General features: G+C 70.2%; 386 protein-coding genes, 1 tRNA gene and 8 pseudogenes (1 of these 395 cut by a window edge). 180 read left to right on the top strand and 215 right to left on the bottom strand.

Annotated features, from left to right (window positions below; all coding sequences use genetic code 11):
* On the bottom strand, positions 1-797 hold the 5' portion of the coding sequence (locus ACIP6N_RS03205) for an amino acid ABC transporter permease (RefSeq protein ID WP_401812398.1). It extends 262 nt beyond the left edge of the window; the window shows 797 of its 1,059 coding nt (coding positions 1-797); its start codon is at positions 795-797; its stop codon lies off the left edge, out of view.
* 644 nt (positions 798-1,441) lie between these two features.
* Between ACIP6N_RS03205 and ACIP6N_RS03200 the strand changes: the two genes are divergently transcribed.
* The 3 genes from ACIP6N_RS03200 to ACIP6N_RS03190 all read left to right on the top strand — a co-directional run bounded on the left by ACIP6N_RS03200 (position 1,442) and on the right by ACIP6N_RS03190 (position 4,318).
* A complete protein-coding gene (locus ACIP6N_RS03200; protein WP_401812396.1) occupies positions 1,442-1,552 on the top strand; it encodes a putative leader peptide in 111 nt (36 codons plus the stop codon).
* A gap of 135 nt (positions 1,553-1,687) precedes the next feature.
* Positions 1,688-2,896, top strand: coding sequence for an LLM class flavin-dependent oxidoreductase (locus ACIP6N_RS03195; protein ID WP_401812395.1), 1,209 nt, complete (start codon positions 1,688-1,690; stop codon positions 2,894-2,896).
* A gap of 63 nt (positions 2,897-2,959) precedes the next feature.
* Positions 2,960-4,318: an NtaA/DmoA family FMN-dependent monooxygenase gene (locus tag ACIP6N_RS03190; RefSeq protein WP_401812393.1), complete on the top strand. Its 1,359-nt coding sequence runs from the start codon at positions 2,960-2,962 to the stop codon at positions 4,316-4,318.
* 75 nt (positions 4,319-4,393) lie between these two features.
* Here the strand turns inward: ACIP6N_RS03190 and hypB are convergent, their stop codons facing one another.
* On the bottom strand, positions 4,394-5,188 hold the full coding sequence (hypB, locus tag ACIP6N_RS03185) for a hydrogenase nickel incorporation protein HypB (protein WP_401812392.1): 795 nt from the start codon (positions 5,186-5,188) through the stop codon (positions 4,394-4,396).
* A 3-nt stretch (positions 5,189-5,191) separates the two neighbouring features.
* Complete coding sequence (locus ACIP6N_RS03180) at positions 5,192-5,521, bottom strand: hydrogenase maturation nickel metallochaperone HypA (RefSeq protein ID WP_401812391.1); 330 nt, start codon at positions 5,519-5,521, stop codon at positions 5,192-5,194.
* A 235-nt stretch (positions 5,522-5,756) separates the two neighbouring features.
* On the opposite strand from ACIP6N_RS03180, the gene ACIP6N_RS03175 reads away from it, so the two are divergent.
* The 16 genes from ACIP6N_RS03175 to ACIP6N_RS03100 all read left to right on the top strand — a co-directional run bounded on the left by ACIP6N_RS03175 (position 5,757) and on the right by ACIP6N_RS03100 (position 19,975).
* Positions 5,757-6,812, top strand: coding sequence for a hydrogenase expression protein HypE (locus tag ACIP6N_RS03175; RefSeq protein WP_401812389.1), 1,056 nt, complete (start codon positions 5,757-5,759; stop codon positions 6,810-6,812).
* A gap of 37 nt (positions 6,813-6,849) precedes the next feature.
* A complete protein-coding gene (locus tag ACIP6N_RS03170) occupies positions 6,850-8,643 on the top strand; it encodes a nickel-dependent hydrogenase large subunit (RefSeq protein ID WP_401812388.1) in 1,794 nt (597 codons plus the stop codon).
* Positions 8,643-9,593, top strand: coding sequence for a NifU family protein (locus ACIP6N_RS03165; RefSeq protein WP_401812386.1), 951 nt, complete (start codon positions 8,643-8,645; stop codon positions 9,591-9,593). Before ACIP6N_RS03170 ends, ACIP6N_RS03165 begins: the two co-directional genes overlap by 1 nt.
* Entirely contained in the window at positions 9,590-10,246 is a 657-nt protein-coding gene (locus ACIP6N_RS03160; protein ID WP_401812385.1) for a DUF5947 family protein, read from the top strand. The genes ACIP6N_RS03165 and ACIP6N_RS03160 overlap by 4 nt, the downstream gene beginning before the upstream one ends.
* Positions 10,243-10,884, top strand: a complete 642-nt coding sequence (locus tag ACIP6N_RS03155) for a DUF6084 family protein (RefSeq protein ID WP_401812384.1) — start codon at positions 10,243-10,245, stop codon at positions 10,882-10,884. The genes ACIP6N_RS03160 and ACIP6N_RS03155 overlap by 4 nt, the downstream gene beginning before the upstream one ends.
* On the top strand, positions 10,881-12,425 hold the full coding sequence (locus ACIP6N_RS03150; RefSeq protein WP_401812383.1) for a hypothetical protein: 1,545 nt from the start codon (positions 10,881-10,883) through the stop codon (positions 12,423-12,425). The genes ACIP6N_RS03155 and ACIP6N_RS03150 overlap by 4 nt, the downstream gene beginning before the upstream one ends.
* Positions 12,422-12,541: a DUF6893 family small protein gene (locus ACIP6N_RS03145; protein WP_401812381.1), complete on the top strand. Its 120-nt coding sequence runs from the start codon at positions 12,422-12,424 to the stop codon at positions 12,539-12,541. Before ACIP6N_RS03150 ends, ACIP6N_RS03145 begins: the two co-directional genes overlap by 4 nt.
* 17 nt (positions 12,542-12,558) lie before the next feature.
* The gene (locus ACIP6N_RS03140; RefSeq protein WP_401812379.1) at positions 12,559-12,777 is read left to right on the top strand and encodes a hypothetical protein; all 219 of its coding nucleotides are present in this window, start codon (positions 12,559-12,561) and stop codon (positions 12,775-12,777) included.
* A gap of 42 nt (positions 12,778-12,819) precedes the next feature.
* Positions 12,820-13,134 (top strand): hypothetical protein, encoded by a 315-nt coding sequence (locus ACIP6N_RS03135; RefSeq protein WP_401812378.1) that lies wholly within the window; start codon positions 12,820-12,822, stop codon positions 13,132-13,134.
* Position 13,135: 1 nt separating this feature from the next.
* Entirely contained in the window at positions 13,136-13,630 is a 495-nt protein-coding gene (locus tag ACIP6N_RS03130) for a hydrogenase maturation protease (RefSeq protein ID WP_401812376.1), read from the top strand.
* A 2-nt stretch (positions 13,631-13,632) separates the two neighbouring features.
* On the top strand, positions 13,633-16,245 hold the full coding sequence (hypF, locus tag ACIP6N_RS03125) for a carbamoyltransferase HypF (RefSeq protein WP_401812375.1): 2,613 nt from the start codon (positions 13,633-13,635) through the stop codon (positions 16,243-16,245).
* Between the two features lie 142 nt (positions 16,246-16,387).
* Positions 16,388-16,684, top strand: coding sequence for a HypC/HybG/HupF family hydrogenase formation chaperone (locus tag ACIP6N_RS03120; RefSeq protein WP_401812374.1), 297 nt, complete (start codon positions 16,388-16,390; stop codon positions 16,682-16,684).
* Positions 16,681-17,784 (top strand): hydrogenase formation protein HypD, encoded by a 1,104-nt coding sequence (hypD, locus tag ACIP6N_RS03115; RefSeq protein WP_401812372.1) that lies wholly within the window; start codon positions 16,681-16,683, stop codon positions 17,782-17,784. The genes ACIP6N_RS03120 and hypD overlap by 4 nt, the downstream gene beginning before the upstream one ends.
* Before the next feature lie 116 nt (positions 17,785-17,900).
* The gene (gene hypE, locus ACIP6N_RS03110) at positions 17,901-18,893 is read left to right on the top strand and encodes a hydrogenase expression/formation protein HypE (RefSeq protein WP_401812635.1); all 993 of its coding nucleotides are present in this window, start codon (positions 17,901-17,903) and stop codon (positions 18,891-18,893) included.
* Positions 18,894-19,631, top strand: coding sequence for a DUF6390 family protein (locus ACIP6N_RS03105; protein ID WP_401812370.1), 738 nt, complete (start codon positions 18,894-18,896; stop codon positions 19,629-19,631).
* A gap of 131 nt (positions 19,632-19,762) precedes the next feature.
* Positions 19,763-19,975, top strand: a complete 213-nt coding sequence (locus ACIP6N_RS03100; protein WP_401812369.1) for an EF-hand domain-containing protein — start codon at positions 19,763-19,765, stop codon at positions 19,973-19,975.
* A gap of 160 nt (positions 19,976-20,135) precedes the next feature.
* Here the strand turns inward: ACIP6N_RS03100 and ACIP6N_RS03095 are convergent, their stop codons facing one another.
* The 4 genes from ACIP6N_RS03095 to ACIP6N_RS03080 form a co-directional block, all read right to left on the bottom strand.
* Positions 20,136-20,618 (bottom strand): cyclic nucleotide-binding domain-containing protein, encoded by a 483-nt coding sequence (locus ACIP6N_RS03095; RefSeq protein ID WP_401812367.1) that lies wholly within the window; start codon positions 20,616-20,618, stop codon positions 20,136-20,138.
* The gene (locus ACIP6N_RS03090) at positions 20,615-21,412 is read right to left on the bottom strand and encodes an MFS transporter (RefSeq protein ID WP_401812366.1); all 798 of its coding nucleotides are present in this window, start codon (positions 21,410-21,412) and stop codon (positions 20,615-20,617) included. Before ACIP6N_RS03090 ends, ACIP6N_RS03095 begins: the two co-directional genes overlap by 4 nt.
* A 569-nt stretch (positions 21,413-21,981) precedes the next feature.
* Positions 21,982-22,869: a helix-turn-helix domain-containing protein gene (locus ACIP6N_RS03085; protein WP_401812365.1), complete on the bottom strand. Its 888-nt coding sequence runs from the start codon at positions 22,867-22,869 to the stop codon at positions 21,982-21,984.
* 25 nt (positions 22,870-22,894) lie between these two features.
* Positions 22,895-23,617: a peptidoglycan-binding protein gene (locus ACIP6N_RS03080; RefSeq protein ID WP_401812364.1), complete on the bottom strand. Its 723-nt coding sequence runs from the start codon at positions 23,615-23,617 to the stop codon at positions 22,895-22,897.
* Positions 23,618-23,954: 337 nt separating this feature from the next.
* Between ACIP6N_RS03080 and ACIP6N_RS03075 the strand changes: the two genes are divergently transcribed.
* A complete protein-coding gene (locus ACIP6N_RS03075) occupies positions 23,955-24,320 on the top strand; it encodes a peptidoglycan-binding protein (protein ID WP_401812362.1) in 366 nt (121 codons plus the stop codon).
* A gap of 341 nt (positions 24,321-24,661) precedes the next feature.
* On the opposite strand, the gene ACIP6N_RS03070 is transcribed toward ACIP6N_RS03075, so the two are convergent.
* On the bottom strand, positions 24,662-24,787 hold the full coding sequence (locus ACIP6N_RS03070) for a hypothetical protein (protein ID WP_401812361.1): 126 nt from the start codon (positions 24,785-24,787) through the stop codon (positions 24,662-24,664).
* A 1,109-nt stretch (positions 24,788-25,896) separates the two neighbouring features.
* On the opposite strand from ACIP6N_RS03070, the gene ACIP6N_RS03065 reads away from it, so the two are divergent.
* The 5 genes from ACIP6N_RS03065 (at position 25,897) to ACIP6N_RS03045 (ending at position 30,168) form a co-directional block, all read left to right on the top strand.
* Complete coding sequence (locus ACIP6N_RS03065; RefSeq protein ID WP_401812360.1) at positions 25,897-26,514, top strand: NAD(P)-dependent oxidoreductase; 618 nt, start codon at positions 25,897-25,899, stop codon at positions 26,512-26,514.
* Between the two features lie 23 nt (positions 26,515-26,537).
* The gene (locus ACIP6N_RS03060) at positions 26,538-27,020 is read left to right on the top strand and encodes a nuclear transport factor 2 family protein (protein ID WP_401812358.1); all 483 of its coding nucleotides are present in this window, start codon (positions 26,538-26,540) and stop codon (positions 27,018-27,020) included.
* A gap of 205 nt (positions 27,021-27,225) precedes the next feature.
* The gene (locus ACIP6N_RS03055; RefSeq protein WP_401812357.1) at positions 27,226-28,062 is read left to right on the top strand and encodes an inositol monophosphatase family protein; all 837 of its coding nucleotides are present in this window, start codon (positions 27,226-27,228) and stop codon (positions 28,060-28,062) included.
* Positions 28,063-28,261: 199 nt separating this feature from the next.
* Complete coding sequence (locus tag ACIP6N_RS03050) at positions 28,262-28,858, top strand: ArsR/SmtB family transcription factor (protein WP_401812356.1); 597 nt, start codon at positions 28,262-28,264, stop codon at positions 28,856-28,858.
* Complete coding sequence (locus ACIP6N_RS03045; RefSeq protein ID WP_401812355.1) at positions 28,855-30,168, top strand: MFS transporter; 1,314 nt, start codon at positions 28,855-28,857, stop codon at positions 30,166-30,168. The genes ACIP6N_RS03050 and ACIP6N_RS03045 overlap by 4 nt, the downstream gene beginning before the upstream one ends.
* Positions 30,169-30,458: 290 nt before the next feature.
* Here ACIP6N_RS03045 and ACIP6N_RS03040 read toward each other — a convergent pair.
* The 18 genes from ACIP6N_RS03040 to ACIP6N_RS02955 form a co-directional block, all read right to left on the bottom strand.
* Positions 30,459-30,546 (bottom strand) — tRNA-Leu (locus ACIP6N_RS03040).
* Between the two features lie 130 nt (positions 30,547-30,676).
* The gene (locus tag ACIP6N_RS03035; RefSeq protein WP_401812354.1) at positions 30,677-32,218 is read right to left on the bottom strand and encodes an aldehyde dehydrogenase family protein; all 1,542 of its coding nucleotides are present in this window, start codon (positions 32,216-32,218) and stop codon (positions 30,677-30,679) included.
* A gap of 186 nt (positions 32,219-32,404) precedes the next feature.
* Positions 32,405-33,481, bottom strand: a complete 1,077-nt coding sequence (locus ACIP6N_RS03030; RefSeq protein WP_401812353.1) for a sugar phosphate isomerase/epimerase family protein — start codon at positions 33,479-33,481, stop codon at positions 32,405-32,407.
* A gap of 52 nt (positions 33,482-33,533) precedes the next feature.
* Entirely contained in the window at positions 33,534-34,916 is a 1,383-nt protein-coding gene (locus ACIP6N_RS03025; RefSeq protein ID WP_401812352.1) for a nucleotide pyrophosphatase/phosphodiesterase family protein, read from the bottom strand.
* Positions 34,913-36,082 (bottom strand): metabolite traffic protein EboE, encoded by a 1,170-nt coding sequence (gene eboE, locus ACIP6N_RS03020; RefSeq protein ID WP_401812351.1) that lies wholly within the window; start codon positions 36,080-36,082, stop codon positions 34,913-34,915. Before eboE ends, ACIP6N_RS03025 begins: the two co-directional genes overlap by 4 nt.
* Positions 36,083-36,086: 4 nt before the next feature.
* Entirely contained in the window at positions 36,087-36,935 is an 849-nt protein-coding gene (locus ACIP6N_RS03015; RefSeq protein ID WP_401812349.1) for a TatD family hydrolase, read from the bottom strand.
* Positions 36,935-37,537: an EboA domain-containing protein gene (locus ACIP6N_RS03010; protein WP_401812347.1), complete on the bottom strand. Its 603-nt coding sequence runs from the start codon at positions 37,535-37,537 to the stop codon at positions 36,935-36,937. Before ACIP6N_RS03010 ends, ACIP6N_RS03015 begins: the two co-directional genes overlap by 1 nt.
* Entirely contained in the window at positions 37,534-38,379 is an 846-nt protein-coding gene (locus tag ACIP6N_RS03005) for a sugar phosphate isomerase/epimerase family protein (RefSeq protein ID WP_401812345.1), read from the bottom strand. The genes ACIP6N_RS03010 and ACIP6N_RS03005 overlap by 4 nt, the downstream gene beginning before the upstream one ends.
* The gene (locus tag ACIP6N_RS03000) at positions 38,376-39,584 is read right to left on the bottom strand and encodes an SCO3242 family prenyltransferase (protein ID WP_401812634.1); all 1,209 of its coding nucleotides are present in this window, start codon (positions 39,582-39,584) and stop codon (positions 38,376-38,378) included. The genes ACIP6N_RS03005 and ACIP6N_RS03000 overlap by 4 nt, the downstream gene beginning before the upstream one ends.
* A gap of 2 nt (positions 39,585-39,586) precedes the next feature.
* A complete protein-coding gene (locus tag ACIP6N_RS02995) occupies positions 39,587-40,720 on the bottom strand; it encodes an inositol-3-phosphate synthase (protein ID WP_401812343.1) in 1,134 nt (377 codons plus the stop codon).
* Positions 40,721-41,243: 523 nt separating this feature from the next.
* Positions 41,244-42,251, bottom strand: coding sequence for a sugar phosphate isomerase/epimerase family protein (locus ACIP6N_RS02990; RefSeq protein ID WP_401812341.1), 1,008 nt, complete (start codon positions 42,249-42,251; stop codon positions 41,244-41,246).
* 8 nt (positions 42,252-42,259) lie between these two features.
* A complete protein-coding gene (locus ACIP6N_RS02985) occupies positions 42,260-43,504 on the bottom strand; it encodes a Gfo/Idh/MocA family protein (protein WP_401812340.1) in 1,245 nt (414 codons plus the stop codon).
* 51 nt (positions 43,505-43,555) lie between these two features.
* Positions 43,556-44,593, bottom strand: a complete 1,038-nt coding sequence (locus ACIP6N_RS02980; protein WP_401812339.1) for a substrate-binding domain-containing protein — start codon at positions 44,591-44,593, stop codon at positions 43,556-43,558.
* Positions 44,594-44,671: 78 nt separating this feature from the next.
* A complete protein-coding gene (locus ACIP6N_RS02975) occupies positions 44,672-45,739 on the bottom strand; it encodes an ABC transporter permease (protein WP_401812337.1) in 1,068 nt (355 codons plus the stop codon).
* Positions 45,736-47,268, bottom strand: coding sequence for a sugar ABC transporter ATP-binding protein (locus ACIP6N_RS02970; RefSeq protein WP_401812335.1), 1,533 nt, complete (start codon positions 47,266-47,268; stop codon positions 45,736-45,738). Before ACIP6N_RS02970 ends, ACIP6N_RS02975 begins: the two co-directional genes overlap by 4 nt.
* 206 nt (positions 47,269-47,474) lie before the next feature.
* Positions 47,475-48,656, bottom strand: coding sequence for an ROK family protein (locus tag ACIP6N_RS02965; RefSeq protein ID WP_401812333.1), 1,182 nt, complete (start codon positions 48,654-48,656; stop codon positions 47,475-47,477).
* Positions 48,657-48,802: 146 nt separating this feature from the next.
* Positions 48,803-49,492, bottom strand: a complete 690-nt coding sequence (locus ACIP6N_RS02960) for a GntR family transcriptional regulator (RefSeq protein ID WP_401812331.1) — start codon at positions 49,490-49,492, stop codon at positions 48,803-48,805.
* A gap of 161 nt (positions 49,493-49,653) precedes the next feature.
* Positions 49,654-50,601, bottom strand: a complete 948-nt coding sequence (locus tag ACIP6N_RS02955; RefSeq protein ID WP_401812329.1) for a beta-ketoacyl-ACP synthase III — start codon at positions 50,599-50,601, stop codon at positions 49,654-49,656.
* 211 nt (positions 50,602-50,812) lie between these two features.
* On the opposite strand from ACIP6N_RS02955, the gene fdhD reads away from it, so the two are divergent.
* Positions 50,813-51,646: a formate dehydrogenase accessory sulfurtransferase FdhD gene (gene fdhD, locus ACIP6N_RS02950; protein ID WP_401812327.1), complete on the top strand. Its 834-nt coding sequence runs from the start codon at positions 50,813-50,815 to the stop codon at positions 51,644-51,646.
* A gap of 61 nt (positions 51,647-51,707) precedes the next feature.
* Here fdhD and ACIP6N_RS02945 read toward each other — a convergent pair whose 3' ends face one another.
* Positions 51,708-52,691, bottom strand: a complete 984-nt coding sequence (locus ACIP6N_RS02945) for an Lrp/AsnC family transcriptional regulator (protein ID WP_401812325.1) — start codon at positions 52,689-52,691, stop codon at positions 51,708-51,710.
* 111 nt (positions 52,692-52,802) lie between these two features.
* Here ACIP6N_RS02945 and ACIP6N_RS02940 point away from each other — a divergent pair, with 111 nt between their 5' ends.
* The 3 genes from ACIP6N_RS02940 to ACIP6N_RS02930 all read left to right on the top strand — a co-directional run bounded on the left by ACIP6N_RS02940 (position 52,803) and on the right by ACIP6N_RS02930 (position 57,267).
* The gene (locus tag ACIP6N_RS02940) at positions 52,803-54,308 is read left to right on the top strand and encodes an MFS transporter (RefSeq protein WP_401812324.1); all 1,506 of its coding nucleotides are present in this window, start codon (positions 52,803-52,805) and stop codon (positions 54,306-54,308) included.
* 223 nt (positions 54,309-54,531) lie between these two features.
* Positions 54,532-56,355, top strand: coding sequence for an AMP-dependent synthetase/ligase (locus ACIP6N_RS02935; RefSeq protein ID WP_401812323.1), 1,824 nt, complete (start codon positions 54,532-54,534; stop codon positions 56,353-56,355).
* Between the two features lie 84 nt (positions 56,356-56,439).
* Positions 56,440-57,267, top strand: coding sequence for an aldo/keto reductase (locus ACIP6N_RS02930; protein WP_401812322.1), 828 nt, complete (start codon positions 56,440-56,442; stop codon positions 57,265-57,267).
* Positions 57,268-57,374: 107 nt separating this feature from the next.
* Here ACIP6N_RS02930 and ACIP6N_RS02925 read toward each other — a convergent pair whose 3' ends face one another.
* The 5 genes from ACIP6N_RS02925 to ACIP6N_RS02905 form a co-directional block, all read right to left on the bottom strand.
* Positions 57,375-60,491: an alpha-mannosidase gene (locus ACIP6N_RS02925; protein WP_401812321.1), complete on the bottom strand. Its 3,117-nt coding sequence runs from the start codon at positions 60,489-60,491 to the stop codon at positions 57,375-57,377.
* On the bottom strand, positions 60,484-62,508 hold the full coding sequence (locus ACIP6N_RS02920; protein WP_401812320.1) for a DUF2264 domain-containing protein: 2,025 nt from the start codon (positions 62,506-62,508) through the stop codon (positions 60,484-60,486). Before ACIP6N_RS02920 ends, ACIP6N_RS02925 begins: the two co-directional genes overlap by 8 nt.
* Positions 62,505-64,130, bottom strand: a complete 1,626-nt coding sequence (locus ACIP6N_RS02915) for a substrate-binding domain-containing protein (protein WP_401812318.1) — start codon at positions 64,128-64,130, stop codon at positions 62,505-62,507. The genes ACIP6N_RS02920 and ACIP6N_RS02915 overlap by 4 nt, the downstream gene beginning before the upstream one ends.
* A 67-nt stretch (positions 64,131-64,197) precedes the next feature.
* Positions 64,198-65,136: a carbohydrate ABC transporter permease gene (locus ACIP6N_RS02910; protein ID WP_401812317.1), complete on the bottom strand. Its 939-nt coding sequence runs from the start codon at positions 65,134-65,136 to the stop codon at positions 64,198-64,200.
* On the bottom strand, positions 65,133-66,107 hold the full coding sequence (locus tag ACIP6N_RS02905) for an ABC transporter permease subunit (RefSeq protein WP_401812633.1): 975 nt from the start codon (positions 66,105-66,107) through the stop codon (positions 65,133-65,135). The genes ACIP6N_RS02910 and ACIP6N_RS02905 overlap by 4 nt, the downstream gene beginning before the upstream one ends.
* 301 nt (positions 66,108-66,408) lie before the next feature.
* Here ACIP6N_RS02905 and ACIP6N_RS02900 point away from each other — a divergent pair, with 301 nt between their 5' ends.
* Positions 66,409-68,682, top strand: a complete 2,274-nt coding sequence (locus ACIP6N_RS02900) for an ROK family protein (RefSeq protein WP_401812315.1) — start codon at positions 66,409-66,411, stop codon at positions 68,680-68,682.
* Between the two features lie 43 nt (positions 68,683-68,725).
* On the opposite strand, the gene ACIP6N_RS02895 is transcribed toward ACIP6N_RS02900, so the two are convergent.
* Complete coding sequence (locus tag ACIP6N_RS02895) at positions 68,726-69,724, bottom strand: hydroxyacid dehydrogenase (protein WP_401812313.1); 999 nt, start codon at positions 69,722-69,724, stop codon at positions 68,726-68,728.
* 362 nt (positions 69,725-70,086) lie between these two features.
* Here ACIP6N_RS02895 and ACIP6N_RS02890 point away from each other — a divergent pair, with 362 nt between their 5' ends.
* Positions 70,087-70,980, top strand: coding sequence for a SigB/SigF/SigG family RNA polymerase sigma factor (locus ACIP6N_RS02890; RefSeq protein ID WP_401812312.1), 894 nt, complete (start codon positions 70,087-70,089; stop codon positions 70,978-70,980).
* Positions 70,981-71,156: 176 nt separating this feature from the next.
* Here the strand turns inward: ACIP6N_RS02890 and ACIP6N_RS02885 are convergent, their stop codons facing one another.
* From ACIP6N_RS02885 to ACIP6N_RS02875, 3 genes are all read right to left on the bottom strand, one after another.
* Positions 71,157-74,174, bottom strand: a complete 3,018-nt coding sequence (locus ACIP6N_RS02885) for an alpha-mannosidase (RefSeq protein ID WP_401812310.1) — start codon at positions 74,172-74,174, stop codon at positions 71,157-71,159.
* A gap of 183 nt (positions 74,175-74,357) precedes the next feature.
* Positions 74,358-76,427 (bottom strand): alkaline phosphatase family protein, encoded by a 2,070-nt coding sequence (locus ACIP6N_RS02880; RefSeq protein ID WP_401812632.1) that lies wholly within the window; start codon positions 76,425-76,427, stop codon positions 74,358-74,360.
* A gap of 199 nt (positions 76,428-76,626) precedes the next feature.
* On the bottom strand, positions 76,627-77,031 hold the full coding sequence (locus ACIP6N_RS02875; RefSeq protein ID WP_401812309.1) for a hypothetical protein: 405 nt from the start codon (positions 77,029-77,031) through the stop codon (positions 76,627-76,629).
* Positions 77,032-77,154: 123 nt separating this feature from the next.
* On the opposite strand from ACIP6N_RS02875, the gene ACIP6N_RS02870 reads away from it, so the two are divergent.
* Entirely contained in the window at positions 77,155-77,946 is a 792-nt protein-coding gene (locus ACIP6N_RS02870; RefSeq protein ID WP_401812307.1) for an MBL fold metallo-hydrolase, read from the top strand.
* Positions 77,946-78,587, top strand: coding sequence for a DedA family protein (locus tag ACIP6N_RS02865; protein WP_401812305.1), 642 nt, complete (start codon positions 77,946-77,948; stop codon positions 78,585-78,587). Before ACIP6N_RS02870 ends, ACIP6N_RS02865 begins: the two co-directional genes overlap by 1 nt.
* 41 nt (positions 78,588-78,628) lie before the next feature.
* On the opposite strand, the gene ACIP6N_RS02860 is transcribed toward ACIP6N_RS02865, so the two are convergent.
* The gene (locus tag ACIP6N_RS02860; protein WP_401812303.1) at positions 78,629-79,852 is read right to left on the bottom strand and encodes an aminotransferase class I/II-fold pyridoxal phosphate-dependent enzyme; all 1,224 of its coding nucleotides are present in this window, start codon (positions 79,850-79,852) and stop codon (positions 78,629-78,631) included.
* A 160-nt stretch (positions 79,853-80,012) separates the two neighbouring features.
* Here ACIP6N_RS02860 and ACIP6N_RS02855 point away from each other — a divergent pair, with 160 nt between their 5' ends.
* Complete coding sequence (locus tag ACIP6N_RS02855) at positions 80,013-81,524, top strand: bifunctional phosphatase PAP2/diacylglycerol kinase family protein (protein ID WP_401812301.1); 1,512 nt, start codon at positions 80,013-80,015, stop codon at positions 81,522-81,524.
* A gap of 326 nt (positions 81,525-81,850) precedes the next feature.
* Here ACIP6N_RS02855 and ACIP6N_RS02850 read toward each other — a convergent pair whose 3' ends face one another.
* Positions 81,851-82,285: a hypothetical protein gene (locus ACIP6N_RS02850; protein ID WP_401812299.1), complete on the bottom strand. Its 435-nt coding sequence runs from the start codon at positions 82,283-82,285 to the stop codon at positions 81,851-81,853.
* Between the two features lie 421 nt (positions 82,286-82,706).
* Between ACIP6N_RS02850 and ACIP6N_RS02845 the strand changes: the two genes are divergently transcribed.
* Positions 82,707-83,516, top strand: a complete 810-nt coding sequence (locus tag ACIP6N_RS02845) for a methyltransferase domain-containing protein (RefSeq protein WP_401812297.1) — start codon at positions 82,707-82,709, stop codon at positions 83,514-83,516.
* Positions 83,517-83,562: 46 nt separating this feature from the next.
* The gene (locus ACIP6N_RS02840; RefSeq protein ID WP_401812295.1) at positions 83,563-83,922 is read left to right on the top strand and encodes a VOC family protein; all 360 of its coding nucleotides are present in this window, start codon (positions 83,563-83,565) and stop codon (positions 83,920-83,922) included.
* A gap of 76 nt (positions 83,923-83,998) precedes the next feature.
* On the opposite strand, the gene ACIP6N_RS02835 is transcribed toward ACIP6N_RS02840, so the two are convergent.
* From ACIP6N_RS02835 to ACIP6N_RS02805, 7 genes are all read right to left on the bottom strand, one after another.
* On the bottom strand, positions 83,999-85,894 hold the full coding sequence (locus ACIP6N_RS02835; protein ID WP_401812293.1) for a DUF5107 domain-containing protein: 1,896 nt from the start codon (positions 85,892-85,894) through the stop codon (positions 83,999-84,001).
* Positions 85,895-86,080: 186 nt separating this feature from the next.
* A complete protein-coding gene (locus ACIP6N_RS02830) occupies positions 86,081-86,626 on the bottom strand; it encodes a GNAT family N-acetyltransferase (RefSeq protein ID WP_401812291.1) in 546 nt (181 codons plus the stop codon).
* A 162-nt stretch (positions 86,627-86,788) separates the two neighbouring features.
* Positions 86,789-87,721: an LD-carboxypeptidase gene (locus ACIP6N_RS02825; RefSeq protein WP_401812289.1), complete on the bottom strand. Its 933-nt coding sequence runs from the start codon at positions 87,719-87,721 to the stop codon at positions 86,789-86,791.
* On the bottom strand, positions 87,718-89,718 hold the full coding sequence (locus ACIP6N_RS02820) for an LpqB family beta-propeller domain-containing protein (RefSeq protein ID WP_401812287.1): 2,001 nt from the start codon (positions 89,716-89,718) through the stop codon (positions 87,718-87,720). The genes ACIP6N_RS02825 and ACIP6N_RS02820 overlap by 4 nt, the downstream gene beginning before the upstream one ends.
* A 24-nt stretch (positions 89,719-89,742) precedes the next feature.
* The gene (locus tag ACIP6N_RS02815) at positions 89,743-91,125 is read right to left on the bottom strand and encodes a M20/M25/M40 family metallo-hydrolase (RefSeq protein ID WP_401812285.1); all 1,383 of its coding nucleotides are present in this window, start codon (positions 91,123-91,125) and stop codon (positions 89,743-89,745) included.
* Complete coding sequence (locus ACIP6N_RS02810; protein WP_401812283.1) at positions 91,118-91,951, bottom strand: M55 family metallopeptidase; 834 nt, start codon at positions 91,949-91,951, stop codon at positions 91,118-91,120. Before ACIP6N_RS02810 ends, ACIP6N_RS02815 begins: the two co-directional genes overlap by 8 nt.
* Positions 91,952-91,962: 11 nt before the next feature.
* A complete protein-coding gene (locus ACIP6N_RS02805) occupies positions 91,963-92,622 on the bottom strand; it encodes a ScbR family autoregulator-binding transcription factor (protein ID WP_401812630.1) in 660 nt (219 codons plus the stop codon).
* 57 nt (positions 92,623-92,679) lie between these two features.
* Between ACIP6N_RS02805 and ACIP6N_RS02800 the strand changes: the two genes are divergently transcribed.
* Together ACIP6N_RS02800 and ACIP6N_RS02795 are read left to right on the top strand one after the other, a co-directional pair.
* Positions 92,680-93,690, top strand: a complete 1,011-nt coding sequence (locus ACIP6N_RS02800; RefSeq protein WP_401812281.1) for a ScbA/BarX family gamma-butyrolactone biosynthesis protein — start codon at positions 92,680-92,682, stop codon at positions 93,688-93,690.
* 120 nt (positions 93,691-93,810) lie between these two features.
* Entirely contained in the window at positions 93,811-94,497 is a 687-nt protein-coding gene (locus ACIP6N_RS02795) for an HAD family hydrolase (protein WP_401812279.1), read from the top strand.
* Between the two features lie 258 nt (positions 94,498-94,755).
* Here the strand turns inward: ACIP6N_RS02795 and ACIP6N_RS02790 are convergent, their stop codons facing one another.
* The 4 genes from ACIP6N_RS02790 to ACIP6N_RS02775 all read right to left on the bottom strand — a co-directional run bounded on the left by ACIP6N_RS02790 (position 94,756) and on the right by ACIP6N_RS02775 (position 101,386).
* The gene (locus ACIP6N_RS02790) at positions 94,756-95,475 is read right to left on the bottom strand and encodes a class I SAM-dependent methyltransferase (RefSeq protein WP_401812277.1); all 720 of its coding nucleotides are present in this window, start codon (positions 95,473-95,475) and stop codon (positions 94,756-94,758) included.
* A gap of 95 nt (positions 95,476-95,570) precedes the next feature.
* Positions 95,571-98,018, bottom strand: coding sequence for a SpoIIE family protein phosphatase (locus ACIP6N_RS02785; RefSeq protein WP_401812275.1), 2,448 nt, complete (start codon positions 98,016-98,018; stop codon positions 95,571-95,573).
* Between the two features lie 135 nt (positions 98,019-98,153).
* The gene (locus ACIP6N_RS02780; RefSeq protein ID WP_401812273.1) at positions 98,154-100,604 is read right to left on the bottom strand and encodes an MFS transporter; all 2,451 of its coding nucleotides are present in this window, start codon (positions 100,602-100,604) and stop codon (positions 98,154-98,156) included.
* Positions 100,605-100,885: 281 nt separating this feature from the next.
* Positions 100,886-101,386 (bottom strand): SRPBCC family protein, encoded by a 501-nt coding sequence (locus ACIP6N_RS02775; protein ID WP_401812271.1) that lies wholly within the window; start codon positions 101,384-101,386, stop codon positions 100,886-100,888.
* 135 nt (positions 101,387-101,521) lie between these two features.
* On the opposite strand from ACIP6N_RS02775, the gene ACIP6N_RS02770 reads away from it, so the two are divergent.
* Complete coding sequence (locus ACIP6N_RS02770) at positions 101,522-102,571, top strand: Rv2578c family radical SAM protein (protein ID WP_401812269.1); 1,050 nt, start codon at positions 101,522-101,524, stop codon at positions 102,569-102,571.
* Positions 102,572-102,600: 29 nt separating this feature from the next.
* On the top strand, positions 102,601-103,101 hold the full coding sequence (locus ACIP6N_RS02765) for a GNAT family N-acetyltransferase (protein WP_401812267.1): 501 nt from the start codon (positions 102,601-102,603) through the stop codon (positions 103,099-103,101).
* Between the two features lie 24 nt (positions 103,102-103,125).
* On the opposite strand, the gene ACIP6N_RS02760 is transcribed toward ACIP6N_RS02765, so the two are convergent.
* Positions 103,126-103,710, bottom strand: a complete 585-nt coding sequence (locus ACIP6N_RS02760) for a HEAT repeat domain-containing protein (protein WP_401812265.1) — start codon at positions 103,708-103,710, stop codon at positions 103,126-103,128.
* A 193-nt stretch (positions 103,711-103,903) separates the two neighbouring features.
* Between ACIP6N_RS02760 and ACIP6N_RS02755 the strand changes: the two genes are divergently transcribed.
* The 6 genes from ACIP6N_RS02755 (at position 103,904) to ACIP6N_RS02730 (ending at position 111,121) form a co-directional block, all read left to right on the top strand.
* Positions 103,904-104,716 carry a TetR family transcriptional regulator gene (locus ACIP6N_RS02755; RefSeq protein ID WP_401812263.1) on the top strand — a complete coding sequence of 271 codons (813 nt, stop codon included), beginning with the start codon at positions 103,904-103,906 and terminating at the stop codon, positions 104,714-104,716.
* A gap of 346 nt (positions 104,717-105,062) precedes the next feature.
* On the top strand, positions 105,063-106,403 hold the full coding sequence (gene ccrA / locus ACIP6N_RS02750) for a crotonyl-CoA carboxylase/reductase (protein WP_401812262.1): 1,341 nt from the start codon (positions 105,063-105,065) through the stop codon (positions 106,401-106,403).
* Complete coding sequence (locus ACIP6N_RS02745; RefSeq protein WP_401812261.1) at positions 106,400-108,412, top strand: protein meaA; 2,013 nt, start codon at positions 106,400-106,402, stop codon at positions 108,410-108,412. The genes ccrA and ACIP6N_RS02745 overlap by 4 nt, the downstream gene beginning before the upstream one ends.
* Positions 108,409-109,389, top strand: a complete 981-nt coding sequence (locus ACIP6N_RS02740) for an HpcH/HpaI aldolase/citrate lyase family protein (RefSeq protein ID WP_401812260.1) — start codon at positions 108,409-108,411, stop codon at positions 109,387-109,389. The genes ACIP6N_RS02745 and ACIP6N_RS02740 overlap by 4 nt, the downstream gene beginning before the upstream one ends.
* Positions 109,390-109,392: 3 nt before the next feature.
* Entirely contained in the window at positions 109,393-109,914 is a 522-nt protein-coding gene (locus tag ACIP6N_RS02735; protein ID WP_401812258.1) for a MaoC family dehydratase, read from the top strand.
* Between the two features lies 1 nt (position 109,915).
* Positions 109,916-111,121 carry an acyl-CoA dehydrogenase family protein gene (locus tag ACIP6N_RS02730; RefSeq protein ID WP_401812256.1) on the top strand — a complete coding sequence of 402 codons (1,206 nt, stop codon included), beginning with the start codon at positions 109,916-109,918 and terminating at the stop codon, positions 111,119-111,121.
* A gap of 35 nt (positions 111,122-111,156) precedes the next feature.
* Here ACIP6N_RS02730 and ACIP6N_RS02725 read toward each other — a convergent pair whose 3' ends face one another.
* Positions 111,157-111,300 carry a hypothetical protein gene (locus ACIP6N_RS02725; protein ID WP_401812254.1) on the bottom strand — a complete coding sequence of 48 codons (144 nt, stop codon included), beginning with the start codon at positions 111,298-111,300 and terminating at the stop codon, positions 111,157-111,159.
* A 2-nt stretch (positions 111,301-111,302) separates the two neighbouring features.
* Between ACIP6N_RS02725 and ACIP6N_RS02720 the strand changes: the two genes are divergently transcribed.
* On the top strand, positions 111,303-111,950 hold the full coding sequence (locus ACIP6N_RS02720) for a phosphatidylserine decarboxylase (protein WP_401812253.1): 648 nt from the start codon (positions 111,303-111,305) through the stop codon (positions 111,948-111,950).
* Positions 111,937-112,794, top strand: coding sequence for a CDP-diacylglycerol--serine O-phosphatidyltransferase (pssA, locus tag ACIP6N_RS02715; RefSeq protein ID WP_401812252.1), 858 nt, complete (start codon positions 111,937-111,939; stop codon positions 112,792-112,794). The genes ACIP6N_RS02720 and pssA overlap by 14 nt, the downstream gene beginning before the upstream one ends.
* 100 nt (positions 112,795-112,894) lie before the next feature.
* Here pssA and ACIP6N_RS02710 read toward each other — a convergent pair whose 3' ends face one another.
* On the bottom strand, positions 112,895-114,016 hold the full coding sequence (locus ACIP6N_RS02710) for a lipid II:glycine glycyltransferase FemX (RefSeq protein WP_401812250.1): 1,122 nt from the start codon (positions 114,014-114,016) through the stop codon (positions 112,895-112,897).
* Positions 114,017-114,181: 165 nt separating this feature from the next.
* On the bottom strand, positions 114,182-115,339 hold the full coding sequence (locus tag ACIP6N_RS02705; RefSeq protein WP_401812249.1) for a glycerate kinase: 1,158 nt from the start codon (positions 115,337-115,339) through the stop codon (positions 114,182-114,184).
* Positions 115,340-115,467: 128 nt separating this feature from the next.
* On the opposite strand from ACIP6N_RS02705, the gene ACIP6N_RS02700 reads away from it, so the two are divergent.
* Positions 115,468-115,977: an NUDIX domain-containing protein gene (locus ACIP6N_RS02700; RefSeq protein WP_401812248.1), complete on the top strand. Its 510-nt coding sequence runs from the start codon at positions 115,468-115,470 to the stop codon at positions 115,975-115,977.
* Positions 115,978-116,610: 633 nt separating this feature from the next.
* Positions 116,611-117,810, top strand: a complete 1,200-nt coding sequence (locus tag ACIP6N_RS02695) for a hypothetical protein (protein ID WP_401812247.1) — start codon at positions 116,611-116,613, stop codon at positions 117,808-117,810.
* A gap of 163 nt (positions 117,811-117,973) precedes the next feature.
* Here the strand turns inward: ACIP6N_RS02695 and ACIP6N_RS02690 are convergent, their stop codons facing one another.
* Both ACIP6N_RS02690 and ACIP6N_RS02685 read right to left on the bottom strand, forming a co-directional pair.
* The gene (locus ACIP6N_RS02690) at positions 117,974-118,498 is read right to left on the bottom strand and encodes a methylated-DNA--[protein]-cysteine S-methyltransferase (protein WP_401812245.1); all 525 of its coding nucleotides are present in this window, start codon (positions 118,496-118,498) and stop codon (positions 117,974-117,976) included.
* Positions 118,499-118,509: 11 nt separating this feature from the next.
* The gene (locus ACIP6N_RS02685) at positions 118,510-119,997 is read right to left on the bottom strand and encodes an AlkA N-terminal domain-containing protein (RefSeq protein ID WP_401812244.1); all 1,488 of its coding nucleotides are present in this window, start codon (positions 119,995-119,997) and stop codon (positions 118,510-118,512) included.
* A gap of 209 nt (positions 119,998-120,206) precedes the next feature.
* Between ACIP6N_RS02685 and ACIP6N_RS02680 the strand changes: the two genes are divergently transcribed.
* On the top strand, positions 120,207-120,953 hold the full coding sequence (locus ACIP6N_RS02680) for an SDR family NAD(P)-dependent oxidoreductase (RefSeq protein WP_401812243.1): 747 nt from the start codon (positions 120,207-120,209) through the stop codon (positions 120,951-120,953).
* An 85-nt stretch (positions 120,954-121,038) separates the two neighbouring features.
* Here the strand turns inward: ACIP6N_RS02680 and ACIP6N_RS02675 are convergent, their stop codons facing one another.
* On the bottom strand, positions 121,039-122,466 hold the full coding sequence (locus ACIP6N_RS02675; RefSeq protein ID WP_401812242.1) for a phytoene desaturase family protein: 1,428 nt from the start codon (positions 122,464-122,466) through the stop codon (positions 121,039-121,041).
* A 107-nt stretch (positions 122,467-122,573) separates the two neighbouring features.
* On the opposite strand from ACIP6N_RS02675, the gene ACIP6N_RS02670 reads away from it, so the two are divergent.
* A complete protein-coding gene (locus tag ACIP6N_RS02670) occupies positions 122,574-123,368 on the top strand; it encodes a nucleotidyltransferase domain-containing protein (protein WP_401812628.1) in 795 nt (264 codons plus the stop codon).
* A gap of 99 nt (positions 123,369-123,467) precedes the next feature.
* On the opposite strand, the gene ACIP6N_RS02665 is transcribed toward ACIP6N_RS02670, so the two are convergent.
* From ACIP6N_RS02665 to ACIP6N_RS02635, 7 genes are all read right to left on the bottom strand, one after another.
* Entirely contained in the window at positions 123,468-124,328 is an 861-nt protein-coding gene (locus ACIP6N_RS02665) for an inositol monophosphatase family protein (protein WP_401812241.1), read from the bottom strand.
* A 52-nt stretch (positions 124,329-124,380) separates the two neighbouring features.
* The gene (locus ACIP6N_RS02660) at positions 124,381-126,195 is read right to left on the bottom strand and encodes a gamma-glutamyltransferase family protein (protein ID WP_401812239.1); all 1,815 of its coding nucleotides are present in this window, start codon (positions 126,193-126,195) and stop codon (positions 124,381-124,383) included.
* Between the two features lie 119 nt (positions 126,196-126,314).
* Complete coding sequence (locus tag ACIP6N_RS02655) at positions 126,315-127,682, bottom strand: MFS transporter (protein WP_401812237.1); 1,368 nt, start codon at positions 127,680-127,682, stop codon at positions 126,315-126,317.
* Positions 127,683-128,011: 329 nt separating this feature from the next.
* On the bottom strand, positions 128,012-129,031 hold the full coding sequence (locus ACIP6N_RS02650) for an ROK family protein (RefSeq protein WP_401812236.1): 1,020 nt from the start codon (positions 129,029-129,031) through the stop codon (positions 128,012-128,014).
* A gap of 72 nt (positions 129,032-129,103) precedes the next feature.
* A complete protein-coding gene (locus tag ACIP6N_RS02645) occupies positions 129,104-130,036 on the bottom strand; it encodes a glycosyltransferase (RefSeq protein ID WP_401812235.1) in 933 nt (310 codons plus the stop codon).
* Positions 130,033-130,758, bottom strand: coding sequence for an HAD family hydrolase (locus ACIP6N_RS02640; protein ID WP_401812233.1), 726 nt, complete (start codon positions 130,756-130,758; stop codon positions 130,033-130,035). The genes ACIP6N_RS02645 and ACIP6N_RS02640 overlap by 4 nt, the downstream gene beginning before the upstream one ends.
* Before the next feature lie 59 nt (positions 130,759-130,817).
* Entirely contained in the window at positions 130,818-131,618 is an 801-nt protein-coding gene (locus tag ACIP6N_RS02635) for a PfkB family carbohydrate kinase (protein ID WP_401812627.1), read from the bottom strand.
* A gap of 381 nt (positions 131,619-131,999) precedes the next feature.
* Between ACIP6N_RS02635 and ACIP6N_RS02630 the strand changes: the two genes are divergently transcribed.
* The 4 genes from ACIP6N_RS02630 to ACIP6N_RS02615 all read left to right on the top strand — a co-directional run bounded on the left by ACIP6N_RS02630 (position 132,000) and on the right by ACIP6N_RS02615 (position 136,425).
* Positions 132,000-132,704: an HAD family hydrolase gene (locus ACIP6N_RS02630; RefSeq protein ID WP_401812232.1), complete on the top strand. Its 705-nt coding sequence runs from the start codon at positions 132,000-132,002 to the stop codon at positions 132,702-132,704.
* Positions 132,705-132,836: 132 nt separating this feature from the next.
* Positions 132,837-134,141, top strand: a complete 1,305-nt coding sequence (locus ACIP6N_RS02625; RefSeq protein ID WP_401812230.1) for an aspartate aminotransferase family protein — start codon at positions 132,837-132,839, stop codon at positions 134,139-134,141.
* Positions 134,138-135,046, top strand: a complete 909-nt coding sequence (locus ACIP6N_RS02620) for an inositol monophosphatase family protein (protein WP_401812229.1) — start codon at positions 134,138-134,140, stop codon at positions 135,044-135,046. Before ACIP6N_RS02625 ends, ACIP6N_RS02620 begins: the two co-directional genes overlap by 4 nt.
* Before the next feature lie 143 nt (positions 135,047-135,189).
* Positions 135,190-136,425 carry a hypothetical protein gene (locus tag ACIP6N_RS02615; protein WP_401812228.1) on the top strand — a complete coding sequence of 412 codons (1,236 nt, stop codon included), beginning with the start codon at positions 135,190-135,192 and terminating at the stop codon, positions 136,423-136,425.
* 24 nt (positions 136,426-136,449) lie between these two features.
* On the opposite strand, the gene ACIP6N_RS02610 is transcribed toward ACIP6N_RS02615, so the two are convergent.
* Entirely contained in the window at positions 136,450-137,304 is an 855-nt protein-coding gene (locus ACIP6N_RS02610) for an SDR family oxidoreductase (protein WP_401812227.1), read from the bottom strand.
* A gap of 82 nt (positions 137,305-137,386) precedes the next feature.
* Here ACIP6N_RS02610 and ACIP6N_RS02605 point away from each other — a divergent pair, with 82 nt between their 5' ends.
* Both ACIP6N_RS02605 and ACIP6N_RS02600 read left to right on the top strand, forming a co-directional pair.
* Positions 137,387-138,451 carry a zinc-binding dehydrogenase gene (locus ACIP6N_RS02605; RefSeq protein WP_401812225.1) on the top strand — a complete coding sequence of 355 codons (1,065 nt, stop codon included), beginning with the start codon at positions 137,387-137,389 and terminating at the stop codon, positions 138,449-138,451.
* Entirely contained in the window at positions 138,448-139,173 is a 726-nt protein-coding gene (locus ACIP6N_RS02600; RefSeq protein WP_401812224.1) for an HAD-IA family hydrolase, read from the top strand. The genes ACIP6N_RS02605 and ACIP6N_RS02600 overlap by 4 nt, the downstream gene beginning before the upstream one ends.
* Before the next feature lie 87 nt (positions 139,174-139,260).
* Here the strand turns inward: ACIP6N_RS02600 and ACIP6N_RS02595 are convergent, their stop codons facing one another.
* The gene (locus ACIP6N_RS02595; RefSeq protein ID WP_401812223.1) at positions 139,261-139,836 is read right to left on the bottom strand and encodes a MarR family winged helix-turn-helix transcriptional regulator; all 576 of its coding nucleotides are present in this window, start codon (positions 139,834-139,836) and stop codon (positions 139,261-139,263) included.
* A 192-nt stretch (positions 139,837-140,028) separates the two neighbouring features.
* Between ACIP6N_RS02595 and ACIP6N_RS02590 the strand changes: the two genes are divergently transcribed.
* On the top strand, positions 140,029-140,769 hold the full coding sequence (locus ACIP6N_RS02590; protein ID WP_401812221.1) for a type 1 glutamine amidotransferase domain-containing protein: 741 nt from the start codon (positions 140,029-140,031) through the stop codon (positions 140,767-140,769).
* Between the two features lie 27 nt (positions 140,770-140,796).
* Entirely contained in the window at positions 140,797-141,180 is a 384-nt protein-coding gene (locus ACIP6N_RS02585) for a hypothetical protein (RefSeq protein WP_401812219.1), read from the top strand.
* Positions 141,181-141,232: 52 nt separating this feature from the next.
* Here ACIP6N_RS02585 and ACIP6N_RS02580 read toward each other — a convergent pair whose 3' ends face one another.
* Positions 141,233-141,604: a hypothetical protein gene (locus ACIP6N_RS02580; protein ID WP_401812217.1), complete on the bottom strand. Its 372-nt coding sequence runs from the start codon at positions 141,602-141,604 to the stop codon at positions 141,233-141,235.
* 14 nt (positions 141,605-141,618) lie between these two features.
* A pseudogene (locus tag ACIP6N_RS02575) lies at positions 141,619-141,876 on the bottom strand (hypothetical protein); the annotation flags it as partial.
* A gap of 1 nt (position 141,877) precedes the next feature.
* On the opposite strand from ACIP6N_RS02575, the pseudogene ACIP6N_RS02570 reads away from it, so the two are divergent.
* Positions 141,878-142,790 (top strand): annotated as a pseudogene (locus ACIP6N_RS02570) (GlxA family transcriptional regulator); the annotation flags it as partial.
* Here ACIP6N_RS02570 and ACIP6N_RS02565 read toward each other — a convergent pair.
* From ACIP6N_RS02565 to ACIP6N_RS02555, 3 genes are all read right to left on the bottom strand, one after another.
* On the bottom strand, positions 142,681-143,766 hold the full coding sequence (locus ACIP6N_RS02565; RefSeq protein WP_401812215.1) for an aromatic acid exporter family protein: 1,086 nt from the start codon (positions 143,764-143,766) through the stop codon (positions 142,681-142,683). The pseudogene ACIP6N_RS02570 and the gene ACIP6N_RS02565 overlap by 110 nt on opposite strands.
* Positions 143,767-145,126: 1,360 nt before the next feature.
* A complete protein-coding gene (locus ACIP6N_RS02560; protein ID WP_401812213.1) occupies positions 145,127-145,339 on the bottom strand; it encodes a hypothetical protein in 213 nt (70 codons plus the stop codon).
* A complete protein-coding gene (locus tag ACIP6N_RS02555) occupies positions 145,336-145,554 on the bottom strand; it encodes a hypothetical protein (protein WP_401812211.1) in 219 nt (72 codons plus the stop codon). The genes ACIP6N_RS02560 and ACIP6N_RS02555 overlap by 4 nt, the downstream gene beginning before the upstream one ends.
* A gap of 100 nt (positions 145,555-145,654) precedes the next feature.
* On the opposite strand from ACIP6N_RS02555, the gene ACIP6N_RS02550 reads away from it, so the two are divergent.
* Complete coding sequence (locus ACIP6N_RS02550; RefSeq protein ID WP_401812210.1) at positions 145,655-146,869, top strand: helix-turn-helix domain-containing protein; 1,215 nt, start codon at positions 145,655-145,657, stop codon at positions 146,867-146,869.
* Positions 146,866-147,408 carry a flavoprotein gene (locus ACIP6N_RS02545; protein ID WP_401812208.1) on the top strand — a complete coding sequence of 181 codons (543 nt, stop codon included), beginning with the start codon at positions 146,866-146,868 and terminating at the stop codon, positions 147,406-147,408. Before ACIP6N_RS02550 ends, ACIP6N_RS02545 begins: the two co-directional genes overlap by 4 nt.
* 161 nt (positions 147,409-147,569) lie before the next feature.
* Here the strand turns inward: ACIP6N_RS02545 and ACIP6N_RS02540 are convergent, their stop codons facing one another.
* Positions 147,570-160,130, bottom strand: a complete 12,561-nt coding sequence (locus ACIP6N_RS02540) for a type I polyketide synthase (RefSeq protein ID WP_401812207.1) — start codon at positions 160,128-160,130, stop codon at positions 147,570-147,572.
* A 490-nt stretch (positions 160,131-160,620) separates the two neighbouring features.
* Here ACIP6N_RS02540 and ACIP6N_RS02535 point away from each other — a divergent pair, with 490 nt between their 5' ends.
* Entirely contained in the window at positions 160,621-162,147 is a 1,527-nt protein-coding gene (locus tag ACIP6N_RS02535) for an MBL fold metallo-hydrolase (RefSeq protein WP_401812205.1), read from the top strand.
* 249 nt (positions 162,148-162,396) lie between these two features.
* Here the strand turns inward: ACIP6N_RS02535 and ACIP6N_RS02530 are convergent, their stop codons facing one another.
* The 6 genes from ACIP6N_RS02530 to ACIP6N_RS02505 all read right to left on the bottom strand — a co-directional run bounded on the left by ACIP6N_RS02530 (position 162,397) and on the right by ACIP6N_RS02505 (position 167,574).
* Entirely contained in the window at positions 162,397-163,059 is a 663-nt protein-coding gene (locus ACIP6N_RS02530) for an O-methyltransferase (RefSeq protein ID WP_401812204.1), read from the bottom strand.
* 41 nt (positions 163,060-163,100) lie between these two features.
* Positions 163,101-164,177 (bottom strand): HAD-IIIC family phosphatase, encoded by a 1,077-nt coding sequence (locus tag ACIP6N_RS02525; RefSeq protein WP_401812203.1) that lies wholly within the window; start codon positions 164,175-164,177, stop codon positions 163,101-163,103.
* Positions 164,178-164,247: 70 nt separating this feature from the next.
* Complete coding sequence (locus ACIP6N_RS02520) at positions 164,248-165,357, bottom strand: acyl-CoA dehydrogenase family protein (protein WP_401812201.1); 1,110 nt, start codon at positions 165,355-165,357, stop codon at positions 164,248-164,250.
* Positions 165,350-165,628, bottom strand: coding sequence for an acyl carrier protein (locus ACIP6N_RS02515; protein WP_401812199.1), 279 nt, complete (start codon positions 165,626-165,628; stop codon positions 165,350-165,352). The genes ACIP6N_RS02520 and ACIP6N_RS02515 overlap by 8 nt, the downstream gene beginning before the upstream one ends.
* Positions 165,625-166,479 carry a 3-hydroxyacyl-CoA dehydrogenase family protein gene (locus tag ACIP6N_RS02510; protein WP_401812197.1) on the bottom strand — a complete coding sequence of 285 codons (855 nt, stop codon included), beginning with the start codon at positions 166,477-166,479 and terminating at the stop codon, positions 165,625-165,627. Before ACIP6N_RS02510 ends, ACIP6N_RS02515 begins: the two co-directional genes overlap by 4 nt.
* A gap of 522 nt (positions 166,480-167,001) precedes the next feature.
* Entirely contained in the window at positions 167,002-167,574 is a 573-nt protein-coding gene (locus ACIP6N_RS02505; protein ID WP_401812196.1) for a dihydrofolate reductase family protein, read from the bottom strand.
* A 234-nt stretch (positions 167,575-167,808) separates the two neighbouring features.
* Here ACIP6N_RS02505 and ACIP6N_RS02500 point away from each other — a divergent pair, with 234 nt between their 5' ends.
* Complete coding sequence (locus ACIP6N_RS02500; RefSeq protein WP_401812625.1) at positions 167,809-168,873, top strand: biotin/lipoate A/B protein ligase family protein; 1,065 nt, start codon at positions 167,809-167,811, stop codon at positions 168,871-168,873.
* 21 nt (positions 168,874-168,894) lie between these two features.
* On the opposite strand, the gene ACIP6N_RS02495 is transcribed toward ACIP6N_RS02500, so the two are convergent.
* From ACIP6N_RS02495 to ACIP6N_RS02450, 10 genes are all read right to left on the bottom strand, one after another.
* Entirely contained in the window at positions 168,895-170,427 is a 1,533-nt protein-coding gene (locus ACIP6N_RS02495; protein ID WP_401812195.1) for an NCS1 family nucleobase:cation symporter-1, read from the bottom strand.
* Positions 170,428-170,540: 113 nt separating this feature from the next.
* Positions 170,541-171,542, bottom strand: a complete 1,002-nt coding sequence (locus tag ACIP6N_RS02490; RefSeq protein WP_401812194.1) for a TIGR03842 family LLM class F420-dependent oxidoreductase — start codon at positions 171,540-171,542, stop codon at positions 170,541-170,543.
* Between the two features lie 363 nt (positions 171,543-171,905).
* A complete protein-coding gene (locus ACIP6N_RS02485) occupies positions 171,906-172,835 on the bottom strand; it encodes a PmoA family protein (RefSeq protein WP_401812193.1) in 930 nt (309 codons plus the stop codon).
* A 301-nt stretch (positions 172,836-173,136) separates the two neighbouring features.
* On the bottom strand, positions 173,137-174,558 hold the full coding sequence (gene hydA, locus ACIP6N_RS02480) for a dihydropyrimidinase (protein ID WP_401812192.1): 1,422 nt from the start codon (positions 174,556-174,558) through the stop codon (positions 173,137-173,139).
* A 64-nt stretch (positions 174,559-174,622) separates the two neighbouring features.
* Positions 174,623-175,894: an aspartate aminotransferase family protein gene (locus tag ACIP6N_RS02475; protein WP_401812624.1), complete on the bottom strand. Its 1,272-nt coding sequence runs from the start codon at positions 175,892-175,894 to the stop codon at positions 174,623-174,625.
* Positions 175,895-176,013: 119 nt separating this feature from the next.
* Positions 176,014-176,856: a nitrilase-related carbon-nitrogen hydrolase gene (locus tag ACIP6N_RS02470; RefSeq protein WP_401812191.1), complete on the bottom strand. Its 843-nt coding sequence runs from the start codon at positions 176,854-176,856 to the stop codon at positions 176,014-176,016.
* Between the two features lie 213 nt (positions 176,857-177,069).
* Positions 177,070-178,626, bottom strand: coding sequence for a hypothetical protein (locus tag ACIP6N_RS02465; protein ID WP_401812190.1), 1,557 nt, complete (start codon positions 178,624-178,626; stop codon positions 177,070-177,072).
* A 147-nt stretch (positions 178,627-178,773) separates the two neighbouring features.
* Positions 178,774-179,157, bottom strand: coding sequence for a PPOX class F420-dependent oxidoreductase (locus ACIP6N_RS02460; protein WP_401812188.1), 384 nt, complete (start codon positions 179,155-179,157; stop codon positions 178,774-178,776).
* A 9-nt stretch (positions 179,158-179,166) separates the two neighbouring features.
* The gene (locus ACIP6N_RS02455) at positions 179,167-180,378 is read right to left on the bottom strand and encodes an alginate lyase family protein (RefSeq protein ID WP_401812187.1); all 1,212 of its coding nucleotides are present in this window, start codon (positions 180,376-180,378) and stop codon (positions 179,167-179,169) included.
* Between the two features lie 159 nt (positions 180,379-180,537).
* Complete coding sequence (locus ACIP6N_RS02450; RefSeq protein WP_401812186.1) at positions 180,538-180,789, bottom strand: helix-turn-helix domain-containing protein; 252 nt, start codon at positions 180,787-180,789, stop codon at positions 180,538-180,540.
* Between the two features lie 63 nt (positions 180,790-180,852).
* On the opposite strand from ACIP6N_RS02450, the gene map reads away from it, so the two are divergent.
* A complete protein-coding gene (gene map, locus ACIP6N_RS02445; RefSeq protein WP_401812185.1) occupies positions 180,853-181,620 on the top strand; it encodes a type I methionyl aminopeptidase in 768 nt (255 codons plus the stop codon).
* Positions 181,621-181,650: 30 nt separating this feature from the next.
* Here the strand turns inward: map and ggt are convergent, their stop codons facing one another.
* Positions 181,651-183,471, bottom strand: a complete 1,821-nt coding sequence (gene ggt, locus ACIP6N_RS02440) for a gamma-glutamyltransferase (RefSeq protein WP_401812183.1) — start codon at positions 183,469-183,471, stop codon at positions 181,651-181,653.
* A 104-nt stretch (positions 183,472-183,575) separates the two neighbouring features.
* Between ggt and ACIP6N_RS02435 the strand changes: the two genes are divergently transcribed.
* The gene (locus tag ACIP6N_RS02435; RefSeq protein WP_401812181.1) at positions 183,576-184,319 is read left to right on the top strand and encodes a hypothetical protein; all 744 of its coding nucleotides are present in this window, start codon (positions 183,576-183,578) and stop codon (positions 184,317-184,319) included.
* Between the two features lie 495 nt (positions 184,320-184,814).
* Here ACIP6N_RS02435 and ACIP6N_RS02430 read toward each other — a convergent pair whose 3' ends face one another.
* From ACIP6N_RS02430 to ACIP6N_RS02410, 5 genes are all read right to left on the bottom strand, one after another.
* A complete protein-coding gene (locus ACIP6N_RS02430) occupies positions 184,815-185,255 on the bottom strand; it encodes a DUF6278 family protein (RefSeq protein ID WP_401812179.1) in 441 nt (146 codons plus the stop codon).
* Between the two features lie 169 nt (positions 185,256-185,424).
* Positions 185,425-186,204, bottom strand: a complete 780-nt coding sequence (locus tag ACIP6N_RS02425; RefSeq protein ID WP_401812177.1) for an exodeoxyribonuclease III — start codon at positions 186,202-186,204, stop codon at positions 185,425-185,427.
* A 121-nt stretch (positions 186,205-186,325) separates the two neighbouring features.
* The gene (locus ACIP6N_RS02420) at positions 186,326-186,958 is read right to left on the bottom strand and encodes an MBL fold metallo-hydrolase (RefSeq protein ID WP_401812175.1); all 633 of its coding nucleotides are present in this window, start codon (positions 186,956-186,958) and stop codon (positions 186,326-186,328) included.
* 50 nt (positions 186,959-187,008) lie between these two features.
* Positions 187,009-188,295 carry a 4-carboxymuconolactone decarboxylase gene (pcaC, locus tag ACIP6N_RS02415; RefSeq protein WP_401812173.1) on the bottom strand — a complete coding sequence of 429 codons (1,287 nt, stop codon included), beginning with the start codon at positions 188,293-188,295 and terminating at the stop codon, positions 187,009-187,011.
* A gap of 249 nt (positions 188,296-188,544) precedes the next feature.
* The gene (locus ACIP6N_RS02410) at positions 188,545-189,168 is read right to left on the bottom strand and encodes a histone-like nucleoid-structuring protein Lsr2 (protein WP_401812171.1); all 624 of its coding nucleotides are present in this window, start codon (positions 189,166-189,168) and stop codon (positions 188,545-188,547) included.
* Positions 189,169-189,329: 161 nt separating this feature from the next.
* Here ACIP6N_RS02410 and ACIP6N_RS02405 point away from each other — a divergent pair.
* A pseudogene (locus tag ACIP6N_RS02405) lies at positions 189,330-189,590 on the top strand (acetylglutamate kinase); the annotation flags it as partial.
* Between the two features lie 224 nt (positions 189,591-189,814).
* Here ACIP6N_RS02405 and ACIP6N_RS02400 read toward each other — a convergent pair.
* The 3 genes from ACIP6N_RS02400 to ACIP6N_RS02390 form a co-directional block, all read right to left on the bottom strand.
* Positions 189,815-190,336 (bottom strand): GNAT family N-acetyltransferase, encoded by a 522-nt coding sequence (locus ACIP6N_RS02400; RefSeq protein WP_401812169.1) that lies wholly within the window; start codon positions 190,334-190,336, stop codon positions 189,815-189,817.
* A 156-nt stretch (positions 190,337-190,492) separates the two neighbouring features.
* The gene (locus ACIP6N_RS02395) at positions 190,493-192,064 is read right to left on the bottom strand and encodes an amidohydrolase (protein WP_401812168.1); all 1,572 of its coding nucleotides are present in this window, start codon (positions 192,062-192,064) and stop codon (positions 190,493-190,495) included.
* A 79-nt stretch (positions 192,065-192,143) separates the two neighbouring features.
* Positions 192,144-192,353, bottom strand: a complete 210-nt coding sequence (locus ACIP6N_RS02390; RefSeq protein WP_401812166.1) for an MbtH family protein — start codon at positions 192,351-192,353, stop codon at positions 192,144-192,146.
* Positions 192,354-192,603: 250 nt separating this feature from the next.
* On the opposite strand from ACIP6N_RS02390, the gene ACIP6N_RS02385 reads away from it, so the two are divergent.
* A complete protein-coding gene (locus ACIP6N_RS02385; RefSeq protein WP_401812165.1) occupies positions 192,604-193,698 on the top strand; it encodes an alpha/beta hydrolase-fold protein in 1,095 nt (364 codons plus the stop codon).
* Between the two features lie 97 nt (positions 193,699-193,795).
* Here ACIP6N_RS02385 and ACIP6N_RS02380 read toward each other — a convergent pair whose 3' ends face one another.
* From ACIP6N_RS02380 to ACIP6N_RS02345, 8 genes are all read right to left on the bottom strand, one after another.
* Positions 193,796-195,496 carry an ABC transporter ATP-binding protein gene (locus tag ACIP6N_RS02380; RefSeq protein ID WP_401812164.1) on the bottom strand — a complete coding sequence of 567 codons (1,701 nt, stop codon included), beginning with the start codon at positions 195,494-195,496 and terminating at the stop codon, positions 193,796-193,798.
* The gene (locus tag ACIP6N_RS02375) at positions 195,483-206,396 is read right to left on the bottom strand and encodes an amino acid adenylation domain-containing protein (RefSeq protein WP_401812163.1); all 10,914 of its coding nucleotides are present in this window, start codon (positions 206,394-206,396) and stop codon (positions 195,483-195,485) included. The genes ACIP6N_RS02380 and ACIP6N_RS02375 overlap by 14 nt, the downstream gene beginning before the upstream one ends.
* A 72-nt stretch (positions 206,397-206,468) precedes the next feature.
* Positions 206,469-208,256, bottom strand: a complete 1,788-nt coding sequence (locus ACIP6N_RS02370) for an ABC transporter ATP-binding protein (RefSeq protein ID WP_401812161.1) — start codon at positions 208,254-208,256, stop codon at positions 206,469-206,471.
* 52 nt (positions 208,257-208,308) lie between these two features.
* Positions 208,309-209,358: an iron-siderophore ABC transporter substrate-binding protein gene (locus tag ACIP6N_RS02365; protein ID WP_401812160.1), complete on the bottom strand. Its 1,050-nt coding sequence runs from the start codon at positions 209,356-209,358 to the stop codon at positions 208,309-208,311.
* Positions 209,359-209,587: 229 nt separating this feature from the next.
* On the bottom strand, positions 209,588-210,433 hold the full coding sequence (locus ACIP6N_RS02360; protein WP_401812158.1) for an ABC transporter ATP-binding protein: 846 nt from the start codon (positions 210,431-210,433) through the stop codon (positions 209,588-209,590).
* Positions 210,434-210,466: 33 nt separating this feature from the next.
* Positions 210,467-211,534 (bottom strand): FecCD family ABC transporter permease, encoded by a 1,068-nt coding sequence (locus ACIP6N_RS02355; RefSeq protein ID WP_401812157.1) that lies wholly within the window; start codon positions 211,532-211,534, stop codon positions 210,467-210,469.
* Positions 211,531-212,589, bottom strand: coding sequence for a FecCD family ABC transporter permease (locus tag ACIP6N_RS02350; protein ID WP_401812156.1), 1,059 nt, complete (start codon positions 212,587-212,589; stop codon positions 211,531-211,533). Before ACIP6N_RS02350 ends, ACIP6N_RS02355 begins: the two co-directional genes overlap by 4 nt.
* Before the next feature lie 11 nt (positions 212,590-212,600).
* A complete protein-coding gene (locus tag ACIP6N_RS02345; RefSeq protein ID WP_401812154.1) occupies positions 212,601-213,959 on the bottom strand; it encodes a lysine N(6)-hydroxylase/L-ornithine N(5)-oxygenase family protein in 1,359 nt (452 codons plus the stop codon).
* A 249-nt stretch (positions 213,960-214,208) separates the two neighbouring features.
* On the opposite strand from ACIP6N_RS02345, the gene ACIP6N_RS02340 reads away from it, so the two are divergent.
* On the top strand, positions 214,209-215,156 hold the full coding sequence (locus ACIP6N_RS02340; RefSeq protein ID WP_401812152.1) for a methionyl-tRNA formyltransferase: 948 nt from the start codon (positions 214,209-214,211) through the stop codon (positions 215,154-215,156).
* A gap of 93 nt (positions 215,157-215,249) precedes the next feature.
* Here ACIP6N_RS02340 and ACIP6N_RS02335 read toward each other — a convergent pair whose 3' ends face one another.
* The 6 genes from ACIP6N_RS02335 to ACIP6N_RS02310 form a co-directional block, all read right to left on the bottom strand.
* Entirely contained in the window at positions 215,250-215,861 is a 612-nt protein-coding gene (locus tag ACIP6N_RS02335) for a hypothetical protein (RefSeq protein WP_401812150.1), read from the bottom strand.
* Positions 215,858-217,021 carry an ROK family glucokinase gene (locus ACIP6N_RS02330; protein ID WP_401812149.1) on the bottom strand — a complete coding sequence of 388 codons (1,164 nt, stop codon included), beginning with the start codon at positions 217,019-217,021 and terminating at the stop codon, positions 215,858-215,860. The genes ACIP6N_RS02335 and ACIP6N_RS02330 overlap by 4 nt, the downstream gene beginning before the upstream one ends.
* Before the next feature lie 223 nt (positions 217,022-217,244).
* Positions 217,245-218,099, bottom strand: a complete 855-nt coding sequence (locus ACIP6N_RS02325) for an ATP-binding cassette domain-containing protein (RefSeq protein ID WP_401812147.1) — start codon at positions 218,097-218,099, stop codon at positions 217,245-217,247.
* Positions 218,096-219,178, bottom strand: coding sequence for an ABC transporter permease (locus ACIP6N_RS02320; protein WP_401812146.1), 1,083 nt, complete (start codon positions 219,176-219,178; stop codon positions 218,096-218,098). Before ACIP6N_RS02320 ends, ACIP6N_RS02325 begins: the two co-directional genes overlap by 4 nt.
* Positions 219,175-220,191: a sugar ABC transporter substrate-binding protein gene (locus ACIP6N_RS02315; protein WP_401812144.1), complete on the bottom strand. Its 1,017-nt coding sequence runs from the start codon at positions 220,189-220,191 to the stop codon at positions 219,175-219,177. Before ACIP6N_RS02315 ends, ACIP6N_RS02320 begins: the two co-directional genes overlap by 4 nt.
* 161 nt (positions 220,192-220,352) lie before the next feature.
* Positions 220,353-221,090, bottom strand: a complete 738-nt coding sequence (locus tag ACIP6N_RS02310) for a GntR family transcriptional regulator (protein WP_401812623.1) — start codon at positions 221,088-221,090, stop codon at positions 220,353-220,355.
* A gap of 152 nt (positions 221,091-221,242) precedes the next feature.
* On the opposite strand from ACIP6N_RS02310, the gene ACIP6N_RS02305 reads away from it, so the two are divergent.
* Positions 221,243-222,247: a Gfo/Idh/MocA family oxidoreductase gene (locus ACIP6N_RS02305; RefSeq protein ID WP_401812142.1), complete on the top strand. Its 1,005-nt coding sequence runs from the start codon at positions 221,243-221,245 to the stop codon at positions 222,245-222,247.
* A 156-nt stretch (positions 222,248-222,403) separates the two neighbouring features.
* Here ACIP6N_RS02305 and ACIP6N_RS02300 read toward each other — a convergent pair whose 3' ends face one another.
* From ACIP6N_RS02300 to allB, 3 genes are all read right to left on the bottom strand, one after another.
* Positions 222,404-223,588 carry a cytochrome P450 gene (locus ACIP6N_RS02300; RefSeq protein WP_401812141.1) on the bottom strand — a complete coding sequence of 395 codons (1,185 nt, stop codon included), beginning with the start codon at positions 223,586-223,588 and terminating at the stop codon, positions 222,404-222,406.
* Positions 223,589-223,679: 91 nt separating this feature from the next.
* Positions 223,680-224,807, bottom strand: a complete 1,128-nt coding sequence (alc, locus tag ACIP6N_RS02295) for an allantoicase (protein ID WP_401812139.1) — start codon at positions 224,805-224,807, stop codon at positions 223,680-223,682.
* 2 nt (positions 224,808-224,809) lie between these two features.
* The gene (gene allB, locus ACIP6N_RS02290) at positions 224,810-226,147 is read right to left on the bottom strand and encodes an allantoinase AllB (protein WP_401812137.1); all 1,338 of its coding nucleotides are present in this window, start codon (positions 226,145-226,147) and stop codon (positions 224,810-224,812) included.
* 297 nt (positions 226,148-226,444) lie between these two features.
* Between allB and ACIP6N_RS02285 the strand changes: the two genes are divergently transcribed.
* Complete coding sequence (locus ACIP6N_RS02285) at positions 226,445-227,242, top strand: IclR family transcriptional regulator (RefSeq protein ID WP_401812136.1); 798 nt, start codon at positions 226,445-226,447, stop codon at positions 227,240-227,242.
* Positions 227,243-227,425: 183 nt separating this feature from the next.
* Here the strand turns inward: ACIP6N_RS02285 and ACIP6N_RS02280 are convergent, their stop codons facing one another.
* Positions 227,426-227,761, bottom strand: coding sequence for a DUF5955 family protein (locus tag ACIP6N_RS02280; protein WP_401812135.1), 336 nt, complete (start codon positions 227,759-227,761; stop codon positions 227,426-227,428).
* A 232-nt stretch (positions 227,762-227,993) separates the two neighbouring features.
* Here ACIP6N_RS02280 and ACIP6N_RS02275 point away from each other — a divergent pair, with 232 nt between their 5' ends.
* The 7 genes and pseudogenes from ACIP6N_RS02275 to ACIP6N_RS02245 all read left to right on the top strand — a co-directional run bounded on the left by ACIP6N_RS02275 (position 227,994) and on the right by ACIP6N_RS02245 (position 237,401).
* Positions 227,994-228,662, top strand: coding sequence for an NTP transferase domain-containing protein (locus tag ACIP6N_RS02275; protein WP_401812134.1), 669 nt, complete (start codon positions 227,994-227,996; stop codon positions 228,660-228,662).
* Between the two features lie 210 nt (positions 228,663-228,872).
* Positions 228,873-230,504 carry a malate synthase A gene (gene aceB, locus ACIP6N_RS02270; protein WP_401812133.1) on the top strand — a complete coding sequence of 544 codons (1,632 nt, stop codon included), beginning with the start codon at positions 228,873-228,875 and terminating at the stop codon, positions 230,502-230,504.
* Between the two features lie 391 nt (positions 230,505-230,895).
* Positions 230,896-231,075: pseudogene (locus tag ACIP6N_RS02265) on the top strand (hypothetical protein); the annotation flags it as partial.
* A 133-nt stretch (positions 231,076-231,208) separates the two neighbouring features.
* Complete coding sequence (locus ACIP6N_RS02260) at positions 231,209-231,796, top strand: TIGR03086 family metal-binding protein (RefSeq protein ID WP_401812132.1); 588 nt, start codon at positions 231,209-231,211, stop codon at positions 231,794-231,796.
* A 139-nt stretch (positions 231,797-231,935) separates the two neighbouring features.
* Positions 231,936-232,751 carry a chitosanase gene (locus ACIP6N_RS02255; RefSeq protein ID WP_401812131.1) on the top strand — a complete coding sequence of 272 codons (816 nt, stop codon included), beginning with the start codon at positions 231,936-231,938 and terminating at the stop codon, positions 232,749-232,751.
* 188 nt (positions 232,752-232,939) lie between these two features.
* On the top strand, positions 232,940-233,800 hold the full coding sequence (locus tag ACIP6N_RS02250) for a chitosanase (RefSeq protein ID WP_401812129.1): 861 nt from the start codon (positions 232,940-232,942) through the stop codon (positions 233,798-233,800).
* Positions 233,801-234,128: 328 nt separating this feature from the next.
* Complete coding sequence (locus tag ACIP6N_RS02245; protein ID WP_401812622.1) at positions 234,129-237,401, top strand: GH92 family glycosyl hydrolase; 3,273 nt, start codon at positions 234,129-234,131, stop codon at positions 237,399-237,401.
* A 94-nt stretch (positions 237,402-237,495) separates the two neighbouring features.
* Here the strand turns inward: ACIP6N_RS02245 and ACIP6N_RS02240 are convergent, their stop codons facing one another.
* Genes ACIP6N_RS02240 through uraD form a run of 4 tightly spaced genes read right to left on the bottom strand, consistent with a single transcriptional unit; the run spans position 237,496 to position 240,801 of the window.
* A complete protein-coding gene (locus ACIP6N_RS02240) occupies positions 237,496-238,872 on the bottom strand; it encodes an 8-oxoguanine deaminase (protein ID WP_401812128.1) in 1,377 nt (458 codons plus the stop codon).
* A 50-nt stretch (positions 238,873-238,922) separates the two neighbouring features.
* On the bottom strand, positions 238,923-239,828 hold the full coding sequence (gene pucL, locus ACIP6N_RS02235) for a factor-independent urate hydroxylase (protein WP_401812127.1): 906 nt from the start codon (positions 239,826-239,828) through the stop codon (positions 238,923-238,925).
* Between the two features lie 3 nt (positions 239,829-239,831).
* Positions 239,832-240,227: a hydroxyisourate hydrolase gene (gene uraH / locus ACIP6N_RS02230; RefSeq protein ID WP_401812126.1), complete on the bottom strand. Its 396-nt coding sequence runs from the start codon at positions 240,225-240,227 to the stop codon at positions 239,832-239,834.
* Positions 240,228-240,231: 4 nt separating this feature from the next.
* The gene (uraD, locus tag ACIP6N_RS02225; protein WP_401812125.1) at positions 240,232-240,801 is read right to left on the bottom strand and encodes a 2-oxo-4-hydroxy-4-carboxy-5-ureidoimidazoline decarboxylase; all 570 of its coding nucleotides are present in this window, start codon (positions 240,799-240,801) and stop codon (positions 240,232-240,234) included.
* Positions 240,802-241,220: 419 nt separating this feature from the next.
* Between uraD and ACIP6N_RS02220 the strand changes: the two genes are divergently transcribed.
* Positions 241,221-241,976, top strand: coding sequence for a hypothetical protein (locus tag ACIP6N_RS02220; RefSeq protein WP_401812620.1), 756 nt, complete (start codon positions 241,221-241,223; stop codon positions 241,974-241,976).
* A gap of 190 nt (positions 241,977-242,166) precedes the next feature.
* On the opposite strand, the gene ACIP6N_RS02215 is transcribed toward ACIP6N_RS02220, so the two are convergent.
* The 3 genes from ACIP6N_RS02215 to ACIP6N_RS02205 are packed head-to-tail and all read right to left on the bottom strand — an operon-like array spanning position 242,167 to position 242,833.
* Positions 242,167-242,412 (bottom strand): hypothetical protein, encoded by a 246-nt coding sequence (locus ACIP6N_RS02215; RefSeq protein WP_401812124.1) that lies wholly within the window; start codon positions 242,410-242,412, stop codon positions 242,167-242,169.
* A complete protein-coding gene (locus ACIP6N_RS02210; RefSeq protein ID WP_401812122.1) occupies positions 242,409-242,621 on the bottom strand; it encodes a hypothetical protein in 213 nt (70 codons plus the stop codon). Before ACIP6N_RS02210 ends, ACIP6N_RS02215 begins: the two co-directional genes overlap by 4 nt.
* Entirely contained in the window at positions 242,621-242,833 is a 213-nt protein-coding gene (locus ACIP6N_RS02205; protein ID WP_401812121.1) for a hypothetical protein, read from the bottom strand. The genes ACIP6N_RS02210 and ACIP6N_RS02205 overlap by 1 nt, the downstream gene beginning before the upstream one ends.
* Before the next feature lie 218 nt (positions 242,834-243,051).
* Here ACIP6N_RS02205 and ACIP6N_RS02200 point away from each other — a divergent pair, with 218 nt between their 5' ends.
* The 4 genes from ACIP6N_RS02200 (at position 243,052) to ACIP6N_RS02185 (ending at position 245,178) form a co-directional block, all read left to right on the top strand.
* Complete coding sequence (locus tag ACIP6N_RS02200) at positions 243,052-243,903, top strand: helix-turn-helix domain-containing protein (protein WP_401812119.1); 852 nt, start codon at positions 243,052-243,054, stop codon at positions 243,901-243,903.
* Complete coding sequence (locus ACIP6N_RS02195) at positions 243,900-244,103, top strand: DUF397 domain-containing protein (RefSeq protein ID WP_401812117.1); 204 nt, start codon at positions 243,900-243,902, stop codon at positions 244,101-244,103. The genes ACIP6N_RS02200 and ACIP6N_RS02195 overlap by 4 nt, the downstream gene beginning before the upstream one ends.
* Before the next feature lie 156 nt (positions 244,104-244,259).
* On the top strand, positions 244,260-244,466 hold the full coding sequence (locus ACIP6N_RS02190) for a DUF397 domain-containing protein (protein WP_401812116.1): 207 nt from the start codon (positions 244,260-244,262) through the stop codon (positions 244,464-244,466).
* A gap of 175 nt (positions 244,467-244,641) precedes the next feature.
* Complete coding sequence (locus ACIP6N_RS02185) at positions 244,642-245,178, top strand: GNAT family N-acetyltransferase (protein WP_401812114.1); 537 nt, start codon at positions 244,642-244,644, stop codon at positions 245,176-245,178.
* Here ACIP6N_RS02185 and ACIP6N_RS02180 read toward each other — a convergent pair.
* Together ACIP6N_RS02180 and ACIP6N_RS02175 are read right to left on the bottom strand one after the other, a co-directional pair.
* The gene (locus tag ACIP6N_RS02180) at positions 245,141-246,784 is read right to left on the bottom strand and encodes an AMP-binding protein (protein ID WP_401812113.1); all 1,644 of its coding nucleotides are present in this window, start codon (positions 246,782-246,784) and stop codon (positions 245,141-245,143) included. The two genes, ACIP6N_RS02185 and ACIP6N_RS02180, sit on opposite strands and share 38 nt — an antisense overlap.
* Positions 246,781-248,481, bottom strand: coding sequence for an AMP-binding protein (locus ACIP6N_RS02175; protein WP_401812112.1), 1,701 nt, complete (start codon positions 248,479-248,481; stop codon positions 246,781-246,783). Before ACIP6N_RS02175 ends, ACIP6N_RS02180 begins: the two co-directional genes overlap by 4 nt.
* 123 nt (positions 248,482-248,604) lie before the next feature.
* Between ACIP6N_RS02175 and ACIP6N_RS02170 the strand changes: the two genes are divergently transcribed.
* Positions 248,605-249,564: a response regulator transcription factor gene (locus ACIP6N_RS02170; protein WP_401812110.1), complete on the top strand. Its 960-nt coding sequence runs from the start codon at positions 248,605-248,607 to the stop codon at positions 249,562-249,564.
* A gap of 111 nt (positions 249,565-249,675) precedes the next feature.
* The gene (locus ACIP6N_RS02165; protein ID WP_401812109.1) at positions 249,676-250,902 is read left to right on the top strand and encodes a GDSL-type esterase/lipase family protein; all 1,227 of its coding nucleotides are present in this window, start codon (positions 249,676-249,678) and stop codon (positions 250,900-250,902) included.
* 89 nt (positions 250,903-250,991) lie between these two features.
* On the opposite strand, the gene ACIP6N_RS02160 is transcribed toward ACIP6N_RS02165, so the two are convergent.
* The 4 genes from ACIP6N_RS02160 to ACIP6N_RS02145 form a co-directional block, all read right to left on the bottom strand.
* Complete coding sequence (locus ACIP6N_RS02160; RefSeq protein ID WP_401812108.1) at positions 250,992-251,660, bottom strand: 4'-phosphopantetheinyl transferase; 669 nt, start codon at positions 251,658-251,660, stop codon at positions 250,992-250,994.
* A complete protein-coding gene (locus ACIP6N_RS02155; protein WP_401812107.1) occupies positions 251,657-252,559 on the bottom strand; it encodes a metallophosphoesterase family protein in 903 nt (300 codons plus the stop codon). Before ACIP6N_RS02155 ends, ACIP6N_RS02160 begins: the two co-directional genes overlap by 4 nt.
* A gap of 149 nt (positions 252,560-252,708) precedes the next feature.
* Positions 252,709-253,521 carry a hypothetical protein gene (locus tag ACIP6N_RS02150; protein ID WP_401812106.1) on the bottom strand — a complete coding sequence of 271 codons (813 nt, stop codon included), beginning with the start codon at positions 253,519-253,521 and terminating at the stop codon, positions 252,709-252,711.
* 19 nt (positions 253,522-253,540) lie between these two features.
* Positions 253,541-254,806: a VWA domain-containing protein gene (locus tag ACIP6N_RS02145; RefSeq protein WP_401812105.1), complete on the bottom strand. Its 1,266-nt coding sequence runs from the start codon at positions 254,804-254,806 to the stop codon at positions 253,541-253,543.
* A gap of 194 nt (positions 254,807-255,000) precedes the next feature.
* Here ACIP6N_RS02145 and ACIP6N_RS02140 point away from each other — a divergent pair, with 194 nt between their 5' ends.
* Positions 255,001-256,206, top strand: a complete 1,206-nt coding sequence (locus ACIP6N_RS02140; protein WP_401812103.1) for a lactonase family protein — start codon at positions 255,001-255,003, stop codon at positions 256,204-256,206.
* Positions 256,207-256,291: 85 nt separating this feature from the next.
* Here ACIP6N_RS02140 and ACIP6N_RS02135 read toward each other — a convergent pair whose 3' ends face one another.
* The 5 genes from ACIP6N_RS02135 to ACIP6N_RS02115 form a co-directional block, all read right to left on the bottom strand.
* Positions 256,292-256,846, bottom strand: coding sequence for a lamin tail domain-containing protein (locus ACIP6N_RS02135; RefSeq protein WP_401812101.1), 555 nt, complete (start codon positions 256,844-256,846; stop codon positions 256,292-256,294).
* A 540-nt stretch (positions 256,847-257,386) separates the two neighbouring features.
* Positions 257,387-258,541, bottom strand: coding sequence for an XdhC family protein (locus tag ACIP6N_RS02130; RefSeq protein WP_401812100.1), 1,155 nt, complete (start codon positions 258,539-258,541; stop codon positions 257,387-257,389).
* Positions 258,542-258,670: 129 nt separating this feature from the next.
* Positions 258,671-261,055 carry a xanthine dehydrogenase subunit D gene (pucD, locus tag ACIP6N_RS02125; RefSeq protein ID WP_401812099.1) on the bottom strand — a complete coding sequence of 795 codons (2,385 nt, stop codon included), beginning with the start codon at positions 261,053-261,055 and terminating at the stop codon, positions 258,671-258,673.
* 2 nt (positions 261,056-261,057) lie between these two features.
* Positions 261,058-261,615, bottom strand: a complete 558-nt coding sequence (locus ACIP6N_RS02120) for a (2Fe-2S)-binding protein (RefSeq protein WP_401812098.1) — start codon at positions 261,613-261,615, stop codon at positions 261,058-261,060.
* Positions 261,616-261,617: 2 nt separating this feature from the next.
* Positions 261,618-262,505 carry an FAD binding domain-containing protein gene (locus tag ACIP6N_RS02115; protein ID WP_401812096.1) on the bottom strand — a complete coding sequence of 296 codons (888 nt, stop codon included), beginning with the start codon at positions 262,503-262,505 and terminating at the stop codon, positions 261,618-261,620.
* Positions 262,506-262,848: 343 nt separating this feature from the next.
* Here ACIP6N_RS02115 and ACIP6N_RS02110 point away from each other — a divergent pair, with 343 nt between their 5' ends.
* Positions 262,849-264,714, top strand: a complete 1,866-nt coding sequence (locus ACIP6N_RS02110; RefSeq protein WP_401812618.1) for a PucR family transcriptional regulator ligand-binding domain-containing protein — start codon at positions 262,849-262,851, stop codon at positions 264,712-264,714.
* A 432-nt stretch (positions 264,715-265,146) separates the two neighbouring features.
* Positions 265,147-265,923 (top strand): hypothetical protein, encoded by a 777-nt coding sequence (locus ACIP6N_RS02105; RefSeq protein WP_401812094.1) that lies wholly within the window; start codon positions 265,147-265,149, stop codon positions 265,921-265,923.
* Positions 265,924-265,946: 23 nt separating this feature from the next.
* Here the strand turns inward: ACIP6N_RS02105 and ACIP6N_RS02100 are convergent.
* Positions 265,947-266,333: pseudogene (locus ACIP6N_RS02100) on the bottom strand (ABC transporter ATP-binding protein); the annotation flags it as partial.
* 50 nt (positions 266,334-266,383) lie between these two features.
* On the bottom strand, positions 266,384-266,617 hold the full coding sequence (locus tag ACIP6N_RS02095; RefSeq protein WP_401812092.1) for a hypothetical protein: 234 nt from the start codon (positions 266,615-266,617) through the stop codon (positions 266,384-266,386).
* Positions 266,618-266,930: 313 nt separating this feature from the next.
* On the opposite strand from ACIP6N_RS02095, the gene ACIP6N_RS02090 reads away from it, so the two are divergent.
* The 7 genes from ACIP6N_RS02090 to ACIP6N_RS02060 all read left to right on the top strand — a co-directional run bounded on the left by ACIP6N_RS02090 (position 266,931) and on the right by ACIP6N_RS02060 (position 273,094).
* Positions 266,931-268,106, top strand: coding sequence for an ATP-binding protein (locus tag ACIP6N_RS02090; RefSeq protein WP_401812091.1), 1,176 nt, complete (start codon positions 266,931-266,933; stop codon positions 268,104-268,106).
* A complete protein-coding gene (locus ACIP6N_RS02085) occupies positions 268,106-268,510 on the top strand; it encodes a roadblock/LC7 domain-containing protein (RefSeq protein WP_401812089.1) in 405 nt (134 codons plus the stop codon). The genes ACIP6N_RS02090 and ACIP6N_RS02085 overlap by 1 nt, the downstream gene beginning before the upstream one ends.
* A complete protein-coding gene (locus ACIP6N_RS02080) occupies positions 268,510-268,890 on the top strand; it encodes a DUF742 domain-containing protein (protein WP_401812617.1) in 381 nt (126 codons plus the stop codon). Before ACIP6N_RS02085 ends, ACIP6N_RS02080 begins: the two co-directional genes overlap by 1 nt.
* Positions 268,865-269,455: a GTP-binding protein gene (locus tag ACIP6N_RS02075; RefSeq protein ID WP_401812087.1), complete on the top strand. Its 591-nt coding sequence runs from the start codon at positions 268,865-268,867 to the stop codon at positions 269,453-269,455. The genes ACIP6N_RS02080 and ACIP6N_RS02075 overlap by 26 nt, the downstream gene beginning before the upstream one ends.
* Positions 269,456-269,464: 9 nt before the next feature.
* Entirely contained in the window at positions 269,465-270,850 is a 1,386-nt protein-coding gene (locus ACIP6N_RS02070; RefSeq protein ID WP_401812086.1) for a cytochrome P450, read from the top strand.
* A gap of 103 nt (positions 270,851-270,953) precedes the next feature.
* Entirely contained in the window at positions 270,954-272,207 is a 1,254-nt protein-coding gene (locus tag ACIP6N_RS02065; RefSeq protein ID WP_401812085.1) for a cytochrome P450, read from the top strand.
* 59 nt (positions 272,208-272,266) lie between these two features.
* Entirely contained in the window at positions 272,267-273,094 is an 828-nt protein-coding gene (locus tag ACIP6N_RS02060; protein WP_401812083.1) for an enoyl-CoA hydratase/isomerase family protein, read from the top strand.
* Here ACIP6N_RS02060 and ACIP6N_RS02055 read toward each other — a convergent pair.
* Positions 273,075-273,860, bottom strand: coding sequence for a GntR family transcriptional regulator (locus ACIP6N_RS02055; RefSeq protein ID WP_401812082.1), 786 nt, complete (start codon positions 273,858-273,860; stop codon positions 273,075-273,077). The genes ACIP6N_RS02060 and ACIP6N_RS02055 overlap by 20 nt on opposite strands.
* Positions 273,861-274,018: 158 nt before the next feature.
* Here ACIP6N_RS02055 and ACIP6N_RS02050 point away from each other — a divergent pair, with 158 nt between their 5' ends.
* Both ACIP6N_RS02050 and ACIP6N_RS02045 read left to right on the top strand, forming a co-directional pair.
* The gene (locus ACIP6N_RS02050; RefSeq protein WP_401812081.1) at positions 274,019-274,876 is read left to right on the top strand and encodes a (2Fe-2S)-binding protein; all 858 of its coding nucleotides are present in this window, start codon (positions 274,019-274,021) and stop codon (positions 274,874-274,876) included.
* A 211-nt stretch (positions 274,877-275,087) separates the two neighbouring features.
* Complete coding sequence (locus tag ACIP6N_RS02045) at positions 275,088-276,131, top strand: DUF2637 domain-containing protein (protein ID WP_401812080.1); 1,044 nt, start codon at positions 275,088-275,090, stop codon at positions 276,129-276,131.
* 103 nt (positions 276,132-276,234) lie between these two features.
* On the opposite strand, the gene ACIP6N_RS02040 is transcribed toward ACIP6N_RS02045, so the two are convergent.
* Positions 276,235-277,977, bottom strand: a complete 1,743-nt coding sequence (locus ACIP6N_RS02040) for a pyruvate dehydrogenase (RefSeq protein WP_401812078.1) — start codon at positions 277,975-277,977, stop codon at positions 276,235-276,237.
* A gap of 165 nt (positions 277,978-278,142) precedes the next feature.
* On the bottom strand, positions 278,143-280,035 hold the full coding sequence (locus ACIP6N_RS02035; protein WP_401812076.1) for a protein phosphatase 2C domain-containing protein: 1,893 nt from the start codon (positions 280,033-280,035) through the stop codon (positions 278,143-278,145).
* A 415-nt stretch (positions 280,036-280,450) separates the two neighbouring features.
* Here ACIP6N_RS02035 and ACIP6N_RS02030 point away from each other — a divergent pair, with 415 nt between their 5' ends.
* From ACIP6N_RS02030 to ACIP6N_RS02020, 3 genes are all read left to right on the top strand, one after another.
* Positions 280,451-281,443, top strand: coding sequence for a helix-turn-helix domain-containing protein (locus ACIP6N_RS02030; RefSeq protein ID WP_401812075.1), 993 nt, complete (start codon positions 280,451-280,453; stop codon positions 281,441-281,443).
* Positions 281,444-281,538: 95 nt separating this feature from the next.
* Positions 281,539-282,021 (top strand): DUF456 domain-containing protein, encoded by a 483-nt coding sequence (locus ACIP6N_RS02025; RefSeq protein WP_401812073.1) that lies wholly within the window; start codon positions 281,539-281,541, stop codon positions 282,019-282,021.
* 130 nt (positions 282,022-282,151) lie between these two features.
* Positions 282,152-282,517: a PPOX class F420-dependent oxidoreductase gene (locus ACIP6N_RS02020; RefSeq protein WP_401812071.1), complete on the top strand. Its 366-nt coding sequence runs from the start codon at positions 282,152-282,154 to the stop codon at positions 282,515-282,517.
* 250 nt (positions 282,518-282,767) lie between these two features.
* Here ACIP6N_RS02020 and rsgA read toward each other — a convergent pair whose 3' ends face one another.
* The gene (rsgA, locus tag ACIP6N_RS02015) at positions 282,768-283,874 is read right to left on the bottom strand and encodes a ribosome small subunit-dependent GTPase A (protein WP_401812067.1); all 1,107 of its coding nucleotides are present in this window, start codon (positions 283,872-283,874) and stop codon (positions 282,768-282,770) included.
* Positions 283,875-284,607: 733 nt separating this feature from the next.
* On the opposite strand from rsgA, the gene ACIP6N_RS02010 reads away from it, so the two are divergent.
* From ACIP6N_RS02010 to ACIP6N_RS01990, 5 genes are all read left to right on the top strand, one after another.
* Positions 284,608-284,808 (top strand): hypothetical protein, encoded by a 201-nt coding sequence (locus tag ACIP6N_RS02010; RefSeq protein WP_401812065.1) that lies wholly within the window; start codon positions 284,608-284,610, stop codon positions 284,806-284,808.
* Complete coding sequence (locus ACIP6N_RS02005) at positions 284,798-286,480, top strand: phytoene desaturase family protein (RefSeq protein ID WP_401812064.1); 1,683 nt, start codon at positions 284,798-284,800, stop codon at positions 286,478-286,480. The genes ACIP6N_RS02010 and ACIP6N_RS02005 overlap by 11 nt, the downstream gene beginning before the upstream one ends.
* Positions 286,477-288,330, top strand: a complete 1,854-nt coding sequence (locus tag ACIP6N_RS02000) for a phytoene desaturase family protein (protein ID WP_401812063.1) — start codon at positions 286,477-286,479, stop codon at positions 288,328-288,330. The genes ACIP6N_RS02005 and ACIP6N_RS02000 overlap by 4 nt, the downstream gene beginning before the upstream one ends.
* Positions 288,327-289,382, top strand: a complete 1,056-nt coding sequence (locus tag ACIP6N_RS01995; RefSeq protein WP_401812061.1) for an MDR family NADP-dependent oxidoreductase — start codon at positions 288,327-288,329, stop codon at positions 289,380-289,382. Before ACIP6N_RS02000 ends, ACIP6N_RS01995 begins: the two co-directional genes overlap by 4 nt.
* A gap of 130 nt (positions 289,383-289,512) precedes the next feature.
* Positions 289,513-290,715, top strand: coding sequence for a cytochrome P450 (locus tag ACIP6N_RS01990; RefSeq protein ID WP_401812059.1), 1,203 nt, complete (start codon positions 289,513-289,515; stop codon positions 290,713-290,715).
* A 25-nt stretch (positions 290,716-290,740) separates the two neighbouring features.
* Here the strand turns inward: ACIP6N_RS01990 and ACIP6N_RS01985 are convergent, their stop codons facing one another.
* From ACIP6N_RS01985 to ACIP6N_RS01960, 6 genes are all read right to left on the bottom strand, one after another.
* Positions 290,741-291,997, bottom strand: a complete 1,257-nt coding sequence (locus tag ACIP6N_RS01985; RefSeq protein WP_401812057.1) for a TIGR02679 family protein — start codon at positions 291,995-291,997, stop codon at positions 290,741-290,743.
* Positions 291,994-296,250 carry a TIGR02680 family protein gene (locus tag ACIP6N_RS01980; protein ID WP_401812056.1) on the bottom strand — a complete coding sequence of 1,419 codons (4,257 nt, stop codon included), beginning with the start codon at positions 296,248-296,250 and terminating at the stop codon, positions 291,994-291,996. The genes ACIP6N_RS01985 and ACIP6N_RS01980 overlap by 4 nt, the downstream gene beginning before the upstream one ends.
* Positions 296,247-297,626 (bottom strand): TIGR02678 family protein, encoded by a 1,380-nt coding sequence (locus ACIP6N_RS01975; RefSeq protein WP_401812055.1) that lies wholly within the window; start codon positions 297,624-297,626, stop codon positions 296,247-296,249. The genes ACIP6N_RS01980 and ACIP6N_RS01975 overlap by 4 nt, the downstream gene beginning before the upstream one ends.
* Positions 297,623-299,146, bottom strand: a complete 1,524-nt coding sequence (locus tag ACIP6N_RS01970; protein ID WP_401812054.1) for a TIGR02677 family protein — start codon at positions 299,144-299,146, stop codon at positions 297,623-297,625. Before ACIP6N_RS01970 ends, ACIP6N_RS01975 begins: the two co-directional genes overlap by 4 nt.
* Positions 299,147-299,312: 166 nt before the next feature.
* Positions 299,313-299,495, bottom strand: a complete 183-nt coding sequence (locus tag ACIP6N_RS01965; RefSeq protein WP_401812052.1) for a hypothetical protein — start codon at positions 299,493-299,495, stop codon at positions 299,313-299,315.
* A gap of 30 nt (positions 299,496-299,525) precedes the next feature.
* Entirely contained in the window at positions 299,526-299,780 is a 255-nt protein-coding gene (locus tag ACIP6N_RS01960) for a DUF5133 domain-containing protein (RefSeq protein ID WP_401812615.1), read from the bottom strand.
* Between the two features lie 305 nt (positions 299,781-300,085).
* Between ACIP6N_RS01960 and ACIP6N_RS01955 the strand changes: the two genes are divergently transcribed.
* Together ACIP6N_RS01955 and ACIP6N_RS01950 are read left to right on the top strand one after the other, a co-directional pair.
* Positions 300,086-302,077 (top strand): hypothetical protein, encoded by a 1,992-nt coding sequence (locus tag ACIP6N_RS01955; RefSeq protein WP_401812051.1) that lies wholly within the window; start codon positions 300,086-300,088, stop codon positions 302,075-302,077.
* A 7-nt stretch (positions 302,078-302,084) separates the two neighbouring features.
* Positions 302,085-303,566 carry a branched-chain amino acid ABC transporter substrate-binding protein gene (locus tag ACIP6N_RS01950; RefSeq protein WP_401812613.1) on the top strand — a complete coding sequence of 494 codons (1,482 nt, stop codon included), beginning with the start codon at positions 302,085-302,087 and terminating at the stop codon, positions 303,564-303,566.
* Between the two features lie 32 nt (positions 303,567-303,598).
* Here ACIP6N_RS01950 and nhaA read toward each other — a convergent pair whose 3' ends face one another.
* On the bottom strand, positions 303,599-305,512 hold the full coding sequence (gene nhaA / locus ACIP6N_RS01945) for a Na+/H+ antiporter NhaA (protein ID WP_401812050.1): 1,914 nt from the start codon (positions 305,510-305,512) through the stop codon (positions 303,599-303,601).
* A 215-nt stretch (positions 305,513-305,727) separates the two neighbouring features.
* Here nhaA and ACIP6N_RS01940 point away from each other — a divergent pair, with 215 nt between their 5' ends.
* The 5 genes from ACIP6N_RS01940 (at position 305,728) to ACIP6N_RS01920 (ending at position 311,643) form a co-directional block, all read left to right on the top strand.
* The gene (locus ACIP6N_RS01940) at positions 305,728-305,895 is read left to right on the top strand and encodes a hypothetical protein (RefSeq protein ID WP_401812048.1); all 168 of its coding nucleotides are present in this window, start codon (positions 305,728-305,730) and stop codon (positions 305,893-305,895) included.
* A complete protein-coding gene (locus ACIP6N_RS01935) occupies positions 305,892-306,611 on the top strand; it encodes a hypothetical protein (RefSeq protein ID WP_401812047.1) in 720 nt (239 codons plus the stop codon). Before ACIP6N_RS01940 ends, ACIP6N_RS01935 begins: the two co-directional genes overlap by 4 nt.
* A gap of 85 nt (positions 306,612-306,696) precedes the next feature.
* Positions 306,697-307,620, top strand: coding sequence for a DUF6895 family protein (locus ACIP6N_RS01930; RefSeq protein WP_401812046.1), 924 nt, complete (start codon positions 306,697-306,699; stop codon positions 307,618-307,620).
* The gene (locus ACIP6N_RS01925) at positions 307,617-308,753 is read left to right on the top strand and encodes a serine hydrolase domain-containing protein (protein WP_401812045.1); all 1,137 of its coding nucleotides are present in this window, start codon (positions 307,617-307,619) and stop codon (positions 308,751-308,753) included. The genes ACIP6N_RS01930 and ACIP6N_RS01925 overlap by 4 nt, the downstream gene beginning before the upstream one ends.
* Before the next feature lie 166 nt (positions 308,754-308,919).
* The gene (locus tag ACIP6N_RS01920; RefSeq protein WP_401812043.1) at positions 308,920-311,643 is read left to right on the top strand and encodes a glycosyl hydrolase family 95 catalytic domain-containing protein; all 2,724 of its coding nucleotides are present in this window, start codon (positions 308,920-308,922) and stop codon (positions 311,641-311,643) included.
* A 69-nt stretch (positions 311,644-311,712) separates the two neighbouring features.
* Here the strand turns inward: ACIP6N_RS01920 and ACIP6N_RS01915 are convergent, their stop codons facing one another.
* The 5 genes from ACIP6N_RS01915 to wrbA all read right to left on the bottom strand — a co-directional run bounded on the left by ACIP6N_RS01915 (position 311,713) and on the right by wrbA (position 314,570).
* On the bottom strand, positions 311,713-311,889 hold the full coding sequence (locus ACIP6N_RS01915; protein ID WP_401812042.1) for a CsbD family protein: 177 nt from the start codon (positions 311,887-311,889) through the stop codon (positions 311,713-311,715).
* A 91-nt stretch (positions 311,890-311,980) separates the two neighbouring features.
* Entirely contained in the window at positions 311,981-312,955 is a 975-nt protein-coding gene (gene ligD, locus ACIP6N_RS01910) for a non-homologous end-joining DNA ligase (RefSeq protein WP_401812041.1), read from the bottom strand.
* Positions 312,956-312,988: 33 nt separating this feature from the next.
* The gene (locus ACIP6N_RS01905) at positions 312,989-313,333 is read right to left on the bottom strand and encodes a DUF1232 domain-containing protein (RefSeq protein WP_401812040.1); all 345 of its coding nucleotides are present in this window, start codon (positions 313,331-313,333) and stop codon (positions 312,989-312,991) included.
* A 146-nt stretch (positions 313,334-313,479) separates the two neighbouring features.
* Complete coding sequence (locus tag ACIP6N_RS01900; RefSeq protein ID WP_401812612.1) at positions 313,480-313,803, bottom strand: plasmid stabilization protein; 324 nt, start codon at positions 313,801-313,803, stop codon at positions 313,480-313,482.
* A gap of 149 nt (positions 313,804-313,952) precedes the next feature.
* Complete coding sequence (gene wrbA, locus ACIP6N_RS01895) at positions 313,953-314,570, bottom strand: NAD(P)H:quinone oxidoreductase (RefSeq protein ID WP_401812039.1); 618 nt, start codon at positions 314,568-314,570, stop codon at positions 313,953-313,955.
* A gap of 758 nt (positions 314,571-315,328) precedes the next feature.
* Here wrbA and ACIP6N_RS01890 point away from each other — a divergent pair.
* Complete coding sequence (locus ACIP6N_RS01890; protein ID WP_401812038.1) at positions 315,329-316,240, top strand: S1 family peptidase; 912 nt, start codon at positions 315,329-315,331, stop codon at positions 316,238-316,240.
* Positions 316,241-316,461: 221 nt separating this feature from the next.
* On the top strand, positions 316,462-316,860 hold the full coding sequence (locus tag ACIP6N_RS01885; RefSeq protein WP_401812036.1) for a VOC family protein: 399 nt from the start codon (positions 316,462-316,464) through the stop codon (positions 316,858-316,860).
* On the opposite strand, the gene ACIP6N_RS01880 is transcribed toward ACIP6N_RS01885, so the two are convergent.
* Positions 316,800-317,537 carry a helix-turn-helix domain-containing protein gene (locus tag ACIP6N_RS01880; RefSeq protein ID WP_401812034.1) on the bottom strand — a complete coding sequence of 246 codons (738 nt, stop codon included), beginning with the start codon at positions 317,535-317,537 and terminating at the stop codon, positions 316,800-316,802. The two genes, ACIP6N_RS01885 and ACIP6N_RS01880, sit on opposite strands and share 61 nt — an antisense overlap.
* A gap of 101 nt (positions 317,538-317,638) precedes the next feature.
* Positions 317,639-318,793: a YihY/virulence factor BrkB family protein gene (locus ACIP6N_RS01875; RefSeq protein WP_401812033.1), complete on the bottom strand. Its 1,155-nt coding sequence runs from the start codon at positions 318,791-318,793 to the stop codon at positions 317,639-317,641.
* Between the two features lie 17 nt (positions 318,794-318,810).
* Here ACIP6N_RS01875 and ACIP6N_RS01870 point away from each other — a divergent pair, with 17 nt between their 5' ends.
* The 13 genes from ACIP6N_RS01870 to ACIP6N_RS01810 all read left to right on the top strand — a co-directional run bounded on the left by ACIP6N_RS01870 (position 318,811) and on the right by ACIP6N_RS01810 (position 331,028).
* Complete coding sequence (locus tag ACIP6N_RS01870; RefSeq protein WP_401812031.1) at positions 318,811-320,475, top strand: acyl-CoA dehydrogenase family protein; 1,665 nt, start codon at positions 318,811-318,813, stop codon at positions 320,473-320,475.
* Positions 320,476-320,542: 67 nt separating this feature from the next.
* Positions 320,543-321,130: a GNAT family N-acetyltransferase gene (locus ACIP6N_RS01865; RefSeq protein ID WP_401812030.1), complete on the top strand. Its 588-nt coding sequence runs from the start codon at positions 320,543-320,545 to the stop codon at positions 321,128-321,130.
* 46 nt (positions 321,131-321,176) lie between these two features.
* Positions 321,177-321,269 (top strand): putative leader peptide, encoded by a 93-nt coding sequence (locus ACIP6N_RS01860; RefSeq protein WP_401812029.1) that lies wholly within the window; start codon positions 321,177-321,179, stop codon positions 321,267-321,269.
* A gap of 105 nt (positions 321,270-321,374) precedes the next feature.
* Positions 321,375-323,072 carry a nitrite/sulfite reductase gene (locus ACIP6N_RS01855; protein ID WP_401812027.1) on the top strand — a complete coding sequence of 566 codons (1,698 nt, stop codon included), beginning with the start codon at positions 321,375-321,377 and terminating at the stop codon, positions 323,070-323,072.
* Complete coding sequence (locus tag ACIP6N_RS01850) at positions 323,069-323,245, top strand: hypothetical protein (protein ID WP_401812026.1); 177 nt, start codon at positions 323,069-323,071, stop codon at positions 323,243-323,245. Before ACIP6N_RS01855 ends, ACIP6N_RS01850 begins: the two co-directional genes overlap by 4 nt.
* Positions 323,242-323,943 carry a phosphoadenylyl-sulfate reductase gene (locus tag ACIP6N_RS01845; protein WP_401812025.1) on the top strand — a complete coding sequence of 234 codons (702 nt, stop codon included), beginning with the start codon at positions 323,242-323,244 and terminating at the stop codon, positions 323,941-323,943. The genes ACIP6N_RS01850 and ACIP6N_RS01845 overlap by 4 nt, the downstream gene beginning before the upstream one ends.
* A 62-nt stretch (positions 323,944-324,005) precedes the next feature.
* Positions 324,006-324,551: an adenylyl-sulfate kinase gene (gene cysC, locus ACIP6N_RS01840; protein ID WP_401812610.1), complete on the top strand. Its 546-nt coding sequence runs from the start codon at positions 324,006-324,008 to the stop codon at positions 324,549-324,551.
* The gene (gene cysD, locus ACIP6N_RS01835) at positions 324,548-325,486 is read left to right on the top strand and encodes a sulfate adenylyltransferase subunit CysD (RefSeq protein ID WP_401812024.1); all 939 of its coding nucleotides are present in this window, start codon (positions 324,548-324,550) and stop codon (positions 325,484-325,486) included. Before cysC ends, cysD begins: the two co-directional genes overlap by 4 nt.
* A 2-nt stretch (positions 325,487-325,488) precedes the next feature.
* A complete protein-coding gene (locus ACIP6N_RS01830) occupies positions 325,489-326,874 on the top strand; it encodes a sulfate adenylyltransferase subunit 1 (RefSeq protein WP_401812022.1) in 1,386 nt (461 codons plus the stop codon).
* Between the two features lie 279 nt (positions 326,875-327,153).
* On the top strand, positions 327,154-328,275 hold the full coding sequence (locus ACIP6N_RS01825) for an ABC transporter substrate-binding protein (RefSeq protein ID WP_401812021.1): 1,122 nt from the start codon (positions 327,154-327,156) through the stop codon (positions 328,273-328,275).
* Positions 328,276-328,499: 224 nt separating this feature from the next.
* Complete coding sequence (locus ACIP6N_RS01820) at positions 328,500-329,300, top strand: ABC transporter ATP-binding protein (protein ID WP_401812020.1); 801 nt, start codon at positions 328,500-328,502, stop codon at positions 329,298-329,300.
* Entirely contained in the window at positions 329,287-330,246 is a 960-nt protein-coding gene (locus ACIP6N_RS01815; RefSeq protein ID WP_401812018.1) for an ABC transporter permease, read from the top strand. Before ACIP6N_RS01820 ends, ACIP6N_RS01815 begins: the two co-directional genes overlap by 14 nt.
* Positions 330,247-330,251: 5 nt before the next feature.
* Entirely contained in the window at positions 330,252-331,028 is a 777-nt protein-coding gene (locus ACIP6N_RS01810) for a sirohydrochlorin chelatase (RefSeq protein WP_401812017.1), read from the top strand.
* A 15-nt stretch (positions 331,029-331,043) separates the two neighbouring features.
* Here ACIP6N_RS01810 and ACIP6N_RS01805 read toward each other — a convergent pair whose 3' ends face one another.
* The 3 genes from ACIP6N_RS01805 to ACIP6N_RS01795 all read right to left on the bottom strand — a co-directional run bounded on the left by ACIP6N_RS01805 (position 331,044) and on the right by ACIP6N_RS01795 (position 333,580).
* Positions 331,044-332,057 carry a ketopantoate reductase family protein gene (locus ACIP6N_RS01805; protein ID WP_401812015.1) on the bottom strand — a complete coding sequence of 338 codons (1,014 nt, stop codon included), beginning with the start codon at positions 332,055-332,057 and terminating at the stop codon, positions 331,044-331,046.
* 247 nt (positions 332,058-332,304) lie between these two features.
* Positions 332,305-332,916, bottom strand: coding sequence for a class F sortase (locus ACIP6N_RS01800; RefSeq protein WP_401812014.1), 612 nt, complete (start codon positions 332,914-332,916; stop codon positions 332,305-332,307).
* 55 nt (positions 332,917-332,971) lie between these two features.
* Positions 332,972-333,580 carry a hypothetical protein gene (locus tag ACIP6N_RS01795; RefSeq protein ID WP_401812012.1) on the bottom strand — a complete coding sequence of 203 codons (609 nt, stop codon included), beginning with the start codon at positions 333,578-333,580 and terminating at the stop codon, positions 332,972-332,974.
* Positions 333,581-334,081: 501 nt separating this feature from the next.
* Between ACIP6N_RS01795 and ACIP6N_RS01790 the strand changes: the two genes are divergently transcribed.
* Positions 334,082-334,888 (top strand): ABC transporter ATP-binding protein, encoded by an 807-nt coding sequence (locus tag ACIP6N_RS01790; RefSeq protein WP_401812011.1) that lies wholly within the window; start codon positions 334,082-334,084, stop codon positions 334,886-334,888.
* Here the strand turns inward: ACIP6N_RS01790 and ACIP6N_RS01785 are convergent.
* The 7 genes and pseudogenes from ACIP6N_RS01785 to ACIP6N_RS01755 all read right to left on the bottom strand — a co-directional run bounded on the left by ACIP6N_RS01785 (position 334,863) and on the right by ACIP6N_RS01755 (position 342,861).
* Positions 334,863-335,243, bottom strand: coding sequence for a DUF4440 domain-containing protein (locus ACIP6N_RS01785; protein ID WP_401812009.1), 381 nt, complete (start codon positions 335,241-335,243; stop codon positions 334,863-334,865). The two genes, ACIP6N_RS01790 and ACIP6N_RS01785, sit on opposite strands and share 26 nt — an antisense overlap.
* A complete protein-coding gene (locus ACIP6N_RS01780) occupies positions 335,236-335,784 on the bottom strand; it encodes a DUF1697 domain-containing protein (protein WP_401812008.1) in 549 nt (182 codons plus the stop codon). Before ACIP6N_RS01780 ends, ACIP6N_RS01785 begins: the two co-directional genes overlap by 8 nt.
* A 140-nt stretch (positions 335,785-335,924) precedes the next feature.
* Positions 335,925-337,136: a S8 family serine peptidase gene (locus tag ACIP6N_RS01775; RefSeq protein WP_401812006.1), complete on the bottom strand. Its 1,212-nt coding sequence runs from the start codon at positions 337,134-337,136 to the stop codon at positions 335,925-335,927.
* 223 nt (positions 337,137-337,359) lie between these two features.
* A pseudogene (gene mgt / locus ACIP6N_RS01770) lies at positions 337,360-338,630 on the bottom strand (macrolide-inactivating glycosyltransferase).
* A gap of 134 nt (positions 338,631-338,764) precedes the next feature.
* The gene (locus ACIP6N_RS01765) at positions 338,765-339,673 is read right to left on the bottom strand and encodes a geranyl diphosphate 2-C-methyltransferase (RefSeq protein WP_401812005.1); all 909 of its coding nucleotides are present in this window, start codon (positions 339,671-339,673) and stop codon (positions 338,765-338,767) included.
* A 5-nt stretch (positions 339,674-339,678) separates the two neighbouring features.
* A complete protein-coding gene (locus tag ACIP6N_RS01760; RefSeq protein WP_401812003.1) occupies positions 339,679-340,956 on the bottom strand; it encodes a family 2 encapsulin nanocompartment cargo protein terpene cyclase in 1,278 nt (425 codons plus the stop codon).
* Positions 340,957-341,448: 492 nt separating this feature from the next.
* Entirely contained in the window at positions 341,449-342,861 is a 1,413-nt protein-coding gene (locus ACIP6N_RS01755) for a family 2B encapsulin nanocompartment shell protein (RefSeq protein ID WP_401812002.1), read from the bottom strand.
* A gap of 543 nt (positions 342,862-343,404) precedes the next feature.
* Between ACIP6N_RS01755 and ACIP6N_RS01750 the strand changes: the two genes are divergently transcribed.
* Positions 343,405-344,268 carry a phosphotransferase enzyme family protein gene (locus ACIP6N_RS01750; protein WP_401812000.1) on the top strand — a complete coding sequence of 288 codons (864 nt, stop codon included), beginning with the start codon at positions 343,405-343,407 and terminating at the stop codon, positions 344,266-344,268.
* 267 nt (positions 344,269-344,535) lie between these two features.
* On the opposite strand, the gene ACIP6N_RS01745 is transcribed toward ACIP6N_RS01750, so the two are convergent.
* Both ACIP6N_RS01745 and ACIP6N_RS01740 read right to left on the bottom strand, forming a co-directional pair.
* Positions 344,536-345,240, bottom strand: a complete 705-nt coding sequence (locus ACIP6N_RS01745; RefSeq protein WP_401811998.1) for a 3'-5' exonuclease — start codon at positions 345,238-345,240, stop codon at positions 344,536-344,538.
* 162 nt (positions 345,241-345,402) lie between these two features.
* Positions 345,403-346,635 carry an SAV2148 family HEPN domain-containing protein gene (locus ACIP6N_RS01740; RefSeq protein ID WP_401811997.1) on the bottom strand — a complete coding sequence of 411 codons (1,233 nt, stop codon included), beginning with the start codon at positions 346,633-346,635 and terminating at the stop codon, positions 345,403-345,405.
* A gap of 352 nt (positions 346,636-346,987) precedes the next feature.
* Between ACIP6N_RS01740 and glgX the strand changes: the two genes are divergently transcribed.
* The 3 genes from glgX (at position 346,988) to treY (ending at position 352,499) form a co-directional block, all read left to right on the top strand.
* Positions 346,988-349,108, top strand: coding sequence for a glycogen debranching protein GlgX (glgX, locus tag ACIP6N_RS01735; protein ID WP_401811996.1), 2,121 nt, complete (start codon positions 346,988-346,990; stop codon positions 349,106-349,108).
* 108 nt (positions 349,109-349,216) lie between these two features.
* Complete coding sequence (locus ACIP6N_RS01730) at positions 349,217-350,023, top strand: GNAT family N-acetyltransferase (RefSeq protein WP_401812609.1); 807 nt, start codon at positions 349,217-349,219, stop codon at positions 350,021-350,023.
* A gap of 82 nt (positions 350,024-350,105) precedes the next feature.
* Positions 350,106-352,499 carry a malto-oligosyltrehalose synthase gene (gene treY / locus ACIP6N_RS01725; RefSeq protein ID WP_401811994.1) on the top strand — a complete coding sequence of 798 codons (2,394 nt, stop codon included), beginning with the start codon at positions 350,106-350,108 and terminating at the stop codon, positions 352,497-352,499.
* Here treY and ACIP6N_RS01720 read toward each other — a convergent pair.
* Complete coding sequence (locus ACIP6N_RS01720; RefSeq protein WP_401811993.1) at positions 352,483-353,559, bottom strand: cytochrome P450; 1,077 nt, start codon at positions 353,557-353,559, stop codon at positions 352,483-352,485. The two genes, treY and ACIP6N_RS01720, sit on opposite strands and share 17 nt — an antisense overlap.
* Before the next feature lie 310 nt (positions 353,560-353,869).
* Positions 353,870-354,424, bottom strand: coding sequence for an FHA domain-containing protein (locus ACIP6N_RS01715; RefSeq protein WP_401811991.1), 555 nt, complete (start codon positions 354,422-354,424; stop codon positions 353,870-353,872).
* Between the two features lie 249 nt (positions 354,425-354,673).
* Here ACIP6N_RS01715 and ACIP6N_RS01710 point away from each other — a divergent pair, with 249 nt between their 5' ends.
* Together ACIP6N_RS01710 and treZ are read left to right on the top strand one after the other, a co-directional pair.
* A complete protein-coding gene (locus ACIP6N_RS01710) occupies positions 354,674-355,630 on the top strand; it encodes a GNAT family N-acetyltransferase (protein ID WP_401811990.1) in 957 nt (318 codons plus the stop codon).
* Positions 355,631-355,765: 135 nt separating this feature from the next.
* Positions 355,766-357,526 (top strand): malto-oligosyltrehalose trehalohydrolase, encoded by a 1,761-nt coding sequence (gene treZ / locus ACIP6N_RS01705; protein WP_401812607.1) that lies wholly within the window; start codon positions 355,766-355,768, stop codon positions 357,524-357,526.
* Positions 357,527-357,559: 33 nt separating this feature from the next.
* Here treZ and ACIP6N_RS01700 read toward each other — a convergent pair whose 3' ends face one another.
* On the bottom strand, positions 357,560-358,516 hold the full coding sequence (locus tag ACIP6N_RS01700; protein WP_401811988.1) for a hypothetical protein: 957 nt from the start codon (positions 358,514-358,516) through the stop codon (positions 357,560-357,562).
* Between the two features lie 143 nt (positions 358,517-358,659).
* The gene (locus tag ACIP6N_RS01695) at positions 358,660-359,451 is read right to left on the bottom strand and encodes a nucleoside/nucleotide kinase family protein (RefSeq protein ID WP_401811986.1); all 792 of its coding nucleotides are present in this window, start codon (positions 359,449-359,451) and stop codon (positions 358,660-358,662) included.
* A gap of 66 nt (positions 359,452-359,517) precedes the next feature.
* Between ACIP6N_RS01695 and ACIP6N_RS01690 the strand changes: the two genes are divergently transcribed.
* The 5 genes from ACIP6N_RS01690 to ACIP6N_RS01670 all read left to right on the top strand — a co-directional run bounded on the left by ACIP6N_RS01690 (position 359,518) and on the right by ACIP6N_RS01670 (position 365,091).
* Positions 359,518-359,907 (top strand): VOC family protein, encoded by a 390-nt coding sequence (locus tag ACIP6N_RS01690; protein WP_401811985.1) that lies wholly within the window; start codon positions 359,518-359,520, stop codon positions 359,905-359,907.
* A 36-nt stretch (positions 359,908-359,943) separates the two neighbouring features.
* The gene (locus ACIP6N_RS01685) at positions 359,944-361,437 is read left to right on the top strand and encodes a hypothetical protein (RefSeq protein WP_401811983.1); all 1,494 of its coding nucleotides are present in this window, start codon (positions 359,944-359,946) and stop codon (positions 361,435-361,437) included.
* Between the two features lie 39 nt (positions 361,438-361,476).
* Positions 361,477-364,098 carry a GTPase-associated protein 1-related protein gene (locus ACIP6N_RS01680; RefSeq protein WP_401811982.1) on the top strand — a complete coding sequence of 874 codons (2,622 nt, stop codon included), beginning with the start codon at positions 361,477-361,479 and terminating at the stop codon, positions 364,096-364,098.
* Positions 364,099-364,197: 99 nt separating this feature from the next.
* A complete protein-coding gene (locus ACIP6N_RS01675; protein ID WP_401811980.1) occupies positions 364,198-364,449 on the top strand; it encodes a hypothetical protein in 252 nt (83 codons plus the stop codon).
* Positions 364,450-364,884: 435 nt separating this feature from the next.
* Positions 364,885-365,091 (top strand): hypothetical protein, encoded by a 207-nt coding sequence (locus ACIP6N_RS01670; protein WP_401811979.1) that lies wholly within the window; start codon positions 364,885-364,887, stop codon positions 365,089-365,091.
* 85 nt (positions 365,092-365,176) lie between these two features.
* Here the strand turns inward: ACIP6N_RS01670 and msrB are convergent, their stop codons facing one another.
* The 4 genes from msrB to ACIP6N_RS01650 all read right to left on the bottom strand — a co-directional run bounded on the left by msrB (position 365,177) and on the right by ACIP6N_RS01650 (position 368,510).
* A complete protein-coding gene (msrB, locus tag ACIP6N_RS01665; protein ID WP_401811978.1) occupies positions 365,177-365,584 on the bottom strand; it encodes a peptide-methionine (R)-S-oxide reductase MsrB in 408 nt (135 codons plus the stop codon).
* Positions 365,585-365,634: 50 nt separating this feature from the next.
* Complete coding sequence (gene murC / locus ACIP6N_RS01660; RefSeq protein ID WP_401811976.1) at positions 365,635-367,038, bottom strand: UDP-N-acetylmuramate--L-alanine ligase; 1,404 nt, start codon at positions 367,036-367,038, stop codon at positions 365,635-365,637.
* 51 nt (positions 367,039-367,089) lie between these two features.
* Positions 367,090-367,560 carry an indole-3-glycerol phosphate synthase gene (locus tag ACIP6N_RS01655; RefSeq protein ID WP_401811974.1) on the bottom strand — a complete coding sequence of 157 codons (471 nt, stop codon included), beginning with the start codon at positions 367,558-367,560 and terminating at the stop codon, positions 367,090-367,092.
* A gap of 155 nt (positions 367,561-367,715) precedes the next feature.
* The gene (locus ACIP6N_RS01650; RefSeq protein WP_401811973.1) at positions 367,716-368,510 is read right to left on the bottom strand and encodes a pyrimidine reductase family protein; all 795 of its coding nucleotides are present in this window, start codon (positions 368,508-368,510) and stop codon (positions 367,716-367,718) included.
* A 37-nt stretch (positions 368,511-368,547) separates the two neighbouring features.
* Here ACIP6N_RS01650 and zapE point away from each other — a divergent pair, with 37 nt between their 5' ends.
* The 7 genes from zapE (at position 368,548) to ACIP6N_RS01615 (ending at position 376,313) form a co-directional block, all read left to right on the top strand.
* Entirely contained in the window at positions 368,548-369,669 is a 1,122-nt protein-coding gene (zapE, locus tag ACIP6N_RS01645; RefSeq protein WP_401811972.1) for a cell division protein ZapE, read from the top strand.
* A gap of 79 nt (positions 369,670-369,748) precedes the next feature.
* On the top strand, positions 369,749-370,174 hold the full coding sequence (locus ACIP6N_RS01640) for an OsmC family protein (protein ID WP_401811971.1): 426 nt from the start codon (positions 369,749-369,751) through the stop codon (positions 370,172-370,174).
* A gap of 288 nt (positions 370,175-370,462) precedes the next feature.
* The gene (gene metG / locus ACIP6N_RS01635; RefSeq protein WP_401811970.1) at positions 370,463-372,184 is read left to right on the top strand and encodes a methionine--tRNA ligase; all 1,722 of its coding nucleotides are present in this window, start codon (positions 370,463-370,465) and stop codon (positions 372,182-372,184) included.
* Positions 372,185-372,215: 31 nt separating this feature from the next.
* Positions 372,216-372,362 (top strand): NUDIX domain-containing protein, encoded by a 147-nt coding sequence (locus ACIP6N_RS01630; RefSeq protein WP_401811968.1) that lies wholly within the window; start codon positions 372,216-372,218, stop codon positions 372,360-372,362.
* A 37-nt stretch (positions 372,363-372,399) separates the two neighbouring features.
* On the top strand, positions 372,400-372,723 hold the full coding sequence (locus tag ACIP6N_RS01625) for a hypothetical protein (RefSeq protein ID WP_401811967.1): 324 nt from the start codon (positions 372,400-372,402) through the stop codon (positions 372,721-372,723).
* Between the two features lie 170 nt (positions 372,724-372,893).
* Positions 372,894-375,329, top strand: a complete 2,436-nt coding sequence (locus ACIP6N_RS01620) for a GH92 family glycosyl hydrolase (RefSeq protein WP_401811965.1) — start codon at positions 372,894-372,896, stop codon at positions 375,327-375,329.
* Between the two features lie 132 nt (positions 375,330-375,461).
* Positions 375,462-376,313, top strand: coding sequence for a polysaccharide deacetylase family protein (locus ACIP6N_RS01615; RefSeq protein ID WP_401811963.1), 852 nt, complete (start codon positions 375,462-375,464; stop codon positions 376,311-376,313).
* Between the two features lie 117 nt (positions 376,314-376,430).
* On the opposite strand, the gene ACIP6N_RS01610 is transcribed toward ACIP6N_RS01615, so the two are convergent.
* Both ACIP6N_RS01610 and ACIP6N_RS01605 read right to left on the bottom strand, forming a co-directional pair.
* Positions 376,431-376,583 carry a hypothetical protein gene (locus tag ACIP6N_RS01610; RefSeq protein ID WP_401811961.1) on the bottom strand — a complete coding sequence of 51 codons (153 nt, stop codon included), beginning with the start codon at positions 376,581-376,583 and terminating at the stop codon, positions 376,431-376,433.
* Positions 376,584-376,873: 290 nt separating this feature from the next.
* Positions 376,874-377,551 (bottom strand): AIM24 family protein, encoded by a 678-nt coding sequence (locus ACIP6N_RS01605; protein ID WP_401811959.1) that lies wholly within the window; start codon positions 377,549-377,551, stop codon positions 376,874-376,876.
* A 72-nt stretch (positions 377,552-377,623) separates the two neighbouring features.
* Between ACIP6N_RS01605 and ACIP6N_RS01600 the strand changes: the two genes are divergently transcribed.
* The 3 genes from ACIP6N_RS01600 (at position 377,624) to ACIP6N_RS01590 (ending at position 381,957) form a co-directional block, all read left to right on the top strand.
* A complete protein-coding gene (locus tag ACIP6N_RS01600) occupies positions 377,624-378,349 on the top strand; it encodes a peptidyl-tRNA hydrolase (RefSeq protein WP_401811958.1) in 726 nt (241 codons plus the stop codon).
* Between the two features lie 347 nt (positions 378,350-378,696).
* Positions 378,697-380,064, top strand: a complete 1,368-nt coding sequence (locus ACIP6N_RS01595) for a DUF692 domain-containing protein (RefSeq protein ID WP_401811957.1) — start codon at positions 378,697-378,699, stop codon at positions 380,062-380,064.
* 222 nt (positions 380,065-380,286) lie between these two features.
* Positions 380,287-381,957 (top strand): alpha/beta hydrolase, encoded by a 1,671-nt coding sequence (locus ACIP6N_RS01590; RefSeq protein WP_401811956.1) that lies wholly within the window; start codon positions 380,287-380,289, stop codon positions 381,955-381,957.
* 59 nt (positions 381,958-382,016) lie between these two features.
* Here ACIP6N_RS01590 and ACIP6N_RS01585 read toward each other — a convergent pair whose 3' ends face one another.
* On the bottom strand, positions 382,017-382,922 hold the full coding sequence (locus ACIP6N_RS01585) for a DMT family transporter (protein WP_401811954.1): 906 nt from the start codon (positions 382,920-382,922) through the stop codon (positions 382,017-382,019).
* Here ACIP6N_RS01585 and ACIP6N_RS01580 point away from each other — a divergent pair.
* Complete coding sequence (locus ACIP6N_RS01580; RefSeq protein WP_401811953.1) at positions 382,921-384,408, top strand: PLP-dependent aminotransferase family protein; 1,488 nt, start codon at positions 382,921-382,923, stop codon at positions 384,406-384,408. The two genes, ACIP6N_RS01585 and ACIP6N_RS01580, sit on opposite strands and share 2 nt — an antisense overlap.
* A gap of 288 nt (positions 384,409-384,696) precedes the next feature.
* On the opposite strand, the gene hemQ is transcribed toward ACIP6N_RS01580, so the two are convergent.
* The gene (gene hemQ / locus ACIP6N_RS01575) at positions 384,697-385,413 is read right to left on the bottom strand and encodes a hydrogen peroxide-dependent heme synthase (protein ID WP_401811952.1); all 717 of its coding nucleotides are present in this window, start codon (positions 385,411-385,413) and stop codon (positions 384,697-384,699) included.
* A 5-nt stretch (positions 385,414-385,418) separates the two neighbouring features.
* Positions 385,419-386,906: a protoporphyrinogen oxidase gene (hemG, locus tag ACIP6N_RS01570; RefSeq protein ID WP_401811951.1), complete on the bottom strand. Its 1,488-nt coding sequence runs from the start codon at positions 386,904-386,906 to the stop codon at positions 385,419-385,421.
* A gap of 194 nt (positions 386,907-387,100) precedes the next feature.
* Between hemG and ACIP6N_RS01565 the strand changes: the two genes are divergently transcribed.
* Together ACIP6N_RS01565 and ACIP6N_RS01560 are read left to right on the top strand one after the other, a co-directional pair.
* Positions 387,101-388,078, top strand: a complete 978-nt coding sequence (locus tag ACIP6N_RS01565; protein WP_401811950.1) for a DUF4349 domain-containing protein — start codon at positions 387,101-387,103, stop codon at positions 388,076-388,078.
* 53 nt (positions 388,079-388,131) lie between these two features.
* Positions 388,132-389,511 carry an FAD-dependent oxidoreductase gene (locus ACIP6N_RS01560; protein ID WP_401811949.1) on the top strand — a complete coding sequence of 460 codons (1,380 nt, stop codon included), beginning with the start codon at positions 388,132-388,134 and terminating at the stop codon, positions 389,509-389,511.
* Between the two features lie 90 nt (positions 389,512-389,601).
* Here the strand turns inward: ACIP6N_RS01560 and hemE are convergent, their stop codons facing one another.
* Positions 389,602-390,675 (bottom strand): uroporphyrinogen decarboxylase, encoded by a 1,074-nt coding sequence (hemE, locus tag ACIP6N_RS01555; RefSeq protein ID WP_401811948.1) that lies wholly within the window; start codon positions 390,673-390,675, stop codon positions 389,602-389,604.
* Between the two features lie 91 nt (positions 390,676-390,766).
* Between hemE and ACIP6N_RS01550 the strand changes: the two genes are divergently transcribed.
* The 5 genes from ACIP6N_RS01550 (at position 390,767) to ACIP6N_RS01530 (ending at position 397,412) form a co-directional block, all read left to right on the top strand.
* Positions 390,767-391,456, top strand: coding sequence for a DUF3000 domain-containing protein (locus ACIP6N_RS01550; RefSeq protein ID WP_401811946.1), 690 nt, complete (start codon positions 390,767-390,769; stop codon positions 391,454-391,456).
* 349 nt (positions 391,457-391,805) lie between these two features.
* Positions 391,806-392,465, top strand: a complete 660-nt coding sequence (locus ACIP6N_RS01545; RefSeq protein WP_041992049.1) for a response regulator transcription factor — start codon at positions 391,806-391,808, stop codon at positions 392,463-392,465.
* Between the two features lie 85 nt (positions 392,466-392,550).
* Positions 392,551-393,876, top strand: a complete 1,326-nt coding sequence (locus ACIP6N_RS01540) for an HRDC domain-containing protein (protein WP_401811944.1) — start codon at positions 392,551-392,553, stop codon at positions 393,874-393,876.
* Between the two features lie 186 nt (positions 393,877-394,062).
* A complete protein-coding gene (locus tag ACIP6N_RS01535; protein WP_401811943.1) occupies positions 394,063-395,283 on the top strand; it encodes a thiolase family protein in 1,221 nt (406 codons plus the stop codon).
* A complete protein-coding gene (locus ACIP6N_RS01530) occupies positions 395,280-397,412 on the top strand; it encodes a 3-hydroxyacyl-CoA dehydrogenase NAD-binding domain-containing protein (RefSeq protein WP_401811942.1) in 2,133 nt (710 codons plus the stop codon). Before ACIP6N_RS01535 ends, ACIP6N_RS01530 begins: the two co-directional genes overlap by 4 nt.
* A gap of 95 nt (positions 397,413-397,507) precedes the next feature.
* On the opposite strand, the gene ACIP6N_RS01525 is transcribed toward ACIP6N_RS01530, so the two are convergent.
* A complete protein-coding gene (locus tag ACIP6N_RS01525) occupies positions 397,508-398,584 on the bottom strand; it encodes a hypothetical protein (protein WP_401811941.1) in 1,077 nt (358 codons plus the stop codon).
* Positions 398,585-398,688: 104 nt separating this feature from the next.
* Between ACIP6N_RS01525 and ACIP6N_RS01520 the strand changes: the two genes are divergently transcribed.
* Complete coding sequence (locus ACIP6N_RS01520; protein WP_401811940.1) at positions 398,689-399,087, top strand: NTP pyrophosphohydrolase; 399 nt, start codon at positions 398,689-398,691, stop codon at positions 399,085-399,087.
* Positions 399,088-399,135: 48 nt separating this feature from the next.
* On the opposite strand, the gene ACIP6N_RS01515 is transcribed toward ACIP6N_RS01520, so the two are convergent.
* The 9 genes from ACIP6N_RS01515 to ngcE form a co-directional block, all read right to left on the bottom strand.
* Positions 399,136-400,596: an amino acid permease gene (locus ACIP6N_RS01515; RefSeq protein WP_401811938.1), complete on the bottom strand. Its 1,461-nt coding sequence runs from the start codon at positions 400,594-400,596 to the stop codon at positions 399,136-399,138.
* A 256-nt stretch (positions 400,597-400,852) separates the two neighbouring features.
* Positions 400,853-402,766 (bottom strand): 1-deoxy-D-xylulose-5-phosphate synthase, encoded by a 1,914-nt coding sequence (gene dxs, locus ACIP6N_RS01510; RefSeq protein WP_401811937.1) that lies wholly within the window; start codon positions 402,764-402,766, stop codon positions 400,853-400,855.
* Between the two features lie 201 nt (positions 402,767-402,967).
* Positions 402,968-404,266 carry a sugar ABC transporter permease gene (locus tag ACIP6N_RS01505; protein WP_401811936.1) on the bottom strand — a complete coding sequence of 433 codons (1,299 nt, stop codon included), beginning with the start codon at positions 404,264-404,266 and terminating at the stop codon, positions 402,968-402,970.
* Complete coding sequence (locus ACIP6N_RS01500; protein ID WP_401812606.1) at positions 404,263-405,051, bottom strand: ATP-binding cassette domain-containing protein; 789 nt, start codon at positions 405,049-405,051, stop codon at positions 404,263-404,265. The genes ACIP6N_RS01505 and ACIP6N_RS01500 overlap by 4 nt, the downstream gene beginning before the upstream one ends.
* Before the next feature lie 213 nt (positions 405,052-405,264).
* On the bottom strand, positions 405,265-406,368 hold the full coding sequence (locus ACIP6N_RS01495) for a sugar ABC transporter substrate-binding protein (RefSeq protein ID WP_401812605.1): 1,104 nt from the start codon (positions 406,366-406,368) through the stop codon (positions 405,265-405,267).
* A gap of 133 nt (positions 406,369-406,501) precedes the next feature.
* Positions 406,502-407,701 (bottom strand): ROK family transcriptional regulator, encoded by a 1,200-nt coding sequence (locus ACIP6N_RS01490; RefSeq protein WP_401811935.1) that lies wholly within the window; start codon positions 407,699-407,701, stop codon positions 406,502-406,504.
* Positions 407,702-408,025: 324 nt separating this feature from the next.
* Positions 408,026-408,949 carry a carbohydrate ABC transporter permease gene (locus tag ACIP6N_RS01485; protein WP_401811933.1) on the bottom strand — a complete coding sequence of 308 codons (924 nt, stop codon included), beginning with the start codon at positions 408,947-408,949 and terminating at the stop codon, positions 408,026-408,028.
* Positions 408,950-408,961: 12 nt separating this feature from the next.
* Positions 408,962-409,885, bottom strand: a complete 924-nt coding sequence (locus ACIP6N_RS01480) for a carbohydrate ABC transporter permease (RefSeq protein ID WP_401811932.1) — start codon at positions 409,883-409,885, stop codon at positions 408,962-408,964.
* Positions 409,886-409,953: 68 nt separating this feature from the next.
* Entirely contained in the window at positions 409,954-411,402 is a 1,449-nt protein-coding gene (gene ngcE, locus ACIP6N_RS01475) for an N-acetylglucosamine/diacetylchitobiose ABC transporter substrate-binding protein (protein ID WP_401811930.1), read from the bottom strand.
* 487 nt (positions 411,403-411,889) lie between these two features.
* On the opposite strand from ngcE, the gene ACIP6N_RS01470 reads away from it, so the two are divergent.
* The gene (locus ACIP6N_RS01470) at positions 411,890-415,735 is read left to right on the top strand and encodes a GH92 family glycosyl hydrolase (protein WP_401811928.1); all 3,846 of its coding nucleotides are present in this window, start codon (positions 411,890-411,892) and stop codon (positions 415,733-415,735) included.
* 150 nt (positions 415,736-415,885) lie between these two features.
* Here ACIP6N_RS01470 and ACIP6N_RS01465 read toward each other — a convergent pair whose 3' ends face one another.
* The 3 genes from ACIP6N_RS01465 to ACIP6N_RS01455 all read right to left on the bottom strand — a co-directional run bounded on the left by ACIP6N_RS01465 (position 415,886) and on the right by ACIP6N_RS01455 (position 421,305).
* A complete protein-coding gene (locus tag ACIP6N_RS01465) occupies positions 415,886-416,614 on the bottom strand; it encodes an alpha/beta fold hydrolase (protein WP_401811926.1) in 729 nt (242 codons plus the stop codon).
* Positions 416,615-416,790: 176 nt separating this feature from the next.
* Entirely contained in the window at positions 416,791-419,505 is a 2,715-nt protein-coding gene (gene acnA / locus ACIP6N_RS01460; protein ID WP_401811925.1) for an aconitate hydratase AcnA, read from the bottom strand.
* 696 nt (positions 419,506-420,201) lie between these two features.
* Positions 420,202-421,305 (bottom strand): glycerophosphodiester phosphodiesterase family protein, encoded by a 1,104-nt coding sequence (locus ACIP6N_RS01455; protein ID WP_401811923.1) that lies wholly within the window; start codon positions 421,303-421,305, stop codon positions 420,202-420,204.
* Positions 421,306-421,717: 412 nt separating this feature from the next.
* Here ACIP6N_RS01455 and ACIP6N_RS01450 point away from each other — a divergent pair, with 412 nt between their 5' ends.
* Complete coding sequence (locus ACIP6N_RS01450; RefSeq protein ID WP_401811921.1) at positions 421,718-422,065, top strand: hypothetical protein; 348 nt, start codon at positions 421,718-421,720, stop codon at positions 422,063-422,065.
* Positions 422,066-422,217: 152 nt separating this feature from the next.
* Here ACIP6N_RS01450 and gap read toward each other — a convergent pair whose 3' ends face one another.
* Complete coding sequence (gene gap / locus ACIP6N_RS01445; protein WP_401811920.1) at positions 422,218-423,213, bottom strand: type I glyceraldehyde-3-phosphate dehydrogenase; 996 nt, start codon at positions 423,211-423,213, stop codon at positions 422,218-422,220.
* A 133-nt stretch (positions 423,214-423,346) separates the two neighbouring features.
* A complete protein-coding gene (locus tag ACIP6N_RS01440) occupies positions 423,347-424,303 on the bottom strand; it encodes a GlxA family transcriptional regulator (protein ID WP_401811918.1) in 957 nt (318 codons plus the stop codon).
* Positions 424,304-424,516: 213 nt separating this feature from the next.
* On the opposite strand from ACIP6N_RS01440, the gene ACIP6N_RS01435 reads away from it, so the two are divergent.
* Complete coding sequence (locus tag ACIP6N_RS01435; RefSeq protein WP_401811917.1) at positions 424,517-424,903, top strand: RidA family protein; 387 nt, start codon at positions 424,517-424,519, stop codon at positions 424,901-424,903.
* A gap of 145 nt (positions 424,904-425,048) precedes the next feature.
* On the opposite strand, the gene ACIP6N_RS01430 is transcribed toward ACIP6N_RS01435, so the two are convergent.
* The 3 genes from ACIP6N_RS01430 to ACIP6N_RS01420 form a co-directional block, all read right to left on the bottom strand.
* Entirely contained in the window at positions 425,049-425,723 is a 675-nt protein-coding gene (locus ACIP6N_RS01430) for a formylglycine-generating enzyme family protein (protein ID WP_401811915.1), read from the bottom strand.
* A gap of 72 nt (positions 425,724-425,795) precedes the next feature.
* Positions 425,796-426,323 (bottom strand): SMI1/KNR4 family protein, encoded by a 528-nt coding sequence (locus ACIP6N_RS01425; protein WP_401811914.1) that lies wholly within the window; start codon positions 426,321-426,323, stop codon positions 425,796-425,798.
* Between the two features lie 748 nt (positions 426,324-427,071).
* Entirely contained in the window at positions 427,072-427,956 is an 885-nt protein-coding gene (locus ACIP6N_RS01420) for an LLM class flavin-dependent oxidoreductase (RefSeq protein ID WP_401811912.1), read from the bottom strand.
* Between the two features lie 170 nt (positions 427,957-428,126).
* Between ACIP6N_RS01420 and ACIP6N_RS01415 the strand changes: the two genes are divergently transcribed.
* Positions 428,127-428,336 carry a DUF4236 domain-containing protein gene (locus ACIP6N_RS01415; RefSeq protein ID WP_401811910.1) on the top strand — a complete coding sequence of 70 codons (210 nt, stop codon included), beginning with the start codon at positions 428,127-428,129 and terminating at the stop codon, positions 428,334-428,336.
* Positions 428,337-428,491: 155 nt separating this feature from the next.
* Positions 428,492-430,021: a helix-turn-helix domain-containing protein gene (locus tag ACIP6N_RS01410; RefSeq protein WP_401811909.1), complete on the top strand. Its 1,530-nt coding sequence runs from the start codon at positions 428,492-428,494 to the stop codon at positions 430,019-430,021.
* Positions 430,022-430,164: 143 nt separating this feature from the next.
* Here the strand turns inward: ACIP6N_RS01410 and ACIP6N_RS01405 are convergent, their stop codons facing one another.
* The 3 genes from ACIP6N_RS01405 to ACIP6N_RS01395 form a co-directional block, all read right to left on the bottom strand.
* A complete protein-coding gene (locus ACIP6N_RS01405) occupies positions 430,165-431,385 on the bottom strand; it encodes a tyrosine-type recombinase/integrase (RefSeq protein ID WP_401812604.1) in 1,221 nt (406 codons plus the stop codon).
* Positions 431,386-431,456: 71 nt separating this feature from the next.
* A complete protein-coding gene (locus tag ACIP6N_RS01400) occupies positions 431,457-431,759 on the bottom strand; it encodes a helix-turn-helix transcriptional regulator (RefSeq protein WP_401811908.1) in 303 nt (100 codons plus the stop codon).
* 1,019 nt (positions 431,760-432,778) lie between these two features.
* Complete coding sequence (locus tag ACIP6N_RS01395; protein ID WP_401811906.1) at positions 432,779-433,042, bottom strand: MarR family transcriptional regulator; 264 nt, start codon at positions 433,040-433,042, stop codon at positions 432,779-432,781.
* A 494-nt stretch (positions 433,043-433,536) separates the two neighbouring features.
* Between ACIP6N_RS01395 and ACIP6N_RS01390 the strand changes: the two genes are divergently transcribed.
* Together ACIP6N_RS01390 and ACIP6N_RS01385 are read left to right on the top strand one after the other, a co-directional pair.
* Positions 433,537-434,133: a Gfo/Idh/MocA family protein gene (locus tag ACIP6N_RS01390; protein WP_401811904.1), complete on the top strand. Its 597-nt coding sequence runs from the start codon at positions 433,537-433,539 to the stop codon at positions 434,131-434,133.
* A pseudogene (locus ACIP6N_RS01385) lies at positions 434,031-434,384 on the top strand (Gfo/Idh/MocA family oxidoreductase); the annotation flags it as partial. The gene ACIP6N_RS01390 and the pseudogene ACIP6N_RS01385, both read left to right, overlap by 103 nt.
* Positions 434,385-434,965: 581 nt before the next feature.
* On the opposite strand, the gene ACIP6N_RS01380 reads toward ACIP6N_RS01385, so the two are convergent.
* From ACIP6N_RS01380 to ACIP6N_RS01335, 10 genes are all read right to left on the bottom strand, one after another.
* Complete coding sequence (locus tag ACIP6N_RS01380) at positions 434,966-435,817, bottom strand: aldo/keto reductase (protein ID WP_401811902.1); 852 nt, start codon at positions 435,815-435,817, stop codon at positions 434,966-434,968.
* The gene (locus ACIP6N_RS01375) at positions 435,814-436,407 is read right to left on the bottom strand and encodes an AAA family ATPase (RefSeq protein WP_401811901.1); all 594 of its coding nucleotides are present in this window, start codon (positions 436,405-436,407) and stop codon (positions 435,814-435,816) included. Before ACIP6N_RS01375 ends, ACIP6N_RS01380 begins: the two co-directional genes overlap by 4 nt.
* On the bottom strand, positions 436,401-437,009 hold the full coding sequence (locus ACIP6N_RS01370) for an exonuclease domain-containing protein (RefSeq protein ID WP_401811899.1): 609 nt from the start codon (positions 437,007-437,009) through the stop codon (positions 436,401-436,403). The genes ACIP6N_RS01375 and ACIP6N_RS01370 overlap by 7 nt, the downstream gene beginning before the upstream one ends.
* Positions 437,006-438,196 carry a radical SAM protein gene (locus tag ACIP6N_RS01365; protein WP_401811898.1) on the bottom strand — a complete coding sequence of 397 codons (1,191 nt, stop codon included), beginning with the start codon at positions 438,194-438,196 and terminating at the stop codon, positions 437,006-437,008. Before ACIP6N_RS01365 ends, ACIP6N_RS01370 begins: the two co-directional genes overlap by 4 nt.
* 23 nt (positions 438,197-438,219) lie before the next feature.
* On the bottom strand, positions 438,220-438,798 hold the full coding sequence (locus ACIP6N_RS01360) for a nucleoside-diphosphate kinase (protein WP_401811896.1): 579 nt from the start codon (positions 438,796-438,798) through the stop codon (positions 438,220-438,222).
* Positions 438,795-439,817 (bottom strand): thymidylate synthase, encoded by a 1,023-nt coding sequence (locus ACIP6N_RS01355; RefSeq protein WP_401811894.1) that lies wholly within the window; start codon positions 439,815-439,817, stop codon positions 438,795-438,797. Before ACIP6N_RS01355 ends, ACIP6N_RS01360 begins: the two co-directional genes overlap by 4 nt.
* A 103-nt stretch (positions 439,818-439,920) precedes the next feature.
* On the bottom strand, positions 439,921-440,595 hold the full coding sequence (locus tag ACIP6N_RS01350; protein WP_401811892.1) for a class I SAM-dependent methyltransferase: 675 nt from the start codon (positions 440,593-440,595) through the stop codon (positions 439,921-439,923).
* A gap of 71 nt (positions 440,596-440,666) precedes the next feature.
* A complete protein-coding gene (locus ACIP6N_RS01345) occupies positions 440,667-441,614 on the bottom strand; it encodes a Scr1 family TA system antitoxin-like transcriptional regulator (protein ID WP_401811890.1) in 948 nt (315 codons plus the stop codon).
* 6 nt (positions 441,615-441,620) lie between these two features.
* On the bottom strand, positions 441,621-442,106 hold the full coding sequence (locus ACIP6N_RS01340) for a hypothetical protein (protein WP_401811889.1): 486 nt from the start codon (positions 442,104-442,106) through the stop codon (positions 441,621-441,623).
* On the bottom strand, positions 442,103-442,468 hold the full coding sequence (locus ACIP6N_RS01335) for an ATP-binding protein (RefSeq protein WP_401811888.1): 366 nt from the start codon (positions 442,466-442,468) through the stop codon (positions 442,103-442,105). Before ACIP6N_RS01335 ends, ACIP6N_RS01340 begins: the two co-directional genes overlap by 4 nt.
* A 439-nt stretch (positions 442,469-442,907) precedes the next feature.
* Here ACIP6N_RS01335 and ACIP6N_RS01330 point away from each other — a divergent pair, with 439 nt between their 5' ends.
* Positions 442,908-444,227 carry a DNA-binding protein gene (locus tag ACIP6N_RS01330; RefSeq protein ID WP_401811887.1) on the top strand — a complete coding sequence of 440 codons (1,320 nt, stop codon included), beginning with the start codon at positions 442,908-442,910 and terminating at the stop codon, positions 444,225-444,227.
* An 8-nt stretch (positions 444,228-444,235) separates the two neighbouring features.
* Here ACIP6N_RS01330 and ACIP6N_RS01325 read toward each other — a convergent pair whose 3' ends face one another.
* Entirely contained in the window at positions 444,236-445,258 is a 1,023-nt protein-coding gene (locus ACIP6N_RS01325; RefSeq protein ID WP_401811886.1) for an NAD-dependent epimerase/dehydratase family protein, read from the bottom strand.
* Between the two features lie 260 nt (positions 445,259-445,518).
* On the opposite strand from ACIP6N_RS01325, the gene ACIP6N_RS01320 reads away from it, so the two are divergent.
* Both ACIP6N_RS01320 and ACIP6N_RS01315 read left to right on the top strand, forming a co-directional pair.
* Positions 445,519-445,755, top strand: coding sequence for a hypothetical protein (locus ACIP6N_RS01320; protein ID WP_401811884.1), 237 nt, complete (start codon positions 445,519-445,521; stop codon positions 445,753-445,755).
* A 226-nt stretch (positions 445,756-445,981) separates the two neighbouring features.
* Entirely contained in the window at positions 445,982-446,455 is a 474-nt protein-coding gene (locus tag ACIP6N_RS01315) for a hypothetical protein (protein ID WP_401811883.1), read from the top strand.
* 75 nt (positions 446,456-446,530) lie between these two features.
* On the opposite strand, the gene ACIP6N_RS01310 is transcribed toward ACIP6N_RS01315, so the two are convergent.
* Positions 446,531-447,250, bottom strand: a complete 720-nt coding sequence (locus ACIP6N_RS01310) for a hypothetical protein (protein ID WP_401811882.1) — start codon at positions 447,248-447,250, stop codon at positions 446,531-446,533.
* A gap of 1,351 nt (positions 447,251-448,601) precedes the next feature.
* Here ACIP6N_RS01310 and ACIP6N_RS01305 point away from each other — a divergent pair.
* The gene (locus ACIP6N_RS01305) at positions 448,602-449,498 is read left to right on the top strand and encodes a helix-turn-helix domain-containing protein (RefSeq protein ID WP_401811880.1); all 897 of its coding nucleotides are present in this window, start codon (positions 448,602-448,604) and stop codon (positions 449,496-449,498) included.
* Between the two features lie 33 nt (positions 449,499-449,531).
* Here the strand turns inward: ACIP6N_RS01305 and ACIP6N_RS01300 are convergent, their stop codons facing one another.
* Positions 449,532-450,371: an SAM-dependent methyltransferase gene (locus ACIP6N_RS01300; RefSeq protein WP_401811878.1), complete on the bottom strand. Its 840-nt coding sequence runs from the start codon at positions 450,369-450,371 to the stop codon at positions 449,532-449,534.
* Positions 450,372-450,557: 186 nt separating this feature from the next.
* Entirely contained in the window at positions 450,558-450,791 is a 234-nt protein-coding gene (locus ACIP6N_RS01295) for a DUF397 domain-containing protein (protein ID WP_401811877.1), read from the bottom strand.
* Between the two features lie 544 nt (positions 450,792-451,335).
* Here ACIP6N_RS01295 and ACIP6N_RS01290 point away from each other — a divergent pair.
* From ACIP6N_RS01290 to ACIP6N_RS01270, 5 genes and pseudogenes are all read left to right on the top strand, one after another.
* Positions 451,336-451,584, top strand: a complete 249-nt coding sequence (locus tag ACIP6N_RS01290) for a hypothetical protein (RefSeq protein ID WP_401811875.1) — start codon at positions 451,336-451,338, stop codon at positions 451,582-451,584.
* Between the two features lie 151 nt (positions 451,585-451,735).
* The gene (locus ACIP6N_RS01285) at positions 451,736-451,993 is read left to right on the top strand and encodes a helix-turn-helix domain-containing protein (protein ID WP_401811873.1); all 258 of its coding nucleotides are present in this window, start codon (positions 451,736-451,738) and stop codon (positions 451,991-451,993) included.
* A gap of 947 nt (positions 451,994-452,940) precedes the next feature.
* Positions 452,941-453,279, top strand: a pseudogene (locus tag ACIP6N_RS01280) (NAD(P)/FAD-dependent oxidoreductase); the annotation flags it as partial.
* A gap of 70 nt (positions 453,280-453,349) precedes the next feature.
* On the top strand, positions 453,350-453,628 hold the full coding sequence (trxA, locus tag ACIP6N_RS01275) for a thioredoxin (RefSeq protein ID WP_401812603.1): 279 nt from the start codon (positions 453,350-453,352) through the stop codon (positions 453,626-453,628).
* Positions 453,629-453,724: 96 nt separating this feature from the next.
* Complete coding sequence (locus ACIP6N_RS01270) at positions 453,725-454,114, top strand: hypothetical protein (RefSeq protein ID WP_401811872.1); 390 nt, start codon at positions 453,725-453,727, stop codon at positions 454,112-454,114.
* Positions 454,115-454,116: 2 nt separating this feature from the next.
* Here ACIP6N_RS01270 and ACIP6N_RS01265 read toward each other — a convergent pair whose 3' ends face one another.
* Complete coding sequence (locus tag ACIP6N_RS01265; protein ID WP_401811870.1) at positions 454,117-454,524, bottom strand: acyl-CoA thioesterase; 408 nt, start codon at positions 454,522-454,524, stop codon at positions 454,117-454,119.
* 93 nt (positions 454,525-454,617) lie between these two features.
* Positions 454,618-456,048, bottom strand: a complete 1,431-nt coding sequence (locus tag ACIP6N_RS01260) for a helix-turn-helix transcriptional regulator (RefSeq protein ID WP_401811868.1) — start codon at positions 456,046-456,048, stop codon at positions 454,618-454,620.
* Between the two features lie 1,143 nt (positions 456,049-457,191).
* On the opposite strand from ACIP6N_RS01260, the gene ACIP6N_RS01255 reads away from it, so the two are divergent.
* The 5 genes from ACIP6N_RS01255 (at position 457,192) to ACIP6N_RS01235 (ending at position 461,325) form a co-directional block, all read left to right on the top strand.
* Positions 457,192-458,085, top strand: coding sequence for a helix-turn-helix domain-containing protein (locus ACIP6N_RS01255; RefSeq protein WP_401811866.1), 894 nt, complete (start codon positions 457,192-457,194; stop codon positions 458,083-458,085).
* Positions 458,086-458,092: 7 nt separating this feature from the next.
* A complete protein-coding gene (locus ACIP6N_RS01250; protein WP_401811864.1) occupies positions 458,093-458,785 on the top strand; it encodes a hypothetical protein in 693 nt (230 codons plus the stop codon).
* Between the two features lie 160 nt (positions 458,786-458,945).
* Positions 458,946-459,599, top strand: a complete 654-nt coding sequence (locus ACIP6N_RS01245) for a WhiB family transcriptional regulator (protein ID WP_401811863.1) — start codon at positions 458,946-458,948, stop codon at positions 459,597-459,599.
* A complete protein-coding gene (locus tag ACIP6N_RS01240; RefSeq protein WP_401811861.1) occupies positions 459,596-461,137 on the top strand; it encodes a hypothetical protein in 1,542 nt (513 codons plus the stop codon). Before ACIP6N_RS01245 ends, ACIP6N_RS01240 begins: the two co-directional genes overlap by 4 nt.
* Positions 461,134-461,325, top strand: coding sequence for a hypothetical protein (locus ACIP6N_RS01235; protein WP_401811859.1), 192 nt, complete (start codon positions 461,134-461,136; stop codon positions 461,323-461,325). Before ACIP6N_RS01240 ends, ACIP6N_RS01235 begins: the two co-directional genes overlap by 4 nt.
* Positions 461,326-461,373 lie beyond the last annotated feature (48 nt).

The raw sequence follows: 461,373 nt of genomic DNA, 5'->3' as shown, positions 1-461,373 counted from the left end.
AGCGAGGTGCTTTTGACCAGCCCGATCAGCTGGTTGACGTACGAGGGGACGATGGCGCGGAGCGCCTGCGGGAAGACGATCCTGGTGAACTGGTAGCTCCTGGGCAGTCCGAGGGCGGACGCCGCCTCGTGCTGCCCCTGGTCCACCGAGAGCAGTCCGGCGCGTACGACTTCAGCGGCGTAGGCGGCTTCGTTGAGACTGAGGCCGACGACCGCCACGACCACGTCCGTCGCCACGCTCGACTCACTGAAGCTGATGAAGCCGGGTCCGAACGGCACGCCGAGGCTGAACGTCTTGTACAGGGCTGAGAAGTTGTAGAGGAAGAGCAGCACCACGATCAGCGGGACCGAGCGGAAGAGCCAGATGTACACCCAGCTGACCGCTCGCAGCACCGGACTCCTCGAGAGCCTGCCGAGCGCGAGCAGCACCCCGCCGAGCAGCCCCAACACGGCGCTCCAGGCGGCCACTTCGAGGGTGATGAGGAGGCCGTCGAGGATCACTGGGCGCAGAAACCAGTACTGGAACCGGTCCCATTGGTAGAACGGGTTGGTCACCAGGCCGTGCACGATCTGCGCGACGACGACCAGCACGATCGCGGTGGCGATCCACCGCCAGGGGCGGCGCAGCCCGATCACCCGTTGAGCGGACAGCTCGTCAGCAACTCCCTTTGTTTCCGGGCCTGTTACGTCATGACGGGCGTCGTATCCGGATTCGGGGCCGGCGGCCGGCGCTCTGGCGACGGCCACTCCGGTGGAGTCGGACGAGGGAGGCGACGAGGATGAGGGCGGTTCACTCATGAGGGACTCCAGCGCCATCGGCGCGATCAACGGAATCGGAGGACCGGCCGCCCGCCGGGAAGGCGGAACGAGCCGGAGGGAGAGCCCTGCGAGGAACGGGGTGGCAGGACCGGAAGGCGGTGCGCTGAGGAGGGCGGTCCGCGTCGACGCGGTCCGCTTCAGAGGGCGTTCAGCCCGGCAGTCAGCCTCGACAGAGCGCGCTGCACACGCGCTGGAGGTCTATGTGCCGGTCCAGGAAAGCCGAGGCACGGCCGTGGCGTCGCCACGCGGCCATCCCCGGTCCTGCGTACATCCCGGCCACCCATCGCCACTACTGCCCTCGCGGGCCTCACGTCTGGCGCTCCCCCGCGGCGGTGCGAGGTCGCGTACCGGTGGTCCGAGGCGCGAGGGCGAGGTACGAAGCCGCCGCTCGGGACCGGTGTGGCCGTAAGTTAGGCACGAACAGCCAAGCCATGTCAATGCGTTCACGCCGACGTTCACGCAGCGGGAGCCGGCCTGTTCCATCCGGAGACCGACAGGTTCCGTCCCCCGGCGGAGCAGGCAGGAGACCACATTGATGGTCGGCCAAGGGTCGGCTATTCTCCGAAACAGGTCATACATGTCAGCGTCCGGGCCCCGGCCCGCTGACCCCGGCGAGTGAGGCGGTGAAGGCAGTGGCATCACGCACGTCCCGCTCGTCACACGCGTCGCACAACGCCTTCCTGCGCCTGCACATCGACCTTCAGCGGGTCGCCGGCGCGATCTGTCGCGCCTGACGCCAGGCCGGTCCTCTCGGCTCTCCGGTTCCCCGGCCGCCTCACCGCCGTCCGAACCCATCGAGCAGTCCGCGCCGTCCGATGTTCCCCGGATTGTCCGCGCCACTGATGTTTCTCTGGAAACGGTGTATCCCCATGCCTGAGACGTCTCCCCTCCACCTCGCGATAGCCCTTGACGGAGCCGGCTGGCACCCCGCCGCCTGGCGCACGCCCGAGGCCCGCGCCGACGCGCTGTTCAGCCCGGGTTACTGGGTCGATCTGGTCCAGGAGGCCGAACGCGGCCTGGTGGACTTCGTGACCATCGAGGACTCGCTCGGACTCCAGTCGTCCCGCTACGACCGGATCGCCGGCGAAGAGGACCGGGGCCGGGTGCGCGGCCGGCTGGACGCCGTGCTCACCGCGTCCCGCGTCGCGCCCCTGACCAGTCACATCGGACTGGTCCCGGCTGTGACGGTGACCCACACCGAGCCGTTTCACACCTCCAAGGCGATCGCCACACTCGACTACGTCAGCACCGGCCGGGCCGGTGTACGTGTCCAGGTCTCCGGCCGGGGCTACGAGGCCGACCTGTTCGGCCGCCGGGAGATCCCGCCCCTGCGGATCGAGGAGCGCGCCGACCCGGCGGTCGCCCCGCTGATCACGGACCTCTTCGACGAGGCCGCCGCGTACGTGGAAGCCGTGCGCCGGCTCTGGGACAGCTGGGAGGACGACGCGGCCATCCGCGACGCCGCGACCGGCCGCTTCATCGACCGCGACCGGCTGCACTACATCGACTTCGAGTCCAAGTGGTTCCGTGTCAAAGGCCCGTCGATCACTCCGCGGCCTCCGCAGGGACAGCCGCTGGTCACCGCGCTCGCGCACGACACAGTGCCGTACCGGCTCGCCGCGCGATCCGCCGACCTGGTGTACGTCACACCGTCCGACGGCGCACGGGCGCGGGCCATCGAGCGGGAGATCCGCGAGGAGCAGGACGCTGCGGGTCGGGCCGGTGAGCCACTGCATGTCTTCGGTGACCTGGTGGTGTTCCTCGACGAGACCGGGGCGGCGGCGCGGGACCGCAAGGCGCGTCTGGACGACCTCGCGGGCGAGGCTTTCACCTCGGACGCGTACGTCTTCACCGGCACCCCGGCCGAACTGGCCGACCTGCTGCTGGAATGGCGCTCCGCCGGACTGTCCGGCGTGCGGCTGCGCCCGGCCGCCGTCCCGCACGACCTGCTCGCGATCACCCGGGGCCTGGTACCGGAACTGAGGGGGCGCGGCGCGTTCCGCAACGCGTACGAGGCGGACACCCTGCGCGGGCTGCTCGGGCTCGACAGGCCGGCCAACCGCTACGCGCCCGCGTAACGGTTGGCGTTCAGCGCGTACACACTCCCGCTCCGCCGCCACTTCGAGCATCGAGGTCCCGAGATGAGCAAGCCCGTCAAGCAGATTCACCTCGCCGTGCACTTTCCCGGCGTCAACAACACCACCGTATGGACCGATCCGGAAGCCGGCAGCCAGATCGACTTCGCGTCCTTCGCGCATCTGGCCAGGACGGCGGAGCGCGCCAAGTTCGACTTCCTGTTCCTCGCCGAGGGTCTTCGGCTGCGCGAACAGAACGGTCTCATCTACGACTTGGACGTGGTCGGACGTCCCGACACCTTTACCGTCCTGAGCGCCCTGGCCGCCGTCACGGACCGGCTCGGTCTGGCCGGCACGATCAACTCGACCTTCAACGAGCCGTACGAGGTCGCCCGGCAGTTCGCGAGCCTGGACCATCTGTCCGCGGGGCGTGCGGCGTGGAACGTCGTCACCTCGTGGGACGCGTTCACCGGCGAGAACTTCCGCCGCGGCGGATTCCTGCCGCAGGACGCCCGGTACCAGCGGGCCAGGGAGTTCCTGGCCGCCGCCCGGGTGCTCTTCGACTCCTGGCGCGGTGACGAGATCGTCGCGGACAAGGAGTCCGGTGTGTATCTGGGCGACCCGGAGCCGGGCCAATTCGGCATTCACACCTCCCAGTTCGACATCACCGGACAGTTCAACGTGCCGCGCGGACCGCAGGGCAGGCCGGTGATCTTCCAGGCCGGGGACTCGGAGGAGGGGCGCGAATTCGCGGCGGCCGACGCGGACGCCATCTTCACCCGGCACGGCACACTGGAGGCGGGCAAGGCCTTCTACGCCGACGTGAAAGCGCGCCTGCCGCGCTACGGCCGGTCTCCCGACGAGCTGAAGATCCTGCCCGGAGTCACCTTCGTACTCGGTGACACCGAGGCCGAGGCCCAGGAGAAGGCGCGGGAGATCCGCCGTCAGCAGGTCAGCGGCCAGACCGCGATCAGGCACCTGGAGCAGGTGTGGAACCGCGACCTGAGCGCCTACGATCCGGACGGGCCACTGCCCGAGATCGATCCCGACCCGGGAGAGCACACGATCGCCAGAGGCCGGGCCAGTGTGCGGATGAACCGCGACCCGCTCGCCGTCGCGCGGCAGTACCGCGAGCTGGCCGAGGCGAAGAAGCTGTCGATCCGCGATCTGATCATCGAGGTGGGCACACGGCAGTCCTTCATCGGCACCCCGGAGAGCGTCGCGACCGCGCTCGACGAGTTCGTCCAGGCCGATGCCAGTGACGGATTCATCCTCGTCCCGCACCTGACGCCCGGCGGCCTGGACGCCTTCGCGGACACCGTCGTACCGATCCTCCAGGAGCGCGGCGTCTTCCGTACCGAGTACGAAGGCACCACGCTCCGCGACCACTTGGGGCTCGCCCCCGACATCCGTCGCACCAACTGAGCCCGGCGGGCCGGTACGCAGCCGCCGCGCGTCCGGATTCCCGCGCGGCGGCACCGCACCGGGAGTGAGCCCGGCTCAGCCCTGTTCCGCCACCCACGCGTACCAGTCGTCCAGCCCCTCGCCGGTGGTCGCCGACAGCGTCAGTACGCGCAGATCCGGATTCACCGAGCGCGCGTACTTCTCGCAGAGAACGGGGTCGAAGTCGACATGGGGCAGCAGGTCGATCTTGTTGATGAGGACGAGGTCGGCCGCCGCGAACATGTACGGATACTTCAGCGGCTTGTCCGTGCCCTCGGTGACCGAGATGATCACGACCTTGCTGCGTTCGCCCAGGTCGAAGAGGGCGGGACAGACCAGGTTACCGACGTTCTCGACCAGGATCAGCGAGCCGGACGCCGGGGACAGCGTCGTCAGCGCGTCCCGCATCATCTCGGCGTCGAGGTGGCAGCCGGCCCCGGTGTTCACCTGCACCACCGCGCATCCGGCGCGCTTGATCCGGTCTGCGTCCAGCATGGTCTCCTGGTCGCCCTCGATGACGGCGACCGGGCGCAGGCCCGTGAAGTCCCTGATGGTGCGTTCGAGCAGCGTGGTCTTGCCCGCACCGGGTGAACTCATCATGTTCACCGCGGTGATGCCCTGTCCGGCCAGCCAGGCGCGATTGCGGTCCGCCAGGATCTCGTTCTTGGCGAGCACTTTCTGTTCGAGGGTGATGGTCGCACCGGGCTCCTGCTCATCCGCGTGCGGATGCGGATGAGCATGGCCGTGAGCATGGGCGGGCGAGTGGGAGTGGTCCTGGGGCGCCGCGCCGGTTCCGTGCGGCGCGGCGATTCTGGTTCCGCGCGCGTCACCGCAGCCGCAAGTAGCACACATACGTCAGCCCAATCTCATCGAAATGATCTGTAGTTCCCGTCCCGAGGTGATCTCCACATCGGCGCTGCCGCACGGACACAGCAATACGAGATCGGTCAGGGCGAAATCGGAGTCGCACGCACGGCACTGCCCGCTTCCCGGGGTCTGGTCGATTTCGAGTCGCGCGCCCTCTGCCACCGTCCCCTCGGTGATCAGGTCGAAACAGAACCTCATCGATTCGGCCACCACTGCGGTGAGTGTTCCCACCCGCACGCTGACTTCACGTACCGGCCGGCCGGCGGCCCGTTCGCATACCGCGTCGACGACGCTCTGCGTAATCGACAATTCATGCATCGTTCGCCTCGCTCCCGCCTCGGTAGTGCGACCGTAGACCGATATCAGGCCCTTGCACCGTGCCGATCGGCCACCCGGTCCTGACGAATCACCTGACCGGCTCATCGCGTGTTGACACACCGCTCCGGCGGATCCTAGATGGTATCAAAGTGATCAACACCATACAGGCGGGGGATTCGAAGGCCGATTCCTGCGGAACAAGGAATCGGCCATCTTCCCGGAAGGCGGCGCCGCTATGCCGACAGAAGAAGCGAAAAAGGCGGAAGACACGCTGATCCACGTCCTGTGGATCAATGCGGGACTCAGCTGCGACGGCGATTCCGTGGCGCTGACCGCCGCCACTCAGCCCAGCATCGAGGAGATCGCTCTCGGTGCGCTTCCCGGCCTTCCGCAGATCGCCGTGCACTGGCCCCTCATCGATTTCGAATGCGGTCCCAATGGCGGGGCCGACGATTTCCTCGAGTGGTTCTTCAAGGCGGACAGGGGTGAGCTGGAGCCCTTCGTGCTGGTCGTCGAGGGGTCGATCCCCAACGAGAAGCTGCACAACGAGGGCTACTGGTCCGGCTTCGGGAACAACCCCGCCACCGGTCAGCCGATGACCACCAGCGAGTGGCTCGACCGGCTGGCGCCGAAGGCAACCGCGATCGTCGCGGTCGGTACGTGCGCGACGTACGGCGGAATCCACGCCATGGCGGGCAACCCGACCGGTGCCATGGGCGTACCGGACTACCTCGGCTGGGACTGGAAGTCGAAGGCCGGGATCCCCATCGTCTGCGTCCCCGGGTGCCCGATCCAGCCGGACAACATGTCCGAGACGCTGACCTACCTGCTCTACATGGCGACCGGCCAGGCCCCGATGATCCCGCTCGACGACGCGCTGCGTCCGACGTGGCTCTTCGGCCAGACGGTGCACGAGGGCTGCGACCGGGCCGGCTACTACGAGCAGGGCGACTTCGCGACGGAATACGGCTCTCCCAAATGCATCGTCAAATTGGGCTGCTGGGGTCCGACCGTCAAATGCAATGTGCCCAAGCGCGGCTGGATGAACGGCATCGGCGGTTGCCCGAACGTCGGCGGAATCTGTATCGGCTGCACGATGCCGGGGTTCCCCGACAAATTCATGCCGTTCATGGACGAGCCTCCGGGCGGAAAGCTCTCCACGAACTCGGTCGGTCTCTACGGATCGACCATGCGGCGCCTGCGCCACGTCACGACCCACACACTCGACCAAGAGCCCAAGTGGCGTAAGCCGGGAAGGGAACTCACGACCGGCGCCACTCGCACGTGGTAGTTCTTTTCCCAACTCACGGCAGAAAGAGGCGGCGCACATGACGGCGACGAGCCGCAAGGGTGGCAGCGCTAACCGGGGCAGCGACGAGCTGGTGGAGATGGCGTGGGACCCCATCACACGCATCGTGGGCAGCCTGGGGATCTACACGAAGATCGACTTCAAACAGAAGGTGGTAGCCGAGTGCCACAGCACCAGCTCCATCTTCCGCGGCTATTCGGTCTTCATGAAGGGCAAGGACCCTCGCGACGCGCACTTCATCACCAGCCGCATCTGCGGAATCTGTGGTGACAACCACGCCACCTGTTCCTGTTACGCGCAGAACATGGCGTACGGAGTGAAGCCGCCGCACATCGCCGAGTGGATCGTCAATCTCGGTGAAGCCGCGGAGTACATGTTCGACCACAACATCTTCCAGGAGAACCTGGTCGGGGTCGACTACTGCGAGAAGATGGTCGCCGAGACCAATCCGGGCGTCCTCGAACAGGCCAATCGGACCCCGTCTCCGCACGCCGACGCCCACGGGTACAAGACCATCGGCGACATCATGCGCTCGCTGAACCCGTTCACCGGCGAGTTCTACCGTGAAGCGCTCCAGGTCAGCCGTCTCACCCGGGAGATGTTCTGCCTGATGGAGGGCCGCCATGTGCACCCCTCCACGCTCTATCCGGGCGGCGTGGGCACCGTGGCGACCATCCAGCTGATGACGGACTACATCACCCGTCTGCAGCGCTATGTGGAGTTCATGAAGAAGGTCGTGCCGATGCACGACGATCTCTTCGACTTCTTCTACGAAGCGCTGCCCGGCTACGAGCAGGTCGGCAACCGCCGTATTCTGCTGGCCTGCTGGGGCTCCTTCCAGGACCCGGAGCACTGCAACTTCGAGTACAAGGACATGACCGACTGGGGTCGGAAGATGTACGTGACCCCCGGTGTGGTCGTGGACGGGAAACTGGTCACCACCGACCTGGTGAAGATCAACCTCGGCATCCGCATCCTGCTCGGCTCGTCGTACTACAACGACTGGGACGAGCAGGAGACGTTCGTGACCCACGATCCGCTCGGCAACCCGGTCGACCGGCGGCACCCGTGGAACCAGCACACCAACCCGCAGCCGCAGAAGCGGGACCTGGACGACAAGTACAGCTGGGTCATGTCACCTCGGTGGTTCGACGGCAAGGACTACCTCGCGCTGGACACCGGCGGCGGACCGCTGGCCCGGCTGTGGACCACGGCGCTGGCCGGTCTCGTCGACATCGGCTACGTCAAGGCCACCGGCAGCAGTGTGAAGATCAACCTCCCCAAGACCGCGCTCAAGGGTCCGGTGGAGTTCGAGTGGCGCATCCCGCAGTGGAGCAACACCATCGAGCGCAACCGGGCGCGCACCTACTTCCAGGCGTACGCGGCCGCGTGCGCCCTGCACTTCGCGGAGAAGGCGCTGGTGGAGATCCGCGCCGGGCGCACGAAGACGTGGGAGAAGTTCGAGGTGCCGGAAGAGGGCGTCGGCTGCGGCTTCACCGAAGCGGTACGCGGTGTGCTCTCGCACCACCTGGTCATCAAGGACGGCAAGATCGCCAACTACCACCCGTACCCGCCGACTCCGTGGAACGCGAGCCCGCGCGACTCGTACGGGACACCTGGACCCTACGAGGACGCGGTGCAGGGCCAGCCGATCTTCGAGGAGAACGACCGCGAGAACTTCAAGGGCATCGACATCATGCGTACGGTGCGCAGCTTCGACCCGTGTCTGCCCTGCGGTGTGCACATGTACCTGGGCGAGGGCAAGAAGCTGGAACTGCTGCACTCCCCCACCCAGTCCGCGGGCAGTGAGTGATGGCGGAACAGACAGGCACGGCGGAAGAGACCGGCACACCGTCGGCCGACTGGCATACGGTCGGCGACCGGATCGACACCCTGATCGCCGCCGCGAGCGCGTCGGGCGGCGCCGTCGCCCGTGAGCGGAGCGAGGAACTGGTCCGCCTGGTCGTCGACTTCTACGGCGCGGGGCTGGAACGGCTGCTCGACCTCGTGTACGAGGAAGGGCGGCTGGACGACGGTGTGCTGGCCGCGCTCGCCGCCGACGACCTGGTGGCGAGCCTCCTGCTGGTGCACGGGCTGCACCCGTACAGCGTCGAGACCAGGGTGGAGAAGGCGCTGGAGAGCGTCCGTCCCTACCTCGGGTCGCACGGTGGTGATGTCGAGTTGCTCGGCGTGGGCGACGACGGTGTCGTCCGACTGCGGCTGCTGGGCAGCTGCGACGGCTGCCCGTCCTCCTCGGTCACCCTCCAACTCGCGGTGCAGGGCGCGGTGGAAGCCGCGGCTCCGGAGATCACCACGATCGAGGTCGAGGCCCCTTCGGAGGAGCCCGCCGGGCCGCTGGTCCCGGTGGACTCGCTGTTCTCCCGCCTCCATGAGGGCGCGGCAGCCGAGGGCGGCTCGTCGTGGGAGACCGTTCCCGAGCTGCCGGGCCTGGAGCCGGGCGGCGTCACCCGCTTCACCGCCGGCCGGGTCCCGGTGGTGGCCTGCCGGATCGGGACGGACCTGTTCGCCTTCGAGGACAGGTGCGCGCGCTGCGAACTGACCATGGAGGGAGCGGTGCTGGCACGACGGCTGGGTGGCTCCTCCAGCGACGGCGTGCTGCGGTGCGCCGGCTGCCGTGCCCACTACGACGTGCGGCGGGCCGGTGCCTGTCTCGACGAGGACGGCCTGCACCTGGCTCCGCTGCCCCTGCTCGCGGACGGCGCCACGGTCTCCGTCTCCGTTCCTGTCGTGGTCGCTCCGTGACGCCCGGTGGGCGCGGCGCGTCGGCGGCGGCCACGCTGCTGCGGGTCTCCCGCAGCCGTCCCGCGCCGACGGCCGGGGAGCGGTGCGAGATGTGTACGGCGCCGATCGGCGAGAGCCACTCGCACGTGGTCGACCTGGACAGCCGTGGTCTGATGTGCGGTTGCCGGGCCTGCTATCTGCTGTTCACCGACCCGGACGCCCAGCTGCGCTACCGGGCCGTGCCCGAGCGCTACGTGCGCTTCGCCGACCTCACCCTGGACGGCCGCGCCTGGGACGAGTTGCAGATCCCCGTCGGTCTCGCCTTCCTGTTCCGCAACTCCGTCCAGGACCGTACCGTCGCCTTCTATCCCGGTCCCGCCGGCGCCACCGAGTCCGAACTGCCGCTGGACGCCTGGGAGAAGATCGTCGAGTCCCATCCGGAACTCGCCGTGCTGCGGGCCGATGTCGAGGCCCTGCTCATCCGCCGCTCCGAAGGGTCCGCCGGCACCTGCCATCTGGTGCCCATCGACGCCTGCTACGAGCTGGTCGGCCAACTGCGGACACTGTGGCGCGGGTTCGACGGCGGCCGGGAGGCGCACGCGGCGATGGATGCCTTCTTCGCGCAGGTGGAGGGCCGCAGCCGGCCCGCGCCCGCCGGGAACGAGGCCTCATGAGCGGCCTCACGTTCTCCGTGCTCGACATCTTCTCGGAGCCGTACACCGTCGTTCCGCAGCTGACCGCACGGCTGCGGATCGAGGAGGGGACCGGGCAGCGGATCCACGCGATCGCCCTGCACTGCCAGGTCCGTATCGAGCCTCAGCGCAGGCATTACGACGACACAGAACAACGCGGTCTGCGCGCCTTGTTCGGGGAACGGGACCGCTGGTCGGACACCCTGAAGCCGTTCCAGTGGATGCAGTGCGACACCACCGTGCAGGGGTTCACCGGTGCCACCGAGGCCGACCTCGCGCTGCCGTGCACCTACGACTTCGACGTGACCGGCTCCCGCTACCTGCACGCTCTCGGAGACGGCGCGGTCCCCCTGTCCCTGCTGTTCTCGGGCACCGTGTTCACCCGGGGCAGCGCGGGCTTCGGGGTCCAGCAGGTGCCGTGGGACTGCGAGGCGCGGCATCTGATGCCGGTCCCGGTGTGGCGGCGGATGATCGCGTCCCATTTCCCGAACTCCGGCTGGATCAGGCTCGATCAGGATGTGCTCGACGAGTTCGCCGACTACCGCGCACGGCGCGGACTGATCAGTTGGGAAGAGACGGTGCGGGCCCTGCTGGCCACGAGCGGCGAGGTGGTCACATGACACTCGACCAGGTACGCACGATCGCCGACGCGGTGCTCTACGAGGGGTACCTGCTGTACCCGTACCGCGCCAGCTCGCACAAGAACCAGTCGCGGTGGCAGTTCGGAGTGCTCGGTCCGCCCCGCGCGTCCGCGGCGAGCTTCGGCGAGGACCCGGACATGGAGGCGCAGTGTCTGCTGGCCCCGGCCGGTCCTGCGGACGAGATCACGGTCCACCTGCGTTTCCTCCATCTTCAAGTCCGTGAGGTGCAGCGGCTGGAGGAGGACGGACGTCACGTCCCGGTCGGCAGGCTCACCGTGGACGGTATGTCGGTGATGAGCTGGGACGAGGCGGTGGAGCGGGAAATCATCCTGCCCGCCCGCGTGTTGACCGAGCCCGTCGACGAACTCCACACCGTCCAGGGCGGCGAGGAGACGGAGCCGCTGACGGACGCGCACGGCACCGGCGTGGGCCGCATCGTACGGCGCCGGGGCCCGCTGACCGTCCGGATCCGTACGCACACCACCGCCGACGACGGCTTCCTCCGGCTGTCGGTGTCGGTGCGCAACGAACACACCGAGGCGGCCGACGACAAGGACGCCGCGATCCGCGCGTCGCTGATCGGCGCGCACCTGTTGCTCCAGGCGCGCGGCGCCCGTTTCGTGTCACTGCTCGAACCTCCCGACGAGGCGATCGCCCCGGCCGGGCGGTGCCGGCAGCGCCGGTGCTGGCCCGTACTGGCGGGACCGCAGGGGTCGACGGATACGGTGCTCGGCGCGCCGATCATCCTGTACGACTACCCGGAGGTGGCCGAACAGAGCGCCGGAGCCCTCTTCGACTCCACCGAGATCGACGAGATCCTGACCTTGCGGATCATGACCATGACGGAGGAGGAGAAGGCGGAGGCGCGGGCGACCGACCCGCGAGCCCGGGAGATCATCGACCGGTGCGACGCCATGTCGCCTTCCGACATGCAGCAGCTCCACGGACTCCTGCGCGATCCGCACGCGCCGAAGGCGGTGTGCGACGGCGCCGGACCGGGCGCGATCCCGCCGGTCTTCGCCGAACCGGGCGCACCGGCCTTCACCGAGCCGGACACGCCGGACACACCGCGCTTCACCGCCCCGGACCCGGCGGCCTTCGCCGAGCCCGGCGTACCGGCCTTCACCGAGCCCGGCCTCGTGGATCTCCGTGACGCCGAGCCGGCCGACTTCGGCACCGGCGGCGCCCCCTGGTGGGATCCGGCGGCCGACGCCCGGGTGCGGCCCGGCACCGACGCGGTGGTGATCGACGGGGTCAGCGTCGCCAAGGGCAGCCTGGTACGGGTCCATCCGTCGCGCCGCGCCGACGCGCAGGATCTCTTCTTCGCCGGCCAGGTGGCGCGGGTGACCGCAGTGCTGTCCGATGTGGACGGGGGCGTGCACGTCGCCCTCGTACTCGTCGACGATCCGGCGGCCGACATGCACGACTGGTACGGCCGCTACTTCTACTTCGCCCCCGACGAGCTGGAGCCATTGCCCGTCGGGAGCCCCCCGGAAACCCGAGAGGAGAGCCGATCGTGAAGACCCTGGGCATGATCACCGCAGGCGTCGCGGCAGCGGCGGCAGCCGTCGCCGTGGCCGTAGGACTGCAGTCGATCCCCGACATCCGCAGGTACCTGAGAATGCGCTCGATGTGAGCCGGAAAGAGGATCCGATGGCCGGCAGACGACACGACAAGTCGGGCAAGCACCTGAACGAGGAGCCACAGGAGGAGCGGGGTCCCAAGGGCTCGCGCGACACCGGTTCCGACCGGCCCTCCGGCGGACCCGCCGACCGGCCGGAAGGCGGCGCCGGCAAGGAGGCCGACACCTCCGTCCAGCCGAAGAAGCCCACCGACCCGGACGCGCCGAACCTGCAGTCCGGCGGCGGCTGAGCCCTCCCCCGTACGCGGGTCACCCCACGGCAGGAGCAGAACATGACGAAAGATCCGAACAGGCCGGACGACATGGACTCCGAAGGCAAGGCGGTGCCGCCGTACGAAGGCCGCCGTAAGTCGGCGGACACGTCGGGCAAGGAGAAATCGTCCAGGGGCGGCGCCAGGACCGGCGGCGCGACCGGGCCGGTCGAGGACGACGAGATGAAGGCGGCCGACCCGGAGAAGACCGCGCGCGGCGCGACCGCCTCACCCTCGGACGAGCGGCCGGCCCGCCGGTCGCGGAACTCCGGCGGCGACGAGGGAACAGGCCCCGCCCACAAGCGCGGCACCCGGCGCGCCGAGGACCAGTCCTGACGTGTCGGGAAAGGTGCTCGTAGCGGGCGTGGGCAATTTCTTCCTCGGCGACGACGGCTTCGGTCCCGAGGTGACGCGCGAACTGGCCGCGCGGGGCGGTCTGCCGCCGGAGGTCCGGGTGGTCGATTACGGCATCCGGGGGATGCACCTCGCCTACGACCTGCTCGACGGGTACGACACGCTCGTGCTGGTCGACGCCCTCCCCGGGAACGGCGTTCCCGGGGAGGTGACGGTGCTCGAAGTCGGTCCCGGCGACATCGGAACGGGTGAATTCGACGCACACGGGATGAATCCGGTGTCGGTGCTCTCGAATTTGGATAAGTTGGGCGGCGCTCTCCCCGTCACCTATGTCGTCGGCTGTACTCCGGCGGATGTCGAGGAGGGCATCGGGCTCAGTGAGGCCGTCACCGCAGCGGTGCCCGAGGCGATCGATGCGGTGCACACGCTGGTCCGGCAGCTCCTGCCGGTCGAGTCCGCCGAGTCCCGGAGGTCCTGATCATGTGCCTTGGCATCCCAGGCCGTGTCGTGGAGATCGTGGACGGGTACGCCGGCCAGCTCGCGCTCGTCGACGTGGTGGGGGCGCGGCGGCGCGTCAACATCGGCATGCTCGATGAGCCTCCGGTGCCCGGCGACTGGGTCCTGATCCATATGGGCTTCGTGATGGAGGTCATCGACGAGGCCAAGGCCTCCGAGGCGCTGGGCGGCCTGGAGATGATGGGCCGCGGCCGCGCACACCGGATCCGGCGGAGGTTCGAGGTGTCCGGCGTTGTGCAGGGAGTGGGTTTCCGCCCCTTCGTGTACGTGACGGCCGCCGAGCTCGGCCTGGCCGGAACGGTGACGAACACCGACGCGGGTGTGGTGGCCGAAGTCGAGGGCGGAGCCGAGGCGGTGGAGGAGTTCGGCCGCCGGCTGCGCTCCGGGGCGCCGCCGCTCGCCGTCGTGGACGCCGTACGGCAGTCGGACCAACCGACGCGGGGCGACACAGAGTTCACCATCGAGGACTCCAGCGGCGGAGGCAGGGCCCGTACGCTGGTCTCCCCCGACATCGCGACCTGCCAGGACTGTCTGGACGAGCTGCGCGACCCGGCGAACCGGCGCTACCGCCACCCCTTCGTCACCTGTACACACTGCGGGCCGCGGTTCACGATCGTCACCGGTATGCCGTACGACCGGGCCACCACGACGATGGCCCGGTTCGAGATGTGCGACGCCTGCCGGACGGAGTACGAGGATCCTCGCGACCGCCGCTTCCACGCGCAGCCGATCGCCTGCCACGCGTGCGGTCCGCGGCTCGAACTGGTCGGCAAGGAAGCCGCGTTGACGGTGAGCGGCGAGGACGCGCTGTCGGGCGCGCGTGAACTGCTCGCGACGGGACGGATCCTGGCGGTCAAGGGCCTCGGTGGGTACCACCTCGTGTGCGACGCCCGCAACGGCGAGGCGGTCGAGCGGCTGCGCCGTCGTAAGCGGCGGGGCGGCAAGCCGTTCGCCGTGATGGTCCCGGGACTAGAGGTCGCCCGCACACTCGTGACGATGAGCGCGGACGAGGAGGAACTCCTCTCCGGAATCCGCAAACCCATCGTGCTGCTGCCCCGCCGTGAGGGCGCATCGACGGTGGCCGACGCGGTGGCGCCCGGCAATCCGGACCTCGGGCTGCTGCTGCCGTACACGCCCCTGCACGTACTTCTCTTCGGGGTCGGAGACGACAAGCCGGGGCCCGACGCGCTGGTGATGACATCCGGGAATCTGGCCGGTGAGCCGATCGTGACGGACGACGAGCGGGCCCTGTCCGAGCTGGCGCCCCTGGTGGACGCGTGGCTGCGCCACGACCGCCCGATCCATGTGCCGTGCGACGACTCCGTCAGCCGCTACGTGGCCGGCGCGGAGCTTCCGGTCCGGCGCTCGCGCGGTTACGCGCCGCTTCCCCTCGCGCTGCCGTTCGACGTGCCGCCGACGCTCGCGGTGGGAGCGGATCTGAAGAACACCTGCGCGCTGGGGGAAGGGGGTTACGCGTGGGTCAGTCAGCACATCGGCGACATGGACGACCTCTCCACACTCGAAGCGCTGACGGCGACCGAGGCGCATCTCGAACTCCTCACGGGGGTCGAGCCCGGGCAACTGGTGGCCGACCGGCATCCGGGCTACCGGTCCGGCGACTGGGCGCGCGAACACGCTCACGGCAGGGCGGTGCAGACGGTGCAGCACCATCACGCGCACATCGCGTCCGTGATGGGAGAGCACGGCCTCGGCAGCGGCGACGAGGTGATCGGGGTCGCGTTCGACGGCACCGGTTGCGGGCCCGGCGCGGAGGCGTGGGGCGGCGAGGTCCTGATCGCCGGGTACAAGTCCTTCCGCAGAGCCGCGCACCTGGGCTACGTCCCCCTCGCGGGCGGTGACGCGAGTGTGGAACGTCCCTACCGGATGGCGCTCGCACACCTGCACGCGGCGTCGGTCCCGTGGGACGAGGCGCTGCCCGCGGTCCTGGCCTGCCCGCCGGAGGAACGGGATGTCCTGGCCCACCAGTTCACGACCGGGTTCGGCTGCGTTCCCACGTCGAGCATGGGCCGTCTCTTCGACGCGGTCGCCTCGCTGACCGGGGTCAGACAGCAAGTGGAGTACGAAGCCGAGGCGGCGATCGCGCTGGAGGGCCTGGCCCGGTCGGCCGGCGCGGGATCCGCGTCCCTCCTCACGGACGCGGGATCAGCAACTCCAGCACCGGACGCGGCATCCGCAACACCCGCACCGGACGGACGGGACGCCTACTCCTTCTCCGTCGGGCGCGCGCGGAACGGCGAGCCGGTGGTCGCGGATCCCGGGCCGCTGATCCGCGCCGTGGTCGCCGACGTACTGGCGGGCGTGAGCGCGCGGGAGATCTCCCGGCGCTTCCACACCGCCGTGGCCGTGCTCGTCGCCGACCTCGCGGAGATCTGCCGGGACCAGACCGGGCTCGGCGTGGTGGCGCTCGGCGGCGGTGTGTTCCAGAACGCCGTGCTGCTGGAGGCGGCCCAACGCATGCTCTCCGAAAGAGGTTTCACGGTCCTGCGCCCCCGGCTGCTGCCACCCAACGACGGTGGTATCGCGTTCGGGCAGCTCTTGATCGGCGCGGCCGGCTGACCGCACCACACGGCACCACACCGCACCTGACCTCGACGGCGGCCCTCATCGGCCGGCCTCACCGGCCGGTCTCACGCGCACGACCGGACGGGCTCGAACCCAGCGGGATCCACAGAAGCGGGATTCACAGAAGAGAGGGACCATGTGTCTGGCAGTTCCGGGGCGTGTCCTCAGTACCGCCGAGGTCGACGGCACCTTGATGGCGGAGGTGGACTTCGGTGGGGTGCGCAAAGAGGTGTGTCTCCAGTACATCCCCGATGTGACGGTCGGTGAGTACGTGGTCGTCCATGTCGGATTCGCCATTCAACGCCTCGACGAACAGTCGGCCGTGGAGACACTGGCCAACTTCGAGAAGCTCGGACTCCTGGCGGAGGAGTTCGGCGACGGATCGGAATTCGTCCCCGCACAGGTGGAGTTGACAGAAGGAGTCGAGCGTTGAAATACCTGGACGAGTTCAGCGACCCCGACCTGGCGAAGAAACTGCTCGACCAGATCCACGCCGCCGCCACCCGGCGGTGGACCATGATGGAGGTCTGCGGCGGCCAGACCCACTCGATCATCCGGCACGGCATCGACCAGCTGCTGCCCGACAGCGTCGAGATGATCCACGGCCCCGGCTGTCCCGTCTGTGTGACCCCCCTGGAGATCATCGACCGGGCGCTGGCGATCGCCGCCCGTCCCGACGTCATCTTCTGCTCCTTCGGAGACATGCTGCGGGTGCCGGGCAGCGGCCAGGACCTGTTCTCCGTCAAGAGCGCGGGCGGCGATGTCCGGGTGGTGTACTCACCGCTCGACGCGCTGAAACTGGCGCGCGAGAACCCGGACCGCGAAGTCGTCTTCTTCGGGATCGGCTTCGAGACCACCGCGCCCGCCAACGCGATGACCGTCTACCAGGCCAAGCGGCTGAGCGTACGGAACTTCTCGATGCTGGTGTCGCACGTCCTGGTGCCGCCCGCGATGGCGGCCATCATGGAGTCCCCCACCTGCCGGGTGCAGGCGTTCCTCGCGGCGGGCCATGTGTGCAGTGTGATGGGCACCGCGCAGTACCCGCCCCTGGCGGAGAAATACGGTGTCCCCATCGTGGTCACGGGCTTCGAGCCGCTGGACATCCTCGAAGGCATCCGCCAGACGGTGGTGCAGCTCGAAGAGGGCCGTCACGAAGTGGAGAACGCCTACACCCGCGCGGTACGTCCCGAGGGAAACATCCCAGCGATGGACATGCTCCGGGACGTCTTCGAAGTGACCGACCGCACCTGGCGCGGCATCGGGCTCATCCCCGGGAGCGGCTGGCAACTCTCGCGGAAGTACTCGGCCTTCGACGCCGAGAACCGGTTCGACGTGACCGGCATCCGCACCGACGAGTCACCGCTGTGCAGGTCGGGCGACGTACTCCAGGGGTTCATCAAGCCGCACGAGTGCGCCGCGTTCGGCAAGGAATGCACACCGCGCAAACCACTGGGCGCCACCATGGTCTCGTCCGAAGGCGCCTGCGCCGCCTATTACACCTACCGCCGACTGGAACTGGTCGATTCGAAGTGACCGACGCACTGCACCACATCTCGCCACAGCGCGACGTACCGGCAAAGCCCGCCGACGGCCTCGACTTCGAGGGCTGGGTCTGCCCCGTACCCCTGCGGGAAACGCCATCGATCGTGATGGGCCACGGCGGCGGCGGAGCCATGTCGGGCGAGCTGATCGAGCATCTGTTCCTGCCCTCGTACGGAGCGGCGGCCGCGTCCGAGCTGGGCGACTCCGCCGTCGTCACGGTGGGCAAGGGCACCCGACTCGCCTTCTCCACCGACTCGTTCGTGGTGAAGCCGATGTTCTTCCCCGGCGGCTGCATCGGTGATCTGGCGGTGAACGGTACGGTCAACGACCTGGCGATGTCCGGCGCGGTACCCCTCTTCCTCTCCGCCGCGTTCATCCTCCAGGAGGGCACCGGCATCGCCGGCCTCGGCCGGATCGCCCGCGCCATGGGCGCGGCCGCGCAGGCCGCCGGCGTGCGGCTGGTCACCGGTGACACCAAAGTCGTGGACAGCGGCAGCGGGGACGGTGTCTACATCAACACCTCGGGCATCGGTGTGGTTCCGGACGGTGTGGACATCGGTCCGCGCCGCGCGCTCCCCGGTGACGCCGTCATCGTCAGCGGCGACATCGGCGTGCACGGGGTGGCGGTCATGAGCTGCCGGGAGGGGCTGGAGTTCGGCACCACCGTGGAGAGCGACACCGCGCCTCTGCACGGGCTGGTGGCCGCCATGCTCGACACCGGAGCCGACGTGCGCGTCCTGCGTGATCCGACGCGCGGTGGCGTCTCCGCGTCGCTCAACGAGATCGCCCGCGCCTCGGGGATCGGCATCGAACTGGTCGAGCGGGCACTGCCCGTTCCGGATTCCGTGCGCGACGCGTGCAGCCTGCTCGGGCTCGATCCGCTCCAGGTCGCGAACGAGGGGAAGCTGCTGGCGATCGTGCCGTCCGACTCCGCCGACCAGGTGCTCGACGCCCTGCGGGCGCATCCTCTCGGCCGGTCGGCGTGCCGGATCGGCACCTGCGTACCGGACCACTCGGGGATGGTGGTCGCCAGGACCGCGCTCGGTGGGAGCCGCGTGGTCGCTCTTCCGATCGGCGAACAGCTCCCGAGGATCTGCTGAATGAGCGCGCGAGGAGCGCTTCTGTTCGCGCGGTACGCCTATCCGCCCAACGAACTCGGCTACTGCGGGCCCGCCGACGCGGCGGCCCTGCTTCGGCCCGACGCCACCGACGGCATCGAGCAACGGGCGCGCGAGTTCGAAGGCGCCTGGTCCTACCTGGAGTTCATCGCGGAAACGGCCGGGATCCCCGACCCGCTGGACGAGCGGGTGGTCGAGGCGTACTGGATCGGCAACGACCTGCTGGACCGTGTCGATCCGGTGGCGCTGCTGGCGCGTATGCGTGAACGGTTCCGCGGCCAACTCGGCGGCACCTGGCGCGAGTCGGGCGACCGCGCCCTCGCCCATCACAGTTTCCAGGTGTTCGAGGTCTATCCGTGGGCCCGCCTGCTGGGCGCGGGCGGCAACCCGACCGCGCTGTCGGTGCTCGACCGGTGCCGTATCCGTACGGGTCTGGTCCTCCACGTCGACGGTGAGGCGGCGACCGTGCGTTCCCGCCCGCTGACGTGGGACGGGACGATGATGTCGGCCGGCCCGTGGCAGGAGGAGGCGGTGCGCTGGTCGACCGGTGGCATGTCTCTCCTCGACGACCTGTCTCCCGGTGACCGGGTGGCGCTGCACTGGGACTGGGTCTGCGACCTGCTCACCGAGGAGCAGGCCACCCGGATCGAGACACTGGAAGCACGGCAGAGAGCAGGGCTCGGCGACGGTGTTCTCCAGGTCCACGGGACGACGTGGTGACGATGCCGTACCCGCGCCGGGTTGCCGCGTTTCGCTGACGGTCACAGGCGTGAACGCGGGGGCCCGACCAGGGCTTCGGTGTGCGGCCGGTACGGTGACCGCGTCACCAACCGCACAACGAGGAGACGTACATGGCTGACATCGAAGCACTCAGGGCGGCGTTCGACGAGTTCGATCTCGACAAGGACGGCGCCGTCACGGCGTCCGAGTTCCGGAGTGTGATGGCGAGTCTTGGCAACAGGGACATGACGGAGGAGGAGGCCCAGAAGATTCTCGACGTCGCCGACACCGACGGTGACGGCCGGATGACCTGGGACGAGTTCGTCGCCCTGCGGACGAGCTGAGAGCGGCGCAGCAGCGTATCGCGGGGGCGCCGTCACGCGGCGCGGTGACGCGGGCGAGGAGGCCCGGGGCACGGTCCGCCGCCGACGGGCCGACGGCGGCGGCGCCCGCCCGGCCCCGCATGACGGTACGTGGCCGAGCACGTACGTTCCGCAGCGGATCTCACAGTCCGGGGCCGCCGTGGACCATGTGCAGTCCGGGGCCGCCGTGGACCATGTACTGGTCGAGCAGTTTCGCCCGCGTTGCCTCAAGCCGGTGTGCCAGGATTTCGGCCACGGAACAGGCCAGCGCGAAGCCCATACCGGGGTCGCTCTCGCACAGGGCCTGGACCGCCGCGGCCTCGAATTCGTAGGCGCGTACCAGGCTGAACGCTTCGGCTCCGAAGTGCCACTCGTGCGGGGAGAACAGCCAGGACCAGCCGAGCAGGTCGCCGGCACCGAGCATCTCGACCGTCGCGTGCCCCCGGTCAGGAACGTACAGATCGATCGCCACGGTGCCGGTGTGAATGATCCAGAACCGGTCCGCGGAGCTGCCCTCTTCGAAGATCCTGGTGTCCGCCGGGAAAGAGACGTCGCGGGCCAGGTCCATCAGAAGCGCACCGTGGCTCCGCGGCAGCGCGGTCGTCAGGCGTGTCGTGGAAGTCATGATGGACAACCTCCTCGCTGAGTGTCCCGCAGGACGTCGTCACAGCGGCCTCCCCGGAGGCGCCGGGGTTTCACCTGCGGCTCTTCGTGTGCGCCATCGGCACGGGCTTGTACGTCGGCCAGGTCGCGAGCAAGACGGGTCAGACGGCCACACTTACGATCGTATCCCCGCGACGCGGTGTACTCCGAACGTCGTTCCAGGAGCGGCGCGGAGATGTCACGCCGTGCGCCGGTCTTCCGCGGCGGCGAACCGGCCGGACGGCCGGAGGCGAAGGCTCCCGCTCCGAGGACGGAGAGCAGTATCCAGCCGGCCGCGCAGACGAATCCCGCGGCCGGTGATACGGCGGTGCACAGGACGCCGACGACCACGGTGGCCACAACGTCGCCGGCCGCCTGGGCGGCGCCGAGGACGCCGAATCCACTGCCTCGCAGCCGGTCCGGCAGGAGTGGGGCGACCAGCGCGGACTCCGCGGTTTCCGCGCAGCCGATTCCGGCCCCGGCGAGGCAGAAGAAGATCAGCAGGACCCACCAGGAACGGGACCCGGCGGCGAAACCGGCGTAGGCCAGAACGTAGAGCGCCGCTCCGGTGGCGAAGACGACGCGCGGGCCCGCGCGGTCGATCCAGTGGCCTCCCGCATAGCCGACGAATGCGCCGACGGCGTTGTGGGCCGCGTAGACCAGGATGGCCAGGGAGGACGCGGCGGTTGGACCAGCGGCGCGAGCAGGCTGTCCTTCGCCGACGAGGGCAGCCCGCGGGACGTCCAGGCGACGGCGCGCAGGACGCCCACCTGCCACACCGCGGAGGCGAAACCGATGGCGCCCGTGGCTGTCACCGTGCCCAGATACCCGCCACTGGCCATACGGCGCCGCCGCCGCGGGCCATTGGCCAGCGGGCCGCCGACGAGCTTGGTGACACCGATGAGCGAGTCGCTGATGCCTTCGATCAGCCCGAGCGAGGCGGCGGAACCGTGCAGGACGCGCGTCACAAAACCGGGAAGGCCGCGGTCACTATCTCGTGTTCGGAGTCGGAGAAGAAACTCGTCACTCCGACGCCGCCCACCCCGGTGGTCGGGTTCCTCTTCCTGTCCGGCATCGTCCGCACAACGGCAACCGCACGCTCGGCTCCGGGCCCATGCAGCTCTCTGTGCCTGAGGTGCGTCTTCCTGTGACCGGCCGCCGGGCGGGAATCGCACCTGGGGCCTGTCCGGTGGACCTTCGCGGACCCGGAACGCCCGGCACGGCACCTCGCCGCGTCGTCGGAGGCATCCACATACGTCCGGGCCATCAACAAAGATGACCCTCCGCCTTGCGGTGCACTACACCAGACGCCCCGCGCCGATCCACGAAGATCCGCCGGACAGGCCCTAGTTGGCACCGCCGAAGCATTCTCGGCCGGGCTGACCTGCTGAAGGGTAGTAACAGGCGCGTAAGTTGGACGGCCGCGGAGCGGCGATCATGGTGGTGGCGATCAGTTCCGGCTCCGTTGACCCGATCGTTCTGACGGCGCTCTGGGGGTGCGCGTCGGGCCCGGTGATCCTGAGCTGGAAGCCTGAGTGGGTTGGCCAGGCACGGATCCATCCGGCTTCGCAACTGGAGCTGAGCCGGATTTCGAGCCGGGTGCCGTCGGCTGCCGTGTGAAGGGCCAGGGTGGTCGGATCCTCGCAGGCCGTGGTGCGGGGGTCCCGACCTTCGCAGGCCTGAAGTCGGCATACGGGCGGGCGGCCGGCCGGCGACCGGGCGGCGGTTCGGGATGCGTGGATGACGGCGGCGGGCGTGATCATCGTTGCGCACAGAAGGAAGACCGCGGCCGCCGCGGTTTTGGGGCGTGCGGAGACGAACACGGATGCGACCCGCAGTGCGGCGCGTGGATGCCTGACGAGCCGTGAGGAGCGTGTGCGGTGCAGTAGGGCGGCGGCGTCCGTCACCGCAGCCTTCTGGTTCGCGCTGTCAGAACTGACATGCCCGCGTCTGCTCCAGACCGCGTCCGCGACCTCCCACTGCGCCAGGATTCGCGCCCCGCTCTCCTGCGTTGCCCGGCACAGGGCTTCGACGGCGTGACGCGGTGGGAACTGCTTACCATTCAGATACCGCTCCCAGGACGACCTGCTGACCGCTGTCACCTTTGCCAGCTCGGCCAGGCTCAGGCAACTGCGGTCCTTGAGATCACGCAGGCCGGTGACCAGTTGCGCCCATGCGGCGGGCAGCGTCCGGGGCAACTCCCGCCAATGGTCCGCTCCCTGTGGAGATTCCATTGTCTGTGCTCCTCCGACGTTCTTTTCATTCCACGTGGCGCAGCAGCGCCCAGGTCTGCTCTCCGACGATCCCGTCAGCAGTCATGTGACCTCGCTGCTGCAGCAGCTTGACCTGGGCTTCCGTGCGTTTGCCGTAGTACCCGTCCGTGTCGCCGGGGGAGAGTTCGTGGCGCAGGAGAAGGCACTGCACCTCGGCAGCGTCGGGGCCCGTGCTGTTGAGCAGGACCAGGCGGGAAACGGTGCTGCTGTTTCCGGCGAACAGCACGTCATCCCGCCGGGTGTAGACGCACGTGTACCGGCCGACCCCCCCTGCCCCTCGCCCGTCCGCCGGCGTGTGGGGGCGGCCGGGGGTGGAGACCAGCCAGATCGAGGTCACCGCGGAAACCAGCAGCGCGGCCGCGGCGGCGGACAGGAACCCGACCCGGATCTTCGGTTCTCCGGGTTGCCGCTCGCAACCTGCCGCGACGCCCTCGGCCTTGGCGGCGGCGGTCCACGTCTGTTCCGCGGCGTCCCGCAACGCCAGTATGGGTGCGGGATCAGCGTCGGCCAGCTGCGTCAAGGCCTCGACCGCTGCCGCCGGTGGTAGCGCTTTTCCGTTGAGATACCGCTCCCACGACGAAACGCTGAAAGGTGTCTTGGCTTGGAGTGACGTCAAGCTCAGCCCACTGTGATCCTTGAGCCGCCGCAACCGCACCACAAGCTGCCGCCCCGTCGGATCCAGCGACCCGCGCAACTCCTTCCACCTCATGATGCCTCCGCACGCACCCGTCCTTGAGGCCAACTCGCCCTGCCATGAGTCTCCTCTACCCGGGCCACCCGGGTGCGGGGATTTGCCCGCCCGCCCCCTTCCAGGTGCTCGGTTCGCGCCATCAACGCGCACCGGCACGGTCCCAGCAGCCCCAGAGCATGTCTATGTCCGTCACATCCCTGCAGGTCACAGGCTGGGACGTCCCGAGACGTCCCGAGACGTCCAGCCGGCCTGGCCGCATGTCCCGCCGTCCAGCAAGCTCGTCACCAAGCCCGAAAGAAAGGTGTTTGGGATGATCAATAAGCGCACATGCGCCACATACGCTGCCGTCGGAGCCATGGCTCTCGGAGTTCTCGGCGCAACACCCGCCTCGGCCACGCCGAGCGAGACGGCCGCCGTCTCCGCGCAGCCGCACGCGGCACAGAGCCGCTGTCTGGTATGGCACAAGACGACCACCAACTACTCCGGCTTGACGGCGGGTTACTCCTGGGCCTGGACGGTCGTTGTCTCCCCGGGAGCGACTGGAGACCGGGTGAAGGAAATCCAGTGCCTGACGGACTACCACGGCGACGGCCCCAGCGCGCTCGACGGAAGCTACGGGCCTGACACCAAGGCGGCCGTGAAGCGATCCCAGAAGCGGTGCGGCTTGAAGCAGGACGGCATCGTCGGCCCGGACACCTGGCGCTGCCTGCGGGACGCCTGAGGTCCTCGGGGCAGTGGCCGGGCCATAGCCGGTCACTGCCCCGATCCGCATCTTCCAGGGCGAACGCGCCCCGCGGCCCGATTACTTGACACGGCTGCATGCGGGCTGCGTCATTTCTCGACCGGCACCAGGAACAGCCGCACCTGGTGCCGGATCACCGCTACGGAACGTTCACCACGGATGCTCGCACCGGACAGGGGGCGGTGGAGCATCCGTCACCCGTGTGTTCGCCGCTTTGCGGGTTCTCCTGTTACCGGCACGACACGGCGGCCGTCAGCGCGCCGAGGACACCTCGAACGGCTGGAATCCGTGGCGTCGCAGGACGAGCGGGACCAGCAGGGTCAGGGCCTCGGTCGCGCGCGGGCGGTGGTGACGTCGCCGAGTGTGACGCCGTTTCGGGCAAGGGCGAGCTTGCGGGCCGGGCCGCCGACGACGCGGCCGGTGCCGAGGATGCCGATTGGGGGCATGGCGGTGTGCTCCTTGGATGTTCGTCGGCTGATCAGGCGAGATCAGGCGATGGGCGACAGGATCTCGACGGCGGCGGCGTGAATACCCGGGGCCGCGGCCGAGGAAGTCGTGGCTGGTCAGGCTCCAGGCTTCGCCGCCGGTGTCGGTGGCGGTACCGCCGGACCCGGCGACCAGCAGGGCCCCGGACACCAGACCGGAACGGACATCGGAGAACTGCCAGAAGGCATCCGCCCGATCGGCGGCGACGTGGATGAGCGGCAAGCGCATGCTCATAAGGCAGGGATGCGCCAGAGGCAAACGTTTGTACAGATGCGATGCCCTGCGCCGGGGCGCGGAGCGGTCTGGCCGGAAGGTACTGGACAACGCGCCGAGCTATTCAGATCCACATGCGTCCAGGTAACTTTTGATCTTACAAGAGTGCACTGGCAATTATCTGTTGGGGGATCTAGCGTCGAAGACGTCGGACCGGAAAGGCTGGTCCGCCTCGCGCGAACGAGGTCCTGTCATGCCCCTCACCTCTGCTCCGGGCCTTGCCGGTGCCATCACAGAGGCGCGGCCACCTGGGTGGTCGACGAGGCCCCAACGTCGTGAGTCCCACCCCGAACCGCGTTACCAACGAGGGCGGATGACGGCCCGTCGAGGCGCGGAGTGCGACGTCGGCCGCACGCACGGCCTGCCCGGGCGGACGGACGAGTCCGACGCCGATACGCGACGGGCGACGCGGTTCCGCCCGTCGCACGCCGGCCGTGGCCGACACGACTTCCACCTGCCCGCGACGCGGGCACGCGCCTGAACGGCGCGGCCACGAACGAGTCGGCGAAGACGTATCGGGACGCCGCATTCCTGGTCACCGACCCGGACGGACAGGACTTGACCAGTGCGTCGGCCACGCGGCCCCACACAGTGCCGCTGTGTGCGAGCGCGCCTCCATTCTCTTGACGCGGCAGGCGGCATGTCAGCGGGATCGGCATCTCGCCCGGACGCCCCACCCTGATGCGTCGTCGCTCCCCGGCCCTGCCTCGCACGCCCGGACCACACAGGTTCGCCAACTCCCCTGCCTGGCCTGCCTCGACCGAATACCCATCCACCGCACGCGAAGGAATTTGCCATGCACCTGACCATTCTTGCCGCCTCCGGTGCCACCGGCCTCGCGCTCACCCGCCAGGCGCTTGAACGCGGACACACCGTCACCGCCATCGCCCGCACTCCCGCGCGCGTCACCGTCCCCGACAACCCGCGCCTGACCCGCGTAGCCGCCGACGTGCGCGACTCCGAGTCGATTGCCAACGCGCTGCGCGGGAGCAAGGTCGTTCTCTCGGCTCTCGGCGTGGCCGACGGCGACAAGGCCGGTGCCCTGACGGCCGGCGCCCACGCCGTGACCAGCGCCGGGCCGGAGCGGATCGTGTGGCTCGGCTCCTACGGCACTGGACCCTCCGCCCAGGCCGCCGGGCTCGCCACCCGCACGCTCCTCAAGGCGCTCGGCGCGAAGTTGGCGGACAAGGTCACCGCCGACACCCTCGTACTCGATGCCGGAGGCACGGTCTTCCACGCCGGACCGCTCTCGGACGGGCCGCTCAGCCCGCAGTGGTGCACGGTCGGCCTCGACAACGCGCCGAAGCGTTTCTTCCCCGCCCGCGTGAGCAGGGACACCGTGGCCGCGGCCATGCTGGACGAAGCGGAGAATCCCCGCCACGCGGGACGGGTCGCCATCCCCCTGGACCTCTGACCGGACGCCGGGAGAACGAGATCATGACCACCCTGGAATCCCTCTCCGACCAGCTCGCGATCGCCGAAGCCGTCGCCCGGCTCGCGACCACCCAGGACGCGCACGACTGGGCGGGCCTGCGCGCCCTGCTGACCGAGCGGGTCCACCTCGACCTCAGCAGGCACCTCGACGTCCCGGCGGTCGAAGTGAGCGCCGACGACTTCACCAGCCGGGCGCGCGCCGTCGCCGAAGGCTTCACCGTCACCCACCACCTCACCTCGAATCTCGTCATCGACCTCGCCGGCACCCAAGCAACGTGCAGCGCGCACGTCCTGGCGTACCACTACCTCGCCGACCGGCCCGCTGCCGGCACGCAGATCTGCGTCATGCGCGGCACCTGGGACCTGCGGATGCGCAAGACCGGCACACGCTGGCTGATCGAGCGGATCGCCGTGACCAGGACCGCCCCGCTCGAAGGCAACGCACACCTCTACACCCATGCCGCGACGGCCAAGCGCTCCAGCTGAGCACCGCTCCGCGCACGCCCCGGCAGACGGCACGCACCGGCCCGGCCCGGCCACCGCCGCCCCGCGCCCCGAGGCGCCCGGTTGCCCACCTGGCCCGCGAACACGGCACGGCCCCCTCGCGAGGGCCCTCGCCCTCCGACCCGCACCTCAGCGGCGCGCCGATTCCGCCCCGCGCCGCCCCCTCACCCCGACAAGGAGACATCCCTTGACGTGCATCAGCCCCGAGGCAGCCGATCCGTACGCCGCGCTGCTCCCCGAGGTCATCGCCCTGGCCCAGAGCTCCGGAGCGCGCATCCGCGAGCTGTTCACCCCCGGTGCCCGCATCCTCGACCGCACCACGCTCCTGGCCGCCTACGAGCGGGTCGAAGCGGTATCCGCCGAGGGGCTGCGCGAGGCCCTCGCGCTCCTGCGTCCCGGGGCCCGGTGGCTTGACGACGATCCGGAGTCCCACCGCTCCACCGAGACGAGAGCGGGTGAATGGTGGGTCGTGGACGGAGTCGAAGGAGCGGTCAACTTCATCCACGGCGTACCCGAGTTCTCCGTGAACATCACCCTGCTGCTCGACAACCTGCCCGTGCTCGCCGTGGTCCACCAGCCCGTCGAGGACCACACCTACAGCGCGGTCCACGGCCATGGCGCCACGCTCAACGGCAAGCCGGTCGCCGGGTCCGACAAGACCGACCTCGCCATGTCGATCGTCACGACCAGCCAGGCGGGCGGCACCGCGGACCTCAACCGGCGTACCGCCGCCGCGATCAACACCATGTTCGATCACGCCCTCGCCGTACGCCAGACGGTGCCGAGCACCTTCCCGCTGCTGGCCGTCGCCGCCGGCCACCACGACCTCTTCTGGCGTTTCGGCCCCGACCTCCCCGCTGTCGCTCCCGGAGCCCTGATAGCGGCCCAGGCCGGCGCCACCGTCACCGACCTGCACGGGAACCCGTGGACCGCCGGCAGCACCGACATCGTCGTCGCCCCGCCCGCCCTGCACCCGACCGCGCTCGCGCTCCTGCGCGACCCCCAGGCGGCGCTCGACGCCTGAGCGACTGCCGGCCGCCCGGCGCGTACGGCGGCTGCCCCACACCGGGCGGCCGCCGATCTCCGGAGCAGCCCGGCGCGTGGGCACTGTGCCGGTCCAGGTTCGCCCCCTCGGACGGCCCACCGAGCCGCGGTGAGGGTTTGCAGAGGCTTCTCTGCAGATACTCCTATGCAGAGAAACCTCTGCAACATACGCTGTTGGCATGCCGGAACGCACTCCCCAGCCCGCCAAGCCCTCCCGGCGCCTCGACGCACGCAGCCTGCGGGGGCTGGCCCATCCGCTGCGGATGAACATCTTTGAATTGCTCAGTCTGGACGGCCCCGCCACTGCCACCGGGCTCGCCGAACGCCTCGGAGAGAACACCGGCACCATCAGTTGGCATGTGCGCCACCTCGCCGAGCACGGCTTCATCGAGGAGGAAACCGGACGGGGCACGAAACGCGAGCGCTGGTGGAGAAGAGCCGACGTCACGAATGAACTGAACACCGCCGATTTCCGCGACGATCCCGACACTCGGGGCGTGCTCTCGGTCTACCTGCACGAACTGGTGCAGCAACACTTCAGCCGGGTCGTGAACTACATCAGCGAGGACTGGGACGACACGTGGCGGAGCGCCGGCACCGTCGCGGACTGGAGCGAGCTGCGGATGACTCCGGCTCAGCTGGGTTCGCTCAACGCGGAGTTGATGGCTGTCATCGCCCGCCACACTCCCGCCCCGGATACCGAGCCCTCCCCGGACGCGCTCCCCGTCGTCGTGCAGCTCCAGTCCTTCCCCCGCAAGGACCGTGGCACCGCGTGAGCCAGGGCATACGCGGCGGTCTCCTGCGCCGCCATCGCGATTTCCGCCTGCTGTGGTGCGGCGAGACCGCCGGAAAGTTCGGTGCATCCGTCACCGGGGTGGCGATGCCACTGGTTGCCATCTCCACCTTGCACGCCGGCACGTTCGAAGTCGGCCTGCTGAGCGCAGCCGCCTGGGCCCCTTGGATGATCATCGGTCTCCCGGTCGGCGTCTGGGTGGACCGGCTGCGACGCAGACCGGTCATGCTGACCGCGGCCGCGGTCTCCTTCCTGCTCTTCGCCGGTGTCCCGTTCGCCGCGTGGTCCGGCTGGTTGAGTATCGGACTACTGCTGGCCGTCGCCCTGCTGACGGGCACGTCAGCAGTCTTCTTCCAGACCGCCTACAGTGCCTATCTCCCCAGCATTCTGGAACCCGATGACCAGCCCGAGGGCAACGCCAAACTGCACGGCAGCGCGTCCGCCGCGCAGATCGCCGGGCTCGGCTCCGGCGGCCTGATCGCACAGTTGGCAGGTGCGGTGAACGGGATGTTCGCCAACGCCGCGACCTTCCTCGTCTCGCTCCTCTGCCTCTCGGGCGTCCGGCATCGCGAGCCACGCGTCACCAGAACCGAACACCGCCCCGCTTCACTGGTCGGTGAAGTCCGGGAAGGCCTGCGGCTGATCGCCGTCGACCCCTGGTTTCGCACGCTCACACTCTTCGGAGCCGCCTCCAACCTGGCCCTTATGGGGTACCAGTCGATCCAGGTGGTCTTCCTGGTCCGGAGCGTCGGCCTGACCCCGGGGACGGTCGGCGCGCTCATCGCGGCCACCAGCGCCGGAGGCGTGGCCGGGGCATTCGCCGCGCGCCGGGTCGCGCACCGGATCGGCACGGCCCGCGCGACGCTGGTGTTCGAACTGGGACTTCCGATGCTCGGTCTGCTCATCCCGCTGACCGTCGGCGGGGCCGGGACCCTGCTCTTTGTGACAGGCGGCTTCAGCGTCTCCGCGGGCGTCGTGGCCGGCAACATCATCAAGGTGAGCTTCCAGCAACGCTACTGCCCGCCGGATCTCCTCGGTCGTCTCACCGCGAGCACCGCATTCCTCAGCTACGGAACGATCCCCCTCGGAGCACTGCTCGGCGGCACGCTCGGAACCACACTCGGCCTCCGCACCGCCATGGCCATCACGACAGCGGGGATCCCGCTCGCCGCACTGATCCTGGTCTTCTCCCCGATCCGGCGTTCGCGAGACCTGCCGACGTCCCGCCGGCCGACGAGTAATGCCGAACTCCCGCTGGATTCCGATGGCGAGTCGGCCCTGCCTCGTCTTTGACCACGACCGCACCGGGCGATCGCCCCTCGGAACCGAACCGCCGGATCCGGCCGCCCACGAGAATCCCGCAGGGGGCTCGGCCAACGCCCGGCACCGCTCGCCGGTCTGCACCATGGCGCGGTACCGCAGGTGTCGCGCCGAGGAAGCGAAGAAGCCGGCCGCTTCGAGTGCCGGCCGTATCGGCCTGTCGTTCCTGGTCCGGCCAGGAGACCCGATCGGCTGTTGGTCACGTGGTTGGTCACGCCAGAGCCCGGAAAGCAGAAAAACCCCAGATCAACTGGGGTTTCCACTGGTGTCCGAGGGGGGACTTGAACCCCCACGCCCGATAAAGGGCACTAGCACCTCAAGCTAGCGCGTCTGCCATTCCGCCACCCGGACGAGTGGTCGAACCGCGGGTTTCCCCGCGGCGACACCTCAACAATACCAGGGGATCGGTGTGCTCCTCGCCCGCATATCCGGTGGTCAGGTGTGGTGCCGGGGCGCCGGGGGTGGAGCGTGCGCGGCGGGTTCAGGGCATCAGGTGGTAGTCGGGGAAGTTGCCCGGTGCGCGCTCGCCCCGGGGGCCCTGGGTTACGGCCTTGACCAGCAGTTCGCCGCCCACGAAGGCGCCTCGCCAGGAGTTGCCGAAGCCGCCGAAGAGCTCGTCCTTGTCCCCGCGTGAGCGGGGTTTGCCCTGGCCGGTCTTGAACGCGCGGATCTGGGGCGCCAGCCGTTCGTAGGTGGCCGGATCGTCGGTGGAGAGGCTGGCGACCAGCGCGCCGTTGGACGCGTTCATCGCGGCCAGCAGCTCGGCCTCCGTGTCGACCAGGACGATGGTGTCGACCGGCCCGAACGGTTCGGAGTGGTGCAGCGGGGAGGACGCGGGCGGGCGGAGCAGGGTGACGGGCGGCACGTAGGCGCTCGTGTCCTGTCCGGGCAGGAAGCGCCCCCGCGCGAGATCTCCCCGGTGCAGGGGCACGGCGCCCCGGTCGATCGCCTCCGCCACCTGATCGCCCAGTTCCTTGGCCTTGGCCGCGTTGATGAGCGGGCCGAAGTCCAGTTCCGGCAGCTGATCGTCCGGGTGCTCGACCGCCAGGGGGTGGCCGAGGCGTACGGAGCGTACGGCGGGCAGGTACGCCGCGAGGAAGTCCGCGAACAGCGAGCGCTGGACGACGAAGCGCGGGTACGCCGTACAGCGTTGCTTTCCGTAGTCGAACAACTTCGGAATGACGGAGGTAAGGGCCGGCCAGTCGCTGAAGTTCCAGATCCCCCAGGTATTGAGGCCTTCCTGCTCCAGGATGTGGCGCTTGCCGAGGTCGGCGACGGCAGTGGCGATGCGCGCTCCGGTGTCCCTGCCGCCGACGAAGGAGACACAGCCGATCTCGGGCGCGCCGACGAGGGCTTCGGAGAGGTCCCGGCCGCCACCGCTGAGCAGCGTGATCGGAAGGCCCTCGCGGGCGGCGAGCGCCGCTGCCAGGGTCAGGCAGGCGACGCCGCCGTCGGTGGGGGTTTTGGCGATCACCGCGTTGCCGGCCAGCGCCTGTACGAGCATGGCGTGGACCAGGACGGACATCGGGTAGTTCCAGCTGGCGATGTTGGAGACGGGACCCGGCAGCGGGGTACGGCCCGCCAGCATCGGTTCCACTCCGTCGGCGTACCACCGCACCCCGTCGATGGCACGGTCGACGTCCGCCCGGGCGAGCTTCCACGGTTTGCCGATCTCCCAGACGAGGAGGAGCGCGAGCAGGTCGCGGTGTTCGGCGAGGGCGTCGAGTGTGGCGGTGACGCGCGCCCTGCGCTCGGCCAGTGGCGCGTGCCGCCAGGCGCGGTGCTGGTCGAGGCTCGCGTGCACCGCCTGCTGGGCAGTGGCGGCGTCGAGGCGCGGCGGGCCCACGATGAAGCCGCCGTCGACGGGGCTGGTGGCGGGCAGCGTGCGCCCGCCCGGCTGCCAGGACGACGCCCAGAGATTGCGTACGTGGTCCTCCGCGAAGGACTCCGGCGCCACCGCGAGGCATCGCTGCCACGCGTCGGACCAGGACGTGCCCGCTTTGAGTGTGAGAGAGGGTGCCATGAAAGGTCTCCGCTCGGAGGGGCGGCGGCACGGCCCGTCTCCGTCTCGCGGGGCCCGCGCGTCCCACTGCGCCCTTTTTCTCAGCGTACGCCTGGAATGTTCGTGCGTCGTGGGCGGACAACGCGCACGGCGGCGGCCCTCCGAGCGGCTTCGGGTGAAGTCGCGCGGAGGGCCGCCGCCACGGGATCAGCGCTTGGCGCGCAGCGAGTGCAGGTGGTCCGCCGACTTGCGGGCGAACGCCACGGAGTCGACGGGCTGGTCGTGCTCGACCTGCCAGTGGTGGTTGGGGCGGCCGCCGCGGGTCTTGTTCACGGCGGAGATGAACGTCTTGTAGTCGATCTCGCCGTCGCCGACGTCCGTCATGTCGTAGCCGTCGCGGGCGGCCGCGTCGTGTGTGCCGTCCTTGACGTGGAAAAGGGGGTAACGGTCGGGGTTCTTGAGTACGTAGTCCAGCGGCTCGAACGGGCGGGGCTTGCCCTCGACGGTCTTGCTGAAGCGGAACTGGCCGGTGTAGGCCCAGTAGATGTCCATCTCCAGGTAGACCAGGTGCGGGTCGGTCTCGGCGAGCAGGACGTCGTAGAGACGGACGTCCGGCTGGTCGGAGGCGAAGGCGAACTCCTCGCCGTGGTTGTGCTGGTAGAACTTCATGCCGCGCTTCTTGGCCGCCGCGCCATAGGTGTTGAAGTCCTGGGCCGCCCGCTTCCAGGCGTCCACGGTGTCGCCGTAACGGAACGGACCCGAGGCGGTTCCGATGTGTTCGAGGCCGAGCGTCTGGGCGTCGTCGAGGACCTTTTCCAGGTTCTGCGCGAAGCTGTACGCGTCGGGGTTGTTGTCGTCGTAGTAATTGACGTGGCTGCCGATGCCGTTCAGCCCGTGGTCCTCGGCGAGCCTGCGCAGCTCGGGCACGGTGATGTCGCCGGTGCCCTGCGTGTAGCCGGCGTACTCGACCTCGTCGTAGCCGAAGCGCTCCAGCTCGTCGAAGACGGGGGCGAAGCCGAGTTCGGCGACCTTGTCGCGCAGCGAGTAGAGCTGGATGCCGAGGCGTCCCGGGGTCAGGACGGGCTGGGTTCCGCCGTGGCCGTGACCGTGGTCAGGTCCGTGGCCGTTGCCGTGCCCGTGGCCGTGCCCGTGGCCGTTGGCCGCGGCGGGAACGGCCGAGAGACCGAGCAGGGCGGCGGCGCCGGTACCGGCGGCTACGCCGAGCATGCCTCGTCTGCTGAGCTTCTGCGCGAGTTCGGGGTCGGCGGACTTCTTGCGGCTCATAAGAGAACTCCCTTTGTCAGTACCAACGCCTGGACGTCCCGGACGTCCCGGATCAGTGCAGTCCTGCAAGCCGGAGGAGCAGGGATTTCACATCAGTGGCCTCGACGCGCCCACTGACGGCTTCGGGGGTGGAGCACAGGATGAGCGGGCCTTCGTCGTCGCTCGCGGGGAGGCGGCCGTGGCTGCCGCGGATCGGAGAGGGGTCGAGCGGGACCACCGCGAGCCGGTAGCGCATACCGAGCTTCTTACGGGCGATCGCCGCGGCCGCCTTGACGCGTACGTACGGGTCGAGGGGGTCCATGAACAGCTCGACGGGGTCGTAGCCGGGCTTGCGGTGGATCTCCACCAGCTGCGCGAAGTCCGGCGCGCGGTCGTCGTCCAGCCAGTAGTAGTACGTGAACCACGCGTCGGGTTCCGCGATGGCGACCAGCTCGCCGGAGCGCGGGTGGTCGAGGCCGTGGCTCTTCTTGCCCTCGTCGTCCAGGATCACGTCGATGCCCGCGAGGTCCTTCAGGGCTTCACGGGTGGCGTCGAGGTCTTCCGGGCGGCGCACGTAGATGTGCGCGAGCTGGTGGTCCGAGACGGCGAAGGCGCGCGACGCCATCGGGTCCAGGTACTCCATGCCGTCCTGGGTGTGGACCTCCAGCAGGCCGGCCCTGCGCAGCGCGCGGTTGATGTCGACCGGACGGGAGACGCGGGTGATGCCGTATTCGGACAGCGCCACGACGGTACGGCCTTCGGCGCGCGCGTCGTCCAGCAACGGGGCTACGGCGGCGTCGAGTTCGGCGGCGGCTCGGTGTGAGCGCGGGTCGTCGGGACCGTAGCGCTGGAGGTCGTAGTCCAGGTGCGGGAGGTAGCAGAGCGCCAGGTCGGGTGTGCGGGTGCGGATGATGTGGCGGGTGGCGTCGATGATCCACTGCGAGGAGACAAGGTCGGCGCCGGGGCCCCAGAAGTGGAAGAGCGGGAACGTGCCGAGTTTGTCGGTGAGTTCGTCGTGCAGGGCCGGCGGCCGGGTGTAGCAGTCGGGCTCCTTGCGGCCGTCGGCGTAGTAGACCGGGCGGGGCGTGACGGTGAAGTCGGTGTCCGCGCCCATCGCGTACCACCAGCAGATGTTGGCGACGGTGTAGCCGGGGTGGGAACGCCTGGCGGCGTCCCAGAGCTTGTCGCCGGCGACCAGGCCGTTGTTCTGGCGCCAGAGCAGTACGTCGCCCAGCTCGCGGAAGTACCAGCCGTTGCCCACGATGCCGTGCTCGGCGGGGAGCGTGCCGGTCAGGAAGGTGGACTGCGCGCTGCAGGTGACGGCGGGCAGCACGGTGGAGAGCGGGGCGTGCGAGCCTTCGCCTGCCAGTCTCTTCAAGTGGGGCATGTGGTCGAGGAGTTGGGGGGTGAGGCCCACGACGTCCAGGACGAGCAGGGGGGTGGGGCTCTCTGTCATGGCAGTTCCTTCAGGCCGAGGTCGACCAACAGGTCGCGTGCCAGGGTCAGTTCTGCGGCTATCCCGTCGGCGAGCTGGCCGCGCGAGCGGGGGCGCAGCTGGGCCGGGAGCGCCTGCCAGGTGTAGGTCTCGACCTCCAGATGGCGGGTGAGCGGCTCCGCCCGGCCCACCAGCCTGGCGAGTGCGTCCTGGAGTACCGGCAGTGTGGAGGCGAGCGGTGGTGCGGGCGGGGCGTGCAGGGGGACATGGAAGTGCGAGCGCCAGGGGGCGCTGTCGGGGAGCGCGCCGCCCGTGAGCGCTTCGTCCAGGTCGTCCGTGCCGAGCAGCCCGGTGGCGGTACGGGTGCGGGTCTGGTGCAGGAAGCGGGGCTCCGCGAAAGCGCCGAGGGCTTCGCGTACTTCGGGGAGGTGCGGGTGTTCGGCGTGCAGCGCCGCGGAGAGCTGCGCCTTGGGGATGGGGACGCCGGCGGTCTCCAGCGCGCCGAGTGCGGTGGCCGGGTCCTCGAAGGAGGTGGCGAGGTGGCAGGTGTCGACGCAGATGCCGATCCGGTCGCTCGCGATGCGGGTGAGCGGGGCGATCGCGTCGGCGGTGGTTTCGACGGTGCAGCCCGGTTCCGGCTCCAGGGCGATCCTGATGCGTTTGCCGGTCAGCTCCTCCAGCCCGTCGAGGCGCTCGGCGAGTGTGGTGAGCGCCGCGTGGGCGGCATCGGCGGCGGCGCTGTCGTACGGGGTGCGCCAGGCGAGCGGCAGCGTGGAGATGGAGCCTTCGGTGACGTCGTCGGGCAGCAGTACGGCGAGCAGTCTGGCGAGGTCCGTGGTGTGGGTCAGCCGCTCCGGGTCGGCCCAGTCGGGCTTGTACACGCGGTACTTGACCTCTTCGGCGCCGAAGCCCTCGTACGGGAAGCCGTTGAGGGTGACGACTTCGAGGCCGCGCCTGTCGAGTTCGCCGCGCAGTCCCCGCAGTTGCGCGGGGTCGTTGATCAGGACCTGGGCCGCGCCCTTGGCGAGCCAGAGGCCGATGCCGAGCCGGTCCCGGCCGAGTCGTTTGCGTACCGGCTCGCAGTGGTCGCGCAGTTGGGCGAGGACGCCTTCGAGGTTTTCCGCGGGATGCACATTGGTGCAGTACGAGAGGTGGACGGTGGAGCCGTCGGGGTGGCGGAAGCGCATCGGATCACTCCCCGCCGCGGAGAATGGAGTTGCCCTCGTGCAGGGCTTCCGGCGCGGGGACGTCCAGTTGGAGTCTGCCGCTGATTCCGTAGAAGGCGACGGGGTTGCGCCACAGGACCTGGTCGACGTCGTCCTCGGTGAAGCCGCCGGCCAGCATGGCGTCGGCGACCTTGCGGGTCTTGAGCGGGTCGCTCTTGCCCCAGTCGGCGGCCGAGTTGACGAGTACCTTCTCCGTGCCGTGGGACTTGAGGACGGCGACCATGCGGTCCTCGTCCATCTTGGTGTCCGGGTAGATGGAGAAGCCCAGCCAGCATCCGCTCTCGGCAGCGTCCTTGACAGTGGTCTCGTTGAGATGGTCGAGCAGGACGTGTTCGGGGGCGAGCGCCGACTCGCGTACGACGTCTATGGTGCGGCGCAGTCCTGCGAGCTTGTCCCGGTGGGGGGTGTGGACGAGCGCGGGCAGGCCGTGTTCTGCGGCCAGCTGGAGCTGGGCGGCGAGGGCGGCGTCCTCGGCCGGTGTCATGGAGTCGTAGCCCAGCTCGCCGACGGCGACGACACCGTCCTTGACGAGGTAGCGGGCCAGTTCGCCGATGACGGGCGTACAGCGCGGGTCGTTCGCCTCTTTGGGGTTGAGGCCGAGCGTGCAGTGGTGGGCGATGCCGTACTGGGCCGCTCTGAAGGGCTCCCAGCCGAGGAGCGCGTCGAAGTAGTCGAAGAAGCTCTCGGGCGAGGTCCGGGGCTGGCCGAGCCAGAAGGAGGGTTCGACCAGGGCGCGGACGCCGGAGGCGTACATCGCCTGGTAGTCGTCCGTGGTGCGGGAGGTCATGTGGATGTGGGGGTCGAAGATGCGCATCAGGACTCCTCGCCGGTCAGATTCAGTACGCGGTACAGGTCGGCGGGTACGTCGCGGCCCGCGGCGGTCCGTTCGGCGGCGAAGTCGCCGAGCATCCGGGCCAGTTCGGCGTCGCCGCGGGCCCGCTCCGGCAGGCTGTCGACGGCGTCGGCCGGCACACCGGTGAAGAGGCACTTGAGGATGGCGTGGCGCCAGGCGTGCGGGTCGAGGTGTGCGGCGGCGTACGGGCCCACGGCCGCGGCGACGAGCCGGGTGTCGTTGGCCCGCAGGGCGTCCTCGGTCAGCGGCAGCGCCTCGGGCCCCGGGACCAGCGCGGGCAGGGCGAGCAGGACCGCGCGGCGTTCGGCCGCCGCACCCCGCTGGTAGATCCGGGTGAGGGTGGCGAGTCCCGCGTCCGCCTGCCGGAGCAGCAGGACGCGCGCGGCGTCGGCGTATTCCTGACCGACGTGCCGGCCAGCGGCGGCGAACCTCAACTCCCAGGCCGGTACGGCAACGTTGTCGTCCTGTCGCGCGGCCCGGTCCGCCTCCGCGAGTGCTCCGTCGAGCCAGGTTCTGGCATCCGGGTCGAGCCGGGGGGACAGCTCCTCGCGGGTGGCGGTCATGCCGGTGCTCCCTTCGTACGGAGGAAGTCGATGGAGGTACGGGCCAGTTCGGAACCGGCGTGGGAGTGGCGGGGCAGCTCGACCACGGTCAGGCCCTGGTAGCCGGTGGCCTCCAGGGCCGCGAGTACGGGCGGGAAGTCGATCTCGCCTTCTCCGAAGGGCAGATGCTCATGGACGCCCCGCCGCATGTCCTCGATCTGGACGTGCCTCAGCCAGGGTCCCGCCTCCCGCACGCAGTCGGCGGGCGGCGCGGGTTCCAGACACTGGCAGTGCCCGATGTCGAGGGTGAGGCCGAGCGGGGCGGGGTCGCCGAGGCGCTGCCTGAGCTGGTGGAAGCCGGCGAGGTCCGAGACGAGGTGGCCGGGTTCCGGCTCGACCGCGAGCGGTACTCCGGCCCCCTGCGCCGCGTCGAGGACCGGGGCCATCGCCTCTTCGAGGCGCTTCCAGGCGGTGTCCGTGTCGGTGCCGGCCGGGGTGATGCCGCTGAAGCAGTGCACGGCGTGGGCTCCCAGGTCCGCCGCGACCTGAACGGCCGTGAGCAGCAGGCCCACCCGCGCGGCGCGGCCGTCGGGGTCCGGATCGAGGAGGGAGGGCCCGTGCTTGCGGCGCGGGTCGAGTACGTAGCGTGCGCCGGTCTCGATGGTGACGCCGAGGCCCAGTTCGCCGAGCCTGCGGCCGACCTTCCGCGTGCGGGCGGCCAGTTCGGGGGCCAGGGGGTCGAGGTGCATGTGGTCGAGGGTCAGTCCGACACCGTCGTATCCGAGGTCGGCGAGCAGCCCGAGGGCGTCGTCGAGGCGGTGGTCGGTGAGCCCGTTGGTGCCGTATCCGAGGCGCAGGCTCATGTGACGCTCACTTTCCGTGCGAAGACGCGGGCCAGCGGGACGAGTCCCACGACACCGAGCGCGCTCCCGGGGGCCCCGCCACGGGCGGCGAGCGCGGCCTGAAGCGGGATCATGGCCCGGATTCCGCCGCCGACGGCGCGTTGGGTGAGGGCGGGCGAGGGGTTGAGCACGGCGTGCAGCAGGGGCCGGCCGGCGGTGGCGGCGTAGACGGTGGCCAGCGTGGCGGTGAGGGCGGCGGCCACCGGGAAGGCGCCACCGGGGAAGCCGCTGACGGGGAGCGCGCCGGGTCGGCCCGGCGCGCTCCGTGCCGTGTGCCGGGGGACGGCGGCGCCGGCCCGTGCGCCCGCGAGCTTCGCCCACTCCCCTGGTCCGCTGCCCGCGCCCGGTGGTGAGTGACCCGTACCGGGTGCGCGCGGCACCGCGGTTTCGGAGCTGGTGCCGTGCGACGGTCCGGTCGCGCGACGGCGGCCCACCAGCGCGCCGAACAGCGCGGTGGCCGCGAGCGCGGCGAGTGGCGCCGCCGTCGAACCGCCCTGCGTCTCGTGGCGCGAGACGGTGGTGACGGCGACGGTGTGCGCGCCGAGCAGTGCGGCGGAGGGCAGAGCGGCACGGGCTCCGGCCCACGGGCTCGCGGCCCGCGGGCTCGCGCCGGTTGCCAGGGGCATGACAGCAATGGACCGCCCCTTGTCCAGGGAGAGCCGTCGGCCCGCCGCGGCGCCGAGACCGGCGTCCGGCGTACGGGCCGCGCCCACCGAGGACGTGGTCGTGGACGTGGCCGTCGCGCCGAGCAGCAGGTCGAGTGAGCGCGCCGCGCCCATCGCCACCGGCCCCGCCGCGGTGTGTTTCAGCCGCAGGTCGTACGCCCAGACCGTGGCCGCCAGGGCCGTGGAGACCAGCAGGGAAGGGCGGCCTGCCCTGGCCGCCAGGGCCAGACCCGCCGCCGTCAGGGCGCCCGCAGCCGTCAGGGCCGCCGCCGGTGAGACACGGCCCGAGGGAATCGGGCGGTGCGGGCGGTCGATCGCGTCCTCTTCGCGGTCCGCCCAGTCGTTGAGCGCCATGCCCGCCTCGTACAGGCAGAGCGAGGCGCCGACGGCCAGCGCGGTCCCGCGGTTGGGCCGTATGCCCCGGGCCGCGGCGCCGGCCAGCGCGTCGCCCGGGATCGTGAACAGCGCGGACACGCGCAGCAGTTCGGCCCAGGCACGCAGCCTCACCGGGTCTCCTTCAAGCGGTCGGCGAAGGCGAGGAGCACCTCGAACTGTTCGGCCAGCGCCGCCGGTCCGCCGTCCGGATCCTTGAAGTAGAAGCCCAGTTCGGGCAGCGGCCCGCTCAGCCCGGCCTCGTGAGCGCGGGACACCAGCCTGGCCAGGTCGAGCACCAGCGGCGCGGCGAGCGCCGAGTCGCAGCCCTGCCAGATCGTCTGGAGGATCATGCGGGAACCGAGGAAGCCGTCGAAGGCGATGTGGTCCCAGGCCGTCTTCCAGTCGCCGAGCGCGGGCACGTCGTCGATGTGCACCTCGCCCTCGGGGGCCGCGCCGAGGGTGTCGGCGAGTACGCGTTCCTTGCCCGCGTTCTTGGCCGCCGCGGCCGCCGGGTCGGCCAGCGCCGCCCCGTCCCCGCCGCCCAGCAGGTTGGTACCCGACCAGGCCCGGACGTTCAGGGCTCGCTGGACGAACATCGGGGCGAGTACGGAACGGAGCAGCGTCTGACCCGTCTTGCCGTCGCGGCCCGCGTGGGGAAGTCCGCTGCCGGAGACGGCGTCCGCGAGGGCGGCGGTGCGCAGCCCGGTCGACGGGGTGAAGTTGACGTAGGGGCAGCCGGCCCGGACCGCGGCCGCCGCGTACAGCGAACTGGCGGGCAGGCGTGGGTCGTCGGGCGCGGGCTCGGCTTCCGTGGAGGAGACGTTGACGACGACCGCGCGGGCGACGCCGGTGTGTCGCACGAAGTCCGTGATGTCGGCGGCGAAGGAGGCGATCAGTTCCTCGTCGCTGCGGGCGTCACCGGACTGCGGTCCGCCGGGCCTGATCTCCCCGTCGGCAGCGCTGAGTTCGGCATGGATCGCCGAGGGGAGGCCGTGCGGGAGCACTCCGGCGGCGGTCAGCTCCTCGGCACGCTTCGGCAGGGGGCAGCTCGCCGTGTCGTGGCCGCCGAAGACGAGCGAGGAGAGGGCGGGGAGGCCCGCGTCGGCGAAGGGCGCGGTCTCCGTGACCATGCCGGTCGGCGGGTGGAGCCCGGCGGTGACCGCCGCGCATCCCGCGACGGCCGTGGTGGCGACGGAGCCGCGTGCTCCGACGAACCAGACTCCGGTACGCGCTGCGTTCGATTCAGGGGTGTTCGTCGTCACGGGGTGCCTCCCTGCCGGTCATCTGTCCCGGTCGTGTGGTGCCGGTGCTGTGGTGCCGGTGCTGTGTTGGTGGGCGGCGGGCGGGGGGTACGGCGCCTCCCCGTCCGCCGCCCGGCTGGCGGCCGCCCGTCCCGGAGTGCGGGCGGGCGGTTTCTTCAACTGGATGGCGAGTGACCTCGGGCCGCCTTCCCGGCGGCGCCCGTCAGGAGTGCGGCGAAAGAGCTGAATCCCGGTTGTTCTCCGTGCACGGCGGTCCTCCAGAGGATGGGCGTCCCGCAACCGGCCCCCGGAGAGCGACCGTTTCGCCGACGCTCACCTTCACACCGGAACAGGTCCATGTCCTGTACACATCAGTGGACGGTAGCCGGGTTCGTCCGGCACGGAAAGACCTTGCGCACTAGATAAGTTGGACTTCTTCCCGACTCAGGACAAAGCGGTGTCCGGGCAGGACTGACCGCCCGGCGGCGCTTCTCCACCGCCGCCGGGCTGAGTCCGCTTTTCCCTGCTGGTGCTTGCCCGTCGCCTACTTGTCGCCGCCGCCGAAGGCGGCGTCGAAGGATGCCGTCGGCGCGTCGAAGTCGAAGCGCTTCAGGTCGCGCAGGGCCTCGGGAGCCCCCGCCAGCCGGTCCATCCCCGCGTCCTCCCACTCGACCGAGACGGGTCCCTCGTAGCCGATGGACCGCAGCATCCGGAAGACGTCCTCCCACGGCACGTCACCGTGGCCGGCGGAGACGAAGTCCCAGCCACGCCGCGGGTCGCCCCAGGGCAGGTGCGAACCGAGCCGCCCGTTGCGGCCGTCGAGGCGCTTGCGGGCCTCCTTGCAGTCGACGTGGTAGATCCGGTCCCGGAAGTCGTACAGGAAGTTGACCGGGTCCAGGTCCTGCCAGACGAAGTGGCTCGGGTCGAAGTTCAGCCCGAACGCGGGCCGGTGGTCGACCGCTTCCAGCGCCTGCTTGGTGGTCCAGTAGTCGTACGCGATCTCGCTCGGGTGCACCTCGTGCGCGAAACGGACCCCCTCGGCGTCGAAGACGTCCAGGATCGGGTTCCAGCGCTCCGCGAAGTCCTCGTAGCCCCGATCGATCATGCCGGGCGGCACCGGCGGGAACATCGCGACCAGGTGCCAGATCGAGGATCCGGTGAAGCCGATCACCGTGTCGACGCCGAACGCGGCGGCGGCCCTAGCGGTGTCCTTGATCTCGGCGGCGGCGCGCTGCCTGATCCCCTCGGCCTCCCCGTCGCCCCAGATGCGGGCGGGCAGGATGGCCTGGTGGCGCTCGTCGATGATGCTGTCACAAACGGCTTGGCCGACCAGGTGGTTGGAGATCGCCCAGCACTTCAGCCCGTATTTGTCGAGCAGTTGGTGACGGCTGTCCAGGTAGCCCGGGTCCGCGAGAGCCTTGTCGACCTCGAAGTGGTCTCCCCAGGTGGCCAGTTCGAGGCCGTCGTAACCGAAGTCACGGGCGTGCTTGCAGACTTCTTCGAGCGGCAGATCGGCCCACTGGCCGGTGAACAGGGTGAACGGACGTGACATGGCGACTCCTAGCCTTCGGTTCCTGACAGTCCGGACGTTCCGGACGGCGGCGGTACGGACGTGTAGACGGCACTCTTGGCCGCACTGTCCTCCACCGCGGCGAGCACCCGCTGCACCTGGAGCCCGTCGGCGAACGACGGCGCCGGGTCGGTCCCCGCGGCGAGCGCCTCGACCAGGTCGCGGGCCTGGTGGACGAAGGTGTGCTCGTAGCCGAGCGCGTGGCCCGGCGGCCACCACGCCTCCAGGTAGGGATGCTCCGCCTCTGTGACCAGGATCCGGCGGAAACCGGACAGCGGCGCGGGCTCCGTGTGGTCGTGGAACTGGAGCTCGTTGAGCCGTTCCAGGTCGAAGGAGAGCGACCCGCGCTCGCCGTTGATCTCCAGGGTCAGCGCGTTCTTGCGCCCCGCGGCCATCCGGGTGGCCTCGAAGGACGCCAGCGCGCCGGAGGAGAGCCGCCCGGTGAACAGCGCCGCGTCGTCCACGGTCACCGGCCCCAGCCGGGTGCCGCCCGTGGCCGAGAGGCCCGCCGAAGCGCCGTCCAGCACCGGCCGTTCCTTCACGAACGTCTCCGACAGCGCGGAGACCCCGACGACGGACTCGCCGGTCACGAACTGCGCGAGGTCCACGATGTGCGCGCCGAGGTCGCCGAGTGCCCCCGATCCCGCGTGCTCACGCTTGAGCCGCCAGGTGAGCGGGAACTCCGGGTCCACCAGCCAGTCCTGGAGGTAGGTGACCCGTACGTGCCGCAGACGGCCGATCCGGCCTTCCTCGATCAGCTGCCTGGCGAACGCGACGGCAGGCACGCGGCGGTAGTTGAAGCCGACCATGGCCAGCTGTCCGCGCGACCTGGCCTCGGCCGCCGCCCTGACCATGGCCTCGGCCTCGGCGACCGAGTTGGCCAGCGGCTTCTCGCACAGGACGTGCTTGCCCGCCTCGAGCGCCGCGATGGCGATCTCCGCGTGGCTGTCCCCCGGCGTGCAGATGTCGACCACCTGCACGTCGTCGCGGGCGATCAGAGCCCGCCAGTCGGTCTCGGCGGCGGCCCAGCCGTGTTTGTCCGCCGCGGCGCGCACGGCGTCCTCGTCACGTCCGCAGATCGCGGCGAGCACGGGCCGCATCGGCAGGTCGAAGACGCGTCCCGCGGTACGCCAGCCCTGCGAGTGGGCCGCGCCCATGAACGCGTATCCGACCATGCCGATACCGAGTGACGGCGGCGCACCGGCCTCTTTCTCCGACGCTTCCCTGGGGGTCATACGGAGTTACTCCTCGTCTTTCGCGCGGTGGGGGGCTGACGCGGGGATCTGTCAGCTGAAGCCCTGCGGCAGGTACTTGTCGATGTTCGTCTTGTCGACCACGGCCGAGAAGACCGTGATCTGGGTGGGGATCTCCGTCTCGGAGATCCCGCCGATGCCCTTGGACTGAGCCAGGGCGCGGGCCAGGTCGATGGCGGAGGCGGCCATGGTCGGCGGGTAGAGCACGGTCGCCTGGAGGACGCTGTTGCCCGCCTTGATCGCGTCCATCGCCGCCTTGGAGCCGGCGCCGCCGACCATCAGGAAGCCGTCTCGTCCGGCCTGGTCGATGGCACGCAGCGCGCCCACGCCCTGGTCGTCGTCGTGGTTCCAGATGGCGTCGAACTTGGGCTGGGCCTGGAGCAGTTGGGCCATCTTGGCCTGGCCGGACTCCACGGTGAAGTCGGCGGACTGACGGGCCACCTTCTTGATGTTGGGGAAGTTCTTCAGTGCGTCGTCGAAGCCCTTGCTGCGCTGCTGGGTCAGTTCGAGGGCATCGATGCCGGCCAGCTCGATGACCTTGGCATTCGGCTTGTCCTTCAGTTTCTCGCCGATGTAGTTGCCCGCGTTGAGACCCATCCCGTAATTGTCTCCGCCGATCCAGCAGCGGTAGGCCTGGGGGGTATCGAAGATCCGGTCCAGGTTGATCACGGGGATCCCGGCCCGCATCGCCTTGAGGCCGGCCTGCGTGAGCGCCTTGCCGTCGCCGGGCAGCACGACGAGCACGTCGACCTTCTTGTTGATCAGCGTGTCGACCTGGCCGATCTGCGCCGCGGTGTCGTTGGAGCCCTCGGTGGCCTCCAGCGTCACGTCGGAGTACGACGCGGCGCGCGACTTGGCCTGCTCGTTGATCGCGTTGAGCCAGCCGTGGTCGGCCTGCGGGCCCGCGAAGCCGATGGTGACGTGCTTGCCGGGCTTGTCGGCGGCGGCCGGACGGCTCGCGGCCGCGGTCTCCTTCTTGGCCGGCTCGTTGCTGGTGCAGGCGGTGAGGAAGGCGCCCGCCGAGACGGCGGCGGTGCCGAAGAGCAGTCCTCTGCGACTGGTTTCTGGCATGACGGATCAAACCCTTCACGGTAGGGCGGTACGGGTGACGTGCGGGTGCGGGTGGTGCGAGACGCGGGTGGCGCGGGGTCAGGCCTCGCCGCCTCGCCCGGTTCTGCGCTGGACCAGTACGGCGGCGACGATGATGGCGCCCTTGGCGATCTGCTGGACGTCGCTCTGGAGGTTGTTGAGCGCGAAGATGTTGGTGATCGTGGTGAAGATCAGGACGCCCAGTACGGAGCCGACGATGGTGCCGCGGCCGCCGCTGAGGAGCGTGCCGCCGATGATCGCCGCGGCGATCGCGTCCAGCTCGTACAGGTTCCCGTTGGTGTTCTGGCCCGACCCCGCGAGGACGATCAGCAGGAAGGCCGCGATACCGCAGCAGAGCCCGGAGAGCAGGTACAGGTAGAGCCGCTGCCTGCGGACGTCGATGCCGGCGAGCCGGGTGGCCTCCGGGTTGCCGCCGACCGCGACCGTACGGCGGCCGAACGTCGTCCGGTTGAGGACCAGCCAGCCGACGATCGTGACCGCCGCGAAGACCAGGACGAGCGGCGGTATCCCGAGGATGTACGAGTCCCGCACACCGAGGTCGAGTACCGACTGCACGGTGACGATCTGCGTCTTGCCGCCGGTGAGTTGGAGGGCGAGACCGCGGGCGGAGGCGAGCATCGCGAGCGTCGCGATGAACGGCACCATCCCGCCGTACGCGATCAGGAGGCCGTTCACGAGTCCGCATCCGAGGCCCACGAGCACGGCCGTGAAGAGGATGCCGAAGAAGCCGAACTCCTGCGTGGCCACTGTCGTCGCCCACACCGAGGCCAGCGCCACGATCGCACCGACCGACAGGTCGATGCCACCGCTGGTGATGACGAAGGTGACGCCGACGGTGACCACACCGATCACCGAGGCCTGCGTCAGGACGAGTTGCAGGTTGTTGACATCCAGGAACTGATCGGGCTTGGTGATGCCACCGACGATGATCAGCGCGACGAGCACACCGAGCAGCGAGAGGTTACGGACGTCGAGCCGCAGTCCGAGGGCCGGCCGGCCCCCCTTTCCCGCGGGGGGTTTGGCTCTGTCGGCCGCGGGCGTGAGCGGTTCAGGTGCGGCCGCCGCGTCGGGCCCGCCCTGCTGCGCCTGGGAGGCAGGCTGGTTCATGGCGTCGGACTCCCTTCCATCACAAGGTCGAGTACACGGTGCTCGTCCAGCTCCTCGGCCGGCGCCCGGTGGACGACACGGCCCTCACGGAGCACCAGCACCCGGTCGGCGAGGCCCAGGACTTCGGGGACCTCGCTGGAGACGAGAAGTACGGCAAGGCCGTCGTCGGCCAGCCGGCGGATCACGGCGTACAGCTCGGCCCGGGCGCCGACGTCGACGCCGCGGGTGGGTTCGTCGAGCAGCAGCACCCGGCAGCCGCGCAGCAGCCAGCGGGCGAGGACCGCTTTCTGCTGATTGCCGCCGGAGAGTGTGCGGATGCGGGCATCCGGATTGTCGGGGCGCAGGGAGAGTTCTCTGGTGGCGGCTTGGGCCGCCGTGCGCTCCGCCGAGTGGTTGAGCCAGCCGCCGCGCGAGAAGCGCGACAGGGTCGACACCGACACATTGCGGGTGACGGACTCGAGCATCAGCAGGCCCTGGGCCTTGCGCTCCTCGGGCGCGAGCCCGAGTCCCGCGCGGACCGCCGCACGTACGCTGCCGGGCCTGAGCGGAGCGCCGTCGACGAGGACGCGTCCCGCGCTCGCCTTGCGCGCGCCGTAGATCGTCTCCAGGATCTCGGAGCGTCCCGAGCCGACGAGCCCCGCGAGGCCGACGATCTCGCCGGGCCGCAGTTCGAGGTCGACGGGGGCGAACTCGCCTTCCCTGGCGAGCCCTTCGACCCGCAGCACGGGTTCGCCGGACGGCGTGCCGGTGGCCCTGGAACGCTCGGGGAAGACGTACTCGACATGGCGTCCGGTCATCAGCGCGACGACCTCGCTGGTCGGGGTCTCCTTCGCGGGGAGACCGACGGCCACGGTGCGTCCGTCCTTGATGACGGTGACGCGGTCGCCGATGCGCCGGATCTCCTCAAGACGGTGGGAGATGTAGACGACGGCCACACCGTCGGCGGTGAGCGTGGCGACGACGCGGAAGAGGTTGTCGACCTCGTCGGGGTCGAGCGCCGCTGACGGCTCGTCCATCACGATCAGGCGTACGTCGTGGGAGAGCGCCCTGGCCATCGACACGATCTGCTGCTGGGCGGCGGAGAGCGAGCCCACGGGCCGGTGTGCCTGGATCTCCGGGTGACCGAGCCGGGCGAGCAGCGCGGTCGCTCGCGCCCTCGCCTCGCGGCCCTTGACGACGAAGCCCGCAGCCGTCAGCTCATGGCCGAGGAAGATGTTCTCGGCCACCGACAGGCCTTCCACCAGGTCGAGTTCCTGGTAGATGGTCGCGATGCCGAGCCGCATCGCGGCGATGGGCGACTTGAGCGTGACTTCTTCGCCCCGCCAGGTGATCACACCGCCGTCGGGCTGGTGCGCGCCGGCGAGCACCTTGATGAGGGTGGACTTGCCGGCGCCGTTCTGGCCGAGCAGGCAGTGGACTTCCCCCGCCTGGACCGACAGATCCACGCCGTCGAGGGCACGGACGCCGGGGAACAGCTTGGTGATGCCCGACATGGTGAGCAGAGCGTTTTCCGGTGGTGCGGATGCCATGGCGTATCCCCTCGGCGGATGCGGCCGTAGAGCGGGCAGGGCGACAACAGGTGCGGTGCGGCTGTCGTGCGTGTGCGGTGGTGCGGCTCGTGCGGTCGTGCGGCTCGTGCGGCTCGTGCGGTGGGTCGGGGTACGGCTCGGTGTGACGGGTTACGGCTCGGTGTGACGGTGCTGCTCGGTGGAACAGTGGTCGTGCGCCACCGGTGTCAGGCCGGTGAGAACAGATGGTCGCTGATGAGCCTGGCCGCACCGGTGACCCCGGCGTTCGGCCCCAACTCGCCCAGGACGATGGGGAGATTGCCGGTGGCCAGCGGCAGGGACTGCCGGTAGACCTGGGTCCGGACGCTGGAGAGCAGTGTGTGGCCGAGTCCGGTCACACCACCGCCGATCACCACCAGCCCCGGGTTGAAGAAGCTCACCAGGCCGGCGATGACCTGGCCGACGCGGTTCCCGCCCTCGCGGATGAGATCGAGCGCCGTGGCATCGCCCGCGGCCGCGGCCGCGGCGACGTCTACCGCGGTGAGCGTTCTCCCCGTCCCGATCAGGGCCGCCAGCTCGGGTGAACGCCCGGTGCGCGCCGCCTCCTCGGCATCGCGCGCGAGCGCGGCGCCGCTGAAGTGGGCTTCCAGACATCCCTTGTTGCCACAGGCGCAGGCGCGTCCGTCCGGCTCGACCTGGATGTGGCCGATGTCGCCCGCGCTGCCCGTCGTCCCCCGGTAGACCTCACCGCCGACGACGATGCCGCAGCCGATGCCGGTGCCGATCTTGACGCAGAGGAAGTCGCCGACGAAGCGGGCGACGCCGGCGTGCTGCTCCCCCATCGCCATCAGGTTCACGTCGTTGTCGACCATGACGGGACAGCCGAGTTCCTGGCTGAGCACTTCCCGGACGGGATAGCCGTCCCAGCCCGGCATGATCGGCGGCGCGACCGGCACACCTTCGGGGAAGCGGACGGGCCCCGGCACGCCGATCCCGGCTCCGTCGAACTCGTCGACGAGACCGGAGACTTTGAGCTTGCTCGCCATCGCGAGGACCTGCTCGAAGACGGCGACCGGGCCCTCACGTACGTCCATGGGGTGGTTGAGATGCCCCAGGACCTCCAACTCCGCGTTGGTCACGGCGACATCGATGGAGGTGGCCCCGATGTCCACGCCGAGGAAACGCAGCGCGGGAGCGAGCCGGATGTTGTGCGACCGCCGCCCGCCGCGCGAGGCGGCGAGCCCGTCGGCGACCACCAGCCCGGTCTCCAGCAGCCGGTCGACCTCGACGGCGAGCTTGGAACGCGAGAGGTCGACCTGATCACCCAGCTGAGCACGGGAGTTGGGGCCTCCGTCGCGCAACAGCCTGAGCAGTCGCGCCTGGTGCGCGTTCGCCGGTCGTGCGGTCATACGTCTCACGCGCCCCTCCCCGCCTGTCGGCCGTAATTCCGTCGGGCTTTGGAGGGGAACGTAGCAGCGCTTGCCCGTAGTGGGAAGAAGTTGAGCAGGAATCCGCGGTAACTTTCTCCACACCGAGGACAAAGGTGAACGCTGCGTCAGTTGGGCGCGCCGTGAAGGTAGGTGGTCCTGGTGTGCTCGGTGTGGCCGCGCATCAGCTCGGACGCGCGCGCCTCGTCCCGTTGCACGATCGCGGCGAGCACCGCGCGGTGCTCGGCCCAGGACTCCCGGCCGCGTCGCACGGCGACCGTCGCGTAGTACCAGCGGGCCCGGCGGTCCACCTGGGCGGCCAGCCCGGCCAGCACGGGGTTGCCGGCCAGCTCCACGATCTTGGCGTGGAAGGCCGCGTTCGCGGCGACCGCCGCGTCCGCGTCGCCGTCCGCCACCGACCGCTCGCCTCCGGCGCACAGCGCCTCCAGCTCGGCGATCCCGGTCCCGGAATCGGTCCCGGCGGAGCCGGCCGCCGCAAGCCTTGCCGCCTCGGCCTCCAACAGGATACGAACGGAAAGTAGTTGGTCGGCCTCGCCCTGGGTCGGCCGATGGACGAACGCACCCTGGGCCGGGCGCAGATCGACCCATCCCTCGGTGTTCAGACGCTGAAGCGCCTCACGTACCGGCTGGCGTGACACTCCCAGATGACCGGCCAGTTCGCTTTCGACCAGGTGCTGTCCGGGGAGCAGCGCGCGGGTCGCGATCAGGTCGAGCAGCGCCTCGTAGACCCGCTCGCGCAGGGGCCCCGGTCGTTCCAGCCTGGGCACGGTTCCCTGCGGCAGCCCGGCTGACAACATCCTGTTTCCTTCTTCTCCCGGCGAGGCGGCGCCCCTGATGCCTTGACGGAATCAAGGCCTCGGCGACCGCCCGCAGTCTACGGGCGCAACGATCACGGACAGATCACGGCGCTTCCCGGCCGTCGCGGCAGCTCCCGGCCGCCGCCGCGCTTTCCGGCCGATCACGGGCAGCGGATCACCTGGCCGGCGTACGAGAGGTTCCCGCCGAAGCCGAAGAGCAGCGCCGACGCCCCCGAGACGACCTCTCCGCGCGCCACCAGCTTGGACAGCGCCATCGGGATCGACGCGGCCGACGTATTGCCTGAATCCACGACGTCGCGCGCGATCACGGCGTTGACCGCGCCGATCTTCTGCGCGAGGGGTTCGATGATCCGCAGGTTCGCCTGGTGCAGGACGACCGCGTCCAGTTCCCCGGGCGTGATCCCCGCCCGCGCGCAGACCTGGCGCGCGATCGGAGGCAGTTGGGTGGTCGCCCACCGGTAGACGGCCTGCCCCTCCTGCGCGAACCGGGGCGGGGTGCCCTCGATCCGTACGGCGTGCCCCATCTCCGGCACCGAGCCCCAGACCACCGGTCCGATCCCCGGCTCCTCGCCGGGCCGCGACGCCTCGACGACAGCGGCGCCCGCGCCGTCCCCGACGAGGACGCAGGTCGACCGGTCGGTCCAGTCCGCGACCGCGGCCATTTTGTCGGCGCCGACGACCAGGACCCGGGACGCCCCGCCCGCCCGTACCGCGTGGTCGGCCGTCGCCAGGGCGTGGGTGAACCCCGCGCAGACGACATTGAGGTCCATGACGGCGGGCGAGTCCATCCCGAGCCGGGCCGCGACCCGGGCGGCTGTGTTGGGCGAGCGGTCGATGGCGGTGGACGTGGCGACCAGCACCAGATCGATGTCCGCGGGCGCCAGGCCGGCGGAGGCGAGCGCCTTGGCGCCGGCGTGCGCGGCCAGCTCGTCCACCGGTTCGTCGGGACCCGCGACATGCCGGGTCCTGATCCCGACCCGGCTGCGGATCCACTCGTCGCTGGTGTCGACCATGCTCGCCAGATCGTCGTTGGTGAGCACCCTGGCAGGCTGATAGTGCCCGAGCGCGGCGATACGAGTACCGGCCATGCCAGGACCCCCTTCTGCTGTCGACGTGAGGAGCCCCTCAGTCTCGTCAGCGACTCACCAGTACGAAGACAGGCGAATCAACAGGATTCACCCGCGTCCTTTGGAGACTCCGCCACATTGAGCGGCCGCGTGCTCATCGAGTGACTGCGTGGCGTGGGCTCCGGCCGCCGTGAGACCGTGAACGCCGAGTCGAACGAGTAGGGCTGGTCACATGGGACGGGTCACAGAACGCCGCCGCACCATTCGTATACGGGACGGAGTCGTCTCGGCCCGCTCCGACACGCTGGTCGCCGAGGAACCGCTGGAAATCCGGCTGAACGGCAAGCCGCTCGCCATCACCATGCGCACACCGGGCGACGACTTCGCGCTCGCGGCGGGCTTCCTGGTCAGCGAGGGGGTGCTCGCGGCGGCCTCCGACGTACGGTCGATCGTGTACTGCGCCGGAGCGAAGGACGACGGCTCCAACACGTACAACATCGTCGACGTACGGCTCGCGCCGGACGTCCCGGTTCCGGACATCACGCTGGAGCGCAACGTCTACACGACCTCGTCCTGCGGCCTGTGCGGCAAGGCGAGCCTCGACGCGGTACGCACCACCGCCCGCTTCGCGATCGACGACACGCCCCCGGTCCTGGTCGAGCCCTCCCTCCTCGCCGTCCTTCCCGACCGGCTGCGGGCGGCGCAGCAGGTCTTCGACAGGACCGGCGGCCTCCACGCGGCGGCGCTGTTCACCGAGCACGGCGACATGCTGGACGTCCGCGAGGACGTGGGCCGCCACAACGCGGTCGACAAACTGATCGGCAGGGCGCTGCGCCGGGACCTGCTGCCGCTGTCCCGGTCGGTCCTCCTGGTCTCGGGACGTGCCTCGTTCGAACTGGCCCAGAAGGCGGTGATGGCGGGCGTCCCGGTGCTGGCGGCGGTCTCGGCGCCGTCGTCGCTCGCGGTGGACCTGGCGGCGGAGGCGGGTCTCACGCTGGTGGGCTTTCTGCGGGGGACGTCGATGAACGTGTACGCGGGGGCCTCGCGGGTCGCGGGCACGGTGTAGCGGCCTGCCGTGTGGTCGTGCGTGCGGCTGACCGCGCGGTGTGCCGTGGCTGCCGCCGTCGCTACGCTCTGGCGCCGGCCCTTCGGCGTTCCGCGTACGTCAGTTGCTTGACCGTGCGCAGTACCGGCGCGCATTCCACGTGCTGGACGCCTTCCAGTCCGCCCACCCCCTCGCTGAGGTAGCGGTAGACGGACGCCGTGTCGCGGCAGACGACGACCGCCACCAGGTTGCTGCCTCCTGAGGTCGCCGAGGCGAACGCCACCTCGGGGTGGGCGGCCAGCGCCTGGCCCACCGTGGCGAGTGCCGAGGGTGCGGCCGTGATCCACAGGACGGCGCGGCTGCTGTACTCGAAGCCGTCCCGCTCGAACTGCATGTCGATGTAGAGCGCCCCGGACCGGAGCAGCTGGTCGAGCCTGCGGCGTACGGCGGACTCCTGGCGGCCGGTGGCGCGCTGGAGTTCCGCGACGGTCGCCCTGCCGTCCTGCTCCAGGGCCGTGACCAGAGGTTCGTCGTCCGGTGTCAGGGCCGCGGGGCCGGCCGGCGGGACCGGTCTGGTGGGGGCGCTCTCGCGCAGTTTCCTTACCTGTTCGCCCGTCAGCACTCCGCTCTTGCGCAGCAGGCCTTCCGGGCCGCCGTAGAAGCGGTGCAGCAGTTGGTGCGCGCGGGTCTCCAGGACGGTGCGCGGCAGTCTGTTGAGGAGGCGGTCCAGATGGGGTGAGCGGGTCGTGCAGCCGACTTCCGTGCCGCCCGAGGTGATGCCCACCCAGGCGGTGTCCGGGCGGCGGGCGAGCGCGTGGGCGAGTTGGTCCGCGGTGTCCGGGGTGCAGCGGAGGCGGAGCATCCAGCTGTCCTGGCCCAGCCGTTCGCCGTCGCGCACGCCGACGACCCGTACGTTCATCTCCGCTCTCATCCGGCGGAAGCGGCGGGCGATCGTCTGGTCGGAGACGCCGAGGACCTCGGCTATCCGGCTGAAGGGGGCACGGCCGTCGGTCTCCAGGGCGTGCAGCAACTGGAGGTCGAGCCGGTCGAACGTGTGGTTTTCCATCGGGTGAGTCCCGTTCGGTGTCGGATTCCGGCGCGCAGGCGACTCCGGCTGCTGGATGTCGGGGCGGATCTCCGATCGTAGGGGGGAAAGCACCGTTGAAGGGGAAACATCATGCGCAAGTGGGGACCGCTGGTCGCGGTCTGTCTGGGCACGTTCATGCTGCTGCTGGACGTGACCATCGTGATCGTCGCGCTGCCGGGGATGGCCACGGGGCTCAGCGCCTCGCTCGCGGACCTCCAGTGGGTGATCGACATCTACGCGCTGGTGCTCGCCGCGCTGCTGCTGGGGGCCGGGGCCGCGGCCGATGTGGTGGGACGGCGCCGGATGTACGCGGTGGGCACGGGCCTGTTCGCCCTGGCGTCGCTCGGCTGCGGTCTGGCCACCTCCACCGGCGCGCTGATAGCGCTGCGGGGGCTCCAGGGGGTGGGCGCGGCGGCGATGTTCGCCACGACGCTGTCGCTGCTCGGCTCGTCGTACCAGGGGCGGGACCGCTCGTTCGCGCTCGGTATCTGGGGCGCGGTGAGCGGGGCCGCCGCCGCGCTGGGTCCGGTGCTCGGCGGGGTGCTGACGGAAGGGCTCGGCTGGCGGTGGATCTTCTTCATCAACCTGCCGGTGAGCGTGGTGGCGATCTGGATGACGGTGCGTGTCGTCCCGGAGTCGCGCAACGAGCACGCCAGGCGGATCGACTGGGCGGGTACGGCGTGCTTCGCGCTGTTCGCCGGTGCGCTGACCTTCGCGGTGGTGCGGGCCGGTTCCGAGGGCTGGACCTCCGCGCAGTCGGGCACCGCCTTCGTGGTGGCGGCGCTGGCTCTGGTCGCGTTCATCGCCGTGGAACTGCGGATCGCTGAGCCGCTGATCGACCTCAGGCTGTTCCGCGGGGCGTCGTTCGTGGCGGTCATGGTGGCGGCGCTGTGCTTCAACGCGGCCGCGTTCGGGGTGCTGCCGTACACGTCGATCTGGTTGCAGACGATGCTCGGCATGAGCCCGATCCGCGGTGGTCTCGCGCTGCTGCCGCTCGCGGTCATGTCGTTCGTCGTGGCCGCGCTGTCCGGACGGCTGCTGCACGGCGCGCAGTCGCGGCTGGTGATCGGCGTCGGGCTGCTGTGCATCGGCGGCGGCACCTTCGCCCAGGCCACCCTGGACGCGCAGTCGGGATGGGCTTCGCTCGCCGTCGGCCTCGGGCTGGCCGGGGTCGGGGTCGGGCTGGTGTCGCCCTCCCTCGCGGGCGCCGCGCTCGCCTCCGTACCGCCGCGTGACGCGGGGATGGCGGGCGGCGCGGTCAACACGTTCCGGCAGCTGGGATTCGCGCTGGGTGTCGCCGTGTTCGGTACGGTGGCGACCAGCAGGATGACGTCGGCGCTGCAGGGTGCCACGGCCGATCCCGACGCGGCCGCGCACACGCTGGCCGGCGGCGGGGCGCGGGCGCTGCACGGCGCCGTGCCGGAGGAGGCGCTGCGCGCGGCCTTCGCGGCGGGGCTGAACGGGGCGGCGCTCGTGGCCGGGGCCGCCGGGCTGCTCGCGGGTATCGCGGTCCTGGTGTGGGTACGTACGCCGGCACCGGCTCCTTCGGCTCCGCGGACGGAGCGGAAGACCGCGGTTCCCGCCGGGCAGGGGTGAAGCTCCGAGGGCGGTGACAGCCGCGTACGGATTCGGTGGAGATTCGGCCGCGCCCCGCTTACCCTTCGGTCAGAAGAAGCCCGGGGCCTGCTGGTTGGCCCTTTTTCTACCGCTGACCTGTGGCGTTTTGACCCGACTCGGGCACCCTGCGGCGGGCTCCGTCAGGGGCCCGCCGTGGGGTAGCGTCACGGCGCTGTGCGGAGCGCCACAAGGAGCGAAGTCATTGCGCGAGTTCACCTCTCCCTCTCTCGACGCCGCGCCCCACGTCGGTGGGCTCGCGGATGCCGTGTTCGACAATGCCCGGGAAGACCCGGGTTGCGTCGCGCTCGGCCGTAAGGACGACGACGGCCAGTGGCAGGACATGACCTGCGCCGAGTTCCGTGACGACGTGCTCGCACTGGCGAAGGGGCTGCTGGCCCAGGGCGTCCGGTTCGGTGACCGGGTCGCGCTCATGTCCCGTACCCGTTACGAGTGGACGCTGTTCGACTTCGCGCTCTGGTCCATCGGCGCCCAGTCCGTGCCGCTCTACCCCACGTCGTCGGCCGAGCAGGTCCTGTGGATGCTGCACGACGCGGAGGTCTCGGCCTGCATGGTCGAGAACGAGGACCACGCGATGACGGTCGGTTCCGTGATCAACCGGCTGCCGCTGCTCAAGCGGCTGTGGCAGCTGGACGCGGGAGCGGTCGGCGAACTGCTCGCGGACGGCGCCGGCATCGAGGACGAGATGGTCCACCGGCACCGCAGGGCGGTGACGCCGGACTCGGTGGCCACCATCATCTACACCTCGGGCACCACGGGACGTCCCAAGGGCTGCGTGCTCACGCACGCCAACTTCATGTACGAGGCCGACACGGTCATCCACCGCTGGAATCCGGTCTTCCAGTCCAAGCGCCGCGACCAGGCCTCGACGCTGCTCTTCCTGCCCCTCGCACACGTCTTCGGGCGGATGGTGGAGATCGCGGCGATCCGCGGCAAGGTGAAGCTGGGCCACCAGCCGGAGCTGCGGGCGAGCGCGCTGCTGCCCGACCTGGTCGCGTTCCGGCCCTCGTTCCTGCTCGCCGTGCCGTACATCTTCGAGAAGGTGTCCGGCTCCGCGCGCCGCAAGGCGGAACGCGAGGGAAAGAGCGGGATCTTCGAGAAGGCCGTGGAAGTCGCGATCACGTACGCGGAGGCCATGGAGCGGCGGGCCTTCGGCGTCGGTTCCGGTCCCTCCGCGGCGCTGCGGATGCAGCACCAGTTCTTCGAGAAGACCGTCTACGCCAAGGTGCGCGCCGCGATGGGGGGCAGGGTGCGGTACGCGTTCTCCGGCGGTTCCGGGATGGACCGGCGGCTCGGTCTCTTCTTCGAGGGGGCGGGCGTGACGATCTTCGAGGGGTACGGCCTGACGGAGTCCTGCGCGGCGAGCACCGTCAACCCGCCGGAGCGGGCCCGGTACGGCACGGTCGGCCAGCCGATTCCGGGCAGTTCGGTGTACATCGCGGACGACGGAGAGGTGTGGCTGCACGGCGGCCATGTGTTCTCCGGGTACCTCAACGACCCGAAGTCCACGAACGGCAGCCTGCACGACGGCTGGCTCGCCACCGGTGACCTGGGGGCGCTCGACGAGGACGGCTATCTCACCATCACCGGGCGCAAGAAGGAGATCCTGGTCACCTCCGGCGGCAAGAGTGTGCAGCCCGGCGCCCTGGAGGAACGGGTACGCGCGCATCCGCTGGTGGCGCAGTGCATCGTCGTCGGCAACGACAGGCCCTACATAGCCGCGCTCGTCACCGTGGACCACGAGGCCGTGGAGCACTGGCTGTCGGTGCAGGGCAAGCCGGGGCTCAAGTCCAAGGACCTGGTGCGGGATCCGGACCTGGAGATGGAGGTGCGGCGCGCGGTGGTGGCGGCCAATACCTCGGTGTCGCAGGCCGAGTCGATCCGTACGTTCCGGATCCTGGCGCATCCCTTCAGCGAGGAGCAGGGTCTGCTGACACCGTCGCTGAAGCTCAAGCGGAGGGCGATAGAGACCGCCTACACCGTTGAGGTCGAGGCGCTCTACCGCTGAACAGCGCGCACGAAGCGGGAATTCGTCCGCGTGTGTGATCGTTGGGCCAGGTGAGACAACCGACAACGTAAGGATCGACCGCCCGTGAGCCAGGTCCCCTCCCTCACACTCAACAACGGTATCGAGATGCCCCAGCTCGGTTACGGCGTCTGGCAAGTGCCGGACGACGAGGCGGCCCAGGCCGTCGGAACCGCTCTCGAGGCCGGGTACCGCAGCATCGACACCGCAGCGATCTACGGCAACGAAGAGGGCACGGGCAAGGCGCTGGCCGGCTCCGGGATCGCGCGCGACGAGCTGTTCGTCACCACCAAGCTGTGGAACGCCGACCAGGGGTACGACTCGACGCTGCGCGCGTTCGACGTGTCGCTGGGCAAGCTCGGGCTCGACTACGTCGACCTCTATCTCATCCACTGGCCGACCCCGGCCAAGGACAACTACCTCTCCACGTACAAGGCGTTCGAGAAGATCTACGCGGACGGCCGTGCCAAGGCCATCGGCGTCTCCAACTTCCTGCCCGAGCACCTGGAGCGGCTGGCCGGCGAGACCTCCGTGGTCCCGGCCGTCAACCAGATCGAGCTGCACCCGCAGTTCCAGCAGGCCGAGTCGCGTGCCTTCCACGCGGCGCGCAGCATCGTCACGGAGGCCTGGTCCCCGCTGGGTCAGGGCAAGGGTCTCCTCGACGTCCCGACGGTCCTGGCGATCGCCCAGAAGCACGGCAGGACCGCCTCGCAGGTGGTGCTGCGCTGGCACCTCCAGCTCGGCAATGTCGTGATCCCCAAGTCCGTGACGCCGTCGCGGATCGCGGAGAACATCGACGTGTTCGGCTTCGAGCTGGACGACGACGACCTGGCGGCCTTCGCCGCGCTCGACGAGGGCAAGCGTCTCGGCGGGAATCCGACCGAGGTGAACTGAGCCCGGTTTCCCGGGCCCGCGCGTGAGGCCGGTCCTGCCCGGGGGCCGGTGACGCGGCGCCGGACGCCGTCCCTCCCGGTGAGGGGCGGCGTCCGGCGCGCTCCGGGTCAGGCCGGCGCCGCCTCCGGGTGGCTGGGACGCAGCCGCAGTGTCCGGATCTGGAAGGGGCGCAGACGAAGCTCCGCCGAGGAGTCGTCCGCCGCGAGGGTCAGTTCGCGCTCGGGCAGTTCCAGCAGGTCGCAGTCGTACGCGCTCGCCAGCGGGAACGTGGCCGAGAGGGTGGCCGTCGTCCCGCCGCCGCATGCCTCGTAGAGCCGTACGATCACATCGCCACTGCGGTCGTCGGCCAGCTTCACCGACTCGACCACGACGTCCGGGTTGTCGACCGCGACGACCGGTGCCCCGCCCGAAACAGCGGGCCGCAGCGGCAGGTTGAGGGCGTAGCCGCCCGCGATGGCCTCCTCGGTCCCGGCGCCGGCGAGCAGCGCGTAGGTGAACGAGTGGGCGCCCCGGTCGGCCTGCGGGTCGGGGCTGTGCGGGGCGCGCAGCAGGGAGAGGCGCACCGTCGTGGTGGTGCCCCCGTCCGGGCGGGTGTCGCGGCCGATGTCGTGTCCGTACGTGGAGTCGTTGAGTACGGCCGCGCCCCAGCGGCGCTCGCCGACGTGGACCCAGCGGTGGGCCCACAGTTCGAAACGGGCCGCGTCCCAGCTGGTGTTCTCGTGCGTGGGCCGCTGCACATGGCCGAACTGGATCTCCGCGCTCTCCCGTTCGGCGTGGATGTCGAGCGGCCAGGCCGCCTTGAGCACGGCGTCGCGCTCCTGCCAGTCGATGTCCGTACGGACCGTCACCTGCTTGCTCTCCGCGGCCAGTTCGAGGTGCTGCACGATCTTCGACGCTCCGAAGGTGCGCTCGACGCGTACGGAGGCGAGCAGCGGGCCATCCTCGCTGAGCGTCACCGCGTCCGCGTCGGTGAGATCGCGCACCACGTCACGGTAGAAGTGGTCGATGTTCCAGGCGCTCCACAGATTCGGGTCGTCCGGGTGCAGTTGGAGCAGATTGCCGGCGCTGCCGGGAGCGATCGCCTCGCGCTTCGCGGTGTGGTCGTACACGGACCTGACCAGGCCCTCGCGATCGACCGTCACGGAGACGAGGCCATTGTCCAGGACGAATCCGCCCGGCTCCGCCCGGGTCGTGACGGGTGCGGCGGGTTCGCCCGTCGCGGCGCCCGCGCCCAGGGCGGGCGCGTCGGTGAACACCGCGCTCCGCCCGTCGGACAGCTGCTGCGCCCCCGGCACGCCGGGTCCGCCCGCCGGCAGGACGGCCACCTCGCGGCGGGCGTAGGGTCCGGCGTTCAGCAGCGTCGGTCCTCCGGCGGAGGCGAGTCGGTCCGCGGCCTCGCCGATGATCTCTTCCAGCTCCGCGCGTACGTCGCCGTAGACCTGCTCGGCCTGCTGGTGCACCCAGGCGATGGAGGATCCCGGCAGGATGTCGTGGAACTGGTTGAGCAGCACCCGGCGCCAGATCGCCTCCAGCCGCTCGTACGGGTACTCCGCGCCGGCCTGCACGGCGGCGGTCGCCGCCCACAACTCCGCTTCGCGCAGCAGGGATTCACTGCGCCGGTTGCCACGCTTGGTGCGCGCCTGGCTGGTGTACGTACCGCGGTGGTTCTCCAGGTACAGCTCACCGCGCCAGACCGGAAGGTCCTCGTACTCGGCGCGTGCGGCGGCGAAGAACTCGGTGGGACGGGTGATCTCCACCTTGGGCGATCCTTCGAGGTCGCGCAGCCGGCGCGCCTTCTCCAGCATGGAGCGGGTGGGACCGCCGCCGCCGTCCCCGTGGCCGAAGGGCGCGAGGGAGCGGGTGGCCGCTCCCTTGTCGGCGAAGTTCGCCTCGGCGTGGGCGAGTTCGCTGCCCTTGAGTTCCGCGTTGTAGTTGTCGACGGGCGGGAAGTGGGTGAAGATCCGGGTACCGTCGATGCCCTCCCAGTCGAAGGTGTGGTGCGGCAGCCGGTTGGTGTCGTTCCAGGAGAGCTTCTGGGTGAGGAACCACTTGGCTCCCGCGAGCTTGGCGAGCTGCGGATACGCGGCGGTGTAGCCGAACGAGTCGGGCAGCCAGACGCCGTCCTGCTCGATGCCGAACTCCTCGGCGAAGAACCGCCGTCCGTAGACCAGTTGGCGGGCCATGGCCTCGCCGCCCGGCAGGTTGCCGTCCGCCTCCACCCACATGCCGCCGACCGGGACCCAGTTGCCCGCGGCCGCCGCCTTCTGCATGCGGCTGAAGATCTCCGGGCGCTGCTCCTTGATCCAGGCGTACTGCTGCGCCGAGGAGCAGGCGAAGACCAGCTCCGGGTACTCCTGCGCCATGGTGGTCATGTTGGTGAAGGTGCGTGCGCACTTGCGCATGGTTTCCCGTACGGGCCACAGCCACGCGGAGTCGATGTGCGCGTGGCCGACGGCGGCGATCGTGTGCGCCGAGGCGTGTGCGGGGCGCGAGAGGACGTCGGCGAGTACGTCACGGCCCGCCTGCGCGGTGCCCGCCACGTCACGCGGGTCGACGGCCTCGACCGCGCGGTGCAGGGCGCGCAGGATCTCGTGGCGCCGCGAGGAGGCCTCGGAGAGCTGACGCATCAGCTCGTCCAGCACCTCCATGTCGTGGATCAGGTGCCAGACGGCCTCCTCGCGCACCGCGATCTCGGCGGTCCTGAGCACGTAGAGGTGTTCGTCGCCGGCCGTCTCCCTGGATCCGTAGTGGGTGCCTTTGGCCTGGCTTCCCGAGATGTTGGGGTTGGCGGCCAGTTCCACGAGCAGGTTCACCGACTCACCGCCGGTGGCGCTGCCCGCGAGCAGCACACTGCGGCTGTACGGGTGCAGGCCCTGGAGCGGGGAGCCGTGGGCGTCGTGGACCAGCCCCTCGGCCTGCCCGCCGGGGCCGCGGGTCAGGTCGAAGCCGAGGTCGAAGACGGCCTCGACGCGCTTGCCGGTCCACTCCGCCGGGATCTCGGCGGTGACCCGCAGCCAGGTGGTCGACCACGGGCCGCCCCAGCTCTCACCGAGCCGCATCGGGCTGTACGGGGCGGTCAGCGCCTCGGAGACCGGCACCGGCTCGCCGGGCACGTGCCAGGCGTCGAGCGTGAACGCGCGGGCGTCGCTGTAGAGCGCCGGACGCAGGTTCCGCTCGAGGAACTTGGTGATCCGGCCCTCGATGATCCGGCGGTCGTCATGCACGGTGCGGGTCCTTCCCCAGGTGGCCCGCGCTGTCGGGAGCGGGCAGCCGTACGGTGTCGTGGGTGCCGTCCGGCCAGGTCACGCCGGCCACGGCGGTGGTGCCTTCGAAGCGGGTGGCGAGGCGCGGCAGGTCCCGGGGCCGCAGCGCGTCGCCGCCGAGGTGTACGGCGGCGGCGTACGGCGTGGCGTACGCGACGGGTCCGTCCGTCCACAGCAGCGGGGTGGCGGACTCGGGGCCCAGCGGGTTGGCGTCGGTGGCCCGGTGGGTCAGGGCCAGGTCGAAGCCGTGCAGTCCGACGACGGTGGAGCGCAGGCCGCCGGATCCGGTGACGGCGGTGCCAGGACCCTCGGCCCAGGCGGACTCCTCGGCGCTGTCGCCGCCGTCCACGGCGAGCGCCCAGCCGCCGAGCCGCAGCCGCCACGGGGCTGTCCCGCCCATCTCGTCGGCCCGCTCGGCGTCCTGGGTGTCGTCCGCCGCCGGGTCCACCCGTACGATCCGGATCTCGACCGCGCCGCGCAGCACCGAGGCGACCGTGATCCACGGTCCGCTCACGTACGCGGTGTCTGGACCGCCGAACGGGTCCCAGCGCTCCTCGGCCGGCCAGTGCGCTCGGCTGCGCGAGACGCCCGTGGCCCCCTCGACCGAGATCCGCTCCAGCGGCCTGCGGTGGGCGGCCCGGCCCTCGGCGTCCACCAGGGTCACGGTCCCGTCGACCGGCCCGCCCGCCGGGTCGTCCGGCATGTCGGGCGCGGCGTGGGTGGAGTACGTCAGCCGGGCGTAGCACGGGTCGTCGGAGTGGAGCCGTGCGGGATCCGCGTGGTCGCTGCCGTGGTTGACGACGCGTACGACACCGTCGGACGCGGTGCCCGAGAGCAGCCAGCCGGGCGCCCGGAGGGTACGGGCGACGTCTCCCTCGTCGATCGCGAGGGGGCGCTCGTCGTCGGTCCACACCGGGTGGTGCGGCGGAAGCAGCAGGCCGATGAAGCCCTTGCCGGCCCAGTACGGTGACGCCGGGCCCGAGTAGACCTGGAGCAGCCCGCGGAAGGGACGGTGCCAGCCGAGGGTGAGCAGTCCGTCGTCGCCGGCCGCGCCGTGCCCGGTGAAGTGGTCGAGTGTGCGGGTCGCGAGGGCGCGGGTCTCGCCGGGGGCGAGGGGCGTCGCGTCGAAGAGGGCGCCGGTCCACACCGGGGCGAGCGCGGCGTACCGGTAGGTCATCGAGCGGCCCTGGATCAGCGGGGAGCCGTTGGCTCCCACCAGCAGGCGCTGGTCCTCCAGGAAGCGGTTGAGCCGCGCGCGGTAGCGGTCGAGCAGCCCCGGCGGTGCCGCGTCGCCCGTCATCCGGCAGAACCACAGCGGGTACAGGTGCATGGCCCAGCCGTTGTAGTGGTCGAAGTTGCGGTGCGCGCCTCCGCTGAGTCCGTCGGAGTACCACCCCTCGTCCGCGTACCACTCGTCGGTGACCGCGATGGTGCGGTCCAGGTCGTCCTGGCGCCAACTGCCGCCCGCACTGCGGGCGAAGGCTTCGGTGACGGCCTGGAACCAGACCCAGTTGTTGCCCGGCATCGTGTTGCCGACCATCCGGCCCAGCCACGCGAGCAGTTGTTCCTGGACGCGCGCGGGGAGCCGGTCCCAGATCCAGGGCCTGGTCTCGTGCAGCGCGAGCGCGATGGAAGCGGCCTCGACCTTCGCCTGGTTGCTCTCCTCGAACGTGGGCCAGCGGTCGGGGCTGGCCGGGTCCACGCCGGCGGCGAGCCCGTCCGCGTACCACTGGGCGAGGCCGTGGGTGTCCGCGCCGCCGGCTCCACCGAGCCGGAACGCGGCCAGCAGGAAGGTACGGGCGAAGCCTTCGAGGCCGTCGCTCCAGGTGCCGTTGTGGCTGGCGGTGCCCGGCAGGTGGACGAGTGCGTGGCTGTCGGTGGCGTACGGGCGTACGGCCAGCAGCAGTTGGTCGGCGGTCCGCTCCCAGTGGGCGCGGGCCTCGGGGCCGGTGCGGGGCGTGCGGGCTGTGGGGGTCATCGGTGAAGGCTCTCCCAGTACGTCTCGAACTCGCCGCGGGTCTTGTCGCCGACGCTCCTGCGCCAGTCGCGTATGGCAGCGTCCCACTCCTTCAGGGTCGTACGGCCCTGCATGACGCCCTTCAGGGTCCCTTCGAGGATGAGGTTCTTCGCCGTGCCGCCGAGAGTGCTGTCGGTCTCCGAGTACAGGCCCTCGGCGGGGTTGCTCACCAGGATGTCCACGGCGCGCTCCTGGAAGGCGTGCTGGCGCGGGACGACCGACGGGTCCTCGGGGAAGTAGAGGACCTGGGGCGCGTCGGTGGCGAACATCGTGGGCAGTGTGTTCTCGGTGGTGCCGACCGTGTTGAGGATCGGGTCGGTGCCCTTGAAGCCGAAGTCGTGCCCGGCGACGCCGTACTTGCGCAGCAGATAGCCGTCCGTGCCGAACGGCGCGGCGAGCGCGTTGAGCGCGCGCAGCAGTTGCTCGATGCGCTCGCGCGGCGCCTTCTTCAGCGCAAGCATGCCGTAGGCGGAGTCACCGGCCCAGTGGACGCCCTGTCCGCCGTCGAAGCCGGGGGCGATCATGCCGTCGATGTCGAACTTCGGGTTGCCGGCCCCGTAGGCCCGGAGATTGTCGTTCCAGGCGGTGGCGCCGTCGTAGTTGATGGCGATCTGGCCGTTGCCGAACCAGTCCTTGTACTTGCCCTTGACGGTGAATCCGTCGGGATGGATGACCCGTGCCCTGACCAACTGGCGCATGGCGTCGAGCCCTTGTTTGACGCGTTCGCTCTCCTCCAGCCACCAGGTGAATCTTCCGCCCGTCTCGCGCCAGTCCTTCGGGGCGTGCAGCATCTCCATCACGAAGTAGAAGGTGGTCAGCGGGTCTCCGCAGGCGTACTTGCTCCTGCGCGGGTCGGAGAGTTCCACGCAGAGTTTCTTGAACTCCTGGAAGCTGGCCGGGTTGGGGTCGAGCGACTTCTCCTTGAAGATGTCGGCCCGGTAGAACATGACGGAGCCGGTGTTCAGCCGGGGCATCGGCAGACCGTAGATGCCGCCGGCGCAGATCGTGTCGCGCCACGACTTCGTGGGGATGTTGGCGAGGTACGGGTAGTCGCGGACCGCGCTGCCGGACAGATGCGGTGACAGGTCCTCGAACAGCGCGTTGAGCGTCGCGGGCCGCTGCGGCGCGGTGGGCAGGAAGAGCATGCCGTCCGGCAGGTCGCCGCCCGCGATGGTGAGGGAGAACTTCGTCGGGTAGTCGGCGACCGGCACGATCTCGAAGTCCAGATCGGTGCCGAGGCTCGAATTCAGCTCGCGCCACAGGGTGTTGCGCGAGACGGGCGGCGGCACCGGATTGAAGATCAGCGTCATGAAGTTGATCCCGGGGCCCTTGGCGGGCGGTCCGTCGGGAAACGCGCGGACCGGTGGGTCCGGGTAGTGCAGATAGCCGTTGAGGACGCCTGCCTCGGTGCCAGGGAAGTCGGCCTTCACGCTCTTGTAGGGAACGTAGTCGGGCAGCCGCACCTGCGCGTCGTCGGCGAGCGGGACCGCGGGGCCGCCGTCGCCGCATGCCGCGAGTGACGCGCCCGCCGCGACTCCGAGCCCCGCGCGGAGCAGGTTTCTACGGGTGAGGTGTGCACCCATCTCGGGTTCCTCGCTCTCTCAGGGGATGCTCAGGGGATGGCTCGGACTCTCAAGGGCGGCTCACCGCTCAGCCCTTGACGGCACCGACCATCACGCCCTTGTTCATGTGGCGCTGGAGGAAGGGGTAGACGATCACGATCGGCAGGATGGACAGCACGAGGATCGCGGCCTGCAGCGCCTGCGAGGGCGGCAGCGCCGCGCCGGCGGCGGACGCCTCTCCGGCGCCGATGGCGGCGTTGTTCACCACGTATGTACGGAGAACCATCTGCATCGGCCACTTGGCGGACTCGTTCAGGTAGACCATCGCGTTGAAGAAGGCGTTCCAGTACGTGACCGCGTAGAACAGCCCGATCACCGCGACCGAGGCCTTGGACAGCGGCAGCACGACCCGCCACAGGATGTGGAGTTCACCGGCGCCGTCGATGCGCGCGGCGTCGATGATCTCGCCGGGCAGTCCCATGAAGAAGGACCTGAGCACGATCACGTTGAACGCGTTGATCATGGTCGGCAGGATCAGCGACCAGTAACTGTTGATCAGGCCCAGCTCTTTGACGAGCAGGTAGCTGGGGATGACGCCGGGCACGAAGAACATCGAGAGGAGGAGCAGCATCAGGACGGGCTTGTGGCCGTAACTGTCCGGCCTGCTCAGTCCGTACGCCAGCAGGACGGACGACAGCAGGCTCAGCGCCGTACCGACGACGGTGACCCCGATGCTGACCAGCAGCGCGCGGGAGACCAGACCGCCCTGGAGGATCGCCCGGTAGGAGCCGAGGGTGGGGTGGTCGGGCCAGAGGACGAAGCCGCCGGTCTCGTTGACCTGCGCGGCGTCGGCGAGCGAGGTCGAGACGATGGCCAGGAACGGGAGGAGCACCAGCAGGACACAGACCAGCACGATCAGTGACTTGACGGCGCGCCACGGCGGGGACCCCGGTGACCGGCCGGGTATCGCGCTGTACGTGCGCGACCGGGTGTCGCGGCGGGGCCTGGTGGGTGACAGGGTGGTCATTTCCGGTAGACCCCTTCCTCGCCGAAGAGATGGGCGACCTTGTTCGCGCCCAGTACGAGTGCCACGCCGACCACTCCCTTGACCAGGCCGACGGCGGCGCTGACGCCCCACTGCCCGGCGACCAGACCGTTGTTGTAGACGTAGGTGTCGAGTACCTCGGTCACGCCCTTGTCCATGCCGTTCTGCTGGAGGACGATCTGCTCGAAGCCGACGCTCAGCGCGTCGCCGAGCCGCAGGATCAACAGCAGCACCACCAGGCCGCGCAGGGCCGGCAGGGTGACGTGCCAGGTCTGCTTCCAGCGGCTGGCCCCGTCCATGGCGGCCGCCTCGTACAGGTCGTTGTCGACGCGGGAGAGCGCGGCGAGGAAGAGGATCGTGCCCCAGCCGGTGTCCTTCCAGATGACCTGCGAGGTGAGCAGTGACTTGAACAGCTCGGTGCTGCCGATGATGTTCCAGGTCCCCATGTCGTGTGCCTGGAGGAACACGTTGAGCAGACCACCGTTGCCCAGCATCTGCTGGAAGACGGCCACCACGACCACCCAGGACAGGAAGTGCGGCAGGTAGAGGATGTTCTGGACGCTCTTCTTGATCCGCTCGCTCACCAGACTGTTCAGCAGCAGCGCGAGGATCAGGGGCGCCGGGAACACGAAAACGACTTGGATCAGCGTCAGTTCGAGTGTGTTGACCAGCGCGTGGACGAAGGCGGGGTCACCGTTGAAGATGACGGCGAAGTTGTCGAAGCCGGACCAGCGGCTGTGCATGATGCCGATGAACGGCTGGTAGTCCTGAAACGCGATGACGTTGCCGAGCAGCGGCACGTAGTGGAAGACCAGCAGCACCAGGGTGCCGGGCAGGGCGAACCAGAGAAGGGCTTTGTCGCGCTTGTTCCGGGGACCGCGCCAGAGGCGCCGTGCGCTCCCGGGGGGCGGCGGATCCGCCGCATCCGGCCGTGCGGCCGGTCGGTCAAGCATCGTCATGGCATGAAAGCCCTTTCGAGGAGATACGGCGCCTCCGGCCCAGCACCAGGCCCAGCGGTGTCATGTAAATCCAATGGATTGCCTTACGTCAATGCTTCGAACAGGTAAATCCTGGCGGATCCCGTGACGTCTCATCAGCTCTGCATCCCTGCCCAGGCGTACAGAAAGCGCGTTCTCAACACGAGGTGTACCGTGTCGCCGTCAGAGGCGCAGGCCGGCGCCCGGACAGGCCCGTACGCACCCATTGGCCAGTAAGTACTTTTGCAAGCGGGGTGCGTCCGCATTGGATGGGCCCATGCACCGAGCAACAGACTTCGCCCTGACAGAACCGGAGTTGAGCGCGCTCCTCACCTGGGCCGAGGGCCGTGAGGACAGAGCCGTACGGGCCCGGATAGTGCGGGACGCGGCCGATGGCCTGAGCGTCTCGGACAGCGCCCGTCAACTGGGCGTGTCACGCCCCACCGTGACGGCCTGGCGGCGGCGTTACGCGGCGAACGGTCTCGCCGGTCTCGCCCACCGGCCGCGCAGCGGCCGTCCGCCGCGTATCGACGAGGCCGATGCGGTCGCCACCACGCTCGCGGGTCCGCCCGCGCCCCAACAGAGCTGGTCGGCACGGTCGTTGGCCGATCACCTGGGGCTGTCCCACACCGCGCTCAGCCGGGTGTGGCACCGCTGGCGTACCACTCCAGGGGACCTCGGAGGCCCGATCCTGCTTCCGACCGCGCCGGAGTTCGAGTGCCACAGGCCCGAACTGCTAGCCGTCTGGGCCGAGGAGAGCGGGAGGGCGGCCGTCGTCCTCACCGAGAGCGCCCTCGCGGGCCGGCGGCACACCACACCGGCCAGGCCCGAGGAGCGCCGGGCGCGGCACGCCGCACTGACCGCCGGACTGCGCCATGCACAGCGGCACACCACCGGCCGGGGCGCGGACGACGGAGGTGCGGACCGCGGCGGTGCGGAGGGACGGGGCGCGGACGACGGGGGCGTGGATCACGGGGACTCGGACAGACGGGGCACGGACGACGGGGGCGGGCAGCAGGCCGCCGCGCGCCAACGCTTCTCCGAGCGGGTACGGGCGCTCGCCGAGGCGCACCCGGGACACACCCTGCACGTCATCTCCTGGGGCCCCGGAGATCCCGGGACCGGTCGGGGGCAGCTCGTCCGGCACCGGCCGCACCCGGCCATGGGCTGGGCCGCCACCGTCTGTGTGATCGCCCAGCTGGAGCTGCTGCACCACCCGCACAAGGCGCGCCGGGCGCTCGACTCGCTGGCCGACTCCACCCGCAGACACGCGGCCTCCGGCACGGCGGAGCCGTATCTGTGGCAGCGTCCCACCGACGGCAGTCCGCCGGCCCCCGCGTCCCGCGTGGCACACCGCGCCTTCGATCAGCCGGCCCTCGGCTCCTTCAACGAGAAGCTGGTGATCGAGAGCATCCGGCTGGCCGGCGCGCTCAGCCGCGTCGAGATCGCGGCGCAGACCGGGCTCACCCCCCAGGCGGTCTCCCGCATCACCCGCAATCTGCTGACGGCGGGCTTCCTGACCGAGGACGCGCGCCGCACGGCGGGCAGGGGCAAGCCGCGCGTACCGCTGCGGCTGCGTCCTGAGGCGGCCTGTGCGATCGGGATCCATGTCGACCCGGAGATGATCACGCAGGTCGTGGTCGATCTCTGCGGGGGCGTACGCGACCGGCGTCAGCTGCCGCTGACCGGGCGCCGTGACCCGGCCTGGTGCATCGAGCGGATGGCGGGGATGGCGTCGGAGGCGGCCGAGGCCGTACGGCTCGTCTCCGGCACCCTGCTGGGGGTCGGGGTGGCGGCGCCGGGGCCCCTCGACGTCAACGCCGGGGTGATCCTCGACCCGCCGCTCTTCGAGGGGTGGCAAGAGGTGCCGCTGCGCGCCGAGTTGAGCAAGAAGCTGGGTATTCCCGTCCTGCTGGAGAAGGACGCCACGGCCGCCGCCGTCGGCGAGCGGTGGCTCGGCGCGGCGGAGCGCTCCGGCGACTTCGTCTATCTCTATCTGGGCGCGGGGGCGGGCAGCGGCGCCTTCCTGAACGGCGACATCTTCCGCGGATCGACCGGCAACGCGGGCGAGTTCGGCGAACTGTGCGCCTATGCCCTCGGCCGGCTCACCCCCGAGGGCGGCCCGCAGATGATCCCGGAGTGCGCCCCGATGTCGGCCGTGGTGGACAAGGCCGCGCGGACGGGGCTGGCCGTCGGGGACGAATCGCCCCACGAGGCGGTGTGCGCCGCCGTGGCGGACGGTGACGCGCGGGCGGTCTCCGCCGTACGGGAGGTGGCCGGGGTGGTGGCGCGCGGCGCGGTCGGGATGACCGACCTGTACGACACCGACCTGCTGATCGTCGGCGGACCCGCCGTTCCGCCCGCAGTGGCGGACATCTACCTCGCGGAGATCTCGGCCGCCGTCAACCGCTTCCCGATGGCCCGGCGGGTCCGGGAGGTCCGGGTCGCCTACTCGGCGCTGAACGACGCGGCGGCGGTGGGCGCCGCGTCCACCGTCTTCCACACGGCGTTCGCCCCGCGCCTGCGGACGCACGCGCGGTTCGGCGGCTGACGGACGAGAGGGTCCCCGGCCGCCCCGGCCGGGGACGTTCCCTTCAGGCCATCCGTTCCATGTCCTGGCGCCGCAGGGCCCCTTGGAGTGGTTCACCGGCGAGATACCGTTCGACTTCGGCCGTGGCGTACGCGCCGAGCCTGCGCACCTCACTGCCCAGCGCGCCCGCGAGGTGCGGGGTGACGAGCACATTGGGAAGCGAGTACAGCGGGTGCCCGGCGGGCAGCGGTTCCGGTTCCGTCACGTCGAGGTAGGCGTCCAGACGCCCGTCGGCGCACTCCCGGGTCAGCGCCTCGTGGTCGATGAGCGCGCCGCGCGCGGTGTTGATGACCACTCCGCCGTCCGGGATCAGCTTCAGCATCTCCGCGCTGACCAGGCCCCTCGTCTCGGGCAGCGAAGGCGCGTGGATGCTGACGATGCTGCTGCGGCGGCACAGGTCCGGCAGTTCCACCCGCTCCACGCCCCACTCCGCCGCGTCCGCGTCGGTGACATACGGATCGGTCAGCAGCAGCCGGTATCCGGCGTCCGACGCGCGCAGCGCGGCGATCACCCGGCGTCCGATGCGGGAGGCACCGATGATGCCGATCGTGCGGCCGTCCGCGCCCGGACGTTCGCCGGACCCGAGCCCGGCGGCGAGACGGGCGGCCGCGGGCAGTGCCTTCTTCCCGGCGAAGGTGACCGCGGCGAGGGTGAAGGCGACGACGGGCCCCGCGTTGGCGTCCGCCGCCGAGGAGACCACGATGCCGCGCTCCCACAGGGCGTCGGAGACGACGGGCCTGACGGACCCCGCCGCGTGCATGACCGCCCGCAGCCGGGGCGCCAGTTCCAGCACGTCCCCGCTGAGCCGGGGGCAGCCCCAGCCGGTGAGCAGGATCTCGGCCTCGGCCAGCGTGGCGCGGGCTCGCGCGTCCGTGGGCGGGCCGCTGAGCAGCGTCGGCGCGAGCCGCACGCTGCGGCTCAGGCGCTCGCGCAGATCCGCCGGGAAGACCTGGTCGGGCACATCGGGTGCCATGGCCAAGGCCGCGATCGGTCGGTCGGTCACTGGCTGATCCCTCTCTCGGGGGCTCTCGGGAATCGGGGAAGTCGGCGCGCTCCAGCGGGGCCCGGGCTGTGGTCGGGCGCTGTTGCCGCTCCAATAAATCCAACGGTGTGCCCGGCGTCAACGGACCCGGGCGCTGGAACCATCCGGTCTGCGGCCGGATCCCGCCCGGTGACGGGCCACATGGCCGGCCGAGTTCATCTGTCACGCCACGGAAACGGCAGATAAGTATTTTGACCGACCGGGTGAGCGAACCAGGGAAGCACGTTCGAGCGGCAGAGAAATCGGAACCCGTCACGTATGGGACGCATCGCAGCGGGCAGGAGGAGATCCTGTACGGACCGGACGTTCTGGAGGGTGATGTCATGTCAACCAGCACCGCGCAAGCTGGCCGGTCGGAGCAGGCCGAGGCTGTCCTGACGTCCGGTGCCGACGCATCCGCAGCCACGCTGCCGCAGATCGCCGACCCGTCAAAGGTCGCCCCGCGGGACGCGAGGGCGCTGTCCAAGCTGTTCTTCGACCAGCTCCAGGTCCTCGAAGAGGGCACGCCTGAATACCAGTACGCGCGCAACACCCTGATCGAGATGAACCAGTCGCTGGTGCGGTTCGCCGCGAGCCGGTTCCGCAACCGCGGCAGCGGCGAGATGGAGGACATCCTCCAGGTCGGCACGATCGGCCTCATCAAGGCGATCGACCGGTTCGACCTCTCCCGCGAGGTCGAGTTCACCTCCTTCGCGGTCCCGTACATCGTCGGCGAGATCAAGCGGTTCTTCCGTGACACCAGCTGGGCCGTACATGTGCCGCGCAGGCTGCAGGAGTTGCGCGTCGAGCTGGCCAAGGCCAAGGAACACCTCGCGACCGTCATGGACCGCGACCCGACCGTCAAGGAACTCTCCGAGCTTCTGGGCATCGAGGAGGAAGAGGTCATCGAGGGCCTGGTCGCGACCAACGGCTACACGGCGGGCTCCCTGGACATGCCCGCGAGCGAGGAGGGCCAGGCCACCAGCAGCGGACGCACCCTCTCCGATGTGCTGGGCGAGTCCGACCCGGCGATGGAGAAGGTCGAGGACCTGCACGCGCTGGCTCCGCTGCTCGAACAGCTCGACGAGCGCGAGAAGCACATCGTCCAGTTGCGGTTCGGTCAGGAGATGACCCAGTCGCAGATCGGCGCGGAGCTGGGTGTCTCGCAGATGCATGTCTCACGACTGCTCAACCGCATCATCTCGCGGCTGCGCGCGGGAATGCTCGTCGACATCTGAGGGCTCGCGCTACCGAACGTGAGGCGGACGTCCCGTGATCGGGGCGTCCGCCTCGTGCTGTCCCGTGGGCGTGCTGTCCCGCGTGGGCGTGCTGTCCCGTGGGCCGGGCCGTACCGGGCTGTCCTGCGGGCCGGGCCGCCCCGCAGGACAGCGCCCGGCCGCCGGTCAGGCTCCGGTCACACCCGGGTCAGCCGCAGGGTGACCAGCTCGAACGGGCGGAGCGCCAACGAGACGGCCCCGTCCGTCAGCTGCGGCCGCGCCACATCGGCGAGCGGGCGCTCCAGCAGGTCGGTGACGGCCAGGCCACCGACCTCCACGCCCACGGCGACCCGGACCTTGGCCCGGCCACCCGCCGACTCGTAGAGCCGTACGACCAGGTCGCCGCTCTCGTCGTCGGCCAGCTTCACCGCGCTGACGACGACGTCGTCGTTGTCGACGGTCACCAGCGGGGCGACCTCGCCGTCACCGGCGACCCTGCGCTCCGGCAGGTTGATGCGGTAACCCTCCCTGACCGCGTCCCCGATCGACGCACCCGGCGCCAGCGCGTGCCGGAAACGGTGCACGCCCTGGTCGGTCTGCGGGTCGGGGTAGCGGGGCGCGCGCAGCAGCGAGGCACGGACCGTGGTGGTCGTACCGGCGTCCGCGTCGCGCACCGCGCGGGTCACGTCGTGCCCGTACGTCGAGTCGTTGACGAGGGCGACGCCCCAGCCCGGCTCCGCCAGGTGGACGAAGCGGTGGTTGCAGGCCTCGAACTTGGCAGCCTCCCAGCTGGTGTTGGTGTGGGTGGCCCGGTAGACGTGGCCGAACTGGGTCTCCGAGGCGTACCGGTCTGCGTGCAGGTCCAGCGGGAACGCCGCCTTGAGGAACTTCTCCGTCTCGTGCCAGTCGACCTCGGTGGCGATGTCGAGCCGCTTCGCGTCCTGTGCGAGGGACAGCAGCTGGGTGACCTTGGACTTCCCGAAGCCGCGTACGACCGTGACGCCCTCGTCCGTCGCGGTGAGTTCGTCCACGCCGGTGAGGTCGGTGACGGTGTTGCGGTAGAACTCGTCGACGTCCCAGGCGTCCCACTGGTTCGGGAAGTCCGGGTGGATCTGGAGCAGGTTCGCCGCCTGGCCGGGCGCGACGGCCTCCCGCCCGGCCTCGATGTCGTATGCCGAGACCACCAGGCCCCGGCCGTCGATCTCGACCTTCAGCAGACCGTTGTCGAGGACGAAACCGCCGCCCTCGCGCGGCACGGGCCGGACCGCGTCCCCGGCGGAGGCCGGTCCCGCCCCGCCCGCCGCGACCCCGCCGCGTGCGTGCGGTGCGGAGTTGAAGAGCACCGTCGACGTGCTCGCGGCGTCACCGGCGAGCGCGCGCTGCGCCGTGTCGATGAGCCCGGTCAGCTCCTCGGCGACGGCCGCGTACGTCTTCTCGGCCTCGCGGTGCACCCAGGCGATGGAGGAGCCGGGCAGGATGTCGTGGAACTGGTGCAGCAGCACCGTCTTCCAGATCCGGTCCAACTGCTCGTACGGGTACGGCGCGCCGGTCCGGACGGCGGCGGTGGCGGCCCACAACTCCGCCTCGCGCAGCAGGTGTTCGCTGCGGCGGTTGCCCTGCTTGGTCCTGGCCTGGCTGGTGAGCGTGGCCCGGTGCAGTTCCAGGTACAACTCGCCCACCCAGACCGGTGGGTTGGGGTACTCCGCCTCGGCCTTGGTGAAGAACTCCGCGGGGCTCTCCCACCGCACGGTCGCGGAGCCTTCCAGGCTGCGCATCCGGGCCGCCTTGGCGACCATCTCGCGGGTGGTGCCGCCGCCTCCGTCGCCGAAGCCGGTCGGCGCGAGGGAGTTCCTCGCGACGCCCTTCTCCTTGAAGTTGCGCGCCGCGTGGGCGATCTGCTTGCCCTCCATCGCGCAGTTGTAGGAGTCGACGGGCGGGAAGTGGGTGAAGATCCGGGTCCCGTCGATGCCCTCCCAGCGGAAGGTGTGGTGCGGGAATTTGTTGATCTTGCTCCAGGAGATCTTCTGTGTGAGCAGCCACTTGGAGCCGGCGGCCTTGATGATCTGCGGCAGCCCGGCGGCGAAGCCGAAGGTGTCGGGCAGCCACGCCTCGTCGTTCTCGATGCCGAACTCGTCGAGGAAGAAGCGCTTGCCGTGCACGAACTGCCGGGCCATCGCCTCGGATCCGGGCATGTTGGTGTCGGACTCCACCCACATCCCGCCGGCCGGTACGAACCGGCCCTCCGCCACGGCCTTCTTGACCCTGGCGTAGACCTCCGGGCGGTGCTCCTTGATCCAGGCGAACTGCTGCGCCTGGGACATCGCGAAGACGAACTCGGGCTCGTCCTCGATCAGCGCGGTCATGTTGGCGGTCGTACGGGCGACCTTGCGGACCGTCTCACGCAGCGGCCACAGCCACGCGGAGTCGATGTGGGCGTGGCCGACCGCGCTGATCCGGTGGGCAGTGGCCGGCGCGGGCGTGGCCAGGACCTCGGCGATCTGCTCACGGGCGGCGGCCGCGGTGCCGTTCACGTCCTGGAGGTCGATCACGTCGAGGGCGCGGCTGACCGCGCGGAGGATCTCCCAGCGGCGGGCGCCTTCGAGGGGCAGCTCCACCATCAGCTCGCCCAGGACCTCCAGGTCCTGGATGAGATTCCAGACCGTCTCGTCGAAGACGGCGAGATCCATCCGGGCCAGGACGTAGTGCGGGTCGCTGCCCGCGGTCTCCTTGTCGCCGAGGTGCGTCGGCTCGAAGGGGTTGGCTCCCTGGAGGACCGGGTTGGAGGCGGCCTCGATGTGCAGGAGCACCTGCTCGCCGCCGGCCGCGGGAGCGCCGACGCGCACCCACTGGTTACGGGGGTTGAGGCCCTTCACCGGGCTGCCGTCGGGCCGGTAGACCAGGCCCTCGCACTGGAATCCCGGGGTGGCCTCGTTGAAGCCGATGTCGAGGATCGCCTCGACGGTACGTCCTGCCCACTCCTGAGGAACCGTTCCCGCGACGGTGAACCAGCTGGTGCCCCACGGAGCACCCCAGGGAGTGCCGATCGCGATCGGCTCGGTCGGGGCCGCCAGGCCCTCGTCCACCGGGACGGGCTCGCCCGGTGCGGTCCAGATGGCGACGTCCAGCGGTATCGATTCCGGATAGACGGCAGGCCGTACGCGCTCTTCGAGGACGCGCTTGAGGCGTGCTTCGACCAGGCTGTGGTCGTCGTGCATGAGGGCAAGCTCCTGGATAGCGATGGACACGGGTGCCGGGACGGCCGGTGCTGGTGGCCGGAGAACCGCTTGTAACCATCTCCGGACCTGAGCACTCCGAAACGGCTCGTGCCCTCCCCTCTGTCTCTTCCTGTGTCTTTCTACGTCTTTCTATGCCCACGCCCACCGTCTGTTCGCACAGCGTCACACCGGTCGGAGCTTGTCCTCGGTGGCGGCCGGACGCGGCACCGTCGCCGAGGGGCCCAGCGGCACCTGTGGCCCCGCGCCCTCGCGCAGCCAGCCGGCGAGGACCTCGTGCACCCGCTCGGCGCCGACGAGTTCGCCGTCGCCGGGGACCGGGTCCGGGAACGCGAGCGGCGACAGCAGGAAGGGCCTGGACTGCTCGCCGCCGAGTCCGCCGTGTGAGCCGATCTGCCCCTCGAACGCGTGCACCCGGCCGGTCGCCGGGTCGTACATCGAGTTGACCATGATGTCGGCCACGTGCGGGAAAGTGTCGGTGCGGCGTACCGCGTCGGCCGCGCCGGACCCCATGTCCGCCAGCGGGCCGCTGTCGTCCAGTTCGGCGAGCGGGATCTCCGCGCCGCCGGGACCGAGTACCACCGAACCGTGCTCCTCGCTGCGTACCAGCAGGAAGCCGATGCCGGGATGGCCCGCCAGCGTCCGCAGCAGCGCGGGGTGGCGCCGGTCGATCTCCTCGCGGCTCATCCGTCCCGGAACGTCGGGGAAGGAGACCAGGCCGAGGTTCCCGGACGCCAGCACGACGGGTTCCCTGCCGGGCGCCGGGCTCTCCTCCTCGCCCTCGGCCACCGGCCGGTTGAGGACGGCGCGTACGGCGTGCCGCGCGGCGAGCCGCGCCTCGGCGCCGCTCCTGGAGCGCTCGGCCCCGCGCGGCACAGTCAGCCCGCATCCGGCCCTGACCAGGTCCTTGAGCGTGAGCCCGTAGGCGCTTTCGAAGGTCTCGCCCGGGCTCTGGCCGTGGTCGGAGAGCAGCACGATCCGGTACGTGCGCGGCGCGTGCTCCGCGACCCTGGCGATCAGCCCGACGGAGCGGTCGAGCCGGTGCAGGACCCGCGCGGCGTCACGGCTGTGCGGTCCCGAGTGGTGGGCGACCTCGTCGTAGCCCAGCAGGTTCGCGTAGACGGCGGTACGTCCGGCCAGCATGTCGCCCATGACGGCGGCGACCACCACGTCCCGTTCCACGACGGTCGCGAAGGCTCTTATGAACGGGTAGAGCCCGCCGCGGCCCACCCTGGGCCGCTCCTTGCGCAGCCGCGCCCGGGTCGACTGGCTGATCTCGCGGCAGACTTCGGCGGCGAAGGAGACCGCCGTACGCACGGCGTTCGCCGGGTCGGAGAAGTACGCGAAGTATCCGGCCCGCGACCGGTTGGCCTTGCCGCGCCTGGCCGCGATCGAGAGCACCAGCGCGAGTTGGTCGGCGCCGCCGCTGAAGAGGTTGCCGCGGCTCGCGCCGTCGACGGTCAGCAGGCCGCCCCTGCCGGTGCGTTCGATGGCGCGGCGCTGGAGTTCGGCGGCGCTCGCGGGCCGGTTGCTGACCATGATCCGGCCGGTTTCCTTCTCGTACCAGCGGAAGGCGGGGAGGTCGAAGTTGGTGCCGTGCAGGATGCCGAGCTGGCTCGCGCCGGTCTGGCTGGACCAGTCGGTGCGCCAGGGTGTCAGCCGGTGGGTCGGCCGCTCACCCAGCCACCCGGCGATGTTGGGCATCACGCCGTCGGCCAGCGCCTCGCTCAGCACCCGGTGCCCCAGGCCGTCGAGCTGGATGAAGACCGTGCCTGCCGACTCGCTGTGCTGTCCGCCGTATGCACCGGCTTTCCGGCGCCGCCGGTCGGCGAGACGCCACAGCCGGCGACGGTAGGCGTTGTCGTCACCGACCGCGAGGGCGGTGGAGGTGGCGGAGGCGACGGCGGACATCACGGCCGCGACCACCACCGCGGTCTCCGGGTTCGCCACGCCGCGGCCGTCCGGGATGAGCCACAGAGCGATCAGCAGCAGCGAGCCGTTGAGGAAGAAGACGAGCACGCTGATGACGAGCGTGGGTACGAGCAGCAGCGCCCGGACGAGCAACGGCCAGACCAGCGCGCTCAGCAGACCGAACGCGCCCGCGCCCCAGCCCGCGGTGTACGCGGTCCTGCTGAAACTGTCCCCGTCGTCCGACTGGAGCCGGAAGTCGGGCAGGATGCCGGCGAGCGCCAGCATGGTCAGCGTGGACACCGCCCACACCACCATCACCCGCATCAGGGCTCTGCCCGTCGTAGCCCATCGCCCTCGCAGCACTCCGCACTCACCTCACGTCCCGGCCCGTACGCGTCTCACGGGCTCGGCCCCCAGCCTGACACAACGGGCGCACTGTCCCGTCCTTGACGGACACGGCAGACAAGCCGGACATGCGAACGATGCGCGGTATGCCCGGACATCGGGCAACGGCGGACACCGGTCAGCAGCCGTCGTAGCCGGCCGTCGGCATCGAGAGCCTGCGGTGCACGCCCGCCTTCGCGCTCGCGTCGTACAGCGGCTCGTCGAGATCGGCGGTCTCCAGCCGTACGCCCCTGCGCTCGCATTCCGCCGAGAAGGCGGCCGGCGAGGTGAACGCCCGGCCGAGGACCCGGTCGTTGGCGGCGACGAAGACCTCCACGAGCCCCGCTTCGACGCCCGCCCACAGCGCGCGGTGGTCGGGGCGCAGGCCGTAGAAGAGCAGTTGGCTGGTGACGACGTACCCCTTCCCCTCGGCCCACCGCGCGCACATCCGGTGCTGACCGCGGGTGTCCACGAGGAAGGGATCCGCGTCCAGTTCCTCCAGCGGAGTCAGGCTGGCGATCGCCGCCACTCGCGTCTCGCGCATGTACGTATCGTCTCCCCGCCCCGGCCTTTCGTGCGCCGACCCTACTCCGCCCGCCGTACGCTGAGGGCCGGGATCGCGTGACGACGGCACAGTCGTGACGCAGGCACAGAGCTGAGGGCGAAGTTGGGAACGGTCATCACCTGGTGGGGGCACGCCACCTGTACGGTCGAGGACTCCGGCGTCAGGGTACTGACGGACCCGCTCTTCGTGGGGCGCCTGGCCCATCTGCGGCGGCGCAGCGGCGAACTCCCGCCGCCCGGGGCCGCGGTCGCCGACGCCGTACTCATCTCCCACCTGCACTCCGACCATTTCCACCCACGCTCGCTGACCCGGCTCGCGCCCGGCACACGGCTGATCGTGCCCCGGGGAGCGGAGCGCTCGGTCCCCGGGCTGAGGAGGCTGGACGCCCGCAGGAACCCTTCGGGGCTGCGGATCACCGAGGTGGAGGCCGGGGACGAGGTGAAGATCGGGGCGCTGCGGGTACGTGCCGTACCGGCACGGCACGACGGGCGGCGGCTGCCGTTCGGACCGCACCGCTCCCCCGCTCTCGGCTATGTGGTCAGCGGCGAGTCGCGGACGTACTTCGCCGGTGACACCGGCCTCTTCGACGGCATGGCGGACGCCGTGGGCCCGGTGGATGTGGCGCTGCTCCCGGTGGGCGGCTGGGGTCCCCGGCTGGGACCGGAGCACCTGGACGCGAACCGGGCGGCGCGGGCACTGGCCCAGCTGTCACCGGCCGCGGCGGTGCCGGTGCATTTCGGCACATACTGGCCGATCGGGATGGACAGGGTCCGCCCGCACGAGTTCTACACGCCCGGCGAGGAGTTCGTCAGGCGGGCCGCGCACCACGCTCCGAAGGTGACCGTGCATCTGCTCGGCCACGGCGAGAGCACGCGACCGGAGGTCCGCCGGTGATGAACCATTTCATATCTCACATACCGGTCGAGTCCACCCAGCAGGCGGTGGGCTATCCGTCGGTGTTCCTGCTGGTGATGCTCGGGGCGCTGGTGCCGGTGGTGCCGACGGGGACCGTGGTGAGTTCGGCCGCGGTGGTGGCCCTGCATCAGACCGCGCCGCTCGCGCTGCTCTACGTCTTCGGCGTCTCGGCGGGCGCGGCCTTCCTCGGCGACCTGTCCCTGTACTGGCTCGGGCGGCGCGGTGTCGGCTCGAAGAACGGTTCGCGCTGGCTGGCCAAGCTGCGCGAGCACGCGCCGCCCGACCGGCTGGAGCAGGCGCAGGCCAAGCTCAAGGACCACGGGGTGATGGTGCTCGTGCTGTCCCGGCTGGTGCCGGCGGGCCGGATCCCGGTGATGCTGGCCTGCCTGCTGGCGACGTGGCCGATACGGCGGTTCGCACGCGGCGACATACCGGCCTGTCTGGCCTGGGCTGCGACGTATCAGCTGATCGGGATACTGGGCGGCTCGCTGTTCGCCGAGCCGTGGCAGGGGGTGGCCGCGGCGGTGGCCCTGACCGTGGTGGTGAGCGTCGCCCCGATGCTCTGGCGCAGGGTGCGCCGAGCGGGCGCGGAGGGCGTGGGGAACGGTCAGGAATCGTAGGAAGGACCCGCTCGACGGCGCTCGGCTGACGCGGCGGTGGCTCAGCCCAGTTCGGCGAAGGCCGCCTCGAGATGGGCGAGTGCGCGGGCGACATGAGGCAGTTCCAGAGGGGTTTGTGCGGTGAGCGTCTCCAGTCGTTCCCGGGGAGTCGCCCCGAGCAGTGCCCCCGTCGACAGCCTGACCCGGAGCGCGCCCAGTTCGTCGCCGAAGCGGTGTCCGCCGGGCACGGGCACGCCCAGCCGTTCGCTCAGGTGGTTCTCCAGTTCCATGGAGTCGGTGACCCCGAGCACCGCGAGCCGGTCCCGCAGCGGCGCCAAGTCCGCGTAGAGATGCCGGCCCGCCTCCGGGGGCCGGCAGAGCGCCCCGCAACCGAGCACCGCCCGGTGGGCCGCGGCCCCCGTCCGCGCGTAGAGCGCGGCGGCCTCGCGCGCCCTCGCCGTCACGTACGCGGGCTCGTCGAGGGCGTGGGCGGCGGCGGAGGCGACGGGACCGGCGACCACCGCGCCGAGCGCGGTGAGGATGTCGACGGTCCTGGCCCGCCGCGCGGCTCCCGACGCGGTCGCGGGGAAACGGGCGACCGCCATCGGCCACGAATCCGGCGTCAGCGCGCCCACCGTGTCGCAGACGACCGTGACCTCGTCGGGCCATACCCCGGCCGGGCTGAACAGCACGGCCCCCGACCGGTGCAGGGTGTCACGCCAGGTCTCGTCGCTGATGATCTCCAGCCCCTCGCCGACCGCGGCCTCGCACGCCTCACGGACGAGTTCCGGCGGCGCGACGGTGCCGGTGGGGTCGTCGGGCACCGAGAGCAGCAGCACCCGCGGCCTGCCTCCCTCCGCCCGCACCCGGCGGACCGTCTCCAGCAGCGCGTACGGATCGGGCACGCCGCCGCATTCGGCCGGCGTCGGCACGTGATAGGCGGGCCGCCCGAGGAGCCGCGCCTGCGGGGTCCACCAGGCGGGGCAGGGCCGGGGCATCAGGACGTCACCGTCGTACGCGGCGAGCAGCGCGAACAGCAGTGGCTGCGCGCCGGGGGCCGCCGCGATGTCGCCCGGCACGCTCCGCAGCCCGCGCCGCGACCAGTACCCACTGGCCGCCTCCCGCAGGACCGGGCCGCCGCCGGGCGGCTGTGGCTCGGTGTCCCCTGCGGCGGCCGCGCAGACGGCGGCCAGTTCGGGCAGAGCGGGCAGTCCCGACTCGGGGGCGCACGGGCCGAACCTGACGGGGCCGCGGCCTCCGTGCGCCGTCACCCGTCCACCCGTCATCCGCCACCGCCTCCCGCCGCGCCTCGCGGTCACCCGTACGAGCCCGACGAGCGGACCGTCTCGGCTCTTTATGCAGAGATTTGACACACTATGCCCTCCAAGCGGAGACAACCGGAAGCTTCCCTGCGTGGTGCCGCCACCTGCGGGGTACGCGCGTTGCATGTCAGACTCCTCCGCTGCGTACAACCAGGTCAGCACCGGCACCAGAAGCCGGATCGCGACCCTGCTCGACTCCTGGGACGAGGGGGTCTTCCACTCCGTCGCCAGCCGGCACTGGCCGGGAGCGGGACCGGTGCTGCCCCGGCTGAGCCGTACCGCCAACCACGGCCTGCTGTGGTTCGGCGCCGCGGCGGGCATCGCCACGCTGGGCAAGGGCGCGCGTTCACGCCGGGCCGCCGTCAGGGGCATGGCGTCGCTGGCAGTCGCCTCCGCCGCCGTCAACATCGTGGGCAAGCGCGCGGTGCGCAGGAACCGGCCGGTGCTGGACGCGGTACCGCTGATCCGGCAGCTGAAGCGGCAGCCGTTCACCACCTCCTTCCCGTCCGGGCATGCCGCGTCCGCCGCCGCCTTCGCGACGGGCGTTGCCCTGGAGTCGAAGGGCTGGGGCGTGGCGGTGGCACCGGTGGCCGCCGCCGTGGCGCTGTCCCGTGTCTATACGGGGGTGCACTATCCGAGCGATGTCATCGCGGGCGCCGCTCTGGGCGTCGGCGCGGCCTACGCGGTACGCGGGCTCGTACCGACCCGCTCGCAGATGCCGTCGCCCGGCCGCCCGTACGCCGAGGCTCCCGCGCTGCCCGGCGGCCGGGGCCTGTCCGTCGTGGTCAACCGGGCATCCGGCTCGGCGGGCGACGCCACACTGGTGCGCGACGCGCTGCCGCACGCGGAGATCGTGGAATGCGCGCCGGAAGAGGTGAATGCCGAGCTGGAGAAGGCGGCGCAGCACTGCGTCGCTCTCGGCGTGATGGGCGGCGACGGCACGATCAACCGAGCCGCTGGCATCGCCGTGCGGCACGCGCTGCCACTGGCTGTGTTCCCCGGCGGCACGCTGAACCACTTCGCCTACGACCTCGGCATAGAGCATGTCCAGGACACCTGCCGGGCACTGGAGGCGGGCGACGCCGTACGAGTGGACCTGGGCCGCTTCACGCCGGGCCCCGGCGGCTCCACGGCGCCGGGCCACTTCCTCAACACCTTCAGCCTGGGCGTCTATCCGGAGCTGGTGCGGGTGCGTGAGCACTGGGCGCCCCGGATCGGCGGCTGGCCCGCCGGGGTGCTGGCCGCGCTGAAGGTGCTGCGCGGCGGACACCAGCTGGAGGCCGAGTTCGACGGCCGGCAGCGGTCGCTGTGGATGCTGTTCGCCGGGAACTGCATCTACCAGCGGATGGGCCCCACACCGGGGCGGAGGCATGATCTGGCCGACGGCCTGCTGGACGTACGCGTCGTACACGGCGGCCGCGCCCCGGGCCCCCGGCTGCTCGCGGCGGCCCTCGCGGGCCCGCTGAGCCGCTCGCCCGTCCACGCGGCGGAGCGGATGCGCCGGGTCAGGATCGCGGGCATCGCACCGGGCACCCCGCTGGCATTCGACGGCGAGGTGGCGGAGGCACCCCGCGAGTTGACCCTCGACAAGGCGATCGAGGCGCTGACGGTCTACCGGCCGCAGGCTTTCGTGTAGGGCCATCCAGCGTCTCGTGGTTCCGTCGACCTTCGGTGCCTTCTTCCAGCACATGGGCCGGCGGACTTATCCCTTGTCAGTGGGGGCAGGGGAAACGATCGCCATGCGGACGCACTTCAGTTGCCGCCTGCCCGCCGGCGAAGTGGCTGCAGGTTTTGGTAACAGCTTCCCAAGCGGGTCGCGGGTTCGAGTTCTGCGCCCGGTAAGGAAATTGCTCATTCAGGGGCCCTTCCACGCACTTGCCGGAAGGGCCCCTGAGCTTGCGTCACTCATCCGGACGGGGGCCGGCCGTGACGGCCGCTCGCCATCTGCCCGAGTGCGGGGAGTCAGCCTGCCAGGGGCAGGACGGACGCTATCGCGTTCCGGTTCTTGCGATTGAGCAGCGAGAAGATAATCCTCAGGCCCTGCTCATTGTCAGGCGAGGAAACCACGAAGGACGAATTGATCAGGCGCTCTCTTATCTGCGAGCGAACGAGACCTGCGCGGGGAATCGTCATCAGATGCTCCTCCGGCCGGGCGAACATAGGGTTCGCCCGGAAAATGAAGATGCGACGGCCAGTCATCGCCAGATACATGGGCGTCGGGGTCGGCATCATGGCCAGAGCACCGCCCGTCACAATCGTCGAGGCCACCGCGAACGCCGCGGTTCGGCGCACGGAGACCGAGCTCAGGTTCACGATGGTCGCCACCTCGACCTGCTCTCCGGGTTCGAGCATGGGGTGGACGGCGGCCAGAAACAGTCGGCGGCGTTTTCCGTTCACGGGGTTACTCCTGAAAGGTTGGATGCGAACCGGGGGACATGTGCACCCGGCAACTTCTTCCTGCCTCCGGACGCCGCCGCAGGGTGCCAAAACCCTGAAAACAATGGCGAGTCGGACCCTCCCGCGAGGCCCGGTCGGCGTGAGTTGTCGGCATACCTTGCCACATGTGGCCCCGGACCTGCCCTTGGCACCCGAAACCAGGGCAACCGAGCCGCCTGGAGACTCGGGCGCATATGTCGGAGATCGGAGCATGCCAGGGCTCGGCGGCCAACGGCCCTGCACATCACGTACTTGACGCTCCGAAAACCCCGGGAGGGTCTGCCCGATTCCTGGACGGTGGACCGCATCGTGAGATTCAGATCTCACCATGCGGCATGGCGGCGTACCGTGGGCGGACCACCGCGTACCGAGGAGTCCGGTCATGCCGAAGGAAACCGCCGTTTATACCCATGGGCACCACGAGTCGGTGCTGCGGTCCCATCAGTGGCGTACCGCCGCCAACTCGGCCGCCTACCTTCTCGGTGAGCTGCGTCCGGGGCTGGACGTGCTGGACGTCGGCTGTGGTCCCGGGACCATCACCGCCGGTCTGGCCGGGCTCGTCGCCCCGGGGACGGTGACGGCGGTGGACGCGTCGGAGGGGGTGCTCGGCAAGGCGCGGGAGGCCGTTCGGGCCGCGGGCGTGGACAACGTCCGCTTCGCGGTCGCCGATGTCCACGCTCTGGAATTTCCCGACGACTCCTTCGATGTCGTCCACGCCCATCAGGTACTCCAGCATGTCGGCGACCCCGTACAGGCGTTGCGCGAGATGCGCCGGGTGTGCAGGCCCGGTGGGATCGTCGCGGCGCGCGACGCCGACTACGGCGCCTTCACCTGGTTCCCCGGGATTCCGGCGCTGGACGGCTGGCTCGATCTGTACCGCCGGGTGGCGCGTGCCAACGGCGGCGAACCGGACGCCGGGCGAAGGCTGTTGTCGTGGGCCCGGGAGGCGGGGTTCACCGACATCACCCCGACCGCCACCGCCTGGTGCTTCGCCACCACCGAGGACCGCGCCTGGTGGAGCGGTCTGTGGGCGGACCGTACGGTCGCCTCCGTCTACGCCGAGTTGGCGGTCGGGGGCGGTCATGCGTCGTCCGGGCGGTTGACGGAGATCGCGGAGGCCTGGCGGGACTGGGGCAGCCGTGCGGACGGCTGGTTCATGGTCCCGCACGGCGAGATCCTGTGCCGTGCGTGAGCCGAAATGATCTCCTGCGGCGGCGCGGCCAACTAACCTTGTCCGTATGGAAATCCTGGGAACCACGCTGCGTGTCTACCCCGACGACCTGGAGACTTCGGTGGCGTTCTACGAACGCCTCACCGGTGCCCCCGCGCTCCGCTTCGAGCGCGGGGGCGTGTCCGTCGCCGCCGTCAGCTGCTTTCTGCTCATGAGCGGTCCCGCGTCGGAGATTGACGTCCTGCGCAAGGTGACGGCCACGATCGCCGTCAAGGACGTGGACGACGCTCTGGCGGCCCTCACGGACGTCGGCGCCAAGGTCCTTGTGGGGCCTGTCCCGACGCCGGCGGGACGCAATCTGATCGCCATACACCCCGACGGTTCCGTCTTCGAGTACGTCGACCGCAAGCCGGTCCAGGGGGCGTGACACGACGGCCGGTGGGCGGGTGACGGGGGTGCTTGAGCGCCAACCCCGTCACCCCCGTCTCCCCGGCCCCGCGCGCTCAGGACCCCTGGCGCAGCCGGTAGTCGTAGGCGTCCGGCAATGGGTCGTCCGTGAGGGCTGCCCACACCTCACTCAGTGTCTCGTCGCCCGGGCGAAGGTCGGCGATCTCGAATCCGGCGTCGAAGAGGGCGCGGGCTGCTTCCTTCTGTCCCTCGGCGAGCAGCAGTTGGGCCTCGGCGAACCGGAAGGCCCCGCGCTCGCGCACGCCGTGCGGCAGCCGGTCCAGGACGGAGCGCGCCTCGGCGATACGGTCTGCCTCAAGCAGCGCGGCGATCGCCTCGCGTCCGAGAGCCGCGGCGGTGGCCGTCCAGGCCGGTCCGCGGTCACCGCTCCCCCGGCAGAGGTCGTCGAACGCCTCCGCGAAGTGGTCGGCCGCGCGGCCCGGGTTGCCGCCCTGCTGGTCGGCGACGGCGAGGCAGCGCAGCAACGGCCAGCGTGAGGTGGCGCTTCGCAGGCCGCGTTCCCAACTGCGCACCGCTTGGGCCAAGTCGCCGGCATGCCACTGCGCGATGCCCAGGTGGTATTCGGTGAGCGGTTCTGCGGGGGCCGTCTCCAGCATGTCGCGCCAGTGCGGTGCGACGAGCGTGGGCCCGGGCGGAGCATCCGGGGACAGCTCCGGCAGTACGCCGCCGGTCAACAGCTCTACCCAGGGCGTCTGTTCGTCACCGAGTGTGGCCTCCTCGAAGGGCGTTCCGGGCAACTTGAAGCCCGCGCACAGCACTTCGAGTGCGCCCCAGCCGGAGCCCTCGGCCAGCCGCTCGCCCGGATCCGCGTCGGCGTACGGCAGCCACGCCTCGTACGCGGCGTCCAACTCCGCGCGCGGAAGGGCCGCTTCGAGGCGGTCCGCGACCTCGGTGCGGGCCGCGCCCCCGTCGTCGCCGTGCACGGCCGCCGGGTCGGCGGCGAGCGGACCGTACGCCTCCAGCCAGCTCAACTCCCCGCCGCCGTCGAGCCGTACGCGCCCCGGCCGGGTATGGGCAAGGCCGGCCCGGATCTCCATGCAGCCGGGCGCACCGGGCTCGGTGATCCACCGCTGCCAGTTGCGGCCGCCGGTGCCGGTGCCCCAGCGGTGGAGCGCGCGCCCGCGCAGGGGGCCGGTGGACGTCTGGACGAGTCCTTCGCCGGTCGCGTCGAGCGAGGCGACCCATTTCCGGGCGCCGTCCGGTACGTCGTAGGAGTACTCGGCGGAGAACTCTTCGCCCGGCGGGACCCGGCGGGCGCCACGTGGGTCACCGAGACGCCGGGCTTCTTCGGCCGGGGCGAGGACGCGCGTGTGCGCGTCCTCCTCGACCGTGGTGCGGGACGACCAGTCGACGTGCACGGCCCGCTCGTGCGGATTGCGGATCCGTACGCCGACCTGGAGGAAGTCGGAGTCGTCCGGCAGCCAGAGATCCACTTGGAACGGCAGGTCGCGCAGCCGTTCCCACTCCCACAGGCGCAGCATCGTCCCGCCGTCCGGGGCGGGTACGAGCGCGGTGTGCAGCGGTGCGCAGGACAGGGTGGAGTGTCCGCCCGGGCCGGGGTTCCACTCGATGCCACCGGAGAACCAGGCACCGTTGAGCGCGAGGTTCGCGGGCTGGAACACCGGGTTGCGGTAGACCAGTTCGCGTCCGGTCGGCTTGTGGTGCAGCGAGTGGATCCGGCCGCCGAGTCCCGGCAGGACGGTGACCCGCAGCCGCTCGTTCTCGATGACGACGGCGTCGAGGTCGGTCGAGCGGCGTTCGCGCCCGTAACCGTCGAGGATCCGTACCGGCAGCAAGGTGTGCGGCAACGCGTTCTTGGCACGCCCGTCGGCTTGCGGCTCGTCGAGGGTGCGCAGGGCAGGAAGAGGGTTCTCCGGCCCGAGGGGGGCGGCGGGCAGAGTCAGTACAGCACGTCGCACGGTCGTGGCCACGGCAACCTCGCTTCGTTCGCGCGGGCCCCCCGCAGCTCCTTTGGCGGGCGGCCCCACTGCCCATCGAACACGGTGAACGCGACGCTGACCAGGGGGCATATGGGGGGTGACGGCCTCGAGCACGAGAAGGCGGGGCGCGGTTTCAGTGCCGTGAACCCAGCTCACGGACGTGTGGGACCGGGGCGATCAACCGGAAAGCATCTCCGCGGTGATCGCCCAGCGCTCGTGATCGCGCCAGCTGCCGTTGATGAAGAGGAAGTCCGGCGAGAGCCCTTCGAGCCGGAAGCCCGCGCGCCGTACGAGGGCGATGGACGCGGTGTTCGCGGGCTGGATGTTGGCTTCGAGGCGGTGCAGTCCCAGCGGGCCGAAGGCGTGGCGCAGCACCAGGCCGAGGCCTTCCGTCATCAGGCCCTTTCCCGCCGCGTGCGCGAAGGCGCCGTAACCGATCGCACCGCACAGGAAGCCGCCCTGCACGATGTTGTTGATGTTGATGAAGCCGGCGATCCGGCCGTCCTCGCGCGCGCAGACGAGGAAGCCGGCCTTCGTCGGGTCGTCGATGAGGCGGCCCACGTAACGCGCGTACGCCTCCGCGCTCTCCGGCGGGAAGAGCCAGGGGTGGTGCAGCGCCCTGCTCGCGCGGGCGAGCGTGGTGAACTCCCCGGCGTCCGCCTGCCGGTAGGGACGGATCAGCGCGCGCGGGGTACCGGTGGGCGGGGTGGTGGTCTCGGGCATCGCGCCAGCTTATGAGGCGATTCCCGTGACCGCACGCACATTCCCCGTCGCACGGATCACCGCGCACGTCGGATCACCGCGCACCACTCGCCCGGCCTGTACAACATCGCGCCCGCCACCTCGTCGCGCGAGCCACCCCACGGCGTAATGCACCTCCGCGCCTCATATCAGCGCCGGCACGTCCAGCGTCAGTGTGCCGCTCTCCGCGTCGAGGACCGCCGGTACGCCCAGCGGCATCGTCAGTCCCGTCTCGCCGTGTCCGAAGCCCAGTTCCTCCACGACCGGTACGCCGAGGCCGCCGAGCCGGTCGAGCAGCACCGCCCGTACCTCGTCGTACGGGCCGCACTGCGCCCAGGAGCCGAGGCCGATCCCCGCGACGCCGTCCAGCCAGCCGGAGCGCAGCAGTTGGGTGAGGACGCGGTCGAGGCGGTACGGCTCCTCGCCGACGTCCTCGATCAGCAGCAGCCCTCCCGCCGCGCCCGAACGGGCGTACGGGGTACCGAGATCGGCGGCGAGCAGGCTGACGCAGCCACCGAGCGTGACGCCCCGGGCCCTGCCCGGGACCAGTGCGCGGGCGGTGTCCAGGCCGAGGGTGCGCACCGACTCGGGCTCGAACAGCGTGGCCCGCAGTGACTCCTGCGTCCTGGCGTCCTTGAGGAAGGAGACCGTGCCGGTCATCGGGCCGTGCAGGGTGGCCAGGCCCATCCGTACGGCGAAGGCCTCGTGCAGCGCGGTGATGTCGCTGTAGCCGACGAAGACCTTGGGGCCCGCGGCCCGCATCGCGGTCCAGTCCAGCAGCTCGGTCATGCGCTGGACGCCGTAGCCGCCACGGGCGCAGAGCACCGCTTCGACGGACGGATCGCACCACGCCTCCTGGAGGTCACGCGCCCGGTCCTCGTCCGTACCCGCGAGGTAGCGGAACCGCGGGTGGACGTCGAGGACATGAGGTGCGACGACGGGGTCGAGGTCCCAGCCGCGCAGGAGGTCGAGGCCCGCGTCGAGCCGTTCGGCGGGGACCGGGCCGCTGGGCGCCACGACGGCGACCCTGGCCCCCGGCCGCAGTCGCGGGGGCCGGGTCAGGGGCAGGACGCTCACTTCGTGAACTCCAGACGCGGGATGTCCGTGCGGTCGATGCCGAAGGTCTGCGTGTAGAGCGACAGTTCGGCCTCCAGCGCGCGGATCAGGGTGTCCGCCTTGCGGAAGCCGTGGCCCTCGCCCTCGAAGGCGATGTACGCGTGCGGGATGCCGCGACCCGCCATCTCGGCCAGGAAACGGTCGCACTGCGCGGGCGGACAGATCACGTCGTCGAGCCCCTGGAGCAGCAGGAACGGCACGGTGACGCGGTCCGCCAGGTGCAGCGGTGAACGTTCCCGGTAGCGGTCGGGGACCTCGGCGAACGGTCCGACCAGCGACTCCAGATACTGCGACTCGAAGTCGTGGGTCTCGTCGGTGGCCCAGCCTGCGAGGTCGAGGATCGGGTAGCTGATCGTGCCGCAGGCGTACACGTCGCTGGTGGTCAGCGAGGCGGCCGTCGTCCAGCCGCCCGCGCTGCCGCCGCGTACGGCGAGGCGCGCGGGGTCGGCGGTGCCTTCGTCGGCGAGCGCGCGGGCGACGGCCGCGCAGTCCTCGACGTCCACCACGCCCCACTGCTCGCGCAGCCGGTTGCGGTACTCCCTGCCGTGGCCGGTGGAGCCGCCGTAGTTGACCTTGGCGACACCGATCCCCCGTGAGGTGAAGTAGGCGATCTCCAGGTCGAGTACGAGCGGGGTGCGGCTGGTGGGGCCGCCGTGGGCCCACATCACATACGGCGGCAGTTCGCCGTCCGGCGCGGTGTGTCCCGGGTTGTGCGGCGGGTAGAGCTGGGCGTGGATGTCCCGGCCGCCGGGTCCGGTGAAGGTACGGAGCTCGGGTTCGGGGTAGTACGCGGGGTCCACCGGGTCGTGGTGCGACGAGCCGGTGACGCGGGTGTGCCCGGTGCCGGTGTCCAGTTCGACGATCTCGTATCCGGTGCGCGGGCTCGCCGCCACTCCGGTCACGCGCGTGCCCTGGACGGCGAGATCGGCGGCCCACTCGGTCCAGGGGCCCACGGCGTCCACGAGTTCCCCGGTCTCGGGGTCGAGTATGCCGAGGGCGTTGGTGTCCTTGCCGTGGATGACGGCGATCAGCCCGTTCTCCAGCGGGTGGAACCACTGGAGGCCGATCTTCCACAGCGGTCCGCCGAACTCCTCGGCGCGGCCGGGGCAGAGGTCGGTGGGAGTCCACGTCCCCGCGTCCACGGCGTCGGCGCCGACGCGCCGCAGCTGCCACCAGCCGCCGGCGTCCGACACGTAGAGGAGCGAGCCGTCGGGGGCCCAGTCGACCTGGCAGACCGATTCCTCGGTGCCGCCGGCCACGGGTCTGACGCCGGTGAAGGTACCGGTCTCCGTGACCTCGCCGAGCATCACCTCCGTACCGTCCCAGGGCATCCGCGGGTGGTCCCAGGCGATCCAGGCGGCGCGGCGCCCGTCCGGTGAGAGCCGGGGGCCGGTGACGAAGCGGTGCTGGTCGCCGGAGAGTTCGCGTACGGCTGTACGGTCCCCGGCCGCCGAGCCGTCCAGCGGTACGGCGGCGATCACGCGCCGTACGTCGGTGGGACCTTCGCCGGTGAACTCCTCCAGCACGCACCACACTTCACCCCGGTCGAGGTGCAACTGGGGGTCCACCCAGCGCAGTCCGCCGCCGGTCGGCGAGAGCGGGGTGAGCGGGCGCGGGTCCGCGCCGCCGTCCGGCTCGTGGAGGTACAGCCGCTGGTCGGGAAAGTGCGTGAAGACGACGAGCGGTCCGCCCTCGGCGCGCGGGGCGCCGGCCCAGGGCACACCGCCGTACTCGATGACCCGGCTGCGTACGTTCCACGGGGCCGGCAGCACCGACTCCTCCCTGCCGTCCGCCCTCCGGCGCACCAGCGCGCGGCGGCCCGCCTCGGCGGGACGCGGCTCGGTCCACCACACCTCGTCGCCGACCGCCCCCGCGTACTCGGGGCGGCCGTCGTGCGAGGCTGCGGTGACGGCGTCGATCGGAGACGCCCACGTTCCGTGGGCCCCGGTGGTCGGCATGGACAACTCCCCTGCGCGGAACAGCTATGCGGTCCGCAGATAGTGATCGAGAACGCGGACTCCGAAGTGCAGCGCCGAGACGGGAACCCGCTCGTCCACGCCGTGGAAGAGCGCCTGGTAGTCGAAGCCCGGCGGCAGTTTGAGCGGCGAGAAACCGTAGCCCGTGATGCCGAGGCGGGAGAACTGCTTGGCGTCCGTGCCGCCCGACATGCAGAACGGCAGGACGTGTCCGGCCGGATCGAAGCGCTCGACGGCGGCGCGCATCTTGGCGAACGACGGTGAGTCGACCGGGGCCTGGAGCGCGATCTCCTTGTGGTGGAACTCCCACTCGACGTCCGGCCCTGTCAGCAGGTCCATGGTTTCGCGGAATTCCTCCTCGCCGCCCGGCACCATCCGGCCGTCGACCATGGCGGTGGCCTGTCCCGGGATGACGTTGACCTTGTAACCGGCTTCCAGCACGGTCGGGTTGGCGCTGTTGCGTACGGTCGCCTCGACCAGCTTGGCGGCAGGACCGAGCTTGCCCAGCAGGTCGTCCGGGTCGAAGCCGTCGGCGTGGACATCGGTCTCGATGCCGTACAGCGCGGCGAGTTCGGCGAGGGCGGCCCGTACGGTCGGGGTGAGCCTGACCGGCCACTGGTGGTCGCCGATCCTGGCGACGGCGGCGGCGAGCCTGCTGACGGCGTTGGCGTGGTTCACCTTTGAGCCGTGGCCGGCCCTGCCGTACGCGGTGAGTTTGAGCCAGCCCGTGCCGCGTTCACCGGCGCCGATCGGGTAGAGCGCCATGCCGGGACCGGCGTGGAAGGTGTAGGCGCCGGATTCGCTGATGCCTTCCGTGCAGCCTTCGAACAGCTCCGGGTGCTGGTCCGCGAGGAAGCCGGCGCCGTCGGCGGCGCTGGCCTCCTCGTCGGCCGTGTAGGCGATGACGATGTCCCGGCGCGGCCGGATCCCGGCCCTGGACCAGCCGCGGACGGCCGCGAGGACCATCGCGTCCATGTTCTTCATGTCGATTGCGCCGCGGCCCCAGACGACGCCGTCCGCGACCTCCCCGGAGAAGGGGTGCACGGTCCAGTCGGCGGCCTCCGCGGGCACCACGTCGAGGTGACCGTGGACGAGCAGGGCGTCGGCCGAGGGGTCCGTGCCCTCGATCCTGGCCACCACGTTGGTGCGCCCGGCGGTCCGCTCCAGCAGGGCCGGTTCGAGCCCCGCGGCGGCCAGCCGCTCGGCGACGTACTCGGCGGCGGGCCGTTCCCGGCAGTCCCCGTTCCCCCGGTTCGTGGTGTCGATACGGATCAGCTCGGAGGTGAAGGTGACCACCTCCTCCAGCGCCGTCGCGTCGACGGACCCCTCCGTTCCGGGCGTGTCCCACTGGCCGGCGGGTGTCCTGCCGGTGGGCGTCATGTCAGCCATACTGCTCCTCCACTGCGGACGAGACGATCGTGGTGACCGCCTTGAAGGTGCGAATGCCTTCATACATCGTCCCGCTGGTGTACGCGACGCGCCGTTCGCCCGTGGGAGCAACCCCCGGGACCACGGTGGCGGCGGCGGAGAGGTGTTCGGCGTCGAACTCCATCTCCACGGTGAAAGGACCCCCGCCCACCGGTTCGTACCGCCCGGCCAGGGCCGTGGCCTCCTTCGCGGCGGAGCGGATGTCGGCGGCGGTACGTGCGGGGGTGCGGCACACCGCCGCGTACCGCGAGACATGGTCCTTGACCGCGACCATGCGCGCGTCCGGCGCGTACCCTTCCGCGTCTTTGCAGGTCAGGTCGTCGCCGGTGACGAGCACCACGGGAACACCGTACTCGGCGACGACATGGGCGTTGAGCAGGCCCTCACTCGCACGGACGCCGTTGAGCCAGACTCCGGTGAGTGAGTTGGCCAGATAGGTGTGCGCGAGCACGCCTTCCGTGCCCGCGCCCGTGTGGTACCCGACGAAGGCGATGGCGTCGACGTCGCCGTGCTGTACGCCTTCCACCATCGACAGCGTCTTGTGGCGGCCGGTGATCATCTGCGCCCGGTCGTCCAGCCGCTCCAGGAGCAGGTTGCGCATGGTCCAGTGAGCCTCGTTGATGAGCACCTCATCGGCGCCGCCGTCGTAGAAACCGAGCACGGCGGCGTTCACGTCCGAGGTGAACAGGGAACGGCAGCGCTCCCACTGTGACGCGCCGGGAATGACGTCGTCCGGCCAGGTCACACCGGTCGCGCCTTCCATGTCGGCGCTGATGAGGATCTTCATGCCGCGTCAGGTTACGCGTCGACGCACACCCGGGCCAGAGCGGCCTCGGCGGTGCGCCGGCTCACTCGCTCCAGCAGAGCGGCGGCGGCCGGTTTCGTCTGGAGTCCGCGCAGGAGCAGCAGCCACAGGTCGTGCAGGCGGTCCTCGATGCGCTGACGCCCCTCCAGCGCGTCCGAGACGGTGTGCAGGCCGAAGAACGCGCAGACGACGCTGTGCGCGGCCACCTCGGGGTCCAGGTCCGGGTGGAGTTCACCGCCGTCGTGGGCCTCCTGGAGCAGTTCGGTGACGGTGTCCAGCCAGCCGACGAACGAGGTGGGCAGCGGGACGTCGATGGCGGCGCGCTCCGCCCAGAGGCGGGCTCCGGCCCGCACGACGGGATCGTCGCGGAACGCCCGCGCCACGTCGAAGCTCAGCGCGACCAGCCTCTCCAGCGCGGGATGGCCGGCCTTTCTGTGCTTGTCCACGAGGCCCGGCCACGTCGCGTGGTGTCCTTCGACGATGGCGAGGGCGAGCTTTTCCTTGCTGACGAAATGGAAGTAGATGGCGCCACTGGTACGGCCGGACTCCGCGCTGATATCGCTGATGCTGGTGCCGACGTATCCCCGTTCGTAGAACAGGCGCGCCGCCGCCTCCAGGAGGAACCTTCGCGTCGTCCTCGCCCTAGCCTGCACGTGCACACTCCGAGATCCGTTTTCCACTGCTGTCGTCACGCAATGTAGTGCTTTTCGGTGACGGCGCGACAGGTCTGGCGTGCACATCCGGGGAAACTGGGATTGTTTTATTTCATGATTGATCTGGTCGGTGAAATCGGCGGAGGAATCCGACCGCTGCGCTGGTCGCGTACCGTCGCCCGCGAGATGGTCCACCGGGCTTCGGTGGCGGAGGTACTTCTCACTGACGTACGACGTCTGCAGAGCGGCCAATTCGAGGCGGCGGCGTGCTGGCCCCGGTCCCATCCGACGTTCCCGCGGGACGGAATGGACCTGCACAGCCCGCTGATCGTGGTCGAAACGCTGCGTCAACTCGGCATCTATGTACCCCTTCGGTATTTCGCTGTTCCCGAGACATCCCGTCTGCTCATCACCGACCTGTTCTTCGACATCGACTCAGCGGCCGAACCGCGGGCCGCCTCCGGCGCCACCGAGGTCACCTGCCTGGCTGCCGTGAGTGAGGTGCGCCGCGGAACCGACGGCGCGGTGACGGGCCTGCGGCTCGACGTCTCGTTCCACGCGCACGGGAAGCCCTTCGCGCGGGCCGGCGGCGGCGCGCGCTTCCTGGACGCCCCCCGGTACGCGGTGTTGCGGGCGGACCGGGCGCAGGTCACGCCGCCCGCACAGGCGCCGGGCGGCCGCCTCTGGCCGGACGCCGGGACGCTGGGAGTGACCGCCGCACACGACATCGTGATCCGCCCCGGCGAGGGTGAGGGCGCCCTGCTGGTGGAACCGGCCGATCCGCGTCACCCCTTCTTCTTCGACCACTCCACGGACCACGTACCCGGAATGGTCCTGCTCGAGGCCGCGCGTCAGGCGGCTGCCCTGACAAGTGGTGGAACGTTGCTGCGCCCTACCGCCGGACGGCTGAAAGCGATTCGATTCACTGAATTCGAACCGCCCGCGCGCGTCCTGTGCGTGCCACACCACTCCACCTGCGTCTTCCGCATTCTTCAGAGCGGCGAACAAAAAGCATTCGGCGTCCTTCGCTACAGCCATCGGCGACCGTCGCTTTCCGTGGCTTCTTGACTACGCCAAGTCGCCGTCCCTACCGTAGTGATCGTTATGTTTCCGGCTGAGCGGCCCTGATCGCTTTGCGCTCGGCACGCCCCGGGAACCGCGCCCACTCCTGAACGGACTGGTAATCGGATGACCGCATCTCGCATCTTCTCCTGGACTCCCGCGGCGATTGTCTTCGACTGCGACGGCACACTGATGGACACCGAACGCCATTGGCAGGACGCCCGCGACCGCGTGCTGGACGTCCACGGATTCGCGCCGGCTCCCGGCTTCGCCGAACGCGCCAAGGGGCTGCATTACACCGAATGCGGACGCCTCATGGCGACCGAATCGGAACACCCTGAACTCACCGAGGAAATGACGGCTCAACTCCTCGCGGAATTCATGGCCCTGGTCACGGACAACCCCATGACCATGCCGGGCGCCCGTGAACTGGTGCATGACGTGAGCCGGTTCGCGCCGCTCGCCGTCGCCAGCAACTGCCCGGCCGAAGTCGTCGAGTCCTGCCTCGACACCGCGGGACTCCGCGGGTTCTTCGACCACATCGTCGTCCCGGACGACACCATCAGGCCCAAGCCGCACCCGGACGTCTACCTCAGAGCGACCGAACTCTGCGGTGTGGAGCCCTCGGAAGCGCTGGCGGTGGAGGACTCGTACTGCGGTGTCCAGGCCGCGGTACGGGCCGGGCTGCGGGTGCTGGGAGCGGGTCCGTGGCCCGAGGAGAAAACCATCACCCTGGTCGACCTCTGGGTCCGTTCGCTGGACAACCCCGAGGTCCGGCTGTGGGCCTGCGACCGCGTACCCAGCCAGGTGTGACGAGCGGAGATCACGCAGAACAAGCGGTGCCGAATCTCCCGAGCCCTGTCACGCAACGGACTTCTGGCGCTCACCCCGGCGGTTGCCGGGGTGAGCGCCAGAAGTCCGTTGCGCACGAGGACGGCCGGAGCACTGCGAGGCACGAGAACGTACGAGGAAGCGCAACGGGGACGGCCGGACGAGCACGACAGCGGCGGCCCGACGGAGCACGAGGCAGCACGGAGCGCGCACCGCGAAAGCGCGCCCGGCGCCCCGCGGTTACTCCCGGGCCAGGACGAACCACCTGGCCGGCAGGTCGATACGGGTGCCGTCGGGCAGATATTCGGTCATGGGCAGCGTGGTCCTCCCCTCCGCGAGGATGCGCAGCCCCGCCGCGCGGAGCAGGTCGGGCACCTCCTCGTCCTGCGCGCCGGCCGGCTTGAGCCCGTACTCGAAGACCCGCAGCAGTTTGGCCGGCGGACCGCCCGGCCCCTCCGCGGCTTCCTGGAGGACCGCCTTCGAGGCGGGAGTCAGCTCGACCACGAAGGCCCTGCCCCGCTCACCGAGCAGCGCCGCGACGGCGGCCGCGACGGCGGGTCGGTCCCGGGGCTCGCTCTGGTGAATCACGGCCCGCATATAGACGTTGGTGTCGCCGGTCCGCTCTCCGAACGCGCGCACGGCGTCCGCGTCGACCAGATCGAGCTGTTCGAACTCCGCCGTTTTCTCCGGGTCGGCCCGGCGTGCGTGTTCGACGGCGGCGTGCGACAGATCCACGCCGATCGCGCGGGCGAAGCGGGTCGCCAGATAACGGGTCTGGGTCCCGCTGCCGCAGCCCAGGTCCACCACGGGCAGCGCGGAATCCGCGTACGGCAGCAGCAGTTCGCTGTGCGGACCGGAGCCGAGCGAGGGGTCCGAGTCCCACATCGCCTCGCCGGGGGTGTCGGCGGTGTCCCGCCAGAAGTCCTCCCACGCAGCACGGTAACGCCGCGACACGTCCATCTGACCGCTCCCCACGCCGGGCCCGCCGAAGGCGAGTTGTGGAGCAATGAACTACAGGCCCGGAGGGACCCGGGGCAAGAGGGCGCGCGCTTCCTTCACCTGCCGTTCGGACCGCGCCGTGCGTTTCGCGCCAGTGCCTGTTCGAACCACACCGTCTTGCCGCGCGTCGTCGTGCTGGAGCCCCAGCGCGTCGCGAGGCTGCTCACCACGCGAAGGCCGCGGCCGAACTCGTCTTCCCCGTCCGTGTCCAGCAGGGTCGCCGGGGCCGGCTCGTCGTCTGCCACCTCGCACAGCAGGGCGTCCGTGCGCACCAGACGGAGGTCGACAGGGCGGGAGCGGCTGTGCCGCACGGCGTTGGTGACCAGTTCGCTGACCATCAGTTCGGCCGTCTCCACGGCGCCGGGCAGCGCCCAGTCGGTGAGCCTGCCGCGTACGAGCTGTCTGGCGCGCCCCACTTCGCTGGCGTCCAGGGCCAGTTGCCATTCGGCCACGTCGCCGGCCGGGATTCCGTTCAGCCGCGCCATCAGCAGGGCCACGTCGTCCTTGCGACCGCCGCCGGTGGCCAGTGTGCGGATGATGGTGTCGCAGGCCGCGTCCATGGAGGCGGCGGGGTGGGCGGCCGAGGCGCAGAGCGCGGCCAGTCCCTCCCCGATGTCCTGGCCCCGCACCTCGACCAGACCGTCGGTGCACAGGATCAGTCGGTCGCCGGGTCCCACCCGTACCGTGGCCGTCTCGAAGGCGACCTTGCCGACGCCGATCGGCGCTCCGGTCGGCAGGTCGAGCAGTTCGGCGGACCCGTCCTCGGCGCGGACGAGTACGGGCGGGATGTGCCCGGCGTTGGCGATCTGGAGTTCGGAGTGGATCGGGTCGTACACCGCGTACAGGCACGTCGCCAGGTACTGCTCGCCGAGCCGCTGCGCCAAGTCGTCAAGATTGCGCAGCAGTTGGGCGGGCGGCAGCTCCATGGTGGCCATCGTCTGGACCGCTGTGCGCAACTGGCCCATCATTGCTGCCGAGTTGAGACCGTGTCCCATGACGTCGCCCACGACGAGCGCGGTGCGCGAGCCCGGCAGCTTGACGGAGTCGAACCAGTCGCCGCCGATGCGGCCGAGCAGGGTGCCCGGCAGGTAGCGGGTAGCGATGTCGCACCCCGCCATGCGGGGCGTGACCTGCGGCAGCATGCTGTCCTGCAGGGTCTCGGCCACGTTCTCCTGATACGTGTACATCCGGGCGTTGTCGAGCACGAGCCCAGCCCTGGCGGCGAGTTCGGCTCCGGTTGTTCGGTCCATGTCGTCGAACGGCTCGCGCTCGGGCCGGCGCATCAGCACCATGAACCCGAGCACCACATTGCGCGCCTTCAGCGGTACGAGCAGCAGGGAGCGGTTGTTGATCAGCGGGCGCAGGTCCCGCTTCTCGAACTCCCCGGAGATACGGTCGCCGTCCTCCTGACTGAGCCGCGGGATGAGCACGGGCTCGCCCGTCACCATGCACTGGAAGAACGGGGTGTGTTCGGGGAAGGAGATCGCCTCGCCGACCGGAACGGTGTCGTCCCAGCGGCCCGGCTCGTCGTTGTGTTCGACCCACACCCGGTGCCAGACGGTGGTGACATCGGGCGGCCCGTCCGGGAACCCCTCGCCGGCCAGCACGGCGGCGCGCAGGTGGGTGCCCGCGAAGTCGGTGAAGCGGGGCACGGCCGCACTGGTGACCTCGCGGATGGTGCGCGCCAGATCGAGGGAGGAGCCGATGCGGCCGCTGACCTCGTTCAGGAACTCCAGCCGCTCACGGACCGCCGCGTATTCGAGGCCGGCCTCGGGCCGGAGAGCGGGGCGCGGCCCGGCTCCGTCGGCGGCCCGCTCGGACGCCGACGCCTCCCGCTGTCCGGGAACCCGGCGCGGCACGCCCCAGTCCGGCGTGACGGGAACCTGTTCGTGCCGGCTGAACTCCAGTACCGGGTAGCCCAGTTCGAGTACCTGCGCGGCGATGCGATTGGCCTCGGAGGGCCCCATGTTCGGCAGGATCTCGGGCAGCCGTCCCGCGAGTGCCTCGGAGTCGCGGAACTCGGTGTGCGAGGCGAAGCGCGGGGCGATCCGCTCGGTGTCGGTTCCGGCCGTCGCCGCTCCGCCGGACCGGGTGAACTGCCCGGCGTCGGCGGCGAGTACGAGATAACGGCCACGACCGGGACCGACCAGCGGATAGGCCCACCAGAGCACGTCCAGCGGACCGCGGCCGTCCGCGCGTACGTCCTTCGCCCGGCCCGAGGTGGGATAGGAGCTGTGGGCGCCCAGCTCGGGGCCCAGCTCGTCGCCCGCCTCGTACACCCCGTGGACAAGCCCGTATTCCCCGGTGGCGAGGCCTCCCGCGACCGGCATCAGGTCACCGGCCGGCCGCCCGACGGCTTGCTCCTTGGAATGGCCGAAAAGCCTCCGTGCACCGGCCGACCAGTGTGACACCAGGCCGTCGCCGTCCACGACGACCACGGCGAGCGGAATCCGTCCCGCCGTGGCGAAGTGCCGCGGCGGATCCGGCGGAAAACCACTGTCCATGGGTGGAAGGCTCCTTCCCTGCCGCAGGAATGCGCGGCTCGGCCCTCCACGGTACGGCCCCTCACACTGACAGCGCCGGGCATTGCGGGAATCAGTCGCGCGCCCGCGCACCCCCTCCCACTGACTGAAAATTAGTCAGTCTTCATAGCCCAGTTGGAGGTCACGTTCGGTGCGTCCGCCACCCGCCACCTGGAGCACGGTGGCGACGGGCGGATAGCCAGCGGCGATCACCGTGTACTCGCCGGACGACAGGTCCACGAAGCGGAAGGTGCCGTCGGGACCGGTGGTGAGGGTGTCCACCACATTGCCCGCGGTGTCGAGCAGTGTGACGCGGGCCTCCTCGACGAGCCTGCCGCCACCGGCCCGCACGACGCCGCGCAGCACCGCACCGCCGGCCAGTTCGATGTCCTGCCGGGTCTCGCGCGCCGGCTGGACGCTGACGGGCAGGGCGGCGGGCCGGAAGGCCGGGGCACTCGCGGCGAGGGTGTACTCCCCCGCGACCAGTTCCGTGATGACGTAACCGCCCTCGTACCCGCTGCGGGTGCTCGCGACGACCTCGCCGCGTACGTCGGTGAGGGTGACGGCCGCGTCGCGCACGGGCGTGCCGTCGGCGGTGCGTACGGCCCCGGCGAGGCGTCCCGCGCCGCCGAGGATCACCTCGAGGTCGACGGGCCGCGCGCCGACGGTGACGGTCACGGCCTGCGGCTGGTGGCCGCCGGCCGCGGCGATCATCACGTACGAGCCGGCGCCGGGCACGCCGAGCGCGTAGCGCCCGTCCTCACCGCTCGCGCCCCGCCCGATCTGTGAGCCGTGGACGTCGATGAGGGTGAGGGCGGCGCGGGGCACGGTGCTGCCGTCGTGGTGCCGCACCGTGCCGCGGACGACGACGCCGGCGGGGTACGGGGCCGCGCCCCGGGCGTCCGCCGGACGCGGGACGGGGACGGCGGCCGTGGTCTCGCCGGCGGGAAGGTCCGCGGTGGGGGTGTCGGCGGCAGGGGTGTCGGCGGCGGAGGTGTGGTGGGACACCAGTGGTTTCTCCTTGAGGAAGACGGCGATCAACAGGCCGAGCACGAGCACCGGCACGAGGTAGAGGAAGATCCGCGGCATGGCGTCCGCGTACGCCTGGATGTAGGCGTCGCGCACCGCGGGAGGCAGCGCGTGAACCGTCTGCGGGGTGATGGACTCCGGACCGGGGAGCCCGGTCCCGGGCGGGACGCGGTCGGCGAGCGCGCCGGCCAGGCGGTTGGCGAAGAGAGTGCCGAAGACGGCGGCCCCGACGCTGCCGCCGATCTGCCGGAAGTAGTTGTTGGCGCTGGTGGCCGTGCCGAGATCGGCTCGTGCGACGGAGTTCTGCACGGCGAGCACGAGCACCGACATGACGAGTCCGACGCCGATGCCCAGCACCGCCTGTGCGATCCCGGTCACGAGCCCGGACGTGTCAGCGTCGAGCCGGGACAGCAGCCACATGCCGACCACCGAGAGCGCCGAGCCGAGCACCGGGTAGATCTTGTAGCGCCCGGTGCGGCTGATGAGTTGGCCGGCGGTGACCGAGGCGGCGACGACACCGCCCATCATGGGCAGCATCAGCAGACCGGACTCGGTGGCACTCGCTCCGTCGACCATCTGCAGGAAGGTCGGCAGGTAGCTGGCCGCGCCGAACAGTGCCACGCCGACGGTCGCGCCCACCAGGCTGGTGACGTTGAAAACGGAGTCCCTGAACAGCCGCAGGGGGATGATCGGCGCGGCCGCGAAGCGCTCAACGACCAGGAAGAGCAACGCTGTTCCCAGCGCGCCCGCACCGAGCCCCAGGATGACGCCCGAGCCCCACGCGTACCGCGTACCGCCCCAACTGGTCAGCAGGACCACACAGGTGGAGGCGGCGGCGAGCATCAGCGCGCCCAGCAGGTCTAGTTTGCCGCGCACGTGGGGTCGGGGGAGCTTCAGCACGGTGGTCACCACCGCGAAGGTGACCAGCCCGAAGGGCACGTTGAAGTAGAAGCACCAGCGCCAGGAGGCGTGGTCGGTGAAGAATCCGCCGAGCAGCGGCCCCGCGACCGAGGCGAGACCGAAGGCCGCGCCGATGAGCCCCATGAAACGGCCGCGCTCCCGGGGCGGCACGATGTCGGCGATGATCGCCTGGACGCCGATCATCAGGCCGCCCGCGCCGACGCCCTGAAGTGCGCGGAACGCGATCAGCTGGTCCATCGAGCGGGACCAGCCGGCCAGCGCGGAGCCGATGGTGAAGACGATGATCGCGAACTGGAAGACGCCCTTGCGGCCGAAGAGATCGCCGAGCTTGCCGTAGATCGGCAGGCCGATCGTGGAGGTCAGCAGGTAGGCGGTGATCGCCCAGGACATCCGGTCCAGGCCGTGCAGCTCACCGACGATCTTCGGCAGCGCCGTGGCCACGATCATCTGGTCGAGCGCGGACAGCAGCAGGGCGAGCATCAGCCCGAGGAAGACCAGCCGCACCCGGCGCGGGCTGAGAGCGCCGTCCACGGGCGGCGCGACAGGTGACGGCTTCACCGGGGTGGGAGCGGTCCCCTGACCCTGCCCGACATCCTTCACCAGAGCGGTCCCGCCCACGTATTGCTCCCCTCGTCACCTGCGCGGCGTCATTCTTCGCATTACACGCCAAGCAGAAGAAGTGCGTCGCGTTTGCGTGAAGAGGGTGACGACGAGTGGGACTTGGGCAGCAGGGGGTCCCGGGGCGCTCATCAGGGCTTTCCCGCGACGTGCCGTACGGGGGACGTACGGCACGTCGCGGGGGAAACCACTCGAACCGGTGACCTTGTCAGCGGAGCCACCACGCTCGCGGCGAGCCGCCGCGTGCCCGTGTGCGCGCGGCGATGCCGCGCGCCCGTGCGTTACGCCTGGGACTCGGGCGCGTCCTGCGCGCCGGGCCCGGCGTCCGCCGCGCCCGGCCGGCCTTCGGTCTCGGCGGCGAGGCGTGCGAGCACCTGGTCGTAGATGCGTCCGAGGCCCTTGGGCGCGAAGGTGCGCTCGAAGAAGCCGCCGACGCCGCCGGCGCCGTCCCAGACCGTGGTGACGACGGCCTTCGAGCTGCCGTCGCCCGACGGGGTTACGGTCCAGGTGGTGACCATCGAGGAGTTGCGGTCCTTCTCCACGAGCCGTCCGTCGGTCGGCTCGGTCACCTCGAGCAGGCAGTCACGGACCCGCTTGCTGGTGGCCTGGAGCCGCCAGTGGACGAGCGTGCCCTCGCCGTCGCCGCCCTCGCGCACCTCGTACTCGCTGAACTGCTCGGGGAGGAGCTTCGCGCGGGTGTCCTTGTAGTCGGCCAGCGCGTCGAACACCGTCTCCGCGTTCGCCGCGATGATCCGCTCCGTTGTGGCCTCGACCTGCGCCATGGCACTTCCTCCAGCTCAGTACGTCAGTGGGGTGCGGCCAGCCAACCACCCCGGGGATCGACGCCCAAATCCGGGTTGCGGCACACAAGGGAACAGGTGTTCTATTCTGAGGTCAGTGCGATCGAGGAGGCACCCATGCGCTGGGACAATCTGGCCGATGAACCCACCACCGGGGCCACCGCTCCTGCCGGGGACATCGCGCTCTTCGGCACGGACGCGGTGACCACCCGCACCTTCGACACCCCCGAATTCCGGGGCATCACGTTCCACGAGATCCGCGCCCGTTCGATTGTGAACCGGGTGCCTGGAGCGTCCCGGATGCCGTTCGAATGGACGGTGAATCCCTACCGGGGCTGCACCCACGCCTGCGTCTACTGCTTCGCCAGGAAGACCCACGGCTATCTCGATCTCGACACCGGTCTGGACTTCGACTCCCAGATCGTCGTCAAGATCAACGCACCGGAGCTGCTGCGGCACCACCTCGCCTCGCCGCGCTGGGAGGGGGCCCACATCGCGATGGGGACGAATGTCGATTGTTACCAAAGGGCGGAAGGCCGCTATCGGTTGATGCCCGGCATCATCACGGCGCTGACCGAACGCGCGAACCCGTTCTCCATCCTCACCAAGGGCACGCTGATCCTGCGTGACCTGGAACTGCTGCGCAAGGCGGCCTCGGTTACCGATGTCGGCGTCTCCGTCTCGGTCGGATTCACCGACCAGGAGCTGTGGCGCACGGTCGAACCGGGCACGCCCTCGCCGGAGCGCCGCCTCGACGTCGTACGGGCCATGGCCGGCAGCGGGATCGGCTGCGGGGTGCTGATGGCGCCGGTCATCCCGTTCCTCGGCGACGGCCCCGACCAGCTGCGCGCGACCGTACGCGCGATCGCGCAGGCCGGCGCGACGTCCGTGACACCGCTGGTCCTGCACCTGCGGCCCGGCGCGCGGGAGTGGTTCATGACCTGGCTCGGACAGCACCATCCCCATCTGGTGCGGCGCTACCAGCGGCTGTACGCGGACGGCGCGTACGCGCCCAAGTGGTACCAGCGCCGGATCACCAGGCAGGTGCACGAGCTGGCCGACGAGTTCGGCATCGGTCCGGCGAGCCGCGGCGGCGCCCGCCGCATCCCCGCCGTCGCGCCGGAGCCGTCGCCGGAGCCCGCCGCCACCCAGCTGACGCTCCTGTGAGCCCGGCGGTGGACATCCGGATCCGTGAGATGACGGAGGCGGACTGCGAGGCGGTCGCCGCCGTCCGGGTCCGGGGCTGGCAGTACGCGTACGCGGGTCTGATGCCCCAGGCCCATCTGGACGCGATGAGCGTCACGGAGGAGACGGACCGCCGGCGCGCGCATCTCGCAGGTGCCGGCCCCCGGGTGGTGAATCTCGTCGCCGAGCGCGCGGGCAGCGTGGTCGGCTGGGGCTGTCTCGGGCCGTGCCGCGACCAGGACGTACCCGACGGGACGGCGGAGCTGTACGCGCTCTACGTACGGCCCGAGCACCTGTCCACCGGCGTGGGCCGGTCACTGCTGGGTGAGTTGGCGTCCCGGGCGACGGACGACGGCTGCCGGCGGATGGTGCTCTGGGTGGTCGAGCGGAACGAACGGGCCCGCCGCTTCTACGGCCGCGCGGGCTTCACCGCCGACGGCGCGGCCGAACCGTACGAGGTGGGCGGCGCGTCCGTGCCTGAGGTGCGGTACGCGCGGCGGCTGAGCCCGTGACCTCCCGCGTCGCGCGCCCCTCCGTCAGCTCATGCGGGCCAGCGCGGCGGACGCCCGCACGGACAGGCGCGGATGGCCGAGAGCCGCCCGCAGAACGGGGCAGGCGCGCGCGTCGGCCAGTTCGCCGAGCCCCTCGACACAGGCCAGCGCCACCCGCCAGTGCTCCTCGCCCGGCGCCAGCAGCCGTTCCAGGGTGGCGATCAGCGCCGGTACGGACTCGGCGGCGCGCAGCCGCGTGAGCAGCCGTACGGCGTGGACCGCGTAGGCCGTGCGCAGCTTGTTGGTGGCGAGGGCCGCTGCCGCCCGGGGCGTACGCGGATCGCCGAGCCGGGCCAGGGCGTACGAGGCCGAGACGCCGCGCTCCGGGTCCCGGTGGTTCAGCAGCAGCACCAGCGCCTCGAAGGCCCGCGCGTCTCCCGCGCAGCCGAGCCGGAAGGCGGCGATCTCCCGCGCCCACAGGGGCTGTTCGGGAGCGACGAGGGTCCGTGCCAGCTCTTCGCGGTCGCCGGTTCCGATCAGTCGGATGTACGCGGCCGAACCACCGGACTCGTCCCGAGCCCGGTCCGCGAGCGAGCGGAAATCCTCGTCCATGACGGTCGTCAGAGTCATGCGGGCAGGCTATCCGTGGCGCAGCGCACACCTACCGCCCTCGGGCCGGCTCCTCACCCGTCGAACACCTGGTGCCGGCGGGCCGCCTCGGCCGGAAGCCGGGGATCCGCTTCCACGGGCGCGCCCGGCGCCGAACTGTCCGGCATCCGCCCCACGGGCGCGCGCACCTGGGCCGATGCAGTACGTTCAGGTCATGTCCCAGCCCGCCAAATCGTCTCGTACGCCCGCCAGGTCCGGCGTCCCCGAGAGCGCCGCCGGCACCCGCGCGGCCGCCCAGCGGCTGAAGATGCGCCGCGAGCTGGCGGCCGCGGCCATGGAGCTGTTCGCCACCAAGGGGTACGAGGCGACGACGGTCGACGAGATCGCCGCCACGGCCGGGGTCGCGCGCAGGACGTTCTTCCGGCACTTCCGTTCCAAGGAAGAGGCGATCTTCCCGGACCACGACGACACCCTCGTGCGCGCGGAGGCCGTGCTCAACGCGGCGCCGGCCCACGAGCACCCGCTGGACACGGTCTGCCGGGGCATCAAGGAGGTCATGCGGATGTACGCGGCCTCCCCCGCGGTCTCCGTGGAGCGCTACCGCCTCACCCGCGAGGTACCGACGCTCCGCGAGCGCGAGATCGCCTCGGTGGCCCGCTACGAGCGGCTGTTCACCCGTTACCTGCTGGGCCACTTCGACGAGCGCGACCACACGGACGGCAACGACGACCCGCTGCTCGCCGAGGTGGCCGCGTCCGCGGTCGTCACCGCGCACAACCATGTGCTGCGGCGCTGGCTGCGGGCCGGCGGCCAGGGCGATGTGGAGGCGCAGCTCGACCACGCCTTCGAGATCGTGCGCCGCACCTTCGGTACGGGCATCGGCGCGGGCGGGACCCTCGGCGGGAAGCCGGAGCGTGCGGCGGCCACCGCGCGCACCAGCGGGGACGTGCTGGTGACCGTGGCGCACACGGACGCACCTCTGGACGAGATCATGCGGACCATCCAGCAGGCCATCAAGGACGCGTGAGGGCCGCGCCCCCGCGTCAGAATCGTTTCCCCGCACTGCGCGCCCGTGATCCGTACCCCGTGATCCGCCCTTCCCGTACGCCGCGACCGGTCGTCCCGCGACGGCGCTCCTCTGCGCGCCCAAAATTACATCTGAGCGCAACCCATGGCACTCAGTGCCTTGTGCAATGACACGGCGTGCCATACCTTGAAGTTGTCCGGCCGCTCCGCAGGCCACCTCGCCCGCGCCCCGGACGTCTGTGTCACAGGCACCGCCCGCCGAACCGACGGCACCCCGTTCCCTCTCCTCAGCGTTCCCGTACACGCCCCTCAGCGTTCCCGTACACGCTTCGCCGGAGGCAACACACGTGAAGGAAATCCTGGACGCGATCCAATCGCGGAACGCCACGTCCGCCGACTTCGCCGCCCTGCCCGTGCCCGCTTCGTACCGCGCGGTGACCGTGCACAAGGACGAGACGGAGATGTTCGCCGGCCTGACCACCGCGGAGAAGGATCCCCGCAAGTCCCTGCACCTCGACGACGTGCCCGTGCCCGAACTCGGGCCCGGCGAAGCCCTCGTCGCCGTCATGGCCAGTTCGGTGAACTACAACTCCGTCTGGACCTCGCTCTTCGAACCGCTGCCGACCTTCGGGTTCCTGGAGCGCTACGGCAGGCTCAGCGACCTCGCCGGGCGCCACGACCTGCCGTACCACGTCATCGGCTCCGACCTGTCAGGGGTCGTGCTGCGTACCGGAGTCGGTGTCAACGCCTGGCGGCCCGGCGACGAGGTCGTCGCACACTGCCTCTCCGTCGAACTCGAAAGCTCCGACGGACACAACGACACGATGCTCGACCCCGAGCAGCGGATCTGGGGCTTCGAGACCAACTTCGGCGGCCTGGCGGAGCTGGCGCTCGTCAAGTCCAACCAGCTGATGCCCAAGGCGGCCCACCTCAGCTGGGAGGAGGCGGCGGCGCCCGGCCTGGTCAACTCCACCGCATACCGCCAGCTCGTCTCCCGCAACGGCGCCGGAATGAAGCAGGGGGACAACGTGCTGATCTGGGGCGCGAGCGGCGGACTCGGCTCCTACGCGACGCAGTTCGCGCTCGCGGGCGGGGCGAATCCGGTGTGTGTGGTCTCCAGCGAGCAGAAGGCGGCCATCTGCCGGCGGATGGGCGCGCAGGCGATCATCGACCGCTCCGCGGAGGGTTACGCGTTCTGGGCGGACGAACGGCACCAGGACCCGCGCGAGTGGAAACGGTTCGGCAGGCGCATCCGCGAACTGACCGGCGGCGAGGACGTGGACATCGTCTTCGAGCACCCGGGCCGCGAGACGTTCGGCGCGAGTGTGTACGTCACCCGCAAGGGCGGCACGGTCGTCACCTGCGCCTCGACCTCCGGATACACCCACGAGTACGACAACCGCTATCTGTGGATGTCCCTGAAGCGGATCGTCGGGTCGCACTTCGCCAACTACCGCGAGGCGTGGGAGGCCAACCGCCTGGTGACGAAGGGCAGGATCCATCCCACACTCTCCAGGGTCTACCCGCTCGAAGACACCGGCCAGGCCGCGTACGACGTCCACCGCAACCTCCACCAGGGCAAGGTCGGCGTCCTCGCACTCGCTCCGCGCGAGGGTCTGGGTGTACGCGACGAGGAGATGCGCGCCAAGCACCTCGACGCCATCCAGCTTTTCAGGAACGGCTCATGACGAGCCGTCAGAAAGACCGCCCCTGGCTCATGCGGACGTACGCGGGCCACTCCACCGCAGAGGCGTCGAACGAGCTGTACCGCCGCAACCTCACCAAGGGGCAGACCGGCCTCTCCGTCGCGTTCGACCTGCCGACCCAGACCGGCTACGACCCGGACCACCTCCTCGCCCGCGGCGAGGTCGGCCGGGTCGGGGTGCCCGTCTCCCATCTGGGCGACATGCGGAAGCTGTTCAAGGACATCCCGCTGGAACGCATGAACACCTCGATGACCATCAACGCCACCGCGATGTGGCTGCTCGCGCTCTACCAGGTGGTCGCGGAGGAGCAGGGCGCCGACCTCGCGCGGCTCCGGGGGACGACGCAGAACGACATCGTCAAGGAATACCTCTCGCGCGGCACCCATGTCTTCCCGCCGGTGCCGAGCCTGCGCCTCACCACCGACATGATCACCTACACGGTGAACCATCTCCCGCAGTGGAATCCCGTCAACATCTGCAGCTACCACCTCCAGGAGGCCGGGGCCACCCCGGTCCAGGAGATCGCGTACGCGATGTCCACCGCGATCGCCGTCCTCGACGCGGTGTTCGCGTCAGGACAGGTGTCGGAGGACCGCAGGGGCGAGGTCGTGGGCCGGATCTCCTTCTTCGTCAACGCGGGCGTCCGCTTCGTCGAGGAGATGTGCAAGATGCGCGCCTTCGGACGCCTCTGGGACCGGATCACCCGCGAGCGGTACGGCGTCGAGGACGCCCGGCAGCGCCGCTTCCGCTACGGCGTCCAGGTCAACTCCCTGGGCCTCACCGAGGCGCAGCCGGAGAACAACGTCCAGCGCGTCGTCCTGGAGATGCTGGCCGTCACCCTCTCCAAGGACGCCCGCGCCCGCGCCGTCCAGCTCCCGGCCTGGAACGAGGCGCTGGGGCTGCCGAGGCCGTGGGACCAGCAGTGGTCGCTGCGTATCCAGCAGGTGCTCGCGCACGAGTCGGACCTGCTGGAGTACGAGGACATCTTCGCGGGCTCCCACGTCGTCGAGGCAAAGGTGGCGGAACTGGTCGCCGGGAGCCTGGCGGAGATGGACCGCATCGAGGCGATGGGCGGCGCGATGGCGGCCGTCGAGTCCGGCTACCTGAAATCCGGGCTGGTCGCCTCGCACGCGGAGCGGCGCGCCAGGATCGAGTCCGGCGAGGAGAGGATCGTCGGCGTCAACTGCTACGAGTCCACCGAGCCCAGCCCGCTCACCGCCGATCCCGGCACCGCCGTCATGACCGTCGACCCGGCGAACGAGGCCGCGGTCGTGGCGGCGCTGCACGCGTGGCACGCGGCGCGCGACGAGTCCCGCGCCGCCGGGGCCCTGGCCGCGCTGAAGAAGGACGCGGCGGGCACGGCGAATCTGATGGCCGCGACCATGGAGTGCGCGCGGGCCGGTGTGACGACCGGCGAGTGGTCCTGGGCGCTGCGTGAGGTCTTCGGCGAGTTCCGCGCTCCCACGGGGGTGGGCGGCGCGCCCGTCGCGGTGAGCGCCGGGGAGAGCACGCCGCTGGCCGCCGTACGCCGGAAGGTGTCGCGCACCGCCGCCGAGCTGGGTTCGGGACGGCTGCGGCTGCTGGTCGGCAAGCCCGGTCTCGACGGGCACTCCAACGGCGCGGAGCAGATCGCCGTACGCGCCAGGGACGCCGGCTTCGAGGTGGTCTACCAGGGCATCAGGCTCACGCCCGGGCAGATCGTCGGGGCCGCGCTCGCCGAGGACGTGCACTGCGTGGGTCTGTCGATCCTGTCGGGCTCGCACGCGCGGCTGGTGCCCGACGTGCTGGAGCGGCTGCGCGCGGCGGGCGCCGGCGACATCCCGGTGATCGTCGGCGGGATCATCCCGGACGCCGACGCCGGAGCGCTGCGCGCGGCCGGGGTGGCCGCGGTCTTCACCCCGAAGGACTTCGGGATCACCGGGATCATCGGCCGTATCGTCGACGAGATCCGCACCGCGAACAAGCTCGACCCTCTGGAGGTCTCCGCATGACCCGCACCACGCCCGAGAGCGCCGCGAACCGGCTGCGGCCACGCCGTTCCTGCCTCGCGGTACCCGGCTCGAACCCGCGCTTCCTGGAGAAGGCCCAGGGCCTCCCCGCCGATCAGGTCTTCCTCGACCTGGAGGACGCGTGCGCGCCCCTCGCCAAGGAGAGCGCGAGGCACAGCATTGTCGACGCGCTCAACAAGGGCGACTGGACGGGCAGGACACGCGTCGTACGGGTCAACGACTGGACCACCCACTGGACGTACCGCGATGTCATCACCGTGGTCGAGGGCGCGGGGCAGAACCTCGACTGCCTCATGCTGCCGAAGGTCCAGGACGCCCAGCAGATCGTCACCCTCGATCTGCTGCTGACGCAGATCGAGAAGACGATGGGCTTCGAGGTCGGCAGGATCGGCATCGAGGCGCAGATCGAGAACGCCAGGGGCCTGGTGAACGTGGACGAGATCGCGGCCGCCTCGCCGCGTCTGGAGACCATCGTCTTCGGTCCGGCCGACTTCATGGCGTCGATCAGCATGAAGACGCTCGTGGTCGGTCAGCAGCCGCCCGGCTACGGCGCCGACGCGTACCACTACATCCTGATGCGCATCCTGATGGCGGCCCGCACCCACGGTCTGCAGGCGATCGACGGACCGTACCTCCAGATCCGCGACGTGGAGGGCTTCCGCGAGGTGGCGGGGCGGGCCGCCGCGCTCGGGTACGACGGCAAGTGGGTGCTGCACCCGGGCCAGATCGACGCGGCGAACGAGGTGTTCTCGCCCTCGCAGGAGGATTACGACCACGCCGAGATGATCCTGGACGCGTACGACTACTACACGTCGGAGGCGGGCGGCAAGAAGGGTTCCGCGATGCTCGGCGACGAGATGATCGACGAGGCGAGCCGCAAGATGGCGCTGGTCGTTTCGGGCAAGGGCCGCGCCGCGGGGCTGCGGCGCACCACCGCCTTCGAGGCTCCGGAGGGGTGAGCGGTGAGGTTCGGGCGCACCTTTGAGGAGTTCGAGGTCGGGGCGGTCTACAAGCACTGGCCGGGCAAGACGGTCACAGAATACGACGACCATCTCTTCTGTCTGCTGACCATGAATCACCATCCGCTGCACCTGGACAGCAACTACGCGGAGCGGACGACGGACTTCGGCAAGAACGTCGTGGTGGGCAATTACGTCTATTCGCTGCTGCTCGGTATGTCGGTGCCCGACGTTTCCGGAAAGGCCCTCGCCAATCTGGAGGTGGAATCGCTCAGGCATCTCGCGCCGACCTTTCACGGCGACACGCTCTACGGCGAGACGACCGTGCTCGGCAAGACACCGTCGCGATCGAAGAGCGACCGCGGCGTCGTGCACGTGGAGACGACGGGTTACACGCAGGACGGCACGGTGGTGTGCGTGTTCCGCCGCACGGTGATGGTGCCCACCGAGGCCTATGTCCAGGAGCGCGGCGGCGAGCAGCCGGGCCGCCCGGAGCCGGCCCACCGCCGGGATCAGGAGAAGTGAGATGAGCCGACTCGCCCGGACCGCCGGTCTGACCGATGTCCAGCGGGAGATCGTGGCCACCGTCAGGGATTTCACCGAGAAGGAGATCCTGCCGGTCGCCACGGAGCTGGAGCACCGCGACGAGTACCCGGCGCGGATCGTCGAGGGCCTGAGAGAGCTGGGTCTGTTCGGCCTGGTGATCCCGGAGGAGTACGGCGGTCTGGGCGAGTCGCTGCTCACCTACGCGCTGTGCGTGGAGGAGATCGCCCGCGGCTGGATGTCCGTCTCCGGCATCGTCAACACGCACTTCATCGTGGCGTACCTGCTGATGCGCCACGGCACCCAGGAGCAGAAGGACGCCTTCCTGCCCGGGATGGCGGCGGGCGAGGTGCGCGGCGCGTTCTCGATGTCGGAGCCGGGGCTCGGCTCCGACGTGGCGGCGATCACGTCCAGGGGCGTCAGGGACGGTGACACGTACATCCTGGACGGGCAGAAGATGTGGCTGACCAACGGTGGTACGTCCACACTCGTGGCGGTGTTGTGCCGCAGTGACGAGGGCCACCCCGGGTCCGCCGCGCCGCACAGGTCGATGACCACGTTCCTGGTGGAGAAGGAGCCCGGTTTCGGTGAGGTGCGGCCCGGTCTCACCATCCCGGGAAAAATCGACAAGATGGGTTACAAGGGGGTCGACACCACCGAAATGATTATGGACGGACTACGCATTCCGGCCAATCGAGTCCTGGGCGGAACCACCGGCCGAGGGTTTTACCAAATGATGGACGGTGTCGAAGTGGGCCGCGTCAATGTCGCCGCGCGCGGCTGCGGTGTGGCACTGCGCGCGTTCGAGTTGGGTGTGTCCTACGCACAACAGCGGCACACCTTCGGAAAAGCCATCGCGGAGCACCAGGCCATCCAGTTCAAGCTGGCCGAAATGGCCACTAAGGTCGAGGCGGCGCATGCGATGATGGTCAACGCGGCGCGCAAAAAGGACTCCGGGGAACGAAACGACCTGGAAGCGGGGATGGCGAAGTACCTCGCCTCCGAGTACTGCAAGGAAGTCGTCGAGGACGCCTTCCGGATCCACGGCGGTTACGGATTCTCCAAGGAGTACGAGATCGAGCGCCTTTACCGCGAGGCACCCATGCTGCTGATCGGTGAGGGTACCGCCGAGATCCAGAAAATGATCATTGGCCGCCGACTGCTGGAGGAGTACCGATTCCAGGGCTGATTGTCGCTTTAAAGCCATTTTATCCGCGAAGAAGATCACACACTGTCGTCGTCCCGCACCGAGTTCAGGCCGCCCGACTCGGTTGCTGGCTTGCTCAGTTGCTGCCCGCAACCGATACCATCGGTGAAAAGCCGCCGTCCCCCTGTTGCCAGCGCGGCATCATCCGCTACGAAGGTCATCCATGCCCCACAGCCAAACCTCTGCACCACGCGGCCGGGTCCGCCTCGCGCGCGGAGCCTCGCCGTGGCTTCTGCCGACCGTCGCCACCGCAGCCATCAGTCTGGTCCGCGCGCGCCACTCCAGGCGCGCCACCGCTCTCGCCGTGCCCGCCACCGCTCTCGCGGCGGGCATGCTGTGGTTCTTCCGGGACCCCGAGCGCGAGATCACGGAAGGCCGCGTCATCTCTCCGGCCGACGGTGTGGTGCAGAGCATCATGCCGTGGAAGGACGGACGGACCCGGGTCGCCATCTTCATGAGCCCGCTGAACGTCCACGTCAACCGCGCTCCGCTCGCGGGCACGGTGACCTCCGTCGAGCACATCCCCGGGGGATTCGTTCCGGCTTTCAATAAAGAGAGCGAGAACAACGAGCGCGTCGTCTGGCACTTCGACACCGAGCTCGGTGACATCGAGATGGTGCAGATCGCCGGCGCCGTCGCCCGACGTATCGTTCCGTACCTGCCTCAGGGCACCAAGGTGGAGCAGGGCGAGCGCATCGGCCTGATCCGGTTCGGCTCGCGCGTCGACATCTACCTTCCGGAAGGTGTTGACGTCGCCGTCGAGGTCGGTCAGACCACGACCGCAGGGGTGACTCGAATTGACCGTGATTGATCCCGATACTCAGGCCGGCTGGGCCACGGAGGCCGAGACGGAAGAGGACGACACCGAAGACATGCCGCTGTCGATGCGACTGTCGATAGCGGACACCCTCACACTCGGTAACGCGACATGTGGATTCATGGCGGTGTACTTCACCACCACCGGCATCCTCATCCCGCATCTCACCGGCAGTGACGAAAGCGGCATGGCGCGGCACTCCGCGGCCACGGCCGTGATCCTGATGCTCTGCGCGGCGATCTTCGACCTGTTCGACGGGCTCGTGGCGCGCAAGCTGCGCAGCTCGCCGATGGGCGCGGAGCTGGACAACCTCTCCGACCTGATCAGCTTCGGTCTCGCCCCGGCGTACTTCGTCCTGGTCTACGGCATGGTGGCGGACGACGCGCATCAGCGGGTCTCGGCGCTGGCCGCGATCGTGGTGCTGCTCGCCGTGGTGCTGCGGCTGGCCAGGTTCTCCTGTGTGACGCTGAAGGACGGCATGTTCCAGGGCATGCCGAGCCCCTTCGGCGCGCTGACCGTCGTCTCGATCGTGCTGCTCGAACTGCCCTTCATCCCGACGCTGCTCGCCATCGTCGGAGTGGCGTGGCTGATGGTGAGCCGGGTCGAGTACCCGAAGCCGCGCGGCGTCCTGGCGGTGGCGATGCTCAGCTGGATCGTCTCCGCGATGGCGCTGCTCGCCGCGTGGGCGTTCGACGCCCCCGGTGGTCAGCTGCTCCTGCAGACCGGCTGTGCGCTCCAGGTCGTGACGGGTGCGGTGATTCCGCTCTTCGCCACGGCGCGGCGCGTGAACACCTTCCGTGACAACCGCCGTGAGGCGCGCGCGGCGCAACTGCCTTAACGCGCCGCCGCTTCGCGGCGAAGAACCGAAGAGGGGCCCGGGTGCGATCCGCACCCGGGCCCCTCTCGTGCATGGTGTCCGGGGCGGCGCGCCCGCGCCTTCAGCGGCGCGCCAGGTAGAGGTCGAAGGCCTTGTGCAGAAGCTTGTTGAGCGGGTAGTCCCACTCGCCGAGGTATTCGGCCGCCTGTCCGCCGGTGCCCGCCTTGAAGCGGAGCAGTCCAAGGAGGTGGCTGCCCTCGTCGAGGGTGTCGGTGATACCGCGCAAGTCGTAGACGCCCGCGCCCATTTCGTGTGCGTCGCTCATCATCCGCCACTGGATGGCGTTGTTGGGCCGTACTTCGCGCCTGCGGCTGGTGGAGGCGCCGTACGAGTACCAGATGTGCTCGCCGACGGTCAGCATCGTGGCCGCGGACAGTACGTCGCCCCGGTGGTGGGCGAGGTAGAGCCGCATCCGGTCGGGGTCCTCGGCGCTGAGCGCGGTCCACATACGCTGGAAGTACGGCAGGGGGCGCGGCAGGAAGCGGTCGCGCTCCGCCGTCTCGCGGTACAGCTCGTGGAAGACGGGCAGGTCGTCGTAGTCGGCCCGCACCACCGTGACACCCGACTGGTGAGCCTTCTTGATGTTCCGTCGCCACTGCTGGTTGAAGCCCTGCTGAATCGCTTCCAACGACCTTCCGGCGAAGGGCACTTGGAAGACGTAACGAGGCTGTCCCGCGCTGAAGCCCGCCTCGCCGCCGTCCGCCTTCTGCCGCCAGCCCATGCGGCGCAGCCGGGCGGCGATCTCGAAGGCCGCCGGGTCCGAGGTGGTGGCGTCGACGTCCCGCAGCCGGCGGGCGGCCGGATCGGCGATGGCCGCCTTGACCGTCTCCGCGTCCCAGCGGCGGGTGACGACGGGCGGACCCATCTTCACCGAGAACGCGCCCCGGGATCTGAGATGCGCGAGCATTGGCGCGAGCCAGCGCTCCAGATCCGCGGCGTACCAGTCGATGACCGGTCCTTCCGGGAGATAGGCGAGGCAGCGCCGGAGCCTGGGCACGGGCCGGTAGAGGACGAGTCCGGCGCCGACGACGGACCCGTCCTGGTCGAACCAGCCCAGGCTCTCCGCCTGCCAGTCCGGTTTGACGTCTCCCCACGAAGGGACCTGCATATGGCTCGCGGCGGGCCGTGCCTTCACGAAGGCCAGATGTTCGTCACGGGTGATCGTCTTCAGCCGGTAGCTCATGGGGGTGATCCTTTGTTCGGCTCACAGCACCTGTACGGCTCACAGCACCCTAGGCCGGGGGCACCGCCCGCGCCCCGCGGGTCGGCCATCCGGCGTACGTCCCGCCCCGGGCGCCGGTGGGTCCGGAGCCGGCCTGTGGCCGGCCCCGGACCGGGAGCGGGCCGGTCAGACCAGGAGGTCCCGCGCGACGGCCGCCGCCAGCCGCTCCAGCAGAGGGCCGGCGTCCGCCATGCAGCGTGCCGGGTCCGGCTCCAGGTCGGTCAGCGCGTAGGCGCGGCCGATGCCCGCCCCGCTCAGGGACTCCGGGGACAGGGCGAGGCGCCCGCAGACCGCGACGACCTCGACGCCCCGTGCGCGGGCCGCCGACGCGACGCCCGCGGGCGCCTTGCCGTGCAGGGTCTGCTCGTCCAGTGAGCCCTCGCCGGTGATGACCAGCGTCGCGCGGGCCAGGGCCGGGGCGAAGCCGAGCACGTCGAGCATGACCTCGATGCCCGGGCGGAAGCCCGCGCCGAGCCCGATCAGCGCGCCGTAGCCGATACCGCCCGCCGCTCCGGCGCCCGGTGCGAGGGCGAGCGCGGCGGCCCCGGCGCCGGCGGCCGTCTCCAGGACGTTGGCGTAGTGGCTGAGCGCCGCGTCGAGCGCGGTGACGTCCGCCGGACTCGCGCCCTTCTGCGGTCCGTAGACCGCCGCGGCGCCCTTCGGCCCGGTCAGCGGGTTGTCCACATCACTGGCGAGGACGATCCCGGTCCTGGCCAGCCGCGGGTCGAGCCCGGACAGATCGGCGGTGGCGAGATCGCGCAGCCCGCCGCCCCCCGCGCTCACGGGCCGACCTTCCGCGTCCAGGAAGCGCGCGCCGAGCGCCGCCAGCATTCCGGCGCCGCCGTCGGTGGTGGCGCTTCCGCCGACGCCGAAGACGATGTTCCGCGCCCCCGCGTCGAGCGCGGCGCGCAGCAGCTCGCCCGAGCCGTACGTCGTCGCCGTGAGCGGCGCGAACACCCCCGGAGGAAGGTGCTGGAGCCCCGACGCCTCGGCCATCTCCACGACGGCCGTACCGTCCCGCAGGGCGTACGCGGCGGTCACTTCCGCGCCGAGCGGTCCGGTGACCCGTACGTCCCTGCGTGCGAACCCGGCGGCCACCGCCGCGGCGACGGTGCCGTCGCCGCCGTCCGCGACGGGCAGGGCCTCGACCGCCGTCTCCGGGGCGATCCGGTGCAGACCGGCCGTCACCCGCTCGGCGACCTGTACGGCCGTGAGGGATCCCTTGAACTTGTCCGCCGCGATCAGTACGTGTGCCGCCTTCTTGCCCACTGCGCCGTCCGTCACGTTGTCGTTCCTCTGCTTTCGAACAGGCGGTCGCGCCGCCCCGACCCTATCCGTACGGGCCCTCTCCGTACGGGTGGGTCTCGCCCGGAGGAACCGAACCGGTGCGAACGCCGGACTACGCTCGACACGTGACCAACACCGATACCGAACCCGATACCGACTACGCCGCTTACATCGCCGGGCTCCCCCGTGTCCTGGCCGGGGCCGCGATGCTCTTCAGGGACAGCGCGGGACGCGTCCTGGTCCTCGAGCCCAACTACCGGGAGGGCTGGGTCCTGCCCGGCGGGACCATCGAGTCCGACGAGAACGAGACCCCGCGCGGGGGCGCGCACCGGGAGACGCTGGAGGAGATCGGCCTGGACATCGCACCCGGCCGGCTGCTCGTGACCGACTGGGTGTCAGGCCCGGCGCGGCCGCCGATCGTCACGTATCTCTTCGACGGCGGTGTGCTGAGCGAGGAGCAGCTCGGGGCGATCCGGCTCCAGGAGGAGGAGTTGCTGTCCTGGCGCCTGGTGAACCGCCAGGAGATCCCCGCCTATCTGACCGATTCCACCGGATCGCGTGTGCTGTCCGCACTGCACGCACTGGACTCCGGGGCGGGCACCGTTGAGCTGGAGAACGGCCGCCGTCCTTCCTGACAGGTGGGGGCGCACCTGCTGGGTCGGCCTTCACGTGTACGGAGCCGCCGCCGTGTCCGAGTGGCGTGAGCCGCCGCTCGGCGGCGGCCTGTTCCCCGCGTACCGCGAGATGCCGGCCGGCCTGGCGTCTCCGCGCCATCGGCTCGTCGGCGACCGGCGGGCACCGCTCGATGCCGTGGCCGAGCGCGGCGACGCGCCGGCCGTCGCGCTGCGGCCCGGCCGGGACGAGATCGCCGTGTCGCTGCACCCGACCACTCCCGCGCCACCGCGCCGACCGCCGTCCGCCTGGGCGATCGGCCCCGCGCATCGGCTTCGACCCCGCCGTCCCGGTACCGGCGCCGGCGGCGGGTGTGGCTTCCGACACGCTGCAGGAGATCTCGGACGCCACACGGCCCGTCGTGGTGCGTTCGGCGGACCGGGGCAGCTTCACCACGCTGGTCATGCCCGTCGCTCTCCGACCGTGACCGCGTCAATGATCCCGCTTCTTTCGGCGATTCACTAACTTGTATGTCAACAGGCTTATATCTCCGCTAAGTAGAAAATCAGTAAAAGCTCCGTCAGCGTTCTCCTTAGATGAGCCGACTTGGGCTGGTTCACCCGGCATTATCCGAGTTCCACGACCTCGGAGGGATCATGAGAAGGCAGACGCACGCCCGGCTGGCAGCGGTGCTCACTTCCGCCGTAGTCCTGTTGACCACGACTGCCGGCGGAACCCCGCCCTCGGTCAAGGAGCCGGCCGGACGCGCGGCGCCGGCCTTTCCGACGCCACCCACCAGTGTCGCCAGCGGTGCCTGGAAGTCAGGGCACTTGCAGGGCATGGCCCTCGACCGCCGCAACGGCTTCATGTACTGGTCGTTCACCGATCTGCTGGTGAAGACGGACCTGCGCGGCAAGGCCATCGGCTCGGTCACCGGTTTCCCCGGCCATCTCGGTGATCTCGCCTTCAACGAGCAGGACGGCAGGGTCTACGGCTCCCTCGAAGTCCCGACCGCCAAGGCCTACTACGCCGCCATCTTCGACGGCGGCCAGATCAACCGCATGAACATCCGGGCCGCCTCCAGCGGAGCGGTCTCGACGGTGTACCTCAAGGAGGTCGTGAAGGACTACACGGCCGACATGAACGGCGACGGCGTCTTCGACGGCGACACCGCCGACACTCCCGACCACCGTTACGGATGCAGCGGCATCGACGGCGTCGCCTTCGGCCCCGACTTCGTCCACCACGACGGCATGCGGCTCACCGTCGCGTACGGGACCTACGTCGACAACGCCCGCAAGGACAACGACCATCAGGTGCTGCTCCAGTACGACGTACAGAACTGGCGCCACTACGAACGGCCGATGGGCGAGGCCGCGCACCCGCACCGCAGCGGGCCGAACACACCGGACGGCAAGTACTTCGCGTACACCGGGAACACCACGTACGGGGTGCAGAACCTGGAGTACGACCCGGCGAGCCACAACTGGCTGATGGCCGTCTACAAGGGCACGAAGAAGCAGTTCCCCAACTACTCGCTCTTCGTCGTCGACGGATCGAGGCCCCCGGTCACGAGCCTGCTGCGCGGCCAGCCCCGGCCGGAACGCGGCCTGCTGCTGCCGCTCCTGCGACGCGGACTGTACGACAAGGCGACGGGGATCTACGGCTGGGAGTCGACCGGGCAGTACGGACTGATCGCGCTGGGCGGCGGACGTTTCTACCTCGCCGAGAACGGCACGGCCAAGGCGGTGGTGAAACACACGGGCCGCGCGGTGCAGTACGTCTGGACCGGCAGGACGCCGACGCCGTTCTCGCGGGTGACGGCGTCGAAGGCGGTCGAGCCCTCACTCGGCTGACCGTCGCGCCCGGCCGGCCGTTCCCGCCGGCCGACCGGCTGACCGTCCTGAGGGCCGTGACCGGCCGGCCCGCCCGGGGCGCGCGGCGCCGGGCCGGCCGGTCACATCCGTTCAGGCCCCCTGAAACCCGGCGCGGACCGGAATCCGGCGGCGGAGGCGCGGCTCAGAAGAGGGTGGCCCCGGTCGCGATACCTGCCGGGGCACCGGCCGCCGCGCCCTCGAAGACCAGCAGCCGCTGCTTGCGGTCGAGCCCGCCGCCGTATCCGACGAGGCTGCCGGCCGAGCCGATGACGCGGTGGCACGGCACGATGACGCTGATCGGGTTCTTGCCGTTGGCCAGCCCCACGGCCCGTGAGGCGCCCGGCTTGCCGAGCGCGCCGGCCAGTTCGCCGTACGTGCGGGTCTCGCCGTACGGGATCTGCCGCAGCTGGGCCCAGACGCTCTGCTGGAACGCGGTGCCGTGCAGGCGCACCGGCAGGTCGAACTCCGTCAGCTCCCCGTCGAAGTACGCGTCGAGCTGGCGCACCGCCTCCGTGAAGGGCCGGGGATCCCGGTCACCGAAGACCGTGTCCAGTGGGCGGTGACGCTGGTCGGCCATGTAGAGGCCGCTCAGGACGCCGTCCGTCGCGACGAGGGTCAGTGGCTCGTAGGGGCTGTCGATCACGGTGTGCACGATGTGGTGGGACATGACGGACATCCTTACGCGGGAAGGTGGTTGATGGCGTGGTCGTCGGTCGCCCAGAGGTACTGGACGGCGTAGGCGCGCCAGGGCCGCCAGGCGGCGGCGCGTGACGTGAGCGCGGCGGGCGTGGACGGCAGGCCGAGGCCCCGGGCGGCGCGGCGGACACCGAGGTCGGTCGGGAGGAACGCGTCGGGGTCGCCGAGCCCGCGCATCGCGATGACGTCGACCGTCCAGGGCCCGAACCCCGGCAGGGCGGCGAGCCGCGCCCTGGCCCGGTCCCAGTCGCTGTCCGGGCCGAGCGTGAGCGATCCATCGGCGAGGGCGGCGACGAGCGTGGTGAGAGTGGTGCGCCGGCTGCGCGGCAGGGCCAGCGCCCCGGGGTCGAGGGCCGCCAGTGCTCCGGGCGTCGGGAAGAGATGGGTGAGGCCGCCCTCGGGGTCGTCCACCGGCACGCCGTGCGCGGTGACCAGCCGGGCCGCGTGCGTACGGGCCGCGGCGGTGGAGACCTGCTGGCCGAGTACGGCCCGTACGGCGAACTCCGCGGCGTCGACGCTGCGCGGCACCCGCCGGCCCGGCGCCTTGTCGACCAGCGGAGCGAGCAGCGGGTCCGCGCGCAGCTGTTCGTCCACGGCGACCGGGTCCGCGTCCAGGTCGAGCAGCCTGCGGCAGCTGCTGATGGCGAGGGTGAGATCGCGCGGGTCCGTCAGGGAGAGCCGGCAGGCGATGTGGTCGGGGCGGGGTGCGAGGGCGGCGATGCCGTGGCCGTACGGGAGGGTCAGCGTCCGCCGGTAGGCGCCGTCCCGCCACTCCTCCACGCCCGGCACGGCGGTGGCGGCGAGGTGGCCGAAGAGGTTGTCCGGGTTGAGGGGCGCGCGGTAGGGCAGCCGGAGCGCTGTCACTCCGGGGGTGCGGGGGTCCGGGCCGCGCGAACCGTGAGTGGCGCGGGCGGCGCGGGTACGCAGCTCGCTCGGTGAGAGCGCGAAGACCTCGCGGACGGTGTCGTTGAACGCACGGATCGAGGCGAACCCCGCCGCGAACGCCACCTCGGCCATCGGGAGCGCCGTCGTCTCGATGAGGAGTCGCGCGGTCTGGGCGCGCTGCGCGCGGGCCAGGGCGAGCGGTCCCGCGCCCAGCTCGGCGAGCAGCTGCCGCTCGATCTGACGTGCCGAGTAGCCCAGGCGTACGGCGAGTCCCGGTACGCCTTCACGGTCCACGACCCCGTCCTGGATGAGCCGCATGGCGCGGGCCACGCTGTCGGCGCGGGCGTTCCACTCCGGGGATCCGGGACTGGTGTCGGGGCGACACCGCTTGCAGGCGCGGAATCCGGCCTGCTGACAGGCGGCCGCGCTCGGGTAGAACGTCATGTTCTCGGCCTTGGGCGGCACCGCGGGGCAGCTGGGCCTGCAGTAGATCCCGGTGGTCAGGACCGCTGTGAAGAACCAGCCGTCGAATCGCGCGTCCTTGGACCTGACGGCCCGTACGCAACGCTCGGTATCGGTGTGCATGGCTCAAGCATCGCGCACGGGAGAGGCCCGGGCTGGCAAGAATCCGACATCAGGCTTGGGCGGCCGCAGCGCTCGCGGGACGCGCCCGGACCGCTCGTACGACACGACCGTGATCCTTGACTCTGTCAGACAGAGCTGTCTACTGTCCGCTCCGTCAGACAGACCGGTCCGGACGTTCACCCAGCTCACGCAAGTCTCTGGAGCGCATCATGTCGGAAGCACAGGTCACCGCGGACGCCGGGTCGTCCGCCACCGCTCTTGTCACCGGCGCCACCTCCGGCATCGGCCGCGCCGTCGCGCTGCGGCTCGGCCGTGACGGCTTCGACGTGATCGTGCACGGCCGTGACGCCGCACGCGGGGCCGAGACGGTCGCGGCGATCGTCACCGCCGGTGGCCGGGCCCGGTTCGCCGCGGCCGACATCGGCGATCCGGAGGCTCCCCGGCGGCTCGCCGAGGACATCGGCGAGGTGGACGTACTGATCAACAACGCCGGTATCTCGGCGTGGGCCCCGACGGCGGAGATGGACACCGGGTCCGTCGACGGTCTGCTCGCCGCCAACGTACGCGCGCCGTTCCTCCTGGTCGCGGCGTTCGCCCCGGGCATGGCCGCGCGGGGCAACGGCAGCATCGTCAACATCGGCAGCATGGCCGGGGCGATCGGTATGCCCAGCGGCGCGGTCTACAGTGCGACGAAGGCTTCCATGGCGGCCATGACACGGTCCTGGGCCGCCGAGTTCGGCCCCAGCGGGGTGCGGGTGAACACCGTCGCCCCCGGCCCCGTCTACACCGGCGCCGGTGAACGGAAGTTCTTCACCCAGCTGGGAGCCACCACCATGCTCGGGCGCGCCGCGGAGCCCGAGGAGATCGCCGAGGTCGTCGCGTTCCTCGCCTCGTCCCGGGCCAGTTACGTCACGGGGGCCACCATCCCGGTGGACGGCGGCCGCACCGCGCTCTGACCCCGCCGGTACGCTCACGGCGCTGCCCTGCCCGGCTCTGCCCTGCCGCTCTGCCTTGCCGGCCCTCGATGCCGTGACGGCCCGCTCAGCCGGCGCTCCGCGTCTCGCGCAGCGTGCGCCATACGGCCTTCGCCGCGTTGTGCCCCGACATGCCGTGCACCCCGGGGCCCGGCGGGGTGGCCGAGGAGCAGAGGAAGACCGCGGGATGCGGGGTGGCGTAGGGGGAGAGGGAGAGTTTGGGGCGTACGAGCAGCTGAAGCCCCGAGACGGAGCCGCAGGCGATGTCCCCGCCGACGTAATTGGCGTTGCGCGTGGCGAATTCGGGCGGGCCCGCGGTGGCGCGGGCCAGGACGCGGTCGCGGAATCCGGGCGCGAAGCGCTCGATCTGCCGCTCGATCGCCTCGGTCAGATCGCCGCGCCAGCCGTTCGGAACATGGCCGTACGCCCAGAACACGTGCTTGCCCTCGGGCGCTCTGGACCGGTCGACCAGGCTGGGCTGAGCGGTGATCAGGAAGGGCGTCTCGGGCGCCTGCCCGCCGGCGGCCTGGCGCAGCGCCCTGCCGATCTCGCCGCTGGTGGGGCCGATCTGTACGGTGCCGGCCCTGCGCGGCTCCTCGGCGGTCCAGGGCACAGGACCGTCCAGCGCGTAATCGATCTTGAAGACGCCCGCGCCGTAACGGTAACCGTCGTACACCCTGCCGAGTCCGGCGATTCTGGCGAGCGCCGTCGGTGAGGTGTCGAAGACGTACGCGCGCGCGGGCGGCAGGTCGTCCAGGCGCTTGACCTCGTATCCGGTGTGGATCGTGCCGCCGAGATCGCGGAGGTACCCGGCCAGGGCGTCGGAGATCGACTGGGAGCCGCCGCGCGGCAGCGGCCAGCCGCCCGCGTGTGCGGCGAGCGCGAACATGAGGCCCACTCCGGTGGTCGCGGGCCCGCTGAGCGGTGCGATGACATGGGCGACGGCCCCGGCGAGCAGAGCGCGTGCCCGCTCGTCGCGGAAGCGGTGCATCAGCCAGCTGTAGGGCGGGAGCCCGGCGAGGCCGAAGCGGGCGAGGGTCACGGGGTCGCGCGGCAGGGCGACGGGCGGCAGGGTCATGAAGTCCCGGGCCAGTGTGTCCCATTTGCCGAGGAACGGAGTGACCAGACGGCGGTACGTGCCGGCGTCACGCGGCCCGAAGGACGCGGCGGTCTCGGCGACGGAACGGGACAGCACCGCGGCCGTACCGTCGTCGAAGGGGTGGGCCATGGGCAGTTCGGGGTGCAGCCACTCCAGGCCGTACCGGTCGAGCGGCATGGTCTTGAAGACCGGGGAGCCGGCGCCCAGGGGGTGGACGGCGGAACAGGGATCGTGGCGGAAGCCGGGAAGCGTCAGCTCCTCCGTCCTGGCACCACCGCCCACGGTGTCCCGGGCCTCGAAAACGGCCACGGAGAATCCCCGCCTGGCCAGTTCGACCGCGGCGGTCAGCCCGTTGGGCCCCGCTCCCACGACGACGGCATCGAGCATCGACGGCACCTTCGGACTCCTTCGTCAGCCGATCGCCAGAGCCCCCAGGATATTCCCGGGCACTGACAGCCCGAGCGCCGGTACTGTCCGCAACTGTGGACGAGACCATCAAGCACATGGCCGCCCAGCTCACGGGCGTGCCTGGGGTGCGCGCCGTGGCCCTCGGCGGCAGTCGGGCCCGGGGGGCGGGGCGGCCGGATTCCGACTGGGACCTCGGCGTCTACTACCGGGGCGCGGTGGACACCGAGGAGCTGGCGGCGCTGGCGGCGGAGGTGACGGGGACGACGGTCGAGGTCGCGGGGCCCGGCGGCTGGGGGCCGTGGGTCGACGGTGGCGCCTGGCTGTCGGTCGGTGGGGTGGCGGTGGACTGGATCCTGCGTGATCTGGACCGGGTGGAGCGTGTCTGGGCGCAGTGCGTGGAGGGCCGGTACGAGGTGGGGACGCAGCCGGGACATCCGCTGGGCTTCTGGTCACCCGCGTACGCCGGTGAGGTCGCTCTCTGCCGCGTACTCGCGGATCCGGCGGGTGAGTTGACGGCGCTGCGCGCCAAGGCGCTCACGTACCCGGAGCGGCTGCGTACAGCACTCGTCGCGGCGGCCTGGGAGGCGGAGTTCACGGTGGCATGCGCGCGAAAGGTGGTGGGCGCGGGTGACTCGCTGTATGTGTCGCTGTGCCTGTCACGGGCCTTCGGCGTGCTCGCCCAGGCCCTGCTGGCGCACCACCGGGTGTGGTGTCTCAACGAGAAGGGCGCGCTGGCCGCGGCCGCGGCGCTCCCGGACATTCCGCCGGACTTCGCGGAGCGGGTGTCGGGAGTGCTGCGGACTCTGGACGCGGAGGCGGTCGAGACGGCCGCCGCGCTGGTGCGCGAGGTCCGGCCGGTGCTGGATCCGGTCGCGGGCGGGCGCGCCTGAGCGTGCTCGCGCTTCTGACGGCGTGCCCGGCCCGTTCCGAGTCTGGCGCGTCGAACCGATTCGAACCGAGAGATCCGCGTCGAACCGATTCGATACGGCTCACGCCCCGGTCATGAGCCGTTCCCGTATCAGCCTGGCCGTCGCCGCGTCGCGGGCCGCCGTGAAGGGGAGCGCGTTGCCTCCCTCTATGCGGAACGGCTCACCCGCGAGGGTGATGTGGTCGCCGCCCGCTTCCATGACCAGAAGCAGCCCCGCCGCGTGGTCCCAGGCGTACTCCCAGGTGAACGCCACCGCGTCAAGATCGCCGCGCGCCACCGCCAGGTATTCGAGGCCGGCAGCGCCACAAGGGCGAGCGTCAATGCCCTCCGTGCGCAGGCCGACGAGCGCGCGCTTCTGTTCGTCCGTGGTGTAGTCCGGATGGGACGTGGCGACCTTCAGCACGGTTCCGGGTTCCGGCGCGCCCGGGCGCAGCCGGGTGCCGTTCAGCCAGGCGCCCCCGCCGCGCACGGCTGTCGCCATCTCGTCGAGCACCGGCGCGTACGTCCATGAGGCGAGCAGCTCACCGCCCTGGGCGAGCGCGACGAGTGTGCAGAAGCCGGGTTCGCCCCGGACGAACTGCCGGGTGCCGTCGACGGGGTCGACGATCCAGACGGGTGCGTCGCCGCGCAGCGCGTCGTATACCGCCGGGTCCGCGTGGACGGCTTCCTCGCCGACCACCACCGAGCCGGGCAGCACCGCGGTGAGCGCGGCGGTGAGGTGCTCCTCGGCGCGCTGGTCGGCGACCGTCACGAGATCGTGCGGGCCGGCCTTCTCGACGATCTCATGTGCGGCGAGCCGGCGGTGGCGCGGCATGATCTCGGCCGCGGCCGCCTCACGAACCGCTTCCTCGACGGCGGACATCAGCGGACCGCGGGCCGTTCCCCGCAGGGGCACCGTTACGTGGACAGAGTCATCGATCATGCCGTCCAGGAAAGCACGCTCCACTGACAACGCGGATCGATCAGGTGACGTCTCAGCGGCCTACGGCGTAACCCTGCATGCCGCGCGGGTTCGCGGCGGCCATCAGGATGCCCGTCTCCGGATCTCTGGCGACCGCGCAGAGCCTCCCCTCCGACCAGGGCGCGCCGACGGTGACGTCGTGGCCGAGGGCGCGCAGTTCCGCGATGACGGCGGGGTCCATACCCTCCTCCACGGTGACGCTGCCCGGCAGCATGCCGCGCGGGTAGAAGGAGCCGGGGAAGCTGTCGTTGTGCCAGTTGGGTGCGTCGATGGCGCCCTGGAGATCGAGTCCGCCGCGCACGGGCCCGCGCAGCGCGAGCGCCAGGAAGAAGTGCAGTTGCCACTGGTCCTGCTGGTCGCCGCCCGGTGTGCCGAACGCGAGCACCGGGACGCCGTCGCGCAGGGCGAGCGACGGGGTGAGGGTGGTGCGCGGACGGCGGCCCGGCGTGAGCGAGTTGGGCAGGCCCTCGTCCAGCCAGGCCATCTGGAGGCGGGTGCCGAGCGGGAAGCCCAGCTCGGGCACGACGGGGTTGGACTGGAGCCAGCCGCCGCTCGGGGTGGCGGCGATCATGTTGCCCCAGCGGTCCACGATGTCGAGATGGCAGGTGTCGCCCCGGGTGCCGCCGTCCTTGGCGACGGTCGGCTCGCCCGTACCGGCGGCCGGGAGGCCCAGCGCGTTGAAGCCGGGCGCCCCGGAAGCGACATCGGTGGCGTGCCCGCTGAGGACCGGCGCGCGGCCTTCGGGGCTGCCGGGGCGCAGCTCGTACGAGGCGCGCTCGCCGATGAGCGCGCGGCGGGCGGTGTTGTACGGCTCGGACAGGAGCGTGTCGAGCGGGACGCCGGCGGCGTCGCCGTACCACGCCTCCCGGTCGGCCATGGCGAGCTTGCAGCCCTCGATCAGCAGGTGGACGCAGCGCGCGGAACCGTACGCGGGCAGCTCACTCAGCGGGGACGGCAGCAGGGCCAACTGCTGGAGGAACGCGGGTCCCTGGCTCCAGGCGCCGGCCTTGCACAGGGTCCAGCCGTTCCAGTCGTACGTCGCGGGTGCCTCGTAGGTGGCGCTCCAGCCGGCCAGGTCGGCGGCGGTCAGTGTGCCGGTGTGGTGCGAGCCGCTGGTGTCGAGCGTGGGCCTGCCGGACTGGCGGATGAGCGCCTCGGCCACGAAACCCTCGCGCCACACCGCGCGCGCGGCCTCGATCTGGGCCTCCCGGTCCACACCGCCGGCCGCCTCGGCCTCGGCGATCAGGCGGCGCCAGGTGGCGGCGAGCGCGGGGTTGCGGAACAGCTCGCCGCAGCGCGGCGCCTGCCCTCCTGGGAGATAGACGTCGGCAGAGGAGGTCCATTGCGTCTCGAACAACTCGCGGACCGTCTCCACGGTCTGGCCTATCCGTTCGACGGGCGCGTGCCCGTCCTCCGCGTAGCCGATGGCGAACCGCAGTACCTGGGACAGGCGTTGGGTGCCGTGGTCGCGCAGCAGCACCATCCACGCGTCGAAGGCGCCGGGCACGGCTGCGGCCAGCGGGCCGGTGCCGGGGACCAGTTCGAGGCCGAGGCCGCGGTAGTGGCCGATCGTCGCCCCGGCGGGCGCGGGCCCCTGCCCGCAGAGCACCCGCACGTCGCCCCCGGCGGGCGCGAGGATGATGGGCACCTCTCCGCCGGGCCCGTTGAGGTGCGGCTCGACCACATGCAGCACGAACCCGGCGGCAACGGCGGCGTCGTAGGCGTTGCCGCCGTCCTCCAGTACGGCCATCGCGGACTGCGAGGCGAGCCAGTGGGTGGACGACACCATGCCGAAGGTGCCCTGGAGTGTCGGCCTGGTTGTGAACATGCCGTGCCTCACCTGCGCTTGTGTCGAAGTCCATCGGGCAGATCGACGCTCACGACGCCCCCCGGGGAGTTTCTGGGGAGTTTTGGCCGGGGGGCTCGTTCGCCCGATCGGCGAGCAGGCTATCGATCGCCCGTCGTCGCGTCCGACCCGCCTCGGGTATGAAACAGGCTCCCTGGTGCGCGGCCCTCGTCCGTCGCGGCGGGCCGGGGCTGTCGCAGGGCCGGGGCGCCGAGCGCGACGAAAAGGACGAGCAGTGCCGGGATTCCCAGTGCCTTGGGGAGACCGGTGACGGTGCTGACACTTCCGATGACGATCGGGCCGATGAGGAAGCCTATGTAGCCGAGGCCGACCACCTTCGACAGCGCGGCTCCCGCCCTGGCCGGATCGCGGTTGCCCGCCGCGGAGTAGACCTGCGGGGCGATGCAGGACATGCCGGCTCCCAGGCAGGCGAAGCCGATCACTCCGGCGACCGGGCGGTCGATCAGCAGCGCCGCGGTCATACCGACCGAGGCCAGCGCGCCGCACACCCGTACCAGGAGCACCGGTCCGTAGGTGGCCGTGAGGCGATCGCCCAGCAGCCGCCCGACCGTCATCATGATGGAGAACGCCGCGAAGGCCGCCGCGGCGAACGCCGGTGTGCTGTGCAGGCTGTCGCGCAGATACACCGCACTCCAGTCGGCAGCGGTGCCCTCGCCCACCAACGCGCACATGGCCAGGATGCCGAGGAACAGCAGACCGTGTGCACGGGCGGCGGCGCGCGGCGCGCCGGATGTCTCCGGGGGCTGAGAGGCCGCGGAGTCGGTGGGCGGCGGCACCAGTGTGCGGGGCAGGGCCCATGCCGTCGCCCATCCGGCCAGTACGACGACCCCGCAGCCGGCGGTCAGGAGCGTCGCCCCCGCGCCGAGGCCGGCGCGCGCGAACACACCGCCGAGTGCTGCACCAATGAAGCCGCCGATGCTGTAAGTGGCGTGGAACGACGACATGATGGGCCGGCGCCAGGCCCGCTGGACTTCGATCGCGTTGGCGTTCATCGCGATGTTGAGGGTGCCGTGAACCAGTCCGAACAGGAACAGGGCCACCAGCAGGCCCGCCAGATTCGGCATGTACGCCGGTGGGATCAGCAGCAGCCCTTCGAGAAACGCCGCCGGCACCATGACCCGGGTACTGCCGTACCGGTCGGCCAGCTGACCCAGCACCACCATGCCGATGATCGCGCCGACGGCAAAGGCGAGCAAGCACAGACTCAAACGGCCGTCGGTAAGGTGAAGATGAGCCTTTACGGCGGGAATCCGACTCGTCCAGGCGCCCAGAGCGGCGCCGAACAACAGGAATAACAGAGAGGTCGCGATGCGCCCGCGTACGAGTGCGGTACGCGCGGCCCTGTCGACGTCCACACTCGGCTCCCGTGCCTGCGAGGTGAGGTAACTGATCACGTACGGCGTGTTCTTGGGACGCAGGAGCCGCAATTTACCAGCGTTGCCGGCCATGAACCGATGAGCCGAAGAGCTTGGCCTGATCTCGCGTGTGGCGGGTTCGGTCACGGTCACGGAGAGCGGACGGAGCGCGGCCGGACAGGGCCTGCGACACGCGTGGCACGGAGCAGCGGTCGCCGGATCACGATGTCGCCCTCGAAGGAGTGACAGGCGCGTTGACGACGATCAGCGGGAAGACCGCAGGACGCGCCCTGCGAACACGGGACCGGGGTGGTGGCCTCCGTCGGCCGTATCGCCGGGAGCGGGCTGCACGCCCTGCGCCGGGAGGTTCAGGGGCATGGCGCGGGGTCTGTCACGGCGCGACTCGTGGATCGGGAGGCGCGTCAGCTCAAGGCGGTACGGCCGTCCGTCGGGGCGGCGTAGCGCTCCGGTTCGTGGAGGGACGCCGCGGCGCCCACCAGCCCTGTGTCCGGGCCGAGTTCGGCGGGCCGGACGGATACTCGCCGCAGGAACGGGAGTCCGCCGAATTCGCGCATACCGGCGTCGATGGCGTCGAAGAGCGGCGCGCCGGCGCCCGCCACACCGCCGCCCACCACGATGACGTCCAGGTCGCAGATGGCGGACACGGAGGTGAATCCGGCAGCGAGCGCACGTCCCGCTTCGGCGAAGAGCCGGCTCGCCAGGGGATCCCCGGCCCGGGCCGCGTCGGCCAGCTCGCGTGTGGTGGCGTCGGCTGTCGGTCCCGTCCACCCGGCCGCGCGGGCCCTGGCGAGCAACGCCGTTCCGCTGGCAGTCAGTTCCAGGCAGCCGCGACTGCCGCAGAGGCATGCGGGGCCGTCCGGGTCGGTGATGATGTGCCCGAGGTGTCCGGCGTTGGCGGAGGGGCCCGGCCAGGGCCTTCCGCCCAGGATCAGTCCGCCGCCGACACCGGTGGACACCGTGCAGCCCAGCATGTTCGAGGCGCCCCGTCCCGCGCCCGCCCAGTGTTCGCCGATGGCGGTGCAGATCCCGTCGCCTACGAGTGTGACCGGGACGCCCGGCACCCAGGCCGCGGCCCAGTCCACAACCGGGGCGTCGCGCCAGACCGGGATCATCACCGGGCTGATGGTCCCGGCGGAAGGGTTGACGGGCCCGGCCGAGCCGATGCCGATGCCGCGCACCCCGCCGAGGGCGGCGGCGCGGGCGAGCGGGCCTTCCGCCGCTCTGGAAACGGCGGCCCAGGCCTGTTCGGGGTCGCCGGTCAGGGGGGTCGGGATACGCACCCGGTCCGAGACCGTGGCGTCCGCGCCCACCAGGGCCAGCGCGGTCTTCGTTCCGCCGATGTCGACGGCGAGCACCGGGCGCGGATCCGCCGGCTCGCCCCGCTTCGCCGTCGATTCCGGCCCGGATGAGCGCTGTGACATGTCAACTCCTGCGGTCTGAGAGGGGTTCGGGTGACGCGAGCAGCGCTGTCAGAAGCAGCGGACCCGGTGGCATCAGAGGTAACGGACCCGCTGGCGGAGGCTTCCCGAGAGCCGTCCCGCGCGCATTCCCGCCCGTACCAGCCAGACCGCGCGCCGCTCGTCGGACATGCGCAGCTCACCGGCACGCAGCAGCAGGCGTCCCCACTCGCGGCAGGCCCCGGCGGCCGGCGCTCTGGGCATGCCGTCGGCGGCGAACCGGCGGTAGAGCATCGGATGGGACCGTCCGTAGCGGTAGTACTGGCGGGCCATCTGCCAGGGACTGTCCCGGAGTTGGTAATGCACGAGAGCGTCGGGGGCGAAGGCGAGTTCGGCGCCGGAGAGCTGAACCCGCCAGAAGAACTCGACGTCGTCCGAGCCGTAGGTGTAGGCGGGGTCGAAGCCGCCCAGTTTCTCCCAGAGATCCCTGTGTACCCCGCAGTTGGCGCCCCAGGGGTACGGCAGGAAGCCGAACGAGTCGGCGAGGGCGGGGACGGCCGCCGGGGGTCTCGCGGCAAGTGCGGCGGGCCCGTTGAGCGTACGGCGCTCCAGGGCGCCGCCGACTGCCCCGGCCCGGCCGAGCGCACGCACCAGAGCCGTCATCCAGCCGGTGGCCACGAGGTCGTCGGCGTCACAGAACAGCAGCAGCCGGCCTCTGCTGTGCTCACAGCCGATGTTGCGGGCCCGGTTGACCCCGCCGCTGCCGCCGGCCCGGACGATACGCAGTTCCGGAAGGACCGGACGCCTGCTCTCGGCGGTCCCGGCCGTGCCGTCGGTGGAACCGTCGTCCACCACGACCACTTCCCAGCGGCCTGGGTAGTCCTGGGCCGCGAGCGCGTCGAGCTGCCTGCCGAGTGTGGCGGCAGCGTCGCGGGCCGGTACGACGACCGAGACCAGGTCCTGTCCGGCGGCGCCGGAGTCCGCAGGCCCGGACGCGGCGTCGCGCGGGTCCATCCCGTCCGGTGTCACGGCGCGAACTCTCCCGACTCCCGCGGGGATTTGCCGTCTCCCAGCAGCGTTCGCACCACCAGCTCGGTGTCCCGCAGGTCGGGCAGCACGACATCGGCCCCGGCGGCGAGCAGCTCTTCCGCCCCGTCCTGGCCGGTGGCGACCGCGACGACCCGGGCGCCGCCCTCCCGGCCCGCCGCCACGTCCCGCAGTGTGTCGCCGACCAGGACGGTGTTGTCCCGGTCGAACACCGTGCCGTACCGGTCGCCTGCCCGGCGCTGCGCCAGGGCGACCAGCCGCGGCCGGTGGCTGTCGTCGGATCCGTAGGCGCCCGCCTCGAAGTCGACCAGGCCGTCCAGGCCGAAGGTGCTCAGCTTCAGCTCGGCGTTGGTCCTGAGGTTGCCGGTGAGCAGGGACTGCACACCCCGCGGGTCACCGTGCAGCGCGGTCAGGCACTCCAGCGCTCCGGGCAACCGCCTCCCTTGGGAGAGCAGTTGGGGGGCGGCGTCGCGCAGGGCCGTGATCATGGCGTCGGCCGCGTCCTTGTCCCGGATGTCCGTGACGCCGTGCACCGCGAGCAGTTCGGCCATGATCGCCGGCTCCGTGCGGCCTTCGGTGGGCACGGTGGACGGGGCCTCCGTCCCGGTCAGCGCGGCGAAGGCCCGCGGGTAGACGGAGCGGCCGGCGGGCCCGCTGACCAGCAGGGTGTAGTCGATGTCCCAGAGGACCAGGGTGGTGCGCATGGGCTCCTTCACAGAACCGGCCGGCCGCGCTTACGGGGACGGCCGACCGGGCGGCGGATTCAGGGCAGTTGGTACGGACCCCGGGTGGCGGCGCAGAGCGCGGCGCACCCGGCGGCGGCGGCCAGGGCGTCCTCGGCGCCGGCCCCGGAGCCGAGGGCATGGGCCAGGGCGGCGGCGAAATTGTCACCCATGCCGTAGCTGTCCGCCTCGGGGCCCGGCGCTGGCACCGCCGGGTAACGGCCCGCGAGATCGCCCCGCAGGTGGTAACGGCCGCCCTGCCGGCCCTCGGTGAAGACCAGCAGTTCCGGTGGGGCGTCGAGCATGCCCGGTTCGTAGCGCTCGGCGGGGTCGGCGGCGCTGCCCGCGAGGGCGTCCGGCAGGACACCCGACGCGGCGACGGTGGCCAGTTCACGGCTGGTGGCGACCAACACCCTGGCCGCACGGGCCTGTTTCAGGACCTCCGGTGCTCCGGCGACGAAGTGGACGACATCGTAGGAGGCCAGTGTGGACCAGGGCAGCGGGTCGTCGAGGGCCGGCTGCAGGCGCGGGCCGAGCGTGGTGGTGGTGCGCTCGCCGGAGTCGTCGACCAGGCTGAGGGCGCCTCGGGTCGGACCCGCGCGGTGTGCGGGCAGCACCCGCACCCCCAGCCTGCCGAGGGTCTCCGTGGTCTTCCGGGCCGCGTCGTCATCACCGAGCGCGGTGAAGAAGGTGGTTTCCCCCGCGAGAGCGGCCAGTTGGACCGCGGCGACTGCTCCCCCGCCGGCCGGGCCTTCCCAGACCACGTCGGCATGGGCGACTTCGCCGCGTTCCGGCACGCGGTCGATTCGAGCGATGCTGGTCCATTCGACATGTCCGATCACCGCGGTGCGGAGGTGTTTCCGATGCGCCGACACTCCGTCCACACGATTTCCTGTCCTTCTGATCTGCGGTCAAGTGCCGCTGAGAACAACGTAATCGGTAGTGAGTCTTACACGTACTGCCGCCACGAAGGAAGAAGGACCTGCGGAGAAGCTGACAAGGAGTCGGAAAGGATCAGCAGGGCAGGGAAAGATCAGGAGGCCGTGGCATATTCCGGAAGCCGGGTGTGGCGGGGGCTGTTCCTGGGAAACGGTGTGGCGAGTGCTGATCTTGAGAAACGAGGGGGGGTTGTCAGGGGCGGCGGAAGTGGCGCAGGATCGTCCGCGATCAGGCAGGACGCAAGAAGAACCGGTGCCAGTGCGCGCACCTCAGGAGGTGCTGCTGTGAGCATTCTGTCAACGCCGTCGCCTTCCCTTCCACGGACCGCGAAGCCGGTACGAGCGGTCCTCTTCGACCTTGACGGCACACTGTGGGACCCGGAACCGCACGTATTCCGGGTGTACTCCGAGGTGTACCGCGAACACGGCCACGAACTGACACGCCGTTCCTGGGACGGAGTGCTCGGCACGATCGGCTTCGACCTCTGGAGCGCCCTGGAAGACCTCACTGGAAGGCCGTTGGACCGCGCCGCCCTGGAGGCGCGAGTGGCGCGCCGCAAGGAGGAGGAACTGAGCGGCCTGGGGGCACGTTCCGGTGTGCTCGCCATGCTCGGGCAGGCGGACGCGGCCGGGCTCGCCCGGTCCATCGTCAGCAACAGTCCCAGCTGCTGGATCCGCCGCTACGCGCGGCAGTGCGGCGTCGACACGGGGTGGCACGCCATTCACAGCCCCGAGGGCGAGACCGCCCGCGCGAAACCCGCACCCGATCTCTACCTGGAGGCGCTGGCCCGGCTCGGCATGCGGCCCGAGGAGGTCGTCGCCTTCGAGGACTCCCCCGGTGGTGTCCGCGCGGCGCGCGCCGCCGGAGTGCGTTGCGTGGCCGTGCCCAACACCATGACCGCACCGCTCGACCTGAGCCACGCCGACCTGCGCATCGAGTCGTTCCTAGGGGCCGAACTGCGCGAAATCCTGGACGACTTGGCGCCCTGACCCGCAAGACGCCCGTAGCGGCGGAACCGTTCCGGAAGGACCCTCGGCGGTTCTCTCCCGGACCGCCACCGGCCCGGCCTGCCCGGACCCGCCGCTGTTGCCTCCTGTGCACGACACACCAGAAGGAGAAGCATGTCCGTACCCACAGCCGCATCCGGCCCGATACCGTCGGACAAGACGGCTGACGATGTGGTGGACCACTTCTATTACCCCCCGGACGAGTTCAAGGCGGCCCGCGGAGAAGGCGTCTACCTGTACGGAGAGGACGGCAGCCGGTATCTCGACGCCTCCTCGGGCACGTTCAACCTGACGCTGGGCTACTCGCATCCCGAGGTCGTGGAGACCATCCGCGAGCAGGCGTCCGAACTCATCCATGTCACCTCGAAGTTCCAGTCCAAGCCGGTCAACGCGCTGATCGCGGGACTCGCCGAGGTCGCTCCCGCCGGGCTGACCCGGATCCACCTCAAGTCGTCCAGCGGTTCGGACGCCAACGAGGCCGCGATCAAGATCGCGCAGCACAACACCGGCAACACCGACGTCATCTCGCTCTTCCGGGGCCACCTCGGCCAGACGATGGGCATGATCAACGCGTCCGGCGCCGCCTTCCGCCGGGCCCCGTTCCCGGCCCAGATCCCCGGGGTGGTGCACGTACCCGATCCGTACTGTGTGCGCTGCTTCTACAAGCAGCAGCGGGAGACCTGCGGGCTCCTCTGTGTGGAACGCGTCAACGACTTTATCGACTACGCCAGTTCGGGGCGTGTGGCGGCCGTCATTCTGGAACCCATCTCCGGCAACGGCGGCAATGTGGTTCCGCCGGACGGTTATCTCCAGGCGCTGCGGGCGTTGTGCGACGAGCGCGGAATTCTCCTGATCTTTGATGAGATCCAGACTGGTTTCGGCCGTACCGGGCACATGTTCGCGTCGGACACTTTCGGTGTCTCGCCGCACATGCTCACCTTCGGCAAGGGACTCGGCGGCTCCGGTATGCCGATCGCGGGATTGATGACGGAGGAGCGGCTGACCGGTCTGGAAGGCCACCACATCAACTCCACCTTCGGCGCCAACGTGCTCGCGTCGTCCGTCGCGGTCAAGACTCTGGAAATCATCCGGCGTCCCGGTTTCCTGGAGAATGTCCGCACCGTCGGCGCTCATGTTCTGGACCGGCTCCGGGAAATGGCCGAGCGATTCCCCTTCATGGGTGACATACGCGGCAAGGGCCTGATGATCGGTATGGAGATAAACGACGCGGACGGCGAGCCCGACCCCACGTTCACCAACCACCTGGCGGCGCTCGGCATGAAGCACGGACTGCTGCTGCGTACCTCGCTGTACGGCTTCGGGAACGTACTCAAGGTACGGCCCCCACTGATCATGACGATGGAAGAGGCCGACGAGATGTGTGACCGGCTGACGCGACTCTTCGAGGACGCCTCATGAGGGATCTGGTGCAGGGAGTCGCGGAACGGATCTGGCAGGCAGTCCGCGACGACAGGACGACACGCTCCGGGCGCTACCTCGAGGGGGTCACCGCAGGTGGTGACGCCGAGTTTCCCGTCGATGTCCTGGCCGAACAGGTCGCGTGGGACTACCTCGTGGCCTCCGGGCAGTCCGTCGCCGTCTACACGGAGAGCGAAGGGCTCCGCCTGATCGGCGAGAACCCGGAGTACGTGCTCGTCATCGACCCCATCGACGGCACCCGCGGCGCCGCCGCGGACCTGGAGATGGCGTGTGTCTCGATTGCCGCGGCCCGCTACAGCGACGCCCCCACCATCGGGGACATCGAGTACGCGATCCTCAAGGAGGTCAAGACCGGGCACTGGATGTACGCCGACAGTCACTCGGAGGGGATCGAGAGCAGCGGCTATCCGGACCCGGTGCCCAGCATCGGCAAGGCCGAGCAACTGGAGCGGATGTTCTGGTCGCTGGAGTTCAACGGCCATCCGGCCGGTCTGATGCTCGACGCCTACGGGCACTTGGTCGACGCGTCCTCCAACCGCGGTGGCGTCTACGTCTTCAACAGCGCCTCCTTCTCCATCTCCCGCATCATCACTGGGCAGATGGACGCGTACGTCGACATCGGCAACCGGCTGTTGCGTGATCACCCGGAGACGGAAGCGGCCTTCCGCAAGGTGGGCCACGGCAGCATCCTGCACCTCTTCCCGTACGACATCGCCGCGTCCGTCTTCCTCGCGGAACGGGCCGGTGTGGTGATCACCGACGCGTATGGGGAGTCCCTGGCCGGCACACTGCTGCTGGAGATCGATCCGGGGAACCAGCGGTCCTGCATCGCGGCCTGCACACCTCAGCTCCACGCGTCCCTGCTGTCGGAGATCCGCTGGTGAGAAGGCCCGGCCGCGACGGGCGTGGCGGGCACGACGAGCATGGCGAGAGCCGCGAGCACCACGAGCACGGAGAACGAGAACACACCATGGGCATTTCCGATCCGGTACCCGAACCCGCTGCGGATACGGCAGACACAACGCACATGACGGAACACGACACCGAACGGGCGGCCGTCGCGGCGGCGGCAACACACCTGGGGCTGACGGTCGGTGACGAGTTCCTGGACGGCGGTTCGCCCGCGCGCGTGCACCGCGCACGGACCGCGGACGGCGACGAGGTCGTCCTCAAGGTTCTCGCCGCCCGGCCCGACGCGGTGGACGGCCACGACCTGGACTCCTTCCTGGGAAAGCAGAACCAGATCGATCGGATCGCGCTCGGTGCCCCCCGGCTCGCCGAGCGCTACCTGCCCGTCCTCGACACCGTCAAGGGGGACGGCTGGGCAGCCACCACCACGCCGTACCTGCCGTCCGAGGACCTGGGCGCGTGCCTGCGGCGGGAGAACGGCGGCGAGGACGGCCACGGCGAGGAACTGTTCTTCGCCCGCACCGCGGCCGTCACCAGGGCTCTGCTCACCGACGGGTACGCGACGGAGACCGCAGACACCCCGGCCGGGCATCTCGCCGATGTGCACATCGGCCGCTTCCTGCGCCGTCTGCCGGTCCTCGAAAAGCACCTGCCCGACCTGGCCGATCAGCGCGAACTGGTCATCAACGGCCGTCGTTACGAGGCTCCGGCGCCGCTGCTGAGGCGCATCCTGGACACGGAGAAGGTCCGGCTCGCCGAACTCGCTCCCGCCCGGCTGATGTTTCCCGCGCACGGCGACAGCAACATCCGCAATCTGCTGTTCGGTACCGCCGAAGGGGCCTCCGCGGACGTCCGGATCATCGACCCGCGCGGCTCGACGGAACCGTGGGACCCGGTCTACGACCTGGCGAAGATCCTCTTCAGCCTCACGGTCTGGGACCCGATGCTCCGGCTCGGCATCCGGGCCGGGTGTTCCGGGGCGGACGGTACGTACACCACCGCCTTCCGCCGCCCCGTCTACCCCGGCTACCGGTCCGCCGCCCACCACTTCCTCGACCGGCTGGACGAGACCGGGGCCGGCGCACTCTTCCCGGACGATCCGCACTGGAAGCAACGGCTGTTGCTCACCCACGATCTGCATGTCCTCGCCGAAGCGCCGTGCCGGCTGTCCGACCGGAAACCGAAGCCGGACTCCGAGGGGCGGCACTCCCCACCGGAAGAACTCGCCCTCGGGCACTACCTGTTGGGGACGATTCTCCTCAACGACCTGGCCGGGCAGTGGTCCGAGCGGCCCGGCGACCTCGACGCGGACCGGCATCTGGCCCTGGTGACGGGCGGTCCGCCGTCACCCTGAGCGCGCATCGGCCGGCGGACCCGCTCACGGGCGGTCCGCCGGCCCGCTCCCGGCCAGGTCGGCCAGAGCGGTGTCGAGATCCGGCCCGAGCAGATCGTGACGCGCACTGCGCAGTACCAGCCGGGCAGGGCGGCGCGGCACCGGGAACGCCTCGTCGTTGCGGACCGCGACCACCTCGGTCGGCAGCCCGAGGTGGTCGACGATCCGTGACATCAACGCGTACCTTGTCATCACCTCGGCGCCGCCCAGATGCAGCAACCCGGTCCGGTCCCAGAGCTGTTCGAGGGCCGGTGCCAGCGACGGCAGGTACAGCGGAGCGCACACCACGTCCACCTGGGCACGGGTGACGGGGGAGGCGAACCGCGCCATGAACCGGTCGGCGAACGGACTGCGCCCGTACACCAGGGGAATCCGCACGATCAGATGGCCGTCCTCGCCGAGGAGGGCGTCCTCACCCAGGAGGGCGTCCTCCGCCTCCCGCTTGGTGTGGCCGTACACGTTGACCGGATTGCGCGTGTCGGTCTCCGTGTACTGGTCGGCGGTGCCGTCGAAGACGTTGTCCGTCGAGAGCAGCAGGATACGGGTACCGCTCCCGCGCACCGCCTCGCGCAGAGCGACCACCGAGCCGGCATTCAACTCGCTTGCCAGTTCCGGTTGTTGTTCTGCCGCAGACAGGTCGACCAGCCCGGCTGCGTGCACGACCAGGTCGAATCCGGTGGCCAGCAGGCCGCGCAGCGCGGCCCGGTCACGCAGATCCAGTGTGACCAGTCCGGGAACCGGCCGCGCGGAGCAGGTGCCGACCACGGTGTGACGCTGTGACAGTTCGCGCCACAGTACTCCGCCCACATAGCCGGACGCCCCCAGAAGCAAGATCCTCATTCACCCTCCCAGAGCCACCGCCCGCCCGCCGGGCGACTGAACGGCCCACGGTAGTACCCGAGTAGCAGGAGGCAGTAAGCGCATGTCAGACATACAAGCCCTGGTGTGGGAGGCCGGCGCGCCGGTGCTGCGCACGCGCCCGGCACCCCGGCCGCAGCAGCCGGACGATGTCGTGGTGCGCGTGGCGGCCACCGGTATCTGCGGCACGGACCGCGGCATCGTCCTCGGCGAGTTTCCCGCGCTGGAGGGTGTGGTGCTCGGTCATGAGGCATCCGGTGTGGTGGAGGCGGTCGGGCCGGGCGTGAGCATGGTACGGGTGGGCGAGCGCGTGGTCATCAACCCCACCTACTACTGCGGGCGTTGCCGGCCATGTCGCAGGGGCATGGCCGCACACTGTGTGGCCAAGGACGGCCGGGAGATCGGTGTGGACCGGGACGGCACCATGGCCGGCGCGGTCGTCATTCCCGAACGGTTCGCATGTCCTCTGCCGGACAGCATGTCGCTGCGGCACGCCACCATGGTCGAGCCGCTGGCGTGCGTCCTGACGAATGTGCAGGCGGCGGCGCCGCGTGTGGACGACCGGGTGCTGGTGGTGGGCGGCGGCCCGATCGGCACACTGTGCGCCCTCGTCTTCGCCCACCGGGGCGCCCGGATCACACTCCTGGAGCGTGACACCGCGCGTACCGCACTGGCCCGGGACATCCTGCCCGGAGCGGTGGACGTCGTGACGAGCGAGGGAACCGGTCTCGGCCTTCCCGCCGGAGTCCTGCCCGAGGGGCCCGATGTCCTCGTGGACACGACCGGGGTGCTGCTGGAAGAGGCGCTGGAAACGGTGGCCGTGGGCGGAACGATCGTGGTGATGGGCGAACGGGAGCACGCGCGTGCCGACATCGCGCTGCGTTCCCTCGTCACCCGCGGTGTCCGGGTGGTGGGCGCCGGCCCCTATCCGCCGCATCTGTTCGAGGCCGCTCTCGACCTGGCCGGGGAACTGCCCGTCGACCGTCTGGTGACGGACGAGTTCCCCCTGGACGGCTACCGCGACGCGTTCGCCGCCCTCGGTGCCCGGCCCTCGCCGGCGGAACGGACAGCCGGGTACACGGCGATGAAGGTCTTGTTGGTCTCCGACCCCGAACTGGCCCTGCGATGAGGGCTTCTCCCTCGGTCGAGGACAACAGCCCGATACCGTACGACCGTTCATCACCGTGGTGGGTGGTGTTCGACTACGGCGAGGTCCTCAGCCTCCAGACGGACGTCCGGCCCGCGATGGCGGAACTCCTCCACGTCCCGGTGCCGGACTTCTGCGACGCCTGGGCGTCCGAGCGTTACGCGTACGACCGCGGCGCCTCGGACACGGAGTACTGGTGGGCCGTCGGTGCCCGGCTCGGAGTACCGGTGGACGAGGAACTGGCCGCGCGGCTCACCGCGATCGACATCTCCGGCTGGATCGAGACCCGGCCGGAGGCACTCGCGCTGCTCGCCGAACTGGCCGAAGCGCGAATCCCGTTGGCGCTGCTCTCCAATGCCCCGTACTCGCACGCGCGCGTCTTCCGGCGGCAGCCTTGGGCGGCCTCCTTCCGACACCTGCTGTTTTCAGGCGAGTTGGGGATGGCGAAACCGCAACCGGAGGTCTGGGACTGCCTCACGGAGCAGTTGGGCGCGCGGGCATCCGATCTGCTCTTCCTGGACGACCGGCAGGAGAACGTCGACAGTGCCAGGGCCGCGGGGCTCAGGGCTGAGCACTGGACCACCACCGACCGGGCCCGGGACCGGCTGGTGGACTTCGGGCTGTGCCCGTATCGGCCGGAAGCCTCGCCCCCGGAAGACGCGTCCCCGGCGGACGTACAGGCGACGCGGCAACACTCCGGGTGACACGGGCCGGGGCCCGGAAAGAGGGGTGCGGGCGGGCACTGGACGTGCTGGCCCGCACCCGTGGTCACCTACGGGACGGGCTTTCCCTCACAGGCTCTCGGTGCCGTCGGCCTGTCCGGTGGCACACGCTTTGAGCGAGTCCGCGACGATCGTGGGGGCGATCTCGGCGACCCGGTCGAGCAGCCTGACCAACCGCGTGTAGTCGTCGGGGGAGAGTTCCGCGCGCAGGCTCTCCTCGATCGCGGCCGAGAAACGGTTGGTGCGCCGGGATCGCTCGATCCCGGCGTCCGTGAGGGACACCAGAACCACTCGTCCGTGATCGGGAGAGATACGGCGCTCGACCAGGCCCTTGGCGTCGAGATTCTTGACGATGCCGGTCATCGTCTGTGAGGTCACCAGCGCCTCGCGCGAGAGCTGCGTGCACGACATCGACGCGCCATTCGCGAGAAAGCCGAGCACCTGGCACTGAGCCACCGTGAGGTCGATCTCGCGCAGGGCATCGGCCTTGCGCGACATGATCGCCTGCTCGGCGCGCTTGAGGTGGAAGCTGAGATTGGCGGCGAGACCGGCGTCCTGGAGATCGTCCAGCCCCAGCTCCTCGACCTGCCCGATCTCATCGATCGCGCGGTCGGCCCCGACCTCGCGGCTCGTCTGGTTCGTCATGCGGCAACCATCCCACATCGTCTTTCAGCACATCACCGGCGCCTTGCTCCTGCCATGATACGAAACTCCACATTCAGTCTACTACTTCCATAAAGTGTCCTTCATTGAAGTAGCAGGCTGAAATAGTGATGGGTGGATCCACACGTCCCGAGGCGGCACGGCCCCGCCTCGTCCCTCGTGCTAAGAAACGGCATGCGCATTCTTCTGCCCTTGCCCGAACGGGACTTCGACGTCACCGAGGTGGCCGTGCCCTGGCGGATGCTCCGCGACGCCGGCCATGACGTGGTGTTCGCGACCGAACAAGGCGGCAGGCCGCCCGAGGCGGATCCCCTGCTGCTGACGGGGGTGCTGTTCGGCAAGCTCGGCGCCGAGGCGGAGGCGAAGGACTTCTACCGGGAGATCACCGCCGACCCCGCGTACCGCACTCCCCCGGCCTGGTCCGGTCTCGTCCCGGAGGACTTCGACGGCCTGCTGCTGCCGGGTGGACACGCCCAGGGGATGCGCCAGTACCTGGGCTCCGCCTCCCTGCGCGAGAAAGTGGGCGCGTTCTGGTCGCTCGGCCGTCCGGTCGGCGCGATCTGTCACGGCGTGCTGGTTCTCGCCCGCACCCTCGACCCGGCGACGGGCCGCAGCATCCTGGCCGGCCGGCGCACCACGTGCCTGCCCGCGTATATGGAACGCAGCGCGTATTACCTGACCGCGTGGCGGCGCGGACGCTACTACAGGACCTACCCCGCGTACGTGCAGGACGAAGTCCTCGCGTCCCTCAATGACCCCGCCCAGTTCGAGCGCGGACCCGTCGAGCTGAGCCGGCGCGGCACCGCGACGGACGACTCACCGGCCTTCGTCGTGGAGGACGGCCACTACATATCGGCCCGCTGGCCGGGCGACGCCTACCTGTTCGCACGCCGCTTCGCCGCCCTCCTCGGCTGAGCCCCGGACGCCGCCTATGCTCACGCCATGGAGCAGAGCGAGGTACTGAAACGAGTCATCGGCATCCTCACCGAGGCCGGTGAGTGGCAGCGCCTTCTGGAGGAGGACGTGGAACGCGACGATCTGGACGCCGAGTCCGGCATCGTCACGGCGCTCCTGAACGAGACGATGCCGAACATAGAGATCCCGAGCGACGCCACCATCGAGGAGATCGCCGCCCTCGTCGGACGGGAGGTCGGCGGGACGATCCAGCAACTCGTCGGCGCTTTCAGCCTGGCCTTCATGATGCTCGCGCAGGTGCACGACTCCGGGCACAGCGAAATCTCGTCCTCCCAGGTCCTGAGAGACCTGGCACTGCGCGCCGAGGAAATCAGCGCGGACGACGACCCGGGCTCCGACCCCTCGGCCTGAGCCGTGGCCGGCGAGTGTACGGGCGCTCGGGAGGGCCGGAGCGGACCAGCGGTCACCGAACGCTGCCCGGGCTCCCGAAGACACGAGTCACCCACTGATCCATCCTGTTGCCGAAGTCCGATGCCGAGGTGATGTCCGAAGCCGGGAGGCACCCGGCGTCCTCAAGGTCGGCGACGAAGTCCACATCGGCCCAGCCACCACGGAACAGCACAACCGACAGCACGGCCTCGGCCGGTCCGGAGATGACCACACCGATCGAGTCCGGATCAGGAACCCGGTCCCTGTCGGTCTCCAGTGGCTGGGGCCACGACGCCGTCGCGTCCCTCCAGGTCGCCGTGCCCACTTCAAGGCCGGCCGATGTCCAGCGCGCGATCCGTTCAGCCAGAACGACAGCCACGTCGTCAAGATCAACAGCTCTGTCCATGAGGGGAGCATCTCTCATAGAGCCCTGCGCAACCACTCGTCGGGAGCGACGTAGTCGGCGTCGGCCGGCCCACGACGGGGATCGGCACGATGGAGCAGGGCCTGTCCTCGATGGTGTGCGGACACCCAGGCCCGATCGGTGCCGGTGATCTCGTCGTCGCCCCATACGAAGGAGCGCCCGGCTGCCCGGTCGACGAGGGCGCGGGTCTTCCAATGCGGTCCCTCCCGGTGATCCTGCTCTTCGGTGTCGGACGGATCCGGCCAGGTCACCACCGCCGTCTCCTTCACCCTGCGCGCGCCGTGGGGTCTGGAAGGGCTCAGGGGAGCGGACACGATCATCGTCCGCGGTACGGCCGGTCCCGCCGCCCCGCTCGCTCCCGCCGTCCGCGACGCGTTGCGGGCGGCCGCCCAGGACGGCACGCGCATCGCCTCCATCTGCGTGGGCACCTTCCCGCTGGCCGCCACCGGACTGCTCGACGGGCTGCGCGCCACCACCCACTGGATCGCGGCCGACCTCCTGGCCGCCGCCCATCCGGACGTCGAGGTCGACCCCGACGTGCTGTATGTCGACAACGGTCAGCTCCTCACCTCCGCCGGCGCCGCCGCCGGCCTGGACCTGTGCCTGCACATGATCCGTCGCGACTACGGCTCGGCCGTCGCCGCGCACGCGGCCCGGCTGTCCGTCATGCCTCTGGAACGCGAGGGCGGACAGGCCCAGTTCATCGTCCACGACTACGCGCCGACCCCGCAGGGCTCCGCGCTCGAACCCCTGCCCACCTGGCTGCAGGACAACCTGGGCTCCGATCTCACCCTCGCCGACATCGCGGCCGAGGCCGGAACCAGCACCAGGACCCTGATGCGCCGCTTCCGCGAACCGACCGGCACGACCCCGCTGCAGTGGCTCCACCGCGCGCGTCCGGCAGGCTCAGCACTTGCTGGAGACGACGCGCCACTCCGTCGAACGCGTCGGCGCCCAGGTCGGTTTCGGCTCACCCACCGCCTTCCGCGACCGCTTCAAGAGGACCACCGGCGTCAGCCCGCACGCCTACCGCCGCTCCTTCAGCTGGCGCCGGCCCGTCACGCGCCCCGGCCTCCCGCGACCGCGAACAGCAGTTGTCTCGTCTCGACGAGCAGCGCGCCGCCGACCGCCGCGGCCGTACCGCACTGCCCGTGGAAGCAGTCGGTGACATAGTCGTACGCGTCCCAGGCCGATTGCGTCGCTTTCCGCCAGACCTCCTGGTACGGGCCGGCGGCCTCGCCCGTCTCCAGTGTCTCGGCCGCGGTCTCGCAGAGGCCGGCCAGGTGGTCGGCGAGTTCGGCGTAACCGGTCAGGAACCGCGGTTCGGGCAGTTGCGGAAAGCCGTTCTCGTGCGCCGCGGTGGACAGCGTCCGTGTGATCGCGCGGAGGTGGTCGGCCACCAGACCCCACCGCACGTCCGCCTCCGGCGGTGGCTGATGAGCGTCACCGCGGCGCAGCCGCCGGACCGGATTGAGGCGTGAACTCTCCGCGTTCCGGCCACGCTCTTGTTCCAGAGCCCCGCGGATGACCGCCAACTGCCCGGCCTGCTCGTGCCAGTCCACGGCGTCGGAGGCCGACCAGTCGCCACGCAGCCCTTCCGCCACCTCGCGAAGGAGGGCGGCGCTTTCCACGGGCAGTAGCCGCAACTGCTCACGCACGGTGCGCAGGCGGACCGGCGGGAGGACAAGAGCGTTGACGGTGATGCCGATGATCGCGCCGATCGCTGTCTCGAGCAGGCGGTGCCCGATCTGGGAGGGGCTGTTGGAGCTGTAGACGATGAGGAACAGAGCGGAGGTCGCCCCGTACACGCCCTGGCTGCCCAGGCCGCGGTAGTTGCCCAGCAGCGCCAGCGGCGGCAGGGCCACGATCATGGCCCCCAGCGTGTTTCCTCCCGCCAGCCCCAGCGCGGCGGCCGCCCACAGGGTCCCCACGACGATGACGGCGAGCTGTTGCAGGGCTGAGCGCAGGGAGCGGTAGACGGTGACGTCCACGAGCGCCAGGGCGGTCCAGGGAGCCATCAGCGCCATGGGCGCGTCCAGCCACCAGCCGGCCAGCGCCCACGCGGCGATCGCGGCGACGGCCGCCTTCAACGCCTGCACCATCGCGGCGCGTTCCGTGCCGGAGTAGCTCAGCGCCTTCCGCACGGCCCGTCTTACGTGTGCGGCTTCCCACCGCAACCAGACGGCGGCCGCCGATCGTGCCGGTACCCTCGTCGCCATCGCGTCTGCCGCTTTCCCTGTCGCTGGTGGCGGACCGAAACCGGTCGCCGGGCCCGTGCCGAGCGCGGTTCACGCCCTGGACAGGAATGCCAGTGCCCCGGTGATGCGGCCGTAATCTTCAACCATCCGCTCGCCGGGGGCGGGCGAGGCGCATGCGCTGGCGGCGATCGATTCCAGGGCCTGCAAAGCCCCTCGAAACCCGCAGCGCGGAGTTCTCCCGGCGCAGGCGGCGATGTTCCGCGGTATCCGCTCCTCGGGTCCAGTTCCGGGCTTCGGCCCGGCGCTGCCAGGATGTTCCAGCCAGGGCCCGGAGCGACGTCCCACGCAAAGGGGCGGCTCTGCGCCCGCAGGAATGCCCCAACAGCGCGTCACATGACTGATTGCCCGAGGTCGCCAACCCTGCGGCAGAGCTGCTGGAGAACCGCCCCGGACGGTCACGAAACGCCGCGGAAGCGCTGGGGTCACGTCTGACCGCGTTCCGGCTCATACGCCTTCCGTCGCTGCGGCCGTGTCGGTCCGCTGCGTGACCCAACACCGCTTCCGAATAAGCCACTTCCTCGCTTCGGTTCAGTAAGGTACGGGTCAGCACAAGACCTGCCATCGGCAACGAGCCAGGACCGAACACCATTGCTCTCTCCCGCAGCCTGCCGACCGCCTCTCGCCGAACACCTCGGGCCGTTCCCACTGAATAAAACAGAGGCGTCTCGCCGATAAAAGCCCCGGTCAACAAGCGTCAGCCCCGCGCCTGCGGGGATGTTCCTTCGCCTGGGTGACGGCGTCCTCGGCGAGCTTGGTCAGCCCCGCGCCTACGGGGGCGGTCCGTTCCGGTGAGGCTGCGTGAGCGATCTCAATGCGTTCTTTCCGCCCGGGCAGGGATGGTCCGTCCGGGTCGTCGGAGCGGGCGCACAGGCGCCCCTTGTGAACGCCCTCGTCCGGACCGTTTACGCGATAGGAGTTCCCCTGTCCAGCCTAGTGCGCGAGGAAGGAGCGAGTCCCGCCCCGCTTCAACGGGCAGTAGATGCCTGCCGGGACGATCAGCGACACCTCGGAGGGTCGTAAGCGCCGGCCCGTTGTGGCACGGCAGCTTCACCGGTGACGATGCGCACCTCTGCGGGCTCGGTCACCAAGGCTCGTCCCCGCAGCCTGACCAGGCCGTCTTTGCCGGCCGTGGTAACGCTGACCTTTGTCATCCTGGCCTTGGCGCACCGCAGCACGTAGTCCGGCGCGGGTATCCAACAGATTCCCGGTATGCGGACGCGGCCCCGCTCGTTCGGCGTCGCACTCGTCACTGCCGCGCCTCCCTCAGGGCCCGCCGGAGGTTCTTGCCCGCCTTGCACGGCAACTGCGCGTCGCACGACGGACATTCCTCGGCGTGCTCCATCACCGCCGCGTACGCGGCACTGTGCTCGGGCGTCATCTCCGCATACACGGTCTCGACGTGACCGGACGCCGAGATGCCCGAGTCCGACCAGTGCTCTTCCGCCGGGCGGCCCTTCACGACGCGCCGCCGGTGACACAGGCCGGGTCCGCGCGCGGGAACCAGGACACACGGCTGCCGTACACCACGTAGTGCTGCTGGCCGAGGTCCCGGACGTCACCAAGCGCCAAGTCGCGGCCGCAAAACACGCATTCGACGCCTCGTAACTGACGCGACGACAAGCCCTGTGCATCCGGCAGCTCCCGCGCCACGGACACTTCGTCAATCTCTTTCATGATGTCCCGTCACTTCAAGTGATCTCCTGTAAGTGCACCGTAGGGCGGAGTAGAACAGAGAGAGGCACGCAGAGTGCGTGCCCTGCTACGGGAGCGCTCCATGAACACTGGCCGAATCGGCCGCCGCATCGCCTACTGGCGCGACCGTCGCGGCTTCACACAGGCAGACTTCGGACGGCTGATGGGCCAAACACGCCGGTGGGTCCAGGACATCGAGGGCGGCCAACGCCAGCAGGACCCAAGGCTGTCCGTGCTGACGCGTGCGGCTGAAGTCCTGCGCGTTCCCCTGGAGCAACTTTTGACGGACGGCCCTCCCGAGACGCCCTCGGGCAACGCGCCACCCGCCGAAGTACTTGCCGTCATCGATGTCCTCTACAGCGATGACGACAGCGATGAGGCGCCCCCGCCCCTCGTAGACCTCCGCCGCCGCCTCACCTTCTGCTGCGAAGCTTTCCAGGCGTGCCATTACGGGGCGCTCGGCAGAGACCTGCCCGCCCTGATCGTCAACGCCAGACGGTCAGCGGCAGAGGCCGACAGCGGTGCCACCGAGGCACACGTCGTACTGTCCCGTGTCCTCCAGCTGACCGCTTCGTTCCTCCATAAATACGGGCCGGCAACAGCCGTCCAAACTGCCGTGGTTGCCGACCGGGCGCTCGCCGCAGCTGAACGATCCGGCGACCCGGTTGCCATGGGAGCGGCCTGCCGTCGCGTGGCGAAATCGCTCACATATCAACAGCAGCCCCGTGCGGCCGTGGACTTTGCCCTGGGAGCTGCGCGTCGGTTGTCCACCGATCTGGAAACGAGCGGCCCACTGGGCCTGTCGACGCTCGGCATGTTGTATCTGAACGCGGCGATCGCTGAGTCATTCCTGGAGCGCTCGGCAACGGTGGTGGGCCGAGCCGTCGACCACGTCGATCAGGCGGCCGAGGTTGCTGACCGGCAGGGTGCTGATCTCGATGAGGACTACACGATGTTCGGGCCGACGAATGTCGGTCTTCACCGGGTCGATGTCCTGGCCCGTTTCGAGGATGGCTGGTCGGCACTGGAGGCGGGCGACTCCCTCGCTCAGGAGGCGGTCCGTGATCTGTCGAGAGAACGACAGGCGCAGCACCTCATCACCATGGCACGCGCTCAGCTCTTGACACGGCGAAAAGACGAGGCAGCCGCCTCCCTCGTCAAGGCTGCGAAGCTGGCCCCCGAAGAGTTCCGCGGGCGGCAGAGCGCCGTGAACCTGGTGCAGGATGTCGTGGGCGCAACGCCTGTCGCCGGTGGGGAGTTGCGTGCTCTGGCGGCCCGTTGTGGACTTCCCTCATGACACGAGTTCTCTACCTGATCGCCTGCGCGGCCGGGCCCACCCAGTACATTGACGAAGGCGTGCGGCGGGCACAGGCCCGTGGTTGGGACACCTGCCTCGTCCTGACGCCGTCAGCCATCTCGTGGTGGGAGCCACGATTGAGCGAACTGGTGGCCCTCACCGGGTACTCGGTGCGCTCCCGGTACAAACTTCCCGGGGAGAGCGATGTCCTTCCGAAGGCCGATGCCATGCTCGTGGCGCCGCTGAGCTGTACGAGCCTGAACAAGTGGGGCAACGGGATCGCCGACAATCTCGCGCTCGGTCTCGTTTCGGAGGCCGTGAACATGGGGGTGCCGGTGTTCGCCATGCCGTATTTCAACCGGGCCCAGGCCGCTCAGCCGGCCGTGGCCAGGAGCGTCGTGGATCTGCGTGCGCAGGGGGTGCGGTATCTCGACGGGCCGGACGGGTACCAGTCGCACCGGCCGAAGCACGGCGATCCGAGCGCATTCCCGTGGGACCGGGCTCTGGATGCCGTGAAACCCCATGTCCACCGTCCATGAGCCTGATGACGAAAGCACCCCCGGCCCAACCCGTGAGGGCCAGACCGAGGGCGCTTTCCCCAACGCACGTTAAGTGGGGCGAGTTGAGCGCTCACACCCCTCGGCGTCTCCGTCAAGCCTCGCCATTCACCTGGCGTCCGCCACCCGCAGCGCCCCGCCGCTCATCCGGCCTGCTCCCCGAGCCAGTCGGTGATGTTCGCGGCCGTGGCCGCAGCGTGTTCGGTGGTGAGGGTGAAGTGGTTGCCCGGGGTGGTGAGCGTGGTGCTCATGTGGGGGAGCTTCGACTGCCAGTCCGGGTCGGTGTCCGTTCCCTCCGGGGCCGGCAGCGCCTCCGACGCCCGCAGGAGCAGGGTCGGGAAAGGCGTGGGGCCGGGGTTCCAGGTGTGCAGGAGGTGTTCCATCCAGCCGTAGGCGGACAGGTCGGACGCGGTGTAACCGCCGGCCAGGTGCTCGCGCTCGTACAGGCCGTGCCACATGTGCGGCATCAGCCCGCGGGCGGCGGAAGTCTCCAGTACGTACGTGTCCAGGAGCACGACGGCCCGCACGTCCGTGCCGTGGTCGGCGAGGTACCGGGCGGTCTCGTGGGCGAGGATGCCGCCGGACGACGTGCCGAGGAGGATCACGCCTTCCTCGCTGTCGCCGCCGCCCGCGACCACGGCCTGGGCCAGCCCCGCGACCAGTGATTCCCGGCTCTCCGGCAGCGTCCCGTCCGTGCCGAAGCCCGGAGGCGTCAGGCAGGAGATGTCCCAGTCCTCGGGAAGCGCCTGGGTGAGCGCGAAGTACGTGTGGGCTCCGGTCAGCGGAACGACGGGGGCCACACAGACCAGACGGGGCCCCGAGGTGCCCGCCGTGAGCCGGTCCACGGTCGGCGGCAGAAGGTCGCCGCTCCTGGGCCGGAGCGCCGCGAGGTTGCGGAGCAGCATGTCGCCCTCTTCGAGACGGCCGGTCCGCATCGCCTCGCGGTGGAGGCTGACGACCAGATCGGTCGGCGAGGCGGCGATTGTTTCCTTCTTCTCCTCCTGCGGTGCGGCGAGACGGTCGAGAAGGTGGTCGGCCAGGGCGGCCGGGGTCGGGTGGGTGAGGACGACGGTGCTGGGCAGCGTCGTGCCCATCGCCGCGACGAGCCGGTTCCGCAGGTCGACCGCCGCGAGCGAGTCCATGCCGTTGTCACGGAACGCCGCGTCCTCCTCGACCGCCTGGCCGGAGTTGTGACCGAGCGCCGCCGCGGCCTCGCCGCGTACCAGGTCGACGAGGAGTCGCCGCTGTTCCTCGGCCGGAAGGCTCCGCAGCCGTTCAGCGAAACCGTCCTCGCCACCGGTGGGCACGGGCTCCTCGGCCCGGTACTCCTCCGCCAGTTCGCTGAGGAACGGGACAGGTCCGGCCGAGGTGACGACGGGGAGGTAACGCTCCCAGTCGATGTCGGCGACCGTCAGCGCGGTCTCCTCCTCGTGGAGCGCCTGGGCGAGTCCGGCCAGGGCCAGGCCGCCGTCGAGGAAGGACACCCCGCCGCGGACCATCTGTTCGGCGGCCTTCTCGCCCAACTGTTGGCGTGCCTCGTCCCACGGGCCCCAGGAGATCGCCGTGGCGCGGGCGCCTCGGGTGTGGCGCCGCACCGCCAGCGCCTCCAGGTACGCGTTGGCCACCGCCTGCGCCACGTGGTCGCCGACGCCCCAGGTGCCGGCCACCGACAGGGGCAGGACGAAGGCGTCCAGGGCGGTGTCGTCCAGCAGTTCGTCGAGGTGCGCGGCGCCGGTCACCTTGGCGCGCGCCGCGTCGGCGACGTGGTCGGCGCTCGCCGTGCCGAGGGGGCCGAGGGTGCGTGTCCCCGCCATGTGCACCACCGAGCGCACCGGCGCGCCGTCGGAGGCGAGCCGGTCGAGCACCGCCGCGACGGCGTCTCGGTCGGTCAGATCGCAGCGCACCGCTTCGGTTTTCGCGCCCAAGTCGTTCAGCTCCGACAGCAGTTCGGGCGCGCCCGGAGCCGTGTCACCGCGCCGGCTCAGCAGGACCAGGCGCTCGGCTCCCTGCCGGGCCAGCCATCGGGCGACGTGAGCGCCCATCGCTCCGGTGCCGCCGGTCACCAGCGTCGTGCCGCGGGGCGACCAGGTGCCGGGCGAACCGGTAGGCGCCGGCGCCCGCTTCAGCCGCCGGACGAGGACACCCGAGGACCGCACCGCCGCCTGGTCCTCCCCCGTGCTTCCCGACAGCAGCGCGGCGAACCGTCCCGCCGCCTCGGAGTCGAGCCGCTCGGGGAGGTCGACCAGACCGCCACGCAGCGATGGTGCCTCCACCGCCGCCGTCCGTCCGAGTCCGAGGACCATGGCCTGCCGTGGATCGCGCACCGGGTCGGCCGGGCCGGTCGAGACCGCGCCGCGGGTGACCGCCCACAGCGGTACCTCGGCGCCGGACGCCATCAGCGCCCGGACCAGCGACAGTGTCAGCGCCGGACCAGCGGGCAGCGCGGGCTCGCCGCCGTACGGCTCGTCTCCGTCCGGTTCTTCGGCGGTCGCGAGCAGGGAGAGCACACCGGCCACGGTGTTGACGTCGCCGAGCCGTGCCGCCAGCACCTCGGGGTCGGCGCAGGTCCCGTCGAGGACGACACGGCGCGTCCGGGCGCCGTGCGCGGTGAGCGCGGCCAGTACGTCCGTGTCGTCGACGCCGTCGGCGCTCACGGCGAGCCATGTTCCGGTCAGGACCGGGCCGGTGGGGACGCGCAGGGGTGTCCACACCGACCGGTAGCGGTACGAGCTGACCAGGGTGTGCTCGTCCTGCCGCTTGCGCCAGGACGAGAGCGCCGGGATCACCGCGTCAAGCGCGTCCTTGCTTTCGGCTTCCAGGCCGATCAGCGTGGCGACGGCCGCGGCGTCCCCCTGGTCGACGGCGTTCCACAGCGGCTCGTCGGTGGAGTCGGCCGAACGGGGCGCCGAGGCCGGGGCGGGCGGAGCGGTCCAGTAGAACTCGTGCTGGAAGGCGTAGGTGGGCAGGTCCACGGTGCGGCCGCCGGGCAGCACCGTGCTCCAGTCGACGGCCACGCCGTGCGCGTACGCCTCCCCCACCGAGCGCAGGACACGGTCCCAACTGCCCTGGTCCCGGCGCAGGGTGCCCAGGGTGACCGCCCGGCTGCCCTCGCTCTCGATGATCTCGGTGGTGCCGACCGAGAGCACCGGGTGCGGGCTGACCTCGATCATGCAGCCGTACCCCTCGCGCACCAATGTCGTCATCGTCTCGGCGAAGGACACGGTCTCGCGCAGATTCCGGCACCAGTAGCGGGCGTCCAGTTCCTCACCGTCCAGCCGGGTTCCGGTGACCGTGGAGTAGAACGGCACTTCGGAGGCGCGCGGCCGTACGGTGGTCAGCTGCTCAAGCAGCTCGGTCTCGATCCGTTCGACATGGGCGGAGTGGGCGGCGAAGTCCGCTCCGGCCAGCCGCCAGCGCATGACGCCGGCGGCGGACAGGCCGCGCTCGGCCTTGTCGATGGCTGCCGGATCGCCGGAGATCGTGACCGTCCTCGGTCCGTTGACCGCCGCGATCGACACCGTGCCCGGGACCTCGTCCAACACCGCCCGCACCTGCTCGGGCGACGCCATCACCGACATCATCGCGCCGGTGCCGGAGAGTTGTTCGTGGATGAGCCTGCTGCGCAGGGCCACCACGCGCGCGCCGTCCTCCAGCGACAGACCGCCGCTGACACAGGCGGCGGCGACTTCGCCCTGGGAGTGGCCGATCACAGCGGCCGGTTCGACGCCGAGCGAGCGCCACAGGGCGGCGAGGGACACCATGACGGCCCACAGCAGGGGCTGTTGTACGTCCGGTCGCCCTTCGATCGGCGGAGTGCCGGCGTCGCCGCGCATCACGCCGGTGAGCGACCAGTCGAGGTACGGGGTCAGGGCCGCCTCGCACTCGGCGACGCGGGCGGTGAAGACGGGAGAGACGTCGAGCAGCCCGGCGGCCATGCCCGGCCACGCCGCGTCCTGGCCGGGGAAGACGAAGACGACCGGGCCGCGCTCGGGCGCGGTTCCCCGCAGCACACCGGCGTGCGCGGTGCCCTGGGCCAGGGCCGCCAGGCTTTCGCGCAATGCCTCGCTGTCGTCACCGACCAGCACCGCCCGGTGCTCGAACGCGGCACGGGTCGTCGCCAGCGAGTGCCCGACGTCCAGGGGCCGCAGCCCGGGGTGGTCGGCCAGGTGGGCGAGCAGTTTCTCGGCCTGGGCGCGGAGCGCGCCGGCCGTCTTGCCCGCCAGCGGCCACGCGACAGGCCCTTGCGGTGCCGGGTTGTCCGGAAGCGAGGGGCCGGCGGACGGGGACTGACCATCCGGCAAGGACCGGTCGGCGGGCAGGGACCGGCCCGCCGTCCCGGGAGCCTGTTCCAGGACGACGTGCGCGTTGCTCCCGCTCATGCCGAACGCCGACACCGCGCCCCGCCGCGGCCGGCCGGACTCGGGCCACGGCGTCGGCTCGGCCAGCAGGCTGACGGCGCCCGCGTCCCAGTCGATGCGCGAGGACGGCTCGGTGGCGTGCAGGGTCTTGGGCAGGCTGCCGTGCCGCAGCGCCATCACCATCTTGATGACGCTCGCGACCCCGGCGGCGACCTGGGTGTGCCCGATGTTGGACTTGACCGAGCCGACCAGCAGCGGCGAGTCCGCGTCGCGGTCCTGGCCGTAGGTGGCCATCAGCGCGTGCGCCTCGATCGGGTCGCCCAGGGCCGTACCGGTTCCGTGCGCCTCGACAGCGTCGACGTCGGACGGGAGAAGGCCGCTGTTGGCCAGGGCCTGCCGGATGACGCGCTGCTGCGCGGGGCCGCTCGGTGCCGTCAGCCCGTTGGAGGCGCCGTCGGAGTTGACCGCCGATCCGCGGACGGTGGCCAGGACCGGGTGACCGTGCCGGACGGCGTCCGACAGCTTCTCCAGCACCAGGACCCCGCCGCCCTCGGCCATGCCCATGCCGTCCGCCGATTCGGCGAACGCCTTGCTGCGCCCGTCGGGTGCCAGGACGCGGTGCCTGCTCAGCGAGACGAGGACGTCCGGGGCCGACAGCACCGTCGCGGCGCCGGCCAGCGCCAGCGACGTCTCTCCCGAGCGCAGCGACTGGCATGCCATGTGGATGGCGACCAGGCCGGACGAGCAGGCGGTGTCCACCGTCACGGACGGACCGCTGAAGTCGAACAGGTAGGCGAGACGCCCCGAGAGCACGCTGGGCATCGTTCCCGTGAGCTGGTATCCGTCGGAGTCCTCCGAGACCCCGGTGCCGTACTCCTGGGGGAAGGCGGAGACGAACGTGCCGGTCGTGCTGCCCCGCAGGGACGCCGGGTCGAGCCCGGCACGTTCGAACGCCTCCCAGGTCAGCTCGAGCAGCATCCGCTGCTGCGGGTCCATCGAGACCGCCTCGCGCGGGGAGATGCCGAAGAATCCCGGGTCGAACTCGGCCACCCCGTCGAGGAAACCGCCCGCTCCCGCGTAGGTCTTGCCCGCGCGCTCCGGGTCGGGGTGGTACACGCCCGGGTCCCAGCCGCGGTCGGCCGGCAGCGGGGACAGGGTGTCCGTGCCCTCGGCCAGCAGCTCCCACAACTGCTCGGGCGAGCGCACCTGGCCGGGGAACCGGCAGCTCATTCCGATGATCGCGATCGGCTCCGCGGCGTCAGTGCCGTCGGCGCGGCCGCCCGCCGTGGCCGGGGCCTGCTCGGTGGGCCGCCCCAACCCGCTTGGTTCGCCGCCGAGTTCGGTCCACAGGTGGGCGGCCAGAGCCTCCGGCGTCGGGTAGTCGTAGATCAGCGTCGAGGGCAGACGCAGGCCCGTTCGCTTCCGCAGGCCGTCACGGAACTGACCGGCGGTCAGGGAGTCGAAACCCAGGTCCCTGAACGTCCGTCCGGCCGCGACCGCCGCCGTCCCCCCGTGCCCGAGTACCGCGACGACCTGCTCACGCAGCAGTTGCAGGAGTGCGGCGCGGGCCTGGTCGGCTGTGAGCCCGGCCAGCAGGCCGGTGGCGTCCGTGCCGGCAGCGGCGGCAGTGCGACGGGTGGGTCCGGCGGGTACCGGGCCGTGGAAGACGGCAGGCGCGCTGTCGGCCTGCGGGACGACGGGGTCGTGCCCGCCGGTGCCGGACACCGGGACGGGCAGCCGTTCCGGACCCGGCAGCGGCTCCCCGGCCGGGGTCCGTATGACCTCGGCGGTCTCCGAGCGCAGCGTCAGCGCGCGTACGGAGATGACGGGATCGCCGGCGGCGTCGGACGCGCTCAGCGTGAGCGTGTCCTCGCCCGTCCTGCTCATCCGGACGCGCAGCACCGTAGCGCCCTCGGCGTGCAGGGACACCCCGGACCAGGCGGCGGGCAGCCGCCGGCCGACGGCGTCGTCGGGCCCGGTCAGCGCGGCGACGGGGAGCGCCGCGTCCAGGAGCGCGGGGTGCAGGCGGAAGGCGCCGGCCTCCTCGGTGAGCGGTGCGGGCAGGGCGATCTCGGCCAGCACATCGTCGCCGGCCCGGTAGACGGCGCGTACGCCCGGGAGCGCCGGTCCGTCGGTCGCGTGCCGCTCGCGGAGCGCGTCCAGGTCGACCGGCACGGCGCCCCCGGGCGGCCACACCCGCTCGTCGGCGCCGGTCACGGGCGCGCCCGGCGCGAGTACGCCGGTGGCGTGCGGGGTCCAGGGCGCGTCCCGATCGTCGGCCGGCCGCGCGTGGACGGCCAGGGTGCGGCGGCCACGGTCGTCCGGACGGCCGAGCATCACCTGAATCCTGGCCGCGCCGCCGGCCGGTCCGGACAGCACCAGCGGTGCGAGCAGGGTCAGTTCCTCGACCAGACCGCAGCCGACCTCGTCGCCCGCCCGGATCGCCAGCTCCACGAATCCGGTCCCGGGGAAGAGCGCGGGTCCGTCCACGGCAGGGCCGGAAAGCCACCGCTGCTCCGTCGCCGACAGCAGGCCGGTACAGAGCAGGCCGCCGGTCTCGGGCAGCTCCACGACCGCGCCGAGCAGCGGGTGTTCGGCGCGTCCGAGACCCGCGGAGACGACACCGGCGCCCGCGTTCGGGGTTGTGGGCGCGAGCCAGTAGCGCTCGCGCTGGAAGGCGTAGGTGGGCAGCGCGACGCGGCGCGCTCCGGTCCCGGCGAACAACTCGGCCCAACGGACCCGCAGGCCCTGCGTGTACAGGCGGGCGGCCGCCGTCACCGCCGCGGTCTCCTCACCGCGGTCCTTGCTCAGCAGCGGTACGGCCTCGACGCCCGCCGCGTCGGTCAGGGCGTCCTGCGCCAGTACGGACAGCGAGGAGTCCGGGCCGAGTTCGAGGAAGGTGCGGCTGCCTGTGGCGGCCGCGGCGGTCACGGCGTCGGCGAACCGCACGGTCACACCGACGTGTTCCACCCAGTAGCCGGGCGTGCTGATCCGCTCCGCGCCGATCGGCTCGCCGGTGACGGTCGAGACGATCGGGATGCGCGGCTCGTTCAACGTCAGGGTCTCGACGACGGCGCGGAAGCCGTCCAGCATCGGCGTCATCAGCGGGGAGTGGAAGGCGTGGCTGACGCGCAGCCGTGTGGTCTTGCGGCCCTCGGCGGCGAACCGGTCCGCGACGGCCTCGACGGCGTCGGTCTCGCCGGAGATCACCACGGCCTGCGGGCCGTTGACCGCGGCGAGTCCCACCCGGTCCGCGACAGCGGCGAGCAGGGGCGCGACCTCGGCCTCGGTGGCCCGCAGCGCGACCATGGCACCGCCTTCGGGCAGCGCCCGCATCAGCCGTCCGCGTGCGGCGACGAGCGTGCAGGCGTCGGGCAGGGACAGTACGCCCGCGACGTGCGCCGCCGCGATCTCGCCCACCGAATGCCCGATCAGCAGGTCGGGCGCCGTCCCCCAGGACTCCACCAGCCGGAAGAGGGCCACTTCCAGCGCGAACAGCGCGGGCTGGGCGTAATCGGTACGGTTCAGCAGCCCCGCGTCGTCGCCGAGGACCACCTCGCTCAGCGGCCGCTCCAGCTCAGCGTCGAGCAGCGCGCAGATCTCGTCCCATGCCGCCGCGAACACCGGGAAACGGGCGTGCAGTTCGCGGCCCATGCCCAGCCGCTGCGCGCCCTGCCCGGCGAAGAGGAGCGCCAGGGGCCCGGGGTCGCCCATCGCGGTGCCCTCGGCCGCCGTCACCGGCTGCCCGCCGTCGTCGTCCGCGCTGTCGGTGGCGGCCAGGAGGACCGTACGGCACTCCAGTTCGGAGCGGGTTGTCGCGAGCGAGTAGCCGATGTCCAGCGTGGTCGCGCCGGCGCCGTCCATGTACGCGGCCAGCCGGTCGAGTTGGTCCCGCAGCGCCTCCTCGGTGCGGGCCGACACCGGCCACGGCACCACCTCGGGCCGGACCGGCGCCGGGAGGGCTGCAGCCGTCTGCCCAACGGGTACGTCCTCAGGCGGCTGTTCAACGATGACATGGGCGTTCGTGCCGCTGATCCCGAACGACGACACGCCCGCGCGCCGGGGCCGCTCGGCCTCCGGCCACGGGAGGGGCGACGTGAGCAGTTCCACCGCGCCGGCCGACCAGTCCACCTGCGACGACGGCGCGTCCACGTGCAGTGTCCTGGGCAGAACGCCGTGCCGCATCGCCAGGATCATCTTGATGACGCCCGCGACCCCGGAAGCGGCCTGCGTGTGACCGATGTTGGACTTGATCGACCCCAGCAGCAGCGGGCGCTCCCGGTCCTGCCCGTAGGTGGCGAGCAGCGCCTGGGCCTCGATCGGGTCACCCAGCCGGGTGCCGGTACCGTGCCCCTCCACCGCGTCCACGTCCGACGGCACCAGACCCGCGACGCCCAGGGCCTGACTGATCACCTCGCGCTGCGAGATGCCACTGGGGGCGGTCAGGCCGTTCGACGCGCCGTCCGAGTTGACGGCGGTGCCGCGCAGGACGGCGAGCACCCGGCGGCCGTCCCGGACCGCGTCCGAGAGCCGTTGCAGGACCAGGACGCCCACACCCTCGGACCATCCGGTACCGTCCGCGGCCTCCGCGTACGCCTTGCAGCGGCCGTCGGACGACAGGCCGCCCTGCCGGGCGAACTCCACGAAGATCCCGGGTTCGGACATGACGGTGACGCCGCCGGCCAGCGCCAGGGAGCATTCTCCGGAGCGCAGGGCCTGCGCCGCCAGGTGAAGTGCCACCAGTGACGAGGAGCAGGCCGTGTCCACGGTCAGCGCGGGACCCCGCAGCCCCAGGGCGTAGGCGATACGGCCGGACAGGACGCTCGGGGAGGTGCCGGTCAGCAGATGTCCCTCCGCCTCGCCGTGGCTGTCCTGGAGCCGGGGACCGTAGTCCTGGGCCATCGCGCCCACGAACACACCGGTCCTGCTGCCGTGCAGGGACGACGGAGCGATCTCGGCGCGCTCCACCGCCTCCCAGCTCACCTCCAGGGCCAGCCGCTGCTGCGGGTCCATGGCCGCCGCCTCGCGCGGCGAGATGCCGAACAGCGCCGCGTCGAAGCGGTCCGCGTCGTACAGGAAACCGCCCGGCCTGCCGGCTGCCAGCAGTTCCCGTGCCCATCCCCGGTCGGCGGGCATGCCGGACATGGCGTCGGTCTCGCCCGACACCAGATCCCACAGCTCCTCCGGCGAGGTCACGCCGCCCGGGAAGCGGCACGCCATGCTCACGACGGCGATCTGTTCGTGCGCCGGGTCCGCGCCGGGTTCCGTCGGTCCTTCGCCGGTGGCCGGTTCTTCGCCGGTCGCCGTCCCCGCGAACTCACCGGCCAGATGATCGGCGAACCGGTCCGGGGTGGGATGGTCGAAGAGCGCGGTGTTGGGCAACCGTACTCCGGTCGCCTCCTTGAGCCGGGTCACGAGCTCCACCGTCATGGCCGAGTCGAAACCCAGCTCCTTGAAGGACTGCGCCGGATTCGTCCGTTCCGCGGAACTGAAGCCGAGCACCACGGCGGTCTCCGCGCGAACCAGCTTCCCCAGGGCGGCGCGTGTCCACGGAGCGTCGGACTCCGTGCGGCTCGGCTCCGTACCCGTGGTGTCCCTTATCGCGGTGTGATCGTCCCCGGGGGCCGGAGCAGCCGCGGCCTGGAACACGGCTTCGCCCATTGGCTCCTGGAGCCAGTACCGCTCCCGCTGGAACGCGTACGTCGGCAGGGCGACCCGCCGCGCGCCGGTCCCGGCGAACGAACCCGTCCAGTCGACCGGCGCACCGCGGACGTACAGCTCCGCGAGGCAGGTCAGGAACCGGTCCGCCCCGCTCAGGTCCCGGCGCAGCGTGCCGACGGCGACCGCCCGGACGTCGACCTCGTCGATGATCTCCCGCAACCCGCCGGTCAGCACGGGGTGGGAGCTGACCTCGACGAAGACCTCGTGGCCCTGCCCGAGCAGTGCGCGTACGGCCGGTTCGAAGGCGACGGTCCCGCGCAGGTTGCGGTACCAGTACCCGGCGTCCACACCGGTGGTGTCGAGCCAGTCGCCGGTGACGGTGGAGAAGAACGGCACCTCGGCGCGGCGCGGGGCGATGCCCTCCAGCGAGGCCGACAGCTCCTCGCGTACGCGCTCCACCTGGGACGAGTGCGAGGCGTAGTCGATGGCGATCCGCCGCACCCGGACGTCCGCGTCCGTCAGTTCCGCGAACAGCGCCTCCAGAGCCTCCAGTTCGCCGGAGACCGCCACCGAGTTCGGTCCGTTCAACGCAGCGACCGAGATCCGGCCGTCCCAGCGGTGCAGCCGGGCCTCGACCTCGTCCCGAGGCAGCGCCACCGACAGCATGCCGCCGGAGCCAGCGAGGCCGCGTCCGATGACCTGGCCGCGCAGGGCGGCGACCCGGGCCGCGTCCTCCAGGGACAGCGCGCCGGAGACGCACGCCGCCGCGATCTCCCCCTGGGAGTGGCCGAGCACCGCGTCCGGGACCACTCCGTGCGCCTGCCACACCGCCGCGAGGGAGACCATCACCGCCCAGGAGGCGGACTGGACCACGTCGACCCGGTCCAGGGTCGGTGCCCCCGGGACCTGCCGGAGTACGTCGAGCAGTGACCAGTCCACGTGGGGCGCCAGGGCGGCGGCGCACTCGGCAAGCCGCTCGGCGAACACCGGGGACTCCGCCATCAGCCGGGCGCCCATGCCCGCCCACTGGGAGCCCTGGCCCGGGAACACGAATACGGTTTTGCCCTCGATGTCGGCGACTCCCCGCACCACGCCGGGCGCCGGCTCACCGCCGGCCAGTGCCGCCAGCGCGCCCGGGGCGTTCGGCGCCTCGGGCGCGCTGGCGGCACTGGCCGGGACGTCCGGCCGGTCCGGCGCGAGGACGACGGCGCGGTGGTCGAACGCGGTCCTGGTGGACGCCAGGGAGAAGCCCACGTCCACCGGGGTGAGTTGGTCGTTCTCCTCCAGATGCGACGCGAGTGCGGCGGCCTGGGCGCGGAGCGCGTCCCGGGTGCGGCCGGACAGCGGCCACGGCACGGCACAGCCTGTTGCGCTGTCCGGCGTTTCCGTGCCCGCGTCCGTGTCCGCGCTCTCGGGGGCGGGTTCGGCTGCGGACACGATGAGGTGGCAGTTGGTGCCGCCCAGGCCGAACGAGGACACGCCTGCGAGGGCGCGGCCGTCGCGGTAGAGCCAGGGACGGGTCCGGGTCACCACGTCCAACTGCCAGTCGGCGAAGCTGATCCGGGGGTTGGGCCGTTCGAAGTTCAGGCTCGCAGGCAGCTCGCCGTTCCGCAGGGACAGCGCGACCTTCAGGAGGCCTGTGATGCCCGCGGCGCCCTCCAGGTGCCCCACGTTCGTCTTGGCGGAACCGACCAACAGCGGTCCCCCGGTGCGCCCTTCGCCGTATACGGCGCCGAGCGCCGCCGCCTCGACCGGATCGCCCACGCGGGTACCGGTCCCGTGCAGCTCCACGTACTGGACCTCGCCCGGGTCTACCTCGGCCCGTCGGCAGGCGGCCTGCAGCACGGCACGCTGTCCGCCGGGATCGGGGGTGGTGAGGCCCTCCGCGGGGCCGTCGTTGTTGACCGCGCTCCCCTCGATGACGCAGTAGATCTCGTCGCCGTCGGCCAGCGCACTCGCCAGGGGCTTGAGCAGCACCATGCCCGCGCCCTCGCCGCGGACGTACCCGTTGGCGCGCTCGTCGAAGGTGAAGGAGCGGCCGTCCGGGGAGAGGGCGCCGAGCTGGTCGGCCGCCGTCGCGCTGTCCTGTGCCAGGTTGAGATGCACACCGCCGGCCAGCGCCGTGTCCGACTCACCGCGCCGCAGGCTCTCGCACGCGAGGTGCACCGCCACCAGCGACGACGACTGCCCGGTGTCCACGACCAGGCTCGGCCCCCGGAGCCCGAGGAAGTAGGAGAGGCGGTTCGCGATCACACTGCGGTTCAGACCGGTGAGGGTGTGATGCCCGATCGCCGCCGGTCCCCTGCGCCGGTCCAGCGCGCTGTAGTCGTCCGCGGTCACACCGACGAACACACCGGTGTCGCTGCCCCGTACGGCGGCCGGCAGTACGCCCGCGTCCTCCAGGACCTCCCACCCGAGCTCCAGCGTGAGACGCTGCTGTGGGTCCATCGCACGCGCTTCGCGGGGAGAGATTCCGAAGAACTCGGCGTCGAAGCCGTCTACTTCGTCCAGGAAGGCGCCCCGGCCGGTCGCGCCTGAGGGAGCCGCTCCGTCGCTCCACCGCCCCGGCGGCACCTGACCGACCGCGCTCGCGCCGTCGGTCAGCAGCCGCCAGAACCCTGCGGGGTCTTCCGCGGACGGCAGTCGGCAGGAGACCCCCACCACCGCGACGGCGTTGTCCCTCACACGGACGCGTTCAGCAGAAATGAAATCGGATCGGCTCACAGGGCCGCTCCCCATTCTCTTCGGTCTTCGCAAGCTCATCGGGAAGGGAACGCGTGCTGCCAACACACCTGGTCCCCAACGAATCCGGCGGCACCGGACTGCCATTCAAGTCGTGACAATGCGTCGACGCTACAGCGGAAATCATGAAGATCCAATCTTTCCGAACCCCCGTTTTTAAATGGTCGTTTCAGAATGAGATCGGTGTGGTGGCTTGGTAGTCGGGGTGTTGTGTTGGCATGTTTTGCCGGGTGTCCGATGATCTTGTCCCAGATGATCTGCGGGAGTGGACGGTCCCCACCGGGCGCACGCTCAAACCGTGCCCCGAGAACCCCCTCTCCCGGCGTCCGGACCCCCCTGAGGAAGGCTGCCCAGGCAGGTCGCGGGCCGGTCCGTCAGTAAACTGCGCGCCTGACCAAGGTGCTTGCAGTGACAGACGAAGAGGATGCCGAACATGGCGAAGCCACAGCCGCGACAGGTGAGCGCCCACGCCTGGGCCTGGGTGGACGAAAGCGGACTCTGGGGTCACGCCAACTCCGGACTGATCACGCAGGGATCCGACGCGCTCCTGGTGAACACACTCCATGACCGCAGGGAGACGGAGAGCATGCTCGCGTCCATCGGCGCGTCACTGCCGGACGTCCGTATCGACCGCGTACTCCTCACCGACTCGTCGCCGCACAACTACTGGGGCCTGGGCGCGCTGGAGGGCATCGAGCCCATCGTCTCGTACCGGGCGGCGGCCAAGATGGCGGGACGGATATCCCCGGCCGAGACCGCCGCGATCATCGATTCGGCCGCCCCGGGTACACCGCTGAACCGGTACCTGCACAAGCTGTTCGGCGATTTCGACTTCGCGGACGGTGAACGTTTCACACCCGCCGGCTCCTTCAGCGGGCGCTCCGGTCTCCAGGTCGGCACCGAGAAGATCGAGCTGATCGAGTTCGGCTCCGCGCAGGCAGAGTCGAACACCGTGGTGTGGCTCCCCGAGGACAGCGTCCTGTTCACCGGCGACCTGCTCAGCCCCGGCATTCACCCGGCGGTCTGGTCGGGGTCCCTGACCGGCTGGCACGCCGCCTGTGCCCAACTCATCGACCTGCGCCCGCAGATCGTGGTTCCGGGTCACGGACCCGTCACCGACACCGCCGGTCTCGCCGATTTCCGGGACTACCTGTACCACCTGATCGACCAGATACGACTGAGGTTCGAGAAGGGCATGCCGGCCGAAGAGGCCGCCGTCGACGTCCCGTTGGACCAGTGGGAGCACTGGGGCCACCGGGAGAACCTCGCCGTGACCGTCGGCGCAGTCTACCGGGAGCTCGCCGCGGAGAACTCCACGTCCTACTCCGCGGTCATGACACTGGCCGCGGAGATCGATTCCGGACGTCGCCGCCGCCCCCGGATCCATCCGCAGGACTCGGACCGCTTCGACGCGACACCCGCCGGCGAGGCCTACGCCAAGACCGCGAGCCAGTCGCTGAACGGGCTGCTCGCGGACCGCCCCGCGCCGAACGTCATCCGCACCATCGCCAACCACCCGGGGCTGCTGACCGCGATACAGCCCCTGATCGCGCACGTGGCCGGCGATGACCTCGGGGCCCGCGAGCGGGAACTCGTCATCCTGCGTACGGCCTGGCGGTCGCAGGCCCAGTACATCTGGGCCCACCACCACTCCGCGGGACTCTTCGTCGGGCTGAGCGAGACGGAGATCGCCCGGGTCGCCTCGGAGGACACCTCGGAGTGGACGCCCTTCGAGAGGGCCCTTGTCGTCGCGGTCGACGAGCTCCACACCGACTCGGTTCTCTCGGAAGGCACATGGAAGCAGCTCGCCGAACGCTACGGAAAGGAGCAGCTCCTCGAACTGCTGGCGCTCACCGGCACGTACAAGACCCTGGCGTTGATCCTGAACTCCTCCTTCACCCCGTTCGACTCCTGGATGGAAGACCCGGCGATCCTGCCTGACGCCCCCCGGCGCGGCTGAGTTCCGGCATCCGGTGCGCGCCCGCTCGGGTGGGCGCGCATCAGGGCATGGAAAGAGGGCGTCGTGCGCGCACAACGCCCCTGGAGAAACACACTCTTTTCCACGCTCGTTCTCGAAGCGGATCGAGGGTTGTCGCGACCGCTCAATGCCGGTCCGCATCCAAACCCGGCATCGAATTCTCGGGTCTGCTGCCCGGCAGGGGGAAGGCGAGCGGCCCGCCATCCGGCGGGCCGCTCGCCTTCCCGTCCGCTACTTCTTCCGGATCAGTGTGATGCCGTCCGCCATGGGGACCAGCGACATGTGCACCCGCGGGTCGTCGCGCACCAGCAGGTTGAACGCGCGGATCGCTGTGGTGTCGGGGTCCTGGGCCTCGGGGTCCACGACCCTGCCGAAGAACAGGGTGTTGTCGACCACGATCAGACCGCCGTCGGCGAGAAGGGTCAGCGCCAGCTCGTAGTAGTCCGGGTAGCGCTGCTTGTCGGCGTCGATGAAGACGAAGTCGAACGTGCCGGGGCCCTCGTCGGCGAGGATGGCCTCAAGGGTCCCGGTCGCGTCACCGACCCGGAGATCGATCTGCTCGTCGACGCCCGCCTTGGCCCAGTAGTCGGCGCCGATCTGCGGCCAGCGGTTGGTGATGTCACAGGTGACCAGCTGTCCGCCGGGCACGAGCGCGCGGGCCAGGCACAGGGTGCTGTACCCGGTGAACGTACCGATCTCCAGGATCCTGCGTGCCGGCGTGAGACCGGCCAGCAGCGTCAGCAACTGCCCTTCCTCGGGCATGACTTGCAACGCACTGCCCGCGGGAAGCTCCGACGTCGTCTCGCGCAGCCCCCGCAGGATGTCGTCCTCGCGCAGCGAGGTCTCCCGGATGTAGTCCGAGAGCCCGGCCGAGAGACCTACCTGATTCGCCATACGTCATCCATCTTCTCTGATCGGAACCGGCCGGTGAGCGCTCAGACGCCCTGAAGGGCGACGGCGTGGAGCTTCATCGTGGCCGGCGGGGCAAAGGCCGCCGGAAGCAGATGCAGCCGCTGGATGTCGTCCTGCGCGGGCGCGGGCAGCCCGGCGCGGCAGTCGCACGGCTCGTCGGTGAATCCGCCCATGCGGTAGGCGATCTCCATCATCCGGTTGCGCTCGGTCGGCCGGAAGTCGGCGACCACGTGGGCGCCCGCGTCCGCGGCCTGGCCGACAAGCCAGCCGAGGATCACGGAGCCGGCGCCGAATGACACCACACGACACGACGTGGCGAGCAGCTTCAGGTGCCAGACGTCGGCCCGCTTCTCCACGAGTTGGAGGCCGACAGCGCCGTGCGGTCCGAACCGGTCGGTGAGCGTGGTCACCAGAACCTCGTGGCTCGGATCGTCCAGCAGCTTGCGAAGGTCGGAGATGGAGTAGTGCACCCCGGTGGCGTTCATCTGGCTGGTGCGCAGCGTCAGTTCCTCCACCCGGGACAGCTCGTCCTCGGTGGCGCGCTGGATGCGCATCTCCAGTTCCAGGGAGCGCAGGAAGTCGTCGCTCGGGCCCTGGAACTCCGCCTCGGCCGACTTCCGCCGGAATCCGGCCTGGTACATCTGCCGCCGGCGGCGCGAGTCCACCGTGACCGTCTCCGGGCTGAACTCCGGCAGGCCCGCCAGGCCGGCCACCTGCTCGGCGGTGTAGCAGCGGACCTCCGGCAGATGGAACTGGACTTCCGCCCGCTCCGTCGGCTGGTCGTCCACGAAGGCGATGGTGCCGAGCGCGAAGTTCAGCTCGTCGGCTATCTCCCGCACCGAGTCCGACTTCGGGCCCCAGCCGATGTGCGGCAGTACGAAGTAGTCGGCGACGCCCAGCGCCTCCAGCTGCTTCCATGCCCGGTCGTGGTCGTTCTTGCTGGCCACCGACTGCAGGATGCCGCGGCTGTCCAGTTCGGCAATGAGTTCCACGACGCCGGCGGGGAGCTTTACCTCGCCGTCCTCCAGGAGTGTGCCCTGCCACAGGGTGTTGTCGAGGTCCCAGACAAGGCACTTCACGATCGACGGCTGGTCAGCCACGGCTCTCCCTTGTTTCTTGTCGCCTGCTTGGTGTCGCCCGCTTCATGTCGCCGGTGTCAGGACGCCGGTGTCACGTCGCCGGCATCGACATCGTGTAGTCGGAAAGGATCAGCTGGCAGATCTCCGTGCTGCCCTCGATGAGTTCCATGAGCTTCGCGTCGCGGTAGGCGCGCTCGACCACATGGCCCTCGTGCGCGGCCGCCGAGCCCAGGACCTGTACGGCGGTGGCCGCGCCCTGCGCGGCCTGAACGGAGCTGACCTGCTTGGCCATGACGGAGGTGATGACCATGTCGGGAGAACCGCTGTCCCAGCACCGGCTGGCGTGTTCGCACATGCGGGTCGCGATCTGCTCGCCGGTCAGCAGGTTCGCCAGGTGACGCCCGACGAGCTGATGCTGAGCGAGCGGTTTCCCGAACTGCTGCCGCGTACGGGCGTGCGCGCGGGCGGCGTCGAGGCAGGCCCTGAGGATGCCCACGCACCCCCAGGCGACCGAGATCCGTCCGTACGCCAGCGCGGTCGTCACCAGGAGCATCAGCGGCTGACCGCCGCCGAGTACCGCCCCGGTCGGCAGCCGTACGTCGTCGAGCCGTACGTCCGCGTGGCCTGCCGCCCGGCAGCCGGACGGCTGCGGGACTCTGGTCACGGTCACGCCCGGAGTGGACACGGGCACCACGACGGCAGCCGCCCCGGAGCCGTAGCGCCCCACGACGACGATCATGTCGGCGTAGTAGGCCGCCGTGGTCCAGACCTTTTCGCCGCGGACGACGACGGAGTCACCGTCCTGTTCGATGACGGTGGTCATCGCCGACAGGTCGCTGCCGGCCTCCGTCTCGCTGAACGCGACGGCGGCGAGGCTGCCACCAGCCAGCTTCGGCAGATACTCCGCGTGCTGCTGCGGGTTGCCCAGGCGCTGGATGGTCCACGCGGCCATGCCCTGCGAGGTCATCACACTCCGCAGCGAACTGCATCTGCTGCCGACGTACGCGGTGAACTCACCGTTCTCCGTGCTGCTCGCCCCGAGTCCGCCCGATGCCTCAGGCACCTCCGCGCACAGCAGGCCGTCCGCGGCCAGGGTGCGCAGGGTGTCGTCGGGGATCAGACCGGACAGGTCCCACTCGGTGGCCCGGTCACCGACCAGCTTCTCCACGGCCTCGCGGGCGCCTGCGAGCGGCTCAGACATCGGCGGGCTGACCGACCGTGCTCAACCGCGTCACCAGGGCGGTCATGGCCGCGACGGAACGGAAGTTGTCCCGCTTGAGGTCGTCGCCCAGAATCTGCACGGAGAACGCCTGCTCCAGGTGGACGACGAGCTCCATCGCGAACATCGAGGAGACGAGTCCGGACGCGAAGAGGTCCTGATCGGCAGGGACCTCGGCTCCGACCCGGTCCGAGACGAACGCGGAAACCTTCTGCTCGATTTCCTCAGCGGTGGTCGCCTGGTCGTTGCTCACGAAAGCACCTCTCCGTAATCGTAAAAACCGCGCCCTGTCTTACGCCCGTGATGACCTTGGCGCACCTTCTCCAGAAGGAGTTCACAGGGCTCGAATGTGGAATTCCCGGTCCGCTCGGCCAGCAGCCGGAGAGCGTCCACGAGATTGTCGATCCCGATCAGATCGGCGGTACGCAGCGGACCCGTCGGGTGGCCGAGGCATCCCTGCATCAGCTGGTCCACGGACTCGACGCTCGCGGTTCCCTCGCCGACGACGCGCGCCGCTTCATTGATCATGGGATGCAGAAGCCTGCTGGTGACAAACCCCGGCGCGTCGCGCACGACGACCGTTTTCTTCCCCAGCCGCTCCAAAAACGAAAGGATCGCGGTCATGGCTTCATCGCCGGTCTGCGGACCGCGGATCACTTCCACCATCTTGATGAGATAGGCGGGATTCATGAAGTGCACCCCGGCCAGTGCCGCGGGTCGCTGCACCGACTTCGCCAGTTCGGCGACGGGAATGCCCGACGTGTTGGTGATCAGCGGGATCCCGGCGGGCACGATGGCGGAGATCTCCGCCATGACCCGCGCTTTGAGCTGGGCGTCCTCGGTGATCGCCTCGATCACGACGGAGGCGTCCACCGCGTCCGCCGCGGAGAGCGTCGTCGTCAGGGTCCCGGCGGCCCGGGATTCCGGGAAAGCTCCCATGAATTGCCCGTGCCGCATCTGCTGGGCGATGTCGGCCCGGGCATTCTGCAGTATTTCTTCCGACACGTCGATCAGTACGACGTCCACCCCGTGCCCCAGCGCCAGGGCGGTAATACTGCGGCCCATCACGCCCGCACCGAAAATAGCAATCGCATCCGACTGCATATTCGTCAATACCTCCCACCAGTGGTCATTCCATGGCGCACGCCGTCCATCGGTCACAAGGACAGCGCCCACGGCTGCGGCGTCCGCGCTCGCAGATCCCGACAGAAAAACGCTTCACAGGCCCTCGGCGGGAGAGCCGGAAACCCGCAAACCAATCAGTCGATTTCTCCTTGCGAGGCTATGCATGATCCAACTCCGAACCAACCCCTAACCGCCCCTGAACGCCCCGTCCCCTGAGACGCCGTCAGATGCGTCCAGGGGACAAACCCGCAGGTGGGGGCCGACCTGTTGGGAGGTACGCCCGCATCGTCCGTAGGGGGACGCGGCAATCACGGGCAGGGGCGCCACCGCGGTGAAAAGTGCGGATTGCGACGCGTGGCGGCAGCCGCTCCCAGCGGCTGCCGCGCACCGTGCGCACGCCCGGCCGGCGCCTCAGCTCAGGTCCGGTCAGGCCTGGGATGACGTCGGAGATTCCGCGTCGTCCCGAACGTCAGTGAGTGACAACGTCAGTGCATGGCAACGTCAGTGAACGACGTCGAAGACGTTCTTCTGCAGGCCGTTGCCGTACGTCTCGTGCTCGACCAGCTTCAGCTTCTGCGTGTCCTTGTCCGTGGTGCTGAACAGCCGCTTGCCCGCGCCGAGCAGCAGCGGGAAGACGATCAGGTGGTAGCGGTCGATCAGTCCGGCGTCGGAGAGGGCCTGGTTCAGGGAGGCGCTGCCGTGGACGATGATCGGGCCACCCCGCGTCTCCTTCAGTGCGGCGACCTCGTCGAGTGAGCGCAGGATCGTCGTCTCGCCCCAGTTCGTCACCAGGTCGTCCGCACCGAGGGTGGTGGAGACGACGTATTTCGGCATCACCTTGTACCCGGCGAAGTCCTCCATGCCGGGCCACACCGCGCTGAACGCCTCGTAGCTGGTCCGGCCCAGCAGCATGGCGGTGGCTTCCCGCTGCTCCCGGCCCTTGATGTCGAAGGCCTCGGGAAGGAACTCGACACCCTTGAACGTCCATCCCGCGTTCCGGTAGCCGGGCTCGCCGCCCGGGGAGTCCACGACGCCGTCGAGGGAAATGAAGGCGCTGCTGATGAGGGTACGCATCTCGGGTTCCTCGGTATTCGTGTCAGGTTCTCGGGGGCTCGGCGGGTGGGCGCCCCGGTCACGCTCGCGGCGTGGCGCCGCACCCGCTCAGGGTCTACGACCGCGGATGACGGACAAACTCATCGGCCTCCGGCGTCCCGGGTCACATATGCGGATTAAACCGCACGTCGGCACGGTTGTGGCAGGACGGATCCGACTCGCGGACATGAGTCGGGCGGATGCGGAGGCATGACCGTGCACGGTGAATACAAGATCCCCGGCGGCAAGCTCGTCGTGGTCGACCTGGACACAGAGGGCGGCGCGCTGCGGAACGTGCGCGTGGCCGGCGACTTCTTCCTGGAGCCGGACGAGGCGCTGCCCGCCATCGACGCGGCGCTGGAGGGCGCCCCCGCCCACACCGGCACCGCGGGCCTCACCGCCAGGATCGACGCGGCGCTCCCCTCCTCGACCGTGATGCTCGGGCTCACCTCCGAAGGCGTCGCCGTAGCCGTACGGCGGGCTCTGGCGCAGGCCACGGAGTGGAGCGACTACGACTGGCAGCTCATTCGCGAGGCTCCGCGGTCCCCCGCCCTCCACATGGCACTCGACGAGGTCATTACCGCCGAGGTCGCCGCCGGCCTACGGCCCCCGACGCTGCGGGTCTGGGAGTGGGACTCCCCCGCCGTGATCATCGGGAGCTTCCAGTCCCTGCGCAACGAGGTCGACCCGGCGGGCACCGACCGTCACGGGGTCACCGTGGTACGCCGTATTTCCGGCGGCGGGGCGATGTTCGCGGAGCCGAGCAGCACCATCACCTATTCGCTCTCCGTACCCCAGTCCCTCGTTTCCGGGCTCTCCTTCGCGGACAGTTACGCCTACCTGGACGACTGGGTGCTGGAAGCGCTCGGCGACATGGGCATCAAGGCGTGGTACCAGCCCCTGAATGACATCGCGACCGAGATCGGGAAGATCGCAGGCGCCGCGCAGAAGCGCGTCGTGGGTCCCGACGGCGGGCCCGGCGCCGTACTGCACCACGTGACCATGTCCTACGACATCGACGCCGACAAGATGCTGGACGTCCTGCGCATCGGCAAGGAGAAGATGTCGGACAAGGGCACCAAGAGCGCCAAGAAGCGCGTCGACCCGCTCCGCAGGCAGACGGGCCTGCCGCGCCAGACCGTCATCGACAACATGATCGACTCTTTCCGCCGGCGCCATGGCCTCACTCGGGGTGCCGTGACCGCTGACGAACTGGCGCGGGCGGAGGAACTCGTACGCACCAAGTTCGGCACGGACGAGTGGACGGCACGGGTGCCGTAGCCGGCTGGTCGGGCGCGTTCCTCAGGGCGTGGGTGAGGAGTCGCGCCCGGGCAGGGTCAGTGCGAGGTACAGCAGCAGCGAGGCGGCGAGACCCACCGCCCAGCCGTAGTCCGCGAGTGGTTTCAGGACGGGGACGAGGCCGTCTCTCGGGAACGGGCCCTGGCCCGGGGCCGAGTGCGAGCCGCCCACCGCGAGTAGGCCACCGACGGCGAGGGCGAGCACCGCGCGCGGGTTCCAGCCGTGCGTGTACCAGTAGCGGCCGCCGGGCCGGTAGAGGTCGGTGAGATCGAGAACGGTCCGGCGGACGATCCAGTAGTCGGCGATCAAAATGCCCGCGACGGTGCCGAGCAGCCCGCCCACCACACCGAGCCAGGTGTAGATGTACAGCTCCGGGGTCGCGGTGAGCTTCCACGGCATGACGAGAACGCCGACCACGCCCGTGATGAGCGCGCCCGTACGGAAGTTGATGAGTTTGGGCAGCAGGTTGGCGAGGTCGTACGCGGGCGAGACGACGTTGGCCGCGATGTTCACCGAGACGGTGGCGATCAGCACCGTGAGCAGCGCGAAGAGGAGTCCGAAGACGTTGTCTGTCTTGGCGACCAGCTCGACCGGGTCCCAGACCGCGACGCCGTACACCGCCTGCGAGCCGGACGTGACGAAGACCGACAGCAGCGCGAAGAAGATCATCGTGGTGGGCAGCCCCAGCGACTGACCCCGGATCTGGGCGCGTTGGCCGGCGCCGAAGCGGGTGAAGTCAGGGATGTTCAGGGACAGAGTGGACCAGTAGCCGATCATCCCCATCAGTGAGGGGAAGAAGACGGGCCAGAACTCCGTGCCCCAGCCGAGCTTCGACGGCTGGTCGAGCAGCGGCCCGAGGCCGCCCGCCTTGACCGTGATCCAGAGCAGCAGGACCAGTGCGCCGACGATGACGAACGGCGCGGCCCAGTTCTCGAAGCGCCGCAGGGTGTCCATCCCCCGGTAGATGATGGCGAGTTCGAGCGCCCAGAAGACGACGAAGCAGACCCAGAGCGTCCAGGGCTGCCCGCCGGTCTTCGACGCCTCTGCCCAGCCGCCGAAGATCTTGCCGAGCAGGACGAAGATCCCCTGACCGCCGATCCAGGTCTGGATCCCGAACCACGCGCAGGCGACGGCGGCCCGGATCAGCGCGGGCAGGTTGGCGCCGCGCAGACCGAAGGAGGCGCGGGCGAGCACGGGGAACGGGATGCCGTACTTCGGGCCCGCGTGGCCGGTGAGCAGCATCGGGAACAGCACGATCAGGTTGGCCAGGGCGATCGTGAAGACGGCCTGCTTCCAGTCCATGCCCAGGGTGACCAGGCCGGAGGCGAGCAGCCAGGACGGGATGTTGTGCGCCATGCCGACCCACAGCGCGGCGAAGTTGTACGTGGTCCAGCGGCGGCGCGCGACCGGGACGGGCAGGAGGTCTTCGTTGACGAAGCGGCTGTCGCCGGGCTCGGCGCCCGGGGCGAACTCCACGCGGCCCTGAACATCGGCTATCGGGACGTCTGTTGAGGTGGGTGGGACGGTGGCGGTCATGGCGGTGGGACCCTTCGTCCGAGAGCGGTTTCCTGCGGGGACATCGAACGGGGCCGTGCGGTGAGGGTGTTGGAGGTGGGGATTGGGAGGTGGAAAATATCTGGCTCGGGCGCTCAGTTCTGGAGGGCGGGGATGATCTCGCTTCCGTAGGCGTCGATCGTCGCTTCCTTCGCGTCGTGCATGTTGTAGACCGCGAACTGGTCGACGCCCAGGGCCCGTAGCGCTCTCAGCTTCTCGATGTGCGCCTCGGCGGGACCGAGCAGGCAGAAGCGGTCCACGATCTCGTCGGGGACGAAGTCCGCCGACGGATTGCCCGCGCGCCCGTGGTGGCTGTAGTCGTAGCCCTCGCGCTGCTTGATGTAGTCGGTCAGGGCGTCGGGGACGAGCCCGGAGTGTTCGCCGTACCGGGTCACCAGGTCGGCGACATGATTGCCGACCATCCCGCCGAACCACCGGCACTGCTCGCGCGCGTGCGCGAGGTCGTCGCCGACGTACGCGGGCGCCGCGACGCAGATCGTGACGGAGGCCGGATCGCGGCCCGCGTCCGACGCCGCCGTACGGACCGCCTCGACCATGGATTCCGTCAGATACGGGTCGGCGAGCTGAAGGATGAACCCGTCGGCCTTCTCCCCTGCCATCGCCAGTGCCTTCGGCCCGTACGCGGCCATCCACACGGGCAGCTTTCCGTCCCGCACCCACGGCAACCGCAGCGTCTGCCCGTCGACTTCGGCCTCGCGGCCCTCGGCCAGATCGCGGATGACACCGATGGCCTCGCCGACTCTGGCCAGGGTGTTGGGTTTGCGGCCGACGACACGCATCGCGGAGTCACCGCGTCCGATGCCGCACACGGTGCGGTTGCCGTACATCTCGTTCAGTGTGGCGAAGGCGGACGCGGTCACCTCCCACGTCCTGGTGCCCGGGTTGGTCACCATGGGGCCCACGATCAGCTTGGTGGTGTGTTCCAGGATGCGGCTGTAGACGACGAACGGCTCCTGCCACAGCACGGCGGAGTCGAAGGTCCAGCCGTACCGGAAACCGTTGCGCTCCGCGCGCCGCATGAGTCCGACGACCCGGGAGGCCGGGGGGTCGGTCTGCAGGACAAGTCCGAAGTCCATGAGCTGGATGCTCCTAGCGCTTAGGGATGTCTAGAGCGTGTCCGTCCGGCCGGGGAAGGGGCCAGGGCGGTGTGCTGTCGTGGTCGCTCCGTACGCATACCGCCCCTTCCCAGGCTCCGGTCTTCAGGTACTCGAGGGCCCGCCCCCGAAGGCTCCGGGTGTGGGCCCCCTTGAGCGACGTGTTCCGGGGATCCTTCCACATTCAGGCGTGCCGAACCTTTATCACGACATTTTGAGCGCGCGCCGCGTGTGTCCCGGCCCTGTGCGTCAGGCCTACGCGTCAGGCCTATGCGTCAGGCCTACGCGTCAGGCAGGCGGACGAGCGGGCCGGCGGACAGTCGCCGGCGCCTCTCGCTGCCGCGTTCACCAGGCCTGCCCGGCCAGGTACGTGGCGACGTCGTCGCGCTCCCAGCTGCCGTCGGCCACGACGACACGCCAGCGCCGGGTCAGGGTCGCTCCGGGGTCCAGCACCAACTCCTCGTGGAAGGCCCAGGAAGGAGCGACGGCGGCGAACGGGTCGCTGCGCACGAACCAGTGGGCGGGGTGCTCGCCCGCGGCGCCGGTGTGATCGTTCTCCGGGGCGTGGGCGAAGACCAGTGTGGCGTGCCCGTCGTTGCCGTCGAACTCACCGGAGAACGCCACCCACGGAGCCTGCGTCCCCATCAGCGCCTCGCCTTCCGCGTCGGGGCTGATGATCCGGCCCTCCCGGAAGCCGCGCGGACCGCGCCAGAACAGCCCGGTGTAGCCCGCCATTTCACGCCCCGCCGTCGTCGGACTGCCGAAACGCAACGGCTCCGCACGGCGGTTGGTGATCGCGCTGGCCCAGGTCAGCGTCCACGCACCGGCTTCGCGGTCCAGACCGCCGGCCTCGATCCGGCGCGACTCGTCGGCCCACGCGTCACCGGCGTGGCTGCGCCACACCAGACGCTCCGAGATCACGGCGCGACCCTCCGCGGCCGCCACCTCGCCGAAACCCTCATGACTCATCGAACCGACCCGTTCGGGCAGATACTGATAACCCTCGCCCGTGATCCAGGAGTTGCCTCCCCACAGGTTCTGGCCCGACAGATGGGACGCGGTGAGCTGGAGGCCCTTGTGCCACCGGTGGTCGTTGGGCCGGTAGTCCGTGACCACGCCGCCGGACAGCGTCCGCAGCGGATGCAGATACGGCTTCGGCGCCTCGAACGGAGCCTCCGGCCGGTACACATAGCTCAGCAGGTCGACACCGCCGGCCCTCAACTCGATCCGGTCACCGTGCACATGGGTCAACTGCAGTTCTTCGGGCGTGCTCATGCGGAAGTCTCCGTGAGAGAGGCGGATGCGGATGCGAGCGTCGGCGCGGGAGTCCGTCGCGGTGTGCGACCGGGCGCGTTTTCGTGCGGGGCCAGGTGGCAGCGGTCGCCGGGACCGACCTCTCGGCAAGCGCTTTCTACCGAACGTAGATCCACCGCATATGGATGTCAACGGACCGAAGGCGCGGCGCACTTCCGCGTACGGCCCGGTGCTGTCGCACCCGCCTCACCAACGGCTCCGGCTGACCGGACACCACCGGGTGGCGTCCGGTCGGTGGCGGAGCCGTCCGGTCAGCCGCGCGTCAGCCGGCGGAGCCCCCGTCCAGGAACTGGCAGATTCCGCGCGGCAGATACGCCCCGTGTCCCGCGTGCCCCACATAGGCGCGCTTGTCGACCACCGGGACCCCGCGGGAGAGCACCGTCTCCACGCGCCCCGTCACCCGCCTGCCCTCGTAGGCCGAATAGTCGACGTTCATGTGATGTGTCCCGGCGGACATGACCTGCTCGGCATCCGGGTCGTAGATGACGATGTCGGCGTCGGCCCCGGGACTGATCGTGCCCTTCTTCGGATACAGGCCGAACATCCGGGCCGGCGTCGCGCAGGCGATCTCGATCCAGCGACGGCGGCTGATCCGCCCCTCGACCACGGCCTGATGCAGCAGGTCCATACGATTCTCGACACCCGGCATCCCGTTCGGAATCCTGGAGAAGTCCCCCCGGCCCATTTCCTTCTGCCCCTTGAAGCAGAACGGACAGTGATCCGTCGAGACCACCTGGAGGTCGTTCGTCCGCAGTCCGCGCCACAGCGCCGCCTGGTGCTCCCTCGGCCGCAACGGAGTGGAGCAGACGTACTTCGCGCCTTCGAAGTCGGGTTCCGCCAGATTGTCGGTCGACAGGAAGAGGTACTGCGGGCAGGTCTCGCCGAACACCGGAAGGCCTTCGTCCCGGGCCCGCGCCAGTTCGGCGACCGCCTCCCGCGCCGAGACGTGCACCACGTAGAGCGGGGCACCCGCCACCTGGCTCAGCCGGATGACCCGGTGCGTGGCCTCCGCCTCAAGAAGCGCGTTGCGGACCTCGCCGTGATACCTCGGGTCCCGCTCCCCGCGCGCCAGCGCCTGTTCCACCAGGACGTCGATCGCCGGACCGTTCTCCGCGTGGGTCATCACCAGCCCGCCGTTGGACGCGGCGCGCTGCATGGCGCGGAGGATCTGACCGTCGTCGGAGAGGAAGACGCCCGGGTACGCGGTGAAGAGTTTGAACGAACTCACCCCGGCCGCGACGAGCTTGTCCATCTCCTTGAGCGACGACTCGTTCACATCGGACATGATCATGTGGAACGCGTAGTCGATCGCGCAGTGGCCGTTGGCCTTCTCGTGCCACGCGTCGAGCCCTTCGGCGAGCGATCCGCCCCTGGACTGGATCGCGAAATCGATGATGGTCGTCGTACCGCCCCAGGCGGCGGCGCGGGTTCCGGTCTCGAAGGTGTCGGAGGCGAACGTGCCGCCGAACGGCATCTCCATGTGGGTGTGGGCGTCGACACCGCCCGGGATGACGTACTTGCCGGTGGCGTCGATCGTACGGGCGGCGCTCCAGCCGGCCGCGGTGTCGGAGCCGTGCGCGGCGAGGGCGACGACGCGGCTGCCCTCGACGAGGACATCGGCGTGGGTCTCCTCGGCCGCGGTGATGACGAGGCCGCCGCGGATCAGGGTGCGGTTACTGCTCATGGTCGTGGCGCTCCCTTTCGTACGGTCGTACGGGCGAACGTTCCCTGACGGTCGGGCCGGGGGCTCACACGGCGCGCAGGGCGCGTTCGAGGACGGCCGCGCCCTCCTCCGCCTCCTCGGCGGTCAGCGAGAGCGGTGGCGCGATGCGGAGCACGCTGGTGTTGTGGCCGCCGCCCTTGCCGATCAACAGCCCTCCCTCGCGGGCCGCTTCGAGCACGGCGGAGGCGGTCTCGGGAGAGGCCTCGTCCGTACCGGGCTTCACCAGTTCGATCCCGATCATCAGGCCGCGGCCGCGCACTTCGCGTACGCAGTCGACGGACGCGCCGATGGTCCGCAGCCGCTCGATCAGCGTTCCGCCGACCCGCAGGGCGTTTCCCTGGAGGTCGTGCTCCAGCAGATACGAGAGGTTCGCGAGGCCGGCCGCCATGGTGACCGGGCTGCCGCCGAAGGTCGAAATGGAGTTGGAGTCAAGGCAGTTCATGATGTCGGCGCGGGCGATGACACCGCCGATGGACATGCCGTTCCCGATGCCCTTGGCGAAGGTGACGATGTCCGGCGGACCGCTCGCCGCATGCGCCTGCCAGCCCCAGAAGTGCTCCCCGGTGCGGCCCCAGCCGGTCTGCACCTCGTCGCTGATCCACAGGATGCCGTGCCGGTCGAGGACTTCGCGGAACGCGGCATACAGCCCGTCGGGCGGCAGGGTGAACCCGCCCACGCCCTGCACCGGTTCGGCGATCAGTGCCGCGGGTTCGCGGGTGTGTCCGAGCAGATCCTCCAGATCGGCGACACACGCCTCGATGAACTGGCCGTCGCCGAGGTGGGCGTACGGGCCCCGGGTGCGGACGCCGCCGTGCACGTACAGCGTCTGGAGCGGGGAGAGGCCGGTCGGCGACCAGCCGCGGTTGCCGGTGATGGAGACGGTGGAGAACGAGCGGCCGTGGTAGCTGTTGCGCATCGCCAGGACCTGGCCCGACCCGCGGTACGTGGTCGCGAGCAGCAGCGCGGTGTCGTTGGCCTCCGTACCCGAGGTGGTGAAGAAGACGCGGGCGTCCGGGATACCGGACAACGCGGCCACCTGCTCGGCCAGTTCGACCATCGGGCGGTTGAGGTAGAGCGTGGAGGAGTGGACGATCCGCGCGGCCTGCTCGCTCACCGCCTTGGTGACCTCGGGAAGGGCGTGAGCGGTCATGGTGGTGAGGATGCCGCCGAAGAAGTCGAGGTAGCGGTTGCCCTCGGCGTCCCAGACGTGACGGCCCTCGCCGTGCGTGATCTCGATGGGCCGCCGGTAGTAGAGCGCGAGCCAGTCGGGGAGGACGGCACTGTGGCGCTCCCGCAGATCCGCGGCCGGCGGCGTCCTGTTCGGACCTGTCGGCTCCCGGTGCTGCGCGTCGCGGTGTGCCGTCTTCTGCGGGGTGTCGTGTTGTGCCGCCTCACGCCGCGGTGCGTCGTGTTGTGTCACGGCTGGACCAGCCCCTCGTAGGCGTCGGGTCGGCGGTCGCGGTAGAACGCCCACTGCTGTCGCACTTGGTCGATGACCCCGAAGTCCAGGTCTCGTACGAGCAGTTCCTCTGCCTTGTCGCTCGCGGCCTCACCGACGAGCCGGCCGAGCGGGTCGACGAAGTAGCTCGTCCCGTAGAAGTCGTTGTCGCCGTATTCTTCTTGGCCGACACGGTTGATCGCGGCGATGAAGTACTCATTGGCGACGGCGGCGGCCGGTTGCTCGAGCTGCCACAGGTAGCCGGAGAGACCACGCGAGGTGGCCGACGGGTTGTAGACCAACTCGGCTCCATTCAGACCAAGTTGGCGCCATCCTTCCGGGAAGTGCCGGTCGTAGCAGATATAGACGCCGACCTTGCCGACCGCGGTGTCGAAGACGGGCCAGCCCGCGTTGCCCGGCTTGAAGTAGTACTTCTCCCAGAAGCCCCTGACCTGCGGGATGTGGTGCTTGCGGTACTTGCCGAGGTACGTGCCGTCGGCATCGATCACGGCGGCGGTGTTGTAGTAGAAACCGGACTGCTCGACCTCGAAGACCGGCACGACGATCACCATCCCGGTCTCCCGGGCCAGCTCGCGCATTCTGCTGACGGTCGGACCGTCCGGCACGGGCTCCGCCCACCGGTAGTGCTCGGGCTCCTGCACCTGGCAGAAGTACGGGGCGTTGAAGACCTCCTGGAACCCGATCACCTGCGCGCCCTGCCGGGCCGCCTCACGGGCGTGCTCCTCATGCTTGGCGATCATGGACTCGGTGTCGCCGGTCCAGGTCGCCTGGACGAGTGCGGCGCGTACGACTCTGGCCACAAGCTGCTCCTTCGGCGGATGCGTCCGGGTGCTTCGATCAGCTTCCGCGCAGGTGGACACGATGCATGGCACGTGGACACGATGCGTAAGAGGAGAACGTAAGCCCCGGTACAAGCGGGGGCAAGACCATCGCCTTGAACCGGCTGAGTCGATCAAGTTTCACACCCGAGCGGTCCACATCGGTTGATTCACACCGAAAAAGGGCCGGCGGATTCAGACGCCGGGGATCCTCGCGACCCGCAGCGCATGTACCAGGCCACGCTCGCGCGCGCCCGGGAGAGCACGAGCCGCGTCGAGGAGCCGCGGGACGAGCCGGCGCGGGTCGGGCACGGCGATCAGGGCCGCGTCCTCGGGCGTACGGCACTGCACGAAGGCGCCGAGCAGCGCCTGTGCCTCGTGGGTCCGGCCGGCCTCATCGAGCGCGAGCACGGCATCGGCGATCTCCGAGGCCGGGCGCGACGCGCCTTGGCGCAGCAGCTGCGCGCAGTCGTCGTCCCGGCCCGCCACAGCCAGCGCCCCGGCGGCCGCGGCGAGCTGGGCAGGCGGCAGTGAGGCCGCTTCCCACAGCAGCTCCGCCCAGTCGGCAGCCAACCCCGCACGGTGCAACTCGTCTGCCAGTAATGGGAGTTGCGCGGGCGGGCGGGATGCGGCCTCACACAGCACCACATGTGCTTCTCCGCTGCGGCCCGCCGTGCGCAGCCGGATCAGCGAGGCGGCCATCTCGGCGGCGGCGCGGCGGTCCTCGGGCGAGTGCACGGGCTCGGCCGTTCGGACAGGGCCGGTGGGCGCGCCACCGAACCGGGCGCCGCGCGGGGCGGCGGAGGCGGCAGGAGGCGACGCGGGCAGCACGGGCGCCCGCGACGGCTCGTCGGACTCGTCGATCTCGATCCCGGCGAACCGGGCGCCTCGCGGCCGGCTCCTGGCGGCGGCGCGGGTCTTCTTCCGCGGTTCCGGGGCGGGTTTCGCCTCAGGTTCCGGGTCCGGGGCCCGTCTTTCCGTTCTCGCCGCAGGCGTCGGCCCCGGCCCCCGACCGGACTCGCCCGTGCCGCCGTCTCCGCCCTGCCCGCCGGGCCCGCCCGGCCCGGCGCTCGCGCCCTCCGCCCCGTCCGTCCCGTCCGCGCCGGGCCTCTGTCCACGCGGCCCGGCCGGGTCGACGGGCCGGACGTGCGCCGTGTCCGCGGGCCCGGCGCCGTACGGCGCCGGCCGGCCGGTGTCCGGCGGGGCCTCCGCGCGGAACCAGCCCCCCGGCGCCACGGGCCGTAACGCCGGCAGTGCCGACAGCCGCGCGCCCAGTTCGGCGCAGCGTGCCGAGGCGCGCGCGTAGTCGTCGCGCACCCAGGCGAGTTCGCGCGTGAGGCGCCCGGCGTCCGGTGAACCGTCCTGGACCGTTCGGAGCAGCCGCACCAGCTCGTCCGCCCGGCCTGCCGCGTACTCCTGCTCCCTGAGCATCAGCCGCAGCCGCTCCGCCAGCGCCTCGCCGCCGCCGGGGCGCCGGTCGTGCGCCGTCGCGGCCGCCGTGTGCAGGTGCTTCGCCCGTACGCTCTCCCGCGCGCCCGCGTCACCGCCCCGGGCGGCCGTCAAGTCCTGGAGCAGCGATTCCACGACATCCCAGGGCGGGATCTCGACCCCGTCGAGGCAGGCGCGCATGCCGTCGGGATCGCGGTGACGGAAGACGCCGTACCAACCGCCGCGCGGGTCGATCCGCAGCGTCAGATCCCTAAAGTACTGCGCGAACTCCCCTTTTTCTTGGGGTAGTTGATGCACCGCCATCGCTGCCGCCCCATCCCTGCGCCGCCGTTGGTCCCAGGCATTCGACCTCAGCCGTGTTACAGGGCGGCTACGCGCGCTTTTCGGAGACGGTGCCGTATGCGCGTCCTCGGTCCGGCGCCCCGGCCGGAAACCGGCCGGGGTCCGCGCTCAGAAGCTGACGGCGATGACGGAGAGCGGCCGCTTGCCGCGCCGCAGAACCTTGGCCGGCCAGTCGACCAGCCAGAACTGCCAGGTGTACTTGCGGGCCAGCAGTCTGCGAGCGGCGTTCGCCTCGCTCTCGCCGACCAGCCGCGCCGTACCCTTCGCGGACGGCGCGCCTTCCTTGATCCGTCCGCGCATGTCGCAGGCCGTGACGACGACACTGCTGTTGTTGCGGATGCGTTTGACCTTCCAGGAGCCCGAGTTGGTGTTGATGAACAGCTCATTGCCGTCCACCGCGTGCCAGACGGGCGTCGCGACACCCGTACCGTCCTTGCGGTACGTGGTGAGACTGACGTAGCGGCAGCGGCCGAGTTCGTCCAAAGTGGTCACGAACCGACCCTACGCCGCCGACGGGTTCTCGGCATGCGTAAGGGTTTCCCACGCCACGAACAGATCGTCGGTGCCCGCGGGCCGCTGCCGTTCGGCAAGCCGCTCGGTCAGCGGGAGCCTCCTGCGCATTCTGCCCTGAAGGTGGTTGAGCACGACCTCGACATCGGGCCCCATGGTCCGTACCACCTTGCCCCCGCACAGCCACTGGGGCGGCGCCGCGCCCAGCTGGTAGCGCGCGTGGAACTCCAGCGCGGCGCCCAGCCGGCCGGCCTCCTCGGTGTAGAGGTCGACGCCCTGGTGCCAGGCGGTCTCGGCGATGTGCGCGGTCGAGGCGAGTGAGTACCCGATGTGCATGAAGTTGCGGCAGGTCTCCTGGCCGAGCCCACTGGCGTAGGTGTGCTGGCCGAACCAGTACGTGGACAGCTGGGCCTTGGTGGTGATCGTGCCGCCGGGCGGCGGCTTGGGCAGCTTGCCGTCCTCGGCGAGATAGAAGTACGCGGGCACCCGCGCCCGGTAGCGCCGTACCGCGTCCTCGAAGATCGTGTGGTCCTCCAGGAAGACCGCCATCCCGATGGCGGCGTCGGTCATCGCCAGCTCCCAATTCCCATTGTAGTCGGCCACCTTGGCGGTCACAGCGGGTAGATAAGCCTTGCGCAGCATCCACTTGAACCGCATGACGTCCGGGGCGGACCACTGCGGATATCCGGCGTGCATGATGTCGGCGGCCCGCGCCCAGGACGAACCCGCCCAGGCCGTCTGGAGGTCCGCGTCGTCCCGCGTGTGCCGCTTGACCACCTGCGCCCAGGCGTCCATGATCTCGACGGACTTGCGGGCGGCCTCGGGCTTGCCGGTGATCGACCAGAGCAGCGCCTGGGTGTAGGCGGCGATCGCGTCCTCACGCTCGGCGACACAGGCGGGCGCCCCGTTGTTGGAGGCGCAGGCCACCACCGCGGCCGGATGGGGGGTGTAGTCGGGAGCCGCGTACCGGCTGCGTTTCATCGCCTCGAAGGCGGACTTCCAGGGTTCCTGACCGGCGGCCACCTTCTGCCGTACGGTCTTCAGCTGCGCACCGCTGACCACGACGCCAGGGTGGTGGAACCGCCCGGGTCCGCTCGGCTTGGCGGCGTCGGAGGCGTGGGAGGGGGACGCGGGGGCGCAGGCCGCGAGCAGGACGAGTGGGCTGAGCAGCGCGGCGAGGATGATCTTCTTGGTGGCGGACACGTCTCCACCGTCGCCCCGGGGAATGCGGCCCGCAATCCGGCGGACGCCCGACGGGTGGCTCAGCATCCACCGGACCGCCCGCTCGTTCGCCCGTCCGGGTCGCGTACGGGCGGGCCGTGGCGCCTCGTCAGCCGGACACCACGTCAGGCGGATGCCACGTCAGACGGGCACCAGTACGCAGCTCGCCGCGATCTCGTCCATCGAGAGGCCGAGCGCCGACGCCAGTGCCGCCACGGTGAAGAACGCCGGAGTCGGTGCCCGGCCCGTCTCGATCTTGCGCAGCGTCTCGGCCGAGAGCCCCGCGGCCGCCGCGACCTCCACCATGCTGCGCGTACCGCGGGCCTGACGGAGCAGTCGGCCCAGCCGTTCGCCGCGTTCGTGCTCTTCCGGGGTGAGCGGGCTGCGTACCATCCGGTCATTGTAAGACCGGGCCGGAACGTTCCGTCTCCACCGTGGACCGGTATATTTATTGGCATGGTGGACATCAAGACCGACGCGTCCCTGGAATCCATGCGCGCCGCGGGACGGGTGGTCGCGCAGACGCTGACGGCGGTTCGGGAGGCGGCCGCGGTGGGTGTCCCGCTGACCGAGCTGGACGAGACGGCCCGCGCCGTTCTCCGCGAGGCGGGAGCCGGGTCCCCCTTCCTCGGCTACCACCCTTCCTGGGCCCCCACGCCGTTCCCGGCAGTCATCTGCGCGTCCGTCAACGACGCGATCGTGCACGGCATCCCCGGTTCCTACCGGTTGCGCGACGGCGATCTGGTGTCCATCGACTCGGGCGCGACGCTCGACGGCTGGGTCGGCGACGCGGCGATCAGCTTCACCGTCGGCCGCGCGCGCCCCGAGGACCTGCGGCTGATCGACACGGCGAACGAGGCGCTGGCCGCGGGCATCGCGGCGGCCGTGGTCGGCAACCGCATCGGGGACATCGCTCACGCGGTCGGGCGCGTCTGCCGTGCGGCGGGCTTCGGCATCCCGGGCGGCTTCGGCGGGCACGGCGTGGGCCGCACGATGCACGAAGACCCGGGCGTCCCCAACGAGGGACGCCCGGGCCGTGGCGTGGCGCTGCGTCACGGCATGGTGCTCGCGATCGAGCCGATGCTGATCGGCAGTGGCACCGACCGGCATTTCACCACCCGCGACGGCTGGACGATCCGCACCCTGGACAGCAGCCGCGCGTCGCACGCGGAACACACCGTGGCGATCACGGACGACGGCCCGCGGATCCTGACCCAGCTGTAGGTCTGCCGACGGACAGGGCCCGGGGACCGGCTACTGCTTGCCGGCCTTCCGTACCACCATCGCCGAGCCTCCGCCCCTGCGGGACGGTTCGGCCGCGGCCTGCCAGCGGCCGTCGGAAAGCCGCTCGACGCCGGTCGCCGCGCCGATCTCCGGATTCTGCACGAAGGCGTGGCCCAGTGCCTCCAGCTCTCCGCGCAACGGGCTGTTCCACAGGGCGGGTTCCAGCTCCGTGGTGGCCGCGTTGCGCTGGCTCGCGCGCGGCGCGGCGATCGCGTCGACCAGTGACAGGTCACGGTCGAGCCGGCCCAGGAGAGTCTGCAGCACGGTGGTGATGATGGTCGCACCACCGGGCGAACCGACCGCCAGGACAGGCTTGTTGTGCGAGTCGAGGACAATCGTCGGTGAGATGGAGGAGCGCGGACGCTTGCCGGGTCCCGGCAGGTTCGGGTCGTGGACGTCGGGGCTCGCCGGGGCGAAGGAGAAGTCCGTCAGCTCGTTGTTGAGCAGGAAGCCCCGCCCGGGCACGGTGATCGCGCTGCCACCGGTCTGCTCGATGGTCAGCGTGTACGAGACGACGTTGCCCCACTTGTCGGCCACCGTGAGGTGCGTGGTGTTCTCGCCCTCGTACGTGGTCGGCGCGGCGGTGCCGCCTTCGTCGCACGCGCTCGGACTGCTCGGATTCCCGGGCGCCAGCGGGCTCTTGAGGACGGCGTCGTCCTTGATCAGGCAGGAGCGCGAGTCCGCGAAGCGCTGTGAGAGCAGCCCCTTCTCCGGTACGTCCTCGAAGGCCGGGTCGCCGACCCAGCGGCCCCGGTCGGCGAAGGCGATCCGGCTGGCCTCTATGTAGTGGTGCAGGTACTGCGCCTGCGAGGCCTTCGAAAGGTCGGTGCGCTCAAGGATGTTGAGCGCCTCGCCGACGCTCGTACCGCCCGACGACGACGGAGCCATGCCGTACACGTCGAGGCCGTGGTAGGAGACCTTCGTCGGGTCCCTGCGGACCGTCCGGTAGTCCGAGAGGTCGCGCGTGGTGAGGTCGCCCGTCCGCACCTTCCTGGTCGCGTCCGGGTCGACGGGAGGGTTGCGTACCGTGCGGACGATGTCCCGGCCCAGCTCGCCGCGGTAGAGCGCGTTGACGCCCTTACGGGCCAACTCCTGGTACGTGCGCGCCAGATCGGGGTTCTTGAAGGAGGATCCGACGACCGGCAGCTGTCCGCCGGGCAGGAACAGCTCCGCGGAGGCGGGGAAGTCCGCGAACCGCGCCTGATTGGCCTCCGTCTGGGAGCGGAAGGTGTCGTCCACGGTGAAGCCGTTCTTCGCCAGCTTCTCAGCGGGCTTCAGCACCTCGCCGAGCGACCGGCTGCCCCACGCGTCCAGCGCGGTGTCCCAGGTGGCGGCGGTCCCCGGCGTACCGACGCTGCGGCCGCTGGTGACCACGTCGTCGAACGGGATGGGCTCGCCGTTCTCCAGGAACAGCGAGGAGTCCGCCGACCTGGGCGCGGTCTCCCGGCCGTCGATGGTGCGGACCTGGCGGCTCTTGGCGTCGTAGTAGACGAAGTAGCCGCCCCCGCCGATGCCCGCCGAGTACGGCTCGGTCACACCGAGCGCGGCGGCGGTGGCCACCGCCGCGTCCACGGCGTTCCCACCGTGCTTCAGCACCTCGATGCCCGCCGCGGTGGCGTCGGGGTCCACGCTCGCGACCGCGCCCCCGTAGCCCGCCGCCACCGGAGTCTTCTCCGGGGTTCGGGGCTCGGCGGATGTGTGGCGGGCCAGGGGCGGCGCCGCGCCTCCCACCGCCAGCATGGCCGCGGCAACCGCCACGGCAGATGTTTTCCGCACAACGGAACGACGCATCCGTACCTCCAGTCAAGAGCAGTCCGCGCAGACTAGCTTCACGGCGCCTGCCCCGTCATGGTCGTCTCGAACAATGGTGCGTGCTACGGCTAGCATGCGCGCCCATGACTGACGACGTACGCATCCTCGTGCTCGGCGTGGCCGTCCTCGCCGCCGGAGGGGCACTGGGCTGGATCGCCCGTACCTACCTCTGGCGGCGCGGACTCCGCAGAAAACAGACGTTCTTCGGGCTGCCGGGAAACTCGGAATCCCTTCTCGTGCTCAGCCGCGACGCGGGCGGCGACGGCGCGGTCCACCGCCACGACGTCCTCGCGCTGCTGGAACTGGCCGCCCTCATCAAGGACTGCGGCGCGCACACCCGGATAGTCCAGCACGACGCGGCGCGGCAGGGTTTCGGCGAGCGTACGGAGTTCTGCCTCGGCGGGCCGTCCGTGAACCGCCGGATGGCCGCGCATCTGAACTCGCTGCTGCCCGGCGTGCGGATCAACACACAGACGGAACCGGGGCCCGACCGCGGCTCCTTCGCCATCGGCACCGAGCGCTACCGCGTGGATCCCGGGGTGGCGGAGTACGTCCTGCTGGCGCGCCTGACGGCGGGCCAGGAGGCCCGGCCGGTCTTCCTCTTCTGCGGACAGCGGGCCATCACCAACCAGGCGGCCTCACGCTATCTGGCCCGCCATCACGAGAAGCTGGCCCGCAAGTACGGCGGCGGCCCGCTCTGCCTGCTGCTGAAGGTCGTCAACTCGCAGGCGTACGGCCCCGATGTGGTGGAGCTGGTGGCGGATGTGACCCGGGCGGCCCGCGAGCCCGCGCCAGTCGAACGTACGTCTCATCGAGCGAAGGACTGAGCCCCCTCACGCGCCGGAGGCAACGGGACGGAAAGCCGAGCACCGAGGCGGGCGGGCCCCGTCGAATGACTCTGCGACGGGGGCCCGCCCCGCCCTGGACCAGGCTCTGTCCGCCGGACAGGACCTGGCGCTGTCGCTCCATCCGGGGCACAACCCGACCGGTCGCAGCTGACCTTCCACCCGCCCGCGTCCGCCTCGTTGTGACTGGCGGAATCACCGTGCGAGAAGTGATCTCCGGCTGCTGCCGGACGGGCCAATGCCCCTGAACTGCTGCACGGCCGGCAGCAGCGTCCCTGGTGCGGCCGGGGTGATGCCCGCGGCCCCTGTCGTCGGTAGGGATGAACGGCAAATCGTAGTCGAGTTTCGGCGCGATGAGTTTGTCTTGACGCCAGCGCAAACTATCCAGCCCGGCAACGGACTTCACACTCGACACGCATAAATGCCGCGTAAGCCGTATTTACTGCGAGGTGTCCGGAGCACGGCCGTTCGGGGTGCTCACGCCTCCGCGGCCTCGGCATACACCTGGGAAAGTTGGGGCGCGCCGGTCATCGCCCATGCGACACCGGCCTCCACCACCCGGATCTCCCGGCCCGAAACGAGCCGCACCACCGGATGACCGCCCGGCCAGATGTGCCAGACCGCGCCGGGCACCGTGAACACGATCACGGTACCCAGATAGAGACCCGCGTCATTGCCCAGCCAGGGCAGCTCCTCCGGGTCGTCGCGCCAGCGCGGCGGCAACTGGTCGAGGGCCTCCAGCGACTCCGGGGTGTCGTCCAGTCTGAGACCGCTCTGCCCCGCCTGGGCACGCAGCAGCTCACACTCGGAAAGCAGCTCGGCCACACCCTCCGGGTCACTGCCGGCGGCCGGGGCGAGCGTCGTACCGCCGGCGCCGCCGACCCTCTTGCGCCAGTTGTCCAAAAAAGGGATGTTCATACCGCAAGCCTGCCACCACCCCTTCCGGTCCACCATAGGACGCGCTGCTCGGAGACAGGACGCGCTGCTCGGAGACAGGACGCGCGGCTCGGAGACAGGACGCGCGGGCCAGACGAAGGCCCCCGCGGCTCGGACACAGGACCTGCCGCTCAGGCGCAGGGCGCGCGGCTCAGACGTCCAGGTCGACCACCACCGGTGCGTGGTCGGAGGCGCCTTTCCCCTTGCGCTCCTCGCGGTCGACGTAGCTGTCCTTCACGGCGGCGGCGAACGGGTCGTTGCCGTACACCAGGTCGATGCGCATGCCCCTGTTCTTGGGGAAGCCCAGCTCGCGGTAGTCCCAGTACGTATAGGGACGGTCGTACTTCAGCGGGCGGGGCACCACATCGGTCAGCCCCTCCCCGCGCAGCGCGGCGAGCGCGGCGCGCTCCTCGGGCGTGACGTGCGTGGCTCCCTCGAAGCGCGAGAGGTCCCAGACGTCCTCGTCGGCCGGCGCCACATTGAAGTCGCCGAGGACGGCGAAGGGGCGCGCGCCCGCCGCGTCGGCGGCGGCCGCCTTCCGCAGGGCCTCCAGCCAGCGCAGCTTGTACGCGTAGTGGTCGTGCCCGACCTCGCGGCCGTTGGGCACGTAGACCGACCAGAGACGGACGGGACCGCAGGTCGCCGAGATGGCGCGGGGCTCCGCCACGCCCTCGTACTCCGGGCCGCCGGGGAGCCCCTTGACGACGTCGTCGAGACCGGCGCGGGAGATCAGCGCCACCCCGTTCCACCGGCCGGTGGCGTGGACGGCGGACGCGTAGCCCGCCTCCCGCAGCTGCTCGGCGGGGAACTGCTCCTCCGTGCACTTGGTCTCCTGGACGCACAGCACGTCGGTGCCGCTGCTCTCCAGCCAGGCCAGCAGCCGGGGCAGGCGGGCGGTGATCGAATTGACGTTCCAGGTGGCGATGCGCATGGGTCACAGCCTATCGGCGGGGTACGACAGCCACCGTTCCGTCCGGCGCGAACCGGGCTCCGGGCTCCGGTCCCGACGGGGACCCGCGGCCCCGCCCGCGGCCCGCGGCGCCCCCGGGGGCTCACACCTGCCTGGAGTCCCCCGGTGCGAGCCTGCCGTGGTCAGCGCCGCCCAGAGCTCCGATCTGCGCGTCGTATATGGGCCTCGCCAGATCCGTGAGCAGGGCGTCGTGAATGTCGATGGCGCGCCTCGGCGCGACCTCACGGACATAGTCGATCACCTCGGAGATCTTGCTCCACGGTGCGTGCACGGGCAGCATCAGCGTCTCGACCGGCTGGTCGGGGACGGTCAGCGCGTCACCGGGGTGGAAGAGGGAGCCGTCCACGAGATAGCCCACGTTGGTGATGCGCGGGATGTCCGGATGGATCACGGCGTGCAGCTCACCGTGCACCTGGACGTCGAATCCCGCCGCACTGAACGTGTCGCCGTGGCCGACCGTGTGCACGCGCCCGGGAAAGGCGGCGGAGAGCTGGCCGGCGACGCTGCGCAGCGTCCACAGCTCGGCCGCCGGGTTGGCTTCGAGCCCCGCCCGCAGCCGGTCCTCGCTGAAGTGGTCGGGGTGCTCGTGTGTGACGAGGACGGCGTCGGCGCCCGCCGCCGCGTCCTCCTCACTGAAGCCGCCGGGGTCGATGACCAGCGTGCGCCCGTCCTTCTCCAGCCGGATACAGGCATGCGTCTTCTTGGTGAGCTTCACCGGTGGTCACCTCTCACTGTTCGTTCTTATGCGGTCGCCTTCCCATCCTGCTACTCCTGCGGCTTCGTCTCCTCATGGATCACCGCGGTAGCCACCCGGAACGCCGCGTTCGCCGCGGGAACGCCGCAGTACACGGCCGTCTGCATCAGCACTTCCCTGATCTCGGCGGGGCTCAGCCCGTTGCGCAGCGCGGCTCTGGTGTGGAAGGCCAGTTCCTCCAGGTGCCCGCCCGCGACCAGCGCGGTCAGCGTCACGACGCTGCGGGTACGGCGGTCCAGGGCGTCCCTGGTCCACACCTCGCCCCAGGCGTAGCGGGTGATCAGCTCCTGGAAGTCCGCGGTGAAGTCGTCGGGTGCCAGCGCCCGGTCCACATGGGCGTCGCCGAGGACCTGCCTGCGCACCCGCAGGCCTTCCTCGTACGGGTCGGGGCGCAGGGCGGAGACCTCGGGCAGCTGCTCCGCGGGGGCGATCTCGGCGACCGGGCCGGTCATCGGTGAGAGCGGCGGGGTGAGCCCTTCGGGCAGCATGGTGATGCCCGTGGGCGTGTCGGCCGGGTTGTACCAGGCGGTGGAGAAGTGCCGTACGAGCAGATCCGTCACGGCCGCGGGCTGCTCGACGGGCGCCAGGTGGGACGCGCCGGGCACCAGCGCGAGCCGGGCGTCCGGTATGCCGGCGACCAGGGTGCGCGCCTCGGCCGGTCCGGTCACGTGATCCTCGGAACCGACGAGCACCAGGGTCGGTACGGCGATACGGGCCAGCTCCGCCCGGATGTCGAAGGCCGCCAGCGCCTCGCAGGCCGCGATGTAACAGCCCGGGTCGGTGGTGCGGACCATCTGGACGGCCCACTCGACGATCGCCGGCTGGGCGGCCGCGAAGCCCGGGGTGAACCAGCGCTCGGGCGCGGCGCGCGCCATCGGCTCAAGACCGTTGGCCCGTACGATCACCCCGCGCTGGCGGAATTCGTCGGCGGTGCCGAACCGGGGCGAGGCCGCGACCACGGCGAGTGAGGCGATGCGGTCGGGTCTGCGCAGCGCCAGCTCCGCGCCGATGGCGGCGCTGATGGAGCAGCCCGCGTAACCGAACCGCTGCACCCCGAGCAGGTCGAGCGTGGCGAGCAGCCGCTCGGTGAGGTCGGGAATGCTCGCCGCCGGGTACGCGGGGGCGCCTCCGTGTCCGGGCAGGTCGAAGCGGAGCACGCGCCACTGACGGGCCAGTTCGGGTACCTGACGGTCCCACATGTGCCATGTGGTACCGAGAGAGGGACCCAGGATGAGGACGGGTGCGTCTTCCGGCCCGTCAACACGGTATTGCAGGGGTTTCGGTGGTGTCTCGCTCACCCGTCGACCCTCTCATCTCTCACGAGATCTCATACGGCCGGTCCCAACCTAACGGCTCCTGCCCCGCTCGCTACGACAGAACCGGCACGCTGACCATGGGGTTCCGGCTGGGCAACGACACCATCGGTCGGCAGGTGACCTGGTCGCTGTCCGATCGCCATCGACGGCGAAGTATCGGTTCCGCCTCGGCGGGATGGGCGGAGGCCACCTGGTCAACGCGGGCCTGGCTGCGGCGGAGCCACCCTGAGATCAGTTCTGTTCCTGTGCCTGTTCCCAAGCCTGCCGGACAACCGCAGGAATGCGTCCACGCATCGGAACGTCGTATCCGTTCGCTCGCGCCCATTCTCGGATGGCCTCAGGGTCGGAGGGCGCGGTTTCCACCGGTGGTAGAGGTGGGGACCATTCATCCAGGCGTGACGGTTCGAAGCCGACGCTGGCGCGCATCAGGCCTTTCGGGAACTGAGGGACATCTGTGCTGCCGCTCAGGACGGAGACGAGGAACTGGGTCAGAGTTCCGTCGAAGGTGAACCAGCGTGGTCCGCGCGCTTCGTTGACGGCGATTGTCCAGGCTTCCGGGTCTTCGCGGGGAGCAGTGATCCAGAACAGGTACTCGCCGTTATCCGTGGCGCCGCACGGAAGGAGCAGCTCTGGATCGACAGGTGACGGGTAGATGCCGCGAGCGTGATCCGAGCGCAGTTGCTCCCGAGTCCGCTGAGATGCGCTGCCGGTGAGGTTGACGTGCACCGATGTGTGTCGCGGGTCGTAGACCCAGAGGTAACTTACGAAGGATCCCGGGTCGTAGGCTGCCGTGAGCTGTTTGTAGTCCTCGGGAAGGCGCAGGCCGAGTGCGGATTCGACAGCCGGCCAGTCCACGGGGGGCTGCTGGGTGCGGGGTGGGGGGCAGAGCTCCGTGAGGCGCTCGAGGGGGGTCATTCGATTCCGTCCCTGCGTCGGATCTGTTGTGAGGCATGGTCTGGGTTCTGGAAGTCCGATGCGAGCCGGAAGCCTCGGTGGCCGTCGGCTTCCATTGTGCCGACGTGGAGGGGCTGTACGCGGACTGGCCGCACAGCACCAAGGTGGTCGAGCGTCTGACGGCCGACGCGCTGGACTGGCTGCTGCCGGGGCTGGCGAGTGGGATGCTGCCGAAGATGGAAGGCTGCCTGCGGGCCGTCCGCGGCGGTGTGCGCAGGGCTCATGTGCTCGACGGCCGCGTGCCGCACGCGGTGCTGCGAGGCACCCTCGGCGACAGCGCCCCGGGCACCACCGCGGTTCCGGGCCCCGCGCGGCGGGGCTGATCCGGGCGGGGCCGATCCGGGCGGCGCGGGTCGTCGGTACAGGCCGCGGAGCAGCGGACCGTCCGACACCGACCGCCGCACGCGGGCCGTTCGTCACCGACCGCCGCACGCGGGCCGTTCGGGCGGCCCCCGCACGCGGGCCGGTCGTCACCAACTCCGGTACGCGGGCCGCCCGAACGGCCTTTGCGACCGCCCGGCGCACCGATCCCGCGGCGAGCGGGCCGTCACAAGACCCTCGCCAGGATCCGCGCGCCGCGCCTCGGGTCCAGGGACTCCGTCCAGGACGAAGGCGCCAGACGCGCGGCCGCGGGCGCGAACCCGTGCCGGAGGAAGAGGGCGCCGTCGCCGGTCGTCGCCGTGAACAAGGCATCGAGCGACTGGTTGCGTGCCGCGCACAGCGCGGCGCGCAGGAGCCCGGCCCCCACTCCGCGCCCCTGCCTGTGCCCGGCCACGCAGAAGTTGTACAGAACACCCACGGGCCCGCGCTCCTCCCCCGGGCCGGCCGGATGCACACGCAGCCCGACGCAGCCTTCGACGGGACCCCCGGGGGCCTGCGCCACGAGGAAGTCGGCGGCGTGAGCGGCGTAGAGCCGGGCGGGCCGCTCCCGCAGCGCTCCCGAGCGCACGAAGGGCCGGGACAGGCAGGCGAACGCGACGGCGTCCTCCTCGCGGGCGGAGCGCACGGAGAAGGCCGGCGCGGGGAGCGCGTGCGGCAGTCGGGCAGGGCGCGGCGTAGCCGTGATCAAGGCTTTCCTTCCTCGGTTCCACGATCGGAGGACGGCTCATGGCCGTGTCGCTCCGACGAACAAACGCGAGATTAGGTTAGCCTTCCCTAACTTGTGAGTCCAATGGCCGTCAGCTCACCTCCGGAGACCCCGGCCACCGGTCAAGAACCTTGGTCACTAACGGCTTTGGACCTCGACGCCGTCGACGTACGTGGCCACCACCTCGATGTCCCCGATGCGTGACGGATCGACCCGCCGGGGGTCGTCGCCGAGCACGACCAGATCGGCGCGCTTGCCCGGTGTGAGGCTGCCCAGGATGTCCTCCCAGTGGCAGGCACGGGCACCGGCGACGGTGTAGGCGTGCAGGGCCTCGTCGACGGTGATGCGCTCGTCCGGGCCGATCGCCCGGCCGGACTCGGAGGCGCGCTCGACCATGAACTGCACGGCCCGCAGCGGGGATCCGTCCGTGACCGGGCGGTCGGAGCTGCCGACGAGAGGGATGCCGTGGTCCAGGAACGCCCTGCCCCGGTAGAGCCAGGGGGCCCGCTCCTCGCCCATGATCGCCGCATAGTCGTCGCCGAAGAAGCGCAGGAAATTGGGCTGGACGACGGCGCTGACGCCGAGCCGCGCGAAGCGCGGGAGCTGGTCGGGGCGGATCAGTCCGGCGTGCTCGATACGGTGCCGGGCGCCGGGGCGCGGCCAGCGGCGCTGGGCGTGTTCCAGGGCGTCCAGGGCGACGTCCGCCGCACGGTCGCCGATCGCGTGGACGGCGAGCTGCCATCCGGCGCGGTGACCGTCCACGATCGTCTCCGCGAGCACGTCCGGATCGTCCTGCAACTGGCCCGCGTGGTCCAGCCCTTCGTACGGGCTGCTGAGCGCGGCGGTCCTGGCCATCATGCCGCCGTCCGTGAAGATCTTCAGCGCGCCCACGGAGAGGCGGTCGTCGCCGAACCCGGTGCGCAGCCCCAGGTCGAGGGCGCGCGTGAGGCCGTCGTCGTCGTGCGCGTCGACCTGGCGCAGCCGGTCCGCGGAGACCATGAGCTGCACCCGAAGCGGCAACAGGTCCTTGTCGCGGGCGAGTTGATACGCACCCAACTCGACGGGGCTGTGGCCGACGAGACCGCCGCCGATACCGGCCTCGGCGCAGGCGGTGACTCCCTCGGCCAGACAGGTCCGCGCGGCGCGGCCGATCGCCTCGGCCAACTCCCTCTGGGAGTACGGCAGACGCAGTGCGCGGGCGGCCGCCATGGCACCCTCGGCGAGGAAGCCGTTCTCGTGCGGGATGTCGGCGGGGAGCAGGTCGAGAACGGCGGTGTTGACGACGCAGCCGTGCCCGGAGTCGTGCAGGATGAACACCTTGCGCCCGTGGCTGACGCCGTCCAGTTCGGCGGCGGTCAGGTGGCGGCCCAGGGCTCGCTGGTCGTAGCCCGCGATGCTCACCCAGCCGCCCGGCGTGGCCGTTCGAGTGGCGGCCCGGCCGACGACTGCGAGCACGTCCTCGACCCGTGTCAGGCCCGCGATGCTGACGGTGTTCTCCTTGAACCCCGTCCAGGCCAGGTGCACATGGGCGTCGACGAACCCGGGCAGCACGGTGGCGCCCCGCAGGTCGATCACCTCGCGCGCGGGCAGAGAGGTCACCGCCTCGTCGAGACCCACGATCCGGCCCCGCCAGATGCCCAGGTCGTGGGCGACGGGGTGATCCGGATCCATGGTCAGGAAGCGCGCGTTGGTCAGTCGCGTGCAGAGCATCGGCGGTACCTCCTCAGGGCTTGCCCGGCCGCGGGCAGGTGGCTCCGCCCCGGGACGGGGAACGTCGGCGCGTGAGGCGTCAGTCGGTGGACGCCGCGAGAGAACGGGGGCGCAGGTCGGTCCAGTTGGTCTCGATGAAGTCCAGGCAGTTCTCCCGGGTGTTCTCCTCGAAGACGGTCGTCCATCCGCCGGGGACCTCGGCGAAGGACGGCCAGAGCGAGTGCTGTCCCTCGTCGTTCACCAGGACCAGGAAGCGGCCTTCGGCGTCGTCGAAAGGGTTGGTGCTCATGTGTCGTTGTCTCCTCGGTTCTTCGGTGCCGACGGGCCGGTGCCGGCCGCGCCGTGGGGGTACATGAGGTCGTCGGCGCGAGGCCGGCCGGTCCGGCGCCGACGGGATCCTAACCGGGCTCCCGGCCAAGGGCGTTCGGGGCCTGTCGGGAGGCGGACCAAAGGGAGCGGGACAATCTCATTAGGTTAGGCTCACCTAATACAGGATGAGCCTAACCGCTCCCTTTCCCTCTCACAAGGAGACGACGTTCATGCGCCTGGCCGACAGCGAAAGCGACTTCGCCGCGTTCGGACTGCCCGGCGAACCGGGCACCGAAGAGTTCTGGGCGGCGGCGCGGACGCCCGTGTCGGTGCCCGCCGACGACGGCGGCTGGCTGACCCTGTTCCTGTGGCGCGGGTCTGAGGCCCGCGTAGGCTTCGAGAGCTGGTCGGAGCCGATTCCCCTGCGCCGGTGGGGCGTTACGGACTGCTGGTACGCCCGGGTGCGCATGCCGGAGCGGCTGCGGGTGACCTATCGGTTCCTCGTGGGCGACGCGGCACACGCCGACCCGTTCAACCCGGTCGGCGCCGGCGGTGACCGGTCCGTCGCCGCCACTCCGGACGCCCCGGCGCAGCCGCACTGGCCCGCTCTCGGCGCCGACGACGTCCTGCCCCTCCCCCGCACGCGGCTCCGCTGGAACAGCGAACGGCTCGGCGGACGGCGCACCGTGCGCGTTCATCCGGTGGGCGGCGGCGGACCCGTCGTCCTGCTGCTCGACGGGGACGACTGGCTGTACCTGCACCCGGCCATGACCGCGTTCGACGCGGCCTTCGCGGCCGGCGAGATGCCCGCTGTCACCCTCGTCTTCCTGCCCGCCAAGGACAGGCAGGCGGAGTTCGGGTGCACGCCCGAACTGTGGGAGGCGGTCCGGGACGAACTGCTGCCGCTGATCAGGGAATCCGGCGCACCGGCCGACGTGGACCGGCTGGTGGTCGCCGGGCAGAGCCTGGGCGGCCTGAGCGCGGTGTACGCGGCCCTGGAGTTCCCGGACCTGGTCTCGCGCGTCGCCTGTCAGTCCGGGTCCTTCTGGTGGACACCCGGCGCCGCGGAGCTGCCGGACCCGCTGGGCGGCCCGGCCGGCGGCGCCGTCGCCGCGCGGCTGCGCGAGAGCCCCGACCTGTCCCGTCTGCGCTGTGCGTTCGACGTGGGGGAGCACGAGACGCGGATGCTGCCCCACTGCGAGCTGACCGAGGCCCTGACCGAACAGGCCGGTGCGACCGTGCGGGTGTCGCGTTCGGCTGCGGAGCACGACCGGGCGGGCTGGCGGCAGGCGCTGCTCAGGGATGTCGCCTGGGCTCTCGGCTGAGCGGTTCCGGGGACGTGTTCGCGCACGTCCCCGGAACCGGCGCCGCAGGTTCCTCAGGGGCCTGTCCGCCGGCTCCTGCCCGTGGCCGCCGGACGGTTCACCGGGCCACGGCCAGGCAGTAGTCCTCGTCGGTGGCGAGGAGGTTGCGGTGGGTGTCCTGGGCGGTGATGACGCCGTCGTCCAGGACGAGAACACGGTCGGCGGCGTCCAGCAGGGCCGGACTGCTGGTGATCACGACCGTGGTGCGGCCTCGGCGCACCTTCGCGACGTTGCGCGCGATGAGCTGTTCGGTGACCGCGTCGACGGCCGTCGTCGGATCGTGCAGGACCAGTACGTCGGTGTCGGCGGCCAGCGCGCGGGCCAGGGACAGCCGCTGCCGCTGCCCTCCGGACAGGTTCGCTCCCCGGTCGCGGACCGCGTAGTCGAGCCCGTCGCGGTGCAGTGCGACGACATCGGTCAGCATGGACGCCTCGACGGCCTCGGCGATCATCCGGCTGCTGCCCGACGGGTCGATGTTCGTGCGGAGGGTGCCCGCGAAGATCTCGCCGTCGTACGGATTCACCAGCATGTGTTCGCGGACCGCCTCGACCGACAGGTCCGCGAGCGGCTGCCCGCCGAGCCGCACCTCTCCCTCGTACGCCCGGGGCGCGACGTTCACCGCGAGGACCGACGCGAGGTCGGCCGCCGCGCGCGGCTGGTAGGCGGCGATCGCCGTGAACTCGCCCGCCGGCACCTCGAACTTCAGCGTACGCAGGGACCCGTACCGTACGCAGTCGACCTCCAGGCCCCCGCCCGCCTCCGGGCGCCGCGCCCCCGGAACCGTCACCGGCGGCGCGGAGAGCACCAGCGCCATCCGCTCGGCCGAAGCCCGCGCGATCATCACGTACTTGGGCATCTCCGAGAACAACTTGAGCGGTTCCATGATGAACTGCGCGAGGCCCACGGCCATGACCAGTTCCCCGATGGTGATGTCACCGCCGAACGCCAGCCAGCCCGCGGTCAGGGACACGGCGGCGGCGAGGGCCGCGTTGAGGGCCAGCGCGGTGCCCGCGTACGTGCCGTTCACCCGGGCCACGGTGATCGCCTGCCGCTTCGCGTCCGTGCTGACCTTCCGGTAGGAGCCGAACGCCGCGTGGTTGCCGCCGAAGCCGTGCAGCGGGCGCAGACCGGTGATCAGGTCCGCGACCTTCGCGCCGGCCCGCGCCACCCTGGCCTGCTGCTCGCGGGTGCTGTCGCCGATCCGCCGGGACATCACGGCCAGGACCGACAGCGTCGCGACGGTCCCCACGATCACCAGCAGGCCGAGCCTGAGGTCGGCGAGACCCAGCGCGAGCGCCGCGACCGCCACCGCGACCAGGGAACTGACCAGCAGCGGCACCACCTCGATGATGTCGGCGGTCTGGTCGGCGTCCTCGGTGGCGATGGTCAGCACTTCGCCGGACTTCAGGTCGGTGTCCCTGGCCACCGGCTGGAGCCCGCAGGCCGCCACCAGGACCCGCCAGCGGTGCGCCTCGGTCGTGTTGGCCTTCTGCAGGATCCGCATGCCGAACCGCCACGACAGCGACACCGTCGTGATGATCACGGCCAGCGCGCCGATCGACAGGCCGAGCGCGCCCGGGCTCCGGTGTTGCATCGTGTGCTCGACGATCAGGCCGAGCGCGATGGGAAAGGCTGTCTCCCCCGCCTGGTACAGGCCCATGAGGACGGTGCCCCGGACCATGGCGCCGACGTTGCGGCGCAGCGCGGTCCGCAGGATGTCCGCCCCCGGGCGGGGCCGCTGGGTGTCAGGAGTTTTCATCAAGGTGGCGGGCAATCGCTTCCGGGGTTCGCAGGGTGAAAAGATCACGGATCGTGATCACAGGGCCGTACTCCCGGCGGAGCAGCCCGATCAGCCGCACCGCCAGCATCGAGTGCCCTCCGAGGGACACGAAGTCGCTCACCGCGCTCACCTCGTCGTCGTCCAGGTCCAGGGCCTCGGCGAAGAACTCGCACACCACGGTCTCGGTCTCCGTCTCCGGGCCGCGCTCTCCCGCCGTGGTCAGCGCACCGAGCGGCTTCGGCTCCGGGAGCGCCTTGGTGTCGGCCTTCCCGTTCACCGTCAGCGGGATGCTGTCGACCTCGGCGTAGTGGGTGGGGCGCAGGAAGTCCGGCAGCCCGGCGCCCACTTCACCGGCGACCTGCGCCACGTCCGAGCCGTCCAGCACGAGATACGCGGCCAGCCGGTGCGCTCCGTCGACCTGCGGGTCGGGCTGGGCGACGGCGGCGGCGAATCGCACCGCCGGGTGCGCCGCGAACACGGCCTCGACCTCACCGAGTTCGACGCGGTGCCCGCGAATCTTGACCTGCTGGTCGGTGCGGCCCAGGTACGTCAGGTTCCCGTCGGTCCTGCGGACCACCAGGTCGCCGGTGCGGTACATGCGCTCGCCCGGTGCGCCGAACGGGCACGCGACGAAGCGGTGCGCGGTCTGGGCGCTCCGGCCGAGATAGCCGCGCGCGATGCCGATGCCCGACACGTACAGCTCACCGGGGACTCCGTCGGGCAGCGGCCGCAGCCACGGGTCCAGTACGTAGACCTCAGTGTTGTCGATCGCCACGCCCACCACCGGGTCCTGGCATTCGAAGGTGCCGACGCCGAGGGTGTTGATGGTGTATTCGGTGGGCCCGTACAGGTTGTAGCCGGCTGTTCCCTCGGTCTCGGCGAGCCGCCGCCACAGCGCCGGGGTGACGGCCTCGCCGCCCAGCAGCACCAGCGCCGGTCGCCGCGCCGGGTTGTCGAGCAGGCCCTCGGCCACCAACTGCTGTGCGTAGGTGGGAGTTACGTTGATGACGTCGATGCCGTGCTCACCGCAGTACTCGACCAGGCGCGGGGCGTCGCGGCGCAGTTCCTCGTCGCAGATGTGGACCTCGTGGCCGTCGGCGAGCCACAGCAGTTCCTCCCACGACATGTCGAACGCGAACGACACGGTGTGCGCGATCTTGAAGATCCGGTGGCCGTGCTCGGCGAGGACCGGTTCGAAGATCCGCCGCTGGTGGTTGATCAGCATGTTGGTGAGCCCGGCGTACTCGGTCACCACGCCCTTGGGCTTCCCGGTCGACCCTGAGGTGTAGATCGTGTACGCGGGGTGGCGCAGGCGGTCCGGATCGTCCGGCGCGAACGTCACGAACGGCTCGGCCCCGGGCAGGGGCTGGTCCAGCTCGATCAGGTCGCCGGTCAGCCGGGGTGACACGGCGCGCACGGTGAGGATCACCTCGGGACAGGCGTCCGCGATGATCGCGGCGATGCGCTCGTCCGGGTGGTCCAGTTCCAGCGGTACGTACGCGGCGCCGACGCGCAGCACGGCGAAGAGCGCCACGATCGAGTCGAGGGAGCGCGGGACCGCGAGCCCCACGGTCGTCTCGGGGCCGATGCCCCGGCGGGCGAGCACACCCGCCACCGCGCGGCTGCGGTCGCGGAGTTGGGCGAAGGTCATGGCCTCGCCCCGGGCGACGAGCGCGACCCGTTCCGGATCGCGGTCCGCGGCCCGGTCGAAGCGGTCGACCACGGTGTCCGTGCCGATGCCGGTGCGCTCGGGCGGCTCGGGATAGGCTCCCAGCCCGCGCAACGCGCCCAGCCGTCCCGTCGAGCCGGCCAGGTTCCCGAGCACGCGCAGGTAGTCGTCAAGCAGACGAACGGCGCTGGCGGGGTCGCCGTCGCGGTGCTCCAGCTTGACCGTGAGCCGGTCGCCGGGCGTGACGACCCAGGTGAACGGGTAGTGCGTGGAGTCGTCCGCCCGCACCGAGGTAATGCCGTGCCGGGCGTTCATCTCGGCGAACGCGTCCAGGTCCAGGAAGTTCTGGAGGACGAACAGGTTGTCGAACAGGGTGTCGTGCCCGCTGGCCCGCTGGATCTCGCCGAGCCCCAGGTGCTCGTGCTCCATGGCCTCGACCCGGTCAGCCTGTACGGCCGACAGGTACGCGCCGACGGTGTCGCCGGGCCGCGCCCGCGTCCACATGGGCACGGTGTTGAGCAGCACACCGACGATGCCGTCATGGCCCTCGCCCTCACGGCCCGAGACGGTCACACCGAACACGGCGTCGGCGCGGCCCGTGTGGGCGCCGAGGAGGAGGCCGAACGCTCCGGTCAGCACCGAGTTCAGCGTGACGCCGTGCGTCCTGGCCGCTTCCCGCAGCCGCTGCGTCAGTTCGGCGGAGAGCGTGCGCACGAGAGCGCGCGGCAGGTCGTCGGAGAGCGAGGAAGCCGGTCCGGCGAGCAGCGTCGGACCCGGCAGGTCCGCCAGGTGCTCCGCCCAGAAGCGATTCGACTCCGCGGGGTCCTTGGCGTCGAGGGCCCTGGCGTAGTCCTCGAAGCTCGGGGTTGCCGGGGCCGCGTCCCACGGCTCGCCCGCGACGACGGCCCGATAGGCGTCGAACAGGTCCCGCAGCACGATCTCGCGGGACCAGCCGTCCCAGAGCAGCAGGTGGTAGCTGAGCAGCAGACCGTCCCTGCCGCCGGGCAGGCGCACCACGGTCAGCCGGATCAGCGGCGGCTCGGCGGGGTCGAATCCCGACTCCCGGTCCCGGGTGCGCAGGGTCTCGACGTCCGCGTCCGTGGTCAGTTCGACCGTACGGACACCGACCCGCCGGCCCGGCTTGAGCACCTGGACCGGGTTGCCGTCGTCGTCGGTGGCGAAGCCGGCGCCGACGACCGGGTGCCGGGCGATCACGCGCGCCATCGCCTCGGCCAGCGCGTCGGTGTCCAGGCGCCGGTCGAAGGTGAAGTAGCTCTGCGCGACGTAGTGTCCGGCCGCGCCCGCCATCTGGGCCTGGAAGAACAGGCCGCGCTGGAGCGGGGTGACCGGCGCTGTGCGTTCGGCAGTCGAGGAGGCGTCCGCGATGCGCTCCAGCGCGCCGCGCCAGTGCTCGGTGATCTCGTCGGGCACACCCTCGGCGAGGGTGAAGGCAGCGTGCAGGCTGCCGGTGGCCGCGTCGGTCCACGCGTTGACCTCGACGGCGTACGGGGTGCCCTGGTCGCCGCCCGTGATGCGCGGCGCCTGGGACTCGCCGCCCCGGCCGAGGTAGTTGAACAGGACCTGCGGGCGAGCGTTCAGCAAGGGGGCCGTCTGCGGGTTGAGGTAGCGGAGTTGGCCGTAGGCGAGGTGCCCGTGCTCGTCCGGCTGGCGTTCCGCGGTCTCGCGCGCCGCCGCGACGGGGTCGCTGTGCGCGGTGAGCCGCACGGGTGCGATGGAGGTGAACCAGCCGACGGTACGGGTGTAGTCGTGGTGGTCCAGCGCCGGTACGCGGCCGTGCCGCTCCAGTTCGATCGCGAGATCGGTGGGCGTGGGCTGTACGTGCGTCAGCGCGGCGCGCAACGCGCCGCACAGCAACTCGGTGAGCCCCAGGCCGAGTACGGCGGGCGCGGTGCGCGTCACGCGGTCGCTCACGCCGGGGGCGAGCACGACCTCGGTCTCGCGCGGATTCCGGACCTCGGGAAGCAGCGCGGGCACCTGGAGTGTGGTGATCCAGTGTCCGAGGCCGTCGATCACCTGAGTGGAGCGTACGGCCAGGGCTTCGGCGTATTCGGCGTAGGACGTGGTGGGCGGGGCCGGTTCGGCCCCGCTGAGGGCGGTGGCCAGGTCGTCCAGGAGGACCAGCCAGGACACCGCGTCGACGGCGAGGTGGTGCGCGGTGACCACCAGGGTGCGGCTCGCCTCCAGCCAGGAGAACGCGACGACATCTCCGGATTCCGGATCGAGCCGTCCTGCTGCTTCGTTCGCCGCGGCCGCCGGATCGGTGGCGTCCGTCCGGGCGACGGTGATCTCGCGGGCGGGTTCGGTACGCAGGGTCCAGACGCCGTGCTCGACGCGCAGCCGCAGCCGGAGGGCCGGGTGCGCGGCCACGACCGCGTTCGCGGCCCGGCGCACGTCGGCGAGTTCGGTGCCTTCGGCCGCCACCAGCGTCCTGGCCTGGGCGAACCGGTCGAGTGAGCAGCCCAGTTCGCGCTGGCGCAGGATGATCGGCGTCACGGGCAGCGGGCCGTCCACGCGGCCGTCCACGCGAGGGGACGGCGCGGCCGTCACGGCCTGCGGGGCACGCGTGCCGAGGTGTTCGGCGAGCGCGCGCGGTGTCCTGAACAGGAAGACGTCCCGGGGCGCGATCGAAAGGCCGAGCGCCCTGGCCCGGTTGATCAGGGTGATGGCGACGATGCTGTCGCCTCCGGCGCCGAAGAAATCGGTGTCGGCGTCCACGGCGGCCCCGGGCAGTGTCCGGGCGAAGACGTCGACCAGTGAGGTGAGCGCGGAATCGCTCGCGGCCACAGGGGTGTCGTCCTGGGCCGCGCGTTCGGCCAGGGCCTTGCGGTCCAGCTTGCCGTTGACGGTCAGCGGCAGGGCCTCGGCCGGCAGCACCCGGGCGGGCACCATGTGGACGGGCAGCACGGTGGACAGCAGGCCGGTGATGCCGTCGGGCACCCGGCCCACGACGTGCGCGACGAGGTGGTCGCCGCTGTCCGCGACGGTGACGGCCGCGTCGACAACGCCGTCCAATCCCCTGACCGCGGACTCCACCTCACCCAGCTCGATGCGGAAGCCCTTGAGCTGCACCTGATCGTCGGCGCGGCCGGCGAACTCCAGTTCGCCGTCGAGCGTACGGCGGGCGAGGTCGCCCGTGTGGTACATGCGGGAGCCGTCGCCCGCGAAGGGGTCGGCCACGAACCGGCCCGCGGTGAGCCCGGGACGGCCCAGGTAGCCGAGCGACACCTGGTCGCCGGCGACGTAGATGGCGCCCACGCGGCCCGGCGGCACCGGCCGGAGCCGGTCGTCGAGCAGGTGGGTGACCAGGCCGGGAAGGGGGCCGCCGATCGGGCTGACGCCTTCGTCGGGGCCGATGCCGTCACCGCCGAAGTCCTCGTCGGTCAGCACCCGGTGAGTGACGTGGACGGTGGTCTCGGTGATGCCGTACATGTTGACCAGCTCGGGCGAGCCGGCGCCGTGCCGCTCGACCCAGCCGCGCAGCCGCCCGAGATCCAGCGCCTCGCCTCCGAAGACGATCCGGCGCAGCGCCGTGACCGGCTCGTCGGCGTGCCGGTCGGCCTCGATGAACTGGTAGAACGCCGACGGGGTCTGGTTGAGCACGGTCACGGCGCGCTCGCGGACCAGCCGGTGGAAGTCGACCGGCGAGCGGGTCAGCGCGTACTCCGGCACCAGCAGCTCACCCCCGTGCACCAGCGCGCCCCACAGCTCCCAGACCGCGAAGTCGAAGGAGAAGGAGTGGAATTGGACCCATACGTCGCTCGGGCCGAAGCCCATGGCGGGCCGGGTGTTCGCGAACAGCGTCACCACACCGGAGTGCGGAACGGCGACCCCCTTGGGCCGGCCGGTCGAGCCGGACGTGTAGATCACGTACGCGGTATCGTGCCAACCGGCCCGAGGCCCGGCGGAATCCGAAACCGGCGGCGGCTCGTCTCCCTGAACGAGCACCCGGGCCTTCACCCCTGCCCGGTCCAGCAGTCGGGTGAAGCGGCCTCGCTGTTCGCGGTCCACGAGGACGACCTGCGGGGCGGCGTCGGCGAGGATGTACTCCAGCCGCTCGTCCGGGTACGCCAGGTCCAGCGGTACGTACGCGCCGCCCGCGGTGACGACCGCGACCAGGGCGACGACCTGCTCGACGGAGCGCGGGACGGCGACGGCGACCCGGTGGCCGGGGCCGACACCGGCCGCGCGCAGAGCTGCGGCCAATTCCTGCTTGGCGTCGCTCAGTTCGCCGTAGGTCAGCGACCGGGTGGCGCCGTCCAGCGCGCACTGGGTGACGGCGGTGGCAGCCGGGTCGCGCGTAACAGCGGCGTCGAACAGTTCGCCCAGGGGCACCGGGGAGACCGGCACGGGGTGCGGGGTGGTCTCGGGGGCCAGGTCACCGACCAGGGCGTCCGGTCGGCCGAGCAGGCCGGTGAGGGTCCGGGTGAACGTGTGCAGGATCGCTTCGGCGCTGTCCCGGCGCAGCAGTTCACCGTCGTAGATCAGGTTGAAGCGCGGACGACCGTCGAGCGCGCGCTCCACCACCAGCGTCAACGGGTAGTGCGGGGCGCCCTCGTTGACGATGTCGGTGATGACCAGCGTGTCATCGGGCCCGCGCAGCGCGTCCACATCGGTCGCGACGTCGAACACCACCAGGGTGTCGAAGAGGGAACCGGCGCCGGCCTGGCGGCCGATCCTCGCCAGCGAGACATGCTGGTGTGCCAGCACCGTGCTCTGGTGGTCCCTTACCGAGGCGAGCAGGTCGCGCGCCGTGGTGTCTTCGGTCCAACGGGCTCGCACAGGAATGGTGTTGATGAACAGGCCCACCATGTCTCCGATGCCGGGCACCTCCGCGTCGCGACCGGACACGGTGGACCCGAACACGACGTCCCTGCCGTGCAGGATGCCGCCCAGTGTCACCGCCCACGCACTGTGCACGGCCGCGCTCAGGGGCACACCGGCCGACCGGGCGGCCGCGTCGATGTCGTCGGCGGGCTCCACCGCGGTGTCGGCGAACCGTTCGGAGGGCGTGTGGCCCTCGGCGACCAGCGAGGGGCCCGGCAGACCGGCGAGTTCGTCGCGCCAGACCCGGTCGCTCTCCTCCTGATCGCGTTCGGCGAGCCAGCTCACGTAGTCGCGGTAGCTGCCCAGGGCGTACACGGTGCCCGGCGCGTGGTACTCGGCCAGCAGCGCGCGCAGCATCGGCGGCACCGACCAGCCGTCGGCGATGATGTGGTGCACGGTCTGCACCAGGACGCCGCGGCCGGAGCCCGTGCGGATGAGCGTGTAGCGCATCAGCGGTCCCCCGGCCAGGTCGAACCCGGCGCGGCGGTCCCGCTCGGCGTGCTCGCGGATCTCGTCGTCGGTGAGGGAGTCGCGGTCCAGCGTGGTGAAGGGCGCCCGCACACCGCTCTCGACGACGGAGACGACACGCCCGTCGGCGAGGGGCGTGAACCGGGCGGCCAGGTTGGGGTAGAGCGCGAGCAGCCGGGTGGCCGCCGCCGCGAGCCGGTCGGCGTCCACCTCGCCGTCCAGGGTGAGCAGTTGCTGCTCGACGTAGCTGCCCGTGGCGTCGTCGTCGAAGACCGAGTGGAAGTACAGGCCCTCCTGCAACGGGGTCAGCGGCAGGATGTCGCGCAGCGCGGGACCGTCCAGGGCGTCGACGTCGGCCTGGGTGAGCGGCACCAGCGGGAAGTCACTGGGAGAGTGGCCGCCCTCTTCGAGCGCGGCCAGGGCTGCCAGAGCGGCGCGGAAGTACTCGCCGAGGGTGGTGATGTCCTCGTCGGTGAACATCCCCTCGGGCCAGGAGATCGTGGTGACCAGCTCGTACGCGCCGTTCGCACCGGGTTCGGCGATCGCGTTGAACTCCAGGGCGCGCGGCAGACGCATCCTCGGGTCGCGCTTCTCGCCCAACTGGCCTGTGGCGCAAGCGAGCTGCCAGTCCGCCGGGGTGCCCGCGTCGAAGCGGCCCAGGTAGTTGAACAGCACCTGCGGTGCGGGCGCGGTGAATTCGGTGTCGGTCAGGTAGCGCAGTGCGCCGTAGGAGATGCCGTTGTCCGGCACCCGGGCGAGGTCTTCCTTGACCGCCTTGAGCGCGGCGGCCAGGTAATGGGACGCGGTGAAGTCGGCCGTCGCGCCGGGGTCAACGGTGACCGGGAAGAGGGTGGTGAACCAGCCCACGGTCCGCGACAGTTCCGGCTCGAAGCCGGCGGTGTCCGCGACGAACCGCCCCTCGCGGCCGTGTCCTTCGAGTTCGATGTGGGCGAACGTCTGGTCCTGCCCGCGGTCGCGGCGCCAGCGGGCGAGGCCGACGGCGAGCGCGGTCAGCAGCACGTCGTTGACGCCCGCGTGGAACTTCGCGGGAATCTCGCCCAGCAGCGCGGCCGTGTCCTGCGGGCCGGTGGTGACGGTCCGCGTCAGCTCGCGGGCCACGGTGTCGGCCTCGGTCAGGGCGCGCCTGCCCAGTGGCGCGTCCGCTCCCGGCAGGGGACGCCGGTGGTGGGTCCGGTCCGTGTCGGATGCCGCGCGTTCCAGCAGCTGGGTCCAGCGCCTGAACGACGTCCCGGCGGGGGGAAGTCCGATCGGCGTGCCGGAGGAGAACTGCCGCCACGCGGTGGCCAGATCCTCCATCAGGATCCGCCAGGACACGCCGTCGATCACCACGTGGTGGGCGACCAGGACGAGTTGCCGTGCCTCGCGGCGCCAGACGGCGCGCAGCATCACACCGTGGTCCGGGTCGAGTCCGCCGGTGGCCAGCTCGACGCACTCCTCCACCGGACGGTCGCTCTCCTGCCACCGCGCGCGGGACTGCCCGGCCTGAGGGATGTCGAAGCCCCACGCGTCGCCGCGCACCAGCCTGGCGCGCAGCATGTCGTGGCGGCCGAGTACGGCGGTGAGGATCTCGTCGAGGGCGTCGGCCGTGAGGTCCGCAGGTGTGTTCAGTACGACCGACTGGACGAAGCCGTCGATCGCGCCGGTGGTCTCACCGAGCCACTGCACGATGGGTGACCCCACGACGGAACCGGTCGCCACGTCGCCGTGGTCCTCGGTGGAGACGTCCTCACGGCTCGCCACCGCCGCCAGTGCACCGATCACACTGTGGGTGAAGATCTGCCGGGCGGTGACGTAGAGGCCCGCGTCGCGCAGCGCGCTCAGCAGGGAGATAGCCAGGATGCTGTCTCCGCCGAGCTGGAAGAAGTCCTGGTCGACGCCGACCTTCTCCAGCCGCAGCAGCGCCGCCACGGTCGCGCACACCAGGCGTTCCTCGTCGGTGGCGGGCTCCACGAGGGAGCGTGTGCCGATCTCGGGCTCGGGCAGGGCACCCCGGTCGAGCTTGCCGTTCGCGGTGAGCGGGAACTCCTTCATCACGACGAGGTGGGCGGGCACCATGTACTCGACCATGTGCGCGGTGGCCCACGCCTTGACCTCCTCGGCCCGCAGGTCCTCGCTGCCGGAGGCCGGGATCACGTACCCCACCAGGTAGGTGCCGCCCGTCGCGTTCTTCTTCGCGACGACGCAGGTGTGGCGTACGCCGGGGTGTTCCGCGAGGCCGGCCTCGACGTCCTCGATCTCCAGCCGCATGCCGCGGATCTTGATCTGGTTGTCGGCGCGGCCGAGGAAGTCCAGCGTCCCGTCCGGTGCGAACCGCGCCAGGTCACCGGTCCGGTAGAGCCGGGATCCGTCCGAGGCGAAGGGGTTCGCCACGAACCGGGACGCCGTGAGGCCCGGCGCGTTGACGTACCCGCGGCCCAGGAGGAGCCCTCCCGCGTAGAGTTCGCCGCCGACCCCGACCGGGACCGGGCGCAGTTCGTCGTCCAGGACGTACAGCTGGGTGTTGGGGTTGGCCCTGCCGATCGAGGTCGACAGGCGTTCGGCCGCGCCCCGGTAGATGACGTGGGAGACGCCGATGGTCGTCTCCGCCGGGCCGTAGCCGTGGTAGAGGGGGATGTCGAGCTGGGTGCGGAACCGCTCGTACAGCTCCGGGGTCAGCACCTCGCCGCCGCACCACACGTGCCGCAGGCTGTCCAGACGGCCGGAGTCGCCGACCAGCTCCAGCAGCACGTCCAGCATGGACGAGACCAAATAGGTGAAGGTGACGCGGTGTTCGGCGATCACACTCAGCAGGTGGTGCGGGTCGCGTTCGCCGCCGGGCCGCAGGACCACCAGTCTGCCGCCGGAGACCAGCGGCAGGAAGATCTCGTTGATGGAGATGTCGAAGGACAGCGGCGCCTTGAACAGCGACGCGTCGTCGTGGCCGAAGTGCAGGATCTCGCCCACTTGCCACAGCAGGCGCTCACTGATCGCCTCGTGGCGGATCATGGCGCCCTTGGGCCGTCCGGTGGAGCCGGACGTGAAGATCACGTAGGCGAGGGCCGTGCCGGGGACGGTCGCCTCGGGTGCCTCTGCGGGGTGGTCGCCGAACCGCCAGTCGCCGAGATCGACGGCCACGGCGTCCGGTTCGCCCGCGTCGTGATCGCCCGAGGCGTTGAGCTGGAGCACGACCCGGGCGTCCTCGATGACGACGGCCCGTCGTGTGGCGGGCCACTGCGGATCGAGCGGCACGAACGCGCACTTCGCCTGGAGCACGGCGAGCAGCCCGATGACCATGTCGGCGGAACGGCCCAGCGAGATGCCGACGACCTGTTCGGAGGTGAGGCCGCGTTCGATCAAATGATGGGCCAACTGGGCCGAGAATGAGGCTACCTGACGATACGTCAGTGATCGGTGTTCGTCGACGACGGCGACGGCGTCCGGCCTGGCGCGCGCCTGTTCGCGGAACATCTCCATGAGGGTCGGGCGGTCCCGGTCGGCCCGGGTGTCGTTCCATCCGGCCAGCGCTTCCATCCTCGCGGCCGCGTCGAAGGGGCCGATGGTGCCGAGGGGCCGATCAGGGAAGTCGGCCAGATCGTCCAGCGCGAGCTGCGCCTCGGCCGGTACGACACCGTCCGGGACGGTGATGCTCCGGCCGTCTTCGCCGACCTCCCAGCCTCCGCTTCCGGGGCCCGCGCTGTCGACCCACCCGAGGACGTCGGTGAAGAGCGTCGCGGGTGTGAGGTCCAGGCTTTCGGGACCGGCGCCCGTCGCCCAGTACGACAGCCCGACGGCGCAGGCTTCGGCGATGGTCCGGTTGCCGTAGTCGCCGGTGCGCCGGCGCACATCGGCCAGGCGGGTGGGGGAAAGCAGTACGCGAGGCGCGCGCGGTTCCATCATCGAAGACTCAGCATCCTTCCGAGGCATGCAAGTTAGCCTAACCTAACTTAGGCTTACCTAACTACTGCTTGCCTAACTACCCTCGCGCCAGGCCCGCCACAGACGCGCGTACTGGCCGCCGAGGGCCACCAGCTCCTGGTGCGTTCCTTCCTCCACCACGCGCCCCGCGTCCAGCACGGCGATCCGGTCCGCCGCCATGGCCTGGGTCAGCCGGTGCGCCACGAACAGCGTGGTCCTGCCCGAGCACGCGGCCAGCACGGCGCGCTCCAGCTCGGCGGCGCCCTCGCTGCCCGCCTCCGCCGTCGACTCGTCCAGCACCACCACCTGCGACCGGCTCAACACCATCCGGGCCAAGGCGATCTGGGCGACCCTGGTGACGTCGAGGCGCTCGCCGCCCTCGCCGACCATGGTGTTCAGCCCGTCGGGCAGCGACTCCACCCACCCGTCGGCGCCGACCGTGCGCAGCGCGTCCACCAGCCGGTCGTCGTCCGCCTCAGGCGCGGCGAGCCGCAGGTCGTCGGCGAGCGGACCGGAGAACACATGCGTCTCCTGCGTCAGGATGCTCACCAGGGCCCGCGCCCCGGCCTCGTCCAGCTCGCCGAGGTCGTGCGGTCCGATGCGCACGGACCCGGCCTGCGGGGTCCCGGTGCCGGCGACCAGCGCGGCCAGCGTCGACTTGCCCGCGCCCGTCGCGCCCACCAGAGCGAGCGAACCGCCCGCCGGGATGGACACGTTCACGTCCCGCAGGACCGGCTCCTCGGTGCCCGGATAACTGAACGTCAGCCCCTCCACCGTCACGGCATACGGCCCGGCGTCCGCCGGCGCGACGGACACATCGCCCACCAGACGCTCCTCCGCGGGCTCCGCCAGCACCCCGACCAGACGGGTCAGGCTCGCGCCCGACTTCTGCGCCTCGTCGAAAGTGAACATGATCGCGCCCAGCGGGGTGAACAGCCGGTGGAACATCAGCGGCGCCGCCGACACCTCGCCCAGGGTGGCCGCGTCGGCCTCCAGCAGGGCGTACCCCACCACCAGGATCAGGACCAGTCCGATGAATTCGGCGCGGTTCTCCCTGCCGACGAACCGTCCGAAGAACCGGAACACCTCGACGCCGAGTTCGCGCACCCGCCACGACTCGCCGGTGACCTTCTCGCGGACGGCGTCCTCGAGGCGGTACGCCCGGACCGTGTCGATCCCGTTCAGACCGCTGATCAGCGCCTGCGCGCGGTCGGCCTGGGCGGCCCGCTGCTTCCGGTAGAGCGGCGCCGACCTGGGCAGGTACCAGCGCAGGGCCAGCGCGTACGCGGGCAGTGCGCCGGCGCCCGCGAGACCGAGGCGCCAGTCCAGGCCGAACATGCCGGCCGTGGCGATGACGACCAGCACTCCGGCGGAGAACACCGTGGGGATGGCCGTCCGAATGCCCTTGGACAGCACGGCCACATCGTCACCGACCCGGGACAGCACATCTCCCCGGCCGACCCGCTCGACGCGCTCGCTCGGCATACCCAGCACGGCGCGGACGGCACCTTCCCGCAACCGCGCGAGCAGATCCGCGCCCAACCGTCCGATGAGGTACGTCGACACGGCGGTGGTGGCCGCGCCGAGCAGCGCGGCCACCACCATCACCACTCCGACCGTGACCAGCACCGAGCGCGTTTCGCCCTCGACCACTCCGTCGACCACCCGGCCGAGCAGCAGGACCGGGAGGATCTGGAGCGCCGCCCCGGCCACCGTGGTGAGCACGGTGGCCGACGTCAGCCATGGCCTCTCGCGGCAGTGCGTCCGCACCCAACGGGTGCCTTCGCGTCCGGTCGCCGTGCGCATGGCCGCCGGTGCGGTGCGCGTGTCGGTGGCGCTCACGCGGAGACCACGCCGGAACGGGGGCGGGGGCGGGACGGGTTGGCGGCCATCGCTAGCCGACCGACTTGACGAGCTCGTCGATCGCGTACGGCAGGGACAGCAGAGTGCCCTGCGACATGGCAGCGCCGACCGCCGGGCCCTCGCTGTCCAGCACGTACGAGACCTTGCCGCTCTTCACGGCGTCCAGGTTGGTGAACAGCTTGAACTTCTTCAGCGCGTCCTGGTCCGCCTTGTCGGCGATGACGAAGATGCGGTCGACATCGACGAGGTCGACGCGCTCGGGGGAGAGCTCGGTGGAGAAGTTGCCGTCCGCGATCTTGTCGATCTTGGTCTGGTACGAGAAGCCCGTACCCGTCACCAGCCGTCCGCGCACATCGGTGGAGGTGAACGGCGCCACCGAGTCCTTGTACCAGGACAGCGCGACGGCGGTCTGGCCGGCGAACTCGGGGTGCGCCTTCTTGGCCGCGTCGAGCTTGCCCTGGATGCCCGCCACCAGCTTGGTGCCCTCGTCCCCCTTGCCGAGCGCCTTGGCGATCTGGACCGCGTTGTCCTGCCACGGAGCGCTGAAGGGCACCTTCTCGCCCTTCGTGCGGCCGACCGTCGGGGCGATCTTGGAGAGCTTGTCGTAGCCGGCCCGGTCGATCTCGGAGTAGACCGCGACGATCAGGTCGGGCCGCAGGGCTGCGATCTTCTCGTAGTTGGGGCCGGAGTCACCGTTGTTCATGATGACCTCGGGACGGGTGTCGCCCCACTCGGCCTTCACCCAGGGCCACTGGGTGTTGATGTCGGGGGACTTGCCGGCCGGGTTCGGGTACTGGTCGACCATGCCGACGGGCTTGGTGCCGAGCGCCAGGACGGCCTGGTCGTCCGTGTAGCCCACGGTGACAACGCGCTGCGGAGCCTCGGTGATCTCCGTGGACCCGAACGCGTGTTCCACGGAGACGGGGAACGCGCCGGAGGCGGCAGCGGGAGCGTCGTCGCTCTTCTTGTCCGCCGCGCCGGAACCGCATCCCGCGAGAAGGCCGACGCCGAGGGCCGCGGCGGACAGTGTCGCCGTCACCCGCCGCCATGACGTCACACGCGTCGTTCGATGGAAAAGCATCCGAAATCCCTTGCTTTCGCGCCGTCCACTGCGCCCCCGGGGCAGGGTCGCGCAACCATGATCCTCAGAACTGAGGCTAGCCTATCCTAACTTGTATTTTCACCTTTTCCTGGGCCGAGTTGGGCACTCTTCCCGGCGCTTCTCCCGGCGCTTCTCCCGCCGCTTCTCCCGGCGCTTCTCCCGGCGCTGCTCCCGCCGCTGCTCCCGGCGTTTCCCGGCCCGGGGAGCCCTACTGGCCGAGCCCGGGGACGTGCGTACGGCCGATCGGCACGATGAGCGGCCGGTCGCCCACCGGGTCGTCAATCACCCTGGCCCGCAGCCCGAACGCCTCGTCCAGCAGCTCGGCGGTGATCACGTCGCGCGGATGCCCCTGCGCCAGGATCGAGCCCTCCCGCATCACGATGAGGTTGTCGCTGTAGCGCGTGGCGAGATTGAGGTCGTGCAGCACCATGACCACGGTCCGTCCCGACTCGTGCAGGTCGTCCACCAGGTCGAGCACGTCGAGCGCGTGGGCCAGGTCCAGATAGGTGGTCGGCTCGTCCAGCAGCAGCAGGTCGGTGCCCTGGGCCAGGGTCATCGAGATCCAGACGCGCTGGCGCTGTCCACCCGACAGCGAGTCGACCGGACGGTCGGCCAGGTCGGACACACCGGTCATGGCCAGCGCGCGCTCCACGACACCGGCGTCGTCCGACGACCACTGCCGCAGCCAGCTCTGGTGCGGATGGCGGCCCCTGGCGACCAGGTCGGCCACCGTCAGCCCCTCGGGAGCGACCGGCGCCTGCGGCAGCAGACCGAGCTTCTTCGCCACGTCCCTGGTCCTGAGCGCGGCGATGTCCTCGCCGTCCAGCACGACCGCCCCGGCGGCCGGTTTGAGCAGCCGGGTCAGAGTCCGCAACAGGGTTGATTTACCACAGCCGTTGGGGCCGATGATCGTGGTGATCACCCCCGGCGGTATCGCCACGTCGAGGCCGTCGATGACCGTCCGGCCGCCGTAGCCGACCGTGACGCCCCTGGCCGCGAGCCGTGCCGCGTCCTTGACCCCGGACTCCGTCTCGGTGATGAACTGAGTGGCCACAAGTCCCCCTTGTTGAGGTTCGCCTGACTTCTTCTACGTCTGCCTGAGGTTCGCGCGCACCAGCAGCCAGACAAGGAACGGACCGCCGATCGCGGCGGTGACCACACCGACCGGAAGGCTGACCGGCAGCGCCGCGCGCGCGACCAGGTCGGCGCCGTTCAGCAGCACCGCCCCCACCAGGCCGGAGGCCAGTATCGGTGGCGTCGGGACCTTCGCCAGCCGCATCGCCACTTGCGGCGCCACCAGCGCGACGAACGGGACCGGGCCCGCCGCGCTCACCGCGGCGGCGGCCAGCAGGACCGCGCACAACAGCAGGACCGCACGCACTCTCGTGTACCGGACGCCCAGCCCGGCGGCGACCTCGTCGCCGAGATGCATCGGCTTGAACTGGAACGCGACACCGGCCACGACGACCATGAGGACGAGCGTGCACCAGAGCGTCACCCGCACCTCGTCCCACGACCGGTCGTCCAGCGAACCGACCAGCCACGCCTGGGCCCTGGCCACGTCCCTGATGTCGGCCGAGACCAGCAGCCAGGTCGTGATCGCCTCCGTCACGGCGCTCACCGAGATGCCGATGAGGATGAGGCGGAAGCCGTCGATCCCGCGCCGCCACGCCAGGAAGTACACCAGCAGCCCCGTGCCGAGACCGCCCGCGAGCGCCGCGGCGGACAGGCCCACCGAGCTGACGACCGCCGCGGCGGTCCCGCCCGACACCGTCACCAGGAACACCGCGACCGCGCCGGCTCCTCCGGTGATGCCCAGAATGTCCGGACTGGCAAGGGGGTTGCGCGCGACCGACTGGGTGATCGCTCCGGACATCCCCAGCGCGATCCCCACGACGAGGCCGGCCAGGGAACGCGGCATCCGCAGGTCCATGACGACGAACTCGTCGACCTGCTCGCCCCGGCCGAGGAGCGTGGCGATCACCCGGGACAGGCCGATGGGGAAGTCCCCGACACTGATGGAGAGGCAGAACACCAGGAAGGCCGCCGCCGCCAGCAGCAGCGTGACCACGACGAGCCGGGGCCGCCATACGAACGAGACGCTGCCGAGCCGCAGGCCCGGCGCCACCGATGGGTTCATGTCCGCCCCGTTCATGCGTTCTTGAGCTTTCCGCGCCATACCAGCACCGCGAAGAACGGGGCGCCGAGGAGGGCGACCGTGACACCCGCGTCCAACTCACCGGGCCGCACGACCAGGCGCCCCACGATGTCGCAGAGCAGCAGGACGACGGAGCCGAGCAGACCCGCGTACGGCACCAGCCAGCGGTAGTCGGGCCCGGTCAGATACCGCGCGACGTGGGCCACCATGAGCCCGAGGAACGCGATGGGGCCGCACGCCGCCGTGGCCGCGCCCGCGAGCAGCGTGATGGCGACAATGCCGATCGTCCTGCTCCGCGCGATGTTCACGCCAAGACCGCGCGCCACGTCGTCGCCCAGGTTGAGCAGGTTGAGCGCGGGCAGCGTGATCAGCGTCAGCAGCAGTCCGGCGGCCACGAACGCGGCCACCGGCCGGATGACGTCGAATCCGGCACCGGCCACGGAGCCCGCGTTCCAGAACCGCAGCGCGTTCAGCGACTTCTGGTCGGACAGCGCGATCGCCGTGGTCATCGCCGCGAGGAACACGGTGATGCCCTGCCCGGCCAGCGCGAGCGTCAGCGGGTTGCCCGCGCCCCGGCCGATGCTCGCGAGGCCGAAGACGACCACGCCGGCGACGGCCGCCCCCACGAAAGCGAACCACACGTACTGGAACGGGTTGGTGAACCCGAATACAGTGATCGCCGACACCACGGCGAACGAGGCGCCCGCGTTCACCCCCAACAGGCCTGTGTCGGCTATGGGGTTGCGGGTGTACCCCTGGATCAGCGCACCGCCGACCCCCAGAGCGGTGCCCGCCACGATCGCGAGCACGGTCCTGGGCACCCGCACGGTCCGCACGATCAGCCTGATCTCGGTGAGCCGTTGGTCGGAGTCGGGCCCCGCGAACAGCCCGTGCCAGACCTCGGCGGGACTCAACGCCCGCGCGCCGACGGCCAGGGAGGCCGCCGCCGCGATCACCAGGAGCACCACAAGGGCGCCCAGACCCACAACCCGCCGCCGGCGGGCATCTGTTGTGCCGGCCGGCGCGGGACGTTCCACCGCAGTCGTGCTCATGTCGGCGTACGTTATCCGCGGACGGTGTTGCCGGTGCCTCCGGCAACCGGCCTGGCGTCGCCGGAGGCGGACGTGACGCCCCGGCCGAGCAGCGAGTCCAGGATCTCGCCGACCCGTATCGCGGTGTTGGACAGCAGGGACGTCGTGATGCCGTGCGTGTGTTCCGTGCCGCCCTGGAGATAGATACCGCAGCGCAGGGCGGAGTCCGTCACGACGCGGTAGTCGCGCTCGACGCGGACGCGGCCCTCGTCGTCGCGCAGGCAGCTGTCGGCGACCTCGCCGAGGAGGCCGAGCGGGTCGGCGGGGCTGTAGCCGGTGGCGAACACCACGACATCGGCCTCCAGGGGTGTTTCCTCACCCGTGACGAGCGAGGACACGGTGGCGCGGACGCCGTCGGACGTCTCCTCGACGCCGGTGACCCGGGAGACGTTGAGGAAGCGCAGCCGTTCGGTGCCGAGGACCTTCTCGCGGTACATCTCCCGGTACAGGTCGTCGATCAAGTCGATGTCCACCACGGAGTAGTTGGTGTTGCCGTGGTAGGCCATCAGCCGGCCCTTGACGTCGTCGGGCGCGGCGAAGTAGTCGTCGACCGCCTGCGGGTCGAAGATCCGGTTGGCGAAGCTGCTGTCGTCGGCAGGGCTGTAGCCGTAGCGGGAGAAGACCGCGCAGACCTCGGCCTCGGGGAAGCGGCGGTGCAGGTAGGCGACGTTCTCGGCGGCGCTCTGTCCGGCGCCCACGACGACGAACCGCGCGGGCGAGGTGCCCTCCAGGCTGTCGACCTTCCGCAGCAGATCGGAGTTGTGCCAGACACGTTCGCCGCGCTCCACGCCTTCCGGCACGACGGGGCGCAGTCCGGTGCCGATGACGAGGTTGCGGGCCCGGTGGACCTCGAGGCCCTCCCCCGACCTGACGGTCACGTCCAGGTACTCCACGGTGCCGTCGTGGACGAACGGCGTGACAGAGACGACCTCGTGGCCGTAGGAGACCATGTCGTCGACCTTGGCCGCGGCCCACTCCAGGTAGTCGTGGAACTCGACCCGCAGCGGAAAGAGGTTCTTGTGGTTGATGAAGTCGATCAGCCGGCCCTTGCTCTGCAGGTAGCAGAGGAAGCTGTGCTCGCTGGCCGGGTTCCGGAGCGTCACCAGGTCCTTGAGGAAGGACACCTGCATGGTGGCGTCGTCGATCAGCATGCCGCGGTGCCAGCCGAAGCCCGGCTGCTGCTCGAAGAAGTGCGCGGTGACCGACTCCTCCCTGCCGACACGTGTGTTGTGCTCACTGAGCGCGATCGCCATGGCCACATTGGAGGGTCCGAAGCCGATGCCAATGAGGTCGTGGACCAGTGGTGCGTCGCCAGGAAGAACCTGTGACATGTCACTCCCATCGTGCGGGGAATCGCCTGTCAGGCGTGGGGGAAGGTGCGAAAAGGTGGGCACGCCGACAGAGCGACCCGGTGGAACTTAGGTGAGCCTAAGCTAATCAAGCGCCGCTGTCGACAGGACAAACCGGACGAGCGGGTACTGATGTGCCGTCAATGGGGCTTCAGAATGCCTCTGTTGCAAACTTAGGCAAGCCTTGCTTTACTTGCCGCCAGTCCGTCCCTGCCCAGAGGAGGAACCCCCATGCGGGTCGTCATGTTCGGTTACCAGACCTGGGGCCACCGCACCCTGCAAGCCCTTCTGGAGTCCGAGCACGACGTGGTGCTGGTCGTGACGCATCCCAAGAGCGAGCACGCCTACGAGAAGATCTGGAGCGACTCCGTCGCGGACCTCGCCGAGGAGCACGGTGTCCCGGTGCTGATCCGCAACCGCCCGGACGACGAGGAGCTGTTCACGCGCCTCAAGGAGGCCGACCCGGACATCATCGTGGCCAACAACTGGCGTACGTGGATCCCGCCGCACATCTTCGGCCTCCCGCGCCACGGCACGCTGAACGTCCACGACTCGCTGCTGCCGAAGTACGCCGGCTTCTCCCCGCTGATCTGGGCCCTGATCAACGGCGAGCCCGAAGTGGGCGTCACCGCGCACATGATGGACGACGAACTCGACGCCGGCGACATCGTCCGGCAGGAGGCGGTACCGGTAGGCCCCGAGGACACCGCGACCGACCTCTTCCACAAGACGGTCGGCCTCATCGCCCCGGTCACCATCGGCGCGCTGGACCTCATCGCCGCCGGGCAGACGGAGTTCACCAAGCAGGACCGCTCCGAGGCGAGCTTCTTCCACAAGCGGTCCACCGAGGACATCCGCATCGACTGGACCTGGCCGGCGGAGGACCTCGCCCGCCTGGTCCGCGCGCAGTCCGCGCCATATCCCAGCGCCTTCACCTTCCACAAGGGCAAGCGGCTCGAAGTCCTCGGCGCGGTGGTCTCCGAGAACCGCTACGGCGGTACGCCCGGCCGTATCTTCTACCGCGAGGGCGAAGGCGTGGTCATCGTCGCCGGAGCCGACGCCCGCACCGGCCGCAACCACGGCCTGGCCATCACGCGCGTACGCACGGAGGACGGCCGGGAGCTACCCGCGACGGAGTACTTCACATCGATGGGCGGCTACCTGACCAGCCGTCCCTGACGCGGTCAGCCGCGCGCGAGCCCCGCCGGAATCCGGCGGGGCTCTGTCGTTTCAGCCGTTCCGGCGTCGTGCCGGGGAGGGCGGCACCCCGGGTCACGGAGTCGTCGTGGAGACGACGAACACCCGGGGAAAGCCCGGGTCGGTGAGGTCGACGACGACGTCCTGGCTGGGCAGCGGGTCTTTCTGCCGGTGCCGGAGGCCCGCCCAGTTGTGACCGGGGAGGCCGAAGTCCCAGCCGACGACGCGCCGGTCGCGGGCCGGGATGGTGATGGCGCCGTCCTTCAGGGCCGCGCGGCTGGTGCCCAGGTCCGACAGGAAGGTGTCCAGCCGGCCCGAGGTGACGTCGAACTGCGTGTACAGCCGGCTGGACTTCCAGTTACTGGTCTCGTAGTAGCGCACCCGGGTGGCCCCCGCCGGGATGGGCACCTCGTAGATGCGGCGCTTCATCCGGGCCGGAGTCAGCGCCTGGAGGCCGGTCGCCGAGGACTCCGCCTCCTTGTCGCGGCCGCTGTCGCGGCTCTGTTCCGCGGAGACCACCAGATAGCCGGCCGGGATGCCGACGAGGAGCACGATGACGATCGCCGTCAGCCAGCGGCGGCGGATCCGGTGCCCGCGGCCCTCGGGCGGTTTTCCGCCGGGACCGCCCGTGCCGGGGAGCGCGGGCGGGGGCGCGGGCGGCGTGGGGGGCACTCCGGTCACGGTCATGCAGGCGGTTCCTGGTTCTGCGTCGTACGGGGAGTTCTGATGGCCTGCGCGTACCGCTCGTACCGCTCGTGCCGTTCGACGCGGCGGCGCGTGGCGCGGCGGAAGCGGCGCGCCACCAGTCTGGCGAGGTCGGCGGCGCCGACCATGCCCGCCTCCGGGCCCAGCTGCGCCTTGACGATCCTGGCTTCGGGGCGGTAGCCGCGGCCGGTGAGGTGACGGCGGAACGCGTCACGGGCCGGGCCGATCAGCAGGTCGTCGGCGGCGCTGACTCCGCCGCCGATGACGAAGCAGGACGGGTCGAGCGCGGCGGCCAGATTGGCGATGCCGACGCCGAGCCACTGTCCGATGTCCTGGAACAGCTCGACGCACATGGCGTCGCCCTCACGGGCGAGTTCGGTGATCAGCGGTCCGGTGATCTCCTGGACGTTGCCCTTGACGCGCTCGATGAGGCTGTAGGCGACCGGCGAGTCGGCGGCGGCCAGTTCCTTGGCCTCCCGTACGAGCGCGTTGCCCGAGCTGTACTGCTCCCAGCAGCCGCGGTTGCCGCACGGGCAGCGGTGACCGCCGGGGACGACCTGCATATGGCCGAACTCACCCGCGACCCCGAACTTGCCGCGCTTGACCTGGCCGTCCTCCAGGATGGCGCCGCCGATGCCGGTACCGAGCGTGATCATGACGAGGTGGTCCTCGCCGCGTCCCGCGCCGAAGCGCCATTCCGCCCAGGCCGCGGTGTTGGCGTCGTTGTCGACCATGACCGGCACGGCGAGGCGCCCGGCGAGCGCGTCCCTGAGGGGTTCGTCGCGCCAGGCGAGGTGCGGCGCGAACAGCACCTTGGAGCGGTCGGCGTCGACCCAGCCCGCCGCGCCGATGCCGACGGCGTGCACGTCGTGGCGGTCGGAGAGGTCGAGGACCAGTTCGACGATGGTGTCCTCGACGACCCGGGGGCTCTTGGACTTGTCGGGCGTCTCGGTGCGCACCTTCTCCAGGATGTTGCCGTCCGGATCGACGACCCCGGCCATCACCTTCGTACCGCCGATGTCGATGCCGACGGTCGGTACGCGCGGCGCGGTCAGCAGTGAGCGGCGCTCGCGGGTGCCGACGGTCCGCAGCACGGTCGCGCGCGCGGAGCCCCGGTGGGGGAAGTCCCGGTACGTGCTCATCGGCGCGGCCCCCTCGTGTCCGTCGGCTCGGGTTCAGGTGTCGGCCTGGGTGCTCGCACGAGTCGTGTCGTCCCTGCGGGGTCGGGGCCTGGCGCCCGGATGGGGTGGGCGACGGCGGCGGACGGCGCCCGCCGCCCCAGATTCTGCCATCCGGGACCGGCGGGGTCGCGGCGTGGCCCGCTCCGGCGTACGCCGACCCGGTCACACCTCGGTCACGTGCGGGTCAGACCGGGTCCGCCGGGCGGCCTCCGAGCGGGGCCGGAGCGGGCGTGTGCTCCAGTTCGAGGCTGAGTTCTTCCAGCTCGGACCCGCCCGCCATCTGCCGGGTCAGCTCGTCCAGGGTGATCGAGTCCCTGGTGTGGCTTCCGGCCATGGCACCGCGCTTGAGCAGGACGAACCGGTTGCCGACGAGATACGCGTGGTGCGGGTTGTGCGTGATGAGGACGACGCCGAGGCCCGCGTCGCGCGCGGCGGCCACGTACTTGAGCACGAGGCCGGACTGCTTCACGCCGAGCGCCGCGGTCGGCTCGTCCAGGACGAGCACCTTCGCGCCGAAGTAGACGGCGCGCGCGATGGCCACGCACTGGCGCTCACCGCCCGACAGGGTGCCGATGGGCTGGTCGACGTCGCGCAGGTCGATGCCCATGCGCAGCAGCTCGGCGCGGGTGGTCTCGCGCATCAGCTTCACGTCGAGCCGCTTGAAGGGCCCGCTGCCCCTGGTCGGCTCCGAGCCGAGGAAGAAGTTCCGCCAGACCGGCATGAGCGGTACGACGGCGAGGTCCTGGTAGACGGTGGCGATGCCCAGGTCGAGGGCTTCGCGCGGAGAGGCCAGGGTGGCCGGCTCGCCCTCGATCAGGAAGTCGCCGCCGTCGTGCTGGTGCAGTCCGGAGATGATCTTGATCAGGGTGGACTTGCCCGCGCCGTTGTCGCCCAGGACGCAGCTGATCTCGCCCGCGCGCACTTCCAGACGGACGCCCTCCAGGGCGCGGACATTGCCGTAGTACTTACTGACGCCGTCCAGCTCGATGAGCGCGGGCGCCGCCCGCTCCGAGTCGGTCGTACCGGTCGTTTCCGTCATCGTGAGGCCTCCGCACGCTTGCGCACCCACGCGTTCAGCAGGGTGGCCAGAAGGAGCATCGCTCCGAGGAAGAACTTGAACCAGTCCGGGTTCCACTCCGCGTACACGATGCCCTTGCTGGTCATGCCGAAGATGACCGCGCCGACCGCCGAGCCGATCGCGGAGCCGTAGCCGCCGGTGATCAGACAGCCGCCGATGACGGCGGCGATGATGTAGATCAGCTCCTGGCCGACGCCCTCGCCCGACTGGACGACGTCGAACGAGAAGAGCAGGTGCTGCCCGGAGATCCAGGCGGAGAAGGCCACGCCCATGTACAGGACGATCTTGGTCTTCATCACCGGCACCCCGACCGCGCGGGCCGCGTCGGCGTTGCCGCCGGCTGCGAAGATCCAGTTGCCGAAGCGGGTGCGCAGCAGGATCCAGGTGGCCAGCGCGACCAGCACGGCCCACCACAGGATGGTCACCTTCAGGCCGACGCCACCGACGGTCCACGTCGAGGCGAAGAGCTTCTTGGCGGAGGAGAAGCCCTCCATGTCGCCGATGTTCTTGGTCGAGACCGAGCCGCTGATCAGCTTCGTGAGACCGAGGTTGAGGCCGGTGAGCATCAGGAAGGTGCCCAGGGTGATGATGAAGCTGGGCAGCTTCGTACGGGTCAGCATGAAGCCGTTGAACGCCCCGAGCCCCAGGGTGACCAGCAGCGACACCAGGACGCCGACCCAGACGTTCGCGGTCATCTGGTAGCTGAACATCGAGGAGATCAGCGCGGAGCTGGTCACCATCACACCGGCGGAGAGGTCGAACTCCCCGCCGATCATCAGCAGCGCCACCGGCACCGCCATGATGCCGATCGTGGAGGCCGCGTACAGCACGGTGCCGAAGCTGGACAGCTGGAGGAACGAGTCGGCCACGACGGCGAAGAAGACGAAGACCGCCAGGGCGCCGACGACGGATCCCAGCTCGGGCCTGCCGAGCAGCTTGCGCAGCGGTGAGACGCGCATCAGCCGCTCGTCGTCCCCGGCGGGCCCGGCCCCGGACCCGGGCCCCGGCGCGGGGCTCAGGGGAGGCGCGCTCGCGGTCATCGGGTGCCCCGCTTCGTGTAGGACTCCAGCGCGCCGGCGTCCTGCGCGGTGACGACCTGCGGCCCGGTGAGGACGGAACGGCCGCCGCCGAGCACGTCGGCGTTGTAGCGGTAGAGCCAGAGCAGGTCCACGGCCTCGTACCCCTGGAGGTAGGGCTGCTGGTCGACGGCGAAGCCGAGGATGCCGGCCTTCAGCGAGGCGGCGACCTTCGGGTTGAGGTCGAACGTGTCGACCTCGGCCTTGCTGCCCGAGGCCTCCTTCGACTTGACCGCGGCGTCCGCGAAGGGGGCGCCGAGGGTGACCACGGCGTCGATCTTCTTGTCGGCCTGGAGCTTGGCCTCGATGGACGCCTGGACGTCCGGCATGTTCGTGCCGTTGACGTACAGGTTCTGCATGTCCCCGTCGAAGGTCTTCTTCGCACCCGCGCAGCGCTGCTCGTGCCCGACGTTGCCCTGCTCGTGGATGACGCAGAGGGCCTTCTTCTTGCCGCGCTTGGTCAGCTCGTCGCCGACGGCCTCGCCCGCGACGGTCTCGTCCTGGCCGATGTGGCTGAGCGCGCCGAACGCCTTGGACTGCTCGGCGCCCGAGTTCACGGTGATCACCGGGATTCCGGCCTTGCGCGCCTTGGCGAGGACGTCCTTCATGGCGTCGGGCTTGGCGAGCGTGACGATCAGGCCGTCGACCTTCTTGTCGATGAAGGAGTCGACAAGCTGGGCCTGCTGCTGGCCCTGGTCGTTGTGCGCGTAGAGGAACTTGATGTTGTCCTTCCGGGCCGCCTGCTTGGCACCGCTCTGCACGATGTCCCAGAAGGTGTCACCGTCGCCCGAGTGAGTGACCATGGCGACGGTCCAGCGGGGTGTGTCCACCGCGGCGCGTCCCTGGGCCTCCGCCCTCGCCGCCCGTTCCTCGGCGCGCTTGCCGCCCGTACTGCTGCATCCGGCCAGGGCCGATGCCCCGAGCACCGCCACCAGCACTGCGCTGAACGCGCGTACCCCTGTCCGAACCCTTGTCACGACGCTGCGCCCTTCTCCCTGTACTTCTCGGTGCGGCCGGGAGGTACGGGAGGTACACGGACCGGGCCCGGCCGGACAAGTATGGCCAAGGTTGTTCGGAGGGTGTTCATCGGGGAGTTCTAACGGGGGGTGTACGGCTCCGTCAATAGCGGGTTACACGGTCATGGCCGGACGAGGAGCTGGAACTCGAACGCGTACCGCGAGGCGCGGTAGACGTGCGAGCCGAATTCCACGGCGCGTCCGGTGTCGTCGAAGGTGACGCGCTCCATCGTGAGCAGCGGCGCCCCCACCGGCTCGGTCAGCCGCCCGGCCTCCTCGGCGGTGGCGGCGCGCGCCCCGATCGCCTGGCGGGCGCTGTGCAGCGTGATACCGCCCGCGCGCAACATCCGGTAGAGCCCGGTGGCCTCAAGACGCTCCGTGCCGTAGTCGATGAGATCGGCCGGCAGGTGGTTGCACAGGTACGCCATCGGCTCGTCGTGCGCGTACCGCAGCCGCTCGATCAGCCGCACCTCGCTGCCCTCCGGCACCCCGAGGGCGGCCGCGACCTCCGCGGTGGCGGGCTCCGGAGTGTTGCGCAGGACACGCGTGGCCGGGCGCTGGCCGGCCGCCTCCAGGTCGTCGTAGAGGCTGCTCAGCTCCAGCGGGCGCTTGATCCGGCTGTGGACGACCTGCGTGCCCACGCCCCTGCGGCGCACGAGCAGGCCCTTGTCGACCAGGGTCTGGATGGCCTGCCTGACGGTGGGGCGGGAGAGACCGAGGCGGCCCGCGAGCTGGATTTCGTTGCCGAGGAGGCTGCCGGGCGCGAGAAGGCCCTGCTCGATGGCGGCCTCCAGCTGTCGCGCGAGCTGGAAGTAGAGCGGGACGGGGCTGGTGCGGTCGACGCTGAGCTGGAGCGGCAGGGCGGGGTCCGTCTCCTGTCCGGGCTGCACGGGTCTCGGCTGATGAGGCACGCCGTCGAGCGTAGACCCATGACATGTTGACGGGAAGTCGTGAAGTTCGATTGTCCTGACAAAGGCTTGACATGGATCACAGGGCCCGCCACCTTGGGGCCATGCGCATCGGACTCATCGGCACGGGCCGCATCGGCAGCTTTCACGCGGACGTACTCAGCCGTCACCGCGAGGTCGGTTCCCTGGTGGTCGCGGACACCGACGCGGGACGGGCGGCGCAGGTAGCCGCCCAGACGGGATCCACCGCCGCCCCTTCCGCCGACGAGATCTTCAGCTGGGGTGTGGACGCCGTCGTGATCGCCTCCGCCACCTCCGCGCATGCCGAGCTGATCAGCCGCGCCGCACGCGCGGGGCTGCCGGCCTTCTGCGAGAAGCCGATCGCGCTGGACCTGGCCGGCACGCTGCGGGCCCTGGAGGAAGTGGAGGCCGCGGGCACGGTGCTCCAGCTGGGCTTCATGCGCCGCTTCGACGCGGGGTACCGCGCCGCCCGCGAGCTGGTCGGGTCGGGCAGGCTGGGCCGGCTGCACACCGTACGGGCGCTCACCTCAGACCCCGCGCCGCCGCCCGCCGCGTACCTGCCGCTGTCCGGGGGCCTGTACCGGGACTGTCTGGTGCACGACTTCGACATGGTGCGCTGGGTGACGGGGCGCGAGGTGGTGGAGGTCTACGCCACCGGCTCCGACGCGGGTCCCGCGATGTTCCGCGAGGCGGGCGACGTCGACACCGCGGCCGCCGTGCTCACGCTGGACGACGGTACGCTCGCGACCGCCACGGCCACCCGCTGCAACGGCGCGGGCTACGACGTACGGATGGAACTGGCGGGCGAGCTGGACCAGTTCGCGGTGGGCCTGGACGACCGTACGCCGATCACCTCGACGGAGCCGAAGGGCCCGCCGCCCTGCGACAACCCGTGGCCCGGCTTCCTGGAGCGCTTCGCCCCCGCGTACGAGGCCGAGTTGGACGCGTTCATCGGCGTGGTGGCGGACGGACACGCCAATCCGTGCGACGGCAGGGAGGCACTGCACGCGCTGCGGATCGCGGAGGCGTGCGAGCTGTCGCGGCGCGAGCACCGTCCGGTCGCGCTGACGGAGATCGCGGGCGGCTGAGTCCGGCGAGCGGCCGCGCCCGGCGGGCGAGGCAGCGGCGGCGGTCGGCTGAGCCCGGCAGGCGGGGCAGAAGACGGCGGGCAGCTGAGTCCGGCACACGCGGCAGGAGAGTCGCGGGCGGCCGCGCCCGCCAGGCGGGACACCGGCCTTGACGGGCTACCAGCGCACCGGCAGGTTGCGCACGCCCCGGATCAGCAGCCCCGGCAGCCAGTTGTACGGCTCGGCTCCGGGGTCGTGCGCCAGGTCCGGGCAGCGTTCCAGCAGGGTCCTGATGGCGATGCGGCCCTCGATGCGGGCGAGCGGGGCGCCGATGCAGAAGTGGATGCCGTGGCCGAAGGCGAGGTGGCCGGGACCGCCGCCCGCGGCCCTGCGGATGTCGAACGTGTCCGGGTCGGGGAAGCGCGCCGGGTCGCGGTCGCCCGAGGCCAGGCTGACCAGCACCGTCTCACCCGGCGGAATCACCGTGTTCCCGTAGCGGACGGGCTCCTTCGTGAAGCGGAGCGTCGCGGTCTCCACCGGTCCGTCGTAGCGGAGCATTTCCTCGACCGCGCCGTCGATGAGCGAGAAGTCCGCTCGCAGCGCGGCGAGTTGGTCGGGATGAGCGAGCAGCGCGCGTACCCCGTTGGAGATCAGGTTGACGGTCGTCTCGTGGCCGGCGATGAGCAGGATGAAGGCCATCGCGCGCAGTTCGGACGCGGAAAGGCGGTCGCCCTCCTCGGCGCTGGTGCGCAGCAGAGCGGAGAGAAGGTCGTCGGTCGGGCCGGAACAGCGCTTGTCCTCGATGAGTTCATCGAGGTAGCCCCGGAGCGACATACCCGCTTCGCGGGAGAGTTCGGGCGTCGACGGTGCCACGATCTCGTTGGTCCAGCCGCGGAAGGTCTCGCGGTCGGCGTCGGGCACGCCGAGCAGTTCGCAGATGACGGTGATGGGCAGCGGGAAGGCCAGCGCGTCGACCAGGTCGGCGTGTTGCCTCCCGTCGGCGAGCATCGCGTCCAGCAGTCCGTCGGTGATCTCCTGGACGCGCGGGCGCAGGCTCTCCACCCGGCGGGCGGTGAACTCCCGGGAGATCAGCTTCCGCAGCCGGGTGTGGTCGGGCGGATCCACGATCAGTACGTGCTTGCCCATGAACAGGGATTCCGAGTCGGCCGGGGAAGCCGACTTGGACAGCCGCGGGTCGGCGAGCGCCGACCGGCCCTCCTCGTACCCGACGACCAGCCAGAACCGTGAGTCCGGTCCGGACCGCACCTCATGGACGGGTCCCGCTTCCCGCAGCTTCGCGTAGTACGGATACGGGTTCGCGTTGAAGTCCGGACCGTACTCGGCGAGTTCGATGATCGGCATTCATTCAGCGTACGTCGGTGTCCGTCAGCTGTCCTTCCCCCACAGGGTGATTGAGCCGCCGCGCCCGCCGTCCGGGAAGTGGCGGTCGGGATCAGCCGCCCAACTCATGGTGCCGGGCCGCCAGCAGGTGCGCGCCCTGGTCCGTGAGTGAGCCGAAGAGGCGCAGCCGTGAGATCCCGCCGTCCGGAAAGATGTCGATCCTTACGTGGGTGGCGCGCGCCGGAGTGCCCAGTACGAAGCGGTGGTTGGTGTCCGGCTGGAGGCGGGTGCGGGGCAGGATCTCGGTCCAGTCGCCGCTCTCGCCGTCCCTGACGGACAGGGCGGCCCACCCGGCCGCGTTGCCCTTGAGATACGCGGTGTCGATCTCGACCGCGCGGATCTCGGACTGCGCGGCCAGCCGGTAGCGGATCCAGTCATTGCCCCGGTCGCGGCGGCGCCTGGTCTCCCAGCCGTCGTCCATCTGACGGGAGCGGCCCGGCCGGATCGTGTTCGCGGGAGGTGAGTAGAACCGGTCGGAGGCGTCCTCGACCCGGCCGCCGTTCTCCAGCGCGACGAGATCGAATGTGCCGAGCACGGCGAGCCAGGCCGGGTCGGGCGCGGCCTCGCCGTACACCCGCAGCCGGGCGATGCCGCCGTCGGGATGCTGGTTGACCCGCAGGTGGGTGAAGCGCTGTTCGGTCCCGACCGCGAAGCCGTTGGCCGCGTGACCGCCGACTGCGGTACGCGGTACGAGCGTTGTCCACTTCACGCCGTCGCTCAGCAGGTCCTCGGGGGACGGGGTGCCGGACAGCGAAGTGCCCTCGACCGAGACGGCCTGCGGGTAATTGCCGCGGAAGTGCGCGGTGTCGACGACGATGCCGCGGATCACCCCGGGTACGCCGAGCCTGACGAGCGCCCAGTCGTGGTCCTCGTCGGTGGGATGCGGCTGCCCGGCACTGACCCCGCGCCTGCGGCGGCTCTCCCAGCCGTCCATGATCTTGCCCTTGTGACCGAAGCGTTCGGGGGCGAACTCCGCTGCCCCCGGCTTCAGCATGTTCTCGCGTTCGGCGAAGAACTCGTCGTTGGCGGCGAGGACTCCGGCGCCGAGCCGCCGGTCGGCGAGGTCGGTGAGGTGCCGGAAAGGGAAGTCCGCGGTGCGGTAGTCGGCGTAGGGATCGCCGCCTCCGTACGGTGCGGCGTCGCCGGTGAAGGAGGGCACGGCGGACGGGGTTTGTGACACGGTCACGTGTTCCTTTCGAGCAGTCGGCCTGCCGGTTCGGAGAGGACACCGTCCCGCGCGATCCGGGCGCCGCGCAGCCAGGTCGACCTGACGACGCCGTACAGGGTCTTGCCCGCGTACGCCGTGACCTGGTTGCGGTGGTGCAGCTCCGCCGGGTTCACCGTGAAGGTCTCCTCGGGCGCGAGGACGGCGAAGTCGGCGTCCCGGCCCGCCTCGATCGCGCCCTTGCGGGTGAGTCCGGCCAGCGCGGCGGGGGCCGCCGACATCCAGCGGACGACGTCCTCCAGCGGGCGGCCGCGCCTGCGCGCCTCGGTCCAGATCGCCGGCAGGCCCAGCTGGAGTGAGGAGATGCCGCCCCAGGCGGAGGCGAAGTCGGCGGTCTTCAGGTCGGTGGTGCAGGGCGAGTGGTCGGAGACGACGCAGTCGACCGTCCCGTCGATCAGCCCCTGCCAGAGCGCGTCCTGGTTGGCCGTCTCGCGGATCGGCGGGCAGCATTTGAACTCCGTTGCCCCGTCCGGGATTTCCTCGGCGGTGAGGGTGAGGAAGTGCGGACACGACTCGACCGTTATCCGGACGCCTTCCCGCTTCGCCCCGGCGATCAGCGGCAGCGCGTCGGCCGAGGACAGGTGCAGGACGTGCACCCGGGCGTCGAGCCGCTTCGCCCGCGCGATCAGGTTCCCGATCGCGGTGTTCTCCGCGGCGCGCGGCCGGGAGGCCAGGAAGTCGGCGTAGGCGGGACCGCCGCGCAGCGGCGCCGTGTCCAGCTCGTGCGGGTCCTCCGCGTGCACGATCATCAGTCCGCCGAAGCCGCTGATCTCCGCCAGGGAGCCTGCCAGTTGCTCCTGATCGAGTGCGGGGAACTCCTCGACGCCGGACGGGGAGAGGAAGCATTTGAAGCCGAAGACCCCGGCGTCGTGCAGCGGCCGGAGGTCCTTCTCGTTGCCGGGGATCGCGCCGCCCCAGAAACCCACGTCCACATGGGCCTTGGCACGGGCGACCGCCCGCTTGATGCGCAGATGCTCCGTCGTCGTGGTGGGCGGCAGGGAGTTGAGCGGCATGTCGAGCAGCGTGGTGATGCCACCGGCCGCCGCGGCGCGGGTGGCGGTCCAGAAGCCCTCCCACGCGGTGCGTCCCGGATCGTTCACATGGACATGGGTGTCGACGAGGCCGGGCAGGACGGCGTCGTTCCCGGCGTCTTCGAGCCGCGCGCCGGGCGGTGGTGGTGTGTCGTACGGGAGGACGGCCTCGATCAGGCCGCCGGCGACGGCCACGCAGGCGGGCCGCGTTCCCTCCGGAGTGATGACGCGCGTCGAGCGCAGTACCAGGCTCACCTCGGACACCCGTGCCCCTTACTTCGGACGTCGGTCACTTCAGACGTCAGACATTTCCGACGTCGGATTTCCCGTCAGGATTCCACTCCGGGCTTCGAACAGGATTCGACTTCGGATGTCAACGAACCGTTGAAGGAGTCTTCACTCCGGGCCACAGACCGTCAAGGCCGCACCGCCTCCGACACGGGCCGGAATGTTTCCACCAAGCGGAATTTGCATTTTGGCAGGAAGAACGTATCCTTCTCGCCCCGCCAAGACGGCCCGGTAGGCTGCTGCCTGTCCGCCCGTCCCGAAAGGACCGTTGACGTGCCGCCGTCCAGCGCCAGCACCGCCGCCAAGACCGCCTCCGCGAGCGGCGGCGTCCAGTCGCTCGAGCGCGCCTTCGACCTGCTCGAACGGATGGCGGACGCGGGCGGCGAGGTCGGCCTCAGCGAACTCTCCGCCAGCAGCGGGCTGCCCCTGCCGACCATCCACCGCCTGATGCGCACCCTGGTCGACTGCGGCTACGTACGCCAGCAGTCCAACCGGCGGTACGCGCTCGGCCCGCGCCTGATCCGGCTCGGCGAGTCGGCGTCCCGGCTGCTCGGCACCTGGGCGCGGCCGTATCTGGCGCGGCTGGTGGAGGAGACCGGCGAGACCGCGAACATGGCGCTGCTCGACGGTGACGAGATCGTGTACGTGGCGCAGGTGCCTTCCAAGCACTCGATGCGGATGTTCACCGAGGTCGGGCGGCGGGTGCTGCCGCACTCCACGGGCGTGGGCAAGGCGCTGCTGGCACACGTTCCCGCCGACGAGGTCCGGGCGCTGCTCGGCCGTACGGGCATGCCGGCGGCCACGGAGAAGACCATCACCACACCCGACGCCTTCCTGAACGCCCTGGAGGACGTGCGCAGGACGGGTTACGCGATCGACGACAACGAACAGGAGATAGGGGTCCGCTGCCTGGCGGTCCCGATCCCCGACTCCCCCACCGCCGCGGCGATCTCGATCTCGGGTCCGGCGGGCCGGGTGACCGACGCGGCCACGGAGCGGATCGTGCCGGTGCTCCGGGAGGTGGCGCGGGATCTCTCGGAGGTACTGGCCAGCACGGCGGCGCAGTCCTGACCGCGGCGGTCGGCGACGCGAAGGCGTCCGGCGGCACGGAGGCGGTCAGCTACGCGACGGCCGCCGGCGACGCGAAGGCCGTGAGCTACGCGAAGGCGGTCAGCCGAGCCGCGCAGGTCCTCGGACAGGCCGCAGGGGCCTGCGGCCGGGCCTCACGCGTCTTGGGCCGAGCCGCCGGCGCCGTCAGCCGAGCCTGCGCGGCAGCGCGTCGCTGAACAGCTCGACCGCGTCCCGTACCCCCATGAGCGCCGGCCTGAGCACGCTGACCGAGCCGATCGACCCCACGATCAGCAGCAGCGAGCGGCGCATCCTGGCCACCTCGGGGTCACCGTCCGCCGCCATCCCGGCGAGCGCGCTCAGCTCATCCTCGGCGATGGCCCGGTCCTTGAACTCCGCCGCGTGCCCCGCCAGTTCACGCCGGAGCCGGGTCACAGCGGCTCGCAGCTCCAGCACGCTCAGCTCCTGGCTGAGTTCTCTGCTCTTCTCCGTCACCCGCGTCTGCCACACACTGTGCAACAAAGTTCCCCCCTCACACGTGCTCGTGCCGACATCGCCCCTCGGGCGGTCCCTTGAACTGAATATTGGTCAACGCCCAAGGTGCGCGGGCAAGTTAACGCCATCACGCCCGTTACGCGCCACTCCACCGACCAAAAGCAGCCGGATCAGGAGCGGATGGTCCGGGGGCAGGGCTCCGAACGCGCGGGTCCTGGCCTGCCACCGGTGAACGAGGTGAATGAGATATGCAGATTCTATGGCAGCCACGCGATGGACACACCACCAAAAAACCACGGATCGGCAAAGCACTGGCCAGGGGGCGGTGAAGGGCGGTCAGGCCCCGCCGGTGGCCGGTCTGCTGCTCGCCGCAGGCGGCGGTCGCAGACTCGGCGGACGGCCGAAAGCCCTGCTGACACATCGTGGCCGCCCCCTGGTCGAGCACGCCGTGCGCACCCTGCGCGAAGGAGGCTGCGCGTCGGTGCATGTGGTGCTGGGAGCAGCCGCCGGGGAGGTACGGAGCCGGGCCGAACTGCCGGGCTGCGTACTGGTCGACAACCCGGAGTGGGCGAGCGGCATGGGGACCTCCCTGCGCACGGGCCTCACCTCGCTCGGCGCCACGGACGCGCGGGCCGCGCTGGTGATGCTGGTGGACCAGCCGGGGATCGGCGCGGCGGCGGTGGCCCGCGTCATGGCCGCCTACCGTTCGCCCGGCACTCTCGCGTCGGCCTCGTATGCGGGGAAGCGCGGCCATCCCGTGCTGTTCGGCGCGGACCGCTGGGCGGCCATCGCGGCGGACGCCGTGGGCGATCGGGGGGCACGCGCCTATCTGAAGGCGCACGAACGCGCCATCACGCTGGTCGAATGCGGGGATGTCGCACAGCCCTGTGACATCGACACGGAGGAGGATCTGTCACATCTGGAGTGAGGGGCGACGGCGGGTCTCCTCGGGCTCGCGGGACGCGCCTTCACCCGCGCGTGGCATTGAACTTCCATTATGAGGAAACTACTATCCGCTAGCCAGAAGTGTCCGACACCTCGGTCGGCGCCCGCGCCCGCGATCCAGCGCCACGGCATCCGTGCCGTACGGGGCGATCCGGCGGCCGTCAGGCACCGTCCGCCGAAGGAGTGACCGCTCATGCCCGCACCAGCGCCGTCCCCGCTGGCCATCGTCGACGCCGCGCCCCTGCCCCGGCAGGACGAGGTTCTCTCCGAGGCCGCCCTCGCCTTCGTCGCCGAGCTGCACCGCAGGTTCACCCCGCGCCGTGACGAACTGCTCGCGCGCCGGGGCGAGCGCCGCGCCGGGATCGCCCGTACCTCCAGCCTGGATTTTCTGCCGGAGACCGCGGACATCCGCGCGGACGACAGCTGGCGGGTCGCCCCTTCGCCGGCCGCGCTGAACGACCGCCGTGTGGAGATCACCGGTCCCACGGACCGCAAGATGACCATCAACGCGCTCAACTCGGGTGCGAAGATCTGGCTCGCCGACTTCGAGGATGCCTCGGCCCCCACCTGGGAGAACGTGATCCTCGGTCAGCTCAACCTGATCGATGCCTACGAACGCCGCATCGACTTCACCGACCCGGGTTCCGGCAAGTCGTACGCCCTGAAGGCCGCCGGCGAACTCGCGACCGTCGTGATGCGCCCGCGCGGCTGGCATCTGGCCGAGCGGCACCTCCAGTTGGACGGTGTCCCGGTGCCCGGCGCGCTGGTCGACTTCGGTCTGTACTTCTTCCACAACGCCGAGCGCCTCATCGAGCTGGGCAAGGGCCCGTACTTCTACCTGCCGAAGACGGAGTCGCATCTGGAGGCCCGCCTCTGGAACGACGTCTTCGTCTTCGCCCAGGACTACCTGGGCGTGGACCAGGGAACGGTCCGCGCGACCGTGCTGATCGAGACGATCACCGCGGCGTACGAGATGGAGGAAATCCTCTACGAGCTGCGTGACCACGCCTCCGGGCTCAACGCGGGTCGCTGGGACTACCTCTTCTCCATCGTCAAGAACTTCCGCGACGGCGGTGCCAAGTTCGTCCTTCCGGACCGCAACGCCGTGACGATGACAGCTCCGTTCATGCGCGCCTACACCGAACTGCTCGTCCGTACCTGCCACAAGCGCGGCGCGCATGCCATCGGCGGCATGGCGGCCTTCATCCCGTCGAGGCGCGACGCGGAGGTCAACAAGGTCGCCTTCGAGAAGGTGAAGGCCGACAAGGACCGCGAGGCGGGCGACGGCTTCGACGGTTCGTGGGTCGCCCATCCGGACCTGGTGCCGATCGCCCTGGCCTCCTTCGACGCGGTCCTCGGTGACAAGCCCAACCAGAAGGACCGGCTGCGCGAAGACGTCTCGGTCGCGGCGGCCGATCTGATCGCCATCGACTCGCTGGACGCGAAGCCGACGTACGCAGGACTGCTCAACGCCGTCCAGGTCGGCATCCGTTACATCGAGGCGTGGCTGCGCGGCTCGGGCGCCGTCGCGATCTTCAACCTGATGGAGGACGCCGCCACGGCGGAGATCTCGCGCTCGCAGATCTGGCAGTGGATCAACGCCGGTGTGGAGTTCGAACACAACGGTCACACCGTTCGGGCCACACCGGAGCTGGCCCGCGAACTCGCCGCCGCCGAACTCACCGCGATCCGCGGGGAGATCGGCGAGGACGCCTTCACGGCGGGCGCCTGGCAGCAGGCACACGACCTGCTGCTGGAGGTCTCGCTGGACGCGCGGTACGCGGACTTCCTCACACTGCCCGCGTACGAACAGCTCCGCGGCTGACACCAGGCCCGCCCGGCCCCACCGGGCGTCCACCCTCACCTTCATCCCCTTCGCGTATGCCGGCCGGGCCGCCTGAGCTCCGAACGCGGCTCGGCCCGACGGCCTGGGGAGCGATGACCAGTGACCGCAAGTTGGCCGGGGTCAGCAGTCGTTGAGGGCAGGTCTGGTGGGGAACAGCCATCGCCGGGCAGGGGGCCGTCGCGGTCGTCGACGATCCTCATGACGAAGCCGGGACCGCGCTGGATTCGGGCTGAGGATCGCGCTCGGCACCACAGACGTCAATATCCGAATCCACCGGGCGGGCCGAGCGGCCGCGCACCCGGTCTGGATCAGCGACCGGGCCGTCGAGTAGGTTTCGGATCGTGACGTCTGCGCAGGTGCGGCTCGACCAGCGCTGTCCGAGCGAGTCTGGGACGTCGTCGTCATCGGGGGTGGGATACGCAAGCCCGAGCCCCTTCTGGTGTGCTTCGAGCAGGTCGTGAACCTGGTCAGGCAGCACGCACCAGGGGCCGCGATCGCGTTCGACACCAGCGGCGGCGACAGCGTCGGGGCAGCCAGGCGGTGGCTATGAAGCCCAGCCCCTGGGCCGCACCGCCTTCGGCGCCTGACCGACCTGTCGCCGTGACCGGGCAAACGGCGGCGCTGTCCCGAGCGGTCGACGCCGTCCACCGATGAATTACGGGTCCCGCGCCGGTCTGCCCTTCATGAACACGAACAGGAACCTTCCCGACCTGGGACCCGCCTGCGCCGGAGTGGCCTCGCTGCTCGGCGGTATCTCCGACGATCAGCTCGGGGGACCGACGCCGTGTCCCGACTACGCGGTGAGCGATCTCCTCTCGCACTTCCTCGCGCTGACGGCCGCGTTCCGGGACGCCGCGCGGAAGGAACCGGGCCCGACGACCGAGATCCCGCCGACCCCATTCCCGGAGCCGCTGGATCCCGACTGGCGTGAGCTCCTGCCGCGACAGCTCGATACTCTCGCCGCGGCCTGGCGCTCCCCCACCGCCTGGGAGGGTGACACCCGGGTCGGCGGCGTCGACCTGCCCGGGGAGGCGGCGGGGCGCTTCGGCCTCAATGAGGTGCTGATCCACGGCTGGGACCTGGCGCGGAGCACCGGCCAGGCGTACGCACCCGACGAGGCGAGCCTGCGGTCCTCGTACACACTGCTGATCCAGCCCGGCGAGGGACGCCCCTTCGGCCCGCCGGTGGAGGTCCACGAGAGCGCTCCGCTGCTCGACCGGGTCGTCGGGCTGAGCGGCCGCCGTCCGGAGTGGGCGGCGGCCGGCACGTAGTTCGTCAATGACGTGGGTCCCCCGCTCGCCACCGGCGCCCATCGCCCATACCCATTGCCCACGCGCATAACGGGCGGTCCGGGCATTTTCCCGTACTGTCGGAGCCTGACCGGCGCAAGCCACGGGAAAGGTCCGACACGTGCTCCGTCTTCGCGCGCTCCGTCGCCAACTGCTCGTCCTGGCCCTGCTCGCGGTCACCCTGACCGCCGCGTGCAGCTCCGCCTCCGGCGCGTCCGCCGGCCTGGACGACCCCGCGAAGAAGAACATCGCGATGAAGCTCGTCTCCAGCGCGGAGAACTCCACACTGGACTGGAAGGCGCAGTACGGCTACATCGAGGACATCGGCGACGGCCGCGGCTACACCGCCGGCATCATCGGATTCTGCACCGGCTGCGGCGACCTCCTCCAGGTCGTCGACCGGTACACGAAAGCCAAGCCCCGCAACGTCCTCACGCCCTTTCTGCCCGCCCTGCGCAAGGTGAAGGGAAGCGATTCGCACGCCGGCCTCGGCACCCCCTTCGCCGCCGCCTGGAAGAAGGCCGCCGGCGATCCCGCGATGCGCGAGGCGCAGGACGCGGAGCGGGACCAGGAGTACTTCAACCCGGCCGTCGCACGGGCGAAGGCCGACGGACTCGGCACACTCGGGCAGTTCATCTACTACGACGCCTACGTGATGCACGGATACGCCGACTCGGCGGGCTCGGTCGGCTTCCGTACGATGCGCGAGCAGGCCATGCGCAAGATCGGCACACCCCGGCAAGGCGGCGGCGAGAGCGCGTACTTGAACGCGTTTCTCGACGCACGGGTCGACGCGATCCGCCGCGAGCCGTCACACACCGACAGCAGCCGTATCGAAACCGCTCAGCGGGTCTTCCTCCGCGCGGGCAATCTGAACCTGGACCCACCGCTCAAGTGGAAGATCTACGGCGACAGTTACCACATCGACGCGACGTGACAGGCGGAGCGGCTGGCGGGACAGGCAAGGCGACGAGCAGGACCGCGAACAGGGAGACAAGCGGGGCGTAAGCACTCCAACCGACCGGCCCGTAACCCTTCTTTACGTAGAACGGGTGTACGGAATCCCCAACCGTTGGTAGGAAAGCTTCCTAACAGAAGAGCGCGAACTCTCCACTTGGAGGTCAGGTGCCCGCCCCCCACATACGCACCCCACGTCGGCTCAGATTCCTTCCCCACGCCGTGCTCGGTCTGGCGCTGGTCGCCATTCCCGCCACCGCGATGGCGAACGCGGCTCCGGAACCCGCTCGTGCGACCGCGACGATTCACACGGTCGCCGCGACGGGCCTGGACGACCCGGCGAAGAAGGACATCGCCATGCAGCTCGTGTCCAGTGCGGAGAATTCCACACTGGACTGGAAGGCGCAGTACGGCTACATCGAGGACATCGGCGATGGCCGCGGCTACACCGCCGGCATCATCGGATTCTGTTCCGGCACCAGCGACATGCTGGAACTCGTCGAGGCGTACACCGACAGCGAGCCCGGCAATCCGCTGGCCTCGTACCTCCCGGCGCTGCGCAGAGTCGACGGTACGGACTCGCACGACGGGCTCGACCCCGGCTTCACGGCCGCCTGGAAGCAGGCGGCCAAGGACCCCGTGTTCCAGGCCGCGCAGAACGACGAGCGTGACCGGGTCTACTTCAACCCGGCCGTGAACCAGGGCAAGCAGGACGGCCTCGGCACACTCGGCCAGTTCATGTACTACGACGCCATCGTGATGCACGGCGGCGGCAACGACAGCACCAGCTTCGGTTCCATCCGCAAGCGCGCGCTCAACCAGGCGCAGACCCCGGCCCAGGGCGGTGACGAGGTCGCGTATCTCAACGCCTTCCTCGATGCCCGCGTGTGGGCGATGAACCAGGAGGAAGCACACTCCGACACCACCCGGGTCGACACCGAACAGCGCGTCTTCCTCAACGCGGGCAATCTGAACCTGGATCCGCCGCTGAACTGGAAGGTCTACGGAGACAGCTTCCACATCGGCTGACCGCGACCGGTCCCGCCGGGCGTCCCGAACAGCCCATACGTGTCCCGCGCGGCGAACACCGCGCGGGACACGCGCCGTTCGGCCGGACAGCGCATCGCTGAACGCCGGATTCCGGAAAGCCTTGACACCCCGGTAGCGGCGGGAGGAGCATCCTTCCACACTTGACAACGTTGTCGGGATCCGCCACGCGCTCTCCCGTCGCGTTGCCTTCCGTCAGCAACGAAGGGCAGGAACGGTGCCAGACACACCACCACGCCGGACGGCACGCCCCAGGCGCCGGGCTCTCGGCTCCGTCGCCGTGGCCGCGGTGGCGGCCCTGGGACTCACCATGACCGGCTCGCCGGCCTCGGCCGCCACACCGGCCGCGGTTCAGGGCGGCGGTCAGGTCAAGGACACGGTGTCCTACGTCGATCCGCTGATCGGTTCGTCCAACGCGGGCAACACCTACCCCGGCGCCGTGCAGCCGTTCGGCATGCTGGCATGGAGTCCGCAGAACTCCCGCGGCAACCAGGTGTCCACCCCCGCGCCCGGCGGCTACCAGTACGACGCCACGAAGATCCGGGGCTTCAGTCTCACGCATCTCAACGGCGTCGGCTGCTCCGGGGCCAACGGTGACATCCCGATCATGCCGTACGTGGGTGACGTCGAGTCGTCCCCCACCGCCGACACCACCGACGCCACGTACGCGAGCACGTTCTCGCACGCCAACGAGACCGCTCGGGCCGGCTACTACAAGGTCGGCCTGGACAGCGGGGCTTCGGCCGAGCTGACCACCACCGCCCGGACCGGATCGGGGCAGTTCGGTTTTCCGGCCGACAAGCCCGCGAGCATGCTGTTCCGTACCTCCAACTCGGAGAGCGGCAGCACCGACGCCACCGTCCGGGTGAACGCGGCGGAGAGGACCGTGACCGGTTCGGTCAGCGCGGGCAACTTCTGCGGTCCGCAGAGCGCGAACAACCGCACGGACCTGTACACCCTTTACTTCACCGCCCACTTCGACAAGCCGTTCGCCAAGGTCGGCACCTGGACGGACAAGACCGTGCAGCCCGGTTCCACCACCGCCACCGGCGGTACGGGGTACAGCTCGTCCGGCAACCCGGTCGCGGGCAAGGGCTCGGGCGCGTACGTGACGTTCGCGAAGGGGACCGGCAAGGTCGGCGCCAAGGTCGCGATCTCCTACGTCAGCCCGCAGAACGCGGAGGCCAACCTGCGTGCGGAGAACCCGCCCCGCGAGAGCTTCGCCTCCGTCAAGTCCCGGGCCACGCAGACGTGGAAGCGGGAACTGGACAAGATCAAGGTCAGCGGCGGGAGTGACGACCAGCGCTCCACCTTCTACACCGCGCTGTACCACTCGATGCTCGAACCGACCCTCACCAGCGACGTCGACGGCCGCTACCTGGGCGCCGACCGCAAGCCGCACAAGCTGGCCAGAGGACAGAAGGCGCAGTACGGCACGTTCTCGGGCTGGGACCAGTACCGCGCGCAGGTGCAGCTGATGACCCTGCTGAACCCCAAGGCGGGCAGCGACTACGCGCAGTCCCTCTTCAACTACGCGGGCCAGCGCGACGGTGAGTGGGACCGCTGGCTGCTGGAGAACGGCAAGACGAGTGTGATGTCCGGCGACCCGTCGGACGCCGCGCTCGCCGGCATCTACGCCTTCGGCGGCCATGACTTCGACGTCAAGGGCGCCCTCACGTCGCTCGTGAAGGCCGCGACCGTCCCGACGGCGAACGACTCCGACAGCGCGGGCTGCAACGTCGAGTGCGTCGGCCAGCGCCCGGCGCTGGACAAGTACTTGAAGCTCGGTTACGTCCCCGCCGACAACTGCCACTGCTGGGGCGGCGCCGCCGAGACCCTGGAGGACTCCGCGGCCGACTTCGGCATCGCCGAACTGGCCGGCCAGACCGGCGACCGCGCGAACCAGAAGGCCTTCCTCGCCCGCTCGGGCAACTGGACGAACGTCTTCGACCCGAACGCCACCCCGGAGGGCGGTTACATCCGCGACCGCAAGGCGGACGGCAGTTGGTCGGGCACCTTCACACCGGGCACCGAAAGCGGATTCGTGGAGGGGTCGAGCGCCCGGTACACCTGGATGGTCTACTCCGACGTGGCCGGTCTGGCCCGCGCCATGGGCGGCGAGGACACGGCCGTGAAACGGCTCGACGCCTTCTTCCGCACTCCGGACGGCGCCTTCGACTTCTCGGCGAAGGACGACACCCGCTACGACCCCACCAACGAGCCCGACATCAACGCGCCTTATCTGTATGACTACTTGGGCGCTCCGTACAAGACCCAGGAGACGGTGCGCGCCGAGCTGGACCAGCTGTGGACCCACTCCCCCGGCGGTATCCCGGGCAATGACGACGCCGGGACGATGTCCTCGTGGTACGTCTTCTCCGCGCTCGGCATGTACCCGCAGATCCCCAGCCGGGCCGATCTGGTGCTGACGGCGCCGCTGTTCCCGCGTGCCGTGGTCCACACCGGCCTCGGCAAGACCATCACGGTCAACGCGCCGCAGGCGTCGGCGGACAACACGTACATCCAGTCGCTGAAGACCAACGGCAAGAAGTCCGGCAAGCCGTGGGTCCCCGCCTCGTTCGTCACCCGCGGCGGCACTCTGGACTACACGCTCGGTTCAGAGCCGAACACCTCATGGGGCAGCGCGAAGGCCGACGCGCCGCCGTCCTTCCCGGGCGGTGGAGCGAAGTTCTTCACCGGGGTCACCCCGGAGAAGCTGAAGGCCGAGCCCGGTGGCGCGGGCGCGGAGACGTCCGTCAAGGTGCAGACGCTCCAGGACAAGGCCACCGCTGTGCACTGGAAGGCCGCACCGCCGGCCGGTGTCACGGTGACGCCGGCGGAGGGCGACCTCACCGTGCCGAGCGGCGGCTCGGTCGCCGCGAAGATCTCCGTCTCGGCGTCGGCCGACACCCAGGAGGGCTTCTACACCGTCCCGGTGACCCTGTCGTCCGCGACGGGCGAGGCCCTGCCGAAGACGTCCTTCGCGGTGACCGTCGGCGCGAAGAACAGCATGCTGTGGAACGTCAACAGCACCGGGATCTCGGCGGATGACACGAACCCGCAGGCCAACTTCGACGGCGAGGGCTGGAGTTACTCCGCGAAGGCGCTGGCCGACGCGGGCGCGCAGCCAGGTGGCACCGTCTCCGCCGGCGGGTTCGACTTCACCTGGCCCAAGGCCGCCGCCGGAGAACCGGACAACATCGAGGTCGTCGGAGGCGGCCAGGTGCTCGCCGTACCGGCCGCCGAGGATGCCACGAAGCTGAGTGTGCTGGGCAGCGCGGCCGAGGGTTCAGCGAGCGGGACCGCGACGCTGACGTACGCCGACGGCACGACCCAGCAGGCCGAGATCGGCTTCAGCGACTGGACCCTGGGCGGGGGCTCCGAGGAGCCGTCGTTCGACAACACCGTGGCCCTGCACACCACGTACCGCGATGTACAGGGCGGTGGCACGGACCAGGTGGGCACGGACGTCTTCGCCACCGCGCCCATCGCGCTCCAGGCCGGCAAGCAGCTGGTGAGTGTGACACTGCCGGACACCACAAAGGGCGGTGTGATCCACATCTTCGCCGTGGCGACCGCCTGACGGCGGGCGGAAGCCGCTCCGTACAGCACTGACGCAGACGGCCTGTTCAGCTCCGCGAGGGGCTGAACAGGCCGTCTGCGTACATACCGCCGGCTCAGTCCCGCGCGGCGATCCGCGCCAGGCGCCGGGCCTCGTCCCGGGTCTCGCGGGCGATGGCGTCCTCGTCCACCGTGATCAGGTGGTTGTCCTCCACCACCGCCTTGCCGTCGACGAGGGAGAGAGTGACCGGGGCCGCCGCGCCGAAAACCAGCGCGACGACCGGGTCGGCGATGGAGGCGTGGGCCAGTGTGTCGAGCTTCCAGAGCACCAGGTCGGCGAGCTTGCCCGCCTCGATGGAACCGATCTGGTCGGCCCTGCCCAGGACTTGGGCTCCGCCGTACGTGCCGAGGCGCAGCGCCTGGCGGGCGTTCAGGGCGGCTTCGCGGTGAGCGCCGAGTCGGTTGATCAGCAGGGCGTTGCGCAGTTCGGTGTGGAGTTCGCCCGACTCGTTGGAGGCGGTTCCGTCGACGCCGAGGCCGACCGGAACACCGGCCGCCAGCATGTCGGGTACGCGGGCGATGCCCGCGGCCAGACGGGCGTTGGAGGAGGGACAGTGCGCGACGCCCGTGCCGGTACGGGCGAAGGCGGCGATGTCGGAGTCCTTCATATGGACGCAATGGGCCATCCACACGTCGGACCCGAGCCAGCCGGTCGACTCGAAGTAGTCGGTGGGCCCCATGCCGAACAGCTCTTCGCAGAACTTCTCCTCCTCGACCGTCTCACTGCCGTGCGTATGCAGCCTCACCTCCTTGCGCCGCGCCAACTCCGCTGCTTGCTTGAGCAGTTCGGTGCTGACGGAGAACGGTGAGCACGGCGCGACCGCGATCTGCGTCATCGCGCCGAAGGAGGCGTCGTGATAGGTGTCGATGGTCTCCTCGGTCGCCGCGAGCGCACCTTCGAGGGACTCGACAGCGAAGTCGGGCGGCAGCCCGCCGTCGCTCTCACCGCGGTCCATGGACCCCCGGGCGAGTGTGAACCGTACGCCCGTCCCGGCCGCGGCCCCGATGATGGCGCCGGACAGATCGCCCGCACCGCGCGGGTAGACGTAGTGGTGGTCCATTGCGGTGGTCACACCGCCGCGGGCCATCATCGCCAGGGAGCCCCGCGCGGCGGCCCGTACCATCGGCTCGTCGATGCGCGCCCACGTCGGATAGAGCGCGACCAGCCAGTCGAAGAGGTGGTGGTCGGTGGCGAGGCCGCGGGTGATCCACTGGTAGAAGTGGTGGTGTGTGTTGACGAGCCCGGGGGTCACGAGGTGGCCGCTGCCGTCGATGCGGCGTACCACGCCGTCCAGTTGGGCGGGGGCCGGGCCCGCGCCGACCGATTCGATCCGGTTGTCCGCGACGACGACATGCCCCGAGGCGTACTCGGTGTCGTGTGCGTCCACGGTCGCGACGGCACAGTTCTCGATGACGATTCGCGCAGCCGCCATGGCGGGTTCCTTTTCCTCGGGTCGGGCCTGGGCCGGTCGTGCGGGACGGCTCAGATGTTCGTCAGGTGCAGCGGGATCAGCGGCTCGGCGCCGTCGCGCAGGACGGTGGCTTCGATGAGGCCGTAGGGCCGGTCGGCCGCGACGTACACCTCGTTGTCGTTCATGAGGCCGAAGGGCTCCAAGTCGACCAGGAAATGGTGTTTGTTGGGCAGCGCGAACCGCACCTCGTCGATCTCGGCGCGGCTGTCGACGATCCGCGAACCCATATGGAAGAGGGTCTGCTGGAGGGAGAGGGAGTACGTCTCGGCGAACGCCTCGATCAGGTGCTTTCTGGCCTGCTCGTAGGACGTGTCCCAGTCCGGCGGGGCCGCCTGGTCACTCGTCCAGTTGTAGCGCCAGCGGGCGGACACGTCCGTGGCGAGGATCCGGTCGTACGCCTCGGGCAGCGTGGTGTACTTGTCCTTGGCGTATCCCCAGAACTCGGAGCCGGTCGAGTTCAGCACGGTCAGATTCTTCAGGCCCGAGATGACCTGCCACCGCTCGCCGTCGAAGGTGATCTGCGAGACGCGGATCTCCTGGCCCGCGCGCATGAAGGAGTGCTCGGCCCCCTCCGCACCGCCCGAAGTCCCGATCCGCTGCCAGCCGTATTCCTCTATCCGGATGCGCGCCTTGTGGATCGCCTCCTGGCTGGTCACGAAGTGCCTGGCAAGGTGGATACCGAACTGCTCGGCCGACTCGATGCCGTGTTCCTTGGCGAAGGCGTACACCGTGTTCTTGGTGGTGTCGGTCGGCAGGACGTTGGCGTTGGATCCCGAGTAATGGACGTCGTCCATGTCGCCGGAGAGCGCGACCGAGACGTTCAGGTCCTTGATGTGGTGGGTGGCGCCGTCCCGCACGATCTTGACGACGCGGGTCTCCGCCTTGCCGTACTGGTTCTGGCCGAGCATGGTGGGCATGAGCTAGCTCCCTCGGTATACGGAGTAGCCGAACGGGGTGAGCAGCAGCGGTACGTGGTAGTGCTCGCCCGGGGTGACGGTGAAGGTGATCGCCACTTCGGGGAAGAACGCACCGGGTTCCCGTGGCGCGGAGACGTCCTGCTCTGTCCCTGCTCGCTTCTTCGGGTGGACGAAATACGCCTCGGTCTCGAAGTCGAGGCGTACGTGGGTGGTGGATTCCGGCAGCGCCGGCAGATCCGCGCAGCGTCCGTCCGCGTCGGTCCTCGACCCGCCGAGCGGCACCCAGCGCGCGCCCGGCCCGCTGCGGGCCGCGAGCGAGACGGCCACGCCGGCGGCGGGGCGTCCGACGCTGGTGTCCAGGATGTGCGTGGACACCGAGGCGGTGGTATCGGTGCTCAAGGCGTCACTCTCCTTCTGCCACGGGCTCGGTCGCGGGCCTGGCTGCGGGCTCGGCCGCGTACTCCTCCACGAACTCCGCCGCGAGACGGGTCAGCCTGATGCGGTTGATCTTGCCCAGTTCGGCGCGGACGGTCACGCGTTCCCGCTCGGGCGTGTGACGGAGCCGGGCCTTCAGAGCGTCGCGCAGCTGCTCACCACTCGCGCCGGTGGCGCAGATCAGAAAGACATGCCCGAACAACTCCTGGTACGCCAGGTTCAGTTCAAGCATCTCGGCCCTCAGCTCCTCGGAGGCACCGGCCATGCCGCGCTGTTCCCGCGCCGAGGCGGGGTCCCCGGGCTTCGGTCGGCCGATCGGCGGATGCCCTGCCACCGCGTCGGCGAGTTCACCGTCGGTCAGTCCGGCCGTGGCGGTGTCACCGGCGGCGAGGAACGCGTCCAGTGAGGGGTACGGGCGCCGGGCGAGCAGTTCGGTCCCCCACGCACGGCTGGCGCACACATCACGTAGCGCGGCGAGGGCCGTGGCGGCCGGGGAGGCGTTGAACCGGGCGAGGCCCGGTGGCGGGTCGATCGGCACGGGGCCTCCGTGACTGTGCGACTGCGTGGCGATGCGGTTGCGGGCTGTGCCGGACAGGCTTCGCCCAGCTAACGCCTTCCGGCGACACCGCGTCAACACTGAAATACCGGCGCACGCGCCGGGCGCGAACCCGGCGGACCTGGCTCGTAAGGGGTAGGTACCGGGACATCGGGCCCCGGCCAGAGCATGAACCGCACACGTGATGGCCCGGACAGGGCATCCCCCGGAAAACGAGGATGTCCACGATGCGGAGGACCCCCGGCAAACCCTCCCTGCCGTCACTCCGGGCGCTTCCGCTCAGCTCAGGGCCGCCGCACTGCAACAGACCGGGAACGGATACCGGAAGTGCCTCCCAACGCGGCGTTCTTGATGGACGATGGCCAACGAAGCGCCACCGAAGGGGGCCCGTCATGAGTGTCATGCGAGAGAGCGTCCCGGTGCGCTGCCCGGCCTGCGGGCGTGATCACGCCTTCACCCCGTCGGTCCATCCGTGTCCCTGCGGGGCCCCGGTATCACCGCCGCTGCTCAGAGGTGCGCCGGCGGAGCCGATCACGCACCGGACGTGGGAGGCCGAATGGGTGGCCGTACGTTGCGCGGCCTGCGGCCGGCAGGACCACTGGCCGCAGCCTGAGCTGGGCTGCGCGTGCGGTTCGGTGCTGCGCGTACCGGTACAGCCGGTGGAGGAGCCGGGCCGACCGGACGCGGCGGACACACCGCGACCGGCGGAAGCAAACCCCGTGCCGGCCCCGGGCCAGCCCGCGCACATCCCGTTCCCGCGCACCGCGGCCGCGCCCCGGGCCACCTTCCGCCCGCGCACGATCCGCACGGCACGCGACGCGGTCACCGCAGCCGCGCTCTATCTGCGCTGGCTGGGCTTCGACGGTGTGGAACAGGCGGCGGAACAGCCCGCGTCCGGCATCGATCTGCGCAGCCCCGACGTGATCGCCCAGGTGGACCCGACCACGTCACCCGCGTCGCTGCGCTCCGTCGAGTGCCTGTGGCTCAACGGTCTGAACACCTCGACGGTGTCCGTCTTCTTCGCGCTCGCGGGATACGCGGACGACGCACGGGCCCGCGCGGACGCGCTCGGCGTCCCGCTGTTCGTCCTGGACCTGTCGGGCACTCCGCAACCGGTCAACGGCCCGGCGGACGAACTGATTTCCGGAGGCGGGTGAGCGGGGCCGCCCGTACGCTCGCCCCGCGTCCATTCGACCGAGGGTTGCGTCCCACCTCGAACATGTTTCAGTGTGCACTGCGGAGTTCGGAGGATTCACGAGCGGGTGACGCCAGGTGCCGACCTCGACGCCACCCGCCCCGTCCCGCAGCGGCCCCTACCGGCAGGAGGGTCGCACGGGAGTCCCTGGGTTACGGGCGCAGGCCCTTGTGCCGCAGCTGATGCAGCGCGCCGATCGCCCGCAGTTGCCGCCGCTCGTAATCCGTTCCGGGGCGCACGGACATGCAACGGCTCTGCCACGTAAGCCCGGTGGGGCGCGAGATGCTGACGAGGGGACCGGCCAGGCCGTCAACGACGCCGACCATGTCGTACGTCCGGTCGTAGACGACCATGCCGATACGGAGTCCACCGGGCGTCCCGCCCGCCGGCCCGTTCACTCTCCGCCCTTCACATCGGGCTCGGTGGTGACGTAGTCCGGGCACAGCACCGCGTGCCCGCATTCGCACGGCGGCCAGCGGAGGGCCGAGCCGGGCACGAGGTCGGCGCCGTCCGCGCCGGGGTCCGGTTTCTGAACGATCAACGCACCGTCCGAACCAGACTGCCCGGTCGGCTGGGAGAGGCGCAGCCGCCCCTTGCCGCCGGTCATCACGACCACCTCTCCAGCCCGTGAAGTACCCGCGCCAGCAGGTCTCTTGTGACGGACGCGTACAGCCCGGAGGGCCTGTCGGGCGGCAGACGCCAGAAGCCCGAATGGTGAACGGTCGCTCCGAGTGCGGCCACGGCGACCGCGCCGCCCACCGACTCGGGCCGTCCGGGACCCGCGCCGCCGGAAGTCCGCTCGTAGGACTCGTAGGACATGACTCAGCACCTCCAATGCCTGCATGCGATCACTCGCCGTGCTCGGTATGGCACTCTCAGTGTGACCATCTCGCGGGATAAATTGCAAGCCCATCGAGGAAGTCTGCAAAATTACATATCAATGTCGATGGGGAGGTCAGCGCTGTGGAAAGCTGTGGCGAGAGCGCTTTACAGAGCGCCAGACTGAGGAACCATCAGGAAGGGGGAGGGGAAAGCGTATGAGCGATCCGACCGTGCGAAAGCGTCGGCTGGGCTCCGAGCTGCGCCGGATGCGCGAGGTAGCGGGGCTGAAACTGGACGACGTGGCGGAACGCACCACTCTCAACGCGGCGAAGACGAGCCGTATCGAGACCGCGCGCATCGGCGTGAAGCCCGCCGACCTGACCGCGCTCCTGGATCTCTACGGAGTCACCGACGACGCGAAGCGCGCGGCGCTGCACAGCCTGGCCAAGGACGGCAGCAAGCGCGGATGGTGGCAGACGTATCGCGACGCGATCTCCCCCGCCTACGCCGACTTGATCTCGCTGGAGGCGGACGCGCGCAACATGCGGTCGTACCAGACGACGCTGATCCCCGGGCTCCTCCAGACGGCCGCCTACGCCCGCGCCACCATCGACGCCATCAACATGACGTCGCCGCAGGACCGTGTCGACGCGCTCGTGGAGGTACGGCTGGCACGTCAGTCGGTGCTCACACGTCCGAAGCCGCTGGAGTTCTGGGCGATCATCCATGAGGCCGCGCTGCGTCCGCGTATTGCCGCGTCTCATGTGATGCGCGACCAGCTTCAGCGGCTGGTCGATCTTTCTGAGCTTCCGCATGTCTCGATACAAGTGCTCCCGTTGGAGGCCACTCCTCATCCGGGTCTGGCCGGCAGCTTCGCCCTGGTGGGTTTCCCCGAGACGGCGGATCTTGACGTCGTCCTCGTGGAGTCCCTGACGAGCGCGCTCTACGTCGAGGACCCTGCGGAAGTGTCGATCTACAGCGCCGCGTTCGAGAGGCTTCGGGCCGCGGCGCTTCCGTTCGACGATTCAGCCGACCTCATCGCCAGAACGAAGGACACCATCACGTGACCACCATCAGCTCTGACCTGATCTGGACCAAGTCCTCCTACAGCGGCGGCAACAACGACTGCGTCGAAGTGGCCCTCGGCCTCACCGACAGCACACCCGTCCGCGACTCAAAGCGCCCCACCGGACCGGCACTTGTCGTTCCCACGCACGTGTGGACCACGTTCCTCGACAGCGTGAAGACCGGCCACATCACCTCGTAAGCACACCACGCGCAGGGCACGCAACGGGATCCGGCCGCTGCCGGTGAATCCCGGCCCCGCGTGACGACGGTCTGTACGACCCCATCGGGACGTACGGGCCGTCGTCGTCTTCGCCACTGATCCTCGGGGATCCAGCCCAACGAAGGACAGCATCACATGACCCTCATCAGCTCGGACCTGACCTGGACCAAGTCCTCCTACAGCGGCGGCAACAGCGACTGCGTCGAGGTGGCTCTCGGCCTCACCGACAGCACACCCGTCCGCGACTCAAAGCGCCCCACCGGACCGGCACTTGTCGTTCCCACGCACGCGTGGACCACGTTCCTCGACAGCGTGAAGACCGGCTACATCACCACCTCATAGGCACACCACGCGCGGGACACTCACCGGAATCCGGCCGCTCCTGCTGAGTCCCGGGGCCCGCGTGACGACGGCCTGTGCGGCCTCGCCGGGGTCGTACAGGCCGTCGTCGCGCCGATGGCAGGGGCAGCCCGATTAATCGCCGCGGACGCGGCACGCGTGGCGCCATAATCGCGCCATGCGCATCCGTCCCGCCACCGCCGCCGACCTGCCGCTGCTCCAGGACATCGAAGTGGCGGCCGGTGCGGGGTTCCGTGCGGTCGGGATGGACGAGATCGCCGACGACGCGCCACCGGCGCTCGATGTGCTGGAGACCTACCGGCGCGCGGGCCGGGCCTGGGTGGCGGTCGATCACGCCGACCACCCGGTCGCGTATCTGATCCATGACGAGGTCGACGGCGCCGCCCACATCGAGCAGGTCTCCGTGCACCCCGCCGCCGCCCGCCGCCGACTCGGCAGCGGCCTGATCGGCCATCTCGCCGAGCGGGCCGCGAGCGCCGGACTGACCGCGCTCACGCTCACCACGTTCGCCGAAGTCCCCTGGAACGCCCCGTACTACGCGCGGCTCGGCTTCCGTACGCTTGCCGAGGACGAACTCACCGACGGATTGCGAGAGATTCGCCGCGCGGAGGCCGAACTCGGCCTGGATGCCTGGCCGCGCGTCTGTATGCGGCGGGCTACCCGGAGAACCGCTCCCGCAGTTCGATCTTCCTGACCTTGCCGCTCACGGTCATCGGGAACGCGTCCACGCTCTCCACCCGGCGCGGGATCTTGTAGTGCGCGAGTTGTTCGCGGCAGTACGCGGTGATCTCGTCCAGGGTCGGCGGGTCCGCCGGGTCGCGCGGGATCACACAGGCCAGGATCTGCTCGCCGTACGTCTCGTCCGGCACGCCGACCACCTGCACATCGGCGATTTTCGGGTGGGTGTACAGGAACTCCTCGATCTCGCGCGGGTAGACGTTCTCGCCGCCCCTGATGATCATGTCCTTGATGCGGCCGACGATCTGGGCGTAGCCGTCGTCGCGGATCACCGCGAGGTCGCCGGTGTGCATCCAGCGGGCCGCGTCGATGACCTCGGCCGTGCGCTCCGGCTCGTCCCAGTAACCGAGCATCACGCTGTAGCCGCGGGTGCACAGCTCGCCCGGCTCGCCGCGCGGCAGTGTCACACCGGTCGCCGGGTCGATCACCTTGACCTCGATGTGCGGCAACGCGCGCCCCACCGTGCCGGTGCGGCGCTCCAGGTCGTCGTCGCGGCGAGTCTGCGTGGAGACCGGCGAGGTCTCCGTCATCCCATAGCAGATCGACACTTCGGCCATGTTCATCTCGGCGACGACCCGCTTCATCACCTCGACCGGGCACGGCGAGCCCGCCATGATGCCGGTGCGCAGCGAGGAGAGGTCGTACGCGGCGAAGCCGGGGAGGTTCAACTCCGCGATGAACATCGTCGGTACGCCGTACAGCGAAGTGCAGCGCTCCTGTTCCACCGCGCGCAGAGTCGTGTCCGCGTCGAAGGAGCCTGCGGGGATCACCACGCACGCGCCGTGCGAAGTGACGGCGAGATTGCCCATCACCATGCCGAAGCAGTGGTAGAACGGCACGGGAACGCAGACCCGGTCCTGCTCCGTGTAACCCACCGTCTCGCCTACGAAATAGCCGTTGTTGAGGATGTTGTGGTGCGAGAGCGTAGCGCCCTTGGGAAAGCCCGTGGTGCCCGAGGTGTACTGGATGTTGATCGGGTCGTCGCAGGACAACGATGCTTCGCGATCAGCCAGTTGAGCCGCTGTGGCCCGGCCGGCCGCCGACAGCAGTTCGTCCCAGGTCCGGTCGCCGATGTAGTGCACGGCCCGCAGGAGCGGGCAGCGGCCGCGTACCCGCTCGACCAGTGCGCGGTAGTCGCTGGTCCTGTGCGCGAGGGACGCGATCAGCAGCGAGATCCCGGACTGATTGAGTACGAACTCCAACTCGTGCGCGCGGTAGGCCGGGTTGACGTTCACCATGATCGCGCCGATACGGGCGGTGGCGTACTGCGTGAGCATCCACTCCGGACAGTTGACCGCCCAGATCCCGACCCGGTCGCCCTTCGCCACCCCGCTCGCGAGCAGCGCCCGCGCCAGCTCCTCGACGGCGGCGCCGAACTCCCGGTACGTCCAGCGCCGCCCGGACGGTACGTCGACCAGCGCCTCGCGGTCCGGGAAGGCGGCGATCGCGCGGTCGAGACTGGCTCCGATGGTGTCCCCGAGCAGTGGTGTGTTCCCGGTGCCGTGGATGTACGACAGCCTGGCCCGGCTCTCCGCCGCCGCCTCGCCGTTCGCCGCCGTCATCGCAGGTCCCCCTCGTCGTACTCGGCCGTTGAGCCCGCCGCCGTGGCCTCGCGCAGCTCGATCCGCCGGATCTTCCCGGACACGGTCTTCGGCAGCTCGGCGAATTCGATTCGCCGGACGCGCTTGTACGGCGCGAGGACCGCGCGCGAGTGGGCGAAGAGCACCTTGGCCGTGTCCGGGCCCGGTTCCCAGCCCTCGGCGAGGACCACGTACGCCTTCGGTACGGAGAGCCGCAGCGGATCCGGCGCGGGGACGACCGCGGCCTCCACCACCGCCTCGTGCTCCAGCAGCGCGCTCTCCAGCTCGAACGGCGAAATCTTGTAGTCGGAGGCTTTAAATACATCATCTGATCGGCCGATATAACTGATATACCCGTCAGCGTCGCGCGCGCCGATATCACCCGTCCGGTAGTAGCCACCGGCCATCGACTCGGCCGTACGCTCCGGATCGCCGTGGTAGCCGGTCATCAGGCCGACCGGACGGGCGGAGAGGTCGAGCGCGATCTCGCCCTCCGCCGCGCCCGGCTCGCCGGTGACGGGGTCGAGGAGTTCGACCCGGTAGCCGGGCGTGGGCCTGCCCATCGAACCGGCTTTGAGGAGCTGGCCGGGCGAGTTGGCGACCTGCACGGCGGTCTCGGTCTGGCCGAAGCCGTCCCTGATCGTCACGCCCCATGCTCGGCTCACCGTCTCGATCACCTCGGGGTTGAGCGGTTCGCCGGCCGCGACGACCGAGCGCGGCGGGGTCCGCAGCTGCGACAGGTCGGCCTGGATCAGCATCCGCCACACGGTGGGCGGGGCGCAGAAGCTGGTGATGCCGCCCCGGTCCATCTCGGCCATGAGCCGGGCCGCGTCGAACCGGGTGTAGTTGTGGATGAAGACCGTCGCTTCGGCGTTCCAGGGAGCGAAGAGGTTCGACCAGGCGTGTTTGGCCCAGCCGGGTGACGCGATGTTGAGATGCACATCGCCGGGCCGCAGCCCGATCCAGTACATCGTGGCGAGGTGGCCGATCGGGTAGGAGACATGGGTGTGCTCGACCAGCTTGGGACGCGCGGTCGTGCCGGAGGTGAAGTAGAGCATCAGCGGATCATCCGCACGGGTGACGCCGTCGGGCTCGAAGGTCTCCGGTTCGTCGTACGCGGCTTCGTACGCCAGCCAGCCGGGAGCCGCGCCGCCCACCACGATCCGGGTGAAGTCGCCGGGGACCCCGTCGAACTTGCCCGTGTCCTCGTGACGGACGATCACCTGCGCCGCCCGGCCGCGCTCGACGCGGTCGCGCAGGTCGGCGGGGCCGAGCAGCGGGGTGGCGGGAATGACGACGGCCCGCAGTTTCATCGCGGCGAGCGCGGTCTCCCACAGCTCGACCTGGTTGCCGAGCATGACGACGATCCGGTCCCCGGCCCGCACACCCTGCCCGCGCAGCCAGTTCGCGGCCCGGTTGGAGCGCCGGGCCATCTCGGCGAAGGAGACGACCGTCTCGCGGCCGTCCTCCTCGACGATGTGCAGGGCGGTCCTGTCGTTGTCCCTGGCCAGCTGATCGAACCAGTCGAGCGCCCAGTTGAACCGCTCGGGCCTGGGCCAGACGAACCCCTCGTACGCTGTCGCGTAGTCCTCCGCGTGGGCCAGGAGGAAGTCCCTGGCCACCCGGAACTGCTCGGCCGGACCGGCGGCCGGACCGGCGGTCGGGCTGGCTGACGTCATGTGTCCTCCTCGTTGCGGGACCGTTCACCAGCATCGTGTAATCAGTGACACAGGTCTCACCACCCCCGGACGGGGGTGGTCGTGCGGGCGGGCGGCCTGTTGACGCGTGAGGAAGAGGCGGGCATGGCGGAAGCGGTCGAGGCGTCGGAGATGCGGGCGGCGCTGCGGCGGCTGCGCGGGACGACCGGGCTGCCCGTCGCCTTCGGCGGGCTGCTGTACGCGTACGACACGGACGGCAGGCGCGGCAGAGACGGTACGGGCGGCCGTGACGGTTCGGACGGCATCGGCACGGGCGGCGACGGTACGGCCCCCATGCGCATCGCCGAGTTGAACGGCGCGGTGACGAGCGCGCTGCGCGGCCTCGCGATCTCACCGGGCAACGGTCTCGGCGGCAAATCCATGGCGCTGTCCCGGCCGTGCGCGGTGACCGACTACCGCGTGGCGCGCCACATCAGCCACGAGTACGACGCGGCGGTGGCGGCCGAGGGGCTGCGTTCGGTGCTCGCGGTGCCGGTGGTCGTACGGCGCACGGTGCGCGGGGTGTTGTACGGCGCGCTGCGGACCGCGCTCCCGATCGGCGACCGCACGTTCGACGCGGCGGTGGCCGCCGCGAAGGACGTGGAGCAGGAGTTGGTCGTGCGGGACGAGGTGCGGCGGCTGCTGTCGGTGACGCGCGAGCCGGTGGCGGGGCCCGCCGCCTGGGAGGAGGTCCGCGCAGCCCACAGCGATCTGCGCGTGCTGGCGCCACGGGTCACCGACCCGGTGCTGCGTGACGAACTGCTCTCGGTCTGCGCCCGGTTGGCCAACGCGGTATCGGCCGCACCGGGCCCGGCCCCCGGCTCAGTGAGGGGCTCGGCCCGGTGCTCCGCTCCGGAGAGCCGGATGCCGATCGGGCTGGCCCCGCGCGAGCTGGACGTCCTGTCCTGCGTCGCGTCCGGTTCGACGAACCGCGCGGCGGCCGAACTGCTGGGCCTGCGCCCGGAGACGGTGAAGGGCTACCTGCGCGCGGCCATGCGGAAGCTGGGCGCGCACACCCGCCTCGAAGCGGTGGTCGCGGCCCGCCGCGCGGGGCTGCTGCCCTGAACGGTGATGTGCCGTCGCGGAGGCCGTCCTGTCCGGCCCCACTGGTCACGACCGTGGACAGTGGCCGGAAAATGATGTGCGCCACCGGTATTCGATTGACAGGCTGAGGCCATGAACTCTCCGCACGACCCCGTCCCCGGCTCCTCCGGCGCGCCCCGGGCAACGGACTGGACCACCACACCGATCACCGCGGAGCTCCTGCGTGGCGCGCTCGATCTGGAACACACCGAGCACGGCGTGCTGCCGCACCGCCTGCCCGCCCGGGCCCGCGCGCAGTATTCCGACGGGCAGCTCGCCATGGCGGAGGCCCAGCCATCGGGCGTACGGCTGGTGTTCCGTACCCGGGCCACCACCGTCGAACTGGACGCACTGCGCACGAAGATGGCCTACGCGGGCGCGCCGCCCCGTCCGGACGGTGTGTACGACCTGCTGGTCGACGGCGACCTGGCCGGGCGGGGCAGTGTGTCCGGCGGCAATGTCCTGACGACGGACATGGCGACCGGGGCCACGGAAACCCGGCCGGGACCGGTCGGCACGGTGCGCTTCGCCGGTCTGCCCGACCGGGTGAAGGACGTCGAGATCTGGCTGCCGTACAACGAGATCACCCAGCTGGTCGGCCTGCGCACCGACGCTGCCGTCGAGGCACTGCCGGATCGTCGGGGCCGCAACGTGTGGCTGCATCACGGCAGTTCGATCAGCCACGGCTCCAACGCCGCGAGCCCCACCACGATCTGGCCGGCGCTGGCCGCCTCCCTCGGCGGCGCGGAGCTGATCAACCTCGGTCTGGGCGGCAGCGCCCTGCTCGACCCGTTCACCGCGCGCGCCCTGCGGGACACGCCCGCCGATCTGATCAGCGTCAAGATCGGCATCAACCTGGTCAACAGCGACCTGATGCGGCTGCGTGCGTTCACTCCGGCGGTGCACGGCTTCCTCGACACCGTCCGCGAGGGGCACCCGACCGCTCCGCTGCTGGTCGTCTCGCCCATTTTCTGCGCCATCCACGAGGACACCCCCGGCCCCAGCGCCCCGGACTTCAGCAACCTCAGTGGAGGAACGCTCCAGTTCCGGGCGGCGGGAGACCCCGCGGAACGGGCCACCGGGAAGCTGACGCTCAACGTCATCCGGGACGAACTGAACCGCATCGTCAAGCAGCGCGCGGCCGACGACCCGAACCTGCACTACCTCGACGGCCGCGACCTCTACGGCGAGGCGGATTTCGCCGAGCTGCCACTGCCCGACCAGCTCCACCCGGACGCCGCGGCACACCGGCGCATCGGCGAGCGCTTCGCCGAGCTGGCCTTCGGCGCCGGCGGAGCCTTCACCGCCGAGCGCGGCTGAGACGCCCGTGCGTCACCCGGCTCCGTTGATGACGAGAGCCGGGTGAGGGCGGGAGGCCACTGCTGTCAAACCGGGGACAGGCCCGGATATCAGGCCGGGCGCACCGGAACCGCAATCGCCGTCATCACGATGCCGTCGCGTATCGCCCAGCGTCCGGCGAACTCCGATACGGCTCCGTAGCCCGGTAGTTCGGGGCCCGGGACGAGCAGGCGCGCCGTGAAGGTGCCCCGGTCCGCGTCGATGTCGAGTTCCGCCTCGGTGAAGTCCAGCCAGCGCCCCGTCACCGGGTACCACGTCTTGTAGACCGATTCCTTCGCGCTGAACAGCAGCCTGCCCCAGTGCACTTCGGGACGTGCCGTCGACAGCTTCGCCAGCAGGGCCAGTTCGTCACCGGCCGTGATGACTTCCCTTACCCCGTCGGGCAGTTCCTCGTGCGGTTCCGCGTCGATGCCGAGCGTCAGGATGTCGGTCTTCCGGGCGACGGCCGCCGCCCGGAAGCCGTCGCAGTGGGTCATGCTGCCGGCGATTCCGTCCGGCCACCCGGGTGCGCCCTTCGGGTCGCGCAGGATGGGCGCGGGCGCCACGCCCAGCTCCGCGAGCGCGCGCCGGGCGCAGTGCCTGGCGGTGGTGAATTCCCGGCGCCGTTTGAGGACGGCACGTTCCAACAGCGCCTCCTCCTCCGGGAAGAGGTCCGGAACCGTCACGTCGTCGGTCCGCCCCACGCACGCGACCGCGTCCGGCAGGATCTCCCCGATCATGAACCGGCCCGCAGGGGTTTGGCCGCCGCCGGGGCCTTCTTGGCCTCGGGTACGGGAAGGATCTGCCGCAGCGCCGGGTTCGGGTGCCGGTCGCGGCTCCACTCACGCGGGTAGCCGACCGACACCTCCTCGAACCGCACACCGTCCTGCCAGGTCGTCCGCGGGATGTGCAGGTGCCCGTAGACGACCGCCGCCGCGTCGTAGGTCACGTGCCAGTCGGCGGTCAGCTCCGTACCGCACCAGAGGGCGAACTCCGGGTAGGTGAGGACGCGCGTGGGGTGACGCACCACCGGCCAGTGGTTGATCAGCACGGTGGGCAGGCCGGGCTTCCTGGCGGCGAGACGCTCCGCGGACACCCGCACGCGCTCCCGGCACCAGTCGTCGCGCGTCGGATACGGATCGGGGTGCAGCATCATCTCGTCGGTGCACACCACACCCGCGTCGTACGCGACCTTCAGCGCCTGTTCCTTCGTGTGCGTGCCCTCGGGCCGGAACGTGTAGTCGTAGAGCAGGAAGAGCGGCGCGATCGTGACGGGGCCACCGGGCCCCTCCCAGACGGGGAACGGGTCCTCCGGCGTGACGACGCCCAACTCCCGGCAGATCGCCACCAGATGCTGGTAGCGGGCCTCGCCGCGAAGCCGGACGGGATCGTCCTTGTGCGTCCACAGTTCGTGGTTGCCCGGCACCCAGATCACCTTGGCGAACCGCTGCGCGAGCGTACGCAGCGCCCATTCGATGTCGGCCACCATCTCCGCGGTGTCACCCGCGACGATCAGCCAGTCACCTTCGGACTCGGGACGGAGCGACTCGAGGACCTTCCTGTTTTCGGCGTAGGCCACATGAAGATCGCTGATCGCGAGCAGTTTCGGCGCCGCGTCGGACGCGTTGAGCGAGGTCACGGTGTCGAGGCTATCCCGGACGGTCCCGGCCCGGGCCAAGGGGTTCCGTGCCGGTGCCGGTACGGGCCGTTTTCCTCGCGCCACCACAGCGGAGCGGCGGCCCCGGATGTTCCGGAACCGCCGCCCGTCGCTTCAACTTCCGTGCCGTATCAGGCCCGTGGCGGCGCTCCCGCCGAACGGCGCGAGGGCCGTGCGAGGGAGTAGCCGACGAGGGCGGCGATGGCGGCGAGCACTCCGCCGCCGACCGTCCAGAGCCAGCGGTCCGTCCACTTGCCGGACGACCAGCCGTCCTCCGGCGAGCCGGCCGTCCGGGCCGCGACGGCGTCGGAGGTCAGCGGCTTCGCGAGGTGACCGCCGACGGCTGTGGAGCCGCCCATGTCCTTCACCTCTGCCCCGGCCTCGGCGTGCATCGGCAGACCGAGGTCGGCGTCCTGCGCGTCCAGGACCGTGAGCCGTACGTAATAGCTCCCGGGCAGTGGGTCGTTGGACGACTTTTCGGCCTGCGCCCGGACCGTACGCAGTGTGCAGCGCACCTCGACGGTGAGTGCGTCACCGGCGACCGTCCTGCTCTGTGTGCCGTAGGCGCACGGCTGGTGACGGCGCAGGCCGTCGTACACGTCGACCTGCCAGGTGGAGGCCCCCTTCCTGGGGCCGGGGAACGTGACCTTGGCGGTCACGGTGGCCCGCTGTCCGGCGTCGACGGGGACGACCCAGTAGAGGTAGTCGCCCGTGGAGCCCTCGGCCGTGGCCCGCTGTCCCGGGCGGAAGGCCGTGGCCGTAAGGAAGTTGGTGCCGGCCTTGGTCGGCCCCGCATCGCTGTCCGAAGCCTCGGGCGAAGGGCTCGGCGACTCCGCCGCGGCACTTCCCGCTCCGGCGAGGAGCAGTGAGGCGGCCAGCAGGGACCCGGTTGCGGCGAGAGCGCCGCGCGTGAGGTCACGTGTCAACGTGCCTGTGGAACGCATCAATTAGTCCTCCATATGACTAAATGTCTAGACGCCAGCGCGACATCCAGCCCCAGATCAATCCGGCGAGCAGACCCGTGAAGGTGAGTATCCCGAGCGTCCACCAGCCGCGGCCGAGTCCGAACGCGGCGACGTCCGAGGCCTCGACGGGCGAGTCCACCAGATCTATGGTCAGCTCGACGGGCAGGCCGGGCGTGGTCTTCACCGAGTCGGGCGCCGAGAAGGCGTTGCTGACCTGGAGACAGACCGTCTCGGGCGTGGGCTTCACCTCATCGTCGGCGTCGGGGTCCGCCGCCTTCGGATAGCGCACACCCGTCGAGATCACATCGGTACGGCCGTCGCCCGATTCGGAGCCGCGGACGATCTCCCTGCCGTGAACGGTCAGGGCGCGCAGCAGTACAGCGTAGTCCTTGTCCACCACACGGTCGGCGGAGACACTGACCGAGGCGCGCAGTTCCTGCCCCGGCAGGACATCCACACGGTACCAGCGGTGTTCCGAGAACTTTTCGCGGTCACTGTAGACCCCCGGCTTGAGCTGGGGCGCGTCGGCACAGCGGTTCGCACCCTCGGCGGCGGACGGTGTCACGACGGGCTCGGCCGCCCTGTCCACCAACTGGGTCACCCGGCCTGAGAGTTCATTGGTGTGCTGTACCGACGTGTAGGTGCCGCCGGTGGCCTCGGCGATGCACGTCAGCTGCTTGCGGGTCTTGTCGTCGGGAACCAGCCCCAGGGTGTCGATGACGAGGTGGATGCCCCGGGCCGCGATGTCGCGGGCCACCTCGCACGGGTCCAGCGGCGCGCAGGTGTCCTCGCCGTCGGTCATGAGCACGATACGGCGAGTGCCGTCACCACCTTCGAGGTCGTCCGCCGCGGCGAGGAGCGCGGGGCCGATCGGGGTCCACCCCGTGGGGGCGAGCGTGGCGACCGCGGTCTTCGCCTCGGTACGGTCCAACGGGCCCACCTCGTACAGCTGCTTGGTGTCCTTGCAGCCGACCTTGGTGTCCTCCCCCGGGTAGTTGGCCCCGAGGGTGCGGATGCCCAGTTCCACACCCTCAGGTGTGGCGTCGAGGACCTCGTTGAAGGCTTGTTTCGCCGCCGCCATCCGGGACTGGCCGTCGATGTCGCGGGTGCGCATCGAGCCGCTGACGTCGAGGACCAGATCGACCTTCGGGGCGGGTCGCGCGGGGGGTTCGTCTGCGGCTGCGGCGGATGTGGGCAACAACCCTACGGCCAGGGTGGCCAGCGCGCCGCACACAGCGACTGCGGACCGTTTACTTATGATCATCGCCGGATGATATTGAGGATCGAGCGCGAATCCAAAACAAGCGGTGACGGATCGTCATGCTTTTGGACAGCGCCGCGCTGACGTCAATCCTCTTGTCGCCATAGGTGGTTGGGGGTCACTGTGAGTGCGGCCACCACAACGCCACGCACTCCAGCCACGCACCCCACCCCCACCGCAGATACGAGGTGCCCGACATGACCAGCAGCGCGGAACGAACGAACGGACCTCTCGGCGGCCTGAGCCGCCGCCACTTCGTGGGAGCGCTCGCGGCGAGCGCGGCGATCGCCGCCGTCCCCGCCTCCGCTCGGGCGGAATCCGCCCCCGGCCCGGCCCCCTCACCCGCCGCCCCCGCAGCCCCCTCCGAGGCCCGGCCCCTGTTCCTCGGGACGTACACCTCCGAGGCGGGCGGTGGCACCGGCATCGGCCTCGCGACGTACGACCCGGCGACGGGCGCGATCACGGGCGGCTCCACACTCACCGGTGTCGCCAACCCCTCCTATCTGGCCGTGCGTCCGGACGGTTCGACGCTCTACGCCGTGAACGAGCAGGACGACGGCGGCGTCACCGCGATCGCGCTGGCCGGCGAGGCTCCCTCGGTGCTCGGCACGCGCTCCACCGGCGGTTCGGGCCCGACCCACCTGTCGGTGCATCCGAGCGGCCGGTGGCTGCTGAGCGCCAACTACACCTCGGGGAGTGTGTCCGTTCACCCCATCGACGCCTCGGGATCACTGGGCGAACTCACGGACACGGTCAGGCACTCCGCTCCGGCGCCGGGGCCCGGCCAGGACGGCCCGCACGCCCACCAGATCATCACCAGTCCGGACGGCGGCCATGTCCTCGCCGTGGATCTGGGCAATGACACGGTGTACACGTACCGCCTCGACGAATCCGCGGGCACACTCACGCAGGTCTCGTTCGCGACACTGCGGCCGGGCGCGGGCCCGCGCCATCTCACCTTCCATCCGTCCGGCGCGTTCGCGTACCTGGCCAACGAGCTGGACAACACCGTCGTCGTCTGCGCGTACGACGCCGGTACCGGTGAACTCACGCCCGGCGAGCCACAGTCCAGCGGTGCGGGTGAGGCCGGGAGCAACTTCCCCGCCGAGTTGCTGGTCACGGATGACGGTGCCTTCGCGTATCTGGCGAACCGCGGCGACAACAGTCTGACGCGGTACGCCGTGGAGACGGACGGCGCCGAACTGCGCTTGCTGGACACCGTTCCGATCGGCGGCGACTATCCCCGGCAGATCGCCTTCTCGCCGGACGGGGGCCTGTTGTTCGCCGCGAACCAGAGGTCGAGTTCGGTGACGGTCTTCCAGGTGGACCGGGCGAGCGGCGAACTGCGTTCCGCGGGTGAGCCGTTCGCGGCGCCGGTCGCCGTCTGCGCCCTGCCGCTGTAGTCGGAGGGCCCTCCGCACGGCGACGCGCCACAGACCTCACGGGTCCGTGGCGCGTCGCCGTACCGGTCACTCGGCGGCCGTGGCCTCAGTGGTGCCGGGGGCCTCCGCGCTGAGGACCCTCGTGCTGCTGACCGCCGTGCTGCTGACCGCCGTGCTGCTGGCCGCCGTGCTGCTGGCCGCCGTGCTGGGGTCCCCAGTGCTTGGTGTCGACCGTGCGCTTGTGCGCGTCACGCAGGGTCGCGGTGTCCTTGTTGTCCCAGATGTAGCTGCGGCTGCCCTGGTAGACGTCACGGGCGGTGTCATGGCCGGCTCCGGTGTGCACCCGCACCGACTGCCGGCCCGCCAGGCGCAGGTTCTTGAAGTGGTAGGTGTGACGGCTGTCCTTGGCCAGCGTCCAGCCCTTCAGATTCACGGCCTGCCTACCGTTGTTCCTGACCGTGACCCACTCGCCGTTCAGGCTCCGGTTGGAGCGGTCGTCGCGGCCGGGACTGTCGTACTGGACCTCACCGAGCACGACCGCCGAACGCTGTGGACGCGGAGCCTGCGCCTGCGAGGCCGCGGCGGCCGGGAGGGCGGCCGTGGCCACGAGGGCCGCGGAGCCGAGAACCGCCGCGGTGATACGGGATGCGGAGCTGAGCATGGGAATCCTCCTGCGTACGGCGTCCGTGCGGGGGCGCCGATGGTGCCTGAACCCGGCTGGTCGCCGGGCACATCCACACTGTGACGCCGCATCCCGTTCCGCACCGAATATCCCCCTTCCGGTTACGAAACACTGACATTTACGCACCTGGTTCACTCCAGGCGCGCACGCCCCGGCGCCCACATCACGCCGAGCGCCCGGGAGTTCAGCGCTGCGGCGATGCGGGTACACCGACGGCGGGCGCCGGAAGCGGAAGGAGCGCGCGGAGCGACCGGGCGGCGATACAGTGCGAGGCGGTCAGGCATGGCGGGGCAGTCGGGCAGACGAACCGTCATGAATCGCCCGCACCACCGCAGACCACCCGATCCTCGCGTTTCCGCCACACCCCCGGCCTTGACAAGAGCACCGCCCCTGAATGACGCTCTTGGGAGCGCTCCCATGCCGTGAGGCAGGCAGCGGCGCTGTTCCGTACCGCGCCCGTGGGGGGTCGCGGTACGGAACGGGGCGCTTCAAGGCCCGCGAAGAACCGCCGGGCACGCCCTAGGCGAAAGACCCCACAGGTCCCTCCGGGAAGACCCGCACGCCGTCGTGGTGGATCGGTGTGTGCGCGCCCGTCAGGGAGGCTCCCGTGCCGCCGCGCCGCGACGCGACGATCTCCGCGGCGATCGAGAGCGCGGTCTCCTCGGGTGTACGGGCTCCCAGATCCAGCCCGATCGGCGAGTGCAGCCTCGCCAGTTCGCCTTCGGTGACACCGATCTCGCGCAGCCGTCTCTCACGGTCCTCATGGGTGCGGCGTGAGCCCATCGCGCCGACGAACGCGACGGGAAGCCGGAGGGCCACCTCCAGCAGCGGCACATCGAACCTGGCGTCGTGTGTGAGCACGCACAGCACCGTACGGCCGTCTGTCTCGGTCGACGCGAGGTAGCGGTGCGGCCAGTCGATCACGATCTCGTCCGCGTCGGGGAAGCGTGCCTCGGTCGCGAAGACCGGGCGCGCGTCGCACACCGTGACGCGGTAGCCGAGGAATGTGCCTGCCCTGACCAGCGCGGCGGCGAAGTCCATGGCGCCGAAGACGATCATGCGCGGCGGCGGCGCGCTCGACTCCACGAACAGAGTCAGCGGCTGCCCGCAGCGCGAGCCGTCCGCGCCGATCACCACCGTGCCGGTACGGCCTCCCTCCAGCAGGGCCCGCGCCTCGGCCGCAGCCGTACGGTCCAGCTCCGGGTGTACGCCGAAGCCACCTTCGTACGCGCCCTCGCGGTCCACCAGCAGGGCGCGGCCGAGCAGTTCGCGGGGACCTCGCGTGATCCGCGCGAGCGCCACTCCCCCGCCCCGCGCCGCGGCGGACAGCGCGGCGGCGAGCACGCCTCGCGCCGGTGAGTCCGCGCGCACCGGGGTCACGAGGACATCGAGCACACCGCCGCAGGTCAGCCCCACGGCGAAGGCGTCCTCGTCGCTGTAGCCGAACCGTTCGAGAACGCTCCGCCCGTCCGCCAGGGCCTGTTGGCACAGCGCGTACACGGCCCCCTCCACACAACCACCCGAGACGGACCCGATCACCGTCCCCTCGCTGTCGACGGCGAGGGCGGCGCCCGGATCGCGGGGCGCGCTGCCGCCGACCGCGACCACCGTGGCGACGGCGAAGTCACGTCCCTGCCCGACCCACCGGTTCAGCCCTTCGGCGATGTCCAGCATCTTCGGTCTCCTCAAGGGGTCAAGAGGTCAGGGGAGTCTGCGGTTGCCCAGCCGGGTGATCATCTTCTGTCCCGTCCCGGCGATGCCGGGGGAAGCGCGACCGGACGGCCCGGCAGCGGACCGGCACGCTCAGGTCCCGGTGAGGTGTTCGGGCCGTACCGGTGTCCTGTTCAGCTCCAGGCCCGTCGCGTCCCTGATGGCCGCGAGGACCGCCGGGGTGGACGACAGCGTCGGCGCCTCACCGGCGCCGCGCAGGCCGTAAGGCGCGTTGTCGTCGGCCAGTTCGAGCACGTCGACGGGGATGGCCGGGGTGTCGAGGATGGTGGGGATCAGATAGTCCGTGAAGGACGGATTGCGCACCTTCGCGGTCACGGGGTCCACGATGATCTCCTCCATGACCGCCATGCCCAGGCCCTGGGTCGTGCCGCCCTGGATCTGGCCGACGACGGACAGCGGGTTGAGCGCCTTGCCGACGTCCTGGGCGACGGCCAGTTCGACGACCTTCACCAGCCCCAGCTCCGTGTCGACCTCGACCACCGCGCGGTGCGCGGCGAACGAGTACTGCACATGACCGTTGCCCTGTCCCGTCCGCAGGTCGAAGGGCTGGGTCGGGCGGTGCCGCCATTCCAGCTCCCGTTCCACCGGCTCGTCCCCCAGCACGTCCACCAGATCCGCCAGGACCTCGCCGCCGTCGGTCACCACCCTGCCCCTTTCGAGCAGCAGCTCGGCGGTGGCCCAGGCGGGGTGGTACGTACCGAACGTGCGCCGGCCCCGCTCCAGCACCTCTTCCCGTACGTGCTCGCAGGCGTTTTTCACCGCGCCGCCCGTGACGTACGTCTGGCGGGACGCGGAGGTGGAGCCCGCGGAGCCGACCCGGGTGTCCGCCGGATGGATGGTGACCTGCGCGACGCCCAGTTCGGTGCGGGCGATCTGCGCGTGGACGGTGATCCCGCCCTGGCCGACCTCCGCCATCGCGGTGTGGACGACCGCGACCGGCTCTCCGTTGATCACTTCGAGCCGTACGCGGGCCGTGGAGTAGTCGTCGAAGCCTTCGGAGAATCCGACGTTCTTGATGCCGACCGCGTAACCGACGCCCCGGACGACCCCCTCGCCGTGCGTGGTGTTGGAGAGGCCGCCCGGCAGCGCCCGTACGTCGGCCGCCTCGCCCGCGGTGAGCCACTGCCGCTCGGGCGGCAGTGGTCTGGCTCTGACGCGTCGCAGCAGTTCGGCGACGGGCGCCGGGGAGTCGACCCGCTGCCCGGTCGGCAGGAGTGATCCCTGCTCCATGGCGTTGAGGCGGCGGAACTCGACCGGGTGCAGGCCGAGCCTCGCCGCCAGCTTGTCCATCTGCGCCTCGTACGCGAAACACGCCTGGACGGCGCCGAAGCCGCGCATCGCGCCGCAGGGCGGGTTGTTGGTGTAGAGCGCCAGCGCCTCGATGTCGACGTCCTCGACCACGTAAGGGCCGACGGAGAGGGAAGAGGCGTTGCCGACGACCGCCGGGGAGGCGGAGGCGTACGCGCCGCCGTCCAGCACGATCCGGCACCGCATGTGCGTGAGCTTGCCGTCGTACGTCGCGCCGTGCTCGTACCAGAGCTTCGCGGGGTGGCGGTGGACGTGGCCGAAGAAGGACTCGAACCGGTTGTAGACGATCTTGACCGGTTTACCGGTGCGCAGCGCGAGCAGGCAGGCGTGGATCTGCATCGACAGGTCCTCGCGGCCGCCGAACGCGCCGCCGACCCCGGAGAGCGTCATCCGGACCTTGTCCTCGGGCAGGCCGAGGACGGGAGCGATCTGGCGGAGGTCGGAGTGCAGCCACTGGGTGGCGACGTACAGATCGACGCCGCCGTCCTCGCCGGGGACCGCGAGTCCGGACTCCGGGCCGAGGAAGGCCTGGTCCTGCATGCCGAAGACGTACTCGCCCGACACGATCACGTCGGCGCGCTTCGCGGCCGCGTCGGCGTCGCCGCGGACGATGGGCTGGCGGTGGACGATGTTCGGGTGGGCTACATGGCCGATGTGGTGGTCGTCGCGGCCTTCGTGGATCAGCGGCGCGCCGGGGGCGGTCGCCGACGCCTCGTCGGTGACCACGGGCAGTTGCGCGTAGTCGATCCGGATCTTGGCGGCGGCGCGGCGGGCGGTCTCCGGGTGGTCGGCGGCGACGAGGGCGACCGGTTCGCCGTGGTGGCGGACCTTGCCGTGGGCGAGGACCGGCGTGTCCTGGATCTCCAGGCCGTAGTGCTTCACCGCGGCGGGCAGGTCGTCGTAGGTGAGTACGGCGTGGACGCCGGGCGTGGCGAGTGCTTCGGCCGTGTCGACGGACCGGATCTCGGCGTGGGCGACGGTCGAGCGCAGGGTGTGACCCCACAGCATGTCCTCGTGCCACAGGTCGGAGGAGTACGCGAATTCGCCGGTGACCTTGAGGGTGCCGTCGGGGCGCAGGGTCGACTCGCCGATGCCGCCTCTGGTCCCGGAACCCTGGGTCAGGTCGGTGGGGGTCCTCTCGATGGGCATGGTCAGACCGCCTCTTCCGTACGGTCCTGCCGCGCGGCGGCGAGGCGGACCGCGTCGAGGATCTTCTCGTATCCCGTGCAGCGGCAGAGGTTGCCCGACAGGGCCTCGCGGATGTCCGCGTCGGTGGGCGAGGGGTTGCGCTCCAGCATCTCGTCGGCGGTGACGAGCAGCCCGGGGGTGCAGAAACCGCACTGCACGGCGCCGGCGTCGATGAACGCCTGCTGGACCGGGGACAGTTGCGGGTCCCTGCCGTGCTCCGATCCTGCGTTGTCCGAGCGCGGATCGCCCCCGGAGCGGGCGTGGTCGCGCTGCTCTGCGTACTCCGCGAGGCCTTCGACCGTCAGGACCTCACGCCCCTCGACCTGACCGGCCGCCACGAGGCAGGAGCAGACCGGGACGCCGTCGAGCCGCACCGTACAGCTGCCGCACTCGCCCTGCTCACAGGCGTTCTTCGAGCCCGGAAACCCCATGCGCTCGCGCAGGACGTAGAGCAGGCTCTCGCCTTCCCACACATCGTCGGCTTCCTGTTCGCGCCCGTTGACGGTGAAGGTCACACGCATGGTCAGGCAGCTCCTTCGAGAGAGTGGCCGGCGCGGTATTGCTCCCAGGCCCAGCCGAGCTGGCGGCGGGCCAGGACGCCGACCGCGTGGCGGCGGTACTTCGCGGTCCCGCGCACATCGTCGATGGGATTGCAGGCGGCGGAGGCGAGCTGCGCGAACTGTGCGGCGATCGACGGTGTGATGGTCTCGCCGCTGTCCCAGAAGCCGCCTTCTTCGAGCGCCGCGTTCAGAAAAAGTTCCGCGTCATGGGCCCGTACGGGGGTCGGGGCGGCTGATCCGATGCCGGTCCTCACCGTGCGCGTCCCGGGGTGCAGGGCGAGGCCGAAGGCGCATACGGCGATGACCATCGCGTTGCGGGTGCCGACTTTCCCGTACTGCTGCGGTCCGCCCGCCTTCTTGACGTGCACCCACTTGATGAGTTCGTCGGGGGCGAGTGCGTTGCGTTTGACGCCGGTGTAGAAGGCGTCGATCGGGATGCGGCGCGAGCCCCGTACGGACTCCACCTCGACCTCCGCGCCGGCCGCGAGCAGCGCCGGATGCGCGTCCCCGGCCGGCGACGCGGTGCCGAGGTTGCCGCCGACGCCACCACGGTTGCGGATCTGCGGCGAGGCGACGGTGTGGGAGGCGAGCGCGAGCCCCGGCAGTTCGGCGCGCAGGTGCTCCATGATGTGGGCGTACGGGACCGACGCGCCCAGCTGGACGTACTCCTCGCCGACCGCCCATGCGCGCAGCTCAGGGATGCGGTTCAGGTCCAGGAGGCCGGCGGGGCGCCGGTGGTCGAAGTTGATCTCGACCATGATGTCCGTACCCCCCGCGATGGGCACGGCGGTCGGATGCTCGGCCTTGGCGGCGAGCGCGTCCTCCCAGCTTGCGGGGCGAAGGAAGTCCATCAGCGGCCTCTCCCGGGGATTCGGCGTGCGCGGCGGGTGGTTCCTCTTGTTCCTCGGCTTGCTGCCCGGCTTGTTCTCCGGTTTTTCTCCGGCCGGGGACGCGGTGTGTTCCCGGTACAGCGGTGTGCTCCCAGTACACAAGACAAACGCCGTCCCGGTGCAGTCACCGAAACCATGAAGGAGTTGACCGGCCGCCATTCGGGTCTTGTAGATTCGAACGAAAAGGTGGGGACCGGTAACCCCACCGGCTTCCTCCGGAAACCTGAACACCGCCGGCCGGCACCCCGGGGTCCGAAGAACAACGGTGTACCCCGGAACGACGAGAGAGATCGGCGGCGACGAGATGCGGCTGCGCGCACTGCTGGAGACCGACGCGCTGGGCCTGCGGCTGCTCGGCGGCGGCGACGGGCTGGACCGGAGCGTCCGGGGCGTGATGACCACCGATCTGCGGGACCCCAGCCGCTATCTGTCGGGCGGCGAGCTGGTCCTCACCGGCCTCGCGTGGCGGCGCACCGCTGATGACAGCGAGCCGTTCGTACGCATCCTGGTGGCCGCCGGGGTGGCGGGGCTGGCCGCGGGCGAGGCCGAGCTGGGCGCCATCCCCGACGACCTGGTCGAGGCGGCCGCACGCCACCGGCTGCCGCTGTTCGCGGTGGACGAGAACGTCGCGTTCGCGACGGTCACCGAGTACGTGGTCCGCCAGGTGTCCGGCGAGCGGGCCGGCGACCTGGCGGCGGTCGTCGACCGGCACCGCAGGCTGATGACGTCCGGCCCAGCGGGAGGCGGGCCCGAGGTGGTCCTCGACCTGCTCGCCTCCGACCTCGATCTGCGGGCCTGGGTGCTCTCGCCCACGGGCCGTCGGATCGCGGGCGCGGGACACCCGCTGTCCGCCGCACGGGCGGCGGCCCTGGCCGGAGAGCATCTGGCGGCCACGCGCACCGGGCGCCGGGGCCCCTACCGGGTCGCTGTCGCGGGGACCTCGTACTCGCTCTTCCCCGTACGTGCCCCCGGGCGCGGGCCGGGCGGTGAGCCGGGGCCCGGCGAGAGTCCGGCCGGGCGGAACGTGCGCGAGACGGTGCTCTCCGACTGGCTGCTCGCCGTCGAGGCGGATGCGGGCGACTGGCCGGCGGCCAGGCTCGATCTGCTCCAGGGGGTCACCCAGCTGATCGCGGTCGAACGCGACCGGCGCGACGCGGCCCGTACCGTACGGCGCCGGCTCGCGCAGGAGGTCCTCGAACTGGTCCTGACGGGCGCACCCCCGGCCGAGGTCGCCGCGCGGCTGCGGGTCGCCGCGCCGATTCTGCTGCCGGGTCTCGGAGCCGGTCCGCGCTGGCAGATCGTGGTGGCGAGGGTGGAGTGGGCGGGGGACGGCCCGGCCGTCGCGAGCGGTGGGATCGCCCAGTCGGCGCTGGAGGAGATCCTGGCGGGGCCGGTAGCCGTGCGGGAGAGTGCGGAGTGCCCGGACGGGTCCGGCGGGTCCGGCGGAGTCGACGGTTCACGCGGCTCCGACGGGGCGGGCGGGGTCGGCTGGGTCGGCGTTTCTGACGCGCACGACGCGTCCGACCGGATCGCCGTGGCACACCTGGGCGAGGAGGCAATCGCGCTGGTGCCGCTTCCCGCGACCGCGGACGGCCCGGACACGGCCCGTGCGGAGCCCGGCGGGCAGCACCCGGGCGACTCCGGGCAGGGCCGGGGCGCGCGGCCGGAGCACGCCGGGCTGCACGCGGACGCGCTCATCGCCGCCGTCCGCGCGCCCCTGGCGGCGGGTCTCGGGAACGACGGCCGGCTGACGCTGGGTGTGAGCGCGCCGGTGGACTCCGCGGAGGGGCTGCGCGGCGCGCTGGAGGAGGCCAGGCACGCCCGCCGCGTGGCGGCGGCCCGGCCGGGGCCGGTCTGCGCGGCGGGCCACCACGAGCTGGCCTCGCACGTCCTGCTGCTGCCCTTCGTGCCCGACGACGTACGGCGCGCCTTCACCGCGCGGCTGCTCGACCCGCTGCGTGACTACGACCGGCGCCACCGCGCGGAGCTGATCCCCACGCTGGAAGCCTTTCTGGGCAGCGACGGTTCATGGACGCGGTGCGCGGCCCAGTTGCACCTGCATGTGAACACGTTGCGGTACCGGGTGGGCAGGATCGAGCAGTTGACGGGCAGGGACCTGTCACGCCTGGAGGACAAGGTGGACTTCTTCCTCGCGCTGCGGATGAGCTGAGAGCGGGCGGGACAGGCCGCGGCTGGGCGGACCGCGGCGGAGCCGAGGCGTCGTCAGGCACTCGTTGACCAAGCCGTCCCGGCCAAGTCGTGCTGACCAAGCCGTCCCGGCCGGGCCAAGCCGGTTCGGCCGACGCCGTGTTGACCGGCGTCATCCCCTCGGGCCAGGCCATGATCCACCGGCCGTTCGCACCCCCGCCACCGGTGGACGCGCCGACCGACCGCCTCTCACGTCGTCCCAGGTGACGGCCGTGATCGCGGTTCGGCGCCGCGCCGATCGGACCTCACGGGGCCACACTCCGCCGCTACTTGGGGCCGCCGTTCCCGGCCGAGGGATTGTGAAAAAATTCACCCGCCCTATGGTCCGGGGTCCGGATCCGTGCTGAGATGCGTCCACACTCAACAGCACAATGGCGCGCTTGGGGAGGACAATGTGGTGCGTACCGCCATGTCTGGTTCCGGAACCACTGCCGGTGACGACCCACTCCAGACCGCGGTCTGGCGGCTGCGTTCGCGCGGCTGCTGGACCGACGCGGCGGCCCTCCTCATCCCCCATGCCACCGCCGCCGCACCGGCGCTCCAGCGTGCCGCGCTGCTCGTCGAGCGCTGCCTGTTCACCGCCCAGGGCTGGGCGGAGGCCGAGGACGCGCTGCGTACCGCCGAGGCCACGGCTCACGAGGACGCCGAACGCGGCGAGGCCGCCTGCGAGCGCGGCCACCTCGCCTACGCCTCGACCGTGCTCGGCGTACGGGACCGCGCGGACGAGGCGCGCGCCGCGCTCGGCAGGGCGGCCGCGCTGCTCGACCCGAGTACGCCGGGCCGCGCGCTGCTCGACTTCCGCCGCGGTCTGGTCGCCGAGCACCTGTCGGACTCCCCGCAGTCGGCGGGCCCCGCGTACCGCCGTGCCCACGCGGGCGCCAAGGCGCACGGCCACACGCTGCTGCTCTCGTTCACCTGGCGTCATCTGGCCGGACTCGCCCTGAGGGAAGGCGAGTTGGATCAGGCGCGGCACGGCTTCGGCGAATCCCTCAGGATTCGCGAGGAGTTGGGATACCTCGTGGGTACGGCGCCGGCGCTCGCGGCCCTCGCGGACGCGCAGCCGGAACCGGAGGCGGCCCGTCTGCGCGCGGAGGCGGGCCGGCTCTTCCGGCTGCTGGGCGGGGTACCGACCTGGCTCGCCGAACAGCTGACCCCGCCCGCGACCGTCTGAATCCGCAGTCGCTCAGGCACGTTTCAGCCGTGCCAGGAGCGCCACAGCTCCGCGTACGAGCCGCCGTCCGCCACCAGAGCGTCGTGTGTGCCGAGTTCGGTGATCCGGCCGTCGTCGAGCACCGCCACCCGGTCCGCGTCGCGCGCGGTCCGGAGGCGGTGTGCGATGGCGATGACCGTCCGTCCTTCGAGGACCGCCGCGAGCGCCCGCTCCGCGTGGCGCGCGGTCACGGGGTCGAGCAGTGCGGTCGCCTCGTCAAGAATGAGTGTGTGGGGGTCGGTCAACACAACCCGTGCCAGGGCCAGTTGTTGCGACTGCGCGCCGTCGACCCGCTGCTCACCCGCGCCCAGCGCGATGTCCAGTCCGGCCGGCAGCTCCCACACCCAGTCGGCGCCGACCGCGTCGACCGCCGAGGTGGATTCGACGGCCGGCAGCACCTCGGGGTCGGCGAGGAGCGCCCTTACGAGCCGGACGCGCCGGCGCTGCCCGCCAACTGGGCGCCGCGGCCCGCGCCGAGACCGTCGTCGAGGGCGTGGGAGAGCAGACAGGGCGGCACGGTCAGACCGACCGTCCCCAGAGTGCCGAACAGCGAGCCTGCCGCGATCCGGGACTTCTGACTCCTGATCAGCCGCCACAAGTAGCGCACGGCGCAGCGTCGTTGAGCCGTTTCCGGATCCCGGTACAGGTCAGCCATCCGCGCATGCTACTGAACTCAGCGGATTCCCCGGCACCCCCGGGGGGTTTACCGCATCCATCAAGAGGTAGACGACAGTGGCCAACCAGCCCCAAAAGGGATCGTTTTTGAATTTACTTCAGCTGCACAAATGCAACACATCACATGGACGGCGTCCCTCCGCTTGCTGCTAAGATGATCACGCTGCCATGCGGTGCACAATCCCGCCCAGGTGTGAGACTATCCCGCATCCGCACGCCTGACTACGCGGACACGCTCGACGCATCACTCAGACTTTCAATACCTGGTGGCCCAGTAGCTTGAAGAGAGCCTTATGACTCAATACATTCAGGATCCAGCGCTCTGGGGTCTGATAGTTGGAACCCCCGTCGCTGCTACCGCGATTATTCGCGGTAGAAAATCCATAGCGAAGATGCAGAAGGAGAAGGAGGAACTCAAGAACCGTTACGCGGATCTTGAGAACCACTACTCCGAGGCAGTCGAGGAAGCCAAGGAAAGAGCAGAGGAAGGCACGAAGAACGCTCTGAAGGCTTCCATGAGGACCCTTCAGGGCCTCGCGGGTGAACAGCAGTTGGCGATTTCCAAGTTGCAGGGGAAGTACGGAGAGCTTCAGGTTCTCCAGGACTTGCTCGAAATCGACCACATGAACTCGCAGTTCGCGCGGCGCGCCCAGTCGATCGCCGTCCTCTGTGACGGCTGGCTCGGCAGGCAGCGAGCAGCGGCTTCTCTGTACGACGTCGTGCGCAGCGCCAAGGGCCGCATTCGTCACTACACGCGCGTGGAGATTCGCTCCCAGAGCAATTTCGCCATCGTCAGCCGCGCCGTGGAGCCGGTCGCTCTCACGCTCGCCGAATTGCTGGACAACGCCACCAGTTATTCGGCACCGGAAACGATGATCGAGATCAACATTCGTCCTGTTCCCAAGGGCGTCTGCATCATCGTGGACGACGCCGGTGTCGGTATGAACGAGGAGGAGAAGGCCCGGGCCGCGCAGCTGTTGTCGAGCCGGCGCTCCCCCGGCGTCTCCGGTCTCGGCAACCCGCCCCAGTTCGGCTTCACCGTGATCGGCGTACTCGCGGCCCGCTACGGGTTCAGCGTCTCGGTGGACTCCACTTCTCCGTACGGTGGCGTGCGAGCGGTCGTCCTGCTTCCCGAGGAACTGCTGACGTCCGTGCCCGAGCAGCCTGTCGCGCCCGCGCCCGCAACCGCAGCCGCGCCCGCAGCAGCGCCCGCAGCCCAGGAGATGCCCGCCGTGCCGACACCCGCCCCGAGAATGCCCGAAGAGGATCAGCCGGCCCCCGCGACCACATTCGGCGGATTGCCCAAGCGCCGCAGGCGCGGCGCCATTTCGATCGTCCCGGAGGCCGAGACGACCGAGGCTCCCGCCCGCTCCAGCGAGAGCGCGGCATCAGTAATGGGCGCGTTCCAGCGGGGCACCCAGTCGGGCCGTCGCTCCACCAATGCAAGCAGCGAAGGACATGAGGTCTAGTGAACTACGATCTGTCATGGATGCTTGACAGCGCTCTCGAAGTGCCCGAAGCGCGACACGCGATTCTCGTTTCGGCCGACGGTCTCCTCATGGCCCGCTCGAATGAGGTCGGCAAGGACCACGCCGACACCATCGCCGCCGCGATGAGCGGAATGCAGTCGCTGAGCCGTACGGTGGCCGATTTCTGTGACGGTCCCAGCACCCGCATGCTGTGGCGCCAGACCCTGGTCGAGTTCGACGGCGGCTGGGTGTTTCTGATCTCCGCCGGCGAAGGCGCCTACCTCGCCGTCTCCGCGTCGCCCGAGGTCGACATGGCAGAGATCACCTTCCGCATGCAGCAGTTGGTGGGCCAGCTCGGCAAGGCTCTGACCAGTCCTCCTCGCGAGAACGCTGACGCCAAGTGATGACGCCGCAGGACGACCCGGAGCAGGAGATAATCACCGGTGCATTAGTGCGACCGTATGTCATCACCAATGGCCGTGAGTTGGTGGATGACAACAAGTTCTCACTGATCACCCTGGTCACCGCTGCCGCGGATGCTCCGCGGACAGCGAATCTGGATCCGGAGAAGCGCCGCCTGCTCGACCTGTGTGCCGGCGGTTACCTCTCGGTCGCGGAGATTTCGGGGCACTCACACCTTCCTGTAGGTGTCGTGAAGATTCTGCTGGCCGACCTCACAGAGGAGGGCTATCTCTTCACGCGTTCCCCCATCCCCGCAGCCAAGCTGGTCGACAGACAAATCCTCGAGGAGGTGCTGAATGGGCTCCAAGCTCGCTTCGGATGACAACGTGTACCTTCAGGAATCGGTACAGACCGCGGCGAAGATCCTCGTGGTCGGCCACTTCGCCGTAGGCAAGACGACCTTCATCGGGACCATGTCCGAAATCCCGCCGCTGCGCACCGAGGAAGTGATGACGCAGGCGGGAGCCGACGTCGACGACCTCAAAGGTGTCCACGGCAAGACCACGACCACGGTCGCCATGGACTTCGGCCGGCTCACTCTGAGCGAGCAACTGGTGCTCTATCTGTTCGGAACACCCGGACAGCAGCGCTTCGTTCAGGTGTGGGAAGACATGTCCCGGGGAGCGCTCGGGGCGCTGGTCCTGGTCGACCCGGGGCGTCTCGACGAATCGTTCGCGGTGATGGACCTGGTGGAGCAGTACGGAATTCCGTACACCATCGCGGTGAACCGGTTCGACGGTACGCCGTCCCACTCGGACGAAGAGATACGGGAAGCCCTCGACCTCCTGCCCGAGACGCCCCTTGTAACCTGCGACCCGCGTGACGAGAAATCTTCGGCGAACTCCCTCATCGTTCTCGTCCGTTATCTCCAGTCGCGTCTTCGCTAGGAGTCAGACATGAACTTTCATCAGGAACATCAGGCTTCGCCGCCAGGCACGGTCTACGACAACGCCACGCAGGTCCAGCAGGCCCCGCAGACCGTGCCGCTGCACGGAGCCGAGTTCGCGACTGACCCGAACGCGTTCTACGACTACCTCCGGCAGTTCGGCCCGAGCGGTCCGGTCGAGCTGTCCCCCGGCCTGGAGGCCACGCTCGTCACGGATTACGCGGCGGCGCTCCACGTGCTGCAGAACCCCGACGTCTTCGCGCGGGACTCACGCCGCTGGCGTGCGCTCAGCGAGGGGCGGGTGCCCGAGGACAGCCCGGTCCTGCCGATGATGATGTACCGGCCGAACTCCATGTTCTCCGACGGCCCCGAGCACCTGCGGCTGCGGCAGGCGGTGACGGACAGTCTGGCCAAGATCGACATGCACCGGGTGAGCCGGAACGTCGAGCGCCTCGCCGCGTACCTCATCGACCAGTTCAGCGGCCGGGGCAAGGCCGACCTGATCACCGACTACGCGCAGTTGCTGCCGCTGCTGATATTCAACGACCTCTTCGGCTGCCCGGCCGAGATCGGTGACCGGCTGATCTTCGGCTTCTCCGGCCTGTTCGACGGAGTCGACGCCGAGCGCGCCAACGAGGTGCTGACGGAGTCCCTGTTCGAGCTGGTCGCCCTCAAGCGCGCCCAGCCGGGCGAGGACGTCACCACCTGGCTGATGCAGCACCAGGTCGGCCTGACCGACGAAGAGATGATCCACCAGCTGGTCCTGCTCATCGGGGCGGGTGCGGAGCCGATGCAGAACATCATCGCCAGCTCCCTGCGCCTGCTGCTGTCCGACGACAAGTACGCGGGCGGTCACCACTCGGCGGGCCTGCTGGTCGAGGACGCCATCAACGACGTCCTGTGGAACAGCCCGCCGATCGCCAACTACGCCGTGCACTACCCCGTGTACGACGTGGATCTCGCGGGAAGCAAGCTGAGCGCCGGCAGTCCGGTGGTCATCAGCTTCGCCGCGGCCAACAGCGACCCGAGCCTGTCCGCGAGCCGGCAGACGCTCAGCAAGCGGGCTCACCTCGCCTGGGGAGCGGGCCCGCACGCCTGCCCGGCCAAGGATCCCGCGCTGCTGATCTCGGTCCTCGCCATCGAGAAACTGCTCAACTCCCTGCCGGACATCGAGCTGGGCGTGCACGCCGACTCGCTGACCTGGCGACCGGGTCCGTTCCACCGGGCGCTCAACGCCCTGCCCGCCCGGTTCACCCCGGTACGGCTCGAAAGGCGGGCACCCAGCCCCTTCCCGGGCGACGGCCGGTCCGCCGGAAACGCGCCGTCCCAGGACCCCCGCGGCAAGGGGCAAAAGGGTAGTTGGTGGAGTGGATTCCTGACCTGGTGGAAGGTGTGACGTTCGCAACATCCGGAAGACGTTTCCGGTCGAATACATGTTCAACCGTACGGGTATACAGGGGCTGGTGAAACTTAGGTAATCTTCCCAAAAAGGAGTCGCAGTGAAGCCCCCCCTGGCTGCCCCGTCCATCGACCGAAGGTCCGTGGTATCGCTTTTCTCTCGCCTCCGCACGGCGAATGGACAAGCGAGTCCACTGCCTTTCTACAAGAAACTCAGGTCGATGGGAGATGTTGTTCCGGCTCCCTGGGGCGGGCACCTGGTGACCTCCTACCACCTGTGCGACCAGGTCTTAAGAGATCGGGGCTGGCAGGTACCGGACAGTGACTGGCGCGCCAGGCAGGGCAGCTCCACACGCTGGAACGCAGTCTCTTCACGCGAAATGGGAAAGACCCTTCCCGCACTCAATCCGCCGCATCACACTCGGGTGCGGCGGTCTTTGGGTAATATCTACGACCGGAAATCCCTCGGGGTCATCGGCAAGGCGATCGACAAAACGACCGACAGGCTTCTGGATCAGCTCGCGAAAAATTTGCGGAAGGGCGAGGCTGATTTCAGTTCCATAGTCAGCGATCAATTGCCGATAGCCACGATCGGCGAATGGCTCGCGCTGCCGCCCGCCGATTACGGACTGCTGCAGTCGTTGACCCGTGACCAGGTCTTCGCCCAGGAACTGCTTCCCTCGGCGAGCCAGCTCGCGCGGTCCGACGCGGCGACCCACCAGCTCCGTGAGTACTTCACCGCGGTCGTGCGGGAGCGCCGCAAGACCCCGGGGGACGACCCCATCTCCGTGTGGATACGGACCTGGGACGCGCTCGAGCCCGACCAGGAGGCGGCCGACGAAGCCGTCTACTACCTCGCGCTCCTCGTCCTGCTGGCCGCGCCCGAGACCACCTCGACCCTGCTGTCCACCATGACGCGGCTGGTCCTGGCGCACCCGCGTCAGATGAGGTGGCTGAGCAAGCACCCCGAGCATGTCCCGGGCGCGGTCGAAGAGGTGCTGCGTTACGACTCCCCCAACCACGTGATCAGCCGGATCGCTCCCGAGGACACCCTCCTCGGCGGAGTGCCCGTCCAGCGCGACCAGATGGTGCACCTCATGGTCGGCGCCGCCAACCACGATCCGCGTCAGCACGCGAATCCCGAGATCTTCGACATCCGCCGCAGGACCACCCACCTGAGCTTCAGTGGAGGAATCCACTACTGCCTCGGCGCGCCGCTGGCCCGGCTGGAGGCGACGACTCTGCTGACGTCGCTCCTCAAGCGCTTTCCCACACTGCGTCTCGCCGCCGAGCCCGTCTGGGCGCCCCGTGTGGGCTTCCGGCGCATCATGACGCTCCCGGTCGTCAAATCCTGACGCACCAGCCGGCACCGGACACAGGCAACGGCCCCCGAAATCAAGGATCAAGGATCAGCGTGGTGGAAGACTTCAAGGCCCTTCGTGTCGACCGCGAAGGCCCTGTACTGAAGGTGTGCCTGAACAGTCCCGAGACAGGCAACGCCATCTCCGGACTGCTCCTGGACGAACTGCTTTCCGTACTCAACGACGTGCAGGACGACCCCTCGGTCCGTGTGCTGGTCCTCTCCGGCGCCGGCGACGACTTCAGCCTCGGCGGAGACCGCAAGGAGTTCGGCGAACTGCTCGCCGAGGATCCCAGCGGAACCAGCCTGCGTGCTGTCAGCAACAAGGCCCGCAAGCTCTGTGAGGCCCTCGCGACCACCGACGCGGTCACCATCGCGCGGCTGCACGGCGGAGTGATCGGTGCCGGGCTCGCGCTCGCGGTCTTCTGCGACCTGCGCGCCGGGGCGGAGAACTGCCGCTTCCGGATGCCGGAACTCGCTCTCGGCCTGCCGCCGGCCTGGGGCGGCGCGCTGCACCGACTGGTGAGCGAGGTCGGCACGGCCAGGGTCCGTGAGCTGTTGCTGACCGGCGAGAACTTCGACGCGGACCGGGCAGCCGAGCTGACCGTCCTGCACAAGGTCGTCACCGAGAAGGAACTCGACGATGCCATCAACCGGTGGATCAAGCCGCTGATACGCAGGTCCCCCGGGGCCCTGCGGACGGCCAAGAGCATGATGAACGCGTACTCGGGCGCCGGCCGGCTCGCGGACGCCACGATGCTGGACACCGAGCTGCTGACCTCGGCGCTCGTGGCCGCCGCCGTTCCCCGGCCGCCCGCGCCCAAGCCGGTTCCCGAGCAACCGCGCTCTCTGCGGAAGAAGTTCAGCCGCTCGCGCCTGTGAAGTGCTCCCGCACCAGTGACCGCACGACCGTCAGATCCCGCGCGGTCAGGGCGTCCAGGAGTGCGGAGTGCTCCGCCGCGTCGGCCACCAGGTCGGCGCGGCGCGGGGCCGGGGCGCCCAGCGCCCACTGCGAGCGGCGGTGCAGGTCGTCCGCGACCATGACGAGCTGCTGATTGCCGCAGAGCGAGAGCATCGCGCGGTGGAACGTCCGGTCGCGGTCCGCGTACGCGGCGCGGTCGCCGAGAGCGGCGGCCGCGCCGGTCGCGTCCGCCAGCGGGCGCAGCGCGGCCCACCGCTCCGCGGGGACGGTACGGGCCAGCCGCAGCATCACCGGCACCTCGATCAGGGCGCGTATCTCGGCCAGTTCGGCCAGCTCGTCCGCGCTGCGTCGCGTCACCCGGAAACCGCGGTTCGGCACGACCTCGACCGCGCCCTCCAGCGCGAGCTGCTGCATCGCCTCGCGCACCGGAGTGGCCGAGACCCCGAAGCGCTCGCCGAGCGCGGGGGCCGAGTACACCTCACCGGGCACCAGCCGACCGCTGACGAGCGCGTCGCGCAGGGCGTTCAGGACCTGGGCGCGTACGGAGTGCCGCCGCACCGGACCCGCCACGGGCACCTCCCCGTGGGTGTGTTCTCCGCGGGCCTGCTCGGGAACGCGGCAGAGCCCGTCCGGCTCCGGCGCCGTACCGGAAGTCCCGGAGCCCCCTGAGGGACCCGGGCCGTGCTGCTGCGGCGACGCGCTCCCGTGTGCTCTGCCCTGCTCCACCCGGGTTCACCTCCGGCATCCGGTCCGGTCGTCCGCCCAGGTCGCACGGGCGGCACGCTCATATGCACGATAGGCGGACACGGCCGCAGTTCAAACACTGATGACATCGGGTAAGGTAAGGCTTACCTGCAAACGATCGCGATTCGGTGGTCCCCTGCATGACTGTTCCCGCCCTGCTCGCCGGCTCTCTCGCCCCGCGGACCTCCTCCGTATCGGCCGCGTACGCGCGTCTGACGGACGTGTTTCCCGCGCTGCGCGTCGAGGAGCTGACCGGCGGTGCACGGCCGCCGTCCGGCGGCGGCTGGGTCGGCGCGCGGGAACTTGCGGAGGGCGGCGCCGCCTTCGACGCGTTCCTCGCCTGGGACGAGTCGCAGGTGCTGCGGGACTACGGAGAGCGGGCGCGCCCGGACGTGGTCGCCAGTTTCGCCCTGCACCGGTACGCCTGGCCCGCCTGTCTGCTGATCACCGTGCCCTGGTTCCTGCACCGCCGGGTGCCTCGCGTCCCCGTGGACCAGGTCTCCTTCCATCGCGCGCTCGGCCGGATGACCGTACGGGTCACCGACTTCGCCTGCCTGCCGGGCGACCCGGCCGCCGCACTGCCCGGCGCCCGGGTCGTACCGGACGAGGAGGCCCTGCGCGCCGAGGTGCGCACGTCCGTCGCCGAACACCTGACTCCGGTCCTCGAAGGTTTCGCGCCCCGGATGCGGCGCGGCAGGCGCGCCCTGTGGGGCATGGTGACGGACGAGATCGTCGAGGGGCTCTGGTACCTCGGGCACCTGCTCGGCGAGGAGCGGCGCGCGATGGCCGAGCTGGAGCTGCTGCTCCCCGGCGAGACGAAACCGTACGTCGGCGGGGCGGGTTTCCGCGAGTTGAGCGGATCCGACGGCGAATCGTTGCCGACCCGAGACCGGGCGAGCTGCTGCCTCTTCTACACTCTCCGTCCCGAGGACATGTGTGTCACCTGCCCGCGTACCTGCGACGCGGACCGGATTCGTAAGCTCAACGCGCACAACTGACAACACATCACCCGGGGATTGGTGTCCCCTCTGAGGGTGATATTAATTCGGACATGACAGCCGCATTCCGCACGGCAGTTCTAGCCGATCGCGCCTATGTGTGTGCCTCACCACATCGTTGGCGTTCTCTTGTACCAAAAGCCCCAGAAGGGCACCGCACTTACGTCATGATGGCGCCCGAAACGCCCTACTGCGATGCAAGGAACACCGCATGCGACTGACCGACATATCGCTGAACTGGCTGCTCCCCGCCGCCGTGCTGCTCGTCGGCATCCTGGCGGCGGTGGCAGTCCTCGCGCGCGGCAAGCGCGGCGGAAAAGCCGCGACCGAGGACTCCTGGGAGCGCACCGAGGAGCGCCGCAGGCGCAAGGAGGCGGTGTACGCGACCGCTTCCTACGCACTCCTCTTCTGTTGTGCCGCGGTGGCCGCCGCATTGTCTTTCCACGGCCTGGTCGGCTTCGGCCAGGAAAACCTGAACCTCACCGGCGGCTGGGAATACCTCGTCCCGTTCGGGCTGGACGGCGCGGCGATGTTCTGCTCCGTCCTGGCCGTACGTGAGGCCAGCCACGGCGACGCCGCTCTCGGCTCCCGCCTGCTGGTCTGGCTGTTCGCGGGAGCGGCCGCCTGGTTCAACTGGGTTCACGCGCCGCGGGGGTTCGGCCACGCCGGTGCCCCGCAGTTCTTCTCGGGGATGTCTCTTTCCGCCGCGGTGCTTTTCGACCGCGCGCTGAAGCAGACTCGCCGTGCGGCGCTGCGCGAGCAGGGGCTCGTCCCCCGCCCGCTGCCGCAGATCCGGATCGTACGGTGGCTCCGCGCGCCCCGCGAGACCTTCGGCGCCTGGTCGCTGATGCTGCTCGAAGGCGTACGGACGCTGGACGAAGCGGTGGAGGAGGTCCGCGAGGACAAGCGGCAGAAAGAGCAGACCCGTCACCGCAGGCGGGACCAGCAGCGTCTTGAGCGGGCCCAGATAAGGGCACTCAACCGGCAGCACCGGCCTTGGCCGCGCGGCCGTGGTGGCCGTCAGGTCCCCGCTCTGAACGCGTCGGGCGGCTCCGCGGCCGCCGTCGGATCCTCCTCGGAGCCCGTTCCAGCCGGGCAAGGCCAGCTCCCACCCGCGTCCCGCCCTTCCCTTCAGGCCGTGAAGGGAACGGAGGCACGCACCGTCGACCTCACGGCGGAGGATGACACGCAGGCGCTACCGCGTCTGGACTCTCTGGAGCAGAAACTCCAGGACCTGGAGCGGCAGTTCGGCTGAGACACACTCAGCCGGCGGACGGGCGGGGCGGTGTGACGGAAACGTCGCACCGCCCCGCCCGTCCGTTGTTTCCGGTGTGCCTGCTGTTTCCGGTGTGCCTGCCTCAGGGCCTCGGCATGTTGCGCAAGTTGGAACGGGCCATCTGCACCATGCGGCCCACCCCGCCGTCCAGCACGATCTTGCTCGCGGAGAGCGCGAAGCCCGTCACCATGTCCGCGCTGATCTTCGGCGGAATGGAGAGCGCGTTGGGATCGGTGACCACGTCGACCAGCGCGGGGCCCTTGTGCTTGAAGGCGTCCTTGAGCGCGCTTTCGAGCTGCTTGGGCTTCTCGACCCGCACTCCGAAGGCGCCCGCCGCACGGGCGACGGCCGCGAAGTCGGGGTTGTGGTTGGTGGTGCCGTAGGACGGCAGGCCGGACACCAGCATCTCCAACTCCACCATTCCCAGTGAGGAGTTGTTGAAGAGGACGACCTTCACCGGCAGGTCGTACTGGACGAGGGTGAGGAAGTCACCCATCAGCATGGAGAATCCGCCGTCGCCCGACATCGAGACGACCTGCCGGCCGCGGTCCGTGAACTGCGCGCCGATGGCCTGCGGCAGCGCGTTGGCCATCGAGCCGTGGCTGAAGGAACCGATGACGCGGCGGCGTCCGTTCGGCGAGAGATAACGGGCCGCCCAGACATTGCACATACCGGTGTCGACCGTGAACACCGCATCGTCGTCGGCGAGTTCGTCCAGCACGGAGGCGACGTACTCGGGGTGGATCGGGACGTGCCTGTCGACCTTGCGGGTGTACGCCTTGATCACGCCTTCCAGCGCGTCGGCGTGCTTCTTGAGCATTCTGTCCAGGAACCTGCGGTCCGTCTTGGCCTTCACCCGCGGGGTCAGACACGTCAGGGTCTCGCGCACGTCGCCCCACACCGCGAGGTCGAGCTTGGAACGGCGGCCCAGGTGCTCGGGCCTGACGTCGACCTGGACGATCTTGACGTCGTCGGGGAGGAAGGCGTTGTACGGGAAGTCCGTGCCCAGCAGGATCAGCAGATCGCACTCGTGGGTGGCCTCGTAGGCGGCTCCGTAGCCGAGCAGCCCGCTCATCCCCACGTCGAAGGGGTTGTCGTACTGGATCCATTCCTTACCGCGCAGCGCGTGCCCGACCGGGGACTTGATCCGTTCCGCGAAGCGCATCACTTCGGCGTGCGCGCCCGCCGTACCGCTGCCGCAGAAGAGCGTGACGCGGTCCGCCGCGTCGATCATGCGGGCGAGCCGGTCGATCTCGGCGTCTCCGGGGCGTACGGACGGACGGGAGGTGACAAGCGCCTGCTCCGCCGACCGTTCCGGGGCGGGTGCGGCGGCGATGTCGCCCGGCAGGGTGACGACACTGACGCCGCCCTGGCCGACGGCGTGCTGGATCGCGGTCTGGAGCACCCGAGGCATCTGCTTCGGGTTGGAGATCATCTCGCTGTAGTGGCTGCACTCCCGGAACAGCTGGTCGGGGTGGGTCTCCTGGAAGTAGCCGAGCCCGATCTCGGCGGACGGAATGTGCGAGGCCAGCGCGAGGACGGGAGCCATGGAACGGTGGGCGTCGTACAGCCCGTTGATGAGGTGGAGATTGCCGGGGCCGCAGGAGCCCGCGCAGGCCGCGAGGTTGCCGGTGACCTGTGCCTCGGCGCCCGCGGCGAAGGCGGCGGTCTCCTCGTGCCTGACCTGGACCCAGTCGATGTCCCGGGTGCGCCGGATGGCGTCGACGATGGGGTTGAGGCTGTCGCCGACCACTCCGTACAGCCGCCGCACACCCGCGCGTACGAGAATGTCGACGAACTGCTCCGCCACGTTCTGCTTGGCCATGGAGGCGCACCCTTCCTGGTCTCCGGCGTGAGTCTCCGAGGTGAGACCTCGGTGTGACCCCGCTGTGGACGCCGGTGTGGATTTCGGAGCGAGATCCGGTGTGGCACTCGTTCCGTCCGCGGATCTCGTTCCGCCGACCTGTCCATCAACCCATGCCGGAGGTGGTTACGCCTCCCAGACCGCGACGGCCGTGCGGTCGTCCGCGTACCCCTTCACCCGCAGCTGGACGTCCGTGAGGAAGCCGGCCAGGCCCGGCGGCCCGGCGGAACTCCAGCGGGCGGCCAGTTCTTCGGAGAGGCCGGGCGCACCGCGCAGGGGTTCCGCGAGGCCGGCGCCGCACAGCAGGAGTGTGTCACCCGGCCGGGCCACGGACAGCTGGAAACGGAACGGCTCCGGCGGCGGGACCAGAGCCTCGACATACGGGGACGGCGGCGCCGGAAGGCCGAGGTCCGTGGTGAGCCGGTCGCCCGGTGCGGCGCCCTCATCGGGTGCGGGCCGGCGGGGAGCGGCCGGGAGCCCGGGACCGCTCTGCTCCAGGTCCTCCCAGGCACCGTCCCGCAGGCGGAAGAGACCACCGGGGCCGACGCCGAAGACCACCCGGCTCCGGCACGCGGGGTCGGCGGTGAGCAGCAGGCAGCGCAGGCCGGCGGTGTACTCCTCGGGCGGGAGCCCCAGTTCGGCGGCGCGGGCGCGGAGCTTGCCGCAGGCGCGGTCGGCGAGGCGCTGCAGCCCGGAGGTGAGATCGCCTCTGCGACCGCCCCGGATGTCCTCGGAGAGGCGGCTGTGATTGCGCCCGACGGCGCCCGCGATCCAGCGGCAGGCGTCGGCGGCGGCCTGGTGGGCGGCCCCTCCGGCGGTCCTGCCGCCACTCGCCACGACCACCAGCACGAGGGCCACGTCTCCGGCCCCGAACCGGGCCGTGAGCAGCGCGTCGCGCCGTGGCTCGCCCCGGTGCCGCCCGGAGTCGCCGCGTACGGAGACGGCCCGCAGGGTGTACGTCCCGTACCTGGCCCCGTCGAGCACGGTGTCGGGGACCACGTCGTCCAGCGCGTCGGCCTGGGCGGGAGGCAGCGCGGTCGGTTCGGGAGCGTAGGCGGGCGGGCCGTCCCCCACGTGGGCGGCCTTGCCGCGGGAGGGCGGCACCCAGGGAGGCCGCGTACCGAGTGGCGCGGGGGTGCGCGTCCCCGGGGTGCTCGTCCCTGGTCTGCGCGTCCCGGCCGTCTCGTCGGACCGGGCTCCGGGTGCTTCGGGGGTCTGGGGTGTCTGGGGTGGCTCCGGTATTCGCGCGCTCGGTATCTCGTCCGGCCGCCTGGCCGGCTGGTCGCCGGGCCGGCCGTCGGGCTGCGCGCCGGACCGTTCTCCCGATGACCACGGATCCGCGCCTGCGGGGGCGCCGAGCGCGGGGGTCTGCCGGGCCGGAGCCTCCTGCGGGCTTTCCCGGGGCTGCGACACGGGTGGGGCGGAGGGCGCGGGCGGGACGAACGGGGCGGGCGGCGCAGAGGCCTCCGGCGGCTCGGCAGGCGTTCTCGGGTCGCGGACGACCGGATCGGTCTTGAGGGGCCGCACCGCCGGGGTGAACCACGGCGCGCCGCCCGACGGACCGGCCTGCGGCGGACCGGAGGGCGGGCTCGGCGCGGGCGCGACGGGGGCGGGCGGCGGGGGCGGCGCCGGTGAGCGCGGCGGCTGCTCCCACCAGACGTGCGCGGGCCCGGGGGCCGGAGGAGGCGCCTGCTGGACCGTCTCCACGGCGTCCGGAGCGGCCTGCGGAGTAGCCTCGCGACCGGCGGCAGTCACGTCCGGACCGGTCTGATCCGCGTCCGGACCGTTCGAAGCCGCCTCCGGGGTGGCCGGAGCCGCGCCCGGCGCAGCCGGGGCTTCCCCGGTGCCAGGAGCGTCCTCGCCCTCCGGCGCCCCCACCGCGTCCACCGCCGAATCGAAACGGTCGTCCAGCGTGTCACCGGCCCCGGCTGCGGCGCCGCTGTCCCGCGCGGACTCGTCGTACAGCCGGTTCCACCAGTCGTCCGGTGCGGCGGTCGGCCTCTCGCCCTGCTGGTTCATGCCCCTATCCTCGACCGCCCCCGCGGTGCGAAACCGGGGCGTCCTCAAAAACCGGGGCCTGCCCGGAAATAAGTCCGCCGGGCGGCCCCACCCCCCACGGGAAGGACGCCCGGCAGACGTTCACAGGGTCAGCGCGGAGCGAATACGCCGACGCGTGGCCGACCGCATCACGTTCCGTCAGCGAAACCGGGCCAAGCCTGACCAATCGGCATATGACCGCGGCCTGTTGCTGCTGTGATGGCGCCACCCTCGCAGAGAGACACGCTATACAGGCATGATGCAGGCGGCGGGTTTGCGCCGTGGCCGGTTCCCGCCATTTTTCGCGGTGTGGAACGGCCCGGCGTCCTTACCTGCGGGAAGGCGTCCGGACGGGACGTCCTGGGCTGTCGGTGAGCTGTCGGTGAGAGGTGGGGGAGTGCTCGGAGCGCTGGGTCTCGACAAGAGGCAGGAGTCCACGTACCGCGCACTCGTGGCGATCGGCGCCGCGGAGGTCGCGGACCTCGCGCACCGGCTCGCGCTCCCCGAGCCCGACACGGAACAGGCCCTGCGCCGGCTCGAACGGCAGGGGCTCGCCGCTCAGTCGTCGTCCCGCACCGGCAGGTGGGTCGCCGCACCTCCTGCCGTGGCGCTCGGCGCGCTGCTCACCCAGCACCGTCACGAACTGGAACAGGCCGAACTGGCCGCCGTACTGCTCGCCGAGGAGTACCGCGCCGACGCCGCAGAACCGGCCGTCCACGACCTGGTCGAGGTGGTGACGGGCGCGAGCGCCGTCGCGCACCGCTTCGTACAGCTCCAGCTCGGCGCGACCGACGAGGTCTGCGCCCTGGTCACGGGCAAACCGGTCGCGGTGGCGGGCATGGACAACGAGGCCGAGGAGCGCGCCGCGAAGCGCGGGGTCTCCTTCCGGGTCGTGATCGAACGCGAGGTGCTCGCGCTGCCCGCCGGGATCAGCGAACTGTCGTCGGCGCTCGGCCGCGACGAGCAGGTACGGGTGGTCGAACGCATACCGACGAAGCTCGTCATCGCCGACCGCGGCCTCGCGATGGTCCCCCTGACCAGGAACGCCGCCGAGCCCGCCGCTCTCGTCGTGCACGCGAGCGGGCTGCTCGAATCGCTGCTGGAACTCTTCGAGGTGATCTGGCGGGAGTCGCTTCCGCTCAGGCTCGACCGCGGCGGCGCGGTGACGGAGGACGACCCGCCCGGCCCCGACGCCACCGACCTGGAGGTGCTGTCCCTGCTGCTCGCGGGTATGACGGACGCCAGCGTCGCCAAACAGCTCGACCTCGGGCTGCGGACCGTACAGCGCAGGGTGAAGGGCCTGATGGAGCTGAGCGGGGTCACGACCCGGCTGCAGCTGGGGTGGCACGCGTACGAGAAGGGCTGGGTGGCGCGCGTTCCTCGCGGCTGAGCGGCGTTCGATCTGCGCGGCTGAGCGGCGTACGTGCCTCGTAGCTCAGCGGCGTGCGATCTGCGGAGCGGGTCCGGTTCCTGCACGCTTGGCAGATGGAAGTGTGGCAGCTCGTCCTGGTGGCGCTGGTCATGCTGCTCGGTTTGTTCGGCGTCCTGATTCCCGGCGTGCCCGGCCAGGCGATCGTCTGGGCGGCCGTGCTCTGGTGGGCGCTCTCGGACACGACACGGCCCGCCTGGGCCGTCCTGATCGGCGCGACCGTGCTGCTCCTGGTGAACGTGGCCCTCAGGCCGCTGATGCCTGCCCGCCGCGCGAGCAGAACCGGTGCGCCCCGACGCACGCTGCTGGTGGGCGGAACGGCGGCGATCGCGGGCTTCTTCGTGGTGCCCGTGGTGGGCGCGATCCTGGGATTCGTCGGCGGGATCTACGAGTCGGAGCGACTGCGTCTCGGCAGCCGCCGGGACGGCTGGGCCTCGACCCGCACGGTCATGCGGACTGCCGGCTATTCGCTGCTGGCGGAGTTGTTCTCCTGTCTGCTGGTGGCGGGCGCGTGGCTGAGCGCGGTGTTCTGGAACTGAGAACACCGGTCGTCCCTTCGTGTGCTCACGCCGGGTCACCGGTCCCGCGCCGGAACCGGTACGACGCGGCGGCAGGCTCTCCGGGCCGGGCACCGGTGTGGTGACGAGGTACGCGTGTGAGGCTTGGGCCATGACACGATTCAGCGAGGCCGAGCGTGCCTACCTCAGGACCCAGCGGCTCGGGCGGTTGGCGACCGTCGACCCCAAGGGACAGCCGCAGGCCAATCCGGTCGGCTTCCATCCGCAGGACGACGGCACGATCCTGGTCGGCGGCAACTCCCTCGGCAGTACGAAGAAGTGGCGCAATCTCCAGGCGAACGCCCGGGTGGCGCTGGTCGTCGACGACATCGTGAGCGTCACGCCGTGGAAGGTACGCGGGGTGGACATCAGGGGCGAGGCCGAACTGCTGACGGGGCGCCACGACCTCGGTCCGCACTTCAGCGAGGAGCTGATCCGCATTCATCCGCGCAAGATCCACAGCTGGGGCCTGGACTGAGCCGCCGCATCGACGCTCGCCTCACTGCGGAGACCAACGTCCACGACCGGCAGCCCACTTGCCCCGCCATTCGGCGCAACGCCCTTACCGACCAAATGCGTTGAGCACGGCAGAGGCGACGGGTCCGGCAAGACCCGTCGTCTCCTCACGCCCACGGCCCGATCGCCCGCGCCCTGGCACGGACACCATGGCCCCTGGCGGCGACACCGCGCGGCCAGGGGAGAACGGACGGGAGCGGGCCGCGCCGGGGCTACCGGAACCGGCCCCGCTTGGCGTCCACGGCCGCCCTGCCCTCCGCGCCCTTGAGCCGCCAGTCACGGCGGATCTCGGCCCGCAGCCGGGCGTCGGTCTTGGCGACGATGCGCTGGTTCTCCCGCAGCAGCTTGCGGTAGCTCTCCAGCCGCCGTTCCGTCAGCACCCCGTCCGCCACAGCGGCGAGCACGGCGCATCCCGGCTCCGACAGATGCGCGCAGTTGTGGAAGCGGCACCCGGCCGCCAGCTCCTCGATCTCGGAGAAGACCTGGCCGACGCCGTTCCCCGCGTCCCACATCCCGACGCCTCGCAGCCCGGGAGTGTCGATGAGCACGCCGCCGCCGGGCAGCGCGAGGAGGTTACGGGTGGTGGTGGTGTGCCGTCCCTTTCCGTCGACGTCGCGGATGGCCTGCACCTCCATGACGTCCCGGCCGAGCAGCGCGTTGGCGAGGGTCGACTTCCCGGCGCCGGAAGAGCCGATCAGCACACTGGTACCACCTGACACCAGGCGGGCCAGCGTTTCGATGCCCTCGCCCGTCTCCGAACTGACGGCGAGCACCCGCGCGCCGGGCGCGGCGTTCCCGACGTCCTGGACGAGATGACCGCGCACCAGCGGATCGGCCACCAGGTCGGCTTTGGTGAGCACGACCAGCGGCGTCGCCCCGCTCTCCCAGCCGAGGGCGAGGAAACGTTCGACCCGTCCGAGGTTGAGTTCGGCCGCGAGTGAGATCGCGATGATCGCGTACTCGACGTTGGCCGCGAGGATCTGGCCCTCCGAACGGGTGGAGGAAGTGGAGCGTACGAAAGCGGTACGGCGTGGCAGGTACTCCCTTACGAAACGGGGGTCGCCGGCGCGGTCCATGGCCGCCCAGTCCCCGGTGCAGATCACCCGCAGCGGATCGTGCGGTGTGACGAACGCGGTGTCGGCGTGCACGAGACCGTCGGCGGTGTGGACGTCACACTGCCCGCGGTCGACCCGTACGACCCGGCCGGGCAGCAGACCCCGCTCGGCGTACGGCGTGAAAGCGGCCTCCCAGCGCGCGTCCCAGCCGTAGGGCGCGAGCGGGTGTGAAGCGGAGGAAACCTGAGGAAAGGAGGAAGACAAGGGGTGACCCTTCACAAGGGTGGCCCCGGCACGCGCGCGCAGGCGCGGAAGTGAAGCGGAAGGTCAGCCGGAGACCACAGGGATGGGAACGATGAACTTCTGAACCTGGGCGACACCCAGCGCGGTGACAGTCATCAATGTCCTCACCTCCTGTTTCTCAACTTCTCAACGCTCCGACAACGGCCCGGAAGCGGCGCGTTACCGCTGCCGTTCCGGACGACGGCCACCATAACCGGACCGCGCACACCGCCGCGAGCTATTTTCCCGGCGCCGCACGCCGGCGCGGCCTGACGGGGTGACACGCACCGGAGGAGGTCCGGACGAGCCGTCCCCAGCCTCACCGATAAACGTACCAATTCACTCACATTGACGACGCCGAACCTCTCCGTATTACACCTCGGCGGGCGTCCGGTTGCATTATTTCGACCGGATTCGCGATTTTCCCCGAAAGAGTGTCAATCCACGTGTGCGGCGAGGATTGAAGCCGTTGCCGGAGGAAAAGAATCATCCGAACTCAAGCGTGCGCGGGTTCGCCGCGACGCGAAACCGGCCGATGAAATGGAGCCATCCTCCACTCGCGCGTGCCTTGCGTGCCGCTCACGAGCCGAATCCTCATGCCCCCTCCTTTGCCGTGCCGAATACCGTGCGGGAATTCCTTCACGGGGATTCCGGCAGCCATCCACTCCGTCTCGCCCGTCTCGTACTGGTTCCGCATTCTCAAGGAGGTTCACGGATGCGTGAAGGTGGACGTGCTTCTGAGGATGTCTCCGCATTCGACTCCGAGGACGCCGCCGCATTCGACCGAGTCGCCCGCACCCGGTACGCCGCCGCCACAGTCCTCGTCATCGACGGCACCCGTGCGGGGCGGGTCGGCGGGCCGAGCGCCGACCCGTTCCGTCCGGTCCTCAACGGAGAGGCGGACCATGCGTCCTGACGACGACGCCGACTGGCGCAGCCCGCGGCGGCGGCCCGGCAGCGCACCCCGTGTCATCGTGATCGGCGCGGGCGTGGCCGGCCTGTCCACCGGCTGCTACGCGCAGATGAGCGGATTACGGACCCGCGTCTTCGAGAAGCACGTACTGCCGGGCGGCTGCTGCACGGCCTGGTCCCGCGAGGGCTACCTCTTCGACTACTGCATCGAGTGGCTCATCGGAACCGCCCCGGGCAACGACGCGAACCAGATCTGGCGCGAGCTGGGAGCACTCGACGGAAAGACGATCACCAACTTCGACCTGTTCAACAAGGTCACCGACGCGGACGGCCGGTCGGTCACCTTCTACAACGACCCCGACCGTCTTGAGGCACACCTCACCGCGATCTCGCCCCTCGACGCCCGCCTGATCCACTCCTTCTGCCGCGATCTGCGGCGGTTCATCCGGATCGAGCTGTACCCCTTCCTGACAGCGCCCGCGCTGCGCACCGTAGGGGAACGGGCGGCCATGCTGCGTACGGTGCTGCCGGCCTTCCGCCTCTTCTGGCGCACGGCCGCCACACCGATACACCGGTTCGCCGACCGCTTCCAGGACCCGCTGCTGCGCAAGGCGTTCCGCAATATCTTCTTCCAGGACCCGGAGGGCTTCCCCCTCCTGCCGTACCTCTTCAACATGGCCAGCGCGTATCACGGCAACGCGGGCTTCCCGCAAGGAGGTTCGCTGGGGCTCGCCCGGTCGGTCGAGGAGCGGTACACCGGGCTCGGCGGAGCCGTCACCTACCGGGCCCGCACCGAGAAGGTGCTCGTCGAGAACGACCGGGCGGTCGGTATCCGGCTCCGCGACGGCCGAAGGTATTACGCCGAGCACGTCGTCGCGGCCTGCGACGGCCACACCACGGTGTACGACCTGCTCGGCGGCCGGTACACCGGGCCGAGGATCGACAAGCTCTACACCGAGCTGCTCGAACGCCCCGGCACCCTGTTCCCCGCCGTCGTCTCGGCGTTCGTCGGCATCCACGGCTCACTGCCCGCGGGCGAGGCCCACAGCACCACCCACCTGCTGCCCGCCGAGGACGCCGGCGCACTTCCCGGCGCGCTTCAGAACAGCCTCGTCGTGCAACTGCGCTCCCGTTACGCGGACGGTTTCGCCCCGCCCGGCAAATCGGTCGTGCACTGCACCTACTTCAGCGACTACGCGTACTGGACGGACCTGCGCCGGAGCGACCGGAAGGCGTACCGCGCGCAGAAGCAGAAGGTGGCCGACTTCGTACGGAGCTTCCTGGAGCGGCTGTGGCCCGGCGCCGCCGATCGCGTCGACCTCGTAGACGTGGCCTCACCCGCGACGAACAGGCGCTACACCGGCAACCACGCGGGCTCCATCCTCGCCTGGAAGGCGTTCTCCGACGCCGACGACGTGGCCGCCGACCTGGTCGGCAAGGACCGCATGCGGCTGCCTGGGCTCAGCGGATTCTCCATGGCCGGCCAGTGGGTCGGCATGGGCGGCCTGATCCGTGCCGCGTCCACCGGCCGCTTCGCCACCCAGTATCTGTGCGAGGAGCTGGGCGTCGCCTTCCAGGCATACGAGAGCTCCGGCGCGGAGCCCTGGCACGCCGGAAAGCTGGGCAGGCTGCCGCAGCTCGACCGGTGGTCCTCACGGGAGGGAACGGGCACATGACCCCAGACAGCGGCGCGCCCGCACCGCCGGCCCCCGGCGGCAGGGAAACCATGATCATCATCGGTGCCGGGCTCGGCGGCCTCTCGACGGGCTGCTACGCGCAGATGAACGGCTACCGGACCCGGATCCTGGAGATGCACGAGCTGCCCGGCGGCTGCTGCACCGCGTGGGACCGCGGCGATTTCACGCTCGACGCCTGTGTCAGCTGGCTGCTCGGCAGCGGACCCGGCAATGAGATGCACCAGATCTGGCTGGAGCTGGGCGCCCTCCAGGGAAAGGAGGTACGGCACTTCGACGTGTTCAACGTCGTACGCGCCCAGGACGGCAGGGCCGTCTACTTCTACTCCGACCCCGACCGCCTGGAAGCCCACCTCTGCGAACTCTCCCCCGCCGACGCCCGCCGGATCAGATCGTTCTGCGATCAACTGCGCACCTTCCGGAAGGCGCTGGCCGTCTACCCGTTCCTCAAGCCGGTCGGGCTGATGGGCCGTGTGGAGCGCTGGCGCATGCTCGCCTCCTTCGTCCCGCACTTCAACGCCGTCCGCAAGGCGATCTCGGTGCTGATGTCGGATTACTCCGCCCGGTTCAAGGACCCCTTGCTGCGCCGGGCGTTCAACTTCGTCCTCTACGAGAAACACCCCGCGTTCCCGGTCCTGCCCACCCACTTCCAGCTCGCCTCGCACGCCAACCTCTCGGCGGGCGTGCCCGAAGGCGGTTCACTCGGCCTCGCGAAGTCCATCGAGAGCCGCTACGTGCGGCTCGGCGGCCGGGTGACGTACAACGCGAAGGTCGAGGAGATCCTCGTCGAGAACGACCGCGCCGTGGGTGTACGCCTCAGCGACGGCAGCGAACAGCGCGCCGACATCGTCATATCGGCGTGCGACGGCAAGACCACCGTGTCGACGTTCCTCAAGGACCGCTATCTGAACGACGCCTACCGGCGCCTCTACACGGACACCATCCATCAGCCCGGCATGGTGTTCCCCGGCTACTTCACCCTCTTCCTCGGACTCGACCGGACGTTCCCCGACGCCGACCCGTGCACCACCTACCTGCTCGACGAGGCGCAGGCCACCGAACTGACCGGCATCCGCCACGCGAGCGTCAACGTCCAGTTCCGCAGCCGCCACTACCCGGAACTGTCCCCGGACGGCACCTCCGTCGTCTACGCCACCTACTTCTGCGACATCGCGCCCTGGCGGGCCCTGGACGAAGGACCGGAACAGCGCACGCGGACCCGCGGCGGGCAGGAACTCCACACCCTCCCCGTCAAGCACGGCCGCGGCTACTACGCGGCCAAGCACAGGGCGCGCACCGCCCTCGTGCGCTTCCTCGACGAGCGCTTCCCCGGGCTGGAGGACGCCATCGTGGTGCGTGACGTGTCGACTCCGCTCACCCAGGTCCGGTACACGGGCAACCACGACGGGACGGTACTGGGCTGGCAGCCGTTCGTGGAGAGCGGCGAGACGCTCGAAGAGCTGGTCAAGAAGCACGGGCCGGGACTGCCCGGCCTGGAGAACTTCTACCTGTCAGGGGTGTGGGCGACGACCGGCGGACTCATCAGGGCCGCCGCCGCGGGCCGCCACGTCATGCAGTTCGTCTGCCGCGACGACGCCAAGCCGTTCACCGCTTCCATCGATGACAGCGCGCCGCCGCCCACCCACCTCGTCATCCCGGTCGGAAAGCCGGACGACGCCCCGGCCTCCGGCAGAAGTGGGGGCCGGAGCGAAGGCCGGAGTCGCGACCGGTCCGGAAGTCACGCGACCCCGCGGCCCGGCGTGCCGGCGGCCCCGCACGTCCACCGCCATGCAGCCCCGCAGCCTCCGCAGCACTCCGAGGAGCAGAAGTGAAGATCAGCAAATGGGTCGTCCGCGAGCATGTCGAGGGCGTCCCCGATGTCGACCGGATCTACGAGAAGGTCGTCGAGGACATCACCGTGGACCTCGCGCCGGACGAGATGCTGCTGAAGACCCGTTACGTGTCGGTCGACCCCTACCTCCAGGGCATCGCCCTCGACACACCGCTCGGCGGGCACATGGGGGCGGACACCGTGATGGAGGTCCTGGCGGCCGGTCCGCGGGCCGCGCACGGGCCCGGCGACCTGGTACAGGGGTTCGGCGGCTGGCGCTCCCATGTGGTCAGCAACGGCGAGGCGACGCTGTGGCAGACGGGCACTTTCCCGATGGTCTTCCCCGACTACCGCGCGCTCGACCCGGGCTGGTACGACGACGCCCTGCCGCTCGCGACGGCGCTCAGCGCGATGGGCGGACCGGGAATGACGGCCTGGGGCACCTTGAACACCTTCCTGGAGGTCACCCCGGGAAACACCCTTGTCATCAGCGGCGCCTCCGGAGCCGTCGGCACGCTGGTGGGTCAGCTGGCCCGGCTGGCCGGGGCCCGTGTGGTCGGTACGACATCGAGCCCGCGCAAAGCCCGCCACCTGAAGGAACTCGGCTTCGACGAGACCATCGTCTACGAGCAGGGCGACAGCACGGAGAGCGTACGCGAGGCGCTGGTGCGCGCGGCGCCCGACGGCGTCGACCGCTACTTCGACAACCTCGGCGGCGCCGTCACCGATGCCGTGTTCTCCATGCTGAACATCGGCAGCCGCATCGCCCTGTGCTGGCAGTGGGCGACCCAGGTGGGCCAGGACGTGGTCGGCCCCCGCCTCCTCCCGTACCTCATGTTCCCTCGCGCGACCATCCGCGGGATCTTCTCCCTGGAGTGGTTCACCGACGAGAACTGGCGGGCCCTCCACGCCGATCTGGGAAGCCGGGTCAGGAGCGGGGAGGTCACGTGTCACCACACCCTCCATCACGGGTTCGACGCCATCCCCACCGCCTACCGGAGCCTCTACCACGACCGGGACTCCCACCTGGGCAAGGTACTGGTCGAACTGTGAGCCCTACCGCGACCGGCGGCCGCCCGCACCCTGCCGCCGCCGCGCCCCCACCCGTGAACATCCGGCGCACCACGTACCTCCCTCCGACGGAGCGCCCAGGCCCATCCACCGGACACCGCCAGGAGTCTCCATGCCCGCCGCAGCCGACCTCACCTCCGTTGTTCCGTCCCCGCTGCCCCCGCTTCACCGCCTGCAGTTCGACGTCCCGGGTCCGCCCTGCCTCACTCCGCTGCCCGACGGGTCCTCGGTCTGGTACGTGAGCCGCTACGCCGATGTGCGCCAGGTGCTCAGCGACAGCGAGTTCGGCCGGGCCGAGCTGTACGCCCCGGACGGCCCGCCGCGTCCGGAAACCCCCGGGCTCACGGACAACCCCGAGCTGATGTTCAACCAGGACGGGGACTCCCACCTGCGTCTGCGCCGCACGCTGCGCCGGGCGTTCACTCCGAGGGCCGTGGCCCGGTGGCGCCCGTGGGTCGCCTCGATCGTGGACGACCTGCTGAAGGGCCTGGCGGATCGCGACACACCGGTGGACATCGTGGCGGAGTTCGCCCTGCCGCTGCCCATCGCGGTGATCAGCCGGCTCATGGGACTCGACGCCTCGGTGCATGAACGCCTGCGCCGCTGGACCGTGATCGCCTTCTCGGGAGATCCCAGTCCGAGCGAGGAGGCGCGTGCGGCCCTGGACGACTTCTCCGACTTCGGCGCCGCGCTGCTCGCCGAGCGGCGGCGCGAGCCCGGGGACGACCTCGTCAGCGGCCTTGTCAGCGCGGCCGACGACGAGGGCGGCATTCCGGAGTCCCACCTGGTCAGTCTCGTCTGCGGGCTGGTGGCCGGCGGCCACGACAGCACGATGACCATGCTCAGCAACTCGCTGCTGTATCTGCTCGGTGAGCGGCGGGAGTGCTGGCCGCGGCTCGCGGCCGACGAACAGGCGGCGGAGACGGCGGCCGCCCGGCTCCTGCACATGATTCCGCTGGGCGACGACCGGGGCACGGCGCGCCGGGCCGCTCAGGACGTCGAGGTGGGCGGCGTGCCGATCCCGGCGGGCGCGGTGCTCCTCGCGGACTGCGGCGCGGCCAACCGCGATCCCGAGGTCTTCTCGCCGGATCGGGCCGAGGACCTGTTCGCCCCGCTGGAGGCCCCCACGCTGTCGTTCGGCGCGGGCCCGCACTACTGCCTGGGCGCGTGGCTCGCCCGCCTCGAAATCCACCTGTCGCTGCACCGCCTGGCCGCCGCGTTCCCGGCCCTGCGCCTGGCGGAGCCGTCGGAAGCGGTCCGGTGGCGCCTGGGCAGTACGTCCCGCAGTCCTGAGGAACTGCTCGTGACGTGGTGACTCAGGGAGGACAGGGGCAGGCATGTCACCGGGCCGGGCACGGCTGCCCGGGGCCGCGGTCGGGGCTCAGGTCATCCAGGAGGGAGTCGGCGACCGTCTCTTCGAGTACCGCCGCGCCGTGTCCGGTCATCGCGGCGGCGAGGTCCGGGTCCCAGGGTGCTTCGGTCATCCGGCCCAGCGGTGGTCCCTCCGGGGTACGGGCGGCGGCCGCGCGGAAGTCGGCCGCCGTCATCCGCCAGGGGACGGCCCGGGTCTTGGCCATCACGTACGCGGCGATCCGCAGACCCTCACCGTCGAAGTCGCCGTGGCAGCGCACCGTTGCCCCGTGCTCGGTCAGCAGGCGCAGCAGCGCGACGGCCGCGCTGTTGGGCCAGCCCGAGGTGCAGATCAACGCGGGACAGCGGGGGCCGAAGCGGCGCAGCGCGAGCGCGAGCACGCTCGGGTTCTCGGTGACGTGCACCGGTCCTGGCGTGAGGCCGAACTCTCCGGGCGACCGGAGTTGGGCGAGGGTGAGGGAGACGGCCTGGCCGGCCCCGGCGCATGTACGGGAGATCCGGCTGACGGTTCCGTCGCCGAGGGGGCGCAGACCGGCGGCGAGCACCGTGGTGGACAGCTCGTCGTCGCTCACCCCGGCGCGGCTCCACAACGCGCGGCGCTGCTGGGCGTCCACGGGCAGCTCCGTCCCGTACACGCAGGACAGCGCGCGGAGGATGAGGGAGGACAGCCGCGTGCCGTCGTCCAGCGCGTGCGCGTCGCCGCCGAGGACGCGCGCGGCGAGTACGGGCAGGGGTTCGCCCCGGGCGGGGAGGGCCGCCAGCGTGGTCAGGGCGGAGGCGAGCAGTTCACGGGTCCTGGCGGTGGACCCGTCGGTGACGCCTCGTTTGCGGACGTGGGCGGCCCACTCGGCCAGCGCGGGCTGCGCGGTGATCACCTCGTGCGTGTCCAGCCAGTGCCAGAGCGCCGTCCGCTCGTCCGTCAGTCGCTCACGGTCGGCGGCTCTGTCCCCGAGTGGCCCGATGACGCGGACGGCGACCTCGCGGACCGTCTGCCCCGACGCGTCGGCCAGGGCCGCGTCCAGGTCGCTGAGCCGGACGTTCACGTACTCCTGCGGGTAGCGGTCGAGCCCCAGCAGATCGGCGAGGACCTCCCGCTGGGCCAGGTCGAGCGGGCCGACCCGTACGCGGCTGACCGGGCGGCCGGACGACAGGCGGTGGTGGACGGCCCGCCAGAGAGGGCGCAGCGCGGGGTGGTCCACTCCTGAGGCCGGCCGGGGCTCAGTCATACCGGGGCCGTTCTCCCGGTCACGGCCGCGTCGGCCTCGCTTTCCGGATCGGCTTGGTTGTCGGCTTCGTTGTCCGCTTCCGTTTCGTCCGCCAGGAGATCCGATCCGTTCCAGGTGAAGCGGGCGCTGGTCACGGCGTCGTCGCCGTCGGCTCCGGTGATCAGCTGGTGGATCGCGATGCCGGACAGCTCGCGGTAGGTGCACCACTCGTGGTCCGAGGTGAGCATGAAGTCCAGGTCCAGTGCGTCGAGCAGTGCGAAGACCTGGCCGCGGTTGGTGCTGTCGACGCCGACGAACACCTCGTCCAGGAGAATCAGGCGCGGTGCCCGCGGGACCGTCTCGTAGTGGGCGGCGACCGCGGCGAACAGCGGGAGGTGCAGGGCGATCGCCTTCTCGCCGCCGGACAGGGCGCCGTGCAGCCGCTTGGTCAGCAGCTGCCAGCCGGAGTCGTTCGCCCGGTCGAGTTTGACGACGAACTGGTGCCAGGAGGTGTAGTCCAGGACCTCCGACAGCTGTTCTTCCCAGGTGGCCGCCGTGTCCTTGGCCTTCGCCTCCTCGATCCGGCCGCGGAAGAAGGTGTGCAGGGCCTCGCGGTCCTCTTCCGTGATCCGCTCCGGGTCCTTGAGGAGCAGTTCCCGGGCCGCTTTGGTGCCGGCCGGGAGGTCGGGGTGGATCTGCCACACCAGGCGGACGGCGACCCTGGAGGCGGTGCGGACCCGCTCCAGGTGGTGGTTCATCCGGTCGACGAGTTCGTTCGCCTGGCGGATGCGGTCGGCGAGGTGACGCCGGGTGTCTCCGGTCAGGGTCTTGTCGAACAGCCCGCGTTCGGCGGCGGTGATGTCCTGCCGGCCGCGGTCGCGGTCCGCGGTGAGGGACGCGAGCAGCTGGGCCGCGCCGATCCGTACGCCGTCCACGGCGGCGGTGAAGACGTGGATGTCGTCGTCGGCCTCCAGGTCCAGGTCGGCCCTGCTGCCGAGGAACTGGCGCGCCTTGTGGACGGCCTCTGACAGGCGGTTGAAGGCGTCGCCCACGTTGCGCGTGCTGTGCGGCAGGTTCGGCCAGAGCGCGGCGGTCTCGCGGGCCGCCTCCAGTGTGGTGCGCGTGCCGTCCTCGGAGGTGAGGGTCAGTTCGATGTCCGCGTCCTTGGGGAGGCCGACGACGCACAGGTGCCGGAACCGCAGCGCGGCGGCGTTGCGGTCGGCCACGGCGCTGTCGCGCCGTCGCGTGTCCTCCGCCTTCCGCTCCAGGAGCGATCCGATACGGGTGGCCAGCTCCATCAGTTCCGCGTTGCGGGCGCTGATGCGCTCGCGCGTGCCGGTCAGTTCACGGCGGAGTGCGCTGATCCGCTCGGCGACCTGCCGGTAGTCCTCGCCCACCGTGCTTTCCACCGCGTCGAGTTCGGCGGCCAGTGCACGCGCTGCGGCCTCCGCGGCCTCGGCCTCGGCCGCGTACTCCTCGGCGCCGCTCCGGGACCTGGCGGCCTGCGCGCGGGTCAGGCCCGAGGTCTCACGCGCGGCGGCCCAGGCGAAGTGCGCGTCCAGCCACAGGTCCGCGACTTCCCTGAGCGCGTCCACTGCCGTGGACAGGCCGTTCAGCGCCTCGCGGTCGGTGGGCAGCGTGTGGTCCGCGGAGAGTGCCGAGAGCGTACGCGTGGCGTCCGCCACGTCGTCCTCCCTCTCGGACAGCCGCCGGACCGCGTCGCGCACCGCGTCGGAGCGCGCGGCGACATGGGACTCCGCGCGGTCCCGCTCGTCCCTGCGCGCGTCGAGGTCGCGGTAACGGGGCCGGTCGCGGAGATCGGCGTCCAGTCGCGTACGGCGTTCGCCGAGGGCGCGCAGCAGTGCGTCGAGGGTGTTGACCGCCGCTTCGATCTCGGCCAGTCGCTCGGTGAGACCGGCGATCTGCCGCTGCCTGGCGCGTTCCCGGGCGGGCGCGCCGATGTAGGCGGACTCCTCCTTGCTCCAGGTGCCCGAGGTGTTGGCCAGCCGCCAGCTGCCGTCGGCCGCCACAGCGGCGACGCGGTCCTGCGGCAGCCCCGTTCCGTAGGCGATCCCGCTGAGCAGCCACGCCACCCGGTCGACCGGGACGGTCGTCTCCGGCTCCGGCCGCAGCACTTCGAGCAGCGTCGCCTCGGTCGGCGGCACCGCCCACGCGGCGTCGGCCAGCCTGTCGTGACCGGGGACCTCGATGTCGCCGTGGGCGCCCACCCAGGCGTCCAGGAGTCCCGATCCCTCCAGCGCCGCTTCCACTCCGGCCTGGGTGGCGGCGGGGATGTCGTCGTGGAAGGCCACGAGCCGCCACAGGGGGGCGCCCTCCATGGCCGACCGGTCCGCGGTACGGGTGTACGGCGCCGGGGGCGGCAATTCGGTCTGCGCGCTGAGCCGTTCGAGCTCCCGGGTGACGGTGTCACGGTTCTCGTGGGTGGCGCTCAGCGTGGCGCGGACGGTCGCCTCGTGCTGGGTGATGTCGCGGTCCACGGCGCGGGCGGCGGCTTCCACCACCGCCGTGACGTCCCCCTCCACCGGGGCGAGGGCGGCCAGTTCCTCGGTGTCCTGGACGCGGATCTCGCCGCACCGGCCGGCCCATTCGCGCCACTTCTGTCCCTGGGCTTCGAGCGCCGCCTCGTACGCGCGGGCGCTCTCGTCGCGCCGGCCGGTGGCCTCGGCCAGCCGTTCGCGGGACGCGTCCATGGCCCGCTCGGCCGCGGTGCGTTCCGCCACGGCCCTGTCGTACCGGTCGATGGCTCCGGCGACCTCGGTGATCTGATGCCGTCGTGCGGTCACCGCGCCACGCAGCAGCCTGCGCGCCGTGCGGCCCTGGTCGTCCTTGAGCGCGGCGACCCGGGCGTCGCCGCCGAGCGTCGCCTCCACCTCCGCGCACACCGATTCCATGGCGGCCCTGCGGGCGGCGCGGTGGGTGTCCTCGCGGGTCGTCCGTACCTGCTCGGCCCGCTGCCCGGCCAGCTTTTCGGCCTCCGCCGCAAGGCCGTCGTCGGTGTCCGCCTCGCCCAGTTTGGTCCTGGCCGCCGCCCGCCGGTCCTGCGCGTGCCGCGCGGCGGCCTCCGCGCGGCGGCGTAGCTGGTCCAGCTCCTGGCCCTGCTGGTAGGCGCCGGAGTCGACCAGCCCCTGGACGGCGCCTTCCATCTCCTGCGCCCGGTGTTCCAGTTCTTCCAGCTGCCCGGCGGTCTCGACCCGGGCCAGCTGGGCCTGCGCGTGCTGTTCCTCGCTCTCGCGCGCGACGCGGGTGAGGTCGTCCATCTCGGTGGTGGCGGAGATGACGGCCGCGGCGGCGGCGCGCAGCACGCGCTGCGCGTATCCGCGCTGCTGGGTGGCGATGGCGGCGGCGGCCGTGACCTCGGAGTCCAGTTTCGTCAGATGCTCACGCTGGCGGTCCAGCCGTTCGAATCCCTCGGCGAGTTCGGTGATCTCGCCCTGGCCGAGCGGGGGCAGAGCACGGGACAGGAGCGAGGAGAGCAGCGAGGGGTCGAGGCGCTCCGAGAGCTTGGGCGTGCGCAGTTGCAGCAGCGCGGTGATGAGCGCGTCGTAACGCTGCTCGTTCAGGCCGGGGAAGAGCGTACGGCGGACCACCGCGCGGTATTCGGCCGCGGAGCCGTGGATCTCGCCGTGCCCGCGCAGCGCGTCGGCGAGCGCGGGACGGGTCAGCGGCTGCCCGGCCTCGTTGACCAGGGGGAGTCCGCCGGGCGTGGCGACGCGCTGTGTCGTGGTGAAGTAGTCGGTGTGCACGCCGCTGGTGTGGACGCTCGCCTGGAGCCGGGCGCCGATGCAGAACCAGCGCTGTCCGCCCCCGTCGCCGGTCTCATCGGCGCCGCTCTCGCCACCGTCGCTCTCGTCTGCCCGGCTTCCGCCGCCGGTGTCCTCGCCTGCCTCGGTCTCGTCGTCCGTGGCGGGCCGGGTGAACTCCACCCAGACGTAACCGACCCGGGTCTTGCCGGACGCTCCCTCCCCCATCAGGTTCCAGTGCATGGTGCGGTCGGAACCGCCGAAGGTGGAGAGCCTGTTCGGCCGGAGGCTGGCGTCGAAGAGGAAGGGCAGGAGCAGTTCCAGCGCCTTCGACTTGCCCGTTCCGTTCTGGCCACGCAGCAGCAGCCTTCCTTCGTGGAAGGTGAACGTCTCGTCGAAGTAACGCCAGACGTTGATGATGCCGCTGCGCGACGGCTGCCAGCGGGCCCGGCCCTCGGTGGACCTGTCGGTGCTCTCCTCCATGGTCTGCCGGGGAAATTGCGCGATGCTCACGACGGGCCCATTTCCATATCTACAGTGGTTTTCGCGGGATCGGCGGGATCGGTGGATGCGGCGGGGTCCGCGGGTTCGGCACGACCGGCAGGCACCGCGGGCGTGGCCTTCCCTGGCGTGGCTTTCTCTGCTGTGGTGTTCCCCGCCGTGGCGGTGCCCGTGACGCGGTAGCGCGCGGCCGCCGGCAGGGCGATCACCCGCTCGCCGGCCCTGCGCACCAGACCGAAGTCGTGCAGTACGGCGACGGCGTCCGAGACCAGTCGCCGGGCACCTTCCGCGGACTGGTAGGTCTTGGCCCACCGGGGGAAGCGCCCGAGCAGTTCGACCGCTTCCGCGCCCAGTTGCTCCGGCGTCGCCCCGCCGGCCGCCGCCGCGATGGGTTCGAGCAGGAGGAGCGCCGCGACCTTCGCCGTCCCCGCGTCGTCGGGGAAGGTGCCGTCGGTGGCGATGCCGTCCGGATCGACGAGGAGGAAGCCCTCCGCGCGCTCCTCCAGGACGAAGCCCGCCTGTTCGGCCGCGCGGCGCAGGATCTGGCGTCCGGTAGGGGAGGCGAGATAGGTCTGCTCGTCGTCCGTGAGGTCGTGCCGGTAGAGCACCGGGTCGTCGAAGAGGCGCCGCAGGACGGAGTGCCTGAGCCAGAGGTTGCGCTGCGTCTCGGACAGGGCGGGGGCATCGCCCGCGCTCACGTCGGCCGCGCCGCCGTACCGCTGTTCGCGGGACAGCTCCCGCAGCAGTTCGCCGAAGCGCGGTGCCACGTCGTCGGCGGGCGGCGCGAGCCGGGAAGGGCCCACGGGGGCCGCCAGCAGCCGCATCAGGAGCGTGGCGTCGACCCGGTAGAGGACCTTGGCCTCCACCGACTCCACGAAGCTGTCCGTCGCGCCGTCGACGGTCAGCAGGGCCCCGTACGACTCCAGGAGGCGGAGCGCGTCCGCGAAGGCCGTCCGCTGCCGGCGGCTGGACGTGTCGAAGGCGGGCAGCGCCTCGTCCGCGCCCATGGCCCGCGCCACCCGGTCGGCGAGCAGGCCGATGGTGGTCACCGACAACGGCGTCAGCTCGGCGGCGACCACGCACAGCAGCACGTAACGGAGGCGGTCGAACGGCGCGTGCCCCGCGCGTGTCCTTCTCGCGGGACGGGACGCGTCGGCGCCGGACCGGATCTTGAGCAGGCGCGCGTATCCCAGCCGGGGCTCCACGACCAGGGTCCAGCCGCAGGAATAGTCGAACCACTTGGCGAGCGGTTCTTTGCGGCGCCTGATGATGTCGAAGGAGCCGGGATCGGCGCGCTCGGTGATCAGTGGCCTCCCGAGCAGCAGCCGGATGCCCCGGGCCACCTCTTCCCGTTCCGCGACGACCAGTTGATTGGCGAGATTGCTCACCCTGGGGCCTCCGTTCCGGGGTCCCGGCCGCCCGGCACCGCACCCGGAGTGCGGATCTCGACCAGGTAGTCAGGGCCGCGCAGCACTCCTGCGGGGGTGCGCAGTTCGGCCTGCCCGCCGTCGGGCGCGGGGCGCAGCCCGATCTCCACACGGCCGTCGGCGGTGACGGCGCGACGCGCGCCGGTGCTGTCGGGCCGTACGGCCAGGGCCCGGCCGATCAGATCGAGAAGCAGCTCGAAGACCGAGTGGTCCAGCTTCGCGAAGTCGGAGAGCAGGACGGGCCCGCCGGTGTCCAGGAAGCTCCACGCCGCTTCCAGCTCGGCCCGCTCGCGCCGGGACTGCCGTGCGCGGGCCGCCTTGATGCCCGCGACGTCCCGCACCCTGCCGGTCCTGGAGAACCGCTCGGTACGTCCGCTGGAGCGCAGCAGCGCGGAGACCTCCACCGGCGGGCTGTCGGCCCAGCTCTGCGAGGAGGAGACCAACTCGGGGTCCGGATGGCACAGATGGGCGTGCCGGGCGGGGCCGAGACCGAAGGCGGCCGACCACAGGCGGTGCAGCTCGTCCTCGCCCGGGGCCGCGGCGAACCACCGGGCCAGTTCGCGGAAGTCCTGCGCCGCGCTGGAGGAACGGCGGCGTGACTCGGTGATCCGGTCGAGGACCTGGAGCAGCGTGACGATGGCGCGGCGCGCCACGTCGTGCAGCTGCTCGACCCGGGGCCTCGACCCGTCCGCGGGCAGGAACCAGGCGCGCAGCCCCTCCCAGCGCGCACGGCGTCCTTCGAGCCAGTCGGGGCCGGGGTCACCGCCCGCCGTGGGAGGCAGCTCGGCGCCGCGCAGCGCCCGTTCGTGCAGGACGCCGACGCCCGCTTCCTCGAGCCGCGCCACGGCCGAGGCCACGGCATGCCCCCGCTGGTCCAGATTGACCAGGAACTCCTGGAGGTAGGCGACGGTCGCGGCCTTCACCTCGCGGAAGATGGCCGGATCGGCGCCCTCGGCCCGCAGCAGGCGCTGGAGTTCGCCGTTGAACGCCTTGGTGTTGTCCAGCAGGGCCTCCAGGTGCCCTTCCAGCTCCTGGAGAGTGCTGAACACCCGCCGGTCCGCCGACACCGGATCCGCCAGCAGGACGTACAGCTCGTCCAGCCGGTCGGCGATCGCCTCCAGCACAGCCGTCTGGAGCGCACCGGTCGAGGTCAGCACCTTCAGGGCATGCCGCACTCCGGCGAACGCGGCCTCACCGCGCCGGGTGAGGGAGTACTGGAGGTTCTGGCGCTCGTAGTCCTCCGCCGTGCGGTAGTTCTCCGCGTGGTTCTGGATGACGTCGAGCAGCCCCCAGTCCCCCAGCTGCTTCAGTTTTCCCTGGAGGTCGTCGTCGGTGATGGCGTCGAGCCAGCCCACCGTGCGCAGCCGGCTGCGCACGCCGTCCAGGGCCAGCGCGGTCTCCAGGCGTTCGTTGGCCGCGCCGAACGCCTGCAGGATGGCGGCGTACAGCTCCGCTCTGTCCCCCGTGGTGAACCGGAACATGTCCGGTGGCACTCTTCGCAACGACACCCCCTCCTCCCGGGCCGTCGAGGTGTCCCTCGCGCACACCACCGTACGAGGCCCCGCTGACAGCCACGCCGGAATCCGGAAGAGACGGTACGGGGTCGGGTGTCTTCGCCGCTTCCCCCAGCGGCTTCGCGGACGCGCCCTACGCGGACCTGAGGGGGTCGTGTTCGATACCGGCGGGGCCCTGGGACGAGCGGAACCTGGACTTCAGCGAACTCCAGTCCAGGGCGCTCTCCGCCTGCCGTTTGGCCTGGTCCGCGGCCTCGCGGGCCTCGCTGACCACGTCCCCATGCTCCCGGACCAGCTGGTCGTAGATCACGTTCATGTCGTTCTGGTCTCTCTGATCGTTCCCGCGTCAGGCCGTGAGCCGGACGTCGGGGTCCGCTTCGGTCCGCAGGGGCATGGGGTCGGCAAGGGCGGCGGTCAACTGCTGCTCGGCGGTGGCCAGCGCGGCTTCCACGGTCTGGGTGCCGGTCGAGACGCACAGAGTGTAGGCGACGTCGTCGAGCCGGCGGCGCGTCTCGAAGGAGCCGCGTTCGGCGTGCAGGAGCTGCGACTTCTCGTACCGTTCGACCAGCTTGCGCAGGATCGCGGGGTGGGCCATCAGCACGGTGTTCTCTCCCTTGGGGTCCGGGGCGTCCGGCACGGTTTCTCCGGCACGTCCCTTTCGAGAAGTGCGGCCTTCGTCCATGGCCCCTGCCCGTCGTACGACCGTCCATGCGCGCCCGCGGCCCGGGCCGCTTGTGAGACACGTCACCAGCGGTCCTCGCACCGCGAAGAGCGTCAGCGGCGCGCGACGATATCAACACGTGATGCCAACGATGCGGCAACCCGGGTGACTTGGCAGATGCGGCCGCCTACCGTGGCTCTCTCAAGCCACCGTTCGTCATCGGGTGGCCGACGGGGGAGAAGGACATGGAGCCGGGGGCCGGTCTTGGACTGCGTGGCCGCAGTGGCATCGTCTCGCTCGTAGACGTGTGCCTGAGAGAGCCGCCGGGGGCCGATCGGCCCGTCACGATGCTGCTCGGGCCGCGCGGCAGCGGCGCGAGCGAGGCCCACAGCGCCCTGATGGAGCGCTTCGGTCCCGAACACCCCTTCGCCTACGTCAACTTCGGCGGAACGCAGACACTGCTGCCCAGGTACGCGCTCGCGCTGCTCGCCCGCCAGCTGGAGCGCAAACTGCCCCGGTACGGGCGCTCCCGCTTCCCGCTGCTGAGTCTGGGGCTGCTCGCCTCCGACCAGGAACTGCGCATCCGCAGTCTCGCCGAGGGACGGCACGCGGTGCAGCGGCAACTGGACCATTTCCAGCACGCCAACGAGGCCAGGTACGGGGACTATCTGGCGGCTTTCTTCGAAGTGGGCATGGGTGCGGTCGGGATACCCGAGGGGGCTTCCGTCGTCGCGCTCGCGGTGTTCCAGGACGCGCTCAGGCGCGGCAGGAACCGGTTGCCGGGGCTGGGACTCACCGGCAGGCTCACCACCGGGGCACACTGGTTCGGGGCGCACCCGCTGACCCGCAACAGGGATCCGTGGGAGGCGCTCGTCGAGCTGAATCTGTGGCGGCACGAGGGCGACGAGCAGGAGCACGAGCGGCTCGACCGGCTGCTGTTCTCCGCGTTCCTGGAGGATCTGCGCCGCAACACCGCGCGTTCGTTCATGCCGCGCTCGTATCTGCTGCTGCTGGACAACTGCCATTCCGAGTACGGGCGCCGCTTCCTCGATCTGCTGGTGCGCGCGCGTCACGACGACGCGGTGATCACGGGCGGCGCCTGCGACCCGCTGACCGTCGTCGCCAGCACCAACCGCTGGCTGCCCCGCTGGGGGCCCGCCACCGGCGACGCCTGGCCGTGGCAGTCGCGCGGTCCGGACCGGGCCTCGCTGGCGGACTGGAACGACCACCGGCCGACCCGGGACAGCGAGGACACGTGGTGGTATCCGCTGCGGCTGCGTGACCTCAACCTCGACGAGGTCCGTATCAGGATCGAGCTGCAGCTCGGCGGGAACCCCGAGCTGGCCCCGTACACCCGGCTGGCGCCTTTCGTGCACCGGCTGACCGGCGGGCTGCCGCGCGCGGTGCAGCAGATCCTCGACGTGCTGCGGCAGTCCGGGGCGCCCGCGGAGAGCGGCCCCGACCAGGACCGCTGGCTGCGTACGCTGCCCGAACAGCCGCTGGTGAGCGGCGAGGTGACCCGTACGCTCACCGAGACCGCGCTCAGCCATCTGCTGCGCGGCCTCGACCCGATCGAGCGCGCCATGCTCGCCGAGTGTGCCGCCGCGCGCGATCTGTCGGTGGGTACGCGGGTGGTGGGCCACGGGGACGCGCTGTTCGGCGAGATGCGCGCGCGCTGGCTGCTGGCGGGGCCCGGCTCGCTGGTCCCCATGCTCCATCCGTGGCTGCGGCGCCTGCTGCTGCGGCAGCTGGCCGGGCGGCCCGACGACTGGGACACGGCGCACGAACTGCTCAGCGACTACTACAGGGCCGAGGACAGGCCGGTCGAGGAGATGTACCACCAGCTCGCCCTGCACCGCTTCGACGAGGTGGTGGAGCATCTGGTCCGGCGCTTTCGCACCGTCCCGGCCGCACAGTGGATATCCGAGTTCGACATCATCACCTCGGCCCCCAACCGGCTGCCCCTGACGGGTGGTCCACTGGAACTGCTGGCCTCGCTGGGCTCGCGCGGGCCGGAGCGGGCCATCGATTCGGCGGCCGCGGTGCGGGGGCTGGTCACCGCGCGGTGGGTGTGGAGCGATCCGCTCGCCGATCCGGGGATGCGGCTGGGCGACATGATCGCCGACGGCTTCACCCAGCTGTCCCAGCTCCGCAGGAACGACATCGTTCCGCTTTTCAACGAGGCGGACCGCTATCGCAATTGGCGTCATCCGCAGACCACCGCAGGAGAGGGCTGATCCCGTGATGGTCAGAGTCGAATGGCCACTGCACGTCGTCCGCAGAATCGTGCTCGGGACGCTCGCCGCCGCCGTCCTCGCGGTCGGCGGCTGGTTCCTGGTGTCCTGGTTGCAGGAGAACGCCGCGCGGTGCGGTGACGGCGTTGTCAAGCGGGGCGCGGATCACGAGTGTGTCGGTGTGACCGACGGCTCGTTCGTCTTCGCGCACCACCTCGCTCCGGTCGAGAAGAAGATCAGGGACGAGAACGCCAGGGTGGAGAAGAACGCGTCCAAGGAGCCGTACGTCACCGTCGCCTACCTCACCACCTTCACGCTGAAGCCCGGCGACAGCAACTCTCCCGAATCGGTACGGCACGAGCTGGAGGGCGCGTATCTCGCGCAGTACCGGCACAACCAGGGGGATCTCGCCGCCGCCCCCAAGATCCGGCTGCTGATCGCCAACTCCGGGAGCAGGTCCGGTCAGTGGAAACACACGACCGATGAGCTGATCAAGCTCAAGGACTCCCCGGACAACCTTGTCGCGGTCACCGGTCTCGGCCCCAGTACGGACGAGAACCTGGAGACGGTCAAACTGCTGTCGGAGAACGGCATCGCGATGGTCGCCTCCATCATGACGGCCACGAACATACAGAACATAGACAATTTCGTACGGGTGGCTCCCACCAACATCGACGAGGCGTACGCCGCGTCGATCTACCTCAAGCGGCAGAAGTTCCGTACGGCGGTGATCGTTCAGGACGCCGCCAGGGGCAACCTCTACGCGGCCACTCTCGGGAAGGCGTTCACCGAAGCCTTCCCCGACGGCAAGGGACACCAACTGGTCGCGGACACCATGACGTACGACTCGTCAGTGGCCAATGCCTGGGAGAACGAACTCCAGTTCATGACAGGCCAGTTGTGCGACCAGACGCCCCAGGTGATCTATTTCGCCGGGCGCGGGGCACACCTCACCCATTTCCTCGACGCGTTGTCCAACCGGCACTGCCAGAAGCAGAAGTTCACCGTGATCGCCGGTGACGACACCACCAACCTGACGTCGAAGGAACTGGCGGCCGCCGCCCGGACGAGGATCAGCGTCCTCTACACCGGCCTCGCCCATCCCGACATGTACCGCACCAACCCCGAGGCGGTCTCCGCGCCGTCGGCCACGTTCTTCGCCGACGGCCAGGAGCTGGACCGGTGGTTTCCCAACGAGCCGCGAGACGACGGGAAGGCGATCATGGGCCACGACGCGGTCCTGACGGCGGCGAAGGGCATCCAGATGGCCGCGAGCGGGCAGAGCGAGGTGACGGGCGAGGCCGTGGGAAGGATGTTCCACCAGATGAACGCGCGCCAGCAGGTGGCGGGCGCGAGCGGCTTCATCTCCTTCCAGAACAATGGCAATCCGCGTGACAAGGCCGTCCCCGTGCTGCGGCTGACCGCGAACGGCCGGGCGGAGTTCGTCGAGGTCTCCGCCGCGAGCGGCCGCCCCCAGGAGAAGCAGCAGTGAGCGCGGCGCCGGGCAGCTGGTTGAAGGGACGTTCAGTCGCGGCGTGCCAGGGAGGCCCGCTGCCTGGCGGCGCGTACGGCGGCGGAGAGGTGGTCGATGTCGTACGCACCCCGGTGGCGCCGCCCGTTGATGAAGAACGTCGGCGTGCCCGAGACGCCACTGAGGTCGGCGGAGTCCACGTCCTCGGCGATCCGTCCCGCGCCCCGGTGCTTGCGTACGTCGTGCTCGAAGCGCTCCAGGTCCAGGCCGAGTTCGGCCGCGTAGCGGTGCAGATCGGCGGGGCGCAGCTCGCCCTGGTGGTCGAGCAGAAGGTCGTGCATGGGCCAGAACGCCCCCTGGTTCGCGGCAGCTTCCGCTGCCTCGGCGGCGACCTGGGCCAGCGGATGGACGTCGGTCAGCGGCAAGTGCCGCCATACGTAACGGACATCGCCGAAGCCGGCGAGCAGCGCGCGGATGACCGGTTCCGCCTGGCCGCAGTACGGGCACTCGAAGTCGCCGTACTCGACCATCGTGACCGGCGCCTCGCGGGGGCCGCGTACCTTGTCGCGGTCCGGGTCGACGGGGACGGCGAGGTCGATGACGGCCTCCGTCGTACCGAGCAGCGCGCGGTTGCGCCGTTGCCTCGGCAGCAGGCCGATGACGGTGGTGACCGCCCAGGTGGTGACGAAGGAGGCGAGCACACCGCTGACGGTGCCGATCTTCGCCTCTTCCAGCCGTACGTCGTCGAAGGCGAGCGTGGCGATCAGCAGGGACACCGTGAAGCCGACGCCCGCGCTCGTGCCGCCCGCCGCGACGGCGCCCCAGCCGACGGGCGCGCGCAGCCGGCCACCGCTGAAGCGGGAGGCAAGCCAGGACGCGCCGAGGATGGCGACCGGCTTGCCGGCGACGAATCCGCAGAGGATGCCGAGTGTGACCGGTGAGGTGAAGGCCCGGGACAGCTCGCCCGGACTGAGCCGGATACCGGCGTTGGCCAGGGCGAACAGCGGCACGATCACATAGCTGCTCCACGGGTGGTACATCCGCTGGAGCCGTTCGTTCGGCGAGATCGCGGAGGCGAGACCGAGCCGCGCCGAGCGTTCGAACTCCGGTGTCGGCTGCTCGCGGAACCGCCGGAAGAGACCGCTCGCCCGCTCCAGGTCACCGCGCGCGGCCGGGTAGGCGTAGGTCAGCAGGCCCACCGCCAGCCCGATGACGACCGGGTCCACACCGGACTTCAGGAGGGCGACCCATCCGACTGCCGTGAGCGCCGCGTACACGAGCCCCTGCCGTACCCGGAGAGCGCTGAGCGCGAAGATCGCCGCCACGGTCCCGACGGCCACCAGCAGCGCGGTCGGCCGGACATGACCGCTGTAGGCGACGGCGATGACGGCAAGCGCGACGAAGTCGTCCACGACGGCGATCGAGAGGACGAACGCGCGCAGCCCCGCGGGCAGTCGGGCGCCGAGCAGGGCGAGCGTGCCGAGCGCGAACGCCGTGTCCGTGGACATCGCGGCGCCCCAGCCGTGTTCCGAGCCGTGACCCGCGTTGATGGCGAGGTAGATCGCGATCGGCACCAGCATGCCGCTGAGCCCGGCGATCACCGGCAGCGCGACCCGTCGGCGTTCGCGCAGTTCGCCCATGTCGAACTCGCGGCGCGCCTCCAGTCCGACGACGAAGAAGAACACCGTCATCAGGCCGCTGTTGACCCAGCTGCGCAGTTCCAGCGACACACCGTGCGCGCCGCCGCCCGATCCGATCCGCAGCGAGAAGCGCGTCTGCCAGAAGGTCTCGTACGACGCGGGGCCGATGTTGGCCCACACGAAGGCCGCGAGCACACCGGCCAGCAGGACGGCGGCACTGCCGGTCTCGGTACGCAGGAATCTGCGCCAGGGCGACGGGGTCTCGGAGTCCGTCGCCGTCTGGTCCGTGTAGCCGGAGCCGGACGACGCCGAGGAGGGTTCTGACACGCGGCGATTCTCTCTCCCGGGTGACAGGACGGCCCGTCTGTGCCTCTCGTCGGCGCGTCACCCGCCGACAGACCGGTCTGTCTGAACATCACCCCCGCTCAGAGGGCGATTTGCCCACAATTAGACCATATGCCTTATCGCCACTAGGGTTGAACGTGCTGGCCCAGACAGGGCAACAGCGTCTATCCGAGGAGCTAATGATGCTTTCTCAGACCATGAGGCAGAGCGAAATCACCCTGGAGCGCGACACGTTGGTGGCGGCGATTACCGAGCCCGAAGCGCCCATGAGCGATGCTCCGGTGTACGCGCCGGAGGCCGGCGGCGTCCTGCTTCTGCTGGCTCTCCTTTCCCCGAGGGAGCCGAAGGAGCCGAAGACCCCGTGAGTCCCGACCGGTCGCGGACCGCTTATCACGCATCGGCGGCCGGCCTGGCACGACGTGCCCTCGGCGCCCTTCAAGGCGTCGGGGGCACGGCCATGGTCGCCGAGCACGTCGAGGGAGCACCCGATCCCGGCGCGGCGCTGGCCGCCATCCGGATCCTCGGCGCCGACACCTTCGCCCCCGCCGTACTGGCGGGTGCCGCCTTCCACCCCGAGGACGCCGAGGCCGTGGCCCTCGCCTTCAGCCTGCTGCCGCCCCCGCAGGGGGCACCCGTCTCGCCTCCCACAGGCCCCGAGGAGCCCTGGCTGCTGGCCTGGCGCGACTGGGGAACCGCGACACTGCTGGCCGTACTCACCGGCAGTGACACCACCGAGCTGGCCCAGTCCCGGCCGGCCGGGCCCTCGGCGGACGAGGACTGGGCCCGCTGGTCGGTCACGATGGGGCAGCTGTCCACACTCGCCCTGCCCGGTCTTGACGGGCCCGTGCACGACCTGGCCCGCAGGTCGCCGCTCGGCCTGGCCCGTGGAGCCACCCGGGCCACGCTCCGCCGCGATTATCCCACCGCTGCCCGGATCGCGCGCTGGCTGGCCTGGCTGCACGCGGACGGCGTGAGCCTGCCGCTCGACCCCGCTCCGCTGGTCGAGCACATCAGCCTGATGGCGGCCGGTGACCGGCTCGCGCTGGACACCGCGATCGCCCGCCATCTGATCGGCGCCTGATACCAGCGCCCGGCCGCCCGCTCGCGGTGTCCGAAGCGGCGCCCTGAGCACCGCCCGCCCGCCTCCTGATCGGACCGAGAACCTGATGGCCATGCCTGTGACACACACCGCCCACCAGGTCGCGTCCCAGGCGCTGACCTGGCTGTACACCCAGCGCGGGCACGGCGCGCTTCCGCCGGGCACCACCGCGGAACTCGCCGAGCCCAACACCGTCTACAAACCGCTGGGTGAGACCGCGCTCGCCGCTTCCCTCGTCCTGCGCGAAGCGGTGGCGAGCACCGAGGAACTGGCCATCGCCCGCGAACTGCTGGACTTCACCTGGGAACAGCTCGGCGAGGGCTCGATGCTCCACGAACGGCTGTTGCGCTACCCGATGATGAGCGATCCGCTGGAGACGTACGTTCATTTCGCCCGCAGCGGCTACCACCACAACGGGCTGGACCGGCTGCTGGAACACACGACGTCGCTGCGCTCGGCGCGCGCTGTCGAAGTGCTGCCGAACCGGCGGCTCGCCGTCGCCAACGCGGCCCGGGTCGCCGGGCTCGATCAGGGAGAACGTGCCACCGACTGGGCCGGACTGACCCGCGCCACCTGGCTGGGCGCGCTCCCCGAACCGTGGCTCATCGACTGGATGACCGCGTACAGCATGACGCACACCGTCTTCCATCTCACCGACTGGGCGGGCACACCGTCCGGGCTGCCCGCCGATCTCACCGCGTACGTGACCCACTGGCTGCCGGTGTGGACCGACATCTGGGCGGAGATCGGCGAGTGGGACCTCATGACGGAGCTGATGATCGTCGGGAGCTGCCTCACGGATCCGCGCTGCGACTCCGGGGACTGGGAACGGCTGGCTGCCCTGCAGCACGAGGACGGGCTGGTGCCGCGCGGCGAAGGAATCGTCGAGAACGATCCCGCCGAACGTTTCGCCGCACACCACCACAGCACGGTGGTGTCGGCGGTCGCCGGCACCCTGGCCGTCTCCCGCACTCTGGGCGCCGTGGCGTGACCTCGGAGGTCTGTTCGTACGAGGTGGGCGCGGCCCCGGAATGGGCCCGCGCCGCCGCGCTCCCGGTCGTCGCCGCGGCGCCGCCCCGGAGCGCGGTCGCTGTCGCGCTGCGCCATGGCGACCGGCGGGCCGTCGTCACGCACGGCCGTACCGCCCACGAGGGTGGTGTGCCGGTGACGGCCGACACGCGGTTCGAGGCCGGCTCGCTCACCAAATGCTTCACCGCACTGCTGCTCGCCGAACAGGCAGCCCGGGGTGAGGTCTCGTACGGTGATCCCCTCAGCCGCTTCCTGCCGCCGGACGCCCTGCCGCCGGCGCACGGCGCCTCGCCGGCGCTGCTCCATCTGGCCACGCACACCGCCGGGCTGCCCCGGCTGCCGCCGGGCATGCTCACCGGCGCGGCGGCCCGCTGGTTCAGCAATCCGTACGCGGAGTTCACCACCGCCGACCTGCTGCGCGCGCTCGCCCGCACCCGCCTGCGCACACCGCCGGGCTCCCGGGTGCGCTACTCCAACTTCGGTGTGGGGCTGCTCGGTCACCTCCTCACCCGGGCCGCGCCCAGCCGTCCGGAGTACGGAGCCCTCCTCGCGGACCGCGTACTCACCCCCCTCGGCCTGGCTCGCACCACCTGCGCGCCCGACGCCGCGCAGGCCACCGGCTACTGGCACGGGCGGCCCCGCGAGCCGTGGCAGATCCACGGTCTCGCCGGAGCGGGAGCGGTACGGTCGAGCGCACGCGATCTGCTGACCCTGCTGGACGTGCTGGCCGACGCCTCGCAGGAATCGCCGGGACATTGCGAGGCGACCGGCACGGAGTCAACGCCCTTGCGCGCAGCGCTCGTTGACGCCACTCGGCCCCGGCTCGCGCTGCCGGGCGGCACCCGGCGGATGGCCCTGGTCTGGAACATCCGGGTCCGGCCGGGCGGCGAGGTCTACCACCACTCGGGCGGTACCCGCGGATTCACGGCGTTCGCCGGCTTCGGTCCGCGCGACCGCACCGCCGTCGTGGCACTGGCGAACACCCAGCCCTCCGCCGACCAGCGCTTCATCCAGAGCGCGTACAACGCGCTGCTCTCGCTGCCGGCCTCCGGGGAAACTGAGCCTACTGGAGATCCGATCAATCGGGCCCGCTGAATCGCGAATTACTTCAGCGCCGCCACTTGACGGTCCCAAACCTCCGATGTTCACTGCGTGTTGCCACATTCTTACCGCGCTCCGCCTTGCCGCACCTCCCCGCACCTCCCCGCACCTCCCCCCGCGCCTTCAGGTGCCCCCTCGCCGTCAGTGGGAGAGACACACGATGAAAGTCACCCGCCTGCTCGCCCTCCTTCTCGCCGTGGTCTGTCTGACCAGCGGCATCGCCGGATCACCGGCCGCGTCCGCGGCCACCACGGACGCCGCGTTCAACTCCTCGACCGGCGCGCTGGATGTGGACTACGCGAGTTATCTGTCCAAGCACGACGTCGTATACAACAGACCCAACACCGACCCCGATTACGGCCTGACCGTCGGCAACGGCCGGGTGGGAGCGATGGCCTGGCAGCAGAACGGCCTCAGCATGCAGGTCTCGGGCGTCGACACGTCCCAACAGACCGCTTTCGGAGCCGGTTTGGTCAATCTGGCCACCACGCCGGCGATGGACAGCGGCTACTCCGCGTACCAGCAGCGCCTCTCGCTCTACAACGGCACACTGACGACCACGTACGACAAGAACCGCACCGTCACGGTGATGGGCTCACCGAACTCCGAAGTGATGGGCATCCACGTCGACGACACGCGGAGCGGAGTGTCCGCCGTCTCGCTGGACCTGAGCCTGTGGGACGTCAGCCAGCTGGGCAACAGCGGCGACGTGCCCAACCTGGACACCTGGAAGACGGTGTCCACGTACGCGGACTCCACCGGCGCGGGACTGAGCCGCGGCCAGGCCGACCCGCAGAACTTCGGGTACACGCTCGCCGCCACCGTGGAGGGCGCGCCGTACACCGCCAAGGTGGTCGACAGTAAAAAGGTCCGCCTGACGATCACACCCTCCACCAGCTACACCATCTGGTTCACCTCCAGCAGCCGGCTGAACGCGCCGGGCCACGACTCGGTCAACCAGGCGAGGAACGCGCTGAATTCGGTGAAGAACACGGGTTACACGAACACGCTGAACAGCTACCGCGACTGGTGGCACTCGTTCTGGCAGAAGTCGTTCGTGCAGTACTCCAACGCGGCCGGTGACGCGGACTACATGGAGAACGCCTACTACCTCGGCACGTACATGATCGCCGCGGGTGGTTCCGCCAACTACCCCTTCCACTTCATCAACGGCGATTTCCGGGCCACCGAGGACAACACGAAGTGGAGCAATTCCTACTGGTACTGGAATCAGCGGGACGTCTACAACTCGTTCCTGGCGTCCAATCACACCGATCTGATGTCCACGTTCAACAACCTGTACAGCCGGAATTTCGACACACTGAAGGCGTACACCAAGACCAGATACGGCGTGGACGGCATCTGGGTGCCCGAGACGATGGGCTGGGACGGCAACGCGCGCGGCACCGTGAACAGCGACTACACGAAGAACATCTGGTCGACCGGCACCGAAGCCGCGTACAACATGTATCTCCAGTACAAGTACACGAACGACACCAACTACCTGCGGAACACGGCCTATCCGTTCATGCGCGAGGTCGTGAAGTTCTACCAGTCGATGCTGTCCCTCGACAGCTCCACCGGTAAGTACTACGTGGCGTCCTCCAACTCGCACGAGACGTACTGGAACGTGCCCAACGCCATCACCGACCTGGCAGCCGTGCGCAGCCTGTTCCCGGTGGCCATCCAGTCGGCGAAGGACCTGGGCCAGGACGCCTCTCTCGTGCCGCAGTGGCAGAAGATCCTGGACAACCTGATCGCGTACCCGTCGGACGCGAACACCTACCTGCCGCACACGCCGCCGATCGCGCAGACACGCAACAACGAGAACGTCGCGTCCGAGCTGATCTGGCCCTACAACATCACCGGGATCGGCTATCCGGACCAGCAGAAGGCCGTCAGCACCTGGAACGCCAGGCCCTTCCCGTACGGCAACGTCTGGGCGAACGACGCCGTCCAGGCCGCCCGGCTCGGCCTCGGGAACCAGGCCTTCGACGGTATGAAGACCATGCTGCGCAAGTACCAGACGTATCCGAACGGCCTCACGGACAACACCAACGGCGTCTTCGAATATCTCGGTGTGCACCTGTCCGCGATGAACGAATCGCTGCTCCAGTCGTACAACGACAAGATCCGTGTCTTCCCCGCCGTGCCCTCGGACTCCTCGTTCACCGGCAAGTTCACCCTGCTGGCCAAGGGCGGTTTCCAGGTCAGCTCGGAGCGCGAGGCCGGCGAGGTCAAGTACGTCGGCCTCAAGAGCCTGTACGGCAACAGCACCACGATCGTGAACCCGTGGGGTACCCAGCAGGTCCGCGTCCGCCGGGTGTCCGACAACGCGACGGTACTGACCACCGGCGACGCCGAGTTCAAGCTCGACACGTCAGCCAATACCGTGTACGTCGTGGAACGCACCGCGAAGCCGCTCAGCTCCTACGGCTCCACGAAGCTCACGGGCACCGCCAACCAGGACGTGAAGACCCTGCGGGACACCAACTCCACGCTGGGCCTGGGCAAGACGGCGGATCCGATGGTCAACGACACGGCGCTGACGTACGACAGCGACTGGTACGGCACCAACGCGCGCGGCTACGGCGACTACAACGACGACACCCACCACACCAACACGGTCGGCGCGAAGGCCCAGTACACCTTCACCGGCACCGGGATCCAGTATCTGTCCGAACGCAACGGCGACATGGGAACCGTCGATGTCTATCTGGACGGCGCCCTGCAGAGCACGGTGAATCTGAACGTGTCCGGGGCGCGCCAGGTCCAGCAGGTGGTCTGGCAGAAAACCGGGCTCACGTCCGGCTCGCACACCATTCAATTCGTCAACCGCAGTACGTCGGTCGGAATGATCGACGCGCTCAAGGTTATTTCCTGACAATGGAAAAAGGGCCCCGGAGGACCGATCACGGTCCCGCCGGGGCCCTTTTCGCACAAGCCCGTGCGGTCAGCGTTTGAAAGCGTCCTTCACCTTTTCCTTCGCCTCACGCACATCGCCCTTGGCCCCCTCGGCGCGCCCTTCCGCCGTCATGCTCTCGTTGCCCACCGCTCGACCGACGGTTTCTTTCCCCTTGCCCTTGACCTGCTCGATCTTGGCCTGGGTCTTCTCGTTCTTCTCAGTCACGATCATCACGTCCTGCCGTGCTCGAAATCAGTGGACACACAATCATCTGGCCGCGAATCCGCCTGCTAAACGTGGCGCGCGAATGGACCGTTCATCCGAGCCGGGTCAGGTCCGGGCGCAGCCGGTGCCAGACCGGGTGCCGGAGGAGGTGCGCGGCGGTCCAGCCGGAGAAGACGATCTCGGCGACGAGCCGGGGCTCGACCCAGTGCGGTGCCGCCACGTCCACCGGATTGGTGAAGGGCGACCCGTCGCGGGGAATGACGCCCAGATAGCGCGCGAGGCCGTACCGCTCCTCGTCGGACATCCCGGAGCCGACGGAGCCGACGTACCGCAGCCCGGCCGGTTCCTCCACGCCGACCAGGACCGCTCCCGGCAGTCCTCGCAGCCCGCCGCGCCCCTCGGACCAGCCGCCGATGACGACGTCCAGGGGCAGTACGTGCTTCGTCTTACGCCAGTCGGGTGAACGGAGGTTCGGGGTGTACCTGCCGGTGAGCCGCTTCGCCACGACACCCTCGAACCCGTGGCGCAGGGTGCTGTCCCAGGCCTGCTGCCCGTGTCCCTCCATGTACGCGGGCGCCGCCCAGTTGCGCCCGGCGAGACCGAGCCCGGCCAGCACGGACCTGCGCTCCTCGTACGGGAGGCCGAGCAGTGACCGGCCCGCCAGGTACATGATGTCGAACAGCACGAGCTGTACGGGGTACTCCATGGCCAGCCGCGCCGCGCGGCGCGGGTTCGCCACGCCCATTCTGCGTTGCAGGAGCCCGAAGTCGGGGCGCCCCCGGGCGTCGAGGACCACGACTTCCCCGTCGAGGACCGCGGGCGTGCCCCGGAGCTGTTCACCGAGGGCGGCCAGCTCGGGGTAGCGCGGCGTGGCGTCGTTCCCCGCGCGGGTGGTCAGCCGTACGGTGCCGTCTCCCGGCGCCGCGACCACGCAGCGCACGCCGTCCCACTTGACCTCGAACGCCCAGCCGGCCTGCTCGGCCACCGCGGGCAGCGGCCCCGGGACGGCCAGCATGGGCCGGATCTCGGGAAGAGGGGCGGGCGGGGGTGCGCCGGGCGATGCCATGTCTCCGATGGTCGGGGGACATGAGGGCGCCCGCTATTTGTGCGTGAGGTGCTCCACCGGCTTTGCGCCCCGGCCGGGACGGCGGCGGGCGAGCTGGGCGGCGTACGGCAGCTTTCCCTCCGCCGTGTGCAGGGAGCGGAGCGCCACCAGCAGAAAGCCGATGTCGTCGAGGTAGATGGGGTCGGGCAGCAGGTCGGTGGGCAGGACCAGGTAGATCATGGCTGCCCAGAACATCCAGCGGTTCCCCGCCGGGACACCCGCCGCGCGCAGCCTGCGGCGCGCGCGTACCAGCCGGACGGCCAGGACGACGGCTCCTGCCAGCGTGATCAGCGCCAGGAGAACGCCTGCCGCGATGAGGAGTTGCAGTTCGGTGCTCATGGGTGGGGTCTTCTCCTTGGGGGTCGGCCTCCCCTACCGCTTACCCCCGCACGGGACCGGCAGTGGTCCCGCAGCGGAGTCGTCCCCCGTCCGCCGGGGGCGCCGCCCTGGGGCGATGCCCGGTGCGGAGTGGTCCCACACTCCGGTCAGCGGCCCAGTTTCCGCTGGAGTTCGGCCTTGTTCATCGACGAGCGGCCCTCGATGTTGCGGCGCCTGGCCTCGGAGTACAACTGGTCGTACGTCGGACCCCGCGCGCCGCTGTGCGAGCGCTGTCCGCCGCGCCGGCCCGACGACATGTCCTGGGTGGAGGTCTTGCTCGCGGTGCGGGACTCTCCGGAGCGCGCCCGCTCCTTGTTGACGGTCCGCGCGGCGATCTCCTCCGCGCGGCCCGTGCTCTCGCCGCGCTCGCGGGCGCTCTCCTTGATGTGTTCGTACTGGCGCTCACGCTTGGGGCTGGACCCTCGGGGCATCATGATCACTCCTCGCGGCGGTCACCGTTGTCGGACTCACCCTGCTACCCGCCGCACGGCCCGGCAACAGGACCGGACAAGAGCGAAGACAGGGCCGGGCGGCCGCCACGAAGCGACCACCCGGCCCTGTCCGGCAGACGGAGAAAGCGTCAGGCCCCGGCGCCGGCCTTCAGCGTGCGCGCGACGCGGACCACGCGCTCGGCCTGGACACGCGCGGCTTCACGGGTCTCGTCGTTGACCGGGTTGTTGCCCTGGGCGTCGATGTGCGAGGTGCCGTACGGGTTGCCGTCGGAGAACTTCGCCGGGTCCGTGTAGCCCGGGGCCACCACGATGCCGCCGAAGTGGTGGAAGGAGTTGTAGAGCGCGAGCAGCGTGGACTCCTGGCCGCCGTGGCGCGAGGCGCTGGACACGAAGCCGCTGTAGACCTTGTCGGCGAGCTTGCCCTGGGCCCAGAGGCCACCGAGGGTGTCGATGAACTGCTTGAGCTGCGAAGCGATGTTGCCGAACCGGGTGGGGCTGCCGAAGATCACGGCGTCCGCCCACTCGATGTCGTCGGGCGTCGCGACCTCGATGCCGGCGGTGGCGCTGTGGTTGGCCGCCCACGCCGGGTTCGAGTCGATGGCCGCCTGAGGGGCCAGTTCGGCGACGCGGCGCAGCCGCACCTCCGCGCCCGCCTTCTCGGCCACTTCGGTCAGCACCTTGGCGATTTCGGTGTTGGTGCCGGTGGAGGAGTAATAGACAACGGCGAGCTTGACGGGGTCACTCATGGCTGGCGCCTCTCTTCGTCGGACGCGCGTGCCGGCACGACGGCACGTGCGATCACATATCCAGATCTGGTTAAGCATTAAACCAGATTGATTCAACGCTAAACCACGCCCGTAAGGGCCCGGGGCGGGGGACGCGACCCGAGGGACGGCACATGCGGCAGAGGCCCACAAGTGCGCCCGTCCAGTCACATCTGGCAGTCATTCAGCCAAGGACGGACGCGACCGGAGCCCCACCGTTCCTATCCGGCCAAGGTCAACACGGAGGCAATTGGGCAGTACCGCACAGAACGGACAGGTGACGTTCCGGCGGATACGACATCAAGACGACGGACACGCGGCGCGCCCCCGCCCGGCACCGCAAGGCCGGCGCCCCCGGTGGACCGTATCCGTTCGCTACGCCAGGAACGTCTGGCCGAATGGCACCCGTGCCCTCATCCCCGCCCCCGGCTGGGGCGATGACACGCCGTCAGAGGCGGCCTCCTCGACTCCGTACGGTTTGCAGTCATTCATGCCCCGGCCACGCGTCCGCCTCCTTGAGGCACCCGCCGTGGGAAGCTCACCGCTCCGGCCGCCGCCGCGACAGCCGAACCGCGCCCGGGGTCCAGAAGTCGGCCTTGTCTCACGAGCGACCGGAGTCAACGATGCAGACCGTGCGGTTGACAGGTCCACAACCAAAACCGGATGGCGGTGGACAACCGCGCACCAGCGTTCCGCTCACCCCGGCGGACCGCGCTCTCCCCCCACTACTGGAGGATGTTGTGACCTTCAAGCGCCTTTCCCCCCTCAGCTCGGCGCCCAGACGCGCGCGACTGCTCGCCGTCGCGTCAGGTCTGATGACCGTAGCCGCGCTTGCCGTGCCCGCCACCGTCGCCCAGGCCGCCCCCACCCCCGTCGCCGACGCGGCGCAGCTCGCCGCCACCAGCTCCGCCGTCAACGCGAGCGCCCCGGTCGGCGCCGCCTGGTACACGGACGCGAAGACCGGCAAGGTCGTCGTCACGGTCGACAGCACCGTCTCCGACGCCGCCGTCACCCAGCTCAAGAACTCCGTCCCCGACGACTCGGCGCTCACCGTCAAGCACACCCCTGGCACGTTCAGGAAGCTCGTCGCGGGCGGGGACGCGATCTACGTCAGCGGCGCCCGCTGCTCCCTCGGCTTCAACGTCCGCAGCGGCAACACGTACTACGCGCTGACCGCCGGGCACTGCACCAACATCGGCAGCACCTGGTACACCAACTCCGCCAACACCTCGGTGCTCGGCTCCACGGCCGGATCCAGCTTCCCGGGCAACGACTACGGCATCATCCAGCTCAGCGCCTCCGCCGCGAACGACGGCCGGGTCAACCTCTACAACGGCTCCTACCAGGACATCACGTCCGCCGGCAACGCCTCCGTCGGCCAGGGCGTGACCCGCAGCGGCTCCACCTCGGGTGTCCACACCGGGACGGTCCAGGCGGTCAACACGAGCGTCAGGTATGCCGAGGGAACCGTCAGCGGTCTCATCCAGACCAACGTCTGCGCCGAGCCCGGTGACAGCGGCGGCCCGCTCTTCGCCGGCAGCACCGCGCTCGGCCTGACCTCCGGCGGCAGCGGCGACTGCTCCTCGGGCGGCACGACGTTCTTCCAGCCCGTCACGGAACCGCTGAGCGTCTACGGCGTCAGCGTCTTCTGAGTCCTCTGGTTTCCGAGGTCCGAGGTCCACTCCGCTTCTGAGGCCTCTGGCTGCCAGGGCTCTCGGCGGCGGGCTCGGACCTCCCGGCAGTACCGGCGGGCCGCGCTTGTCCAGCGCGGCCCGCCGCGCCGTCGTCACCGCTGCGCACCCGCATCACCTACCGGCCCCGACGTGTCCGATTCCTTCAAGACGCGCCGCGCACGCGCTCCTACGGTGCGTCCATGACTCCTCGACTCGATGCCATCGGCCTGGTCGTCGCCGACATGGCGGCCTCACTCGCCTTCTACCGCGCGCTCGGCCTCGACCTGCCCGCCGACGCGGACTCCGCGCCCCATGTGGAGGCGGCCCTGCCCGGCGGACCGCGCGTTCTCTGGGACACGGAGGACGCCGTACGCTCCTACGACCCCGGCTGGACCAGGCCCCAGGACGGAGCCGGTGAGCGGATCGGGCTCGCGTTCCGCTGCGACACGCCCGCCGAGGTGGACGCCACGTATGACGCGCTCACCGGAGCCGGACACCGGGGCCACCTCAAGCCGTGGGACGCGGTGTGGGGCCAGCGCTACGCGGTGGTCCTCGACCCGGACGGCTGCGCGGTCTCGCTGTTCGCGAACGCCGCGTAGGCGGTGAGGGTGAGACCGGTCAGGTCGCGCGTCTCCCTGGCGAGATGCGCCTGATCGGCGCAGCCGACCGCGAGAGCCGCCGCCGCGTACGGCGTTCCTGACCGTACGAGCGCCAGGGCGCGCTGGAGCCGCAGCACCCGCGCGAGGGTCTTGGGGCCGTAGCCGAACGCCTCCAGCGAGCGGCGGTGCAACTGCCGGGCGCCGAGCCCGACGGCGGCAGCGGTGGCGGCGACCGTAAGGCCCGCGTTCAGCCCGTCCACGACGGCCCGCAGCAGCGGTTGTGGCGGCGGGCGTCCGGCGGCCCCGCGCAGCGCGACGGCTTCCAGCCCGGCCGCCGGGTCCGTCGCGGCGGCCAGCCGGGCGGTGAGCGCCCGTACCTCGGCGCGCGGCCAGAGGTCGGCCAGCTCGACCCGCCGGTCGCGCAGTTCGTGCGCCGGAACGCCGAGCAGCGCGGGCGCGGTCCCGGGCGCGAAGCGCACCCCGGCGCAGTCCAGGCCGGTCAGGCCCTCGGGCACGTATGCGTGGGTGTCGGGCCCCGCGACGAGCAGCCGGCCGCCGATCCACAGCAGGTCCATGCAGCCGTCGGGCAGCACCGGCCGGGCGGCACCGCCGTCGTGCGCCGCGGTCCGCGTCCAGACGACGGCCCGGTCGAACCGCGAAGCCCGTTCCTGGTACATACCGACGAGGCTAAAGCGTTCCCCGGGCCGTGTGCCGCCGGTCGGAGACTCCTCGCCCCGGTCAAGGTCTGCTCCGGCCGGTCGGACACCCGTCCCGCCGGTCAGTTACCGCGGCGCCGCACCTTCTCGGCCAGCGCGCGGATCCTGGACTTCAGATCGTTGGGCGGCAGGAAACTCGACCACCTCTCGGGGTACTCCGAGGGCATGTCGGGCCCGCCGCTCTCCCCCTCGCCCGTTCCCTCCTCTTCCTCCCGCGCCTCCTGCGACGCCGCCGCGCGGGCCATCAGCTCCGCGGCCTGCTTCGAGCGCAGGCGCTCGTTGGCGGCGCGGGCGGCGGCCGTGGCCAGGGACGGCCAGATCCGGTCGATCGCGGCGTTGACGGCGGCGCCGACCAGGACCGCGAACGCGGAGACACCGATCCACAGCAGTACGGCGATGGGCGCCGCGAGCGAACCGTAGATCGTGGGGCCCTCGATCGAGCTGGTGAGGTAGATCCGCAGCAGGAAGCTGCCGAGTACCCACATCGCGAGGGCGACCAGCGCGCCCGGCACGTCCTCGATCCAGGGCGAGCGGGCCGGTACGGACACGTGGTAGAGCGTGGTGAGGAAGGCGATGGAGAGCACGCTCACCACCGGCCAGTACAGGACGGAGACGACTTCCGTGCCCCAGGGGATCAGCTCCACGACCCGGTCCGGGCCGACCACGGCGAGCGGCAGCACGACCGCGCCGATCACCAGCGCGGCGAGGTAGAGCAGGAAGGCGAGCATCCTGGTGGCGACGATGCCGCGCCGCCCGTCGAGGCCGTACATCACCGTGATGGTGTCGACGAAGACGTTGACCGCGCGGGAGCCCGACCAGAGCGCGATCGCGAAACCGAGGGAGATGACGTCGGGCCTGCCGCCCTTGGTCACGTCGTCCAGCAGCGGTTTGGCGATCTCCTTGACCCCGCGGTCCGAGAGGACCGTCCCGGCCGCCGAGAGAATGTTCTTGTCGAACGAGGCGACCGTGGTGGTGTTGGTCCATTCGTCCACGTACCCCAGCAGACCGATCAGGCCGAGCAGCAGGGGCGGCAGGGACAGCAGTGTGAAGAACGCCGCCTCGGCCGCGAGTCCCAGAATGCGGTACTCCATGCACGAGTTGACGGTGTCTTTCAGCAGCAGCCAGGCCATCCTCCGCTTCGACACGTTGCGGTAGAGGACACGGGCGCGGTGGAGTCGACCCGACGGCCGCTCGGGTGTTTCTTTTGCTGCCTGCACATCCGTACCGTAGCGGCATGGCAGCAAGGACTCACACAGTGACCAACCAGGTTCCGCCCCTGGTGGGGTACGACGTGTTCAACGCCGACCGCGCCCTGGTGGAGGGCGTGGAACGGCACAGCGCGCCAGGCCTCCTCGACGTGACCCGTCTGGAGCTGACAGAACTGGGCCGCGCCGCCGGTTCCGCGCAGGCCCAGGAGTGGGGCGCACAGGCGAACGAGAACCCACCGCAGCTGCGTACACATGACCGATACGGGAACCGCGTCGACGAGGTCCACTTCCATCCCGCCTGGCACCGGCTGCTGGGACACGCCGTCTCCGCCGGACTGACCGACGCCTGGGGCAGGCCCGGCGGGCATCTGCGCCGTGCGGCCGGATTCATGGTGTGGACGCAGGCGGAGGCCGGGCATGGCTGCCCCGTGTCCATGACGCACGCGGCGGTGCCCGCGCTGCGTACCGACCCCACGCTCGCGGCCGACTGGGAGCCGCGGCTGACCTCCCACGCGTACGAGAAGGCGCTGCTGCCCCCGGCGGCGAAGAGAGGCGCTCTCTTCGGCATGGGTATGACGGAGAAGCAGGGCGGCAGTGACGTACGCGCCAACACGACGAGCGCGCGGCCGCTGGACGCGTCGGGCGAGTATCTGCTCACCGGCCACAAGTGGTTCTGTTCCGCGCCGATGTGCGACGGATTCCTCGTTCTCGCGCAGGCGCCGGGCGGTCTGACGTGCTTCCTCGTCCCGCGTGTCCTGGGCGACGGCAGTCGCAACGTGTTCCGTATCCAGCGGCTGAAGGACAAGCTGGGCAACCGCTCGAACGCGTCGAGCGAGGTCGAGTTCGAGGACACGTGGGCGCGCCGGGTCGGTGAGGAGGGGCGCGGGGTGCGCACCATCATCGAGATGGTGGCGGCGACCCGGCTCGACTGCGTGCTGGGCGCTACAGCGCTGATGCGCCAGTCGGTGGCGCAGGCGGTGCATCACGCCACGTACCGCAGGGCGTTCGGCGGCGAGTTGATCGACAAGCCCCTCATGCGCAACGTACTGGCCGATCTGGCCCTGGAGTCGGAGGCGGCGACGGTCCTCTCGCTGCGGCTCGCGGCGGCGTACGACTCCGTGCAGAACGGCGGTACGGAGCTGACCCGGGAGCAGGAACAGGAGCGGGCCTTCCTGCGGCTCGCGGTGCCTGTGGCCAAGTACTGGGTGACCAAGCGGTGTACGCCGGTGGCCGCCGAAGCCCTCGAATGCCTGGGCGGCAACGGCTACGTGGAGGAGTCCGGCATGCCGCGGCTGCTGCGCGAGTCGCCGCTGAACTCGATCTGGGAGGGCTCGGGCAATGTGCAGGCGCTGGACGTGCTGCGGGCGCTCCAGCGCGAGCCCGCGGCGCTGAACGCCTTCCTGCAGGAGGTCGGCAGGGCCCGGGGCGCCGATCACCGGCTCGACCGGGCGATCAAGGACCTGCTGACCGAGCTGGCCGATCTGGAGGGCATCGAGGCACGGGCGCGGCGCCTGGTGGAGCGGATGGCGCTGGTGCTCCAGGGTTCGCTGCTGGTGCGCTGGTCGACGCCCGAGGTGGCCGACGCGTTCTGCGCGTCCCGGCTGGGGCGTGACTGGGGGACCGCGTTCGGCACGCTGCCGCACAGCCTCGACCTGGCGTCGGTGGTGGAGCGGGCGCGGCCGGTGGGCTGAGGACCGCGCGCCCGATGAGCCGAGGGTGCACGCCGGCGGGGCACCCGGGCATGTTTTTCTGGGACGTATGAGCATCACTGTGACGACCTGGTATCTGGAGCAGACCTCACCGGCCGACCTGCGTCCCGCCGCCGGGCCCCCGGACGGGCTGCGGATCGTGCGGTCCGAGGTCCCTTCGCCGGAGTTCAGCCGCTTCCTCTATACGGCGGTCGGCCAGGACGTCCGGTGGACGGACCGTCTCGCGCTGAGCCACGAGCAGTGGCGGGCCATCGTCTCCGCGCCCGGCGCGGAGACCTGGGTGGCGTACGAGAAGGGCACTCCGGCCGGCTTCATCGAGCTGGCGGCGCAGGACGGGGGCACGGTCGAGATCGCGTATTTCGGACTGCTCCCGGCCTTCCGGGGCCGCGGGATCGGCGGCCGGCTGCTCGCGTACGGGGTGGCGCGGGCCTGGGACCTGGCGGAACGCGTGCCCGGCCGGACGCCGACCAAGCGGGTATGGGTGCACACCTGCTCCAGCGACGGCGCGTACGCCATGGACAACTACCTGAGCCGCGGTTTCCGGCTCTACGACACCGAGGTGGCGGAGGAGCCCGACGTGACGGCGCCCTCCCTCTGGCCGGCAGTCTCGCAGAACAAGACGGTCCAGTCCACATAATGGACAGTGCTGGACGCTCCAGAGATGCCCGTGACACGCTCCCCTCATGTCTCGTGTTGGAGTTGCGTTGGTGAGTCGGCGACACGTCGACTTCGGCCGCGTGTCCAGCGCCATCTGTCGGCCGGCCGAGAGCCTGTAGTCTCGCCCCGATTTTCTCAGGATCCCCACCGCTCACTGTCGCGCGCCGCCGCGCGAGTGTGCGGCTCAGAGCCGCCCTCCTGCAGTCTCGAAGGACGTATCAGCCATGGCCGCCACCCCGGAAAAGCCGTCCACGCCCGCCCCGCGCCGCAAGGTGAGCCGTCACCGCGGCGAGGGTCAGTGGGCCATGGGCCACTTCACTCCGCTCAACGGCAATGAGCAGACCAAGAAGGACGACGACGGCCTCCATGTGAGGGCCCGCATCGAAACGATCTACTCCAAGGCGGGCTTCGACTCGATCGACCCCAATGACCTGCGCGGACGTATGCGCTGGTGGGGTCTGTACACCCAGCGAAAGCCCGGGATCGACGGCGGCAAGACCGCGATCCTGGAGCCCGAGGAGCTGGACGACAAGTACTTCATGCTGCGGGTCCGCATCGACGGCGGGCGGCTGACCACCGAGCAGCTGCGCGTCATCGGCGGGATCTCGCACGAGTTCGGCCGCGACTCCGCCGACTTCACCGACCGGCAGAACATCCAGCTGCACTGGATCCGCATCGAGGACGTACCGGAGATCTGGCGGCGTCTCGAAGAGGTCGGTCTTTCGACCACCGAGGCCTGCGGTGACACCCCCCGGGTGATTCTCGGCTCGCCGGTCGCCGGGGTCGCCGAGAACGAGATCATCGACGGCACTCCGGCCATCGACGCGATCAACGACCGCTACATCGGCACCGAGGAGTTCTCGAACCTGCCGCGCAAGTTCAAGACGGCGATCTCCGGATCCCCGCTGCTCGACGTGGCGCACGAGATCAACGACATCGCCTTCGTCGGCGTCGTCCACCCGGAGCACGGCCCCGGCTTCGACCTGTGGGTCGGCGGCGGCCTTTCGACCAACCCCAAGATCGGGCAGCGGCTCGGCGCCTGGGTCCCGCTGGACGAGGTGCCCGACGTCTGGGCCGGAGTCATCGGGATCTTCCGCGACTACGGCTACCGGCGGCTGCGCACCCGCGCCCGGCTGAAGTTCCTCGTCGCAGACTGGGGCGTGGAGAAGTTCCGCCGGATCCTCCAGGACGAGTACCTGAAGCGCGAGCTGATCGACGGACCCGCGCCCGAACAGCCCGTACAGCAGTGGCGTGACCACGTCGGTGTGCACCGGCAGAAGGACGGCCTCTTCTACGTCGGGTTCGCACCGCGCGTCGGCCGGGTCGACGGCCCGACCCTGACGAAGATCGCCGATCTGGCGGCCGAGCACGGCTCGCGGCGGCTGCGCACCACCGTCGAGCAGAAGATGATCGTGCTCGATGTCGCCGAGGACCGGGTCGACTCCCTGGTCGCCGGGCTCGAAGCGCTCGACCTGCGCGTCAAGCCGTCACCGTTCCGGCGCGGCACGATGGCCTGCACCGGCATCGAGTACTGCAAGCTGGCGATCGTCGAGACGAAGCAGCGCGGCGCCACGCTGATCGACGAACTGGAGCGCCGCATCCCGGACTTCGACCAGCCGATCACCATCAACATCAACGGCTGCCCGAACGCCTGCGCCCGTATCCAGGTGGCGGACATCGGTCTCAAGGGGCAGCTGGTCCTGGACAAGGACGGCAATCAGGTCGAGGGCTTCCAGGTGCATCTGGGCGGTGCTCTGGGCCTGGAGGCCGGGTTCGGCCGCAAGGTCCGCGGCCTGAAGGTCACCTCGGAGGAACTGCCCGACTACGTCGAGCGGGTGCTCGGCCACTTCCAGAAGGAGCGCGAGGAAGGCGAGCGGTTCGCCACCTGGGCGGCCCGCGCGTCGGAGGAGTCACTCACGTGAGCGAGCGTGCCGCACCGTTCTACTGCCCGTACTGCGGCGACGAGGATCTGCGTCCGAGTGAGCAGGGGCACGGGGCCTGGGAATGCGCGGCGTGCAATCGGGCCTTCCAGCTGAAGTTCCTCGGGCTGCTGTCCCGGGGGCTCCAGCAGGATGACGGAGGGGAAGAGCAATGACCTCACTGGCGGAGACCGACGATCCCAAGGCGTTCGCCGAACGCGCGGGGCGGGAGCTCGAAGAGGCGTCCGCCCTCACCATCCTCACCTGGGCGGCCGACACCTTCGGCCGGCGCTTCTGTGTCACGTCCTCGATGGAGGACGCGGTGGTCGCCCATCTCGCCTCCCGTGCCATGCCCGGTGTCGACGTGGTCTTCCTCGACACCGGCTACCACTTTCCCGAGACCATCGGCACCCGCGACGCCGTGGACGCCGTGATGGACGTCAACGTGCTCACGCTCAGCCCGCGCCAGAGCGTGGCCGAGCAGGACGCCGAGTACGGGCCGAGGCTCCATGACCGCGACCCGGACCTGTGCTGTGCGCTGCGCAAGATCAAGCCGCTCGAAGAGGGCCTGAGCGGATACGACGCCTGGGCCACCGGCCTGCGCCGCGACGAGTCCCCTTCCCGCGCCAACACCCCTGTCGTGGGCTGGGACATGAAGCGCGGCAAGATCAAGGTCTCGCCCATCGCCCGCTGGACGCAGGACGACGTGGACGCCTACGTGTCCGAGCACGGCGTCCTCACCAACCCCCTGCTCACGGATGGTTACGCCTCCGTCGGCTGCGCCCCCTGCACCCGCAGGGTTCTGGACGGCGAGGACGCGCGCGCCGGCCGCTGGGCCGGGCGTGACAAGACCGAGTGCGGACTGCACGGATGACCGGCCCCGACGACGGCGCGGGCCCGGACCGCGAGGGTGAACCGGACGATCTGGAGGAGCAGTTGAGCCTGACGGACCAGGGCGCCACCATCTGGCTGACCGGTCTGCCGAGCGCGGGCAAGACCACCATCGCCAACGAACTGGCGGACCGGCTGCGCGGCGAGGGCCACCGGGTGGAGGTTCTCGACGGTGACGAGATCCGCGAGTTCCTTTCCGCGGGCCTCGGCTTCAGCCGCCCGGACCGGCACACCAACGTCCAGCGCATCGGGTTCGTCGCCGAACTCCTCGCGTCCCAGGGCGTCAAGACGCTGGTACCGGTGATCGCCCCGTACGCGGACAGCCGCGAAGCCGTACGCAAGCGCCACGAGGCAGCGTCCACCACCTACCTGGAGGTGCACGTGGCCACACCGGTCGAGGTGTGCTCAGTACGTGATGTGAAGGGCCTCTACGCGAAGCAGGCGGCCGGCGAGATCACCGGGCTCACCGGTGTGGACGACCCCTACGAGGCCCCGGAAAAACCGGACTTGCGCATCGAGTCGCACACCCAGACCGTGCGGCAGTCCGCCGCCGCGCTGCACACACTGCTCACCGAGAGGGGTCTCGCGTGACGACGACCGCCGCAGCGACGCACGAGGGCACCGAAGCCCCGTACACGCTCAGCCATCTGGACTCGCTGGAGTCCGAGGCGGTGCACATCTTCCGTGAGGTGGCAGGTGAGTTCGAGCGGCCGGTGATCCTCTTCTCCGGCGGCAAGGACTCGATCGTCATGCTGCACCTGGCGCTCAAGGCGTTCGCGCCCGCGCCGGTGCCCTTCACCCTGCTGCACGTGGACACCGGGCACAACTTCCCCGAAGTGCTCGAATACCGCGACCGTACGGTGGCCGAGCACGGGCTGCGGCTGCATGTGGCGTCCGTTCAGGAGTACATCGACTCGGGGCAGTTGCGCGAGCGCCCGGACGGGACCCGCAACCCGCTCCAGACCGTGCCGCTGACGGAGAAGATCCAGGCCGAGCGGTTCGACGCGGTGTTCGGCGGCGGACGCCGCGACGAGGAGAAGGCCCGCGCGAAGGAGCGGGTGTTCTCGCTGCGCGACGAGTTCTCCCAGTGGGACCCGCGCCGCCAGCGCCCCGAGCTGTGGCAGCTCTACAACGGCCGGCACGCCCCCGGCGAGCACGTCCGGGTCTTCCCGCTCTCCAACTGGACCGAGCTGGACGTCTGGCAGTACATCGCCCGCGAGTCCATCGAGCTGCCGCAGATCTACTTCGCGCACCGGCGCCAGGTGTTCAAGCGCGGCGGAATGTGGCTGACGGCGGGCGAGTGGGGCGGCCCCGCCGAAAGCGAGACCGTCGAGACGCGCCTGGTGCGCTATCGCACCGTGGGTGACATGTCCTGTACGGGCGCCGTCGATTCCGACGCCACGTCACTCGACGCGGTCATCGCGGAGATCGCCGCTTCCCGGCTCACCGAGCGCGGCGCGACCCGCGCCGACGACAAGATGTCCGAGGCGGCGATGGAAGACCGCAAGCGCGAAGGGTACTTCTAGCCATGCCGAGCATCACCGAGCAGATCTCCGGGTTCGCCGGGCGGTTGTCGGAAACGACCCTGCTGCGCTTCGCCACCGCGGGCTCCGTCGACGACGGCAAGTCCACCCTGGTGGGCCGGCTGCTGCACGACTCGAAGTCGGTGCTCACCGACCAGTTGGAAGCCGTCGAGCACGTCTCGCGCAACCGCGGCCAGGACGCCCCCGACCTGGCGCTGCTCACCGACGGCCTGCGGGCCGAGCGCGAGCAGGGCATCACCATCGACGTCGCGTACCGCTACTTCGCCACGCCCCGCAGGCGGTTCATCCTCGCGGACACCCCGGGGCATGTGCAGTACACCCGGAACATGGTGACCGGCGCCTCGACCGCCGAACTGGCCGTGGTCCTCGTCGACGCGCGCAACGGTGTGGTCGAGCAGACCCGCAGGCATGCCGCGCTCGCCGCCCTGCTGCGCGTCCCGCACGTGGTGCTCGCCGTCAACAAGATGGACCTGGTCGACTACGCGGAGCCCGTATTCGCCGCGATCGTCGAGGAGTTCACCGGCTACGCGTCCTCCCTCGGCGTGCCGGAGATCACCGCGATCCCGATCTCGGCGCTGGCCGGTGACAACGTCGTCGAGCCGTCCGCGCACATGGACTGGTACGGCGGCCCGACCGTGCTCGAACACCTGGAGACCGTGCCCGCCAGTCACGACCTGGCGCACTGCCCGGCACGTTTCCCCGTCCAGTACGTGATCAGGCCGCAGACCGCCGACAACCCGGACTACCGTGGTTACGCGGGCCAGATCGCCTCCGGCGTGCTGCGCGTCGGCGAGGCCGTGACCGTGCTGCCCTCCGGCCGCACGAGCACGATCGAGGCCATCGACTCCCTCGGTGTCGGGCTCGGCGCCGACACCTCCGTGGACAGTGCCTGGGCGCCGCAGTCGGTGACCATCAGGCTCTCCGACGACATCGACATCTCACGCGGCGACCTCATCGCCCCGAGCGCGGACCTGCCGCCCTCGACGCAGGACATCGAGGCGACGGTGTGTCATGTCGCCGACCGGCCGCTGACCGTCGGCCACCGGGTGCTGCTCAAACACACCACGCGCACGGTCAAGGCAATCGTCAAGGACATCCCGTCCCGGCTGACCCTGGCCGACCTCTCCCAGCACCCGGCGCCCGGGCAGCTGGTCGCCAACGACATCGGCCGGGTCACCGTCCGGACCGCGGAGCCGCTACCGCTCGACGCGTACGCCGACTCCCGCCGCACCGGATCCTTCCTGCTCATCGACCCGGCGGACGGTACGACGCTGTCGGCGGGCATGGCGGGAGCGGCCTTCGTCGCGGAGACCGCCGAGGTGGCCGAGGCGGCCGGGTCCGGCGCGGACGACGAGGGCTGGGACTTCTGATGAGCACCGACATGTACGCGACGTTCGCGAAGGAGGGCGGCCGCGTCGGCAGCGGCGCCCTCGGCGCGGGAACGGGCGGCGTGGCGCGATGTGCGGGATGACGTACGCGCACCGCTCGCGCGCCCTCACCCCCCACGAGACGCACCGCCCGCCGTATCGCACGTATCGCAAGCCGCACCGCTCGACGTATCCGTACCGCCGCAGCCCTGCCGACTTCCCGGCCGCGCCTCCGTACCGCGGACAGGCGTAGGAACCGGGCCAACGAGGGGAAAACCTCCCGTGCCTGCCAGCCGTACCCCCGCCGGCCGCCGCCTCGCCGCGGCCGCCGCCCTGCCTCTTCTCGCCGTCGTCCTCAGCGCCTGCGGCTACGGTTCCGACGCGGACTCCGACAAGGACGACACCGCGAAGCCGGCCGTCTCCCCCGGCGCGAAGAAGCTCTCCGCCGACTCCGTGAAGATCGGCTACTTCCCGAACCTCACCCACGCCACCGCCCTCGTGGGCATTCAGGAAGGCTTCATCCAGAAGGAGTTGGGCGGCACGAAGGTGTCACCCGCCACCTTCAACGCGGGTCCGTCCGAGATCGAGGCGCTCAACGCGGGCAGCGTCGACATCGGCTTCATCGGCCCCTCCCCCGCCGTCAACGGCTACGCCGCCACACAGGGCAAGAGCCTGCGCATCATCGGCGGTTCCGCCTCCGGCGGTGTGGAGCTGGTCGTCAACCCGAAGAAAATCACGTCGGTCGCCGACCTCAAGGGCAAGAAGATAGCCACCCCGCAGCTCGGCAACACCCAGGACGTCGCGTTCCTCAACTGGATCGCCGAGCAGGGCTGGAAGGTCGACGCGCAGTCCGGCAAGGGCGATGTCTCGGTCGTCCGCACCGACAACAAGATCACCCCGGACGCCTACAAGTCCGGTGCCATAGACGGCGCCTGGGTACCGGAGCCGACCGCGTCCAAGCTGGTCTCCGAGGGCGCGAAGGTGCTGCTGGACGAGCGGGACCTGTGGCCGGACAAGAAGTTCGTGATCACGAACATCATCGTGTCGCAGAGCTTCCTCAAGGAGCACCCGGACGTCGTCGAGGCCGTCCTGCGCGGGACCGTCGCCACCAACAAATGGATCAACGCCAACGAGGACAAGGCGAAGGCGTCCGCCAACGAGGCGCTGAAGAAGCTCTCCGGCAAGGCGCTGCCGCCCGAGGTCATCGACCCGGCCTGGAAGACGATCCAGATCACCGACGACCCGCTGGCCGCCACACTCCAGACCGAGGCGGACCACGCGGTCAAGGCCGGACTGCTCAAGAAGCCGGAACTGAAAGGCATTTACGACCTGAAGCCCCTGAACAAGGTACTCGGGGCCGACGGCGGCACCGAGGTCGCCGACGCCGGTCTCGGCGTCAAGTAGCCCTCGGGCGTGTTGCGAAAGTCCCGCCTGGCTCGCGACGCCCGGCACGTACTCGCGGCGTTGTCGGAGTCGCCCGAGTACGTCCGGGCCGACGGCGCCGAGCCTCCGCCCTGCGATTGCACGCACCGGACGCCGCAAGCCCCGCCCTCCGGGCGGACGGCGCTGCTTTCGCAACACGCCCTCGTACCGCACGTGATGACCCGCGTCCGCGCCGTTCTCAGGAGGTGACGACCATGGCCGCGACCTTCGCCAGGGCCGCCGACAGCATTCAGGCGGCGGAACACGCCGTCCGTATCGAGCATGTCTCGAAGTCCTTCGACACACCCGGCGGGCAGCAGCTCGTCCTGGACGACATCACGCTCGATGTCGCTCCCGGCGAGTTCGTCACCCTGCTGGGAGCGTCCGGATGCGGTAAATCCACCCTGCTCAACCTGGTCGCGGGCCTCGACCGGCCGACCGGCGGCTCCATTGAGACGCCGGGCGGCCGGCCCGCGCTGATGTTCCAGGAACACGCGCTCTTCCCCTGGCTGACCGCCGGCAAGAACATCGAGCTGGCGCTGCGGCTGCGCGGTGTGCCCAGGGCCGAGCGCCGCGCCGAGGCGGAGCGGCTGCTCGAACTCGTCCGGCTGCAGGGCGCGTACGGAAAGCGGGTGCACGAACTGTCCGGCGGTATGCGGCAGCGGGTCGCGCTGGCCCGCGCGCTCGCGCAGGACAGCAGGCTGCTGCTGATGGACGAGCCGTTCGCCGCGCTCGACGCCATCACCAGGGACGTGCTGCACGACGAACTGACCCGGATCTGGCGCGAGACGCGTCTGTCGGTGGTCTTCGTCACGCACAACGTGCGCGAAGCGGTACAGCTCGCGGAGCGTGTCGTCCTGCTGTCGTCACGTCCCGGCCGGGTGGCCCGCGAGTGGCGCGTGGACATCCCGCAGCCGCGCCGTATCGAGGACCCCGAGGTCGCGGAGCTGTCCGTCGAGATCACCGAAGAACTGCGTGGGGAGATCCGCCGCCATGGCCGGTACTGAGACGACGGCGCCGAAGGACCCGGTACCGACGCCGGAGCCCCGGGACGCGTCCCGGAAGGCGGCGGAGCCCGGCGCACGGGACACGGCGAGCGATCTGGCCGGTCTGGAGGCCGGGCTCGACGCGCTGGACACCGTACGGCGAACAGGTCGCACGCCCTTGCGCCGGACGCTCGTCCGGAAGGTCCTGCCGCCGGCCGTGGCCGTCGTGCTGGTGCTGGTCGTGTGGCAGGTCCTTGTCCTGGCGAACGTCACCGACGACTACAAACTCCCCTCGCCTTCGGCGGTGTGGGGCGAGGTGGCCGACGCGTGGGCGCAGGGCACCCTGCTCGGCTACATCTGGACCAGCGTCTCGCGCGGGCTGCTCGGCTTCCTGCTCGCGCTGGTGATCGGCACTCCGCTGGGCCTGCTGGTCTCCCGGGTGACGTTCGTACGCGCCGCCATCGGCCCGATCCTGTCCGGCCTCCAGTCCCTGCCCTCGGTGGCCTGGGTGCCGCCCGCGGTGATCTGGCTGGGGCTCAACGACTCGATGATGTACGCCGTCATCCTGCTCGGCGCCGTCCCGTCGATCGCCAACGGGCTGGTCTCCGGTGTCGACCAGGTGCCGCCGCTCCATCTGCGCGCGGGACGCACCCTGGGAGCCACCGGGCTGAAGGGCACCTGGTTCATCGTCCTGCCGGCCGCGCTGCCCGGCTATCTGGCGGGGCTGAAGCAGGGCTGGGCGTTCTCGTGGCGGTCCCTGATGGCCGCGGAGATCATCGCCTCGTCGCCCGATCTCGGCGTGGGCCTCGGCCAGCTGCTGGAGAACGGCCGTACCGTCGGAAGTATGCCCATGGTGTTCCTCGCCATTTTCCTGATCCTGATCGTCGGCATCGCCATCGATCTGCTGATCTTCAGTCCGCTGGAGCGGTGGGTTCTGCGCAACCGCGGACTCCTCGTGAAGAGCTGATGTCCATGCACCGCCCCGTTCTGCTCGTCATCGCCCACGGCAGCCGCGATCCCCGGCACGCCGCGACCGTTCGCGCCCTCAGCCGGCGCGTGCGGTCGCTGCGGCGCGGAGTACGGGTCGAGACCGCCTTCCTGGACTTCAACGCCCCTTCGGTGACAGAGCGGTTGGACCGGCTGGCGGAGGAGGGCATCCGGGAGGTGATCGCGCTGCCGCTCCTGCTGACCCGCGCCTTCCACGCCAAGTCGGACATCCCCGCGGTCCTGCGCGAGGCGGCGGCACGCCACCCGCTGCTGCGGATCCGGCGGGCCGGTGTCCTCGGCCCGTCCCCGCTGCTCACGGACGCGCTGGAGCGCCGTCTCCACGAGGCCGGCCTCACGGCGGCGGACAAGGCCTCGACCGGGGTCGTGCTGGCGTCGGCCGGCTCGTCGGACCCCGAGGCGCTCGCGGTGATCGCGGGCGTCGCCCACGCGTGGCAGCGGTCCGGCTGGCACACCGTGCGCCCGGCGTACGCCTCCGCCGCCCTGCCCCGCACCGAGGATGTAGTCCGTGAGCTGCGGGGACTGGGGGTGCGGCGCGTCGCGGTGGCTCCGTACGTCATCGCTCCCGGACGCCTGCCGGACCGTATCGCGGCGGGCGCGCGCTCGGGCGGCGCGGATGTGCTGGCCGAGGTCCTGGGCCCGGCACCGGAAGTCGCGCGCCTGCTCCTGCGGCGCTACGACGAGGCGCGGACGGCGGAGCGCGCGGACGACGTGCGGTACGCCGTCTCCGGTGGTCCGGCCTGACGGCTCAAGAGCCTCTCACGCCTCGTCGTCGATGAGCGCGGTCAGTTCCGCGACGGTCATGGAGCCCACGGCCCGGTGCTCGCGTGCGAAGGCGTTGGCGAGCCGCTGAAGTGTCTCGTTGACGGGCGTGGGAACGCCGTGCAGTCGGCCGAGCAGGGAGATCTCGCCGTTGAGGTGGTCCGTCTCGATCGTTCCGGTGCCCCGGGTGAGGCTCTGCCACGAGGAGCCGCCGCCGCGCTTGGCGCTCCCCGAGGGGCTCAGGCTCACCCGGTCGCCGCGTGCCTCTTCCTGTTCGGGACCGCTCGCGGTCTCGATACCGGCGGCGATGAGCACGGACCTGGCCTCGGTGAAGGCGCGGGCGGCGAGCGCGCGCGCCTCGTCGCCGGTGAGCGGTCCCGTGACCGCCTCGATCGCGTTGGCACAATTGGCCACGAGCTTCGCGTACTTCCAGCGCATCGGGTCGGCGACGACCGGGGCCAGCAGCTTCCCGGTCTCCAGGTCGGCGGAGATCCGGCGGGCCGTCTCGTCGGTGCCCGAGGGGTAGCGGCCGAAGTGCAGCATGCCGGTGTACGGCGCCGCCTCGGCGGAGACCTTCCCGGGTTCGACATAGGTGGAGGGCAGCCAGACACACATGGCGTACACACGCCGGAAGCGGCGCAGGGCGAGCCGTTCGCTCTCGACGCCGTTCTGCGCGCAGACCAGCGGGAGTAGTTCACCGGCCGTGCCGGTACCGCCGTCCCCGGCCCCGACCGGCCGCCCGCTCCAGTCGTCGAGCGCCGCGACGCTGTCCTGCGTCTTCACGGTGAGCAGCAGGACGTCGTCCGCGTGCAGCGTGAGCTTTTCGGGGCTGTCGACCACGGGCACCCGGTGGACACGGGTGCCCTCGGGGGTCGTGAGCTTCAGGCCGTGCTCGCGCAGCGCCTCGTAGTGCGCGCCCCGGGCGACGAGCACCACGTCGTGCCCCGCTTCGGCCAGCCGGCCGCCGATACTGCCGCCGACCGCTCCCGCCCCGATGACGATGTAGCGCATCCTGCTCTCCGTTCGGTGCGGGGCGCGCGCACCTGTGCGGACACGCCCCGGAGGTAGGCGAATCCCCAGCATAGGTGGAGAGAGGGACGGCTCCTCGGCGGGGGATCCCGGCCGCCGGCGGCGGCGCGCGGCGGCGCCGGCCGCGCGCCACCGGCCCGCCGTCCGCGGACGGGGCGCGGGCCGGTGTGACACCCGTGGGCCTGGCCCGTGTGACGTCCGTGGGTCAGGGCTGTTTGAGGTCCGCGAGTCAGGCCTGTTTGACGTCCGTGAGGTGGGCGAACACGACCACGTTGGCGGCGTAGCCGATCTTCCTGTCGAACCGCCCGCCGCACGTCAGCAGCCGCAGCTCGGGGCGGCCGGTGTCGCCGTAAACCTTGTCGTCGGGGAACGCCTCCTTGTCGTAGGTGCGCACCGAGTCGACGGTGAAGACCGCCGTCCGGCGGTCCGTCCGGGTGACGCGGACGGCGTCGCCGGGGTGCAGCGCGTTCAGATTCAGGAAGATGGCGGGTCCTGTCCTGGTGTCCCGGTGCCCCACGATCACCGCGGTGCCCGCCTCTCCGGGTGAGGGCCCCCGCTGGTACCAGCCCACCACCCGGGGCCGGTTGAGCGGAGGAGTCTCCAGGTGGCCCTGCGGATCGAGGCCGAGACCGATGACCGGGGCCTCGATCACGATGCCGGGAATGGCGATCTTCGTGGCGGGCGAGGGCGGCAGCGGCACGTGCGACGCCGGTGTGCCCGCCGCCTGGACCGGGCCGCCCGCGGCGGTGGCGGCCGCGGTGACCGGCGGCGCGTCGGCGGGCGGATCACCGCACGCCCAGACGACACCGGTCACCAGCGAAGCGGTCACGCTCACCGTCATGAAGAGGCGGCAGGCGCGACTGGGGCCGCGTCGTCGGCGGCGGCGGTAGGGGGCGTTACGCCGCACCATGGGCTTTACGGCGGGCCCGGCGTACGAAGATCAGTCCCGCCGCTCCGAGCGCTCCGGTGACCAGCACCGGCGCCGGTCCGATGGACGAACCGGCCTCCGCGCCGCCCGCGGTCTCGGCCCCGGCGCCTTCGGCTCCCGGAACACCGCCGCCGCCCGCGTGGACGGCGCCGATCGGCTTCTCGTCGCTGCCGAGGGGGCAGTCCACCCGGAACGCCTTCTGCTTGGGGACCCCGCCGGGGAAGGTCCAGCTGAGCACGTAACGCCCGTTGGGGAGCGAGTAGTCGGAGGTGTGGCCCCTGCCGAGCGCCAGCGTGATCGATCCCGTGAGCGTGGGCAGGTTGGGGGACTTGGGCTCCGGGGCGATGGTCCAGGTGACCGTCGGCACGGTCTGGAAGTTGAACGCGGACAGGTCGAACCTGCAGACCGTCGCCGCGTCCCGGGTGTCGCTCGCGGGGGTACCGAAGGTGTGGATCTTCACGTCACCGCTGTCGCCGGGAACGGCGAGCGCGGCCGACGCCCCGATCAGGGACGTTCCGGTGAGGACCAGGGTGGCCAGGGCGACCGTGCCCGAGCGGAGGGATGCCAAGGTGGTCATGCGGGGCTCCTTCAAGCCAGGATGATTGTCATACTGATCGGCCGATCGATTGACTAGATGTCACGGTTTGTCGCTTGAAGGAAGCAGAAACACCGAAGTTCGTTCAGAGATGACCTGTTCGGCCGAAGGCGGTGCCGTACGGACCGTCTGGGAGCTGGTCGCTGAGCCGCCGACGGGCCGCAGCGGGAAGGTAAACTCCGGCATACCGGTCCGGACACCCTTGCCGCCGTACCGTCCAGCAACCGGAGCAGGCGCGCTCTCCCCGACCGGGATCACCTCCGCGCAGAACCGTTCCCCTTCGCCGCAGGACATCACCCCCGGCCACGGCGCCACCCGGCCGGATCGCCCTGGCGAGGCTGCCGCACGGCTCCCCCGCCCTGCGCCCGGCCCCGGCGCAGGATCACACCGTCCATCCGGACGAAACCCCGGCGGCCGCGGATCCCCTGATGTCCGCGTGAGCCGCCCGAACGCACTCGTCACCGTCTGAAGGAGCACACGCACATGACCACCGTGGTGCGCGTGGACGACATCGATGTCGTCCGCCAGGGCAATCTGCTGCTCGACTCGATCTCCCTGACCGTACGCAGCGGAGAGCACTGGGCGCTGCTCGGTGCCAATGGGGCGGGCAAGAGCACCCTGCTCTCGATGCTGGGCGCGGTGACCCATCCGACGCGCGGCACGGTCGAGGTCCTGGGCGAGCGGCTGGGCCGGGTCGATCTGCGCGAGCTGCGGACCCTGCTCGGCCATGTGAACCCCCGCCACCCGCTGCGTTCACCGCTGCGGGTGAGCGATGTGGTGCTGACCGGGCTGACGAATTCGATCGAGCCGGTGCCCCGCTGGTCCCCGTCGCAGCAGGAGCGCGCGGAGGCCGGGCGGCTGCTGTCGATGCTGGGCATGGACGGCAAGGCGGAGATGCGCTGGCCGACCCTGTCGCAGGGCGAGCGCGGCCGTACGCTCATCGCCCGCGCGCTGATGCCGAAACCCCGGCTGCTGCTCCTGGACGAGCCGGCCACCGGCCTCGACCTCGCCGCGCGTGAGCAGCTGCTCAGCGCGCTCGACGCGCTGCGGCTGGAACATCCCGAGCTGGCGACCGTCCTGGTCACGCACCACCTGGAGGAGCTTCCCGCCTCCACCACCCACGCCATGCTGCTGCGGGCCGGACAGTGCGTGGGGGCCGGGCCCGCGGACGACGTGCTCACCACGGACCGGGTCAGCAAGTGCTTCGACCATCCGGTACGGATCTCCCGCACGGACGGGCGGTGGACGGCGCGGGCCGAGCGGGTCAGTCGTCCGGTGCTTCCGGGCTGAACGCCGTGCCCTGGTGGAAGTAGAGCAGCCAGTCGTCCCCGGTCAGCCGCCACAGTGAGCTGCGGTGCGAGTACCGCCCGTGGTACTCGGCGTCGAACGTCACGTGCACCAGGCCCGGGGCGAGGCCGACGGCCTTCAGTCCGGTCACGGTGACCGGACGGTTCTCCGTGGCGGCTCTCGATCTCAGCTCGTCGATGAGCGAGGCGCGGTCCCAGACCCGGCCCTGGTAGCCGAAGGATCTGAAGTCGGGGTCCAGCAACTCCGACAGAAGCTCGGGGGAGGTATGGACCGTCGGATCGAGGAAGCGCAGCTCGCTCTCGATGGCGGCGTCGATTTCGGCTCTGGAGTCAGTCACGGGTCAGCTCCACCAGCTTGACGACGGTGTTCCAGTTGCGGCTGGTGGCCGTGATGCCCTTGAACAGGCCCGGTCCGGCCAGCGCCCCGGCGAGCTTGGAACGGCCCAGGCCGTCCGGCGCGTAGAGGTACAGCGCCCGGTCGCCGAGCCGGAACTCCTCGGGGAGGTATGCGGCGGGATCGAGCGGGGCCAGCCGTTCGGGGCCGACCGGCTCGGAGAAGTACGTGACGTGCAGTTGCTTGCCCTCGAGGGTGGCGGCGGGAAAGGGGCAGGCGTCGGCCACGGCGCGCAGATAGGCCGCGGAGCGTACGAGCGTGTCGACGGCGAAGCCGAACCGCTCCTCGATGGCCCGCTCCAGCTCGGCGCCGAGGGAAGCCTCGTCGTCCGACTCACTGGTGAAGACGGCGTTGCCGCTCTGCAGCAAGGTGCTGACACCGCTGTGGCCGAGGCCGGTGAGCAGTTCGCGCAGCTCGGCCATCGGTACCTTCCGCCGACCGCTCACATTGATGCCGCGCAGCAGGGCCGCGTACGTCGTGGTCATGAACCCACGATAGGACGCCGGGGACGGGTCTCGGGAGCCCGGCACGAGGAAGGCGGCCGCCGCGCGCCCGGTGGGAAGGGTGCGGGACAGCCGCCGTACGCGCCGGGAAGGGCGCGGGGGCGCAGAAGCGGAGGGCGCGGTTACTCGACGAGCTTGAGCAGTTCGTTCGCCGTGCCCTCGGTCGCGTTGGTGATCGCGTCCGGGGTGGCGCCGCCGGTCAGTGCCGCGGCGACCGCGCCCGGCGTGGCGTCGGGATGGCCGGCGAGATAGAGCGCGGCGGCGCCCACGACGTGAGGTGTGGCCATGGAGGTGCCCGACATGATCGTCGTGGCGTCGTCGGCGGTGTTGTAGTCGGAGACGATGTTGGAACCGGGAGCGTAGATGTCCACGAGCGGACCGTAGTTGGAGAAGTACGCCTGCTGGTCGTCCTGGTCGGAGGCGGCGACCGTGATGGCCTCCTCGACATCGGCCGGCGAGTGCAGGCTCGCGTCGCCGGTGTCGTTGCCGGCCGCGACGCCGAAGGTGACACCGGAGGCGATGGCGTTGCGTACGGCTTCGTCTATGAGGGGGTCGGCGGGACCGCCGATGCTCATATTGGCGACGGACGGACCCTCGTGGTGCGCGGCGACCCAGTCGACACCTGCGACGACCTGCTCCGTGGTGCCGAAGCCGGTGTCGTCGAGGACCCGGACGGCGACGATCTTCGCCTTCTTGGCGACTCCGTACCCGGCTCCCGCGATGGTGCCCGCGACGTGCGTGCCGTGGCCATAGGCGTCGTCGGCCGTGGTGTCGTCGTCGACGGCGTCGTAGCCGTAGGAGGCGCGGCCCCCGAAGTCCTGGTGGGTGATCCGGACGCCGGTGTCGATGACGTAGGCCGTGACGCCCTCGCCCGCGCTGTCCGGGTAGGTGTAGGCGTTGTCGCCGGCCGTCGCGGTCTGGTCGATACGGTCGAGACCCCAGGACGGCGGATCGGCCTGGGTGGCGTCGACGGTGAATGTGTGGTTCTGGACCACCTTGTCGACAGCCGGGTCGGCGGCCAGACGTCCGGCCTCGGCGGCGGAGAGCCCGTCGGCCGCGAATCCGTTGAGGGCCGTGGTGTAGTCGCGGCTGAGCCGACCGCCGTATTCGGTGGCGAGGCGCTGTTTACTTGCCTTCGAGCCGGCGTGACCGTCCAGCGTCACGAGATAGCTGCCCGCGATCGCGCCGGCCACGCCGGTCCCGTACACCGCGCCCTCGGCGGGAGTCACGGCGCCCGCCGTCGGTGAGGTGAGTGCCGTGACTCCGACCGCGGCGGCCGCGGCGGTGAGGGCCGCGATGAGCCTGAACCGGCGCGCACGCTTGTGAGTTGTCATGAAGAGGGAGCTCCTCGTCATCAGCTGTGGGGGGATCGCCCTCCGGACGGAAGGTCTCCGGCGGACTGGCTCGAAACCCTGACTGATTGACGCGCACAGATCAAGACTTTCGCCCGGCTGTGACATGTTTGCCAAGTACCTGTCACAACAAAACAGCCCACGCCGACCCAACTCCCTTTGCCTGCAAGGCCGGACAGAGCCGGATCAGGCGGGCAGCGCTGGATCAGGCGGGCAGAGCCGCCTCGATCAGGTCCGCCGCTCGCCGCGTACCGCCTTCCGCGGCCATCCCCTGGCCGATCTCTCCGAGCCTGCGGGCCACTTCGGGATCGGAGACCAGCGCGAGGACGGCCTCGCGCAGCGCCTCCGGGGTCACATCCGGTGTGTCGATCCGGCGGGCGACGCCCAGCGAGACGAGCATGTCGGCGTTGCCGAACTGGTCGACGGCCTGCGGGACCGCGACCATCGGGGTGGCCGTCGCCAGCCCCTCCTGGCTGCCGCCCGCGCCCGCGTGGGTGATGAAGGCGTCCGCCTGCCGGAGAACGGCGAGTTGAGGCACCCAGCGGCGTACCTCGACGGTGTCCGACACGTCACCGAGTTCGGCCTCGTCGACGAACGCGCCGACCTGGAGCACGACATGCCAGCCCGGCAGCGCGCCGAACGCCTCAACACACGTGCGATAGAAGGCCGGTTGCTTCGTGAAGGTCGAGCCGAGCGAGACCAGCAGCACCCGGTCCGCGCCGGCGGGCCGCCGCCACTCGCCCTGGCCCGCGCGGTCGCCCTGACAGGCGCCGACGAAGGTGTAGACGGACTCGTCCACCCGGTCGGCCTGCGGCTGGAGCACCTTGGGGATCAGGACGAGGCAGCGGTCCGGGCGGCCCATGAACCGCTCGACGTCCAGGGTCATGCCGTTCCCGGCGATCCACTCGCCGAAGGTGTCGTAGAACACCCGCCCGCGCGGGGTCCGCTTCAGTGGTTCGAACAGCGGCTTGCCGACCTCCTCGTCGTAACCCTCCCAGGCGACGAGGCTGGGCGAGAGCTGCACGATCGGCACGCCCCAGCGGTGGGCGAGCACACGGGCCGGGTAGGACGTGATGTCGTACAGCACCAGATCGGGCACGTCGTCCCCGAACGCCTCCGCCAGCTGCGGCAGCGCCTGGATGGCGTCGTTGAGGAACAGCTCCATGTTGTCGATCGGTTCCGTGCCCCAGCCGTCCGGATCGTCGGCGGTGGGCAGGATCGAACGGTAGAGCACAGGCTCGGCGCCGGTCGCGGCGACGGTCTCGGCGAAAGCCTCCGGAATCGCGTAACTGACGCGGTGCCCCCGGGCCGCCAGCTCTCTGATGATCTCCAGGCCGGGGTTCACATGCCCGGCGGCGGCGATCGAGAACATGGCGATGTGTGCGCGCTTCGATGCGGTCATGAGAAGAGCGTAACGAGACGATACGTCTCGTGCAGTTTATTTTCGGCGCAACCCCACTCCGGGCAGCCGCACACCGGCTGGGCACCGCGCCGGGCGCAGAGCGCACCGGCGCCGCGCCCGTCACGGCCGCGCTGTGTTCTCCGGGGGAGGGACGAGACCCCGTCCCTCCCTCCCGGAGGTCCGTCGCGCATACTCCGGCAGCGTCACGTCAGACACGGTCGGCTGCGATCAGGAGGTACTGGAAGGAGCCGTCCCTGTAGGAGTTGATGAACGCCTCCTCGATGCCCGTGACCAGTGAGGACGTGGCCCGCAGTTCCCAGTAGGGCAGGGTCTCGGGGGTGAGGTCGATGACGGCCTGCGGCACGAGGCGGTTGTCGGACATGGCGCGCAGATACTCCCTGCGGGAGTGGATGTTGCACTCGAAGTGCGCGTTGATCCGAGACACCCACTTCGACGGCTGGCCGTAACGCGGGTTCCAGCAGCCGGTGATGGTCACGTAGCGGCCACCGACCTCAAGGACCCGGGAGTGCTCGGCGAAGAGGTCGTGCAGGTCGACGTACATGCTGGACTCGTTGTTCCACGAGGCGGCGGCCTGCCCGGTCTCGAAGGGCATGTCGAGCATGTTGCAGACGCGGGCCTGAACATGGTCCTTGATGCCGAGTTCACGGGCTCGCCGGTTGGCGAACTCGGCCTGCTTGGCCGAGAGCGTGACCCCCTCGACCTTGCATCCGAAGCGCTGGTGCGCCATCACCATCGAGCCGCCGCGGCCGCAGCCGGCGTCCACGAGCGTGTCGTCGCGCTCAATGGGTCCGAGGTGGTCCAGGAGGAATTCGGCCTGTGCCGACTCCAGACGGTGGAGCTCGGCGATCAGCTTCTTCTCGTACGCGCTGTTCTCGGCGTCGCCGAGGGCCGCGTGGTCGATGTCACCGATGCCGTAGTGGTGGTGGTAAAGGCCGTCGACGTCACCGAGACGCAGGTTCACGGGCCTCGCCTCGCCGTCCCAGTAACGGGCGATGTCCTCCTGGTAGGGGGTCACCGGGGCGGGGATGAACACGGAGGTACCCGTGGAGGCCGAGTTGGTGGTGGTCAGTTCGTTGCTGGTCACAGAGGAATCCATTCTTCTTACCAGAAATCGGGCAGGCTGTAGCGGTAGGTGTTGGTCTGGTGCCAGTAGTGGTTGCCGTCGACCCACGCGGCCACGCCCCGCAGAAAGCGCTGCACGCTCGGTACGGGACAGGCGGCGGCCAGGGCCGCGGCTTCGGCCTCGAAGTCACGCATGAGGTCGTTGTGCACCTCGACCGCCTTCAGATAGGCCGCGCGGTCGGAGGTGCCCTCACGTTCGGCGAGCACCACCGGCAGGTTCAGGTGCCGGCCGGGACTGGCCAGTTCTTTGGTGTACGAGTACAGGTCGTTCACGATCGTGGTGGCGTTCCCGGCGAGCGCGATGACCCGCTGCACAGCGGGCTGAGCGTGCAGGTCCGCCGGGAGTTCGTAGCCGCCGACGGTGTCGGTGATGGTGGGGCAGGGGCGGAAGTTGTTGAACTGGCGCATCGCCAGGTACTCCCACACTTCAGGGACGTGGTCCTGCTGGGCCCAGGCGGCCTCGGCGAGGTACCCCATGTGCAGTCGGGCCATGTCGTGCCGGAACCGGTCGGCCTGAGAAGCGCTGGCCTCTTGGAGGAAGTACTCCATGGCGGAACGGTATGCACGCCGAGGCGCGTCCGACTGAAGGGAGTCCGCCCACTGCGGCTGGTACTCCTTCGTCGTGTGGACGGGGTCGAGGGCGGTGTGCGCCAGCAGAAGGCGTCCGCCCAGGCCAATGGGCGAGCCCCCGTGGTCCTCGCAGTAGCAGTCGTCCACCGCGTTCTCGGCGACCATCAGGCGGGTGGCGAGCATCAGGTGGTCGACGGTGGGGGCGTCCGGATGGCAGGCGACCATGTAGCGCCCCACGGAGAAACCGTCGAACTGATCCTCCCAGTCGTCGGGGTAGAGATCGACCTCGTCCAGCGCCCACGCCTTGATCCTGCGGCTGACCTCCTCCACCCGCGGGGAGTCGGGTTCCGGCAGCGGGTGGTGGTAGAGACCCGGGATCGGTCGGCCTTCCGCGGGCGCCGGCGCCGGCTCTTCGCGCCGGGCGAAGTACAGGCCCGCCGTGCCCAGGCCACTGGGGCCGCGCAGGATCCGCCGCAGCTCCGCGGTCGGTGTACGGGCCCCGGCGGCAGCGACGTCCACGGAAGACGCGGCGGCGGGTAAGGAAGGCACCGGTGGCGGGCCCTCGGCGGCGGCCTTGATGCCACGGGCGCCGGCTTCGGCTTCGGCTTCGGCGAGGACGTGTGCCCCGAAGTGGGAAGCGGCGCCGGGCAGGCTCGACTGCACTGGGGAGAGCTCAGGGTTGGGCATCCACAGCTCCTTTACGGACGGGGAATCGCAGGGATTCCGGGCACACCCGGCCGGCCCGGAGGGTCCGGATGCCGGAGGGCCCGTATGTCGGAGAGGTCTTCGCGAATCGGGCGGCCGGCTCGCGGCGGCGCGGCGACATCAGCCGCTGCCGCGACCGGCCGCCCCTCGCCGCGTTCCCGGGGCTGCCCGCGTACGTCCGGCCCATCGGCGATGCCGAACCTCCACAGGCCGGTCTTCCCGGGCCTTTTGTTCGGATCAGGGAGTGGCGCCGGGAGCAGCACGGGTCCGGCAAGAGCCAGGCGAGAGGCGCTGGGGCGTGTCGCGAAAGTGGCGCCGTCCGCCCGGAGAGCGGGGCTTGCGGCGTCCGGTGCGTGCGATCGCAAGGCGGAGGATCACCGTCGCCGATGACCCGGACGTACGTGGATGACTCCGACAACACGGCGAGTGCGCGTGCCGGGCGTCGCGAGCCGGGCAGGACGTTCACCACACGCCCTAGTCGTGCCGACTGGCGATCTGCACGTTCTCCAGCACGCCGAGCGCGTCGGGCACAAGGACGGCAGCGGAGTAGTAGGTGGTGATGAGGTAGGAGATGATCGACTTCTCGTCGATCCCCATGAAGCGCACCGACAGGCCCGGTTCGTACTCCTCCTGCAGACCTGTCTGGCGCAGGCCGATGACACCCTGGTTGTCCTCACCGGTGCGCATGACGAGGATCGAGCTGGTCCTCTCCTTGGTGATGGGAATCTTGCCGCACGGCAGGATCGGAACCCCGCGCCAGGCCGGGACCTGCTGCCCGCCGAGATCGACGTGGTTCGGGTAGAGGCCGCGACGGTTGAACTCACGTCCGATGGCCGCGATCGTCCTGGGGTGGGCGAGGAAGAACTTGGAGCCGCGGCGGCGGCAGAGCAACTCGTCGAGATCGTCCGGGGTGGGTGGCCCCGAGTGGGTCTGGATGCGCTGCTTGAAGTCGGCGTTGTGGAGCAGACCGAACTCCCGGTTGTTGACCATCTCGTATTCCTGGCGCTCGCGCAGCGCCTCGATGGTGAGCCTGAGCTGCTCCTCGGTCTGGTTCATCGGCCCGTTGTAGAGGTCGGCGACCCGCGTATGGACCCGCAGAACGGTCTGCGCGAGGGACAGTTCGTACTCGCGCGGTTTCAGTTCGTAGTCGACGAAGGCGCCGGGCAGTTCGGACTCGCCGGTGTGGCCGGCCGACATGGCGATCTCCGCCTCGCCGTGACGATTCTGCCGCTGGAGAGGAAGCGAGCTGAACTGCCGGATGTGGGCCTGGAGGCTCGGCGCCGCGGACAGCACGGCGGCGAAGTCGGTGCGGGACAGCGTGAGCAGGGTTCCGGCCGTCTCGGCGGTGGCGGTGCAGTCCCATCGGGCGTCCGCGTCCAACAGGGCGTGATCACCGAACCGGTCGCCGTCGGCAAGTACGGCGACGGCCACTTCGTCGCCGTACTTGCCGACGGATGTCTGGCTGACGCGGCCGTGGGCGATCAAGTGGATCCGCTCGGCGGGCGTACCTCGCTCGGCCAGCCTCTCGCCGGCGCGGAAGTCGCGCTGCACACAGCGGTCGGCGAGCGCGGTCAGCACTTCCACGTCCTCGAAGCCCTGCAGCAGGGCCAGTTCGCCCAGCTCGCGGGGGATCACCCGGACGACGGCGCCGTCCTGGACGAACTCCACGCGCCCGTCGCCGACGGTGTAGCTCAGCCGACGGTTCACCCGGTAGGCGCCGCCCTTGGTCTCCACCCAGGGCAGCATCCGCAGCAGCCAGCGGGAACTGATCTCCTGCATCTGCGGGGCCGACTTGGCCGTGGTGGCAAGGTTGCGGGCAGCCGCAGTACTCAGGCTGGACTGCCGGGACGGCTCCCTCTGTCCCTCCAGGCCGGCATCAACAGTCATCGGGCGCGCTCTCCTTCGCAAGGGCGGTGACCGACGAGGTCTCGCCGCACCGGGAACGGAAAAACGGGGGCAAATATCCTGTAATCCGTCTAGATCTCTGGGAACAGTAACGGCCGGTGCGCCCAGTCGGCCCAGAAAATGGGCTGACATTAACTCGATGCGATGATCGCGCCAGGACAAGGTTTATCCGGACGGCCGACGGCATTGCGGCTTATGTGGCGCCCTGGCCGTACGGGTCGGACCGCACCCGGATCTGCGGCGACGGGACCGGCCCGTTCTCCCCGCCACAGAACCTGGCGATTCATGCGGTCCGGCACACCGGGGCGGCGGCGAGCGCGGCGATCGGGCTGTTGCCCGCGGCCGGCAGCGGCTGTTCGCCGGTGTTCGGGACCGCGACGGGGCGAACGGCCGGGCCCGGTGGTGACCACGCCGCCCGGCGGCTGTCGTCATCGCGCTGACCGGCACTCGGTTCGTCAGGGCTCGCCGCGCGGATGCGAGACTTTGCCGGATTCGTACAACGAGCCGGAACAGGTGGAGCACGCGATGGATGAGGCACGAGCGCGCGAGATTCTGACCGCGGCGGGACTGCCGGACGACGCGGAGCTGCTGGCCCTGGGTGAGAATGCGGTGTTCTCCACCGGCGATCTGGTGGTCAAGGTCGGCCGGGACGCGAAATGGGACCCCGAACTACTGGGCCGCGCACGGCACGAGGTCGCTCTCGCGGCCTGGCTCGCGGAGTGCGGCATTCCCGCCGTGCGCGCCGCGGAGGACGAGGCGCGGTCGGTCGACGGCCATCCGGTGACGCTCTGGCACCGGCTGCCCGCCGCCGTACGCCCGGCGGAACCGGCTGATCTGGCGTCGCTGCTGCGACTCGTCCACGCCCTGCCCTCTCCGTCGTTCAAGCTCCCGCCCCGGGAACTGCTCGGTGGCGTGGAGCGATGGCTGCGGATCGCGGGCGAAGCGATCGACCCGGCCGACGCCGCGTATCTGCGCGAGCGCAGGGACGGCTTCAGCACGGCCGCCGCCGCGCTCACCCCGCATCTGCCGCCCGGCCCGGTCCACGGCGACGCGCTGCCGCGCAACGTGTATGTCGGACCGGAGGGACCGGTCCTGGTGGACCTGGAGACGTTCTCCTCGGACCTGCGGGAACACGATCTGGTGGTCATGGCCCTGTCCCGGGACCGGTACGGCCTGTCGGCCGAGGCATACGACTCCTTCACGGCGGCGTACGGCTGGGACGTGCGCGACTGGGACGGCTGCGCGGTCCTGCGCGGCGCCCGCGAGACGGCGAGCTGCGCCTGGGTCGCCCAGCACGCCCCGACCAACCCCAAGGCCCTGGCCGAATTCCGCCGCAGGGTCGCGTCCTTGCGCGACGCGGATCCGGAGGTGCGCTGGTACCCGTTCTGACGGCGCGCCGGGCGTCCGCCGCCGCGCGCCCGCCCGTGGCCGGCCGCCGTGGACAGAACAGCCGGGGCGTGTGGCGAAAGCAGCGCCGTCCGCCGGGAGGGCGGGGCTCACGGCGGCCGGTGCGTGCCATTTCGCGAGGCGGAGGATCACGTCGTCGATGGCCCGGACGTACATCGTCGATGGCCCGGACGTACATGGATGGCTCCGACAACGCCGCGCGTGTGCGTGCCGGGCCTCGCGAGCCGGGCGGGGCTTTCGCGACACGCGCTACGACACCGTCGGCACCGGCTCCCTCAGCGGCCAGGCCCCGTCGACTATCGCTTCCGCATTGCCCTTCCGGCGCAGGAACTGCTGGAAGTCCTTCGCCCATTCCGCGTACCAGCGGACCTGACGCTCGTGCAGCTCCGCCGGGGCCAGCGCGGCCACCGAGGCGTGCCGCGAGGCTATCGCCGAGGCCACCCGTACGGCCGCCAGCGCGTCGGCCGCCGCCTCGTGGGCGGTGCCGAGCACCACGCCGTACTCCGCGCAGACCGCCTCCAGCGTGCGCTTGCCCCGGCGGTAGCGGTCGACGGCGCGGTCGATCGTGTACGGGTCGATCACCGGCCCGACCGGGTCGAGCGCCGGCAGCCCGTGCCTGCGCAACTCCGCGGTGAGCAGCGTCAGGTCGAAGGGCGCGTTGTACGCCACCACGGGTACACCGCGCGACCAGTACGCGGCCAGCGTCTCCGCGATCTCGGCGGTCACCTCGCGCACCGGCCTGCCCTCGGCCGCCGCGCGCTCGTTGCTGATCCCGTGGATCGCGGACGCCTGGGCCGGGATGAGGATGCCGGGGTCGGCGAGCCAGGTCCGCTGCCGTATCACCTCACCGCCCCGGACCTCGACCACCGCGGCCGTGACGATCCGCGCCTCCAGTGGCTCCGTGCCTGTCGTCTCCAGATCGAAACCGACCAGCGGCTCCCCGTCCCAAGTCATCGTGGCTCTCCCTCATGATGCGCTGCCGCATTCCCCGTTGTTTCCCGTCTGGAAAGAACCCTCGCACGGGCCACTGACAACGACCCCGGCCGCGGGTTGCCCGGCAGAGGCGCGGGAGGGGCGCGCGAGGGCACGGAAGGGCGGCCGAGGGCGGTAATCCGCTCAGGAGACCGGCCTGGAATCCGTCCAGACCAATTCGAACTCCTCGCGGTAGGTCTGGAAAAGACCGCGCTCGGTGTCCTGTCCCGCACGCACGACCTCGCGCCCGCCGCCCCGCAGCACCAGCACCGGCGCCTCCATGCCCCGGGCGCTGCGCAGATACGACTGGACGACCGCGAGTCCGTCGGGGCCGTCCCCGTCGACCAGGTAGGCCGTGAAGCGCGGCGTCTCGTCGAAGACATGGATCTGGAAGGCGCCGGGGTCGCGGAGCTGGGCGCGCACCCGGCGCATGTGGAGGATGTTCATCTCCACCGTCCGGCTCAGCTCGCCCTTCTTGAGGCCCAGTTCGCGCTCGCGGCGCCTGACCGCGCTGCTCGCCGGGTTGAGGAAGACCAGCCGTATCCGGCAGCCCGACCCGGCGAGGCGGATCAGCCGGCGTCCTGAGAAGTTCTGGACGAGGAGGTTGAGGCCGATCCCGATCGCGTCGACCCGCCTGGCCCCGCCGAACAGGTCCTCCGCAGGCATCTGGCGCTGGAGCCTGACCCGGTCGGAGTGGACCGAGACCACGTCCGCGTACCGGTCGCCCACCAGGTCTTCCACCGCGTCCACGGGAAGCCGGCCGGCCGACGGCGATCCGCTGCCGGCGCCCAGGATCTCCAGCAGCCGGGCCGAGGCCCGCTCGGCCTGGGCGAGGACGGTCTCGGAGAGCGCCCGGTTGCGGGAGACGACGTTGCGCGCGACCTCCAGCTCGTCGAGCGCCAGCTCCACGTCGCGCCGGTCGTCGAAATACGGCTGGAAGCAGGGCCAGTGCTGGACCATCAGCTCCCGCAGCTGCGGCAGCGTGAGGAAGCTCAGTACGTTGTCGTCCGCGGGGTCGAGGAGGTAGCCCTTGCGGCGCGAGACCTCCCGTACGGCAACGGCGCGCTGGACCCACTCCTGGCCGGCCGGACCGGCCGCCGCGACCACCCACTCCTCGCCGTGCACGGGTTCGTAGATGGGCCGCAGGACCGCGGCGACGACCGTGCGCAGCCGCTGTTCCACCAGATTCAGCCAGATATAGGCGCGGCCGGCCCGCTGCGCGCGCGTACGGACCTCGCTCCAGGCGTCCGCGCCCCAGTTCAGCTCCGCACCGATCTCCACCGGTCGCGCGACAGAGACCGCTCCGGGCGGAATGTCGCCGGACTCCCCCTCGTGACCTGAGTCACCGGGGGGTAGCTCCAGCCCTCCCGAACTCACCCGCGCACCGCCTTCTCTCCCCTTCAACGATCAAGGAAGCGTACTCCGGAGTACCGGGCCGACGCAGCCCGATGGCCAGGCTGCCTCGCCAACTGCCCGCATCGAAAACGTGGTTCCCGGCGGCGGAGTTCCCCGGAGTGAACCGGTTCATGGCGGTCGCGCCCGGTGTACGCCCGCCCTTTCCGCCCGCGCTGTGCCCCCGTGCGCGGGTCCACGTCCGGGACGACGCCGCGTAGCGTGAAGTTGACCCCGGCAAGAACCCACCGGGTTCCTAGGTGGTTGCCCGATTTTCGGGGAAGATCTGACTCAAGTGCCCCGCAGCACCCGGATCAGAAACGGAAGAGTCCTCCCTATGCAGGTCTGGCCGGGACAGACGTATCCCCTCGGTGCCACGTACGACGGCGCCGGTACCAATTTCGCGGTCTACTCCGAGGCCGCCGACCGGATCGAGTTGTGCCTGCTGCACGACGACGGTTCGGAGACGGCGGTGGAGCTGCGCGAATCCGACGCCTTCGTCCGGCATGCCTACCTGCCGGGCGTGATGCCCGGCCAGCGGTACGGCTTCCGGGTCCACGGGCCTTACGAACCGGAGCACGGGCATCGCTGCAACTCGGCGAAGCTGCTGCTCGATCCCTACGCCCGCGCGATCAGCGGCAGCGTCGAGTGGGACGAGTCCGTGTACGGGTACCACTTCGGCAAACCGGACTCCCGCAACGACATGGATTCGGCGCCGCACACGATGTCGTCCGTCGTCGTCAATCCGTACTTCGACTGGGGTGACGACCGCCCACCCAGGACGGAATATCACAAAACGGTGCTGTACGAGGCCCATGTGAAGGGCCTCACGATGCTCCATCCCGAACTCCCGGACGAACTGCGCGGTACGTACGCCGGGCTCGCCCACCCCGCGGTCATCCAGCATCTGACGGAACTGGGTGTCACGGCGCTGGAGCTGATGCCCGTACACCAGTTCGTCAACGATCACCGTCTGGTGGACGCGGAACTGGCCAACTACTGGGGCTACAACACCATCGGCTTCTTCGCCCCGCACAACACCTACGCGTCGTGGGGCGACCGCGGCGAACAGGTCCTGGAGTTCAAGCAGGCCGTGAAGGCGCTGCACGAGGCCGGGATCGAGGTCATCCTCGACGTCGTCTACAACCACACGGCGGAGGGCAACCACCTCGGTCCCACGCTCTCCTTCCGCGGGCTGGACAACGCCCAGTACTACCGGCTCAGCGAGGACGCCCGGTACTACACGGACACCACGGGCACCGGCAACTCCCTTCTCATGCGCAGCCCGCACGTCCTGCAGCTGATCATGGACTCGCTGCGGTACTGGGTGACCGAGATGCACGTCGACGGATTCCGCTTCGACCTCGCGGCCACGCTGGCCCGCCAGTTCCACGAGGTGGACCGGCTCTCGTCCTTCTTCGACCTCGTGCAGCAGGACCCGGTGGTGAGCCGCGTGAAGCTGATCGCCGAGCCCTGGGACGTGGGCGAGGGCGGTTACCAGGTGGGCAACTTCCCGCCGCTGTGGACGGAGTGGAACGGTAAGTACCGCGACACCGTACGGGATCTGTGGCGCGGCGAGCCCCGGACGCTCGCCGAGTTCGCGTCCCGGCTCACCGGCTCCTCCGACCTGTATCAGGACGACGGGCGCCGGCCACTGGCCTCCATCAACTTCACCACCTGCCACGACGGTTTCACGCTGCATGATCTCGTCTCGTACAACGACAAGCACAACGAGGCCAACGGCGAGGGCAACCGGGACGGCGAGAGCCACAACCGGTCGTGGAACTGCGGCGCCGAGGGCGAGACCGACGATCCGGAGATCGTGGAGCTGCGCGAGCGGCAGATGCGGAACTTCATCGCGACGCTGATGCTGTCGCAGGGCGTGCCGATGCTCAGTCACGGCGACGAGTTCGCCCGTACACAGGGCGGCAACAACAACGCGTACTGCCAGGACAACGAGGTCTCCTGGGTCCGCTGGCCCGAACCGGGCACGGAGACCGGCACCGGCATGCTCGCCTTCACCCGGGCGCTGGCTCTGCTGCGGCGCGAGCACCCGGTGTTCCGGCGCCGGCGCTTCTTCCACGGGCGTCCTGTGGAGGGCACGCACGACGAGCTGTCGGACATCTCGTGGTTCACGCCCGAGGGCGATGCCATGACTCAGCAGGACTGGCAGGCAGCGCATGCCAAGGCCATGACGGTCTTTCTGAACGGGAACGCCATCTCGGAGCCGGGACCGCGCGGTGAACGGATCTCGGACGACTCGTTCCTGATGATGTTCAACGCCAGCAGCGAGGTGCTGGCGTTCATGGTGCCCGCCACCCACGGCGAGCAGTGGCAGGTCGTGGTGGACACGTCCCGCCCCGAGGGCGTGCCTCCGGGGCAGGGGCCGAAGGTCGACGGGGGCGAGCGGGTCACCATGATCGGCCGCAGCATGACGGTGCTGATGCGTCCGGCGTAGCCACGGCGTGCGTGGGCGGACGAGGGGCGGCCCGACACGGGGCGTAAAGCGATTGCCGGGCCGCCCGGCCGGTGCTGAAGTGGCCGGATGGATCACGGTGCGGTGCTCATGGACCACGAAGCGGTGCTCGCGGCGTTCGACCGGCAGCTCAGGCGGACCCCGCCGGCCGACAGCCCCGGGGCGCGGGTGGAGCGTGTCGGCTCCGTCGTACGGCAGTCCGGCGCCGGCCACGTCTGGAACGGCGTGCTCTGGTCGGACCTCGCCGAGGACACCGCCGACGAGGCGATCGCGGCCCAGGTCGCCCACTTCGGCGCGCTCGGCGTCCCGTTCGAGTGGAAGCTCTACGCGCACGACCGGCCCGCCGATCTCGCGGACCGGCTGCTGGCGGCCGGGTTCGTCGCCGAGCCGGCGGAGGCGCTCATGGTCGCGGAGGCCGACAGGCTGTCGGCGGATCCCGTCCTTCCCGAGGGCGTACGGCTGGTCCCGGTGACCGACGCGGCCGGTGTCGACCTCCTGGCACGTGTCCACGATGAGGCCTTCGGCAGGCCGAGCGGCCCGCTGAGGCAGCGGCTGCTGGCCCAGCTCGCCGAGACTCCGGACCGGGTCGCCGCGGTGGTGGCCATGGCGGGCGAGGTGCCGGTCAGCGCGGCGCGGATGGAGTTGCCGCCGGGCCGCGACTTCGCCGGACTGTGGGGCGGCGGCACAGTGGCGGGCTGGCGCGGGATGGGCGTGTACCGGGCGCTGGTCGCCCAGCGTGCCCGTATCGCGGCTGCCCGGGGCTACCGCTACCTCCAGGTGGACGCGTCGGACGAGAGCCGCCCGATCCTGCGCAGGCTCGGCTTCGCGACGCTGAGCACGACCACGCCGTACGTGTTCACGCCGCCCCGTCTCGCACCGGGCGCGGGCAAACCGTAGATCGTATCTTCGACCGCATCGCGCCCATCCGCACGCATGAACGAATGACAAAAACGGCTCCAGGTGGGGTACGAACGTTCGTATGACGCCCACCGCGACCTACCGGCTCCAGATCCAGCCGGACTTCCCCTTCTCGGCCGCCGCGAAAGCGGTGCCCTATATCGCCGCGATCGGGGTCTCGCACCTGCACCTGTCGCCGGTGCTGGAGGCCGTCCCCGGGTCGGCACACGGCTACGACGTCGTCGATCACTCCCGTGTACGGGCCGAACTCGGCGGCGAGGAGGGGCTGCGGAAGCTGGCCCGTACCGCGCGCGAGCACGGCCTCGGCCTCGTCCTCGACATCGTGCCGAACCACATGGCGGCCGCGCCCCGCCACAACAAGGCACTCTGGGAGGTGCTGCGCGAAGGCCAGGACTCCCCGTACGCCCGCTGGTTCGACATCGACTGGACGGCGGGCGGCGGCAAGGTGCTGCTGCCGGTGCTGCCGGGCCCGCTCGGGGGTGAGCTGGCCGAGCTGCGGGTGGAGGACGGGCAGCTGTGCCACGGCGAACAGCGGTTCCCGCTGGCGGCCGGCACCGAGGATCTGCCGCTGCCCGGGCTGCTGGACGCCCAGCACTACCGGCTCGCCTGGTGGCGGCTGGCCCGTACAGAGCTGAACTACCGGCGCTTCTTCACCATCTCCGACCTGATCGGGGTACGGGTGGAGGACCCAGAGGTCTTCGCCGCGACCCACGCCAAGATCCTGGAGCTGGTACGCGACGGAGTCGTCGAGGGGCTGCGCGTCGACCACCCGGACGGGCTCGCGGACCCGCAGGAGTACCTGCGCCGGCTGAACGAGGCGACCGGCGGCTGCTGGACGGTGGTGGAGAAGATCCTCACGGACGGCGAAGCGCTGCCGGCCGGCTGGCCGGTCGCCGGCACCACCGGCTATGACGCGCTGCGCCACATCGACGGACTGTTCACCGACCCGGTGGGCGCGGAACTGCTGGAGCGGCGCTACCGCGCGTTCGCGAACCCCGCGGGCGATCGCGGCGGCTACTGGGACGCGACCGTCCGCAGGGCCGCGTACAAGGTCGTCGTCCACGAACTGGCCGCGGAGACCGACTTCCTGGTGCGCACGGCGGAGCGCGTCTGCGCCGCGGAGCCCGCGCTGCGCGACCACGCGCCCTGGGCGCTGCGCACCGCGATCCGCGAGCTGCTGGTGCGGGTCCCCGTGTACCGCCCCTATACGACAGCGGGCGGCCCGCTTCCGGAGGCGGCGGAGGCCGCGGTCTCCGAGGAGGCCGTACGGCAGGCGAAGGCGGTGTTCACGGTCGAGCAGGAGGCGACGGCGGTGGACGTGGTGCGCGACCTGGCGCTCGGCAGGCTCGGTACAGGACCCGACCACACCGCGTTCTGCGCGCGTTTCGCCCAGACGTCCTCGGCCCTGCGCGCCAAGTCCGTGGAGGACACCGCCTTCTACCGCTATGTGCCGCTGCTCTCGGCGAACGAGGTGGGCGGCGATCCGGGGGCGCCCGCCGTCAGTCCGGAGCGGTTCCACGCGTACTGCGCGAGGCTCGCGCGCGACTGGCCGGCCACCGGAACGGTCCTGACCACGCACGACACGAAGCGCAGCGCGGACGTACGGGCCGGGATCGCTGTCCTGTCCGAGTGCCCGCAGTGGTGGGACGAACTGCTGGAACAGGTCACGGGCGCGCCCGCGCCCGACCCGCAGGTCGCCTGGCAGGCCTGGCAGACGGCGGTCGGTTTCACCCCGGCAGGCGATGTGCCCGCGCTCGCCACGGAGGGCGGCGCCTCACTGGCCGGGGCGCCCGACGGCGCGCGGATGGCCCCCGCGCTGCTGAAGTCGGTACGCGAAGCCGGGCTGCGGACCAGCTGGACGGAACCGGACCCGGAGTACGAACGTGCCGTGGAGGGGTTCGCGGCGGCCGGCCCGGCGGGTGAGGGGCGGCGGACGGTCGCGGCGTTCACGCGCGCGCTCGCGCCGTACGTGCGGGCGAGCGCCCTGGGCGCGGCGCTGGTGCACCTGACGATGCCGGGCGTGCCCGACCTCTATCAGAGGACGGAGCGCGAGTACGTCGCGCTGGTGGATCCCGACAACCGCGAGCCGTTCAGGACAGGACCGCCCGACGAGAAGACGGTGATCACGACAACGGCGCTGCGGCTGCGGCGCGAACGCCCCAAGGTGTTCGGCGAGTCGGGTACGTACGCGCCGCTGACCGCGAGCGGACGGGCCGCCGCGCACTGCCTGGCGTTCTGCCGCTCGGGCGAGGTCGTCACAGCGGTCACCCGGCTGCCGCTGCGCCTCGCGGAGTCGGGCGGCTGGGGCACCGGTGTGCTGGAGCTGCCCGAGGGCCGGTGGAGCGACGCCTTCGGTTCGCCGGGACGGGAGTTCGAGGGCGGCCCGGCGCATCCGGTGCCGCTGGCCGAGCTGTTCGCGGACCGTCCGGTGGCGCTGCTCAGCCGTCTGCGCTGACGGCCGGACCGCCGCCGGGGCTGACCAGCAGGGTGCGCGGGGACCGCACGGTCAGCCCGGCGCGCACCGGGCGGAAGCCGTCCGCGAGGCGCAGGCCGGGCATGACGTCGAGCAGCGCCCGCAGACCGTGCTCGGCTTCAAGTCCGGCGAGGAGCACGGCAGGACAGAAGCCGTCGCCGAAGGTGAGCTGACCGGGCGCGGCCCTGCCGGGGTCGAAGCGGTCCGGGTCCGGAAAACGGTCCGGGTCCCGGCCCGCGGCCCCGATCAGGCACGCGACCCGCGCGCCGGCCGGCACCGTGCCGCCGCTCAGCCGCACGTCCGCCACGGTGTGGCGCAGCACGAGCGGTACGGGCGGATCGTGCCGCAGCGACTCCGCCCACGCGCGGCCGATCAGCCCGGCCGGCACGGAACCGCCGGGCGTGCCGCGCAGCGTCGCCGACAGATCGGGATCACCGAGCACGCTCGCGAGGAACGACGCGAGGGCCTTCTCCCGCACGGCGGTCCGCGCGGCGCACGGCCCCGCGGGCCCCGCGTGGGCCTCGCGACCACGCAGGAGGCGTGGCATGTCCCGGTACGGCACTCCGACGGCGGTGGCGAGCGCGCCGATCGGCAGCCAGCGGCAGAACTCCGCGACGAGATCGGCCGTTTCCCGCCCGGCGATCCGCCGCGCCAGCACGTACGCCGTCCGCTGGACGACGTCGGGCAGGTCCGGCGCCACGGGAGCGAAGTGCGCCGCGCAGGCCGGATCGCCGGGGCGCTGCACTCCCGTGAACCGCGAATCGGTGAGCGCGGTCGCGACATCCGCGTACCGGCTGAGCAGCCAGGCGGCGCGGGACCGGTCGTAGACGAGCGGGAATCTCTCCCGCAGGAGCCGGTAGTACGGGTACGGATCGCGTCCGGCGCCGTGCCCGGCGAACTCCGGCACGACGCGTCGAACCGGCGGACCGCCCGTGCGCTCCACCGGGCCGCTCGTACGCTCCGCCTCGGCGGCCGGCCGGAGCGGCGGCGCGGAGCGTACGGGCTTCCGGCCCGGCGCCGGGGCCGGCGGGTCAACCGGCATGTGCGGCCCCCTGACCGGGTCGGGCGCGCCTGGTCGTCGGCGCGCGATTCCTCCCAAGCCGACCACCGACGGCGGCGCGGCGCAGGTGGCGTGCGGCCGTACGGGTGACGGGGCGGGCGCAACGGCCTTGACCGCGCGGGGGAAAATCCGTAGCCGGCGCGGTGTGGAGCCGCGGCTCATGGAGTGGTGGCTCAATGTGCGGCGGCTCGTGGAGCGGTGGCTGGGTGCGCGGCGCTCACTGCGCGGGGACTCAGTGCGCGGGGACTCAGTGCGCGGGGACTCAGTGCGCGGGGACTCAGTGCGCGGGGACTCAGCGTGCGGCGATACGGAAGCTCATCTGGCCGAAGCTCACGAGGTCGCCGTCGCCCACCAGCGCCGTGCCGGTCACCCGGCGCCCGTTGACCGTCGTCCCGTTGGTGGAACCGAGATCACGCAGCACCCACTGGCCGCCCCGCAGGCTCAGTTCGGCGTGCAGCCGCGAGACGGTGTCGTGGCTGAGCCGCAGTGCGTTCACCGGGTCGCGGCCGATGCGCAGCGGATACGGGCCCGGCTCGGGCAGCAGCAGTTTCGGCAGCTTCTCGGCCTGCCACGCCCCGCGCAGCCGCTGCGTGAAACCGGAGACGCCGCTCACCGCGCCCAACAGCCGCCGCGACCAGCGGCCTCCGGTTCCGGTCTCCAGGTCCTGGGTGAGCGGTTTCAGCTCGTCTGCCCTGCGGGCGGCCAGCGCCAGGTCCATCCGGCGCAGGAAGGTGTCGTGCGACAGCTTGCCCTGCGCCGCGCCTTCCCTGAGCACCGCGAGGACACGGTCACGCTCGGCGTCCGAGAGCCGAGCGGGATATGTGTAGGGCTCGAAGGAGGACGTCACACGTGCGATTGTCGGACGGAAGGGGGTGAGGTGTCCAGACACCTCGTGACAAGAGTCGCTTCCCCTGCCGTTTCCGGGGTCTCGACGGCCGCGGCGGGCCCTCTTCAATTCCGGTGTCGCCGTGCGGAGTCCGCTGTAATCTGTCGCCTCTTTCCGGTCTTTCACCACCCGCGAGAGGCGGACCGCTTGACCTCGGCGACACCGACACCGGCACCAGCGCCTGACCAGGACAGCGGCATCCCCGCCGGCGTGACCGTACGGCACCTCACAGGACCCGGCGAGCTCGACCTCTTCTGCCGGCTGTCCTACCTCCTCGACCACGAACTCGCGGACGATCTGGCCGCCGGCCGCCGCCGGCCCACGGCCATGTGGGTCGCGCTGGAGGGCGACCGGCTCCTCGCCCGCGCCGCCTGGTGGACCTCGGCGGCCGGCCGGGACCCGCTCGCGCTCGACTGCCTCGACGTGTTCGACGTGGACGACACGTTGCCCGATCCGTATCGCTCCGAGGTCGCGCTGCGGCTCCTGGAGACCGCGACCGCTCAGGTCGTACCGGCGGGCGCGCCCCGGCCCGAATACGGCCGCTTCCTGCCGTCCGACTGGCGCGAGGACCCGGCCGCACGCGCGGTGGTCGAGAACAGGACGCGCGTCCTGGAGCGCACCGGCGCGCGGCTGCTCGTCGAGCGGCTGCGGCTGGAGTGGCGCGCGGGCACGCCGGTACCCGCGGATGACGGCACGCTCGTCTTCCGGCCCGCGGACGACCGCGAGGAACTCCTCTCGCTGATGACCGCGGTCCTGGAGGGCACACTCGACGCGCACAGCCGCGCCGAACTCGACTCGGGGATGTCCGCGCGCGAGGCCGCGGAGCGGCAGTACGCGGAGGAGCTGACGGCGTACGCGTCACCGCGCGCGTGGTGGCGGATCGCCCAACTGCCTTACACCGGCGAGCCGGTGGGGTTCGTCATTCCCGCGCGCAACAGCTACCGCCCGATCATCGCGTACATCGGTGTGCTGCCCGCGCACCGCGGCCGGGGCCATGTGGACAGGATCCTCGCGGAGGGCACGCGGGTGCTCGCCGCCGAAGGCGTGGAGCAGATCCGCGCGGCGACCGATGTGGCCAACGTCCCGATGGCGAGGGCCTTCGAGCGGGCCGGTTACGTGAACTTCGCGCGTGCGATCAACATGGTCTGGGACGCGGAGGCCGGATAAACCGGACCGGGCCGCCGGACAAGGCTGCCGCGCGGGGGAACACTCGCGCGCCCATTCGGAGTGATGACCGGGCCCCGGGCCGAGTCTCTTGTCACCATGAGAGGGACAAGTGCCGACGACAAGGGGGAACCGCCCGTGCAGTTCGAGGTGTGGGCGCCGCAGGCGCAGGACCGGGTCGTGCTCCGGCTGGCGGACGACGACGTGCCGATGGAGCGGAACAGCGAGCGGGACGGCTGGTGGACCGCACAGGCGCCCGCCGCCGACGGCAGCCGGTACGGTTACGCGCTCGACGGCGGGCCCGTACTGCCCGATCCGCGCTCGCGCCGCCAGCCGGACGGTCCTGACGGAACGAGCGCGGTCGTGGACCAGGGCACGTTCCACTGGCGCGCGCCCTGGGAGGGCCGGGCGCTGCCCGGCGCCGTCCTGTACGAGCTGCACGTCGGCACCTTCACCCGCGAGGGCACCTTCGACGCGGCCGCCGCGCACCTCGGTGAGCTGGTCGAGCTGGGCATCACGCACGTCGAGTTGATGCCGGTCTGCCCGTTCCCCGGGGTCCACGGGTGGGGCTACGAGGGGGTGTCGCTGTGGGCGGTGCACGAACCGTACGGCGGCCCCGAGGGCCTGAAGCGTTTCGTGGACGCGGCGCACGGCCTCGGTCTGGGGGTCGTGCTCGACGTCGTCCACAACCATCTCGGTCCCGCCGGTAACTACCTGCCGCGGTTCGGCCCGTACTTCACCGACACGCACCACACTCCGTGGGGCGCCGCGGTCAATCTCGACGCTCCCGGCTCCGACGAGGTCCGTGCCTATCTGCTGGGCAGCGCGCTGGCGTGGCTGCGGGACTACCGCCTCGACGGGCTGCGGCTGGACGCCGTACACGCGCTCGCCGACAACCGGGCGCTGACCTTCCTGGAAGAGCTGTCCACGGCCGTCGACGGGCTCGCCGCGGACCTCGGCCGTCCGCTGTTCCTGATCGCCGAGTCCGACCAGGGTGATCCCCGTACCACCACACCGCGCGCCCAGGGCGGTATCGGGCTGCACGCGCAGTGGAACGACGACTTCCATCATGCCCTGCACACCTCGCTCACCGGCGAATCACAGGGCTACTACGCCGACTTCGCCCGCGAGCCGGTGGCCGCGCTCGCCAAGACGCTCACGCACGTCTTCTTCCACGACGGTACGTATTCGAGCTTCCGCGGCCGGACGCACGGCCGCGCGGTCAACCGCAAGAAGACACCGGGGCAGCGCTTCCTCGGGTACGCGCAGACCCACGACCAGATCGGCAACCGCGCGCTGGGCGACCGGCTCTCCGCCACCCTCTCCCCCGGCCTGCTCGCCTGCGCCGCCGCGCTCGTCCTGACGGGCCCGCACACCCCGATGCTCTTCATGGGCGAGGAGTGGGGCGCGTCCACCCCTTGGCAGTTCTTCACCGACCACCCCGATCCGGTACTGGCGGAGGCCGTACGCAACGGCAGGCGAAGGGAGTTCGCGGCGCACGGCTGGGCGGAGGAGGACATCCCCGATCCGCAGGACCCGGCCACCCGCGAGCGCTCCTGCCTCGACAGGACGGAGAAGACAAAGGAGCCGCACGCCCGACTGCTGTCGTGGCACCGCGAGTTGATCGCCCTGCGGCACTCTCTGCCGGACCTCTCCGACCCCGACCTGGCGGCGGTGAAGGTCGCGTACGACGAGGACGCCCGCTGGCTCGCCTGCCGCAGGGGCGACCTGCGGATCGTGGTCAACCTGTCCCGCGAACCGGCGCACATCCCGCTGGGCGCCGGCGGCCGCGTCCTCGCGTCCTGGCTGCCGGTGGAACCACCGGACGAGGAAGGGGTGTTGCGGCTGCCGCCGGAGTCCTGCGCGATCCTGGCCGAGGGTTGGAACGGGACTGCCTGAGCGTGTGCGGACGCGGGTGCCGAGTTGTAGCTGTCAGACCGGGGGATCCTGCGCGGCCAGCCTCTCCAGCAGCTCCTGGAAGTCGTCGCCGACGACGATGCGCAGCCCCTCGCCGTCCCGGTCCTCGTCGCTGAGCTGGGTGAGCGTGCCGCCCCGCCACCAGTAGACGTACGGGCTGATCGCTCCCGGGGTGTCCTCGTAGCCGGACGCGGCGAACGACGCCATGGCGTTCAGCGACGGGATGACGGAGGTGTCGCGGATGACGTGAAAGGCCAGCTGGTGGCGGAACGGCATGGCGACGAGCGCTCCGTCCGGGGTGAGCGGTCGGCCCGTGACCTGTTGGACGACCGATTCCAGCGCGAGGACCCGGCTCGCGGTGTAGAACGAGTCGCCGAGGACCACCTCGAACCGCATTCCGTCGGAGTCCCTGACGGTCTCGCGCGCTTCGAGCGGCAGCTCGCGGAGGTTGTGCAGGGCCCGCTCGCGCAGCTGCTGGATCTCGCCGAGCTGTTCCAGCGCGTCGCCGGTGAGCATCATGACGCTCTCCGGGAGGTCGAGGGCGAGGACCTCGTACAGCCCGGGGGCGACGAAGCGCGCGTAGCCGAAGGCCTGCGGGTCAAGGCCCTCCCGGCCGATCACCCGGGGGTAGAGCTGGGAGCGGATCTGTTCGGGCGGCAGGACGTCGAGAGCGGAGGGGCCGTCCATGGTGCGCAGGACCATGCCCGCGTGCTGACGGGCCAGCTCGCCCCAGACGCGGGTGCCGCGGTCGTCGTTGTGGCAGACGGCGGCGAGATTGCCGAGGCCGAAGTGGCGGTCCGCGCTGTCGGTGACGACATCCGCGTAGACGGTGACCTCGAGGCCGTGTTCGGCGAACGCCTCGCGGACCTGGGAGCGGAACCACGCGGCTTCGTTCACGGAGAAGAAGGCGAACGCGGGGTCCCGGGGCGTGTCGCGTCCGTCACGCCTCGGCCTTCTCCGGAACAACCCCACGCCATCGCCTCCGCCTGCCCGCCCGCGCCCGTGATCCTCGATCTCCCGCTGCCTCGATGCTACGGCTGTCCGGTGGTCCCCGGCAGGCCCGCGGTCGCCCGTCCCGCCACACCGGCGCGCGGGTGCCCGCGGGTGCGCTCGGATCAGGTCAGCCGGACGACGAGATCCGCGCGGTCACGGCACCTGGCGACCAGCAGGGCGTTGGCCTCGTCGGATTCACGGACCCAGCGCTCGGCGTACGCCCGCTCCTTTCCGTAGCGCACGTGCCGGTCCACGAGCCGGCGTACCCGCACCTCGGGGTCGAGGTCCACGAACCACACCTCGTCGAGGAGCGCGCGCACCGCGCTCCACGGGCCCTCGTCGTGCAGCAGGTAGCTGCCTTCGGTGATGACGAGGGGGATGTCGGGCGGTACGGGAACGCTGCCCGCGACCGGCTCTTCCAGGGAGCGGTCGAAGGCGGGGGCGTAGACGACGGTGCCCGGCTCGGGAGCTCGCAGACGGGTGAGGAGGGCGGCGTAGCCGGCGGCGTCGAAGGTGTCGGGGGCGCCTTTGCGGTGCGCGCGCCCCAGGCGGCGCAGCTCGGCCTGGGCGAGGTGGAAACCGTCCATGGGCACGAGCGCGGCCCGTGCGCCGAGGCTGTCGGCGAGCTGGGCGGCGAGGGTGGACTTGCCCGCGCCCGGCGCGCCCACGATGCCGAGGACGCGGCGGCGGCCGGGGACGGCGAGGCGGCGCGCACGGTCGGTGAGTTCCGCGAGTGCGGCGGGCTGCCGCGGGTCCGGGGCGGCGGCCGTTCGCGCGTCCGTGGCGGGGGCGGTTCGCGCTTCCACGGCCGCGTCCGGGGCGGCGGCCGTTCGCGTACCGGCCGCCGCGGTCCGCCGCGGGTCGGTGCCCGCGGTCTCCGGCGCGTCGGTTCCGGCAATGCGCTGCGCGTCCATACAGCGCATTGTCCCATCCGCTGGGCGCCTTGCCGATCGGCAAGTCATACGTATAACGTTCCTCGCATGTCACATATCGCCCTGGTCACCCTGGTCGTCGACGACTACGACAAGGCCATCGCCCACTACACCGGCGCTCTCGGTTTCGAACTGGTCGAGGACACCGACCGGGGCGAAGGCGCCCGCTGGGTCGTGGTCCGGCCGCCCGGCGCGGACGGCGCGACCTCGCTGTTGCTCGCCCGCGCCACGAACGACGCGCAGCGCGCGGCCGTCGGCGCGCAGACCGGCGGCCGGGTCGGCTTCTTCCTGCACACCGAGGACTTCGCCCGTGACCACGCCAGGATGCTGGCGGCGGGGGTCCGCTTCCTGGAGGAGCCCCGGCACGAACCGTACGGCTCTGTCGCGGTGTTCGAGGACCTGTACGGCAATCGCTGGGACCTCCTGCAACCCGCGTAGTCACACGTGCGGCACCTACCCATAGGGTTGCCGCCCATGACGGACCCCGCCCTGGCCCTGCTGAGGCAGCAGCCACATCTCGCCGAACTCGCCGCGCGTTCCTTCCACTTCGATCTGCGCAGGACCGAACACCACGAGCCGGTACGGCTGGCTTCGGGAGCCCCGCTGGAGGCGGTCGCGGGGGACGACACGGGCGGAACGTACTTCGTGTGCGGCGGCGGTGCCGTTCTCTACGCGTCCTCGGAGGGCAAGGCCGGGCTGATCGGTGACAGTGTCACCGAGGCCCTTGAGGTGATCGTCGGACTGCCCGGCTGGTCCGGCCGCGACTGCTTCCGGCCGCTGGGGGACGAGGACGGCCTCGCGTCCGCTGCCTCGCCGGAGGCGGCGAATGCCCACGCGTACCTGTCGGAGACGGCCGCCCCGCGGGCGGAGCTGCTTGCCGGGCTGGGACTTCCCGCGCGCTCCCCCGCCGAACTGGTCGCCCGGCTGCGAACCGCCCTGCTCCGTACGGATCTTGGCCATCTCCTGCTCAACGCGCGGGAGGGCCTGGCCTACTCGCATCTGAACGGCCCTACGCGGCCGCCGCGGTGGGAGACGGTGCTCGCGCCGGGCCTCGCCGACCTCCGGCTGATGCGGTCGGATCCCGCTTCCTGGCCCGAGGTCGCGCCGGACGCCGGACGCCGGGCCGCAGCGCTGCGCGCCGCGCAGTTCGCGCGCGGTGACGAGAGCGACCTGCCGCTGCTGCGCGTCCTGCTGCGGCACGAGGCGGCCGGCACCGGCATGTCGGAGGAACTGCGCCTGGCGGCCGTGCTGGTGGGCCGCTTCGGCCTGACCGAGGACCTGCCGCTGCTGCACGAGGCGCGTGCGACCGACCCGGAGACGCAGGACGGCCTGTTCGAGCTTCCGCGGGACGCGAGGAGAGTGGCCCGGTGGGCGCGCGCCCTGGACGACGCACGTTTCGGTACGGATCCCGGCGCCGCGTCCCCGCTCCTCTGGGCCCGCCTGGCCTCCCGCCAGGGCCGTACGGAACTGGCCCGCGCGATCCTGATCCGCACCCTGGACGAGGCCGGACCCGACGCACCGCTGCTGGACAGCGTGCGCGGAGGACTTGAGGAACTGGGTGACTTCGCCCAGGCGGCCCGCGCGCAGCGGGCTCTGGCACCGCTCCGGGACGCTCCGTGGGAGCGCGGAACCGCCTGCCTCACACTGGCACGTCTCGAACGGGCGGCAGCCGACCACCCGGCGGCCCGGGCGGCGCTCCGCCGGACCCTGGCTGAGTTGGCGAAAGACGAACGCCCGGTCGACTGGCGGCGGTTCGCGCTCGGCAGGACAGTCACGGAGGAGCACCTGCTGCTGGCCGGTGCCGCGGCCGGGGCGGGCCGGACGGAACTGGCCCACGAGGTGATGGCCGTCGCCGTGGCGCTGCTGGGGGAGTTGCCCGCGCGCTCCCGCGAAACACTGACCGAACTGGCCGACGAAACAGCCCGGTTGATTGTCTCCCCGGCCCCTGACCGGTCGCCGGAGAACTGAGATGAAGCAGGGCGGGCAGACGTTCGCCGGGTACGCCGCGTGCCCGCCGGCGCCGGACGGTACGGTCGTGACGCGGCCCGAGTCGCCTGCGCACAGGACGAGTCCACCGATCCGGGCGGTCCGGACACGTCGCACGGGCAGGGCACGCACAGCGGGCAGCGCGAGTTCAACGAGCGCGGCCGGCGGCACAAGCACGTCGAGCGGGATGAGCAAGGGACCAAGGAGGCCGGCGCGATGAGCCTGGCGCAGCTGCACTACACCTCCGCCCCGCCGGGGCCGGACGGATCGGGCTTCCGATTCACGGCCGTCACACCGGGCCTGCCCCCGTCGTTGCTGACGGAAGCCGAGCGGCTTCTCGGGTACGAGGCGCCGTCCGACGCCTCACGCTCACCCTCCCCTGCCGAACTCGCCTCCTTCCCCCAGGTGTTCAGCCACAGCGTGCTCTCCGACGGGAGCCGGCTGCTGGCCCGTACGGTCCCTACCGGCGCCGGCCACGCCGACGGCCCGGACAACTTCCACGCGCACGTCGTGGTGCTGCCGCCGGGCACGGGGCTGCCGGGCGGCGCGCTTCCCATCACCGCGTGGAACTCCGCGCGGTGGGTGGCCGAGACTCCGCAGGGCGGGGTGCCGGCGCAGTTGGAAGGGCTGCCCGCTTCCGGTCACCTGGGCCGTGACGCGCTGATCGGCTTCGCGGCCTCCCGTGCCTCCCTGCTGGCCGATTTCTTCGCCGGCCTGAGGCAGTTGGGCGGCGAGGCACCGGCTCGGCAGATGGTCCTCATTGAGCGGGACAGCGCCGACGTCGCCCGCTGGATCGCGCTGGCGTCCACCGCGCTCCCGCACCCGAGCGCGGACCGGCTGACGTTCACGACGTACACCCGTCAGCCGCGGCTGGCCGGTCAGCAGATCATCGGCGTCCTGCCGGAGGACGCACGGGCGCACGGACTGACCGGGCACGATCACCGCTATCGGGTGCACGACTGCGTCAACCCCGGTCCGGCGCAACCGTCTTCGGACGCCTGGGCCGAGATCGCCGCGCGTGTCTGGCTGGGCAGGGCACCCGAACTGTTCGCGGAAGCCGCCGCACTGCCCGGCGAGCCCTGCTCGGCGGGCGCGCTCGCCTTCGTGGCGCTCCGCGCGGAGGTCACGGTCGGCTCCCAGGGCCGTACGGAAGCTGCCCTCTGGGCCCGCGAGCACGCACGCGCCCTGGACGAGGATCAGCTGAGCCGTCTCGTCGAGGCGCTGTGCGCGCCGGCCGACGACCGTACGTCGGCCGAATCGGCCGCACTGACAGGCCTGTTCACGGCGCTCAGCGGATGGGCACCGGAAGCGGCGACCACCGCCCTCGGGGCTCTCGCGCTGACCACGGCGGCCCGTATACCGAATCCCGGCCTCGACCTGACGGAGCTGCGGGAGCTGCCCGCCGCCCAACTCACCTCGCTGGCAGACATCTTGGCTCCGGAGCTACGCGAGGGCATCACACAGGACACGGGCCAGGACTACTGGCAGGACGTCCTGCGTCCGGTGGAACTGCTGCGCGTCGCCGTCGCCCTCAACGTGGACTGCGCGGACCTGCTGCCCGGCCTCGCCGACCGGCTGGCACGCGCCCTGCTCGCCGCCCCGGAGGCCGCGTACACCCCGGCCGTCGCCACCGTGCTGGAGGAACACTTCGAGCTGCGCACCGCGCTGCTCAGCCGGCTGGACGCCCTGGCCGTCGCCGATCCGCTCGCCGCCGTCCGGTTGCTCAGTGCGACGCCCCTCGCTTCCACCGGAGTTCAGGTCCTGCCGCAGCTGCGGATGTGCGCGGGCGCGCCCTGGCTGCCCGCCGAGGACGGCGGTGACCGGGGCACCGCCCTGCGGTCCGCGCTGCGTGCCTGCGGTGTCTCGCCGTTCAACGATCCGCTGGTGCTGCGCACCGCGGTCAGGCTGGTGTGGCAGGACAGCGTCCCGACGGCGGGCGAAGCCCTGCGGATGCTCGGCGAGACCGGTTCCGACGCCCACCGCGTGGCGGGCACCTGGCGCGTCCTCGTCCAGGCGGCGCTCGAAGGCGCCTCGGACGACGACGCCCCTCAGCTCGCCCACGACCTGCTGCGCTGCTTCCCCGACGAGCTGTCGCCGCGCGTACGCGGCGCCCTGCTGCTCCTGGAGTTCACCAAAGACCTCGGCTCGGGCAGTGCCGCGCCTCCCTGGACGAGCCGCGCGCTGACCCTGCGGGCCGACGCGGAACCGGTCGAACCGGCCCTGCTCGTCCAGGTGTTCACCACCCTGGCGCACCGCCTGCTCTCCGAGGACCGGCCGGACGGCGAGCTGTACGCGCTGATCCACTCCGGCGATCCGGACCTCCTCGCGGCGTACACCGGGGCCGCGCAGGAGGACCGCGTACGCGACCGGCTGCGCACGTCCCCGGCGTACGCGGCCGACTGTTTCATCGCGTGGAGTTCACTGCCGGGGGCGAACCGGGCCTGGGACGGGGTCCGTACGACCCTGCTGGACAAGGTCCTGCGGCCCGCCGTACGCGCGCTGCCGGAAGGAGACGTCGCCTCCGTCGAGCAGACCCTCCAGCGCGCGGGCGCCCACCGGGCCGAGGAATTCCGCACGTGGAACCGCCCGGGAGCCCTCAGCAGGCTGGGCCGCCGCTTCGGCGCGCTGGGGCGGTCCCGCTGAGGGGCCCGGCCCCACGGCCCTCCGTGCCCGCCGGCACGTGATCCGCACATCGGCACCGAAGGCCGTACCGCGCTACGGTTTATGTGTGGGACCAAGAAGGTGACTATCACTCTCGACGAATCCCTGGTCGAAGCGCTGTCCGGAGCCGCCGAGGAGGAAGGCATCCCACTCTCCCGCCTCGTGGCCGGAGCAGCTGCACGCGAGCTGCGCCTGCGGGCCGGCCGGGCCGTCATCCAGGAGTGGCAGGCAGAACACGGTGCTTTCGCCCCGGAAGAACTCGCCACCGCCCGCGCGGACCTGGCCGCCGCCGACGCCGGGTACCTCAGCAAACCGGGAGCCTCCGCCGCGTGAACATCCCCCACCTGTACGACACCGGGGTGCTCATCGCCATCGACGACGGCGACCGGCACATGTGGGCCCGCCACAGCCTGGCCCTCGAAGACGGCCGCGACATCCACATCCCGTCCGTCGCCGTCAGCCAGGCATGGCGGGACTCCCGCCGCCAGGTCGGACTCGGCGAGTTCCTCGCCGGGTGCCGCGTCGTACCCTTCGGCCTCGAAACCGCCAAGACCGCAGGCATCCTCTGCGGCAAGGCCGGCACCTCCGACATCGTCGACGCCACCGTCGTCACCATGGCAGCCGGTCTCGGCACCACCATCTGGACCTCGGACCCGGACGACATCCGCACCCTCATCGACGCCCAGGACATCAAACCCGCCCCTGTCATCCGCACCGTCTGGCAACCGATGACTTCCGAGGACCAGCTCGTCTCCCAGCGTGGCGCGAATGTCCGGCGGACTCAGCTCACCCTCACCGCAGCAGATCCGGCGCACCCGCCGGCTGATGGCGTACGCGATCATCCGCTTCGCGCTGCTGACGAATCGGCTGACGGTCGTGGCCGTCCCCGGCCACCACGGCGAGGCCGTTCGGCGGGGCGTGACCCGCTACGGCCTCAGCCACGCCGGCTCGGTCAGCGCGGCCCTCTCCGCTTGACACACGGCTTGCTGAAACCGCGAAGGTGCCGGCACAGAATTCCCTGTGCGGGCACCACTCGCGACCATCATCAGCCGGTTAACGGTCAGCCCTCGTCCGGCGTCAGCCGCAGCGAGATGCTGTTGATGCAGTACCGCTGGTCGGTCGGGGTCGCGTACCCCTCGCCCTCGAAGACGTGACCGAGGTGCGAGCCACAGCGGGCGCAGCGCACCTCCGTGCGCGTCATGCCCATCGAGCGGTCCTCGATCAGCTCGACCGCGTCCGTGTCCTTCGGGTCGTAGAAGGACGGCCAGCCGCAGTGCGACTCGAACTTCGTGTCGGAGCGGAAGACCTCGGCGCCGCACGCGCGACAGGAATAGACACCTGTGGTCTTCGTGTCCGTGTATTCACCGACGAAAGCGGGCTCGGTGCCGGCCTGGCGGAGTACCGCGTACTCCGCGGAGGACAACTCCGCGCGCCACTGCTCGTCCGGCTTGTCGATGTCGTACGACATGCGCACTCTCTCTCGGTCAGGCCCTCGGACGGGCGGTCTCGGCTGGGATCTCAGCGGGAAAGACGCGTGAGAATGTCAGGACCGAGGTCCGTGACGTCTCCCGCGCCCATGGTGAGAACGAGATCACCGGGCCTCGCCATTCCCGCGACCACGTCGGGGACCGTGTTCTTGTCGTGTACGGCGGTGACCTCGGCGCCCGCGGCCAGGGCCGCGTCGATGATCAGGCCGCTGGTGACGCCGGGCAGCGGATCCTCGCGGGCCGGGTAGATGTCGAGGACGACCGACGCGTCGGCCAGGGCGAGGGCCTGCCCCATCTCCGTGCCCAGCTCCTGCGTACGGGAGAACAGGTGCGGCTGGAAGACGACCAGCAGCCGGGAGCCGGCCGGGGCGGCCGACCGCATGGCCTCCAGGTCGGCGGTCATCTCGGTGGGGTGATGCGCGTACGAGTCGATGACCTGGACTCCCGCGGCCTCGCCCTTGAGCTGGAGGCGGCGCTTGACGCCGGTGTACGAGCCGATCGCCGAGGCCAGATTGTGCGCGGGCACGGACAGCGCGACCCCGGCGGCCAGCGCCGCGACCGCGTTGAGCGCGTAGTGGCGGCCGGGGACCGAGACCGTGAAGGTCAGGTAGCGGCCGCCGAGCACGACAGTGACCTCGCTGGTCAGACCCCGTGCGGTGATCTTGTGGACCCGCACGTCGGCGTTCTCGGCCTCGCCGTACGTGACCACCGTGAGCGTGGACAGGTCGCGCACCCGCGAGGCCAGCTCGACGGCGCCCGCCTGGTCGGCGGAGATCACCAGCGTGCCGCCGGGGACGATCTTGCCGGCGAACGTTTCGAACGACTCGTAGATCTCGTCCATCGAGGCGTAATTGGCGTGGTGGTCAAGCTCGACGTTGAGGACGATCGCGACCTCGGGGTCGTACTTCTGGAAGCTGCGGTCGCTCTCGTCCGCCTCGGCGACGAAGATCTCCCCTTCGCCGTGCCGGGCGTTGGTGCCGGGCCCCTCCAGGTCGCCGCCGATCGCGTACGAGGGGTCGAGACCCAACTCGGTCAGCGCCACGGCCAGCATGGAGGTCGTGGTCGTCTTGCCGTGGGTGCCCGCGACGGCGATCGAGCGGGTGCCCGTCATCAGGGAGGCCAGCGCGTCGGAGCGGTGCACCACGGGGACGGACAGCTCGGCGGCCCGCACCAGCTCGGGGTTGTCCGCCCGGATGGCGCTGGAGACGACCACGCAGGTCGCGTCGTCCGCGAGGTGGTCGGCGGCGTGGCCGATGTGCACGGTGGCCCCCAGCGCCCGCAGCGCCTGAGCGGTCTCCGACTCCTTCGCGTCACTGCCCGCGACCTTGGCCCCGCGCTGGGCGAGGATCTTCGCGATACCCGACATTCCGGCGCCGCCGATGCCGATGAAGTGCGGCCGTTCCATGGCGGTGGGGATACCGGTACCGGGTGCCATTCGTATGTCTCCAAGGTGCGGGCGAACGTGGTGGAAAAACCGGCCCCCAGCCTATTCGCTGTGCGCGAAGAGTTTGAGCACCGGTACGCCGACCTTGTGGCGGGCCCGGGACGCCCAGTCGCGGTGGAAGAACTCCTCCACGTAGTGGGGCTCGGTCAGCACGATGACCTCGTCGGCGCCCGCGCCGTCCACGACGGCCTTGAGCCGGTCGAGCGGGTGCTGCTCGACGACCTCGCCCACCGCCTCGGAACCCTGTTCCCGCAGCGCCGCCAGCGATTGCGCCAGCGCCAGCTCTGCGGGCCGCCTGGCATCACCGCCCTCCGGCTCGTCGACCTCGCGGCTCGCCTCCTTCAGCTCGCCGTACGCGACATCGTCGATGGCGCGCAGCAGGACGTCGGCCTGGTCGCCCCGGGGCTGCATCAGCACGATGAAGGAGATGACGTCATCCCCGTGGAGGGTGGTGACGAAGTCCACGTCCTCGGGCGTCAGGGGTTTCTCGATCATCAATACGCTTGTGAACACGACAGACGCCCTTCGTCGTTCATGGGCCGCTGTGGCCCCTGCTGAAACCATCCTTCCCCGTGCCCGCACGGGGTCTGCGAGAGTAAGTGTGCCCAGCGGAAGCTAACCGGAACGGGTTGTTCCGCCTCAGGTCCCGCCTCGGGTCCCGTCTCAGGTCAGATCCGACGGTATCGGGTGAAAAGGAAGCCGTCCTCCTCCAGCAGCGACGCCAGTGCGAACCGTTCCGGTACGGCGAGGGCCGGGCCGCCCGCGATGCGCTGCGCGTACCCCGAAGTGAGTGTCGGAGACACCGTCAGACAGAGTTCGTCCAGGGCTCCCGCCGCCACGAACTGCCCGAGCAGCCGCGGGCCGCCCTCCGTGAGGAGCCGCAGGAGACCGCGCTCCGCGAGCGCGCGCACGGCGCGGGCGGGCTCCACCCCGGGTCCGTCCCCGGCGATCACCACGTCGACGCCCGCCTCGCCCGCCGCGCGGACGCGGTCCTGGGGAGCGGCAGCGCCGGTCAGCACCAGGGTGGGAACGACGGGCGCGGTGAAAAGTGGCAGCGAGAAGTCCAGCTCCAGGCTCGCGCTGACGACGGCGATGACGGGCGCGGGCCCCTGGCCGGCCTCCTTGCGGCGCCGGGCGAGCCCTTCCCGGGCACGGGCCGGCCGGTAGCCCTCCTGGCGAACCGTTTCGGCGCCGACCACCACGGCGTCCGCGAGTCCGCGCAGCAGACCGAAGACGCGCATGTCGGCGGCGGAGGAGAGCGGCTGTGAGCGCCCGTCGTGCTGGGCGGCCCCGTCGAGGCTGGAGACCATGTTGGCGCGCACCCAGGGCCCGCCGCCCGCCGACCCCCTGGCCGGGTACGGAGGCGGGTACGCGTACGCCTCGGCCAGTTCGTCGAGCGTCCACTCGCGCTCACGGTCCGCGGTGGAGACTGTCTGGTCGGTCACAGGGAACAGGCGTCGCATGCCGAGCAGTCTGGCACGGCCCTTACAGTTGGGGGTTGTGTCGTCCTCCCCCGCCGCCCCCGGCAACCGCCCGATAGCCGATGCCGGTGCCACAGCGGCCCCGCTCTCCCTCTGCACACGTGAGCCGCGCGTCCCCCCCGACCGGCTGGTCGCCGAACTGGTGCCGCCGCCGCGTTTCGGCTCCGTACGTTTCGACACGTACGTACCCGACCCGAACCAGTCCAGCCAGGCCGAGGCCGTGACGGTCCTGAGCGCCTTCGCGGCCGGTCCGGACAAAGGCCGCACCGCCGGCGGGAGCGCGAGCGGCGGCGGTCTGCGGCGCTGGTTCGGCGGGAAGCCGGCCGCGCCCGCGACCGGGCCCCGGGGGATCTACCTGGACGGCGGTTACGGCGTCGGCAAGACCCACCTGCTGGCCTCTTTGTGGCACGCGACGCCCGCGCCGCCCGAGCTGAAGGGGTTCGGCACGTTCGTGGAGCTGACCAACCTGGTCGGGGCGCTCGGCTTCCAGCAGACCGTAAAGGCCCTCGGCGGTCACCGGCTGCTGTGCATCGACGAATTCGAACTGGACGACCCGGGCGACACCGTGCTCGTCTCGTCGCTCCTGCGCAGGCTGGTCGAGGCGGGCGTGGCACTCGCCGCGACCTCCAACACCCTGCCGGGGAAGCTCGGTGAGGGCCGGTTCGCCTCCGCCGACTTCCTCAGGGAGATCCAGGGTCTCTCCGCGCACTTCCGCACGCTGCGGATCGACGGCGAGGACTACCGCCACCGGGGTCTGCCCGAGGCGCCGCCGCCGTTCACCGACGAGCAGGTCACGCGCGCCGCGTACGCCACCGAGGGCGCGAGCCTGGACACCTTCCCCGACCTGCTGGCGCACCTCGCCAAGATCCATCCGAGCCGGTACGGTGCGCTGACGGAGGATCTTGGGGCGGCCTGTCTGACCGGCGTCGGGCCGGTGCCCGACCAGTCGACGGCGCTTCGGCTCGTCGCCTTCGCCGACCGGCTGTACGACCGGGAGGTGCCCGTGCTGGCTTCCGGTGTCGCCTTCGACCGTCTGTTCAGCGAAGAGATGCTGAACGGCGGTTACCGGAAGAAGTACTTCCGGGCGATCTCCCGGCTGACAGCCCTGGCACGGGACGCGAAAGGGCTGGTCGCCCAGTAGGTTCTCTGCCGTAAGAACGTGCGATCCCGCGCGATGACGCGCGATCCTTTCGCGCGACCAATATCAGAAGGGTTCCACCATGGCCACCACGCGTCAGGCACACACCGTCTGGGAAGGCGACCTCGCCCAGGGCAAGGGCCTCGTCACCTTCGACTCCTCCGGCATCGCGGAGCAGCCGGTCTCCTGGGCCTCCCGCGCCGAGCAGGCGAACGGCAAGACCAGCCCCGAAGAGCTGATCGCCGCCGCCCACTCCAGCTGCTTCTCGATGGCGCTCTCGAACGGCCTCACCAAGGCCGGCACCCCGCCGACCAAGCTGACCACCCAGGCCGAGGTCACCCTGGTGCCCGGCACCGGCATCACCGGTGTCCACATCACGGTGCAGGGCGAGGTCGCGGGTCTGGACGAGGCGGACTTCGTCAAGGCGGCCGAGGACGCCAAGGCGAACTGCCCCGTCAGCCAGGCGCTTTCGGGCACGAGCATCACGCTGAGCGCGTCGCTCGTCTGACACGTACGAACGGGCGCCGGGCAGGGGATTCCCCCTGCCCGGCGCCTTTTTCGGCAATGCGACACCATCCGTAGCCAGTTACTCACTCTCTGCGCCGGGAGCCGACGCCCGCCGCACCGGTCTGCTCCACAGCTGACGCACCCCCGGTGCCGGAAAAGCGGTCGCCGGGAGCGGTGTCCGGTTCGATACGATGAGGAACGCCCGCAATGCCCGGGCGCGCGGCGCTCCGGGGTCCGCCCCGGCACTGGTCGCGGTGCCTCACGTACGTTCGAGAAGGAGCATCCGAGGATGGCTCGACACCTGATCACCAGCGCGCTTCCCTACATCAACGGGATCAAGCACCTGGGCAACATGGTCGGGTCGATGCTCCCGGCGGATGTGTACGCCCGCTATCTGCGTCAGCGCGGTCATGACGTCCTCTACATCTGCGCCACCGACGAACACGGCACGCCCGCCGAGCTGGCGGCGAAGGACGTCGGGCTGCCCGTCGCGGGGTTCTGCGCGCAGCAGCACGGCGTCCAGAAGGCGATCTACGACGGCTTCGGCCTCGCCTTCGACCACTTCGGCCGCAGCTCCTCCCCGGAGAACGCGGAGATCACGCAGCACTTCGCCCGCGCGCTCCAGGAGAACGGCTTCATCGAGCAGCGGGCGATCCGCCAGGTCTACTCGGTGGCCGACGGCCGATTCCTGCCCGACCGCTACATCGTCGGCACGTGCCCGTACTGCGGCTACGACAAGGCGCGCGGCGACCAGTGCGAGAACTGCACGCGGGTCCTCGACCCGACGGATCTGATCGACGCGCGCTCGGCGATCAGCGGCAGCAGCGAGCTGGAGGTCCGCGAGACCAGGCATCTCTTCCTGCTCCAGTCCAAGCTCCAGCGGGAGGTCGAGGCGTGGCTCGACGGCAACGGCAGCGGCGAGCGGTGGCCGACGCTGGCCTCCTCCATCGCGCGCAAGTGGCTGACGGAAGGCCTCAACGACCGGGCCATCACCCGTGACTTGGACTGGGGCGTGCCGGTGCCCGCCGACACCTGGCCGGAACTGGCGGCCGAGGGCAAGGTCTTCTACGTGTGGTTCGACGCGCCGATCGAGTACATCGCCGCGACGAAGGAGTGGTCGGACGCCGATCCGGCCTCGCGGGACTGGAAGTCGTGGTGGTACGAGGCCGACGAGGTCCAGTACACGCAGTTCATGGCCAAGGACAACGTCCCTTTCCACACCGTGATGTTCCCGGCGACGGAGCTGGGCACCCGGGAGCCGTGGAAGAAGGTCGACTACATCAAGGCCTTCAACTGGCTGAACTACTACGGCGGTAAGTTCTCCACCTCCCAGCGGCGCGGCATCTTCACCGACGCGGCGCTCGAACTGCTCCCCGCCGATTACTGGCGCTATTTCCTGATGGCCAACGCCCCTGAGTCGGACGACACTTCGTTCACCTGGGAGCTGTTCTCGTCGTCCGTCAACAAGGACCTCGCCGACACCCTGGGCAACTTCGTCAACCGCGTACTCTCCTTCTCCCGCAAGCGGTTCGGCGACGAGGTGCCCGCAGGCGACGCGGCCGGCGAGGCGGAGCGCGTGCTCGGCGACGAGATCGCCGGGCTGCTCGCGGAGTACGAACGCCGGCTGGAGGCCCTGCAGTTCCGCAAGGCCGCGCAGGCGCTGCGCTCGCTGTGGAGCGCGGGCAACGCCTACCTGGAGGAGAAGGCTCCCTGGCTGGAGATCAAGACCGCTCCGGAGGCCGCCGCCCTGACACTGCGTACGGCGATGAACCTGATCCACCTGTACGCGGTCGTCTCCGAGCCGTTCATCCCGTCCTCGGCGCGGGCGATGCGCGCCGCGTTCGCACTCGCCGACGACAGCGCCACCTGGGTCACGCCGGAGCAGGCGCGGTCGCTCGACGCGGTCGCGGCGGGTACGGCCTTCACCGTGCCGCCCGTACTGTTCGCGAAGATCACGGACGAGGACCTGGAGTCCTACCGCGCCCGCTTCGGCGGTTCCGAAACCGCGTGACGCGCCCGTACGGCACCAGTAGCCTGCCGGGATGCCCGACCAGGAGAGGTACCGCCGCCGGTCCGCCCGTGTCGTCCTGACCGACGCGGGGGGCCGGGTGCTGCTGCTGAAGTGGTACACGGTGGCAGGCGACCCGGGAGCCGGTCACCGCTGGTTCACTCCCGGCGGCGGAGTGTGAGGACGGCGAGAGCCTGGCCGAGGCGGCCTCGCGGGAGTTGCGCGAGGAGATCGGCCTCGCGGTTCCGCCCGGCGCTCTGGGGCCGCTGGTCGCGCGGACGTCCGGGTACGCCGATCTCGGCTGGGCCGAGGGCGTGTTCGAGGACAACTTCTTCCATTACCGGGTCACCTCGCTCGAGGTCGACATCAGCGGGCAGGAGGCCCACGAGAGCGCGCACCACGGCGGCCACCGGTGGTGGTCCCCGGCGGCGCTCGCCGCGCGCACGGACACCGTCTATCCCCTCGGACTCGCCTCACTGGTAGAGGAGTTGACGGCGGGACGGGTGCCTCTGCGGCCTGTTTCGCTGCCCTGGCAGCACTGACGCGCCGCCGCGCCTCAGCACTGACGCGCTGCCCTGCGACTGCCCGAAGTGCGTACGTATAGGGGTGCCGCGCGTCTTGACACGGCCCGCGCCATGAATGAGGTTCGACCGCAGAGCAAGACAACGTTGTCGAAGCCCGGTGCCCTCGCGCCGTCCCAGGAGGAAGTTCCATGAGTGAGCAAGGCGATCCGTTCAGCAGGCGCGGGTTTCTGATCGCGAGCGGCGGAGCGGCGGCGGCACTCGTCGCGCTGGGGACCGCCGGATCCGCCGCCGCGGCCGGGCGGTCGGCAGCGGGGGCCGCAGCGGCCGGATCACCCGCTGCCGGGGCCGTGGCGCGGGCCGCCGGGACCGTACGCCGCGCCACCGCCGTCGACTTCATGAATCCGCTGACCGGCGCGCTGACCACCTCGGCCGACACCGCCTGCGGCAAGACGTTTCCCGGGGCCGTGACCCCGTTCGGTCTGGTCCAGCTGAGCCCGGACACCGTCAGCGGCGGCGACAACGGCAGCGGCTACTCCGCCGACATGACCACGATCGAGGGGTTCAGCTTCCTGCATCTGGGCGGCATCGGCTGCTACGGCGATCTGGGCAATCTCCAGGTGATGCCGCAGACCGGCGAACTGGTCACCGGCCGGGAAGCGGCCAAGAGCCCGTTCGGCAAGGACAGCGAGGTCGCCGAGGCCGGTTACTACAGCGTCGAACTCGACCGCTACCGGGTGCGCGCCGAACTCACCGCCGCCGCGCGCGCCGGCCTCCTGCGCTTCACGTTCCACGAGGCGGGCACCGGACGGCTCAAGGTGGATCTGGCCCGCCGTATCGGCTTCGACGGGTCGCACACGGTGACCCAGAAGCTGAAGCTCGTGGACAGCCACACCGTCGAGGGCTCGATGAGTTCCGACCGCTCGGGCGGCGGCTGGATCTGCGGCAACGGCCCCACGTACACCGTCTACTTCTCGATGGCGTTCGAAAGGCCCGTCACCGCGTTCGGCACCTGGGACGGCGACACGGTCTCCACCGGCGCGCGGGAACAGGACAGCGCGAGCGACAGCGCCGGATTCTTCGTGGAGTTCCCGGTGGAGGCCGGCGAGCAGGTCCTGACGAAGGCGGGGATCTCGTTCACGAGTGTGGCGGGAGCCCGCGGCAATCTCGCCGACTCCATCCCCGGCTGGGACTTCGACGACGTCCGCGCGAAGGCCCGTACCACGTGGGCGGACGTGGCCGGGAAGGTCGAGGCGACCGGCGGTACGGACAAGCAGCGTGAGATCTTCTACTCGGCGCTCTACCACACCATGATCGATCCCCGGATCTCCAGCGACGCCGACGGCTCTTCCCGCTTCGGCGAAGGCCCCGTACGGCACGACGGGTTCACGCAGCGCACCGTGTTCAGCGGCTGGGACATCTTCCGGGCCGAGTTCCCGCTGCTGTCGATCGTCGACGAGCAGGTCATCAGTGATCAGATCAACACTCTGCTGGCGCTGACCGAGTCCGGCGCGGTCAAGGGGCTCGCCCGGTGGGAGCTGCTGGGCACCGACACCGACACCATGGTCGGGGACCCGGCGGTCAACATCATCGCCGAGGCGTACCTCAAGGGCATCAGGGGCTTCGACGCGGAGAAGGCGTACGCGTACTGCCGCGACGTGGCGATGGGCCCGGCCGATCGGTCCAACCGCAATGACTTCGCGCACTGGTCCACCCTCGGGTACTGCGTGGACAACAGCCTGTCGACAACGCTGGAGAACAGCTACTCCGACTTCGCGCTGGCCCGGTTCGCCGAGGCGGCGGGCCACGCGGACGACGCGAGGACGCTCGACGAGACCGCCAAGAACTACCGCAACGTCTTCAACAAGGACGCCGGCTGGTTCCGCGGCCGCAACGCGGACGGCAGCTGGATGGGCGATCAGGACGGCTGCGTCGAGTCCAACCCGGAGCAGCAGGGCTGGTTCGTCCCGCACGACATCGACGGTCTGGTGGACCTTCTCGGCGGCCGGGACGCGTTCAACACCCGGCTCGACGACATCTTCGAGCAGACGCCGCCCGAGGACATGATGAAGTGGAACGAGACGTACAACCACTCCAACGAGCCGGTCCACCAGATGGCGTTCATGTTCGTCCACACGGGCGCGCCCTGGCTGACGCAGAAGTGGTCCAGGTACATCTGCGAGCACGCCTACAACACCGGGCCCGCCGGGCTCGCGGGCAATGACGACTGCGGCCAGATGTCGGCGTGGTACGTGATGGCCGCCTCCGGTTTCTACCCGGTGAACCCGGCGAGCACGGTGTACGCGATCGGCAGCCCGCTGTTCCCCGAGGTCACGTACTCCACGAGTCGCGGTACGCGGTTCACGGTGGAGGCGCGGGACACCTCGGACACCAACCTCTACGTGCAGTCGGCGACGCTGAACGGCCGTCCGCTGCGGCGCGCCTGGATCACACACGAGGAGATCGTCTCGGGCGGCCGGCTGACGCTGGTGATGGGCGCGAGCCCGAACAAGAGCTGGGGCAGCGACCCGCGTGACGCACCGCCCACGGCGGTCGCGCCGGTCCGTCCGGTGCGTGGTGCGGGGCATGGGACGGGGCACGGTGCGGGGCACGGACACCGTCGCTGACGCTCTGACGGGAACGGACGCGAAGGGTCGCGGACGGCCGGCACGGGAGGCTTCCGGACTCCGCGGCCGAATCGCGGTCGGACTCGCCCGACGTACAACCGTTTTGTCTGATTGATCGTTTATTTTTCCTGAGTGAGCAGACTCGTACGCACCCTCGCCACCGCCGCCGCCCTGGGCACCGCCCTCAGTTCCCTCACCGGCTGCGGTGGCGGCGCGGCCGCGCCCTCGGCCCCGCTCCCCCACGCTTCCTCCCCGGCGGTGCCGCACCAGGCCACGGCCGAGGGGCCACCGACCCTCGGCCCGGACCCCGGCGGACTCACCCCCGTCTTCAAGCACGGCCGCTGGGCCGGCGGGAAGCGGGTGGCGCTCACCTTCGACGCCGACATGACGGCCGGCCAGGGCCCGCGGGCGGCCCGGGGCGAACGCTTCGACAACCCCGCACTGATCGAACTGCTGCGCCGCCTCGCGGTGCCCGCGACGATCTTCATGACCGGACGGTGGGCCGAGGAGTATCCCGTCCAGGCGAGGTCGATCGGCGACGATCCGCTCTTCGAGATCGCCAACCATTCCTACAGCCATTACTCCTTCACGTCCGACTGCTACGGACTGCCGAAGATCGGCCCGGACCGCGCGCTGACGGATGTGGCGCGCGCCTTCGCCGCCTTCCGTACGGCGGGGATCCACCGGGTGGTGCCGTACTTCCGCTTCCCCGGCGGCTGTTACGACGAAGCGTCGCTACGGGCGCTCGCACCGGCCCGGGTCACCGCCGTCCAGTGGGACGTGGTCAGCGGGGACGCCTTCGCGACGGATCCCGGCGCGGTGGCCGAGCAGGTGCTCGGCGAGGTGAAGCCCGGCTCGCTCGTCGTCCTGCACTGCACGCGCAGCGCGGCGCCGGCCACGGAGGACGCCGTGGCGCGGATCGTTCCGGAACTGCGCAAGCGCGGCTACCGGCTGGTCAGAGTCTCGGAGCTGATGAAGAACTGATCCGGCGCGCGCACTGCTCAAGCCGGGCACGGTTCAGCCCGAGTACGCTGCTCAGCCCGGTCACGGCTCGACCCGAGCGCACTGCCCAACCCGAGCGCTGCCCGGCCCAAGCACCGCTCAGCCCGAGCACGCCATCCGCTGGGCTTCCTGCCACTCGCAGACGGGACAGAGCGTGGCGCCCTTCACCGTCTCCGGGTACTCGGTCGGCTCCTGGCACAGCACACAGTCCGCGTACACGATCTCTTCGACCGCTCTCGTCTCCTCAGCCATACCCCGAGGGTACTCAGCCCGCCGCTCAGCCCCGCCCCGGCGAGCCTGCCGGCCACCGCCGCCGCGATCGCCGCCACCGCCACGGCGGCGATCAGCGACAGGCCCGGCACCGGGACCGCGCGCCGTCCGCGGACCGGTCACCAGGGCGCCGACCGCGTATTTCGCCGGGGAACCGCTCGTCACCAGCGCCGGCAGCGCGACCAGCGCGGTGGCCGCGACCGACCAGCCACGGGCGGCGAGCAGCGGCCGGTCGCACAACGCGCCGACCGCCGCTCCTGAAGCCGGCCCCGTCAGCTCGCCGCGGATTTCTGCGGGGTGACCTCGCTGGGTCTGACAATCACGAACCCCTCGCCCTGGAGCATCAGTTGCACGGCCTCGCCGGAGCCGCCGCGGATCATGGATCCGACGGACTGCGAGCGGTGCAGCGAGGTGTGCAGCTGCGCGCTCCAGCCGACGACAGCGTCCGTGTCGACGTAGACCGGCGCCTGGCTGGTGACGGGAATCACGATGGGGTCGCCGTCTGCGACCACGGCGAGCTTGCCGTAGCCGGTGAAGAGGCTGTTGAAGAGGCCACCGCCGGTCATGCCGGCGCCCTTCACCGTCTTGATCTCGTAGGAGAGCGTCGCGTCGAAGCAGAGCACGTTGCGGCCGTTGATGGTGAGCGCGTCGCCCTGCTCGATGTCGATGATGAAGCACGTCTCGGCCTCGTGTGCGAACCACGCCTCGCCCTGACCGCGCACGGCCATGAGCGGCAGGCCCTCGCCCGTGACAGCCCGCTTGAGGATGCTGCCGAGGCCCTGGCCCTTGCGTTCGAACTGGAGATTGCCGCGAAAGGCGATCATCGCTCCCTGCCGCGCGTACATCTCACCGTTGACCGCGTACTTGACTGATTTGCTGTTCTGCAGAGTCATTCCCGGGGCGGTCGCCTGCTGTGCCATGTGCTGCTGGGAAAACAGATCGCTCTTCATGCGGTGCATCGTCCACCGGAGGGATTCGTTCCGCCAAGAAGGAGTTTGCGGCTTGCTGGCAGACTGGAGCGTGTGAGTACCGACAGCCCTTTTGTAAGTGAGCCGACCGATCGCGACGCGGCTCCGCAGTTCGTCCTGCCGCTGGTGATCAGGATCGAGAAGGCCACACCCCCCACCCGCACCGACGCCCTGGAGACGGCGGCGCGCGCCGTGCTCGTCATGCTCTCCGACGAACGGTCGCTCGGCGAGGGCGAGTGGGCCGAAGCCATGCGTAACTGGCAGGACGCCCGGATCCGCAAGGTCGTACGGCGGGCACGCGGCGGCGAGTGGCGGCGGGCCTGCGAGCTGCCCTGCGTCGAGGTCACGGGCTCGGGTCCCGCCACGGACACCACGTCGACGGCGGACCTACGGGTCTACCCGCCGATCCCGCTGGACGGCTGGCCCAAGGAGCTGGCCAAGCTCCAGGTGTCGGGCACCGACCTGGCCGACCCGGAACCGCCGGCCGCGCCCGACCTGTCGCAGCCGGTCCTGTGGCTCAATCCCGAACTGGAGATGTCGGCGGGCAAGGCGATGGCCCAGGTCGGCCACGGCGCGCAGCTCGCCTGGTGGGAACTGTCGGACACGGACCGCAAGATCTGGCGCGAAGCCGGCTTCCCCCTCGCCGTACGCACCCCGGACGCCCGCCACTGGGAAGAGCTGACCCGCAGCGGCCTCCCCCTGGTCCGCGACGCCGGCTTCACCGAGATCGCCCCGAACTCCGCGACGGTGATCGCCGACCACCCGGCGCTGCGCCGCTGAGCGGGGCGGGGTCTCCGCCAGGCGCCGGCGCCTTGCCAGTCGGTAAGGTCCACGACGAGATCACCGTGCGGGGTTGATGCGGCGCAGCATGCCGGCCTGTCCGGCGACGAAGCCGGTGCGTCGCTCCCCGGCTCACGGCCGCGTGCCGCCCCTGTGGCCAACTCGGCTTGTACCGTGGCCAGTTCGCGGCGTTGATCAGCATCAGGGGGAACCTCAAATCAACCTCTGAACGTCCTCCGTCGCGGATTCATCGCCGCGCGGCTGGGTCATCACCTCTGCGACAGCCGGGTGCGCGGGACGTACGGGGCGGTCATGGCGGATGCGAAGTCGTGACGGACGGGGGAGTCATGAACGGCACACCACAGCTCGGTATCGGCATCGGCTGGCGTCCTGAGATCGCGGACGCCGTGGAGAGCCTCGGCGGCATCGACTGGGTCGAGGCGGTCGCGGAGAACCTGTGCCCCGGCCACCTGCCGGACTCCCTGCTACGGCTGCGCGAGCGTGGCGTCACCGTCGTGCCGCACGGCGTCTCGCTCGGTCTCGGCGGCGCGGACCGGCCCGGTCCCGGGCGGCTCGCGGACCTCGCGGCGCGCGCCGAGGCGCTGGGGTCGCCGCTGGTCACCGAGCACATCGCGTTCGTACGGGCCGGTGGGGCGCTCACCGCGTCGCCGGTACTCGAAGCGGGACATCTGCTGCCGGTCCCCCGGACCTGGGACGCGCTGCGTGTGCTGTGCGAGAACGTACGGATCGCCCAGGACTCGCTGCCCGTGCCGCTCGCCGTGGAGAACATCGCCGCGCTGATCTCATGGCCGGACGAGGACATGAGCGAGGGCCAGTTCCTCGCCGAGCTGGTGGAACGCACCGGGGTCCGGCTGCTGATCGATGTGGCCAACCTGCACACCAACCACGTCAACCGCGGAGAGGACCCGGCGAAGGCCCTAGACGAACTGCCGGTCGAGGCCATCGCGTACGTCCATGTCGCGGGCGGCGTCGAGCGGGACGGTGTCTGGCACGACACCCATGCCCATCCGGTGACGGAGCCGGTGCTCGACGTCCTCGCGGAGCTGCGCGCGCGGGTCGCGCCGCCCGGGGTGCTGCTGGAGCGCGACGAGGACTTCCCGCCGGCGCCCGAGCTGGCGGCCGAACTCACCATGATCCGCAAGACGATGGCGGTCGCGGCCGTGGAGCGGAGCGACGGGAACGCGCCCGGCAGGACACGGCGGGGCGCGCCGGGCGCGGCGACCCAGCCGCACTGGCCGACCGATCAGCCGGACTGGCCCACCGACGAGAGCGACGACAGCAACGACGCCCGGGCCCGGCTCGCGCTCGGGCAGACCGCGCTGCTCTCCTCCCTGGTCGCCGGGACACCCGTACCGGCGGGCTTCGACTCCCGGCGCCTCGGAGTGCAGAGCCGCGCCCTCGCCGCGAAGCGCGCGGATGTGGTCGCCAGGATCGCCCCCGAAGTGCCGGTCATCCTCGGGGACGGCTACCGCGCCGCGTTCCTCGCGTACGCCGCGACCAGCCCCATGCGCGGCGGGTACCGCCGTGACGCGCTCGACTTCGCCGAGCATCTGCTGTTCGCGGAAGGCCTCGAAGAGGTCGTCACCCGGTGCCGGCTGACGCTGTGGTGGGAGGAGCGGGCGGGTACTCGTCCGCCGCGCCGGGCCACGCGACTGCTGCGCGCCGCCCGTGCGGCGCGTACCGCGAGAAGGTGACGGGGCTTCCCTCGAACGCGCCGCGCATTCCACGGGCCCCGACCGTTGGCCTCCCGCACACCCCTGTCCTTTCCGCACGCCGGGACGGGCCTCCTGAGTGGTCCTCGTCGCAACAGGGTCGCGGCCCACGACACCGCACCCAGGTCCTGTACAAGTCACGGCGCACTGCCGAGTCTCCCTTCCACGCGGCAGATCCGCTTCCGCGCGCACGAAGGGAACGCGATGAGAGCAGTAGCGAAGTACGGAGCGCTGACAACCCTCGGCTCGCTGATCCTGACGGCCCTCGTCGCGGCCCCCGCGGACGGCGCGGCCACCCCGGCCCCGGGCGCCGTTCCGGCTGCGAGCGACCCGGCCCCGGCTCTCGCCACCGTGAGCGAGGCCGAAGGCGTCGTACGGGCCGCCGCGCGCGCCGAAGCGGCGGGCATCACGTTCGGCGCCTGCCCCAAGGCCGAGAAGCTGCCCGCTCCGATCACATGCGGCACCGTCCAGGTCCCCCTGGACTACGCGCGGCCCGAAGGGCGCACGATCAGCCTCACCGTCAGCCGGATCCACGCGAGCGGCGAGGCGGAGCAGCGGCAGGGCGCGGTCGTCTTCAACCCCGGCGGCCCCGGTGCCTCCGGCATGTACTTCCCCCGGGCCGCGACCCTGCCCGACTGGAAGCGGATCGCCGAGGCGTACGACTTCGTCGGCTACGCGCCGCGCGGGGTGGGCCGCTCGGCCCCGCTGTCCTGTGTGGACCCCGCCGAATTCATCAAGGCCCCGACGCGTTCGCCGCGCCACCCGTCGGAGGCGTACAAGCGGGAGAAGATCGCCGAGGCCCGGGCGTACGCGCGGGGCTGCGCCGAGAAGGCGGGGCCCGCGCTGCGCCACTACACCTCGCTCAACAACGCCCGCGACCTCGACGTGCTGCGCGCCGCGCTCGGCGAGCGGAAGCTGACGTTCATGGGGTCGTCGTACGGCACGTACTTCGGCGCGCTCTACGCCTCCCTGTTCCCGTCGCACGTGCGGCGCATGGTCTTCGACTCGGCGGTCAACCCCGACCCGTGGCAGATCTGGTACCGCGACAACCTCGACCAGTCGAACGCCTTCGAGCGGCGCTGGGCCGATTTCCGCACCTGGGCCGCCAAGCACGACGCGACGTTCCACCTGGGGGCCAACGCCGGTGCGGTGCAGACGAGTTACGAGGAGTTGCGCTCCCGGGTCGCGCGTGAGCCGGCCGGAGGGACGGTGGGACCCGGCCAGTTGCAGGCCGCGATGCTCGGGGCCGGTTACTACGACGACTACTGGATCTCGCGCGCGACGGCTCTCGCCGCGTACCTGAAGGGCGACGCCAAGCCGCTGATCGCCCTGGCGGCGCCGCAGCCGCAGGCCGCGCCCGAGGCAGAGAACGGCAACGCCGTCTACACCGCCGTCGAGTGCAACGACGCGCCCTGGCCGACGGACTGGCGGATCTGGGACCGCGACAACACCGACCTGGCACGGATCGCGCCGTTCGAGACCTGGGACAACGCCTGGATGAACCTGCCGTGCGCCTTCTGGCCGGCCCCGCAGCAGCAGCCGCTCGATGTCCGCACCGAGCCGGGACAACTCCCGCCGACGCTGATCCTGGCGGCGGAACGCGACGCCGCCACGCCGTACGAAGGGGCACTGGAGCTGCGAAGCCGTCTGCCGGGCGCCGTCCTGGTGACCGAGCGGGACGCGGGCACCCACGGCCTCGTGGGCGGCAGCAACACCTGCGTGAACGCGTACGTGAACGACTACCTGCTGACGGGAAAGACCCCGGCACCGGACGCCGCATGCGCGCCGCACGCGGAGCCGGACCCGGTAACGCCGGAACCGGCCACCAAGCTCGCCGACCTGCGAATGCGGCTCCGCCCGGCCCCTCGCTTCTGACCGCCCGGGAGCAGAGGCCCAGCGGGTGGCCTCCGCAGTGGCCACCCGCCGACGCCGGGTCAGCGCTCGCGGGCGCGCTGCGTGGCCGCGATGCAGCCGAGCACGATCAGGACGGTGACGGCGGCGAGAGGAGAGAGCTGTTCTCCCATGAGGAGGACCGACCACACGAGCGTGATCAGGGGCTGGGCCAGTTGGATCTGGCTCGCCTTGAGTACGCCGATGGCGGCCATGCCTCGGTACCAGACGACGAACCCGCCGAACTGGGAGACCGCCGCGAGGTAGGCCATGCCGACGGCCGCCCTGGTAGTCAGGTGTACCGGCTCCCACGGCAGGGCGAGGGCCGTGACCAGCGCGGACACCGGCAGCGCCGCGACAACGCCCCAGGCGATTACCTGCCAGCCGGGCATGTGGGAGGCGAGCCGGCCGCCCTGCGCGTACCCGGCGGCACACACCAGCAGGGCACAGAAGAGGTACGCATCGCCCAGGGTGGGCAGACCATGGCTCTGCTGGAGGGTGAACGCGGCCACGGTCAGGGCGCCGAGGACGGCGGCCGTCCAGAACGCGCGCGACGGGCGCCGGCCGGTCAGGGCGGCCGCGACGGTGGCGGTGGCCAGCGGCAGCATGCCGATGACGACGGCCGAGTGCGCGGTGGTGGAGGTGCGCAGGGCGAGCGTGGTCAGCAGCGGAAAGCCGATGACGCAGCCGCCGGCGACCGTGAGCAGGCCGGGCCAGTGCTGCCGTCCGGGCACCGGCACCCTGCCCAGGCACAGGCAGACCGCGGCGAGCAGCCCCGCCAGCAGGCCACGTACGCCGGTCGCGGTGAACGGGCCGAAGCCGTCCAGGGCCCACACGGTGGCCGGGAAGGTGAACGAGAAGGCCGCCACGCCGAGTGCGGCCAGGAGGGTGCCCGCGCCCCTGTCGACCGCTATCGCCGAGAGGGGAGAAGCGCTATCTTCTATCGTCATGAATGACAGTAGCAGTGTGGCTCAACTGGCCGCAGTCTTGCGGAACGAGTTGAGCCGCTACCCGGAAGGAGAGAAAATTCCTTCCAGCAGGGTGCTGGTGGCACGACACCAGGTCAGTCCGGTGACGGTCTCCCGGGCGATCGCGATCCTCACTGCCGAAGGGCTTGTCACCTCACGGCCCGGTGCCGGAGTGTTCAAGGCCGCCGCCCGCCGTGTCGCGAGCGGTGCGGTCGGTGACGTCTCCTGGCAGGAGGTGGCCCTGAGCGCGGATCCGCCGTTCGGCACGCTCGGCGCGGGCGGTCGCGGCGCGGGCGCGTCCGCGGTCCTGGCCGCCCTCACGACCCCGCCACCCGAGGTCATCGACCTCAACGGCGGGTACCCGCACGCGGCACTCCGGCCGGAGCGGGCCCTCGCCGCCGCTCTGGCCCGGGCCGGCCGCAGGCCCGGTACCTGGTCGCGTCCCCCGGTGGAGGGCCTGGCCGAGCTGCGGGACTGGTTCGCCCGCGACATCGGCGGGCCCGGCGGCTCGCTCAGCGCCTCGGACGTCCTGATCACCGCCGGGGGCCAGAGCGCGCTCACCACCGCTCTGCGGGCCCTGGCCGCGCCGGGCTCCCCCGTGCTGGTCGAATCGCCCACGTATCCCGGCCTGCTCGCCGTCGCCCGCGCCGCCGGGCTGCGGCCCGTTCCGGTGCCGGTCGACGCCGACGGGGTGCGCACCGATCTGCTGGCCGAGGCGTTCGCGGCCACCCGGTCCCGGGTGTTCGTGTGCCAGCCGCTGTTCCACAACCCGACCGGGACCGTCCTGTCGCCTCAGCGGCGTACCGCTCTGCTCGAAATCGCCCGGTCGGCGGGTGCGTTCGTCGTCGAGGACGACTTCGCCCGCCGTCTGGCGCACGCGGACTCCCCGCCGCTGCCGCTTCCGCTGGCCGCCGACGATCCGGACGGCGTCGTCGTCCACGTACGTTCGCTGACCAAGGCCACCTCGCCCAGCCTGCGCATCGGCGCACTGTCCGCGCGCGGGCCTGTGCTGGAGCGGTTGCGCGCGATCCAGGTCGTGGACAGTTTCTTCGTGCCCAGGCCGCTCCAGGAGACCGCTCTCGAACTGGTCGGCTCGCCCGCCTGGACCAGTCATCTGCGTGCGCTCGCCGGTGCGTTGCGCGACCGCAGGACCACCGCGCTGACCGCGCTGCGCGACGAGCTGCCCGCGCTCGTGCCGCACCGGCCGCCGCACGGTGGATACCATCTGTGGCTTCGGCTGCCCGACGGGACGGATGTGCCCGCTCTCACCGCGAACGCCCTGCGCCAGGGCGTGGCGGTCACCGCGGGCGGACCGTACTTCACCGCCGAGGCGCCCGCTCCCCACCTGCGGCTGAGTTATGTCGGTACCCCTGGCGCCGGGCAGTTGGAGGAGGGAGTCCGCCGACTCCGTCAGGCCTTCCCGCAGCAGCCCGCGCTCCCGGCGGAACAGAAACCGGCCGGAGCTTAACTCCGGGCGCTTTCAGAGGGGTTCAAAAATACGGGTTCAAAAACGGGGAGGCGCCAACCCGGGTTCCATCGGCCGCCGCCGACGCGGGACGGCGGCGGGCGGGGAGGCATGAGATTCCTCCCCGCGCGCCGCCGTGTTCCGCGGGCCGGCGGCCGATGGGAACCCGGAGCCGGACCCGGTGTCGCTGGACGAGCGGCCGGTCAGCCGGAGCTGCCGCCGGTCGTCTGATCTTCCGGGCGGGGTGGCCGGGTCCGCCAAGGGCGTTCCCGGCCACCGCGTCATGGGGTCTTACGCGAGCGAGGCCACCAGATCCGCGACCGACTTGCGGCGGCCGGTGTAGAACGGGACCTCTTCGCGGACGTGCATCCGGGCCTCCGAGGCGCGCAGATGACGCATGAGGTCGACGATGCGGTACAGCTCGTCGGCCTCGAAGGCCAGCAGCCATTCGTAGTCGCCGAGCGAGAACGACGCCACGGTGTTGGCGCGTACGTCCGGGAAGCCGCGGGCCATCTTGCCGTGGTCCGCGAGCATCTTGCGGCGGTCCTCGTCGGGCAACAGGTACCAGTCGTACGAGCGTACGAACGGGTACACGCTCACGTAGTTACGAGGCGTCTCGTCCGCCAGGAAGGCCGGCACGTGCGACTTGTTGAACTCGGCGGGGCGGTGCAGCGCCATGTTCGACCAGACCGGCTCCAGTGCCCGGCCGAGCTTCGTGCGGCGGAAGCGGTTGTACGCGTCCTGGAGCTCGTCCGCGGTCTCGGCGTGCCACCAGATCATGAGGTCGGCGTCCGCGCGCAGCCCGGAGACGTCGTACGTGCCGCGCACGGTGACGTCCTTGGAGCCGAGCTGGTCGAACAGCTCCTGGACCTCGTCGGCGTATCCGGCCCGGTCCTCGGGCAGCACATCACGCAGCTTGAAGACGGACCACAGCGTGTAGCGGATGACCTCGTTGAGGTCCTTGGCCTTCTTGCCCGCGTTCGGGGACTTCTCTGGAGCAGCAGTCATAACGGCTATTCTCCCGCGCCGCGTCCTGTGCCCTTCGCCAGGGTCGACGTGGCGATGATCTCGTCGGCGGCCCGCCGGGCGCTCGCGACGCACGCGGGGATGCCGACCCCGTCGTACGCGGCGCCGCAGACCCGCAGTCCCGGCAGCTTGGCGACGGCTTCGCGGACCCGGGCGACGCGGGCCAGGTGTCCCACGGGGTACTGCGGGAGGGCGCCGCTCCAGCGGGTCACCTCGGTGGCCACCGGCTTCGCGGCGAGGCCCGTGGCCGCGCCGAGATCGCTCAGCGACACGTCGACGAGGTCGGCGTCCTCGCGCCCCAGGTGCTCCTCCTCGCCGTACCGGCCGACGGAGGTCCGCAGGACGAAGAGGCCGGGCGCCGCGTCGGAGACCCAGCCCCACTTGCGGGTGGAGAAGGTCGCCGCCTTGATGGTGTGGCCGTCGACGGGCGGTACGAGGAAGCCGCTGCCTTCCGGCATCGCGTCGAGGTCAGCGCGGCGGAAGGCCATCGTCACCAGCGCCATGGAGGCGTACTCGACACCGGCGAGTTCGGCGGAGGCGGTCGGCGATTCCTCGGAGAGCAGCGCGGAGGCGGCCGGGGCCGGGGTGGCGAGGACGATCCCGTCCGCCGCGAGGACCCGCTCGTCGGTACGGATCCGCCAGCCGTCCTCGGCCCGGGTGAGACCGCGCACGGGCGTCTCCATGAGGATCTCGCCGCCTGCCGCGCGTACGGAGTCGGCGACGGCGCCGGGCAGCCGGCCGAGGCCGCCCTCGATGCCCGCGAAGACGGGCCCGCCGGTCTGCTGGAGCCGACCCGCGGCCCGGTACTCCGCGGCCTGCCGGTCCTGCTGCGCGGCGGCCTTCGCCTGGATGCCCTGGACCGCGGCGAGCAGTGAGTCGTGGGTCCTGACGGCCTCGAAGAGCTGCGGCACGGCGGCCTTCATGGAGATGCGGTACGCGTCGCCCGCGTACACCCCGCCGAGCAGCGGCTCCACGAGCCGGTCGACGACCTCGCGGCCGAGCCGCTCGGCGACGTACGCCCCGACCGCGATGTCGTCGCCGACCTCGGTGGGCCCGATCTCCGGTTCGCGGGCGGCGCGGGCGAGCCCGTCGGCGGAGAGCACCCCGGCGAGAGCGGCGGGGTCGCCGGGCACGCCCATCACATGCCCCTTGGGCATCGGGCGCAGCTCGCCCCGGTTCCAGAGCGAGGCGGAGGCGGTGGTGGGCGACCGGATCAGGTCACCGAGTCCGGCGGCCCTGGCCAGCTCGACGCCTTCCGGGCGGCGCGCGAGCATGGACTCGGCACCGAGGTCGACCTGTACCCCCTCGATCTCGCCCGAGCGCAGCTTTCCGCCGAGCCTGTCGGTCGCCTCGATCAGTGTGACCCTGATTCCGGCGCTCAACAGCCGGTGCGCGGCGGCGAGTCCGGCGACACCGCCTCCGATGACGACGACGTGTCCGGTGTGTGTGTCCGCGTGCTGCGTGCTCGGCTCCATGCCCCCACTCTCTCAAAACCCGCGCCGGACTCCTCCGGCGCCGCCGCCCATACCGGCAGACCCCGGCCGCGACCGGACCGAGCCCCGACCGTGACCACTCCGGTACCACACACACGAAACCCGCACCCCGGGGTCACACGTCGAACCGACATCATTCACCGTTGTCCTGGGGGGACACCATGCGGGCGATACCCGTGTTCGCAGCAGCACTGCTCACCGCTTCACTCGCGCTCGCCGGATGCAGCGCGGCGGACAACAACGCCTCAGACGCGGCCGGCGGCCGGCCCGCCGCCGGACAGCCCGCGCAGGACGGGCAGAAGGGGGCCGTATCCGGAGCCGGGGCCCCGGCTCCGGGAGGTACGCCGGGGCAGACGTCGAAGTCCGCTCCGGCGCCGTCAGGCGTTCATGTGATCCGTACCGCCTCGCTCAGCGTGCGGGTCAAGGACACACGGAAGGCGGTCGCGTTCGCCCGCTCCTCGGCCGGCGAGGCAGGCGGGTTCGTCGAGAACGAGACGACGACGCGCGACCCGGACAAGCAGGTGACCTCGCGCGTCGTACTGCGCGTACCGCAGGGCGCGTACGACCGGGTCATGGACCAACTCGCTGGAAACGGGACACTCTTGGCACGGAAGGCCGATGCCAAGGACGTGACGGGCCAGGTGGTCGACACCGACAGCCGGGTCAAGTCCCAGCGTGCGAGCGTGGATCGGGTACGGAAGCTGATGGACCAGGCCGACAGCATCGCCGATGTGGTCACACTGGAAAGCGAGTTGAGTACCCGTCAGTCGGCACTGGAGTCGCTGCTCGCCGAGCAGGCGTCGCTCAAGGACCGGACCACACTGGCGACCATCACACTCAACCTCTCCGAGCCCGCGCCGAAGGCGGCCCGGCAGCAGGCCGGCACCGGTCCCACCTTCATGGGCGCCCTGGGCGGCGGCTGGCACGCGTTCACCGGCACACTGCGGTGGATCGCGGTGGTGCTGGGCGCCGTGGCGCCGTTCCTCGTGGGGCTCGGTGTGCTCTACGCGCTGTGGCGGCTGGGGCGCTCCGTACACGCCGCACGGCTCGCGCCGGGGGCCCGCACCGGCACGACACCGGCCACGGACCCCGACGCCCCCTCCGCGCTCAGGGCACCGGCGTCCGCCGGGGACGGGACCCGCGAGCAGGACTGAGCGGCCGGCTCCGCGTAGCGTTCCCTCGCGGATACGGATCGAAGGGACGCGTCATGGCAGCGGAACGCTTGGTGGTCATCGGCGGCGACGCGGCGGGCATGTCCGCCGCGTCGCAGGCCCGCAGGATGAAGGGGCCCCGGGACCTGGAGATCGTCGCGTTCGAGCGCGGCGATTTCACCTCGTACTCCGCCTGCGGCATTCCGTACTGGGTCGGCGGGGATGTGGCGGGGCCCGGCGATCTGGTCGCCCGCACGCCCGAGGAGCACCGCGAGCGCGGCATCGACCTGCGGATGCGCACGGAGGTCACCGGGATCGACGTGGCCGGGCAGCGGGTGCGCGCCCGCGATCTCGTCTCGGGCGAAGAGAGCTGGACGGGGTACGACAAGCTGGTCGTCGCGACGGGTGCGCGTCCGGTGCGGCCACCGCTGCCCGGTATCGACGCGCCCGGCGTGCACGGCGTGCAGGGTCTGGACGACGGACAGGCGCTGATCAACACGCTCTCGCGGACGAAGGGCCGCCGCGCGGTCGTCGTCGGCGCGGGGTACATCGGTGTGGAGATGGCGGAGGCGCTGCTCAGACGCGGATACGACGTGACCGCCGTCTACCGCGGCGAGCAGCCGATGGCGACCCTCGACCCCGACATGGGCCGGCTGGTCCGTACCGCGATGGACGGCATGGGCATCACCACCGTCGGCGGCGCGGCGGTCTCCCGGATCCTCACCGGCGAGGACGGCCGGGTGCGCGCCGTGGCCACCGAGGACGCGGAGTATCCGGCGGACGTGGTCGTGCTCGGCATCGGTGTCGAGCCCCGTACGGAACTGGCGCGCACCGCCGGACTCCCGCTCGGACCGCACGGCGGGCTGCTCACGGATCTGGCGATGCGGGTGCGCGGCCACGACAACATCTGGGCGGGCGGGGACTGCGTGGAAGTCCTCGACCTGGTGTCGGGCACGACCCGCCACATCGCCCTGGGCACGCACGCGAACAAGCACGGCCAGATCATCGGCGCGAACGCGGGCGGCGGATACAGCACCTTCCCGGGCGTGGTCGGTACGGCCGTCAGCAAGGTCTGCGACCTGGAGATCGCCCGCACGGGGCTGCGCGAGAAGGACGCGCGGGCGGTGGGGCTCCAGTTCGTGACCGCGACCATCGAGTCCACCGACCGGGCCGGTTACTACCCGGGGGCGGAGCCGATGACGGTGAAGATGCTCGCGGAACGGCGTACGGGCAGGCTCCTGGGCGTCCAGATCGTCGGCAGGGCGGGCTCGGCGAAGCGGGTGGACATCGCGGCCGTCGCGCTCACCGCCAGGATGACGGTGGAGCAGATGACGGCGCTGGACCTCGGCTACGCCCCGCCGTTCTCCCCGGTCTGGGACCCGGTCCTGGTGGCGGCCCGGAAGGTGACGACGGCGGTACGCGACGGCGCGGCGTAACGCGCGGCGCACCGTCGCGTATCGCGAGACGCGACGGTGCGGCGCGGCGGCGAGACCCGGCGGGCGGCGCGCACGGAGGCCTGGGAGGGCCTACCGCGCGCTCTGCGTGTGGACGTAGTCCACCAGCCGCGTCAGGGCGTCCGGGTCCGTGCTCGGCATCACGCCGTGGCCCAGGTTGAAGATGTGCCCCTCCAGGCCGGCGGCGGCGTCCAGCACCTCGCGGGCCTTCGTCTCCACGACCTCGGTCGGCGCGAAGAGGACGGTCGGGTCGAGGTTGCCCTGGAACGTCTTGCCGGACCCGACGCGCCGGGCCGCCTCGTCGAGCGGTACGCGCCAGTCGACGCCGACGACATCCGCGCCCGCCTCGCTCATCAGGCCGAGCAGTTCGCCCGTCCCGACGCCGAAGTGGATGCGCGGAACGCCGTACCCGGCGACCGCGTCGAAGACCTTGGCCGAGGCGGGCTGCACGTAGCGGCGGTAGTCGTCGGGGGCGAGCGAACCGGCCCACGAGTCGAAGAGCTGCACGGCACTCGCGCCCGCCTCGATCTGCACCTTGAGGAACGCGCCGGTGATCTCCGCGAGCCGGTCCACCAGGTCGGTCCACAGCTCCGGGTCGCCGTACATCATGGCCTTGGTGCGCTCGTACGTCCGCGACGGGCCGCCCTCGATGAGGTAGCTCGCGAGCGTGAACGGCGCGCCGGCGAAGCCGATGAGCGGGGTCTCGCCCAGCTCGGCGGTGAGCATGCCGACCGCCTCGGTCACGTACGGGACGTCGTCCGGGGTGAGGTCGCGCAGCCGGGTGAGGTCGGCGCGGGTGCGGACCGGGTCGGCGATGACGGGGCCCACGCCCGGCTTGATGTCGAGGTCGATACCGATGGCCTTGAGGGGGACGACGATGTCGCTGTAGTAGATCGCGGCGTCGACCCGGTGGCGCCGTACGGGCTGGAGCGTGATTTCCGTGACCATCTCGGGCCGTGCGCACGACTCCAGCATCGGCACGCCTTCGCGGAGCTTCAGGTACTCCGGCAGCGAACGTCCCGCCTGCCGCATGAACCAGACCGGGGTGTGCGGCACGGGCTCACGCCTGCACGCCTTCAGGAAGGCGGAGTCGTAGGTGGCAAGGTTCTTCGGCTGCTGGCCCGAGGGGCGGAGATTGGCGCTCACGACCAGAATCTTCGCATGTACGGGTAAGCGGTTGTCCCGGCACGGGTGTCTCTCCCTGCGCCGGGGCCCCGTTCCGCCTACTCTTCCCCGCATGGCTGCGGCTCAGGGACAGTTTTCCGATCATTCCAACGGCGCCGGCACAACGGACAGCGCGGAGGGCGGATCCGTGCCGTCCGCGTTCCGGCTGGCGGTCGAAGCACTGCGGACGGCGCGGCTGCGCCCCGAGATCGAGATCGAGACGACCCGGCCTCCACAGCGGCTCGCACCGCACGCGCACGCGCTGGAGGCGGCCGTCGTCGACGGCGACGAGGACCTGGCCGACGGCCGCCTCGTCCTGCTGCACGACCCGGACGGGCATGACGCGTGGCGGGGCACCTTCCGCCTGGTGACGCTCGTACGGGCCGAGCTGGAGCCGGAGATGGCCGCGGACCCGCTGCTGCCCGAGGTGTGCTGGTCCTGGCTGACGGGTGCGCTGGAAGCGCGCGGACTGGCCTACGGGGAGGCGAGCGGCACCGTCACCCGTGCCGGGTCGCACTACTTCGGCGGGCTCGCGGAGCGCAGGCCCGCGACGCAGATCGAGATCCGGGCGTCCTGGACGCCGCGGGAGGACCGGGGCGGTGTGCCGGACACGGCGGCCCATCTGGCCGCCTGGTGCGATCTGCTGTGCCAGGTGGCGGGGCTGCCGCCGGTCGGGGCGGGGCCGGCGCCGGGCCCCGGGGAGACCGGGGTCGGTGCCGGTGTGGTGTCGCTGCCGCAGCGGAGGGGTCCGCAGGTGTCCTGACCGGCGGCCGGTGAGGCCGACGACGCACACAGGTGCCCTGACGCTCCTTCAGGGCACCTTTTTCACGCCCTGTTCACGATCCCGCCCTCTCGATCGCTCTCACGGCGGTGCCTCGCCCACGTGTTTTCGCCATCTCCCCCGTGTGTTTCGGACGACTTCGGCGGGGGCGCAGCCGTAGGACGATCGAGCACCCGTCCGAATTGCCCCAATTGTTACTCACTGAATCGTGATCATTCTCTAAAGGCCGACGGGTTTGATGCCGAAGAGGTCAATGACCCTTCAAGCACGGTCCGCCCCGGCCTCACCCCCCAGAGCCGGCTCCGTACCGCACCTTCCCCCAGGAGGCCTGGTGTCCGTTCTCCTCGAGCAGCCCGCAAGCCTGGTCGCCTACCGCCCGAACAAGCCGACGGCCATGGTCGTCGTGGCCGACCCGCGCGTCCGCTCCACCGTCACCCGCCACCTGTGGGCCCTTGGAGTACGTGACGTCATCGAGGCTTCGTCCATCGCGGAGGCCCGTCCCCGCGTCAGCAACCCGCGCGACATCTGCGTTGCCGACGTCCACCTGCCCGACGGTTCCGGGCTGACCCTGCTGTCCGAGACCCGGGCAGCAGGCTGGCCCAACGGCCTCGCCCTCTCCGCCGCCGATGACATCGGCGCGGTGCGCAACGCCCTCGCGGGCGGCGTCAAGGGGTACGTCGTGACCGGCACACGCAACAACATCGGCCACCCCACCCGCCCCGGCGCCGCCCCCATCGGCGCGGGACAGCGGATGCACCGCCGCCCCCCGGGTGCCCCGAGCCACCCGGGTGGTTACCGCGAGCTCTCCGGGCGCGAGGTCGAGGTGCTGCGGCTGGTCGCGGAAGGCCAGTCCAACAAGGCCATCGGCGTCTCGATGGGCCTGTCGGCACTGACCGTGAAGAGCCACCTCGCCCGTATCGCGCGCAAGCTCGGCACGGGCGACCGGGCGGGGATGGTCGCCGTGGCCCTCCGTACCGGCATCATCCACTGACCGCTTCCCGCCCTCTTTTCCCCCACCGCCCGCCGACGGAACGTTCCGTCGGCGGGTGCCGTCCGTTCACAGATACCCTTGACGGGTGACCGACGCCCAAGAGACCGCAGCAGACCCAGCACTGCGAACCACCGGGGGCGCTCCCCCGGACGACGTCGATTCGGCGCCGATCCCCTTGTTGGAGCCCCGCGAGGGCGTTCCGCCGGTGGTCGCCACCGATGACGCGCTCGCCGAAGTGATCGCGGCCTTCGCCGCGGGCACAGGACCGCTGGCGGTCGACGCCGAGCGCGCTTCCGGCTACCGGTACGGCCAGCGCGCCTACCTCGTCCAGCTGCGCCGCGAAGGCGCGGGGACCGCGCTGATCGACCCGGTCGGCTGCCCCGACCTCTCCGCCCTCGGCGACGTACTCGCCGACACGGAGTGGATTCTGCACGCCGCCACCCAGGACCTGCCGTGCCTGCGGGAAATAGGCATGATTCCCACCCGGCTGTTCGACACCGAGCTGGCGGGCCGCCTCGCGGGGCACCCGCGGGTCGGCCTCGGCGCCATGGTCGAGAACGTCCTCGGATTCGCACTGGAGAAGGGCCACTCCGCGGTCGACTGGTCGACCCGCCCGCTCCCCGAGCCCTGGCTGCGCTACGCCGCGCTCGACGTGGAGCTGCTGGTGGACCTGCGTGACGCACTGGAGAAGGATCTGGACCGCCAGGGCAAGCTGGACTGGGCGCTCCAGGAGTTCGACGCGATCGCCTCGGCCCCGCCCGCACCGCCGCGCAAGGATCCGTGGCGCCGCACGTCGGGGATGCACAAGGTGCGCCGCCGCCGGCAGATGGCCGTCGTACGGGAGCTGTGGACGACCCGCGACCAGGTCGCGCAGCGGCGTGACGTCTCCCCCGGCAAGGTGCTCGGCGACGCGGCGATCATCGAGGCGTCGCTCGCCCTGCCCGTCAATGTGCACGCCCTCACCGCGCTGCCCGGCTTCGGCCACCGTATGGGCCGCAGGCAGCTGGAACAGTGGCAGGCGGCGGTCGACCGGGCCAGAGCGCTGCCGGACACGGAGCTGCCGCAGCCGGGACAGCCGCTGACGGGTCCGCCGCCGCCCCGCTCCTGGGCGGACAAGGACCCGGAGGCCGCGGCGAGGCTGTCGGCGGCGCGCGCCGCCGTCTCGGCGCTCGCCGAGCAGCTGAACATGCCGCAGGAGAACCTGATCACGCCGGACACGGTGCGCCGGGTCTGCTGGGAGCCGCCGCGTGAGCCGTCGGTGGAGAACGTGGCCGAGGCGCTGGCGGGACACGGCGCGCGTGCGTGGCAGGTCGAGCACGTGGCGCCTCTGCTGACGCGCGCGCTGTCGGCGTCGGCCCCGGCGAAGACCGTGCCGCCGTCCCAGCCGCCGGCACCCGACGACAGGAGCTGAGGAGCCAGACCGGACGAGGCCGGGGCGCGGGGCGGCGGCCCGGAAAAGGGGCGGGGCGCGGGGTACAGGGGCCGAAAAAGGGGTGGGGCTGGGCAGGTCAGTTACCCGCGAGTAGCATGGTGGGCGGAAGCGCGTCACCGGCGCGCCCCGCGGCAGTGCCACCCCGCACCCTGGAGGAGAGCAATCGTGCCTCGTACCGTCAGGGATGTCGTCTTCGTCGACGGCGTCCGCACCCCGTTCGGCAAGGCGGGCCCGAAGGGCATGTACCACGAGACCCGAGCCGACGATCTCGTCGTCAAGGCGATCCGGGAGCTGCTGCGCCGCAACCCGGACCTCGACCCGGGCCGTATCGACGAGGTCGCGATCGCCGCGACCACCCAGATCGGCGACCAGGGCCTCACCCTCGGCCGCACCGCCGGCATCCTCGCCGGACTGCCGCAGTCCGTCCCCGGCTACTCGATCGACCGGATGTGCGCGGGCGCGCTGACGGCCGTGACGACCACCGCGGGCTCCATCGCGTTCGGCGCGTACGACGTGGTCGTGGCCGGCGGTGTCGAGCACATGGGCCGCCACCCGATGGGCGAGGGCGTGGACCCGAACCCGCGCTTCGTGTCCGAGAAGCTGGTCGACGACTCGGCCCTCTTCATGGGGATGACGGCCGAGAACCTGCACGACCGCTTCCCGCAGCTGAGCAAGCAGCGCGCGGACGAGTACGCGGTCCGCTCGCAGGAGAAGGCCGCCAAGGCGTACGCCAACGGCAAGATCCAGCAGGACCTGGTGCCGATCTCCATCCGCCGCACCAGTCCCGAGGCGGGCGAGACGGGCTGGGGCCTGGCCACCGCCGACGAGCCGATGCGTCCCGGCACCACGCTGGAGATGCTGGCCGGTCTGAAGACACCGTTCCGTCCGCACGGCCGGGTCACCGCCGGAAACGCCGCCGGGCTCAACGACGGCGCCACCGCCTCCCTGATCGCCGCCGAGGACTTCGCGCGCGAGCAGGGCCTGCCGGTGCGGATGCGTCTGGTCTCGTACGCCTTCGCCGGTGTAGAGCCCGAGGTCATGGGCTACGGTCCGATCCCGGCGACCGAGAAGGCCCTCGCCAAGGCGGGCCTGTCGATCTCCGACATCGGTCTGTTCGAGATCAACGAGGCGTTCGCCGTCCAGGTGCTCGCCCTGCTCGACCACTACGGCATCGCCGACGACGACGCGCGCGTGAACCAGTACGGCGGCGCCATCGCGTTCGGCCACCCGCTGGCGTCCTCGGGCGTACGGCTGATGACGCAGCTCGCGCGGCAGTTCGAGGAGCAGCCGCATGTCCGCTACGGACTGACCACCATGTGCGTCGGCTTCGGCATGGGCGCGTCGGTCATCTGGGAGAACCCGCACTTCGACGGAGGCACCAAGTGAGCAGCACCACCGCTGAACTCCTGAAGGGCGCGGCCGAGCTGTTCCCCGACGAGGTCGTGACCGAGGCGCACGTACGCCACCTCGATCTGCCGGGCGGCGCCGGGCGTTTCGCCCTCATCACGCTGGACAACGGCCTGGATCACACCAAGCCGACCACCTTCGGGCCGCAGTCGCTGGCGCATCTCAACACCGCGCTCGACCAGGTCGAGAAGGAGGCGTCCGAGGGGACGGTCGTCGGTGTCGGTCTCACCGGCAAGCCGTTCATCTTCGCGGTCGGCGCCGACCTCAAGGGCGTCGAGCTGCTGAAGAACCACGAGGACGCGCTCGCCATCGGCAAGGGCGGCCACGACGTCTTCAAGCGCCTCGCCTCGCTGGCCGTGCCGACGTTCGCGTACTACAACGGCGCGGCGATGGGCGGCGGTGTCGAGGTCGGTCTGCACTGCCAGTACCGCACCGTCTCCGCCGCGACCCCCGCGTTCTCCTTCCCCGAGGTCTTCCTCGGTCTCGTCCCCGGCTGGGGCGGCTGCGCGATCCTGCCGAACCTGATCGGCGCGGACCGCGCGGTCAAGGTGATCATCGAGAACGCGCTCAACCAGAACAAGCAGCTCAAGGGCGCGCAGGTCTACGAGCTGGGCATCGCCGACGCGATCTTCGAGGGCGCGGACTTCCTGGAGCAGTCGCTCATCTGGACCGCGTCGGTCCTCAAGGGCGAACTGGACGTCGTACGCCCGGAGATCGACCGCGGCGAGGCGTGGGACGAGGCCGTGGAGCGTGGCCGGGCGTTCGCCGACTCGAAGGTGCACGGCGCGGCGCCCGCCGCGTACCGCGCGCTGGACATCGTCGCCGCCGCCAAGGACGGTGACCTCCAGGCCGGCTTCGACGCCGAGGACACCGCGCTGGCCGATCTGATCATGAGCGGTGAACTGCGTTCCGGCATCTACGCGTTCAACCTCGTGCAGAAGCGCGCCAAGCGGCCGGCCGGCGCCCCCGACAAGTCGCTGGCCCGCCCGGTCACGAAGGTCGGCGTCGTCGGCGCGGGCCTGATGGCCTCGCAACTGGCGCTGCTGTTCCTGCGCCGCCTGGAGGTCCCGGTCGTCCTGACGGACATCGACCAGGAGCGGATCGACAAGGGCGTTTCCTACGTCCACGGCGAGATCGACAAGCTGCTGCTGAAGTCGCGTATCAACCAGGACAAGGCCAACCGCCTCAAGGCGCTGGTCTCCGGTGTGCTCGACAAGGCGGAGGGCTTCGCCGACGCGGACTTCATCATCGAGGCCGTCTTCGAGGAGATGGGCGTCAAGCAGCAGGTGTTCGCGGAGGTCGAGGCGGTCGCCCCGGCCCACGCGGTCCTCGCGACGAACACCTCCTCGCTCTCGGTCTCCGAGATGGCGTCGAAGCTGAAGAACCCCGAACGGGTCGTGGGCTTCCACTTCTTCAACCCGGTCGCGATCCTGCCGCTGCTGGAGATCGTCCGCGGCGAGCGGACGGACGACGCGGCGCTGGCGACGGCGTTCGGCGTGGCGAAGAAGCTGCGCAAGACGGCGGTCCTGGTGAAGGACGCCCCGGCGTTCGTCGTCAACCGCATCCTCACCCGCTTCATGGGCGAGATCCAGAACGTGATCGACGAGGGCACCCCGGTCGACGTCGCGGAGCGCGCGGTCGAGCCGCTGGGCCTGCCGATGTCGCCGCTGGTCCTGCTCGAACTGGTGGGCCCGGCGATCGGCCTGCACGTCTCGGAGACCCTGCACGGCGCGTTCCCCGACCGGTTCACGGTCTCGGAGAACCTGGCCGCGGTCGTGAAGGCGGGCAAGCGCGGCTTCTACGTCCACGACTCGGGCACACCGGAACTGGACCCGGAGGTCGCCGCGCTCCTCAAGCAGGGCGACACCGTCCTGACCGAGGAGCAGGTGCGCGACCGGGTGCTGGACGCGGTGGCGCAGGAGATCGGCCTGATGCTGGACGAGAACGTCGTGGCGGAGGCGCAGGACATCGACCTCTGCCTGATCACGGGCGCCGGCTGGCCCTTCCACCTGGGCGGCCTGACGCCGTACCTGGACCGTGAGGGCATCTCGCAGCGCGTGAACGGCAAGCTGTTCCTGGCCCGTGGCGTGGCGAGCGTCCCGGCGTAGCGGGTCCTGAGGCAGTCACAGGAAGGGGCGGTACGGAGAGATTCCGTACCGCCCCTTCCCTTGCTGCGCCGGTGCGCCGGTGCGCCGGGATCGTGTCAGGCGCGGGTCCAGGCCGAGAGCGCGAGGCCCTGTTCGTCTTTCTGGCGGGCCACTCGCAGGGCGCCGTCCGTGCCGATCGCGGCCAGGACGATGCGGCCGCGGCCGTCCAGGGCCAGTGCCGGGGCGCCCGCGCAGGGTTCGCCCGTCGTGGTCCAGTTGAGGCCGGCCGACTCGTCCTCCGTCGGGTAGGCCGCGATGGCGAGCCGGCCGTCGGTGCGGCGCTGGGCCAGGATCGTGCAGTCGACGCCGTCCACCGGGGTGCGGAGCACGGCCGGCGGTCCCGTGCCGGGGCCGTCCAGGGCGACCGGGTCGGCGCCCGGGCGCCATGCGCGGACCGTGCCGTCGGCGACATCCCGCCAGAAGTAGGTCGCGCGCCCGGGGCCGGTGCGCTCGGCCGTGATCGTGCCCGGCTCGGCCTTGGCCTGCGGTTCCGTTTCCGCTTCCGCACGCTCCGGCTTCGCGTCGGCCTTCGCGAGCCGCCAGCGCAGCACCGTGCCGTCGGCGGGGGCCAGTACGTGGGTCTCACCGTTGTCGGTCGTCACGGCGGCCACCGGGCCGGTGACCGGGGTGTCCTCCGGCGTGGCTCCGCCGTACGGGAGCATCTTGCCGGTGGGCGACTGCCGCTTGGCGGAGAAGCCGCCCTTCGCGTTGTGCACGAAGACCTGGAGCTGGCCGGAGCCGTCCATGACCGCCGTGGGCGCGCCGATACGCGCGGCTGCCTCGCGGTCCTTGCCGTGCGGGTTGCCCATGGTCTGCCAGGCCCGGATCGGACGGCCTGTCTGGTACTGGAGCGCGTGCAGCAGATCCAGGTCGTCGGGCCCGTCGGTGCGCGGGCGCACCCGGGGCACCACCAGGTGTACGTAGCCCTCGGGGCTCTGCGCGACGGCCACGTACGGCAGGATGCCGGGGAAGCCGAGCAGCTCGGGCCCCGACCAGCCGGGGCCGCCCACGCGGCTCTCCGTCCAGCGCAGCACGCCGTCGGCGGCCGGCGCGTACGCCGTGAGCCTGCCGTCCTTGCCGCGCAACAGCCAGCGCGTGGTCGCGGGGAGGGTGTTGTCCACGGTGATGCCCACTGCTACCTTCTCGAGCCCGGAAAGACAGGTGTTGATAGTACTCGGCGGCCGTTGGCCAGGACTCGGCGGCCTCCGCGTGGCCGGGCTGTGCCAGGCTTGGCGTTGTGCGGACTCTGCTGATCGTGGACGCGGCCAATGTCGTCGGTTCCGTTCCCGACGGATGGTGGCGCGACCGGCGCGGCGCGGCGGAACGGCTGCGCGACCGTCTCGTCGCGTACGCCGCCGACGGAGTGCCCGGCCACCCCGGCCCTGCCGAGATCGTGCTGGTGGTCGAGGGACGGGCGCGGGGCGTCGAGTCCCTGCCTGAAGTACGGGTCGAGTCCGCGCCCGGCAGCGGCGACGATCTGATCGTGGAACTGGCCGCGTGCGCAGGGGATGCGGCGGACGGGCGCGAGTGCGTCGTCATCACGGCCGACCGGGAGCTGCGCCGGAGGGTGGCGGCGTACGGCGCGCTGTACGCCGGCCCCAGGACCGTACGCGAAGCCCCGGGACCGGATGGCTGACCGGCCGTCCCGGCACAAGACCGCGTGCCGGGACGGAGAGGCCCTGGGTCAGCCCGACTTGCCGAGGCGGCTGTGGCCGCGCCCGTACAGGGCGTAGACGACGAATCCGACGACCATCCAGATGGCGAAGCGGAGCCAGGTCTCGGCGGGCAGGTTGAACATCAGCCACAGCGAGGCGAGCACCGACAGGATCGGGACGAAGGGCACCAGCGGGGTGCGGAACGAACGCGGCAGGTCGGGACGCTTCTTGCGCAGGATGAGGATGCCGATCGCGACCACGATGAAGGCGAACAGCGTGCCGATGTTGACGAGTTCGGCGAGTTCGTCGATGGACGTGAATCCGGCGACGGCGGCCACGATCGAGCCGAGGAGAATGGTCGAGCGGTAGGGCGTGCCGAACTTGGGGTGGACGCGGGAGAACACTCGCGGCAGCAGCCCGTCCCGGCTCATCGCGAAGAACACGCGGGTCTGGCCGAGCAGCAGGATCATGCAGACGGACGTGAGCCCGACCGCCGCGCCGAAGCTGATCAGCCCGGCCCAGAAGGGGTGGCCGACGGCCTTGAACGCGTCGGCGAGCGGGGCGTCGACCGTCAGCTTGTTGTAGCGCTGCATGCCGGTGACGACGACCGAGACGGCGACGTACAGGATCGTGCAGATGAAGAGGGAGCCGAGGATGCCGCGCGGAACGTCCCGCTGCGGGTTCTTGGTCTCCTCGGCGGCGGTCGCGACGATGTCGAAACCGATGAAGGCGAAGAAGACGACGGCCGCGCCGGTGAAGATCCCCATGATGCCGAAGTTGCTGGGGGTGAAGCCCGCCATCAGCTGGATGAGCGGCGCGCTCAGCCCGCCACCGCCCTCGGTGGCCTGGGCCGGCGGGATGAACGGCTTGTAGTTGGCGCCGGTGATGAGGAACGCGCCGACGAGGATGACGATCAGGACGACGGTGACCTTGACGGCGACGATGACGTTCGTGACGCGCGAGGACAGCTTCATACCGACGACGAGAACGCCGGTCAGGACGAGCACCAGGAGGCAGGCGGGCAGGTCGAAGCCGAACTGTCCGCCGTGTGTGCCGGAGAGTCCGGCCGGGAGATGGAAGCCCGCGGTGTCCAGCAGCGAGCGGATGTAGCCGGACCAGCCGACCGCCACCACCGCACAGCCCAGCGCCAGTTCGAGAACCAGGTCCCAGCCGATGATCCAGGCGGGGAGTTCACCGAGGGAGGCGTACGAGAAGGTGTACGCGGATCCGGCGACCGGAACGGTCGAGGCGAATTCGGCGTAGCAGAGGGCGGCCAGACCGCAGACGACGCCGGCGACGACGAACGCGAGGGCGGTGGCGGGGCCGGCCGTCTGCGCGGCCACTTTGCCGGTGAGGACGAAGATGCCCGTCCCGATGATGACTCCGACGCCGAAGACCGTCAGGTCGAGCGCGGACAGGGACTTCTTGAGCGCGAACTCCGGATCCTCGGTGTCCTGGATCGACTGCTCGACCGTTTTCGTCCGGAACACGCCCTTCGGGGCCGGACTCTCTGGTTCCGCCGGGCTCACTGGCCCTCTGTCCTGTTCCGTACTCACCGGGGTACCTTCCGTCTCCGCGTTGCCCCGCGCAATGAACGTGGGACGTTGCGGACCCGCGTACCCGGAAAATGGGAAAGTCACACTGATGGGTCGATCGGACCATCCCTACGGGGCGGTCCGATCGACCCATCAGACGTAACAACGGCGGCACCGGCGGCGGCACGCGAGAACGGCAGACCGCCGGAACCTAGTCGCGGGTGATCTCCGTGGTGGAGTCCATCAGTCCGCCGTCCAGCTTCGAGACCAGGCCGGTGACCTGGCGGGCGATGTCCGGCGCGGTCAGCCCGATCTCGGCCATGACCTCCTTGCGGGAGGCGTGGTCGAGGAAGCGCGGCGGGATGCCGAAGTCGCGCAGGGGTACGTCGACCCCCGCGTCCCGCAGTGCCTGGGCGACCGCGGACCCGACGCCGCCGACGCGGCTGTTGTCCTCGACGGTGACGACCACGCGGTGCTGCTCGGCGAGCGGGACCAGAGCCTCGTCGACGGGCTTGACCCAGCGCGGGTCGACCACCGTGGTCGAAATGCCCTGTTTGTCAAGGAGGTCGGCGATCTCCAGGCACATCGGGGCCAGCGCGCCGACGGAGACGAGCAGCACGTCCGCCGCGCCCTCCTCCGGCCTGCGCAGCACGTCGATGCCGCCGATCCGGGCGACGGCCGCCACCGCGGGGCCGACCGCGCCCTTCGAGTAACGGACCACGGTCGGGCCGTCCTCGATCTCGACGGCCTCGCGCAGCTGGGCGCGGACCTGGTCGGCGTCGCGCGGGGCGGCGATCCGCAGGCCGGGCACGCACTGCAGGATCGACATGTCCCACATGCCGTTGTGCGAGGCACCGTCCGTACCGGTGACGCCGGCCCGGTCGAGGACAAATGTCACACCGCAATTGTGCAGGGCGACATCCATCAGGACCTGGTCGAAGGCGCGGTTGAGGAAGGTCGCGTACACCGCGAAGACGGGGTGCAGGCCGCCGGTCGCCAGACCCGCCGCGGAGACCGCGGCGTGCTGCTCCGCGATGCCGACGTCGTACACCCGGTCCGGGAACTCCTTCGCGAACTTCTCCAGGCCGAGCGGCTGGAGCATGGCCGCGGTGATCGCGACGATGTCCTCGCGCTCATGACCGAGCTTGACCATCTCCTCGCCGAAGACCGAGGTCCAGTCCATGCCGGCGGCCGAGATGGGCAGACCGGTGTCGGGGTGGATGGGCCCGATGCCGTGGAAGCGGTCGGCCTCGTCCTGCTCGGCCGGCTTGTAGCCGCGGCCCTTCTCTGTGATGCAGTGCACGATCACGGGACCGCCGAAACGCTTCGCCCGCAGCAGCGCGGACTCCAGCGCCTCGATGTCGTGGCCGTCGATCGGGCCCACGTACTTCAGGCCGAGGTCCTCGAACATGCCCTGCGGTGCGATGAAGTCCTTGAGGCCCTTCTTCGCGCCGTGCAGCGTCTCGTAGAGGGGCTTGCCGAGGACCGGGGTGCGCTCCAGGATGTCCTTGCCGCGGGCCAGGAAGCGTTCGTAGCCGTCGGTGGTGCGCAGGGTCGCGAGGTGGTTCGCCAGGCCGCCGATGGTCGGCGCGTACGAACGCTCGTTGTCGTTCACGACGATGACGAGCGGGCGGTCCTTGGCGGCGGCGATGTTGTTCAGCGCCTCCCAGGCCATACCGCCGGTGAGCGCTCCGTCACCGATCACCGCGACCACGTGGTCGTCCTTCTTCAGGACTTCGTTGGCCTTGGCGAGGCCGTCGGCCCAGCCCAGCACGGTGGAAGCGTGGGAGTTCTCGATGACGTCGTGGTCGGACTCGGCCCGCGAGGGGTAGCCGGACAGGCCGCCCTTGCTCTTGAGCTTCGAGAAGTCCTGACGTCCCGTGAGCAGCTTGTGCACGTAGGACTGGTGGCCCGTGTCGAAGAGAACCCTGTCCTTCGGTGATTCGAAGACGCGGTGCAGGGCAATGGTCAGCTCGACGACGCCCAGGTTCGGGCCGAGGTGGCCACCGGTCTTGGATACGGCGTCGACGAGGAACGTCCGGATCTCCGCCGCCAGCTGGTCCAGCTCCTCCGGTCCGAGCCGGTCCAGGTCGCGCGGTCCCCTGATGTGGGTCAGCAACGGCACCCGTGCCTCCTTGCGTTTGAGCTGGTCGAGCTTCTTGCCGATCCGCCGAGTCTAATGTTCCGTACGCGTGCTCGTTCGGCGGGCGGTGCGTTCTACGTCACCCGATTGGCTGTAAATACGTCGTATGACAGTGTCCCCGACACACGGCTGTGCCCGGCACCCCGCGTACGGGCGCCGGGCACGAGCCCGCGGGAACCGCGGTCAGGCGCGACCTGCGGTCTTCTGGGTCTTCCGGGTGATCGCGTCGATCACGACGGTGGCGAGCAGCACGGCACCGGTGATCATGTACACGATCGGCGAGGCGACGCCCTGGATGGCCAGACCTGACTGGATCGAGACAATCACGAGCACACCGAGCAGCGCGTTCCAGCTGCGGCCCCGGCCACCGAAGAGGCTGGTGCCGCCGATGACGGCCGCCGCGATGGAGTTCATCAGGAGCGTGCCGCTGCCCGCGCCCTGGTTGGCCGCGTTGATCTGCGAGGCGAGGAACAGACCGCCGATGGCGGCGAACGTACCGGCGATCGAGAAGACCGAGGTACGGATCAGCGTGACATTGATGCCGGCCCTGCGGGACGCTTCGACGCTGCCGCCGAGTGCGAAGACCTTGCGTCCGTAGGAGGTACGGCGCAGCACGAAGTCGGTCAGCACCAGCACCGCGAGGAAGATCACGACGGCCAGCGGGAGACCCTTGTACTGGTTGAAGATGATCGCGACGACGAAGGCGACCACCGCGAGCAGCACCGTACGCAGCACGACCTCGCTGACCGGCCGCGAGGGAACGCCGACGGTCTCCCGGCGGCGGTTCTCCGTGTACGAGACGAAGAAGTACGCGGCCACCACGACGACGGCCAGGATGTAGGCGGCCGACACATCGGTGAAGTAGTACGTGGTCAGCTTGCCGACGATACCGTCGGAGTCAAGGTTGATCGTGCCGCTGGAGCCGAGGATCTGGAGCATGAAGCCGTTCCAGAACAGCAGACCGGCCAGGGTGACGGCGAAGGCGGGCACACCGATCCGGGCGAAGAAGAACCCGTGGATCGCGCCGATGACCGTCCCGGAGAGGATGGCGAGGATGAAGGCCAGCCACTCGGCCATGCCGTGGGTGATGCTGAGCACCGCGAAGAGGGCGCCGGCGACACCGCTGACGGAACCGACCGACAGGTCGATCTCGCCGAGCAGCAGGACGAAGACGATACCGACGGCGATCATGCCGGTGCCGACCATCGTGATGGAGATGTTACTGAGGTTCTCCGGGCCGATGAAGCTGGAGTTCAGCACGGTGAAGATCGCCCAGATGACGATCAGGCCGAGGACGACCGGGATGGCACCGAGGTCACCGGCGCGGATCTTGCGCTTGAACTCGGACAGGTAGCCGCCGAATCCCTGCTCGCGGACCAGCAGGCGGGGGTCCACGACAGTGACCGCCCCGTCCGCCACGGGCGGCGCGTCGACCGCGGCGGGGGCCTGGAGGCCGGGCCCGGAGGTCTTGTCGGTGCTCACTTCTGAACCTCCACATTGCGCGTCGCGCGACGGGTCACGGCGTTGTCCGTGGCACCGGTGATAGCGGCGATGATGTCTTCCTGCGAGGTGGTCTTGACGTCGAAGACGCCGTTGTTCCCGCCCAGCCTGAGTACGGCGACCTTGTCCGCGACAGCCTTGACGTCCGCCATGTTGTGGCTGATGAGGAGCACCGCGAGGCCACGCTCACGCAGCCGCTCGACCAGGTCGAGCACCTGCGCCGTCTGCTCGACACCGAGGGCCGCGGTCGGCTCGTCGAGGATGACCAACTTGGGCTCGCCCAGCATGGAGCGGGCGATCGCCACGGTCTGGCGCTGACCGCCGGAGAGCGACGCGATCGGGATGCGGACGCTGGGGATGCGGATCGACAGCGTCGTCAGCAGCTCGCGCGAGCGGCGCTCCATCTCGACCTCGTCGAGCACGCCGTAGCGGCGCAGCTCGCGGCCGAGGTAGAGGTTGCCGACGACATCGATGTTGTCGCAGAGGGAGAGGTCCTGGTAGACGGTCGCGATGCCCAGGTTCTGGGCATCGTGCGGCCGGCTGATCGAGACCGGCTTACCTTCCCATTCGATGACGCCGTCATCGACGGGGTGAACACCGGCGATGGTCTTCACCAGGGTTGATTTACCGGCGCCGTTGTCGCCCACCAGGGCGAGCACCTCACCGGAGTGGATCTCAAGCTCTACGTCGGTGAGCGCCTGGACGGCACCGAATCGCTTGGAGACCCCTCGCAACGCCAACACGGGCGTAGCGGTCACATGAACCATCTCCTTCGCCGCCTGACCGGCGGGGATGCCGCGCCGGGGTGAGGCGCGGAGGTCGAGCAGAAACAAGCGGAAGAGCCCGGCCGCGGGGTGCGCGGCGGTGGAGGCGGGGAGTTCCCGTCCGGCGTCCCGCCCCCGGCTTGCGGGGGCGGGACGGGCGGGGCACCGGACGGGCTTCACCGGAAGCGGGTCGCCGGGCCGGAGCCCGGCACGGACCTACTTCACGCCTGCGGCGTCACAGGCCGCCTTGTACCGCGCGGTGCAGATCTCACCGACGGTGTAGATCTTGTCCTTGATCACCGTGTCGTTGATGTTGGCCTTCGTCAGCGAGACGACGGGCACGATCACCGACGGGATCTGCTTGGTCGTCGCGCTGTCGGCCTTCGAGGTGGCGATGGAGTCGAGCGACTTGCCCTGCGCGAGCGCGACGGCCATCTCACCGGCGACCGCGGCTTCCTGCGGGTAGGACTTGTAGACGCTCATGAACTGCTCGCCCGAGACGATGCGCTGCACACCGGCCAGCTCGGCGTCCTGGCCGGTGACCGGCGGGAGCTTGGCGAAGTTGGCCGCCTTGAGGGCGGTGATGATGCCGCCGGCGAGGCCGTCGTTGGCGGAGTAGACGCCAATGATCTTGTCCTTGCCGAGGGCCGAGATGGCACCCTGCATGTTGGAGTTGGCGTTCGCCGCCAGCCAGTCGGCGGTGTCGTACTCCTTGCCGATCTTCACCTTGCCGTCGAGCACCGAGTGGGCGCCCTTCTTGAACAGGGCGGCGTTCGGGTCGGTGCTCGAACCGTTCATCATGACGATGTCGCCGGACTTGGCCTTCGAGCCGAGGGCTTCCAGAAGGGCCGTGCCCTGCGCCTTGCCGACGGCCTCGTTGTCGAAGGAGGTGTAAGCGCTGATCGGGCCTTCGGCGAGCCGGTCGTAGGCCACGACGGGGATGCCGGCGTCCTTGGCCTTCTGCACCGAGTTAGCGATGGCCTTCGAGTCCACCGAGTCGATGATGAGCACATCGACCTTCTTGGTGATCATCGTGTCGACCTGCTGCTTCTGGGTCGGCGCGTCCTGCTGCGCGTTGGCGTAGGCGATCTTGCCCTTGCCGTTGGTGAGTTCCTTGACCTTCTGCTCGATGAGCGGGCGGTCGAGCTTCTCGTAGCGCGCGGTCTGGTTCTCGGGCAGCAGCAGGCCGACCGTTATCGCGTCGCCGGCGTTCTTCTTGGGCGCATCGTCGGCCTTGTCGCCGGACTCCTTGGCGCTGCCGCAGGCGGCGAGGGAAACAGCCATTGCGGTGGCCGCGGCAGCCACGGCGGCACGACGCATCTTCGCATTCACTTCAAGAACCTCCCTGACGAGGCCGCGTCGTTGCGGCCGAGGTGGCTGGAAGTCAACTCGCCTGCGAGGGCGGCGTCAAGGAGTAAATCCTTAACGAGATGACAACGGTGCCATTCGTTATCTAAGTGAAGGCAGGCGCGGACGAAGGGAGGGCGCTCTCCAACAGGGTCGAATCACCCATCTCGCTCAACACGAGGGCCAGCGCGCCCAGAACCTCGGCTCGACCACCCAACGCCCCTGGCAGGACAGAGAGTTGGCGTGCGGCGCTCGGGATCGCGTAGCGGGATACCGACTCCCTTATCGGCGCGAGAATCAGCTCCCCGGCCTCCGCCAGATCACCGCCGAGCACCACCCTGCTGGGGTTCAGCAGGTTGCACAGGTTGGCCACACCGCTGCCGATGTGACGGCCCACGTCCGCCACCACCCTGCGGCATCCCGGGTCGCCGTCCCTGGCGAGCTGCACGACCCGTTCCAACGTCAGGTCACCGCCGTGGCTGGGCCGCAGGAGCGGAAGGACGTAGCGGGCCGCGGTGAACGTCTCCAGGCATCCGCGGTTTCCGCAGCGGCAGACCGGTCCCGACTCGTCCAGCGTGATGTGCCCGATCTCGCCGGCCGTGCCGCCGGGGCCGCGGTAGATCTGGCTGTCTATCACCAGCCCGGCGCCGACGCCTCCCGCGACCTTGATGTAGGCAAGATCCTTGACTCCGCGCCCACTTCCCCACACCAGCTCACCGAGGGCGCCGAGGTTGGCGTCGTTGTCGACGTGGACAGGTACGCCGAGGCGCCCGGCGAGTTCGTTTCTGGGGTTGATGCCCGTCCAGCCCGGCAGTATCGACGTGGAGCCGAGCGTGCCGGATTCCATGTCGATCGGACCGGGGACGCCGAGACCGACTCCGATCACTTTCTGACGGCTGACGCCCGTTGTCACGATCAGCCGCTCCACCAACTCCTCGGCCCTGTCGAATCCTTCGGCGGCCGAGGCGTCCACGTCGAGAGGTTCCGCCTCCTCCGCGAGCACCTGATGGGCGAGGTTGCCTACGGCGACGCGCAGATGAGTGTGGCCGAAATCCACACCCACCACGATGCCCGCGTCGGCGCTCAGCGCGACGCTGCGGGCGCGCCTGCCGCCCGCGGACGTAGGCGTGACCTGCACGGTCCCGCCGTTCTTCAGCTCACGGACGATATTGGAGACCGTGGCCGCCGACAGTCCCGTTCTGCGGGCGATCTCCGCCTGGGTGAGTGAACCGGCCATGCGCACCGCACGTACGACTCTTTCGAGGTTGGCCCGGTGCAGAGAAGACTGCGACCCTGGAGTCTCCACGACTCATCCACTCCTGCCCTTGGCGGGCGGCACGACCACCGCCTGCCGGCCGGGGCCGCCACGATGAGACCCCGACGTCTCTCCAACTTGTGAACCCTAAGCTCAGCCTTTCGGGCAGCGTCCCGTCAAGACCTTGAACGAGTGGGGCCCACGGCCGCGCACTGACGGGGACCCCGCCGGGAACGGAGCCCTCGTCACATCCGGGAAGCCGCCGGGGCAGGTGACGGACGTCCTTGCGGGGCCGCCCGGTTGAGGTGCGCCGGCGGGTCCAGGTGTGCGTGCTCCTCCGGGTGCGCGACAGGCACCGCGGGTGCGCGCGAGGCGCTACTTGAGCGCGCCGGCGGTGAGTCCGGACTGGACCTGGCGCTGGAAGATCGCGTACACGATCAGCACGGGCAGGATCGCGATCATCATCCCGGCCATCAGCGCGCCCCAGTCGTTCTCGTACCCCTGCTGGAGTGCGATCATCGCGAGCCCCTGGGTGAGGACGTACCGCTTCTCGTCCTGATTCAGCACCATCGGCAGCAGGTACTGGTTCCACTGGCCGAGGAAGTTGAAGATGCCGATGCTGATCAGGCCGGGCTTGGCCATCGGCAGCATCACCTGGAAGAACGTCCGGGTGTGCGACGCGCCGTCGATCAGGGCCGCCTCCGCCACCGACGCGGGCAGCGTCCGGAAGAACGCGGTCATGAAGAACACCGTGAACGGCAGCGAATAGGCGATGTAGACCAGGATCAGACCCTGATACGTCGCCAGCAGCGAGGTGCCGGGGAAGTCCCGCAGGACGAAGAAGAGCGGGATCACCAGCATGAAGACGGGGAAGGACATACCCGCGACGAACAGGTAGTAGATGAACCGGTTTCCCGGAAAGGTGAACCTGGCGAGTACGTACGCGGCCATTGAGCCGAGCACCATCGTGCCGATCAGTGAACCGCCCACCACGATCAGGGTGTTGATGAAGTACTGGCCCATGTTCGCTTCGTTCCACGCGCGGGACCAGTTCTCCCAGTGCAGGACGGTCGGCAGAGCCCAGGGGTCGGAGAGGATGCCGTTGCTGTCCTTGAAGGCGCTCCACAGCACCCACAGCAAGGGCACACCCACCATGAGCGTCCACACGATGAGAATGCCGTGCGAGAAGACGTTGAGTGCGCCGCCCTCGCTCCGAACGGCCTTCGCGGGAGCGGGTTTTCCGGTCACCGGCGCGGGAGTGCCGTGTTCCGCCGCCGCGTCAATTTCTTCGGTCGTCATCCGCCCGTACCCCTAGAACTCGATTCGCTCACGCCGCGCGAAGCGCATCGTGAGCACGGCGAAGGCCATCGTGACAATCAGCATCGCGACCCCCATGGCAGCCGCGTAGCCGAACTGGCTGTCCCTGAAGGCCGTTTGGTAGAGCCGCAGCGGCAGTACGTCCGTGGCGCCGTCGGGACCGCCGTTGTTCACCGACATGATCTGGACCAGCGCGAACCCGTCCAGCGCGATGATGCCCATGTACACCCAGCCGGTCTGCACGGTGTCCCACAGGAGCGGGAGGGTGATCTTGAAGAACGTGTCGAAGCGGTTGGCTCCGTCCAGCAGAGCGGCTTCGTAGATGTCCGTCGGAATGGAAGCCATTGCCGCCGAGAAGAGCACCACGAAGAATCCGACATTGCTCCACACCATGACGGCGCTGATACACCAGAGCGCGAGGCTCTTCTCGCCCAGCCAGGAATTCTGCAGACCGTCCAGACCGAAGCCGCCGAGAAGGGAGTTGAGCATCCCGTCATCCGGATCCGGGTTGTAGATGTTGAACCAGATCACCGCGACGATCGTGACCGAGATGACCTGCGGGAAGAAGAAGACGAACTTGTAGAACTTCGACCCGCTCACGCCGGTGACGACTTCATTCTTCCTTCGTTTGCCACCGACGTTGAGCATGAAGGCGAAGAACAGTCCGAGCGCCAGTGTGACGATCGGAAGCAGCGCCAGAAGATAGATGTTGTGGCGCAGCGCGTTCCAGAACTCCTCGCTGTGCCAGAGGCGCTGGAAGTTGTCCAGGCCGACGAATTCGGACGTCCCCACGAGACCGGACCAGTCGGTCATCGAGATCTGGAACGCCTGGACGAACGGCGAGATCACGAAGACCGCGTAGACGATCAGAGGCAGGGCCAGGAAGCCCACGATGAATCGGTATTTGCCGTGCTGCATGTGCGTCCCGGCCCTTCCCCTCGGATTCCGTGTGACGTCTGATCAGGCTTTCCGGACCGACCCGCCGGTCAGACCGTGCGCTTGAACTTCGTGACCGAGTCGTCCTTGGCGACCTTGTCGGCCTCCGTCTGGGTCTTCTTGATCCACTCGGCGGCCTTCATGTCGCCCGTGAGGAGCTGGCCGGTGAGGCCGCCGATCTTCTCGTCGGTCAGCGCCGGGTACCACTCCTGGAGCTGGAGGCTGATCAGGTTGCTGCCCGCCGCCTTGAACACGCTGCTGGCGGAGGCCAGTCCGGGTGAGAGCGTCATGCCGTCGGTGGCATTCAGTACGCAGGTCAGGGATTTGACCTTGGTGGCGAAGTTCTGTGCGTGCTTCTTGGAGAGCAGGATGCGCAGCAACTCCATGCCGCCCGCGGGGTTCTTGCCCTTGCTCGGCACGATGAACGGCTCGCTCGGCTCACCGCGCAGAGTGCCGTGCGGCAGCTTGTCGGCTGCGCCGTCGAAGAGCGCGCCGACCGCCATGGAGAAGTCCTCGGGCGTGGTCGGGGCGGCCTCGTTCTCGAGCCAGGAACCGTTGGGGATGAAGACGGCCTTGCCCTTGGTCCAGGCGGTCTGCGACTGGATGTGGGTGAGGCCCTCGCTGCCTTCGAGGAAGTACTTCTTGGCCGCCAGTTCCTCGTAGTGCTCGGCGACCTCCCTGACCGCGTCGTTGCTCGTCCACGCGTTCGGCTCAAGGTTGTCGATGGCGATCCACTTCTCCATGCCGCCGATCTTGGCGATCTGGCCGAAGAGGTTGAAGTGGACGTAGTACGGATACTTGCCGGCGTACGTCCAGGGCGCGATGCCCGACTTCTTGATCTCGGCGCAGGTCCTGACCATCTCGTCGAGGGTCTTGGGGTACGCCCAGCCCTTGTCTTCCAACAGCTTCTGCGAGTACCAGGTGCCGTAGACGGTGAAGGCGTAGTAGAGGACGTCGAACGTGTCGCCGTGCAGCCCCTTGTCGAGGGTGCTGGGGTGGATCGTGTCCCGGACCTTCTTGGCCGCGTCGTCGATGGATGCGGCATCCAGGAGGGTCTTCAGATCCTGCAACTGGCCCTGCGTGGACAGCTTGTTCATGTCCAGGTGGTCGGCACCGGAGTTGTCGACGATGTCCGGAGGGTTGCCGCCCGCGAAGCGCGGGGTCAGCTTGGGGCCCACTGCCTGGGTACCCGTGTGCTGGACCGTCGTGCCGTACGCCTTGTTGTAGTCGGCCTCCGCGTCCTTCGCGTACTGGTCGCCGAGCCCTCCCTTGAAGATGAACGCCTCCATCGGAGCGCCCTTCTTCACCCCCAGCGGGTTGGTGGCCGACGTCTTGCCGCCGGGCGCCTTGGTCGCCTTCGTGTCACCGCCGCCGCCACCGGTGGCGCAGGCGGACAGGAAGCTCATCGTCGGAACGGCGATCAGGCCGAGCGCGGCGGAACGCTTGATCAGATCACGACGGCCAAGGCCCTCGCTGTGGTGAGCGGAGGTGGATCCCATGCTCAAGTCCTCGCTTTCTTCAGGACTCAGGCGGTGTACCGGTACGCCCGTACTGCTCGCCTGAGGCGAAGGGCCCCGCCACCGCGGTCAAATGAAGCTGAGCGTGCAGGAATGTCGTAGCAGGATTACGGGCGGAACGGGCCGGAATGGCCGGACAGGTGCAGCCGGAAGCCCTCCCCGTTCTCCCCGTCCCCCGATCCGCCGGAAAAACGGCGGTTGCGGACGCCGACAGGTATAGTCCACTGCCCGTCAACTCAGCAAGATCGTAAGCAGAGTTGGCCGTCAGTCTTTCCCTAGTTGAGACCTCGTGGATATCTGCGGCGATTGGTCGGCCATTCGACCACATCGTTCTCGGGGGAATGACCGAATCCAGGCATTGATTCCCGGCAACCTCCTTGACACCACCGTGCACTTGGCCCCTACTGGACGCACGCGTCACGTGTGACAACGTTGTCCACGTGGGTTCCGCCCGGAGGAAAGGCTCGCTATGCAGCACAGGACCGGACGTCGGCTCAGACAATGGCATACGGCGGCCCTGGTGGGGGCCGCTTCACTCCTCGTGGTGACAGCTCAGTCTGCCGCCATAGCACAGCCGCACCCAACTGACCCCGCACAAAAGGAATTCGCGTCCTCTTTCGAGGCGGACGAGCCGGCGCCGGACTGGCGCAACACCGTCGAAACTGGCCCTGACGGGGAGAAGAGGGCTTCAGGTGTCGACGGCGGCCTCACCGCCGGCATTCCGGGCAACGTCACCGACCACGTCGTCGACCTGCGTGCCAGCGACGAGAACACCGACGGCGGTGAGACAAAGGAAAACCTGATCGATGTCCAGTCGAGCACCAAATGGCTGAGCTTCGAGACGACGGGCTGGATCGAGTTCGACCTCGACGCGCCGGTCAAGGTCGTCACCTACGCGCTGACCTCGGCGAACGACCACGCCGAGCGCGACCCCAAGGACTTCAAGCTCTCCGGCTCGACCGACGGCAAGGAGTGGAAGGAACTCGACTCCCGCACCGGCGAGACCTTCAAGAACCGCTTCCAGACCACGTCGTACGACACCGGCAACACCACGGCGTACCAGCACTACCGGCTGGACATCACGGCGAACAACGGCGCCAGTGACTCCGTCCAGCTCGCCGATGTGCAGTTCTCCGACGGCGATACGAGCGCGCCCGCCCCCGAGGACATGCGGACCCAGGTCGACCGTGGTCCTTCGGGATCGCCGACGGCGAAGTCCGGCGCCGGATTCACCGGTACGAAGGCACTCAAGTACGCCGGTACGCACAAGCCGGACGGACGGGCCTACTCGTACAACAAGATCTTCGATGTCAACACGGCGGTCGGGCGTGACACCGCGCTCTCGTACCGGATCTATCCCGCCATGCCGGAGACGGACCTCAACTACCCCGCCACGAACGTGTCGGTCGATCTCGCCTTCACCGACGGCACCTATCTGAGTGACCTCAAGGCCGTCGACGCGCACGGCGGGCTGCTTACCCCGCAGGGCCAGGGAGCAGCCAAGCGCCTCTACGTCAACCAGTGGAATCAGGTCGACTCACGGATCGGCTCCGTCGCCGCGGGCAAGACCGTCGACCGGATCCTGGTGGCGTACGACTCCCCCAAGGGCCCCGCTCAGTTCCAGGGCTGGATCGATGACATCTCGCTGAGGCCGAAGGCACCGGAGAAGCGCCTCGCGCATCTGTCGGACTACGCGTCCACCACGCGCGGCACCAACTCCAGCGGGTCCTTCTCTCGCGGCAACACCTTCCCGGCCACCGCCGTGCCGAACGGCTTCAACTTCTGGACGCCGGTCACCAACGCGGGTTCGGACAGCTGGCTGTACGAGTACGCGCACGGCAACAACGCGGACAACCTGCCGGCCATGCAGGCGTTCAGCGCCAGCCATGAGCCGAGTCCCTGGATGGGCGACCGGCAGACCTTCCAGCTGATGCCGTCGGTGGCCTCGGGCGCGCCCGACGCGGACCGCTCGAAGCGCGCGCTGCCCTTCCGGCACGAGAACGAGACCGCGAAGCCGCACTACTACGGTGTGACCTTCGAGAACGGCCTCAAGACCGAGCTGACGCCGACCGACCACGCGGCGATGATGCGCGTCACCTATCCGGGCGACGACGCGAGCATGATCTTCGACAACATCTCCAACGACGGCGGACTGACCCTCGACCCGGCCACCCGGTCCTTCACCGGTTTCTCCGACGTCAAGAGCGGTCTGTCGACCGGCGCGACGCGGCTCTTCGTCTACGGCGTCTTCGACGCGCCCGTCATGGCGAGCGGCAAGCTGTCCGGCGGCGGTGGCGACGACGTCACGGGGTACCTGCGGTTCGACGCGGGCGCCGACCACACGGTGGGGCTGCGTCTCGCCACCTCGCTGATCAGCCTCGACCAGGCGAAGAAGAACCTCGCCGACGAGATCCCCGCCGGGACCCGCTTCGAGCAGGTCGAGAAGCGCGCGCAGCAGGCCTGGGACCAGATTCTGGGGCGGATCGAGGTGGAGGGCGCCGACAAGGACCAGCTGACCTCGCTCTACTCCAGCATGTACCGGCTGTACCTGTATCCCAACTCCGGTTTCGAGAACACCGGTTCGAAGTCCCACCCGAAGCAGCAGTACGCCAGCCCGTTCTCGGCGATGACCGGCGAGGACACCCCGACGCACACCGGCGCGAAGATCGTCGACGGTGAGGTGTACGTCAACAACGGCTTCTGGGACACGTATCGGACCACCTGGCCCGCCTACTCGCTGCTGACGCCCAAGAAGGCCGGCGAGATGGTGGACGGCTTCGTCCAGCAGTACAAGGACGGCGGCTGGATCTCCCGCTGGTCCTCCCCCGGTTACGCCGACCTGATGACCGGAACCAGCTCGGACGTGGCCTTCGCCGACGCGTTCGTGAAGGGTGTCGACTTCGACGCGGAGGCGGCGTACGAGGCCGCGCTGAAGAACGCGACGGTGGCGCCCCCGAGTTCGGGTGTGGGCCGCAAGGGCATGGACACGTCTCCGTTCCTCGGCTACACCTCGACCGCGACCGGCGAGGGCCTGTCGTGGGCGATGGAGGGCTACCTCAACGACTACGGCATCGGCCAGATGGGCCAGGCGCTCTACAAGAAGACGAAGAACCCGCGGTACAAGGAGGAGTCGCAGTACTTCCTCAACCGCGCCCAGGACTACGTCGAACTGTTCGACCCCCAGGCCGACTTCTTCCAGGGCCGCGATCTGAACGGCGACTGGCGGGTGCCTTCCGCGCAGTTCGACCCGCGGATCTGGGGCTACGACTACACGGAGACGAACGGCTGGGGCTACGCGTTCAGCGCCGTGGAGGACACCCGCGGCCTGGCGAACCTGTACGGCGGCCGTGACGCGCTGGGCAAGAAGCTCGACACGTTCTTCTCGACGCCGGAGACGGCCTCTTCCGAGGTCGCCGGCTCGTACGGCGGTGTCATCCACGAGATGACTGAGGCGCGGGACGTACGGATGGGCATGTACGGCCACTCCAACCAGGTCGGCCACCACATCACGTACATGTACGACGCGGCGTCGCAGCCGTGGAAGACCCAGGAGAAGGTGCGTGAGGTCCTCTCACGGCTCTACACGGGCAGCGAGATAGGCCAGGGCTACCACGGCGACGAGGACAACGGCGAGCAGTCGGCGTGGTACCTCTTCTCCTCGCTGGGCTTCTATCCGCTGGTCATGGGCAGCGGGGAGTACGCGATCGGCTCCCCGCAGTTCACCAAGGCGACCGTCCACCTGGAGAACGGCCGCGATCTGGTGATCAAGGCGCCGAAGAACAGCGCGAAGAACATCTACGTCCAGGGTCTGAAGGTCAACGGCATGACGTGGAACTCCACTTCGCTGCCGCACGATCTGCTGGCGAAGGGCGGTCAGTTGGACTTCACGATGGGGCCGAAGCCGTCGGCGTGGGGCACGGGGAAGAACGCGGCCCCGGTCTCCATCACGAAGGACGACCAGGTGCCCACGCCCCGCAAGGACGCTCTGACCGGGACGGGCGCGCTCTTCGACAACACGTCGAAGACGGTGGCAACGCTCGACGCCGGCGCCGTGGACCTGCCGGTGCCGTCGGCGACGCAGGCGGTGCAGTACACCCTGACGTCGGCCAAGGCCGGTGAGGCGCCCAGTGGTTGGACGCTTCAGGGCTCGTCGGACGGCACGAAGTGGAAGACGCTGGACACCCGGTCGGGCGAGTCCTTCGCCTGGGACAAGCAGACCCGGGCCTTCACGGTGGACCACCCGGGGACGTACCGGCAGTACCGGCTGGTGACGACCGGTCAGTCCTCCCTGGCCGAGATCGAGTTGCTGAAGTAGCCCTCTGAGCGGGGCTCGACGGAGGAGCGGGTCACCGGCGCGAGCGTGCCGGTGACCCGCTCCGCTGTTCGCGGAACCGCGAGCGGCCCGGGGCCGCGACCGCATACGGAGGGCCTCACACGGGGCCGGCCGTCGCGCCGTCGCCCCAACTCACGTACCGGTAGCGGCAAGCAGCGCGGCGGCGACCGCTTCCGGCCGCGTCAGCATGGCTTCGTGGCTGCCCTCGCACTCCAGCAGCAGCGGTCGCTCCAGCCGCGCCGCCATGCTCGCGTAACGCTCTCTGGGCGCCGCCCTGTCGGACGTGAGGAAGATATAACTGGCGGGCAGGCACAGCTCGAAGAAGCGGGGCAGGTCGGCGGGCTGTTCGTACCACTCGTACGGAACCGGTACGAGCCGGGGTGTGACGGCCGCAAGTTGCCCGGCCGTCGCGTCCTGCATGAAGGACGACGCCCATCGTCCGGGGTCCATCGGCACTGAGTTGTCCGCCCGGCGCGCGGCCTCGGCCCGGGACGCGGCCACGGCCTCGGTGGGCCGGGTGTCGTTGATGGACTGTCCGTCACCCAGGATCCAGGCGGACAGGAAGACGGTCCGCAGGACACGCCGTCCGAGCCGGTCCGCGACGATCTGGACCACGGGTCCGCCGCCGCTGTGTCCGACGGCGACCACCTCACGCAGGTCGCGTTCTTCGACCTCCTGGATCAGCCCGCCGGCCATCTCGGCGAGCGTCCGGCCGCGCAGGGTCGGCGCGAACACCGTATGTCCGCCGGACTCCAGCGCGGCCCGAACGCCGTCCCAGGCCCAGCCGCCCTGCCAGCCCCCGTGCACCAGAACGAACTCCATCGCGCTCTCACTCCGTCCAGCAGGTTCGGCGCCGGTCATGGCTCCATCCTTACCGGCCCGCGCCCTCCGGACGGCCGTACGCCACGCCGCGGCCTCCGCCGAGTGCGCGGCGGGACGCGCGGGGGCCGCGCCCCGGATACCGGGACGCGGCCCTCAACCCTCCGTTCCGCGAAGTCTGTTCGCGGATCAGGAGGACTACTCGCCGATCGGCGGGACTACTTGCGGAGCAGGCTGCGCAGCACGTACTGCATGATGCCGCCGTTGCGGTAGTAGTCGGCCTCACCGGGGGTGTCGATGCGGACGACCGCTTCGAACTCCACGCCCGTGTCGGTGGTGACCTTCACCGTGCGCGGCGTGGTGCCGTTGTTCAGCTCCGTCACGCCGGTGAAGGTGAACGTCTCCTCGCCGGTCAGGCCGAGGCCCTCCGCCGAGGCGCCTTCCGGGTACTGGAGCGGGAGGACGCCCATGCCGATCAGGTTCGAGCGGTGGATGCGCTCGTACGACTCGGCGATGACGGCCTTGACGCCCAGCAGCGCGGTGCCCTTCGCGGCCCAGTCGCGGGACGAGCCCGAGCCGTACTCCTTGCCCGCCAGGACGACGAGCGGCGTGCCGGCGGCCGCGTAGTTCTGAGCGGCGTCGTAGATGAACGAGACCGGCGCGTCCGCGGCGGTGAAGTCGCGGGTGTAGCCGCCCTCGGTGCCCGGCGCGATCTGGTTGCGCAGGCGGATGTTGGCGAACGTACCGCGGATCATGACCTCGTGGTTACCGCGGCGCGAGCCGTACGAGTTGAAGTCGCGGCGCTCGACGCCGTGCTCGTTCAGGTACTTGCCGGCCGGGGTGTCGGCCTTGATCGCACCGGCCGGGGAGATGTGGTCGGTGGTGACCGAGTCGCCCAGCTTGGCCAGCACGCGCGCGCCCGTGATGTCCTCGACCGGGGACGGCTCGTGCCGCATCCCCTCGAAGTAAGGGGGCTTGCGCACGTAGGTGGACTGCGGGTCCCACTCGAAGGTGTTACCGGTGGGGATGGACAGCGCCTGCCACTGCGCGTCGCCCGCGAAGACGTCCTTGTAGGAGTCGTTGAACATGTCCTGGCCGATCGCGGAGGCCACGACCTCGTTGACCTCGGCCTCGCTCGGCCAGATGTCGGCCAGGTGGACGGGCTTGCCCTCCTGGTCGACGCCGATGGCGTCGCGGGTGATGTCCACCTTCATGGAGCCCGCGATGGCGTACGCGACGACGAGCGGCGGCGACGCCAGGTAGTTCATCTTGACGTCGGGGTTGATCCGGCCCTCGAAGTTGCGGTTGCCGGAGAGCACCGCGGCGACGGCGAGGTCCGCGTCGTTGATCGCCTTCGAGACCTCTTCGTCCAGCGGGCCCGAGTTGCCGATGCAGGTGGTGCAGCCGTAGCCGACGAGGTTGAAGCCGAGCTTGTCGAGGTACGGCGTGAGGTCGGCCTTGTCGAAGTAGTCGGTGACGACCTTCGAGCCCGGGGCCAGGGTGGTCTTGACCCACGGCTTGCGGGTCAGGCCCTTCTCGACGGCCTTCTTGGCGACCAGTGCGGCGGCGACCATGACGTACGGGTTCGACGTGTTGGTGCAGGAGGTGATCGCGGCGACCGTGACGGCGCCGTGGTCCAGCTCGTACGTCGCACCCTCCGGCGTCGTGACGAGGGTCGGGCGTGTCGGCACACCGTTGTGGGTGGCCGGCGAGTCGGAGGCCGGGAAGGACTCCTTGCCCGCCTCCTCGTCGTCGCTCACGTAGTTCCGCACGTCCTGGGCGAACTGCTGCTTCGCCTCGGACAGGATGATGCGGTCCTGCGGGCGCTTCGGCCCCGCGATGGACGGGACGACCGTGGAGAGGTCGAGCTCCAGCTTCTCGGAGAAGTCGGGCTCGGCGGCCGGGTCGAGCCAGAGGCCCTGCTCCTTGGCGTACGCCTCGACCAGCGCGAGCTGCTGGTCGCTGCGGCCGGTGAGCCTGAGGTAGTTGATCGTCTCGGCATCGATCGGGAAGATCGCGGCGGTCGAGCCGAACTCCGGCGACATGTTGCCGATGGTGGCGCGGTTGGCGAGCGAGGTGGCGGCGACGCCCTCACCGTAGAACTCCACGAACTTGCCGACGACACCGTGCTTGCGCAGCATCTCGGTGATCGTGAGGACCAGGTCGGTGGCGGTGGTGCCGGCGGGCAGCTCACCGGTCAGCTTGAAGCCGACGACGCGCGGGATGAGCATCGAGACGGGCTGGCCGAGCATCGCGGCCTCGGCCTCGATGCCGCCGACGCCCCAGCCGAGCACGCCGAGGCCGTTGACCATGGTGGTGTGCGAGTCGGTGCCGACGAGGGTGTCGGGGTACGCCTGACCGTTGCGGACCATGACCGTACGGGCCAGGTGCTCGATGTTCACCTGGTGGACGATGCCGGTGCCCGGCGGGACGACCTTGAACTCGTCGAACGCGCTCTGGCCCCAGCGCAGGAACTGGTAGCGCTCCTGGTTGCGGCCGTACTCCAGCTCGACGTTCTGCGCGAAGGAGTCCGGCGTGCCGAACTTGTCGGCGATGACGGAGTGGTCGATGACCAGCTCGGCCGGCGCCAGCGGGTTGATCTGCGCCGGGTCACCACCCAGCTCCTTCACGGCCTCGCGCATGGTGGCGAGGTCCACGACGCAGGGCACACCGGTGAAGTCCTGCATGATCACGCGAGCCGGCGTGAACTGGATCTCCTGGCTCGGCTGCGCCTGGGAGTCCCAGCCGCCGACGGCGCGGATGTGGTCGGCGGTGATATTCGCGCCGTCCTCGGTGCGGAGCAGGTTCTCCAGCAGCACCTTCAGGCTGTAAGGGAGGCGCGCGGAGCCCTCGACCTTGTCCAGCTTGAAGATCTCGTACGACTCGTCGCCCACGCGCAGCGTGGCGCGGGCGTCGAAGCTGTTCGCCGACACGACAGTCTCCTTCATCAATGTGCGCGTACGACCGCAATCCTGCCGCCACGATGCGTGGGCCATCCGCTAAGGTAAGACTTAGTTAGGTATGCCTTACCGATTGGCGGCTGCGGTACGCCTTTATAGATATCTCGATGTCGAGATAACTCTAGTACATGACAGCTGCCGGGTCATGCCCAGGCACGGCCGATGACCTCTCGCAGTGAAGGTTGAGCGTTTGTCACCGACGACTGGTGACCGCCAAGTCTCCTCACCGAAGGTTGAGTGATCGTTCAGGTCTCAGGTGACTGCCGGGATCCACGCTGGCTCTGCCGGCCCGGTCCACAGTCGCAGAACGTCACGGATCACGATTTCTCGCACGGCTTCCAGCCCGCCCCGCGCGCACACCCTGCCCGGAAGCCTGGTGACGGACAGCCCGTCTTGGTGACAGATATCGTGCTTCGGCCCACCAGGAGCAGTCACTCAACCTTCGATGAGAATCGCTCAACCTTCGCTGTGGCAGGTCACTGATCACGCGCGGTGAAGTTCCACAGAGGCACACGGAGGCGGTCGACGCGCGTGCGCGCCGCTGGTGGGGAGAGCTGTCGGTCCCGTCCGAGGAGGCGGGGAATGTTCGGTGTCTGAGCGAGCGAGGCGGGGAACGTTCGGTGGTTCCGGCGGGCGCGGGGCCGGGCGTGCGCCCCGCGCGCCTGCTCGTCAGTGGTGGTGAGGTGCCGGGTATGCCTTGGGCAGCTGCATACCGCGCTTGGCCATGATCTCGCGGACGTGGTTCGGGTAGTTGGTGATGAGACCGTCGATGCCCATGTCCATCAGGGCCTTGATCGTGTCGTTGTCGTCACAGGTCCACGGGATGACGGCCAGTCCGCGCTTGTGGGCGTCGGCGACCATCTTCTTGGTGACGTAGAAGGTGAAGTTCGGGTCCGCGACCGTGCCGTTCTGCGGCATGCCGTAGACGGGGGAGACGGCCTTGACGCCGGGGATGGCGGAGGCGGCCTTGACGAGGTCGCCGTCGTAGTCGTCCGCGTCGATGCCACCGAGCCACGGAGAGGCACCGGGCTTGCCGACCTCCAGGAAGTCGTAGTTGGTCAGCGCCACCAGCGGGTACTTCGGCGCGAGCTTGTGCATCGCCTTGAGCGCGCCCCAGTCGAACGACTGAATCGTCACCTGCTTCTCGATGCCCGAACGGTGGATCTCCTCGTAGACACGGCGCACGAACAACTCACGCGGCGCGGTCTGTTCGGGGGCGCCGGCCTCGATCTTGGTCTCGATGTTCAGCTTGATCTTGTCGGCGTGGTAGCTCTTGACCAGGTTGAGAACGTCCTTGAGCTCCACCATGCGGAAGCCCTTGATCCGCTCCTGCTCCGGGAAGCCGGGCAGCTGCTGGTAGCCGCAGTCCATGGTCTTGATCTGGGCCAGCGTCAGGTCCTTGATGTACTTGCCGACGTACGGGTACATCGGGTCACCAGCCTTGACCGGAGCGGTGTCCTTGCACTTCTCCGCGCTGATCTGCCGGTCGTGGTTGACGACGACCTTCTGGTCCTTGGTGACATGGGTGTCCAGTTCCAGGGTGGTCACGCCCAGGCGCATGGCCTTGGCGAAGCCCTGAAGGGACTCCTCGGTCGTCATTCCGATGCCGCCACGATGGGCCTGAAGGTCGAAGGGGACCTTCTGCGACGGAACACCATGGTGTCCGTGGGGCTGCTGCTGGTGATTCTTGTGGACCGTGACGGCCTGGGCGCTGGCCGGGAAGGCGAGCGCGGGCACGACGACCAGCGCGGCAACTGCGTGCCTGCGGAGCATGAGGAACCTCGCGTATATCGGACGAACTAGGCCTGTTGACGCTAAGCCGCAGGTAGGGACCGTATGAAGCCCCCGCGTGAGTCGACCGTGAACGCCTGGGAAACGTTGCTGCCCCTGTGGTCCGGGAGGACCGAGGTCCCGGTCCGGGGTGTCGGAGGCAACTCCGCTGCCGGACAGGCGTGTTCGCGGCGGACAGCCGGATGCGCCGGATAGTTTCTGCGGATTCGGCGTTGTGCTTCCGGGAACGGCGGGAGCCCGGGGCCGACATGGCCGCCGCACCACTTCGTCGCCCTGCTGCCCCGCTGCCCGCGGTCCGGCGGCAGCGCGGACCGGCAGTGGCGCGTACTCCCGCACGGCCGCGCGCTGCGGATGAGGAGCGACGCCCGGGGCGGCGGGCATCGACAATGGGGCCGTGCTGATCATGGAAGCCGTCGTGGAGACCTATGACGCCGTGGACCTCGCGCTGTGGCCCGCCGCCGCCCCGAGCGCGGACCGCCGTCTGGTTCTCTCCGGACGGATGTCACCGCTGGAAGTCGGCACGGACATGGCGGTCTTGACCGACTGCGGCCAGGACGAATCCGACGCGCCGGCTCCGGACGGCCGGGCCGGCGTCCGGCGCGTCCAGAACCTGCTGAGCGTCGATCTCGCCATAGCGCCCGGCGGCATCCAGCTCCGGGACACCGTGACCGACGTCGTGGTCGCCCCGCCCTCGCCGAACAGTGGGCTTCCCGTTACGCACCCGCGCCGGCTCCCGCTCTGATCGCCAAGCTCGGAGAAGACCTGAACATCGGAGCTCCGCTGGAGAACCCCAGCAGCGGAGACCGTTGGTAAGAGCCGCGGGCCTGGTCTGCCCGGCGCCGACAGAAGGTGCCGGGCAGTGCGGGCCCGACGGCCGGGCCGCCCGGTTCGCGGTCAGCCCGCGAGGAGTTCGAGCGTGTCGATCACGCGGTTCGAGAAGCCCCACTCGTTGTCGTACCAGGCGACCACCTTGACGTGGCGGCCGTCGACGCGCGTGAGAGCCGAGTCGAAGATCGACGAGGCCGGATTGCCCGTGATGTCCGACGACACCAGCGGATCGTCCGAGTACTCCAGCACACCCGCGAGAGATCCCTGCGCGGCGTCGCGGTACGCAGCCAGCACGTCCTCGCGGGTCACGTCACGAGCGACGGTCGTGTTGAGCTCTACGATCGATCCCACCGGAACCGGCACGCGGATCGAGTCGCCGGACAGCTTGCCGTCAAGATTCGGCAGCACGAGGCCGATCGCCTTGGCGGCGCCCGTCGTGGTCGGCACGATGTTGACGGCGGCCGCGCGGGCACGGCGGGCGTCGCGGTGCGGACCGTCCTGCAGGTTCTGCTCCTGCGTGTAGGCGTGCACCGTTGTCATGAAGCCGTGCTCGATGCCCGCGAGATTGTCGAGCACCGCGGCCAGTGGCGCGAGCGCGTTGGTCGTGCACGAGGCATTCGACACGACCGTGTGGGCGGCCGGGTCGTACGCGTCGGTGTTGACCCCGAACGCGAGTGTGACATCGGCGCCGTCCGCGGGCGCGCTGATCAGAACCTTTTTCGCACCCGCGTCGATGTGGGCGCGGGCGGCCCTGGCCGATGTGAAGCGGCCGGTCGCCTCAAGCACGATGTCGACGCCGAGCCGGGCCCACGGCAGTTGCGCCGGTTCACGTTCGGCGAGCACGGTGATGCGCCGGCCGTCAACGACGAGGGTGTCCCCGTCGACGGTCACCGGGCGGCCGAGCCGCCCCGCCGTCGTGTCGTACGCGAGCAGCCGCGCGAGGGTGGCGGCCTCCGTGAGGTCGTTGACGGCGACGACCTCCAGGGCGCTGTCGCGTTCGAGCAGCGCACGCAGCACGTTGCGTCCGATGCGGCCGAATCCGTTGATGGCGATGCGAGTCATGAGTGGTGTCTCCCTTCGGGTTCGCCATCAGGTTCTCGCGCGGCGTCCGCCGGTGACAGCGGCGTGATCGCCAGGGTCCGCAAGGATCACGCCACGGGCTGACGGGCGGCAGCCCCTGGTGGCCGCCGGCGCGTTACCGGCCCTGGGCGAAGGTGCGCCGGTACTCGCTCGGCGTGGTGTCGAGGATGCGCTGGAAGTGCAGCCGCAGATTCGCCCCGGTGCCGAGACCGACGTCGGCGGCGATCTGCTCGATGCCCCGCTCCGAACGTTCAAGCAGCTCACGGGCCACGTCGATGCGGGCACGCATGACCCACTGCATCGGTGTGTACCCCGTGTCCTCGACGAAGCGCCGGGAGAACGTGCGCGGCGACACCGCCGCATGCCGGGCGAGCATCTCAAGCGTGAGGGGTTCGCCGAGCCGGTGCAGCGCCCACTCCCGGGTGGCGGCGAACCGCTCGCCGAGCGATTCGGGCACACTGCGCGGCACGTACTGAGCCTGCCCGCCGCTGCGGTAGGGGGCCGCCACCAGGCGCCGCGCCGCGTGGTTCGACGCGGACACCCCCAGGTCGCCGCGGAGAATATGCAGGCACAGGTCGATGCCCGAGGCGGCGCCGGCCGACGTCAGCACGCTGCCCTCGTCCACGAACAGCACGTTCGCGTCGACCTGAACGAGCGGACGCTTCGCCGCGAGTGCCCGCGTGTAGTGCCAGTGCGTCGTGGCGCGCTTGCCGTCGAGCAGGCCCGTGGCGGCGAGCGCGAAGGCGCCCGTGGAGATGGCGGCGAGCCGCGTGCCCCGACGGTGGGCGGCGATCAGCGCGTCGAGGACGGCCTGCGGCGGATCGTCACGGTCCGGGTGCCGGTAGCCGGGAACGAAGACGATGTCGGCCCACGCGAGCGCGTCGATGCCGTGGTCGACGTAGTACGAAAGACCATCACCCCCGGCCACCAGCCCCGGTGCCGCGCCGCACACCCGCACCTCGTACGGCATGCTCGCGCGGGTCGTGAACACCTGCGCGGGAATGCCGACATCGAGCGGCTTCGCGCCTTCGAGCACGAGGACGGCGACGCGATGCGGGGGTGAGGCTGGCACGGGGAAGAGCGTACGTGCAGGTGCGGGACGCGTCAGCGCGGTTCCGAAGGCCGCGTGTCCGGCGGGAACGGTACCGATGGGAGGCGGAGCGTCGCGCCCGGCCGGGGGCACGGGTGGCGGCGGTGATCACCGGGTCAGTCTCACCTCGGACATGGGTTCCGGGCTCGCGCCAGGCCGAGCCCGCCTCTTACGCACCGGCCCCGGGGGGATCCCATGCAGCAGCACTTCGTCCGGCCTGACGGTTCGCCGCCGGTCAACGGGTACAGCCACGCGGTCTCGTTCAGCGGCAGCACGGTCGCCGTCTCCGGTCAGGTACCGCTGGACGGGGAAGGACGGCTCGTCGGACCGGACGACCCAGAGGCCCAGGTCAGGCAGGTTTTCGAAAACCTCAAGACGGCTCTCGCCGCAGCCGGCGCGAGCATGGAGCAGGTCGTCAAGCTGACGTTCTGCCTGACCGACCTCGCTGATCTGGAAGCCCTCAGGCGCGTGCGCGACGAGTACATCTCGCCGGAGAAGCCGCCGGCCAGTTCGCTGGTGCGAGTCAGCGGCCTGGTGAACCCGGCGTTCCGAGTCGAGATCGACGCGCTGGCCGCGATCTGACCGGGGCGGCGCACCCGCGCGAACACCACTTGCTGCGACATTCGCGGGCAGCAAGCTTCCAGCCGAGTGGCCGCGACGACGGGTTCGGCGTGCTCAGGAGCAGGAGCCCCCCGTCTCATCCGCACTCCCCCACGCACGACAGGGATCAGGACACGCCTGACCGCGCGACGCGGAACCCCACGTCGTCGACCTGGAAGCTCGGGTGGCTGCGGCGCCGCGCTGAGGCGCGGCAGCTCCAGTACTCGTCGAACCAGCCGCCGCCGCGCAGCACCCGGTAAGAGCCGTAGACCTCCGCGTCATAGATGTCCCAGCACCAGTTCCAGACGTTGCCGAGCATGTCGTGAAGGCCCCAGGGGTTGGGCTGTTTGCCGCCCACGTCGTGGATACGCTCCTGTGAGTTGCCCCGGTACCAGGCGATCTCGTCGAGCGGGCCGTAATGCGGTCCGGTCGTGCCGGCACGGCACGCGTACTCCCACTCCGCCTCGGTCGGCAGCCGGTATCCGTTGGCCGACGCGTCCCACTCGACGCCTTCTTCATCGGCGTGGAGGTGATAAGCGGATGCGAGTCCGTCGTGCTGGGACAGTGCGTTGCAGAACCGGATGGCGTCCCACCAGGAAACGCCCTCGACAGGCAGCTTGTCGCCATCGGCGGTGCTCGGCCGCCTACCGGTGATCTGTGTGTACAGCGCCTGGGTGGTGGGGAACGTCGCGAGCTGGTACGGCGCGAGTTCGACCGACCAACTGCGCTGCGTCCGCCGGTCCGACAGCCGTATCCGCCCCGGCTCGATGGAGATCATCTCGTTGCCCGCACGCGCGTCCATGAACACTAGATCCTACGGGTACTTGTCCTGGATGCCCACGGATGACCGCGTACGTCTCTGGCAACTGCGAGGTCAACGGCAGAGTCTCATGATGATGTCGTCGAAGTCAGGAAACTCCCGTGCGGCCCGCTCCATCACGGCAGTTGCCGACGCGCGGTGGTCCGGTGCGAATTGTTCCGCGATGGCCGTCAGATCGGGATGGGCGCGAGGTATCCAGTCCGGCTCGCGCGAGTCGACTGCTTCCCATGGCCCGAGGCCGGCGGCCAGCAACCACAGAAAGTCACCCAAGTCGCTTGCGACAACACCGGTTTCTCCTTCGGAACCGAGAAACACAACCGGCTGCCCGGCCAGTGCTCGGCCGGGGCGGACCAGCCAGAACGCGGCGCATCCGCCGGTGCCGTCCTGGCCGAACACCCGGAACTCGTCACCGTTCAACTCGCCGTTGCGTGTCCATTGCCGGAGCCATTCGGTCGTCTCATCGGCGGACAGGAAGGCCGGACAGGGTTCGAAGTCGGCACCGTCCTCGCCCATGCTGTCCAGCCGGACCGCCATTGCGGCGGCGAGTGCGGGAGGGTACTGGCGATCTTCGTTCGACGTCACACGAACAGACTATCGATTGCTCGCCCCTTGAGCGGGCGCGACGAACGCCCGCCGGGCGGAAGGCGAGGAGGCTGCCCCAGGATGACCGGTCAGGGGCTTTCCCGGCGATCGCGAGGGTCTCGCGGATTCCGTCATAGGCGCGCTGGAGCAGAGTTGCCCGGGCTCGCGGGCCGTGTTGCTCGGTTCGCTCGCCCTGGGGACGCAGGACGCCTACCGCGACATCGACGTCGAATGGCTGGTCCCTGGCGGGCGGTTCGATACGTGTGTGGCCGCCGCCGAGGGCGTGTTGAGCCGGGTGTGGCCCGTGGAGGAGACGCGCGCCGATCCGGATTCTCTGCACTCCGACCGACGACGTCTGCTGTTCCTCCGCTTCCGGAACGTGCCGCTGTTCTGGCGTCTCGACCTGTCCGTCCGTGCCCGGTCCGTCGCCCTGGACCGGGACTACGACGTGCGGAATCCGCGGGCGCGGGCGCGTGAGGGTGAGTGGTCCCGGCCATCGAGCGCCCTGGCCAACGCGGTGGGGGCCGTAAAGGCGCTCGCGCGCGATCAGCCCGAGAACGCCCGTGGCCTTCCGGAGCGTGGTTCCGCGCGCATCGGTGCGCCCGACAGGGTCACGGGCGTCCGGGCCGACGACATCACCCGCCTGGCGCGGGCCGCGGTGCGCGCGGAGCCCGCCTCTCCGGTCTCGCCGAGCGGATCGTCGCCCTGGCCGACGGGGCGCCGGAACGCGTGTGGCAAACACCGCGTCCTAGAAAGCCGGTGGGCCCTGTTCGATGCGGCGCATTACCGGGGCGAGTCGGTCGAGGCCGGGGCCGGTCTGGAGTTGGCGTTCGTCCCACCAGGTGGCTCCCGCCTCCAGCAGCGGCTCGATCAGGTCGCGGGCCTTCGCGGGGTCGGGCGGGGTGGCACCGCCGAGGACGATCTCGAAGGGGGCTTCGCTCCGGTCGTCGCCGCGCTGCTCGTCGCGGTGCCGGCGTACGTAGCCGACCAGGTCGCGGACCTCGTCGACCTGCGGGACCTCGCCGTGCTTGGCGGAGGCGAACAACGGGACCACACCGTCCCAGCGGGCGGCCCTGCGCATCGGTGGGCGGTTCGGCCAGAAGCCGCCGATCCAGACCGGCGGGCGGGGCCGTTGGACCGTGGCGGGCAGCAAGGTGACGTCCCGGACCTGGTGGTGGCGCCCGTCATGGTTCACCGGTTCGCCCGACCAGTAACGGTGCAGCAACTCCAGCCCCTCGTCGAGACATTCGGCCAGCACCACCGGGTCGGTCGTCTCGCCGAAGCTGCCGTACTCGTCCTCGATCGGCCCACCCAGACCCGCGCCGAAGATCACTCTCCCGCCGCTGAGCGAGTCCAACGTGGTTACCTGGCGCGCCAGTTGCTGTGGGCGCCGTCGCGCGACCGGGGTGACCAGCGTGCCCAGCCGGATCCGGGAGGTCGCCAGCGCCGCGGCGGTCAGCAGCATCCAGGGATCGCCGAAGGGCTGCCCCCGGCGCCGCCGCTTGTCATGCACTACGTGATCCCAGACGAACAGCCCGTCCCAGCCCGCCTGTTCCGCCGCCACGGCCACCGTCGCCACGGCTCTGGCGTCGGCGAAGTCCCCGAAGTTCGGAATGTTGATGGAAAAGCGCATCCTCGCATCCTGCTCCGCCGCCTACGGGCGCCGCAATCGGAGAAGGGCGAACCAACTCCCGCCCGGAGATCCCATCGAGGACCAACTCCCGCCCGGAGGAACCATCGAGGGCCGGAGACATGTATCGGCGCCAACGGGTAACCCGTATCCCTGACACAGAGGAGGCACAGATGCCGCTTACATTTCGCAAGAGCTTCCGGATCCTGCCCGGGGTACGGCTCAACCTGAACCGCCGCTCCTGGTCCATCACCACCGGCGGCGGCAGCCACGGCCCGAAACACACGACGAGCAGCACCGGCCGTCGGACGACGTCCCAGAACCTGCCGGGGCCGTTCGGGTGGCGCAAGACGACGACGAAGACGAAGCGCCGCGGACACTGATGCGCTTACGCCGGGCGCCGCGCAGGCACCCGTACGGCGGTACACCAGTTGCCCGGGCGGGCCCACGGACCGAGGATCGGACCGTGGGGGCCGTCCGGGCATTTTTCCACGAGCCCCACGCGGCCTGTATCTCACATCTGAGATAGGCTTTTCCCATGGCAGACGACTACCTCGTACGCATCGGCAAGCTCATCCGCGACGCCCGTCAGCACAGGGGCTGGACGCAGACGCAACTCGCCGAGGCACTGGCCACCAGCCAGAGCGCTGTGAACCGCATCGAGCGCGGCAATCAAAACATCAGCCTTGAGATGATCGCCCGCATCGGCGAGGCGCTTGACAGCGAGATCGTGTCCATCGGTTACGCCGGTCCCATGCATCTGCGCGTGGTGGGCGGGCGCCGGCTCTCCGGCTCCATCGACGTCAAGACGAGCAAGAACGCGTGTGTGGCGCTGCTGTGCGGATCGCTGCTCAACAAGGGCCGTACGGTGCTGCGCCGGGTGGCACGCATCGAGGAGGTGTTCCGCCTCCTGGAGGTGCTGAGTTCCATCGGTGTCCGCACCCGCTGGATCAACGACGGCGCCGACCTGGAGATCGTGCCCCCCGCCGAGCTGGACATGGCGGCCATCGACCACGAGGCGGCGATCCGCACCCGGTCGATCATCATGTTCCTCGGCCCGCTGCTGCACCGGCTCGACAGCTTCCGGCTGCCGTACGCGGGCGGGTGCGACCTCGGCACCCGCACCATCGAGCCGCACATGATCGCGCTGCGCCGCTTCGGCCTGGACATCGCCGCGACCGAGGGGCTCTACCACGCCCAGGTCGACCGGTCGGTCTCGCCCGGCCGCCCCATCGTGCTGACCGAACGCGGCGACACCGTCACCGAGAACGCCCTGCTGGCCGCGGCCCGCCACGACGGCACGACCGTCATCCGCAACGCCTCGTCCAACTACATGGTCCAGGACCTGTGTTTCTTCCTGGAAGCACTCGGCGTACGGGTCGACGGCATCGGTACGACCACCCTCACCGTGCACGGCGTGCCGAACATCGACGTCGACGTGGACTACTCCCCCTCCGAGGACCCGGTCGAGGCGATGAGCCTGATCGCCGCAGCCGTGGTCACGGAGTCGCGGCTGACGATCCGCCGCGTCCCGATCGAGTTCCTGGAGATCGAACTCGCGGTACTGGAAGAGATGGGCCTCGACCACGACCGCACCATCGAGTACGCCGCCGACAACGGCCGTACGCGGCTGGTGGATCTGACCGTACGGCCGTCCAAACTCGAGGCACCGATCGACAAGATCCACCCGATGCCGTTCCCGGGCCTGAACATCGACAACGTCCCGTTCTTCGCGGCGATCGCGGCGGTGGCCCAGGGCCAGACGCTGATCCACGACTGGGTATACGACAACCGCGCCATCTACCTGACGGACCTCAACCGCCTCGGCGGCCGCCTCCAACTCCTCGACCCGCACCGCGTGTTGGTGGAAGGTCCGACCCGCTGGCGTGCCGCGGAGATGATGTGCCCGCCGGCGCTGCGTCCCGCCGTGGTCGTCCTGCTCGCGATGATGGCGGCGGAGGGTACGTCCGTCCTGCGCAACGTGTATGTGATCAACCGGGGTTACGAGGACCTGGCGGAACGCCTCAACTCCGTGGGCGCGCAGATCGAGATCTTCCGCGACATCTGAGACGCGAATGCCGCCGCACCTCATCTGACCTGCTATTCAGCGGGTCAGGGAGGGGTACGGCGGCGTCTCTGGGACTTCTCTGGGACTTTGGGCCTGCGGCGGGCTACGAATCACGCTCCACAGGCTCTGCCGACCGGCCGCAGTTACGCGAAGATCGCGTCGATGGCGGCGCTGCCCCGTGCGCCGGCGCGGGGCAGGAAGTGGGAGTACTTCCGCAGCGTGAACCCGGGGTCGGAGTGCCCCAGCCAGCGTGCCAGGGAGACGACCGATTCGCCGGCCTCCAGTTCCTCGGAGGCGTAGAAGTGGCGCAAGGCGTGGAAGCCGTGCTCCCTGGACGGCTCCCACACGCGAGCACCGTCGGTGCCGCCTTCCTCCAACGGTGCGATCACGCCCGCCGTGGCCAGCGCGGGCTTCCACACGTAGGAGTTGAGGTAGTTTCGGTTGATGGCCTTCCGCTCGCGTCCTGTCACCAGGAGGTTGTAGGTCCTCGGCCGCCGGTGTTTGGCCTCTACCGGCGTCTTGGCCGGAGTCGGGTCGTCCCAGGGCAGCGTGACCGGCACCGGTTCGAACTGCTCCATGTGCTGCCGGATGGCCCGGGCCACGCTGGCCGGCAGCGGCACGTCCCGGACCTTGCGACCCTTGGGAAGCGCGAAACACAACTTGGCCCGCACCATCTTGACCTGCCGCCGGACGTGCACGACTTCCTTCTCGAAGTCGATGTCGTCCGCCGAGAGACCGAGCGCCTCCCCCTGGCGGAGCCCGAGACCTGCTCCGATCACGAGAAGGAGCCGGTAGCGATCCGGCAGGGCCTCCCGTACCGCCAGGACCCGTTCGAGCGGCCACGCTTCGACCCTTCCGGGTGCGGCGGCCGGAGGGCCGACCGTGCTGGACCGGCATGGGTTGCGTCCCAGGCGACGGTCCTCGACCGCAGCCTGGAGGACGCTGGAGAGCGTCGCCCAGACCAGACGGATGGAGGTCGGACCGAGGTCCTTCTCCAGCCGCTTCTTCCAGTGACGCAAGACTTCCGTCCCGATGGCGTTGAGCGGCTGAGCACCCAGGTGGGGAACGATGTGCCGGCGTACTCTCTGCTCGGTCCGCTCGATCGTGGACGGGTCACCGCTCTGAGTGGGCCACCAGTGCGTTGCGATGTAGTCATTGAGGGGAATGGCCCCATTGCGGGGATCGACGAACTCGCCTCGGCGTGCGTCGGTCTGGGCCTGGGCGAGCCAGGTTTTGGCATCCTGGAGGGCCTCGAAGGAACGGTCCTTGACGCCGGGGATGCCCTTGACGCGGTAGCGGGCGCACTTGCCGTACATGGCGGTGCGGTCGCGTTTGCCGGTTTTCGGATTCGGGCGCTTCTTCAGCCATCGGTCTTCTATGTAGCCGGCCAGGTGGAACTCCTTTGCGATTGGGGCGACGACGGCGCGGGAGGCCGTCAGGCCGCGGTAAAGCGGGCGGAACGTTCCTGAGGCCGGACACCGAGCGGGTTGAGGGCCGGGTTGGAGCGAGAGTCTGCCTGCTCCTGTTCGCAGACCCAGGCGTCGAGGGCTTCCACCCGGTACATGACGCGGCCACGGGGGCCCATTCGAAAGCTAGGCGGTCCCTGCCGACGATGGCGCCAGACATAGAGGGTATGGGGTGAGAGGCCGAGGTAATCGGCAGCGTCCTTCACGGTCAGGAAGGCCGCGCGTACAGCTACGGAAGAAGCCGTGGGGACATGCAAAGGTCGTGCAGGCATCGAATGTTCTCTGTGAGGTACGGAAGAGAGGAACCCGGCTGGGCGAAAACCGGTGCTCCGCCCAGCCGGTGCCTGTCGTGAGACAGGGAAGAATCGCGGACGATCCGCGACTCGGACGCGCGGGGTCATTTCCAGTCGACATACACGAGAGCGAAGTCGAACCAGTTGACCTCGGCGGCCTTGGAATTCCACGAGACCGGGTGACCCGTATCGATGTCGAACGGCTCACGATTCCGCTGCGCGGCCATCAACTTCGAGCGCTCGTCGTCGGCTACAGCGCTCTTCTTGTACGTTTTACTGTGCTTCTTGTGGGCGACTTTCCAACGACGGTGTACGTGTTGCTCTTGGCCCGCTCGTTCGTCTCTATCGGGTAGAAACGAGCACCCAACGAGCTGATGTCCATCAAGAAGCGTTCTCGCAACCTATGAGCCAATTCTCAAAATCTCCACGCCCTATACGTAGCGACCCGTTGGGAAGTCGGATACACCGCGGACCGCGCCCCTTCTTCCGCCAGTCGCAAAAGGTGGACCGCGCGACCTGCAGGTCGGCGCAAACTTCGTCCACCGTCAATTTCTGGCCCGACCCACCCGCTACCGGCATGAGCCGATCACGCCTTCCCGGAAGGCCGAGGAATCGGCGCACCACTTAACGGAATTGGGAATCCAAACCAGAAAAAGAGCAGAGGGTATCGCGGGTCTGCGCATTGGATGGAATTCCTTGCTGAGACACGAGGAGTGACAGGGGCTTCGGCACCACCTACACCTCGCACGGCGTGCGCAAGGATCACTGCCTGCCGGCAGGTGAGCGCTGCCCGCAGCAGAGGGCGCCGCGGCAGGGCTACTCCATGCCTCCTCATGACTGCACGGAGCTGCCTGCGTCCGCTACGGCTCCACCGCCAAGCGCAGCCGAATGCGAACTCCTCAATGGTCGCTACGATCGCCGGTTTGGCTAACCGGCGATCGTGGTCTATGTTGCGCGCCGCATCAGATGAATCCGACAGCTTCTCCGGACCTCCGCAGTCAGGAAGCCAACCGGTATGAGCGCAGGGCTGGGGACGCGCCGTTCGTAACGAGCACCAGCAGACCGTCATCAGTGAGGCGGTCAAGATTCCGCACCACGACACCTTCAGGGACCCCAATGGAGCGGGCCACGTGCCGAGTTGTGGCTCCGGGATGCTCCGCAACATGTGCGAGGGCAGCCCGGTCGCGGTGATACCCGCGTTGGAGCAAGTCCTCGCCGAACAGGCCGACCGCGCAGACGCAAACGCACAGCCCGGTGGACACGGCGCCATAGTCCCCCGCCGTCTGGGCGGACCAAGCATTCAGTGCACCAAGCGAAAAGAGGACGAGGGAAGTGAAGCGGGCGGATCGAATAGCGGAATCCGACAGAATGACCTCCTGAGCAGGGACCACGCCAGCAAGGCATCCTGGTGTGGCCCGGGTTTCAAATCAGCCGCAACCCTGGCCACACCGGAGTAACGCACCGCCTGACCTGGTGTTTTCCGGGACGTTGTACGTTGACATGGTTCCGGCGGAGGTTTCCAGTCCTTTGGAGTTCTTTCTTGTCTGCCGTGGGCGAATGCTCGCCGACAGCCAGCGCGGAGTTCTCCGGTCGTGGACCTGTTGAGGCAAAAGGAACGCGCCGGCACCTGCACCACGAAGCCGCTGCAAGACCTCGTCGACAATGATCCGGTCATTCCCGACTGGGTTCATCAACACCGCCAAACCAGAGTAGGAGCCGTACCGGGGGTTACTTGGGCCTCGTTGGCTTGCGGTGCGTGCAACCGTTCAACTCCGTCACCGTCTTCCGGCCGGTTCTCGGCCGGTGGTCTGCCTCCCCGGCAGGCAACGCCCCAGCCCAGCCAGTTGGTCGGCGGAGGCGGCGGTCCCGGAAAGAGGATCTTGTGGAGGAAGCATTGGGCAGCGCGCCTGTACGCATTGGCGTCGTCGGTCTGAGGCACGGCGCGCGGCGTGTGCGTGGCTGGGAGCAGGCGCGCGGCAGCACGGTGAGCGCGGTATGTGGTCTGGACGAGGAACGGACCAGGGCGGCGCTGTCCGATGCCGGGCCGGGGTGCGTGGCGACCACGCGCTTCGCCCAGCTCCTGGAAAACCCGGACGTGGACTCCGTGGTGGTCTCGGTGCCGAATGATGCGCACGCGGAGTTCGCCGAGCGGGCGTTGCGGGCCGGCAAGCATGTGGCGCTCGAGAAACCAATGGCCACGACGGGAGAACAGGCTGCCGCCTTGGTGCGTCTGGCCGAGGAGCACGGGGGGATGTGTACTTCGCCCGCACGGTGTGGGTGCGTCGGGACAACGCTCCGGGGTCGTGGTATCGGGAGCGGTCGCGATCGGGCGGCGGGGTGCTGCTGGACCTAGGCAAGCACCTTATCGATCTGGCCCTGCGGATGCCCGGTTTCCCGGATGTCCGCGGGCTCACGGCGGCCACCAGTCGGCGGCTGCTGGAGAGTCGGGTTGGGGGCGGGGACGTGGAGGACACCGCTGTGGGCACGCTCCACCTGGACGTGGCGCGGTCCTCGCGGCGGAGACCAGCTTGCTTGGGCATCTGCCGCGCGCCGAGGAGTTCTCGCTGGAGATCCGCGGCACACGGGGGCCGTACGGGTCGATAACGTCGGCGACTCGTACCACGATTACCGCATGACTCTTCTGCGCGGTACGGAAGGCCGGTTCCAGGAGAACGTTTTCTCGGTGCTCGGCTCCGCGCCGTCGATGTACGAGGACTTCGCCGCGGCGGTGCGTACCGGCGGCGAGCCGCTGTGCCCCGGCAGGCAGGCCACGGTGGTGGCCGGGGTGATCGACCGTATGTACGCGGCGGCCAGAACCGTGCGTGCGGGGTGTGCTGATGTTTGCTCCGCACGCGGACAAGGTCCTGGACGTGGATCTGGACGCCCGGCTGGGCCCCGGCGGAACCAGACGGGCGCAGGGTCGAAGGACAGGTCGCGGCCGCGACGCGCCGGTCTCGGCACGGCCCCGCCCAGCAATCCCGACGGCGACTGGTGGGCCGTGGGCGAAATCCCCGGACGGAACGCTGATGCGCTTCGTCGGCTTACCGAAGCGCGGGTGGACTACCTGAGCGACGGGAACCGTACCGGCAGAACGGCAGGCCAGGACACTCCTCCGTCCAGGCCCGCGGTCTATCCTCGCCTACAGCAGTTCGGACACCCAGTGACGTCCGGGTGCGGGGAGCGCGCTACCCGGAGACGGTCCGCTTCTGTGGGCCATTTTCCGACTGTGCTGGGACCGGGTCGAGCTGGACGTCGCCTCCGTCCGCTTGAAAGCCGCCAGCCGCGACCGCGAGTTCGTCCAGGTGCTCCGGCGAGCTCACGCCGGGAATGGGAGCGACGTGTTCGCCGAGGCGGAGCAGCCAGCGCAGTGCCCCCGTCATTGGTGCGCGACTGGTCGCCAGGGCGCCGCCGTTGAGGGGCCGGTACGGGACGTAGGCGATGTTGTGGTCCGCGCAGAAATCGAGAACCGGGTCGTACCGGCTGTGCATGTTGAGGACGTTTTGAACGGCCACGATCTGGTCTGCCCCAGCAACGCGGATCTGCTCGGCGGTGACCTTGGAGAGGCCGATGGCGCCGATCTTGCCTTCCTGCCGAAGCGCGGCGAGGGCACCGACCTGGTCTTCCAGGGGCACAGCCGGGTCGACGCGGTGCAGGTAACAGAGGTCCAGACGTTCAACCTTGAGGCGCCGGAGGCTGGATTCGACGGCGGCGCGTAGGTATTGCGGCCGCCCGAGGGCAGCCCAGCGGTTTGGCGCGGGGCGGATCATTCCTACTTTCGTTGCCACGAGCAGGTGCTCGGGGAACGGGTGCAGTGCCTCGCGGATCAGGTGCTCGACTGTGTGGGGTCCGTACGCGTCGGCGGTGTCGAGGTGGGTGATGCCGTGGACGTGAACGGCGCGGCGCAGCAGTTCGATGGCGCGTTGTCGGTCGTGCGGGTCGTGCCAGGTTCCGGGGCCGGTCAGGCGCATGGTGCCCAGGCCGAGTCGGGAGACGGTTTTGCCTGCGATGGTGACGGGGCCGCCGGGCAGTGTGTTCATGCTGCGGCCTTCTTCAGCGCGAGGTTCACTGCCGATTCGATGATCTCGTTTTTCGTCTGGCGGTCGCTGGTGGCGCGCAGGTGCGGGATGTTCTGCGTGTGGAGGAGCTGGTGTGTGTGTTGGTCGACCAGGGCGCGGTATCGCATGTCGTAGTCGTGGCTCTGGTCGACGTGTATTTCGGTGTCGAGGACGGTGGCGATCAGCAGATCGTATTGGGGGGTCTGTGTCGCGGCCAGTCGCCGTAGCCGGTCCGCGTTCGGGGTTGTGGGGTTTTCTCCGCGGAATTCGAGGGCGGCGGTGTAGTAGGCGAGTGCGTCCAGCGGGGCCCGGTCGGCGAGTACGACGTCGGCGCCCTCGATCACCATGGCGAGTTCGTCGGCGACGCCCTGGGTGATGATCCACTCGGTGGACAGGGCGGTGTGGTGCTGCATCTTCGGCCAGCCGAGGCGCGCGGCGCGTTTGGCGAGGCGGCCGGTGCGCGCGGCCGCGAGGCCGTGGCCGCGCAGTTCCATCTCGATTCGTTTCATCAGGTCGGTCTTGCCGGTGGAGTGGGTGCCGAGAATGCCGATACGGACGGGTCTTGTCACCACAGGGTGTCCTCCTTCTTGGGCTCGGGGCGGCCGGGCAGGCCGGGCGGCACCGCGACGGCGGTCAGCTGCTCCCAAGTGTCGTAGTGGTCGGCCATGGCGAGGAGGATCTGCGCCGTGGCGTAGGCGTCGAAGGTGGCGCGGTGCCGTCCCGCGGGCGCGTGAGTGAGGTCGGGCTGGATGGACTCGATCAGGGCGTCGAGCGAGTACCCGTGCAGTTCCGGATAGGTGGACTTGGCCAGGCGGAGTGTGTCGAGGACCCCGGCCGGCTGCCAGTGGGGCAGGTGCGCGGTCAGCACGCGGTAGTCGACATGGGCGTTGTGGGCGCAGATCCACGCTCCGTTCAGCAGCGTGTGCGCCTGGTCGGCGACGTGCTCCCAGGGCGGGCAGTTGGCGAGTGCGTCGTTGGTGAGTCCGTGGATCCTCGCGGCGAAGGGCTTGACGGGGTGGGGCGGACGGACGGTCCACGCCTTGGCGGTGGTGGTGTCGAGCAAGCCGTCGCGGATCGGGAGGGCCGCGGCTTCCACCAGGTCGGGCGGCGTACCGCCGTTGCCTTCGACGTCCACGACGAACAGCGGGGGCCAGAGGGTGAAGTTCATGCTCATGGTGCGGTGGTTCCGTTCTGGGCCGGCCAGCCGATCGGGGCGCGCCCGTGCTGGCGGTGGTGGTGGGGCTTTGCGCGGTCGTGGCACTGGTAGCCGTACTTGTGCTGCATGTAGTAACGAGGGGGTTCGTCCAGGCCCTCCACGGTGATCGCGCGCTCATCGATCTCCACGGGGCCACTCGCGCCGAGGCGGCGTGCCGTGGCGGTGACATCTTCCGCGTCGGGCGCGGTCCAGGCCGCCGCGCACACGCCGACCTGTGAGGCGGGGCAGATGTCGCACAGTTCGCGGATGCCGTAGTGCCCGTTGTAGTCGGGCTCGTCGTGAGCGTGCGCGACACCGCAGGAGGTCTTGCGGAACAGTTTTCCCCACGGCGCCTCCACCTCCGCCGTGTCGGTGCTCTTGAAGAAGTCGAGGATCCGCTGTTCTGCCTGCTCCGGCATGATCTTGCGGCGCGCTGTGTCCCCGTACGGCAACGGCAGGCCGTGTTCCTCGTAGTAGGAGGCGATCTCGTCGCGGAAGAACAGGCCGGTGAATACGGTGGCGTGGGCGTGGCGTGAGAGTTCCCGGGCGCGTTCGAGGTGGGCGTCGCTGTCGTTGAGGCCGGGCACGATGGGCCGCCAGTACAGGACGGTGCGGTAGCGGTCGGCGTGTTCGTACAGGGTGCGCAGGCTGGTGGCCGCGATGGCGGAGTCGACCGGTTCGATCGCGGTGTTGTCGATGCCCGAGTGGGTGACGAGTACGGTCAGCCGTAAGTTCACGAAGGAGTTGAGGACCGCGCAGTCCTCCGGGGTCACCCGCCACCGGGTGACCACCAGGACGTGGTTGGTCATTCTTCGCTCGTCCAGAAGCCGCAGGACGTTGAAGGTGTGCGGCTTGACCACGGGGAGCATCGGGTCGGTCGCCCGGTTGAAGATTTGGATCGGTGTGGTGTCCGGCTGGAAGTACCGGTGGGTGATGAGCGCGCGGACGGCGTCCACGTCACTCATCAGGGCCCGCGGCACCTTCATCTCGAAGTTGTCGAAGAGGTGCCGCACACAGTACCCGCAGTCCAGCGGGCAGCCCACGATGTGGTTGAGGGACAGTCCGCTCTTGCGGTACTCGATCACGTCGGAGAGGCCGGGCGTGAGGCCGGCGATCTGCTCCGTGGTGAGCAGGGGCAGCGGGCGGCGGGACAGGGGTGACGCCATGATGATCTCCGGTGGTGTGAGGGTCAGTGCTCGGTGATGTGCGAGGGACTGGGCTGTCGCGGTACCGACGGTGTGGTGGCGGTGAGCAGGGACCGGCGGCGCGCGCCGTACCAGGTGCCGAAGTCGCGGCGGGCGGACGCCGCGTCGTCGGAGGTGTGGACGAGGTTCTCCACCAGGCGTCCGTGCGCGAGGGCGGCGTCGAGGCTGTCCTCGCCGAGGTCCGCGCGGATCGTCCCGGGGACGGCCTGCGTGGGGTCGAAGTAGCCGAGCAGCTTGCGGAGCGTGCGTGCGGTGCCCTGCGGGCCGCAGGCCAGGGCCACCGTCACGGTCTTGCCGACGTACATCTCGTCGAGGCAGGCCGGTATGTCCCGCTCGTACCAGTCGGCGTCCACCAGCATGTCCCAGTAGTGCACATGGACCTGCCAGGGCCGCACCACGACGTCCATCTGGCCCAGAACCGTGGTGTCGGGCAGCGCGGCAAACCGCGCGAGAACGTCATCAACGAGTTCCCGCCGTACGCAGTCCGGCTTGCACAGGATGACGCTCCAGCGGTCCCAGTCGATGCCGTCCACCACATCGCCGCTGTGGAAGGGCCGGCTCATCGGACGCTCCGCTCACTGATACGGGTCGGCCACCGCGTGGCCACGAGCCAGCGAAACCCCGGATCGAGCGCGTCCAACACGCCTTCGGTCACGGAGGATCGGCCGTACTGCAACTGGCGGTAGACCTCGAACAGCAGGAGCACCTGCTGCCAGTACGGGTCGAACCCGAGCCGGTCAAGGTCGCGTGCCCCGTACTGGACCCGGTTGGTTCGCAGCTCCGCTTCGGCCTTCAGCACGGCGGCGATCGTGCTGACCGTGGTGTCCGCGGGCATCGCCGGGAAGGCGAAATTGTCGCCCGGTCGGCTCTGGCGGGCTTCCGCCTCGTCCAGGACGCGGCCGACGCGGTCGGCGTCGCGGTCCCCTATGTGCGCGGAGCCGATGTAATGGGTGTAGGAGCCGAGTTCCAGACCGAGCTGCACCGCGGCGAACTCCTGGATCATCGTGAAGGAGAACGTGTCGGACAACAGGCCCCGGTCGCAGTCGTTCGCCCGCATGTAGCAGACCATGTGGAGCTTCCCCTCGCGGGCGAGGAGGTGCAGCGCGACGGCACAGGAGATGTCCGGGTTGGCGTCCACGGCCAGTTCGTCGGCGGTGAAAATCGGCAGAACGCCGCGCTTGCTGTCCTTCTCCGTGCGCAGCAGCTCCATCACCCGGTCGAAGGGCGACAGAACGTCCCTCCCCGCCGGGTTGAAGATCCGCGCGCCGTACGCGGAGCCGCCGATGGTGCGTCCGTCGACGGAACTCTCCCGCATCCGCGAGGCGTAGTAGCCGATCATGTCCAGGTCGTTGCGACCGGCCAGATACCACAGCGCCTCGGCGAAGTGGAAGACGGGGTTGACGCGCCGGGCGGCAAGGTAGGGAAGGCGCTCGCGCGGGTTCCCGATGCGAAAGCCGAGTCCCAGGCTCTCGCGGGCGGCGTTGCCGCGCGGCGCGTTGCGGTAGTCGCCCTGCTCGCTGATGTGGGCGAGTACCGCCAGGTACGCGGGCTCGAAGGTTCGGTAGAACGGTGGAGTAAGCACAGATTCTCCCGTCGAAGTAGGACATAAGCTGTACGGATCGCCGGCGCCGGCACTGCCTGCGCGGAACACGACGCGCGCGGGGGCTCGGCGCCGAACGGGCTGGTTACGAGGGCGGCGTTGGGCTGCGGAGCATCAGGTACGCGCTGTGCCCCATGTCGTACTGGACGACCTGCGCCCATCCGCGAGCAACCTCGCTGATCTCTTCCTGGGTGAGGGCGCCGAGCCGCCCCTCGCCCCCTGCCTTTTGCGTCACGACGTACATCTGGCCGCCCGGCGTGAGCCAGTCGGTCCGCACACGTGACGCCCAGGCGGCCGGCTCCGCCAGGTACCCGATCGTGTGCCGGCACACGACCAAGTCGATGCCCTGACGGGGCAGAGCGGGCAGCGTCCCCGCCGTGATGTCGTGAGCCACGTAGCGCAGTCCGCGCAGGCCGGTGATGCGGGCAGCGGTCAGGGCGGCCGCCGAGAAATCCAAGCCGGTGACGTCGTACCCGTACGCGTGAAGCTGCCGGGCGAACGCGCCCGTCCCGCATCCCGCGTCAACAGCCACACGACCGCGAGGATCGAAGAAGTGACGCCGGAACTGCAAGAGTTCTCGATCAGTGATGGTGTGGAAGCGAACCCGCCTATCCCTTATCAGTGCGTCCCAGTCCTCGGAGGACAGTGCGGGTGAGGCCGTTTTGATAGACACAAGTTCTCCCTCACGCCGCCAAGTTCGGCATCGAGATCGGCAACCGGGTTTCCTCAGGACGTTTTCTGGTAACCGGTCCCCTGGCATGTCCCGCAGAATTTGACAGTAGGAGACATGTCATTTCTCTTTCGAAACGATCGCTCTACGCACTGTGGCATTTATCGCGAATTACCCGCTCGTCTCTCGAAGTGATTGCATGCCTGGGCCAGCATGTAGGCACTGCGTTTCTCCGACACGGCGGCGGACATGGCGGCGGTCATGAGCGTTCGCCTCGCCTGGCCGGCCTTCGGCCCCGTGGCGTAGAACACGCCTTCCGCCTCCTCGACCCACAGGGTCTGTCCATGGAGGTGAAGCTGGGTCAAGACACCTCTCCGGGCAACGAGTCCGGCGGTGCGGGGTACGACCAGGAGCCGGATGGACCGGCGCCTGACTTCGCGCTGGAGGAAGTTGAGCTGCTCCGCCATGACTTCGCGCCCGCCAACGGGTTGTCGAAGAACTGGTTCCGCCACGAGCACCGTGACCACCTGGCCGTGATACGTGGGCAAGGCGCGGGCGGCATGTTCGCTGGAGCGCCGCCACCACGGATAGTGCAGGGCCTCCGCGTACCGGGGGGTCTGCAGGGCGTGTGGAATTGCCCAAGTGGAATAAGAAAAGCGCGACTTGGCCTGACGCTCACAAGCCGCCACCCGCTGGGCCCACCCAGGCTCCCGGTCAAAAAGAACATTCAGCTCGCGGTATCCCGGTGATTCCGTGAGCCGCCAAAAGACCTCAGCTTCTTCGCCATCCACTCCCATGGCGACCAACAGCTCGGCCACCTCCGTGCCTCGCAGCCGGGCGAGCCCCCGTTCGAACTCGCTGAGGGTCGTCTTGTCGCGCCTCACGACGCGGGCGACCTCACCCAGCGTGAGGCCCTGCACCGCACGCACCCTCCGGGCGTAAGCACCTACCACGAGGGCTCCCGGGGTCGCCCGTTTCACCTCGGCGGCCACGGACGGCTGTGTTTCCACTGGTGTGCCTTTCTCGTACTCGGTTGGTGTGAAGCGCCACGTGATCAGAACAGTCAGAGCGGTGAAACCCGCCAGCAGGCAGGGGATGAGCGGATGCACAGGCCGTCAGAAGGGGCTGGAGCCGGCTGAAGTCCCGACATCGATCAACGCCAACAGGTCCCGGCCCGCCCTAGCGAGCCTGACCGCGGCCAGCCGCCGACCGTACGGATCGACGGGCTCCTCCACCAGCGCGCGTGCCGCCAACACCACCGGCGCCTCCACGCCCACCGTGTCCGCGCCAGACGCAGCCTGCGCGTACGGCCGGGTGGCCAGCACCTGCACGCGTAGCGTGGTGATCAGCGCGTCCAGGGTCTCCGACGGCATGCTCGCGTAGCGGCCGTCCAAGACGAAGCGGACGGACCGCCGCAGCGCGTCACGGTGCTGGGTAGGCAACTCCCCGCCGCTGAAAAGCGATTTCTGAAGGGCATCCAACAGCTGCTCAAGGAACCCGTCATCCGTCCGCCACGAGAGGCCGGTGCCGGTCGCCGGATCGGTCCTTACCGGGGCCACGTCGAGGCCGCTCGGGATAACCACGAAGGCTCGCCCGCTCACCGAGGGACGCTCCGGGGTTCATGGTCCCCGATCGCCAGGGCGCACCAAGTGCAGGTTCCGTCCTCGCTCGTACCCCACCGGTCCGAGAACTGGTCCACGAGGAACAAGCCCCGCCCGCCCTCGCTTCCGACCTCAGCCACCGACATGCGCGGGCGACAGGGCGAGCCGTCCTTCACTTGCAGGCGGACTTCACCATCCTGGATCACGAGCGAGAGCAGTACCTCGTCGCCCCAGCCGTGCAGAACCGCGTTGGTGACCAGTTCGCTGATCAGCAACTTCACAGTGTCGGTCAGATCGTCGAGCCCCCAGTCCCGGAGGCACGCCGCACCCGTACGCCGCGCCGTCGCGACGTGCTCAGCCACACGAGAGCACGAGAACAGCATTTGCATGAGGCAGCCTTCTGACGGTCTTTTCTGGTGCTGCCGGATGACAGCGCCACTCGGCTCGGCCGGTCTCGCGGCATCACCCGTAATGTGCCGAAGAACGGCCCTAGAGGCGGTCGCACTCAGGACAGCAAGCGTCATGGCGTCCTCCACAGAGTCGGGAGTATCTGGCCGTCGCGATCGGCGGCTACGCGGATGCGGACCAGAATGAGCCCCCAGCGGGTGTCGTCACCATGGCTTCTTCCTGTCATCCAGGAAGCAAAGGCTGGCGTAGGGACTCACCATCGCGTCATCTACCTGTCACTTCGCATGCGGTCATTGCGAAATACCGGCGAAGCTCTGTATCTCCTGGGTGAGGGCCCGGAGAATCCTTACACCACACCACCCGGTGATCCCCTGATACGAGGGAGCGCGGCTCATGGCCACGACAGCACGAACGCTTCTCAAGTTGCTGGTGGATCAACGCAACTGGTCCTACAAGGACTTCAGTCGGGCCTTCGAGCGCACAGCAGTGAGACTGCTTGGGACATCGATCTCGGTGTCTGAAGCGACGTACCGACGCTGGACGGCCGGCAAGCTCCAGAGCCTCCCCAGCACGGATGCGCGCCGGGTTCTGCAAGAGATGTTCGACACTCCCGTCAACGGCCTCTTCCAGGAACCCGGAACGCAGGTAGCCCCCACTACCTCTTCCCCCACGCCCGACCTGGAAAGCGAAATCGCTATGACTGCACATGCCGCGTCCAACGACGCGGGAGCCACTGCCGCACAGTCCATCTCCGATATGACTGTCGATCAGCTTCGAGATGATTTGGTAACGCTGGCCCGCCAATACCACGAATTGTCGCCGCTGACGGTCTTTCGTAAAGCTCGTAGCCTACGCACGGAGGCCGAGCACCAGCGCGATCTGACACGTGTGCCGCAACAGCAGCAGGAACTCCTCATCGCGGCCGGCCAGGCGTGCGCACTGCTGTCCCAAGCCGCCTTCGACATGGGCGCCTTGGAGGATGCCACCCGACTGGCACGCTCTGCGGCCCTGTATGCCGAGACAGCGCGCTTCACACCTCTACGTGCTTACGCCCAGGGCAGCCTGGCCATTTGCTTTTACTTCACCGGAAGGCCCGGCCACGCTGTCCGTCTCGTGCGCGAAGCCCTCTCCTACCCCGGCCTGGGCGACGTCGGGCGGCGTCGGCTTTTTGCGATTGAGGCCCGAGCACACGGTCACCTGGGTGACCACGATCTCGCTCATCGCGCTCTACACGCCTCGGCAAATCAAGCACAGGGCCTCCGTGACGATTTGCACGACTCGATCAACGGCGAGTTCGGATTCGCAGAAGAACGCCTCGTCATGTCCAACGGCACAACCTGCCTCCTCCTGGAGGACGGGCAGGGTGCTGAAACAGCCGCGCAGCGTGCCCTGGCGCTCCTCAACGCCCGGCCAACCGCCCACCGTTCAGTGTCCGTTCGAGGTAAGGCGGCTGCGGATCTGGCCTCCGCCATGGTACTGAAGCGTGACGTGGACGCGGCGGCAGAGATCCTGGAGACAGTCTGGGCAGTGCCGCCGGAGAAGCGCGTCGCGGGCCTGCTGGAACGCACGAATACTCTGCGGGTAGCCCTTTCCGCGCCTGCTTTCCAGGGCTCGCAGATCGCTCATCAGCTGGCCGAGCGAGTCGAAGACTTCTCTCGACTCGCCAGCCAGCAGAGGCTTAACAGCGCCAACGTCTTGGCAATCGAGAGCTGACTACGCGCCTACTGGGTGTCGAGCGTGGACAGGATGCGGACCTCTTTGGCCGCTTCCAACCCATGCTCGGCCCAACGCGGGTGGTCCACCGGTCGTCCACCCTCCCGGAGCCAATGCCACGTCTGCTCGATCGTCTCCGAAATCGGACGACAGCGCAGGCCAGCCGTCACAGCCCGGGCTGCGTCCACATCCCAGACACCAGCGTGAGTCCGCCAGAGCGGCAGTTCGGTCCACTGCTTCACCCCGGCTGCAGACAGATCCTCTGGATCAACCCACATCGGCGTGCCCGACCCGCCAGTCACCGCCAGACAGCTCGCGACGAAGTCTCTCCAGGTAATGCCGACAGGGTGGGCCAGGTTGTAGCCGCCGGACGTTGATGCCGCCGCCTGATCGAGCGCGAAACGGGCAACATCCCGGACGTCAACCGGCTGCATCCTTCGCTCAGTCGGCATAGGTGCCAGAAACCGGCCTCCTCGGGACACCCTGTCCAGCCAGTACGGCAGTCGCCCCACATACTCTCCGGGCCCGAGAATCACGCCGGGCCGCAGGAAGACCGCACCGTCCCCGTATACGTGTCGCACCGCAGCCTCACCGCCGGCCTTCTGGAAGCCGTACCGCGTGGGGCTGCCGTCCTCTCCCGTGTAGCCGAAATGCTCATCAGCGTCGAACGGCGCCTCAAGGAGCGGAGACTCCTCCGTGAGGTGCTGATGAGGCCACCCGGCGTACACGGAGACCGTACTGACGTGGATCCACCGACCAGTGGCCTCTCGCAGAGCGCGCGCCGCCACCAGGACGTCCCGTGGCGAAAGCTCCGAGCTGGACGTATCGATTACCGCGTCCCACGGACCGTGATCAGCAAGCTTCAACAAGTCCTGCTGGACCGTACGGTCGCCATGTACCGCGTCCGCTTCCTTGTGGTCGACACCGGACCGTCCCCTGTTGAAAGTCGTTACTCGCCAACCACGTTGAACGGCTCGCCTTACAATCTCGCGTCCGAGAAACCAAGTTCCACCCAGGACCAAAATACGCATGCCGCGATCCTGCATGAATCGGGAGCCGGTGGCTACCAAGGGGTCCCGCGTAAGCGGCGTGAGTTGCGCTCCGACCACCACGAGGCACCGGACCCGTGCCGGCCCGGCTGGGCGAGCGCCAAGTTCGGGTCCAGGAGTTCGACTTTCCTAGGCTCCACTTCAAGAGAACCCCTCTGACCTGCGGAAACGCCGGTCGGAAGGGTTTTTTATTGGCATCAGTGGGCGAGGAGTGGGCAGCGTCGGTCGTTTATGGTCGATTCATGGCTTCCGTGGAGACCCAGCAGCGGAAGAAGAGCGGACCGAGGTACATCGTCCGTTGGCGGGGAGAAGGGCCTGACAGGCCGACGGAGTACTTCGATGACCTGGCATCGGCCGAACGGTTCCGTGACCTTGTGAGCGGGCACGGCGAGCGCTGGCCGCCGGGGTGGATACGAGGCGAGGGCTTCGTCACAGACCTGCGGAAGCCTGAATCGATGTTCGAGCCCTGGATGCTCTAGACGACGAAGTCATCGCCGCCGTGGATTGGGCCATGGACCCAACCGCGCCGCTCCCGGCATTCCTTCAGCACTCCGGTCTCGCCTCTGCGACACAGGGGCTACCGACGGCCCCCGGCAGAGGTCCGGCGCATCGCCCGCTCCGCGGGAAGACGCGAGCGAACCGGCGCCGGAGGGGACGTCCTACAGCATCGAACCCGTCTTCGTCCTCGTGCTGGACGGGCGAGAGGTGCCATTCGCCGAGCGCGAGCATGCTCAAGATATCGCCGACCAGTGGAACGTCGATCACGCTGACGCGTCTGACGCCGTACGGACCGAGGGCTGGTCCGAGGACAAGATCAAACACCTCGGGGCAGTCGGCCCCGAAGAACGAGAGACGTGGACAGGTGGTGGAGCAGTCTGGACGCGGGTGCCGGACCGGCAATTCGTCCACAGGCTGACGGCCCCCATGGGCCCGGACGCAACCCTCGACTATGAGCCTCTTTCCATGAACAGCCTGTGGGTATGGGAATTCGAGTCCGACAGTTACACCAGGAAGTCAGCTGAACTGCGGACAGTGTTCCGCCCCGGCGGTAGCACCGAGTCGCATGCCCGCGGAACCAACAAGTCGGCTGTGACCAGGGCCTTCGAGCAGGCGCAAGCCAAGACCCTGGAGGTCTGCGCGAAGCACCCCGAACGCGACCTCAACAGCGCGGTGACGTGACCGGGGCCAGGCCGTCACCCTGCCGACCGTAACGACAACAGCCCGCTTCTCAAGGAGCGGGCCGTTGTCGGCCGTTCAGTTGTTATTACGTGCGGATTCGCCCTCACTCGCCTGATCGCGCCGTTTCTCTTCTTCGTAATAGCGGGAGGTGACGACACCAGATACCAGAGCCTGAACTATGATTTTGTTAGCATCCGTTAACGTGCGTAGCCCGTTAACAAAAAGAATCGCCGAAGCGACCAAGGCGAGAGCGAAGAGAGGTGACCATTTGAACGCCAGAGTTATCCAGAGTAGGGTAGAGAATATTGCCACGTTGGCGCGGAATTCCCCTTCGGCTTCAGCTCTGTCGTGTTCTAGGTAGAGATCTAGGTGGCTAGTTATAAGGCGAATTCGAATCTCGGAAAATTCATTCTCGAATATCTTGCGTGTGAGGATGTCCACAAGCCCGGAAGTTTCACCGTGAGGTGCGCGTTTTTCGAAGGCTCCGCGGGCAAATTGACGCAAGTCGAAGTAGTTCACTATGGACAGATGGGGACTTCGGTTGAGGATCGATAGTTGATCGGATGAAAGTTTTAGGATGTCACCTATTATGTAGATGATGAACGCCGCAGCGGCTGTCGCGATTGGCCTTCCAGTGAACTCTGCCAGTGCATATAGGTGTCCAGAGAAGCCGTGCATTTCATTATGAGTGGGAATGGAAGCGCCATACCAAATCCACCATGTGAAGGATATTATAGCCCCCACGGCGAACGGCGTGCGTAAGTGGCGGAACCCCGGCAGGAGACTCGTAAGCATGAACTGATTATGCGCTAGAGCTCTCCACTCGGGGAAGTTCGATCATCGGTATCTCGCAATGACTATGACGTAGCCCCGTACCTGTTGCCTTCCTGGCGGCCTGTGCGGGGCTTCCTGTTGTTCTGGCCAGGTGTCAGCTCACCGCCGCACCGCCTTGCCGTGGTGGCACCACGCCACCGGTCTTGACGGGACTGAACCAGGTGCCGGCCATGCCTTGTCCTCCGTCGTACCCATGTGGAACAGACCCGAGGCGGATACCGCAGAACTTCCGGCGCGACGGTTGTATGGTTCATCTCTCGTATCGCCGCCGCGGCGTCGATCGCGTGCCGGGCGATGCTCTTCTGGGGCATGAGGGGACCTCTCTTCGTCGAGGGGCTCAGGGAATGGGTTCTCCGACGGCTTGCGCCGCGGGATGCACGTTGCACTCCGCGCGAAACCGCGCGGCAGCAGAGGTGGGTCCCCAAAGGCTGAGCGGCCTGCCTGCTGCGATCGCCGCTCGAATTCGGCCCGCGATCTCCCGCTCGGACTCGCGGTTCGCGCCAAGCCGGCGCGTATGACCGCGCCGATCGCCCGGGAGCGTCCGGCCGGGCCGCGAAGATCCGCCAGGGGACTACCGGGATCTCGGCGCCGGGCCATCCATTCGGCACGGTTCTCCGCCGCCGTGCCCAGCCGCAGGTGCGCCGGCTGCTGGCACGAGTGGCTGACGCAGGTTTGGCAGACGGTCGGGGTGTCGGTGCCCGGGCCCGGGACCGTCCTCAGACGGCATCAGCCGGGCCGACATCCGGCGCGCGGAACGGCGGATGGGCATCACAGGGGTGGGTTCCGGCGTACTTGAGGGGGAGCCGTTTCTCCTCCGCGAAGAGCTACGCGAGGTCGACTTCGACCCCATGGCAACCCGTCGCCGGGGATCCACCCGCTTCCACGTACCTGGGGACGCGCCCAGGGGTGCCCACGACCCGCAGCTCTGCCAATGAGCGGCACCGCCTCAAGCCGCCCGTACGGGCTCCCTTCAACGGAAGAGATCAGCACGCACCGCAGCAAGGAAGGGCCACTGCACCCTCATCGCAGGGCCTACGTTCCGGCCAACCCCATGCCCAAAACGGCGGCTGTTCCGTGCAGTTGCACGACCGAGTTCGGTCACTTCGCTGAGACGTTACGCTCGGCATACGCCTTCAGCATATGTACGCCGTGTGCCGCTACCAGCAGTTTCCTCGGGCAACCTCATGACCGAACAAATAGGCATGATTGAGTCAGTTATCCGATTTGCTGTGTACCAGTCACGGACAGGCGGCACGATGGCGGTCGCGTTTAACTGCGCGACGTAGCAGTGTTGTTCACCTGAGGAGATTAAGTGGGAGCCCAACCGCAGGCGCGACGGCTGGTTCGACAACTCCACAAGGCCGTGCCAAAGGCGCAGCACATGGTAGTTGGCCATGGGCTGCGGGGGCTCCGCGATGCACTGGAACTCTCGCAGCAGGAAGCCGCGGTTCTACTAGGTGTCTCCAAGTACGTCCTCTCCCGCAACGAGACGGGCGAGACCCCCTGCAAGCCCGAGTTCGTGCGCAAGGCCCTCCAGGTCTACCGGGCGAGCCCCGAAGAAGAGGCGCACCTTCTGGAGGTCCTGGACAACGCTCACCGGCGCCGCTGGTGGCAAGGGCCGGAGTGGCGTGGGGTGGCCAAGGAAAAGCTTCACACCTTGGTGACGTTGGAGGAGGGTGCCAAGCTGATTCGGGTGTACGACCGCGACCGTGTGCCCGGGATGCTCCAGACCGCCGAATACGCCCGCGCCGTGATCCGGGTCGGGATACCGACAGCACCCGAGGAGGAGATCGAGAAGCGGGTGCAGTTCCGGCTGGAGCGTCAAGCGCACTTCCGTGAAACCCAGTTGCCTCATTACCTCTGCCTCCTCGATGAGGTGAGCCTCATTCGAGGCTTCGGGTCCAAGGAGGTCATGCGGGGCCAGATCAGCCACCTTGTCGAGCTGGCCGATGATCCGCGCTTCAGCCTGCACATCGTGGAGCTATCGCGCCTGGACACGCCGATCGGCATCGGGCAGACCATGTTGTTCGACTTCCAGGAGCAACTGCTCCCCACGGTCCTCTACGAGGAGCGTCACGAGAGCGGTCTCGTCTGCCAGGAAACGGACGAGGTGGAGCATCGCAGCAAGAGCTTTGCTCGCCTCCTGACGGCCAGCCTGACGAAGAAGCGCTCGAAACAACGCCTTCTCGATCTGCTCGCTAAGCAGTAGCGCCCAAGGCGCAGAGACCGAGAGAGGGACGAGTCACCTTTTCGCGGCGACGCCCGCGTAGAGAGACGCGTCGGCATCCCTCGCCAAGCTGGGGCCGCTGGCCGGCGCTGGTCGCCAACGGTGAGCAACGACAAGGCCGGGGTCGACTAGATCGAGGCGATCGAAGAAGCGAAGTACCTCGGCATGGGAACGCACCTGTGTCGGGGTGCCTCTCTGCGTGTAGAGATCCGTGATGGCCTGCCAGGACTCAGGGGCGAAGTCACCGGTGCAGTGCGACAGGCTGAGGTACGAACCCGGCGGGAGCTCGTCGAGGAGCCGTTCCACGACCCCGTACGCGTCCTGCCCGTCGGGGACGAAGTGCAGCAGGGCGTGAAGCGTCAAGGCCACGGGTTCGTTGAACGAGATGCTGCCGTCCTCCTTGACGGCCTCGATGACCGCCTCGGGATCGGTGACGCTGGCTTCCAGGTAGCTCGTCTCGCCCTCCCGAGAGCTAGTAAGGAGCGAATCGGCGTACGCCAAGACGATCGGGTCGGTGTCGACGTACGCCACCTTGGACCGCACGTCCACCGCTTGCACCACCTCATGGAGGTTGGGCGCGGTAGGGATGCCGGTGCCGATGTCGAGGAACTGCCGGACGCCGCGCTCCGCGGCGAGGAAGTGAACGGCCCGGTGCATGAAGGCGCGGTTGATGCGGGCCGCCGTCACGATGGCAGGGAACTGCTGGATAACAGCGTCGGCAGTTTCGCGGTCGACTGCGTAGTTGGTCTTGCCGCCCAGGTAGTAGTCGTACATACGGGCGCTGTGTGGCCGATCTTGGCCTAAGTCGGTTGCCCCTTCGCCTGAGAGCCCAGTCTTCTTGCCGACGCCATCCACTTGGACATCCACCCCTCTGTCGTCACGCTACTGAGCACCCGTGGTGTGAACTGACCAATGAAGGAGTGCAGTTGCACGCCTCACATGATGACCCGTCAGTACGGGGCAGTTCTAGAGCCGCCGTGCTTCTTTGATGTGATCTTGGTCGGCGAGGCCACCTCGGCGGGCGCGAGGTGGCCGATCACCTCAGCGCCGGCCAGCGGCCATCTGGCCGCTCGTCAGAGCGGAGACGAAGGTCGCCATCGTCCGCCGCCCTACCGAGACCACGGGCCCGTAGAGGTCCTTGGAGTCACGGAAGGCCACCACGTCACCAAACTCGGCCAGCTCGACGCAGTCGCCGTTGTGGTCGCTGTACGAACTCTTCTTCCAGGCGGACTTCGCGTCGTTACGTCCGACTCGCACGGTACTGGGCTGCGTCATCACGCCACCTCCGCGGTCTGTACTTCCCCGTTACAGGCGTGCAATTGCACGCCTGCGATCGGTAGGAGTATCACCGCTCGCCGGGGCAGTTATACCCCGGCGCGCAAGAAATTCGAGGTTCAAGGAAGTGCGCCCGCGCGCAAATGCACATGATCGCCAACTTCTTTCCATACCGTCGCACCGGCTTGGAGGTGCCCTCGGTAGAGCCGTATAGGAACAGGCGAATATGCATCAAACATATGTTCACTTAACGTCGAAATGGGCTCTGACCTGCAATGATGCCGAAGTTTTCGCGTGCGCTGGGCGCCAGAAAACGCGGGACGTCCTCACTGACGCCCGCGTAGCGAAAAAGGTGGTGTCATTCGCCCACGACGCGCAACTCGGTGGGGCGCACTAGGGGCGCGATACCTGGCCGGGAGGGGATGTTCTGCGCACTACTGTCTGAGCCAGCTGATCAGCTGATTAGCCGCAGGACCCTGGCTGCACAGTTTCGAGGCCGTAGCGCCAGGGCCCTGCGTTTACTCCGACCAAAGGAGATACGTCCATGACGCCCTCTTTTGACCGCATGGGCGGCAAGCGCAGCATGCGCGCCCGTGCAAAAGAGGCTAGCAGCCACCTCCGGGGCGCCATCTGCTCGATCTGCCTCACCAACCAGTTGGCTGTGGTCACGCAGACGTTTGGCGTAGTTCTGTCGTTGCAGGAGCCGCCCGCGACTCCACTCGATCACGTCACGGTAGCGCTGAACCTGATCTCTCACGGCTACCAGCTCTACCGGATGCTCAAGGACAGCTAGCGAAGTTCCGGCGGTCTCCTCGGTACGGGGCGACCGCCGGCCCCGGCTCCGCGAGCTGTGGTGAACCGCACGTCCAGGTGCACGCGCTCGGCCCGTCAGAGCGCTGCGCACATGCTCAGTTGAACCTCTACTTCGGATCAAGGCCACCTGCATGGACCATGACGAAGGATTCAGGATTCCCCGATGGCACATAGGGCAGATCATGGAGCGGGTTCTCCAGTTAGCACGGATGCCCCAGGATGAAGTCGCCGCCAGCGTGGGTGTGTCGTCCCTCGATCTCGGCCGCTACCTCGCAGGAGCGGAGCTACCCAGCCGCCTCATGCTCGAACGGTTCGCCCGCGCTTGCGGCGCCGACCCGATCGTCCTCCTCATGGTCCGCGAAGACCAACAGAGACGTACACGCGTCTGAGAACTCAGCCGTACAAAATGGCGGCAAACGAGGGTCACCAAAGGCTGAGCGGCCTGCCTGCTGCGATCGCCGCTCGAATTCGTCCCGCGATCTCCCGCTCGGACTCGCGGTTCGCCAAGCCGGCGCGTATGGCCCCACCGATCGCCCGGGAGCGTCCGGCCGGGCCGCGTAGGTCGGCCAGGGGACTACCGGGGTCTCGGCGCCGGGCCAGCCACTCCGATCTGTTCTCCGTCGCCGTGCCCAGCCGCAGGTGCGCCGGCTGCTGGCACGAGTGGCTGACGCAGGTGTGGCAGACGGTCGGGGTGTCGGTGCCCCAGCCCAGCCGAGGAATCACGCCGTGCGCGAGCTGATAGCCGTACAGATGGCTGGGCGCGGTATCGCGCCGAGTTCTCCCGGGCCGAAAGTAGCTCGGAAGGATGCGTGGCCCGTACTGGAGATCGCGCCGAAGAAGAACCAGCACTCGTTCTGTGACGACGTGCGGTGGACCTTGGTCCAGTAACGGGCACGGACGGATTCGTCGGCCAGCCAGGTAGCCCAGTCAGCAGCAGGGATCCGTACGGGCGTCGGCTCCCCGATCAGGGCAAGCTGTTCGTCAACTGATACGGGCCCAGACTGATTACGCCGGTGGGCGGGAAGAGTCCGGGCCCTAGGCCGTTCTCAGACGGCATCAGCCGGGCCGATATCCGGCGCGCGAAACGGCGGATGGGCATCAGCGGATGGCGAAGGCGAAGCAGACCCGGCTGGAACGGCCGCCCGCGGACGGGGCCGGCGCGTTCGCGGACGTTCCGCGCGGGCACGCAGAGACTCGATGACCTCCTTGGCCCGAGCGGCGGAAACCGACTTCGCCTCACGCTCCAGTTCCTCGACCGGCACGCCCAGCGGTTCCGAGACCAACCGGCATCGTTGTCGAACAGACGCAGCGCGGCTGCGGTTGCCTCATCGGCATGCTCTCCGGCCTCGTCCTGCGCGACACCTTCACGGACCAGACCCGTGACCTGGCGGCCACCGGGCTGTTCATCGCGATCGGGCACGACCCGTGTACCGGCCTGTACACCGGTCAGCTGGACCTAGACGACGAGGGGTGCCTCAAGGTCGAGGCCCCTTCCACCCGTACGAACATCCCCGGCGTGTTCGGTGCGGGAGACGTGGTCGACCACACCTACCGCCAGGCCATCACCGCCGCCGGTTCGGGATGCGCCGCAGCTCTGGACGCCGAGCGCTACCTCGCCGCCCTCACCGACGCCGAGATGACCGCCGAGCCGGACAGGACCCCCGCGAACGCCTGATCACCTTTCCGCACAGGAGGCCGCCATGGCGCTCAAGAACGTTACCGACGACTCTTTCTAGGCAGACGTCCTGGCCAGTGGCAAACCCGTACTCGTCGACTTCTGGGCCGCGTGGTGCGGTCCGTGCCGCCAACTCGCCCCCTCGCTGGAAGCAATCGCCGCCGAGCACGGCGAGAAGATCGAGATCGTCAAGCTCAACATCGACGAGAACCCGGCCACGGCAGCCAAGTACGGCGTCATGTCGATCCCGACGATGAACCTCTACGTCGGTGGCGAGGTCACCAAGACTCTCGTCGGCGCCAAGCCGAAGGCCGTCCTCGAACGCGACCTCGGCGACATCATTACCTGACTGCGCACCCGGTGCCCGGCGGCAGCTGCTGCCGGGCGGGTGTTGTCCCGTCTCCCCAGCGTGCGTACGACGCCCGTCCTTGCCTGGACGTCCACGGTGATCAGCAAACGCATCGTCGCCATCAGTGGGGGCGACGCCGGCATCAGTGCCGCGCTCCGCGCCCGCGAGCTCGACCCCGGGAGCGTGGTCTCCGTCGTGGTCGCCGACCACGACCGGGAGGCAGCACGCGCGGAACGTCCCGCGCTGGTGCGCGCGCGTGACCTCGCCGCGAGCAGCTTGACCGAATGGCGCGCGGCCGCTCAGCCAGCACCGCGGCCTGAGTCAGACGCGCTGTCACGACGGTCGGAGTACCAGCTCGACACGATCCTTGGCGCTCCCGCCTGCCGCCAGCTCACCGCGCATGGCCGAACGGTCCGGCGCAGTGCCCCGTCCGTATTGAACGCCGCGCCCGTGCGCGAGGGCATCCGTCCTGCCCCTGTGCGCTGAGATCAGGATTCCGTGTAGCGAGCGAGGAACTCCAGCTCACCTTCCGAGATACGCCGCGGTCGGCCGGTGTCCAGGTTGTACGCGACCATCTTCGTGACGGCCTCGGCGTACGTACGCTCGGCGTCTTTGATGGCGTATCCGAGTTCGAGCCGCGCCCCACGGCAGCTGACGACCCAGACCTCCACGTCGACCGATTCCTCACGGTAGGTCAGCGGAGCTCGGTAGTCGACGACCGACTGGCTGACCACGAAGGCGCGTTGGCGTCGTTCGGTCACGTCAACAGGGAGCATGTCCTCGAACATCCGCGTCCGCGCCTCCTCCAGATACGTGAGGAACAGCGAGTTGTTGACGTGCCCGTAGGCGTCTGCGTCAGCCCAGCGCAACGGCAGCGGATAGGTGTACGTATTCACGAGAAGGTCTTTCTGTGCGAAGGGGTGGGTGCGACGGCGGATGCACCGGCAGGACGTCGGCGCGCGGGGCCGCTACGCGGCGGCGCTGGTGATCTAGGGCTCTTGGCCCACTTCCCGGGCATCCGGCTCGCCGGTGTCGCTCTCCTGAATTGCGTGCAGGACATCGCGGAGCACACGCTGCTCGGTGTCGCGTTCGTCGAGGAGCTGTCCGATGCGGACGGTTGCCTCCGCAGGGTCGGCCGGCAGCGTGGCGCGGACCAGCTGGCGCATCTCGGAGAGGTAGGAATCATCTTGGCCGCTGCTGGGCACACGGGAGATCACTGCGGCTGGTGAAACGTGGGTAACGGACCAGCATCCGATCGCCTCCTCCACTGCCCACACCACGGTGCGTTTATCGGGGGCGAGGGTCAGCTGGGTATCTGGGCCCAGAACCTGGCTGATGGCCGACAGCGGTACACCGTCCGTCCCGGCCTGGGCCGCCGCCTCCTCGGCGGTGGCCACGACCGCCCGGGAGGCGAGTGCCGCCGCTTCCCTGCGCCAGCGGGTGGCGGCGTCCTCGGCCGCGCGGTTCTGTGCATGCAGCTGCGCCGTGGCCACATCGTCCTGGTCTGCCGTCGTGGTGGCCCAGGAGTTACGGGTGCCTCCGAGGGCGTCGCGTTCGTCGTCCCCGTTGCCTTCGACCCAAGTGATCACGACGAAGCGGCAGTCGGGCATCGATGCCGGGTAGAGGACATGGCTGACGACCTCGACGGTCTCCCAGTGCAGTGCCTGCACGTTCATCCGGAAGACGTGGCCGTCGCGCGTCTCGCCCATGTCGTGCTCGGTGTCCCAGACGTGCCGAGCGTCGGGATCCTTCTTGACATCGTCGATCAGCCGGCCCAGCTCGGTGTCGTCCGGCTTGGTGGCCTGGGCAAATTTGAGCATCTTCACGTAGGCCGAGGCGTGTTGATCCCAGTCCTGGTACTGCGTGCGCGCCTCCGGTTCGGTCAAGGCCCAGCGAATGAGGTTCGCGCCCGGTTCCATCACCCAGGGCCACCACTCGGCCATCGCGGTATTGAAGCCGAGAATGTTCCAGTACCGGTCGCACAGGTAGGCGGGGCTGGGCATCTGCCGATCGATGAGCAGGCGCAGCGCTTGCTGGAGCTCCGGCTGCCCTGCGCCGCTCGGCGGCACCAAGCCCCAACCGGTGTTGTAAAGCACCAGCGCATGTCGTTCGTCACGGTCCAGGTCAAGCAAGGCCGCCAGGGACTCGCACTGCGCCCGGGTCAGTCTGGGCGGGATCGCGCCGCGCTCGATCTTGCGGTACGTCCGCTCGCCCATGGCCAGGGCCTTGGCCGCCCTTGCTTGGTTGACCCGTGCCCCTTTTCGCCATCTGCGTAGCAGCGCGCCGAACCCCATGAACTGGCCGGCTACCGGCTGTTCGCCATCCCCCGAGGTCTCTCTGTCCGCCAGGCCGGCGCCCTGACTCGGAATCTCCTCGCCCGCAGCGTCGTCGCTGCCGCAGCTCTGTCCATTCGTGACCACGAGAAACTTGCCCCTTTACGCCTCTCCGGAGACTTCCACTTCCGGGCGCAGAAAAGGGTTCAGCACGCGTGCACTGAACCCCCGACCCACTGTCTCCCACAGGAACCATACGCAACATTTAAACGATCTTGCGCGCAGGTGGCAGAACACGCAAAGGAAACCCTTCACACTGGTTTAACAGCGAACTACCTGCGTCCGACATTGCGGCACGGTCACGCCCGAAACGGGCACTCACCTTGATCAATAAGCAAGACGCCGGAGAAACCGGCAAAAGGTTGCCGATTTTCGTCGATCTACTTCCTGGCCGACCCGAACCGCATTCTCTAATGCTGTTTCAGGCTTCCAGGAAATTCCCATTTCCCTTATATGGCAAGCGACTTGCGGGATCGCGCGTGCGCCACGAGGCGCGACTCGACGCGACAAGCTATGCACTCAAAGCGGACAAAAGATCACGTTGACTGTCTTGGCAAAGCTTGGCTTAAATCGCTCTGGCCAGCAGGTTCAACTCATCGTCGCGGTATGAGACATGCAGGGGGTCACAGTGAAGCTCATCTCCGGAGCCCGGAGCGAGCGGCCTGCTGCCGTGCCCCCGCCCGTCGCCTCCATCTATGGCGCCCGTCGACAGGTAATCGCGGCAACGATTCCCCACCGGCCTGAGCCGACCCTTTCGAGAGGCGACCTGGTGGCATCTCCCGGTCACTATCTGCAACTAGTACAGAGGTTAAGAGCTAACTCTGGATCTTGGCACGCGTACCTGCGTATGTTCGTCGTCCCCCCGGGCAGCCCGCCCTGGCACTGCGAATGCGAGGAGAGAGCGGCACACGGACCGGACCACACAGGTCTGAAAACAGCGACGGCGTCCGAGAGGTACGAACTCCCGAACGCCGTACGCCTAACGGCATAACCCGCCCCGGCAAGGGCGGAGATTGCCCACCATCACCACGCTGATCCCATTCCACCGGGCGTCTCAGCGTGGCAGCACTTCAAAGGGGATTCTTGCATGCATCCTGCCCTGCGCAAAAGGCCCTTCCGCCTGGCCTGCGCGGCAGCCACCTCCGCTTCGGCGCGGTCCCGCCCCGAGCCGGAGCACACCATCACCGCCCCGGCGAGCCGTCGGCCCCATCTCCTGAACGGGAGCGGCCGATGAGCGTCGATGCCCGCGAGTGGGTGTGGGAGCACAGCTCCAGCCGGGGGACCGCGCGACTGGTCCTGCTTTCGCTCGCCGACCGGGTGCCCGACAAGCAGTGTGTGGCCTGGGCCTCACTGACGAGCCTGATCAAGCGGACAAACGCGTCGCGGACCGCCGTACGCACGGCTCTCCAGGCTCTTGCCGACGACGACGAGCTGGAGTTGCTTGACGACTACCAGGGGCCGCTTCGTACGACGGTCTACCGTCTGCCCCGCGCCGCCGCCCTCCTGGCCAGGGTCGACGCGGTCAGGGAGGAAGACCCTGACGTCGAGGGTGAGCCGGCCGACGCGGGCCCGGTGCCGGAGCTGGAGCCGGAGAAGCTCCAGCGGTACGGGATCTGGCCCAAGACCCGTACGGATTCGGCACCCCTACGGCGGAATCCGACCGGTTCGGATTCCGCCCCCTCGCGACGGATTCCGACCCCCCGACGTGCCGGAATCCGTACCTTCGAAGGTACGGATTCCGACCCCCAGAACCGTAGTCAACCGAAGGTGAACCGTAGGTACAGCAGTAGTGGTACCGCCGTCACCTCGGCCGCCGAGTGGCAGGTCGACCCAGCAACCCACGCCTGGGCCCGCCAGCAGGGACATCTCGACCGACTCGGCGAAGGCGCTCTGCAGGCAGCCGACGCGAAGTGGCGCGCGCACCGTGCCGACTTCAAACCGCGGTCGGCGGGTGCCTGGGCGGCCGACTGGCGCTCCTGGGTCGCCCGAGAGCACGCCCCGGGCCGCCCGAACCTCTACGCCCTGCCCGGCAAAGGACCCGCTCAGCCGGGTGGCATGACTCGGGCCGAGGCCCACACCGCCGCCCTCCTCGCCGCACTCGACGAGCCGACCGGAACGGAGTAGCCACACCATGGATCGCCGCGAAATCGCAGCCCTTCTGGCCTACCTCGGCCGACTCGACCCCCGCACCATCCGCACCGACCAGGGCGAGGCCCGCGACCAGCTCGCCCAGTGGCACGAACTGCTCGGCGACGTTCCGATGGCCACCGCGCACGGCTGGGACGCCCGCGCCGCTGCCCGGCAGCACATCCGGATCTCGCCGTACCAAATTCTGCCCGCGGACATCGCCCGCCCGTGGGAAAGCTACCGACGCGAGCGCCTGGGCCGACACACCGACCCCACGCCATCCGTCGACCCGGACGACCAAGCCGCCTGGACCGCCGAGTTGGTCGGTACGCGACGCGCGGTGGGCACCGGCTCCGCGCAGCCCGCGCAGTACCGCGCCATCACCAGCGGCCGGCGCGATCCGGAACTGGAAGCGAGGTTGCGGGAGGACGGTTCCTGCATACCACCCGCGGTCCGAACCACGCTCGCTCCCTACCGGCCCGCCCGCGCGGCCCGCGAGGCAGCCGTCTCCCAGGGCCAGCCCGACGCCCTGGGTGTCCGCTGCGAGTGGTGCCTGGCCCAGGCCGGTGAGCCGTGTCGCCGCCGAAGGATCGGCCCCGACGACGGAGCACGCGGAACCGCCCCGCGTGCCACCCCGCACCCCAGCCGCCTCGACCTCGCCGCCGCCCGGCAGGCCCAGCAGCACGCGCTGGCCTGATCGGCGCGCAACGCCGGTGCACTCCGTCCGGTGCACCGCCACGACACCACCGTCCCGCCTCGGCTGCGGCGCGTGCCCCTGCGCCGCAGCCAGCACCAGACGCCGCGTCCGCCCAGCGCCGGCCCCGACCGGCCGAGGCGGCAGCACATCGGAGATCACCTTGCGCCACATCACCACCCACAGCGCGCCAGCCACCGGCCTGCGCGGCATCGGCGACACCAGCTGGCACAACCGCGGTGTGTGCCACGGCATGGACCCCGAGGACGCCGACGCCGTGTTCTTCCCGCTGCCCCGGGACCACGAAGCTATCGCCGAGGCGAAGGAACTGTGCGGCCTGTGTCCGGTGCGCCGCGACTGCCTCAACTACGCCTTGGAGAACGCCCTCAAGGAGGGTATCTGGGGCGGGCTCACCGACGCCGAGCGGCGCCCGTGGCACGACGGGCTGCCCCAGCGCCTCGACTACACCCGCGTGAGCGCGTTCTTCAACGGACGCGATGTGCACCTGACCGAGTCAGAGCGCCAGGTCGTCATCGACCACGCCTACGTCCGGGGCTGGCGACCCGATCGGCTCGCCGCCGCCCTGCAGATCAGCCACAAACACGCCCGTGACCTGCTCCGGCAGTCCGCCAACAAGGTCCTCGACCGCGACCGCACCTACGGCGTGCCAAGGCCCAAGAAGAAGCGGACGAAGGCCGCCCAGACAAAAGGCGGCCCCAAGCCCACCAAGCCCGGCACGAGTCAGCCTGTCTCCCGTCCGGTGACGCGACCGGTGACGTCGACTTCGGCGCACGCCCCTCTCGGAAAGGCCGCATGACCCGCCCCGTCCTGTCCCTCGGTGCCGTTCCGGACCTGCCTCTCCTCCTCGCGATCGGCATGGCCGCCACCCTCGCCCTGGTGCTGACCGGCTGGGCGATCCGGCGCCGGGACGCGCATCCGCAGAAACGTCTCACCAGCCCGGCGGTCAAGGTCGCCGCGCTCGCCGCGCTCGGCTGCACCGCCTACAGCGCGGACACGAGCTGGCGCTTCGCCGCCGACTACCTCGACATGGCCGGCACCACCGAGCGCGTCGGCATGTTCGCCGCGGCCGAGCTCGCGCTCTTCGCGACCGCGCTGATGGCCCGCCAGAACCTGGCCACCCAAGGGGCGCCAGGACTGCCGGGCACGCTCGTCTGGGTGATCACCGGCGTGCAAGTGATCCCGGCCTTCGCCGAGAGCGGTCCCGTCGGCGGTACGGTCCGGGCCTTCGTCGGACCGATCATGGCAGCGATGCTGTGGCACCTCGCCATGGGCATCGAACTGCGTCTGCGCACCCCGGGCGCCGCCTCCCACGGGTTGATCGCAACCCTGGGACGGGAGACACGCGAACGGCTGCTGTCCCGCCTCGGCATCGCCGCCCGAGACCGCGACGCCGCGCAAATCACCCGTGACAGGGCCACCACCCGAGCGGTCGCCCTGGCCGCCCGCCTCGCGGAGCGCACGCCTGAACAGCGGCAGGGCCGGCGCGGCCGACGACTCACCCAGCGGCTGTCGAAGGCGGTCGGCAGGGCCTCGGTCGGCACCGACCCCCTCCAGCGCGCGCAGCTGCTCGACCAGCTCGCCGCCCGCCGGCACGCCCTCGCGCTCGCCACGGTCCCGCTGCCCTCTCCCTGGTCCCCGTACCAGGGCAGTGACGCGACAGGCGAGGTCCACTCGCCGAAGGCCCCCGGCTCGGCGGTCCCCACGGTCGGTCCCCACCTTCCCGCCGAACTCGTCGGGGACCGGGGACCGCGCAACGAGACGGGACCGCTCCCCACACCTGGGGACCACGCCCCGGGGGCGGGGACCGGGGCGGGGACCGAGAACCGTGATGCGGGGACCGAACCCGCCAAGACGGAGCCCAGCGAGGGACACGACGGTAGCGCGGGGACCGGCGGTCCTGCGGTTGAAGTGCCTGCTCAGGACCCGGTATCGCACGGGGGACCGAGGGCCGCCGAGTCGGGGACCGCACCCGCCGGGGACCGGGGACCGACCGACACCGAGCCCATCGGGGACCAGGGACACGAGGTTCCCCTCCGGCGTAAGCCGACCACGAAAGCCAAGAGCAAGGGCAAGCGCAGTGGCCGGTCCCACAGCCCGCAGACGCAGCGTCTGCCGCGCGATGCGGAGCAGTCCGTGGACCAGCTCGTCCAGCAGGTCCGTCCCCATGTCCCCGCCCTGCTCGCGCGCGACGGCAACGAGTCCGTCACCCGGGTGCAGCTGCGGGAGATCCTCCGGTGCGAGGGCCTCAAGGGCGGCCGGAACGACCGACTGAGCCTCGTCCTCCAAGAACTGCGGAGCGACGACACCACGACGACTAGGAGTACCGCCCGATGAAGACCTGCCACCAGTTCAAGACCGTCCGCGCGGAGTACGAGCGAGAGATCGGCTACATGGTCGCTCACGCCGAACGGCACGAGGGCAGGCCGGCGGCAAAGTCCAGCGCGAAGCAAGCCGCGTCGACGAAGGCACGGATGGCCCGGGCGCTCAGCAGCCACATCGGGCGCTGTCCCGAGTGCGGCTGAACCGGCAAAGCCGCAGCTCAACGCCCCTACCCGCACATGATGGCCCGG

Origin of the sequence: Streptomyces sp. NPDC088725 (assembly GCF_044751305.1) — a bacterium.
In the GTDB taxonomy this organism is placed as follows: domain Bacteria; phylum Actinomycetota; class Actinomycetes; order Streptomycetales; family Streptomycetaceae; genus Streptomyces.
Note: the sequence above shows the minus strand (reverse complement) of the source record. Positions and strands in the feature narration are given on the sequence as shown.

Excerpts from the sequence above, each read along its gene's own strand:
- ACIP6N_RS03195 (WP_401812395.1), top strand. The coding sequence starts at position 1,688 with ATGCCTGAGACGTCTCCCCTCCACCTCGCGATAGCCCTTGACGGAGCC.
- ACIP6N_RS03190 (WP_401812393.1), top strand. The coding sequence starts at position 2,960 with ATGAGCAAGCCCGTCAAGCAGATTCACCTCGCCGTGCACTTTCCCGGC.
- hypB (WP_401812392.1), bottom strand. The coding sequence starts at position 5,188 with ATGTGTGCTACTTGCGGCTGCGGTGACGCGCGCGGAACCAGAATCGCC.
- ACIP6N_RS03180 (WP_401812391.1), bottom strand. The coding sequence starts at position 5,521 with ATGCATGAATTGTCGATTACGCAGAGCGTCGTCGACGCGGTATGCGAA.
- ACIP6N_RS03175 (WP_401812389.1), top strand. The coding sequence starts at position 5,757 with ATGCCGACAGAAGAAGCGAAAAAGGCGGAAGACACGCTGATCCACGTC.
- ACIP6N_RS03170 (WP_401812388.1), top strand. The coding sequence starts at position 6,850 with ATGACGGCGACGAGCCGCAAGGGTGGCAGCGCTAACCGGGGCAGCGAC.
- ACIP6N_RS03165 (WP_401812386.1), top strand. The coding sequence starts at position 8,643 with ATGGCGGAACAGACAGGCACGGCGGAAGAGACCGGCACACCGTCGGCC.
- ACIP6N_RS03155 (WP_401812384.1), top strand. The coding sequence starts at position 10,243 with ATGAGCGGCCTCACGTTCTCCGTGCTCGACATCTTCTCGGAGCCGTAC.
- ACIP6N_RS03150 (WP_401812383.1), top strand. The coding sequence starts at position 10,881 with ATGACACTCGACCAGGTACGCACGATCGCCGACGCGGTGCTCTACGAG.
- ACIP6N_RS03140 (WP_401812379.1), top strand. The coding sequence starts at position 12,559 with ATGGCCGGCAGACGACACGACAAGTCGGGCAAGCACCTGAACGAGGAG.
- ACIP6N_RS03135 (WP_401812378.1), top strand. The coding sequence starts at position 12,820 with ATGACGAAAGATCCGAACAGGCCGGACGACATGGACTCCGAAGGCAAG.
- hypF (WP_401812375.1), top strand. The coding sequence starts at position 13,633 with ATGTGCCTTGGCATCCCAGGCCGTGTCGTGGAGATCGTGGACGGGTAC.
- ACIP6N_RS03120 (WP_401812374.1), top strand. The coding sequence starts at position 16,388 with ATGTGTCTGGCAGTTCCGGGGCGTGTCCTCAGTACCGCCGAGGTCGAC.
- hypE (WP_401812635.1), top strand. The coding sequence starts at position 17,901 with ATGGGCCACGGCGGCGGCGGAGCCATGTCGGGCGAGCTGATCGAGCAT.
- ACIP6N_RS03105 (WP_401812370.1), top strand. The coding sequence starts at position 18,894 with ATGAGCGCGCGAGGAGCGCTTCTGTTCGCGCGGTACGCCTATCCGCCC.
- ACIP6N_RS03100 (WP_401812369.1), top strand. The coding sequence starts at position 19,763 with ATGGCTGACATCGAAGCACTCAGGGCGGCGTTCGACGAGTTCGATCTC.
- ACIP6N_RS03095 (WP_401812367.1), bottom strand. The coding sequence starts at position 20,618 with ATGACTTCCACGACACGCCTGACGACCGCGCTGCCGCGGAGCCACGGT.
- ACIP6N_RS03085 (WP_401812365.1), bottom strand. The coding sequence starts at position 22,869 with ATGGAATCTCCACAGGGAGCGGACCATTGGCGGGAGTTGCCCCGGACG.
- ACIP6N_RS03080 (WP_401812364.1), bottom strand. The coding sequence starts at position 23,617 with ATGAGGTGGAAGGAGTTGCGCGGGTCGCTGGATCCGACGGGGCGGCAG.
- ACIP6N_RS03075 (WP_401812362.1), top strand. The coding sequence starts at position 23,955 with ATGGCTCTCGGAGTTCTCGGCGCAACACCCGCCTCGGCCACGCCGAGC.
- ACIP6N_RS03070 (WP_401812361.1), bottom strand. The coding sequence starts at position 24,787 with ATGCCCCCAATCGGCATCCTCGGCACCGGCCGCGTCGTCGGCGGCCCG.
- ACIP6N_RS03065 (WP_401812360.1), top strand. The coding sequence starts at position 25,897 with ATGCACCTGACCATTCTTGCCGCCTCCGGTGCCACCGGCCTCGCGCTC.
- ACIP6N_RS03060 (WP_401812358.1), top strand. The coding sequence starts at position 26,538 with ATGACCACCCTGGAATCCCTCTCCGACCAGCTCGCGATCGCCGAAGCC.
- ACIP6N_RS03050 (WP_401812356.1), top strand. The coding sequence starts at position 28,262 with ATGCCGGAACGCACTCCCCAGCCCGCCAAGCCCTCCCGGCGCCTCGAC.
- ACIP6N_RS03035 (WP_401812354.1), bottom strand. The coding sequence starts at position 32,218 with ATGGCACCCTCTCTCACACTCAAAGCGGGCACGTCCTGGTCCGACGCG.
- ACIP6N_RS03030 (WP_401812353.1), bottom strand. The coding sequence starts at position 33,481 with ATGAGCCGCAAGAAGTCCGCCGACCCCGAACTCGCGCAGAAGCTCAGC.
- ACIP6N_RS03025 (WP_401812352.1), bottom strand. The coding sequence starts at position 34,916 with ATGACAGAGAGCCCCACCCCCCTGCTCGTCCTGGACGTCGTGGGCCTC.
- eboE (WP_401812351.1), bottom strand. The coding sequence starts at position 36,082 with ATGCGCTTCCGCCACCCCGACGGCTCCACCGTCCACCTCTCGTACTGC.
- ACIP6N_RS03015 (WP_401812349.1), bottom strand. The coding sequence starts at position 36,935 with ATGCGCATCTTCGACCCCCACATCCACATGACCTCCCGCACCACGGAC.
- ACIP6N_RS03010 (WP_401812347.1), bottom strand. The coding sequence starts at position 37,537 with ATGACCGCCACCCGCGAGGAGCTGTCCCCCCGGCTCGACCCGGATGCC.
- ACIP6N_RS03005 (WP_401812345.1), bottom strand. The coding sequence starts at position 38,379 with ATGAGCCTGCGCCTCGGATACGGCACCAACGGGCTCACCGACCACCGC.
- ACIP6N_RS02990 (WP_401812341.1), bottom strand. The coding sequence starts at position 42,251 with ATGTCACGTCCGTTCACCCTGTTCACCGGCCAGTGGGCCGATCTGCCG.
- ACIP6N_RS02985 (WP_401812340.1), bottom strand. The coding sequence starts at position 43,504 with ATGACCCCCAGGGAAGCGTCGGAGAAAGAGGCCGGTGCGCCGCCGTCA.
- ACIP6N_RS02980 (WP_401812339.1), bottom strand. The coding sequence starts at position 44,593 with ATGCCAGAAACCAGTCGCAGAGGACTGCTCTTCGGCACCGCCGCCGTC.
- ACIP6N_RS02975 (WP_401812337.1), bottom strand. The coding sequence starts at position 45,739 with ATGAACCAGCCTGCCTCCCAGGCGCAGCAGGGCGGGCCCGACGCGGCG.
- ACIP6N_RS02970 (WP_401812335.1), bottom strand. The coding sequence starts at position 47,268 with ATGGCATCCGCACCACCGGAAAACGCTCTGCTCACCATGTCGGGCATC.
- ACIP6N_RS02965 (WP_401812333.1), bottom strand. The coding sequence starts at position 48,656 with ATGACCGCACGACCGGCGAACGCGCACCAGGCGCGACTGCTCAGGCTG.
- ACIP6N_RS02960 (WP_401812331.1), bottom strand. The coding sequence starts at position 49,492 with ATGTTGTCAGCCGGGCTGCCGCAGGGAACCGTGCCCAGGCTGGAACGA.
- ACIP6N_RS02955 (WP_401812329.1), bottom strand. The coding sequence starts at position 50,601 with ATGGCCGGTACTCGTATCGCCGCGCTCGGGCACTATCAGCCTGCCAGG.
- fdhD (WP_401812327.1), top strand. The coding sequence starts at position 50,813 with ATGGGACGGGTCACAGAACGCCGCCGCACCATTCGTATACGGGACGGA.
- ACIP6N_RS02945 (WP_401812325.1), bottom strand. The coding sequence starts at position 52,691 with ATGGAAAACCACACGTTCGACCGGCTCGACCTCCAGTTGCTGCACGCC.
- ACIP6N_RS02940 (WP_401812324.1), top strand. The coding sequence starts at position 52,803 with ATGCGCAAGTGGGGACCGCTGGTCGCGGTCTGTCTGGGCACGTTCATG.
- ACIP6N_RS02920 (WP_401812320.1), bottom strand. The coding sequence starts at position 62,508 with ATGACCCCCACAGCCCGCACGCCCCGCACCGGCCCCGAGGCCCGCGCC.
- ACIP6N_RS02915 (WP_401812318.1), bottom strand. The coding sequence starts at position 64,130 with ATGGGTGCACACCTCACCCGTAGAAACCTGCTCCGCGCGGGGCTCGGA.
- ACIP6N_RS02910 (WP_401812317.1), bottom strand. The coding sequence starts at position 65,136 with ATGACCACCCTGTCACCCACCAGGCCCCGCCGCGACACCCGGTCGCGC.
- ACIP6N_RS02905 (WP_401812633.1), bottom strand. The coding sequence starts at position 66,107 with ATGCTTGACCGACCGGCCGCACGGCCGGATGCGGCGGATCCGCCGCCC.
- ACIP6N_RS02900 (WP_401812315.1), top strand. The coding sequence starts at position 66,409 with ATGCACCGAGCAACAGACTTCGCCCTGACAGAACCGGAGTTGAGCGCG.
- ACIP6N_RS02890 (WP_401812312.1), top strand. The coding sequence starts at position 70,087 with ATGTCAACCAGCACCGCGCAAGCTGGCCGGTCGGAGCAGGCCGAGGCT.
- ACIP6N_RS02885 (WP_401812310.1), bottom strand. The coding sequence starts at position 74,174 with ATGCACGACGACCACAGCCTGGTCGAAGCACGCCTCAAGCGCGTCCTC.
- ACIP6N_RS02880 (WP_401812632.1), bottom strand. The coding sequence starts at position 76,427 with ATGCGGGTGATGGTGGTGTGGGCGGTGTCCACGCTGACCATGCTGGCG.
- ACIP6N_RS02875 (WP_401812309.1), bottom strand. The coding sequence starts at position 77,031 with ATGCGCGAGACGCGAGTGGCGGCGATCGCCAGCCTGACTCCGCTGGAG.
- ACIP6N_RS02865 (WP_401812305.1), top strand. The coding sequence starts at position 77,946 with ATGAACCATTTCATATCTCACATACCGGTCGAGTCCACCCAGCAGGCG.
- ACIP6N_RS02860 (WP_401812303.1), bottom strand. The coding sequence starts at position 79,852 with ATGACGGGTGGACGGGTGACGGCGCACGGAGGCCGCGGCCCCGTCAGG.
- ACIP6N_RS02855 (WP_401812301.1), top strand. The coding sequence starts at position 80,013 with ATGTCAGACTCCTCCGCTGCGTACAACCAGGTCAGCACCGGCACCAGA.
- ACIP6N_RS02845 (WP_401812297.1), top strand. The coding sequence starts at position 82,707 with ATGCCGAAGGAAACCGCCGTTTATACCCATGGGCACCACGAGTCGGTG.
- ACIP6N_RS02840 (WP_401812295.1), top strand. The coding sequence starts at position 83,563 with ATGGAAATCCTGGGAACCACGCTGCGTGTCTACCCCGACGACCTGGAG.
- ACIP6N_RS02830 (WP_401812291.1), bottom strand. The coding sequence starts at position 86,626 with ATGCCCGAGACCACCACCCCGCCCACCGGTACCCCGCGCGCGCTGATC.
- ACIP6N_RS02820 (WP_401812287.1), bottom strand. The coding sequence starts at position 89,718 with ATGCCGACCACCGGGGCCCACGGAACGTGGGCGTCTCCGATCGACGCC.
- ACIP6N_RS02815 (WP_401812285.1), bottom strand. The coding sequence starts at position 91,125 with ATGGCTGACATGACGCCCACCGGCAGGACACCCGCCGGCCAGTGGGAC.
- ACIP6N_RS02810 (WP_401812283.1), bottom strand. The coding sequence starts at position 91,951 with ATGAAGATCCTCATCAGCGCCGACATGGAAGGCGCGACCGGTGTGACC.
- ACIP6N_RS02795 (WP_401812279.1), top strand. The coding sequence starts at position 93,811 with ATGACCGCATCTCGCATCTTCTCCTGGACTCCCGCGGCGATTGTCTTC.
- ACIP6N_RS02790 (WP_401812277.1), bottom strand. The coding sequence starts at position 95,475 with ATGGACGTGTCGCGGCGTTACCGTGCTGCGTGGGAGGACTTCTGGCGG.
- ACIP6N_RS02785 (WP_401812275.1), bottom strand. The coding sequence starts at position 98,018 with ATGGACAGTGGTTTTCCGCCGGATCCGCCGCGGCACTTCGCCACGGCG.
- ACIP6N_RS02775 (WP_401812271.1), bottom strand. The coding sequence starts at position 101,386 with ATGGCGCAGGTCGAGGCCACAACGGAGCGGATCATCGCGGCGAACGCG.
- ACIP6N_RS02770 (WP_401812269.1), top strand. The coding sequence starts at position 101,522 with ATGCGCTGGGACAATCTGGCCGATGAACCCACCACCGGGGCCACCGCT.
- ACIP6N_RS02765 (WP_401812267.1), top strand. The coding sequence starts at position 102,601 with ATGACGGAGGCGGACTGCGAGGCGGTCGCCGCCGTCCGGGTCCGGGGC.
- ACIP6N_RS02760 (WP_401812265.1), bottom strand. The coding sequence starts at position 103,710 with ATGACTCTGACGACCGTCATGGACGAGGATTTCCGCTCGCTCGCGGAC.
- ACIP6N_RS02755 (WP_401812263.1), top strand. The coding sequence starts at position 103,904 with ATGTCCCAGCCCGCCAAATCGTCTCGTACGCCCGCCAGGTCCGGCGTC.
- ACIP6N_RS02745 (WP_401812261.1), top strand. The coding sequence starts at position 106,400 with ATGACGAGCCGTCAGAAAGACCGCCCCTGGCTCATGCGGACGTACGCG.
- ACIP6N_RS02740 (WP_401812260.1), top strand. The coding sequence starts at position 108,409 with ATGACCCGCACCACGCCCGAGAGCGCCGCGAACCGGCTGCGGCCACGC.
- ACIP6N_RS02730 (WP_401812256.1), top strand. The coding sequence starts at position 109,916 with ATGAGCCGACTCGCCCGGACCGCCGGTCTGACCGATGTCCAGCGGGAG.
- ACIP6N_RS02725 (WP_401812254.1), bottom strand. The coding sequence starts at position 111,300 with ATGACCTTCGTAGCGGATGATGCCGCGCTGGCAACAGGGGGACGGCGG.
- ACIP6N_RS02720 (WP_401812253.1), top strand. The coding sequence starts at position 111,303 with ATGCCCCACAGCCAAACCTCTGCACCACGCGGCCGGGTCCGCCTCGCG.
- ACIP6N_RS02710 (WP_401812250.1), bottom strand. The coding sequence starts at position 114,016 with ATGAGCTACCGGCTGAAGACGATCACCCGTGACGAACATCTGGCCTTC.
- ACIP6N_RS02695 (WP_401812247.1), top strand. The coding sequence starts at position 116,611 with ATGAGAAGGCAGACGCACGCCCGGCTGGCAGCGGTGCTCACTTCCGCC.
- ACIP6N_RS02690 (WP_401812245.1), bottom strand. The coding sequence starts at position 118,498 with ATGTCCCACCACATCGTGCACACCGTGATCGACAGCCCCTACGAGCCA.
- ACIP6N_RS02685 (WP_401812244.1), bottom strand. The coding sequence starts at position 119,997 with ATGCACACCGATACCGAGCGTTGCGTACGGGCCGTCAGGTCCAAGGAC.
- ACIP6N_RS02680 (WP_401812243.1), top strand. The coding sequence starts at position 120,207 with ATGTCGGAAGCACAGGTCACCGCGGACGCCGGGTCGTCCGCCACCGCT.
- ACIP6N_RS02670 (WP_401812628.1), top strand. The coding sequence starts at position 122,574 with ATGGCCGCCCAGCTCACGGGCGTGCCTGGGGTGCGCGCCGTGGCCCTC.
- ACIP6N_RS02665 (WP_401812241.1), bottom strand. The coding sequence starts at position 124,328 with ATGATCGATGACTCTGTCCACGTAACGGTGCCCCTGCGGGGAACGGCC.
- ACIP6N_RS02660 (WP_401812239.1), bottom strand. The coding sequence starts at position 126,195 with ATGTTCACAACCAGGCCGACACTCCAGGGCACCTTCGGCATGGTGTCG.
- ACIP6N_RS02655 (WP_401812237.1), bottom strand. The coding sequence starts at position 127,682 with ATGGCCGGCAACGCTGGTAAATTGCGGCTCCTGCGTCCCAAGAACACG.
- ACIP6N_RS02650 (WP_401812236.1), bottom strand. The coding sequence starts at position 129,031 with ATGTCACAGCGCTCATCCGGGCCGGAATCGACGGCGAAGCGGGGCGAG.
- ACIP6N_RS02640 (WP_401812233.1), bottom strand. The coding sequence starts at position 130,758 with ATGCGCACCACCCTGGTCCTCTGGGACATCGACTACACCCTGCTGGTC.
- ACIP6N_RS02625 (WP_401812230.1), top strand. The coding sequence starts at position 132,837 with ATGTCCGTACCCACAGCCGCATCCGGCCCGATACCGTCGGACAAGACG.
- ACIP6N_RS02620 (WP_401812229.1), top strand. The coding sequence starts at position 134,138 with ATGAGGGATCTGGTGCAGGGAGTCGCGGAACGGATCTGGCAGGCAGTC.
- ACIP6N_RS02615 (WP_401812228.1), top strand. The coding sequence starts at position 135,190 with ATGACGGAACACGACACCGAACGGGCGGCCGTCGCGGCGGCGGCAACA.
- ACIP6N_RS02610 (WP_401812227.1), bottom strand. The coding sequence starts at position 137,304 with ATGAGGATCTTGCTTCTGGGGGCGTCCGGCTATGTGGGCGGAGTACTG.
- ACIP6N_RS02605 (WP_401812225.1), top strand. The coding sequence starts at position 137,387 with ATGTCAGACATACAAGCCCTGGTGTGGGAGGCCGGCGCGCCGGTGCTG.
- ACIP6N_RS02600 (WP_401812224.1), top strand. The coding sequence starts at position 138,448 with ATGAGGGCTTCTCCCTCGGTCGAGGACAACAGCCCGATACCGTACGAC.
- ACIP6N_RS02595 (WP_401812223.1), bottom strand. The coding sequence starts at position 139,836 with ATGACGAACCAGACGAGCCGCGAGGTCGGGGCCGACCGCGCGATCGAT.
- ACIP6N_RS02590 (WP_401812221.1), top strand. The coding sequence starts at position 140,029 with ATGCGCATTCTTCTGCCCTTGCCCGAACGGGACTTCGACGTCACCGAG.
- ACIP6N_RS02585 (WP_401812219.1), top strand. The coding sequence starts at position 140,797 with ATGGAGCAGAGCGAGGTACTGAAACGAGTCATCGGCATCCTCACCGAG.
- ACIP6N_RS02580 (WP_401812217.1), bottom strand. The coding sequence starts at position 141,604 with ATGGACAGAGCTGTTGATCTTGACGACGTGGCTGTCGTTCTGGCTGAA.
- ACIP6N_RS02555 (WP_401812211.1), bottom strand. The coding sequence starts at position 145,554 with ATGAAAGAGATTGACGAAGTGTCCGTGGCGCGGGAGCTGCCGGATGCA.
- ACIP6N_RS02550 (WP_401812210.1), top strand. The coding sequence starts at position 145,655 with ATGAACACTGGCCGAATCGGCCGCCGCATCGCCTACTGGCGCGACCGT.
- ACIP6N_RS02545 (WP_401812208.1), top strand. The coding sequence starts at position 146,866 with ATGACACGAGTTCTCTACCTGATCGCCTGCGCGGCCGGGCCCACCCAG.
- ACIP6N_RS02535 (WP_401812205.1), top strand. The coding sequence starts at position 160,621 with ATGGCGAAGCCACAGCCGCGACAGGTGAGCGCCCACGCCTGGGCCTGG.
- ACIP6N_RS02530 (WP_401812204.1), bottom strand. The coding sequence starts at position 163,059 with ATGGCGAATCAGGTAGGTCTCTCGGCCGGGCTCTCGGACTACATCCGG.
- ACIP6N_RS02520 (WP_401812201.1), bottom strand. The coding sequence starts at position 165,357 with ATGTCTGAGCCGCTCGCAGGCGCCCGCGAGGCCGTGGAGAAGCTGGTC.
- ACIP6N_RS02510 (WP_401812197.1), bottom strand. The coding sequence starts at position 166,479 with ATGCAGTCGGATGCGATTGCTATTTTCGGTGCGGGCGTGATGGGCCGC.
- ACIP6N_RS02505 (WP_401812196.1), bottom strand. The coding sequence starts at position 167,574 with ATGCGTACCCTCATCAGCAGCGCCTTCATTTCCCTCGACGGCGTCGTG.
- ACIP6N_RS02495 (WP_401812195.1), bottom strand. The coding sequence starts at position 170,427 with ATGACCGCCACCGTCCCACCCACCTCAACAGACGTCCCGATAGCCGAT.
- ACIP6N_RS02490 (WP_401812194.1), bottom strand. The coding sequence starts at position 171,542 with ATGGACTTCGGACTTGTCCTGCAGACCGACCCCCCGGCCTCCCGGGTC.
- ACIP6N_RS02485 (WP_401812193.1), bottom strand. The coding sequence starts at position 172,835 with ATGAGCACGCCCGAAGAACTGCAGTTGACCCATGTGCACGGTGACCGG.
- hydA (WP_401812192.1), bottom strand. The coding sequence starts at position 174,558 with ATGAGCAGTAACCGCACCCTGATCCGCGGCGGCCTCGTCATCACCGCG.
- ACIP6N_RS02465 (WP_401812190.1), bottom strand. The coding sequence starts at position 178,626 with ATGGCGGTGCATCAACTACCCCAAGAAAAAGGGGAGTTCGCGCAGTAC.
- ACIP6N_RS02450 (WP_401812186.1), bottom strand. The coding sequence starts at position 180,789 with ATGGTACGCAGCCCGCTCACCCCGGAAGAGCACGAACGCGGCGAACGG.
- map (WP_401812185.1), top strand. The coding sequence starts at position 180,853 with ATGGTGGACATCAAGACCGACGCGTCCCTGGAATCCATGCGCGCCGCG.
- ggt (WP_401812183.1), bottom strand. The coding sequence starts at position 183,471 with ATGCGTCGTTCCGTTGTGCGGAAAACATCTGCCGTGGCGGTTGCCGCG.
- ACIP6N_RS02435 (WP_401812181.1), top strand. The coding sequence starts at position 183,576 with ATGACTGACGACGTACGCATCCTCGTGCTCGGCGTGGCCGTCCTCGCC.
- ACIP6N_RS02430 (WP_401812179.1), bottom strand. The coding sequence starts at position 185,255 with ATGAACATCCCTTTTTTGGACAACTGGCGCAAGAGGGTCGGCGGCGCC.
- ACIP6N_RS02425 (WP_401812177.1), bottom strand. The coding sequence starts at position 186,204 with ATGCGCATCGCCACCTGGAACGTCAATTCGATCACCGCCCGCCTGCCC.
- ACIP6N_RS02395 (WP_401812168.1), bottom strand. The coding sequence starts at position 192,064 with ATGCTCTGCACGCGACTGACCAACGCGCGCTTCCTGACCATGGATCCG.
- ACIP6N_RS02390 (WP_401812166.1), bottom strand. The coding sequence starts at position 192,353 with ATGAGCACCAACCCTTTCGACGACGCCGAAGGCCGCTTCCTGGTCCTG.
- ACIP6N_RS02385 (WP_401812165.1), top strand. The coding sequence starts at position 192,604 with ATGCGCCTGGCCGACAGCGAAAGCGACTTCGCCGCGTTCGGACTGCCC.
- ACIP6N_RS02380 (WP_401812164.1), bottom strand. The coding sequence starts at position 195,496 with ATGAAAACTCCTGACACCCAGCGGCCCCGCCCGGGGGCGGACATCCTG.
- ACIP6N_RS02375 (WP_401812163.1), bottom strand. The coding sequence starts at position 206,396 with ATGATGGAACCGCGCGCGCCTCGCGTACTGCTTTCCCCCACCCGCCTG.
- ACIP6N_RS02365 (WP_401812160.1), bottom strand. The coding sequence starts at position 209,358 with ATGCTTTTCCATCGAACGACGCGTGTGACGTCATGGCGGCGGGTGACG.
- ACIP6N_RS02355 (WP_401812157.1), bottom strand. The coding sequence starts at position 211,534 with ATGAACGGGGCGGACATGAACCCATCGGTGGCGCCGGGCCTGCGGCTC.
- ACIP6N_RS02350 (WP_401812156.1), bottom strand. The coding sequence starts at position 212,589 with ATGAGCACGACTGCGGTGGAACGTCCCGCGCCGGCCGGCACAACAGAT.
- ACIP6N_RS02345 (WP_401812154.1), bottom strand. The coding sequence starts at position 213,959 with ATGTCACAGGTTCTTCCTGGCGACGCACCACTGGTCCACGACCTCATT.
- ACIP6N_RS02340 (WP_401812152.1), top strand. The coding sequence starts at position 214,209 with ATGCGGGTCGTCATGTTCGGTTACCAGACCTGGGGCCACCGCACCCTG.
- ACIP6N_RS02335 (WP_401812150.1), bottom strand. The coding sequence starts at position 215,861 with ATGACCGTGACCGGAGTGCCCCCCACGCCGCCCGCGCCCCCGCCCGCG.
- ACIP6N_RS02330 (WP_401812149.1), bottom strand. The coding sequence starts at position 217,021 with ATGAGCACGTACCGGGACTTCCCCCACCGGGGCTCCGCGCGCGCGACC.
- ACIP6N_RS02325 (WP_401812147.1), bottom strand. The coding sequence starts at position 218,099 with ATGACGGAAACGACCGGTACGACCGACTCGGAGCGGGCGGCGCCCGCG.
- ACIP6N_RS02320 (WP_401812146.1), bottom strand. The coding sequence starts at position 219,178 with ATGACCGCGAGCGCGCCTCCCCTGAGCCCCGCGCCGGGGCCCGGGTCC.
- ACIP6N_RS02305 (WP_401812142.1), top strand. The coding sequence starts at position 221,243 with ATGCGCATCGGACTCATCGGCACGGGCCGCATCGGCAGCTTTCACGCG.
- ACIP6N_RS02300 (WP_401812141.1), bottom strand. The coding sequence starts at position 223,588 with ATGCCGATCATCGAACTCGCCGAGTACGGTCCGGACTTCAACGCGAAC.
- ACIP6N_RS02275 (WP_401812134.1), top strand. The coding sequence starts at position 227,994 with ATGGCAGCCACGCGATGGACACACCACCAAAAAACCACGGATCGGCAA.
- aceB (WP_401812133.1), top strand. The coding sequence starts at position 228,873 with ATGCCCGCACCAGCGCCGTCCCCGCTGGCCATCGTCGACGCCGCGCCC.
- ACIP6N_RS02260 (WP_401812132.1), top strand. The coding sequence starts at position 231,209 with ATGAACACGAACAGGAACCTTCCCGACCTGGGACCCGCCTGCGCCGGA.
- ACIP6N_RS02245 (WP_401812622.1), top strand. The coding sequence starts at position 234,129 with ATGACCGGCTCGCCGGCCTCGGCCGCCACACCGGCCGCGGTTCAGGGC.
- ACIP6N_RS02240 (WP_401812128.1), bottom strand. The coding sequence starts at position 238,872 with ATGGCGGCTGCGCGAATCGTCATCGAGAACTGTGCCGTCGCGACCGTG.
- pucL (WP_401812127.1), bottom strand. The coding sequence starts at position 239,828 with ATGCCCACCATGCTCGGCCAGAACCAGTACGGCAAGGCGGAGACCCGC.
- ACIP6N_RS02220 (WP_401812620.1), top strand. The coding sequence starts at position 241,221 with ATGCGAGAGAGCGTCCCGGTGCGCTGCCCGGCCTGCGGGCGTGATCAC.
- ACIP6N_RS02210 (WP_401812122.1), bottom strand. The coding sequence starts at position 242,621 with ATGACCGGCGGCAAGGGGCGGCTGCGCCTCTCCCAGCCGACCGGGCAG.
- ACIP6N_RS02205 (WP_401812121.1), bottom strand. The coding sequence starts at position 242,833 with ATGTCCTACGAGTCCTACGAGCGGACTTCCGGCGGCGCGGGTCCCGGA.
- ACIP6N_RS02200 (WP_401812119.1), top strand. The coding sequence starts at position 243,052 with ATGAGCGATCCGACCGTGCGAAAGCGTCGGCTGGGCTCCGAGCTGCGC.
- ACIP6N_RS02190 (WP_401812116.1), top strand. The coding sequence starts at position 244,260 with ATGACCCTCATCAGCTCGGACCTGACCTGGACCAAGTCCTCCTACAGC.
- ACIP6N_RS02185 (WP_401812114.1), top strand. The coding sequence starts at position 244,642 with ATGCGCATCCGTCCCGCCACCGCCGCCGACCTGCCGCTGCTCCAGGAC.
- ACIP6N_RS02180 (WP_401812113.1), bottom strand. The coding sequence starts at position 246,784 with ATGACGGCGGCGAACGGCGAGGCGGCGGCGGAGAGCCGGGCCAGGCTG.
- ACIP6N_RS02175 (WP_401812112.1), bottom strand. The coding sequence starts at position 248,481 with ATGACGTCAGCCAGCCCGACCGCCGGTCCGGCCGCCGGTCCGGCCGAG.
- ACIP6N_RS02170 (WP_401812110.1), top strand. The coding sequence starts at position 248,605 with ATGGCGGAAGCGGTCGAGGCGTCGGAGATGCGGGCGGCGCTGCGGCGG.
- ACIP6N_RS02165 (WP_401812109.1), top strand. The coding sequence starts at position 249,676 with ATGAACTCTCCGCACGACCCCGTCCCCGGCTCCTCCGGCGCGCCCCGG.
- ACIP6N_RS02160 (WP_401812108.1), bottom strand. The coding sequence starts at position 251,660 with ATGATCGGGGAGATCCTGCCGGACGCGGTCGCGTGCGTGGGGCGGACC.
- ACIP6N_RS02150 (WP_401812106.1), bottom strand. The coding sequence starts at position 253,521 with ATGCGTTCCACAGGCACGTTGACACGTGACCTCACGCGCGGCGCTCTC.
- ACIP6N_RS02145 (WP_401812105.1), bottom strand. The coding sequence starts at position 254,806 with ATGATCATAAGTAAACGGTCCGCAGTCGCTGTGTGCGGCGCGCTGGCC.
- ACIP6N_RS02140 (WP_401812103.1), top strand. The coding sequence starts at position 255,001 with ATGACCAGCAGCGCGGAACGAACGAACGGACCTCTCGGCGGCCTGAGC.
- ACIP6N_RS02135 (WP_401812101.1), bottom strand. The coding sequence starts at position 256,846 with ATGCTCAGCTCCGCATCCCGTATCACCGCGGCGGTTCTCGGCTCCGCG.
- ACIP6N_RS02130 (WP_401812100.1), bottom strand. The coding sequence starts at position 258,541 with ATGCTGGACATCGCCGAAGGGCTGAACCGGTGGGTCGGGCAGGGACGT.
- pucD (WP_401812099.1), bottom strand. The coding sequence starts at position 261,055 with ATGCCCATCGAGAGGACCCCCACCGACCTGACCCAGGGTTCCGGGACC.
- ACIP6N_RS02120 (WP_401812098.1), bottom strand. The coding sequence starts at position 261,615 with ATGCGTGTGACCTTCACCGTCAACGGGCGCGAACAGGAAGCCGACGAT.
- ACIP6N_RS02115 (WP_401812096.1), bottom strand. The coding sequence starts at position 262,505 with ATGGACTTCCTTCGCCCCGCAAGCTGGGAGGACGCGCTCGCCGCCAAG.
- ACIP6N_RS02110 (WP_401812618.1), top strand. The coding sequence starts at position 262,849 with ATGCGGCTGCGCGCACTGCTGGAGACCGACGCGCTGGGCCTGCGGCTG.
- ACIP6N_RS02095 (WP_401812092.1), bottom strand. The coding sequence starts at position 266,617 with ATGGCTGACCTGTACCGGGATCCGGAAACGGCTCAACGACGCTGCGCC.
- ACIP6N_RS02090 (WP_401812091.1), top strand. The coding sequence starts at position 266,931 with ATGACTCAATACATTCAGGATCCAGCGCTCTGGGGTCTGATAGTTGGA.
- ACIP6N_RS02080 (WP_401812617.1), top strand. The coding sequence starts at position 268,510 with ATGACGCCGCAGGACGACCCGGAGCAGGAGATAATCACCGGTGCATTA.
- ACIP6N_RS02075 (WP_401812087.1), top strand. The coding sequence starts at position 268,865 with ATGGGCTCCAAGCTCGCTTCGGATGACAACGTGTACCTTCAGGAATCG.
- ACIP6N_RS02070 (WP_401812086.1), top strand. The coding sequence starts at position 269,465 with ATGAACTTTCATCAGGAACATCAGGCTTCGCCGCCAGGCACGGTCTAC.
- ACIP6N_RS02050 (WP_401812081.1), top strand. The coding sequence starts at position 274,019 with ATGACTGTTCCCGCCCTGCTCGCCGGCTCTCTCGCCCCGCGGACCTCC.
- ACIP6N_RS02045 (WP_401812080.1), top strand. The coding sequence starts at position 275,088 with ATGCGACTGACCGACATATCGCTGAACTGGCTGCTCCCCGCCGCCGTG.
- ACIP6N_RS02040 (WP_401812078.1), bottom strand. The coding sequence starts at position 277,977 with ATGGCCAAGCAGAACGTGGCGGAGCAGTTCGTCGACATTCTCGTACGC.
- ACIP6N_RS02035 (WP_401812076.1), bottom strand. The coding sequence starts at position 280,035 with ATGAACCAGCAGGGCGAGAGGCCGACCGCCGCACCGGACGACTGGTGG.
- ACIP6N_RS02025 (WP_401812073.1), top strand. The coding sequence starts at position 281,539 with ATGGAAGTGTGGCAGCTCGTCCTGGTGGCGCTGGTCATGCTGCTCGGT.
- ACIP6N_RS02020 (WP_401812071.1), top strand. The coding sequence starts at position 282,152 with ATGACACGATTCAGCGAGGCCGAGCGTGCCTACCTCAGGACCCAGCGG.
- ACIP6N_RS02010 (WP_401812065.1), top strand. The coding sequence starts at position 284,608 with ATGCGTGAAGGTGGACGTGCTTCTGAGGATGTCTCCGCATTCGACTCC.
- ACIP6N_RS02005 (WP_401812064.1), top strand. The coding sequence starts at position 284,798 with ATGCGTCCTGACGACGACGCCGACTGGCGCAGCCCGCGGCGGCGGCCC.
- ACIP6N_RS02000 (WP_401812063.1), top strand. The coding sequence starts at position 286,477 with ATGACCCCAGACAGCGGCGCGCCCGCACCGCCGGCCCCCGGCGGCAGG.
- ACIP6N_RS01990 (WP_401812059.1), top strand. The coding sequence starts at position 289,513 with ATGCCCGCCGCAGCCGACCTCACCTCCGTTGTTCCGTCCCCGCTGCCC.
- ACIP6N_RS01985 (WP_401812057.1), bottom strand. The coding sequence starts at position 291,997 with ATGACTGAGCCCCGGCCGGCCTCAGGAGTGGACCACCCCGCGCTGCGC.
- ACIP6N_RS01970 (WP_401812054.1), bottom strand. The coding sequence starts at position 299,146 with ATGTTCCGGTTCACCACGGGGGACAGAGCGGAGCTGTACGCCGCCATC.
- ACIP6N_RS01965 (WP_401812052.1), bottom strand. The coding sequence starts at position 299,495 with ATGAACGTGATCTACGACCAGCTGGTCCGGGAGCATGGGGACGTGGTC.
- ACIP6N_RS01955 (WP_401812051.1), top strand. The coding sequence starts at position 300,086 with ATGGAGCCGGGGGCCGGTCTTGGACTGCGTGGCCGCAGTGGCATCGTC.
- ACIP6N_RS01950 (WP_401812613.1), top strand. The coding sequence starts at position 302,085 with ATGGTCAGAGTCGAATGGCCACTGCACGTCGTCCGCAGAATCGTGCTC.
- ACIP6N_RS01940 (WP_401812048.1), top strand. The coding sequence starts at position 305,728 with ATGAGGCAGAGCGAAATCACCCTGGAGCGCGACACGTTGGTGGCGGCG.
- ACIP6N_RS01930 (WP_401812046.1), top strand. The coding sequence starts at position 306,697 with ATGGCCATGCCTGTGACACACACCGCCCACCAGGTCGCGTCCCAGGCG.
- ACIP6N_RS01920 (WP_401812043.1), top strand. The coding sequence starts at position 308,920 with ATGAAAGTCACCCGCCTGCTCGCCCTCCTTCTCGCCGTGGTCTGTCTG.
- ligD (WP_401812041.1), bottom strand. The coding sequence starts at position 312,955 with ATGGCATCGCCCGGCGCACCCCCGCCCGCCCCTCTTCCCGAGATCCGG.
- ACIP6N_RS01905 (WP_401812040.1), bottom strand. The coding sequence starts at position 313,333 with ATGAGCACCGAACTGCAACTCCTCATCGCGGCAGGCGTTCTCCTGGCG.
- ACIP6N_RS01900 (WP_401812612.1), bottom strand. The coding sequence starts at position 313,803 with ATGCCCCGAGGGTCCAGCCCCAAGCGTGAGCGCCAGTACGAACACATC.
- wrbA (WP_401812039.1), bottom strand. The coding sequence starts at position 314,570 with ATGAGTGACCCCGTCAAGCTCGCCGTTGTCTATTACTCCTCCACCGGC.
- ACIP6N_RS01885 (WP_401812036.1), top strand. The coding sequence starts at position 316,462 with ATGACTCCTCGACTCGATGCCATCGGCCTGGTCGTCGCCGACATGGCG.
- ACIP6N_RS01880 (WP_401812034.1), bottom strand. The coding sequence starts at position 317,537 with ATGTACCAGGAACGGGCTTCGCGGTTCGACCGGGCCGTCGTCTGGACG.
- ACIP6N_RS01870 (WP_401812031.1), top strand. The coding sequence starts at position 318,811 with ATGGCAGCAAGGACTCACACAGTGACCAACCAGGTTCCGCCCCTGGTG.
- ACIP6N_RS01865 (WP_401812030.1), top strand. The coding sequence starts at position 320,543 with ATGAGCATCACTGTGACGACCTGGTATCTGGAGCAGACCTCACCGGCC.
- ACIP6N_RS01860 (WP_401812029.1), top strand. The coding sequence starts at position 321,177 with ATGTCTCGTGTTGGAGTTGCGTTGGTGAGTCGGCGACACGTCGACTTC.
- ACIP6N_RS01855 (WP_401812027.1), top strand. The coding sequence starts at position 321,375 with ATGGCCGCCACCCCGGAAAAGCCGTCCACGCCCGCCCCGCGCCGCAAG.
- ACIP6N_RS01845 (WP_401812025.1), top strand. The coding sequence starts at position 323,242 with ATGACCTCACTGGCGGAGACCGACGATCCCAAGGCGTTCGCCGAACGC.
- ACIP6N_RS01830 (WP_401812022.1), top strand. The coding sequence starts at position 325,489 with ATGCCGAGCATCACCGAGCAGATCTCCGGGTTCGCCGGGCGGTTGTCG.
- ACIP6N_RS01815 (WP_401812018.1), top strand. The coding sequence starts at position 329,287 with ATGGCCGGTACTGAGACGACGGCGCCGAAGGACCCGGTACCGACGCCG.
- ACIP6N_RS01810 (WP_401812017.1), top strand. The coding sequence starts at position 330,252 with ATGCACCGCCCCGTTCTGCTCGTCATCGCCCACGGCAGCCGCGATCCC.
- ACIP6N_RS01805 (WP_401812015.1), bottom strand. The coding sequence starts at position 332,057 with ATGCGCTACATCGTCATCGGGGCGGGAGCGGTCGGCGGCAGTATCGGC.
- ACIP6N_RS01800 (WP_401812014.1), bottom strand. The coding sequence starts at position 332,916 with ATGACGGTGAGCGTGACCGCTTCGCTGGTGACCGGTGTCGTCTGGGCG.
- ACIP6N_RS01795 (WP_401812012.1), bottom strand. The coding sequence starts at position 333,580 with ATGACCACCTTGGCATCCCTCCGCTCGGGCACGGTCGCCCTGGCCACC.
- ACIP6N_RS01790 (WP_401812011.1), top strand. The coding sequence starts at position 334,082 with ATGACCACCGTGGTGCGCGTGGACGACATCGATGTCGTCCGCCAGGGC.
- ACIP6N_RS01780 (WP_401812008.1), bottom strand. The coding sequence starts at position 335,784 with ATGACCACGACGTACGCGGCCCTGCTGCGCGGCATCAATGTGAGCGGT.
- ACIP6N_RS01775 (WP_401812006.1), bottom strand. The coding sequence starts at position 337,136 with ATGACAACTCACAAGCGTGCGCGCCGGTTCAGGCTCATCGCGGCCCTC.
- ACIP6N_RS01765 (WP_401812005.1), bottom strand. The coding sequence starts at position 339,673 with ATGGATTCCTCTGTGACCAGCAACGAACTGACCACCACCAACTCGGCC.
- ACIP6N_RS01760 (WP_401812003.1), bottom strand. The coding sequence starts at position 340,956 with ATGCCCAACCCTGAGCTCTCCCCAGTGCAGTCGAGCCTGCCCGGCGCC.
- ACIP6N_RS01755 (WP_401812002.1), bottom strand. The coding sequence starts at position 342,861 with ATGACTGTTGATGCCGGCCTGGAGGGACAGAGGGAGCCGTCCCGGCAG.
- ACIP6N_RS01750 (WP_401812000.1), top strand. The coding sequence starts at position 343,405 with ATGGATGAGGCACGAGCGCGCGAGATTCTGACCGCGGCGGGACTGCCG.
- ACIP6N_RS01745 (WP_401811998.1), bottom strand. The coding sequence starts at position 345,240 with ATGACTTGGGACGGGGAGCCGCTGGTCGGTTTCGATCTGGAGACGACA.
- glgX (WP_401811996.1), top strand. The coding sequence starts at position 346,988 with ATGCAGGTCTGGCCGGGACAGACGTATCCCCTCGGTGCCACGTACGAC.
- ACIP6N_RS01730 (WP_401812609.1), top strand. The coding sequence starts at position 349,217 with ATGGACCACGAAGCGGTGCTCGCGGCGTTCGACCGGCAGCTCAGGCGG.
- treY (WP_401811994.1), top strand. The coding sequence starts at position 350,106 with ATGACGCCCACCGCGACCTACCGGCTCCAGATCCAGCCGGACTTCCCC.
- ACIP6N_RS01720 (WP_401811993.1), bottom strand. The coding sequence starts at position 353,559 with ATGCCGGTTGACCCGCCGGCCCCGGCGCCGGGCCGGAAGCCCGTACGC.
- ACIP6N_RS01695 (WP_401811986.1), bottom strand. The coding sequence starts at position 359,451 with ATGGACGCGCAGCGCATTGCCGGAACCGACGCGCCGGAGACCGCGGGC.
- ACIP6N_RS01690 (WP_401811985.1), top strand. The coding sequence starts at position 359,518 with ATGTCACATATCGCCCTGGTCACCCTGGTCGTCGACGACTACGACAAG.
- ACIP6N_RS01685 (WP_401811983.1), top strand. The coding sequence starts at position 359,944 with ATGACGGACCCCGCCCTGGCCCTGCTGAGGCAGCAGCCACATCTCGCC.
- ACIP6N_RS01670 (WP_401811979.1), top strand. The coding sequence starts at position 364,885 with ATGTCCGGCGGACTCAGCTCACCCTCACCGCAGCAGATCCGGCGCACC.
- msrB (WP_401811978.1), bottom strand. The coding sequence starts at position 365,584 with ATGTCGTACGACATCGACAAGCCGGACGAGCAGTGGCGCGCGGAGTTG.
- murC (WP_401811976.1), bottom strand. The coding sequence starts at position 367,038 with ATGGCACCCGGTACCGGTATCCCCACCGCCATGGAACGGCCGCACTTC.
- ACIP6N_RS01650 (WP_401811973.1), bottom strand. The coding sequence starts at position 368,510 with ATGCGACGCCTGTTCCCTGTGACCGACCAGACAGTCTCCACCGCGGAC.
- ACIP6N_RS01640 (WP_401811971.1), top strand. The coding sequence starts at position 369,749 with ATGGCCACCACGCGTCAGGCACACACCGTCTGGGAAGGCGACCTCGCC.
- metG (WP_401811970.1), top strand. The coding sequence starts at position 370,463 with ATGGCTCGACACCTGATCACCAGCGCGCTTCCCTACATCAACGGGATC.
- ACIP6N_RS01630 (WP_401811968.1), top strand. The coding sequence starts at position 372,216 with ATGCCCGACCAGGAGAGGTACCGCCGCCGGTCCGCCCGTGTCGTCCTG.
- ACIP6N_RS01620 (WP_401811965.1), top strand. The coding sequence starts at position 372,894 with ATGAGTGAGCAAGGCGATCCGTTCAGCAGGCGCGGGTTTCTGATCGCG.
- ACIP6N_RS01610 (WP_401811961.1), bottom strand. The coding sequence starts at position 376,583 with ATGGCTGAGGAGACGAGAGCGGTCGAAGAGATCGTGTACGCGGACTGT.
- ACIP6N_RS01605 (WP_401811959.1), bottom strand. The coding sequence starts at position 377,551 with ATGAAGAGCGATCTGTTTTCCCAGCAGCACATGGCACAGCAGGCGACC.
- ACIP6N_RS01595 (WP_401811957.1), top strand. The coding sequence starts at position 378,697 with ATGAACGGCACACCACAGCTCGGTATCGGCATCGGCTGGCGTCCTGAG.
- ACIP6N_RS01590 (WP_401811956.1), top strand. The coding sequence starts at position 380,287 with ATGAGAGCAGTAGCGAAGTACGGAGCGCTGACAACCCTCGGCTCGCTG.
- ACIP6N_RS01580 (WP_401811953.1), top strand. The coding sequence starts at position 382,921 with ATGAATGACAGTAGCAGTGTGGCTCAACTGGCCGCAGTCTTGCGGAAC.
- ACIP6N_RS01585 (WP_401811954.1), bottom strand. The coding sequence starts at position 382,922 with ATGACGATAGAAGATAGCGCTTCTCCCCTCTCGGCGATAGCGGTCGAC.
- hemQ (WP_401811952.1), bottom strand. The coding sequence starts at position 385,413 with ATGACTGCTGCTCCAGAGAAGTCCCCGAACGCGGGCAAGAAGGCCAAG.
- hemG (WP_401811951.1), bottom strand. The coding sequence starts at position 386,906 with ATGGAGCCGAGCACGCAGCACGCGGACACACACACCGGACACGTCGTC.
- ACIP6N_RS01560 (WP_401811949.1), top strand. The coding sequence starts at position 388,132 with ATGGCAGCGGAACGCTTGGTGGTCATCGGCGGCGACGCGGCGGGCATG.
- ACIP6N_RS01550 (WP_401811946.1), top strand. The coding sequence starts at position 390,767 with ATGGCTGCGGCTCAGGGACAGTTTTCCGATCATTCCAACGGCGCCGGC.
- ACIP6N_RS01500 (WP_401812606.1), bottom strand. The coding sequence starts at position 405,051 with ATGGTTCATGTGACCGCTACGCCCGTGTTGGCGTTGCGAGGGGTCTCC.
- ACIP6N_RS01495 (WP_401812605.1), bottom strand. The coding sequence starts at position 406,368 with ATGCGTCGTGCCGCCGTGGCTGCCGCGGCCACCGCAATGGCTGTTTCC.
- ACIP6N_RS01485 (WP_401811933.1), bottom strand. The coding sequence starts at position 408,949 with ATGACGACCGAAGAAATTGACGCGGCGGCGGAACACGGCACTCCCGCG.
- ACIP6N_RS01480 (WP_401811932.1), bottom strand. The coding sequence starts at position 409,885 with ATGCAGCACGGCAAATACCGATTCATCGTGGGCTTCCTGGCCCTGCCT.
- ngcE (WP_401811930.1), bottom strand. The coding sequence starts at position 411,402 with ATGGGATCCACCTCCGCTCACCACAGCGAGGGCCTTGGCCGTCGTGAT.
- ACIP6N_RS01470 (WP_401811928.1), top strand. The coding sequence starts at position 411,890 with ATGCAGCACAGGACCGGACGTCGGCTCAGACAATGGCATACGGCGGCC.
- ACIP6N_RS01465 (WP_401811926.1), bottom strand. The coding sequence starts at position 416,614 with ATGACCGGCGCCGAACCTGCTGGACGGAGTGAGAGCGCGATGGAGTTC.
- ACIP6N_RS01455 (WP_401811923.1), bottom strand. The coding sequence starts at position 421,305 with ATGCTCCGCAGGCACGCAGTTGCCGCGCTGGTCGTCGTGCCCGCGCTC.
- gap (WP_401811920.1), bottom strand. The coding sequence starts at position 423,213 with ATGACTCGCATCGCCATCAACGGATTCGGCCGCATCGGACGCAACGTG.
- ACIP6N_RS01435 (WP_401811917.1), top strand. The coding sequence starts at position 424,517 with ATGCAGCAGCACTTCGTCCGGCCTGACGGTTCGCCGCCGGTCAACGGG.
- ACIP6N_RS01430 (WP_401811915.1), bottom strand. The coding sequence starts at position 425,723 with ATGGACGCGCGTGCGGGCAACGAGATGATCTCCATCGAGCCGGGGCGG.
- ACIP6N_RS01420 (WP_401811912.1), bottom strand. The coding sequence starts at position 427,956 with ATGCGCTTTTCCATCAACATTCCGAACTTCGGGGACTTCGCCGACGCC.
- ACIP6N_RS01415 (WP_401811910.1), top strand. The coding sequence starts at position 428,127 with ATGCCGCTTACATTTCGCAAGAGCTTCCGGATCCTGCCCGGGGTACGG.
- ACIP6N_RS01410 (WP_401811909.1), top strand. The coding sequence starts at position 428,492 with ATGGCAGACGACTACCTCGTACGCATCGGCAAGCTCATCCGCGACGCC.
- ACIP6N_RS01400 (WP_401811908.1), bottom strand. The coding sequence starts at position 431,759 with ATGCCTGCACGACCTTTGCATGTCCCCACGGCTTCTTCCGTAGCTGTA.
- ACIP6N_RS01380 (WP_401811902.1), bottom strand. The coding sequence starts at position 435,817 with ATGAACACACTGCCCGGCGGCCCCGTCACCATCGCAGGCAAAACCGTC.
- ACIP6N_RS01370 (WP_401811899.1), bottom strand. The coding sequence starts at position 437,009 with ATGAGCATGAACTTCACCCTCTGGCCCCCGCTGTTCGTCGTGGACGTC.
- ACIP6N_RS01365 (WP_401811898.1), bottom strand. The coding sequence starts at position 438,196 with ATGGCGTCACCCCTGTCCCGCCGCCCGCTGCCCCTGCTCACCACGGAG.
- ACIP6N_RS01360 (WP_401811896.1), bottom strand. The coding sequence starts at position 438,798 with ATGAGCCGGCCCTTCCACAGCGGCGATGTGGTGGACGGCATCGACTGG.
- ACIP6N_RS01350 (WP_401811892.1), bottom strand. The coding sequence starts at position 440,595 with ATGCCAGGGGACCGGTTACCAGAAAACGTCCTGAGGAAACCCGGTTGC.
- ACIP6N_RS01330 (WP_401811887.1), top strand. The coding sequence starts at position 442,908 with ATGGCCACGACAGCACGAACGCTTCTCAAGTTGCTGGTGGATCAACGC.
- ACIP6N_RS01325 (WP_401811886.1), bottom strand. The coding sequence starts at position 445,258 with ATGCGTATTTTGGTCCTGGGTGGAACTTGGTTTCTCGGACGCGAGATT.
- ACIP6N_RS01320 (WP_401811884.1), top strand. The coding sequence starts at position 445,519 with ATGGCTTCCGTGGAGACCCAGCAGCGGAAGAAGAGCGGACCGAGGTAC.
- ACIP6N_RS01310 (WP_401811882.1), bottom strand. The coding sequence starts at position 447,250 with ATGCTTACGAGTCTCCTGCCGGGGTTCCGCCACTTACGCACGCCGTTC.
- ACIP6N_RS01295 (WP_401811877.1), bottom strand. The coding sequence starts at position 450,791 with ATGACGCAGCCCAGTACCGTGCGAGTCGGACGTAACGACGCGAAGTCC.
- ACIP6N_RS01290 (WP_401811875.1), top strand. The coding sequence starts at position 451,336 with ATGACGCCCTCTTTTGACCGCATGGGCGGCAAGCGCAGCATGCGCGCC.
- ACIP6N_RS01285 (WP_401811873.1), top strand. The coding sequence starts at position 451,736 with ATGGACCATGACGAAGGATTCAGGATTCCCCGATGGCACATAGGGCAG.
- ACIP6N_RS01255 (WP_401811866.1), top strand. The coding sequence starts at position 457,192 with ATGAGCGTCGATGCCCGCGAGTGGGTGTGGGAGCACAGCTCCAGCCGG.
- ACIP6N_RS01250 (WP_401811864.1), top strand. The coding sequence starts at position 458,093 with ATGGATCGCCGCGAAATCGCAGCCCTTCTGGCCTACCTCGGCCGACTC.
- ACIP6N_RS01240 (WP_401811861.1), top strand. The coding sequence starts at position 459,596 with ATGACCCGCCCCGTCCTGTCCCTCGGTGCCGTTCCGGACCTGCCTCTC.
- ACIP6N_RS01235 (WP_401811859.1), top strand. The coding sequence starts at position 461,134 with ATGAAGACCTGCCACCAGTTCAAGACCGTCCGCGCGGAGTACGAGCGA.